This window comes from Psychrobacter sp. KCTC 72983 (assembly GCF_014280455.1).
Taxonomy (GTDB): Bacteria; Pseudomonadota; Gammaproteobacteria; order Pseudomonadales; family Moraxellaceae; genus Psychrobacter; species Psychrobacter pacificensis.
In genome coordinates this window covers 692058-1153430 of sequence record NZ_CP060390.1, presented here as the reverse complement: position 1 = coordinate 1153430, position 461373 = coordinate 692058, and the positions used below count along the sequence as shown (strand labels likewise).

At 44.0% G+C, this 461373-nt stretch carries 394 protein-coding genes, 10 tRNA genes, 1 other RNA gene and 8 pseudogenes (2 of these 413 running past the window's edge); 255 read left to right on the top strand and 158 right to left on the bottom strand.

The window, feature by feature from the left end; genetic code table 11:
• Positions 1 to 436: the 3' portion of an IS1595-like element ISPssp3 family transposase gene (locus tag PSBA01_RS04905; RefSeq protein WP_186474796.1), read on the top strand. 215 nt of this gene lie to the left of the window's left edge; only the last 436 of its 651 coding nucleotides appear in the window; its start codon lies off the left edge, out of view; it ends in the stop codon at positions 434 to 436.
• A gap of 110 nt (positions 437 to 546) precedes the next feature.
• Here PSBA01_RS04905 and PSBA01_RS04900 read toward each other — a convergent pair whose 3' ends face one another.
• From PSBA01_RS04900 to PSBA01_RS04860, 9 genes are all read right to left on the bottom strand, one after another.
• Positions 547 to 735 (bottom strand): hypothetical protein, encoded by a 189-nt coding sequence (locus PSBA01_RS04900; protein ID WP_186475221.1) that lies wholly within the window; start codon positions 733 to 735, stop codon positions 547 to 549.
• Between the two features lie 278 nt (positions 736 to 1013).
• On the bottom strand, positions 1014 to 1148 hold the full coding sequence (locus tag PSBA01_RS13385; RefSeq protein WP_267448722.1) for a hypothetical protein: 135 nt from the start codon (positions 1146 to 1148) through the stop codon (positions 1014 to 1016).
• Between the two features lie 78 nt (positions 1149 to 1226).
• Positions 1227 to 1973: a pyridoxine 5'-phosphate synthase gene (locus PSBA01_RS04890; protein WP_186475220.1), complete on the bottom strand. Its 747-nt coding sequence runs from the start codon at positions 1971 to 1973 to the stop codon at positions 1227 to 1229.
• Positions 1974 to 2144: 171 nt separating this feature from the next.
• Positions 2145 to 3020, bottom strand: coding sequence for an N-acetylmuramoyl-L-alanine amidase (locus PSBA01_RS04885; RefSeq protein ID WP_186475219.1), 876 nt, complete (start codon positions 3018 to 3020; stop codon positions 2145 to 2147).
• A 98-nt stretch (positions 3021 to 3118) separates the two neighbouring features.
• Positions 3119 to 3868 (bottom strand): MOSC domain-containing protein, encoded by a 750-nt coding sequence (locus tag PSBA01_RS04880; RefSeq protein ID WP_186475218.1) that lies wholly within the window; start codon positions 3866 to 3868, stop codon positions 3119 to 3121.
• Between the two features lie 210 nt (positions 3869 to 4078).
• Positions 4079 to 4492, bottom strand: coding sequence for a ribosome silencing factor (rsfS, locus tag PSBA01_RS04875; protein ID WP_071002442.1), 414 nt, complete (start codon positions 4490 to 4492; stop codon positions 4079 to 4081).
• Between the two features lie 131 nt (positions 4493 to 4623).
• Positions 4624 to 5544, bottom strand: coding sequence for a nicotinate-nicotinamide nucleotide adenylyltransferase (locus tag PSBA01_RS04870; RefSeq protein ID WP_186475217.1), 921 nt, complete (start codon positions 5542 to 5544; stop codon positions 4624 to 4626).
• Positions 5545 to 5903: 359 nt separating this feature from the next.
• Positions 5904 to 8051 (bottom strand): phosphate acetyltransferase, encoded by a 2148-nt coding sequence (gene pta, locus PSBA01_RS04865; protein ID WP_186475216.1) that lies wholly within the window; start codon positions 8049 to 8051, stop codon positions 5904 to 5906.
• Positions 8052 to 8185: 134 nt separating this feature from the next.
• A complete protein-coding gene (locus PSBA01_RS04860; protein WP_186475215.1) occupies positions 8186 to 9418 on the bottom strand; it encodes an acetate/propionate family kinase in 1233 nt (410 codons plus the stop codon).
• A 714-nt stretch (positions 9419 to 10132) separates the two neighbouring features.
• On the opposite strand from PSBA01_RS04860, the gene lptM reads away from it, so the two are divergent.
• From lptM to PSBA01_RS04840, 4 genes are all read left to right on the top strand, one after another.
• The gene (gene lptM / locus PSBA01_RS04855) at positions 10133 to 10447 is read left to right on the top strand and encodes an LPS translocon maturation chaperone LptM (RefSeq protein ID WP_186475214.1); all 315 of its coding nucleotides are present in this window, start codon (positions 10133 to 10135) and stop codon (positions 10445 to 10447) included.
• Between the two features lie 46 nt (positions 10448 to 10493).
• A complete protein-coding gene (gene lysA, locus PSBA01_RS04850; protein ID WP_186475213.1) occupies positions 10494 to 11870 on the top strand; it encodes a diaminopimelate decarboxylase in 1377 nt (458 codons plus the stop codon).
• 213 nt (positions 11871 to 12083) lie between these two features.
• A complete protein-coding gene (gene dapF, locus PSBA01_RS04845) occupies positions 12084 to 12971 on the top strand; it encodes a diaminopimelate epimerase (protein WP_093067369.1) in 888 nt (295 codons plus the stop codon).
• Between the two features lie 52 nt (positions 12972 to 13023).
• A complete protein-coding gene (locus PSBA01_RS04840; protein ID WP_228724642.1) occupies positions 13024 to 14043 on the top strand; it encodes a tyrosine recombinase XerC in 1020 nt (339 codons plus the stop codon).
• A gap of 42 nt (positions 14044 to 14085) precedes the next feature.
• On the opposite strand, the gene PSBA01_RS04835 is transcribed toward PSBA01_RS04840, so the two are convergent.
• Positions 14086 to 14985: a nitrilase-related carbon-nitrogen hydrolase gene (locus PSBA01_RS04835; RefSeq protein ID WP_186475212.1), complete on the bottom strand. Its 900-nt coding sequence runs from the start codon at positions 14983 to 14985 to the stop codon at positions 14086 to 14088.
• A gap of 298 nt (positions 14986 to 15283) precedes the next feature.
• Here PSBA01_RS04835 and rpoN point away from each other — a divergent pair, with 298 nt between their 5' ends.
• Positions 15284 to 16930 carry an RNA polymerase factor sigma-54 gene (rpoN, locus tag PSBA01_RS04830; protein ID WP_186475211.1) on the top strand — a complete coding sequence of 549 codons (1647 nt, stop codon included), beginning with the start codon at positions 15284 to 15286 and terminating at the stop codon, positions 16928 to 16930.
• Positions 16931 to 17289: 359 nt separating this feature from the next.
• Positions 17290 to 17670 (top strand): ribosome hibernation-promoting factor, HPF/YfiA family, encoded by a 381-nt coding sequence (gene hpf, locus PSBA01_RS04825; RefSeq protein WP_071002423.1) that lies wholly within the window; start codon positions 17290 to 17292, stop codon positions 17668 to 17670.
• Between the two features lie 227 nt (positions 17671 to 17897).
• Here hpf and thiS read toward each other — a convergent pair whose 3' ends face one another.
• From thiS to PSBA01_RS04805, 4 genes are all read right to left on the bottom strand, one after another.
• Positions 17898 to 18098 carry a sulfur carrier protein ThiS gene (thiS, locus tag PSBA01_RS04820; protein ID WP_058025626.1) on the bottom strand — a complete coding sequence of 67 codons (201 nt, stop codon included), beginning with the start codon at positions 18096 to 18098 and terminating at the stop codon, positions 17898 to 17900.
• A gap of 147 nt (positions 18099 to 18245) precedes the next feature.
• On the bottom strand, positions 18246 to 18620 hold the full coding sequence (locus PSBA01_RS04815; RefSeq protein ID WP_071002422.1) for a DUF423 domain-containing protein: 375 nt from the start codon (positions 18618 to 18620) through the stop codon (positions 18246 to 18248).
• A 24-nt stretch (positions 18621 to 18644) separates the two neighbouring features.
• Positions 18645 to 19508, bottom strand: coding sequence for an RNA polymerase sigma factor RpoH (gene rpoH / locus PSBA01_RS04810; protein WP_201587611.1), 864 nt, complete (start codon positions 19506 to 19508; stop codon positions 18645 to 18647).
• 241 nt (positions 19509 to 19749) lie between these two features.
• A complete protein-coding gene (locus PSBA01_RS04805) occupies positions 19750 to 20217 on the bottom strand; it encodes a sulfurtransferase TusA family protein (protein ID WP_075105723.1) in 468 nt (155 codons plus the stop codon).
• A gap of 320 nt (positions 20218 to 20537) precedes the next feature.
• Here PSBA01_RS04805 and PSBA01_RS04800 point away from each other — a divergent pair, with 320 nt between their 5' ends.
• Positions 20538 to 22232: a M48 family metalloprotease gene (locus PSBA01_RS04800; protein WP_228724641.1), complete on the top strand. Its 1695-nt coding sequence runs from the start codon at positions 20538 to 20540 to the stop codon at positions 22230 to 22232.
• A gap of 104 nt (positions 22233 to 22336) precedes the next feature.
• Here the strand turns inward: PSBA01_RS04800 and PSBA01_RS04795 are convergent, their stop codons facing one another.
• Positions 22337 to 22786, bottom strand: coding sequence for a GatB/YqeY domain-containing protein (locus PSBA01_RS04795; protein WP_058025631.1), 450 nt, complete (start codon positions 22784 to 22786; stop codon positions 22337 to 22339).
• Between the two features lie 205 nt (positions 22787 to 22991).
• Positions 22992 to 23207: a 30S ribosomal protein S21 gene (gene rpsU / locus PSBA01_RS04790; protein WP_010195908.1), complete on the bottom strand. Its 216-nt coding sequence runs from the start codon at positions 23205 to 23207 to the stop codon at positions 22992 to 22994.
• 369 nt (positions 23208 to 23576) lie between these two features.
• Between rpsU and PSBA01_RS04785 the strand changes: the two genes are divergently transcribed.
• The 4 genes from PSBA01_RS04785 (at position 23577) to PSBA01_RS04770 (ending at position 26210) form a co-directional block, all read left to right on the top strand.
• Positions 23577 to 23942 carry a hypothetical protein gene (locus PSBA01_RS04785; RefSeq protein ID WP_186475210.1) on the top strand — a complete coding sequence of 122 codons (366 nt, stop codon included), beginning with the start codon at positions 23577 to 23579 and terminating at the stop codon, positions 23940 to 23942.
• Between the two features lie 89 nt (positions 23943 to 24031).
• Entirely contained in the window at positions 24032 to 24535 is a 504-nt protein-coding gene (locus PSBA01_RS04780) for a c-type cytochrome (protein WP_186475209.1), read from the top strand.
• 221 nt (positions 24536 to 24756) lie between these two features.
• Complete coding sequence (tsaD, locus tag PSBA01_RS04775; RefSeq protein ID WP_186475208.1) at positions 24757 to 25794, top strand: tRNA (adenosine(37)-N6)-threonylcarbamoyltransferase complex transferase subunit TsaD; 1038 nt, start codon at positions 24757 to 24759, stop codon at positions 25792 to 25794.
• 44 nt (positions 25795 to 25838) lie between these two features.
• A complete protein-coding gene (locus PSBA01_RS04770; protein WP_186475207.1) occupies positions 25839 to 26210 on the top strand; it encodes a CrcB family protein in 372 nt (123 codons plus the stop codon).
• Between the two features lie 341 nt (positions 26211 to 26551).
• On the opposite strand, the gene PSBA01_RS04765 is transcribed toward PSBA01_RS04770, so the two are convergent.
• The 5 genes from PSBA01_RS04765 to potA form a co-directional block, all read right to left on the bottom strand.
• A complete protein-coding gene (locus tag PSBA01_RS04765) occupies positions 26552 to 26917 on the bottom strand; it encodes a hypothetical protein (RefSeq protein WP_186475206.1) in 366 nt (121 codons plus the stop codon).
• Positions 26918 to 27184: 267 nt separating this feature from the next.
• The gene (locus tag PSBA01_RS04760) at positions 27185 to 28075 is read right to left on the bottom strand and encodes a LysR family transcriptional regulator (protein ID WP_186475205.1); all 891 of its coding nucleotides are present in this window, start codon (positions 28073 to 28075) and stop codon (positions 27185 to 27187) included.
• A 108-nt stretch (positions 28076 to 28183) separates the two neighbouring features.
• Positions 28184 to 28972, bottom strand: a complete 789-nt coding sequence (potC, locus tag PSBA01_RS04755) for a spermidine/putrescine ABC transporter permease PotC (protein ID WP_186475204.1) — start codon at positions 28970 to 28972, stop codon at positions 28184 to 28186.
• Positions 28972 to 29850: a spermidine/putrescine ABC transporter permease PotB gene (gene potB, locus PSBA01_RS04750; RefSeq protein ID WP_186475203.1), complete on the bottom strand. Its 879-nt coding sequence runs from the start codon at positions 29848 to 29850 to the stop codon at positions 28972 to 28974. Before potB ends, potC begins: the two co-directional genes overlap by 1 nt.
• Entirely contained in the window at positions 29850 to 31091 is a 1242-nt protein-coding gene (gene potA / locus PSBA01_RS04745; protein ID WP_186475202.1) for a spermidine/putrescine ABC transporter ATP-binding protein PotA, read from the bottom strand. Before potA ends, potB begins: the two co-directional genes overlap by 1 nt.
• A 431-nt stretch (positions 31092 to 31522) precedes the next feature.
• On the opposite strand from potA, the gene PSBA01_RS04740 reads away from it, so the two are divergent.
• From PSBA01_RS04740 to PSBA01_RS04730, 3 genes are all read left to right on the top strand, one after another.
• On the top strand, positions 31523 to 32161 hold the full coding sequence (locus PSBA01_RS04740) for a carbonic anhydrase (protein ID WP_058025641.1): 639 nt from the start codon (positions 31523 to 31525) through the stop codon (positions 32159 to 32161).
• A 154-nt stretch (positions 32162 to 32315) separates the two neighbouring features.
• The gene (gloA, locus tag PSBA01_RS04735) at positions 32316 to 32873 is read left to right on the top strand and encodes a lactoylglutathione lyase (protein ID WP_186475201.1); all 558 of its coding nucleotides are present in this window, start codon (positions 32316 to 32318) and stop codon (positions 32871 to 32873) included.
• Positions 32874 to 32950: 77 nt separating this feature from the next.
• A complete protein-coding gene (locus tag PSBA01_RS04730) occupies positions 32951 to 33919 on the top strand; it encodes a mechanosensitive ion channel family protein (RefSeq protein ID WP_186475200.1) in 969 nt (322 codons plus the stop codon).
• Between the two features lie 272 nt (positions 33920 to 34191).
• Here the strand turns inward: PSBA01_RS04730 and PSBA01_RS04725 are convergent, their stop codons facing one another.
• The 3 genes from PSBA01_RS04725 to ribA form a co-directional block, all read right to left on the bottom strand.
• A complete protein-coding gene (locus PSBA01_RS04725; protein ID WP_186475199.1) occupies positions 34192 to 34665 on the bottom strand; it encodes a c-type cytochrome in 474 nt (157 codons plus the stop codon).
• A gap of 290 nt (positions 34666 to 34955) precedes the next feature.
• The gene (gene hemF / locus PSBA01_RS04720; protein ID WP_186475198.1) at positions 34956 to 35954 is read right to left on the bottom strand and encodes an oxygen-dependent coproporphyrinogen oxidase; all 999 of its coding nucleotides are present in this window, start codon (positions 35952 to 35954) and stop codon (positions 34956 to 34958) included.
• Between the two features lie 7 nt (positions 35955 to 35961).
• Positions 35962 to 36621, bottom strand: coding sequence for a GTP cyclohydrolase II (ribA, locus tag PSBA01_RS04715; RefSeq protein ID WP_071002405.1), 660 nt, complete (start codon positions 36619 to 36621; stop codon positions 35962 to 35964).
• A gap of 525 nt (positions 36622 to 37146) precedes the next feature.
• Here ribA and dxs point away from each other — a divergent pair.
• Positions 37147 to 39204 carry a 1-deoxy-D-xylulose-5-phosphate synthase gene (gene dxs, locus PSBA01_RS04710; RefSeq protein WP_186475197.1) on the top strand — a complete coding sequence of 686 codons (2058 nt, stop codon included), beginning with the start codon at positions 37147 to 37149 and terminating at the stop codon, positions 39202 to 39204.
• Positions 39205 to 39557: 353 nt separating this feature from the next.
• Positions 39558 to 40385 (top strand): inositol monophosphatase family protein, encoded by an 828-nt coding sequence (locus tag PSBA01_RS04705; RefSeq protein WP_186475196.1) that lies wholly within the window; start codon positions 39558 to 39560, stop codon positions 40383 to 40385.
• 57 nt (positions 40386 to 40442) lie between these two features.
• On the opposite strand, the gene PSBA01_RS04700 is transcribed toward PSBA01_RS04705, so the two are convergent.
• On the bottom strand, positions 40443 to 41870 hold the full coding sequence (locus PSBA01_RS04700; RefSeq protein WP_186475195.1) for a WS/DGAT/MGAT family O-acyltransferase: 1428 nt from the start codon (positions 41868 to 41870) through the stop codon (positions 40443 to 40445).
• A 120-nt stretch (positions 41871 to 41990) separates the two neighbouring features.
• Positions 41991 to 42773, bottom strand: a complete 783-nt coding sequence (locus PSBA01_RS04695; protein WP_200960359.1) for a thiazole synthase — start codon at positions 42771 to 42773, stop codon at positions 41991 to 41993.
• Between the two features lie 384 nt (positions 42774 to 43157).
• Between PSBA01_RS04695 and gspE the strand changes: the two genes are divergently transcribed.
• The gene (gspE, locus tag PSBA01_RS04690) at positions 43158 to 44711 is read left to right on the top strand and encodes a type II secretion system ATPase GspE (protein WP_186475193.1); all 1554 of its coding nucleotides are present in this window, start codon (positions 43158 to 43160) and stop codon (positions 44709 to 44711) included.
• 147 nt (positions 44712 to 44858) lie between these two features.
• Here the strand turns inward: gspE and PSBA01_RS04685 are convergent, their stop codons facing one another.
• Positions 44859 to 45335 (bottom strand): RidA family protein, encoded by a 477-nt coding sequence (locus PSBA01_RS04685; protein ID WP_228724640.1) that lies wholly within the window; start codon positions 45333 to 45335, stop codon positions 44859 to 44861.
• Positions 45336 to 45422: 87 nt separating this feature from the next.
• A complete protein-coding gene (locus tag PSBA01_RS04680) occupies positions 45423 to 46151 on the bottom strand; it encodes a DUF4442 domain-containing protein (RefSeq protein WP_186475192.1) in 729 nt (242 codons plus the stop codon).
• A 309-nt stretch (positions 46152 to 46460) separates the two neighbouring features.
• Between PSBA01_RS04680 and PSBA01_RS04675 the strand changes: the two genes are divergently transcribed.
• From PSBA01_RS04675 to gspG, 9 genes are all read left to right on the top strand, one after another.
• Positions 46461 to 47924 (top strand): McrB family protein, encoded by a 1464-nt coding sequence (locus PSBA01_RS04675; RefSeq protein ID WP_186475191.1) that lies wholly within the window; start codon positions 46461 to 46463, stop codon positions 47922 to 47924.
• 12 nt (positions 47925 to 47936) lie between these two features.
• On the top strand, positions 47937 to 49478 hold the full coding sequence (locus PSBA01_RS04670) for an McrC family protein (RefSeq protein WP_228724639.1): 1542 nt from the start codon (positions 47937 to 47939) through the stop codon (positions 49476 to 49478).
• Positions 49479 to 49711: 233 nt separating this feature from the next.
• Positions 49712 to 49788, top strand: a tRNA-Pro gene (locus PSBA01_RS04665).
• A 108-nt stretch (positions 49789 to 49896) separates the two neighbouring features.
• A tRNA-Arg gene (locus PSBA01_RS04660) sits at positions 49897 to 49973 on the top strand.
• Between the two features lie 41 nt (positions 49974 to 50014).
• Positions 50015 to 50090, top strand: a tRNA-His gene (locus tag PSBA01_RS04655).
• Positions 50091 to 50524: 434 nt separating this feature from the next.
• The gene (locus PSBA01_RS04650; RefSeq protein WP_186475190.1) at positions 50525 to 51460 is read left to right on the top strand and encodes an AraC family transcriptional regulator; all 936 of its coding nucleotides are present in this window, start codon (positions 50525 to 50527) and stop codon (positions 51458 to 51460) included.
• 291 nt (positions 51461 to 51751) lie between these two features.
• A complete protein-coding gene (locus PSBA01_RS04645; protein ID WP_186475189.1) occupies positions 51752 to 52807 on the top strand; it encodes a hypothetical protein in 1056 nt (351 codons plus the stop codon).
• Positions 52808 to 53035: 228 nt separating this feature from the next.
• Positions 53036 to 54238 carry a type II secretion system inner membrane protein GspF gene (gene gspF, locus PSBA01_RS04640; protein WP_186475188.1) on the top strand — a complete coding sequence of 401 codons (1203 nt, stop codon included), beginning with the start codon at positions 53036 to 53038 and terminating at the stop codon, positions 54236 to 54238.
• Between the two features lie 526 nt (positions 54239 to 54764).
• The gene (gene gspG / locus PSBA01_RS04635; RefSeq protein WP_186475441.1) at positions 54765 to 55205 is read left to right on the top strand and encodes a type II secretion system major pseudopilin GspG; all 441 of its coding nucleotides are present in this window, start codon (positions 54765 to 54767) and stop codon (positions 55203 to 55205) included.
• 155 nt (positions 55206 to 55360) lie between these two features.
• Here gspG and PSBA01_RS04630 read toward each other — a convergent pair whose 3' ends face one another.
• Positions 55361 to 56287, bottom strand: coding sequence for an IS30 family transposase (locus PSBA01_RS04630; protein ID WP_025643743.1), 927 nt, complete (start codon positions 56285 to 56287; stop codon positions 55361 to 55363).
• A 220-nt stretch (positions 56288 to 56507) separates the two neighbouring features.
• Here PSBA01_RS04630 and PSBA01_RS04625 point away from each other — a divergent pair, with 220 nt between their 5' ends.
• From PSBA01_RS04625 to PSBA01_RS13420, 13 genes are all read left to right on the top strand, one after another.
• Entirely contained in the window at positions 56508 to 57074 is a 567-nt protein-coding gene (locus PSBA01_RS04625) for a protein-disulfide reductase DsbD domain-containing protein (RefSeq protein ID WP_186475187.1), read from the top strand.
• A 53-nt stretch (positions 57075 to 57127) separates the two neighbouring features.
• Complete coding sequence (locus PSBA01_RS04620; RefSeq protein ID WP_228724638.1) at positions 57128 to 59296, top strand: protein-disulfide reductase DsbD domain-containing protein; 2169 nt, start codon at positions 57128 to 57130, stop codon at positions 59294 to 59296.
• A gap of 369 nt (positions 59297 to 59665) precedes the next feature.
• Positions 59666 to 61078, top strand: coding sequence for a phospholipase A (locus tag PSBA01_RS04615; protein ID WP_186475185.1), 1413 nt, complete (start codon positions 59666 to 59668; stop codon positions 61076 to 61078).
• Positions 61079 to 61118: 40 nt separating this feature from the next.
• Positions 61119 to 61955, top strand: coding sequence for a ComF family protein (locus PSBA01_RS04610; protein ID WP_186475184.1), 837 nt, complete (start codon positions 61119 to 61121; stop codon positions 61953 to 61955).
• Between the two features lie 280 nt (positions 61956 to 62235).
• Positions 62236 to 62715: a prepilin-type N-terminal cleavage/methylation domain-containing protein gene (locus PSBA01_RS04605; protein ID WP_186475440.1), complete on the top strand. Its 480-nt coding sequence runs from the start codon at positions 62236 to 62238 to the stop codon at positions 62713 to 62715.
• Complete coding sequence (pilV, locus tag PSBA01_RS04600) at positions 62712 to 63398, top strand: type IV pilus modification protein PilV (protein ID WP_186475183.1); 687 nt, start codon at positions 62712 to 62714, stop codon at positions 63396 to 63398. Before PSBA01_RS04605 ends, pilV begins: the two co-directional genes overlap by 4 nt.
• Entirely contained in the window at positions 63398 to 64393 is a 996-nt protein-coding gene (locus PSBA01_RS04595) for a PilW family protein (protein ID WP_186475182.1), read from the top strand. Before pilV ends, PSBA01_RS04595 begins: the two co-directional genes overlap by 1 nt.
• Before the next feature lie 12 nt (positions 64394 to 64405).
• Positions 64406 to 65251 carry a pilus assembly protein PilX gene (locus PSBA01_RS04590; protein ID WP_186475181.1) on the top strand — a complete coding sequence of 282 codons (846 nt, stop codon included), beginning with the start codon at positions 64406 to 64408 and terminating at the stop codon, positions 65249 to 65251.
• 52 nt (positions 65252 to 65303) lie between these two features.
• Complete coding sequence (locus tag PSBA01_RS04585; protein ID WP_186475180.1) at positions 65304 to 68957, top strand: PilC/PilY family type IV pilus protein; 3654 nt, start codon at positions 65304 to 65306, stop codon at positions 68955 to 68957.
• Between the two features lie 25 nt (positions 68958 to 68982).
• Complete coding sequence (locus PSBA01_RS04580; protein WP_323970201.1) at positions 68983 to 69603, top strand: prepilin-type N-terminal cleavage/methylation domain-containing protein; 621 nt, start codon at positions 68983 to 68985, stop codon at positions 69601 to 69603.
• Complete coding sequence (locus PSBA01_RS04575; RefSeq protein ID WP_228724636.1) at positions 69603 to 70019, top strand: type IV pilin protein; 417 nt, start codon at positions 69603 to 69605, stop codon at positions 70017 to 70019. Before PSBA01_RS04580 ends, PSBA01_RS04575 begins: the two co-directional genes overlap by 1 nt.
• A gap of 320 nt (positions 70020 to 70339) precedes the next feature.
• Positions 70340 to 70795 (top strand): pilin, encoded by a 456-nt coding sequence (locus tag PSBA01_RS04570; RefSeq protein WP_186475178.1) that lies wholly within the window; start codon positions 70340 to 70342, stop codon positions 70793 to 70795.
• A gap of 199 nt (positions 70796 to 70994) precedes the next feature.
• The gene (locus PSBA01_RS13420) at positions 70995 to 71465 is read left to right on the top strand and encodes a pilin (RefSeq protein WP_186475177.1); all 471 of its coding nucleotides are present in this window, start codon (positions 70995 to 70997) and stop codon (positions 71463 to 71465) included.
• Between the two features lie 89 nt (positions 71466 to 71554).
• Here the strand turns inward: PSBA01_RS13420 and fdxA are convergent, their stop codons facing one another.
• Positions 71555 to 71878 carry a ferredoxin FdxA gene (gene fdxA, locus PSBA01_RS04560; protein ID WP_011279554.1) on the bottom strand — a complete coding sequence of 108 codons (324 nt, stop codon included), beginning with the start codon at positions 71876 to 71878 and terminating at the stop codon, positions 71555 to 71557.
• A 97-nt stretch (positions 71879 to 71975) separates the two neighbouring features.
• Entirely contained in the window at positions 71976 to 75059 is a 3084-nt protein-coding gene (mutS, locus tag PSBA01_RS04555; protein ID WP_186475176.1) for a DNA mismatch repair protein MutS, read from the bottom strand.
• Between the two features lie 457 nt (positions 75060 to 75516).
• Between mutS and secA the strand changes: the two genes are divergently transcribed.
• Together secA and PSBA01_RS04545 are read left to right on the top strand one after the other, a co-directional pair.
• Positions 75517 to 78309, top strand: a complete 2793-nt coding sequence (gene secA, locus PSBA01_RS04550) for a preprotein translocase subunit SecA (protein ID WP_186475175.1) — start codon at positions 75517 to 75519, stop codon at positions 78307 to 78309.
• Positions 78310 to 78541: 232 nt separating this feature from the next.
• A complete protein-coding gene (locus tag PSBA01_RS04545; protein WP_071002382.1) occupies positions 78542 to 79072 on the top strand; it encodes a hypothetical protein in 531 nt (176 codons plus the stop codon).
• Between the two features lie 98 nt (positions 79073 to 79170).
• Here PSBA01_RS04545 and PSBA01_RS04540 read toward each other — a convergent pair whose 3' ends face one another.
• The 5 genes from PSBA01_RS04540 to PSBA01_RS04520 form a co-directional block, all read right to left on the bottom strand.
• Positions 79171 to 79737 (bottom strand): YsnF/AvaK domain-containing protein, encoded by a 567-nt coding sequence (locus tag PSBA01_RS04540; RefSeq protein ID WP_186475174.1) that lies wholly within the window; start codon positions 79735 to 79737, stop codon positions 79171 to 79173.
• Positions 79738 to 79979: 242 nt separating this feature from the next.
• The gene (locus PSBA01_RS04535) at positions 79980 to 80828 is read right to left on the bottom strand and encodes a DUF2382 domain-containing protein (protein ID WP_071002380.1); all 849 of its coding nucleotides are present in this window, start codon (positions 80826 to 80828) and stop codon (positions 79980 to 79982) included.
• A 456-nt stretch (positions 80829 to 81284) separates the two neighbouring features.
• Positions 81285 to 82466 carry a thiolase family protein gene (locus tag PSBA01_RS04530; protein ID WP_186475173.1) on the bottom strand — a complete coding sequence of 394 codons (1182 nt, stop codon included), beginning with the start codon at positions 82464 to 82466 and terminating at the stop codon, positions 81285 to 81287.
• Positions 82467 to 82609: 143 nt separating this feature from the next.
• Positions 82610 to 83968: a homoserine dehydrogenase gene (locus PSBA01_RS04525; RefSeq protein WP_186475172.1), complete on the bottom strand. Its 1359-nt coding sequence runs from the start codon at positions 83966 to 83968 to the stop codon at positions 82610 to 82612.
• Positions 83969 to 84354: 386 nt separating this feature from the next.
• Positions 84355 to 85209, bottom strand: a complete 855-nt coding sequence (locus tag PSBA01_RS04520; RefSeq protein ID WP_186475171.1) for a DsbC family protein — start codon at positions 85207 to 85209, stop codon at positions 84355 to 84357.
• A gap of 420 nt (positions 85210 to 85629) precedes the next feature.
• Between PSBA01_RS04520 and PSBA01_RS04515 the strand changes: the two genes are divergently transcribed.
• Positions 85630 to 86559 carry a DUF808 domain-containing protein gene (locus PSBA01_RS04515; RefSeq protein WP_186475170.1) on the top strand — a complete coding sequence of 310 codons (930 nt, stop codon included), beginning with the start codon at positions 85630 to 85632 and terminating at the stop codon, positions 86557 to 86559.
• A gap of 126 nt (positions 86560 to 86685) precedes the next feature.
• On the opposite strand, the gene PSBA01_RS04510 is transcribed toward PSBA01_RS04515, so the two are convergent.
• Positions 86686 to 90846 carry an Rne/Rng family ribonuclease gene (locus PSBA01_RS04510; protein WP_186475169.1) on the bottom strand — a complete coding sequence of 1387 codons (4161 nt, stop codon included), beginning with the start codon at positions 90844 to 90846 and terminating at the stop codon, positions 86686 to 86688.
• A 1120-nt stretch (positions 90847 to 91966) separates the two neighbouring features.
• Here PSBA01_RS04510 and PSBA01_RS04505 point away from each other — a divergent pair.
• Together PSBA01_RS04505 and PSBA01_RS04500 are read left to right on the top strand one after the other, a co-directional pair.
• Positions 91967 to 92977, top strand: a complete 1011-nt coding sequence (locus PSBA01_RS04505) for an RluA family pseudouridine synthase (protein ID WP_186475168.1) — start codon at positions 91967 to 91969, stop codon at positions 92975 to 92977.
• A 139-nt stretch (positions 92978 to 93116) separates the two neighbouring features.
• A complete protein-coding gene (locus PSBA01_RS04500) occupies positions 93117 to 93830 on the top strand; it encodes an HAD family hydrolase (RefSeq protein ID WP_186475167.1) in 714 nt (237 codons plus the stop codon).
• An 82-nt stretch (positions 93831 to 93912) separates the two neighbouring features.
• On the opposite strand, the gene yihA is transcribed toward PSBA01_RS04500, so the two are convergent.
• Positions 93913 to 94668, bottom strand: a complete 756-nt coding sequence (gene yihA, locus PSBA01_RS04495) for a ribosome biogenesis GTP-binding protein YihA/YsxC (RefSeq protein ID WP_058024225.1) — start codon at positions 94666 to 94668, stop codon at positions 93913 to 93915.
• Between the two features lie 670 nt (positions 94669 to 95338).
• Between yihA and PSBA01_RS04490 the strand changes: the two genes are divergently transcribed.
• From PSBA01_RS04490 to PSBA01_RS04475, 4 genes are all read left to right on the top strand, one after another.
• On the top strand, positions 95339 to 95674 hold the full coding sequence (locus tag PSBA01_RS04490; RefSeq protein ID WP_058024226.1) for a c-type cytochrome: 336 nt from the start codon (positions 95339 to 95341) through the stop codon (positions 95672 to 95674).
• A 323-nt stretch (positions 95675 to 95997) separates the two neighbouring features.
• On the top strand, positions 95998 to 96666 hold the full coding sequence (locus PSBA01_RS04485; protein WP_075107765.1) for a c-type cytochrome: 669 nt from the start codon (positions 95998 to 96000) through the stop codon (positions 96664 to 96666).
• A 313-nt stretch (positions 96667 to 96979) separates the two neighbouring features.
• Positions 96980 to 98110 (top strand): hypothetical protein, encoded by a 1131-nt coding sequence (locus tag PSBA01_RS04480; RefSeq protein WP_186475166.1) that lies wholly within the window; start codon positions 96980 to 96982, stop codon positions 98108 to 98110.
• Positions 98086 to 98463, top strand: coding sequence for an RnfH family protein (locus PSBA01_RS04475; protein ID WP_228724635.1), 378 nt, complete (start codon positions 98086 to 98088; stop codon positions 98461 to 98463). Before PSBA01_RS04480 ends, PSBA01_RS04475 begins: the two co-directional genes overlap by 25 nt.
• A gap of 50 nt (positions 98464 to 98513) precedes the next feature.
• On the opposite strand, the gene PSBA01_RS04470 is transcribed toward PSBA01_RS04475, so the two are convergent.
• Entirely contained in the window at positions 98514 to 98933 is a 420-nt protein-coding gene (locus tag PSBA01_RS04470) for an outer membrane protein assembly factor BamE (protein ID WP_058024230.1), read from the bottom strand.
• Between the two features lie 327 nt (positions 98934 to 99260).
• Between PSBA01_RS04470 and fur the strand changes: the two genes are divergently transcribed.
• Complete coding sequence (fur, locus tag PSBA01_RS04465; protein WP_058024231.1) at positions 99261 to 99695, top strand: ferric iron uptake transcriptional regulator; 435 nt, start codon at positions 99261 to 99263, stop codon at positions 99693 to 99695.
• Positions 99696 to 99831: 136 nt separating this feature from the next.
• Here the strand turns inward: fur and PSBA01_RS04460 are convergent, their stop codons facing one another.
• Positions 99832 to 100953, bottom strand: a complete 1122-nt coding sequence (locus tag PSBA01_RS04460) for a PilT/PilU family type 4a pilus ATPase (RefSeq protein ID WP_071002369.1) — start codon at positions 100951 to 100953, stop codon at positions 99832 to 99834.
• Between the two features lie 119 nt (positions 100954 to 101072).
• Positions 101073 to 102128: a type IV pilus twitching motility protein PilT gene (locus PSBA01_RS04455; RefSeq protein WP_058024233.1), complete on the bottom strand. Its 1056-nt coding sequence runs from the start codon at positions 102126 to 102128 to the stop codon at positions 101073 to 101075.
• Positions 102129 to 102493: 365 nt separating this feature from the next.
• On the opposite strand from PSBA01_RS04455, the gene PSBA01_RS04450 reads away from it, so the two are divergent.
• On the top strand, positions 102494 to 103222 hold the full coding sequence (locus tag PSBA01_RS04450) for a YggS family pyridoxal phosphate-dependent enzyme (protein ID WP_186475437.1): 729 nt from the start codon (positions 102494 to 102496) through the stop codon (positions 103220 to 103222).
• A 100-nt stretch (positions 103223 to 103322) separates the two neighbouring features.
• Here the strand turns inward: PSBA01_RS04450 and PSBA01_RS04445 are convergent, their stop codons facing one another.
• Both PSBA01_RS04445 and PSBA01_RS04440 read right to left on the bottom strand, forming a co-directional pair.
• Complete coding sequence (locus PSBA01_RS04445) at positions 103323 to 104597, bottom strand: hemolysin family protein (RefSeq protein ID WP_186475165.1); 1275 nt, start codon at positions 104595 to 104597, stop codon at positions 103323 to 103325.
• Between the two features lie 500 nt (positions 104598 to 105097).
• On the bottom strand, positions 105098 to 106789 hold the full coding sequence (locus PSBA01_RS04440; RefSeq protein ID WP_071002366.1) for an NAD+ synthase: 1692 nt from the start codon (positions 106787 to 106789) through the stop codon (positions 105098 to 105100).
• 825 nt (positions 106790 to 107614) lie between these two features.
• On the opposite strand from PSBA01_RS04440, the gene PSBA01_RS04435 reads away from it, so the two are divergent.
• The 3 genes from PSBA01_RS04435 (at position 107615) to epmA (ending at position 111071) form a co-directional block, all read left to right on the top strand.
• On the top strand, positions 107615 to 108772 hold the full coding sequence (locus tag PSBA01_RS04435; protein ID WP_186475164.1) for an AI-2E family transporter: 1158 nt from the start codon (positions 107615 to 107617) through the stop codon (positions 108770 to 108772).
• A 77-nt stretch (positions 108773 to 108849) separates the two neighbouring features.
• A complete protein-coding gene (locus tag PSBA01_RS04430; protein WP_228724668.1) occupies positions 108850 to 109968 on the top strand; it encodes a 4-phosphoerythronate dehydrogenase in 1119 nt (372 codons plus the stop codon).
• Positions 109969 to 110054: 86 nt separating this feature from the next.
• The gene (gene epmA, locus PSBA01_RS04425) at positions 110055 to 111071 is read left to right on the top strand and encodes an EF-P lysine aminoacylase EpmA (protein ID WP_186475163.1); all 1017 of its coding nucleotides are present in this window, start codon (positions 110055 to 110057) and stop codon (positions 111069 to 111071) included.
• 172 nt (positions 111072 to 111243) lie between these two features.
• Here the strand turns inward: epmA and PSBA01_RS04420 are convergent, their stop codons facing one another.
• The 6 genes from PSBA01_RS04420 to PSBA01_RS04395 all read right to left on the bottom strand — a co-directional run bounded on the left by PSBA01_RS04420 (position 111244) and on the right by PSBA01_RS04395 (position 116403).
• Positions 111244 to 111885 carry an NAD(P)H-binding protein gene (locus PSBA01_RS04420; RefSeq protein ID WP_186475162.1) on the bottom strand — a complete coding sequence of 214 codons (642 nt, stop codon included), beginning with the start codon at positions 111883 to 111885 and terminating at the stop codon, positions 111244 to 111246.
• Between the two features lie 234 nt (positions 111886 to 112119).
• Complete coding sequence (locus PSBA01_RS04415) at positions 112120 to 112569, bottom strand: YaiI/YqxD family protein (RefSeq protein ID WP_093067583.1); 450 nt, start codon at positions 112567 to 112569, stop codon at positions 112120 to 112122.
• Positions 112569 to 113897 (bottom strand): 5-(carboxyamino)imidazole ribonucleotide synthase, encoded by a 1329-nt coding sequence (locus PSBA01_RS04410; RefSeq protein ID WP_186475161.1) that lies wholly within the window; start codon positions 113895 to 113897, stop codon positions 112569 to 112571. The genes PSBA01_RS04415 and PSBA01_RS04410 overlap by 1 nt, the downstream gene beginning before the upstream one ends.
• A 197-nt stretch (positions 113898 to 114094) precedes the next feature.
• Positions 114095 to 114646, bottom strand: a complete 552-nt coding sequence (purE, locus tag PSBA01_RS04405; protein ID WP_093067590.1) for a 5-(carboxyamino)imidazole ribonucleotide mutase — start codon at positions 114644 to 114646, stop codon at positions 114095 to 114097.
• 99 nt (positions 114647 to 114745) lie between these two features.
• Positions 114746 to 115711, bottom strand: coding sequence for a metallophosphoesterase (locus PSBA01_RS04400; RefSeq protein ID WP_071002360.1), 966 nt, complete (start codon positions 115709 to 115711; stop codon positions 114746 to 114748).
• A gap of 83 nt (positions 115712 to 115794) precedes the next feature.
• A complete protein-coding gene (locus PSBA01_RS04395) occupies positions 115795 to 116403 on the bottom strand; it encodes a rhomboid family intramembrane serine protease (RefSeq protein ID WP_071002359.1) in 609 nt (202 codons plus the stop codon).
• Between the two features lie 414 nt (positions 116404 to 116817).
• Between PSBA01_RS04395 and PSBA01_RS04390 the strand changes: the two genes are divergently transcribed.
• Both PSBA01_RS04390 and PSBA01_RS04385 read left to right on the top strand, forming a co-directional pair.
• Complete coding sequence (locus tag PSBA01_RS04390; RefSeq protein WP_186475160.1) at positions 116818 to 118452, top strand: hypothetical protein; 1635 nt, start codon at positions 116818 to 116820, stop codon at positions 118450 to 118452.
• A gap of 469 nt (positions 118453 to 118921) precedes the next feature.
• On the top strand, positions 118922 to 120514 hold the full coding sequence (locus PSBA01_RS04385) for an OmpA family protein (protein WP_186475159.1): 1593 nt from the start codon (positions 118922 to 118924) through the stop codon (positions 120512 to 120514).
• A gap of 155 nt (positions 120515 to 120669) precedes the next feature.
• On the opposite strand, the gene nagZ is transcribed toward PSBA01_RS04385, so the two are convergent.
• Positions 120670 to 121755, bottom strand: coding sequence for a beta-N-acetylhexosaminidase (gene nagZ, locus PSBA01_RS04380; RefSeq protein WP_186475158.1), 1086 nt, complete (start codon positions 121753 to 121755; stop codon positions 120670 to 120672).
• A gap of 525 nt (positions 121756 to 122280) precedes the next feature.
• Here nagZ and PSBA01_RS04375 point away from each other — a divergent pair.
• Positions 122281 to 124491 (top strand): carboxy terminal-processing peptidase, encoded by a 2211-nt coding sequence (locus PSBA01_RS04375; protein WP_186475157.1) that lies wholly within the window; start codon positions 122281 to 122283, stop codon positions 124489 to 124491.
• A gap of 552 nt (positions 124492 to 125043) precedes the next feature.
• Here the strand turns inward: PSBA01_RS04375 and PSBA01_RS04370 are convergent.
• Positions 125044 to 125529: an FKBP-type peptidyl-prolyl cis-trans isomerase gene (locus PSBA01_RS04370; protein WP_058024248.1), complete on the bottom strand. Its 486-nt coding sequence runs from the start codon at positions 125527 to 125529 to the stop codon at positions 125044 to 125046.
• Positions 125530 to 125852: 323 nt separating this feature from the next.
• Here PSBA01_RS04370 and PSBA01_RS04365 point away from each other — a divergent pair, with 323 nt between their 5' ends.
• On the top strand, positions 125853 to 127865 hold the full coding sequence (locus PSBA01_RS04365) for a M61 family metallopeptidase (protein ID WP_186475156.1): 2013 nt from the start codon (positions 125853 to 125855) through the stop codon (positions 127863 to 127865).
• A 128-nt stretch (positions 127866 to 127993) separates the two neighbouring features.
• Here the strand turns inward: PSBA01_RS04365 and PSBA01_RS04360 are convergent, their stop codons facing one another.
• On the bottom strand, positions 127994 to 128845 hold the full coding sequence (locus tag PSBA01_RS04360) for a DUF305 domain-containing protein (protein WP_186475155.1): 852 nt from the start codon (positions 128843 to 128845) through the stop codon (positions 127994 to 127996).
• A gap of 287 nt (positions 128846 to 129132) precedes the next feature.
• Complete coding sequence (locus tag PSBA01_RS04355; RefSeq protein WP_186475154.1) at positions 129133 to 129747, bottom strand: pseudouridine synthase; 615 nt, start codon at positions 129745 to 129747, stop codon at positions 129133 to 129135.
• A gap of 617 nt (positions 129748 to 130364) precedes the next feature.
• Between PSBA01_RS04355 and icd the strand changes: the two genes are divergently transcribed.
• A complete protein-coding gene (gene icd / locus PSBA01_RS04350) occupies positions 130365 to 131624 on the top strand; it encodes an NADP-dependent isocitrate dehydrogenase (protein WP_186475153.1) in 1260 nt (419 codons plus the stop codon).
• A gap of 259 nt (positions 131625 to 131883) precedes the next feature.
• Here the strand turns inward: icd and PSBA01_RS04345 are convergent, their stop codons facing one another.
• Positions 131884 to 134103, bottom strand: coding sequence for an NADP-dependent isocitrate dehydrogenase (locus PSBA01_RS04345; protein ID WP_071002348.1), 2220 nt, complete (start codon positions 134101 to 134103; stop codon positions 131884 to 131886).
• Positions 134104 to 134724: 621 nt separating this feature from the next.
• Between PSBA01_RS04345 and PSBA01_RS04340 the strand changes: the two genes are divergently transcribed.
• From PSBA01_RS04340 to PSBA01_RS04325, 4 genes are all read left to right on the top strand, one after another.
• The gene (locus tag PSBA01_RS04340; RefSeq protein ID WP_058024255.1) at positions 134725 to 136074 is read left to right on the top strand and encodes a GNAT family N-acetyltransferase; all 1350 of its coding nucleotides are present in this window, start codon (positions 134725 to 134727) and stop codon (positions 136072 to 136074) included.
• 76 nt (positions 136075 to 136150) lie between these two features.
• Positions 136151 to 136654, top strand: a complete 504-nt coding sequence (locus tag PSBA01_RS04335; RefSeq protein WP_186475152.1) for a chorismate--pyruvate lyase family protein — start codon at positions 136151 to 136153, stop codon at positions 136652 to 136654.
• A gap of 727 nt (positions 136655 to 137381) precedes the next feature.
• Entirely contained in the window at positions 137382 to 138638 is a 1257-nt protein-coding gene (gene glyA / locus PSBA01_RS04330; RefSeq protein WP_186475151.1) for a serine hydroxymethyltransferase, read from the top strand.
• Positions 138639 to 138732: 94 nt separating this feature from the next.
• Complete coding sequence (locus PSBA01_RS04325) at positions 138733 to 139191, top strand: hypothetical protein (RefSeq protein ID WP_071002344.1); 459 nt, start codon at positions 138733 to 138735, stop codon at positions 139189 to 139191.
• A gap of 175 nt (positions 139192 to 139366) precedes the next feature.
• On the opposite strand, the gene PSBA01_RS04320 is transcribed toward PSBA01_RS04325, so the two are convergent.
• The 5 genes and pseudogenes from PSBA01_RS04320 to PSBA01_RS04300 form a co-directional block, all read right to left on the bottom strand.
• Positions 139367 to 140065 carry a ZIP family metal transporter gene (locus tag PSBA01_RS04320; RefSeq protein ID WP_058025159.1) on the bottom strand — a complete coding sequence of 233 codons (699 nt, stop codon included), beginning with the start codon at positions 140063 to 140065 and terminating at the stop codon, positions 139367 to 139369.
• A 166-nt stretch (positions 140066 to 140231) separates the two neighbouring features.
• Positions 140232 to 140825: pseudogene (locus PSBA01_RS04315) on the bottom strand (sodium/glutamate symporter); the annotation flags it as partial.
• 45 nt (positions 140826 to 140870) lie between these two features.
• A complete protein-coding gene (locus PSBA01_RS04310; protein WP_228724634.1) occupies positions 140871 to 141275 on the bottom strand; it encodes a barstar family protein in 405 nt (134 codons plus the stop codon).
• 1 nt (position 141276) lies between these two features.
• Positions 141277 to 142020, bottom strand: coding sequence for a ribonuclease domain-containing protein (locus PSBA01_RS04305; RefSeq protein WP_186475150.1), 744 nt, complete (start codon positions 142018 to 142020; stop codon positions 141277 to 141279).
• A 122-nt stretch (positions 142021 to 142142) separates the two neighbouring features.
• A complete protein-coding gene (locus PSBA01_RS04300; RefSeq protein WP_071002341.1) occupies positions 142143 to 143444 on the bottom strand; it encodes a glutamate-5-semialdehyde dehydrogenase in 1302 nt (433 codons plus the stop codon).
• A 400-nt stretch (positions 143445 to 143844) separates the two neighbouring features.
• Between PSBA01_RS04300 and PSBA01_RS04295 the strand changes: the two genes are divergently transcribed.
• The 11 genes from PSBA01_RS04295 (at position 143845) to PSBA01_RS04245 (ending at position 156457) form a co-directional block, all read left to right on the top strand.
• Positions 143845 to 144150 (top strand): hypothetical protein, encoded by a 306-nt coding sequence (locus tag PSBA01_RS04295; RefSeq protein ID WP_186475149.1) that lies wholly within the window; start codon positions 143845 to 143847, stop codon positions 144148 to 144150.
• A gap of 338 nt (positions 144151 to 144488) precedes the next feature.
• On the top strand, positions 144489 to 145286 hold the full coding sequence (locus PSBA01_RS04290; protein WP_071002339.1) for an ABC transporter ATP-binding protein: 798 nt from the start codon (positions 144489 to 144491) through the stop codon (positions 145284 to 145286).
• Between the two features lie 580 nt (positions 145287 to 145866).
• Positions 145867 to 146667: a transporter substrate-binding domain-containing protein gene (locus PSBA01_RS04285; protein ID WP_186475148.1), complete on the top strand. Its 801-nt coding sequence runs from the start codon at positions 145867 to 145869 to the stop codon at positions 146665 to 146667.
• A gap of 142 nt (positions 146668 to 146809) precedes the next feature.
• Positions 146810 to 147715: a transporter substrate-binding domain-containing protein gene (locus PSBA01_RS04280; RefSeq protein ID WP_186475434.1), complete on the top strand. Its 906-nt coding sequence runs from the start codon at positions 146810 to 146812 to the stop codon at positions 147713 to 147715.
• A 68-nt stretch (positions 147716 to 147783) separates the two neighbouring features.
• Positions 147784 to 148734 carry an ABC transporter substrate-binding protein gene (locus tag PSBA01_RS04275; protein ID WP_228724633.1) on the top strand — a complete coding sequence of 317 codons (951 nt, stop codon included), beginning with the start codon at positions 147784 to 147786 and terminating at the stop codon, positions 148732 to 148734.
• A 450-nt stretch (positions 148735 to 149184) separates the two neighbouring features.
• On the top strand, positions 149185 to 149919 hold the full coding sequence (locus tag PSBA01_RS04270; RefSeq protein ID WP_186475147.1) for an ABC transporter permease: 735 nt from the start codon (positions 149185 to 149187) through the stop codon (positions 149917 to 149919).
• A 12-nt stretch (positions 149920 to 149931) separates the two neighbouring features.
• Positions 149932 to 150657, top strand: a complete 726-nt coding sequence (locus tag PSBA01_RS04265) for an ABC transporter permease (protein ID WP_075107713.1) — start codon at positions 149932 to 149934, stop codon at positions 150655 to 150657.
• A gap of 192 nt (positions 150658 to 150849) precedes the next feature.
• Positions 150850 to 151479, top strand: a complete 630-nt coding sequence (locus PSBA01_RS04260; RefSeq protein WP_379542919.1) for a fumarylacetoacetate hydrolase family protein — start codon at positions 150850 to 150852, stop codon at positions 151477 to 151479.
• A 283-nt stretch (positions 151480 to 151762) separates the two neighbouring features.
• Positions 151763 to 153988: a PhoX family protein gene (locus tag PSBA01_RS04255; RefSeq protein ID WP_186475146.1), complete on the top strand. Its 2226-nt coding sequence runs from the start codon at positions 151763 to 151765 to the stop codon at positions 153986 to 153988.
• Between the two features lie 264 nt (positions 153989 to 154252).
• On the top strand, positions 154253 to 155746 hold the full coding sequence (locus PSBA01_RS04250) for an alpha/beta fold hydrolase (RefSeq protein WP_186475145.1): 1494 nt from the start codon (positions 154253 to 154255) through the stop codon (positions 155744 to 155746).
• A gap of 48 nt (positions 155747 to 155794) precedes the next feature.
• Entirely contained in the window at positions 155795 to 156457 is a 663-nt protein-coding gene (locus tag PSBA01_RS04245; protein ID WP_186475144.1) for a hypothetical protein, read from the top strand.
• A 108-nt stretch (positions 156458 to 156565) separates the two neighbouring features.
• Here PSBA01_RS04245 and PSBA01_RS04240 read toward each other — a convergent pair whose 3' ends face one another.
• Positions 156566 to 157546, bottom strand: a complete 981-nt coding sequence (locus PSBA01_RS04240) for an Hsp33 family molecular chaperone HslO (RefSeq protein ID WP_186475143.1) — start codon at positions 157544 to 157546, stop codon at positions 156566 to 156568.
• A 404-nt stretch (positions 157547 to 157950) separates the two neighbouring features.
• On the opposite strand from PSBA01_RS04240, the gene PSBA01_RS04235 reads away from it, so the two are divergent.
• From PSBA01_RS04235 to PSBA01_RS04185, 11 genes are all read left to right on the top strand, one after another.
• On the top strand, positions 157951 to 158937 hold the full coding sequence (locus PSBA01_RS04235; RefSeq protein WP_186475142.1) for a glutamate/aspartate ABC transporter substrate-binding protein: 987 nt from the start codon (positions 157951 to 157953) through the stop codon (positions 158935 to 158937).
• Positions 158938 to 159026: 89 nt separating this feature from the next.
• Complete coding sequence (locus PSBA01_RS04230; protein WP_071002328.1) at positions 159027 to 159773, top strand: amino acid ABC transporter permease; 747 nt, start codon at positions 159027 to 159029, stop codon at positions 159771 to 159773.
• Entirely contained in the window at positions 159770 to 160441 is a 672-nt protein-coding gene (locus tag PSBA01_RS04225) for an ABC transporter permease subunit (RefSeq protein WP_186475141.1), read from the top strand. The genes PSBA01_RS04230 and PSBA01_RS04225 overlap by 4 nt, the downstream gene beginning before the upstream one ends.
• A 174-nt stretch (positions 160442 to 160615) precedes the next feature.
• Complete coding sequence (locus PSBA01_RS04220) at positions 160616 to 161347, top strand: amino acid ABC transporter ATP-binding protein (RefSeq protein ID WP_186475432.1); 732 nt, start codon at positions 160616 to 160618, stop codon at positions 161345 to 161347.
• 330 nt (positions 161348 to 161677) lie between these two features.
• Positions 161678 to 162937, top strand: a complete 1260-nt coding sequence (locus tag PSBA01_RS04215; RefSeq protein ID WP_186475140.1) for an FAD-dependent oxidoreductase — start codon at positions 161678 to 161680, stop codon at positions 162935 to 162937.
• Positions 162938 to 163241: 304 nt separating this feature from the next.
• The gene (locus PSBA01_RS04210) at positions 163242 to 165020 is read left to right on the top strand and encodes an AMP-binding protein (RefSeq protein WP_186475139.1); all 1779 of its coding nucleotides are present in this window, start codon (positions 163242 to 163244) and stop codon (positions 165018 to 165020) included.
• A 128-nt stretch (positions 165021 to 165148) separates the two neighbouring features.
• The gene (locus PSBA01_RS04205; protein ID WP_186475138.1) at positions 165149 to 166759 is read left to right on the top strand and encodes a carboxyl transferase domain-containing protein; all 1611 of its coding nucleotides are present in this window, start codon (positions 165149 to 165151) and stop codon (positions 166757 to 166759) included.
• 171 nt (positions 166760 to 166930) lie between these two features.
• Positions 166931 to 167749, top strand: coding sequence for an enoyl-CoA hydratase/isomerase family protein (locus tag PSBA01_RS04200; RefSeq protein ID WP_186475137.1), 819 nt, complete (start codon positions 166931 to 166933; stop codon positions 167747 to 167749).
• A 70-nt stretch (positions 167750 to 167819) separates the two neighbouring features.
• Entirely contained in the window at positions 167820 to 169937 is a 2118-nt protein-coding gene (locus tag PSBA01_RS04195; protein ID WP_186475136.1) for an acetyl/propionyl/methylcrotonyl-CoA carboxylase subunit alpha, read from the top strand.
• A gap of 15 nt (positions 169938 to 169952) precedes the next feature.
• Positions 169953 to 170873 (top strand): hydroxymethylglutaryl-CoA lyase, encoded by a 921-nt coding sequence (locus PSBA01_RS04190; protein ID WP_186475135.1) that lies wholly within the window; start codon positions 169953 to 169955, stop codon positions 170871 to 170873.
• Positions 170874 to 170916: 43 nt separating this feature from the next.
• Positions 170917 to 172104 carry an isovaleryl-CoA dehydrogenase gene (locus PSBA01_RS04185; protein ID WP_186475134.1) on the top strand — a complete coding sequence of 396 codons (1188 nt, stop codon included), beginning with the start codon at positions 170917 to 170919 and terminating at the stop codon, positions 172102 to 172104.
• A gap of 240 nt (positions 172105 to 172344) precedes the next feature.
• Here PSBA01_RS04185 and PSBA01_RS04180 read toward each other — a convergent pair whose 3' ends face one another.
• Positions 172345 to 173073 carry a pantothenate kinase gene (locus PSBA01_RS04180; protein ID WP_071002319.1) on the bottom strand — a complete coding sequence of 243 codons (729 nt, stop codon included), beginning with the start codon at positions 173071 to 173073 and terminating at the stop codon, positions 172345 to 172347.
• A gap of 71 nt (positions 173074 to 173144) precedes the next feature.
• The gene (locus PSBA01_RS04175) at positions 173145 to 174116 is read right to left on the bottom strand and encodes a biotin--[acetyl-CoA-carboxylase] ligase (RefSeq protein WP_186475133.1); all 972 of its coding nucleotides are present in this window, start codon (positions 174114 to 174116) and stop codon (positions 173145 to 173147) included.
• A 440-nt stretch (positions 174117 to 174556) separates the two neighbouring features.
• Here PSBA01_RS04175 and PSBA01_RS04170 point away from each other — a divergent pair, with 440 nt between their 5' ends.
• From PSBA01_RS04170 to PSBA01_RS04145, 6 genes are all read left to right on the top strand, one after another.
• Positions 174557 to 175360 (top strand): sulfite exporter TauE/SafE family protein, encoded by an 804-nt coding sequence (locus PSBA01_RS04170; RefSeq protein ID WP_058024500.1) that lies wholly within the window; start codon positions 174557 to 174559, stop codon positions 175358 to 175360.
• Between the two features lie 50 nt (positions 175361 to 175410).
• Entirely contained in the window at positions 175411 to 176352 is a 942-nt protein-coding gene (locus PSBA01_RS04165) for a hypothetical protein (protein ID WP_186475132.1), read from the top strand.
• Positions 176353 to 176418: 66 nt separating this feature from the next.
• Positions 176419 to 180342 (top strand): AAA family ATPase, encoded by a 3924-nt coding sequence (locus PSBA01_RS04160; RefSeq protein ID WP_186475131.1) that lies wholly within the window; start codon positions 176419 to 176421, stop codon positions 180340 to 180342.
• Between the two features lie 214 nt (positions 180343 to 180556).
• Positions 180557 to 181573 carry a cell division protein ZipA C-terminal FtsZ-binding domain-containing protein gene (locus PSBA01_RS04155; protein ID WP_186475130.1) on the top strand — a complete coding sequence of 339 codons (1017 nt, stop codon included), beginning with the start codon at positions 180557 to 180559 and terminating at the stop codon, positions 181571 to 181573.
• Positions 181574 to 181872: 299 nt separating this feature from the next.
• Positions 181873 to 183984, top strand: a complete 2112-nt coding sequence (ligA, locus tag PSBA01_RS04150; RefSeq protein ID WP_186475129.1) for an NAD-dependent DNA ligase LigA — start codon at positions 181873 to 181875, stop codon at positions 183982 to 183984.
• Between the two features lie 23 nt (positions 183985 to 184007).
• Positions 184008 to 185429 (top strand): caspase family protein, encoded by a 1422-nt coding sequence (locus PSBA01_RS04145; RefSeq protein ID WP_186475128.1) that lies wholly within the window; start codon positions 184008 to 184010, stop codon positions 185427 to 185429.
• Between the two features lie 151 nt (positions 185430 to 185580).
• Here the strand turns inward: PSBA01_RS04145 and PSBA01_RS04140 are convergent, their stop codons facing one another.
• On the bottom strand, positions 185581 to 186129 hold the full coding sequence (locus PSBA01_RS04140; RefSeq protein WP_186475127.1) for a hypothetical protein: 549 nt from the start codon (positions 186127 to 186129) through the stop codon (positions 185581 to 185583).
• Positions 186130 to 186578: 449 nt separating this feature from the next.
• On the opposite strand from PSBA01_RS04140, the gene PSBA01_RS04135 reads away from it, so the two are divergent.
• On the top strand, positions 186579 to 186929 hold the full coding sequence (locus PSBA01_RS04135) for a glutaredoxin domain-containing protein (RefSeq protein WP_186475126.1): 351 nt from the start codon (positions 186579 to 186581) through the stop codon (positions 186927 to 186929).
• Between the two features lie 161 nt (positions 186930 to 187090).
• Here PSBA01_RS04135 and PSBA01_RS04130 read toward each other — a convergent pair whose 3' ends face one another.
• The 3 genes from PSBA01_RS04130 to PSBA01_RS04120 form a co-directional block, all read right to left on the bottom strand.
• Positions 187091 to 187657, bottom strand: a complete 567-nt coding sequence (locus PSBA01_RS04130) for a hypothetical protein (RefSeq protein ID WP_228724632.1) — start codon at positions 187655 to 187657, stop codon at positions 187091 to 187093.
• A 177-nt stretch (positions 187658 to 187834) separates the two neighbouring features.
• Positions 187835 to 188245, bottom strand: a complete 411-nt coding sequence (locus tag PSBA01_RS04125) for a hypothetical protein (RefSeq protein WP_186475125.1) — start codon at positions 188243 to 188245, stop codon at positions 187835 to 187837.
• A gap of 349 nt (positions 188246 to 188594) precedes the next feature.
• Positions 188595 to 191069: a YgiQ family radical SAM protein gene (locus PSBA01_RS04120; protein ID WP_186475124.1), complete on the bottom strand. Its 2475-nt coding sequence runs from the start codon at positions 191067 to 191069 to the stop codon at positions 188595 to 188597.
• Positions 191070 to 191588: 519 nt separating this feature from the next.
• Between PSBA01_RS04120 and PSBA01_RS04115 the strand changes: the two genes are divergently transcribed.
• Positions 191589 to 192899, top strand: coding sequence for an ammonium transporter (locus PSBA01_RS04115; RefSeq protein ID WP_416383515.1), 1311 nt, complete (start codon positions 191589 to 191591; stop codon positions 192897 to 192899).
• A 10-nt stretch (positions 192900 to 192909) separates the two neighbouring features.
• Positions 192910 to 193542, top strand: coding sequence for a hypothetical protein (locus PSBA01_RS04110; protein ID WP_186475123.1), 633 nt, complete (start codon positions 192910 to 192912; stop codon positions 193540 to 193542).
• 92 nt (positions 193543 to 193634) lie between these two features.
• Here the strand turns inward: PSBA01_RS04110 and PSBA01_RS04105 are convergent, their stop codons facing one another.
• Together PSBA01_RS04105 and PSBA01_RS04100 are read right to left on the bottom strand one after the other, a co-directional pair.
• On the bottom strand, positions 193635 to 194300 hold the full coding sequence (locus PSBA01_RS04105) for a hypothetical protein (RefSeq protein ID WP_186475122.1): 666 nt from the start codon (positions 194298 to 194300) through the stop codon (positions 193635 to 193637).
• Positions 194301 to 194530: 230 nt separating this feature from the next.
• A complete protein-coding gene (locus PSBA01_RS04100; RefSeq protein WP_071002305.1) occupies positions 194531 to 194998 on the bottom strand; it encodes an Lrp/AsnC family transcriptional regulator in 468 nt (155 codons plus the stop codon).
• A 244-nt stretch (positions 194999 to 195242) separates the two neighbouring features.
• On the opposite strand from PSBA01_RS04100, the gene rarD reads away from it, so the two are divergent.
• Positions 195243 to 196262, top strand: coding sequence for an EamA family transporter RarD (gene rarD, locus PSBA01_RS04095; protein ID WP_228724631.1), 1020 nt, complete (start codon positions 195243 to 195245; stop codon positions 196260 to 196262).
• Positions 196263 to 196546: 284 nt separating this feature from the next.
• Here rarD and smpB read toward each other — a convergent pair whose 3' ends face one another.
• Positions 196547 to 197023 carry an SsrA-binding protein SmpB gene (smpB, locus tag PSBA01_RS04090; protein WP_093067726.1) on the bottom strand — a complete coding sequence of 159 codons (477 nt, stop codon included), beginning with the start codon at positions 197021 to 197023 and terminating at the stop codon, positions 196547 to 196549.
• Between the two features lie 252 nt (positions 197024 to 197275).
• Here smpB and coaD point away from each other — a divergent pair, with 252 nt between their 5' ends.
• From coaD to recO, 12 genes are all read left to right on the top strand, one after another.
• Positions 197276 to 197794, top strand: a complete 519-nt coding sequence (gene coaD, locus PSBA01_RS04085) for a pantetheine-phosphate adenylyltransferase (RefSeq protein ID WP_058024491.1) — start codon at positions 197276 to 197278, stop codon at positions 197792 to 197794.
• 95 nt (positions 197795 to 197889) lie between these two features.
• On the top strand, positions 197890 to 198138 hold the full coding sequence (locus PSBA01_RS04080; RefSeq protein ID WP_058024492.1) for a YfhL family 4Fe-4S dicluster ferredoxin: 249 nt from the start codon (positions 197890 to 197892) through the stop codon (positions 198136 to 198138).
• Positions 198139 to 198193: 55 nt separating this feature from the next.
• Positions 198194 to 199513, top strand: a complete 1320-nt coding sequence (gene bioA, locus PSBA01_RS04075; RefSeq protein WP_416383512.1) for an adenosylmethionine--8-amino-7-oxononanoate transaminase — start codon at positions 198194 to 198196, stop codon at positions 199511 to 199513.
• A 2-nt stretch (positions 199514 to 199515) separates the two neighbouring features.
• Entirely contained in the window at positions 199516 to 200232 is a 717-nt protein-coding gene (bioD, locus tag PSBA01_RS04070) for a dethiobiotin synthase (RefSeq protein ID WP_186475121.1), read from the top strand.
• 94 nt (positions 200233 to 200326) lie between these two features.
• An RNA gene (gene rnpB, locus PSBA01_RS04065) (RNase P RNA component class A) lies at positions 200327 to 200692 on the top strand.
• Positions 200693 to 200813: 121 nt separating this feature from the next.
• Positions 200814 to 200890: transfer RNA gene (locus PSBA01_RS04060), tRNA-Met, on the top strand.
• 405 nt (positions 200891 to 201295) lie between these two features.
• Complete coding sequence (gene lepA / locus PSBA01_RS04055; RefSeq protein WP_186475120.1) at positions 201296 to 203095, top strand: translation elongation factor 4; 1800 nt, start codon at positions 201296 to 201298, stop codon at positions 203093 to 203095.
• Positions 203096 to 203200: 105 nt separating this feature from the next.
• The gene (gene lepB / locus PSBA01_RS04050; protein WP_093067736.1) at positions 203201 to 204103 is read left to right on the top strand and encodes a signal peptidase I; all 903 of its coding nucleotides are present in this window, start codon (positions 203201 to 203203) and stop codon (positions 204101 to 204103) included.
• Between the two features lie 143 nt (positions 204104 to 204246).
• Positions 204247 to 204639 (top strand): DUF4845 domain-containing protein, encoded by a 393-nt coding sequence (locus tag PSBA01_RS04045; RefSeq protein ID WP_223334848.1) that lies wholly within the window; start codon positions 204247 to 204249, stop codon positions 204637 to 204639.
• A 103-nt stretch (positions 204640 to 204742) separates the two neighbouring features.
• Positions 204743 to 205540: a ribonuclease III gene (gene rnc, locus PSBA01_RS04040; RefSeq protein ID WP_186475119.1), complete on the top strand. Its 798-nt coding sequence runs from the start codon at positions 204743 to 204745 to the stop codon at positions 205538 to 205540.
• Between the two features lie 314 nt (positions 205541 to 205854).
• A complete protein-coding gene (gene era / locus PSBA01_RS04035) occupies positions 205855 to 206820 on the top strand; it encodes a GTPase Era (RefSeq protein ID WP_058024505.1) in 966 nt (321 codons plus the stop codon).
• A gap of 62 nt (positions 206821 to 206882) precedes the next feature.
• Positions 206883 to 207659: a DNA repair protein RecO gene (recO, locus tag PSBA01_RS04030; RefSeq protein ID WP_186475118.1), complete on the top strand. Its 777-nt coding sequence runs from the start codon at positions 206883 to 206885 to the stop codon at positions 207657 to 207659.
• A gap of 205 nt (positions 207660 to 207864) precedes the next feature.
• On the opposite strand, the gene PSBA01_RS04025 is transcribed toward recO, so the two are convergent.
• Complete coding sequence (locus PSBA01_RS04025; protein ID WP_223334853.1) at positions 207865 to 208593, bottom strand: GspH/FimT family pseudopilin; 729 nt, start codon at positions 208591 to 208593, stop codon at positions 207865 to 207867.
• A gap of 863 nt (positions 208594 to 209456) precedes the next feature.
• On the opposite strand from PSBA01_RS04025, the gene PSBA01_RS04020 reads away from it, so the two are divergent.
• The 3 genes from PSBA01_RS04020 to mscL all read left to right on the top strand — a co-directional run bounded on the left by PSBA01_RS04020 (position 209457) and on the right by mscL (position 213556).
• Complete coding sequence (locus PSBA01_RS04020) at positions 209457 to 210641, top strand: OmpA family protein (protein ID WP_186475117.1); 1185 nt, start codon at positions 209457 to 209459, stop codon at positions 210639 to 210641.
• 348 nt (positions 210642 to 210989) lie between these two features.
• A complete protein-coding gene (gene typA, locus PSBA01_RS04015) occupies positions 210990 to 212840 on the top strand; it encodes a translational GTPase TypA (RefSeq protein WP_186475116.1) in 1851 nt (616 codons plus the stop codon).
• Positions 212841 to 213112: 272 nt separating this feature from the next.
• Positions 213113 to 213556 carry a large conductance mechanosensitive channel protein MscL gene (gene mscL / locus PSBA01_RS04010; protein WP_058025799.1) on the top strand — a complete coding sequence of 148 codons (444 nt, stop codon included), beginning with the start codon at positions 213113 to 213115 and terminating at the stop codon, positions 213554 to 213556.
• 113 nt (positions 213557 to 213669) lie between these two features.
• Here mscL and PSBA01_RS04005 read toward each other — a convergent pair whose 3' ends face one another.
• From PSBA01_RS04005 to cysM, 6 genes are all read right to left on the bottom strand, one after another.
• Entirely contained in the window at positions 213670 to 214110 is a 441-nt protein-coding gene (locus PSBA01_RS04005) for a hypothetical protein (RefSeq protein ID WP_186475115.1), read from the bottom strand.
• Positions 214111 to 214393: 283 nt separating this feature from the next.
• On the bottom strand, positions 214394 to 215329 hold the full coding sequence (mutM, locus tag PSBA01_RS04000) for a bifunctional DNA-formamidopyrimidine glycosylase/DNA-(apurinic or apyrimidinic site) lyase (protein ID WP_186475114.1): 936 nt from the start codon (positions 215327 to 215329) through the stop codon (positions 214394 to 214396).
• A gap of 55 nt (positions 215330 to 215384) precedes the next feature.
• The gene (locus tag PSBA01_RS03995; protein WP_186475113.1) at positions 215385 to 217922 is read right to left on the bottom strand and encodes a RelA/SpoT family protein; all 2538 of its coding nucleotides are present in this window, start codon (positions 217920 to 217922) and stop codon (positions 215385 to 215387) included.
• A gap of 380 nt (positions 217923 to 218302) precedes the next feature.
• On the bottom strand, positions 218303 to 219874 hold the full coding sequence (gene rlmD / locus PSBA01_RS03990) for a 23S rRNA (uracil(1939)-C(5))-methyltransferase RlmD (protein WP_186475112.1): 1572 nt from the start codon (positions 219872 to 219874) through the stop codon (positions 218303 to 218305).
• Between the two features lie 62 nt (positions 219875 to 219936).
• Positions 219937 to 220761, bottom strand: coding sequence for a 3'-5' exonuclease (locus PSBA01_RS03985; protein ID WP_093067765.1), 825 nt, complete (start codon positions 220759 to 220761; stop codon positions 219937 to 219939).
• 27 nt (positions 220762 to 220788) lie between these two features.
• Positions 220789 to 221745, bottom strand: a complete 957-nt coding sequence (gene cysM / locus PSBA01_RS03980) for a cysteine synthase CysM (RefSeq protein ID WP_186475426.1) — start codon at positions 221743 to 221745, stop codon at positions 220789 to 220791.
• A gap of 573 nt (positions 221746 to 222318) precedes the next feature.
• On the opposite strand from cysM, the gene PSBA01_RS03975 reads away from it, so the two are divergent.
• The 11 genes from PSBA01_RS03975 (at position 222319) to tsf (ending at position 236532) form a co-directional block, all read left to right on the top strand.
• On the top strand, positions 222319 to 225789 hold the full coding sequence (locus PSBA01_RS03975; RefSeq protein ID WP_186475111.1) for an ATP-binding protein: 3471 nt from the start codon (positions 222319 to 222321) through the stop codon (positions 225787 to 225789).
• A gap of 209 nt (positions 225790 to 225998) precedes the next feature.
• On the top strand, positions 225999 to 226811 hold the full coding sequence (locus PSBA01_RS03970) for a crotonase/enoyl-CoA hydratase family protein (protein WP_186475110.1): 813 nt from the start codon (positions 225999 to 226001) through the stop codon (positions 226809 to 226811).
• A 71-nt stretch (positions 226812 to 226882) separates the two neighbouring features.
• On the top strand, positions 226883 to 227686 hold the full coding sequence (locus PSBA01_RS03965; protein WP_186475109.1) for a hypothetical protein: 804 nt from the start codon (positions 226883 to 226885) through the stop codon (positions 227684 to 227686).
• Positions 227687 to 227999: 313 nt separating this feature from the next.
• Entirely contained in the window at positions 228000 to 229259 is a 1260-nt protein-coding gene (locus PSBA01_RS03960) for a multidrug effflux MFS transporter (protein ID WP_186475108.1), read from the top strand.
• Positions 229260 to 229612: 353 nt separating this feature from the next.
• Complete coding sequence (locus PSBA01_RS03955) at positions 229613 to 230488, top strand: substrate-binding periplasmic protein (protein ID WP_186475107.1); 876 nt, start codon at positions 229613 to 229615, stop codon at positions 230486 to 230488.
• Between the two features lie 12 nt (positions 230489 to 230500).
• Positions 230501 to 232711 (top strand): ATP-binding protein, encoded by a 2211-nt coding sequence (locus PSBA01_RS03950; RefSeq protein ID WP_186475106.1) that lies wholly within the window; start codon positions 230501 to 230503, stop codon positions 232709 to 232711.
• Between the two features lie 62 nt (positions 232712 to 232773).
• Entirely contained in the window at positions 232774 to 233136 is a 363-nt protein-coding gene (locus PSBA01_RS03945; protein WP_058025789.1) for a response regulator, read from the top strand.
• A 30-nt stretch (positions 233137 to 233166) separates the two neighbouring features.
• A complete protein-coding gene (locus tag PSBA01_RS03940) occupies positions 233167 to 233616 on the top strand; it encodes a chemotaxis protein CheX (protein ID WP_058025788.1) in 450 nt (149 codons plus the stop codon).
• 38 nt (positions 233617 to 233654) lie between these two features.
• Positions 233655 to 234104, top strand: a complete 450-nt coding sequence (locus tag PSBA01_RS03935) for a chemotaxis protein CheX (RefSeq protein ID WP_058025787.1) — start codon at positions 233655 to 233657, stop codon at positions 234102 to 234104.
• Between the two features lie 397 nt (positions 234105 to 234501).
• Positions 234502 to 235287: a 30S ribosomal protein S2 gene (rpsB, locus tag PSBA01_RS03930; RefSeq protein ID WP_186475105.1), complete on the top strand. Its 786-nt coding sequence runs from the start codon at positions 234502 to 234504 to the stop codon at positions 235285 to 235287.
• A 363-nt stretch (positions 235288 to 235650) separates the two neighbouring features.
• The gene (gene tsf, locus PSBA01_RS03925; RefSeq protein WP_186475104.1) at positions 235651 to 236532 is read left to right on the top strand and encodes a translation elongation factor Ts; all 882 of its coding nucleotides are present in this window, start codon (positions 235651 to 235653) and stop codon (positions 236530 to 236532) included.
• 195 nt (positions 236533 to 236727) lie between these two features.
• Here the strand turns inward: tsf and PSBA01_RS03920 are convergent, their stop codons facing one another.
• The 4 genes from PSBA01_RS03920 to hflX all read right to left on the bottom strand — a co-directional run bounded on the left by PSBA01_RS03920 (position 236728) and on the right by hflX (position 240965).
• Complete coding sequence (locus PSBA01_RS03920; protein WP_186475103.1) at positions 236728 to 237537, bottom strand: lytic transglycosylase domain-containing protein; 810 nt, start codon at positions 237535 to 237537, stop codon at positions 236728 to 236730.
• A 504-nt stretch (positions 237538 to 238041) separates the two neighbouring features.
• Entirely contained in the window at positions 238042 to 238731 is a 690-nt protein-coding gene (locus PSBA01_RS03915; RefSeq protein ID WP_186475102.1) for an LrgB family protein, read from the bottom strand.
• Positions 238732 to 238747: 16 nt separating this feature from the next.
• Positions 238748 to 239182 (bottom strand): CidA/LrgA family protein, encoded by a 435-nt coding sequence (locus tag PSBA01_RS03910; protein WP_186475101.1) that lies wholly within the window; start codon positions 239180 to 239182, stop codon positions 238748 to 238750.
• A gap of 349 nt (positions 239183 to 239531) precedes the next feature.
• Complete coding sequence (hflX, locus tag PSBA01_RS03905) at positions 239532 to 240965, bottom strand: ribosome rescue GTPase HflX (protein ID WP_093067809.1); 1434 nt, start codon at positions 240963 to 240965, stop codon at positions 239532 to 239534.
• Positions 240966 to 241272: 307 nt separating this feature from the next.
• Here hflX and PSBA01_RS03900 point away from each other — a divergent pair, with 307 nt between their 5' ends.
• Positions 241273 to 242073: a lysophospholipid acyltransferase family protein gene (locus PSBA01_RS03900; protein ID WP_093067814.1), complete on the top strand. Its 801-nt coding sequence runs from the start codon at positions 241273 to 241275 to the stop codon at positions 242071 to 242073.
• 131 nt (positions 242074 to 242204) lie between these two features.
• Here PSBA01_RS03900 and PSBA01_RS03895 read toward each other — a convergent pair whose 3' ends face one another.
• On the bottom strand, positions 242205 to 243245 hold the full coding sequence (locus tag PSBA01_RS03895) for an aldo/keto reductase (RefSeq protein WP_186475100.1): 1041 nt from the start codon (positions 243243 to 243245) through the stop codon (positions 242205 to 242207).
• A 48-nt stretch (positions 243246 to 243293) separates the two neighbouring features.
• Complete coding sequence (locus tag PSBA01_RS03890; protein WP_186475099.1) at positions 243294 to 243791, bottom strand: FKBP-type peptidyl-prolyl cis-trans isomerase; 498 nt, start codon at positions 243789 to 243791, stop codon at positions 243294 to 243296.
• Positions 243792 to 243952: 161 nt separating this feature from the next.
• Here PSBA01_RS03890 and PSBA01_RS03885 point away from each other — a divergent pair, with 161 nt between their 5' ends.
• The 4 genes from PSBA01_RS03885 to PSBA01_RS03870 are packed head-to-tail and all read left to right on the top strand — an operon-like array spanning position 243953 to position 247087.
• Entirely contained in the window at positions 243953 to 244621 is a 669-nt protein-coding gene (locus tag PSBA01_RS03885) for a DUF1294 domain-containing protein (RefSeq protein ID WP_228724630.1), read from the top strand.
• A gap of 20 nt (positions 244622 to 244641) precedes the next feature.
• Entirely contained in the window at positions 244642 to 245421 is a 780-nt protein-coding gene (locus PSBA01_RS03880) for a hypothetical protein (RefSeq protein WP_186475098.1), read from the top strand.
• 34 nt (positions 245422 to 245455) lie between these two features.
• The gene (locus tag PSBA01_RS03875; RefSeq protein ID WP_186475097.1) at positions 245456 to 246271 is read left to right on the top strand and encodes a Hint domain-containing protein; all 816 of its coding nucleotides are present in this window, start codon (positions 245456 to 245458) and stop codon (positions 246269 to 246271) included.
• A gap of 18 nt (positions 246272 to 246289) precedes the next feature.
• The gene (locus PSBA01_RS03870) at positions 246290 to 247087 is read left to right on the top strand and encodes a Hint domain-containing protein (RefSeq protein ID WP_186475096.1); all 798 of its coding nucleotides are present in this window, start codon (positions 246290 to 246292) and stop codon (positions 247085 to 247087) included.
• Between the two features lie 129 nt (positions 247088 to 247216).
• Here PSBA01_RS03870 and lspA (PSBA01_RS03865) read toward each other — a convergent pair whose 3' ends face one another.
• The 4 genes from lspA (PSBA01_RS03865) to PSBA01_RS03850 all read right to left on the bottom strand — a co-directional run bounded on the left by lspA (PSBA01_RS03865) (position 247217) and on the right by PSBA01_RS03850 (position 253461).
• Positions 247217 to 247867, bottom strand: coding sequence for a signal peptidase II (gene lspA, locus PSBA01_RS03865; protein WP_186475095.1), 651 nt, complete (start codon positions 247865 to 247867; stop codon positions 247217 to 247219).
• A complete protein-coding gene (gene ileS / locus PSBA01_RS03860; RefSeq protein WP_186475094.1) occupies positions 247860 to 250709 on the bottom strand; it encodes an isoleucine--tRNA ligase in 2850 nt (949 codons plus the stop codon). Before ileS ends, lspA (PSBA01_RS03865) begins: the two co-directional genes overlap by 8 nt.
• 449 nt (positions 250710 to 251158) lie before the next feature.
• The gene (locus PSBA01_RS03855) at positions 251159 to 251716 is read right to left on the bottom strand and encodes a protein disulfide oxidoreductase (protein WP_186475093.1); all 558 of its coding nucleotides are present in this window, start codon (positions 251714 to 251716) and stop codon (positions 251159 to 251161) included.
• A gap of 107 nt (positions 251717 to 251823) precedes the next feature.
• Complete coding sequence (locus tag PSBA01_RS03850) at positions 251824 to 253461, bottom strand: carbon-nitrogen hydrolase family protein (RefSeq protein ID WP_186475092.1); 1638 nt, start codon at positions 253459 to 253461, stop codon at positions 251824 to 251826.
• A 534-nt stretch (positions 253462 to 253995) separates the two neighbouring features.
• Here PSBA01_RS03850 and PSBA01_RS03845 point away from each other — a divergent pair.
• Positions 253996 to 254625 carry a BLUF domain-containing protein gene (locus PSBA01_RS03845; RefSeq protein WP_186475091.1) on the top strand — a complete coding sequence of 210 codons (630 nt, stop codon included), beginning with the start codon at positions 253996 to 253998 and terminating at the stop codon, positions 254623 to 254625.
• Between the two features lie 97 nt (positions 254626 to 254722).
• On the opposite strand, the gene PSBA01_RS03840 is transcribed toward PSBA01_RS03845, so the two are convergent.
• Positions 254723 to 256165, bottom strand: coding sequence for an FAD-binding oxidoreductase (locus PSBA01_RS03840; protein WP_186475090.1), 1443 nt, complete (start codon positions 256163 to 256165; stop codon positions 254723 to 254725).
• A gap of 335 nt (positions 256166 to 256500) precedes the next feature.
• Between PSBA01_RS03840 and serA the strand changes: the two genes are divergently transcribed.
• Positions 256501 to 257727, top strand: a complete 1227-nt coding sequence (gene serA, locus PSBA01_RS03835; protein WP_071002270.1) for a phosphoglycerate dehydrogenase — start codon at positions 256501 to 256503, stop codon at positions 257725 to 257727.
• A gap of 144 nt (positions 257728 to 257871) precedes the next feature.
• Here the strand turns inward: serA and PSBA01_RS03830 are convergent, their stop codons facing one another.
• The 4 genes from PSBA01_RS03830 to metX all read right to left on the bottom strand — a co-directional run bounded on the left by PSBA01_RS03830 (position 257872) and on the right by metX (position 262157).
• The gene (locus tag PSBA01_RS03830) at positions 257872 to 258945 is read right to left on the bottom strand and encodes a rhodanese-related sulfurtransferase (RefSeq protein WP_212563884.1); all 1074 of its coding nucleotides are present in this window, start codon (positions 258943 to 258945) and stop codon (positions 257872 to 257874) included.
• Between the two features lie 263 nt (positions 258946 to 259208).
• Positions 259209 to 259790, bottom strand: a complete 582-nt coding sequence (locus tag PSBA01_RS03825; protein ID WP_058025769.1) for a tetratricopeptide repeat protein — start codon at positions 259788 to 259790, stop codon at positions 259209 to 259211.
• A gap of 400 nt (positions 259791 to 260190) precedes the next feature.
• Positions 260191 to 260808 (bottom strand): methionine biosynthesis protein MetW, encoded by a 618-nt coding sequence (metW, locus tag PSBA01_RS03820; RefSeq protein ID WP_058025768.1) that lies wholly within the window; start codon positions 260806 to 260808, stop codon positions 260191 to 260193.
• The gene (gene metX, locus PSBA01_RS03815) at positions 260805 to 262157 is read right to left on the bottom strand and encodes a homoserine O-acetyltransferase MetX (protein ID WP_228724667.1); all 1353 of its coding nucleotides are present in this window, start codon (positions 262155 to 262157) and stop codon (positions 260805 to 260807) included. Before metX ends, metW begins: the two co-directional genes overlap by 4 nt.
• Positions 262158 to 262600: 443 nt before the next feature.
• Between metX and hemH the strand changes: the two genes are divergently transcribed.
• Positions 262601 to 263620, top strand: coding sequence for a ferrochelatase (hemH, locus tag PSBA01_RS03810; RefSeq protein ID WP_186475088.1), 1020 nt, complete (start codon positions 262601 to 262603; stop codon positions 263618 to 263620).
• Between the two features lie 115 nt (positions 263621 to 263735).
• Here hemH and PSBA01_RS03805 read toward each other — a convergent pair whose 3' ends face one another.
• The 4 genes from PSBA01_RS03805 to PSBA01_RS03790 all read right to left on the bottom strand — a co-directional run bounded on the left by PSBA01_RS03805 (position 263736) and on the right by PSBA01_RS03790 (position 269048).
• Positions 263736 to 264086 carry a hypothetical protein gene (locus PSBA01_RS03805; protein WP_186475087.1) on the bottom strand — a complete coding sequence of 117 codons (351 nt, stop codon included), beginning with the start codon at positions 264084 to 264086 and terminating at the stop codon, positions 263736 to 263738.
• A gap of 544 nt (positions 264087 to 264630) precedes the next feature.
• Positions 264631 to 265167 carry a hypothetical protein gene (locus tag PSBA01_RS03800; RefSeq protein ID WP_186475086.1) on the bottom strand — a complete coding sequence of 179 codons (537 nt, stop codon included), beginning with the start codon at positions 265165 to 265167 and terminating at the stop codon, positions 264631 to 264633.
• 265 nt (positions 265168 to 265432) lie between these two features.
• Positions 265433 to 268411, bottom strand: coding sequence for a DNA polymerase I (gene polA, locus PSBA01_RS03795; protein ID WP_228724629.1), 2979 nt, complete (start codon positions 268409 to 268411; stop codon positions 265433 to 265435).
• Positions 268412 to 268634: 223 nt separating this feature from the next.
• Positions 268635 to 269048: an organic hydroperoxide resistance protein gene (locus PSBA01_RS03790; RefSeq protein ID WP_186475085.1), complete on the bottom strand. Its 414-nt coding sequence runs from the start codon at positions 269046 to 269048 to the stop codon at positions 268635 to 268637.
• Positions 269049 to 269306: 258 nt separating this feature from the next.
• Here PSBA01_RS03790 and PSBA01_RS03785 point away from each other — a divergent pair, with 258 nt between their 5' ends.
• The 13 genes from PSBA01_RS03785 (at position 269307) to rimI (ending at position 280577) form a co-directional block, all read left to right on the top strand.
• The gene (locus PSBA01_RS03785; protein WP_186475084.1) at positions 269307 to 270209 is read left to right on the top strand and encodes a hypothetical protein; all 903 of its coding nucleotides are present in this window, start codon (positions 269307 to 269309) and stop codon (positions 270207 to 270209) included.
• Between the two features lie 181 nt (positions 270210 to 270390).
• Positions 270391 to 271986, top strand: a complete 1596-nt coding sequence (locus tag PSBA01_RS03780) for a peptide chain release factor 3 (protein WP_186475083.1) — start codon at positions 270391 to 270393, stop codon at positions 271984 to 271986.
• Between the two features lie 217 nt (positions 271987 to 272203).
• A complete protein-coding gene (locus tag PSBA01_RS03775) occupies positions 272204 to 273058 on the top strand; it encodes a DUF3298 and DUF4163 domain-containing protein (RefSeq protein ID WP_186475082.1) in 855 nt (284 codons plus the stop codon).
• Between the two features lie 116 nt (positions 273059 to 273174).
• Positions 273175 to 274368 (top strand): FHA domain-containing protein, encoded by a 1194-nt coding sequence (locus tag PSBA01_RS03770; RefSeq protein WP_186475081.1) that lies wholly within the window; start codon positions 273175 to 273177, stop codon positions 274366 to 274368.
• A 237-nt stretch (positions 274369 to 274605) separates the two neighbouring features.
• Complete coding sequence (gene trpE, locus PSBA01_RS03765) at positions 274606 to 276102, top strand: anthranilate synthase component I (RefSeq protein ID WP_186475080.1); 1497 nt, start codon at positions 274606 to 274608, stop codon at positions 276100 to 276102.
• 194 nt (positions 276103 to 276296) lie between these two features.
• Positions 276297 to 276372: transfer RNA gene (locus tag PSBA01_RS03760), tRNA-Thr, on the top strand.
• 67 nt (positions 276373 to 276439) lie between these two features.
• Positions 276440 to 276523: transfer RNA gene (locus PSBA01_RS03755), tRNA-Tyr, on the top strand.
• An 83-nt stretch (positions 276524 to 276606) separates the two neighbouring features.
• A tRNA-Gly gene (locus PSBA01_RS03750) sits at positions 276607 to 276680 on the top strand.
• Between the two features lie 103 nt (positions 276681 to 276783).
• Positions 276784 to 276858: transfer RNA gene (locus PSBA01_RS03745), tRNA-Thr, on the top strand.
• Between the two features lie 362 nt (positions 276859 to 277220).
• A complete protein-coding gene (locus PSBA01_RS13200) occupies positions 277221 to 277532 on the top strand; it encodes a DUF6122 family protein (protein WP_222436683.1) in 312 nt (103 codons plus the stop codon).
• Between the two features lie 276 nt (positions 277533 to 277808).
• Positions 277809 to 278999 carry an elongation factor Tu gene (gene tuf / locus PSBA01_RS03740; protein WP_186473561.1) on the top strand — a complete coding sequence of 397 codons (1191 nt, stop codon included), beginning with the start codon at positions 277809 to 277811 and terminating at the stop codon, positions 278997 to 278999.
• A gap of 268 nt (positions 279000 to 279267) precedes the next feature.
• Positions 279268 to 279795, top strand: coding sequence for a peroxiredoxin (locus PSBA01_RS03735; RefSeq protein ID WP_071002259.1), 528 nt, complete (start codon positions 279268 to 279270; stop codon positions 279793 to 279795).
• A gap of 290 nt (positions 279796 to 280085) precedes the next feature.
• Complete coding sequence (gene rimI / locus PSBA01_RS03730; protein WP_071002258.1) at positions 280086 to 280577, top strand: ribosomal protein S18-alanine N-acetyltransferase; 492 nt, start codon at positions 280086 to 280088, stop codon at positions 280575 to 280577.
• A gap of 79 nt (positions 280578 to 280656) precedes the next feature.
• Here the strand turns inward: rimI and PSBA01_RS03725 are convergent, their stop codons facing one another.
• Genes PSBA01_RS03725 through trxB form a run of 3 tightly spaced genes read right to left on the bottom strand, consistent with a single transcriptional unit; the run spans position 280657 to position 282960 of the window.
• On the bottom strand, positions 280657 to 281091 hold the full coding sequence (locus tag PSBA01_RS03725; protein ID WP_058023725.1) for a MerR family transcriptional regulator: 435 nt from the start codon (positions 281089 to 281091) through the stop codon (positions 280657 to 280659).
• Between the two features lie 33 nt (positions 281092 to 281124).
• Positions 281125 to 281937: a leucyl/phenylalanyl-tRNA--protein transferase gene (aat, locus tag PSBA01_RS03720; protein ID WP_186475079.1), complete on the bottom strand. Its 813-nt coding sequence runs from the start codon at positions 281935 to 281937 to the stop codon at positions 281125 to 281127.
• 9 nt (positions 281938 to 281946) lie between these two features.
• Complete coding sequence (gene trxB, locus PSBA01_RS03715; RefSeq protein ID WP_186475078.1) at positions 281947 to 282960, bottom strand: thioredoxin-disulfide reductase; 1014 nt, start codon at positions 282958 to 282960, stop codon at positions 281947 to 281949.
• A gap of 545 nt (positions 282961 to 283505) precedes the next feature.
• Here trxB and PSBA01_RS03710 point away from each other — a divergent pair.
• Both PSBA01_RS03710 and PSBA01_RS03705 read left to right on the top strand, forming a co-directional pair.
• Positions 283506 to 286835 carry a DNA translocase FtsK gene (locus PSBA01_RS03710; RefSeq protein ID WP_186475077.1) on the top strand — a complete coding sequence of 1110 codons (3330 nt, stop codon included), beginning with the start codon at positions 283506 to 283508 and terminating at the stop codon, positions 286833 to 286835.
• A 233-nt stretch (positions 286836 to 287068) separates the two neighbouring features.
• Entirely contained in the window at positions 287069 to 288562 is a 1494-nt protein-coding gene (locus PSBA01_RS03705; protein WP_186475076.1) for an amidase, read from the top strand.
• A gap of 49 nt (positions 288563 to 288611) precedes the next feature.
• Here the strand turns inward: PSBA01_RS03705 and PSBA01_RS03700 are convergent, their stop codons facing one another.
• The 8 genes from PSBA01_RS03700 to dapC all read right to left on the bottom strand — a co-directional run bounded on the left by PSBA01_RS03700 (position 288612) and on the right by dapC (position 297551).
• Positions 288612 to 289505 carry a DODA-type extradiol aromatic ring-opening family dioxygenase gene (locus PSBA01_RS03700; RefSeq protein ID WP_186475075.1) on the bottom strand — a complete coding sequence of 298 codons (894 nt, stop codon included), beginning with the start codon at positions 289503 to 289505 and terminating at the stop codon, positions 288612 to 288614.
• Between the two features lie 82 nt (positions 289506 to 289587).
• Positions 289588 to 290076, bottom strand: coding sequence for a 23S rRNA (pseudouridine(1915)-N(3))-methyltransferase RlmH (gene rlmH / locus PSBA01_RS03695; RefSeq protein WP_058024301.1), 489 nt, complete (start codon positions 290074 to 290076; stop codon positions 289588 to 289590).
• A gap of 89 nt (positions 290077 to 290165) precedes the next feature.
• Complete coding sequence (locus tag PSBA01_RS03690; RefSeq protein WP_058024302.1) at positions 290166 to 290714, bottom strand: DUF421 domain-containing protein; 549 nt, start codon at positions 290712 to 290714, stop codon at positions 290166 to 290168.
• Positions 290715 to 290863: 149 nt separating this feature from the next.
• Positions 290864 to 291349, bottom strand: coding sequence for an ABZJ_00895 family protein (locus tag PSBA01_RS03685; protein WP_186475074.1), 486 nt, complete (start codon positions 291347 to 291349; stop codon positions 290864 to 290866).
• A gap of 152 nt (positions 291350 to 291501) precedes the next feature.
• The gene (gene dacB, locus PSBA01_RS03680; RefSeq protein ID WP_186475073.1) at positions 291502 to 293490 is read right to left on the bottom strand and encodes a D-alanyl-D-alanine carboxypeptidase/D-alanyl-D-alanine-endopeptidase; all 1989 of its coding nucleotides are present in this window, start codon (positions 293488 to 293490) and stop codon (positions 291502 to 291504) included.
• Between the two features lie 99 nt (positions 293491 to 293589).
• A complete protein-coding gene (locus tag PSBA01_RS03675; RefSeq protein ID WP_186475072.1) occupies positions 293590 to 294195 on the bottom strand; it encodes a 3'-5' exonuclease in 606 nt (201 codons plus the stop codon).
• A 34-nt stretch (positions 294196 to 294229) separates the two neighbouring features.
• Positions 294230 to 296176: a DUF294 nucleotidyltransferase-like domain-containing protein gene (locus tag PSBA01_RS03670; RefSeq protein WP_186475071.1), complete on the bottom strand. Its 1947-nt coding sequence runs from the start codon at positions 296174 to 296176 to the stop codon at positions 294230 to 294232.
• A 142-nt stretch (positions 296177 to 296318) separates the two neighbouring features.
• A complete protein-coding gene (gene dapC, locus PSBA01_RS03665) occupies positions 296319 to 297551 on the bottom strand; it encodes a succinyldiaminopimelate transaminase (protein WP_186475070.1) in 1233 nt (410 codons plus the stop codon).
• 254 nt (positions 297552 to 297805) lie between these two features.
• On the opposite strand from dapC, the gene PSBA01_RS03660 reads away from it, so the two are divergent.
• Positions 297806 to 298477: a hypothetical protein gene (locus PSBA01_RS03660; protein ID WP_186475069.1), complete on the top strand. Its 672-nt coding sequence runs from the start codon at positions 297806 to 297808 to the stop codon at positions 298475 to 298477.
• Positions 298478 to 298512: 35 nt separating this feature from the next.
• On the opposite strand, the gene glnD is transcribed toward PSBA01_RS03660, so the two are convergent.
• Both glnD and map read right to left on the bottom strand, forming a co-directional pair.
• Positions 298513 to 301269 carry a [protein-PII] uridylyltransferase gene (gene glnD, locus PSBA01_RS03655; protein WP_186475068.1) on the bottom strand — a complete coding sequence of 919 codons (2757 nt, stop codon included), beginning with the start codon at positions 301267 to 301269 and terminating at the stop codon, positions 298513 to 298515.
• A 363-nt stretch (positions 301270 to 301632) separates the two neighbouring features.
• Positions 301633 to 302424 (bottom strand): type I methionyl aminopeptidase, encoded by a 792-nt coding sequence (gene map, locus PSBA01_RS03650; protein WP_392397124.1) that lies wholly within the window; start codon positions 302422 to 302424, stop codon positions 301633 to 301635.
• A gap of 299 nt (positions 302425 to 302723) precedes the next feature.
• Between map and PSBA01_RS03645 the strand changes: the two genes are divergently transcribed.
• From PSBA01_RS03645 to PSBA01_RS03615, 8 genes are all read left to right on the top strand, one after another.
• The gene (locus tag PSBA01_RS03645) at positions 302724 to 303800 is read left to right on the top strand and encodes an esterase/lipase family protein (RefSeq protein WP_186475067.1); all 1077 of its coding nucleotides are present in this window, start codon (positions 302724 to 302726) and stop codon (positions 303798 to 303800) included.
• A 27-nt stretch (positions 303801 to 303827) separates the two neighbouring features.
• Entirely contained in the window at positions 303828 to 304928 is a 1101-nt protein-coding gene (locus tag PSBA01_RS03640; protein ID WP_186475066.1) for a lipase secretion chaperone, read from the top strand.
• A gap of 173 nt (positions 304929 to 305101) precedes the next feature.
• Positions 305102 to 305233, top strand: coding sequence for a hypothetical protein (locus PSBA01_RS13375; protein ID WP_257785223.1), 132 nt, complete (start codon positions 305102 to 305104; stop codon positions 305231 to 305233).
• Positions 305234 to 305669: 436 nt separating this feature from the next.
• Positions 305670 to 306158 carry an META domain-containing protein gene (locus PSBA01_RS03635; RefSeq protein WP_071002243.1) on the top strand — a complete coding sequence of 163 codons (489 nt, stop codon included), beginning with the start codon at positions 305670 to 305672 and terminating at the stop codon, positions 306156 to 306158.
• Positions 306159 to 306314: 156 nt separating this feature from the next.
• Positions 306315 to 307334, top strand: coding sequence for a PD40 domain-containing protein (locus PSBA01_RS03630; RefSeq protein WP_186475065.1), 1020 nt, complete (start codon positions 306315 to 306317; stop codon positions 307332 to 307334).
• Positions 307335 to 307596: 262 nt separating this feature from the next.
• Positions 307597 to 308001 carry a hypothetical protein gene (locus PSBA01_RS03625; protein WP_186475064.1) on the top strand — a complete coding sequence of 135 codons (405 nt, stop codon included), beginning with the start codon at positions 307597 to 307599 and terminating at the stop codon, positions 307999 to 308001.
• Between the two features lie 15 nt (positions 308002 to 308016).
• The gene (locus PSBA01_RS03620; RefSeq protein ID WP_186475063.1) at positions 308017 to 308163 is read left to right on the top strand and encodes a DUF2256 domain-containing protein; all 147 of its coding nucleotides are present in this window, start codon (positions 308017 to 308019) and stop codon (positions 308161 to 308163) included.
• A 26-nt stretch (positions 308164 to 308189) separates the two neighbouring features.
• Positions 308190 to 308690, top strand: coding sequence for a hypothetical protein (locus tag PSBA01_RS03615; protein WP_186475062.1), 501 nt, complete (start codon positions 308190 to 308192; stop codon positions 308688 to 308690).
• 1 nt (position 308691) lies between these two features.
• Here PSBA01_RS03615 and PSBA01_RS03610 read toward each other — a convergent pair whose 3' ends face one another.
• From PSBA01_RS03610 to metH, 5 genes are all read right to left on the bottom strand, one after another.
• Positions 308692 to 309546 (bottom strand): hypothetical protein, encoded by an 855-nt coding sequence (locus tag PSBA01_RS03610; RefSeq protein ID WP_186475061.1) that lies wholly within the window; start codon positions 309544 to 309546, stop codon positions 308692 to 308694.
• A gap of 67 nt (positions 309547 to 309613) precedes the next feature.
• Positions 309614 to 310689, bottom strand: a protein-coding gene (locus PSBA01_RS03605) for an IS3 family transposase (RefSeq protein WP_416383502.1) whose coding sequence is annotated in 2 segments (ribosomal slippage) — positions 309614 to 310434 and positions 310434 to 310689 — 1077 coding nt in all. Because the reading frame shifts where the segments join, the coding sequence is not laid out codon by codon here.
• A 55-nt stretch (positions 310690 to 310744) separates the two neighbouring features.
• Positions 310745 to 311284 (bottom strand): AAA family ATPase, encoded by a 540-nt coding sequence (locus tag PSBA01_RS03600; RefSeq protein WP_267448608.1) that lies wholly within the window; start codon positions 311282 to 311284, stop codon positions 310745 to 310747.
• Between the two features lie 91 nt (positions 311285 to 311375).
• Positions 311376 to 311840 (bottom strand): hypothetical protein, encoded by a 465-nt coding sequence (locus PSBA01_RS03595; RefSeq protein ID WP_186475060.1) that lies wholly within the window; start codon positions 311838 to 311840, stop codon positions 311376 to 311378.
• A gap of 19 nt (positions 311841 to 311859) precedes the next feature.
• Entirely contained in the window at positions 311860 to 315663 is a 3804-nt protein-coding gene (metH, locus tag PSBA01_RS03590) for a methionine synthase (RefSeq protein ID WP_186475059.1), read from the bottom strand.
• 569 nt (positions 315664 to 316232) lie between these two features.
• Here metH and PSBA01_RS03585 point away from each other — a divergent pair.
• Entirely contained in the window at positions 316233 to 316787 is a 555-nt protein-coding gene (locus PSBA01_RS03585; protein WP_186475058.1) for a fasciclin domain-containing protein, read from the top strand.
• 430 nt (positions 316788 to 317217) lie between these two features.
• Entirely contained in the window at positions 317218 to 317838 is a 621-nt protein-coding gene (locus PSBA01_RS03580) for a fasciclin domain-containing protein (protein WP_186475057.1), read from the top strand.
• A gap of 220 nt (positions 317839 to 318058) precedes the next feature.
• On the opposite strand, the gene PSBA01_RS03575 is transcribed toward PSBA01_RS03580, so the two are convergent.
• Positions 318059 to 319597 (bottom strand): alanine/glycine:cation symporter family protein, encoded by a 1539-nt coding sequence (locus tag PSBA01_RS03575; RefSeq protein WP_186475056.1) that lies wholly within the window; start codon positions 319595 to 319597, stop codon positions 318059 to 318061.
• Positions 319598 to 320628: 1031 nt separating this feature from the next.
• On the opposite strand from PSBA01_RS03575, the gene PSBA01_RS03570 reads away from it, so the two are divergent.
• From PSBA01_RS03570 to PSBA01_RS03555, 4 genes are all read left to right on the top strand, one after another.
• Entirely contained in the window at positions 320629 to 321255 is a 627-nt protein-coding gene (locus tag PSBA01_RS03570) for a LemA family protein (RefSeq protein ID WP_186475055.1), read from the top strand.
• 117 nt (positions 321256 to 321372) lie between these two features.
• Entirely contained in the window at positions 321373 to 322563 is a 1191-nt protein-coding gene (locus PSBA01_RS03565) for a TPM domain-containing protein (RefSeq protein ID WP_186475054.1), read from the top strand.
• Between the two features lie 98 nt (positions 322564 to 322661).
• The gene (locus PSBA01_RS03560; protein WP_071002233.1) at positions 322662 to 323186 is read left to right on the top strand and encodes a TPM domain-containing protein; all 525 of its coding nucleotides are present in this window, start codon (positions 322662 to 322664) and stop codon (positions 323184 to 323186) included.
• Positions 323187 to 323353: 167 nt separating this feature from the next.
• On the top strand, positions 323354 to 324349 hold the full coding sequence (locus PSBA01_RS03555; protein ID WP_071002232.1) for an adenosine deaminase: 996 nt from the start codon (positions 323354 to 323356) through the stop codon (positions 324347 to 324349).
• Between the two features lie 133 nt (positions 324350 to 324482).
• Here the strand turns inward: PSBA01_RS03555 and PSBA01_RS03550 are convergent, their stop codons facing one another.
• A complete protein-coding gene (locus PSBA01_RS03550; RefSeq protein ID WP_186475053.1) occupies positions 324483 to 325283 on the bottom strand; it encodes an NAD-dependent deacylase in 801 nt (266 codons plus the stop codon).
• A 35-nt stretch (positions 325284 to 325318) separates the two neighbouring features.
• On the opposite strand from PSBA01_RS03550, the gene PSBA01_RS03545 reads away from it, so the two are divergent.
• Positions 325319 to 325681, top strand: coding sequence for a hypothetical protein (locus tag PSBA01_RS03545; protein ID WP_186475052.1), 363 nt, complete (start codon positions 325319 to 325321; stop codon positions 325679 to 325681).
• A gap of 269 nt (positions 325682 to 325950) precedes the next feature.
• Here PSBA01_RS03545 and PSBA01_RS03540 read toward each other — a convergent pair.
• Positions 325951 to 326027: transfer RNA gene (locus PSBA01_RS03540), tRNA-Arg, on the bottom strand.
• A gap of 352 nt (positions 326028 to 326379) precedes the next feature.
• On the opposite strand from PSBA01_RS03540, the gene PSBA01_RS03535 reads away from it, so the two are divergent.
• The 4 genes from PSBA01_RS03535 (at position 326380) to queF (ending at position 330055) form a co-directional block, all read left to right on the top strand.
• Positions 326380 to 327036 (top strand): c-type cytochrome, encoded by a 657-nt coding sequence (locus PSBA01_RS03535; protein ID WP_186475051.1) that lies wholly within the window; start codon positions 326380 to 326382, stop codon positions 327034 to 327036.
• Positions 327037 to 327335: 299 nt separating this feature from the next.
• Entirely contained in the window at positions 327336 to 328298 is a 963-nt protein-coding gene (locus tag PSBA01_RS03530; protein WP_071002228.1) for an ABC transporter ATP-binding protein, read from the top strand.
• 29 nt (positions 328299 to 328327) lie between these two features.
• On the top strand, positions 328328 to 329101 hold the full coding sequence (locus PSBA01_RS03525; RefSeq protein WP_186475421.1) for an ABC transporter permease: 774 nt from the start codon (positions 328328 to 328330) through the stop codon (positions 329099 to 329101).
• A gap of 84 nt (positions 329102 to 329185) precedes the next feature.
• Complete coding sequence (gene queF / locus PSBA01_RS03520; RefSeq protein ID WP_186475050.1) at positions 329186 to 330055, top strand: NADPH-dependent 7-cyano-7-deazaguanine reductase QueF; 870 nt, start codon at positions 329186 to 329188, stop codon at positions 330053 to 330055.
• A gap of 117 nt (positions 330056 to 330172) precedes the next feature.
• On the opposite strand, the gene PSBA01_RS03515 is transcribed toward queF, so the two are convergent.
• The gene (locus PSBA01_RS03515) at positions 330173 to 331891 is read right to left on the bottom strand and encodes a proline--tRNA ligase (RefSeq protein ID WP_186475049.1); all 1719 of its coding nucleotides are present in this window, start codon (positions 331889 to 331891) and stop codon (positions 330173 to 330175) included.
• Positions 331892 to 332606: 715 nt separating this feature from the next.
• On the opposite strand from PSBA01_RS03515, the gene PSBA01_RS03510 reads away from it, so the two are divergent.
• Positions 332607 to 333350 (top strand): DUF4230 domain-containing protein, encoded by a 744-nt coding sequence (locus PSBA01_RS03510; RefSeq protein WP_083328867.1) that lies wholly within the window; start codon positions 332607 to 332609, stop codon positions 333348 to 333350.
• 17 nt (positions 333351 to 333367) lie between these two features.
• Here PSBA01_RS03510 and PSBA01_RS03505 read toward each other — a convergent pair whose 3' ends face one another.
• Complete coding sequence (locus PSBA01_RS03505; RefSeq protein ID WP_186475048.1) at positions 333368 to 334987, bottom strand: cryptochrome/photolyase family protein; 1620 nt, start codon at positions 334985 to 334987, stop codon at positions 333368 to 333370.
• Positions 334988 to 335188: 201 nt separating this feature from the next.
• Here PSBA01_RS03505 and PSBA01_RS03500 point away from each other — a divergent pair, with 201 nt between their 5' ends.
• The 7 genes from PSBA01_RS03500 (at position 335189) to PSBA01_RS03470 (ending at position 343423) form a co-directional block, all read left to right on the top strand.
• Positions 335189 to 335860 carry a phosphoribosylanthranilate isomerase gene (locus PSBA01_RS03500; protein WP_186475047.1) on the top strand — a complete coding sequence of 224 codons (672 nt, stop codon included), beginning with the start codon at positions 335189 to 335191 and terminating at the stop codon, positions 335858 to 335860.
• Positions 335861 to 335995: 135 nt separating this feature from the next.
• Positions 335996 to 337270, top strand: a complete 1275-nt coding sequence (gene trpB, locus PSBA01_RS03495; RefSeq protein ID WP_228724628.1) for a tryptophan synthase subunit beta — start codon at positions 335996 to 335998, stop codon at positions 337268 to 337270.
• Positions 337271 to 337410: 140 nt separating this feature from the next.
• The gene (gene trpA, locus PSBA01_RS03490) at positions 337411 to 338235 is read left to right on the top strand and encodes a tryptophan synthase subunit alpha (protein WP_186475046.1); all 825 of its coding nucleotides are present in this window, start codon (positions 337411 to 337413) and stop codon (positions 338233 to 338235) included.
• Between the two features lie 484 nt (positions 338236 to 338719).
• Positions 338720 to 339664: an acetyl-CoA carboxylase, carboxyltransferase subunit beta gene (gene accD / locus PSBA01_RS03485; protein ID WP_186475420.1), complete on the top strand. Its 945-nt coding sequence runs from the start codon at positions 338720 to 338722 to the stop codon at positions 339662 to 339664.
• A 186-nt stretch (positions 339665 to 339850) separates the two neighbouring features.
• Positions 339851 to 341209 carry a bifunctional folylpolyglutamate synthase/dihydrofolate synthase gene (locus tag PSBA01_RS03480; protein WP_186475045.1) on the top strand — a complete coding sequence of 453 codons (1359 nt, stop codon included), beginning with the start codon at positions 339851 to 339853 and terminating at the stop codon, positions 341207 to 341209.
• Between the two features lie 248 nt (positions 341210 to 341457).
• Positions 341458 to 342600: an SPOR and LysM peptidoglycan-binding domain-containing protein gene (locus tag PSBA01_RS03475; RefSeq protein ID WP_186475044.1), complete on the top strand. Its 1143-nt coding sequence runs from the start codon at positions 341458 to 341460 to the stop codon at positions 342598 to 342600.
• A gap of 292 nt (positions 342601 to 342892) precedes the next feature.
• Complete coding sequence (locus tag PSBA01_RS03470) at positions 342893 to 343423, top strand: DUF2726 domain-containing protein (protein WP_186475043.1); 531 nt, start codon at positions 342893 to 342895, stop codon at positions 343421 to 343423.
• A 62-nt stretch (positions 343424 to 343485) separates the two neighbouring features.
• Here the strand turns inward: PSBA01_RS03470 and PSBA01_RS03465 are convergent, their stop codons facing one another.
• The 13 genes from PSBA01_RS03465 to gatC form a co-directional block, all read right to left on the bottom strand.
• Positions 343486 to 344454, bottom strand: coding sequence for a DUF1853 family protein (locus PSBA01_RS03465; RefSeq protein WP_186475042.1), 969 nt, complete (start codon positions 344452 to 344454; stop codon positions 343486 to 343488).
• Positions 344455 to 347036: 2582 nt separating this feature from the next.
• Positions 347037 to 347573 (bottom strand): tail assembly protein, encoded by a 537-nt coding sequence (locus tag PSBA01_RS03460; RefSeq protein ID WP_228724627.1) that lies wholly within the window; start codon positions 347571 to 347573, stop codon positions 347037 to 347039.
• A gap of 41 nt (positions 347574 to 347614) precedes the next feature.
• Complete coding sequence (locus PSBA01_RS03455) at positions 347615 to 348541, bottom strand: IS30 family transposase (protein WP_025643743.1); 927 nt, start codon at positions 348539 to 348541, stop codon at positions 347615 to 347617.
• Positions 348542 to 348663: 122 nt separating this feature from the next.
• The gene (locus PSBA01_RS03450) at positions 348664 to 350811 is read right to left on the bottom strand and encodes a DUF3987 domain-containing protein (RefSeq protein ID WP_186475041.1); all 2148 of its coding nucleotides are present in this window, start codon (positions 350809 to 350811) and stop codon (positions 348664 to 348666) included.
• Positions 350804 to 351403: a hypothetical protein gene (locus tag PSBA01_RS03445; RefSeq protein WP_186475040.1), complete on the bottom strand. Its 600-nt coding sequence runs from the start codon at positions 351401 to 351403 to the stop codon at positions 350804 to 350806. The genes PSBA01_RS03450 and PSBA01_RS03445 overlap by 8 nt, the downstream gene beginning before the upstream one ends.
• A complete protein-coding gene (locus PSBA01_RS03440) occupies positions 351396 to 352202 on the bottom strand; it encodes a hypothetical protein (protein ID WP_186475039.1) in 807 nt (268 codons plus the stop codon). The genes PSBA01_RS03445 and PSBA01_RS03440 overlap by 8 nt, the downstream gene beginning before the upstream one ends.
• A 379-nt stretch (positions 352203 to 352581) precedes the next feature.
• Positions 352582 to 352923 carry a helix-turn-helix transcriptional regulator gene (locus PSBA01_RS03435; protein ID WP_186475038.1) on the bottom strand — a complete coding sequence of 114 codons (342 nt, stop codon included), beginning with the start codon at positions 352921 to 352923 and terminating at the stop codon, positions 352582 to 352584.
• Between the two features lie 136 nt (positions 352924 to 353059).
• A complete protein-coding gene (locus tag PSBA01_RS03430; RefSeq protein WP_186475037.1) occupies positions 353060 to 353824 on the bottom strand; it encodes a hypothetical protein in 765 nt (254 codons plus the stop codon).
• A gap of 323 nt (positions 353825 to 354147) precedes the next feature.
• Positions 354148 to 355386: a tyrosine-type recombinase/integrase gene (locus tag PSBA01_RS03425; RefSeq protein WP_186475036.1), complete on the bottom strand. Its 1239-nt coding sequence runs from the start codon at positions 355384 to 355386 to the stop codon at positions 354148 to 354150.
• A 162-nt stretch (positions 355387 to 355548) separates the two neighbouring features.
• Positions 355549 to 355625 (bottom strand) — tRNA-Pro (locus PSBA01_RS03420).
• 114 nt (positions 355626 to 355739) lie between these two features.
• Positions 355740 to 357266 carry an Asp-tRNA(Asn)/Glu-tRNA(Gln) amidotransferase subunit GatB gene (gatB, locus tag PSBA01_RS03415; protein WP_186475035.1) on the bottom strand — a complete coding sequence of 509 codons (1527 nt, stop codon included), beginning with the start codon at positions 357264 to 357266 and terminating at the stop codon, positions 355740 to 355742.
• Positions 357266 to 358762, bottom strand: a complete 1497-nt coding sequence (gene gatA / locus PSBA01_RS03410) for an Asp-tRNA(Asn)/Glu-tRNA(Gln) amidotransferase subunit GatA (protein ID WP_186475034.1) — start codon at positions 358760 to 358762, stop codon at positions 357266 to 357268. Before gatA ends, gatB begins: the two co-directional genes overlap by 1 nt.
• Before the next feature lie 81 nt (positions 358763 to 358843).
• On the bottom strand, positions 358844 to 359158 hold the full coding sequence (gene gatC, locus PSBA01_RS03405) for an Asp-tRNA(Asn)/Glu-tRNA(Gln) amidotransferase subunit GatC (RefSeq protein WP_071003135.1): 315 nt from the start codon (positions 359156 to 359158) through the stop codon (positions 358844 to 358846).
• 618 nt (positions 359159 to 359776) lie between these two features.
• Here gatC and PSBA01_RS03400 point away from each other — a divergent pair.
• From PSBA01_RS03400 to rplQ, 33 genes are all read left to right on the top strand, one after another.
• Positions 359777 to 360814 carry a rod shape-determining protein gene (locus tag PSBA01_RS03400; protein WP_071003137.1) on the top strand — a complete coding sequence of 346 codons (1038 nt, stop codon included), beginning with the start codon at positions 359777 to 359779 and terminating at the stop codon, positions 360812 to 360814.
• A gap of 230 nt (positions 360815 to 361044) precedes the next feature.
• On the top strand, positions 361045 to 361899 hold the full coding sequence (mreC, locus tag PSBA01_RS03395; RefSeq protein WP_186475033.1) for a rod shape-determining protein MreC: 855 nt from the start codon (positions 361045 to 361047) through the stop codon (positions 361897 to 361899).
• 132 nt (positions 361900 to 362031) lie between these two features.
• Positions 362032 to 362517 carry a rod shape-determining protein MreD gene (mreD, locus tag PSBA01_RS03390; RefSeq protein WP_071003141.1) on the top strand — a complete coding sequence of 162 codons (486 nt, stop codon included), beginning with the start codon at positions 362032 to 362034 and terminating at the stop codon, positions 362515 to 362517.
• A 74-nt stretch (positions 362518 to 362591) separates the two neighbouring features.
• On the top strand, positions 362592 to 363278 hold the full coding sequence (locus PSBA01_RS03385) for a Maf family protein (RefSeq protein ID WP_071003143.1): 687 nt from the start codon (positions 362592 to 362594) through the stop codon (positions 363276 to 363278).
• Between the two features lie 120 nt (positions 363279 to 363398).
• Complete coding sequence (locus PSBA01_RS03380; RefSeq protein WP_186475032.1) at positions 363399 to 365003, top strand: Rne/Rng family ribonuclease; 1605 nt, start codon at positions 363399 to 363401, stop codon at positions 365001 to 365003.
• A 408-nt stretch (positions 365004 to 365411) separates the two neighbouring features.
• Positions 365412 to 365723, top strand: coding sequence for a 30S ribosomal protein S10 (gene rpsJ, locus PSBA01_RS03375; protein WP_010196670.1), 312 nt, complete (start codon positions 365412 to 365414; stop codon positions 365721 to 365723).
• A gap of 49 nt (positions 365724 to 365772) precedes the next feature.
• On the top strand, positions 365773 to 366411 hold the full coding sequence (rplC, locus tag PSBA01_RS03370) for a 50S ribosomal protein L3 (RefSeq protein WP_186475031.1): 639 nt from the start codon (positions 365773 to 365775) through the stop codon (positions 366409 to 366411).
• A 14-nt stretch (positions 366412 to 366425) separates the two neighbouring features.
• Positions 366426 to 367028, top strand: coding sequence for a 50S ribosomal protein L4 (gene rplD / locus PSBA01_RS03365; protein WP_058025577.1), 603 nt, complete (start codon positions 366426 to 366428; stop codon positions 367026 to 367028).
• Positions 367025 to 367375 carry a 50S ribosomal protein L23 gene (gene rplW, locus PSBA01_RS03360; RefSeq protein WP_071003149.1) on the top strand — a complete coding sequence of 117 codons (351 nt, stop codon included), beginning with the start codon at positions 367025 to 367027 and terminating at the stop codon, positions 367373 to 367375. The genes rplD and rplW overlap by 4 nt, the downstream gene beginning before the upstream one ends.
• 11 nt (positions 367376 to 367386) lie before the next feature.
• On the top strand, positions 367387 to 368214 hold the full coding sequence (gene rplB / locus PSBA01_RS03355) for a 50S ribosomal protein L2 (RefSeq protein WP_058025575.1): 828 nt from the start codon (positions 367387 to 367389) through the stop codon (positions 368212 to 368214).
• A 12-nt stretch (positions 368215 to 368226) separates the two neighbouring features.
• Entirely contained in the window at positions 368227 to 368502 is a 276-nt protein-coding gene (gene rpsS, locus PSBA01_RS03350) for a 30S ribosomal protein S19 (RefSeq protein ID WP_010196682.1), read from the top strand.
• Between the two features lie 10 nt (positions 368503 to 368512).
• Positions 368513 to 368842 (top strand): 50S ribosomal protein L22, encoded by a 330-nt coding sequence (gene rplV / locus PSBA01_RS03345; RefSeq protein WP_058025574.1) that lies wholly within the window; start codon positions 368513 to 368515, stop codon positions 368840 to 368842.
• A 3-nt stretch (positions 368843 to 368845) separates the two neighbouring features.
• Positions 368846 to 369574, top strand: a complete 729-nt coding sequence (gene rpsC, locus PSBA01_RS03340; RefSeq protein ID WP_058025573.1) for a 30S ribosomal protein S3 — start codon at positions 368846 to 368848, stop codon at positions 369572 to 369574.
• A gap of 3 nt (positions 369575 to 369577) precedes the next feature.
• Positions 369578 to 369991 (top strand): 50S ribosomal protein L16, encoded by a 414-nt coding sequence (gene rplP, locus PSBA01_RS03335; RefSeq protein WP_025644399.1) that lies wholly within the window; start codon positions 369578 to 369580, stop codon positions 369989 to 369991.
• The gene (rpmC, locus tag PSBA01_RS03330) at positions 369991 to 370188 is read left to right on the top strand and encodes a 50S ribosomal protein L29 (protein ID WP_025644397.1); all 198 of its coding nucleotides are present in this window, start codon (positions 369991 to 369993) and stop codon (positions 370186 to 370188) included. The genes rplP and rpmC overlap by 1 nt, the downstream gene beginning before the upstream one ends.
• On the top strand, positions 370185 to 370460 hold the full coding sequence (gene rpsQ / locus PSBA01_RS03325; protein WP_021813375.1) for a 30S ribosomal protein S17: 276 nt from the start codon (positions 370185 to 370187) through the stop codon (positions 370458 to 370460). Before rpmC ends, rpsQ begins: the two co-directional genes overlap by 4 nt.
• A 183-nt stretch (positions 370461 to 370643) precedes the next feature.
• Positions 370644 to 371012: a 50S ribosomal protein L14 gene (rplN, locus tag PSBA01_RS03320; protein ID WP_010196702.1), complete on the top strand. Its 369-nt coding sequence runs from the start codon at positions 370644 to 370646 to the stop codon at positions 371010 to 371012.
• Between the two features lie 8 nt (positions 371013 to 371020).
• Entirely contained in the window at positions 371021 to 371338 is a 318-nt protein-coding gene (gene rplX / locus PSBA01_RS03315; RefSeq protein WP_058025572.1) for a 50S ribosomal protein L24, read from the top strand.
• A gap of 21 nt (positions 371339 to 371359) precedes the next feature.
• Positions 371360 to 371896, top strand: coding sequence for a 50S ribosomal protein L5 (gene rplE / locus PSBA01_RS03310; RefSeq protein WP_057758706.1), 537 nt, complete (start codon positions 371360 to 371362; stop codon positions 371894 to 371896).
• Between the two features lie 12 nt (positions 371897 to 371908).
• Complete coding sequence (rpsN, locus tag PSBA01_RS03305; protein WP_058025571.1) at positions 371909 to 372214, top strand: 30S ribosomal protein S14; 306 nt, start codon at positions 371909 to 371911, stop codon at positions 372212 to 372214.
• 11 nt (positions 372215 to 372225) lie between these two features.
• Positions 372226 to 372624, top strand: coding sequence for a 30S ribosomal protein S8 (gene rpsH / locus PSBA01_RS03300; RefSeq protein WP_058025570.1), 399 nt, complete (start codon positions 372226 to 372228; stop codon positions 372622 to 372624).
• Positions 372625 to 372800: 176 nt separating this feature from the next.
• On the top strand, positions 372801 to 373334 hold the full coding sequence (gene rplF / locus PSBA01_RS03295) for a 50S ribosomal protein L6 (protein WP_058025569.1): 534 nt from the start codon (positions 372801 to 372803) through the stop codon (positions 373332 to 373334).
• 11 nt (positions 373335 to 373345) lie between these two features.
• Positions 373346 to 373696 (top strand): 50S ribosomal protein L18, encoded by a 351-nt coding sequence (gene rplR / locus PSBA01_RS03290; RefSeq protein ID WP_058025568.1) that lies wholly within the window; start codon positions 373346 to 373348, stop codon positions 373694 to 373696.
• Positions 373697 to 373698: 2 nt separating this feature from the next.
• The gene (gene rpsE, locus PSBA01_RS03285; RefSeq protein ID WP_075106935.1) at positions 373699 to 374214 is read left to right on the top strand and encodes a 30S ribosomal protein S5; all 516 of its coding nucleotides are present in this window, start codon (positions 373699 to 373701) and stop codon (positions 374212 to 374214) included.
• Positions 374215 to 374234: 20 nt separating this feature from the next.
• Complete coding sequence (gene rpmD, locus PSBA01_RS03280; RefSeq protein WP_071003155.1) at positions 374235 to 374414, top strand: 50S ribosomal protein L30; 180 nt, start codon at positions 374235 to 374237, stop codon at positions 374412 to 374414.
• Positions 374414 to 374854: a 50S ribosomal protein L15 gene (gene rplO, locus PSBA01_RS03275; protein WP_058025566.1), complete on the top strand. Its 441-nt coding sequence runs from the start codon at positions 374414 to 374416 to the stop codon at positions 374852 to 374854. The genes rpmD and rplO overlap by 1 nt, the downstream gene beginning before the upstream one ends.
• Before the next feature lie 19 nt (positions 374855 to 374873).
• A complete protein-coding gene (gene secY, locus PSBA01_RS03270) occupies positions 374874 to 376205 on the top strand; it encodes a preprotein translocase subunit SecY (protein WP_186475418.1) in 1332 nt (443 codons plus the stop codon).
• A gap of 30 nt (positions 376206 to 376235) precedes the next feature.
• Positions 376236 to 376352, top strand: a complete 117-nt coding sequence (rpmJ, locus tag PSBA01_RS03265) for a 50S ribosomal protein L36 (RefSeq protein ID WP_010196721.1) — start codon at positions 376236 to 376238, stop codon at positions 376350 to 376352.
• Between the two features lie 252 nt (positions 376353 to 376604).
• Positions 376605 to 376961 carry a 30S ribosomal protein S13 gene (gene rpsM, locus PSBA01_RS03260; protein WP_058025564.1) on the top strand — a complete coding sequence of 119 codons (357 nt, stop codon included), beginning with the start codon at positions 376605 to 376607 and terminating at the stop codon, positions 376959 to 376961.
• A 20-nt stretch (positions 376962 to 376981) separates the two neighbouring features.
• Positions 376982 to 377371: a 30S ribosomal protein S11 gene (gene rpsK, locus PSBA01_RS03255; RefSeq protein ID WP_045454458.1), complete on the top strand. Its 390-nt coding sequence runs from the start codon at positions 376982 to 376984 to the stop codon at positions 377369 to 377371.
• Positions 377372 to 377419: 48 nt separating this feature from the next.
• On the top strand, positions 377420 to 378061 hold the full coding sequence (rpsD, locus tag PSBA01_RS03250; protein ID WP_186475030.1) for a 30S ribosomal protein S4: 642 nt from the start codon (positions 377420 to 377422) through the stop codon (positions 378059 to 378061).
• Positions 378062 to 378142: 81 nt separating this feature from the next.
• Positions 378143 to 379150 (top strand): DNA-directed RNA polymerase subunit alpha, encoded by a 1008-nt coding sequence (locus tag PSBA01_RS03245; protein WP_186475029.1) that lies wholly within the window; start codon positions 378143 to 378145, stop codon positions 379148 to 379150.
• Between the two features lie 19 nt (positions 379151 to 379169).
• Positions 379170 to 379529, top strand: a complete 360-nt coding sequence (gene rplQ / locus PSBA01_RS03240; protein WP_021813387.1) for a 50S ribosomal protein L17 — start codon at positions 379170 to 379172, stop codon at positions 379527 to 379529.
• A 92-nt stretch (positions 379530 to 379621) separates the two neighbouring features.
• Here rplQ and PSBA01_RS03235 read toward each other — a convergent pair whose 3' ends face one another.
• The 7 genes and pseudogenes from PSBA01_RS03235 to PSBA01_RS03205 all read right to left on the bottom strand — a co-directional run bounded on the left by PSBA01_RS03235 (position 379622) and on the right by PSBA01_RS03205 (position 387689).
• A complete protein-coding gene (locus PSBA01_RS03235; RefSeq protein ID WP_186475028.1) occupies positions 379622 to 380242 on the bottom strand; it encodes an L-threonylcarbamoyladenylate synthase in 621 nt (206 codons plus the stop codon).
• A gap of 232 nt (positions 380243 to 380474) precedes the next feature.
• Positions 380475 to 380831 (bottom strand): annotated as a pseudogene (locus PSBA01_RS03230) (elongation factor P hydroxylase); the annotation flags it as partial.
• A 409-nt stretch (positions 380832 to 381240) separates the two neighbouring features.
• Complete coding sequence (locus tag PSBA01_RS03225; protein ID WP_057758727.1) at positions 381241 to 381738, bottom strand: elongation factor P hydroxylase; 498 nt, start codon at positions 381736 to 381738, stop codon at positions 381241 to 381243.
• A 103-nt stretch (positions 381739 to 381841) separates the two neighbouring features.
• Positions 381842 to 382261: a hypothetical protein gene (locus PSBA01_RS03220; RefSeq protein ID WP_057758729.1), complete on the bottom strand. Its 420-nt coding sequence runs from the start codon at positions 382259 to 382261 to the stop codon at positions 381842 to 381844.
• A 1-nt stretch (position 382262) separates the two neighbouring features.
• Positions 382263 to 384302, bottom strand: coding sequence for a hypothetical protein (locus PSBA01_RS03215; protein WP_057758731.1), 2040 nt, complete (start codon positions 384300 to 384302; stop codon positions 382263 to 382265).
• Positions 384299 to 386260, bottom strand: a complete 1962-nt coding sequence (locus PSBA01_RS03210) for a hypothetical protein (RefSeq protein WP_057758733.1) — start codon at positions 386258 to 386260, stop codon at positions 384299 to 384301. The genes PSBA01_RS03215 and PSBA01_RS03210 overlap by 4 nt, the downstream gene beginning before the upstream one ends.
• Entirely contained in the window at positions 386253 to 387689 is a 1437-nt protein-coding gene (locus PSBA01_RS03205) for a tyrosine-type recombinase/integrase (protein ID WP_057758735.1), read from the bottom strand. Before PSBA01_RS03205 ends, PSBA01_RS03210 begins: the two co-directional genes overlap by 8 nt.
• Positions 387690 to 387956: 267 nt before the next feature.
• Here PSBA01_RS03205 and PSBA01_RS03200 point away from each other — a divergent pair, with 267 nt between their 5' ends.
• The 3 genes and pseudogenes from PSBA01_RS03200 to PSBA01_RS03190 all read left to right on the top strand — a co-directional run bounded on the left by PSBA01_RS03200 (position 387957) and on the right by PSBA01_RS03190 (position 391036).
• On the top strand, positions 387957 to 388901 hold the full coding sequence (locus PSBA01_RS03200; RefSeq protein WP_057758737.1) for an Arc family DNA-binding protein: 945 nt from the start codon (positions 387957 to 387959) through the stop codon (positions 388899 to 388901).
• A gap of 133 nt (positions 388902 to 389034) precedes the next feature.
• Positions 389035 to 390200, top strand: a protein-coding gene (locus PSBA01_RS03195) for an IS3 family transposase (protein ID WP_186474055.1) whose coding sequence is annotated in 2 segments (ribosomal slippage) — positions 389035 to 389293 and positions 389293 to 390200 — 1167 coding nt in all. Because the reading frame shifts where the segments join, the coding sequence is not laid out codon by codon here.
• An 87-nt stretch (positions 390201 to 390287) separates the two neighbouring features.
• Positions 390288 to 391036: pseudogene (locus PSBA01_RS03190) on the top strand (IS5 family transposase).
• Between the two features lie 300 nt (positions 391037 to 391336).
• Here PSBA01_RS03190 and PSBA01_RS03185 read toward each other — a convergent pair.
• Together PSBA01_RS03185 and PSBA01_RS03180 are read right to left on the bottom strand one after the other, a co-directional pair.
• On the bottom strand, positions 391337 to 393505 hold the full coding sequence (locus PSBA01_RS03185) for a protein-disulfide reductase DsbD domain-containing protein (protein ID WP_077447475.1): 2169 nt from the start codon (positions 393503 to 393505) through the stop codon (positions 391337 to 391339).
• 113 nt (positions 393506 to 393618) lie between these two features.
• Positions 393619 to 394499 (bottom strand): annotated as a pseudogene (locus PSBA01_RS03180) (IS982 family transposase).
• Positions 394500 to 394717: 218 nt separating this feature from the next.
• Here PSBA01_RS03180 and PSBA01_RS03175 point away from each other — a divergent pair.
• Positions 394718 to 395942: pseudogene (locus PSBA01_RS03175) on the top strand (IS3 family transposase).
• Between the two features lie 140 nt (positions 395943 to 396082).
• Here PSBA01_RS03175 and lnt read toward each other — a convergent pair.
• Complete coding sequence (gene lnt, locus PSBA01_RS03170) at positions 396083 to 397651, bottom strand: apolipoprotein N-acyltransferase (protein ID WP_077449698.1); 1569 nt, start codon at positions 397649 to 397651, stop codon at positions 396083 to 396085.
• Between the two features lie 239 nt (positions 397652 to 397890).
• Here lnt and PSBA01_RS03165 point away from each other — a divergent pair, with 239 nt between their 5' ends.
• Together PSBA01_RS03165 and PSBA01_RS03160 are read left to right on the top strand one after the other, a co-directional pair.
• A complete protein-coding gene (locus PSBA01_RS03165; protein ID WP_007394850.1) occupies positions 397891 to 398535 on the top strand; it encodes a DUF411 domain-containing protein in 645 nt (214 codons plus the stop codon).
• A 797-nt stretch (positions 398536 to 399332) separates the two neighbouring features.
• Positions 399333 to 400055, top strand: a complete 723-nt coding sequence (locus tag PSBA01_RS03160) for a CHAP domain-containing protein (RefSeq protein ID WP_186475027.1) — start codon at positions 399333 to 399335, stop codon at positions 400053 to 400055.
• A 147-nt stretch (positions 400056 to 400202) separates the two neighbouring features.
• On the opposite strand, the gene cadR is transcribed toward PSBA01_RS03160, so the two are convergent.
• The gene (cadR, locus tag PSBA01_RS03155; protein WP_025643920.1) at positions 400203 to 400613 is read right to left on the bottom strand and encodes a Cd(II)/Pb(II)-responsive transcriptional regulator; all 411 of its coding nucleotides are present in this window, start codon (positions 400611 to 400613) and stop codon (positions 400203 to 400205) included.
• 142 nt (positions 400614 to 400755) lie between these two features.
• Between cadR and PSBA01_RS03150 the strand changes: the two genes are divergently transcribed.
• Together PSBA01_RS03150 and PSBA01_RS03145 are read left to right on the top strand one after the other, a co-directional pair.
• On the top strand, positions 400756 to 402972 hold the full coding sequence (locus PSBA01_RS03150) for a heavy metal translocating P-type ATPase (RefSeq protein WP_058025811.1): 2217 nt from the start codon (positions 400756 to 400758) through the stop codon (positions 402970 to 402972).
• A gap of 121 nt (positions 402973 to 403093) precedes the next feature.
• Positions 403094 to 403291 (top strand): annotated as a pseudogene (locus tag PSBA01_RS03145) (heme lyase NrfEFG subunit NrfE); the annotation flags it as partial.
• 19 nt (positions 403292 to 403310) lie between these two features.
• Here the strand turns inward: PSBA01_RS03145 and PSBA01_RS03140 are convergent.
• A complete protein-coding gene (locus PSBA01_RS03140) occupies positions 403311 to 404237 on the bottom strand; it encodes an IS30 family transposase (RefSeq protein WP_025643743.1) in 927 nt (308 codons plus the stop codon).
• 105 nt (positions 404238 to 404342) lie between these two features.
• Between PSBA01_RS03140 and PSBA01_RS03135 the strand changes: the two are divergent.
• The 7 genes and pseudogenes from PSBA01_RS03135 to PSBA01_RS13445 form a co-directional block, all read left to right on the top strand.
• Positions 404343 to 406202, top strand: a pseudogene (locus tag PSBA01_RS03135) (heme lyase CcmF/NrfE family subunit); the annotation flags it as partial.
• A complete protein-coding gene (locus tag PSBA01_RS03130) occupies positions 406203 to 406865 on the top strand; it encodes a DsbE family thiol:disulfide interchange protein (RefSeq protein WP_011513682.1) in 663 nt (220 codons plus the stop codon).
• 83 nt (positions 406866 to 406948) lie between these two features.
• Positions 406949 to 407431 (top strand): cytochrome c-type biogenesis protein, encoded by a 483-nt coding sequence (locus tag PSBA01_RS03125; RefSeq protein ID WP_020443538.1) that lies wholly within the window; start codon positions 406949 to 406951, stop codon positions 407429 to 407431.
• On the top strand, positions 407428 to 408708 hold the full coding sequence (gene ccmI, locus PSBA01_RS03120) for a c-type cytochrome biogenesis protein CcmI (protein ID WP_025643930.1): 1281 nt from the start codon (positions 407428 to 407430) through the stop codon (positions 408706 to 408708). The genes PSBA01_RS03125 and ccmI overlap by 4 nt, the downstream gene beginning before the upstream one ends.
• A 141-nt stretch (positions 408709 to 408849) precedes the next feature.
• Complete coding sequence (gene lspA, locus PSBA01_RS03115) at positions 408850 to 409557, top strand: signal peptidase II (RefSeq protein ID WP_186475025.1); 708 nt, start codon at positions 408850 to 408852, stop codon at positions 409555 to 409557.
• A gap of 233 nt (positions 409558 to 409790) precedes the next feature.
• Positions 409791 to 410624, top strand: coding sequence for a cation transporter (locus tag PSBA01_RS03110; protein WP_186475024.1), 834 nt, complete (start codon positions 409791 to 409793; stop codon positions 410622 to 410624).
• A gap of 433 nt (positions 410625 to 411057) precedes the next feature.
• Positions 411058 to 411216 carry a transposase gene (locus PSBA01_RS13445; protein ID WP_224737862.1) on the top strand — a complete coding sequence of 53 codons (159 nt, stop codon included), beginning with the start codon at positions 411058 to 411060 and terminating at the stop codon, positions 411214 to 411216.
• Between the two features lie 37 nt (positions 411217 to 411253).
• On the opposite strand, the gene PSBA01_RS03100 is transcribed toward PSBA01_RS13445, so the two are convergent.
• Entirely contained in the window at positions 411254 to 411463 is a 210-nt protein-coding gene (locus PSBA01_RS03100; RefSeq protein ID WP_058025361.1) for a helix-turn-helix domain-containing protein, read from the bottom strand.
• Positions 411464 to 411547: 84 nt separating this feature from the next.
• Here PSBA01_RS03100 and PSBA01_RS03095 point away from each other — a divergent pair, with 84 nt between their 5' ends.
• Positions 411548 to 412840: a hypothetical protein gene (locus PSBA01_RS03095; RefSeq protein ID WP_057758801.1), complete on the top strand. Its 1293-nt coding sequence runs from the start codon at positions 411548 to 411550 to the stop codon at positions 412838 to 412840.
• A gap of 128 nt (positions 412841 to 412968) precedes the next feature.
• Positions 412969 to 413217: an antitoxin VbhA family protein gene (locus PSBA01_RS03090; protein WP_057758803.1), complete on the top strand. Its 249-nt coding sequence runs from the start codon at positions 412969 to 412971 to the stop codon at positions 413215 to 413217.
• A gap of 781 nt (positions 413218 to 413998) precedes the next feature.
• Here the strand turns inward: PSBA01_RS03090 and PSBA01_RS13440 are convergent.
• Positions 413999 to 414277 (bottom strand): annotated as a pseudogene (locus tag PSBA01_RS13440) (elongation factor P hydroxylase); the annotation flags it as partial.
• Between the two features lie 302 nt (positions 414278 to 414579).
• Here PSBA01_RS13440 and PSBA01_RS03080 point away from each other — a divergent pair.
• From PSBA01_RS03080 to lysM, 6 genes are all read left to right on the top strand, one after another.
• On the top strand, positions 414580 to 415173 hold the full coding sequence (locus tag PSBA01_RS03080) for a YceD family protein (protein WP_075106938.1): 594 nt from the start codon (positions 414580 to 414582) through the stop codon (positions 415171 to 415173).
• 317 nt (positions 415174 to 415490) lie between these two features.
• Positions 415491 to 415673, top strand: coding sequence for a 50S ribosomal protein L32 (gene rpmF, locus PSBA01_RS03075; RefSeq protein ID WP_057758809.1), 183 nt, complete (start codon positions 415491 to 415493; stop codon positions 415671 to 415673).
• 423 nt (positions 415674 to 416096) lie between these two features.
• The gene (gene fabD / locus PSBA01_RS03070; RefSeq protein ID WP_186475022.1) at positions 416097 to 417065 is read left to right on the top strand and encodes an ACP S-malonyltransferase; all 969 of its coding nucleotides are present in this window, start codon (positions 416097 to 416099) and stop codon (positions 417063 to 417065) included.
• Positions 417062 to 417790: a 3-oxoacyl-ACP reductase FabG gene (gene fabG / locus PSBA01_RS03065; protein ID WP_058025367.1), complete on the top strand. Its 729-nt coding sequence runs from the start codon at positions 417062 to 417064 to the stop codon at positions 417788 to 417790. Before fabD ends, fabG begins: the two co-directional genes overlap by 4 nt.
• A gap of 253 nt (positions 417791 to 418043) precedes the next feature.
• Positions 418044 to 418280, top strand: a complete 237-nt coding sequence (gene acpP / locus PSBA01_RS03060) for an acyl carrier protein (RefSeq protein ID WP_071003168.1) — start codon at positions 418044 to 418046, stop codon at positions 418278 to 418280.
• A gap of 259 nt (positions 418281 to 418539) precedes the next feature.
• On the top strand, positions 418540 to 419049 hold the full coding sequence (gene lysM / locus PSBA01_RS03055; RefSeq protein WP_071003170.1) for a peptidoglycan-binding protein LysM: 510 nt from the start codon (positions 418540 to 418542) through the stop codon (positions 419047 to 419049).
• A 109-nt stretch (positions 419050 to 419158) separates the two neighbouring features.
• Here lysM and queG read toward each other — a convergent pair whose 3' ends face one another.
• Positions 419159 to 420328, bottom strand: a complete 1170-nt coding sequence (gene queG, locus PSBA01_RS03050; protein WP_186475021.1) for a tRNA epoxyqueuosine(34) reductase QueG — start codon at positions 420326 to 420328, stop codon at positions 419159 to 419161.
• A gap of 236 nt (positions 420329 to 420564) precedes the next feature.
• On the opposite strand from queG, the gene PSBA01_RS03045 reads away from it, so the two are divergent.
• On the top strand, positions 420565 to 422388 hold the full coding sequence (locus PSBA01_RS03045; protein ID WP_186475020.1) for an NAD(P)H-hydrate dehydratase: 1824 nt from the start codon (positions 420565 to 420567) through the stop codon (positions 422386 to 422388).
• An 18-nt stretch (positions 422389 to 422406) separates the two neighbouring features.
• Here the strand turns inward: PSBA01_RS03045 and PSBA01_RS03040 are convergent, their stop codons facing one another.
• Positions 422407 to 422904 (bottom strand): DUF4124 domain-containing protein, encoded by a 498-nt coding sequence (locus tag PSBA01_RS03040; protein ID WP_093069580.1) that lies wholly within the window; start codon positions 422902 to 422904, stop codon positions 422407 to 422409.
• An 838-nt stretch (positions 422905 to 423742) separates the two neighbouring features.
• Between PSBA01_RS03040 and PSBA01_RS03035 the strand changes: the two genes are divergently transcribed.
• The 9 genes from PSBA01_RS03035 (at position 423743) to PSBA01_RS03000 (ending at position 431590) form a co-directional block, all read left to right on the top strand.
• Entirely contained in the window at positions 423743 to 425575 is a 1833-nt protein-coding gene (locus PSBA01_RS03035) for an acetolactate synthase 3 large subunit (protein ID WP_186475416.1), read from the top strand.
• Entirely contained in the window at positions 425575 to 426072 is a 498-nt protein-coding gene (gene ilvN / locus PSBA01_RS03030) for an acetolactate synthase small subunit (protein WP_071003178.1), read from the top strand. The genes PSBA01_RS03035 and ilvN overlap by 1 nt, the downstream gene beginning before the upstream one ends.
• Positions 426073 to 426215: 143 nt before the next feature.
• The gene (gene ilvC, locus PSBA01_RS03025) at positions 426216 to 427232 is read left to right on the top strand and encodes a ketol-acid reductoisomerase (protein ID WP_058025375.1); all 1017 of its coding nucleotides are present in this window, start codon (positions 426216 to 426218) and stop codon (positions 427230 to 427232) included.
• Between the two features lie 350 nt (positions 427233 to 427582).
• A complete protein-coding gene (locus PSBA01_RS03020) occupies positions 427583 to 427915 on the top strand; it encodes a hypothetical protein (protein WP_227517147.1) in 333 nt (110 codons plus the stop codon).
• A gap of 369 nt (positions 427916 to 428284) precedes the next feature.
• Entirely contained in the window at positions 428285 to 428497 is a 213-nt protein-coding gene (locus PSBA01_RS03015; protein WP_071003179.1) for a cold-shock protein, read from the top strand.
• A 237-nt stretch (positions 428498 to 428734) separates the two neighbouring features.
• Positions 428735 to 429022 carry a hypothetical protein gene (locus PSBA01_RS13250; RefSeq protein ID WP_228724626.1) on the top strand — a complete coding sequence of 96 codons (288 nt, stop codon included), beginning with the start codon at positions 428735 to 428737 and terminating at the stop codon, positions 429020 to 429022.
• Between the two features lie 32 nt (positions 429023 to 429054).
• Positions 429055 to 429297, top strand: a complete 243-nt coding sequence (locus PSBA01_RS13245; RefSeq protein WP_267448562.1) for a YetF domain-containing protein — start codon at positions 429055 to 429057, stop codon at positions 429295 to 429297.
• A gap of 455 nt (positions 429298 to 429752) precedes the next feature.
• Positions 429753 to 430502 (top strand): electron transfer flavoprotein subunit beta/FixA family protein, encoded by a 750-nt coding sequence (locus PSBA01_RS03005; RefSeq protein ID WP_186475019.1) that lies wholly within the window; start codon positions 429753 to 429755, stop codon positions 430500 to 430502.
• A gap of 155 nt (positions 430503 to 430657) precedes the next feature.
• The gene (locus PSBA01_RS03000) at positions 430658 to 431590 is read left to right on the top strand and encodes an electron transfer flavoprotein subunit alpha/FixB family protein (RefSeq protein ID WP_186475018.1); all 933 of its coding nucleotides are present in this window, start codon (positions 430658 to 430660) and stop codon (positions 431588 to 431590) included.
• 205 nt (positions 431591 to 431795) lie between these two features.
• Here the strand turns inward: PSBA01_RS03000 and PSBA01_RS02995 are convergent, their stop codons facing one another.
• Together PSBA01_RS02995 and PSBA01_RS02990 are read right to left on the bottom strand one after the other, a co-directional pair.
• On the bottom strand, positions 431796 to 432590 hold the full coding sequence (locus tag PSBA01_RS02995) for a TrmH family RNA methyltransferase (protein WP_186475017.1): 795 nt from the start codon (positions 432588 to 432590) through the stop codon (positions 431796 to 431798).
• Positions 432591 to 432686: 96 nt separating this feature from the next.
• Complete coding sequence (locus PSBA01_RS02990; protein WP_186475016.1) at positions 432687 to 433670, bottom strand: class 1 fructose-bisphosphatase; 984 nt, start codon at positions 433668 to 433670, stop codon at positions 432687 to 432689.
• A 385-nt stretch (positions 433671 to 434055) separates the two neighbouring features.
• Between PSBA01_RS02990 and PSBA01_RS02985 the strand changes: the two genes are divergently transcribed.
• The 3 genes from PSBA01_RS02985 to PSBA01_RS02975 are packed head-to-tail and all read left to right on the top strand — an operon-like array spanning position 434056 to position 436940.
• Positions 434056 to 435129, top strand: a complete 1074-nt coding sequence (locus PSBA01_RS02985; RefSeq protein WP_071003207.1) for an aspartate carbamoyltransferase catalytic subunit — start codon at positions 434056 to 434058, stop codon at positions 435127 to 435129.
• 58 nt (positions 435130 to 435187) lie between these two features.
• Entirely contained in the window at positions 435188 to 436399 is a 1212-nt protein-coding gene (locus PSBA01_RS02980) for a dihydroorotase (RefSeq protein ID WP_186475015.1), read from the top strand.
• Between the two features lie 55 nt (positions 436400 to 436454).
• Positions 436455 to 436940 carry a DUF2127 domain-containing protein gene (locus tag PSBA01_RS02975; RefSeq protein WP_228724625.1) on the top strand — a complete coding sequence of 162 codons (486 nt, stop codon included), beginning with the start codon at positions 436455 to 436457 and terminating at the stop codon, positions 436938 to 436940.
• 88 nt (positions 436941 to 437028) lie between these two features.
• On the opposite strand, the gene PSBA01_RS02970 is transcribed toward PSBA01_RS02975, so the two are convergent.
• The 3 genes from PSBA01_RS02970 to PSBA01_RS02960 form a co-directional block, all read right to left on the bottom strand.
• On the bottom strand, positions 437029 to 438303 hold the full coding sequence (locus PSBA01_RS02970) for a cation:proton antiporter (protein WP_186475013.1): 1275 nt from the start codon (positions 438301 to 438303) through the stop codon (positions 437029 to 437031).
• A gap of 138 nt (positions 438304 to 438441) precedes the next feature.
• Complete coding sequence (locus PSBA01_RS02965) at positions 438442 to 440058, bottom strand: DUF2254 domain-containing protein (protein WP_186475012.1); 1617 nt, start codon at positions 440056 to 440058, stop codon at positions 438442 to 438444.
• Between the two features lie 115 nt (positions 440059 to 440173).
• Complete coding sequence (locus PSBA01_RS02960; protein ID WP_186475011.1) at positions 440174 to 441739, bottom strand: YihY/virulence factor BrkB family protein; 1566 nt, start codon at positions 441737 to 441739, stop codon at positions 440174 to 440176.
• A gap of 296 nt (positions 441740 to 442035) precedes the next feature.
• Here PSBA01_RS02960 and wrbA point away from each other — a divergent pair, with 296 nt between their 5' ends.
• Entirely contained in the window at positions 442036 to 442653 is a 618-nt protein-coding gene (wrbA, locus tag PSBA01_RS02955) for an NAD(P)H:quinone oxidoreductase (protein ID WP_186475010.1), read from the top strand.
• 127 nt (positions 442654 to 442780) lie between these two features.
• Positions 442781 to 443233 (top strand): hypothetical protein, encoded by a 453-nt coding sequence (locus tag PSBA01_RS02950; RefSeq protein ID WP_186475009.1) that lies wholly within the window; start codon positions 442781 to 442783, stop codon positions 443231 to 443233.
• Between the two features lie 112 nt (positions 443234 to 443345).
• On the opposite strand, the gene PSBA01_RS02945 is transcribed toward PSBA01_RS02950, so the two are convergent.
• Positions 443346 to 444101 (bottom strand): DUF3108 domain-containing protein, encoded by a 756-nt coding sequence (locus tag PSBA01_RS02945; RefSeq protein ID WP_228724663.1) that lies wholly within the window; start codon positions 444099 to 444101, stop codon positions 443346 to 443348.
• A gap of 457 nt (positions 444102 to 444558) precedes the next feature.
• Between PSBA01_RS02945 and groES the strand changes: the two genes are divergently transcribed.
• Together groES and groL are read left to right on the top strand one after the other, a co-directional pair.
• On the top strand, positions 444559 to 444849 hold the full coding sequence (gene groES / locus PSBA01_RS02940; protein WP_058024926.1) for a co-chaperone GroES: 291 nt from the start codon (positions 444559 to 444561) through the stop codon (positions 444847 to 444849).
• 123 nt (positions 444850 to 444972) lie between these two features.
• Positions 444973 to 446622 (top strand): chaperonin GroEL, encoded by a 1650-nt coding sequence (groL, locus tag PSBA01_RS02935; RefSeq protein WP_058024925.1) that lies wholly within the window; start codon positions 444973 to 444975, stop codon positions 446620 to 446622.
• 287 nt (positions 446623 to 446909) lie between these two features.
• Here the strand turns inward: groL and PSBA01_RS02930 are convergent, their stop codons facing one another.
• Positions 446910 to 447365, bottom strand: coding sequence for an Lrp/AsnC family transcriptional regulator (locus tag PSBA01_RS02930; protein ID WP_075106957.1), 456 nt, complete (start codon positions 447363 to 447365; stop codon positions 446910 to 446912).
• A 147-nt stretch (positions 447366 to 447512) separates the two neighbouring features.
• On the opposite strand from PSBA01_RS02930, the gene PSBA01_RS02925 reads away from it, so the two are divergent.
• Positions 447513 to 447989 (top strand): hypothetical protein, encoded by a 477-nt coding sequence (locus PSBA01_RS02925; protein WP_186475007.1) that lies wholly within the window; start codon positions 447513 to 447515, stop codon positions 447987 to 447989.
• Complete coding sequence (locus PSBA01_RS02920) at positions 447910 to 448419, top strand: DMT family transporter (RefSeq protein WP_186475006.1); 510 nt, start codon at positions 447910 to 447912, stop codon at positions 448417 to 448419. Before PSBA01_RS02925 ends, PSBA01_RS02920 begins: the two co-directional genes overlap by 80 nt.
• A gap of 299 nt (positions 448420 to 448718) precedes the next feature.
• Here the strand turns inward: PSBA01_RS02920 and yaaA are convergent, their stop codons facing one another.
• A complete protein-coding gene (yaaA, locus tag PSBA01_RS02915) occupies positions 448719 to 449531 on the bottom strand; it encodes a peroxide stress protein YaaA (RefSeq protein ID WP_186475005.1) in 813 nt (270 codons plus the stop codon).
• A gap of 478 nt (positions 449532 to 450009) precedes the next feature.
• Here yaaA and PSBA01_RS02910 point away from each other — a divergent pair, with 478 nt between their 5' ends.
• From PSBA01_RS02910 to PSBA01_RS02885, 6 genes are all read left to right on the top strand, one after another.
• A complete protein-coding gene (locus PSBA01_RS02910; RefSeq protein WP_186475004.1) occupies positions 450010 to 451164 on the top strand; it encodes an NAD(P) transhydrogenase subunit alpha in 1155 nt (384 codons plus the stop codon).
• Positions 451165 to 451261: 97 nt separating this feature from the next.
• A complete protein-coding gene (locus tag PSBA01_RS02905; RefSeq protein ID WP_212564546.1) occupies positions 451262 to 451600 on the top strand; it encodes a proton-translocating transhydrogenase family protein in 339 nt (112 codons plus the stop codon).
• Complete coding sequence (locus PSBA01_RS02900; protein ID WP_414706365.1) at positions 451597 to 452997, top strand: NAD(P)(+) transhydrogenase (Re/Si-specific) subunit beta; 1401 nt, start codon at positions 451597 to 451599, stop codon at positions 452995 to 452997. Before PSBA01_RS02905 ends, PSBA01_RS02900 begins: the two co-directional genes overlap by 4 nt.
• A 175-nt stretch (positions 452998 to 453172) precedes the next feature.
• The gene (locus PSBA01_RS02895; protein ID WP_186475002.1) at positions 453173 to 453709 is read left to right on the top strand and encodes an acyl-CoA thioesterase; all 537 of its coding nucleotides are present in this window, start codon (positions 453173 to 453175) and stop codon (positions 453707 to 453709) included.
• A 147-nt stretch (positions 453710 to 453856) separates the two neighbouring features.
• Positions 453857 to 454066, top strand: a complete 210-nt coding sequence (iscX, locus tag PSBA01_RS02890; protein ID WP_011279849.1) for a Fe-S cluster assembly protein IscX — start codon at positions 453857 to 453859, stop codon at positions 454064 to 454066.
• Positions 454067 to 454128: 62 nt separating this feature from the next.
• Entirely contained in the window at positions 454129 to 454632 is a 504-nt protein-coding gene (locus PSBA01_RS02885) for a GyrI-like domain-containing protein (RefSeq protein WP_186475001.1), read from the top strand.
• Between the two features lie 383 nt (positions 454633 to 455015).
• On the opposite strand, the gene PSBA01_RS02880 is transcribed toward PSBA01_RS02885, so the two are convergent.
• The 3 genes from PSBA01_RS02880 to PSBA01_RS02870 all read right to left on the bottom strand — a co-directional run bounded on the left by PSBA01_RS02880 (position 455016) and on the right by PSBA01_RS02870 (position 459496).
• Positions 455016 to 457202 carry a TonB-dependent receptor family protein gene (locus PSBA01_RS02880; protein WP_071003240.1) on the bottom strand — a complete coding sequence of 729 codons (2187 nt, stop codon included), beginning with the start codon at positions 457200 to 457202 and terminating at the stop codon, positions 455016 to 455018.
• A gap of 277 nt (positions 457203 to 457479) precedes the next feature.
• The gene (gene dapE, locus PSBA01_RS02875; protein ID WP_186475000.1) at positions 457480 to 458679 is read right to left on the bottom strand and encodes a succinyl-diaminopimelate desuccinylase; all 1200 of its coding nucleotides are present in this window, start codon (positions 458677 to 458679) and stop codon (positions 457480 to 457482) included.
• A 61-nt stretch (positions 458680 to 458740) separates the two neighbouring features.
• Positions 458741 to 459496: a 2OG-Fe(II) oxygenase gene (locus PSBA01_RS02870; RefSeq protein WP_186474999.1), complete on the bottom strand. Its 756-nt coding sequence runs from the start codon at positions 459494 to 459496 to the stop codon at positions 458741 to 458743.
• Positions 459497 to 459636: 140 nt separating this feature from the next.
• Here PSBA01_RS02870 and PSBA01_RS02865 point away from each other — a divergent pair, with 140 nt between their 5' ends.
• A complete protein-coding gene (locus tag PSBA01_RS02865; protein WP_186474998.1) occupies positions 459637 to 460524 on the top strand; it encodes a 23S rRNA (adenine(2030)-N(6))-methyltransferase RlmJ in 888 nt (295 codons plus the stop codon).
• Positions 460525 to 460672: 148 nt separating this feature from the next.
• A protein-coding gene (gene pssA / locus PSBA01_RS02860) for a CDP-diacylglycerol--serine O-phosphatidyltransferase (protein ID WP_186475415.1) crosses the window boundary here: on the top strand, positions 460673 to 461373 show its 5' portion. Its footprint extends 124 nt past the window's final position; 701 of the gene's 825 nt are visible here — the first part of the coding sequence; the start codon lies at positions 460673 to 460675; its stop codon lies off the right edge, out of view.

Genomic DNA, 461373 nt, shown 5'->3' with positions numbered 1-461373 from the left:
AACTCGTAAAGGCAAGCGAGGGCGAGGTGCTGGTAGCAAAGTGCCCGTGTTTGGCCTATTAAAGCGTAATGGTAAGGTCTACGCTTGTATTATACCCCATGCTAAAGCAGATACTTTGATCCCCATCATAAGAGAAAAAGTGAAGCCTGATAGCATTGTTTATACTGACTCATTTAAAAGCTATAACGCATTAGATGTCAGTGAGTTTACTCATTATCGTATCAACCACTCCAAAACCTTTGTTAATGACAAGAATCACATTAATGGTATAGAGAACTTTTGGAACCAAGCTAAACGGCATCTACGCAAGTTTAACGGAGTTCCAAAAGAGCATTTTCACCTCTATTTAAAGGAATGTGAGTGGCGTTTTAATCACAGTGACCCAAAGTCGCAATTACTACAATTAAAACAGTGGGTTAAACAGGGTTTGAACTAGTTATCTAGGACAGCCCCACAATGGGTTATTATGGGTCTGAAGAAGAGTTGATTTATGTTGAATAAATATGCTTCAATCAGAGTTTTGATTCAAAGCATCATGTTATATGATTATTTATCTTCTGACAGCTCTTTACCCTTTCTCTGAGCCTCAGCAATCAACTCATGAATCTTAGCACTTTCCTTTAGCACGCAAGCATCATAGGCAGAAAGCGGCTCAGGCTCTTGTTCTTTTTCCTGATCTTGCTTGGCTTTTTCTGCTAAATACTTTTCAAGTTTATCTGCTTCAGAATCGCTCATAGTTTATCCCTCGTATGATTTTTACCACATAGAAGACGGCACTGAAATCAGTACCGTTCGTTTTATAGGTCGTGACAATGTAAACCCTAACCACGACTTTTCAAATACTAAATCACCAAAATCAATCCCAACTTAAAATCACCTTACCGCATTGCCCACTTTACATGATATCAAAGCCTTCTTGAAACTCATCAATGTCCATGCGACGGGTAATGATTGGCGACAGATCAATACCGCTAATCAGCATTTGCTCCATCTGATACCACGTCTCCCATATCTCACGCCCATCGTCGATCGGCTATCGTGATGAGCGCATCTTGGGGAGAGGTGATAACGCGCTCGTTTTTATACAGCCCTGCCTCGCGTATATCGCTGATTTCTTGTTGTAGGTGTTTTTGAAAGGCTTGATACATAAGTATTCCTTTTTTAGTATTATTGGTGTTTGCTTAGGGTTTGTTGATAGAGCCAAATTATTTGCTTATGGATTTAGGTTAAGCACAGATGTTTAAATACTGACGCACCACATTATCCATGCCTTGCTCTAGTGATTCAATCGTAAACGCATGACCGATAGACACCTCAGCGATATCACCAAGCGCGAGCAGATCGGCTAAATTCTCTAAATTCAAATCATGACCCGCATTGACGCGAATGCCGTTATCACTGGCGAGGGTAATACAGTCGCTAAAGCGTTGCTTGACCTCATCGAAATCAATATTGCCATCGTTTTTACCATTACTGTAGGCGCGCGCCCATTCTTCGGTATACATCTCTATCGTTTGCACATCGCTGTCGATGACGGCTTTAATCTGCTCGATATCAGGATCGATAAATACCGCGCAGCGTGTGCCAAACCCTTGCAACTCATGATTCAACGCTGACAGCATGTCTTTGTGTTTGATGATGTCGAAACCATGATCGGAGGTCAGTTGATCTTCGCTGTCGGGCACGAGGGTACATTGATGCGGTTTGACTTCGCGAATAATTTTTAAGAACTGCTCATTTGGGTTGCCCTCGATATTGAACTCAATCTCTGGATAGTCTTTTAAAAAGGCACTGATATCATAGACATCTTGGTATCTGATATGACGCTCATCAGGTCGCGGATGCACGGTAAAGCCTTTGACACCCAGATCAATCAGCTTCTTCACGAAGTACAGCAGATTGGGATAATCCGTGCCGCGAGAGTTTCTGATTAAGGCGAGTTTGTTTAAATTGACACTAAATAGGGTGCTCATAATATGTCCTTTTTCATTGTTGTTATGTCCAATAATAAGACATAGATCTTATGTTATCACGCTTGACTGGTATGAGTTTTCTGGCGGGCTATGTCTACGCTGACAGAGGCTGCGAAAAATTCATGCCAGTCGCGCCAGTTATCTTTTTAAACTGCCTATATTTGTATCGCTTCAATAAAAATCATCGCGACTAGCATACTTCATATTGAGCGCCTGCAATATCGCATAGGTTTCGCTATCCATATTACCGGTTGGCTGCTGCGGTCTGAAATGCAGCTGAAAGGCATAGATGACATCGCGACTGGGCTTGTCCCACTCGTCGCTATTATTGATTTGATAGCCGTATTTGCGAAAAGCTTGCTTGATCTCCTGCACGCTTGGCGCGACCAAGGTACGCCGATTCATAATTTCTTGCTTGTCCGCTTCGTTATACCAAGCGCCGATACCGTAATCGAAATACAGTCGCCCCCACGGGAATTTTGCACCGGGGTCGATCTTGCGCGAGGGTGCCATATCTGCATGACCGATGATGTTTTTGGGTGAGATATCATAGCGGGCGGCGATATCCTGCACCAGCTCTGCGACTTTCTTAATCTGCAATTCATCAAACGCCACATAATGCTCATAAGGATGGTAATCCATATCGCCATTCTTTAGCGCGTCTCGATATTCAGGCTTGATTCCTGCATTGACGATTTCGATGCCAATAGAGGTATCATTGAGGATGGTTCGACCTGAAAAGCCACCTTCGCCTGCATGCCACGCGCGCTCAGACTCTGGTACGAGGTTATAAATTTTATCATCGTTCTTGTCCAAGACCAGATAGTGCGCGCTCACATTGCCCGTGGTCAATGTTTTGATTGAGCGCTCATTATCTGAGACTGTGTAGTGTAGGACAATGGTTTTGATACGCTGGCTTTTGCCAGTCGATTGATAGGTATCGCTGTCGACGCTATAATTTTTGGTCGTTGCGACTGGTGAGGTCGTGGTCACGCAGCCAATTAAAGGCAGAGTTAAGCCAAGTGCTAAGAAGATGTTTTTTACCATGAAATGCTCTGTGTAGATAAAGGGTATATGTCGCTGTCCACTTATATTTTAAGCACCTATTATTATCAGATGATGTCTAGAGATTTTGCTGATTGTATTCAGCCTCTTTTAATTTTTTTTGCCAACACCTTTTTCCAACTCGCCTCCAAACACTCAATCGCGAGCCACGGCTCAATCACCTCAGCGTCAAACTTTTCTTTTGAATTAGACAACTGCCAGAGTTTCTCAAGCGTAGCAAATGGATAGGGACGTTCGACTAAGTAGACCGGCAAATCAGCGTTAATCATGCCATCACGCACGACTTGAAAATACCAGCCTGAGATACCTTGCTTGCTGACCCATGCCGCGATATTCGGCACTTTGGTAAATTGACCGATTTGGTCATTGATTTTGTAGCACGGGCGGCGCGGTTGGACGATACGCAGTTGCACGCTATCTTCACCGTTTATTTTGTCGTCGCCATACTGCCCACCATACTGATAAACGTCGCCGATACAGACGTTAGACTCATCCATCTCAGGCAAGCCATCAACGGCTTCAGTGGTAAGGTTTTCACCGAGCGTACCGATGCGTGCTTTTAGGTCAAACTCGGTATTGATTTTTTCATACGTGACCGTTGGCAGTTGATGTACCGCTTTGAGCGGGCCGCCATGATGTTTGCGATCGGCTTGCTCGTCAGTGGTCAATCCCATAAAATTGACGGCGACGGGTGCTGTAATGGGCGCTTTATCAATGGCGCTCATCTCATCACGGGTAAAGGGCATGGCTTTGCCTGCGCGGACACATACTACGTTTGCCACATGCAAGGGTAGGTTAATCTCAGGGTTTGAGCGGTGAGTAGAAGACATGGACAATCCTTAATGAGCATTGAGATCAAAACAAAAATTGGGCAATGGTGATTGATAAAGATGATAGCAACCTCTGCAGCAATTATCTATTTAATCAGGCATTATCATGACGCGTATCCCCAAATATCGGCACAAAAAAAGACCAAAATAACGATTCTGGTCTTTTGGTCTTATGCTTTTAGTATGACGCGATTATTGTACTCAATAATCTTATTTGTTCTTGTTGCGACGACCAGCGGTTTTCTTTTCACGCGGTGTGGCGACCAGCTCAGCCAACTGATCCGGTGATGACCATAGGCCTTCTAAGTCATAGAACTCACGCGCTTGTGGGGTCATGATATGAACGACAACCGCGCCCAAGTCAATCAGTGTCCAGTCAGAGTCGATACCGCCTTCGCGGCCAAGCGGCATAAAGCCCGCTTGTTTGACTTCAGCGCCGACGCTATCCGCCATCGCGCGTACATGACGTTTTGAGGTACCATCAGCGATGACGATACGCTCGGTGACGTCAGTTAAGTCTTCTACATTCATTACAGTGATGTTCTTTGCTTTCATATCATCTAGCGCGCTTTGTACAATGTTCAAGCACACGGTTAAGCGTTCTTCGGTCATGGTGTTGATCATAAATTTTAATCTCTTCAATCGTAACTATTAAAAATAAAGGGGTAAAACGTCAATTTGTCTGATTCGACTGATCATATGTCGTCAGTCACGTATAGAGACAGGATAGGCAAAATGACATAGATAAGGCGATTTTAACGGAATTGAGCAGCAGAATATAGCTGATGGGCGATAATATAGTGATAAACGGCAGGATTGAGCCATTTAGCTAATGAATTGGGGTGAGTATTGCTCATAATATCATTTATTGCTGCGATAGATGCGATTTGCCTGTCAGTGACGGGCATTTTATTTGTTTCAGTCGCCAATATGTGTAGTTGTTCGCGTATTTGCGTGCTTGATACGGCAGTGATCGGTCGCGTATCTATATAAATGCGTCCTTTCATAGCGCTTTTCAAGTCAGTGCCATCTGTTTCTAAGCTATCTACCAAGCATCGAGCAATTGGAGTGAATAGCTCAATCGGTGAGTCGGTTACATGTGATTGTAAAGGTAGCGGCAGTTGCGATTGCAAGGTAGCAAGATATTGCGAGGTCGATATAGGGTTTTCAAATGTTGTCGCCCTGTCAGAAACTCCACCATTAATATGATCGCTATCCTCACGATTAAACACCCACAGATTGACATAATCAGTGAGTCCTAACCCGTCTTTCCATTTATCCAAACTGCGCGCGCTGTCCATACCCATGATAAATATCAAACTATCATGAGGGTACTGCTGTCTGAGTGCGCGTACAGTGTCGATTGTATAGACAGGCGGCGCTTGCCATAGCTCAAGCTCATTGATTTGTATCGGTGTGTCTTGCGTTGCGAGCTGCAACATGGCTAAGCGGTGTTTAGGGTCAGTGCTCTGCGTTTTAAATGGCGAGCGCGCATTGGGTAATAATGAAACGTGCAAGGGGCGGTTTTGCTGCTTTGCGATTGGCAACAAGTCCTGATAGACGTGTAGAGCCACTTCTAAATGACCATTATGTACCGGATCAAACGAGCCGCCAAGATAGGCACGGATGGCAGGGGCAGAGATCTTTTCGTGAGAGTTATTGCTCGTATTTGACATAAATAAATGCAAATAAAAGAATGAGGTGCACGCTGTTTTTGGTACCTCTCATTCTTTTATTAGCTAACCTTTTTATATTAACTGAATCATAGCGCTATTGTAGAGGGCGGGCGAGTATCTGTCACCACTATCTATCACCACCTATAGTCAGTGAAAATTAATACCACTACATTAGGCACTGTTAAATCAATTTTTTTGCTTGCTGTGCTTGCGCAGACAGAGGCTGCAAAAATTGATATTAGCAGTACCTTATCGTTTTTGAGATACTTTGACTATACCACCACAGCACCAATAAAAAACCGACCATCATGATGATAGTCGGTGGTATAACGGACTTTGATTGGCAAATCGTATAGCGATTAAATCAGGTCGCTATACGCTTGGATAGCGGTCAGCGCGATGGTATAGACGATATCATCAACGAGTGCGCCACGCGATAAGTCATTGACTGGCTTATTCAAACCTTGCAGCATCGGTCCAACGCTGATGACATTGGCGCTACGCTGCACCGCTTTATACGTGGTGTTACCAGTATTGAGATCAGGGAAAATAAAGACGTTGGCTTGACCTGCGACAGGAGAGTCAGGCGCTTTTTGTTTGCCCACACTCATGACCGAGGCGGCATCATATTGTAGTGGGCCGTCGACTTTGAGGTTCGGCGCACGCTCACGGACGATTTGGGTGGCACGAGCGACTTTTTCGACATCCGCGCCTGCGCCTGATGAGCCCGTAGAATAGCTGATCATCGCGACTTTTGGATCGATACCAAAGGCAGCAGCAGACTGTGCCGATTGAATGGCAATTTCTGCCAACTCTTCAGCATTCGGATCAGGATTGATCGCACAGTCACCATAGACAACCACTTGCTCAGGCAACAGCATAAAGAACACGGACGATACGAGCGAGTACTGCGGCGCGGTTTTGATTAATTGAAACGCTGGGCGTACGGTGTTGGCAGTTGTGTGAATCGCGCCTGAGACCAGACCATCGACTTCATCGAGCTGGAGCATGATGGTGCCAAGATACACCGTATCTTTTAGATATTCAGCGGCGACGTCTGCGCCAGTCTTGCCTTTACGGCGCTCAACGACCGCAGCGATATATTTGCTCATATCGAGGCTATCAGGATCGATAATCTCTAGACCTTCTGGCAACGTCAAATCGCGATTTTTGGCGACTTGTTCGACATCGCTGCGTTTTGCGAGCAGTACGCAATCAGCGATACCGCGGCTCTGACAGATACAGGCCGCTTCGACGGTACGTGGTTCAGAACCTTCTGGCAATACGATACGTTTTTTAGCGTGCTGTGATTTTTTGACCAACTGATGGCGAAACGCCGATGGGGACAAGCGCGGTTCATGATTACGGCTAAAGTATTCTTTAATCCAGCTCAAATCCAAATGCGCTGCTACGTAACGCGCCACTTCTTCAGCGCGATCGGTGTCATCACTTGGAATCTCTGAGCTCATATGGACAAGGCTCTGTACCGTCTCATAGCTGTCACTCTCGACGCTCATGATAGGGATGCCCGTTTTGAGCGCCGACTGCCACAGCTCCGTTACGGTCTCGCTTGGTAGGATACCCCCTGTCAAGACCAGTCCTGCCAGCGGAATACCATTGATACAGGCCAATCCTGCGGCCAGTAGCAAGTCATCGCGGTCACCAGGGACCACCATCAACGTACCACGTTTGAACACTTGATTGACACGAGCGACTGAGCGCGCCGTTAGGCTGATGCGATTGATACGACGCGTTTTTGCTTCACCAACGTTAAGCCAAGTGGCATCAAGCTCGGTGGCAATATCCCAAGTGCGCGGTACAGACAACGAATCGCTAAAGGGCACCACGCCGATGAGGCGAAACGCGTCGGTATTGAACGAAGGCGATAGACGCTGCACTTCTTGCATGAAGGTTTGATCTAAGCTGACGACGGCCTCACCAGGCGCGACTGGTTGCGTCTCAAACGTATTGGGCACATCTTGTACACGCATCAAAATCACGCCAAGCGTCCGCAAATCGATGACACCGCCGAACTCGCGCGCATGTACATCAAGCTTGTCCGCCAACGCCGCTGGTTGACCGATATCAGCGGCACCAACAAATATGATCTTGGCATCTAAAGCATGGGCAAGCGCACGGTTGATTTGTGAGGCGTAAGAGGTCTCAGTGGTCGGCACCAGACCTTCACAGATGATGACATCATGACCGTCATCAATGGTGTGATAATTGGTAATCACTTCTTCCATCAAATCATCTAGATTGCCATCGCCCAACATCCGCTCGACGTGCTGACGGCTGATCGATTTGGGCGGCTTTAGACCAAAGGCATGCATGGTCAATGCATTTGAGCTGTCTAAGCTGTGCTGCTTGTCTAGTGTATCGTCTTGCAAAAACGGCTTCATAAAGCCCGCTTTGATACCGTTATAATCAAAGGCGCGAATCAGTCCAAGCGCGGCTGATGTCACACCGATACTGCGGCTAATGGGAACAAGTAAAATAGTCTGCATAGTGTATCCTACGGTTTATTTTATTATTAAGTTCAATTCATCCTTGGCAGAATGAGCAATGTGCTGAGTATGTACGCCATAGCCTTATAGCAAATGTTAATTATATAGATATGGCGTATCAAACACGCTCACGCTTATATTAAATTCAATGCCTGACGAGTCTCTTGAGCAATACGGCACTCTTCATCAGTTGGGACGACCCATAACTCGATACTGCTGTCATCTGCGTGGAAGCTACCTTCTTTACCACGAACCAAACTGGCATTTTTGTCAGCATCTATTTTGATACCGAAATGACGCATCACTGCCAGGATTTTGGTACGTGTAATATCGGAGTTTTCACCGATACCGCCAGTAAAGACAATACCGGTAAACTCTGGTAGCGCACAGCTAAGGCTGGCCAGATATTTACCAGCACGATAGCAGAACATCTCGATAGCGAGCTTGGCATCTTCGTGACCTTCACTGGCTGCTTGCTCGATGGTACGCAAGTCATTAGACAGTCCTGAAATACCAAGTAGACCGCTGTCATTATTAAGCATTTTGTCGGTCTCTTCTAAGCTCATACCGAGCTGACGCTTCAGATGCATGTGCAAGCTAGGATCCACATCGCCACTACGCGTACCCATCATAAGGCCCTCAAGTGGGGTCAGACCCATGCTGGTATCGAGACTTTTGCCATCGTATACTGCGGCGGCTGAGCAACCATTGCCTAGATGTGCTGTTAGCCAGCCATGTGGCCCTTTTGCCTCAGTGATTTGGCTGGTGCGTTCTGAGACGTAAGCATGTGATGTGCCATGGAAGCCATAGCGACGGATTTTATGTTCTTCGTATAGATATTTGGGTAGTGCATAGCGAAAAGCAACGGGCGGCATGGTTTGGTGAAAAGCGGTGTCAAACACCACCACTTGCGGCATATCAGGATAGATCGCCTGAACCGCTTCGATACCCAGTGCATTTGCAGGGTTGTGTAGCGGAGCTAATATTTTGAGACGCTTCACTTCTTCTAACGCATGCTCATCAACGCGAACGGCTTTGGAATATTCGCGGCCACCATGTACCACGCGGTGCCCAACGGCGATGAAGTGGTACTGCTCTAGTAGCTCAAGGATTTTTTGTAGCGCCAGCTTATGGCGACCACCAGGAATAGAGATTTCAAGTTTTTCACCTTTTAAGGTCGTGTGTTTAATACGGGCGGTATCGAGACCTAGGTTTTCGGCAAGACCGGTGATACGAGTAGAGTTGTCATCACTAATCAACGCGTATTTGATGGAAGACGAGCCGCAGTTTAAAACCAAGGTTGGGCTGGTCAGGGTTGATGTTTCAGAGTTCTTATCATCAAAAGTGGTGGTTAGGCTGGCGCTCATACTCTATCCTTAGATTGGTTTTTATAGGTGGGTTTTTGTAGGTCGAAAATCATCATATCGTCAGATTACTATGATAAAAACGACACTGACATCGCATCGTGCTCATATTAAGGTGATGATAGATTGATCGTATTTAACACAAAATTAGCCATATCCATGCTGATCTATCAAACAAGTATATGATCGATCTTAGTCATACTGAGGCTGAGGGTTGTATCTTATTACTATATAGCAGTACCGCTGAATCGTAGGCCTGAGCCTCAGCATAGCCGTAAGGCCGCGGTATAATGTAACATATTTTTGTAGCGATAATGGTAAGGTTTAAAATTGGTGTCTATCAAGCGTTCAAAATATTGGTACATCTGTTATAGCTAGTGGCTCCTAGGTACTTTAGCCATTGATTATTGGCTGTTGTAGAGCTGCCTTATGAATATCAAAAATTGTAAGAAATATTGTCCAAATTCCTATCAGACATGTTTTTATGCGCAAATTATCAAGCGATACCGTCAGTAAATTATGATGAAAGCATCAAATCAATCCCCACTATGAGCCAAATTTATTGGCCAATGCTGTTCAGTATGCGTACAGCTTTGTGTCATAATGCTATGATTAAAACTTTGATATTGGCCATTTTTGGGCTGCCTTTTTCGCTCTTTATTTATTACGATTTTTAATCGCACTTACACCGCTACACGCTCACAGGTGATCCACTCTATGTCTACTATACTTCGCTCATCAGAAACTGGGCATATCGCCTTATGGAGACTTGCCAGTCGCCGCGCCATTATTACTTTAGTTATTGGCAGTGCGATGATGGTAGGGTTGTCAGGCTGCGGGCAAAAAGGCGCTTTGTACTTACCAGAGTCTACTAGCCAAACGGTAGAGGGTAGCCCATCTGTACTAAATAGTACGAGCCATCCACAAGATGCCGCTTTTGCTGGTATTGATGATGATACCTATCAAAAAAATAACTATCTAGATGAACAGCAAATACTGCCCGAGCCGAGTACAGATCCTAACGATTATTAATGTTTATTCTTACCCTTGATACCCTGATTATATTAGAGATGTTTATATGAGTCATTCTGAACTACCTGCTGACGTAACCGATTCTGCTACTGGCGAATCTGTCACTATTCAAACTGAGCACGGTCTATATGTTGATCCTAAAGCGTTGAGCGCTCATCTGCCCGCGCTAAGCTATCGCGACGACGCGCTATATATGGAGCAGGTCAGTGTTGATGAGTTGGCAAAACAATATAGTACGCCATGCTATGTCTACTCAAAGCAGGCGATACTGGATGTTTATCAAGCCTATACCGATAGCTTTGCCAGTCTCGATCATCAGGTATGCTACGCGGTAAAAGCAAACTCGAATCTTGCGGTGCTTGGAGTGCTTGCGCAGGCAGGTGCTGGGTTTGACATCGTCTCTCGTGGTGAGCTGATGCGTGTATTGGCTGCAGGTGGCGCCGCGTCGCGCGTTGTATTCTCAGGTGTTGGCAAAACTTATGGCGATATCGAATACGCACTGACCCAAGGTATCGGCTGCTTTAACGTCGAGTCGTTCAGTGAGCTGACCTTGATCAACGAGGTAGCGGCAGCACTGAACAAACATGCGCCAATCTCATTACGCGTCAATCCAAATGTCGATGCCAAGACGCATCCGTATATCTCAACAGGTCTTAAAGACAACAAGTTTGGTATTACCCACGAAGACGCCTTAGCGGTCTATCAGCAAGCGGCGGATTTATCACATATTGATATCGTTGGTATTGATTGTCACATTGGCTCGCAGTTGACGGAAGTCGCGCCGTTTGTCGCCGCACTAGATAAAGTCATTGAGCTGATACATAGCCTGCGCGATCATGGTATTGAGCTGCGTCATATTGATTTGGGTGGCGGTCTAGGCGTGCGTTATATTGATGAGACGCCCGTGTCTATCGATGAGTTTGCCGAGGCTTTATTACCAAAGCTTAGCGAGCTTGGTTTGACCGTATTCTTTGAGCCAGGTCGTAGTATCGTTGCCAATGCTGGTGTGCTATTGACGCAAGTCGATGTACTTAAGCCGACTGAGCATAAGAACTTTGCGATTGTCGATGCTGCGATGAATGACTTGATTCGTCCTGCTTTATATCAAGCTGAAATGGCCGTGATTCCAAGTACATTACCGAGCGATGGTATTGATACAAATGGTACAAAGCCGTGGGACATTGTTGGTGCGATTTGTGAGACAGGGGATTTTTTAGCAAAAGACCGCTTACTGTCATTAGAGGCAGGAGCTGTCTTGGCAGTGACGGGCGCAGGCGCTTATGGCTTTACTATGAGTAGTAATTACAACTCGCGTCCGCGAGCCAGCGAAGTGATGGTATCAGGCAATAACCATCAGCTCATCCGCAAACGTGAAACGGTTGAAGCATTGTATGCTGACGAAATACTGTGGCAGGATAGATAAAGCCGCCAACCCGCCAACACTGACACTGTTTTTGCATAATAAATAAAACCCACCGTGATAATAACGGTGGGTTTTTTATGGCAAACTCGAATGGGGTATATCGAGTTTGAGGTATAACGATAAGTTAGTATTTGATAGCGGTGATAATTATGATTGTATCTGACAGCGTGCTAATATAAGCCATACATAAAAATAGGATAGGACATCAAAGATATGCTAATAGAATTTACTAAAATGCATGGGCTGGGCAATGATTTTATGGTTATCGATTTGGTGACCCAGCGCTTAGATTTGAGCAAGGAGTTGGTAGCGTTATTGGGAGATCGCCACCTAGGTATTGGCTTTGATCAACTGCTTGTGGTTGAGCCACCGATGCGCCCCGATGTTGATTTTAGTTACCGTATTTTTAACACCGATGGCACCGAGGTGGAGCAATGCGGCAATGGTGCGCGCTGTTTCGCTCGTTTTGTCCAAGCACGTAAACTGTCATTTAAGCAGCGCCTGCGTGTCGAGACGGCGAGCGGCATTATCTCTTTGACCACTGATCGGTTTGGTTGGGTAGAGGTTGATATGGGTAAGCCCAAGTTTGAGCCAAATGAGATTCCCTTTAGCCCAAGAGCCACGACCAAAATCCAAAACACTTATCACCTCGATGTCAATGGCACACCTGTACAGCTATATGTCGCCAATATGGGCAACCCACATGCCGTTATCAAAGTTGATGACGTGCTTGACGCTGAGGTTGAGACGTTAGGCAAGGCCATTGAGTCCCATCCAGCGTTCCCAGATCGCGTCAACGTGGGCTTTATGCAAGTGATGAACCAGCGTCATATTCGTCTGCGTGTGTATGAGCGCGGCGTGGGCGAGACGCAAGCTTGCGGCACGGGCGCCTGTGCAGCAGTTGCAGTCGGTATAAGAGAGGGCTGGCTCGATGAAGGCGAAGAAGTGCGCGCGCAGCTCTATGGTGGCAGCTTGATCATCAAGTGGCAGCCTGGCTATTCAGTTATGATGACAGGTCCGACTGCTTTTGTTTATGAAGGAGTCTTTAGTCCAGATGGTTTGATGGCGCAAGCAGGTATTAAGCCAAGTTCTGAAGGCTGATATCTGTCGTTAGAAAAATGATATCAATAACATGGGTGCTTCTGATATGGTTATGTCCACTCATCAAGACGGTCAGACAACGCAAACGGCACCTTGGCTATCAGCTGAGCTGGCGGCGAATATAGAGTCAGATGCCGCGCTACGAGCGTTATTAGCACCTGTCCATCGTTGGCTCAATACGCTGTCTGTGCGTAATCACTCGCCGCATACGCTGACCGCTTATTTTGCTGGCTTAAACCAACTGGCACTGTTCTTACGCGGTAAGCGTCTGACGTGGACGCGTTGTGATAAGCGCCAACTGGCTCAGCATATTAGTCAGCGTCTCGATGAAGACAAGCTTGCGCTTGCTAGCGTTCAGCAAGAGCTGTCAGCGATTCGGCATTTTTATGGTTGGCTCATAGAAGAGGATTTGGCGCGTATCAATCCAACGACCGGCTATCAGCTCAAGCGTAGCCCTAGACCATTACCCTCTATCGCTGATGTGGATTTATTGACGCAGTTACTCGATCAACAAATCCCTGATACGCCAGAGCAGGCTCGTTTGTGGTTGCGTGATAAAGCCATGTTTGAGCTGCTCTATAGTAGTGGTCTACGTGTTGGCGAGTTGGTCGCACTCGATATGGCTGATGTGGACTTGTCTGATTTACGGGTGCGAGTCACTGGTAAGGGTAATAAAACCCGCTTAGTACCATTAGGTGCAAAGGCAGCAGAGGCGATAACACGCTATCTACCGCATCGCAATCTATGGGTCGAACAGATGGACAGCGCCTTGTTCATTAGCGAAAAACTCGGCACCAGACTATCGACGCGAGCAGTACAGCAGCGTCTAAAAGTTGCGGCGACTCGCGCAGGTATTGCGCAAAACATGTATCCACATCTACTGCGTCATTGCTTTGCCTCACACATGCTGTCAGGTAGTGGTGACTTGCGTGCCGTGCAGGAGATGTTAGGACATAGCGATATCAGTACCACGCAAATTTACACCCACGTTGATTTTGCCAAATTAACACAAGTCTATGATCGCGCCCATCCACGAGCCACCCACACTCAAAATGATGAAAATCCTACCTAATTGAGTAATCTACGGTTTAAGCAATCTATGTTACTTCTTAAGTTATGCCAAACGATGACAATCAAAGATAGGTAATTTCTGTCGACCTTGCACTTGAGCTTGCTTGTCTAATGATGCCATGACGATGGCGTATCCTTTATCTATGTCAGATGTCGTAGACAGATTTAGCTCACTGCTATCATGGCTCGCAATAACGCTGCCATCAAAAGCAGTAATGGTAGTATGTCCCCACGTCTGGCGAGTATTGCCATCTTTATATGCATGATCGCCGCCCTGTGCTGCACCGATCACCATGCACTGACTGTCCAAAGCACGTGCCTGTAACAATAGCGACCAATGCGCTTGTCCAGTCAGATAAGTAAAAGCAGACGGTGCACTTAATATATCAGCACCTGCTTGACGTAAGCGCTGCGCTAAAGCAGGAAAGCGCAAATCAAAACAGACCATCATACCCAACTGATAGACAGCGCCTTCTGACTCAAGAGGCGCAACCACGGTCTGCGTGCCCGGCTCAAACGTCGCCGCTTCATTGTAGCTGCCTTGCTTGTCGGCCACGGTCGCGGTAAACAGATGAATCTTATCGTAGCGCGCCACTCGCGTACCATCAGGTGCAAACAATTGACTGACTTGGCGCAGCCGACCATCAGGAACGATCATGCCATCAGGCCGATAAGGGCAAGGCAGTGAGCCTGCCAGTAGATATATGTTATGAGTGCGGGCATACTCTGCCATCGTCGCTGATAGCGCGTCAAAACGCTCTGCAGTCGCAAACTGCTGACCCATGCTACAGCAGTTTTCAGGTACGACAACGAGTTCAGCACCTTGCGATTTGGCATCAATGATCGCCGCTTTTATATTCGCTAAATTGCTATCGATGTCTTGCTGGCTGTTCATTTGAATGGCAGCTGTACTAAATTGAGAGGGCATTGTTGTGTCAGTCATGACAATATTCTCCGTGACGGGTAAGTCTTGATGGCTGCTCATGACAATTTTTTATGACGTTTTTTATTATAAAATGTTGATGACGCTGAACAAACCATTCATAGTTATCGGTTGGTTATTAAGGCAAACATGCTAAATTTGTATCACAAACATACCAATCGTATCTGGATAGGATATAAATTAACGTAGCAAAATTGTGATAAAAAATGCTATCGTCATGTCCTGTTAAGGTGACATCATCGCCTTAATTGGCAAAATAAATACAATATGACCAAGACTGGAGTGTAATAAGCCGCCCATGAGTATGTCATTCGGATTGGCGAGCACGCTAAGCACCTCACAAAAACTGACACCGCAAATGCAGCAAGCCATTAAATTGCTGCAGCTCTCTAGTCTTGAGCTCGCACAAGAGGTTCAAGCCAAACTGGATAGTAATCCGCTGCTTGAACGTATCGAAGAGGATGATGACGAGTACGAGAATAACCGTGACGATAGAGCAGATGAGCTAAGCGAGTCATTAACACTTGATAGCTGGAACCAAAGCAGCAGTGACGCATCTAGCGCAGGATCTGATAACCATACAGACTATGGTGATGATAGCACTGACAGCTGGGAGAAACTGCAGCAATCTCGTATTGATGATGGAGCGATGGATAGTGATAGCAGTTTTGAGACGGATAGCTTCGATGCCAGCAGCTTTGATACAGGTAACTATGCTTCTGCCTCCACAGGTTCTGGTAGCAGTAGAGCGGATGAGGATTTTGATAGTTATCAGGGCGGTACTTCGTCGACTATCCAAGATCACGTACGTTGGCAGCTCAACTTTAAGCGCCTATCAGAAGCGGACACCCTGATTGCAGAGTATTTGATGGACTCTATGGATGACATGGGATTCATACGAATTGATATCGATGAGCTGCTACAGAGCTTTGATACCATGGCCAACTTTTATCAGTGGGATGAACGCGTTGAGTACGACGAGGTCATGGCCGTATTGCGTATGATCCAATCTTGCGATCCGATTGGCGTTGGCGCACGTCATTTGAGTGAGTGCCTAGCGATTCAGTTATCCAAGCTAGACGCCAATACTGCATATCTCAAAGAAGCAAAAGCGCTGCTAACAGCCGGCGAGCTTTTGGTGAGCAACAATATCAAAGCGCTGACTGAACGGACAGGCCTTGCTCCTGAGAACATCACCCCTGCGCTTAACTTACTGCGCACCTTAAACCCTTCACCCGGATTACTCTTTCAGATCAACCAGCCTGATTATACCCAGCAGCCCGACAGTTACGACATTCCAGATGTATTAGTCACACCCATTAGGAGTCGTAAAGCCACTGCCAATACTGAGGCATTAGAAGACGGTTGGCATGTACGCCTCAATCCTGACACCTTGCCGAAGCTGCGAGTAAATCAAGAATATGCCAATTTAGTCAAACGCGGTGATGACAGTCCGGACAACCAATATCTGCGTGAAAACCTCACCGATGCGCGCCTCTTTATCCGCAGTATTGAGGAGCGCAATCAAAACCTATTAAAGGTAGCCACTAGCATTGTGCGTTATCAGCAGGAGTTTTTGCAGCACGGTGCAACGGCCATGCAACCACTTATTCTAAAGGCAATCGCAGAAGAAGTAAATCTACACGAGTCCACCGTTTCACGTCTTACGACCAGTAAGACGATTTTGACACCGCAAGGACTATTTTCACTAAAGCACTTTTTTTCTTCTCACGTCAGCAGTTCGGATGGCGATATCTCATCAACGGCCATTAGTGCCATGATTAAAAAGCTCATCGCTGATGAAGATCCCAAAAAACCGCTATCGGATAGCCGTATTCAAAAAGAATTATTGGCAGATGGTATCGATATTGCCAGAAGAACTGTTGCCAAATATCGTGAAGCCATGAATATTGGCTCATCTACTCAGCGCAAACAGAAGTATTAATCGTTTAAATACAGCCATCTGCAACAATTTTGAGTAATCATTGATATTTCTGTGGCAAGATATAAAAAATAAAATTTTTTGATTATATAGAAACATGATGGAGACAACAGCTATTGTTACACTTAATTACAATTTAACGTCTTGCTACTATCCCTCTTTCATGACAAATTAGAGTCATACCAACAACGAAATCTAAGTGCCAATCTATAGTACTTACTTGTAATGAATAAAGGAGACGATAAAAGGATACGTCGAAATCTTACTAGAGGCATTAGATAGATTATTGGTAAGGCAGGATGATAAGAGCAGGAATGCGACTTCATCTGTTGAATGTAAGTTACAAATACAAGGACAATAATATGAATGTTTCTATCAGTGGTCACCATATCAGTGTTACCGAAGCTATGGACACAGCAGTTCGTGAAAAGCTTGAAAAAGTAGAGCGACACTTTGATCAGATACAGAGTATTAAAGTGATATTATCGTTAGACAATAGTGGCGCAAGTGATGGCGGTAAAAAAAGCCATAAAGCTGAAGCAATTATGCGCGTCTCAGGTCAAGAAATGTTTGTCCAAGCCTTAGAAGATGATATGTATAAAGCCATTAATGAGATGGCAGACAAACTTGATAGACAAGTACGTAAGTACAAGACCCGTCAAGAGCGCAAAAAGACTCAGGGTGCTGGGCGTGATGAGCGCTATCAAGACACCACGCCTGCTGAAGCAGTACCAGCAGCTTAATCATAGGTTTGAATAACGTTGATTAAGTGGGTAATCAGATCATCAAGAGCGTCTGAACGAACTAAAAAATAAGAAATTTGACAAACAGCTATTTCATTCATTGGTGATCTATAAAAGAAAAAAGACCTCGAACGTTTGACACGTTGAGGTCTTTTTTAGTACGTCTCTAATGATGCGGTTAAGACTTGATAATTAATAAAAACTAATGATAGACTGAAATATAAAAATTAGCCTCCGCCCACAGCCTGTACGACTTCTATATTCATACCTTCTACAATACGCAATTGAGCCAGCTCACTCTTTGGTGTTAGCTCACCATCTACTTCAACGGCATAGCGTCCTTGACTGAGTCCAAGTTCATTGATGACTAATTGCACTGTCTGATGAGTGGTTTGTAAGTTTTTACCATTAACACTAATGGTGCTCATATAAAATCCTCCTTAATAATTTGAGATTCCTTGTAGTAACGGTCCTATAAGTATTAGTCGCAATATAGGTGCTTTGAATCTTATAGGCGACTATTTGTATCTATACTCATAATATCAATCAATCTTCGGCAGTATGAGTAGAATGGATTAATCCATTGAGTTCTCAAGTCGAAATGCAGAGATAGCAAGCCATAACCAACCTGCAATCATAAGAACCCCGCCAATGGGCGTAATCGCGCCAAACCAGCGCGGTGCTCCAAGCGTCATGGCATATAGACTACCGGCAAATATAATAATACCGGTTTGCAATAACCAAGCCGTAGCTTGAGTGGTATATTTTAAGCGTATCAGTAAGCCCACAACTAATAGACCCAGCGCATGTATGAACAAATACAGCGTCGCAGTATGCCACCATTCAAGTTGTTGCACATTTACGACGCCCTTCAAACCATGCGCACCAAATGCACCCAAAGCGACAGCGATGGCCATATTAATCGCGGCAATACCGATCCAATTTAACATGACAACACTCGTCTTTTTTTGATGCTATTGAATATCATCAGGTAAAATCACGCTATCAATGGTCATGGCATCGCGGATTTTGTCCATCGCGTTTTTTTCGATCTGACGGACACGTTCAGCGGATATAGAGTAAACCGCGGCCAGCTCGTGCAAAGTGGATTTTTGCTCAGAGAGCCAGCGCTGCTCGACGATATCACGTGAGCGATCGTCCAATGTCCCCATAGCCGCGATGAGGGCAGACGAGTTATTTTCTTCCCAGTCTTCTTCTTCTAGCTGCTCAGCTGGGTCAATGCCATCTTCCAAAAACAGCTGCGGTGCATAGCGACCGTCATCATCGTCGCTGGATTGCGCTTCAAATGAGGCGTCATAAGAGGTCAGACGCGACTCCATCTCGAGCACTTGCTTTCGCGTGACATTCAAATCTTTGGCAATCGCGTCTGCTTCTTCTAGCGTGAGCTGATTATTGGTTTTCTTTAAACTACGTAAATTAAAGAATAACTTGCGATGTGCTTTGGTGGTCGCGACTTTTACGATACGCCAGTTACGGATGACAAATTCGTGAATTTCAGCTTTGATCCAATGTACGGCAAAAGACACCAAGCGCACGCCTTTATTCGGATCGAAACGTTTGACCGCCTTCATCAATCCAAGATTACCTTCTTGAATTAAGTCGGCTTGAGGCAAACCATAACCTGAGTAACTGCGCGCAATATGAATGACAAAGCGCAGATGCGACATCACCAGCAGACGCGCTGCCTCAACATCGCCCTCATCATAATAGCGATGGGCCAATTCTTGCTCTTGTACAGGCGTTAAGATCGGAATTTGATGCACAGTATTGATGTAGGCGCCCAGATTAACCCCCGGCGCTGCCAAATGGGTTGGCATTGCTGGCACCAAATCGCGCGTACTGGTATTGCCTAATGTACTGGCATCATAAGGTGGGCGCTGAGCTGCGGCTTTTAGTGCCGCATCGCGCGCATCGTTTTTTATAGGAGCTGTGCTGTCTTTTTTATTCGCATTCGCAGCATCAGAAGTAGTAGTAGCCATATTCTTGACCTTGGTTAAATAGTTAAGCAAATAGTCAGATAAAAATCTCTATAGTTGTAATTGTAAAGGACAGCAGCGTTTAGTTGCTATCAGTTTTGGTAATGATGAAGTGATATATTGTAGCGAAACGCTGCAATGATGTGCTATTGCCTGACAAATCAGTAACTTCGTTGACGATTAACGCTAAGTAGTCGCTCGTTTGTGTTTGCTGACTCTGACGACAAAACGCTGTGATATCAGCTTGTGAGTTGGGATCCGTCGCGACCACATATAATGAGTCACCAGCGGCTACATCGCGTAACGCAACCTTGGTTTTCAGCAGTGGCATTGGGCATGCAAGCCCGCGACCGTCGACGAAACGCTTGATATTTAGTAAAGGTTGCTCTTCATCTATTTTCGTCTCAGTGCCAACATCTGGGCCACCATTCTCTACTGGCAACAAGTCTAACAGATGATTGATCTCTTGCTGTTCTGGATCGGATAAGCTCGCTGATAAGTAAATAGAGTGTGATGCACGTTTGATGGGTAATTGGCTATCAGCGGACATAATACAAACCTTACAAGTATCAGTATTTCGGTTTCTTTATCAAAAAAGGCTCTAACAATTATTTTTGAATATCGTCAATCTATTTACGGCAACCATGAGCTTACTATTATTGTGTTTAACCATTATACCAAATAGCCGATGTATAATTGCATTTGAATATAATCAACGCCATGTTCGGTTCATTAGAATCACACAGTCATGTTGCACAATCGTGACGGGTGGCTGAGTGATTGGTAGCTAAGCACATAGTAGAATTGACCTTATACAAACAAGCTCGTATAGTCGAAAAGACGTCGTCAACAATCTGATAGGATACGAATTTGTACCACGCTAATAGACCGCCACGACTTATTAAAGCCACCAGCCATTCGATGAATAAGCTGTCGGAAAGCTCGCTATCTAAACTATTCGGGCAAACAGATAGCCGCAACTCTGTGGTTTTATCTTTTTCAAATAGTATCAAAATCGGACTGTCAGTGACACTGCTGGTAATTGCTACAAGTGCTCATAGCAAGGATGGTGATGATAGCCAAGCTATGCCATTTGCCAATCATTCATGGCAAACAGTAGAGTCACAATCGTTAGAGCTACCCAATTTGCGCGGGCAAGGACTGAGCTTTGCCGAGCAATACCAAAATAAAATGCTGGGTGAGTGGTCATTACAGAACATCAATGGTCGGGTCAAAATGGAGCACGACCCTTGGGTGCAAGAAACGGTAAAAGACATGACATGGCGATTGAATGCGCAAGCCCGTCAGCAAGCACCACTTGGCTTAGTTATTCTTGATAATCCCAGCATCAATGCTTTTGCGGCACCTGGTGGAGTCATCGGGATCAATACAGGGACGATATTGGCCGCCAAAAGTATGGATGAGCTGGCAAGTGTCATCGCCCATGAAGTCGCGCACATCAGTCAACGTCACTATGAGCACAGCGCAGACGAGCGCAAAAAAGCCTTACTGATGCAAGTAGGCGGTATGTTGGCTGCGATTGCCGCATCAGCAGTCGATGGTGATGCGGCGGCGGCTGTAATGGCGGGTAGCCAGACAGCTTCTATGAATAGCAGCATGGCTTTTAGCCGTAACAACGAGCGCGAGGCCGACCGAGTAGGGATGCAAATCATGATTCAGGCAGGCTATGACCCTCGGGCAATGCCACGGTTTTTTGCCACGATGAATCAACAAAGCCAGCTCAATCAGGTTGAAAATCGCTTTTTACCAAGCTTTGTGCGCTCGCACCCGCTCAGTGATGAGCGACTGAGTGAGTCGCAGAGCCGTGCTGGGCAGTATCCCACACTGTCATTGAGCCAGCAGCAGCGCCATCAAGCCTTGTTTGATTTGCTCTATTGGCGTGTACAAGTTACTGGCAAACATGCTTCTGAAGTGACGCTCACAACCGCTGCTAAAAATAGTCTGGGTGCCAAACTTGCCTTAGTGAGTTGGTACGGAGAACAGCAGCGCATCGAAGAGGCTAATGAGGTATTGGCACAGATTAATAAACTCCCAAATACGCAGCGTCAAAGCCTAGAACCTTTACTATCGATTACTTATAGTCAGCTTTTAAGCGAACAAGGCAAATGGCAACAAGCGGCAGATATTTTAGAGAGTCAGCAGCGTCTTTATCCTGAGCGCCGTGACTTGCGTCTGTATTTGGCGGAAGCACTGACCAATAGCAATCAGCCATTAAGGGCACAAGTACTGCTAAAACCACTCACAGAGCAACAACCAAGCGATCGCTATGCATGGCAAAGTTTGCAGCTTGCTAATGAAAAGCTCGCTAAAACCGCAACGTCACCACAACTGGCTAATATTGCAACGATCAACGCATTGCGTTATCGCAGTTATGATCAACTTTGGAATGGGCGCTATGAGAGTGCGTTGACATCACTGACGCAGGCCAAGCAATTGACTGAAAACCTGCAAGCCACAGCACAAAGCAGTAGTGCGCGCTCATTGCTAGCCAATATCAATGCAGAAATCAAAGCAATAAAAACCGCCAAAGACTTTGAGCCTTAGGCGGTTTGTAAATAGTCAGTTTTTCGTACAACAACAGGTGCGCTTGACAACATCATTTTCAGTAGTAGCAGCTCATATGCCGGCTTGCTATCCAAAATGAAAAATTAGCCTTGTAGCGCATCTTTAACCATTTTAGAGATCAACGCAGGATCAGCACGACCAGCGGTCTTGTTTTTCAGTACACCCATCACGCTGCCCATATCACGCATAGAAGTGGCACCTTGCTCTGCGATTTCCGCATTGACCAATGCCATGATTTCATCTTGATTCATTTGCTGCGGCATAAACTCATTGATAATATCAATTTCAAACTGCTCTTTGGCCGCCAAATCATCACGGCCATTTTCAGTAAAAATAGTGAGCGACTCTTGACGTTGTTTGAGCTGCTTTTGTAGCACTTCTAATACTTGCGCGTCATCAAGCTCTGTCTGACGATCGATCTCAATTTGTTTGACCACTGATTGTACGTTGCGCAGTATTTTGACACGCTCAAGCTCACGAGCTTTCATAGAAGTTTTGATGTTGTCTGATAACGTCTGTTTAAGTTGGCTCACTGCTATTATCCTTATTCGTTTGTTAAATGCTATTTGTTGGGTACTGTTTAATAAGTTTTTTTGGGTAAAACCTGCTGAGAGCGGGCTTTGATAAAAAATTGCGTCAGCAGTAACAACGAAAATTGTAGCATAAAAAACGCCACTGATATCGATGGATAACAGTGGCGTTAGTGTAGCACTGGTACTTAACTAATCAGATCATTGATTAGTACATACGAGTAGTACGAATAGTTTCGCGTTGTAACTTCTTCTTATAACGCTTTACGGCAGCTGCTTTTTTGCGCTTACGTACTTGCGTTGGTTTTTCATAAAACTCACGCTTACGTACGTCTGATAATACACCAGCTTTTTCACAAGCGCGCTTGAAACGACGGATAGCGATATCAACTGGTTCGTTTTCTTTAACCTTAACTGCAGGCATGAAGACTCCTCGATTAGGATGAGATATAAGGGCATTAGTTTGGCTGTATATTAGTATTTAGCCGTAATATCTCAAGATTACAGGCATCAGCTCAAACTAGGACAATTCTCACGCATTGGCGCAAGGGCAGGTATTTTAATAAAAAATATCAACAAAGTCAATGATTTTAACAGTTTATTGTCTATTTATACTTTGTTTAAAATGTATCGAGGCCGAGCTGTCAGGTTTTAGGTGAGTTAGAGCACAAAGTTTAGTGTCAATAAAAAATCCCTACGGTCTATAACGGTTTAGTGGGAGTTTATGCTATGATATTTCCCATATTGTAGGGTCTATGAACCGTTTTGTGCGTATTTTATTGAGGATGTTGGAATGAAAAAAACAGTATTGAACACGGTGTTAAGCACAGCTTTTATCGTAGCTTTGGGTGCGGGCGTGAGTGCTTGTAGCGGCGGCGAAGAGCACGAAGAAGTGTTGGCGATCGATATGGTAGATGAAGCGGCTGAGCTGGCACGCGCAAACGCCCCTGAAGCAGAAGACATGGAGTTTCCAGAGACGGCACCGATGCCAGCGGCGGATGCAACAGCTGCAGATGGGACAGAAGCTGATGCCACTGCTGAAGCAGGTACGGCGGATACAAGCATGGCAGACGCGACAACCCCAGCCACAGAGAGTGCTGATACCGCGGCTGCGCCTGCTGCCACTGACAGCGCTGATATGGCAACACCTGCTGAATAAGCTCTTAATTAGACTCGTAATATAATATTGTGAGTCTATGAACTGCTACAAAAAATTTGGCCACAGACGCATCAAATAAAGGTAAGGTCATGATCGATATACAGCAGCATATAAAAAGACTGAGCTTATCTGTTATCAGTCTGAGTGTGTTATTAGTATTGAGCGCTTGTAGTGGTGATAACGCAACTACGGAAGCGTCTAGCGCAGCCAACGAACCTGCTGCTACGAGTGTTGAAGAAACAGTTGCAACAGAATTCGAAACTACGGTGCCTGAGCCTATGGCTGAATCTGAGACTACCGACATGGTGGTTGAAGAAAAGACTGCTGTTGTCGCTGAGCCTGAAGTGCTCGCTGCAGATGCTGGTGCTAAACTTTACGAGTCAAACTGTAAAGTCTGCCATACAACGGGTTTATTGAATGCACCGAAGTATGGTGACACAGCCGCTTGGGCGACTCGTTTGACCAAAGATAAAGAGACACTATATATGCACTCCGCTAAGGGCTTTAACAAAATGCCAGCACAAGCAGTAAATGGTGTCAGTGAGGCACAAGTCAAAGCCGCTGTTGACTATATGCTGGCGTCAGTAAACTGACACGGTATATATAGAAGATATCAGCCGTTGAAATTTGTTAAAATGACCGTCATTGTGACTGACAATGGCGGTTTTTTTATGCGCGTTTTCTATTACTATCGATTTTAAAAATATGACTGGCTGTGCGAAGCGGATTTGATTCGCTATTCAAAATTTTAAAGTGATATACAATAAAAACGCGGCAAAAAATAGTCCGAAAACAAAAGCATAAAGGCAAAAGTATGAAGGTATTGGGTTTAGAGACGTCTTGTGATGAAACTGGGCTGGCGATCTTTGATAGCGAGCAGATCAATAATGACAATCAAGGGTTGGTCGGGCAAGTACTGTACTCACAGATTGAGCTACATGCGCTCTATGGCGGCGTGGTACCTGAGCTTGCCAGTCGTGATCATATTCGTAAGCTCGTGCCCTTACTCAACGAGCTGCTTGAGCAGTGTGATATGAGTAAAAACGACATCGATGCGATTGCCTATACTAAAGGGCCAGGGCTGATCGGTGCGTTGATGACCGGCGCATTATTTGGCCGCAGTCTGGCGTATGGTTTGGATATTCCTGCCATTGGTATTCATCATATGGAAGGGCATTTGCTCGCGCCGCTTATGGGTGCCAATCCGCCCGCTTTTCCTTTTGTTTCGCTGTTGGTCTCTGGTGGTCACACTTTACTTATAGCCGCTCATGGTGTGGGACAGTATGAAATCTTGGGTGAGTCGATCGATGACGCGGCGGGTGAGTGCTTTGATAAAGCGGCTAAGATGCTAGGCTTACCTTATCCCGGTGGGCCTAATGTTGCCAAACTGGCAGAAGCTGGCAACCCTGATGCTTACGCACTGCCAAGACCGATACTACATCGAGGTTTGGACTTTTCGTTTAGCGGTATGAAAACAGCGGTACATAACCTGATTAAAGACACTGCTGGCTCTGATAGTGATCCGCACATTCGCGCGGATATCGCCGCGAGCTTCCAGCATGCAGTGGTCGATACCTTAGTGAAGAAATGTGTCAAAGCACTCAAGCAAGCAGGTATGAGCCGTCTGGTCATTGCAGGCGGCGTCAGTGCCAACACACATCTGCGCGAGACGCTAGAGACGGAGCTAGCAAAAATCAATGCTACCGTCCATTACGCACCGCCAGCACTGTGTACAGATAATGGCGCGATGATTGCTTATGCCGGATTTGAACGCCTAAACGCTGGACAAACGGATGATCTGGCAGTGAGCTGTATCCCGCGTTGGCCAATGACAGAGTTGCCAGCCGTATAATTGAGCCTTTTGTCCACCAAACCTATTTGAACTAAGGACAGTCTATGCAGTGGCTTGCTATTGGTCTGGGAGCAGCATTAGGCGCGTGTTTACGTGGCTATTTAGCGCGCTTTAATCCACTGCATCACTGGATACCGCTTGGTACGCTTGGCGCAAATGTGTTGGGCGGTCTGCTGATTGGCCTTGCGCTCGTCTGGTTTGAGCGTATGGGTAGCGATTTATCGCCTAATATCAGACTGTTTGTGATTACTGGGTTTTTGGGCGGACTGACGACGTTTAGTACCTTTAGTGCTGAGGTATTTACTTTTATTAGTGCGGGTAAAGTATTGGCAGGGCTAGGATTGATTGGATTGCATGTTGGCTTGACTTTATTGGCGACTGCTGTGGGGTTTTATTTGTTTAAGTTGGTACTTTAGCATCTCTAGATATTACTTGTTTGATTAGTGATATGGTTTGAGTTGTTCCTTTATAGAGGTCTGTTTTAGGTAGTTCATTAATTAGTTATAAGGTCTGTTTGGGTGGTTCCTGTAGGGTATACGTTATAAAGACTTTCTAGTTTAAGTTATTTAAACTCACCAAAATTGGATTTGATAAAATATCTAATGACAAAAAACATTAAGATATTTCCCACAAATAACACAAGTATTATGTAGGCATGACCAACATTTACGAGAAGTTGATTCTTACCTTTGTGTATCTGATAAATAATTTCATCATCAGCGCTAATACTTATGAGTTGCTTATAAGGGTTGTGGTATCAATATAATGTGGGGATTTTATACCAATGAACAGTAACTTCCTTACCTTGAATGAGAGTTATCTTTTCAGAAGGTATGCGACAACCGCCATTTCCATTAGGCATTCGCGCACCAAAATAACAATTAATAATCGTGTCGCTTCCATTGCTATTTAGGTTTAGCCAATACTCATTACTATAGGTTTCTCTTAGTGTTAAAACGCCTTCGCTGCTATAGATACTTGATTCATCAACCGGATATTTGTCAGACTTTCTATCTACATCCATCACAATAAGCATGTAGATAGTACCTACTAAAACCATAAAGGTTAAAAAAACAATGTATAGCTTTCCAAGGGTAGATAAATCACGAAAATTTAAGTTCATTTACTGATTTTTCCAAGTAGCAGCTTGTTAAATGTATTGTTAATTTTCCATATTCCAGTGTGAGCAGCTGAGATAGACGTATTGAGTGCAAGTCCTGTATAGCACACTGACCACGGATAGAATATGTATGCTAAGTACACCTTAAAGTACGCTGTGATTATTTCAGCGAGTTAAAACGTTGATATCATTAGCCGACAGCCTATTGTTCAAGTCCTCACTAGGGTACCGAACCTTTACCCATAAAGAGTGATTATGACAAATAAAGCTCTAAACCGGCTTCACAATTCCATCAAGTAAACTCGCAAACCCCTGCATATAAGCCATATCTTGGCTCGCCGTGCGCGTTGCGGCATAAAGCTGACAATACACGCCGTCCCCCAATGGACGGGAGACCACCCAGCCTTTTTTCTCATATTCAGCCACCACCCAATCAGGCAATGCCGCTACGCCACGTTCACTGGCGACCAACTGAATCAGCATCGCGGTCAGTTCTGTGGTACGAACACTCTCAAAGCTCAATTGAGCTGGCGTCATAAAGTTGGCAATGATATCGAGGCGTTTGGCTTCTACCGGATAGGCAATCAATGTCTCGTTAACCAAATCATTAGGCTCAATAAATTCTTGCGTCGCTAAATCATGCGTTGGTGACAGCACCAAGCGACTCTCATACTCAAACAATGGCTGATAGCTAATACCGTCGAGCGGTAAATCACTGGTGGTAATAAGCAAATCGATATCGCCTTCCATCAAGAGATGATGCGGCTCAGGCTCAAAGCCCGTGGCAAAATCAAGCTCGACATCTGACCATTCACGGCGATAGTGATTGAGTATCGGCATGAGCCAATCAAAGCAGCTGTGACACTCTGATGCCAGTCGTAACCTGCCCGCTTGACCATGTGCCAAGCGCTTTAGATCGTTTTTGGTACGCGTGACTTGCGGCATGATATTATCCGCTAAGGCTAGCACGGCCTTGCCCGCTGGTGTAAAGCTAAGCGGGCGCGTGCGGCGATTGACCAAACTGACGTCGTAATAGTTCTCAAGCTCTTTGAGCTGATGCGAGACTGCAGACGCCGTGACATGTAGCTCGTCTGCTGCTGCTGCAAGTGAGCCATGCGCCCGTAGCGCGGTTAATGTATTAAGATGACGAAGCTCAAGCATAATAGTATCTAAACGCTAAGGTGAGAAAAATTCATTATAAGCAATATATCGGTGAATTCAACTCAAATATTTTTATCCAAGTGCCTGCTATTAGCCAGCTTTCAACGTCTAGCGTCGCCGTAATAATATCTGTGAGATTACCACCAATACTAGCGAGGCGACCAGCAATAACGTACCTATCGCATTGACTTCTGGTTTGAGACCCACCCGCACCATCGAATAAATACGCAGCGGTAAAATCTCATAACTAGGCCCTGTGACAAAGGTCGATACCACCACATCATCGAGCGATAAAGTAAAAGCAAGCAACCAACCTGCCATGACCGCGGGCAAGATAACGGGGATCAATACCGTACGTATCATCGTCGACTCAGATGCGCCCAAGTCGCGTGCCGCTTCCATCAAGCGCTCATCTAAGCTGCTCAAGCGTGCAAAGACAGTAATCACAACAAAGGGTAGGCAAAAAGTGATATGCGCTATCAGTAAAGACACAAAGCCTAGCTGTAAGCCTATCAATAAAAACAGTGCCAGTAATGAGATAGCCAGGACAATCTCAGGCGACATCATCAGCACAAACAGCAGCCCGTTTAGTAAGCCTTTACCGCGAAAGTTATAGCGATGTAATGCGAGGGCAGTGAGCGTCCCTATAAGAGTCGAAACGGTAGCCGCGACTAGCCCCAAGACAATAGAATGCCAAAACGCATCGAGCATCGCTTGGTTGTTAAACAGTGATTCGTACCACTTTAAGCTAAAGCCGCCCCAGTTATAGCCAATTTTTGATTTGTTAAATGACATCACCACCAAAACAATGATGGGTAGATATAACAAAGTATAAATAAGACCGAGATAGCCTTTAGCCGCGATCCTGCCAATCTTGAGCTTACGTGAATAAGACATTAGGCCACCTCGTTAAAATCAGTCTTGCCAATGCGGCGACTACTGGCGCGATAAGCCAGTAATAATACCGCCATTGCCACTGTCAATAACACGCTAGCAGCAGCACCAAACGGCCAGTCACGGGCGTCTAAGAATTGGTTTTTAATGATATTACCAACGAGTAGGTTGCGAGAGCCGCCCAAAATATCCGCCACATAAAACATACCCATCGCAGGCAACAGCACGAGCAGTACGCCAGAGATAATCCCTGGCGTCGTCAGTGGTAGTACCACATGCCAAAAGGTCTGTGTTTTTGATGCACCCAAATCCTGAGAAGCCAATAGCATGTCATTGCGTAAATCGGTAAACACCGCATATAGCGGCAGTACCATAAATGGGAATAATAAGTAAGTTAGACCAGCAATGACCGCGCCTTGCGTATATAAAATATCGATAGGAGCATCAATGGCACCGATTGCCAGCAGTGACTTATTAATCAAGCCATTATTCGCAAAGAGCAGTTTTAGCGCATAAGTACGTACCAAAGAGTTGGTCCAAAAGGGCAGGATCAACAGCAGCATGAGTAACGGCTGCCATCGCACTTTTACCTTGGCCACGAGCCACGCAAAAGGGTAGCCCAGCAGTAGACAGATAACCGTTGTGATACCTGCCATCCATAATGAATGAACAAACACCTCAAAATATAACGGATCAACCATGCGCACATAGCTGTCAATACTGACAGGCAAGCTAATAAAGGCGCTGCTATCTCGGGTCAAAAAGCTGACCGCGATGACCAATATGTTTGGTAATAGCGCAAATATCAGTAGCCAACCCCAGATCAGCCAGAGCGTTGCCGTACGAAACGGACTTTTGCTGCTTAAGTGGTTGCGGGCCATCAGCTACCACCCTTTTGTGCAGTCGCCTTGTTTGTATGGTCAGCGTCTTCTGGCAATACCCATTCCCAGCCATCGACCCATGAGACTTTGACGCCTTCGTTGAGTTTGTAATCAAAGCTTGGGTCGTCTTCATCAAAAAACTCAGAGGCCTTAATGATATGGCCATTTGCCAATTCAATAATCGAATCTAACGTACTGCCTTTATAGTTACTTTCGATGACGCGGCCCAGTAGTCCGCTATGCTCATTATCTTTTGGATCATATATGCGTAAGTCTTCAGGACGAAGTAGTAAATTAACGATGTCACCTACTTGTACATCATTGGCAAAATTGGGTCGACGCAAGTTACGTAGCGTTGTTGGCCCTTCTTGCGCTTGAGCCTCACAGACTTCAACTTCGATGCGTCCATTGGTCACGTTGCCATCACGATCTGGAAGGTCTGGATAGACACCCTTGACCTCAGCTCTAAACAGATTGGTCTCGCCGATAAATTTGGCAGTAAACAAGTTGGCAGGAGTTTCATAAATCTCAATAGGCGTGCCGATTTGCTGAAACCTACCGTCCTTCATAACCGCAATACGGTCAGACATCGACAGTGCTTCTTCTTGATCATGCGTGACAAATACAAAGGTAATGCCAAGCTCGCGTTGCAGACGCTTGAGTTCAGATTGCATTTGCAAACGCAGTTTGTGATCAAGCGCGGATAGTGGCTCATCGAGTAGTAATAGCTTGGGGCGATTGATCACCGCACGGGCGATCGCCACGCGCTGCTGCTGCCCACCAGATAAATCCTGCGGTTTGCGATTGGCCAAATGCTCTAACTGCACCATGGCCAGCATCTCGCTGACGCGAGCTTGAATCTCAGCTTTTGGCACTTTTTTTAGCTTTAATCCATACGCGACATTTTGGGCGACGCTCATATGTGGAAACAACGCGTATTGCTGAAAGACGGTATTGACCGGACGTTTATCAGCGGATAAGCCTGCCATCTGTACGCCATCTAGATAGATTGTCCCCGCATTGGGCTGCTCAAAACCTGCAATCAAGCGCAGTAATGTCGTTTTGCCACAGCCTGAGGGCCCAAGCAGGGTCAAAAACTCGCCGTGCTTGATATCAAGGTTGATGTCTTTTAGAACCTCGGTTTGATCGTAGGTTTTTTTGATACCATTTAATTGCAGCAACGTCTTGTCATTTTGAGGTGACGCAGAGGTTTTGTGCGTGCTTGGCGATGGGTCGGTCATAATATCTGTTCCTAAGCGTCCAATAGATCAGAGCAGTAAATCAATGCAGCCATCAAGGTATCTCGATGTCATCAAAAAACTGGCAAGAGCGTAAGCACGATTTGATTGCTGCCTGATAGCTGTCTGATTGCTGCGTATTATAACAAACCCGTGATATAAATCAGTGCAAGTTCGTTATAAGTTACGCGAGTCGTACCGTCATAGCAGCGATGGTTACGGCTATATTTTTACAGTTATAGGTTGGTGTATAACGACATTTAAACAAAATTTTTTACCGTTTTTTGGCCTCTATTCCTATACAATCACGGTATGGCTGACAAACATAAGGCATCTGATGGGTGAGTATGAATAGTCATCTGCCCATTTATGTTTGCATACAAGTATATAAAGCCGTTTATAACTCTCATATTATTGATAATAAAGGATCTCTCATGCCTACTGATATACGTCCAACAACAGGTCAAGAAGCCCTTGAGCTTTTAAAAGAAGGTAATGCCCGTTACGTGGATAGTCTCACCAGTACCGATGAATATATGCAGCGTCGCCCAGAATTGGTCAAGGATCAAAATCCATTGGCCATTATTTTGGGCTGCTCGGATGCACGAGTACCTGTTGAGATTGTCTTTGATCAAGGCTTGGGGGATTTGTTTGTCATACGTGTGGCCGGCAATGTGGTGGCGCCATCACAGATTGGCTCAATCGAATTTGCCGCCGAAGCCTTTGGCACACAGTTGGTGGTAGTCCTTGGACACTCAAAATGCGGCGCGGTCACGGCCTGCGTTGAGACCTTGATCAATCCTGATCAGAACTATTCTCCTAATTTGCAATCGATCGTTGATCGCATTCGCCCAAGTGTCTATAACTTGCATGAGCTGGCGACCGCCAATGGTCAAGACGTCGATGCCGATGAGTTGGTTGATCGTTCTATCCGTGCCAATGTGCGTATGTCAGTGAGTCAGCTCAGACATGGTTCGCGGGCACTAGAGGACTTGACCAATAGTGGTCAACTGCTTGTTGTGGGTGCTGAGTATGACCTAGAGACAGGTAAGGTGAGATTCTTAGACAGCTAATATATATCTAGACATGAACATACTTTGTTCATATTCTTACAAAACCCTATCAATTATTTTGCCATTTTTTATTATGCTGAGAGACAGCAGTGAATCATGACAGTCGTGATTCGCTTATTTATAACACTCTTTTTTGAATAACCTTAGGATAACTATGTCTACTAACGATAATAATGCGACCATCGCACAGCCTGCGAGCAGTATCAGTGCAGATGGCGTCCAGTCAATCTCTACGCAAACGACAGGTTTTACGTTTAACCACACCATGCTACGCGTCAAAGATCCTGCCAAGTCATTGGCGTTTTATACTGGCGTGTTGGGTATGACGTTGCTGGCGGTCAAAAAATTCCCTGATATGGAGTTTGATCTGTACTTCTTGGCAAAGCTAACTGAGAGCGAGCGTGAGAACCTGCCTGCTGGTGATGATTTAGAAATTTTTGCTTTCCGTCAGCGCGGTATTTTGGAACTGACCCATAATTACGGCACAGAGACAAAAGCTGACTTTAGCTATCACGATGGCAACCAAGACCCTCAAGGTTTTGGACACATTTGTTTTAATGTGCCCAATTTGGCAGACGCGGTGGCTTGGTTTGACAAAAACAATGTCGAATTTAAAAAACGTCCAGAAGACGGCAGCATGAAAAACATCGCCTTTATCAAGGATGTTGATGGCTACTGGATTGAAATCGTACAAGCTGATTTGATGTCATAACTGGCAAAACAGTAGTGAGATGTTCATTTATTTATCCCCTTAAACACGCGCTAAGACAGCAATAGGAGCAACCTTTTATGCCCACCCCTGACGTGAGCCGCCTATCGAACACGCTAACCGATGGTGTGACCGTCTATCAACAAGTGGTCTATACCACGCAAGACTTGGCAAGTGGCTTTATCGAGCGCATTCCATATTTTATAGCGGCGCTCATTGTGTTGGGGATTTTTTGGCTGTTGTCGATTATTTTCAAAAAAGTCGTGCATAAAACCTTAGGCGCGCGCGTGCGTCATCAAAACTTGGTGAAAGTGTTTCAGCGCATAGGCGGGGCGCTTATTCTGTTTATTGGCTTTATGATCGCCATGGTTGTTGCTATTCCAGGATTTACACCAGCCAAATTAATCGGCGCGCTGGGTATTGGTTCGGTGGCGATTGGTTTTGCTTTTAAAGATATTTTTCAAAACTTATTATCTGGTATTTTGTTACTAATCTCAGAGCCGTTTCGTATCGGTGATCAAATCGTCTCAGGGGACTACGAAGGAACGGTAGAAGATATCAAAATCCGTGCAACGACCATCAAGACTTATGATGGTAGGCAAGTGGTTATTCCAAACTCAGAGCTATATACCTCGGCATTAACCGTCAATACCGCTTATAAGCAGCGCCGCTTGCAAGTGGCGGTCGGTATTGGTTATGAGGATGATATCGAAACAGCAAAAGCTGAGATTCTACAAGCTTTGGATAAAGTTGAAAGCGTATCGAGAAAAGCGACGCCAAGCGTGATTGCGACAGGGTTTGGCGGCTCTTCTATGGATCTGACAGTACGTTGGTTTATTGATAACGGCACTCAGGCTAATAAAGTCGCTTCTATTCATCAAGTCATCGTAGAAGTCAAAAAAGCGCTGGATGCAGCCGGTATCAATATTCCATTCCCCATACGTACGATAGATCTAAGCGACCCTTCGGTGAAGTCTATTGTTAAGCAGATAAATAAGCAGCAAGATGACAATGATGATGATAATGCCAAAAAAGCAGAGACAGAGTAATTTGCTTAGAGCGTTATTTCAAAGAGCTGTCTTCACGTGATGTTTTTTGAGCAATAAAAAACCGCCATATTCAATGATATGGCGGTTTTTTGTCTTTCTACAAACTATTATAGTGAATTCAGTATAAAAACGATACAGTGGGACTGGGATAAATTTTTCGCAGCATCGAGCAGCGTAGGCACAGCACGTAAGGAAAATTTAGACCAGTTCCACCTTGATATATAATGTATCTGTTTTATTTAGGATTGATTATACTAGGCCAGTACAAAAAGTTAGTCATTCTTTGCTCTAAATTCGGTATGGCACGATTTACAACTTGCACCCACTTCACCAAAGGCAGCCTGGACGTCTTCGACACTAGTAGCCGACTGTGCAGCAGCATTTAGCTCAGCCGTCACTTTTTGAAAGTTGTCCGCTTCAGCACTGAAACCATCAGCATTTGACCATACGGCTTCAGTCGCGTTGCCCATGGCTTCTTGGTTTTCAAAGTGACTCCAAGGGTTTGCCGCATCTTCTGCCAAGAATGATGCCTGCTCTTTGAAAACCGCCGCATCAAAGGTATCAGGGGCTTTGACCATATCACCCATGACGCCCATCGCATCGCCCCAGCTTTTCATGCTGTCTTGGCGCGCTTTGATATCAGGATCGTCGCCTGCACCGCTACACGCTGTCAAACCCAGCGCCGCTGCCATTAAGGTGATGCTAAAAAAAGATTTCAAAGATTTTTTGGTATAAACCTGTGCCATATGACTTACTCCTTTAAACGTGGCTAATAGTAGGCATCGCTATCACGCTTGCCTTACCTCAAATATTATTATAAGAATATTTCTTAAGATTCTTTTGCGCACAGTGGCTGCGAAAGAGTCTCTACTATTGTAGCGTTTATCGGCAGAATGGGAGCAATATAATGTTATATCCTCGTAATCATCGGATGATATAAAACCCCTTTAGCAAATCGTTTGTTAGATATAAAAAAGGCCAACGATAATCGCTGACCTACACTCTCAAACCTAACATTCTTGAGCTTTAAAAAAGCTTAGAGAGCCAACCAATCACGCGGCTTGAGATAATAATCAGTCAACTCAAATTCAGGTGTGCCCTCAGCCGGCTCAAACCGATAATGCCAGCTGGCAAGAGGTGGCATACTGACTAGGATAGACTCGATACGGCCGTTACTTTGTAAGCCAAATAAAGTCCCACGATCGTAGACCAGATTGTACTCTACATAACGGCCACGGCGATAGAGCTGAAACTCACGCTGTGCTTCGGTATAAGGCATATCTTTACGCTGCTCAAAAATCGGCATGATACCGTCAAGGTAACCATTGCCAACGGCCTTCATAAAGTTAAAGCAAGTCTCAAAGTCCCAGCCGCGACTCTCTGTACTGACGTCGTCATAAAACAAACCACCGATACCACGCTGCTCATCGCGGTGACGCAGATGAAAATACTCATCGCACCACTGTTTGAAATCAGCATAAATATGGTCACCGAAAGGCGCGCACAGATCATGACAGACCTGATGCCAGTGTACACAATCGGCGAGTACGGGGTAGAAAGGCGTCAAATCAAAGCCGCCGCCAAACCACCAAATCGGCGCTTCGCCTTCTGCTTCTGCCACGAACAAACGTACGTTGGCGTGGCTGGTTGGAACATTTGGGTTTTTGGGATGTACCACTAAGGACACGCCCATGGCTTGCGCTTTGCGACCAGCGATATTGGGGTGGCGTGCAGTGGCAGAAGCAGGCAAATTGTGGACATGGATATGACTGAACATCACGCCTGCTTTTTCGATGACCGTGCCATCTGTCAATACGCACGAACGACCGCCGCCACCCTCTTTGCGCTCCCAATCGTCAGGGACGAAAGTTGCATTGCCGCCGCCATCGCGTTCTTGTGCCTCTAAGGCGTCGCAGATACGAGCCTGCAGGTCCACCAAAAACGCCCGTACGCGCAGGATGTCTTGATTGGTTGGCGTGGTCTCTGACGCTATGGTTGATAGGTCTGCTTGGTTATCTATATTTGAAATACTCATAAGACATCTATTTATTTAGGTGTATGGCTGTATTAAAATCTTTATCGAGCATGTGCCCCATACGATCGCGTTTGGTTGCTAGATATTCAGCGTTCATATCGTTGACACCGACCAACAATGGCACCCGTTCGACAACGTCAATACCATGCTCCGTCAAATAAGCAACTTTGTTTGGATTGTTAGTGATGAGTCTGACAGCGTTGACACCGATATGGGCAAGCATCGGACCACACATATCATAGATACGCGCATCAGCAGGCAAGCCTAACATGAGATTGGCATCCAGCGTGTCGTGTCCCTGATCTTGGAGGGCATAAGCACGAATCTTGTTGGTCAGACCGATACCGCGACCTTCTTGACGCAAATACAAAATCGCACCGCAACCTGACTCTTGGATGGCTTGCATGGCAGTATTGAGCTGTGGTCCGCAGTCACACTTTAATGAGCTAAACGCATCGCCTGTTAGGCACTCAGAATGAATCCGAACCAGCGGAATTGGTCTTTGCGACGACGTGTCATCTGAGCTAGGTGCTGTCGTTTGATCGACCACAGACAGACCGACGGTCAGCATAACATGCTCTTGGCCTTCGTCGTTTTCAAAGATATGAATATCAAACTCGCCATGACGAGTGGGTAGTTTGGCACTAGTGATAAATTGATATGACATTACTGTCCTGCATAAGCCTATAATCGTGGCGGTGAAAGGGAGGCTATCTCTGTGTTGAAAAAGCGGCGACATCCTAGCCTCAATAAAAAGGCTAAGATGATAGCAGTTTCATAAAGAGCATGTGCTTATTGTATTTATTATAAAAACACACAAAGTTCACAGACGACGCACGATGATTAAAGCGACAATTAAAAAAAAATGCTATTATGCCATACTATTTTGGCGGATACAGTGACAAGTCTTTATCCTTACATTACTATGTCGTCACTAACATCCGATATTGATGCAAAATAATAGGGCATAATAATAGTCCTTTGTATTAAAGCACGTAGTTTTTAGGCACGATCTACTGTGGTAGCGTGTTCATATGATACGTAGCGCAGCTATATACACGTAAAGTTGCATGAATAATTATATGGTCGATTACATCAATAATGATGTAGATATTATTGACGTCTCTCAATTGTAGCTATTGCTATATTGGAGACACGTCTTGTCAGCAGATTGGTAGGTATCGTACGGTTTATGCAGCAGTCACTTCATTCCCCAAAGTCTCAGTCCTCATCTGCATCAGTATCTGATTCTGCCGCCCAGCTATCGAGCTTACAGCAGACTTATACTGTGATTCCTCGCGTGCGTCCGCATACGCCATTGCTTGATGCCATTAACACACCTTCTGATATGAATACGCTTTCAACCACTCAGCTGATTACGCTGGCTGATGAACTGCGTCTTTTTTTGTTGTATTCAGCCGGTCAGAGCGGTGGGCATTTTGGCGCCAATTTGGGTGTGATTGAGCTGACGATTGTATTGCATTATCTACTTGATGCTCCGCAAGATCAGATTGTATGGGATGTGGGTCATCAGGCCTATGCACACAAAGTCCTGACCGGTCGCCGTGAGCAGCTGGCAACGATCAGATCCAAAGATGGTCTGACTGCATTCCCAGAGCGTGCAGAGTCTATCTACGATACATTTGGCGTTGGGCATTCATCAACCTCTATCTCAGCCGGTTTGGGCATGAGCTTGGCGCTGCGCTATCAAGGCCTCGCGCAAACGGTTGCTTGTATCATTGGTGATGGTGCGATGACTGGTGGTATGGCTTTTGAGGCCATGAACGATGCAGTCCAACAAGATGCCGATCTACTAGTCATTTTGAACGATAACGATATGTCGATTTCTTGTTCTATCGGTGGTTTTTCGCGGCATTTAGCGATGCTTTGGGAGTCGGGCTACCAAGTCGATATCTCTGAGTCAGGTGAGCCTGTGCTTTGCCAGCGTCCTGATATGCAAGCATTTGATCGCCGCAAACGTCACAAAGAGATGCGTGATGTACCGCAATTAGAAGATAACTTATTCAAAGCGATTGGCTTTACCTATTTTGGTCCGTTTGATGGACACAATATCCCTGAGCTACTACGTGTGTTGTCAATTGCCAAGCAAGTCAAAGGGCCTGTTTTGGTACATATCTATACCACCAAAGGCAAAGGCTTTGCCCCAGCAGAACTAGATCCGGTCGGCTATCACGCGATTAGTAAGCTACCAGCAGAGATTCATAATGAGTCTCAGAGTAAATCTGCAGAAGTATTAAAGCAAAACACAAAACCTGCGCTAAAATACTCGCAAGTATTTGGTAACTTCTTATGCGATAAAGCGGCCGAAGACGATAAGTTGCTCGCGATCACTCCTGCTATGGAAGAAGGCTCGGGCATGATTGACTTTGCTCGTCATTTTCCAACACGCTTTTTTGATGTGGCTATTGCCGAACAACATGCGGTCACGCTAGCGGCCGGTATGGCAACGCAAGGTGTCAAACCTATTGTAGCGATTTACTCGACGTTCTTACAGCGCGGATACGATCAGCTGATTCATGACGTGGCGCTACAGAATCTCGATGTCATGTTTGCAATTGACCGTGCAGGCCTCGTTGGTGAAGATGGTGCCACGCATGCAGGCGTGTTTGATTTTAGCTTTTTACGTTGTATCCCAAATATAGTGATTGCTGCGCCAAAAGATGAGAATGAATGCTACCATCTGCTCAATACTTGCTATGAACATCAGGGATGTACGGCAGTTCGTTATCCGCGTGGTACCGGTACAGGCGCCGTTATCGAGCAGCCAGCACAGAATTATAAAATCGGTGAAGCCGTTATTGAGTCAGTATTGGGCAGCAATGATGCGCCTTATAAGCTAGCACTATTGGCTTTTGGTACGATGGTTGCGACTGCTCAGCAAGCGGCCGAGAGCTTAACCAGTGATGATACAGCGTTAGAGTGTCAGGTACATGTGGTCAATATGCGCTGGGTAAAACCGTTAGATACAGCTATGCTTGAGAGTTTACTGGCGCAAGGGGTGACGCATATCGCAACCATAGAAGAGCATGTGATTATGGGTGGCGCGGGTAGTGCAGTGAATGAATACTTGCTCAATGAATCGGCTGCTTTTAAACGTCAGCGTCCAGCTGTTGGCAACATCGGTATTCCTGATCGCTTTATCGCGCATGGCTCACAGGCAGAGCAGTGGGCTGATTGTGGTTTGGATGTGACAGGTGTTATTAAGCAGCTTAAGCAACTGTTGTCGTAAATTTTACTTTTTAGATTTGTAGTATTATTTACAAATTATTGTTTTAAAAGCTATTACTGTAAACAGATACTCGCTCTTTAAACAGAGCAAACGCCTGCTAGCCGTAGGTGCCAACTTTTTTACAACTTGCGCAGTTTGTATGACCACCAAAATATTGGCTTGGTCAGCGTGACGGTTTTTTCGTTTTTATCGAACAATTTTAGTATAATGCGGTTGTCGTTTATGAGTTTTTATTTATAGAAGACACGTTTTTAATCGCATAGATGTGGTGTGATGCGGCGGCTGTTTGGCATGTTGTGGGCACAGAGTTGGTTTTATTTTTTATATTCATTCATCAAGCAAATAGGTTATTTATGGAACCCATGGTCGTCATCGCAGCGCGTACTGCTGAAAAAGTTGGTAAAGAGATTTTATATGCGCATCAAAACCGTCACAAAATCGAGTTAGATATCGAGTCTAAAGGACTTGATGGTCTGGTGACGCGCATCGATCGCTTTAGCGAAGAGCTCACGATTGAGACGCTAAAAGCCAGCTATCCGAATCATTCATTTTTGGGTGAAGAGTTTGGTATGCAAGAAGGTCAGGGCGAAGACGCCGACTGGTGCTGGATCATCGATCCGCTAGATGGTACTAAGAACTTCGTTCATGGTGTACCGCAGTTCTGCGTATCTATCGCTGTACAGCACAAAGGCGTGACGCAGCACGGTGTCATTTATGACCCAGTCCGTGACGAGATGTTCTCTGCTAGCCGCGGTAAAGGCGCACGTTTGAACCAACGCCGTATCAACGTCAGCGAACGCAAAACCATCGATGGTGGTTTCTTCACCACAGGTCATCCGCTTGAGCGTAAGCGTAATGGCGAAGTGATCTCTTATGCCAAGCAGCATTTTGGGAGCTTACAAAAGATATCGGAAGCCGGTGGTCAAGTACGCCGTCTGGGATCAGCGGCGCTTGATTTGTGTTATGTTGCTGCTGGACGCTTTGATGGCTATTTTGAAATGTCGATTAAGCCTTGGGACATCGCCGCAGGTGAGCTTATCGTCACTGAAGCACGCGGCGTGGTGGTCGATCACACGGGCGCGCACAACTCTATGACCTCAGGCTCTATCTTTGCTTGTAACGTCAAACTGCTCAAGCCATTGATGCAAACCGTCGTGCCAATCTGGGGCGATGTGATCTAATTATAAAATAAACAGGCATTCACGCTGAGCGAGTCAAATATTAAAAAGCTGGTTCCGTTAAGGAGCCAGCTTTTTTGCTTTTTTAGCGCGTTTGTCTTCGACCGTAATACCTTGAAACGCCAACTCTTGACTGACAGTTTCTAACAACCGTAGCTCTTCTTCTATCAGCATGAGCATGTCTTGGACACGCGGTAATGCTTTACTGCAAGCAGTGATGCCAAACTCAATTCTATCTAAATAACTGGCCAAAGTAATATTCATGGCTTGACCGTTGAATACGATAGAAGCGGGATACAGTGATTGTAAGCGCGCGCCATTCCAATATAGCGGCTTCTCAGAACCAGGAACGTGAGAGATGATAAGGTTGAAGGCTTGTTTTTTGGGAAAGATACCAGTCGCCAAGTTGATACCTTGCCATGCATAGGCGATGACGCTGTAATTAATGACTTGCGCTTGATTCATACGGCGAAAGCGACGTTTGCCATTATTCATACTACGATGGATCAGCTCCAATCTGCGTAATGGGTTGTCCAAATGTGTGCCCAAATTCGCTAGTACAAATGACAGCTGATTGCCCGATATACTATCATCAGTACGCAGTGACATCGGTACAAACGCAATCAGCGGCTTGCTAGGTAGCGCATCCATTGAGATCAAATAACGACGAATAGCGCCAGCACAGACGGCTAATACCACATCGTTTCTACTGATTTTTAATCTTTCGGCAATTTTATTAAAGCGCTGTATGTCATAAGACTGCGCCGAGATACGACGCGATGCGGAAATGCGCCTGTTCAAAATACTCATCGGCGCGTCAAACGTACCGACATAGCCTTCATCACCATAGTTTTTCAGATTGTCTATCAGTTCTGTAAATACCGGTTTGATGGTAGATATCTGCTCTTTCATGATGCGCCTGATAGATCTTTCGGCAGGCAAAATAGCATTCATTTGATTACGGTGACGCGCCATCAGTGACCATACTGGTAGCGAGACAGGTTCGGTAGGGGATTGTGATAAGGATTTTTTTACCAAACGCATGGCAGCGACACCATCAACGAGCGAGTGATGAATCTTAAAATACCAAGCAAAACGTTCAGGCCCACCTTCTACTTCTGGCTCAATTCCTTCTATGACGTGGCATTCCCAGAGAGGCATCGCACGATCCAGCAGTCGCCCATGCTCTCTTGAGACATACATCAACAGCTCACGAATACGCCCAGGACTCGGTAGCGCCACATGATGTAAATGATGCTCTACATCAAAATCTTTGTCTTTTTTCCAAAACACCAAATGCTCTAGCACCTGATTGAACGGAAAGCTCGGCGGTACATCAGATTCTTGCATTTGTTTTACCAGCTGATAAACAAAGTCGCTATCAGCGCCCTCGGGTAATTCAAATAAAAACAATCCGCCAACGTGCATTGGTTGTTTACGCGACTCAAGAAGTAAGAACAACTGGTCGACTGCTGTGAGAAGTCGCATAATAAATCCTTTTATGACGATAATGAATAAAAATGATAACTGACGGCGTGCTGACCCAATCAGATTTCCGTCTTATTATTTTATAATCGGTTTTTTGTTAGGGGTGACCCGAGCAAGCGCTTACTGGAAAAAATAGCCCGTCTGCGGTGAGCTGGCAGTTGCCATCTTACGCATTGGCATACGACCTGCCAAAAATGCGGCGCGGCCTGCCCATACGGCATGTTTCATGGCATGTGCCATCATCACAGGGTTTTGTGCATGGGCAATTGCTGAATTCATCAGAACGCCATCACAGCCAAGCTCCATGGCAATCGCAGCATCAGAGGCAGTACCGACACCTGCATCGACCAACACAGGTACTTTGGCGTTTTCGATGATGAGGCTGAGGGTATGGCGATTAAGCAAACCAAGCCCCGAGCCAATCAAGCTACCAAGTGGCATAATAGCGACGCAGCCCATGCTCTCTAACTCTTGGGCGACGATAGGATCATCTGAGCTATAGACCATGACTTCAAAGCCATCATCGACCAGTACTTGCGCCGCTTTTAAGGTCTCAGTGATATTAGGATAAAGGGTTTTTTCATCGCCCAATACCTCAAGCTTGACCAGATTGTGCCCGTCCAATAACTCGCGCGCAAGTTTGCACGTACGAATGGCAGTTTCGGCATCGAAGCAGCCAGCCGTGTTCGGCAAAATCGTGTATTTGTCAGGGGAGATGACATCGAGCAAGTTTGGCTCGTCGCTGTTTTGTCCGATATTGGTACGGCGAATAGCGACGGTCACGATTTCTGCTGCCGAAGCGGCAATGGCTTCTCCAGTCTCGCTCATGTCTTTATATTTGCCTGTACCGACCAGCAGGCGAGAGGAAAAGGTACGACTACCAACAGTAAAGGTATCTTGCAAAAGTGGTGTCGGGTGAGTAGCAGTGCTAACGGTCTCTGACATAACTAAAAATCCTAATGGAGAGCGGGCAAAGTGGACAGAAAAAATATAACGAGATTTCTAAGTAATATTAAAAAAGTGCAGTAGACAATAATAGCGCACTGTTAGCAAAATAAAAAATCGCATGATAAGTTGGCTATATATACCGTAAAAATAGGCGAGTGGCGATACATAAAAAACGCCGACCACATAAAATAATACGCGTCTAAAACAAAATGTTATTATAACAAACTCATGCAATCTTACTTGCAATCTTTTTGGGCTTGGTCAGTCAAGCTCAGTGTATTTACAGTGCTTTGGTGTGATTGTCTATTTGACACTATCTCTATTTATTAGGTTGTCTTTATGATGCAGTTGCCGTACAGCTTTGCGAAACGCCATCAGATTTTGGCCATACTCGCCATTGATCCTGAGTTGCCGCCAACTTTGGTATTGACGAAAGCCACCCCATTATCCGCAATCAATGAAGCGGTGCGGTTTTTGCAGCAGCAAGGCAGTCGCGGCGTACCAACTTACGAAAGTGTCAGCTCGGATGATTTTGAAAAACGTATGAACGCGGCTTACGCTGGTAATACCGGAGAGTCGCAGCATATCGCTGCTGGGCTTGAGGATCATCCGGATCTTGATAGTTTAGCAGATAGCGTCCCTGAGACTGAAGACTTGATGGATCAGCAAGATGATGCGCCGATTATTCGTCTGATTAATGCGCTGTTGTCAGAAGCCATTCGCCTAAATGCCTCAGATATCCATATAGAAACTTTTGAAAAACGCTTGGTGGTTCGCTTTCGAGTCGATGGCGAGCTTAAAGAAATTATCACGCCAAAACGCCAACTCGCGCCATTATTAGTCTCGCGTATCAAAGTCATGGCCAAGCTGGATATCGCTGAAAAGCGTGTACCGCAAGATGGGCGTATTAGCTTACGACTGGCAGGGCGAGAAGTCGATGTGCGTGTATCGACACTGCCGTCGAGCTTTGGCGAGCGCGTGGTGATGCGTCTACTAGACAAGCAAGCGGGACGTCTTAACATGACGTATTTGGGGCTGTCTGATAATGACTATACCGAGCTGAAGCGCTTGATTCATCGTCCGCATGGCATTATTTTGGTCACAGGGCCGACGGGGTCAGGTAAGACCACCACGCTATATTCGGCATTGACTGATTTGAATGACCAAACGCGCAATATCTTGACCGCCGAAGATCCCATTGAGTTCCAGCTCGACGGTATCGGACAGACACAGGTTAATAATAAGGTGGATATGACCTTTGCCAAAAGTCTGCGTGCGATGTTGCGTCAAGATCCAGATGTGGTGATGGTGGGTGAGATTCGCGATTTAGAGACGGCAGAGATCGCTGTACAGGCGTCTTTGACAGGGCATTTGGTTTTATCAACGCTGCATACCAATACCGCGATTGGCGCGGTCACTCGCTTGCAAGATATGGGTGTTGAGCCATTTTTATTATCGTCGTCACTGATCGGCGTGGTGGCACAGCGCTTGGTGCGTACTTTATGCTCACATTGTCATGGCTGGCAAGCAGCGGACACCGAACAAGCCAAACTTTTTACCGAAATTGGTATTGAGAAAGTATTGGACAGCAATATTGAAAATGTAGCAAATAATGCGATTCGTCTACCCAAGCCAGTTGGCTGCGATAAATGCAATCAGTCAGGGTTTAAAGGACGTACGGCGATATATGAAGTCGTACCAGTTGATGATACGCTGCGCCGTATGATTCATAGTAATACCGCTGAGTATGAGTTAGAAGCGTATGCTCGCCAGCAGACACCATCGATTCGCGCGGATGGTCTACGTAAAGTGATAGAAGGGCGCACGACACTAGAAGAAGTACTGCGAGTGACGAAAGAAAGCGCCCTAACGGATGATACGATACTGGTATAAATGCTTAGCTATAAACGATGAGAAACAGTATTTGGAGAACAGTGTCTAGAGAGCAATGTCTGAAAAGCAGAAAAAGATAACTGAGCGAAATAGCCAGTTATCTGATCTTTTTTTTCGAAATTAACAGGGTAACGTTTTCAACTGCTATTACTTGGCAGCGATGCATTCAATCTCAACGCTCGCTCCTGCGGCCAACTCCGATACGCCAAACGCTGAGCGTGCAGGATAAGGTTTGGACAGTTCTGCCTTATAGACTTTGTTAAAATCATCAAGGTCATCCATATCTGCCAGCATGGCTGTGCATTTGATCAGGTCGGATTTTTGATAACCGTATTTGGATAGCGTGTTCTGGATATTATCTAATGTTTGCTTGGTTTCAGCGTCGATACCGCCTTTGACCAACTTGCCGTCTTTAATACCAATTTGTCCCGACATATATAATGTATTGCCAACACGTACGGCTTCTGAGAAAGGGTAGGGACCGCCATCACCCAAAAAAGTTGGGCTAGATTTAATATTAGCGGCAGAAGCTGTCGCCGGATTGGCGTTAGCACCAACAGCCAAGCCTAATGAGCACATAGCAACCAGTGGTACGATAGATAAATAGGTGCTAAGTTTGGACATCCTTGTTTCCTTATTAAGTTGATTGATCATAAACATGCTAGATGCGCCACAAAATGCAGATAGCAAATGTTATGTCGGTTTAATCGATTATTTGTTATTAATAGTCTCGTCATCTGCAGAGAGTGTGTCGTCTTGCTCCTTATCTACTGTAGTATCCGTATTATTTTCTGAGGCATTTTCATGTGCTTTGCCTTGGCGGCGCGCCTCTAGTTCAGATTTTGGAATCCAAGCCCAAGTCATCTCCACTACAATCGGGTCGCGGTCACTATCAGATTCACGGTCATCAATGACGCAAGGGATAACCATTTCACCTTTTGGCGTATTTAAAATCTGCAAGCGCTGCTCATCAGATAGGCTGGCTACGGCTGCAATTTGACCTTTTTTGATCGGGCGATAAAAATTAACGGAATAAGATTTAATCAGTAGGACACGGTCAGAGGGTAGATTTAAGCCCAAGATAAATCCCGTTGCTGTTTCAGCCAGTAAAGTAATGGCTACCGCATGGATTGAGCCAATGTGGTTCTGTACTGCTTTGACATTGTTTAGACTGACGATGACTTGATTGGGCTCAACCATTTCATAGTACACGCCTGTTGTCCCTACGTAGGGTACAACTTTGCCAAAGGCTTTTGAGAGAATACTTGAGCGTGCACTGACAGGTAGATATTTGGTCACAGACAACAGTTTGGTAAATTGATTACTGATTGGTTTTAGCGTGCTGCTAGGTTTTTCGATGGATGATCTTGTGCTGTCAGAGACTTTGGCTGGTTTTTTATTGGTCAGCTTGACGGGCAGTTTTTTTAATAATCCTGACATACAAATTTCCTTAATGTAGATAAATCGAATGTTGTTTTTGATAGTGGCAAACAGTAAGTGTTAGCAAAGCCATTACAAACACTATGGTACATTAACCGCTGCTTCCCTACTATTATTAGCATGAACTGCTGCGCTTATAAAACAGCAGTCATCTATATTGTGTTGCTAGGATATAGTTTTAAATAATTAAAATGGCTCAATGGTGATGCACGGATCTGCTTAGTAGACAATCTCTTACGAGACCACCGCGCTATAATAGCGTGATGTTGGTACGTCTTATTTCATAAATTTTCAATACTGGATGATGCTATGTCTGATATGTCTACTCACGAGCCGACCAATATTATTTATACTGGCGTCGCGGGTACTGGCAAAACCTATCGATTGCTCCAAATCGCGAAGCAATATACCGATTACCTGCCTGAGACAGATAATGAAGCGCTACTTGGGCAGCTGTTGCAAAGCCTAAGCTGGCGCGAAGTTGTATGCTTGATATTTTTAGATCTTCAGTCAAAAAAGCAAGATTTGGTAAAAGTACCTGAATTGGTTAATCATATTTTCTTTGCTACAAAAGCACTGCAAAACGATCGAGAGAAAAACCTAAGCAATACCGCTTGGTCTGTATTGCAAATGCACAGTCCTACGACGTCAGACACAGTGAGTTATAAAAACCGTGCCAACCAAGCATATTTTGATAAAGATAACAGCGGCGCATGGTATTTACTGCCTGAGAGTATGGTGTTGCTAACAGAGTTGTCACAGCAATTGGCGGAGTTTCAGCAGGCACAGCATGATAACCAGTCCAATCAAAACCAAAACTCTGGTCAGCAGCGTTTTAGTATGGTGAGCTTTCATCAGGCTTACGGTTATGAAGAGTTTGTCGAAGGTATTCGTCCTATTGTAAGTAACTCTCCTCAGGCAAATAGTAGTCACTCGAGTAATACCCAGATGAGCTACGCCGTTCAAGATGGAGCGTTTTTAAAGCTATGTCAGCGTGCCGCGCGTGACCCTCAGCATCGTTACGCGATGTTGATTGATGAGATCAATCGTGCCAATGTGTCACGAGTATTTGGTGAGCTGCTCAGTTTGATCGAGCCAGACAAGCGCGCTGGCAAACCAAATGCGATGACGATTCATTTGGCGTATTCTGGGCGTGCGTTTAGTGTGCCTGCCAATATTGATATCTATGCCACTATGAATACACAAGATCATTCACTTGCGCCCCTTGATATGGCATTACGTCGACGTTTTCGTTTTATTGATTGTCCGCCGCAGCCTGAATTATTACCGATAATTGGTGATATCGCTAGCGCGACTGATCGTGCACAAGCAGACACGGTAGATTTAAGCAAATTGCTAACAGGCTTAAACATGCGTATCACACAGACGCTAGGAGCCGAGGCGCAGTTGGGGCATGCTTTTTTATTTTCAGTCGATGATTTAGCTCAATTGCAAATGGTGTTGGTCGAACAGATCATTCCGCAGTTGGCGCAAGCTGCGGGCGGTCAAGTGGCTATCTTGCAGTATGTTTTTAGAGATGAGCAGCAGCCGTTAAGCACCCAGTTCATCCACGACAGCCAAACAATGATAAATAATGATTTGTATGATCCGACGAGTAAGAACCATGCAACGACGCAACATCAAATGTTTGCAGAACAAGGCGCCTTTCTTGGTCAATCGATGAACGTAGGTGGTTATATGATGAATCCTGACCTTATTGCTAAGACTGGTGAGTTTGGCAAGCCCGCTATCTATCAGCGTTTGTACGAGTAAGGTGGCTGTTTAGTGAGAACTCATAATCAATACTATGCGCAAGGAAACTATATTAATGCAGACAGTTTTTATGCTCGCATGCCTAACAGTAAGGCTCTCGTAGCAAATGTTATCACGGTATTTGAACATCAACGCCTCACAGCGCACGATTTCGCGCATGTCTCTGACTTTCATTGGCTAATGGCGCAAGAATTTGCTGTGTTTACCATCAAGCGTAAACAAGGACAGTGGCAACTCAAGGTTGGGCATCATATAGGAATTATCCTTTTGCCTAGTGGTATGACACTTGAGCTATTGCCAAAACTGAATCAATCCACTCAATATAATAATATTGCTCAGACTCGTCACTGGGTACAAGGCATGTTATCTGACTTAACTCGTCTTGATGCGCGTCAAAGTTGTAAGCTGCCTAGCATGAAAAACCTAGGTCAATTTAGTGATCAGTCAATGCCATTATCTGTAGAGGCGCCGCCTTTGTCCGATTGGTTGGTGACGCAATTTTTACAGCGCTTGGTTCGTTATCAGCCAACCCAGCACTATCAGGCGCAGATCAATAACCAATCATCGCTACAAGGGCGGCTGGTCATCAAAGAGCAGCTACGACACAACAGCATGCAGCCGCATAAGTTTGTCTGTGAGCGTAGTGTGCTGAGCCAAGATATGTTGGCCAATCGCTTGATTAAAAGTTCGTTACTCTACTTGATGCCGCTATTGTCTCAGTCGTCTCAGTCGATGTGCTCAACTCTTTTGCAGCCATGGCGGCCGTTATTTGGGCTAAACCAGCGTGAACGACAGCGGCTAGAGTCAATATATACTCAAGCAAAGCGGCAACTAGATATTCAGCCACTTCAAAAACAAAAACTGCACGCCGCTCAGCAATTAGTAGATTTGGCTTATTGGCTATTACAGCAGTCAAATGCATCGACAGGTTATGGTATTGACCCCACTCGACCAAACCTATTTCAGCCAAGATTGTGTCTATTAATCGATATGAATCAGGCGTTTGAACAGTGGGCGAGTCAGCGTATCGCATCGATGTTTCAGCAAGTGAGTAGCCATTATCGTGCTTTTTATCAAACCCAAAGTGTCTGGCTCAATGATAGCGAGGGTCAAGCATGTGTATCGATACGACCAGATTTGCTGATATATAAAACGGCTGATAATGATAATAACCAAAATCAGAGTGACACCGCGGTTAGTAAAGAGACAGTAAACGGTTGCTATAGCCACGTCATCGATATCAAATGGAAATATCTGCCTCATGCTGGTGCTATTACTGCCAGCGATGCCTATCAGTTGACCAGTTATGCACAGGCCTATCAAGCAGGGCAAGGTTGGATGGTATATCCTGTATTAGGAGACAAGAGACGACCAGTGGCGCTTAAGCAGCAGATTTATCGTGACAATGGCGATAATAAAAGTAACATTAGCAGTGACATTAGCGATGGTACTAAAAGTAACCACTTAAACCATGCGGATTTATGGCTAATACCGTTTGATGTGCTGACAGGTATGGTCAACGGTGATTTATCTACGAATTTGAATGAGAAATAATGATTCCATCAATCATAAGAATCATAATTAACGAAGGTTTTTAAAGAGACTATTTTTATAAGAATGTCTTTTTTGAAAGAATTTAGAGATTATTTAAAATTAATCGAAAATAGGTGTTGACACAATCGCCTTTACCCCTTAATATGTGCACCTCGATAGCGAGGAACATTAACAAGTTAGCGGCATTGCCAACAACGAGTTAATCGACAAACTATCGTGATAATAGAGAATTTCGGAGTGTGGCGCAGTTTGGTAGCGCATCTGGTTTGGGACCAGAGGGTCGTAGGTTCGAATCCTATCACTCCGACCATCTATTTTAAGAGCCTTACAGGCTTTTTTTTATGTATAATGATTTAGTTTCTGATATAGTAAAAATTATATTATAGACTGAATGATAGTATATAAAAGTCCTCTAAGAGCGCCTGTAGCTCAGCTGGATAGAGCATCTCCCTTCTAAGGAGGTGGTCGCAGGTTCGAATCCTGCCAGGCGCGCCATTTAGCCTGCAAATCTTGCCTTCTTCTTGGCAGTAGTTATGGCGGTTGTAGCTCAGTTGGTAGAGCCCCGGGTTGTGATCTCGGTTGTCGTGGGTTCGAGTCCCATCAGTCGCCCCATTTTATTTTGCATTGTCTGCATATAAATCCTATCTTTATACTAAACCTTATCGAATAAATAGCACTCGCCACTGTTGGCGTTTTTTTGTGTCTGCATGATTTATATTTCCCTGTATTATCCTATAATATTAAACAGTTAAAGCTTTCTGAACTTTTAATTGTTTAACAATTTACTGACTTCTTACTCATATCAATTTTGTGATGGGTTTTTCTTCGGAGACCTAAGCGAGCTGTGCCTGCTCGACTACTGGTTAGTACTGCTTATGAGTAAATAGACATCATGTTTTAAATCGGGCATTATGCTTAGGTCTTGATGAATCCTGCTGATGAAAACATCGTATTGGCTAGATCGAAAAAATTTAAAGCATTTTGGATACACACCCGCCTTTTTAAGATTTGTTGTTATTGACCCTGTATTATTGAGGAACTGATTGATGGACGCTTTGAGCGTATTGCTACAGAATGTGCACCTATTTGAGACCAAGTATTATCGTTTGAATGGTGCTGGCAATTGGTCTTATTCTATGAGTAGAAAAGACACCATTTTATTTTACTTGGTGATGTCTGGTGGTTTTTGTATAGACGTTGGCAATGGCCTACGCGAAGCTCGTGCTGGTGATATGATTATGATCCCGAACGCGCATAAGCACGTAAGCTATGCACTCAATCATCATGGTGACGTAGCTGAACCCCTCGATGAATTACTGACCAATTGTCAAGATCGCACGCTTGAGATTGATGGCAATGGCGATCCTAATTCCTCATTGATTTTGATTGAATGTAAATACGATAAAGAGATGATTAGCCCTCTACTATCTGTGTTACCACCGATATTGCCTGAGCTCAATGATGCGGCTGATGGTCGGTTTGAGGTGATTGATGTGGAAATCAAGCTTTTGACCTTGGAGTCTGAGCGCGAACGCATGGGCAAAACGGCTGTGATCAATCATTGGGCAAGCATCATGATGATTGAATGTTTGCGCGTTTATATTGAAAGCTTACCTGAGGCGACTGAGAATTGGCTAAAGGCCATGAAAGATCCGTTTTTGACCAAGGCGCTTGCAGCGATGCATGAGGCGCCAAGTCAAAACTGGACCATTCATAAGCTTGCAGAGGTGGCAGGTATGTCGCGCTCGAGCTTTGCCCAGCGCTTTAAAGATACGGTAGGGATGCCGCCGCTCACTTATTTGATTGATTACCGCTTGCGTTTGGCAGCACGTTATTTGCGCTTACAGCAAAATAGTATCAGCCGTATCAGTGATATGGTGGGCTATGCGTCAGATTCAACTTTTAGTCAGGCGTTCAAACGCGTTTATGGTGTCTCACCAAAAGCATACCGTCAACAGTATCAACAGCAAAAGCTTGCATAAGTTATTATTTTAACGTCCTCAGTGTTCATTTATTAAAAGCGTTAAGGCGACCAAGGTATCCTTAGCGCTTTTTTTGATTGATATATATCTAGCATTTGCCTAGGTAAAATACTTGGCAGTCAACTGGCGCTATTTTGGCTAGGCAAGGCTGACAATACGCTTGTGTTCAGGTACTATGGAATAATGAGTCGTCGAGGTGTGAGCGTTCATATTTGACGCATAATATGTGACTGTATACCAGTGATATAGAAGGATCGAGACGATGTTTATTTTTGCTGCTGATGGTATGTTATGACTGAACCGACCGCAAAGCCAAGTACAGAAGCCAATAGCCACCAAGGTACTACTGCAACTGCTAAAAAAGAACAGAAATCTGATAAAGCTAATGCGCAAGATAACGTGCATGCTAGCAAAACGATGTTAGCTAATACGGCTGAGATGCCTGATAAAGCGGCATTATTAACGCTATTTACTTTGTCAGATACCAAGGAGAGCATTGATGAAGTAGGCGCTAGCGAACAGCCTGACACCGATACATCAACCATACAGCCTACTGCCAATGAGTCAAACGTGGCTGCGCAGCGTGTGGCTCTTTATCATACCCAGCACGAGCGCACTCGACTGCTATATATGGCATCCGCCAATACGCGCCCCACGTATTTAGTACAAACCCTCAAATCACAATTTGCAGAATATCAGCAGTATTTGCTTGCTCAGCAGCTTGATAAGCGTGGTTTGATGGATACAGAAATGCTTGAACGACTTTGGCAGCAGCTGCACGTGGTCGATGATATTATTGCAGATATCGTGCATCATATGCCCGCTCAGCAGCCAGCAGGTTGGCAGCTTACCACGCAGGATGGGCGCAACCCGCTGTGTTTTGCCACTGTCGGTAAGCTAAAACATGGCAAGCCAATCCGCGATCAAGGCAGTCTCAATAGCTACGTGCTAGGTCACTTTGGCGTGAGCAGCTTTACCTATGATCGCGGTTATTATATCGGTCACGTGGTTGGTTATTTATTCAGCTGTTATTTTTGCGCGCACTTATCTATCAGTTATGGTGTGGCAGCGCTCGGTCAGCAAGTCGTTGCTGATTATGATTATGCTAGTCTTGAGACGCCGCACATGGTCAGGCTGTTACAAGGTCTGGATGGGTATTGTAAAAAACGTGTCTATCAATTGGCAGTGATTTGTGCGCGCTTGAGTGTGTTTGCAAGTGATAAACGCATTGAGAGAATGCTGATCGCTGAGGTCAATGACTTTGATAAAAAGTTACAGCAGCAGCATTTGGATGTTTTATTATTACAAGGCTTGATGCCTGACAGTAATGACTCAACGCCGCTTTGATATAGTCAATCCTAAATAAAACAGATACATTATATATCAAGGTGGAACTGGGATAAATTTTCCTTGCGCGCTGTGCCTACGCTGCTCGATGCTGCGAAAAATTTATCCCAGTCCCACTGTATCGTTTTTATACTGAATTCACTATAGATAGTTTTTATAGACATTACCCTTTTTGTTAAGCCATACATCCAAACCCCTACCTGTGACTTTTTTAGGATATCTGCCGCTATGCCCGCTTATCATTTTAAAGCGCTTGACGACCAAGGTAGTGTCCAAAAAGGCTTACTAGAAGGGGATTCTGCTCGGCAAGTTCGGCAGCAGCTGCGCGATAAGCAGTGGACACCAGTCGAAGTCAGTGCGGTCAATGACAGACAAAGCCAAAACAAAAGCCGCTATAAAAAACCATCTGCTTATGAGCTTGCATTACTCACACGCCAGTTATCTGTGTTACTAGCGGCCGGTATTCCACTTGAAGAAACTTTGGCTGCTGTCGCTAAACAATCGCCAAAGACGCATATCAAATATCTGATGCTGGCGGTACGCTCACATGTTTTGGAGGGATTGAGCTTAGCGCGTGCCTTGCAACAAGCGGCAAGTTTCCCGCCTCTATATATTGCCACGATTGCCGCAGGCGAAAAATCTGGTCACTTGGATTTAATCCTTAATCAGCTAGCCGACTACACTGAAAACCGCTTTGCCCTTCAAAAGAAAATCCAAGGGGCGATGGTCTATCCGATTGTACTGATGGTTATGGCAATTGGCGTGATCATGGGGCTGATGAGTTTTGTGGTGCCCAAAATTGTCAAAGTCTTTGAGCAGTCCGAACAGGCCTTGCCATTGATTACTCAAGTCGTTCTGACGTTATCAAATATCATTACGCAGTGGTGGTGGTTAATGCTACTGGTATTGGCAGGTACTGCGTTTTTGTTTTATCGTTTTGCCCAAACGCAGGCTGGGAAATTGGCAATAGATAGTATGGTACTCAGGCTACCGATATTAGCCAGATTGTCTAAGGGATTGAATGCGGCGCGTTTTGCTAGTACGCTTGCGATTTTGGTGCGTTCAGGGGTGCCATTGATTGAGGCGCTACATATTGGTGCGGCAGTGACGACCAATTTGCACATCAAGCAAACGATTGTGACTGCTGCTGATAGGGTCACAGAAGGCTCAAGTTTATCCAGCCAACTCGAAAAATCCACTTACTTTCCGCCCATGATGGTACAAATGATCAAAAGCGGTGAGAATTCAGGCGAGCTTGAAAGTATGCTCAGTCGTGCCGCCACGATGCAGGAGGTGGAGGCCACCAATTTTATCAGTACCTTACTATCATTACTTGAGCCTTTGATGTTGGTTTTGATGGGCGTGGTGGTGATGATTATCGTGATGGCAGTGATGCTACCAATCGTTAATATGAATGACTTGGCAGGCTAGTCAATAGTTAACTGACTAGCTGAAAAACAGCCGATATGCTCTTCTCAAATTATCAACTATCTGCATTTTTATCCTCTCTTAATTACCTATCTTGCTAAACCCTACGTTAGCTTTCTTAAGATTTGCTTACTGTTGTATATTGTTGACCAAGCAAAGTTTTTGCTATGGTAAACCTAAGCACCACGTTATAGTGAAAGCGGGTCAAAACGATAGGATAGATATCGATGATTATTAGCTGATGGTTACTTGGTATCGACTGTAATGACAATCTGAGCACAGCGCTGGATAAAAATAAAACCATGGTTTATAGTGACAATGATTTAGGGTTTTATTGATAAGCACCTAGACGCATGAGTGCTACTAGAACGCCACTTTTACTATTTACATAACTGTGATGACCAAAGCGATGACTATGACTGACACCCTTCAAGTAAATATTAGCCCAAAAAGTGCCAATACCAAAAATGACAATAATAATATTCAAGCCCATGGTGGCATTGTAAATGATCATCAGAGAGTCCATTCAATGACACATCGAAGCTCGATAGGTAAGTCTGCACAATCAGGATTTACGCTTATTGAGATTATGGTGGTTATCGTCATCTTGGCTATTCTTGCGGGCTTGGTCGTCCCAAAAGTAGTCGGACAAAGTGACAAAGCGCGTGTCAAAACCACTGAAACGGCGCTCGCTACTGTCTCCAACGCGTTAGATATGTATAAAGTCGACAATTCACGCTATCCGACGACAGCGCAAGGGTTAGAAGCGCTTACCACACCGCCAAGTGACGCCAAAAACTATCCTGAAGGTGGCTATATTAAAGGTGGCTATCCAACAGATGGTTGGGAAAATGAGATGCAATATGTCTCACCGGGTAGTGAAGGGCGAGCTTATGACTTGTTTTCTTTAGGTGCAGATGGACAGCAAGGTGGTGAAGGTCAGGATGCGGATCTTTATGCTCAGCTATAAGATTTAGACTTGTCGGCATCTAGAAAGCCTATACCAATAAAATATCGTTAAATGCACTTGTTATCGTGCAATTAACGGCCTATCAATATCAACCAATAATTCTTTATTGGTTGATATTTTTTATCGATACTTAGATTAACACACCAAGTGCAACGCTAATTAATATTATAGAACGCCTGCATAGGCGTTTTAAACCCTAATCGTTTTCTTGGTCTGTTGTTTAGTTTGTTCTCAATGTCCTGTATTTCATTATCAGAGACTTGTCTAAAGTCACAACCCTTAGGCAAGTACTCTCTGATAAGGCCATTGGTATTCTCGTTGGTTCCTCGCTGCCATGACGCATAAGCATCGGCAAAGAAGAAAGGGCTAAAGAGCTTTTGTTTCACCTTCTTATGCTGAGCAAACTCTTTACCATTGTCAGAGGTAATGGTCTTAACCTGCAACCTCACTGGCGCTAAGAGTTCTATCATTGCCTCTGATACTTGCTGTGCTGTTTTATGACCCACACGCTTCATCTTCAGCAGCCCCGTTTTACGTTCAACGAGCGTGACAATCGCTTGCTTGTGATGCTGACCGATAACGGTATCCGCTTCCCAATCTCCAATACGTGAGCGTTCTTCAACAATACAAGGGCGCTCATGAATCGAGACTCTGTCATTGATACGGCCTCGAGTCTCAGCGGTTAGACGCTGCCGGTATGGTTTTCCTTTACGTCTGAGACACTGCCACAATGTACCGCCCTGCCTCTTATCACGCCAAATATAGCGATAAATGCTCATATGACTGATACCAGCATGAACGCCAGATATTTGCTCAGGACTCCAGTTCTCTTTAAGCTTGTCTGTCACCCATGCCCAGAGGTCAGTCACAATAGTTGTGGCGTTGTTAGCCCGTCTGTCACAAGCCTTGTTATTAGCATGCTTTGCTCGGTAACCTCGTAGGCTTTTATTACGCCTAAGCTCTCTTGATATGGTACTGGGACTTCTGTTTAACACCCTCGCTATAAAATTAATACTATGTTTTGCCCCTTTAAGGGCATAAATCTGGTATCGTTCACCTAGGCTTAGATGTGTATAGCTCATGGTTGCAATCTCACTTTGGTCGGTGGATAAAAACTTTGATGCTAGCGCATCTAGGTCTTTTTTTCACCTTGCATTTGGTATTGCACTTCATGTGTTAATCTAAGATACGTAAAATAAATACCATCCTGATATGAACCTGGTATTGAGGGTCAGTAGTTTTATCAGTAAGTGTATATCCGTACTGCCAGTCACTGCAAGCTAAAATCAAAGGTAATAACTTATGTCAATAAAAATACCAACACTACAATCAGTCGATATCAATAAACGCGCTACTAAGTTCCATGCGCTTGCACTTACTGTTGCAACCACTTCGTTGATGACAGCTTTATCAATGACATCAATTAGCGCACAGGCGGCAGGATTGAACGACTTATTTAATAGTAGTAGCGCATCCCAATCAAAATTCTTACCAGTGGATGAAGCTTTTCAGGTGATCAGTAGCACCAAAGCGACATCTAAGGGCACGCGTTTATCCATCACGTTTGATATCACGCCAGGACATTATGTCTACAAAGACCAGCTCGCGTTAAGCTTTCCTAAAGGCATAAGCGCAACGCCGTTTACTTTTAATCAGACACCAGTGTCCATTGATGATCCAACCTTTGGTAAAGTTCCTGTATTTACGCAAAGGAGTGTTGTTGCCACCACGATGCTGACGACCAATAATGGTAAAGGCGCAAAAAATGCCCCGATTATCATTGGTTGGCAAGGCTGTGCAAAAGCTGGGCTATGCTATCCGCCCGAAAAGATCAAAACTAAGGTAAATATTGCTGCGACACGTAGATAAGTATTGAGCAGTTTGATTCAAATATTGGTAATAACAGGTAGCTATTCATGCTCATGAAGACATCACAACAATCGCCATCATTGACTGCAAATACACATGTAAAAAAATCGTATGTCTTAGCATGTGCGATTGCTAGCGGCTCGCTATTGACAGGGTTGTTGGCTACGTCAACGACGGCGCAAGCGGCAGGGTTGGGTGATCTATTTGGCAGCAGCCAAAATACAGCGCAATCGAAATTTTTGCCAGTAGATGAAGCCTTTCAGGTTAGTAGCAGTAGTGCCTCTACCAAGTCAGGTACGCGTCTATCTATTAATTTTGATATCACGCCTGAGCATTATGTCTATAAAAATCAAATCAAACTGACGCTACCTGCGGGCGTGACAGCGGCACCTTTTACCTTTAACCAAAAGCCATATTCAATCGACGATCCGACATTTGGTAAAGTGTTGGTGTTTGATCAAGCCAATATGGTCGCAACTACCACATTGACCAGTAACAATGGCAAAAACATCGATGAAGCAGCAGTTGTCATTGGTTGGCAAGGTTGCGCCAAAGCGGGATTGTGCTATCCCCCTGAAAAAATCAAAACCACTGTCAATATCGCAGCAGCATCGTCACAGAGCGCGACAAGTAATACCAACACTGAGGCAGAACGTGCGTCTATTAACGAGACGGCCGCGAGCGACAATCTGACTGATGCGACGATATCTGCTGGGAATACTGAAACGACATTTGCAACGACTGGTACTAGTAGCACCACGGCGCAAGCAGAACAAGCGCTGATGGATGAGGATGTTATTGATTATGATCTAATCGATGACAGTACTTTGGAGTACGACTCTTTAGATGGTAGCACTGCAACGACCACGATTTCTGGAGCAAACGCCAATGTATCAAGTGACGCGACCAATAGCGAGAATGTAAATGCTAGCAACCTTGTTGATGGTGATCCCTTTGGTTTGGCGTCTCATCCTTGGCTCGCATTGGTGTTGCTATTCTTAGCAGGTCTAGGTTTGGCCTTGACGCCGTGTGTCCTACCGATGCTGCCCATCGTTGCCAATATTGTCGCCCGCGAGCAAAACCCAACGGTCAAACGCGGCGTCATTCTAACCACCAGTTACGCAATTGGTGTGGCGACTGCCTATGGTATTTTGGGCGCTGTGATTGCGGTATTTGGTGAGTCATTAGGTATTATTGGCTGGTTGCAAAATCCTATTATTTTGATTGGCTTTGCGATTGTTTTCGTCTTGTTAGCGCTATACATGCTGGATGCTTTTACTGTACGTTTACCGCAAGCACTCAGCCGAAAAATGCAAGGGCTTAGCCAAGCAGGCGATAGCAAGCTTGGTAGCACAGGTGGTAGTTTGATTGCTGGATTTTTATCTGCATTAGTCGTATCTCCTTGCGTCTCTGCGCCATTATTCGGCGCGCTACTGGCAGTCTCTACCATTGGTAGTCCGCTATTGGGTTTCGCCGCCTTATTCATGCTGGGTTTTGGTTTGTCAGCACCGCTTATTTTAATTGGTGCTACTCAGGGCAAAATCATGCCAAAAGCAGGAGAATGGATGAACTGGGTCAAGCAAGGCTTTGCGCTACTATTATTCGCGGTAGCATTGCTATTAGTTGAGCGCGTGTTTATATCGCCAGTGATGCTTATGGTATGGGCATTATGGTTTATGGTGGTGGCGACATGGGCGTGGAGCTGGATTGGCAAAAGACGCATGTTAACCAAAGCCATGAGTCTGATTGCTGGTATCTGGGCCGCTTGTCTGATCGTGGGTGCGGCATTAGGGAATGATGATAGCCTGCATCCATTAGCTTCGTTAAATGCCGCGCCGATGATGATACCATTCACGGCTGGTCAGCCGATGGGCAACGATAGTGCGGCGACAGATAAAACGATCACCACACTTGCAGAGCTAGATACGATTGTTGCAGCATATCCTAATGTCCTTGTCGATTTGACAGCAGATTGGTGTGTTGAGTGCCGTATCATGGATAAAAACTTATTTCATAATCGCCCAGCACAGATGCAAGATTGGCAGCTGGTGAGACTTGATATCACGGATACTACGGAAGACTCCAAAGCCGTTTTGTCACGCTACAAGCTGTTTGGCCCGCCAGCATTACTTTATTATCAAGGTGGTCAATTGGTTAATCAGCAAGTGGGCGAAATCGGTCGCGTGGAGTTTGAGCAAACCTTAACGACGCTAAACAACTGATGGCTCACAACCCGTACTTAACAACCTGAGTAATTCTTTTGCTAAGGCTTAATAATGAAAAAAAGCCAGCGTACGCCAATAATGGTACGCTGGCTTTTTTCATGCCATTAAATTATTTTAATAATATCTTCTAAACGTTTGGTTTTACACACAATATGCCTTTTTAAGCAGATTTAATATATCGATAACGCTAGTATAGTGATTATATTTTCATTACAATAAAGTAACAATACTGAAGGGGTATATCAGTTTGTCATAACTGCTTCTGATGTTCTCATTTTTTCTAGTTTTTTAGCGGCGACGCTAACAGTTATATTAATTAACTCACATACTCTGCTGGCGATAATGCTGGTTAGATAAAGGACATTTATGTTTGCCCACATCACCACTCAGCGTCAATTACAACGTACTCATGTAATCAGTCGTAACGCCAGTAGTCGCACGATACATACTCATTTGAGTATCGCAGTCGCTATCGCGTTGAGTTGTACGGCGGTACAAGTACAAGCAGCTGACAATAGTCAAACTTATAACGAACTGCCAGTACCAGAAGCGGCGTTTGAATATGAAACCGTTGAGATGCCGCAGAGCGTAACCACACAGAGCGGTAAAGTAATCAGCAAAGAATTTATTGCGCAACAAGCGAAGCTGTTTTCTGAATGTACGCAAGTGCAGAGCAGTGCCGCTCGTTTGGCTTGTTTTGATAAGGTAGCTGAACAAGGTAAAACACCAAGCTATACCACGACCAAACAACCAGTTGATTTGGCAAAAACATTTAAGACGACTATTTTGGGTAATCCACAAGTTGTTTTTGTGGAAGAGAACTCGACCAATACTTTCAGTGATGAGAGCGCAACTGCTAATCAACAGTCTGCTACTAATAGTTTGGATACGGTCACAGACAATCAGCAAGAGGCTCAAGTTCTAGAAAGTGTGGGTGTCACTCAAGCAGATATTGAAAAATATACACCACTCAGTTTGGCATATGATCTCGATCAAAACAGTGAGCGCGGTACTTGGACGGTAAGACCATACCGTCCGACTTATCTGCTGCCATTGTTTTATACTTTTGATCCTAATTTAAGCCCAACCACCCCTTCTCAAGAAATTGAACCTTTTGACTCTAATGACATACGTGAGACAGAGCTAAAATTCCAGTTGTCTTTAAAGAGTAAAGTCGCAGAGGATCTATTCGATACCAGCGCTGATCTGTGGTTTGGTTATACCCAAGAGTCACATTGGCAGGTGTATAACGAAGACAATTCACGACCATTCCGTGCTACCGACTATCAACCTGAGATATTTTTGACTCAGCCTGTGACGGCAGATCTACCTTTCGGTGGACGTCTACGCATGTTAGGCGCGGGTGCTGTGCACCATTCTAATGGACAGGATGATCCATTATCACGTTCGTGGAACCGTGCTTATTTAATGGCAGGGGCCGAGTGGGGTAAGCTGTCAGTCATACCGCGTCTATGGGCTCGAGTGAATGGTGATAGCAGTAGCGACGATGACAACTCAGATATCGAAGACTACATGGGTTATGGCGATATCAAGTTCTTATATGATTTGCCTGCTGAGCAGAGCATTAGCGGTACTTTGCGCTACAATCCAAGCACCAATAAAGGGGCGGCGCAAATCGACTATATCTATCCATTGTCAGAAAACGTCAACGGTATGGTGCAGCTATTCCAAGGTTATGGCGAGTCCATTGTTGATTATAATCATGAGAATACCTCTATTGGTTTCGGTATTGTACTGAATGACTGGAAAGGCCTCTAATATAAGCGAGTCTTACCATATTTATGATAATCAATAGTCTATGCACCGCTTAGTGCCTTATCAAACCGGACTGTGGCTGGCAGAGTATTTAAATGTACGCTGCCAGCTGTGCCGTATGTATAGAAGTACATCACAATCTCAGCTATTGATGCAGCACTCACACGCTAATAGTAATGACGCATCGAGCGAACATTCTGAGTTTTCCCTTTCAAGCAATCGATCCTCGTTCGCTCATATTTTTCATCAAATCAATCACCGCTTAAATAGAGGTCTACTCTGTACTTATTGCCATAATAGTATCGCATGGCTGCCACAGCCTTTTGATGTTGACATTGCTGCTGGCAGGTCCTTATCTATCCAAGTATCCACCTATTATGAATATCCAATCCGTCAAGCGATGCGGGCGTTTAAGCATCATGAAGATATGACGAAATTGCCATTATTGTTACATGCATTACGCCAGCTACCACGGCCACATGGCTGTCATCGTAATAATAGCGTGATTGTTGCCATGCCAACGACCAATCAGCGGCTAGTGAAACGAGGGTTTGATCCTGTCAGTATTTTATCATCACAACTGTCAAAGCATTGGCAAATTCCTTTATGGCACGGTGTGGAGCGCATTGATGATACGGTCAGTCAGCAAGGGCTTACACGCGCTGAACGTCTAAGCAATTTAGACAACGCCTTTGCACTAACCGAAAAGCCTCCGGTAAAACGCTTACTATTGTTCGATGATGTCTCTACGACAGGCGCAAGCTTGCAGGCATTGGCACGTGCATTCATCTCATCTGAGCAAACAGTAACCATAAATGCTCAAAGCCATAACAATTATCATATTTCTGCCTGTGCCTTAGCTCATGGCAGTCAGTCCTAAAAATCATCTATCTAATTGAAATTATTGATATATTGCTAATATATCATCGTAACGCTATATTATTAAATACATATATATTTACTGGTCTATCAAGTATGTATTATTGTTCATCCGTATATAACATGAACAGAATGTTGTGGAACAAAAATTGCATATTATTAGTCAAGCTAACTATAAAACTATTAGCAAAACTGACACCAAATTTTAGTTATTTTAAAACAAAAACTGATCAGAGACAGACATTAGCAGTGCTAAATAGGGATTTGATGTGAACGCATCTATGAATAGTCTACCGACCTCGCTAAGAACAGCCAATTCAGGGTTTACCTTGATTGAGCTGATGGTAACGATTGCTGTACTAGCTATTATTGTAAGTATTGCTGCACCCAGTATCAGCACACAGCTTGCTAATCAGCGTGTTAAGTCGACGGCTGCGACGCTTGAGAATGCGTTAAAAGAAGCAAAGGCTGAGAGCATTATCCGTCGTCAAAAAATAACTTTGACTTATGCTAATACTAGCACGCCTAAAGTGATTACTATTACTGCTCCAGGTTCGACTATTATTGCAAGCTACAGCTATAACTCTAAAAGTGTTATTAAACCAGATATAGCAACCCCCACCACTTTTGAACCAAGTAAGTGGGTTACTACAGCGCTTACTTACACAGTCTGTGATAATTATAACGGTGCGACATCGCGCCAAATTGAGGTTGATAAAGTCGCTAACATTACTATTAAGGTTGGAGGAACTTGTTCATGAATATTTCAACCTCACAACGTGGTGTTGGTCTGATTGAAGTGTTGGTTGCAGTACTATTATTGTCCGTTGCTGTATTAGGTTTCAGTGCATTGCAGATGCGTGCCATTAGCGCCACTGATGAGAGTTTGGTGCGTACTAAGTCTTTAACTTTAGTGCGTAACTTGGCTGAAGTAATGCGTGCTTATCCTGACGGTTACGTTACTAGTAATGGCACGGTATTTACAACTGTGCTTGCTGACAAAGCTAATGCAGAACCCATAGTGCAGGCGATAGCTACTATTCCGACTTTAGCCGCTGATGCAAGTGGCTACTATAGCGTAAAGGTCGATGGAACAGAAATAAGTATAAATGGTAGTAATAACTGTCACTCAACCACAACTGTAAAAAATGCGAAGAATGAGCTTGTACCATCACAGATTTGTAGCACCAATCAGCTTGCTGCTCTTGACACTTTGTTAGTTAAACAAATGGCGCGAGAAGAAAATATCGAATTAGCCGTGGTTGAATGTCCTGCTGATACAGGACAACAAGCCATCCAACAACATATGTGTATTATTACTGCATGGAATGGAACTAAGCCACTATTGATTGATGATGATAAAGGCAATAACTCAAATGCGTGTGCTGATAGTAAAGGTGTTTACAAAATCGGTAGTCAATGCTTGATTTCGGAGGCTTACTAATGGATCATCATAATAAACTAAGTACTCATGTAGCCAAGTATATACATAACGAACGTCAGTATGGCTATACTAAAAATGTAGCAGGTTTTACTCTAATAGAGCTGATGATTTCGTTGGTTTTGGGATTGCTCATCTCAGCGGCGGTGATACAAGTCTATATAGTGAATACTCGTACACTAACTATTCAACAAAGTGCTTCAGAGGTTCAAGACAGTACTATATTCGCATTACAAGCATTGGAAGACCACATTCGTATTGCAAATTTAGGCAATCCGATAACCAGTATCAATGATACGACTAACCATGGTGGTATAGTGCTGACTTCAACCAATTTAGGATCAAGTAATAATACTGAGGCTAAATATCTTACCAATAGTGCAGGTAGCAAAGGCTGGGCAGGAATATCTAATATTACAGGAGTGGATAGTGATCAGCTAACCATTCAATATAAAAATATTACACCTAATGATTTATATGACTGTCAAGGCGGCGAAATTAAAGCGGGTAGTGCTGATTGGGTAGTTGAACGCTACTTTGTACGTTTGGCGACCAATGCTAGTACCAAAGCAAGCGGCGTGCAAGATTTAGCTCTTGCTTGTGCTGCTGGTCGTGTAAGTAATGACGGTACTGTCTTGCCAAAATTTGAGGGCACTGGCTCTGTTATCGTTCCCGCTATTGATCAATTCAAGATACTTTTGGGTATTAAGATGGATATCAACCAACTAACCTATCTAGCACCTAGTACTTATTTAGATTTGACAGACAGACCGCCAATTACTACTGTCAAATTAGGAGTTATTATTCGTAGTACCACACCTCTAATAACAGATACTGATCAAATAAGCTTTAACGTTCTAGGTACTACACAAAATTTAAAAGCCGATACAGCACGCAGGAAGTACTATCGCCGTAGTTATGAGTCCACAATTCTATTGCGCAATGCTCGACTGATGGACGTAGTAGCCACTGCGCCCACACTTGCAAAAACACCATAACTGGAGGGTAATATGTCTAATTATCATCAGAAGTATCCATACCCTAAAGCACAGTCATTAAATAGCCAGCAAGGTGCGGTACTAATTGTGGTGTTACTGTTTCTAGTATTAATTATATTAGCTGGTGTCATTGCGGTTAAGAGCGGCACGACTGATTTACGACTTGCGACCAGCGATCAGATAAATACCTTGCTAGTGCAATCAGCTGATAATGCCAATCAAAACATCGAACAAAGTATCAATGGTAATAGTAACAATGATATCTATATAGCCATGACATCAAGTGGAGGTCCCTTTGGTCACTTCATGTCAAAGACCAGCAATATCAATGATGAGTATGTCTTTTGTTTTCGTCCACGTGGTCAGTTCTTTGACATTAATAGAGCGACTATAACCACATCAGGTGGTGGTAACGTATTGGGTAATAATAATGGTTATTGTGATCCTGCGGAGCCAGACGATTATGTCAGTCAGCGCAACGCTAGCATGACTCAAGTGAATGTCTCACTAACACCGCCTAACCCCAAATATGAAGCTTTTCGTAATTATACTATTGGACAAGATGGTAGCGAGACTTCTAGTCAAGCCTATATGTTTGATATCAGTACTACTGCCATATTACCGGCTTATGCGGGTGCAGCAGACGCTGCTAAAGATTGTTTTAAACAAACAAGCAAATATGAGAGTGTCAATAATAAAGATGAAACGATTGCTGGATGTATGGCAAAAGCAGGCGTACCAAGCACTGTGTTACATGAGCTTGCCAATGTTGAAAATAAATCTCAGCGTACCAGATGTGTCAATCTAGGAAAAGGCAGCGGTAAAACTACAGAATTGCTTTGTAGTCTAATACCCTAAATTAATAATAGCAGTGGAACAATATTCATACTGATAGCATAAGGACAGGACCATGACACACTCAAATAATAAGCAGGTTACTAAACGTCTATGGCGTACTACTGCCTTATCAGCCGCGTTAGTATTTAGTCTAAGTGGAACCGGTAGTCAAGCAGCTAATAATATTGGTGATTTAGAGATTTATCAAGCGGCAAAACCAGGCGCTGCGACTATATTTATGATGCTCGATATATCGGGAAGTATGGGTATAGTAAATAGTTACGACAGTATAAATAAAGATTATAATGTAAGCTGTCCATGGAGAGGGTATGGAGAATTAAGTTCTGAGGAAATAAAAGCTTATGTAAAAAAAGATAATGGCAGTACTCAGCTGATTAAGTACAAACCAAAAGGTTGCACTATCACGAGTGGCTGGTGGTGGAATCAAACTACTAAAACTTATTTAGATAGATTATCTCGATTACAAATAGCTCTGATTAATCTACTGGCGGATGAAATATATGTAAATGGCGTAAGAATGCCTGATAGTGAAAAAGGCTCATTACCTAATGACTATGAGATTGGACTGGGCGTCTATAGCCATAATAATGATAGTAAGACGGGGGTTGTGTTAGTCCCTACGGAAGCTTTAACGCCTGACCAACGTATTAAACTGATTACTAAAATTGGAGGTTTAGAAGCAGTGGGAGGAACACCCACTGCCCAAGCATTGGCAGAAGCAGGCGCCTATATGATGGGAACGACAACGAAGAATTCTTCATATAGTAGCTACAGCGGTTTCGCTAACTCTGTAGTTGAATCTAAGAACCCTAAAGACCAAACAAAGTATAAATCCCCTCTTAATTCCAGTGAATGTAGTGGTAATGGTATCTATCTGCTAACTGATGGTATTCCGGGAAGCTCTAGTAATAATGTAGCTAAGGCAGTAATGAATGCTTCTTTAATAGGAACCTCTGCAACTTCCACAGTAAATCAATGTAATAGTTTAAGTGGCGAAGATGACCAAGCTTGGGGTTGTATGGCGGAATATGCTGGATTACTTCGTAATCATACCGTTTCGGGTGCTACTCCATCAGCACCAAGAAAGAGCTTACCTATCAACACAGCAACAGTGGGGTTTGGTAGTGAATTTAAAGGACTGAATGTCCTCAAAGATATTTATGTCAACGGTACACCAGAAAAAATAATAGACTGTGAAAGAGGTAGCATTTCAAGCAATGAAACAAATATTCGTAATTTATGTAGACTTGGTGAACGTAAAGATGATAGAGCTACAAAGCAAGTCTTTGGTGGTGGGGGCTTTTACTATACCGAAGAGTCTAAAGATATCGCTGCAAGTATTACAGATTTTGCAGCAAACTTGGTACAGGTGATTAATACTGCTCCATCAGGAACCATCACTATTCCTAATGATCCATATCGTGCATCCAACCAATTAGCTTATGCTTATCTACCTATGCTCGACCCTGACATTGCTTCTACATCAAGTATTTGGAATGGTAATCTCAAAAAATATAAATTAAATCAAGGCACTCTATTTGGTAAGAATGATCAGAAACTATATAAAGATACCTCTGGTGAGCTTAATTCTGATGCTCCTGATTTATGGCAAAATGGTAATTCATCAGGTAGTAATAAGATTGATGTAGGTGGTGTCTATGCTCGCTTAAAGGCTCCAAATTCAGCTAGTAGTATGCGTACTGTCTATGTAGAAGACTATACTTCAAAAGATGATAAAACACCCATATTACGCAAATTAAGCGTTGTTGATGGTAAAGCAGTAGGATTCGACGCACTAGTAGATGTGGATAAAGATGCAGATACAGGCACATACAATCAACTCAATAAGCGCCGTATTCTTAGCTTTTTAGGCTTTGATAATCTATTAAATGATAGGGCGCTAGCTAAAGACAATGTAAAGGTTGAAGAGTTAACGCTAACTGCACCCACTAAAGAAATAAAAGTCTTAGGCGGTGTTGTACATTCAACCCCTGAAGCTGTTTCTTATTCCGCTACCTTAGATAATAGTGGTCGTATTATTGATCCTCGTGATGACTACGTACTTTTTGGCTCTATGGATGGTGCACTACATATGGCGGACGCTGAAAGTGGTGAAGAAACATTTGCTATTATACCGAGACAAATAATTATTAACCAAGCAGAAGCTTTAGTTAGTGATTCAAAGAAGCGAGAAGTTGGCGAACCTTATTTTGGCGTTGATGCGCCATGGCTGGTAGTAACCGATTATAAGTATGATCTGGATTCTACTCCTAAAAAGGTTACTGTAGATGAGAGTTCAGGTAAAGGTATGTTCGCATACGGTGGTTTGCGTATGGGAGGTGAAGCTTTTTATGGAATGAAAATCACCAAAAAATCTGCTCCAGAAATGCTATTTACTATCACTAAAGATGGTTTGAGCTCTACCGATAAAAAGGTAATCAAAAAAGAAGGTTTTGAACGTTTAGGACAGATCTGGAGTAAACCAACAGCCGCTAAGATTCGTATAAATAAAGATGATGCAAATCCTACTGATGTACTAATCTTTGGTGGGGGCTATGACAAGGCTTATGAGAATGATGGATACGTAGCAACCTCTCTTTTGCCTGCTAAAGGTAATGCCATCTATATGATCAACGCAAAAACTGGGGAGCTAATATGGTCAACCAGTGGTTTAATTGAGGAGGGTAAGGATGTCAGTATGTTTCATAGCATCACTGGTGAGATCACAGTACTTGACAGAGATAATGATGGCTTGACCGATCATATCTATGCCGCTGACTTAGGTGGACAAGTATTCCGTGTTGACTTACAAAATGCCCGTACTGATAAATTTGGCTTTGAAGAAATTACAAAGTTCTCAGCTAAGCCGCCCATCCGTATATTAGATGCTAGCCCTAAACTTAGCGAAGCTAAATATGCTTATCGTTTTTATGAACGTCCAGTGGTAAGCTTTTATCGTAGAGAAGGTGGCCCTGATAATGGGAAGCTTTTTGCTCTAGTAAATGTTACTTCTGGTAACCGTAGTTCACCACTGTCTGAGCTACGTACGGACAATAAGTATGCTAATCGTGTCTACGGTATTATTGATAGTGATGTAACGAGGAGTGATCTTTATACGCTTACTAAGCGTAAGGTGGAGAATTTAACAGAGGAAAATTTAGTTAATCTAGCAACCACGCTTGGCCCTCAGCCTAATAAAGAGAAAAAAAATGATACTAAGGAGCTTATGATTACTGGTAGTAGTCAAGGTTGGTTCTATCCGCTGATCCGTTTCGACGGCAAAAATGGCGAAAAGCACATTAAGGGTATGGGTGATAGTGCTGTGATTAATAGTTTGTTGTATACAACAGTCTATAATCCTACAAAACAGTATGGTAGTCCTAATAAATGCTCAGCTAGGATTGTAGGTGGCTCAGAGCGTCAGATGTACTGTTTACCCTACGGTATTTGTTCGGAAGAAACGTCGATAAATGGGACGGGTGGCTTTATACCGGCAGGTCAAGGCATACAGGAACTAGCCCTAGGGGCGTTTAATAAAGACAATACTAATTTAAAAGTGTTGATTGGTACCACTACTTTAGCAGAACGTATAAAAGCAGATAATAGAGTCGATTTCAATGGTGGTGGAGATGGTAGCGGCTCTGAATATATATTCAGTGAACGTTATACTTTCCAGCCTAAAGCTTGGTATGAACGCTCTCAATAATGAGGTCGACAATAGGACGCCATCTATGACATTGACAAAATCAAAATCAATGAGTGTGAGTAATAATAATCAGCCTAGCAACTCCAATAGAATCAAAGTTAGTGGTGTAAGTGGCTTCACGCTCATCGAGCTAATGGTCGTCGTCGCAATCATCGCAATATTGGCGGCTATTGCGCTTCCCAGTTATCGGCAATATGTGATTAAAAATGCCGAGCGTGAAGCTCAAGCTAAGATGCTACAACTTCAGATTCAGCTAGAGCGCTGGCGAGCAAAATCATTAAGCTATCGAGGATTTCAGCCGCAGATTATTAACAGTGCCAATAATGAAACAATTTATGGGTATAACAAAGACAACAAGATTATTTATGTCCCAGATGGTAGCGATGGTACTAATTATCGTTATCAAATTACTCTCGTTGAAGGCGTATCTAGTATCGATCCTAATAGTAATAAGATGACGGCCCATTCTTTAATGACTCCTGTAACAGGTAGGTCTTGGAGGATGTTTGCTGAACCTAGCAGCAGCTATAATACTGGACATAAAATGCTACTTGCAAGTGCTGGTCTACGGTGTAAGACCAAGGATATTGAGAATAAGATTACAGCCATCTCTATTAATTGTGGTACTTACTCGGAGGGATGGTGATGCAAAATTTCACCAATGACAATAAAGGCTTTACATTAATAGAAATGATGATCGTCGTCGCCATCATTGGGGTACTGGCAGCTATCGCTTATCCTAGCTATCAAGGCTACATAGAGCGCGGCCATCGCACCGATATGATGAGTGAGATGCATAATATCGCTAGTACTATCGAAAGTCGTAAATTGGCACAAGGTAAGTATAACAGTGTTGTTACGACAGACTTGGTTAACAACTACCCTCAAAATGATGCACTCTATACGGTTGCAATCGATCCAAATCCACTATCATCTACATGGATCATCACGGCAACTCCTATACCTAACAAGCGAATGAAAAATGATGAAGATATCAGCTTGGACTATCGCGGCTACAAATGTCGTGGCACAACCTGTGGTACTGGTGATGAATGGAAATAGTCAGTACTGATATTTTTACTATGACAAAAAATGTCAGTATTGATAAATTCGCTTTTTTAAAAAATACATAAGCTGACAATTTTCAGTAATCTAATAGTAACATGAATAAGAATGTATGAGTATTAATGTGTTTTAAACAATAGTAATGACGACCCAAAGTATTTTTTTGATAAAAAATGAGTTTAAATTTGGGAAATAGTAAAAATTGGCATAATAAATGCTCTGTTTAGGATAAGAAGCAAATACACTATATAACGGAAGGTAAGTTGGTAGCACAAAGCTAGCTAGGTTATTTTCTTATTATCCAAAAAGGAGTTCTTATGAACGCTCAAAAAGGTTTTACCCTAATCGAACTAATGATCGTGGTTGCCATCATCGGTATCTTGGCGGCAATTGCTATTCCTGCTTATCAAGATTATATTGGCCGTTCTCAAGTAGCGGAAGGTCCAGCTTTATTGGGAGGGTTAAAAACACCAATAACTGAGCAAGTAGGAAATAAAGGTATCACAGCGGGATGTGCCCTTCCTGATGGAGCTGTGACAACAGGTAAATACATTGCTAGTATTACTGCTACTCCTACAGCTGCTACTGGAGATGGTGCAACAGGTGGAACATGTGCTTTACTAGCTACATATCAGAGTACTGGATTGAACGATAATGTAAAAGGTAAGACTATGACTTATACTTATACTAGCTCTACAGGTGCTTGGACTTGTGTGTCTAATTTAGCAGATAAGTTTCGTCCTAGTTCTTGTGATGCACCACCTGCAGGTTAATAATAAACCGGTATTAAACAAAGGTTAAGGTTTGATAGCATGAGCTTTATCCTATCTTAAAGCTTTAAAATGAAGTGTACTAATAGAAGCCAAACGCACTGTTTGGCTTTTTTATGTTTAATAACTGGCTAATCGCCCCAAGCCTAACTGGCATACTCTCTGCACCATAGCAGTTATCCCATTAATTGATAATAATGCTATGAAGTATCAACATAATACTGCCGCAAATCGTCATCTGACACCATCAGGCAGCGCGCAATCTGGCTATACCTTGATAGAGCTAATGATCGCCGTCGCTATCATCGGTATCTTGGCAGCAACAGCGACCATCAGCTATCAGACGCAGGTCAGAAAGACCCAGATCATAACTATTTATAAAGAAATAAATCAGTATCAAATGCCATATCGCACACTGATTGACAATGGCGCAGGGGTGACAGATTTTAGTCCTCGTGGGCTGAATATGCCAGCCCAGACCAAGTATTGTCAGTTTAGTGTCACAGCACCGCAGGCTGGCAGTACGACAGCAAATGCTATTATTTGTCGTATTCAAAACCTGCCTTATTTGCAAGCGCAGATGCTCAGCCTTGATTATTTAGCGGATGGGACGTGGCAATGTCGGGCAAGTGCGGGTATCAAAGACGCGTATCTACCACAAGCTTGTCAGTAGTTATGATAAAAAACCACCGAACAGCAGTTGCCGCTCGGTGGTTTTTTATTGACGGGATTTATCCACGCGTCAAAGTGCGATCAGGCTGCCTACTTCTCTAAATACTGAATCTTACCCTCAACGCCGTCCCATTTGGCGGCTTCTGGCATCTGCTCTTTCATTTCAGTAATGTTTGGCCATTTTTGCGCCAGCTCTTCATTTAGCTGAGTGAACATCTCTTGCCCTTTAGGCACTTCATCTTCTGAGAAGATGGCATTGGCAGGACATTCAGGCTCGCATAGTGCGCAGTCGATACATTCATCAGGATCGATGACAAGGAAGTTTGGTCCTTCATAAAAGCAGTCCACAGGACAGACTTCTACACAGTCGGTGTATTTGCAAAGAATGCAGTTATCTGTAACGACAAAGGTCATAGTAATGTCTACCTGTTATTGATTTGGCTTCTGGCTAAATAGAATAGTCGAAAATAAAGCGTATTTTAGCGCCTTTACTACGATTTGACAATTCCCTTTAGTGACCAATGATTTTTTTCAAATGATAGATTAAATCGTGCGCTTGTTTGGGTGTCAGGCTATCAGGATCAATGGCGCTGAGTTCGTCTTCTATGCTAAATAACTGATTTTGCTTTAGATTACCCGCTGTATTTGGTGATTGTATCGCGTAACTACTTTGTGGTTCTAGAACAACATCGTTGTTAGACTCCCGCTGTTTATCCTTTACTGACTTAGCTAAGTCATTTTTATCATCAATAGTTTTTTCATTTTCTGCTTTTAGATTGTCTATCAAGTAACGTTTGGCATCATTTAATACTTGAGTGGGGATACCCGCCATCTTCGCGACATGCAATCCAAAACTAGAGCTTGCTGCGCCCTCGCAGATCTGATGAAGGAGGAGTAGCTGACCATCGATCTCACTGGCGGCGACGTGGACGTTACGAATCTCGTCACTTGTCTGTCCCAATTGCGTCAGTTCAAAATAATGAGTGGCAAATAACGTCAGGCAGCCAATATCGACTAGACGGTTGACACAGGCATGAGCGATTGCCAAACCATCAGTGGTGGCGGTGCCGCGTCCGACTTCATCCATCAATACCAGTGATTTATGGGTCGCTTGATTTAATATATTGGCCGTCTCTATCATCTCAACCATAAAGGTAGATTTACCACCAGCCAGATCGTCCGCTGAGCCGATACGGGTAAATATCCGATCAATATCGCCAATATGAGCATACTCAGCGGGCACAAAGCTGCCGCAATGAGCAAGCAAAACAATCAGCGCTGTTTGGCGCATATAGGTAGACTTACCACCCATGTTAGGGCCAGTGATGAGAAGCAGTCTTTCAGGGTGTCCTTCATCAGTATTGGCACGACCCAGCACGCAGTCGTTCGCGACAAAATGGTTTGTACTTGATGCAGCACCGTTTCGATTGTTCGCGTTCGCTTGATTTAACGCCGCTTCGACCACGACATGACGACCTTGGCGGATATCAATATGGGTCTGATTTTTGGCTATAGATTTATTTTGATTTTCTGAAACTCCTCCCATAACTGGGCGTTGCCAATGGTAAGTCGTCGCAAGCTGCGCCCAATTGCTCAGGACATCTATTTGGGCAATAGCAGCACTCAACTGTTGTAGTTCAGCCAAGTTCTCGTTTAGTTGGTTTAGCAGCGCTTGGTACAGCGTTTTTTCACGAGCCAATGCCAGAGACTGGGCACTCAGATATTCTGTCTCGACCTCTTTTAATTCATCAGTAATAAAACGCTCACTACTCTTGAGTGTTTGCCGACGGATAAAGTGGGCAGGGGCGTTCTTTGCTTGCATCTTAGGCAATTCAAAGTAAAAGCCACTGACTTTATTAAAGCCGACTTTTAGACTCGGTAATTGATTGTCTTGACGCGCTCGCTCTACCATCTCATCCAATGTCACTTGAATATTGTCGTGCAAATGGGTCAAACGATCAAACTCTTCATCATAACCGGCAGCTATCATACCGCCATCACGGATATGTGCAGGTGGTTCAATGACAATGGCGCGCTCGATTAACTCAGCCACCGCTTGAACGGCTGGCAGCCTGGCAGGCAATTGCTGCATCAACATCGGCAATAAACCAGCGTCTTCATGGCTGATACCTGACGCTGTCAATAGAGTGGTAATCTGGGCGCTACTCCCGATACCGTCAGCAAGCTTGCGTAAATCACGAGGTTTGGCACTCATCAGCCCGATGCGACTGCTGATTCGCTCAATATCGCCAATGGTATTCAGTGTTTCTCGTAAACGTGTCACCAGTGAGCTATTTTCTGAATTTTGATTCGAGTTACCATCCGCATTCAATAGGGACGTTATCGCGTCTAGACGCATATTGATGCGCGCATGCTGACGCAGTGGACGCTTCATTTGCTGTACGAGCAGTCGCTTGCCCATTGGCGTTTGACAATGGTTAAGGACGGATATTAGGGAAGTACCGCTACTACTGACTGGACTAAATAACTCAAGGTTTTGCTGACTATTGGCATCAATAATCAAATAATCGTCACTGTATTCAACGATCAGCTGATTGACTTGTGGCACATGGCGCTGCTGCGTTTGCTGTGCATAGTGAATTAGCGCAGCACAGCTCGTTTGCGCCAGCAGGTTATCTGCAATACCCAAACCATCAAGACGTTGCACCTCAAACTGCTGACAAAGCGTGTCGCTCGCGTGCGTACGGTGAAAGTCATTGGCCGCGACTTCTATAATAGGGCAGTCCAGATGTTGCCGTAACCACAGCATCCACTCTGCATCAGTGCCATCAGTGCCGCCAATGCTATCGCTGAGTGCTTCACTAATGATACATTCACTAGGCGCAAAACGAGCAAGTACCGTCAGCATTTGAGTTTGCAATCCATCTATATCGTTTTTATCTGCTATTAGCGTCTGGGTAGTCAATGTACCTGCAGCTAGATCCATTTGGCTAACAGCTGCTTGTAACGTCTGGCTATTATCTTGCGTTTTTAAATGAGCAATATCGATGGCGACGACAGTCGGTGTATGGTTTGGTGCGATTAATGCATCATCAGTGATGGTACCTGCTGTCAGCGTTTTGACTACTTCACGGCGCATGATGCTACCGGCCGCCGATTTACTTTTGTCTTTTTTTTGCTTGTCGCCCATCGCAGGGACATTGGCCTTATTGTTACCACTGCCAGCATTGGTCGTTGTTGACTCGTCAATTTGTTCACAGACGACGACCGTTTGCCCAGCCGCGATGAGGCGTGCCATATAGCTATCGGCTGCATGAAAAGGAACGCCCGCCATCGCTATTGGGTTGCCCGCTTTATCCGTACCACGACGCGTTAGGGTGATGTCTAATATTTGCGCCGCCCGCTTAGCATCATCAAAGAACAGCTCATAAAAATCCCCCATCCGGTATAGCAGCAATGCTTGTGGATAGTTGGCTTTCATGGTTAGATATTGCACCATCATTGGCGTATGATCTGCTAAGTTATAGACGGTATCGCCGATGCTTAAACAGTCAGATGTATTTGGTTTTGATAAGGCATTATCTGATTGAGTAGAAATAGATGAATGATTTTGGACGGACGGCTTTACGGTCATGCAGAGTCTCATTATGTTTCGATAGATTTTTATTAAATAGCATTTGCGGCAGCTGGTTTCGGATTAGCGCCAGTTTTATAGATTGTTTTGGTACGATAGAGTTGATATAACAAATGCGCCTGGTACGTACCGAAGAAGGATATAACGATTAGATTTAGGCTAGATTATATCGACAGCGCCATATGACAGTTACCTCATAGCTATCACATACAGGCGCCAAAAAAGCTAAGAAATTTAATAAAGTAAGCGCTATTTTAACACGTCCTGCTCGGTTTTTGCCTTGGCAAATATCTACTCACCGCCCTTGTATCCATCAGCGCCATAACCATATATAATGACGGCACACTTAATTGGGCGATACTAAATTAGGTAGTACTTAGTCGGGTAATGACAAGGCCACGAGCTAAGCTTTGGCTAATGCGCACTAATTATCGAATATTCCATAGGTCAAAAAATTATGTTATCAAAGATTGTAGGCAGTGTGGTTGGCACCAAAAATGACCGCGAACTAAAACGCATGCGTAAAGTGGTCAGCAAGATCAACGCACGAGAGGCTGAAATACAAGCCCTGTCTGATGAGCAACTACAACAAAAAACGGCAGAGTTCAAAGCCCGCCACCAAAAAGGCGAAAGCTTAGATGCACTATTGCCAGAGGCATTTGCCGTCTGCCGCGAAGCCTCATTGCGTGTCAATGGTATGCGCCATTATGACGTACAGCTGATCGGTGGTATCACCTTGCACGAAGGCAAAATCGCTGAGATGAAAACGGGCGAAGGTAAAACCCTAATGGGCACCTTGGCGATGTATCTCAATGCCATCAGTGGTAAAGGCGTGCATTTGGTCACGGTCAACGACTATCTTGCGGCGCGTGATGCGGAGCTCAACCGTCCGCTCTTTAACTTTTTGGGCATGACTGTCGGCGTGATTTACTCACAGCAGCCGCCACAAGAAAAAATCGACGCCTATCAAGCTGATATCACGTATGGTACCAACAACGAGTACGGTTTTGATTATTTGCGTGACAACATGGTCTTTAGTCTAAAAGAGAAAAAACAGCGTCCGCTGAATTTTTGTATTATCGATGAGATTGACTCAATCTTAATCGATGAGGCACGTACGCCGCTGATTATCTCAGGGCAAGCCGAAGATTCATCGCGCATGTATGCGCTGATTAACACCATCATTCCACGGCTTAAGCGCTCAAAAGACGAAGAAGCCAATAAAAACAACGAAGATGAAGATTTTTGGATTGATGAAAAAAACCGTCAGATTGAGATTAGCGAAAAAGGCTATGAAAAAATTGAGCGCTTCTTAGTCGAAGTGGGCGAGCTGGGTGAAAACGAAAGCTTATATAGTCCAAGCCGCTTGCCGTTGTTGGCTCACGTCCAAGCTGCCATTCGTGCGCATCATGTGTTTGTCAAAAACGTCCACTACATCGTCGATGAAGGCGAGGTGGTCATCGTTGATGAAAACACAGGCCGTACTATGCCTGGTCGCCGCTGGTCAGAAGGTCTGCATCAAGCAGTAGAAGCCAAAGAAAATGTTGAAATCCAAGCAGAAAACCAAACGCTTGCGACCACGACATTCCAAAACTACTTCCGTCTATATGACAAGCTGTCTGGTATGACGGGTACCGCTGATACTGAAGCGGCAGAATTTAAATCTACTTACGATCTAGATGTCATCGTCATTCCAACGCATGAGCCGATTGCTCGTATCGATATGGATGATCAGATTTTCTTAACCAAGCTAGGCAAATACAAGGGTATTATCCGCGAGATTAAAGACATTCAAGCCAAAGGTGCACCTGTGCTGGTCGGTACAGCGACCATTGAAGCCAGTGAAGAGCTGTCTTATTTGCTCGATCAAGAAGGCGTGAAGCATAACGTCCTAAACGCCAAGCAGCATGAGCGTGAAGCTGAGATTATCGCACAGGCTGGTAGCCCAAAATCAGTGACAATCGCCACCAACATGGCAGGTCGTGGTACGGATATTATCCTTGGTGGTAATTGGCAGTCGTTTATTGAAGATGTGGATTCGGTCAGTCCAGAGGAGATGCAGCGCCTAAAGTCTCAGTGGCAAGTGAAGCATGACCAAGTGGTAGCGGCTGGCGGTCTACATATCATTGGCTCTGAGCGTCATGAATCACGACGTATCGATAACCAGTTACGTGGTCGTGCTGGTCGTCAGGGTGATCCTGGGATGTCACGCTTTTTCTTATCGCTTGAAGATGATTTGATGCGTATCTTCGCAGGCGATCGCGTGGTCAATATGATGCGTGCCATGGGTCTAAAAGAAGACGAAGCCATCGAGCACAAGATGGTGTCAAAATCAATCGAAAACGCGCAAGGTAAAGTTGAGAGCCGCGATTTTGATGCGCGTAAGAATCTGTTGAAATACGATGACGTTGCCAACGAGCAGCGTAAAGTTATCTATGGTCAGCGTGATGATTTGCTCGCCGAAATGGACTTATTAGAAGCCATTGAAGTGATGCATCATGAAGTTTATAACGCCATGATCAACCAGTTCATTCCGCCTGGTTCTATCGACGATCAGTGGAACATTGACGGATTAGAAGATGAGCTTGAGGACGAGTTTAAAGTCACGATGCCGATCAACGATTGGCTAGATGAAGACCGCCGTCTAGATGAAGAAGGACTGCGTGCCAAGATTATCCAAACAGCCATAGACCGTTATCACAGCCGCCGTGAACAAATGGGTGAGCAAGACGCCGCCCAGCTTGAGCGTCATTTTATGCTACAGAGTCTAGATAAGCACTGGAAAGAGCATTTGACACAGATGGATCAGCTGCGTAAAGGTATCCATCTACGCGGCTATGCGCAGAAAAACCCTGAGCAGGAATACAAGCGTGAATCATTTGAATTGTTCCAAATGATGCTTGGGGCGATTAAGTCTGAAACGGTACAAGATTTATCACGTGTTCATATCCCAACCAAAGAAGAGCTAGAGGCGTTGGAAGCTCAGCAGCGTGAGAATGCTGCGCATATGCAAATGCAGTTTGAACATGATGACGTAGATAATTTAGATAGCAACGTAAACAGTGCAGCCGCTCAGCCGCAACCACAAAACCGCAGCCTTAGTGGTACGGCAGCAGCTGGCGCTGCTATGGCAGCCAGTGGTAGCAACGCCAATGAGCCAAACCCGTATGCTGGTATGAATATTAGTCGTAATGCCCCTTGTCCTTGTGGTTCAGGGCTCAAGTACAAACAGTGCCACGGTAAAATCTAATCAGTATGGTCTTTTAATCATTAGCAACTATGATTAAAGTCTGTAGACTGCTAAATAGTAAGCCCTTATCTCAACCAGATAGGGGCTTTTTTATATCTTATCAAGGCTGCTTGTTCTATAATTTACCGTTCTATAGCAGATGAACACTTTGTATTGATTGCTTACAAATTCAGCATAGGCGTGAATTTATGGACACGCTATAGTGTTTAGCATATTTATTTGGGAGAGCGTTATGAGTTTAGAATTATTAAAAAAATTGCGTACCTCAGTCGCATTGACGGGGTTGCTCGCTGGTGCATTAACGATCAGTGCCTGTCAGCAGCAATCAGAGCCAGAGTCAAGTATGGAAGATGGTGTCAATGCTGAAGAATCTGTACCAATGTCAGCTGAGCCTGCTGAGCCAAGTGATGTCGTTGTAAATACTGAAGATGCCTCACTTAATGAAGTAGAAGGTGATACGGTCGCATCGGTAAACAGCAGCGTGACGCAGGTATCGTATCTGTGCTCACCTGAGCTAAAAGTTGAAGCGACTTATAAAGAAGATGCCAATCAAGTGGTCGTTGCCACTGATATGGGAACAGTAACACTGAATCAGACCAATGAAGGCAGTAATCCAGAAGTGTTTGAAGTTGCCACAGGGTTAGATGGCGGTCAAGGGTTTACTCAGTGGCGTGTGGCGCATGAAGAACGCGAAACTGGTGTCATGCGTACGGCGGGTGCAGATGAGTCAACCGTGAATACGTTTGAATGTAATAAAGTATAAAAGCTTGATTACTACGTACCACACAAAAAAAGCAACGCTGGTTTGGCATTGCTTTTTTTTGTCAGTGATTTATATGCTTGCTATCAACGCCAAAGGGTTTATTTTGGTCGAGTAGCATTGGCTTCATGTGCCAAAAACCCTTCTTCAGTCACATCGAGCTCTTCATGTTTCAACTCTACTTGAATATTATCGGTATGGATATGTGTGCTCTTATTGACTTCAATTTCTTGGATGGCGTAGGTATCTTTGGTAATAGTCGCTACTTGGCGTGATAGAACGATTTCAATCGGATCATCGCCAATCTCTATTTGTTTACCATTGACGGTCACCACGGCTTTACTATCAAGTGATAGCTCAACATGACGCAATATGTCTTTTTCGTCGTAATGGCCAGACAGTAAGTCTTGACTCTCTGCATCATGGTATTCAGTACGAATCGTAATGTACTCTTCTACTAATTCGATAGGGACGTCGATAGTTTTGGTGCGGGCATGCTTGGTGACAGTCACTTTACCAACGTCTAGGCGCTCTTTATTGATGACAGGTCGCTCTTCTAATAGCTCCAAATGTCCAACATTGACGACATTGGAGGTTTCATCAGCTAGTGTGCTTTTTTGGCTTTCCAAATCGTCTTGGTATAAGTTTTCTGTATGGTCAGTAGTCATTTTTATTTCCTTATAATTATAAAATGATGAATCGGGCAAAATGCAATGTTAACGAATGATATTGAATTTATTACTATCATTAATCATTACTATAATAACTCACGTCCCCATATTATCGATACAAAAAAGACCAGAGACATGCTCTGGTCTTAATCTGCTAAGTCAAAATGCTTAGCTACCTATTATTATCACATCTCATAATGAAATCACAATGTCATTAAAAGACGCAAAGTATCAGGGTATTACATACCACGAGCGCGGCGTACATCATCTGCTGTGATGTCATCACGGTTAACTAAGTTGCCTTCACGGTCGACCACATTACCGTCATTATTAACGTCTAGCTCTTCGCGCTGGATAGTCTCAACGATAGTTTCAGTATGACGCTCTGTTGTTTTACCAACATTAACTTCTTCAGACACATAAGTATCTTTACCAACACGAGCACGTTCTGCTTCTAGTTCAACTTCAACGGTATCATTAACGTCCATATCACCGATGCGGCGGTCTGTTGGGCGATCAACGCTAGTGCGCTGAATATCAGCATGTTCTTCTTCTAGCTCAACCTCGACATTACGCTCTTCAGTCACAACATGTTTGCCAACTTTGACAAGACCTGCAACGATACGGTCTTTATTGACAGTTAAACGCTCTTCTAGAAGCTCTAGTGTGTTTGGTGCATCATAAGAATGGTCTGCGATGTCTACGCGCTCTTCAGCTGGAACGGTATCAGCAGTAAACGCTTGACGGTCTTTTTCGTATTGCTCTTTATAGCTGTACTGATAGTCGTGGTCATATACTTCCATGGCTTCTACTTGAGACTTGGTCAAGCTATCGAAGAAAACATCATCACCAACAATACGAGCAAGACCCGCTGGTACTAATACCTCTTTTGAGCTAAACCAGCCACCTGCATCAACGATTAGGTAACGAATACGGCCAGTAGTGTCTTCTACTAACGCACCTTCAATTTTACCAATTTTTTCTTCATTAACGCCGTAAGCAGTTTTGTCTGTTGGATCATAATAGTCATCACCGATTAGGTCACGATGAGTGGCTTGAATATCTTTTAAACGGATTAGTTGGCTCATTATTGTCTTCCTTTTTTATGAGTTAGTATTTGTAAAAATTATTTTATAAATGGATATTCTTAAAATTGCTGATGAATACTTATTTTAAATTCTAGGCAAAAATTACTTCAATAATCGAACTTCAATAAGTAAGTTAAGAGATAGGTCACAACATCTCTGCATCAACTTGTAGCCATCCTAACATTATGATTTTGGATGAAATACATGAGCAAGGTAGCAAAATGTGCGCTTGGGGTAATTACATGTAATAGGCTGTAAGTGGTATAACATAGGTGGGGTACAACTTAACGAGCCTTAACACAAAGAAATGTTTGAAGTTAACGCTGAATCAATAGACACAAAAAAACCGCAGAGCAATGAGCAATGCGGTTCTTGAACAAAGAATAAATACCAATAAATGCGTGAAGTTAAATGTTACGTATTATCTGAACAAAGACACGCTAGTATTACTTTTACTTAAGGAAGCTCAATAGCAACGGCAACTGCTTCGCCGCCACCAATACAAAGTGTCGCAACGCCTTTTTTGCCGCCGGTACGCTTGAGAGAATTGATGAGTGTCACTAGGATTCGTGCACCTGAACAGCCTACTGGATGACCAAGCGCACAAGCGCCGCCTTCAACGTTAACTTTGGCGTGGTCGATGTTTAGCTCGTCCATAGCCGCCATAGTGACCATCGCAAAAGCTTCGTTAATTTCCCATAGATCCACATCAGCGACTGACCAGCCAGCATTTGCTAGTACTTTTTCGATGGCACCGATCGGAGCGATGGTGAATTCGCTTGGGTGACGAGAGTTTGAAGCAGTGGCAACGATGCGAGCTTGATAATCCAGACCTTCAGCCTTTGCTTGTGACTCTTTCATGACGACGACAGCAGCAGCACCGTCTGAGATTGAGCTGGCATTGGCTGCAGTGATCGTACCTTCTTTTGCAAATGCTGGGCGTAAGCTTGGGATACGATCAGCATTCGCTAGGCCTGGTTGCTCATCAGTATCGACCGTTTGCTCGCCTTTACGAGTTTCAAACGTCACAGGCTCAATTTCATCTTTGAAGTGATTGTCTTTGATAGCGGTTAGCGCGCGACTGAGTGATTCGATGGCAAACTCATCCATCTTTTCACGTGTATAGCCTTTTTTATCCGCCATTTCTTGAGCGAACATACCCATGAGCTTACCAGTCTCAGCATCTTCTAGGCCGTCTAAGAACATATGATCTTTGACTTCTTTGTGACCCATGCGGTAGCCACCACGCGACCCTGGCATCAGATACGGTGCATTGGTCATTGACTCCATACCACCAGCTACAGCAACATTGAAGCTACCAGCTTTGATGCCATCATGTGCTTGCATGACGGCTTTTAGACCTGAGCCGCATAGCTTGTTAATGGTGACCGCGCCAGTCGCGTCAGACAATCCAGCTTTGCGCATGGCTTGACGGGCAGGGCCTTGACCCAAACCTGCAGTCAAGATACAACCCATGATTACTTCATCAATATCATCGACACTAACGCCTGAGCGTTCGACAGCGGCTTTGATTGCAGCAGCGCCCAATTCGCTAGCACTCATGTCTTTTAGTACACCTTGGAAGCCGCCCATTGGTGTACGTGCGCCGTTTAAGATTACAATTGCATCATTTGACATCGTTATTATTCCTTATTTACGTATTTTAAATGAAAGTGCCTCATAGAGAGGTAAGGGCTGGTTCGCTGTTACCCTCTATCAGTTAGCATTTGCCTGACTCACTGATAAAGGGAGTGATAAGCGTGGCTTGCTAAAATTATGTTTTAAGCCAGCTCATCTAAGCGAATGCGTACTACTTTATCAGTAATGGTCTCTAATTTTTCAATTTTTTCGATAGCGAGATTCATCTGACTCTCGACCACAGGTAGGGTTAAGATAATGACAGGTACTTGACCCACTTTATGCGCAGGTTTCTGTAGAATGGCATCGATATTGATACCTGCATCGCTTAGGATGCGAGTGATGTCCGCTAAAACACCTGGGCTATCATAAGCATGTACACGTAAGTAGTAACCAGTAATCATCTGCTCAGCACGTAATATTGGTGTGTCTGAGAGTTGCTCAGGGATAAATGCTAAGTGCGGTACATGGTGTCCACGATTGTTTTGCTCGCTGCTGTTTTGCTCGTCGCCACTTTTGCTACCTAATACACGGACGAGATCCATGACGTCGGCCATCACTGCCGAAGCAGTAGCACCAGCACCAGCGCCATCACCGCAGTAGAGTGTTTGCCCAAGTGGATGTGAGTTGACCAATACCGCGTTTTTTACGCCATTGACATTGGCAAGCAGTGCATCTTGTGGAATAAGCGTTGGATGTACACGCAACTCAACGCCAGCATCATCACTGTTGCCTTGACCATCACGGCGTACTGCAAATCCTAAATGTTTGATACGATAGCCAAGCTCTTCGGCGTAGTTGACATCTTGTAGTGTGATACCAGTGATGCCTTCACAGTAGACTTTGTCAAACTGTAGCGGGATACCAAAGGCAATCGAGGCAAGCAAGGCTAGTTTGTGCGCCGCATCGATACCTTCCACATCAAAAGTTGGATCTGCTTCTGCATAACCCAGCTCTTGCGCCTCCTCTAGTACGTCGGCAAATGGGCGATCTTTGTCACGCATTTCGGTCATGATAAAGTTGCCAGTACCGTTAATGATACCTGCGAGCCAATCAATTTTATTGGCAGCAAGCGCTTCGCGCATCACTTTAATAATTGGGATACCGCCTGCCACCGCTGCTTCATAAGCAACATGGACATTATTTTCTTCAGCAAAGGCAAAAATCTCATTACCGTGTTCAGCCAATAGCGCTTTATTTGCAGTTACGACATGCTTACCGTTTTTAATAGCTTGCATGATGACGTCTTTAGCCAAGGTCGTACCACCAATCACTTCGATAACGATATCGACATTGTCGCTTGCCGCAATTGCCATCAAGTCACTGCTTTGCATGATGCTGGTATCAATATCATCACGCTGACGGCGCGTACCCACTTCGGTAACAATAATATCGCGTCCACTACGGCGTTTTAGCTCATCTAAATTGTCATTGATTAGGTTGATCACACCTGTTCCGACGGTGCCTAAACCAAGTATCGCTAGTTTGATGGAATTGCTCACAGTATCCTCAAGAGGTTAAATATAATGAAGCGGGCATAACGCTGGGGCAATAGCAAATGAGTCTGCGGCATGACACCGGCAGTCTATAGGCATTTTCTAGTGCTACTTTGCATACATACTTCATTATAGTTGAATAAAAAATGCTCAGATAAAAGGGTATTGCTAATTTTGCATCGCGCTTTATCGTATCATACCGACAAGCAGTTGTGACGTCTACACAATGTCGATAAGGTTATATAGGGTATAGATTATAGAATAACTATCGTGCTCATCTGTACTTGGCATACTCAGGTATTGCTCAAGCGATGCTGTCTTATATTTAAATCCATTCATATAAATAATAGATATTGGAATACATCAAAAATATCACATGTTAGGATTAAGTATTAGTTTGCACCGACAGCTTGCGCCAGTTGTGCTGCAGGTAAATAGCCACCTACTTGCTCGCCTGCTTCAGTAAAGATAGCAGGAGTACCGCGCACACCCAGTCTGGACCCTAGAGCCATATGCGCTTGCACAGGGGTAGCACAGCTAGGCGCTTGCACATTGGCACCCATTTTTGCTTGATCCATCGCTGCGTTACGATCCTGACTACACCAGATAGCTTCCATTTTTGGCACAGACTCTTGACTGCGTGGCCATGCGAGATATCGCACTTCGATACCGCGCGCATTGATATCATCCATTTCTGAATGTAGTTTACGGCAGTAGCCACAGTCGGCATCAGTAAAGGCATAGACGACCGCTTTGGTTTCACCTTTGGCTGGATAAATGATCATCTCTTTTTTATCCACGGCTTGTAACGCTTCTTGCGCGGTACTGGCCGCCAAAGCAGCACTGATATCCACTGGCGCAGCACCGCCAACGGCAACGATCTGTCCTTGGATAATATGCTTACCCGACTTATCGGTAAAGAAAGAGGGTAGCCCTTCAGCCGTCACCCAATAAATACCGTCCATATCTGTTGGTACCGCTGAGACGATCGTTTCTTCGATACCAGAGGCCTTTAGGTTTGCTTGCAATGCACTAACTACTGCAGAGTCATTATCAGCTGACGCTTTGGCTGGTGCATCCTTGGTCTGCGCCGCGTTGACAACACTGGTATTACCGGTTGCATCCGCTGCATTGTTTGAGCAGCCAGCAGCAATACCTACTAGCAAGGCACTCATCACAAAACGAGATAGGGTAGTACGAGAGAAAAAATTATTCGTCGTGGTATTTTTGCTAATGGATGACGGCATATGGATTTCCTATAGGCATCGCGCCTAGACATGAGTTCGTTATATACAAAGCGTTGTGGATTACAATATATAGTAAGGTGTCTGTATAGTGTTTTAAAGGTTTAATTTTACAGAAGTTTTTATAAATGATTGATAATAAAGATAAGTGGTAAAATCGCTATATTACCATATTTGTGGATAATGACAGCTCAAATGCATTGTCTAATAAATGCAAATAATCCCAACTTTTAAGAATAGCTGACAACACAAATTCAAAAAATAAGATACATTTGTACTATGTAATATATGGGCGTGCCCTTGTAGTCTACTGCTAACAGCATTGTTATTATAATAATTGTTTTTATAAGAACTCTAATAAAAAACTTTGTTTTAATGATTTCAGTAGTACTTACTTCAACAAATTTGCTTTAAGGAGCACACATGGCAGGTGCCAGTTTATTAACCTTACTTGATGATATCAGTGTGATATTGGATGACGTCTCCGTCATGACCAAAGTCGCTGCCAAAAAAACCGCTGGGGTATTGGGCGATGATTTGGCGTTGAATGCTGAGCAAGTTACTGGTGTCAAAGCCAACCGCGAGCTTCCCGTTGTCTGGGCAGTCGCCAAGGGCTCATTCATCAATAAGCTCATTTTGGTGCCAGCAGCGTTGTTGATTAGTGCGATTTATCCACCGCTTGTCACGTTTTTATTAATGTGTGGCGGTCTATTTCTAGTTTATGAAGGGGCTGAAAAAGTCATACATCGGTTTTGGCCACATGCATTGCCACATGATGAAGAACAAAATGCTCGCCGAAAAGCCAATGCCGATGAAACAGTCGATTTAGTGGCATTTGAAAAAGAAAAAATCAAAGGGGCCATACGAACTGATTTTATCTTATCAGCTGAGATTATCGTGATTGCACTAGGGGCAACGGCAAGTGCTACTTTGCTAGAACGCAGTTTAGTACTATCTATTTTAGCAATTGGTATTACGATTGGTATTTATGGTTTGGTTGCTGGTATCGTCAAAATAGATGATGCAGGCCTACATCTGATGGAGCAAGAAAGCACGTTTAAGCAAAAAGTGGGTAAGGTGATGTTTGCCGCCGCGCCAAAGCTCATGAAGTTTTTATCCATTGCAGGGACGTTGGCTATGTTCTTAGTGGGTGGTGGTATCTTAGTACATGGTATTGGCTTTTTGCATCATGGTGTAGAGGATATCGCACATCTCACGGGTATTTTCGAAGGAGTAACAACCACCGTATTAAATGGTGTTATTGGTTTTATTATTGGTGCGGCAGTTGTGGCATTGCTTACCATGATTGATAAAGTTCGCGGCAAAGATGATAAGGCTTCTTCTATTCATTAAGCTGGTTTGTGGTTTTATCTTATGTCCAATTTTATTCTAAATAGATAATTAAACAAAAACCTATTAAAACAAAAGCCCCAAAGCTATTAGTAGCTTTGGGGCTTTTATATTTCTGCTTCTATAATATTAGCTTTCGCTATCGGTATCATCAGACGCAAGCTTCTCAGCTTGGGTCGGTTTTTTATGATCCGTTTTGGGCTTGCGACTGCGTGCCTTTGGCACCTTTGGCGTCGTCAGGTTAAACATGCCGGTCTGTGGCAGCAATTGCTCAGCCACATTCTCAATCATGTTTTTATAGCTGGCGATGGTGGTCTTAGATTTAGCTGCCTGACTGTCATCTTTGCTCGTTTCTTTAGCAGATTCTTCTACTTTAGATTCGGTTGTTTGCTCAGCCTCTTCTGCATCAGACTTTTCTACATCCGCCTGTGTTGCATCAGCTTCTGTCGTATTGACTCCTTGTGCTTCACTGGCTTGAGCTTCTACACTGTTAGCAGCTGATTGCGCTTGCTCGACTTCTAGCAATTTCTCACTATCAGCGCTGACATGGTCAGCCTGAGCTTGATTGGTCAGTGCTGTCGCTTCAACGTTATGTGCATCCACTTCGCTATTGTTTTGCTTAGTATTTACTAGCGATGCTTCATTGCTCGAAGTCTGCTTTGTAGGAACACTCAACACAGCTGGCTCTTGGTAGTCAGGATGCTGACCGCGTGGATCATTGCTGGCACGCTTGCCAATGGCACGTGGTTCAACGGCGGTTTTGCCTTGAGCTACTGCAAATTGACTGACTGCTTGAGTCATCGCTGCGAAGCGTGCCAAGTAATCTGCTGCTAATGGCTGGTAGCCATAGTTGCTAAAGTCAAAGTGCTGACTGGCCATATTGTTGCTATGGTTGTCATCGACAGCATTCTCAACGTTGGTGCTATTATCTGCAGATTGCGCTTGCTCGTTATACAAGGCAATTGTTTCGATAAAGCAGCTAATAACGCCATTTTCTGCTAAGCGAGTTTGCGCGTCTGGCAGCGTCGCACGAATAAACTCACCAACGGTGCCACGTATCGCTGCTGCACTTACAGTAGTAGCTTCGACCTGAGGTGTTGCTTTTGCTTGCTGAGCACGTACCACACGTGGGTCGTTGCTAGCTTGACCAAACTTCTCAGCAGTCACGTAACGTTCACCAAACATTGATTCGTGTGTGAACTCAAGTGCTGAGTTACTCATGCCTTTATTATTGGCACCGCTGTCATTAGCTGGAACTCTTTTAGCTTCTTCAGCTTTACTGACAGTATCAGTGGTCTCAGCTTTCTGATGCTCGGGCTTGGCTTTGGCCTGTTCTGCATCAGCCGTTTTTGTACTAACTGACTGACTGTCTACGTCGCCAGAAGAGGTTGGTTGCGCTTGTTCTGACTGATTTTTATTATCAGTGCTCTGCTTACGATCAGGTGCATTGTTTTGCACCTTAGCGTTAGTAGTCGCCTCTTGGTTGTTTTGAGTCTGATTCTCAGACGTCTCTACCGTACCCTTTTTATTGTCACCTTTTTGGTCAGTATTTTTCTCACTGTTACTAGGCTTGTTGGCAGCTTGTTGAGTAGCGTGATCTTTTGTGCTCTCGTTCTTTGCCGTGCCGTTTGTTGAGCGTTGTTTATCGCTAGATTGAGGCTTAGCAGGCGTGGACTTGCTATCATCTAAAGATAAGTGTACAACTTCTGACGCCTTTAGCTTGGTCGGTGCTTCATTGACTTGTAGCACGACTTCATTAGGGTCCTGACTACGACGTGTGCCAGATTGGTTTTTACCATTGGCATCGTCGCTATTTTTATCATTTTGCTGCTTGTTTTGCTTAACATCGTCAGCCGTTAGCGTCTCACCGCGCTCTAGCTTTCCGCGTGAGCCACGTTGGCTATGCGATTTACGCTTAGCACGAACTTGTTCATCGGCTTTTTGGCCAGTTACGTTGTCTGCGTCATGACGATCGTTTGCTTTTTGGTCATTGTCTTGACGATTGCTGTTGTCTTGACGGTTATTACGATTGCGATCGTTCGTACGTCTGTTTTCCTGTTGACGCTTGTCTTGCTGTTGTTGGCCTTGCGTGTCAGACGATTTCTCATCAGCGCCGCTATTGGTATGGTCAGTCGTCTCGTCAGTCGCTTCTTTTCTTTGACGCGGCTTTGAGTTTCTTGACTTACGCGGCTTACGTCTTCTTCTGTCTTCGTTATTGCTGTCATCAGTATCGCTGTCGTTAGTACGGCGTGTCTGTTGACGATTAGCGTTGCTATCTGATGGTTGGTTGTCGTTTTTCTGATGATTGTTTTGTTGAGTTGGCTGCTCACTATTTGAAGCGGCACTATTCAATGCATTGCTATCAACTTGGCCAAATGAGCCTAAGCTTTGTGCGCCAGTATTTACCAAGGCCTCGATCGCTTCAGCGGCATCGCGACTACTGACACTAGGTGTGGTGGTGGCTTGCGGTGCTTGCGCAAACAGATTTGATAACCAAGCGACTGCTTTTGGTTGAGCAGTGGCTTCCACATTTTGAGCTTGCGCTGCGACTGGCGCTACAACGTTTTTAGGTTGACTGGCTTGTGGTGCGCGCGCTGGCGCAGCGTCATTAGCATTTTTATGATTACGGCGATCATTGCTATGATTGACGGTATCGTTCTGCGTAGCTGTGCTCTGCTTGTTGTTATCATTTGACGGTTTACGAGGCTGGCGAGTGGGCTGCTGCTCAGGGCGCTCTTTTTCAGCCGTTTGCCAGTCGACATTGTAGCCAAGGTCACTGTGCTCTTGTTGCTGGGTATCAGTGATACGCTCGTAACTCGATGGAGCAAAGCCATCGCGGTTAAAGTGCAGCTTAAAGTTTGGTGACTCTAAATGGGCGTGCGGCAAAATCGTGATACGAGTGCCACTGTCTTGCTCAAGATAAACCAAGCTGTCACGCTTTTCATTTAGCAAAAATGCTGCGATGTCGGTTGGAACTTCCGCTTGTACTTCACCTTGGCGTTCTTTGAGCGCAATTTGTTCAATTTGACGCATAATAGAGAGCGACAATGAACGCAGGTCACGAATCATACCGTTACCATGGCAACGTGGGCAGATATAACCAGTTGATTCTTCTAATGATGGACGCAGGCGCTGACGGCTCATTTCCATCAGACCAAATTTAGAGATATCACCAAACTGGACGCGAGCACGATCGTATTTGGTCGCATCAATTAGACGCTTTTCGACTTCTTTTTGATGCTTATTGTCATTCATGTCAATAAAGTCAATAACGATCAAACCACCCATATCACGTAGACGCAGCTGACGGGCAATCTCGTCGGCCGCTTCTAGGTTGGTATGATAAGCAGTCTCAGCAACGTCTGAACCTTTGGTCGACTTAGCTGAGTTGATGTCGATAGAGACCAAGGCTTCTGTTTGGTCGATGACGATTGAGCCACCTGATGGTAGACGCACCTCACGCTGATAGGCCGTTTCGATTTGTTTTTCGATATTAAAGCGCGAAAACATTGGTTCATAATCGGTATATTTGCGTAGCTTTTCGGCTTGTTTTGGCATCACTGCATCAATAAAGCCTGCTGCTTCAATATAAGCGTTTTCGTTATCAATCCAAATCTCAGCGATATCATCACGCAAATAGTCACGGACAGCACGGGTAACGACACCTGCTTCTTGATGGACGAGGCGTGGTGACGGATATTTTTGGTTTTGTTCTTGGATGGCCTGCCAGATATTAAGCAAATGGTTAAGGTCATGTTGCAAGTCTTCTTGCGTCTTGCCGATACCCGCGGTACGAATGATAACACTCATGCCTTTTGGCAAATCAAGATTGCTCAGCATACGTTTCATGTCTTCGCGCAGCTTGCCTGAGATTTGACGTGAGATACCGCCGCCACGAGGGTTATTTGGCATGAGTACCAGATAGCGACCAGCCAAAGAGACATACGTCGATAGGGCAGCGCCTTTGTTACCGCGCTCTTCTTTTTCGACTTGGACGATTAGCTCGTCGCCTTCTTTAATCAGTTTTTTGATGTTTTCATCACGTGGGTTACCGCTTAGGTATTCGGCAGAGATTTCACGAATCGGCAAAAATCCTTGGCGCTGAGAGCCGTACTCGACAAATACCGCTTCGAGCGATGGCTCAACACGGGTTACATGGCCTTTATAAATGTTAGATTTTTTTTGCTCGCGGGTACGATTTTCTAGGTCGAAATCGTATAGATGATTGCCTGTACATAAGGCGACACGAATCTCTTCGTTTTGAGTTGCGTTGATCAAAATGCGTTTCATATTTATATCCTATGAGTACGCATAACAACGATGAGACAGTCTTTAAAAGATAGTAGCAAGTGTGGCTAATATGACATTAGCATTTGTAGATATCAGTGAACAGTAGAACGTAAATCGTGGGTTTCGTAAAGCACGTGGGCTTTTTCAATGGCTCTTTTACCTGAACTTATGAGCGATGCTCACATTAATATAAATAAAATAGGGTGTAAGGCTATGATACTTATATTCTATTATCAATAAACTTGGTACATATATGAATATGTCAGCGAATAAAAACTCTCTTAATGTCAGTACGTTCTATTGGTAGTGATGTTGGCGCACGTTGTAAGCGTGGGCGACGGTCAGTTACGGGTCTAAAAAATACTGATATTAAAAAGGCATATTGCGGTAGCCATTCATCCTTCAAAGTCTAACAATAATATCGCGGTCGTGATTGCTACTATATATCGTAGCGTCATCAGTCAGCGGTTATCTATTCAGGCAAAGCGATTGGTTACTCTTTATTTATCGTTCTTTATATATCGTCAATAATATCTTGGGTGTCTCAAGGTTAGGTATCACAGCTTTGATTATCAGCGGGGCGTACTTGGCAAACAGAGTAATGGACCAGCTTGTCAGCATGGTATCGTATTTACCTCTTTATCGTCATCTGTTTGACCACCAATACTCAGGCAGCTATCGAACTATTTTTCGATCCTAACCCTAACCGACCCATACTTGCTCAACTATGCTGTCATAAAGGACCATCAGATAAGTAATCATTAAATAATAAATAGTTATCAAAAAAAGTCGTTGTCATGCAGTTAGTGAGTCAATGTGGTGTTGTCATCCGTTAATAAATAGACTGATCGTCAAAGTTATTAACGCGATGGTATTTAGTGTCACTATTTGTTTTATGGTACCGAGTAAAATTCGATAAGATCAAACGTCTAATATCAGCAAGGTAAATAGCATTGACCTCTTTACTAACAATCAGTAAACACTGGAAAGTAATAAAACAGTAACCAGCTATCTGAAACAACAATGATTATTGCTGTCGCCTCTGCTTAATTGTCGCTCAACATGCTAAACTATAACAAATCTTTGTGTAAATACCTAACTAAAAATGACAAACTCAAAAATGACTGACGACGCTCCTACCCATGAAGCCCCTGCTATTTTCAATAGTAAAACCCGCCCACAAAGCGCTGACGATGAGATTAGTAACTTTGGCAAGGTAAACTACCTTGAAGTAACGCGACATCAGCACGACCAGCGTTTGGATAACTTTTTGCTGAACCGTTTAAAGGGTTTGCCGAAATCGCACATCTATAAAATGATTCGCTCAGATGAAGTGCGCGTCAACAATAAACGCTGCAAGGCACATGACAGAGTGCAGCGTGAAGACGTTGTACGTATCGCACCTGTGGAGCTAGCAACGCGCGAAAAACCCATCATCAGTACTGAGTTTGCCAAAAGCTTGCTCGCCCGCGTGGTCTATGAAGATGAAGGTCTGCTAGTACTAAACAAGCCTTTTGGTATTGCAGTGCATGGCGGTAGCGGTTTGGACTTCGGCGTCATCGAAGCCATGCGTGAAGTGACGGGTAAAAAGTATCTAGAACTGATACATCGCATCGACAAAGATACCTCAGGGCTGTTGATGATCTCCAAAAAACGCTCAACACTCAAAGTATTGCAGCAGCATTTGGTAGACAAGACTATTCAAAAGCACTATCTATGTCTGGCCAAAGGACAGCCTGCGCTTAATGAGCAACGTATCAATGCACCGTTGCTACGTTATACACTTGCTAGTGGCGAGCGCCGTGTCAAAGTAGACGCACAAGACCCACAAGCGAAAGAAAGCCAAACCGATATCATCGTTCATGAGCGCTTTATGATTAATAGTCAGCCAGTAAGCCTCATCGAAGCCAAGCCACTAACCGGACGCACGCATCAAATCCGTGTGCATTTGGCTCATATTGGTCATGCCATTTTGGGTGATGATAAGTATAACGTGCATGATAAATCAGGCGTTCATCGTCTGTGTCTCCACGCGTGGCGCTTAGATATTCCGGGTTATGACGCTATTACCGCACCATTGCCAGACGACATGGCGGATTGGCTACCAGAGACAGCCAAGTTGCCTGAATAAGTCTAAATATAATCATTTTGGTCTAAAAATGTAGACCTTTATAGAAACATGAAAACGTCATGATACCTTATTTAATCAATAAGCCGCCGTGACGTTTTCGTATCTGCTACTTACTATTGTTATTTGTTAAGGTGAATCCATGACTGCATTATTTACCACTGATACGCCAGAACTTACTCAACACTCTCAGCCAGCAGATGAGCATCGTCTATCTGATAAGACACTAGTCATTTTTGACTGGGACGGCACGCTGATGGATTCTATCGGCTTAATTGTGGATTCGATGCATGTGGCTGGAGAAGCACATGGATTTGAGACGACTGATAAAGCGGTGAAAGACATCATTGGTCTGAGTTTAATGAATGGTATCGAGATTTTATATCCTTATGCAGATGAGTCGCAGACGCTCGCCATTCAGCAGACTTATGCAGAGTACTATATTGCTAATAGCCACTGCACGCCACTCTTTGAGCCGATAGAGGATATGTTGCAGACTCTGCAGGAGCAGGGCAAAAAGCTTGCTGTTGCAACTGGTAAAAAAAGAAAAGGGCTCGATCGTGTATTGGATGCCTCTGACAGTCGCGATTATTTTGTCATGACACGCTGTGCTGATGAGTCAGGCACAAAACCTGACCCGCAGATGTTGACTGATATCTTGGATTACACGCAGCAGCAAATATCTGATGCCGTGTTCATCGGTGACAGTATCTATGATATTCAAATGGCAACCAAACTGGGTATGACCAGTATCGCGGTCAACTATGGCACGGCAACAAGTGCAGAGCTTGCAGAGCAAAATCCGACATATCAGGTTGATACGCCGCAAGCATTGGCTAAGCTATTGTGTGCTTAAATAAAAGCCTTTTTAGCTTATATAAAAAAGGGGTTAATCGATATTAACGATAAACCCCTTTTTTTATTTGAGACTATAATTTCTATTTACTTTCTTCTTGACTGCTTTCTTTTTCAATGGCGTCTTCTAACTCATCGCCTTCTAATAACGCAAAAGACGATTCAATGATTTTGTCATTATCCAGTTGATAATCGTACCATCTACCCATGACACCAGCCAGCTCATCCAGACCTTCTTTTCTCAAGGCTGAAAATAACTGGATAGTACAGTTTAAGCCGAGTTTTTTGAGTCTTTTGCGGGTATTGAGTAGGGCGTTTTTAGAGGCACCATACTTAAGCTTATCCGCTTTAGTCAGCAAGATGTGTACGGGTAGGTCACCATCTTTTGCCCAATGCAGCATCTGCTCGTCAAAAAACTTGAGTGGGTGACGAATGTCCGTCATAAGTACTAGGCCAGCAAGGCTTGAGCGCGATACTAGATACTCTTCTAGCTCGACCTGCCATTCTTTTTTCATCTCAAGTGGTACAGCGGCATAGCCGTAACCTGGCAAATCAACCAGTCGTCTATCAGGGTTACCGATACTAAAAAAGTTAATCATCTGCGTGCGTCCAGGCGTTTTGGACGAGCGTGCAAGCTGGCGCTGATTGGTCAAAGCGTTGATGGCTGAGGATTTACCAGCGTTCGAGCGTCCTGCAAAGGCAACTTCTAATCCCATATCAGGTGGGCAAAGCTTAAAGGTGGGCGCTGATGTCATAAATTCAGTCTGCTGAATTTTCTGACGGGATTTGGTGTTGAACAGCGCATGTTCGGCAGCAACATCGGTAAACGGGGTATTCATAAATGGCTCATTAATCTTAAAAAATTAGATACGGGTATAAAATTCTGGTTAGCTGGTGGTTGGTTTAAGCCATGACTTCAATTTAGCAAATATGCAAAAAGTGGTAAGAGGCTCTTCTTTATCAGCGCTTACACCTTGTAAAGTTAGCGATTTGATATCATCCGCTATTCTATACTATTACCTGTCTTACTTATTGAAATAACTGCGATTAGCATCATATAAATAGTAGGATAACATTAAAGTTAATTGTTGATTAGAATAAGTTTTTAGTGTTAACAAAGCTGAATATAATTTATCTATGTTTGCATGACATATATTGTTACAATGTTTAATAAAAGACATTTAGGACGTATTGAACATTCGACCATGGCACTGACAGCGACTATTTTTTAGGCGATTCGATGTTAAAAATAATAAGTTTAGTCATTCTAAGCGCTTATTTTTAACGATGAAGCGGCAAAAAAGAGTCCTGTCCCCTGCTTTTATCGTTGGGGCTGATGCTAAAATTGCCCCATACTGCGTTACAAATCTCGCTAAGGCATCTGCATTATCGTCGCTTTGTGCCTTGTCTGGAACCATTTTAGCGATCAGCAGTGCCTATTTGCGAATGTTCAACACGCCCTAATAGAACGATTGATGTGACACGTGAAATCTCACGAGGAGGTGCTCTATGTTTTCAATCAATAGACTTCTTAGTAAGGGCTATCATGCTCTAACAGTTGGTAGTGCTGCCTTATTGCTAAGTGGCATCATGATCAGTAGCGCAGGTGCGGCTGATATTGCTACTACTTATGATAACTCATGTGCAGCCTGTCATGATAGTGGCGCACTAAATGCTATCAAAAAAGGCGATAGTGCCAAATGGCAGAAACTTATTGAGCAAAAGGGCATGCCGACACTCATTAAATCTGTCAAAAGTGGCATGATTCAAATGCCAGCAGGCGGTCTTTGTAACACCTGTAGCGATGATGACTACCGCAAGCTTATCGAGTATATGAGCAAGTAGTCCATTTAGACATGAAGCTTGAAGCGATAAGTAAGATAGAGCGCTGGGTTTACAACCTGAATGCGCTTTTTATTTTTGCCCTATACTTTAAGCTATGCTCATCAGAAAACTGATGAATACTACGATTAAGTAGGCAAATGATACAAAGTCTTGCTATAATAATCGAAAATAAACCCTGATGTTAGTAAGTACTTTCAGACTGCTTGTGTCCAAGACCTCAAAATATATGCCACGCCTATGATTAAAGAGGCGACTATATTAGGTATCTTATCCGTGCAATCACTCTAAATAATGCTTACGCCGAGCTAGTAGGATTTGTATCAATGAAAAAGTTAATCGCTGCTGCCAGCTTATGCGTTGCAAGTTTCAGCGTACAAGCTGCTATTATTGTTCCTGAGTATGACGTCGATGCAGGTCAGAAAATTGCAGAAACCGTTTGTGCTGCTTGTCATGGTCTTAATGGGGTCAGTATTGTTCCTGCGCAGCCAAACCTTGGCGGCCAAAATGTGAAGTATCTTTATAAACAGTTAGTTAACTTTAAAGCAGGCTATCGCAAAAACGGTATCATGCAGTCACAGGTTGCTAACTTGTCTCAGCAAGATCTAGCCAACGTGGCAGGTTACTACTCTAGCCAAGCGCCTTGGGGTGTTGGATACGGCAACCCTGCAACGAACCAAGAAGCCACCAAACTATTCTTGGGTGGCGATAAGTCACGCGGTGTGATTGGTTGTGCTGGTTGTCATGGTCCGGATGCTGCAGGTAACCCTTGGGCAGCGTTTCCAAAATTAGGCGGACAGCATGCTCAATACATTGCCACTCAGCTAAAACTATTCCGTGCCGCTGGACGTGCTGATGATATCGATAGCGATGATCAAAAACGTGTCAATGATGCTGCGAAAGAAGGTGAGATGGGTATGATGCAAACCGTTGCATCGAAATTATCAGATCGTGACATTCGTATCTTGTCAGACTATGTGAGTGCTATTCACTAATTAAACGGCACTGATGATCACTCACTATCTGATACGCACGTTGTAGATAGAATTATTGAGCACCTTGCACATATTGATCATGTCTGAACTACTAAACCCCGATTTCGGGGTTTTTTTATAACTGTTTGTCCCTTATATTGAAAAGACAATGTACAGCTGAATTGCTTTACAGAGGCAACTCATTGCTCTGTATAATTATAAATTACCGTTATTCACTTTATACCATACTCAAAAATGCGATTAGCTGTATCGAACTCGTTTTGCTTGCTACTGTCGTTTTTGTGAATGGTATTAGATCGTTTGGATTGAGATTATGATGATCCGTTATGCTTCTTATTTTATCGCGGTATTGTTACCGTTGTTATTATTTCGCTGGTTTGCCCCTGCTTCAATCGGTGAGATCGATTTTTGGTTATTATGGCTGCTAGCAATGGTGTTGGTCGCGTTGCCAGTTGTTTATGCTGAGATAGCTTTGGCTTATCGTAGTGTCGAGGGACCTTTGGCCGGTATGCAAAAGCTCACTCGCGAATCAGATGCAAGCCCAATATGGCGAAGCTTTGGTTGGCTGGCTGCATTGGTTTCTATTGTGATTGCAGCATTGATCATATCAGGTGCCAGTACAGGGATATTAACCGCTTTGACTGAGCTTAATAGTACCCCTGATGTACCAAGTTTTGCGGTTGCCGCAGGGTTGATGGTTATTACTGTGCTATTAAGTCTGCTTGGGACCGCGCCTTTGCCTATTGGCCTCGGATTGATGGTCGTTGGATTAATATTGGGCATCGCAAATGGTGTGCCTAATATTAGTTTTGCCATGACCGATATCAGCTTGGTTGAATGGGCGCGGGCAGTGGCGCTAGCATTGGTCAGTGTTGGTGCGGGTACAGGGTTGTACTGGTTCGGGCAAAACTTGGTCAGTAAGCAGACGGTCACTGCCGTGGAAGCAAACAGCCAACAGGCACAAAGTAGGGCTGCTCGTGATTATCGTGCCACTAAATTGGTATTACCAATTTGGATTTTGCAGCTATTGGTAGGGGTTGTCGCGTTATTTATTAGTGGTATGTCGTTACCACCGATTGGACAACTACTCTATTGGGCTGGCGTACTATTCGTCGTTAGCTATTTGCTGCATTACAGTACTCAGCAGTTAGCGCATAAGTTTGGGCTGTTAGTCAGCTTGATAATAACTTTTGTTTTAGCGTTGCTACTGGTGGTTGCGACTCCGACGACTTGGCTGGTAGGCATTCTAGTTATAGTAAGTAGCATAGCGGTACTACTATTATCGGTATTTGCAGGGTGGCAGATGAAGATCAGTCATTTACGCAAATCATTGAACTTTAGCAGCGAAGCATTCTATAACTTATGGCGAGTCGCGATACGTCTTGTCGTACCGCTGGCATTGCTATTGGCGTTAATAGGTTGGGTGATACAGTGGTTGAGCTAACAGGTGATGGCAGTAAGCATAGTAATGCGCTGCAATCGGAGTTAATGACAGTCTATCTGGCGTATGCGGAAGATGAGCAGCGCCAGCATTATCTGGCGTTAGAGGTTAGACAAGGTACGAGTCTGTATGAGGCCCTAGGCAAAGCTGGCTGGCTTGAAAGGTTTGCAGCGCTGGCAAAATGGTGTGAGCAAGCAGTAGACATTACAACGCCAACCGCTAAACGTTGGCATGTGGGCATCTATGCACAAAAACAGCCGCTGAATTATCTATTGCAGCCTTTTGACCGTATCGAGGTATATCGCAGTTTAAGCGCTGATCCAATGTCTCAGCGCAAAAATAAATCTCGCGGTTAAGTTATTATTAATTTTAACTGTTAGTCATTCGAGCTGATAAATCGTACGGATTACGATGCTGGTAAGCTCTCGATACCTTCGATGCGAGTGACCAAACCATTATCATCAAAGTAAACAACTAAGTGTTGGCTTGCATTTTTGACATCAGCAATGCCTTTACGGCGGCCTTCGGTGCCTGCTTGGTAATCGTAAATGTAATCCCAGCGCTTAGGCTCAAGGGTGTCCCTAATCGCAGGACTGCCAAGGATATAAAGTACTTGGTTCTGATTCATCCCTACTTTTAGTTTTTGTGCTTGGGTTTGAGTAATCGCTGTGCCTTGAGGCAAATCAATCTTATAAACGCTCAATAGTGAGCAGCCAGACATAGCGACAGTAGCGCTCAGCATACTGGTGATAACAATGTTACGTAGTACGCTGGCATGGCTTAACGGACGAAAATTTAATGTCTTTATCATGGTAAGATGACTCATAAGAAATGAATTAGGCGCGGCCAAAGTTAGATGGTGCGAGTCTGACCGACAATCTTGGACAAATGATACGTCATTTACTTGCAATTGCCTACCACTTACGACATTATTTACCAAACACCACCTGAATGGTCTTATTATTTATATTTTAAATTCATAGGCTTGCACTGCGGTTATTCAGGGAATTATAAAGCAGTCAGTCACCTCATCAGCACTGTTTTGAAGGTGTTAAAACCACTTATATTTAATAAAGAATAATCAGCAACGATTATTTATCTCATATTTTTTAGTTTTTCATTTGCTAAGACTGTCACAGTCAGAAGGGATATTATGGCTTCTTTTACCAATCAAGATTTACGTAGAGCAGGATTGAAGGTTACGTTACCTCGTATTAAGATTTTAGAGCTGCTAGAAAGCGCCGAGTTACACCACATGAGTGCAGAAGAAATATACAAAGCGCTCATCGAACAAGGTGAAGATGTTGGTCTTGCCACGGTCTATCGTGTACTCACCCAATTTGAGCAGGCGGGCATTGTAGAGCGTCATAACTTTGAAAATAACTTGTCAGTGTTTGAAATTACCCAAGAAGAGCATCACGACCATCTGGTCTGTGATGTTTGTGGCAAAATCATTGAATTCCATAATGAGATGATCGAGGAAGAGCAGCTGAAAGTCGCAGAAAAGCACGGCTTTAAACTATCGGGTCACTCGTTAGTCTTATATGGTATCTGTGCTGACCAAGCTTGCAGAGACAGTGCCAAGTAAAGACCTTGGTTATCAATTAAAGCTTTATTTTTATAAATGACTCTAAGATCTCTTATATTAAAAAGCCCTCATTATTGATAATGAGGGCTTTTTTGAGTTTAATTTTTCAGTATGTACTGACATCGCTCCCAATAGCTTAACTGATGTCTAAAGATAAACTATCCGCACCTTCATCTAAATTAGCCTTACCGTTTTTGCTACTGAGCTTAATTTTCAGACGTAAGTCGTTAGGGGAGTCAGCATGCAAAATTGCCTCTTTATAAGTGATCTCTCCTTGTTCATACAAGTCAAAAAGCGCTTGATCAAAGGTTTGCATACCGCTGTCTCGAGAGCGTGTCATGACGTCTTTGATTTCATGCACCTCACCTTTACGGATATAGTCGCTAATTAGCTGTGAGTTTAATAAAATCTCAATAGCAGCACGGCGTCCTTTGCCATCAGGGGTTGGAATGAGCTGCTGAGCGATAATGGCCTGCAAGTTCAGTGACAAATCCATAAATAGCTGATTATGACGACTGGTTTCAAAGAAATGAATAATACGGTCAATCGCTTGGTTGGCATTATTGGCATGCAAGGTTGCAAATACCAGATGCCCTGTCTCAGCGTACTGGATAGCGTAGCTCATGACCTCACGGTTACGAATCTCACCAATCAAGATGACATCTGGTGCTTGGCGCAACGTATTTTTTAGTCCTGCTTCAAATGAATGAGTGTCGATACCGACTTCACGCTGAGTGATGATACAACCACGATGTTTATGGACAAACTCGATAGGGTCTTCTATGGTAATGATATGCCCATGAGAGTTTTGGTTACGATGTCCAATCATAGCCGCGAGCGTAGAGGATTTACCTGTGCCGGTCGCGCCGACCAGCAAGATAATGCCGCGCTTTTTCATAGCCAGTTCTTTGAGCGCTGGCGGCAAGCGTAGTTCCTCAACAGTTGGGATCTTATTCTCAATTTTCCGTAAAATCATTCCTGCCATATCGCGCTGTATGAATGCACTGACCCGAAAACGTGCTTGCTGTGCTTCATCAGATATAGCAAACTGACACTCGTTCGTCTCTTTAAATTCTTTTTGCTGGCTAGGGGTCATCACTCCTTTGACTAACATCATGGTTTGATCAGCGGTCAAAGGGGTTTTACCGACAGGTAAAATTTTTCCATTTACTTTCATGGAAGGCGCTACATCAGCAGTAATAAAAAGGTCAGAGCCATTTTTATTAATCATCAACTGCAATAATTTATCAATGTCCATATCGTACCTGCATTCGATGTAAGTCGATTAAAAGTTATTTAGAGTAGTATATTAAAGGTCATTCATAGAGACCAATAACAATCTAGCACCATTCACGCTTTTTTGTGATTTGGCTGAGACTATAAAAATGCCTCAGGTTGCTTGGCATAAGGACGAGCCACATCTTTACTGATAGTGCCTTTGCCAACCAAGTTTTTTAGCGTTTGATCGAGTGTAATCATGCCTTCGCCTGCACCCGTTTGGATGGCAGAGTACATCTGAGCAATTTTGTTTTCACGTATTAAGTTACGGATAGCGGGTGTGCCTAGCATGATTTCATGAGCTGCCACACGTCCACCAGCTTGACGACGCAATAGGGTTTGTGAAATAACGGCTTGTAGTGACTCCGATAGCATGGCACGAATCATATCTTTTTCGGCGGCAGGGAATACGTCGATGACACGGTCAATCGTCTTAGCGGCTGAGCTAGTATGCAGAGTGCCGAATACTAAATGTCCTGTTTCGGCCGCAGTCAGTGCCAAACGAATGGTCTCAAGGTCACGTAACTCACCAACCAAGATGACATCTGGATCTTCTCGCAATGCTGAACGTAATGCAGGCTCAAAACCTAAGGTATCGCGGTGCACTTCACGCTGGTTAATCAGGCTTTTTTTCGATTCATGGACAAATTCAATCGGATCTTCAATTGTTAAAATATGCTCTTTACGACTTTCGTTAATATAATCAATCATGGCCGCTAGCGTCGTCGATTTACCCGAACCAGTTGGGCCGGTAACTAACACCACGCCACGTTTGAAGTCTGAGACACGTTTGAACACGTCGCCCATCCCTAAGTCTTCCATGGTCAATACTTTAGAAGGGATGGTACGAAATACCGCGCCTGCGCCGCGATTTTGATTGAATGCATTGACTCGAAAACGTGCCAAATTTGGAATCTCAAAAGAAAAATCTGTCTCAAAGAACTCTTCAAAATCAGCGCGCTGCTTGTCGTTCATAATGTCATAAATGAGCTGATGAACCACTTGGTGCGTCATCGCAGGCATATTGATGCGTGTCATCTCACCATCGGTACGAATCATCGCAGGCATGCCAGCTGAAATATGTAAATCCGATGCTTTATGTTTGACCGTAAAACGTAGCAAGTCTTCGATACTTAAGGTGTTTTTTTCAGCCATAATCCGATATTCCTATCAATTAGTCAGGGTAAGACAAAAGAGCATAAAGGCACGTGGTAAACTATCCATCAATCGCTTTGTTCAAGCGTAAAATATTGAAGAGTGAACCAGCATGCCGTCTTTACCACCGCTATCATATTCAGTAGCATATGTTAAAGCATGTAACAATATCATAACAAGACTGTGAGTATTTAACCATCTACTCCTTTAAGAAAATATGAAATTAGTCATTTTTCAGCTAATTTTATATATGGGCGATAAATAATTTTTATTAAAAATGTTTAAATTAAGCAGTCTCAGCCATAAACTATTTATAAAACCTATTAAAAATTAAGTAAATTTTGAGAGCCTTATATATGACTGATATGAAAGAGACAAATCAAAGTGTTGATAATCAGACGCTTGTCGCTAATTGGCAGCAAGTCAAAGAGCAAATGACCCAAGCCTATGAACAGGCATCTGAGCGAGATAGTAGATCTGCCAATACTACCACTTTGCTAGCCGTGTCAAAAACCAAGCCTGCCAATATGATTGCTACTTTGGCGAATGAAGGACAGCAGCACTTTGGCGAGAACTATCTACAAGAAGCCATTGAAAAAATAAATACGCTAAAATCGAATCCTGCATGCGCGGATATCGTCTGGCATTATATCGGCAGTATTCAGCGTAATAAAACACGCGATATTGCCGAGCATTTTGATTGGGTGCAAACCCTTGAGCGCGATATCATTGCCAAACGTTTAAACGATCAACGCCCAGATGAGCTCCCAGCATTGAACGTATTAATTCAGGTAAATATTGATAACGAAGACAGCAAGTCAGGTTGCCTACCAGCAGAACTGCCAGCATTGATCATAGCGATTAAAGGCTATGAGCGCTTGCAACTGCGCGGGTTGATGATTATCCCTGCCAAAGCAGATACAAACGCTTTTGCACGAACCAAGGCATTGTTTGACGATATAAAAGCCAGCCATCCAGAGTTGGATGCTTGGGATACGCTTAGCATGGGGATGAGTGGTGATATGGCAGAGGCGATAGACAACGGCTCTACCATGGTGCGTGTTGGTACGGCTATCTTTGGTGCGCGAGACTAAATCATGTCCCTAATGCAAACGTTTATCACCATTCTGAAAATACGAACACGCCCTAGAATCCTGCGTACTAGGCCAATCGAATGAGTCACTAATTGACCGATCAAGTCGTCTCTTCTAATCTGGTCACTAGCATTTGCGTGATTTTTAGATTGTCTGTTGCAATGATTTCAAACCGATAATTGGCATACTCGATCGTATCAGTCTTCTTAGGAATTTTGCGCAGCATATACATCATAAAGCCACTGATGGTCTCATAGTTCTCACTGCGCGGTAAATCGACGATATCTAATGCACGAATGACATCTTCAATAGGGGTCATACCATCGATCAACCATGAGTTGTCTGTGCGCTGAACAATAGGCTGCTCCTCAAGCGTCACAAGCTCGCCCATCACAATGCTCATCACGTCTTTGAGTGTGATAACACCAACCACAAGCCCATATTCATTCACGATGACAGCGAAGTCTGCGCCAGTCGATTTGAACATCTCTAATACTTCAAACAAAGACAACGTATCAGGTACAAAGAGCGCAGGCTTTAGCAGAGATTTGTTTGTCAGGCTAACCTCTTGCTGATTTAAAACCAAGGCCAGAAAGCTACGAGACTCTACATAACCCACGATATGTTCTAGGTCGTCATCATGGCAGACCAAAAACTTATTGTGTGGCTGCTCAATCATGATATTTACGACTTCTTCGGTACTGGTTTTGGTATCAAAATAAACGATATTTTCGCGTGGGTTCATCACTGAGGTGACGGTACGCTCCTGCATATCAAAGATATTTTCTATCAGATGATGCTCTTGTTTTTTTAGCACGCCTGCTTCAGCGCCTGCATCCATGACGGCATAGATATCTTCTGGGGTCATATCGTCTTGGCGGATGGTTGAGATACCAAAGGATTTAAAAAGGATATTTGCAGCGCCATCGAACACCCAGATAATGGGTTTTAATATAAAAATCAAGAGAATCATTGGACGTACCAGTCGCACCGCTATCGCCTCAGCACTCGACATTGCCAAGCGTCTGGGCATGAGATCGGCAAGTAGTGAAAACAAGCTGGTGATGAGTACAAACGATATCACTGAAGCCACCGCTTCACTATTAAACATCTGCTCCAGATAAGGACTAATGGCTGACTCGCCTACAGCACCCGCCGAGATAGCAACCGCATTCAGTACTATCTGTACGACCGTGATAAAGCTCCCAGGATGATCCTGCATATTGAGGACGTCAAGTGCGCGAACATCGCCTTCTTTTGCCATGATTTGCAGTTTGATTTTGCGCCCTGCGGCAATCGCGATTTCAGCCGCAGAGACAAAGGTACTCAAGGCAAGTAGAAGGAGAAGAAAAACACTGGCAGTTAGCAAGCTCATGACATACTCGAAAAGAAGTAAAGCGGAATTGGGTCAAAAATAATCAGTAGTTAAAGGGAGAAAATCAGAAGGTGGACGGTAAATTTGTTCATGTATAAAAACCAAAAAAGCTGGGCAAGCACCCAGCTAATAGGAAAAATTCGACGTTTTGTCAAACGATCTGACTTGCACCTTTCAACTCATAAATTCGTAAATCATATAGGGCGTGTTGAACATTCGCAAATAGGCACTGCTGATCGCTAAAATGGTTCCAGACAAGGCACAAAGCGACGATAATGCAGATGCCTTAGCGAGATTTGTAACGCAGTATGGGGCAATTTTAGCATCAGCCCCAACGATAAAAGCAGGGGACAGGACTCTTTTTTGCCGCTTCATCGTTAAAAATAAGCGCTTAGAATGACTAAACTTATTATTTTTAACATCGAATCGCCTAAAAAATAGTCGCTGTCAGTGCCATGGTCGAATGTTCAACACGCCCTAAGCTGAAAGGCAAGTGCGATTTAGCCTTTAATTGACCACTTATTGACCAACGGATAGCGGCGTTCACGTCCAAAAGCTTTGTGGCTGATCTTTGTACCGATGGGCGATTGCAAGCGTTTATACTCGCTATTGTCTACCATTTTGATGACTTTTGCGACCATCTCAGCATCAAAGCCTTTATCGATAATTTCCTGATAGCCCATGTCTTCATCGATATAAGACATCAAGATACCGTCCAATACATCATAATCAGGCAAGCTGTCTTGATCTTTTTGATCTGGACGTAGCTCAGCAGATGGCGGACGAGTAATAACGCGCTCAGGGATGACAGGCGTGTCTTCTAGGCGATTGCGGTAGCTTGCTAACTTATACACTTGTGATTTATACACATCTTTTAGTACGTCAAAGCCGCCAGCCATATCGCCATACAATGTTGAGTAACCAACCGCTAATTCTGATTTGTTACCTGTCGTGATGACCAAATGACCAAACTTATTGGAGAGTGCCATCAACACAACGCCGCGTGCACGGGCTTGGATGTTCTCTTCGGTTGTATCCGCTGGTGACTTGTTAAATAGAGGCGCTAGTGTATGACGAATACCTTCGACGGCATCGAAAATAGGACACACGGTATAAGAGACATTTAAGCGACGTGCCTGAGCCTGTGCATCTTCTAGACTGATTTGAGAGGTATATTCATACGGCATCATGACGGCATAGACCTTGTCAGCGCCCAACGCATCGACCGCGATACAGAGCGTCAGTGCTGAATCAATACCACCTGATAGTCCAACAATAATGCCAGAGAATCCTGAGTGATTGACATAGTCGCGTAGACCGACGACCAATGCCTGATACATCTCAGACTCACGGCTTAGAGACAAAGGTGCTTTGGCTTGATTGTTGAATTTAGCCGTTTTGACATCTAAAGTGGCCAATAATAACTGATTCATGAAGCGCGGTGCTTCATGGGCCACGCTGCCATCGGCTTGCACAGCCATAGAGCCGCCATCAAATACAAGATCGTCTTGACCGCCAACTGCATTGACATAGACGATAGGCAAGTTGTTTTCACGGCTGCGCTTGGCAAGCATGGCTTTGCGGTTGTTTTGTTTTTCAATCTCAAAAGGTGAGGCGTTTAAGCTAACAATGAGGTCAGCACCTTGTTTTTTGAGTTCAGCAATCGGGTTTTTGTCCCACAAATCTTCACAAATGAGCAGGCCAATCGTAATGCCTTTATAGTCAAATAAGACTTGATTGCGACCTTTATCAAAATAACGGCGCTCATCAAATACACCATAGTTTGGCAACATCTGCTTGTGATAGAAGCCCTTTTGATGACCATTATGTAAGATAGCAGCGGAGTTAAAAGTACCGTGATGATCGACATGCGGATAGCCGACAATCATGACGATATCGTCGATATCACTCAAGGTAGATAAGGCGCTTTTGACACGGCCTGATAGGCTTGGGCGTAGCAATAAATCTTGCGGAGGATAGCCTAGTAGCGCCAGCTCTGGAAATACGATAACGTCAGCACCTTGTTCGCGTGCTTGTAATGCAAGCGTGCGCATTTTTTCAACGTTGGTTGCGATATCGCCTACCAAAAAATGTGACTGCGCTAAAGCAAAAGTGACCGTATCTTGTGGTTTGTTGGTCTTGCTGGCTTCATGTGAGGGGTTAAGATTGGGATTATCAGTGTCTTTTGACATTGTTATTGTTCCTATCGATATATTATTAAAATTTGGTGAGTCTGTATTGATTTAAAATAAAATCAAAGTAAGTCCGAAATTCATTCAAAACTGCGTGCTTGCTTATCAAGCTCGAATGTTGAGTTGATATGACAAGCCTAAATCCTACATAATTGCTTAGACAATGCTTAAAAGCATAATTGCTTATGCCTCCTATCCCAAATGATCGTGCCATCCTAAAATGAGATCTTATGATAGTCTAGAAGAAGACGATACAAGAGGGTCTGGAATCTGCTTTGATAGATGCGATGTTTATGCAACGACAAAAATAAAAGCGTACAAATGCACTTAACTATATTGAAAAGCTTAAAATAATTGCTTTAGTATAACATCAATTGTCGTGACAAATAGAACGCACCAGTGAATTCCCTGATAAGATTGCAGTTTAATAGCTGAATATAAAAGCAGCTGCGATGGCACTGTTTTTCACAGTAAATCCATGCATTATGCGCTAGTCATTCCGGTCATCATCTAGTAAGCTTGCATAGACAAAGTTGTAAGTAAAGATTACAACATAGCGTTATATAATTATCATAATCTATTGCATAATGGAGCGTAATAGCTGCGTTTTTCGCGATGTTATTTATCAGAGTGATAGTTTGTAAATACGCAGTATTGCCATGTGATTTAATGGGTTTGACACCGTTTTTTCTTTATATACTTATAATCTACCATCCTCGCTAATGGATACAGTTTATGGACAGCGTCTATAAGCTGATGTTCATCACACATTTATAAACTTGCCAGCAAAGTTATCGTTTGCTGTCCGCTCTTGGTTTATACGCTATGATTGAAAATTGGACAAAAGAATTTATTATCCAGCGCTTGCTTGCGATTACTTTGCTGGTTGCGCTGTTCGTATTATGCTTTAAAGTGGTGCAGTTTTTTATTGTACCGGCATTGTGGGCGGCAATTTTGGCGTATGTGACGTTCCCTATTTATGAGTTTTTTCACGAAAAAGTTAAACTGAGTCCAGATTTTAGCGCTGCTATTATGACCGTGAGCATCTCCTTGATAATAGGTGTGCCATTGGTTATTGGTGTGTTTATTTTGCAGCAAGAAGCGTTGAGCTTAATCAGTAATTTGGTCTATCGTATTAAAGTGGGCTATTTGGATGTGCCTGACTCATTTAAAGACTTGCCGATTATCGGTCAGCAAATCAAAGACGTACTGTGGCGAATCAATAAAAACCCAGAAGGCACGCTAGAAGCCTTCCGTCTTTGGGTTCAGTCGCACTTGTATTATGGCAAGGTAGCATTTGACGTGGTGTTCAGTGGTCTGGCTAAGCTGGGTATGGCGCTGATGACACTATTCTTTTTTTATCGTGATGGCACCAGTCTGGTTCGTCAGATTCGCCAAGCGCTGCGTAACATCATCGGCAATCGCATCGACGGTTATATTGACTCTGTAGGTACAACCACGCGTGCGGTGGTATACGGCATCGGGCTGACGGCATTGGCTCAGGCGCTATTGGCTGGTATCGGCTATTACTTCGCTGGTGCGCCAAGCCCTATCTTATTGACCATTGTCACGTTTATTATTGCGTTGATTCCCTTTGGTACGCCATTTGTTTGGGGCGGTGTGTCTGTCTGGCTCTTGAGCCAAGGACATACTGCAGAAGGGATTGGTTTGGCACTATGGGGCGTGTTTGTTATTAGCTGGGTGGATAATCTCATTCGACCTATTGTTATCAGTGGTGCGACCAAAATCCCATTTATTATTATTTTTATCGGTGTGTTGGGCGGTCTAACCGCATTTGGGTTTGTTGGATTGTTCATCGGCCCTGTGGTACTGGCCATCGGTCTTGCCGTATGGCGCGAGTGGATATCGCAGCACAAAAATGAGATATTTGCGTCGCAAGACGTCACGCTCTCTGACTCAAATGCCATAGCGCCAGTACATAATCCAGCACAAGACACAGTCAGTGGAAATGAGTCTACATAGAAAACCCTTATCGATAGAGAAAATTGCCAATGACAAACAATGATATTGCAGATGCTATGGATAATAAGATAAACCAGATGGCCAAAGGTATCACGATCGTTGCTGATAGCAATATTGCTAGCCTGAATGATTTTTTTAATGACGGTACATTAGGTCAGTTGTCTGGGCAAACAGTCAAAATTATACCGGTCGCTGGTCGTGATATTGACGCAAAGCTGCTGTCTGAAGTACAGCCAGATATTTTGTTAATACGCTCGGTCACGCAAGTCAATGAGGCGCTGTTGGCTGAAAATCACAGTGTGCAATTTGTTGGCTCAGCGACTATCGGTACAGATCATGTCGACCAAGACTATTTAGCGATGCGCGATATTACTTTTGCCAATGCCGCTGGTTGTAGCAAGCACTCGGTGGCTCAGTATGTACTGACGGCTATCTTGACTCTGCGTCCAAACTACTGGCAGCAGCCTGTGACACTTGGTATTATCGGCCTTGGCAATATTGGCAGTACGCTTGCTCAATATGCCAATGACTTGGGCTGGCAGGTGCTTGGATACGATCCACTATTACCAAGCTCTACTATTAATAATGCTAGCCTTGAGCAGGTGCTTTCTCAAAGTAACGCGGTGAGTTTGCATGTGCCTTTGACAAGTGAGAAAGTTGACAGTGATGCTAAAGGCAGTGACTATCCAACGCGTCATCTCATCAATGCAGAGACATTGGCCATGATGCCTGCTGATACCATATTGATTAATAGCGCGCGCGGCCCTGTGGTCAATGAAAATGATCTCAAGAACGATATTGCTCATACTGGGCGGCAAGTGGTTTTGGATGTGTTTGAGCATGAGCCAACGGTTGCTGATAGCCTACTAGCTAAGCTCACAATCGCCACACCGCATATCGCTGGCTATACATTAGAGGGCAAGCTACGTGGTACACAAATCATCTATGATGCCTTGTGTGAGAAGCTAGCGATCATACCTGCCCAGTCGATGTCCAACCTGCTATCGCTTAACTTGTTTTTGTGGTCTGAGTTAAAAGCACACCCAGACAGATTGTCAAAATTTTATGACATTATGCAAGATGATGCCTTGTTGCGAAGCAAAATATCTGATGAAAATCTTGACAAACAAGTGAATGGTCCTGATTTTGACGGTCTGAGACGTGATTACCACTTGCGCCGTGAGTGGCAATCCTAATCTAGCAATTTAAAAATACTATTCTTAAAAACATAAATAATCTACGTCATTGAAGCATTATTATTTATGAATCACGGTAGACAGTCATGAGCCAATCAAGCAGTACCTCTAGTCATCAACCTAACTACGCACCCACCATAACACTGGCAATGGCACAACAACGCGCCAAGTTTATCGGTGATATTCGCCAGTTTTTTATCAGTCGTCAGGTACTGGAAGTACAGACGCCGCTTTTATCGCAAGCGGGGAACACCGACACCTTTTTGCAATCAGTAGCGGCGCACGTAACCTATCAAGATCGTCCTCGTACTTATTATTTGCATACGTCTCCTGAGTTTGCGATGAAGCGTTTACTGGCGAGCTGGCAAGTGCCTATTTATCAGATTTGTCCTGTGTTTCGGGATAATGAAATAGGCGTGCGTCATAATATCGAATTTACAATGTTAGAGTGGTATCAGCCCAATTACAGCCTCGATGATATGGCAGGTGAGCTTAATGACTTGCTTACGGCGCTGTATGGTCATCCAATGGTGATGAGCCATTATCGCTATGTTGATGCTTTTATGGATTTTGTTGGTATACATCCACTGACAGCGAGCCTATCTGCGCTCCAAGCGGTAGCAGAAGATAGAGGGTTGATAGGATTTGATTTTAATGATGCTGATGATAGCGAAGCAAATCGTCGCCAGAGCTGGTTAGACTTACTATTTAGTCATGCAGTAGAGCCAAATTTGGGACATGATTTGCCGACACTGATCATAGAATATCCACCTGCGACAGCTGCATTGGCAAAGACAGCGCTAGATAAAGAAGGCAATAAAATAGCGAAACGCTTTGAGCTTTACATTAATGGCATTGAGATTGCCAACGCTTATGATGAGCTGGCAGATGGTCCAGCATTGCGAGCACGTTTTGAGCAAGACAATCAATTACGTCATCGTCATGGGTTGCCGAAAATGCCCATTGATGAGCATTTAGTTGCTGCATCTGATGATTTGATTGCTTGTAGTGGTATTGCGGTCGGTGTTGATCGATTGCTCATGGTGATAAAGGGCGCAAAAACTTTAGAGGAAGTGATTGCTTTTCCGAGTGGTCAAGCATAACCAACAGGTAGTTTTTATTCATAGCAGCAAGAAAAAAGGTCGTTACCGACTGACCAATTGAGTATTGGCGAATCGATAACGACCTTTTTTATAATCTGATTCAGTGATTTGACTTACGTAGTTGTAGGTGTAGTTATAGCTTGGCGGTCAGATCTATCTAAATAGTGACGGTTTATACTGTAGCAATGGCTTCATTGATGTCGATATCACCATTATGCAAGTTGAATACTTTTCCAATAGTATTATCGGCGGTTAGGACAGCTGCCAGCGTCGTTGAGACATCTTCAATAGCATTTTCACCAGAGTTGGTATCATTGATAGTGATTTTGCCTGTACCGTCACGTTCTTTCAGTGCACCCGGCTGTACGATTGTATAGTCGAGTGAGCTATTATTCACGAGCCAATGATCAGCGTAATGCTTAGAGATATAGTAGTCTTTTAGATCTGCAATGTTAGGGTTGTTATCCCATTTCTCAGTCTCTAGCGAGAATACAGAGCTAAGCATAATATAGCGTTTGATACCTTTGTCTTGCGCGGCTTGCATGGTCTTTACTGCACCGTGTAAATCGACTTCTAGTACATTTTTACCACCAGATCCTGCGACAAAATAGACAGCATCAATATCTTGATCCAGTTGTTTCTCGATAGACTCTTTGCTAGCAGTAATATCCAAATCTAGCTGAGTATAGTTGTCATTGTCAAACAGCTTTTTTTCTTGGCGAGTCGTACCAATGACTTGATGTTCGTCAGCTAATAATTGCTTAACCAATTCACCACCGACACGACCACTGGCACCAATAACTAAAATCTTCATAATCATTCCTATTTTTATTTGAGTTCTGTTATTTGAGTGATTCAGTGAATGTGTTTATCTCAAAAACTGAATGTATCCTAACAAAGATAGGCAACACGCTTCGTTATAAAGCGTGCGGATTGGATAGGAGTTGGTTATAGAGTGTATACGGTTTGCAAGGAGGCATATGTCACTTAAAAGACATCATCTAATAAGTGGTAAGCAGGTCAGTGTCGGATGGGATGATAAAGCGTACTAACGAACTAAGCGATTCAGACCGTCGGCAAAAGCTTTTTTATCGCGGTCGCCGTAGGGTTTTTGACCGCTCATCTCTTGCAGCTCTAGGACACCAGTACCGCGCATGGTGTCCATGAAGTCACGCATATTAAGCTTTTGCTTGATGTTATTTTTGTCATAGACCACGCCGCGTGTGGTTAGCACCAAGCCGCCTTTGTCCAAAATATCATTGGCTAAAGGTATGTCGCTCGTAATCGCCAAGTCGCCTGCCTGTATTTGCTCGACGATATAATCATCAGCCTTGTCAAACCCTGATGGCACAACCGTCATGACGAGCAGAGGAGATTTGCGTAGTTTGATTGGCTGGTTGGCGACGAATATCGCCATCGTTTTGGTACGTTCAGCCGTTTTGATAATCAAATCTTTGGCGATTAATGGTACGGAGTCGGCATCCACCCAAATTTGCATTATTTCTTCGCCTTTTCTGTCTTTGGCGACAATTCTGCCAGACTGTCTGCTTCACCACTGTTATCTTCTAAGACGTCGTTTTTAGTTTTGGCATCTGCGGTATTAGAGTGAGTATCGATATTCGCGTATTCTTTGTCCAAACCTACTTTATTTGGCAATACGGCAACCAGCTTTGCCATAGCGGATTCTAAGTCAGTCACGTCATTGGGCATCAAGGTAATATGAGCAATCTTGCGATCGTCACGCTCAGCTTTATGATAACTATGATAGTGAGCGCCATCGATATTTAGCACGGCACTGATATCAGGATATTGGCCGAGTACGTTGACCATAATCGCTGGATGGACGTTGTCCGTATCACCGAGTGGTAAGTTGACCACAGCACGGATATGGTTTTCAAACTGGCTAGTAACCGCGCCTTCGATGCTCCAGTGGCCAGAATTGTGTACACGTGGTGCGATTTCATTGGCCAGTATCGTGGTATGACCGCGAGCATCTTTGGTGACAAACAATTCAAGTGCCATGACGCCCACATAGTCTAGATGGTTCATGATCTTTGTGATGGCGTCTGTTGCCTGCTGGAGCAGGTGGCTGGTACCGACCGCAGGGGCTTGAGTTTTTGCCAAAATACCGTGATGATGATGGTTTTCGACCAAATCATAACAGCGTACCTGACCATTTTGCGCTCTTGCTGCAATGATAGACACTTCACGATTAAAGTTAATGAAACCTTCAGCAATCAGTGGCGCAGGCGTTGGCGTGAGTGACCCTTTGCCACTAACGGCGTCTTTTAGCGCAAGCCAAGCAGTTTTAATGTCATTGTCTTGTTTGATCACGAACTGACCTTTGCCATCGTAGCCACCGCGGCTGGTTTTCAAAACGATAGGCAGGCCTAACGCTTCACAAGCTTGCTTTAACTCAGCTTCAGAATTAACTTCCATAAATGGCACGGTGGCAATATCGAGCGCATTGAACATCTGCTTTTCTTTTAGACGGTCTTGGGCGATATCAAGCGCAATCAGTGGTGGGAACATACCTTGCTTGCTGCCAGATTTTGACACGCTCGTTAATTGCTCGACCGTAGACGTTGGTGTGTTCTCGAACTCTAAGGTAAATACATCAGCGGCTGCGATAAAGTCGGCTAATTGATCGCTATGAAATACGCGACCGTATAGGCTGGCAGGGCATTCTGGATTGTCTTCTAAAAACACGCATTGGTAACCGAGTGGCATCGCGGCTTCGGCAAGCATCATACCAAGCTGACCACCGCCTAAAATACCGATGGTACGAATGGTTTGGGTAACAGGATAAGCGTTTGCTGTAGTCATGAAAGGCTCTTTGAATAAAAGTGAATGAGGTCTGTGTTGTATTAAAATTTAAAACGCAATGGGTGAAAATAGGAAAAGGTGCACTATAGGCACCTTATATCTAGTATGACTTACTTAAAAATAAAAAGTGGTAGCTCTTGTTTTTAGGCGATCAATACAAAATACCATGCTAAAAAAGCTAGTCACTCTATATTTATTTAAGAATTAATAATACCGGGTGTTGGGCTAGCGAGAATGGTCTCGGTTTGCGTCTGACGCATCTCATCCAGCTTAGTAGCAATCGTTTCATCATGCAAGGCCAAGACTTGAATCGCAAGTAGGGCCGCGTTATAAGCGCCAGCGGTACCAATTGCCAATGTCCCAACAGCAATGCCTTTGGGCATTTGCACGATAGACAACAGACTGTCCCAACCACTTAGCATAGAGGATTTTACAGGGACGCCAAATACAGGTAGTGGTGTTTGGCTGGCACACATACCAGGCAGATGAGCGGCGCCGCCTGCACCCGCGATAATCACTTGTAGACCATTGTCTTTTGCACTTTTGGCGTAATCAAATAGCCTGTCAGGTGTACGGTGAGCAGAAACCACTTCACACTCAAAGGCAACATCAAAGTCTGCTAGCAATTGTGCCGCGGCACTCATGGTCGCCCAATCAGATTGCGAACCCATAATAATGCCGACTTTTGGTTGACCAGCAGGGGAGGTGATTGGACCGTTCTGGTTAGCCGCAGTATTGGTGGTGCTCATGATTGGATATCCTCAAAAAGACCATCATACAAAAATTTTGCTACACTCGTAAAGCCAAGTTTGACTTTTAATAATGATATGGTGTTAATAGCATTTATATCACTGGTTTATCTCTATTCTTTTGTCGTGATAATGCTGCACAAAGCGAGAAGCTGTCAGTGGTAATGGCTGTTCGGTATCCAGCTGATAGCAAGTCAAGTAGCCACTATCTACCGCTGCCGAATAATCAGTACAGGCGACTTGTGGACTGAGTGGCTCAGGTGTACCAGTGAGCCAATAGTGACCGACAAAAACAGGTTTATGTGTTTGAATCGCAAAGTCAATATTTTCAGCCAGTGCATCAGGCGGTATTTGTGCCAATGCGGAGGACGGTGCACGAGCGACCTCACGAAGCGTGCGCTGATTCAACGCATCAAGCCACCAACGCACCCGTACTCGTCTGCGTTCAGTGCCTTCTTTATCTACCATCACAATACCATCAGGCAAGCCCGTCTCGACCCCTTTTAGTACACGCTCTAAGGCATCAAAAGCGATAGTATCTTCTTTAGCGGTTGCGATTAGACCTTCAGAGGTTAGGCAGTTATTATCCGTCAGCAGGGGCTCTAGAACCGCCATGCTATCTACATCCCAGCAAGCATGGACGAAACAGGCATAATCTGTCTCAATCCACAGAGGTATCTCGTACAAGCGCTGCAACCAGTATTCGTGCTGCTCTGAGCCGAACGGTATCTCTGCCAAGAATGCTTCATGTTGGCGTTTATGTACCGCATTATGTGAGCGCAGATACTGGCTAGAATCCTCAGGATCGAGCGTGGCATAAGCCAAGGCATTATATTCATGATTGCCCATCACCGCATCGGCCACGTCCGCGTCTAACATTGCAAAGACAATCTCTAATGTGGCCAGTTGCTGCGACCCACGGTCAATCAAATCGCCAATGAATAATGCCCTGTGACCTGCCGGTGGCACAAAATGCTGACCGTTATGCTCGTATCCTAATTGGTTTAACAAACCAACGAGCTTGTCTGCATAACCATGAATATCACCGATAATATCTATAATCATAATGAAATATTAAATCTCAAACGTAAAAGTAAGCAACTTGCTTAATTGACCTGATTCAAAGAATTTCTATTTGAGAAAACAGTTTAAAAACCAGGCGACAATAAAGCATTTATAAAATGGGGTAGTACTTTAGGCTCTAAAATAATCGTAGCAATGACGCCAAATGCGCCGCCCCACATATGTGCCATATGATTGATTTTTGAGCCACCGCGTTTGTCCGCGTAAATACTATAAAATACATAAGCGACGGCAAACAGTATCGCAGGAATAGGAACAATGGCAAATAAGTAAATTCGCTCCCACGGTGCTAGCAAAATAAAGGCAAATAAGACTGCCGATACACCGCCTGATGCCCCAAGACTTAAGTAACTGGCATTGTCTTTATTTTTAAGGTAGCTTGGAATCATGGCAACAACAATAGCCAACACATAAAAAACCACAAAACCATAGCCGAACAAAAATGAACGATATAGCCCTTCAATAGCTCGGCCAAAAAAGTATAACGTAAACATGTTGAATAGCAGATGCATACTGTCGGCATGAATAAAGCCATGCGTGACAAAACGATCCCATTGTCCGTTATTTACAGCGGGTGGATAAAAGATAAGACGGTTGAGTAATTTCTTGTTTTGCCATGCTAATAAGCTGACAATAACAGTAATGATGATAATAAGGGTCGTATGGTTTAACAAAGGAAAATCCTTAGGTCGCGCCTGATAGGTGACAATGCAATAAATGGCAATGCGATAAATGACAATGTTCAAAGCCTAAGCGTTAGGGCTGAGTAAAAACAAATATGACCATTAATTAATATATTCATACTAAGTTAATATATTGATACTAAGTTCAAGTTACTCGTAACGTAATTAGTTAATACTAACAGCAGTTATGCTGATACAAATATCTATTATGTGACAAAACGATGCATTTTTATGCTTTTATAGTGAGTAATGTAGCAGTGTATCATGTGAGATAAGTGAAACCGCTATATAGACGTCGATGCTGCTAAAGAACGCTTGACAGTTTCAGGGCAAGTAGCCGTATATACAACGAACAATAAGTGCTTAATTTTTGCGGATTCAAAAAGTCGAGAGAGGCAGTGATCCATGAGTATTATCGATCAATTAGAACAGACCGTCACCCCCGCTATATTGGGCGAGCATAATCGCAGTGATAGCGTGGCTTATATCAGCTTGCTTGAGCAGTTTTATGCCATTTTAGCCACGCGCTTAGCGGTGCCACAGGTCTACTCGCAACTACTTCGTAACGATCAGGTGATGGCTAATGACAGTATTGCCGAGCGGCCTTTATTTGAGCAGCTATGGCAAGACCAAGTACTACAAAAAACGATTATCCAAGAGCTGTCAGCCGCGCATCATATTGATGAGTCGATCACTGCTCAATTGCTAATTAATGCAGCATCCTTAGCCTATCGTGAGCTAAAGGTTTTGGCCAATGGACAGTTTTTGCCAGCATTCTTGCAAGGAGAGCAGTCGACGCTGCGCCCATATTTACCTATATGGTCAGCGTCCGTTATCACTGCTACTCAAGGCGCTGGACACGAATCAATGTCAAACTTTGTCGCAGATGTCGCAGATAATGGTATCGCGCCATCAAGTGATACCGTACCGAATAAACTTAGTGAGCCTGATCTAAGTACTGACGCAGTCGCTGCAACGACAGCTACTACAGCCGCTTATGTAGAAAACGCTCATATAAGCGCTACTGACGCATTAAATGACGATGAGCATTTTGGTGACAGTAATGACGCTATCCATGCCAGTCCAGCAGCTCATCACTTGGCAGAAAATAGCAACGTTAAGCGAGAGCGCGTACGCACTCGTAATCAGCGAAACGACTTACTGATGCGAGTATTTTTATTGATAGTAGCACTGGCTGCGATGGCACTGGCTGCTTGGGCATTATTAATAAAACCCAAAAGCGACCTACCAGTAGAACCGGTTGCTGTCGCGCCTGTGGTTACTCCAGCACCGCCACCAGAACCAACGATGACTCCCATCGAGTTCATCGTTGGCGTAGATGATAGTGGCAACCTCTATACTTGTAGCGCGACGGTCGGTGATGCAGCGCTACAAAGCTCTTTACAACAGGCACTCAATACGAGCTTTGGCGAGCAGGCGAGTATATGTGAATTTACCGTACAGAATGGAATAGCAACTACTATCGCAAACATGCCTGCGGAAATATTGCCCAATGTTCTGACCATGCTCAGATCGACACCGTTCGCCCGTCTACACTTACAAAACGATCGTCTGACAGTAGAGGCGCCGGATGACATGCTACTACAACAATTGGTCACAAACGTACGTAGTTTAGCACCAACCATGGCAGTCGATAGTACTGCGCCATTGCCACTGCCTAACAACAGTAATGGTGATACGACATATGGTATGGCTGGCACTAATGGCGTAAACAATCAACTCGGCGATGGAACGGGCACTAATAACCAATACAGTAATGACGGCATGAGCAATGGTACTGGAGAATATCAAGCCGCTGATGATGACACAGGTGATCGCGTGATACCTGCGCCACTACCTAACAATAATGATGGATTTAATAATAATTCCAACAACGTACCTGCCAATGTTCCAAGTAATATTCCTAGCAGCGTCCCTTCTGGTAATAGACCGAGCAGACCGTCAGGCCCTATTTCTGAGTCAGAAGTAGATGACATGGCGAGCAGTGTCATCGTTGCTGAACCAGCACAAGTCAGGTAGTGAGTCGTATAAAGTACATTTAAATCGACTCAGTTCGAATGTACTTTCAGAACTTTTAGAAATAGTTCAAAAGTTAAGCAAGGGAGCGGTATGAATTTGTCATACCGCTTTTTTGATTTTAACTGTTGCTTAGCGTACGTATTTAAGATCTGAGCATCAAAAATGGTGCTACTTCACCAAAAAAGCAGATTCGCGGAACTGAGTATCGCATTCTCTTAATTTGTACTCAAATGCCTGTTGAGTTATGAGTGTATAGTTACGCGCACCAATTAAAACATTACTTAACGTATCATTTGCACAACAACGTATCGACTGTGAAAACACCTTTAACAATTCTATAATATCTAAAATCAATCATAGTGGTCTGATAAATCTGACTTGACAGAGTAAACAGCCGCCACGTTATTAGATGATTTTATGCTTTAGAGAATCGAACAATATAAATAAAAATTAAGGGGAGAGTTGTATTATGGATATTATCAGTCATTTGACACGCACAGTCAGCCCAGCCGTATTAGCAGACGATCATAGTCCTGCTAAGCAAAATCTACTTGAGCAATTTTATGCAATTTTTGCTGCTCGCCTCGCGAATAATGATACCTATAGCCGTTTTGCTAATGAGAATATCGCTCGTGATGATAGCTCTTTTTATGATCGTGTATGGACAGAAGGGGCCCACCGTGACCAAATCTCTCGTGAGCTCGCTAATGCACATGGCGTCGATGAGACAGCTTCTCATGGTCTGATTGCTATGGCAGCGCCGCTTGCTTTTCACGAAATCAAAAGCTTGGCTGGTACTACCCCTGTACCGCAATTTCTCAATGACAATCTCAACAGTTATCAGCATCATATCCCTACATGGGCAGGGGCTGTCTTACCTGCGAGCGCGATAGCAGCGAAGCCTGCTGCAACGCCTATATCCGATACGGTCAGTACCGCGCCACTACAGAAAGAAAAAGAGCCACAAGGCAGCTTTATGAAAGCCCTATTACCGATTATCGGTTTGATTATTTTGGGTGCATTGGCTTGGGCTTTATTAAGAGGCTGTCAGGAGAACCCTGAGCCTGTTGCTACGCCGATAGCTACCGCGCAGCAAGACGAGCAAGGTAATGAGCAAGCAGTAGTAGCAACTGACATCGAGCCTGCCTCACTCCGTATCGCCACTGGCGAAAATGGTGAGCTATACGCTTGCCGCATGAGCGTAGGCAACGAGACGCTACAGACCAATGTAATGAATGCACTAACTGGTGCATTCGGCGATGAAGCCAATAAGTGCCGCGCTGATGTCGATGATAATTTTGCCATAGATATGCCAGCTGCTGCACAGCTTACTACGATATTGCCGATTGTCAAAAATGTACCGAATGCTAGCATGGTGATTAAAGGAGATACCATCACGGTCAATGCACCTGATGATGGGGTATTGGCCCAATTGGTGACCGATGTACAAGCCGCTGCGCCTGCGATGACAGTCGAAGCTGAAGGGCCGCTCGATCTGCAAAGTGAGATTGACGAGAGTGTGGCTGCTGCAGATGCTGCTATGACCAATCTCGGTGACGATCCAGACCCACGTGATGTGGCGCGTGCTCTGAGCCTTCAAGTTATCAACTTCCAAGTAGATGAAGCCGTCATCCCTGATGTCAATAAAGCCATTTTAGAGCGCGCGGCAAAAATTATCGATGATGTGCCTGACTTGAACCTAATGATCATCGGTCATACTGATAGTCAAGCGTCTGATTCTTACAACATGGAATTGTCTCAAGAGCGTGCAAACGCGGTCAAAGAGTACCTAGTAGGTCAAGGTGTTGACGCGAGCAAACTTAGTACAAAAGGCATGGGCGAGTCAGACCCTATCGCTGATAACTCAACTGAACAGGGGCGTTTCCGTAATCGCCGGATTGAGTTTATGGTCAATGACAAAATGGTCGAGCTGAATGATGGCATGATCATCAACAGCGACTCGCTTGACCCAGATTTGAATCCGCTAGACAGCAATAATGATGATTTGTTGCCTGATGGCGATGATGCAACGCAAGGTACTGCGGTAGATCCAACGAATTAAGCAAAAATCATCTAATTTAATAGTAGTTAAGTCTAAAAAACAGCACCTTAACGCGAACCGACCCCCGTAAGTTGTGTCCAACTTATGGGGGTCGGTTCATAACGATGCGGTTTTTTATTTGCCAAATTTTTCAACGGTTTCGTATGAATACAAGGCTACTTATAATCAGTAGGGTCTTTTGATTCATTGGCAGGTTTATCAGCTTGTGTATCAGACTCAACGTTAAAAAAGCTCTGAGTGACATTGTTCTTTGCTTGTTGCCAATAATCAAACTGCTGGCAAGTAGACTCAAGATCACCTTGCCACTTTGGTATATTGCCGCACATGGTTTTGATACGCTTCTGGTTAGGATAGGGTAGTTCTTGCGCCGCTGCCGCCGCTTCATGCGCGGCAACACGATCGTTACACACCAGTGCAATATCGCAACCAGCTTCAATGGCAGCTTTTACGCGCGCGCTGACATCGCCAGCGGCCTTTGCCCCTGCCATTGATAAATCATCAGAGAAAAGCACACCATCGAACGCGAGCTGATCACGAATGATATCTTTTAGCCAAATTTTAGAAAATCCAGCGGGCCGATTATCTACTTGCGAAAAAATCACATGCGCTGGCATCAAAGCATCAAGCAGTGACAGCGTTTGCGCAAAAGGTTGCATGTCACTATTGATGATCTCGTCCAAGCTACGTGTATCGATGGCCTCTGATACATGAGAGTCAGGAGCGATAGCGCCATGACCAGGGAAATGCTTGCCAGTGGTGGCCATGCCAGCCGCTTTCATGCCGCGCATAAACTGCGTGGCTAGGGCAACGATTGCTTGTGGCTCCTGATGAAAGCTACGGTCACCGATAACTTGGCTGATACCATCTCTATCCAGCACGGGCGCAAAGCTCAAATCAATACCTACTGCCATCACTTCGGCTGCCATCAGATAGCCACAGTCGTATGCGCAGCTGAGCGCACGGCTTGGATCGTGATTGAATAACTCACCAAGCCTACCCATAGCAGGTAGCGGTGTGAACCCTTCACGCAGCCGTGCGACTCGTCCGCCTTCTTGATCGACACCGATTAATATATCTGGGTTGTGGTACCGGATATCGTCACATAATGCGCGTACTTGGGCCGCATCAGCGACGTTGCGTCCAAACAATATGACCCCGCCAATCTGTGCTTGTTTGATCAAGCTGACGTCTTCTGCGGTCAGTGCGGTATTATCGATATCAATCATTAAAACGCCGTACATTGCGTCATCCTTATTTTTTTGTATATTGTTATATTATGGGGTTGACCGATCATCGATGTCCAATCGCTTAGCAGTCATTACTCATGCACTTTATTATGACAGTTATTATCAATTGAGCCTAATGTGGCAGATTATTGGCATCAAATCAATTTGTGGGTAGTCGGCGAATTAATGCTAATATCCTTAAGTCGCTATGTGTGATAAAAGTGAGAGAAAGTTTGGTATGTGCAGGCGTTGCGTGTAAGATTGCTTATACAGTTTGAGACAGTTCAGTATTTATGCACATGATAATATTGATTTTTGACTATATATCAGGATTCGATAATAAGCGTCAGAATCTATATATAAAGGCGGCGGAATAATAAAGCTATAGCGTTGTAAGCTCATAGTAATAAGTAAGCTAAGGCAAAGTAAGACAGACATTGAGCAAAAACAGACGACAGTCATGGGCAATAATACATTCAGCAGTTTTTAATTTTTATAACACAAATAATATCACTAACTTCAAATAACTAGGTACATATGATGAAAAAACAACCAGCACAGTGGTTACTCAGTGCAGCGTCAGTGGGCATCGCCGGTATTATCCTGACACAAAGCTACGGTACTGCCGTAGCAGAAACCAATACGGAAAGTTTTGTTCAGACACCTGAGCAAAAGGTCACTACTCGCCAAGTTGCCGCTTTGCTGGATCGCAGTCATTACCTTAATCAGCCATTAGATAGTAAAACCGGTAGCGAAATCTTATCAATGTATATTGATAGTCTCGATCCAAACCATACCTTATTTTTGCAATCTGATGTCGATGAGCTGAAGAAAAAGCACGCTGATGATTTTGGCACGCGCCTCAAGCAAGGCGACCTATCCGCAGGGGTAGAAGTCTTTGATCGTTATCGCAAACGCTCAAACGAATACTTTGCCATGGCAACCAAGATGCTCAAGAAAGATATTGATTTGACCGGTGATGACACCATCATTCTTGATCGTGAAAAGCTCGGACATTTCAAAACCAAAAAAGAGCAGCGTGACTATTGGGAACGTCAGCTAAAGTTTCAGCTGATGAGTATTACGCTGGGACAAGAAGACGAAAAAGCCAAAGAAAAAGTGTTTTTGAGCAATCCAGATATCACTCGTGGACAGGACTTGGTACGCAACGATGAACGTACGCCAAATGAGATTTTGCAAAATCGTTTGTCGCGTCAGCAAGAGCAGTTTAAGCGTCTCAAAGATGACGAAATCATGGAGACGATTCTAAACACCGCCATGCTGACCTATGATCCGCACAGTAACTACTATGCGCCGATTCAGGCAACTGAGCTGCAGATTCAGTCGAGTTTGCAGCTAGAGGGTATCGGTGTTTCTATCCGTCCTGATCGTAAAAACCCAGATTACACCCGTATCGTGACCTTGGTAGATGGTGGCCCAGCCGCCAAATCTGGTCAAATCAAGCCCAATGACTTGATCGTGGGTATCGCAAAAGATGGCGAAACCATGACGGACGTGGTTGGCTGGTCAACGCGTGAGATCGTCAGCTTGATTCGCGGTAAGCGCGGTACGTCTGTCACGCTCAAGCTGCGTCAGCCTAATACGCCAGATGCCAGTGCCCGTACGGTCACCGTTGTGCGTGATATTATCCAGCAAGAAGAATCAGGCGTGACGCAGCGCGTGGTCGAGGTGCAGCGTCCTAATATCGACAAAACACCAAAACGCATTGGTGTTCTTGAGATACCGAGCTTTTATCTGAACTATCGTGCCCGCCGTAATGGCGAGGACTACCGTAGTGTCAGTATCGATACTGAAAAAGCGTTAAAAAAATTGAACGAAGAAAATATCGATGGGCTCGTGGTGGATTTGCGCAACAACCCTGGTGGCTCGTTAGATGAAGTTGCCAAAATGCTAGGATTCTTTATTAAAAGCGGTCCATTGGTACAAATTCGTGATAACCGCGGCAATGTCCAAGTGTACCGCGATAATGATGGCGGCGAGCAGCTCTATGACGGCAAAATGGTCGTCCTAACCAACCTAGCATCGGCCTCAGCCAGTGAAATTTTTGCCGCTGCTATTCAGGATTATGGTCGTGGATTGGTGGTTGGTAGCACAACGACAGGTAAAGGCTCTGCGCAGATTCAACTGGATAGCTTGGCGTTAGGCTCTGCAACTTTAACTCAGCGTAAGTTCTACCGTATCACAGGTGGTAGTACGCAGAATAAAGGCGTGGTACCTGATGTTGAATTGGTCAATATTTATGATGATGCGACCTTTGGCGAACGCGCCCAGAAAAAAGCCTTGCCTTGGGATACCATCAGAACGGCGCCTTATAAGCCTGAAGGGAAGTTTACCAATGACACTTTAGCGACGCTCAATCAGCAGTCTAAAATTCGCCAAGAGAAAAATCCGCAGTTTGTGTATCTATCAACGCTCAATGATATTCGTAATATGGATGATGAGAAAAAACCAGTTCGTTTAGATATTAACAGCCGCCGAGCCAAAATGCAGCTGGTTGAAAAGCGTTCGCTAGAAGCCGAAAACAGACGTCTGATCGCTACTGGTGAACGCCCCTATTCTAATTGGAATACGTATCAGGCCGCGATGGATGCAAAGTTTGAAGAGCGTAGCCGTATGAAAGCTACTGAGCGTCCAGAGTTGCCAGAAGATGAAGCCTTTATTAATGAAGCGGCTTATCTGATGTTGAGTGCTGAACCCAAGACCTTACTCAGTCCTGAAGAGAAACTATAAGGGATTATACGATAGCTAGTATTACCATGTAAGCATATGCTTACATGGATTGACGTTTAGACCACTTACTAGTGATAGGACAATCTGCGATTATAACTGTACGGCACGATTCATTGATACTAGGGATTGGTATCTTAAGGTCGCATCAGGGATAAGTGGTTTGCTGATTAGGGATGATAAGGCTGGATGCCTGTCAGTTATGAGATACCCCGGGATTAGGTATCACATAACGCTAACATGGATGGTTGGTAATAAAAGCCGCATGACGCTTGTCGTTATGCGGCTTTGTTATGTCTGAATCTAAGAGTTATTTCTGGCGCTAGCTTACGCTTCTTTGATAGATTCGTGAGAATGGCTATTGAGCGTAAGGATGCTCACAGAAGCGTAATGAATGCTTCATTGTTAGAACGCTCTTTTTATCTACATCTAATCAATCAGCACTTATGACAGACATAAAAAAAGGCCAGTAGACAGTGCTACTGGCCTTTTTGATGAGAGGATAAGCTCAAATATAACCTATTCTCTAACCGTCTCACGATACTCTAGGAGAGATTAGTGCTCAACGCCACCTGCGCCATGTATATGGCCGTGGTTTAGTTCGTCTTCAGTTGCTGCACGTACTTCTTGGATTTCAACGTCAAACGTCAAACGCTTACCAGCCAATGGATGGTTGGCATCAACAGTTACTTCTTGGTCGTTTACGTCAGTGACTGTCACTAGCATCACTTGGCCACCAGCTTCTGACTGGAACTGCATACCAGGCTGGATATCATCAACGCCTTGGAAGTTTTCGCGTGGTACGCGCTGTACCGCTTGCTCTTGATACTCGCCATAGCCATCAGCAGGCTCAACCACTGCGTTGACTTTTTCGCCAGCAGATTTGCCTTCTAATTGTGATTCTAGGCCTGGGATGATGTTGCTGTGACCGTGTAGATAAGCAAGTGGCTGACCTTCTGGAGACTGGTCAAGGATATTGCCTTCGTCGTCTTTTAATGTGTAATTGAATTTGACGGCAGTGTCTTTTGCGATAGTAGTCATAAAATATCCTAAGTATATCTATGTAAAAAATTAAATACGGTTGCAATAAACCTAAAAAAGCCAATCAGCAAGCCAAATAGCCACAGTATTAGTCAATTATCATCAGTTTATTAAAGTAACTTTAGCAGTTAGCATCTTTAATTGAGATGGAGTATATAAGTTTCAAGGCAAAAAACATAAAAAATGCCAATTAATGCCACAATTTATCATAATAACTGCTATTTTCTATAGTTAATCGATAACTACTGGCCACTCAGGGTTTGGGAGTTGCGTTTTTTGGGAAGGGCTCCTACCATAATAATAAAATAAGGAAGAGAAATATTATGACGTTATCTGTAAATACGGCGACTAATTCGTCATCAAACGGCGACCCAGTGAACCACGATGATACTAACGATATAGCTAATGTTAGCTACCAATTCGATTTTGCCCGTTTTTCTGAGCATTTGGTGGATGTATCACTGTTTTTTACGGCAACAGATGATGCGCCTCAGCTTTGGCTACCAGCATGGATACCAGGCAGTTATCTGATGCGCGAGTTTGCTCGCAACATCACCGCTGTGCATTATCGAGTAACAGACAGCCGAATAAAAGAAGGTGACGGGCTTTCTGAAACTTATCGTGCACAAAAGGTAGATAAACATACGTGGCAACTCCCAACTATCACAGCAGGCCAAAGGGTAGTCGTCGAATACGAAGTCTACTGCTACGACCTATCGGTACGTACTGCCTATGTCGATCAGCAGCGTCTGTATGGTAATTTTACCTCACTTGCACTCGCGGTCGATGGGCAAGAGCAGATTCCTGTACAAGTCAGCTTGATTGTTCCGGAGTCGTTTTTGTTAGATAAAGAAGAAAGTCATGTAATCTTGGCATGTGGTTTGGCATCTACGCATCTGCGTGTTGATGGTCAGAGCGAAGATAAACGGCACTGTTATCAATTACGGGCAGATAATTATCATGAGCTGATTGATTATCCTTTTGAGATTGCAACACAGAATAAATTTGATTTTATTATTCATGACAGTCAGCATCAGACGCTTCATCACAGTTTTTATCTCTCAGGCAAGCATAGTGCCAATATGGGCAGGCTACAGCAAGACGTCACTCAGATTTGTCAGACTTATCTAGACTGGCTGGGGGATGCCCCCTTTCATGATTACACCTTTATGACGTTTGCCAGTGGTCAGGATTACGGCGGACTTGAGCATATCAATTCTACTAGTCTGATTACCCCGCGCCGTGACTTACCAAATGCTGATGAGCCAAAAATACCGAGCACGGATTATCAGCGGTTTTTGGGCTTGTGCAGTCATGAGTACTTTCACTCGTGGTGGGTCAAAACCGTGCGCCCTGATGTCATGGTTGATGTTGATCTACGCCGTGAAGCGTTCACGCCGATGCTTTGGGTATTTGAAGGATTTACGTCTTATATCGATGATTTTATGCTGCAAGCATCTGGCGTGATCGATAAGTCAGACTATCTCAGGTTACTAGCGGAACAAATCAATCGCTACTATCAAACGCCTGGACGCGATAACCAAAGTGTCGCAGAGTCAAGCTTTGATGCGTGGATTAAGCTGTACCGTAGCGATGAAAATACGGGCAATGCTGGTATCAGTTACTACAATAAAGGCGCATTGGTGGCGCTGTGTTTGGATTTGATATTGCTAAAAAATACCAATAATCGCTATCGTCTATTCGATGTGGTCAAAGCGTTCTATACCCAAGCAAAGCAAAATGACAGCAAGCGTATCGGCATCAATAGCGCGGATATGGGCGACGTGATTGGGCAGTTTATGCCGATAGCGGAATGGGAGGATTTTGAACGCCGTTACGTCAACGGCGTAGAGGAACTGCCAATTGAGGCGCTGCTGCTCGCAAACGGTATCAAAATGCAGGTCAATACCAAAGAGACTGCGGATAAGCATGTCCCATGGGGTATGCGCTGCAATGAGACACCCGCTGGACTCAAAATCAATCGGGTGAACCGCGGTAGTGTGGCTGCCAAAGCAGGTATCTCAGCCCATGACATCATTATCGCGATTGATGGCATCAAGGCGGATAGTAAGCAGCTAGCATCGCTGAGTAATGCAGCGCGCACTGTTGAGTGTCATCTGTTTCGCCGCGATGAGCTGATGTGTGTGCAAGTGCAACCTGAGGCACTGCCACAAGCTGACGGGGATGACAGTGATATGCCTGAAAAAGCATTTCCTCATAAGGTCAGTCTGCGCTTAGTAAAAGGTGCTCCAACGTTAGCAGATCATAGCGATCCTAAGCAAGCAGAATCCGCTTGGGAGCCATGGCTGGATGTGATGAAGCGTCAGTCAGCATAGTGACATCGAGAGATAGTAGTGACATCGAGAGATATAAGTAAGCAAAGCAAAACCCCCTAATAAGCAAATATGGTTATTAGGGGGTTCAAGTAATAGCTGAAAGGTTTTTGGGTATGCTGAATGGCTAGCTACTCTTCCTTGGTTTTATTATCAGGGTCCTCACTGGCAGACTTCTCGCTTGCAGTAGTGTCGCCGTTAGGCTCGTCAACCTCAGCATTATCGTTTTCAACATCGCTCGTCGCTTTAAGCGCGACAATCCAGTTTTGCATGAGCTCAATATCTACTTGCTGAGTATCGATGATATGCTGTGCCAATTGACGCATTTCTTCATCAGTACCGTATTCGAGCTCGATTTTTGCCATATCTACGGCGCCAATATGGTGTGGTAGCATGCCACGTGCAAATGCCATATCCGGCATAGGATCAGCAATACCCAATGTCATCTCACCATGCATGCTTTCCATGCCCTTAGCGTAGGCCTGTTGCATAGCAGCGGTATTGGGCTTAGGTTTGGCTGTGTCAGGATGGCTGGCAAGCCATTTGTTTAGGATATCAATCTCAGCTTGCTGCGCCGTGATGATATCTTGAGCAAGCTGGCGCATGGCATCATCTGTACCGTACTTTAGCTGAATTTTTGCCATATCTATCGCGCCGCGATGATGCCCAAGCATGCCTTTGGCAAACGCGGTATCAGGATCGTTATAACCCATACCGATCATCATCTCATCATGCATACTGGTCATGGACTTTGTGTAGTCTTTGAGCATATCCGTCATCTGAGTGTCATCTGTGGCGTTTTCGCTATCTACCGATGTATCGTGGCTCATATTCTCATGCTCAGCATGAGTCATGTCAGTCATTGGCGGGGTGGCTTCTTCTACAGGCGCTGATTGACTATCTGCTGCTGGCTGACACGCACCTAATAGCAGTGCAGTAGAAATGCTGGTGGCCAACAGAACAAAACGATGAGAAGCAATCATGATATATCCCTACTATAAGAAGACCAAATGATAAATAAATGAGGTCTATTTTACATAAATAATGACGTGCTGAATCTTAACAGATAAACCTTACCCATTCGAGACGCTATGTTTAACAAGAAGTAATATATTTACTTTAAATGAAAATATATGTCGGTATAGTCGAACCACTATTAAAGTGTTACAGCGTTAGACTCGTTTAGCCTACTACTGTAGTACTTGCAATCGTCTGCCTTGTACCACTTTTAATATTGATTGACTATAGCTAAGCGTTTAGACGGGACAAATTAATAGCTGATACCCAATTGCTGATAGTGCTGACTAGTTAAGTGAATGCGCACAAACTCGCCAACTGCTATGTCACCTAATTCAAACCCTGCCACCGACCAACGTATCAAACGTAGGCAGGGCAGACCAACATGCGCGGTCATTCGTCTGACTTGACGGTTTTTACCTTCATAAATTGTCAGCATCAACCATGAGTCCGGTACGCTTTTACGCTCACGTATCGGCGGATGACGTTGCCAGAGCGCCATCGGTAGCTCATCTTCACTGACGTGTTTAACCTCAGCAGGCAGAGTTTTGCCATCTTTGAGCGTCACGCCACGTTTGAGCTGATTGAGTTGCTCAGCAGTAGGAATACCCTCAACCTGTACCAAATAAGTCTTACCTTGCTTACGTCCAGCATTGGCTTTTGGCGGATGGGTAATTGCTTTATTGACTCGGCCATCATCGGTCAGAATAAGTAACCCTTCGGACGTTGCATCAAGCCTACCAGCAACTCGCAAAGACTTATCAGTGAAGTACTGCGATAGGGTGGCGTGGTCATTGTTGCTATCGTCTCTGAACTGACTTTGCACCCCATAAGGCTTATTGAACAAGATGAGACTAGAAGTCGGCATAAAGTGATATTTCCTGAAGGTAAATGAGTGATTAGCAGTCTTGGCTTATGTTTGATCAAGCAAAGTCAGTACTAAAAAATAAGAACAGAGGTATTGTGTTTGATATACGCTGTGCGATGTATTTTGCTACAAAAGTAGGACAGCAACCACGCAAATTTACTGCTACTCTAAATCCATATTTTTATAGGGGTATTTATATTTTTGATAGTAATAAACCTATCACCTACAAGATAAAATGATTGTCCAGCTCTTTGTTCTATTACTATCAACAAGATAATGTATTATAACCCTTTAAAGATTATAAATTTATAGATGCTGCATTTTATTAATAATTTATAAATTGTATATGTGATATTTCTTATTAATTAGCCAATAACACTGAATTTAATGATAAGCAGTTTCTATGCACAGTTTTAGTTTGTATTTACATCAATGCATATATGTTTAATTTGAAGCTATTTTTTAGTATCGTTCAATCCAATGCCGCAAGTATCTCATACATCAGACTTTGTTTAGCTAATAAGCGTCTAGAGCGCAACCATTATAATAGAAAAGCCAGCATAACAACGTGTTCAGTTCGCTTGCGATGTATAACTTACCACTAAGGAGTTTTATCCATGTCATATGATAAGGTCATCGTACCAAGAGACGGCGAAAAAGTAACCGTGAATGCTGATTTGTCGCTAAATGTGCCCAATCATCCGACTATTCCGTTCATTGAAGGTGACGGTATTGGGGTGGATATCACACCTGTCATGATAAAGGTGGTCAATGCAGCGGTCGATAAAGCCTACCACGGTAAAAAATCAATTATCTGGATGGAAGCTTACTTGGGCGAAAAAGCGGCCAAAATATATGACGGTGAATATTTACCCAGTGAGACATTAGAGATTTTAAAAGACTACGTCATCAGTATCAAGGGACCGTTGACCACGCCGGTGGGTGGTGGCTTTAGTTCGTTGAATGTGGCTGTACGTCAAAATCTTGATCTGTATGTCTGTCAGCGACCAGTACGCTGGTTTAAAGGCGTGCCAAGCCCAGTACAGCATCCTGAGCTGACCAATATGGTGATCTTTCGTGAAAATACAGAAGATATCTATACAGGTATCGAGTGGAAGGCAGGCAGTGATGATGCCAAAAAAGTCATCAATTTCTTAAGAGAAGAGATGGGTGTGACCAGCATTCGCTTCCCTGAAGACTGCGGCATCGGTATCAAGCCTGTCTCAAAAGAAGGCTCGCAGCGCCTAGTTCGTAAAGCCATTCAGCATGCTATCGATAATGACTTGCCAAACGTGACCCTCGTGCATAAAGGCAATATTATGAAATTTACGGAAGGCGCGTTTAAAGATTGGGGGTATGAGCTGGCAGCAGAGCGTTTTGATGCTGAGCCATTAGATGGTGGTCCATGGATGACGATGAAAAATCCCAAAACGGGTAATGACATCATCATCAAAGATGTGATCGCTGATGCATTCTTGCAGCAGATTCTGATGCGTCCGGCAGATTACTCCGTAGTAGCAACACTCAACCTGAACGGTGACTATATCTCTGACGCGCTAGCGGCGGAAGTAGGCGGTATCGGTATTGCCCCAGGTGCTAACAAAGGCGGCGCAATCGCTGTTTATGAAGCGACGCACGGTACTGCGCCTAAGTATGCTGGTCAGAATAAAGTAAACCCAGGCTCATTGATATTGTCTGCGGAAATGATGCTGCGTGATATGGGTTGGTGTGAGGCGGCGGATCTCATCATCAGTGGTATCCAAGGCGCGATCGCCAATAAGACGGTTACTTATGACTTTGAGCGTTTGATGCCAGATGCTATCTTGCTCAGTACTTCTGAGTTTGGCAAAGCCATTATCAAGCACATGGATGCGTAATCGCATTAATGCCTAGAGCGTTAAACTCTATTATATTTATTCAAGGCCGCTTACTGATGTAGGTGGTTTTTTTATGTGTTTGAAATGGATAGACATAGGCAAGTTGTTTATTATCATTTTGAGATAGGCACAAAAAAACACCTCAACGTTCTAAGACGGCTGAGGTGTTTTGTTTGCTAATACTTAAACTTACCTAATCGATCTGTGTATAAAAACCAGAGCGATTAGGATTAATGTTTCAAGATCAATTGCTTATTACTTATAGCGATGCCAAGGCTTCGTTAAACAAAGCGCTTGGACGCATGGCTTTTTTCGCAAGCTCCTCATCAGCATAGTAGTAGCCTTTGATATCGACTGGCTTACCTTGAACGTCGTTAAGTTCTTTGACAATCGCGTCTTCGTTTTCTGCCAGCTTTTGCGCCAATGGCGTGAACTGTGCTTTTAACTCGCTATCTTGATCCTGCGCCGCCAGCTCTTCAGCCCAATATAGCGCTAGATAGAAGTGACTACCACGGTTATCAAGCTCACCAGTTTTACGTGATGGTGATTTGTCATTCAGCAGCAGTTTTTCGGTCGCGGTATCGAGCGTATCGGCTAATACTTGAGCTTTAGCATTGTTGTCGTTGCTGGCCAAATGCTCCAAAGAGACGTTCAAGGCCAAGAACTCACCAAGTGAATCCCAACGTAGATGGTTTTCTTCGGTGAGCTGCTCGACATGCTTTGGTGCAGAACCGCCAGCACCTGTCTCGAACAAGCCGCCGCCTTTCATGAGTGGCACAACCGATAGCATCTTAGCACTGGTACCAAGCTCTAGGATTGGGAATAAGTCAGTTAAGTAATCACGTAAGATGTTACCAGTCGCAGAGATCGTATCGAGGCCACGAGCGACACGCTCTAGGGTATAACGCATGGCGCGAACCTGAGACATGATTTCGATGTGTAAACCGTCAGTATCATGATCTTTTAGATACATTTTAACTTTTTTGATGAGCTCGTTCTCATGTGGACGGTATGGGTCGAGCCAGAAGATAACAGGCGTATTTGATTCACGGGCACGGCGTACAGCAAGCTTGACCCAATCTTGGATCGGGGCATCTTTGGTCTGACACATGCGCCAGATATCGCCTTTTTCAACGCGTTTTTCGAGCAAGACTTCATCGGTCTCAACGTCGACGATACGCGCAATACCAGCATCGCTAGATTCAAAGGTCTTGTCATGAGAGCCGTATTCTTCTGCTTTTTGTGCCATTAGGCCGACGTTTGGTACGGTACCCATGGTCGTTGGGTCAAAATTGCCATGCCATTTGCAGAAGTTAATCATTTCTTGATAAATACGAGCAAAGGTAGACTCTGGCATGACGGCTTTACAGTCATACATTTTGCCATCAGCGCCCCACATTTTACCGCCTGAACGAATCATCGCTGGCATAGAGGCATCCACGATCACATCACTTGGTGAATGGAAGTTGGTGATACCTTTGGCCGAATCAACCATGGCCAGACGTGGACGATGCTCCTGACAAGCATGTAGGTCGCGCTCAATTTCTTCACGCGTTGAGGTTGGCAAAGTAGCAATCTTATCGTATAAATCTGCCATACCGTTGTTGACGTTGATGCCAAGCTCATCAAAGAGTTCGCCGTGTTTTTCAAACGCATCTTTATAGTAAATGCGGACCGCATGACCAAACACGATGGGGTGTGAGACTTTCATCATGGTGGCTTTGACGTGTAGTGAGAACAAGATACCCGCTTCGCGGCAATCTTCCATTTCACGCTCATAGAATTCAAGCAAGGCTTTTTTGCTCATGACCATCAAATCGATAACTTCTTTGTCTAGTAGGTCGATTTTAGGTTTCAATACTTTTTTGGTGCCGTCGTCTAGCAATAGCTCCATGCGAACCGTGCGCGCCTTATCTAGGGTCATAGATTGCTCGCCATCATAGAAGTCGCCGCCATGCATGTGCGATACATGTGTGCTTGACCATTGTTTCCATTCACCCATTGAATGTGGATGCTTGCGTGCATAGTTTTTGACGGCTTTTGGTGCGCGGCGGTCTGAGTTACCTTCACGTAGTACAGGGTTTACGGCACTGCCTAAGCTCTTACCATAGCGCTTACGTAGCTCTTTTTCTTCATCCGTTTGTGGATCATCTGGAAAGTCAGGGATGGCATAGCCTTTACCTTGCAGCTCTTTGATGGCTGCTTTGAGCTGCTGTACAGAGGCACTGATATTTGGCAGTTTGATGATGTTGGTATTGGGGTCTTGAGTCAGGCGACCAAGCTCAGCTAGGTTGTCAGGAACACGTTGCTCTTCGGTCAAGTATTCAGGGAATTCAGCCAATATACGTGCCGCAACAGAGATGTCACTAGTTTCAACTTCGACACCTGCGGTCTTAGTGAACGCTTCTACAATAGGTAAAAAAGATAGTGTCGCAAGCGCTGGGGCTTCGTCAGTTTTTGTATAAATAATTTTTGACATTTTATTTGAATCTTCCTTTAGTTGTCGTTAATAATAAAGCTCGAATATAATGTTGAATATGGGTCAATGATACTATGCAATGCTCAATGATATCGTTCGAACAAGTACGTCGTATGTAGCTGCTTAGCAATATTTAAGTTAGAGATATTCAAGTTTGATAAAACATTTTCTTTTACTGATGTTCACTACAAGGGCGTTCTCAGATGGCACGTTGACTGCCCCGTAAAACTGCCAGACAGCAAGTCGCTGACGGTATATTATAATAAACCCACTATAAATTCGAGAGGATGTCAATCACATACCATGAACTAAGTATACTGTTTTCGCTCATATCTTAGGGTTTCAAATTATACTAAGCTGGTAGTAACCTTATTCTAACAGTCATTTGTTGCGATATCATCTTTTCAATAATATGGACGGTGTTTTATTGACCTTTATATTATTCTTGAGAGGACATAAGGATAATCCTAAAAACCACCAATGTCACGATTGGTGGTTTTTTATTGCGTCTCAAAAAAACTTTGCAAATTGTGACAGCAAAACCGCAAAAATTTGCTAGGCTAGGTCATCAACAGATTGGTTATCGATAAATATATAGCGATTATAAGAGTGACGGTGAGTATGAGTTTAGAGTATGCGCTGATGAATGATACTAGCTGGCAGAGCCAGACCGATTGGCAAACGCCAGACACGCCTTTTATGTCATTTGCTTTTTGGCAGGCGCTTGCTGAGACAGGCGCGATTGGCGAGCGGGCAGGGTGGCTACCGATATTTATTTTGGTGCACCGTGTCAATGATAATACTAAGGATGCCGCACTGCAACCAGTCGCGGTGCTGCCAGTCTTTATAAAAGGCCATCATCGCGGTGAGTTCGTGTTCGATCATTCATGGGCAGAGGCGTATGCGCGCTATGGTCTCGACTATTATCCAAGATTGGTCACTAGTGTGCCGTATACGCCGATTATGGGTCAGCGGTTTTGGCTGGCAAAAGGGGAAAGGCTAAATGAAGAGATAATCAAAACAGCCATCGCAGGTGTCGATGATATCGCTCAGCAAGTCGGCGCCTCAAGCTGGCATGGGCTATTTGTGACTCCTAATCTAGCCTCTATTGCGACCACGTCTATGCCGACCGAAATTGATATAGAGCGTGCGCTAGCAGCACAAGAGCGCGGCGTAGAGTCCGCGCCGATTGCGATGCCGATATTCGAGCGCCAAGGTTGTCAGTTCTTATGGCAAAACAAAGACCTGCTCAATGACAGTCAGCCCTTTGCAGACTTTGATGCGTTTTTGATGACGCTAAAAGCTAAAAAGCGCAAAACTATTCGTGCGGAGCGTCGTAAAGTGGCGGAGCAAGGTATCATCTGCCAGCGAAAAATCGGCGATGCTATCAGCGATGCAGACTGGAAGGCTTTTTATCACTGTTACGTTATGACTTATGCGGTACGCGGACAGCAGCCTTATCTGACGATAGACTTTTTTATGGCATTGGCAGCGAGTATGTCTGAACATATTATGCTCGCGCAAGCGTTAGACGCGCAGGGTGAGATTATTGCCAGTAGTTTGTTCTTGTATGACACACCTGATAGTAATAGCGACAACGGCGACAGTGTTGATGGCGATGTTAATAATGATGTTGATAATAATGCAACCTTGTACGGTCGATACTGGGGCGCGCTTGGTGAGTATGACAGTTTGCATTTTGAGCTGTGCTATTACCAAGGCATTGAGTTTGCCATCGAGCAAGGGCTAGCGTCCTTTGATCCAGGCACGCAAGGGGAGCATAAGCTGGTTCGTGGATTTATCCCAACGACCACGCACTCGCTTCACCGTATTTATGATCCGCGTTTTGTCCCTGCGATTGGCGATTTTTGTGCCAGAGATCGGATGCATATGGCACAATATCGCAAGCAAGCCCATGAGGCACTACCATTTAACGCGGACAATATGCCAGCCTTTGATACACTTCATTGATATACACCATTAATGCCAACCATTAATAATAGCCTGCAGGCATTTACTTTACACATTTCACGATTAGCCGTTAACTATGCCCACAAACTCTATTGCTAGTATTGCTACCTCTCTGCCTCCTATTGAACTCGTATCGTGGCTCAATGCTGAAGGTTCGCTCACAGCCATGCTAGAAGAGAAGGCAGGGCAGCCGTTACGAGTGGAGCGCACCTTTGAGGGTTATCGGCTATTGACGCTGCAACAAAAGCGACAATTGGGTCTGCAAGGCTCAGCGCTAAATCGTCCACTGCTGGCGTGGATACGTGAAGTACAGCTATACGGCAATGACGAGCGGCCGTGGGTCGGTGCGCAAAGCATCTTTCCGCTATCAAGCCTAAAAGGTAACGCGCGACGCTTGCAGCAGCTAAAAGGTACGCCCATCGGTTATGTGTTATTTAAACGTCGGCGCACAGTGCCAAATCAGCGATTTGTGCGACAGACGAGCGAGGGCTGGCAACGGCAAACGCGCTATGACTGGTATGGTCGCTTACTACTTATCAGCGAAACCTTTTTGCCGGCATTTTTGTCCAGTGATACTTAAAAACGTTTTATTCTTATATACACAAAGAAAAAACTAGGGTCAAAAATTTGCATTGAGTAAAACCTTTAGGGCGTGTTGAACATTCGCAAATAGGCACTGCTGATCGCTAAAATTGTTCCAGACAAGGCACAAAGCGACGATAATGCAGATGCCTTAGCGAGATTTGTAACGCAGTATGGGGCAATTTTAGCATCAGCCCCAACGATAAAAGCAGGGGACAGGACTCTTTTTTGCCGCTTCATCGTTAAAAATAAGCGCTTAGAATGACTCAACTTATTATTTTTAACATCGAATCGCCTAAAAAATAGTCGCTGTCAGTGCCATGGTCGAATGTTCAACACGCCCTATTTAATTGGCTATTTATCTGTGTTATATCGCCATTTAATTTGCTCATCTTCAGGCAGGCTTTTTTGCGCTCATCGCACAATTTTTCATGTTACACTTACGCTTTCGCAATGCTATCGATGCCGCTGTATATCGATTTTATTGACGGATCGGTCAAGTTAATACAGGCCAACTGCCTGTGTTTATTCTTATGTTAATTTTTACTGATAGTCGCCATTCACAATCATGGTCGTACCATAAAACAGCTGGCAAAAGAACAGCGTGCACAAGTACCTAGCATACTTTGAGCAACGTCGATGCAGTGTTCGTTTGGTTGTGGGCAAGCTATCAGCTTCTTTTTAATGATACTTTTTCAATGACAGTCACTACTTAGGACATTATTATGTTTAAAGACATTTCTATCAAAGAGTTTGATCCGACCCTTGCTGAAGCGATGGCTGCAGAAAGCGTTCGTCAAGAAAATCACATCGAGTTGATTGCCTCTGAAAACTACTGCTCACAAGCAGTGATGGAAGCACAAGGCACTGATTTGACCAACAAATACGCTGAAGGCTATCCTGGTAAGCGTTACTACGGTGGCTGTGAGCATGTCGATGTCATTGAACAATTGGCCATTGACCGTGCAAAAGAGCTGTTCGGTGCTGAATACGTCAACGTCCAGCCACATTCAGGCAGCCAAGCGAACTCTGCTGTATTTTTAGCGTTGCTAGAAGCCAATGACACGGTACTTGGCATGAGTCTAGACGCTGGTGGTCACTTGACGCATGGCGCACACATCAACTTCTCAGGTCTGAACTACAATGCCGTACAGTATGGATTGGTCGATGGCACTGGTTTAATTGACTATGATCAAGTAGAAGCCCTAGCGCGTGAGCACAAGCCAAAAATGATCATCGCAGGTTTTTCAGCGTATTCACAAGTCGTTGATTGGCAGCGTTTCCGTAACATCGCTGATGAAGTAGGCGCGTATCTATTGGTAGATATGGCACACGTTGCTGGTCTTGTTGCGGGCGGCGTCTATCCAAGCCCAATACCTTTCGCGGATGTAGCCACCACCACCACGCACAAAACCCTACGTGGCCCGCGTTCAGGTATGATCTTGTCGCGTGATGAGAAATTAGCCAAAAAGCTAAACTCTGCCGTATTCCCAGGCAACCAAGGTGGCCCGCTCATGCACGTCATCGCGGCAAAAGCGGTTTGCTTTAAAGAAGCGCTAGAAGACAACTTCAAAACCTATCAGCAGCAAGTTGTGAAAAACGCACAAGCCATGGCAAAAGTCATTCAAGAGCGTGGCTATGAAATCATCTCTGGTGGTACTGAAAACCATCTCATGCTGATCAGCCTAGTGAAGCAAGAAATGACCGGTAAAGAAGCCGACAAATGGCTTGGTGATGCACATATCACGGTCAACAAAAACGCCGTACCAAATGATCCAAAATCACCATTTGTCACCTCTGGTATCCGTATCGGTACACCAGCCATTACTACTCGCGGCTTCAACGAAGCGCAAGCAGCTGATTTGGCAGGCTGGATCTGTGACGTGCTAGACAGCCGCGGTGATGAAGCGGTTGCAGCTGAAGTACGCGGTAAGGTAGAAGCAATCTGCAAAGAGCTACCAGTGTACGAAAAAAACCAGTAAGTATTAACTGACTCTATTTGAGAGTTGTATAACAAAAAACCGCTTAGCGTTTGCTAGGCGGTTTTTATTTTTAATCACAGTTAAGGAAGATACGATGTCTATTTCAACAACTATGTCGTTTTGCTTTTGTAGTGTTCGCGAGGAAAATTTAACCAGCATACTTGTTGGTGATATGACACTGGATGAGCTAAGAGAAAATCGCGATAACCAATACTTAGATGTGAGACAAGCGTCTCTTGAACATTATACGGAAGAACTGGTTGAGTTATTGGGAGAGGGGCATTATGCCTTGTGCGATTTGTTGTTTTTGGCAAACAATAGCACCCCGCTGCATGAGCAGCATGACGGTTTATTATACAATGTGGCCGTCGTACCTGAGATCGTCAAAGCGTTTGCCGCGACAGACTTAAAAAAATTGGTACACGATATCGGCTACCACGAAGCAGAGAGCCAAGAAGGTTTGAATACGTTTCGTGAGAATTTAAATCACGTTCACGAGTTGTTTAAGTTTGCAGAAGAGAACAAGCTCAATGTGATTGGGTTTACGCTTTAGTGAGTCGATCATGTTGCTGCATGACGTCGCACCTAGACATATTTGAACCGAATGTCAGATAAATAAAAACCGCCCAATATTATCGCTGGGCGGTTTTATTCATTCAAATAATTGTGCGATAAGAGCATGCTCATGCAATAAGGGGCAAATTTAAACCCTACGAATATTTAGAATCTCAGCCACCGAGTTGATTGAGTCCTAATGCCAGCACCAAACCAATAGCAGTGCTGATACCCGCCCAATGGTTGCCATCTTTAAATGCAGACGGAAAAACTTCTGTCGCTAATGAAGCAATAACTGCCCCTGCGGCAAAACAGTCAATTGCACTAATTACTGCATCATCGACATCTTTGAGAAGCGTTTTGCCAATAATAGCTGCTAATGATAATAAAATAGCTGCACCAATCCATAGCATGAGTATTTTTTTGTGACTGCTACCACCATCGCGCATTTGTTTGGCACCGCCTGCGGCTTCTGGGAGATTTGATAATAAAATAGACCCTGCTAGTGCCGCGACTTGTAAAGCGTTACCACCAATCAGCGCGACGCCAAGCGCTAAGTTTTCTGGGATGCCATCAAGCGTAATAGCAGCAAGCAAACCTGCCCCGCCTTTGTTTTGCATTTTTTCATCAATCAGATAGTCAATACCCGTAAAGACCACTGCGCCTAACACGGTAAAGGCGACAGTCGTCCACAAACCACTCTCGCCAATCGCAGGTTGAATCATCTCAAGTACCACTGAGCTCATGAGCGCACCACCTGCCAGCGCAAGCAGATTGCCTTGTATCCAGTCAGGCATGTAGCCGTATAGACCCCACAATGCACCAATAATGAGTGCGCCTGAAACCACAAGAATAATGGCAAATACCAACATAAAATGCCTCGATACTTTTAATAAGTTTTAATAATTCTGAGTAATATCTATTGATACGATGAATGGCGGTGAGATCACGTTGTATTTGATAATAATGCTATCACACGATGTGACCCATGCAATCTCCTCAAGATTAATCACGGCTTAAATACGCTCAGACGTAGTATTACATAAACGGCAACTTGGTGAATATTTGCAATATCGTGGCATTGACGATATCGACAAAGAACGCACCAACCATTGGCACGATTAAGAAGGCTTTCGGCGAGGGGAGATAGCGATCCGTGACTGCTTGCATATTGGCAATCGCTGTCGGGGTAGCTCCCATACCAAAACCGCAATGTCCTGCTGAGAGTACTGCCGCGTCATAGTCTTTGCCCATGACTTTAAAGGTAATGAGGTAGACGTAGATAATCATGATGATGGTCTGTACGATCAATATGACCAATACAGGCCCTGCCAAATCCGTCAACTGCCAAAGCTTCAATGACAGTAACGCCATTGCCAAAAACAGAATCAAAGACGCATTACCAAATACATCAATCGAGCGATCAAACATCTCAAAGCTGAAGACCATCGTTAACACATTGCGAATGATAACGCCGCCTGCCAGTGCCCAGACGAACGTCGGTAGCTCAAACCATGTGCGCTCAGCCACGAGCGTCATCCCATCGGCAAAAGCCAATGCCCCTGCAAATAGCGCTAATGTCTCGATAGTAGAGGATGCCGTGATAAAGCGCATGCTATCGGGTCTCTCAAAGATGTCCTTATTACTCCCTGCAGTCTCCTCATCATTTTTTTACCGCTAAGTGTCATTCTCAAAAGGCACAATAATCCACAGCTGCGGCTTACCAAAGTCGCTATAAGCATCTTCGATAATGCTTTTAAAGATATTGAAGTCTTCGGTGTTTATCTTTTTTATTACCGTCAAATCAAGCACTAAGTGCCGCATATCGCTGTCTGTCAGACAGTCCCATGCACTGTCCCAATTGTGTGAAAAATAGCTGGGGAAGTGGCAGGCACGCGCCAGACTCATCAATAGCGTGGTTTTGTCCAGTGTGTCACACGCAGGTATGGTAACAGCCTGAGTAGGAATGACGGCAGATAGCGCTGTACCGTTTTGGTTAATGGGGTCTTGACTGACATAGTGGATGGCTTGGCTCGTATCTTTCTGATTCATGGCTTTTTGACTAATATCCTTTGGTTTCATATTAGGGTACCTCAAGCTTTTGAAAACTGTCATAGTGATCGACGGTTAAGTAATAAACAGTGGGCGGATAACCACCTGTGACGATACGCCGCGCACCGCGATGGGAGACGCCAGGGGTGGGTACGGTGTATTCGCGGTAGTAGCCTTGCGATTGTGCTGGCAGTCTGCCTTCACGGTTATAAAACGTCGTGCCGTCCTTATTGGGATAAGGATATGGTCCGCCTTGTTGAATCAGCGCAATTGTCTTATCGACTTGTGCATCGCCCGTGATGCTTGTGGTCGCTGTATCAGTTGTGGCGACTTGTCTGGTATTGTCAGACGTATACTGAGATAACGTCGAGCCTAAATCACCAAAGAAGTAGACAGCGACAGCGATAATGGCAATGAGGCTAAATAGGGTACTGCCTAGGCTTCTCTTGTTGCGAGAGCTATTTTGACGAGTGTTTTGATGGTTGCGATTTGAGAGGCGGCTGTGATTATCTCGTTTGCTATTATTGGGCATCTGCCTTGGTGTATTTGGTGCAGTATCTGGTTCAATGCTGAGTATGGCTGACGTCACTTTGGTGGCACGCAATTGGTTTTTATCATTACGACTACTCGTGAAATAGACACGTCGACCAACCGCTATCGGCTCCGCCAAACTTACTTTGCTAATATGAAAAAACACGTCCTCATCTTGATTATCGACATCGATAAAGCCATAGCCTTTTTCGTGATTCCAATGTTTAATCTTGCCGCTTTGCATGGTGGCACCGCTCCTTATTGTTTAGATATCCGTAATATAGATAGCTATGATTATCATAAAAAAACGCCAGCACAATGGCCGACGTTCTCAAACTCTCGATTCAATCATGAATACAGATTTAGTTATGCACGTACTTCACCATGACCATAGACGATCCATTTTTGCGAGGTCAAACCTTCAAGACCCACTGGGCCGCGCGCATGGATTTTGTCCGTTGAGATGCCAATCTCAGCACCAAGACCATATTCAAAGCCATCAGCAAAACGGCTAGAGGCGTTAATCATGACGCTCGCTGAGTCCACTTCACGAATGAAGCGTTGCGATTTGGTATAGTTGTCCGTGATGATGACATCGGTATGATGGCTGCCATGTGTATTGATATGCTCAATGGCTTCATCAATACCGTCGACGACTTTGACCGCAAGAATAGGGGCAAGATATTCTGTATCCCAGTCCTCAGAGGTAGCAGCAGACAAGTGACCGTTTAAGGTGATCACATCGGCCAAGATACTCTCAGCACTTTCGTCAACACGCAGTTGCATGGCATCATCGGCCTCGATAATGGCGGTGGCAATCTTGGGCAGTAAATCTTTGGCGATAGAGGCATCAATCAGCAGCGTCTCCATCGTGTTGCACGTGCCATAACGATGGGTTTTGGCATTGACACTGACTTTGATGGCAATCTCAGGATCCGCATCGCTATCGATAAAGGTATGGCAGTTACCATCTAGATGCTTGATCACAGGGACGCGGGCGTCATTGCTAATACGCTCAATCAGACCTTTGCCGCCACGCGGTACGATGACGTCCACATATTCAGTCATGGTGATCAGCTCGCCAACAGCAGCTCGATCGGTCGTTTGCAATACCTGCACGCTGTGCTCAGAGAGATCCGTCTGACTGAGACCTTTTATGATGCATTTGGCAATCGCTTGATTGGATTCAAACGCTTCAGAGCCACCGCGTAAGATGATGGCGTTGCCTGATTTTAGTGCCAGTGAAGCAGCTTCTAAGGTTACGTTAGGACGCGATTCATAAATCATGCCAACGACGCCCAGTGGCACACGCATTTTGCCCAAATGAATCCCAGATGGCTGATAAGTCATATCCGTCACTTCGCCGATTGGATCAGGCAGGCTCGCCACGTCTTTTAGGCCTTGGAGCATAGCGTTGAATCGTGCTTCGTTTAATTCCAAGCGATCGAGCAGAGCGCTATCAAGCTCGTTTTTGTGACCGTTGTCCATATCGATTTTATTGGCAGCCAAAATATCTGGCTTGGCATTGACTAGCTCATCATGAATGGCCATGAGTGCTGAGTTTTTGTCACCGGTGTTGGCTGCCGCGAGCGCACGAGAAGCGGCTCTGGCTTGCTTGCCAACAGACTGCATGTAGGTGGTAATATCCGTCGTATTTGCTTGACTCATCAATTATTCTCCTTATGTGATATCAGTTTTATATAAATAAAAGCGCCTAAAAAGGCGAAAATTTAGCAAAAAATCAGTTTTGAATGCCTATTTAGCGGTCCATAGGTCATTATACTATTTAACATAGAGGAGATTGCGGCGATAGTAAAGATGATTTTGTGAACAGAACCCGCTTTACAAAGCATCAAAGTGACTTTACAAAGGGTTGTTTTAAAGTTTATTTCCTAGTGTTTAAAAAGGGTTGCTTCAAATATTTTGTGAGCTGTGTTTACGTGCCTTTAACAGAACTGCGCTGTAAATACTAAGGTAGCTGCGATGTATCATCAGTATAGTAGGCACTAAGAAAACGGCACTATCAATAGATAACGCTAAATTATATGACAAGTAATGGAGAATAACGATGACGACTAAAAACACGACATACAAAAACTGGATGACGGTTGGCTTGGTTGCAGGGGTGCTTGCGCTCAGTGCTTGTAGCAAAGACGAGACACCAATGGAGACGCAAGCGGATACAAGCGTTGACGCTCAAACCAGCGTTGAAGAGAATGCAACCGCAACTGCGAGTAGCTCTGATGACATCGCCGTTGCTAGCGCCGATGACGGTATGGCTGTCAGTACAGGGGATGATGTGGCTGTGGCAACCGCAGATGATGCAGAAGTACTGGATGGCACCGAAGATTCAGAGCATGTATCGACGTACTAAGTTTTATGGCGCGCCAAACGCTATGATAGTGTGTTGGTCAATATAGCATTATCAGATAAAACAACGCCTGGCACGCGAAAGTGATAAAATAAAGCCCAGAGCGATAAATATGGTCTGGGCTTTTTTGTGCCAGTCAGTTATCCAGTACTGATTAACTGACTGGTTAAACACAAGATTTGCCTTTTTACTGTGTAATAAGAGACAATATGGCATTTTTCTCTTGGCCTGCTCAGGCGTAGCATTAGCATAATAATGCTATAGATACTTATACTATATATACGGCTCTTATTTATTTTTATTCGTGTTTTCACTCATATTTATTGGAAGTCTGCTGAACCATGCTTGATACTGCAAAAAAACCAACTCGGCCTATCGCCCTAGACTTACAAGACATCCATAAAAGTTATGGCTCATTAGAGGTGCTCAAGGGAGTGTCTCTGACGGCCTATGATGGTGATGTCATCTCTATTTTGGGCTCATCTGGCTCAGGTAAATCGACATTGCTGCGCTGTATTAACTTGCTCGAAAATCCCAATCAAGGTCGTATCCTGATCGGTAACGAAGAGCTGATGCTAAAACCTGCCAGATCAGGTGAGCTGCAAGCGGCGGATGTGAAGCAGTTAGAGAGCTTGCGTGCTCGCGTTGGGTTCGTCTTCCAAAACTTTAATTTGTGGCCACATAAGACGATTTTGCAAAATATTATTGAGGGGCCAACGCAGGTTCTCAAGATCAAAAAAGCCCAAGCGATCAGTGATGCCGAAAAACTGCTCGACAAAGTCGGTTTGCTCGATAAAAAAGACGCTTATCCAGCGAACTTATCTGGTGGTCAGCGTCAGCGGGTTGCCATTGCGCGCGCGCTTGCCATGCAGCCGCAAGTGCTATTATTTGATGAGCCAACCTCGGCGCTAGACCCTGAGTTGGTCAATGAAGTACTTGCTGTCATGCGAGAGCTGGCAGAAGAGGGTCGCACTATGCTGATCGTCACTCATGAGATGCGCTTTGCCCGTGAAGTATCAAGCAAAGTGGTCTTCTTGCACCAAGGGGTGGTTGAAGAGATCGGCACACCTGAGCAAGTCTTTGACAATCCTACCTCCGAGCGCGTCAAAGATTTTATGGCCTCGCATCGTCCGCACTAATCCTGTCCAAGCTATAAATCAGATGGTGGTAAAGCCCTGCCGGCTCTACCGCCATCGAATCCTATCAAATATAAAAATCACTATAGCGTAACTAGGGCGTGTTGAACATTCGCAAATAGGCACTGCTGATCGCTAAAATTGTTCCAGACAAGGCACAAAGCGACGATAATGCAGATGCCTTAGCGAGATTTGTAACGCAGTATGGGGCGATTTTAGCATCAGCCCCAACGATAAAAGCAGGGGACAGGACTCTTTTTTGCCGCTTCATCGTTAAAAATAAGCGCTTAGAGTGACTAAGCTTATTATTTTTAACATCGAATCGCCTAAAAAATAGTCGCTGTCAGTGACATGGTCGAATGTTCAACACGCCCTATTGTTTATCCTTTATTGCCCAATAGTCACGGTGAGTATGCAAAACGTTTGTTTTTGATTTTTTACTCAGGTATTATCAAAAGGTTTATAGTCGGTCAATTTTAACGGCTGTCCATTATTCTGCTATCTATATTGCTTGTCTGTCAGGGACGTCAGAGAACAAAGTATCAGAACCCCGTATCCATACCCATCAGAATTTAAGGAACATATGATGTCGAACGCTCGTCTATTGTGGTCATCGATGACCGTCTCTGCTGCGCTCATGCTAAGCGCTTGTAGCCAACCTGCCGATGAAACTACCGAAGCCAATGCCGATGCACCTGCCGCAGAAACGACTGGCCAAACCATCCGCATTGCAACCGAAGGCGCTTATCCTCCATTTAACTATACCAATGCTGATGGTAGCTTGAGCGGTTTTGATGTCGATGTTGCCAATGCCTTGTGTGAGCAGATGCAAGCCAACTGTGAAATCGTAGCGCAGGATTGGGACGGTATTATCCCAGGTCTATTGGCACAAAAATATGATGCCGTTATCGCAGGTATGTCTATCACGGCTGAGCGCCAAGAAAAAGTCGATTTCAGCGAACCGTATTTTGCCAATACGATGGTATGGCTCACCAACACTGATGGCAGCTTTGATCCAATGGCGATCCAAAACGTCACGCTTGGTGGACAGCGTTCTACCACGCCAGGCGCTTATCTACAAGATAACTACGAAGGCAAAGATGGCAATACCGTTCAGCTATATGACAACTACGACAATGCCTACTTGGATCTAAAGTCTGGTCGTAGCGATGCAGTATTGGCCGAAAAAGTCTCTGCCAAATCATGGCTCGCTGACAATAAAGAAGGCTTCGGTATCGTTGGTGATGAGATTGATAACGATGACAATATTGCTATTGCCGTGCGTAAAGGTGATGGACTCAAAGCGGAATTTGATAAAGCATTGAGCGAAATCCGTAGCAACGGTGAGCTTGCCCGTCTTGAGCAGCAAAACTTTGGACAATAATGACTCACTAAAGATTGCTGCGAATACGCGCGCGCCACTGACAAGTACTGAATAAGTGGCGCTCAATAAGGCATCAAGCAGCACGTAATAAGTGACGATATGGTGGTAACTATATTAAGGAATAATAGGTATGACAATTTCAATGACATCACTAATGACCTCATCAATGAGCAAAAAAGCATTGTTGCTAGCACCGCTTAGCGCCGCCATGCTACTGCTGGCAGGTTGTAACGATAGCTCAGCACCAGCAGAAAATGCTGAAGCTGATACCGCGTCTGAAGCACCTATGAATATCAAAATCGCGACAGAATCAAGCTACAAGCCATTTAGCTACACAGATGCTGATGGCAAACTTATCGGCTATGAGATTGAGTTGGTTGACGCATTATGCGCACAAATGAAAGCTGAGTGTGAAGTCATCTCTCAAGATTGGGATGGTTTGATTCCAGGGTTGAATGCACAGAAATTTGATGCAGCCATCGCTGGTATGTCAATCACCCCTGAACGTAAAGAAGTGGTCGACTTCAGTGACCCTTACTTCCATAGTGGTATCATCCTCATTGGTAAAAAAGGTGATGATATCAGCATCGATTCGCTAAAAGGTCAGCCAATCGCTTCACAGCGCTCTACCGTGGCCTCACAGTATCTACAGGACGAGCACGCAGATGCTGATATCAAGCTATATGATACCCAAGACAATGCCTACCTAGATCTAACCTCAGGTCGCGCACGTGCGATGATGTCTGATAAAGTCACTGGTATTGACTGGCTAAAAACAGACGCCGGCAAAGACTATGAAGTAAAAGGTGACGAGATCAGCACCAATGACGATGCGATGGGTATAGCTTTCCGTAAAGGCGATCCATTGGTTGCTAAATTCAATGCGGCATTGGCTGAGCTAAAAGACAACGGCACTTATGATCAAATCACAGGCAGTTACTTTGGTACCAGCTCGACCGCTGCGGCACAAAAAGCATCGGTCACTGATGGCGTCGATGAAGTCATAGTCGTTGAAGAAGACGCACCAGCTGAAGCGGCAACGAACTAAGACGAGGTCTTCTGCATAGACCGTTATTTTGAAAAGTGTTGTTTACCCAAGAAAACCCAAGGATGATCATGAGCAATCACTGTGTTCCAGTCCGTGCTACGACTGGCAAATCTATTATTAGCGCTATGACGAGCAGCCGTCTATCTGTGCCATTACTTACGCTAGCGACCATTTTTACCGTCGCTGGCTGTAGCAATAGCCAAGAGAATGCGGCCGATACCAGTTCTGATACGACCGAAACGAAGGCAACTAAGGATGACGTATTGCGTATTGGTACGGAAGGGGCGTATGCACCTTTTAACTATACCAACGCCGATGGGACACTGGGTGGTTTTGACGTTGAGATAGCCAATGCCATCTGTGCCGATATGCAGGTGACTTGTGAGATTATGGCGCAAGATTGGGACGGTATTATTCCTGGTCTAAAAGCCGGTAAGTATGATGCGATTGTCGCGGCGATGTCCGTTACGCCAGAGCGTGCAGAGCAGGTTAGCTTCACTGACCCATACTTTAGCAATACCTTGGTTTTTTTGGCCAAAAAAGACAGCAGTTTTGACCCTAGTAACCAAAGCGACATCGACGCTCATTCGATTGCCGCACAGCGCTCGACCATCTCATCACAGTGGTTCGAAGACAAGTATCCAAACGCTGACATGAAGCTTTATGATACGTTGAGCAATGCGTTTTTGGATCTAGGATCAAACCGCGTCGATGCGATGATCTCTGATAAGTTGCCTGCGATAGAGTGGCTGAGCTCTCCTGCTGGTAGTAAATATGCACTAAAAGGTGAAGAGATTGATATCAATGATAACTTTGCGATAGCAGTACGACCAGGCGATCCGCTACAAGCAAAAATCAATCAATCTTTAGCCAATATTAAAGCCAATGGTACTTACGATAAAATCAATCAAAAGTACTTTGCGGTGCCAGTATCTGCAACGAGTACAGTTGATAAGGACGCAAATACAGGCGAAGATGCAGATATTAGCAAGCAACCAGCGACAGAAAACGTTAGTTAATAGCTAACAGTAGTTAAAGATAGCAGTCAAAAAATATTGTTTTGATTAATAAAAGGATATTGCCATGATGGTGATGTCCTTTTTTATTATTCCATAAACGTATCGTATGGTCATGGCATAGTCATCGTTATTCACCATTCGCTTTACTCAAATTTAGTCAGTTCGTTTCAAGCGTATTTGCCCAAGTGTCTGTTTAAGTACGGTTTAGACACAGCTTTTACGCGTCAGGATTAACATCACGGCGAGCGAATATGATAAAATCAGCGCTCATTTCTACTGTGTCAATTATCGCAGCGCCAACCGTATTGCTCTGACGTCATTTTTTTTGACGACGACCATTTGTATTAAAGTGGTATAAAATACGGTGATGGACTGCGTTCAGCTATTGATGCTGATTCTTTTAACTCATATTTTGCAAATTGCTAATATAAAGAGACTGAGTGGATAATCGTGTTTGACTTACAAGGATTTGGCGCGCTTTTATTAAGCGGCGCTACCGTCACCATACAGCTTGCCGTGACCAGTTTAATCATTGGTTTAGGCTTAGGCTTGCTTGGCGCAACCGCAAAGATGTCCAATATCTGGTTGCTGCGTAAGCTTGCGACTGTCTATACTGCGACGATGCGCGGTATTCCTGAGTTGCTATTGGTGCTCTTTATTTATTATGGCGGCTCAATCTTATTGATGAGCATCCTCAAAAAGTTCGGCTACAACGACTATGTCGAGATAAGCGCTTTTTGGGGCGGTGTTATGGCGCTGTCGATCGCGTTTGGGGCGTATGCGACTGAGATTTTTCGCATGTCGATTCAAGAGATTCCGATAGGGCAACGAGAAGCGTCGCAAGCGATTGGTATGCGTCCTTTTCAGACCTTTTATCGCATAACCTTGCCGCAAGTATGGCAGATTGCATTGCCAGGTTTGGGCAATTTATTTTTGGTACTGCTCAAAGACACCGCGCTGGTGTCGGTCGTGGGTCTCAAAGATATTATGTATCAGTCGTCGCGTGCTGCGCAGTCAACACAGCAGCCATTTACCTTTTATATGGCAGCTGCGATTATTTATTTGGGTCTGACCATGTTGATTACTGGCTTTATGATGTGGCTTGAGTGGCGCGCCAATCCAGCGGCACGCTATGCCAAAAAGATAAGCCGTCAATCCACTCACAGTCAATCGACCATAGGATAGAGGAGAGATACTATGGATTGGAATTGGCAGGTCATTTTTGATCATATACCTGATTTACTGGGCGGTGCGGTACTGACTGTACAGCTGGTCGTGATCTCAGGTATTGTCGGATTGTTTTTTGGTTTGATTTTAGCGCTGCTGCGTTTGTCGAAGAGCTGGTTAGTACAGATATTGCCATTTCTTTATATTTTCTTTTTCCGCGGTACGCCGCTGCTGGTGCAGATATTCCTGATTTACTATGGTCTCGGTCAGTTCGGGGCGGTGCGTGAGTCGTTTTTATGGGAGCCGGTGCTCAGTCAAGCATACTGGTGTGCCATCATCGCCTTTACCCTAAATACCAGTGCATATCTGGCAGAGATTATACGCGGTGCGATTCAGACGATACCTGTCGGTGAGCTTGAGGCGGCCGATGCGCTTGGTATGTCAAAATGGCAGAAGCTGACACGTGTAACGTTGCCGCGTGCGTTTGGTATTGTGATCCCAGCCTACAGTAATGAAGTTATCTTTATGCTAAAAGGCAGTGCGCTCGCATCGACCATCGCGTTGATGGATATTACGGGGGTGGCTCGTACGATCAGTGCGCGTACCTATACGCTAATGGAGCTGTTCTTTGCTGCCGGTATCGTTTATCTTGTGCTGTCATGGGTTATCTTGTTTAGCTTTAGACTGTTTGAAAAACGTATGAACCGACACGCCAGCTATGTGCCACCAGATGTGGTGACCAACACGATTCCATAGAGAGTCACTAGTCATGAATGGTCGCCAAGATGACAATAAAGGTGACGGTAGACAATATAGTAGGGATTGCTGAAAAATATTTATCATTTATAGGGAGAGTCTAGTATGAGCCAATCGCCACATATGTCATTAGCAAATGCCATCACCGCTGGGGTCAGTGAAGAACAGAGCATTGATAACCACAATGAGCGTCTGCGTAGCTCTATTGGCAAAGTCGTCTGTGTGGGTCGTAACTATGCGGCGCATGCAGAAGAGCTTGGCAATGAGGTGCCATCATCACCCATATTGTTTATGAAGCCCGCCTCTTCTGTGGTATCTACTCGCCATGATGTGATCCGTCCCAATCCAGAGATATTTGGCGGGACGCATTACGAGGCTGAGCTATGTATTCAGCTGTCAGCTGACCTGTCGATGGCAACGATTGAAGAGGCACAGCAGGCGATTGGCGGGGTGACGTTGGGGCTGGATTTGACCTTGCGTGATTTGCAGAGCACCCTTAAAGAAAAAGGTCATCCATGGGAGCGTGCCAAGTGTTTTGATGGGGCATGCGTGCTTGCTGACTGGATCGACCCGCAAGCGTTTGGCAATCTTCAGAATGTACATTATCAGCTAACCATCAATGATAAGCTGGCGCAAGACGGTGATAGTGCTTTGATGCTGTTCCCTGTCTATGAGCTGCTGGTCAACATCAGCCATGCTTTTAGCTTACAGGCAGGTGATGTGATTATGACTGGCACACCAAGCGGCGTGGGTGTACTACAAGCAGGCGATAAGCTCAAACTAACATTGGGTGCTCATGAATGGGTAACACAAGTGCAGTAAGCTTGCGAAATGAACCAGTGCTAGTCGTCATAAATATCAAAAAGCCCTGAGCCATTGCTTGGAGCTTTTATTTTTTAGACTTTATATATTTTTTCAAAATTTTTTAATACTTATATCTCTCAATAATTGTTTGTACAGTTATTTGTCATCAGTTTGTCATCTATCGTTCAGCGTGCTGTCATAAAGAGTCAGTAGACTTAAGCGGAATTCGTATTTTTGTGGTTGTAATGTGACGCCGCGACCCACTCTCCGCCAATCTAGCCCAATAGCAAGGTGACTGATAATGACATTATTGAATAAAGAACTAGAGCTCGCTCACGAAATCGTTGAAGATTCAAACCCTACTAATAATACTGATTTTCAGACGGTTATTAATCGCCGTCTGAATCGCCGTAGTATTCTAAAAGGTGGTACAGGGTTGACGGCAGCAGCGTTTTTTGGCGCGCTACCTTTGGTTGGTTGTAGTGATGACGATGACAATATCAGCAGTCCTATTATCGAAGATGGCAATGATGCTGCTATTCCGGCGCAAGGTGATTTGAAGCGTCCTGAAACCTTAAAGTTTAAGGCCGTAGCGCACTCAACTGCTGAGACGATGACGGTGGCAGAAGGTTACAAGGCAGAGATGATACTGCCGCTTGGCACACCGCTGATGCCTGGCCTTGACGACTGGAAAGACAATCGTGAGCAGTCGGCAGAATCATTTGAATGGCGCATGGGCGATAACCATGATGGCATGTGGTTCTTTGGCAAAGACAGCAATGCGTACGATGCCAAAGCCTCAGAGAATGGCCTACTGGTTATGAATCACGAATACGTCAATAGTGAGGAGCTAAGCCCGTTTGGCTATTATGTCATCGAAGATAAAGATGCTGCTCCTATCTTTAAAAATCGCCGCCTTGCCAGCGATGTGCGCCGTGAAGTCAACTGCCATGGTGTGGCCGTGGTTGAGATGAAGCGCCGCGCAAATGGCATGGGCTATGAGATGGTGCCAAACTCCAAATACAATCGACGTATCACTAGTAGTACGACCGCACAGTTGGCAGGCCCTGTGGCAGGTTCTGATTTGGTCAAAACCAAGTTTGACCCAACAGGTTTTCAGACGCGCGGCATTAATAATAACTGCGGTGCAGGCTTGTCACCTTGGGGTACCTACCTGACCACAGAAGAGAACTTCCTCGGTGTGTTTGCGCGCGGACAAGATGCCAGTCAGTTAAGTGCAGCTCAAAACTACGGTCGTGAGCGCTACGGAGCTAAACAAGATTTCCCTGGTTGGGAATACTTATGGCACACGCCTGTTGCAAAAGATGCCATCATCACAGACGAGTTTTCACGTTGGGATATGACCGCTGTTGGTGCAAACGCCACTGAAGATTACCGTAACGGTTTCAATACCTTTGGCTATATCACTGAGATTGATCCGTTTGACCAAAACTCTACACCGCAAAAACGTACCGCCATGGGTCGATTTGCCCATGAAAACTGTGCCTATGCGCCAGTTGAGCAGGGCAAACCTGTGGTATTTTATATGGGTGATGATGCTCGAGGTGAGTATATCTATAAGTTCGTTTCCAAAGCCACATGGTCAAATAGTGATATCGGTGGCGGCTTAAAAGCAGGCGATAAGTATCTGAATGAAGGCACCTTGTATGTGGCTATCTTCAATGAAGATGGCAGCGGTGAGTGGAAAGCACTTGTTCAAGGTCAAAATGGATTAGATGCGTTCAATAGTGCGTTACCATTTAATAGCCAAGATGAAGTGTTGGTCTATGCTCGCGCTGCTGGCGATGCCGCTGGCGCCACTAAGATGGATCGACCAGAATGGGTATCGGTCAGTCCTATAACGGGTGATGTGTATGTGACATTGACAAACAATAAATATCGCGGTGTGCGTGATGACCAACCGCTTTCAGCGTCCAATCCGCGTAGTTATCAAGTCAATGGCAAACCAAGTGGTAATGACAACGGTCATATCATTCGCTGGGCAGAGACGGGCGGCGATCATGCCGCAACCAGTTTTGAGTGGGATATCTATCTGTTTGGTGCACCAAGTAACTTGTCCGCAGAGAATTTATCGCAGTTAAGTGCTAGCAATGATCTGTCTTCTCCTGATGGTTTGTATTTTGATCCACGTGGTGTGTTATGGATTCAAACGGATGATGGTGCGTATACCGACACTACCAGCTGTATGCTATTGGCAGCGCTGCCGGGCAAAGTCAGCGATGGTACTACCATCACGACGTCAGCAGGACAGCAAACGCGCATTGGCATGCCGGCTAGTAACGACAATATCAAACGCTTCTTTGTCGGCCCTGAAGGCTGCGAAGTCACCGGTATTACCATGGCACCAGATTTCAAAACATTGTTTATCAACATTCAGCATCCAGGTAATACATGGGGTGCGGTCGCTGGCGGTAGTACTCCGCGCTCAGCGACGGTTATGATTACCAAAGAAGACGGCGATGTCATATTGGCGGAATCATTTGAGTCGGCAGCCAACCCGGCATAGCTCGGTAAGCGCTAGATGACGAATCAGTAGAAAGTAAAAGTAGCAGAAAGGCGTATTCACTAAATAAAAATCCCAAGTTTCGGCTTGGGATTTTTTCTTTTGATGCATGTATTAGTTAATGCTTTAACAATAATAGAGATACCGTTCATCATCCATACGTCTCTTTTGGTCACAAACGAACGCTAAAACTAAATCATTCGCTTCTATTTGCGACTGTTAAAGGATAGTATAGAAAAACCTCTTTTCGCTAAACGTGCCAGTACTATGAGCAGTCAAAATTTGTTTTATAACAGCCGTGTTAGTGACAGTAGCGCTCAGAATGATAGCAGTTATACGCGTAATCGCCATGAGCTTGATGCGCATTTTGTCTCAGCTGATAGCGTGCCACGGCATGGTGATTTGTATGAGCAGATAGATCAACTCGAAGCCATCGATATGGATGAGCTGGTCAAATTATTGGCAGACGCAGAAGACAGTGAGGAAACGACTAAAACCCCTGTCTTTTTGGCGGATTTTTTTGAAGGGTTGGCGCAGCTTGCGACTATGGGGGTGGTTGAGGTCACTGAGATTGTGGAGTCCATCCACCGTGAAGTCATCTTGCGTCCCTTAGGTCGGTTCAATGATAAGCATCTCAACAAATGGCAGCGCGGTTTCACTGGGCGCATCTATGGCACGATACGCCATATCATGCTGATGGTCGGTAACAATCTGGCCTCTGTATTACGCATATACAAAAACTTCATCGTGCAAAAAACAGCTCAGCCACTACCTGACTCACTAAAAAAGCTGGTCAACGTCATCAATGGTGTCATGGGTGATCATCTGGTCAACAATCAAAATGCGCTCGCAATTCCGATGATGTTATACACCAAAGATGGTAAGCCCCAAAGTGAGCGGCTATCAGGGCGGATTGCTATTTTGTGCCATGGCTTGTGCATGAGTCACTTAAGCTGGCAGTCGCAAGAAGGCAATGATCTGGGCGAGGCGATTCATATCAGCCAGCCTGATACCACCGTTCTGTACTTAGATTACAATACAGGTCGACGTATCTCACGCAGTGGTCGTAAATTCTCTCAATTACTACAGGACTTGGTCGATAATAACCCAAATATTACTCAGATAGATTTGGTGGGTCATAGCATGGGCGGCTTGGTGGCGCGCAGTGCGCTGTTTTATGGTGAGCAAGAGCGCCTAGATTGGATAAAGCGCGTGGGCAATCTCATCACCTTAGGTTCACCGCATCATGGGGCAGTGCTTGAGCGTATCGGTAATTATGTGCAAGACATCATCGCCAAGTTGCCATTTGCAGGCTCACTTGCAAAGCTCGGTGATATGCGTAGTGCGGGTATTATTGATCTGCGTCATGGCAGTATTCGCGATGCTGACTGGAAAGCGCTAGAAGGCCGCAGCGTATTACCACAAGACTTTCGTCATCCTGCGCGCCTGCCAAGTGGTATCAAAACTTACTTTGTCGCCAGTGCATTGATTGAGACACATTACGAATCTAAGATGACGGATTTGCTAGGAGACAGCTTGGTATCGGTCGCATCCGCGTTAGGTGAAGATGATGCCGAGCATGCGTTATTTGTGCCAGATGGTCATAAAGCGGTGTTTTATGGCGTCAATCATCTTAACTTAATCCATAGCAGGCGAGTGCGTGAGCAAGTCGTTGAATGGCTGCTCGATAATGGTCTAAGCGACTATGCTGGACGTCCGCGCATACATTCTTATCCTAGAAGTCTGGCTGTGGCAGTGTAGAGAACAGTGGGTATCATTTCGAGTTATCTGCGTTATATGTACTGCGCAATGACGTTTTTATCATCTCAGAAAGTGCTACTGAGAAATGTGTCTTTGCTGTTAGGCAGCGCACTCATAGTTACTAGCTGTGCCAAGCCAAATGTACACGACCCTAACGCTCAAATTAAAGTAGATGTAGAGGGTGACAAATACGTTATTCCCTTAAACCATATTGTCAGACCAGATACGGGTAGTTATGCCAGTTTTGAGACGGATATGGGTCATGGGTATTTCTTTTGGCCAAGTGGTCGAGGCCTCAATAATAATGATAAAAACCCAAATGTCTTTGATTATGACAATAATATTATAGAGTTTTACTGGGCAGCTAAAAACTCGAAAATTGAAGGTGCTGATATACCGACTAGAATAGATAGTATCAAGCAGGAAGAGAACAGAGATTTCGATAGAGATGACTATGAATTAGAGGCATACGTTGGGTCAGGTGATCTTTATGCCATATACTATATAGGAAGTACTTATACAGACGTACCGATTACGATTCGCTGTATGCCTACAATTAATGAAGACCAAGATAGAATTTGCCAAATGGAGTATATGTATCCTGAGTACAATAACTATGTAAGACTTCAGTTTTCGAAAAAACATTTAGCTGACTGGCAGGCAATCAATACCATGGCGATTGATTACATGAAAAAATGGCATCAAGACTAAAGGCAGATCAACGTAAAATCACTCATATACTTTTAAAATTTCAAAAATAAAAACCCCTCAAGCATCACACTTGAGGGGTTTTTGATACAGATGCTTAGTGATAAAAAACTAATCAGCAAATACCGCTGCTACGTCGTCTTTGTTGAATTTATAGACTTCACCGCAGAATCCGCAGTCCATCTCAAACGTACCGCCTTGCTCTTCGACGATATCTAACGCTTCTGCTTCACCTATTTGCTCGATGGCCATCTCACATTTCTCGCGTGAGCACGTGCAACCAAACGCTAGGGGAGCAGGCTCAGGGGCGACAACGTTTTCTTCGTGATACAAGCGATACAAAATCTCATTGGCATCCAATGTCGTCAGCTCTTCTACCTTGACCGTGCGCGTCAACACGCTTAGACGTGTCCATAGATCATCGTCGATACCTGCATCTTGGTTTCGCTCAACCTCAAAGTTTTCTTCTGCAGTACGCGGTAACATCTGTACCAAGATACCACCCGCTTGCAAGCCATCAGATGCCAAGTTAATGAGCGTTGGAATCTGTGCTGATTGCTTTTGATAATGCGCCAAGCAATCTGCCAGATTGTCGTGGCTACGCTCAACGATACCTTGGTACGATTCGCCACCTTCAGGGTGAATATTAATGAACAATACCCCTTGTCCCATAGCACCCAGCTCAGCAAAGGCATCTTTGGCATGGATCATATTGTCCCACGCCTGCACTTGTTCGTCCGTCTCACCTTTCCAGCTGGCAAGCGCACGGATGATACCGTCTTGATCGCATTCTGCCATCGCCCAATTCAGCAAGCTATCGCTGTCTGATGATTGCAACTGGATAGAGAGACGACCGTTAATTTTAACGGTACTGATAAGTAAACTCGCTGCCGTCAGCATCTCACCCAATAAGCGTTTGATGGCTTCAGGGTAGGGCTTTTGCGCAATCGTACTGGCGTAACTGCGTGATAGGCGCACCACGTCACCGCGCACAGGAGAGTCTTCAATAAAAAAACGTTGGCGTATGTCGTTGTCGCTATGAGTGCCAGCAGTTTGGCTGTCCGTATTCGGGACTTGAGTATCTTGTGTCATAAGTCATTTGTAGTATTAAGAAGTTGTTAGCTTTATGGGGACTATGGCCAATTTATCAATCGTAGCAACCACAATATTATGGTCACAATGTGTTCTGAAAAATGGTAGCAATATCAGATAAGTCTAAGGAGAAATAAAACCGCTATTGGACTGTATGAACGACCGCGCCTTAGCTAAATGCAACGGGTTTTGTCCAAAAAATAAATATATTCCAAAATATCACTTCCTTCAAAAAAATTTACCATCTGACATAAATTTGTTGTACAGTAACATTGAGTTGCATTTTGAAAAAAAATAGCAACAACCGTACGGATGCGGAGCAATGAGGTCGGTCAATCAGACTCGTGTCTTCAAAGCACTCATTCAATCTTGTGATAAAAGCTTGCGATAAAAGGATGTATTTCATGACCCACTTATTTTCTAAACCATTAACGTTGGCAGCCTTTATGGCACTGGGCTTAGTTGGTTGTAACAACAGTAGCCAGACCAATACAGAAGCTGCGCCAGCAGATGACGCCACGACGACAGAAGCAGCTGCCACTGATACCAACGGCACGCTACAAAAAATCAAAGACTCAGGCACCATCGTCGTCGGTCACCGTGATTCTTCTATCCCATTCTCTTATATCGCTGATGATCCTAATCAGCCTATCGGCTATGCCCACGATTTAGAAATGAAAGTCGTTGAAGCCGTTAAGCAAAAGCTAAACATGCCAGATCTCAACGTCCGTTATAACTTAATCACCTCGCAAACGCGTATTCCATTAGTACAAAATGGTACGGTGGATTTTGAGTGTGGCTCAACCACCAACAACGAAGAGCGCCAAAAACAAGTGGCATTCTCTAATGGTTTCTTTGAGATTGGTACGCGTCTATTGACCAACAAAGACTCTGGTATCCAAAGCTTTGAAGACCTAAAAGGCAAAACCCTTGTCACCACCGCGGGGACGACCTCAGAGCGTTATATCCGTCAATACGATGCTGACAACAATATGGATATGAATATCATCTCAGCAAAAGATCACGGCGAAGCCTTTTTGATGTTAGAAAATGGTCGTGCTGATGCCTTTATGATGGATGATGTCCTGCTCGCAGGCGAAAAAGCCAAAGCCAAAAATCCTGATGAATGGGTTATCGTTGGTGAGCCACAATCGTTTGAGATTTATGGCTGTATGATGCGTAAAGACGATCCTGAATTCAAAGCCGTCGTCAATGAAGCATTAAATAATGTCTTTAGCTCAGGCGAAATCAATAGCATTTATGACAAATGGTTCTTGAACCCAGTCCCACCGAAAAACGTCAATCTAAACTTTGAGATGTCTGACAACTTAAAAGCGTTGATTGCCAATCCGCATGACGGTGCTCAGCCAAAAACGGCGACCGCTCAATAAGCTCTTTGTCCCTCAATATGGCTTGTCTATAGGTCAGATATTATGTGTCTGACCTATAGGCTTATGAATCGCTGCTCGGAGAGACAACCATGAATTATAGCTGGAACTGGGGCGTGCTCTTTGAGCAAACTGGTATCGGTAACGAGCTTTATATCCATTGGATGATCACAGGTCTTGGCTGGCTGCTATTAATCGGCAGTATCGCATGGGCCATCGCCATGGTCGTCGGTACCATCTTAGGCATCATGCGCACGCTGCCGAGCAAGACGGCGCGAGCGATTGGTACGGCTTATGTGACATTCTTTCGCAATATTCCACTGCTGGTACAATTGTTCTTTTGGTTTTACATCGCACCCGGCTGGCTGACGCCAGCAATACAGGAGTGGTGGTATAAGGACTTGTCGCCGAATACCTCAGCCATGCTATCGGCAAGTATCGGTCTTGGCTTATTTACCGCTGCTCGTATCGTTGAGCAAGTTCGTACAGGGATTGAATCCCTACCTGATGGACAGACCAATGCCGCCTATGCACTGGGTTTTAGTATTCCGCAAGTCTACAAAGAAGTGCTGCTACCACAAGCTTTTCGTATTATCTTGCCGCCGCTTAGCTCTGAGCTGACCAACTGTTTTAAAAACGCCTCTGTGGCTTCCTTGGTCGGGGTGATGGAACTGATTAGCCAAACCAAAACCATCAGTGAATACACGCAGAACAGTATTGAGATTTATACCTACGCGACGATTATTTACCTCGTTTTCAATTTATCATTGATTGCTCTGATGGGGCTTATCGAGCGTAAATTGCGCGTGCCTGGGCTGATTGCAGGAGGTCAGAAATGAGTATGATGACCGAATTGGCGACAGCCTACCCTGGTTTGATGGGCGGTATGATCACCACCTTAAAAGTGCTGTTCTTGGCAGTTATTGGTGGTATCAGCCTAGGCACGATACTAGCGTTGATGCGCTTGTCTGGTATCAAAGCGCTTGAAGTACCTTCTAGGCTATACGTCAACTATTTCCGCTCAGTGCCGCTGCTCTTGGTACTACTGTGGTTTTATTTTGCTGTACCGATGATTTACTTTTGGATAGCAGGTAAGTATCTACAAATCAATGCCGCTTTTGCCTCTTGTGTGGTGGCCTTCATGATGTTTGAGGCCGCTTACTTTTCAGAAGTGGTGCGTGCAGGTATTCAATCGATCGGTAGCGGTCAGGTCAATGCTGCCAAAGCGCTTGGCATGACTTACGGGCAGACCATGCGTCTGGTCATCTTGCCGCAAGCCTTTCGCAAAATGCTACCGCTGATTTTGCAGCAGTGTATTATCTTATTCCAAGATACGACACTGGTATTCGCCATTGGTTTGACGGATTTTTTCCGCGCCGCCTACGTCCGCGGTGAGCTGATGGGCTTACTCACCCCTTATATCTTAGGGGCGGGCGCTATCTATTTCGTGATTAGTTTGAGTGCGTCGATTGGTGTGCAGCAGCTACAAAAACGCTTGCGGTTTTAATAGATATTTCACTTAGGATTTTGAGCTTTAAGATTGTGGTTTGGTATTTTGATTTAATTTTTAAACGACGGTTATCGATAATAATGTGGTTAGGAGCCAGTAATGAGTAATGCTGATACATACATAAATTCCTTTGGTGGACTGGTGACTAACAATGGCCATGCGACTGATGAGATGGTCATTCAAATGTCCAATGTCAGCAAATGGTACGGCGACTTTCAAGTACTGACTGATTGTACAGCGCACGTACATAAAGGGGATGTGGTCGTGGTTTGTGGCCCTTCAGGTAGTGGCAAATCAACGCTGATTAAGACCGTTAATGGGCTTGAGCCTTTTCAAAAAGGTAACATCATGGTCAACGGCATCTCTGTCGGTGATTCAAAGACAAATCTGCCCAAGCTGCGTAGCCGTGTCGGCATGGTGTTTCAGCATTTTGAATTGTTTCCGCATTTGACCATTATTGACAATCTGACAGTGGCTCAGATTAAGGTCTTGGGCCGTAAAGAAAGTGAGGCGAAGCAAAAGGCTATGGCGTATCTAGACCGCGTTGGTCTGACGGTACAAGCGGCAAAATACCCAGCCGAGCTCTCTGGCGGTCAGCAGCAGCGTGTAGCGATTGCACGCGCACTTGCTATGGATCCTGTGGCGATGCTTTTTGATGAGCCAACCTCAGCGCTCGATCCTGAGATGATTCAAGAGGTGCTTGACGTCATGGTCGAGCTGGCGCGTGAGGGCATGACCATGATGTGCGTGACTCATGAGATGGGTTTTGCCAGTCAGGTTGCCAACCGTATTATCTTTATGGATGAAGGGCATATCGTTGAGAACTGTAGTAAAGACGAATTCTTTGAAGGGGCGAAAAGTGATCGTGCGCGGATGTTCTTATCGAAAATTTTGAATCATTAACCACCTTGGCTGTATTGACGCTAGTGCTTAAAACATAAATGAAATCATCAATAAAGAGCGTCTATTAATAGGCGCTTTTTTATGGGCGTTAATCTAGCAATTTGGTTTATAGTCAATCAATATTAAAAGTGGTACAAGGCAGACGAGTGCAAGTACTACAGTAGTAGGCTAAACGAGTCTAACGCTGTAACACTTTAATAGTGGTTCGACTATAGATGAATATGTGATTGGTTATACGGTTAGATAGGTGAGTGCATATCTGTTTACTGATACAATGGCTGCCATCCTTGTTGATAATTAGAATAATTCATAAACCATATTGGAGTTTTTATGAGCGTAGACAATCTATCCGTAGCATCGGCAACCTCATCAAAAAATGGCGTTGTCATCATTGGCGCAGGCTTGGCAGGCTGGCATGTGATTGATGCGATTCGTGCAAAAGATGCAGAGATACCAATCACCTTGATCACTGCCGATAATGGCGATCGCTATCATAAGCCCATGCTGACCATGGCGATCAGCCAAAACAAGCGCGCATCAGACCTAGTAAGAGCAACAGGTAGCGACGCGGCAAAAGCCGCAGGCGTGACGTTGCTGGCTGACACACAAGTCACAGATATCGATACGGCAACCCAGCAGTTACAGCTTATCTCTGCTAATAGGCCAGATCCAGCACATACCGATTATGCGACGATCAGCTATGGTAAGTTGGTGCTGGCGATGGGCGCGCATCCTATTTTCCCTAAAAGCTTGCCAGAAGATTTGGTCTGGCATGTCAATCACATTGAGCAGTTCGGTCAGCTGCAAGAAAAGCTGGCAGCTGGTAGCCAGCACGTCGCCATCGTTGGCGCTGGTATGGTCGGGACAGAAATTGCGGAAGACTTGCTAAAAGCAGGTCATAAAGTGACCTTGATTGATTTGAACGATGCGCCATTATCACAAATGCTCCCAGCCAAAGCGACGGCACGTATTGCCAAAGCAATTGAGTCACAAGGTATTCAGTTTTTGGGCGGCTCTCAAGTATCTGCTGTCACCCGCGTGAGTGGCAATGACGACAGCAGCGATAGCGAAAAGCTAAAAGTAGACTACGCACCGCTCGCCTCAACTGAAGATAATGCAGATGTAGAGCAACCTGAGCCATTGATCGTAGACCATGTGATTGCCAGCACAGGTCTGACCGTCGATGGGCAATTACCAGCGGCAGCGGGGGTTACGTTTGACCGTCGTACAGGCATCGTGGTTGATGAATCGACATTGCGCACCGACACTGCACACATCTATGCCATTGGTGATTGTATGTCTATCAATGGTGTTGCCTGTCGTTATGTTGCGCCATTACGCGCACAGGCTGCGACCATCGCTGATGATATCTTAGGGCACGAGCACAGCGGTTATGATCATAAACCACCAATGATTCGTCTAAAGAACAAAGCGATTTCGGTGATGGTAACGGGTGTGCCAAACGCGGCTGGGAATTGGCAAGTGAAGACGGAAAGCGATGAAGAACTCATCATGGACTTGCTAGATGACACTGACGCAGTGAGCGCAACGGTGACAATCAAAGCGCCTGCCACTCCCAAAGCATCCTGATAGACTCTGCTAAAAAGTAGGTTTAAAAGACAATATTTAAGATTGAGCCAGCCATTATTGATGATGTGGCTGGCTTTTTTATGTCAAAAACCTGCCATGTTTTTGTGGTATCTTTTTTTAATCAAGGTCTTTAAATGGCCAATTAAATGATACATACCGTATTGATATTGTTGACATGCTTTCATTTATAGCGTTATAGTAGCTGAATGCTATATCAAACCGAATCAAGGAAGAAGGTTTGCTCGCCAGCGATTAATCAGCACTATCTATAAATACTATAAAAAGTAAAACGAAAGGACTCGTTATGACTCAAAACTCTAATTTCGATGCGACTCACGTTGATTTCGACGCTATTTTAGATAATATCCCTAGTATCAATATGGGCGCACGCTCAGCAAATGCGCCGCTCACCCAAAGCTATGATAAAGGTCCTGATGTACCGCTGATTGAAGCGACCATCGGTGACTTTTTTGATGCTATTGTGTCCAAATATCCTGAGCGCGAAGCGCTGGTCGTCTGTCATCAAAATATTCGCTGGACATATCGTGAGCTACAGCAGCAGGTCAATCAGCTAGCCAGTAGCATGATTGAGATGGGGCTTGAGATTGGCGATCGCATCGGGATTTGGTCACACAACAATGCTGAATGGTTGCTGATGCAACTCGCCACTGCAAAAGTCGGCGTTATCCTTGTCAATATCAATCCTGCCTACCGCACCTTTGAGCTGCAATATGCCCTGAACAAACTCGGCTGCTCAGCACTGGTGCTTATGCGTCATTTTAAAACCAGTGACTATGCCAGCTTGATTCGTGAGCTCTGTCCTGAGATTTACCATAAAGATTATACCCAGCTTGATTTGGTTGAGATTCCAACGATCGAGCGTATCATTTGGATTGATGAGCCAGACTCTGATGAGGCCTTTGGTTTTATGCAAAAGTTCTCTGCATGGATGGCGGAAGGCGACGCCAACGATCCACGCGTGGCCGAGCGTCAAGCCCAGCTCAAAAATACTGATGCCATCAACGTGCAGTTCACCAGTGGCACGACAGGCACACCAAAAGGCGCAACCTTAAGCCATCGCAATATTCTTAATAACGGCTACTTCATTGGTGAGGCCATGAATCTCACGGAAGCCGATAGACTGTGCATTCCAGTACCGTTGTATCATTGCTTTGGCATGGTGCTTGGTAATCTCGCGATTCTCACGCACGGTGGTTGTATCGTCTATCCAAACGATGGCTTTGAGCCGTTGACGGTATTAAAAGCGGTTGAAGAAGAGAAATGTACCGGTCTACATGGCGTGCCCACGATGTTTATCGCCGAGCTTGACCATCCTGAATTTGAAAACTTTGATTTATCTACCTTGCGTACAGGCATCATGGCAGGCTCTAGTTGTCCGATTGAGGTCATGCGCCGCGTCATCGACAAGATGCACATGAGTGAAGTCACCATTGCCTACGGTATGACAGAGACCAGTCCAGTCTCTTGCCAGACCAATGAGCACACCCCTCTTGAGAAGCAAGTCTCGACCGTAGGATTGGTACAGCCTGCACTTGAGGTAAAAGTGATCGACACCGAGACGGGCGAGATTGTGCCTATCGGCGAGACTGGCGAGCTACTCACGCGTGGTTATTCCGTGATGAAAGGCTATTGGGGTAGCCGTTTTAAAACGCGAGAAGCCATTCAAGATGGTTGGATGCACACGGGTGATTTGGCAACGATGGATGAAGACGGCTATGTGAAAATCGTCGGCCGGAGTAAAGACATGGTGATTCGCGGTGGTGAAAACATCTATCCGGTTGAGATCGAAAACTACCTTTATCGTCATCCCAAGATTCGCGATGTGCAAATCGTTGGGATACCCGACGAGCGTTATGGTGAAGTGCTCGCAGCGTGGATTATTCCTAAAGAGCCGGGCTGCTTGAGTGAAGAGGAAGTACGCGCGTTCTGTAGTGAGCATATCGCTCATTATAAAGTGCCAGCTTACTATCGCTTTGTCACTGATTACCCCATGACCATCACGGGCAAGATTCAAAAGTATAAAATTATTGAGCAAATGAAAGAAGAGTTGGGTTTGTCGTAAGCTTATTTATCAGCTCTAAAACATTAAAGATGAACTATGTGGGTCATACTTAAAAAATAGCAGTTGGCATCATTCATATAAAAGCTACTCGCATTTACGTATCTATGTATCAAAGAAAAAGGGATATCATGAGCGCTATCATAACCAGTAAACTGAGTCCAAACTCAAGCGACTTTCAGCAAAACAGTGCGGCGATGCAAGCGATCGTCGATGATTTGTATGTACACTTGCGTAAAGTCGCCCAAGGTGGCTCAGAGCGCGCCCGTGCCAAGCATCTAGCACGTGGCAAGCTACTACCACGCGAGCGAGTTGAGCGTTTGCTTGATGTGGGTACGCCGTTTTTGGAAGTAGCACCGATGGCAGCGCATGACATGTATGGCGAAGAGATTCCAGCGGCTGGCGTGATTGCCGGTATTGGTCGTATCAATGGTATTGAGTGTATGATTGTCTGTAATGATGCCACGGTAAAAGGTGGCACCTACTACCCAATGACAGTCAAAAAGCATTTGCGCGCTCAAGAGATTGCGCAAGAAAATCATTTGCCGTGTGTTTATTTGGTTGATTCAGGTGGTGCTAATTTACCCAACCAAGATGACGTGTTCCCTGATAAAGAGCATTTTGGCCGTATCTTTTTTAACCAAGCCAACCTCAGTGCGGCAGGTATTCCGCAAATCGCGGTGGTCATGGGTAGCTGTACGGCTGGCGGTGCTTATGTGCCTGCCATGAGCGATGAGTCTATTATTGTCAAAGAGCAAGGCACCATCTTTTTGGGTGGGCCTCCACTGGTCAAAGCAGCAACTGGCGAAGAGGTGAGTGCAGAGGATTTGGGCGGCGGTGATGTGCATACGCGGCTCTCAGGCGTGGTCGATCACTTAGCGCAAAACGACACTCATGCGTTATCCATCGCCCGTAATATCGTCAGTCACCTCAACCGCCCTGCCAAACACATTCCTAATCAAATTACGCCCAAGCCGCCACGTTATGACGCCAAAGAGCTGTACGGTGTCATTCCAACCGATAAGCGCAAGCCATTTGATATCAAAGAAATTATCGCGCGTATCGTTGATGACAGTGCATTTGATGAATTCAAAGCGCGCTTTGGCACGACATTGGTTTGTGGATTTGCGCATATCGAAGGGATGCCTGTGGGTATCATTGCTAATAACGGCATTCTATTCAGTGAGTCAGCACAAAAAGGCACGCATTTCATCGAGCTGTGCTGTAAGCGCAAAATTCCATTGGTATTTTTGCAGAATATCACAGGCTTTATGGTTGGGCGTAAATACGAAAACGAAGGCATTGCCCGCCACGGTGCCAAAATGGTGATGGCAGTTGCCAATGCCAAAGTACCGAAATTCACCGTCATCGTTGGTGGCTCGTTTGGCGCGGGTAACTACGGTATGTGTGGCCGTGCTTACAGTCCGCGCTTTTTGTGGATGTGGCCAAATGCCCGTATCTCTGTCATGGGCGGTGAGCAAGCAGCCTCGGTCTTGGCAACGGTCAAGCGTGACAATTTTGACCGTAAGGGTGAGGCGTGGAGTGAGGAAGATGAGGCGGCATTTAAAGCACCAATTCGTGAAATGTATGAAGCGCAAGGTCATCCCTATTATGCCACCGCGCGCCTGTGGGACGATGGCGTGATTGATCCTGCTGATACCCGTCATGTATTGGCATTGGGACTGAGCGCTGCCTATAACGCACCGATTGAAGAGACGACTTTTGGTGTCTTTAGAATGTAAGCGCTAAGGTCTGCTCGTGATGAGAGAGTGGTGCGACAATCTTTTTAAATACGATTCTACCGCGACATCGGGTTTTGACATCTTACTTTCTTGTATGAGCATTATGATGGATGACCCAAACGTTGGGCTAAGTATTTACATAGACATATAAATAGGAACATAGAGAAAGTTATGAAAGAAGCAAAATCAAAAAATAGTAATGATTATAAAATTCTATTAGTCGATATAAAACAACACGTCGCTACCGTGACGTTAAATCGTCCCGAGATACGCAATGCCTTTAATGACGAGATGATCGCCGAGCTGACAGAGGCTTTCACCACCCTTGGTGCGGATGACGAGGTGCGTGTCATTGTGTTAGCCGCTGCTGGTAAGGCATTTTGTGCAGGCGCTGATCTTAACTGGATGCGCGCCATGGCGGATTATAGCTATGAAGAGAATCTTGCGGATGCGGATAAATTGGCGCAAATGCTCAAGACGATTTATGAATGTCCCAAGCCGACGATTGCGGCAATCCAAGGCGATGTCTATGCAGGTGGTATGGGTCTCGTTGCCGTCTGTGATGTGGCCATCGCCGTGAAAATTGCCAATTTTTGCCTGAGCGAAGTGCGCTTGGGCTTGGCACCTGCCACCATTAGTCCTTATGTCATCCGAGCGATGGGCGCTAGAGCTGCACAGCGTTACTTCTTAAGTGCTGAGGTGTTTGATGCCAAAAAAGCACGTCAGCTTGGCTTTATTCACGAGCGCGTGAGCGAAGAGTGGCTGGATGATGAAGTGGCGGCATTCTGTAGCAAGGTCGTCAAGAACAGCCCCGATGCGGTCAAAACCTGCAAACAGCTATTACACGATGTTGCTGGCGCGCCCATCACTGATGAGCTGATTGCCGATACGGTAAAAGGTATCGCGGATATTCGCGCATCAACACAAGGAAAGGAGGGCGTGCAAGCATTTTTGCAAAAGCGCAAGCCTGATTGGTTGACAGCAAACTAACGATAAACGAATAGATAAACGGACAAATAGACAAGACGTCAAATAATAACGACAAGATACAGGGATAGTTATGTTTTCTAAAATTCTAATTGCCAACCGTGGTGAAATTGCTTGCCGAGTGGCCGCAACTGCCAAGCGTCTTGGCGTCAGTACCGTCGCTGTTTATTCTGATGCTGATCGCGAAGCCAAGCACGTGGCGGTTTGTGATGAAGCGATCTATCTAGGCGGTTCGGCACCGAAAGACAGCTATCTCAAAGGTGATGCCATTATTGCCATCGCCAAGCAAACAGGTGCTGAGGCCATCCACCCAGGCTATGGGTTTTTGAGTGAAAACGCCGATTTTGCACAGGCCTGCCAAGATGCTGGTTTGGTGTTTATCGGACCCTCTGCTGAGGCGATTCGCGCCATGGGCGGCAAATCTGAGTCCAAGCGCTTGATGGAGGCCGCTGGCGTGCCGCTGATACCCGGCTATCATGGTGACAATCAAGACGCCCAGTTTTTGCAGCAGCAAGCAGATGCTATTGGCTATCCTGTCTTAATTAAAGCGAGTGCAGGCGGCGGCGGCAAAGGCATGCGTATCGTTGAGCAAAGCAGTGATTTTATTGACTTGCTTGACTCGTGCCGCCGTGAAGCAATTACCAGTTTTGGCAATGATCAAGTGTTGATCGAAAAATATGCGCTCAAACCACGCCATATCGAAATCCAAATATTTGGCGATACGCATGGCAACTATGTGCATCTGTTTGAGCGGGATTGCTCCGTGCAGCGTCGCCATCAAAAAGTATTAGAAGAAGCGCCAGCACCGGGTGTCGATACGGCCATGCGTGAAGCGATGGGTACGGCTGCAATTGAGGCGGCGCGTGCGGTTAATTATGTCGGCGCTGGCACGGTTGAGTTTATTGTGGAGCAGCGCGAAGGCACGATGAATTTTTATTTCATGGAGATGAACACGCGCTTGCAAGTTGAACATCCGGTCAGCGAAGCCATTACTGGTGTGGATTTGGTCGAGTGGCAACTGTTGGTCGCTGCGGGTCAGTCATTGCCAAAAGCACAAGACGATTTGACGATCAATGGTCATGCGATCGAAGCGCGTATCTGCGCTGAAAACCCTGACAATAATTTTTTACCAGCGACAGGAACGTTGTTTACCTACCAGAAGCCTGAGCACAGCACCTTTGTCATTGATAAAAACGGCGCTGATGTGCGTATCGATGATGGCGTATGCGAGGGTGATGTCATCAGTCCCTTCTACGATTCTATGATTGCCAAGCTTATCGTCCATGCGCCCACACGCGAGCAAGCGTTGGCGAGACTCGATCGTGCATTGGCGCAGACGCGTATCGTCGGTCTACCAAATAACGTGGCATTTTTGCGTTATATCTTAAATACCGACTCATTTAGCAACGCCAATCTTGATACGGCATTGATAGAGCGTGAGCAGGACAAGCTGTTTGATCAGCATCCGCTTGGATTATCGACGCTTGTGGTGACGGCTATTACGCAGCAGCTTGCGAGCGAAGCCGTATTACAAAAGGCAGACAATGACCCCTTTAGTAAGCCGACAGGGTTCCGTGCTTATAGCGATTATACTCGCACATTTAGCCTCATTTATAATGAGCAGTCATATATTGCTCGTATCAGCAATTGGCACAATGCGAGTTGCTTTGATAATAAAAAAGGGAGCGAGAATCTCAGTAGCTTTGCGCTTGTCATTGGTAAAGAAATCGCGAATACGCAGGATGATAGCAATATCAATGTCGCCGCTCAGACTGAAACGGTTTATGAAGGGCAAGTCAGCTATGATAGCAGTGATGCGCACAATCATACCTTATGGTTAGAGGGTGCACGTATCAGTGCGCAGAGCTGGGTCAATAATGAGACAGTTTATGTGTTCACAGATAGCGGACGCGATGAGATTACCTTAATTGATGTGATGGCGCATGTGGGTGAAGACACAGCAGCAGTCGGCAGCCTAAAATCACCGATGCCAGGGCAAGTCGTTGCATTCAAAGTAGCTGTTGGCGATACTGTGAAAAAAGGCGAACCACTTGCGGTCATTGAGGCCATGAAGATCGAACATACCATTACCGCACCAACTGATGGTGTGGTAGCAGAACTATTATTTGCAGCAGGTGATTTGGTCGCTGATGGTGATGAGCTACTGCGTATCGATAGTGAAAGCGAATAGAAAAGGACAATAAGCATGAGCCACTCGTATCCAAGCCATGTCACCATCGTCGATGTCAGTCCGCGTGATGGATTGCAAAACGAATCCATGACGGTACCGACCGCGGTTAAACAAGCCTTAATCAATGATTTGATTGACGCAGGGATTAAAAAACTGGAGGTGACCAGTTTTGTCTCGCCAAAGTGGGTGCCACAAATGGGCGATAACAGCGCGTTACTGGATGCGCTTGCGCCAACGCGGCAGAAGGACGTTTGTTACTCAGTACTCGTGCCCAATATGCGCGGCTTTGACAATGCGATTGCCTATCGTCCTGATGAAATTGTTATTTTTGGCTCAGCCAGCGAAACCTTTAGCCAAAAAAATATCAATTGCAGTATCGATGAGAGTATTGAGCGTTTCGCGCCCGTTGCCGCTGCGGCAAAAGCGCAAGGTATCAAAGTACGCGGCGTTATCTCTTGTACCGTTGGTTGTCCTTATGAAGGCGAGATTGACCCTAGCCAAGTCGCTTACGTGACCAAGCGGTTGATTGAGATTGGTTCAGAGCAGATTGGCATTGCCGATACGATCGGTGTGGGTACGCCGCTCAAAGTACAGCGTGCCCTACAAGCAGCGCTTGAGTATGCTGATATTGCCATGTTATCAGGTCACTTTCATGATACTTACGGTCAAGCACTCAGCAATACCCTAGCGGCATTACAAATGGGTGTCAGCGAATTTGATACCTCAGTCGCAGGCCTCGGTGGCTGTCCGTATGCCAAAGGCGCAACGGGCAATGTCGCGACCGAAGATGTGGTATATATGCTGCATGGTATGGGTATTAGCACGGGTATCGATTTGGAAAAATTGGTCGTGGCAGGCGAGCGTATTAGTGGGTTTTTAAAGCGTCCAAATGGCTCAAATGTGGCACGGGCTTTGATTAATAAACGTCAGTCTTAAAAAATTATCGTAAAAATGAAATACTAAAAAACAAGGAATGGTTATGAGTTTACCTGGATTGAATTTTCAGCTTGGCGAAGATATTGACGCGCTACGTGATGTCGTACAGCAGTTTGCGGCCAATGAGATTGCCCCGCGTGCAAGCGAGATCGACAGCAGTGATGAGTTCCCTATGGATCTGTGGCAAAAGATGGGCGATCTGGGTCTACATGGCATTACCGTCCCTGAAGAGTATGGCGGCTCCAACATGGGCTATGTCGCTCATATGGTGGCGATGGAAGAGATTAGCCGAGCGTCGGCATCGGTGGCGCTTAGCTATGGTGCGCATTCTAACTTGTGCATTAACCAAATCAAACGCAACGGCTCTGAAGCACAGAAACAAAAATATTTGCCAAAACTCATCAGCGGCGAGTTCATCGGTGCATTAGCAATGAGTGAGACCGGTGCTGGCTCAGATGTCGTCAGCATGAAGCTCAAAGCCGAAGAAAAAGACGGCAATTACATCTTGAACGGTAGCAAAATGTGGATCACCAATGGCCCTGATGCGGATGTGATGGTGGTCTATGCCAAGACCAATCCTGAGATGGGTGCCAAAGGTATGACCGCCTTTATCGTAGAAAAAGGTATGGAAGGGTTTGGTACCGCGCAAAAGCTCGACAAGCTTGGCATGCGTGGTAGCCATACGGGTGAGATGACTTTTAACAATGTGACAGTACCAAGCGACAATATCTTGGGCGGTCTCAATGAAGGCGTTAAGGTACTCATGAGTGGCCTAGATTATGAGCGTGCCGTATTAGCCGCAGGGCCTATCGGTATCATGCAGGCGGTGATGGACAATGTCGTCCCTTATATCCATGAGCGCAAGCAGTTTGGTCAAGCAATTGGTGAGTTTCAATTAATCCAAGGCAAAGTGGCTGATATGTATACTATTTTGCAGGCAGGTCGTAGCTTCTTATACACCGTGGGTAAAAACCTCGATATGCTAGACGCGCACGGCGCAGGACACAGCCGAGAAGTGCGAAAAGACTGTGCTAGTGTGATTTTATGGTGTGCCGAAAAAGCCACATGGATGGCAGGTGAGGGCATTCAGATATTTGGCGGTAATGGGTATACCAACGAGTATCCACTCGGTCGCTACTGGCGCGATGCTAAGCTGTATGAGATTGGCGCAGGTACTAGCGAGATTCGTCGTATGCTGGTCGGTCGTGAGCTGTTTAATGAGACCAAATAAAAAAGGGTTAGGGCAGTATAGTCAGTCAATATTAAAAGTGGTACAAGGCAGACGAGTGCAAGTACTACAGTAGTAGGCTAAACGAGTCTAACGCTGTAACGCTTTAATAGTGGTTCGACTATAGCTAGCAAAGCTTCGACCTTATAAAAGAGAAAAGTATCTAATAAAAAAGCAGCACGCTTTAAACGTGCTGCTTTTTTTGTCAGTGTGACAGTATGATATTGGCTTATCTATGATGGATTATGACTTATTACGATAATCAAAATACCGTGCCAGACCATTTAATAATAAATCATCGCGCAAGCGTACGGGGCGATTGACATGCTGCGAGATAGTGGCTGCATCGCCGCCTGTCATGATCACCTCAAAGTTTGGGTGACGACGACTAATCTCATTGATTGCACCAACGATAGAGAGCAAGATGCCACGGTGCACCGCATCTTGGGTGGTCATGCCTTGGCTAACACTATCAAACGTGCCGTTAGAGATAGTGATTTGTTTGGTTCCAGAAAACAGAGACTCGCGTTGTAGGTAAATACTGGGGAAGATATAACCACCCAAATGCTCAGCGTGATCAATCAAGTCAATGGTCACCGCCGTACCGCAGCCGATCACGCATTGGCGTTTTTTCTTATCGACGGCGCCGAGCATCTGTAGCCAGCGATCACAGCCGAGCTGCTGGTCATTATAAGCACTTTTCATAAGCGCATGCGCGGCATCAACATGGACAAACTCAAATGGAATGTTCAAACGACTGAGCGTCTCTGATACTTGGGCATTGAGCGCATCGCCCAGTACGGATGAGATACCAATAAAGTCGGGCGCATACCGCTCAAAGCGGTCAGTCAGACCCATGAGTAATTCAGCGGGTGCTTGCAGATGCTGCTTGGCATCATGTGAGACTATCTGCCCGATATCGTCGGTCAGCCAGTATTTTAGGCGGGTATTGCCAAGATCAAGCCAGAGCATAAAAATCCCTTTATATAGCGCTCGTTAATGATGGTGCTCGTCAGTGTTATGATTAAGCCTAGGGCGTGTCCCTAATAAATAACGTCAATACGTCCAGTAAAAAGCGTAGAAATCTTACCGTTATCTTGCTGTAATTGCAAACACCCATGAGTGTCGACGCCGCAAGCGACTCCCGTCATGACTTTTTTCTCATTATTATAGTCTTGGGTAACACGTAAACGCAGACCGGCTAGCGCATCCATCGCTGCAAACTGCTGCAAAAATCTATCTAAATAATAGGTATGCCCCGTTGGTTTTTCGATGGCCAAATGCTCAAAGCGAGTCATCGCTGCCATCAGTGCTTTACTCATCTGCTGATACAATGTTTGTAAGTCTGGCAGGCGAGTGGCTTGTGTTGCTGGCTGCAGCACTGCATAGATATCTTGGAGGCTGATGGCCTGATAACTCATCCCCTCAGAGGTTTGCGCGGTGAGTGTTGGCGCAGCTTTTACATTTAACCCAATGCCTAGCACCACACCAACCAGCTTGCCAGATTTGGTCACAGGTTCTATCAAGATGCCAGCGAGCTTTTGAAAGGGCAATGTGCGCTGAAGTGAGATGGCGCTGTCTAAAGCTGAACCATCGGGTGCAGAGTGCGCCAATTCAGAATGATGACTGGCTTGACTCTGATAAAACCCCAAATCATTTGCCCATTTCACCCCAATTGGCGTCAGACCTTGCGCTTGTAGTTGCCCATTTACGGTTTGGATAACAGGCATTTTTGCCAGCTCAAGACCAATAATCAAAGACAGTAGCCCACTGATCGGCATATGCACCGGATGGTACAACGACAGGTAGACATTGCCGCGCGGTGATTGCCACGAGCGCCCATGTTGACCACGTCCCGCGCTCTGCGTCTCTGCGGTCAAGACGTGTACGGTAGCAGCATCTAGCGTGCCATCTTGCAGCGCTGCGATCAGCTCGCTGTTGGTCGAGGCGCTACTGGCAACGTGACGGTGGTTAAGCTCGGATAAAGCGGGAGAAAAATTGATGAGTGGTGGCATAAGTTTAATCGATGTGGTTAAAGGAAACTTTGATATACTAAGCGGTTACCAAAGACAGCATAAAGGTCACGTTGAGATTTGGCAAATACAGTTAAGTGCGCTAAGAAACCAGTAAGTAGGCAATAAAATTAGGGCGTGTTGAACATTCGCAAATAGGCACTGCTGATCGCTAAAATTGTTCCAGACAAGGCACAAAGCGACGATAATGCAGATGCCTTAGCGAGATTTGTAACGCAGTATGGGGCAATTTTAGCATCAGCCCCAACGATAAAAAGCAGGGGACAGGACTCTTTTTTGCCGCTTCATCGTTAAAAATAAGCGCTTAGAGTGACTAAACTTATTATTTTTAACATCGAATCGCCTAAAAAATAGTCGCTGTCAGTGCCATGGTCGAATGTTCAACACGCCCTAGGTCAGTATTATAAAAGGTTTGTTCTATGATGTTATATGTGTGGTTTGTGATTGCAGGGGCGTTTGCAGGTGTCAGTGCAGGCTTGTTTGGCGTGGGCGGCGGCATGATTATCGTCCCCGCACTGGTCTGGATTTTTACCGCGTACGACTTTTCGCCAGAGGTGGTGACACACCTAGCTATTGGTACGTCTCTTGCGACCATTGTTGTGACCTCGATCAGCTCACTGACGGCTCATAATAAACGCGGCGGTGTCCGCTGGGAAGTATGGCGCAAGATGGCGCTCGGCTTGGTCATCGGGAGTCTGGTCGGCGCTGGTATCGCAGATATGATTGATGGTCAGGCGCTACAAGCCATCATTGGGGTCGGTGCGCTATTGGTTGCGCTAAAAATGCTGTTCTTTTCTAACAAAGAGCAAGTGGGCAAACCGCTGCCACCTGCTGGGGTACAGTTTGGCGCTGGTACGGGCATTGGCATGGCGTCCTCTATTTTTGGGATTGGCGGTGGTAGTTTGACCGTACCGTTTTTGAACTGGGCGGGGCTGCCGATGAAGCAATCGGTCGGGACGTCAGCGGCGTGCGGTCTGCCTATTGCTCTGGCTGGCGCGGCTGGATTTGCCTGGTTTGGTCAAGATGTGGTCAATCTGCCTGAGGGCACCATCGGATTTGTCCATGTCATAGGATTTTTGTGTATTTCGGTGGCGAGCTTTGCAATGGCAAAAGTGGGTGCCAAACTCGCTCATGTATTGCCTGCCTTGATGCTCAAGCGCGCGTTTGGCGTATTATTGATATTTGCAGGAGGGCAGTTGTTATTAAGTGGATTGGGTGTGTTGTAATCACGGCACATCTTTGTTGTAAAAAATGTAAACCATGAGACATTATTAGTATGAAAGCAGCAGAAAAATATCGCCGTGTCTTTGGCTCGGTGAGGCACTTGAAAGACCAGATATCATGGACGACTGGTCTTACCAATATGGTAGAGTTTTTGGCGTGGGAGCCCAAGCAAATTCTTGGTATCACCAAAAAGCAATATGTACGCCAAATCATTGAGTGGGCCACCCAGCCTGAGCTAGCAGGCAAAAGTGTAGAAGAGATTGAACACGCCATTATCAAAAAGCTCAACGCAAAAATGCATGACACGGAGCAATTAGGAACCTATTCATCCCAAAGAGTTGGCATCTGTCATCCTAGAGAAGCTGTGCGCCGCGTAAAATTCTTTTCTGAAGAGTATCTAAATAAAGAGTTTGATATCTTTTTAAGTTTATGTAGTGATGTCTACTTAGACTCATTTTATCAGCAATTCATCGCCTTTGAACCAAATGGATCATGGTCGACACATGGTAACAGCGGATTGTTTGAGGCAAGCACCGAGCTAAAAGCGATGTATATGGACAACTTGGCCTACAACCATCAGGCGAATGTGCTGGTAGCAAACGAATTAAAATTTAATGGTCGAAAAAACCCAGATCAGCTGCTCAAGTACTGCGTGATGTATGAGCATTTGCTCGAAAAAGGCTTTATCGATAAAGGTGCCAAGTTTTTGTTGTTGTTCATCGGTGGCAGTGAGCTAGAGCACAATAAGCAGCGCTTAGCCGACCGAGAGCTGGCGCTGTGTCACAAAAGACCCAAAAAATATCAGCATCTATTAAGACCAGAGCTGTTAGACATCGTCGATCATCTGCAAGTGGCCAGTATCACGTGGTCAGCATTGATTGCGTTCAATCAGCGCTACTTAGCAGAAAACGAGGTCAGCCAAGTGGAGCAAAAACTATTACGAGGGTTTCATCAAAGCCTGAAGGCAAAATCGTTTATGCATTTAGGCGTTTAATCCTAAAAACTCACGACAATTTCAGGTAGAATAGCCGCCTGTTTTCGCCACATCTATTGACTATTCATGCGTTTAAAATCCCTAAAGCTGGCAGGTTTTAAGTCCTTTGCCAACCCAACGACCTTTACCTTTCGCCATGGTATCACCGCCATTGTCGGGCCAAACGGCTGCGGCAAATCCAATGTGATTGATGCCATACGCTGGGTGCTGGGTGAGACCTCTGCCAAGCAGCTGCGCGGCGGGGCGATGAGCGATGTCATCTTTGCTGGTACGCAAGACAAAGCGGCTAAGAGTGTGGCGAGTGTCGAGCTGACCTTTGAGCATACCCAAGATGAGCAGACAGGTATTCGCCATGAGCTTAACTTGTACCAAGAGCTTTCCGTTCGCCGTCAGGTCAATAAAGACGGACGCTCGGATTATTTTATCAATGGTACGCGCTGTCGTCGCCGCGATGTGGTCGATGTGTTCTTGGGAACAGGGTTGGGCGCGCGTAGTTATGCGGTCATTGAGCAAGGTATGATTGGGCGGATTGTTGAGTCAAGTCCTTTGCAGCTGCGTGAGTTTATCGAAGAAGCGGCTGGGGTGTCGCGCTATCAGGCGCGGCGTGAAGAGACACAAAAAAAGCTTGAGAAGACAAGAGACAATCTGGCGCGTCTGCACGATATGCAAAGCGAGCTGCTCCGCCAACAAAAGACACTGTCCAAACAGGCAGCGAGCGCGCAGCGTTATGAGGAAATCTCACTAAGCTTGGCTGATATTGAGCAGCAGCTTGCCATTCAGCAGCTCTACCAAGCCAAGCACAATCAGCAGCAGCAAAAAATCATACATGAACGCAGCGCCGCTGAAGTGTCGACATTGCAAGCCGATTATGACACGCTAAAGGCAAAGCAAGATAAGCTCACCGCCCGTATCAACCAAGAGCAATGGCTCAAAGATGATGCCCAAAGCGCGCATTACGAGCAGCAGCTGAGTTACCAAACTGCCGAGCATCAACTGAGTGATGCCACTGCACAGCTGGCAGCCATTGAGCAGCAACTGTCTCACTTAGCGCAGCAGCGTGAGCAATCACTCGCTGATATCGAGCGGCTTAACGCTGAACAAGCTGAGCAGAATCAAGCATTAGAGACGTTACGCCCACAGCTCGCTGAGCTGAGCGACAAGCGTGATAACCAAAAGCGTCATGAGCAGCCATTGCAGCGCGCATGGCATGACGCACAAAACCAGCTGTCGCGTCTGCAAGACAAGGCACGTACGCTTGAGCAGCAGCAGGCGATTAATACTCAAGCACAAAAGCGTCACCAGCAAAGCGATGATAAGTGGCAACGCCGCGCGCAAAACTGGCAAAACCTCTGGCAGCAATTGCAGCAGTCTATAGCCCCATCTGCCAGTGCTGTTAGTGCCAGTGCTGATGCAAGTCAGGCAGCGGACGAGCAAGACTTGCATCAGGTGCTAGAAGAGCAAGTCGCTAAGCTGAGCAAACAGCTACAGCAGATTGAGCGTCAGCAAGAAGGGGTGGACGAGCGTCTGTCTGAGATACAGCCGCAAGCGCATCATTTGCAGCAGCGACTGAACACGCAGCAACGCGAGCTGAGCGATGATGAAAAACGTCATGCGTTACTGGCAGGTGAATACGACACTTTGCATCAGATATTGCATCCAAAACCTATATCAAACTCTCAAAACAAAGCAGCTGCAACAAATAACACCGATAGTGGCGCTGTAAATACGCAGCAATTGGCTATTACGACGCTGCGAGAGCAGATTGAACTGAGTACGACGGGCCAAGCACACGCACAGCTGCTCGATAGTATCTTGGCGTTATGGCTAGACAGCCATGTATTAATTGCAAGCCGTGCTGATCATGTGAATGATGCGGATCAAAAAGCCAATAGTTTGAGTTTGTGGCAAGCACTTGAAGATGACATTACTGATTTACTGACTTATCAAACCATACAAAACACCTCAGCCAGTACAAAAGAAAAAACACTAGCAACGGGTCATAGCCTATGGTTGCCTGCGAAGCAAAATAAAACCAGAGACAGTGCCTTTATCAGCGACTTACCAGAGAGCTTAACTGATAAAGTGTTGCCATTATCACAGCTGATTGCGCAGCCTGCGCTTGCGCTATGGCAGCAGTGTTATCTATACACAGCGCAGTTTGAGTCTGCTAGTGAGCATGATATTAACGTGTTTGCCGATGTCTTAAAGTCATTACCGTCATCAGCGCTTCTGCTGACTGCTGATGGTTGGATCATCAGTTGTCAAGGCACGCTTAATTTGAGTAAGCTCGCTGGCGCGCAAGACGATCAAAGCGAGGGCAGCAGTCAGTTTCTCACCCAGCGTTTGGCGCAGCGCACGCGTTTGCAAACGCTAGAGGACCTACTCGGTGAGCTAGAGTTGAGCATCGACAATCAGCAAAAATCTATCGCAAAAAATCAGCGTGACTATGACGCATTGATGGTCAGTTTGGAAGAAACGCGCGCCCAAGCTGAGCAATTAACCCGTGATAAGCATAAATACCAGCAGCAACTGACGACCGAGCGCGCCAATGCCGAGCGCTTGCAAGCAGACAGCCAACGCCTGAACGCTGATAAAGTGACGCTCGAGCAGGAAAAGCAAGAGCTTGCGCATGAGGCGCAGACACTTCTTCATGAGCAGCAGGATATCGAATGCGAGATCGCCACACTCACACCGCAAATAGCAGAGGCACGAGCGACCAATCAGCAATTACAATCTGAGCGCAGCGAGTTACACCGCACACGTCAAACCGATGATGAGGCTTGGCAGGCACTGCAGCTACGTATTCAGCAGTACGAGATGCGCCTAGAGCATAGTGTTAGCAGTATGGGGCGTGCAACCGAGCAATATGACAAGTCATTAGAGAGTGAGCAGAGTCTACAGGCGCGTCACAAGCAGCAGCAAGCCAAACTGCCAGAGCTGCAAGCGGCGCTGCAGCGCGCACAGACAACGCGCGATGAGCAGCAAGCGTTACTGACCGAGCGTGATAGCGCGCTCACGGCACTAAAGCAAGCGTATTCTGAGCAGCAGACGGCATTTGATACGTTGCAAAATACCTTGCAGACGCAGCAAAGCGAACTTGCACAGCATGCAACTGAGTTAGCATTAAGTGCCGCGCGTTTGGAGGATGCAAGTAGACATACCCAAAGCGCGCTAGAGGCTTATACTCAAGTGAGTGAGAAGTACAAAACGCAAGCAGAACACTCGCAACAAACCATGAGTGTCTCAAACTTGCTGGCAGACTTTATCGCTCATGATCGCCGTGTGCGCCCAGACAAAATCGCTGAGCTTGCGTCTGAACGTGCCAAGCTTGCGCAGCAGCTGAGCAAGATTGGCGCTGTCAATCTTGCTGCTGTCGCGGAGTTGGCCGAGGTCAATGAGCGCTTGGAGCCACTTGCGCAGCAGACCACTGATATCGCCGCCAGTATGCAGACATTGACTGAAGCGATTGCTTCGATCGATGAGACGACCAAGACGCTATTTATGCAGACGCTCGATGCGGTCAATAATGAGCTGGCCAATTTGTTTGCCAAAGTCTTTGGCGGTGGGCAAGCCAGTCTGACGTTGAACACAGAAGAGATGCCAGCCAACACGCCAAAATCAGAGCAATGGCGGGCAGGGCTTACCTTGATGGCGCAGCCAAAAGGCAAGCGCAATAGCCGCCTAGCCGTACTCTCGGGCGGTGAAAAAACGCTGACCGCATTGAGCCTGATTTTTGCGATATTTAAGCAGCATCCCGCACCGTTCTGTGTGCTTGATGAAGTTGATGCGCCGCTCGATGATGCCAATGTCGCGCGTTTTACTAGCCTCATTCATGAGTTGGCAGATGACTTGCAGTTTATCTTTATCAGTCATAATAAACTGACGATGCAGATTGCCGATGAGCTAAAAGGCATCACCATGCCAAGCGCTGGTATTTCTACCCTAGTCAGCGTGTCGCTGGACGAAGCCGCGCGTTATATAGAGAGTTAAGAGACAACAGCAGATACCAAAAGCGCTATGAGAATCAAAGCGATGCAAATATAATCAATCCATCGGCATAAATCCAAGTATGCTTGACCTCAGTCCAACATACTGGTTATAAAGTACACAATGTGGTGACGACATGGGTCAGCCATGCTAGAATATTGCCATTTATGCTCGTTTGTGTATTCCCTTTTGTTATATATACTAGGATGTATTTATCATGACCGCTATTCAGTTTGTATTGATTGCCATTGCCGCGTTTATCGTGCTCGCAGGGCTGTTTATGGTCATTCGCAGTTTTAAGCGCCGAGGTGCTGCCGAAGCTGCTGCGGTCAATTATGATAAAAACGGTATTCCCATCATACCGCGTCATGAGCGCAATATCGTTGATCAGCCAGACTTTGATGATACGGTTGCTGGCGAGACGAGCATTGGCCCTGACCGCACTTATCTGAATGCTGTCGTTGAAGAAGAGCCATTGACGCAGCCTCATACTAACGTCGATCCCCAGCTGACTGCTGAGCGCAGCACTATGGTAGATGAAGATCACGATGTCATCGACAATGATGACTATGAACGCTGGCAAGAAGAGCAGCAGCGTAGTGACAACAGCGAGTTTGCAGAGGCTGCTGAGCAGATGCATATCGAGCAAGAGCCTGATGCATTCTCAAGCCTCATGTCAGCAACAGATAGTTTGATGCCAACGATTGACACGGCAGAAGAGCCAAGCTTCGATAACAACAGCCCGATACTGGATCAGCATTTATCAGAGTCAGGCGATGATGCGCAAAATGGCCCCTTGATCAATGCCAAAGACAACATCAATATCACCATCTTGCCGCACCAATATCGCGATCGTCCAACGGCGATTATCCGTGGTCGTGACCTGCTAGCATTGATTGACAAGTATGGTCTACGCTATGGTGCGATGAATATGTTCCATCGCTATGAGCAAAAAGACGGCACGGGTATGCTGTGGTTTAGCATGATGGGTATCACCGACAGTGGTATCGCGCCATTTGATCCGCATAGTGTCGCGACCAACACGTATGACGGCATCGTTATGTTTTTATCATTGCCACATCCACAAGCCGTGCGCAGCTTCGATAGCATGATGAGCATTGCTTATATGATGGCAAGCGATCTTGATGCGATTATGCTCGATGAAGAGAACCAACCAATCACGCCTGAATACAAGCAGCAGCTACGTAACCAAGTTCGTGACTATGAAAGCTAAAAGCTTAAAGGCGAATAGCTCGAAGGCTAAGTAAATCAACTGCTAAAAACAATTATAGCCCATTAAAAAAGGCAAATAGCGATTCACGTTATTTGCCTTTTTTAATGGGCTATAGTTTCTGCAAAAATTTAGAGCCGACCCAAGATAATTTAGATACGAGGAAGGTGAGTGAAAGTACTACACATAGTAGACTGAGCGAGCCTGACACAGTAGCTGATTTATATGGGATTGGCTATATCCGAGCCTCCTGTAAACTTGTTATCATATCGGTATCTTGAATGACAAAAAAGACCCCGACTATGACTGACGCTACCTCACCAAATCATTCTAAAAACCTATCTGCTCAAGCACAAACCGCAACATCCAATATAGCCAGTTCGGCCAATGACGGCACCAATAATAATGCAGAAATTGTCTCGCAAATGCGCATGCTTATCGAGTCGATAAAAACGCACAACTACGCCTACTATGTGCTAGATAATCCAATCTTAGAAGACAGCGAATACGACCAAATGCGCTGCTCGCTGCTTGAAATCGAAGAAGAATATCCAGATTTGGTTCAGCCAGATAGCCCAATCAATCAAGTCGGCGATATGCCGCTCTCCGCTTTTACTCAAGTCACGCATGACATCCCGATGCTGTCACTGGGTAATGTCTTTGAATATGATGATTTGCGTGACTTTATGCGCCGTGTCAATGATCGTCTTAGCGACTCGCAGCAAAACCCTGAATACGAGATGGAGTTAAAGCTTGATGGATTGGCCGTTTCATTAAAATATGAGCACGGCAAATTCGTCCAAGCGGTCACGCGCGGTGATGGGCAGACGGGTGAGGACATTACCCAAAATGCCAAAACCATTCGTAATCTGCCACTATGGATCGCCGATGCGGCTGATATCGAGCTATTAGAAGTGCGCGGTGAAGTGTTGATGCCAAAAGCAGGGTTTGAGCGTCTGAATCGATTGGCGGAAGAGAATGAGGGCAAAACCTTTGCCAATCCACGTAATGCCGCCGCTGGTAGCTTACGTCAGCTCGATCCCGCTATTGCTGCCAGTCGTCCACTGGCCTTTTACGGTTATTCGGTCAATCAAGGATTGCCTGAAAATATCGACACTCAATCAGGGGCGCTGGCATGGCTCACCGAGCTTGGCTTCACCGTCAGCGCTGTAGAAGTGGTCGCCAATCCACGCGCCGCGCAGACTTATTATGAGTCAGTGATAGAAAGTCGTGCCGATTTGCCATTTGAGATTGATGGTATGGTGATTAAGGTGAATAGCCTTGCCTTGCAGCAGCAGCTCGGCTTCTTATCTCGTGAACCGCGCTGGGCGACGGCCTATAAATTCCCTGCCGAGACTGTGATGACGCGTCTCAACGATATCGAATGGCAAGTCGGACGGACAGGGCAAATCACCCCAGTCGGTAAGCTTGAACCTGTCAAAGTCGGCGGCGTCACCGTCAGCAATGTCACCTTGCACAACTTTGGTGAGATTCAGCGTCTGGACGTGCGCGCAGGCGACATGGTTAGCGTGCACCGCGCAGGCGATGTGATACCCAAAGTCACCCGCGTTTGGGCAGACCAGCGCCCCGTAGATAGTGAGCCTGTCACCTTGCCCAGCGCGTGCCCTGTCTGTCATTCGCCCGTCATCTTGCCCGAGGGCGAAGCCTTAGCCCGCTGCACAGGCGGACTGTATTGCCCCGCGCAGCAGCAAGAGGCGCTGATTCACTTCGTCTCGCGCCGCGCCATGGACATTGATGGCTTGGGCGAGCGCTGGCTGATCAGCTTTTTTGAGCACGGACTGATTAAGACCGTTGCCGATATCTATCAGCTGCACAAGCACACCGATGACTTGATTAACTTTGAAAAGCTGGGCGAAAAGTCGGTCAATAATATCCTTGCCGCTATTGAAGCGAGCAAACACACCACCCTTGCGCGCTTTATCTACGCGCTCGGCATTCGCGGCGTGGGCGAGAGCACTGCGCAAAACCTTGCGCAGCAATTTGGCGAGCTTGCCCCCTTGATGCAGGCGGACATCGACGCGCTACTACAGACCCCCGACGTGGGCGCAATTACCGCCGAGCTGGTACATGAGTTTTTCCACGCCCCGCACAATATTGAGGTGATCGACGCGCTACAGGCAGCGGGCGTGCATTGGGACACGGTCGAGGCGGTCTCGGCAGATGGCTTGCCGCTCGATGGGCAGACGTGGGTTATCACCGGTGCGCTCGATAGCATGGCGCGTGATGAAGCCAAAGCCAAACTGCAAGCACTCGGTGCAAAAGTCTCAGGCAGTATCTCCGCAAAAACCACTGCGCTACTGGCAGGGGATAAGGCTGGCTCAAAACTCACCAAAGCCGAAAAGCTGGGCGTAAAAGTGGTGAGTGAAGATGAGTTTCTGAGAATGGTAAATTAATATAAATAACTTTGGAGATAGAAATGTCTAATCTAGCTATTGTTATAGGCGTTAGTGAGTATGGTGGTGAAGCAAATTTACCTGCATGTAAGAATGATGCAAGTATAATTCATAGAATTCTAATAGATTCAAAAAAATTCGATAGTATTCTCAATATAGATGGATATGTTAGCGGTAGAGATATAAAGTCAAAGATATCGGAATTTATTAGAGATTATGAAAATAACGATGTAGAAGAAATATTTTTTTATTTCAGTGGACACGGAACTCGTATCGGTGAAGAATTTTGGTACGTAACATCAGACTTTGACAATACTAATCCCCATACAACAGGATTATCGAATAGTGAATTAGATGAGATTTTGAAGTCTCTTAGTCCAACATTAACAGCGAAAGTAGTAGATGCTTGCTTCGCTGGAACTGAGTATATAAAGAGCTGGCATAATATCTCTAATATATTTGATAAGTCACTTCATAAAAACAATTTTGATAAAGTATATTTTCTATTTTCATCTACTAGAGATGAAACTTCTATAGCTTTTAGAGATATAAGTTTGTTCACTAAGAGCTTTGTAAAAGCTATATTTAGTTTTGAAAAAGGTAATATTAGATATCAAGATTTAGTAAGTTTTATAACTGATGATTTAAGTAGTCCAAGATTCCATCAAAATCCGTATTTTGTGACACAAGCCAATCAGACAGAAATATTTATCGATGTTAATAAGATTGATATTCCTAACATAAAGAGTGACTTTCCATACTTTACGAATGAAAATAATACTGAGGTTACATCGAATTCAGTAGATTTACCATTGGTTGCTAGAGTTAGAGAGGCTAATAAGTATTACTGCTCTAAAGATGAGGTCGACTCAATTCTTAGTCACTTAGATGATATAGCCAATAATTTCGAATTTAGTGAAGATGTTAGTGAATTGTTTATTATAGAAATAAATAATTCTAATGAATTATACAAAATTCCTGATAGACGTAAAATATCAGAATGGATTAAAGAAGGGGATGATAATTATTTTGTTAAGTTAATTTATGTAAAAGAGGAAAGAGAAAGAACGGTTCATGATTTTGGTGTTATTATAGGAAAAGGGAGGAAAGAAAAATATTTTGTAGATGTGGTAAGCGATTATAGTCCAACATATCTAGAGTCTAATAATGTAAAGATTATTAATTTTTTCCCGAAATTCGAATTTTTACCAAAATATGATATATTTGTCACTTATATCATATCAAAAAATAAAATTACCTTTTTTAGCAAGTTTGAGAGATATAAGGATTTAAACTGGAGTACTAGTGAGTTAGAATCAAATAACTCTTGGCGAGTAGATACAAAAACACTCAAGCCTGAAGAGAGTTTATATGAGTTATTCAATCATTTATTGCAAGTGTTAAATTCTTACATTATTAATGATATTGAAAGTTTAGTAAGTTAACAAAGATTAAAGTATTGTTGTTAAGTATTTTGTGTAAGTAATACTTAGACTTTATAATTGTTTTATTAGACATTAGTTAATTAATGTTTTTTTGAACGAATTTTATCTATCAGCCATTAAAAAAGCGTGCTTTGTCCCAGCGCACGCTTTATCAGTCTGTATCACCACCAAATAAATATCTATACGCCTCATCTAATACCGACAGTATATCCGCTGTCTTTATCTTAATCACTTTGACTGACCAATAGTGCTCATCAAAGTATGTGGGCTGTTTAGGCGACTTATCGGCATTAAAAAACCTTTCATACGCTTTTAAACCTTCGGGATAGTCGGTGAGGTTTTTGGCATCACGATTGAGATAGATAATGACCAGTTTGGTTTCGTCTTTATTATTGATAATAAACGGGAACCACCCTTTGTCCCCATATTCATGTGGCTCTATATCCCAAAAATAATCTACAAAATTTTCAAAATCAAAATAGCTATCATCGTATAGGCTTTCTTCATATTCCTCGATTTTATCTGTCGTGTAAAGCGTCGGTTGAAAACCTAATCTTATTCGTTCTTCCACTTTCCAGTCAGAGTAATACTGTTTTGCTAAGGCAATCATTAACTCTTTATCGCTTAGATGAAATAATGCAGGTGACTGAGTCTTAAAAACATCTCTGTCAGTAAGCGGCGCTACAAACATGCTTTTCATGTTATAAGCCAGATGTGGTGGAATCATCTGTATATCGACTCATAAATTGAGACTATAAAGGTCTGCTGTTAGATGCTCAATAACGATAGCAAATTCACTATACGTACCATCTTCATAATAAATGTCAGGATTTCCAAATATCATTTTTTATCTCATATTCATAAAAGGGCTGCGTATTGCTTTCATTATGAAAAATAGTTTACTCTAATTTTTGAATGAAATTTGCTAAAACTCCAATGACATTGTCACTTGCGCATCATTTACAGCTCAAAATGTAGCCATAGTCTGAGCACCATACTACCTCCGAAAAACCCACGACTTATCATTAAACCTAACAAAGTTAACAAGACTGATTCAGATCGCCCTGACCGATGCTTATAAGATAATAGTCATAGTCATAAGAAAAACGATTATCAAGCAGCGAATAAGCAAAACGTAAGGAGCGCGTTATGGCAGACAATACTAATAATCAATCTAATACCGACACTATAGATAGTAGCCACAGTCCGCAAGTGCAGCATCTCATCGATATTCTGCAAGGCGAGCATATCAGCAAAGAAGGCGGGCAGTCTGCCGTCATCTTTCGGATGGTGATGCCAGACCACCTATGTCCGTTTGGCCTCAAGTCAATCGATGCGCTCAAGCACGCAGGCTATGACATCATTGATCGTCATATCACGACCCAAGATGAGAATACATTGGTCAAAGAGACGCTTGGGGTCAAGACCACGCCGCAGACCTTTATCAATGGCAAGCGCATTGGCGGCAATGATGATCTGCAAGTATTTTTGGGCAATTAAGAACCCTAGACAGACGACACCACGTACGCGCCGATAGTAATGTACCACTGGGTGCGATCTCTTTAACCGAAAATGTCATGATATTCGGTATGGGTGGTTATATGCTGATTCACGCTTTATTATAATCAAATGGTTTGATCATGCGTAACCGATACATCGAGCTACTCCGTCATTTCCCCATGTGCCTTAGCATCCCCTTTTTTGCCATCAGGTTTGATTACGATAGGTAATATCAACCCTTTGGCAAAGTCGTCTGATAACACATAGTCATAGCGACTGGCAGCGACATTGGGTGTGGTATGAATGACCAGTGTCATCTCGTTACCATCGGTCAGCTCATGTGAGACATAGGTTTCGCTCAGCTGATCCAAGGCTTTGGATAGCGCTTCGTTACTTGCCATACTGATAGTGAGGTTGTGCTGCGCTGTCGCCGCGTCCACATCGAAGTACTCTGCATAGTCACGGACGTTTTGACTATCGATTGCAAATGGATACTTGTAGTTGGTGGGATCGGCAGGCTTTGTCCCGCTATCGACTAATGACCAGTTTATCTGATCGGCTGCTGGTATTGAAGAGTCTGATGCGGTCACCGCTGTTTCGGCAGCTGGATCAGGGGTTTTGACGCTATCGTCGCAGCCTGTTAGCGTCCATATACTAGCAGTTGCCATTACCATCATCGTTATCAGACGCGTCGCCATCGGGTTGTCCTTTTTATTATTGATCATCATTAATTTGTGCTAAAGGCTATTTTGACAGGTTTCGGTGTGCTTCTCTAGCAAAACAAACCAGCACTGATGATATTCATAATCATCAGAGAGAAGATGTGTATAAAGAACACGCATAAAAAACAGCCGCTCAAGGGCGACTGTTTTATTTTTGATAAATCTCTGCTTATCTTTGATTGATTAGAGTTGGCAGTTCACTTTATATTCTTGACCGCTTGCCCATTTCATCGCAAAGATTCCTTTGTCACCTTTCATGTGCCACGCATAGACTGCTTTTGGATTTGAGTCGTTGACATAGCTTGCGACGTCGCCTTTTACATCACCGTTTAAGACGAGCTTTTGCTCTGTCCATTTTACCTTGGGTAAGGTGGCATTGAGCATGACTTGTTTTTTGTTAATAGACTGTTTTGCCATGATGGTGCTGCCATCGGTACAGGTATATGGGGCTGCTGCCATGCGGTCATAAGCGGCATTGACTTTTTCTGGCGCAGGGGTATCAGTCGTCTCTGGCGTGGTGGGAGCAGTCGTGGCACAAGCGCTCAGTAAGGCAAGTGCAGGTAGGGCAGTTGCAATTTTAGTGATGGTATTCATCATTCTCTCCAAAGTATTGCTGGTGTCATTTACTTGTTCTTAATAATGCGTTTAGTATATGAGGCTTATAGTAGCGAAAACGAAGTATTGCCGTGTTAGAAATTGTTCATTACTTATTAGCTTCGTTACCCAATCGCTGACTAATGTAACTTACCATCTCCAGCCTATTGAAAGATAAACGATAATCATTTGAATTTTCATTCATTAAAATTTTCATTCATTAATAAGTCAGATAAAAAAGCACCCATCAACTGAGCGCTGATAGGTGCTTTTTTTATGAGTTTAATACGGCCTACGTTTAGTTCATGTTTCTATACTATTCATATTATTAAAACTACTTCTTATCAAGCTATTTGGTTTTGCGCGGTGGCAGACCTGTATGCTGAGTTTGGAAATTGCCTTTGCTGACTTTTTTCTTACTGTTTTTCCCGACCGTATTTTTGCTTGTGCCAGCACGGTTTGCAGCGTTGTTGTTTGACGAGTTGTTGCTACGCTTCACTGAGTCATTACCTAGGCGACTGTTCTTTTTGCGTGCTGACTGATAGCTGTCTTGCGCCGCATCACGCCCCTCTAAGTGCGCGTTAAATGGCGGAATCAAGCAACCACGGTTTTTGCCAATCAGATCACTACGGCCCATGTCTTGTAGCGCTTTACGTAGTAGTGCCCAGTTTTTTGGATCATGATAACGCAGGAACGCTTTGTGCAGTTTGCGCTGCCTGCCAGATTTGACAATATCCATATCACCTTCACTACGGCTGATCTTATGTAGTGGGTCTTTGTGCGTGTGATACATGGTCGTGGCGGTTGCCATCGGGCTTGGATAAAACGCCTGTACTTGGTCAGCGCGATAGCCATGACTTTTTAGCCACAGCGCAAGGTTCATCATGTCTTCATCACGGGTACCCGGGTGGGCGGCGATGAAGTAAGGAATCAGATACTGCTCTTTACCAGCCTCGGCGCTGTACTGCTCAAACATCGCTTTGAATTGATCATAACTGCCCATGCCCGGCTTCATCATCTTCGATAACACGCCTTCTTCAGAATGCTCTGGGGCAATCTTGAGATAACCGCCGACATGATGACTGACCAATTCTTTGACGTATTCAGGATCTTTAACCGCCAAATCATAACGCAAACCTGAAGCAATCAGAATTTTTTTCACGCCTTTGATATCACGCGCTTTGCGATACAGTTTGGTCAAATTACTGTGATCGGTCAGCAGGTTTTCGCAGACATCAGGATAGACGCAAGACGGTTTACGGCAGTTTTTCTCAATCGTATCGTCTTTACAGCTCAGACGATACATATTGGCCGTTGGCCCACCAAGATCAGAGATCACGCCAGTATAGTTGGGTGCAGTATCACGAATCGCTTCGACTTCACGCAAGATTGAGTCTTCTGAACGGTTTTGGATGATACGGCCTTCGTGCTCGGTGATCGAGCAGAAGGTGCAACCACCAAAACAGCCGCGCATGATATTGACCGAAAACTTAATCATGTCATAAGCAGGGATACGCGCATCGCCATAGCTTGGGTGCGGCAAACGGGCATAGGGCAGGTCAAACACATAGTCCATCTCTTCTGTCGAGAGTGGAATCGGTGGTGGGTTCAGCCAGACATCGATAGAAGTATGCGAGTTACCTGCACCGCTACTATGACGCTGCACCAGCGCGCGGGCGTTACCCGGATTGGTCTCTAAATGTAAGATACGGTTGGCATGCGCATAAAGCACAGGGTCAGATTTGACATGCTCATAGTCGGGCAGACGAATCACCGTTTGCTCACGTGGGGGCATTTTGATTTTATGCTTGCGGGCGGTTTTTGGCTTATTAAACGCATTGTCAAAGCCGCGCATCTGTACCACTTGGGTATCAGTATCCACTTGGTCGGCATTAATGATTTTGTCAGTGACTGGCTCAGCGACAAAACCCTGATACTGTGATGACATAGATGACGGCATGGCTTGCCCGACAGGCGAGTCCGATGGTTTGTTCTGCTCAATTGAGCAGCTATCAACGTCTTCGGTCATGACATACGGGTTGATGATGGGATCGACACGGCCAACGGTATCGACATCGTTACTGGCGACCTCAGTCATATCCGCTTGCCAATGACGACGCGTTGGGGTCAATAAATACGCTGTACCGCGTAGCTTACTCATTTGCTCAAAGCTATAGCCTTTCGACAGACCATGTACCACATCGACGATGGCGCGCTCAGCATTACCATAGAGTAAGACATCCGCACGCGCATCGAGCAAAATACTACGGCGCACTTTGTCTGACCAATAGTCATAATGCGCGATACGGCGTAAGCTGCCCTCAATACCGCCTAAAATAATAGGCACATCAGGATAGGCTTCACGGCAGCGCTGGCTATAGACGATAGCCGCGCGGTCAGGGCGCTTATTAGCGACGTTGCCAGGAGAGTAGGCATCATCACTACGGATTTTACGATCGGCGGTATAGCGGTTGATCATACTATCCATATTGCCAGCGGTCACGCCGTACGCATAGACAGGTTTGCCAAGCTCCATAAAGGCGTCTTTGCTCTTCCAATTAGGCTGCGCGATGATACCGACGCGAAAGCCTTGTGACTCAAGCAAGCGACCGATAATCGCCATACCAAAGCTTGGGTGATCGACATAGGCATCGCCTGAGACGATGATAACATCGCAAGCATCCCAGCCCAGATCGTCCATTTCTTTGCGGCTCATCGGCAGATAAGGCGCAGGCTCGTAGCAGCTCGCCCAGTGTTTGTCATAATCATAAAGTGGCTTGGTGCCTTGTTTAAAGGCAGTGCGGGCGATGGTATCGGCAGACATGGGCGGACCTGTTAATTAGAAAATGGCACTAAAAATACAACCTTTATTCATCATTGATGATGAAGGCTGATTTAAAAGCGCTCATTTTAACATGAATCACCTTCACTATGCGACCTATTCTATGAGTGGTGATTGCCGATAAGTTATTGATAGCGCGAGATAAACTGCTTATGCAAAGTGAGCGACTAGCCCAGCCAAACAATGGTAAAAATGGTTTCAGCAGAACCGTCACATTGTCGCAAGCATGGTTGTTAAAGTGCAGTTATCAAAGTATGGGTTTGGTCAGTACTAATCATTTGTTTTCTCATGTTTGTTAGCCGTTCTGATTTTCATCCATAGCTTTTGGCATAGCTTTTGCTCCAACCCCGTTAGGGCTTATTTGTGTGCATTCATGAGTGAAAATGGTGCATCGATAAAAATTGAACGGATAGATAAGTGTTTGGAGATAAAATGAGAACATCATCTGTTGGGCTGGATGCGATAAAAGGGCTACTAAGAACATTACTGCACAAGATACTTATGCTGGGGACGCTATTGTTTGGCACGATCGCCAGTGCACAAGCGGCCGCGGCTGAAACATTGACGGTGGCGCAGCTACTCGAATATCAAAATATCGCTTGGATTATTTGGGGCGGGGTTTTGGTGTTCTTTATGCAGGCAGGTTTTGCGCTACTTGAGAGCGGCTCCGTGCGTGCCAAGAACGCGGTAAACGTGATGATGAAAAACTATACCGATATGTGTATCGGTGGTCTGGCGTTTTATTTGGTGGGTTTTGGGCTAATGATGGGTACTAATCATTCGGGGTTTGTCGGTACCGATCATTTTATGCCAGTCAATCTGTCCAATATGGACTGGGCGCTGATGTTCTTTCAGATGATGTTTGCGGCGACAGCGGTGACCATTGCGAGTGGTGCCATGGCAGAGCGTGTCTCGTTTATCGGCTATGCAGTCGCCGCTTGCTTGATCTGTTTATTTATCTATCCTGTGTTTGCCAGTTGGGTCTGGGGTGGGTATTTCGGCGGGTCAGGGTGGCTAGCTGAGCTTGGTTTTATTGATTTTGCTGGTTCGACCGTGGTGCATTCTATCGGGGGCTGGTTGGCACTGGCAGGTATTTTGGTCATTGGGCCAAGACTGGGGCGCTTTGCCCCTGATGGTACGCCAAGACTCATCGCAGGTCACAACATGACGCTATTGGCGCTTGGCGGGTTTATCTTATGGTTTGGTTGGTTTGGCTTCAATGCCGGATCGACATTATCTATCACTGGAAATATTGGCTTGATTGCCGTCAATACTTTTATCGCTGCGGTCAGTGCGGTGGTGAGCTACATGCTGATTGCTCGGACAATGAGCAAAGCCATTTTGCTCAGTGATAGTGTCAATGCCAGTTTGATTGGTCTGGTGTCTATCACGGCAGGCTGTGCCACAACAACGCCCATTTTCGCCGTTGTCATCGGTGCCATCGCCTCTGTGGTCTATATTTTATCCACGCAAGCATTATTAAAGCTCAAAATAGACGACGTGGTATCAGCGGTGGCAGTGCATGGATTCGGCGGTGCATGGGGCACACTCGCGGCTGGATTGTTTTATACAGGGGACTTATTTAACTTATCACGGCTGGGCGTACAGGCTCTAGGCGTGGGAGTAGCACTGGCATGGGGGCTAGGGCTTGGTCTTGTGATGTATAAGCTGATTGATATGAGCTTTGGGTTAAAGGCCAGCCGCTTACATGAGCAGCGTGGCCTTGATTATACCGAGCATGCCGAGCTCGGCTATCCTGAATTTCAAAAGCAGATGTTCGATGCGAAAAGCCTAACAGAGCGGCATTTATAGGAGAGAACTGATGAATATTGATACTCAATCCGTCGACCAAACCGTGTCTGCGATGGCAGAGGTGCTGTCAGAGTATTTACATCCTGAAGAGGTGCGCCTGCTCAAGAGGCAGTGGCAACAGTACTCAACTGTCTCTGTCAAAATGATGCAGCAGTGTGTGTTGGATGCGACAAGGCGCTATCCTGAACTACAAGATCACAAATCTAAAATTCGTAAAGGCTTTTGGGCTACGTTGCAAGTGGATAGTCAGCAGACAGTGGAGTCTGACAGTCACAATGGCCATAACGAGACAATCAATGCACCCGTACCTATCTCTGAGCCCGTTCTCGCATTTTATACCGTGATAGAAGCGCTGCGCAGTCAGCTAACGGTAGCAGACAGTCGCAGCTTTTTTCATAGTATGCACCAAACTGTTTCGCAAGAACGCACCTTCAAAGGGCACCACATCAATATCAATCAATTTTTGGAAGGTAATCGTCCACCTGTACCGGACAATGAGCACCTGTTAAATAATCTGATGCAGCTTGCCTACGTGTGCTTGTGCGATATTACTGGTCCTGTAGAGGCAGATGAGATACTGTTTCAAGCGGCACAAACGGCCAAGCAAAGTTATCCAAAAGCCATTGTTGAAAAGTTATTTTAACCTATCAAGTGAGCACGTTACGAGCAAGTACGGATATCGCCTCGTAACGTACCTTATGGTTTCAGGTGAGTCAGTGCGCTGTCTGATAGCTTTTAATTATCTAATAATTGAAGCGGGAAAGTCACCACATCAAATGCAAGGGCAAAGGGCAGCAGCACCAGTTTTTGTGCGCTATTTGGTCCATGACGGTTTGTGTTTTTTTGCTGCGTTTGAGTATAAAAGCTTACCGTATAAGGCTTGGTTAGAGCGCGATAATTTGACTGAATCAAGCTTAAATTACTCACTTGCGGATATATGGCACCTTTCACGGGGACATTAAAACAAAAACGCTGGGCACCAATACGTTGATCACTGGCGGAGGTACACTCTCGGGCATTATTTTGTAAAAAGAACTGATAATCTGAGCGTCCAAACTCGTCTTTTAATTTGGCGTAAGAAAGCTTCATCTCCCCTTGGAAATATCCATCGTTATTGGGGACATAAAAACTCATGTCATTGTCAACGTGGATGTCTTTTTGTGTCAGATTGCTGAGCAAACTGATCATCTCAGTCCCACCTTGGGTAAGTACGTAGCTGTTTTTTTCACCAACGATAACCATCGTCGCATTTGGCGTTTTTGGTAATGCCTGCGCCGGACGGCCAAAAGCGATCACTTGATCTTCTGACAATGTCTTCTTGGTCGTGATGATATGGTCATTACTTTCTAGCAATGAGCTGGTCGCACAGCCTGACATTGCAAGCATTGAAGAAGTCAACATGGTTCCTGTTATGAATGCTTTTGGGCTTATTTGATTTAGAGTGCTGTACCTGCTGTTTATTTTATGAGGGTAGTCAGGTTGATAGGTCATGATCAGGCTTCCTTGTCTACTTCGATGAATAAAAAATATCCTAACTATTATCAAACTTAAGTTCATATATTACAAGTTTTGAGTTCAGCTTAAACCTCTATTATTAACAAGAAAAAGTGATGAAATAGGGACATATATATTTAGTCTAAGGTAATCTTGGTTCCACTCTTGGTAAAGTTCATCACAAACTGACTCTTAAAATTGCGTACATTGTTTTCATATGTCAGCAAGCTACGGGTGAACTGGTGGTAGTCGCTCATGTTTTTGGCATTGACCATCAGCATAAAATCAAAATCGCCAGATACTTCATAACAGCTCATCACCTGTGTTTGCGAATCCATCAAACGCTCAAACCGGCGCTGCATTGATGTGTTGGAGCGCTCCATTTCTATCATCACCACTGCGGTCAGACCGTAACCCACTTTATTAGGATTAACGATGGCGACTTGCTTGGTAATCACGCCGCTATCTATCAACGCTTGAATACGGCGCTGAGCAGTGGCAACAGACACATGCACTCGTTCTGCGACAGTTTTAAGCGGTAATGTCGCATCGTCTTGCAATAAATTCAAAATAGCTTTATCAGTGCTGTCTAGGATATGGCTCATGATAATGTACCCTCATTAATTATGATTATTAGGTTTTCGATTATAAATATTATCACTAATAATTTAAATTTAAGAAAATAGTTATTTATATGACATTATTTTGATAAATTTATCCATAAATACATTTTTATAGAGATAATATATCAAAGCACTCTAGTAAAATAGACCGTACCAATCAAAGCTGCTTTAAAAAAAGAGCGAGTAATTGTTTTTTTATCATCTACTAATAACTACGGTGCTTATCATGTCTATCTCAATGCTCTCCAATGTATTCGCTAATGCGCTAGCAACCACTACTTCACGTTTGCCATTGCCTGCGATTTGGACGACTGGTAACACGCAGCAGCGCACGCTGATGTTGGGAGTGTCATTTGCCATCTTATCCAATATTTTGTTTGGTGTACTCTATGCGTATAGCAGCTTTCTGACGCCTTTGTCGGGCACACAAGTGTTTATCTGGCGTATGCTGTCAATGTGGGCGGTGTTGGTTGGCTACTTATTGATAAGTGGACGGCTAGGCATGCACATCGATAAATTGCGTGCACTGCGCTCAGTCAAACAGTGGGTTTGGCTGCTACTACCTACGCCGATATTTTTGAGTCAGCTTTGGCTATTTATGTGGGCACCGGTCAATGGGCAAGGTGTACAAACCGCGATGGGCTATTTTTTGTTTCCACTCATGATGGTAGTGTTCGGTTGCCTGCTGTTCGGCGAAAAGCTCAGTCGTCTACAGTGGCTTGCGGTCGCATTTGCGGCGGTAGGGGTGTTTAGTGAAATTATTCGTACGCAGAGTGTTTCTTGGGCGACATTGTGGGTGTGTGGTACTTATCCGATATATTATATCGTGCGTAGACTCCAAGGCATTGACGCCATCACTGGTATGCTGGTCGATCTGACCTTGTTTGCCCCATTTGCGCTTGGTTACTTGTACTTTTTTGCACCTAGCAATTTGGCGATGGTAGCAGGGTCTGGATTTTTGATCATGATGTTAGTTGGTCTTGGCGTTTTGAGCATCCTAGCAATGAAAACCAATATTGATGCCAGCCAAATGCTACCCGTCAATGTCTATGGCATGATGAGTTATATAGAACCTGCTTTGCTATTTATATTGGCGGTGACGGTGCTCGGTAATCCGTTTGAATCAGCGATGATCTATAGTTATGGGTTGATCTGGTTAGGTATTGCTTGTTTGATTGCTCATGGGATAAAGCAGCTTCGCGCTCGTAAAAGTGTGCCATCATCAATCAAGGGGCAGGTCGCGTAAGCGGCTAGTATGGTAGTTAATGAGTATTGTCAGTCACGAGTATTAACAGTTGATCAGTATAGTAGATTCAATTTAAAAATGTTATAGCGTTACTGGTATAAATTTTCCTTGCGTGCTGTATACACAGAGGCTGTGAAAAATTCATCCCAGTAGCGCTTTGGAACTTATGACATTTTTGTTTTGAACTGACTATATAAGCATTAATAAGGTACAAAAAAGGACGGCTCAATATTTACTGAGCCGTCCTTTTTTATAATGATTGTTCGACAATACTTGAATGAATATTAACCCAAGTGCTGCTTGAAACCACGCTGCTTATCACGTTCCCAGTCACGATCTTTTAACGTCTTACGTTTGTCATGCTGCTTTTTACCTAGTGCGAGGCCGATTTGGCATTTCACTAGCGAGTTTTTCCAGTAGCAAGACAGCGGTACGCAAGCGTAGCCTTTTTGATTGATTGCTCCAGACAGTTTTTCGATTTCACGACGATTGAGCAGCAGTTTACGGGTACGAATACTGTCTGGACTGACGTGCGTAGAGCTCGATAGTAATGGCTGAATGTGCGCACCAAATAAGAAAGCTTCGTTATTGCGAAATATGACGTACGCTTCAGTGATGGTCATTTTTCCTGCACGAATGGCTTTGACTTCCCAGCCTTGCAATGCCAGTCCCGCTTCAAAGGTTTCTTCGATAAAATATTCATGACGCGCCTTTTTATTGGCGCAAATCTGATTATCAGGTTTTTTTGATTTTTTTGACATAATTTCTCCATAAGGATTGCCTAAAAACACAGGCGCCTTATTTGTCCAGTCCTACTAATTCCTCATCTTAACCCATTCAATGGTATTGAATTTTATTTGGATTATAAGTCAGATGAGTCGAACCGCCTATTGTATCAAAGCCTCTGGTGAAAAGGTAAATCGGCTGTTAGGACAAATGTAGCAGATAAGTATTAAGTTTGAGCAAAATTTGCTAGCATATGGCCTAATATTACCGATTATATTAGCCATGCTATGAGCCATTCTATTTCTCCTAATTCCTCAAAGCTACACACCAAAATTCTATATCCTGGTACGTTTGATCCCATTACCAATGGTCATGTGGATTTGGTAACACGCGCAACCAAGCTCTTTGATGAGGTTGTGATTGCGGTTGCCTCGGGGCATCATAAAAAACCTCTATTTAATTTTGAAGAGCGAGTCGCCTTGGTCGAGACCGTATTTGCCGATTTGCCGCAAGTCTCGGTGATTGGCTTTGAAGGGTTGCTCGTTGATTTTATGCGCGAAAAACACGCCACCGCCGTGCTGCGCGGGCTGCGCGCGATGTCCGATTTTGAGTACGAGTTTCAACTGGCCAATATGAACCGCGAGCTTGATGAAAACTTTGAAGCAGTATTTTTGACCCCATCTCAGAACTATTCATTTATCTCATCTACCATGATTCGTGAAATTGCCAAACTCGGTGGCGATGTCAGTAAATTTGTCCCACCTTGTGTGTTGCAAGCTTTTGACAAAAAATTAAATAGTAACTAAAAGATGCTGCATTAAAAATACTCTGCTAGCACTTGCTAAAATAGTCAAGCGCAGCCAGATAGGGCTAATATGAGCAAAAATATAAGGAGCAGTTTATGGCGCTATTAATCACTGATGAGTGCATTAACTGTGATGTGTGTGAGCCTGCTTGCCCAAATGAGGCCATCTCAGAAGGCGATGATATCTACGTCATTGATCCAGATCTATGCACAGAATGTGTCGGGCATTTTGACGAGCCACAATGCGTGGTGATTTGTCCCGTCGACTGTATCCCTCATGACCCCAATCATGTCGAGACAGAAAATGATTTATTAGCCAAATACAAGCGTATTACAGGTCAATAAAATATTGATAAGCGATTGATGACGTTTGGGTTTACAACGTTTTAGGGACAATATAATGACCAGCAATACAATGACAACCAAATCCATGCAAGTAGCCAGTGAGTTCGATCAGCAACATCTTTGGCATCCATATGCCAGCCTGCCACCAACCTATTCCAATATCGTTATCGATCGCGCTGAAGGGATTTATATCATTACTGAAGACGGCACGCGCTTAATGGATGGTATGTCGTCATGGTGGGCGAGCGTCCATGGCTACAATCATCCTAAGCTAAACGACGCGCTGACTCAGCAGCTAGGTAAAATGGCGCATGTGATGTTTGGTGGCTTGACCCACCAGCCAGCGATAGATTTGGGCAAAAAGCTACTCGATATTGTGCCTTCTAGCCTTGACGCTATTTTTTATGCGGACAGTGGCAGTATCGCCGTAGAAGTGGCACTAAAAATGGCGCTGCAATATCAAGTGGCTGCCAAGCGCCCAAACAAGCAGCAGTTTGCGTCAACCCATTCAGGGTATTACGGAGATACTTGGCATGCCATGAGTGTCTGTGATCCTATCAATGGAATGCACAGTCTGTATGGCAAGCAATTACCGATGCAACATTTCGTTCCTGCGCCGCCACTTGGGTTTGATCGCGTATTGACAGTAGATGATCGTGAAACATTAGCTCAGTTTTTTGCAGAGTATGGCGCGCAGCTGGCAGGATTTATTATCGAGCCGATTATTCAGGGCGCAGGTGGTATGCGTTTTTATAGTCCTGAATATCTACAATTGCTGCGTCAACTGTGCGATAAGCATAATGTACTATTGATTGCCGATGAGATTGCTACTGGGTTTGGGCGTAGTGGCAAACTATTTGCGTGTGAACATGCTGGCATCAGCCCTGATATCATGACCATTGGCAAGGCGCTGACCGGCGGCTACATGACTTTTGCTGCAACACTATGTACCCGCAAAATTGCCGATACCATTCACAATAGCGACTATCCAGCGCTGATGCATGGTCCGACCTTTATGGGTAATCCGCTCGCCTGTGCGGTCGCCTGTGCATCGATTGATTTGATCCTGTCTTATGATATCGAAACGCGTACTGCCAGTATGCAACGTACGATGGAGCAAGCCCTGACGCCAGCTGCGCAGCTGGCAGGTGTAGCCGAGGTACGTTGTTTGGGGGCAGTGGCGGTGATTGAGTTAGAAGACGCTGTTGATATGCCCATTTTTCAATCCTTATTGATTGATAATGGTATCTGGGTCAGACCCTTTGGTAAGTTGGTGTATATCATGCCGCCTTATGTGATTACTGATGATGAGCTGACCACCTTATGCCAAGCGCTGCTAAAAGTAGTACGTAAATATTTAGAACATCGAGGTTAACCATGAGCGTGCTATTTGTATCCGGCATTGATACCGATATTGGCAAAACCTATGCCACGGGTCTGCTTGCCAAATCATTAATGCAGCAAGGCGTCAACGTTATCACGCAAAAGTTGGTACAAACGGGCATCAGTAAACAACCAGATGGCGAGCTAGGCATTGCAGATGATATTTTAAGTCACCGTCAATTGATGGGAATGCCATTACAACCATGCGATCTGGACTTTACCACCTGTCCTTATCGCTATGAGAAGCCTGCGTCACCGCATCTGTCCGCAGAATTGGCCAATCAACCTCTTAACATCAATGTGATTACTGATGCCACCAAAGCACTACAAGCCGATTATGAGATGGTGTTGCTTGAAGGGGCAGGCGGGCTACTGGTACCGATAAATGAGCAACTATTAACCTTGGATTATATCGCTGAGCGAGGCTATCCTATCGTCTTGGTCACCTCTGGCCGACTGGGCAGTATTAATCATACGTTACTCAGTTTAGAAGCCATAAAATCGCGCGGCTTAATGATCCATAGTGTGATTTACAATCATATCCATGATGATGCTGAACAAACGGATGCTGAGATTGCAAATAGTACCATTGATTTTCTACAAGCGTATTTAGCCAATTATTATCCTGAAGCGCATTGGCTAGTTTTGAATAAACAAGCAAATGAACATTCAGATAATGCTGACATAGCCTTGCCAACAGCGTTTATCTAAGTGTTTAAAGTGCTTTTAAGGTCATTAAAGTCATTCTAAAAATAAGCCGAAAAGACATTCCCATACAGGCGTTAGTTTTGCTATACTAGCGCGCTTGGTAGACTAGGCGATCGCCGCTGCACACTGGCAACAGATGAGCAGGGGAGGAAAGTCCGGGCTACATAGGGCAGCGTGCCAGCTAACGGCTGGGCAGAGTAATCTGACGACCAGTGCAGCAGAGAGTAGACCGCCTTTGGTATCCTAGATATCATCGGTAAGGGTGAAAGGGTGCGGTAAGAGCGCACCGCGTGGATGGCAACATCTCACGGCATGGTAAACTCCACGCGTAGCAAGACCAAATAGGCATCGGCATGGCGCGGCCCGCGTTCGATGCGGGTAGGTTGCTTGAGCGTATTAGCGATGATACGCCTAGAGGAATGATCGTCCACGACAGAACCCGGCTTATCGGTTTACCAAACCTTTTTTATCGTTTGTTGTAGTAATCGTTGCAATTAATCTGAATGACATTCGTTTTTTTGCAAAAAATGCCCATTAGGGGTTGACGGCGGTCAGCAGCTTGGGCATAATGTGCAGCCTAAAACGGCGATGTAGCTCAGCTGGTTAGAGCGCACGACTCATAATCGTGAGGTCGAGAGTTCAAGTCTCTCCATCGCCACCATATATAGCAGTATTAAAAAAGCCAATCTCTCTGGGATTGGCTTTTTTTTGCCTGAAATAATCTTTCATTTACAAGGTTTGTATGTGCTATTGCTTAGTCAAATACTCCTTGTTAGATGTCTGTCAGTCTCGCTTACTTGATAAATACTTTCTCTGCTACTAAAATCGCCTTACTTTGCAGTAGAAAACTGCTAGAATACTCTTTGGTATGTGCGTACAAGAGCGCAGCAGAGTTACCGTACTAAGTACTGGGCTTTAGGCGAGGTTATCCATTCTAAGGATTACGCTCGACACAACAGCTGACCTGTAGCATACGTTTTAACGAAGCATACCTATCTTATCAAGTGTACTTTACCATATTTATCTCTTATCTTTATTCTATCACCTTTAATTTAGTAGGCGCTTTGTGACTGCATTAGCCAATATTCGTAACTTTTCAATCATTGCCCACATTGATCATGGTAAGTCGACCCTTGCCGATCGTTTTATTCAGATGTGCGGTGCCTTGCAAGATCGCGAGATGCAGGCGCAGGTGCTCGACTCGATGGATATTGAGCGTGAGCGCGGTATCACTATCAAAGCACAATCGGTAACATTATTTTATGACCATCCAAATGGTGAGCGCTATCAGCTTAACTTTATTGATACGCCCGGCCACGTTGATTTCTCGTATGAGGTGTCACGCTCATTGGCCGCTTGCGAAGGCGCGCTATTGGTGGTCGATGCCGCGCAAGGCGTAGAAGCACAGTCGGTTGCCAACTGTTATACAGCAGTGGACCAAGGTTTAGAGGTGATGGCAGTCCTTAATAAGATTGATTTGCCGCAGGTCGAACCTGAGCGTGTTATTCAAGAGATTGAAGATATTATCGGAATAGAAGCCATTGATGCCCCTCGTGTTTCAGCGAAATCTGGTCTGGGTGTCGATAAATTGTTGGAAGCGTTGGTTGAATTCATTCCAGCACCGACTGGCGACCGTGAAGCACCCTTACAAGCACTTATCATTGATTCATGGTTTGATAGCTATCTGGGTGTGGTCTCACTGGTTCGCGTACGTGAAGGGACGGTAAAAAAAGGCGATAAGATCTATATCAAATCAACGGGCGATGCTCATCCAGTAAGCTCTATCGGTGTATTTACGCCCAAACCTGTCGATACGGGTATCTTAGAAGCGGGTGAAGTAGGCTTTGTTATCGCTGGTATCAAAGATATTGCAGGCGCGCCAGTTGGCGATACGATTACACATGCCAGTACGCCTGATGTTGAACGTATCCCAGGTTTTAAACAGATCACGCCACAAGTATATGCAGGGATGTTCCCAGTCGATTCGAGTGATTTTGAAAAATTCCGTGAAGCGCTGCAGAAATTGCAAATCAACGATGCGTCATTATTTTTTGAGCCTGATACTTCAGACGCGTTAGGCTTTGGCTTTCGTTGTGGCTTCTTAGGCATGCTACACATGGAGATTATCCAAGAGCGCTTAGAGCGTGAGTATGACTTGGATTTGATCACCACTGCGCCTTCAGTTATCTATGAGATTGAAAAGAAAGGCGGCGAAGTCATCTATGTTGATAATCCATCAAGACTGCCTGAGCCCAACAATATCGAAGAGTTCCGTGAGCCAATTGCCCGCTGTCAGATTTTAGTACCGCAAGATTACTTGGGTAACGTCATGACGCTATGTATCGAGCGCCGCGGTGTGCAGGTTGATATGCGCTTTATGGGTAAGCAGGTTCAGGTTATCTTTGATATTCCGATGGGTGAAGTGGTCATGGATTTCTTTGACCGTTTAAAATCAGTCTCGCGTGGTTTTGCATCACTGGACTATAATTTTGATCGTTATCAAGTGGACAAATTGGTTAAAGTCGACGTGCTAATCAACGGTGAAAAGGTGGATGCCTTGGCAATGATTGTACACCAAGACCAAGCGCGTTTCCGTGGTAATCAATTGGTGAGCAAGATGAAAGAGCTGATACCACGTCAAATGTTCGACGTGGCGATTCAAGCCGCAATTGGTAGTCAGATCATTGGTCGTAGTACGGTAAAAGCCATGCGTAAAGATGTCTTGGCCAAATGCTATGGTGGTGACGTATCGCGTAAGAAAAAGCTGTTGGCTAAGCAAAAAGCAGGTAAAAAACGTATGAAACAAGTGGGTAGTGTGGAGATTCCACAAGAAGCCTTCTTGGCTGTCTTGCAAGTTGATAGTTAATAGACAGTGCTATCTCAGATAGTTTTTGTACATAGCAGTAGTTGAATATCGTCAGTTTTTTGATCAAAGCAACTAGACAAACAGCACGTTAATAGGCAATTTGGTATGGATTTTGATTTCAATTTAATTTTAGTGCCGTTGACCATAGGCTTAGGAATTGTCTGGTTGCTAGATAAGCTGGCACTCAAGCAGCGCAAAACTCGCGGTCGAGGTCAAGAGAGCCTGTTAGTGCGATGGGCCTATGATTTTTTTCCTGTGTTGGCCGTCGTATTGATCGTACGCTCGTTTTTGATTGAGCCTTTTAATATTCCATCTTCTTCCATGGTGCCAACGTTATATACGGGTGATTTTATTGCGGTCAACAAGTATGCGTATGGCGTTCGTCTACCGCTAACGTATAATAAAGTTTTGGATACTGGCGAGCCTGAGCATGGCGATGTAGTGGTATTCCGTTATCCTGAAAACCCAAGCATCTACTATATCAAGCGCTTGATTGGGTTGCCTGGCGATACCGTCAGCTACAATCAAGGCACAATCTCTATTAATGATGTACCAGTGGAGACGACGCCTGTCGATTTTTCGGCCAATGCAGAATTGACGTCACAGCTTTATTTGCCAGGACAAGTTGGTCCAGGTCAGGTGCTCACAGAAGAGAGTGCTGCTGCGATGGGTCAGGAAGAAGAGGACGCCGCACAATATTTCCAAGAGACACAGGGTAAAAACACACACCTTGTTCGCTACTTAAATGGTATGAACAGCTCACAGTATGCTCCCTTCCTACAACAACAATCACCAGAAGTTGTGAGTTCAGAGGGGACAGAGTGGCGCATTAAAGTACCAGAAGGTCATTATTTTGTGATGGGTGACAACCGTGATCGCAGTGCAGACGGCAGGTTCTGGGGATTTGTTCCTGATGAAAATTTAGCGGGTAAAGCGGTCTATATTTGGATGCATAAACCACCAGGATTAAACTTACCAACTTTCGAGCGTAATGGTACCATTGATTAATACCATGAGTACTCTATTGATTGAGTTCTCGATAATAGTTTTATGCTAATATCGTTACTATTCAATAAATAGCGTTTTACTATCTAAGTCATAGGTATAGAACGCTATTAAAAATAGTCATCTATCTGTAGAGGGATATCATAATGCAGCAGTTATCTGGTCTTGCCACGCAGCGCGGTGCTAGTGTAACAAACATCGTTCTCATTATTATGATGTTGGGGATCGCGGTTAAACTCCTAGTGGCCATTGTGCCTGCTCAAATTGGTGACTATCAGTTGACTAAGCTCTTGAGTGCAGAGCTTAAAGTAGCCAATGACAATAACGAGACAGCCAAGCAATTCGTTGAGCGTGTTAATAAACAGCTATCCATCAATGCTGACTATGACACCAAGGCAGAAGATGTATTCACTTTTACCAACAAAAAAACGGGCCAATTGGCCATTCATAAAGAATATGCAGTAACCAATACGTTCTTTAGCAATGTCGATATTGTGAATCGTTTCGAAGGAGACATCGATATGGCTACAGCAGAATAAATAGTTATAAGATAGGACAGCGCTTTAGTGTCCTCAACAAAATCCAATATAGACTCTTATTAAACTGAATCTGTAAAACAGAAGGGATAACCACAAGCCACGCATGAAACCAACTTCGCAACATTCCCAAACGGTTCTTACTCCTAAAAAAAATAGCACGTCTGTCGACACGCTTGTTGTTAGCTCAGAATTTACTCAGCGCTTAGCAGTCTTAACGCGCAAGTTAGGCTATGTATTTAATGATTTGAGCCTGCCAAAGCTTGCCTTGACGCACCGCTCATTTGATAGCAAAAAAAATTATGAGCGTCTAGAGTTTTTAGGTGATGCGCTTTTGGGCATGATTGTGGGTGAGGCTTTATACCATCGTTATCCCAATCAAAACGAAGGGCGTCTAACCCGTATGCGTGCAACTTTGGTCCGCCAAGAATCATTGGTTATTATCGCGCAAAATCTAGAGCTGTCTAACCATCTGATATTAGGCGTGGGTGAGCGTAAGGGTGGCGGCCGTAATCGTGCTTCTATATTGGCGGATGCGGTAGAGTCTTTGATTGGAGCCATCTATTTAGACAGTCAAGATATGGATATCACTCGTCATTGCGTACTCTCTTGGTATGGAGACTTGATTGACAACGTTAATGACCAAAAAGCACTAAAAGATGCGAAGAGCCGTTTGCAAGAGTGGTTACAGTCTAAGCAATTTGATTTGCCAAGCTACGAGCTTATGGAAACACGTGGCAACGCTCCCCATCAAATATTTGTGGTGCGCTGTCACGTGAATATTCAAAACTGCCCTGATATTACTGAATCTGGTGAAAGTCGCCGCATCGCTGAGCAAAAAGCAGCAGAACTTATGATTAATCAGTTGCATAAACTTCCAGGATCCGCTAAAAAACGCTCTTAGCGAATATTCGCAGGTGATTACAGGCATACTTCTGAGTCAACAATGCCGCTTTTGCGTGATGAGACCTGAAGCGGCATAGACCTAATTTACCTTGTATACTACTTATTTCAAATATTACCAGCTGATATCCAATAGTAACTACACCGACAAACTATTAAGTCATATTTGGCTGGATATAAACCCTATAGGATCAACTTATGAGCAATCACCCTGATGTGCCATCGAATAATGAAGATAGTACTCAAAATATGATTGAAAATACAGATGTCGATACGAATGCAGATAGCGTAGAAGATATCACAATCGACAATGATATGGCGATTGAAGAATTTTTTGCGCCAAATACGAATGCTCGTATGGCTGACGACTTCAGAGCTGGTTATGTTGCCATTGTTGGACGTCCAAATGTGGGTAAATCAACGTTGATGAACCACTTATTGGGTCAAAAGCTGTCTATTACCTCACGTAAGCCGCAAACGACGCGCCACCGTATTCATGGCATTTTGTCCAATCACGAGATGCAGGCGGTGTTTGTCGATACGCCAGGTATCCATCGCAATGAAGTACGTGCGATTAATGAGCGTATGAATAAAGCGGCAGTATCCGCTTTGGTTGATGTTGACTTGGTTTTATTTGTTGTTGACTCAGATCAGTGGCGTGATGATGATTTACTGACGTTGCAAAAGCTTGGTGAGACCGATTTAACGATCGTACTGGTCATTAATAAATCAGATACTTTAAAAGATAAAGGCAGCGTATTGCCGCTTATTGAAACCTTTAATGAAAGTTTTGACTTTGCTGATATCGTGCCAGTATCGGCGCTCAAGAACCAAAACTTAGATCGTTTGCAAGAAGTGATTGCCTCACATTTACCAGTTGCTGCACCTATTTATGATACAGAGCAAATCACCGACCGTTCAGAGCGATTCTTAGCGAGCGAAATCATTCGTGAAAAAATCATGCGTAGTGCTGGTGATGAAGTGCCATACGACTTGACTGTACAGATTGATGCGTTTAAAGATGAGCCTGCGCATACAGATCCAAAGACAGGGCGTCCACGTAAAGCATGTACCTTTATTGATGCAACTATCTATGTTGAGCGCAGTGGTCAAAAAGCCATTGTCATTGGTGATAAAGGTCAGCGCATCAAGCAAGTCGGTATGGATGCTCGTAAAGACATGGAGCAACTGTTTGACAAAAAGATTATGCTAACGCTATGGGTCAAAGTCAAACGTGGCTGGTCTGATGACGAACGTGCATTAACCAGTTTGGGATATTGATAGCAATCACGCATAGTGCGGTAATATTGCTATCTATATGTTAAATGCTGAGGTGATAAACGATGCGTAACGAAGCGTTAATTGGCTATTTATTACATCAGCGTCCTTATCAAGAAAAGCGTGCGTTGTATTATCTTTTTTCTCAGCAGCATGGTGTGATACATGGTGTTGGGAAAAAAGGTGCACCGTTATTTATGCCGTTACAGCTATTTGCCACTGGCAAACGCGACCTAAAGACATTCACTCAAATCCAGATTACTTCGCAAACCACTCTCCAAACAAGTAACGAGCAAAAAGAGAGTGCCCCTGCCGCACTATCTGCTGTACCTTATAGTAATATCAATGGACAGCACCAATATGCGGCGTTGTACCTTAATGAGATACTGTGGCGATTGTTACCGACCGAAGATCCAATGCCAGTATTATGGCAACATTATCAGGACAGTTTACAGCAGCTGAAGCAACCTTTAGATAACACTGAGCTTCGTTTATGTTTGCGCCAATTTGAGCAGCACCTATTCAATGAGTTAGGTTTCACCTTAACGCTAACGCATGATAACATCGAACATACTATCGAACCTAATTGTGTATATCGCTTTTTACCTGATGTGGGGTTACTACCAATCATGCAGAATGCTATAGAGTCCGAGCATTTAGAGAGTAGTACCGGACAGACTATATTTAAGGGTATCGATATTATCGAGATGGCCTACCTAGGTATCACTAAAGCAACGCTGAATAATTGGTCAAAGCTACATCGGCATCTGATAGATCATCTACTTGATTATCAACCATTACAAAGTCGGCTGCTATGGCAACAGCAACAACGTTATCAATAAAGAGATTATCATTTTTAAATCTATTGAGTTTAGGCCATGGCTTAACTTGTGGGAATATCGATACTGTTGCCTAGGTCGATGGTGTTGATGAGTTAAATATAGAACACGCTATGATTTAGGATTATAGCAAGCTGTTGTTATGGTAAAAAATGCGATGTATTAAAATGCTTAAAGGTAATGTACTTGCTACTTTGTCCGCATTCAATTACCCATCACAATCGGTAGGGTGGTCTTGATTAAGCTTCTGACTGACTCGACCGTTTTGATTGAAAGAAATTTGGTACATTGCATCATTATAGGTAGATGTGGGGCAGTACTTGATATGGCCAAAATGCCCCCGAGGTTTGCCACTATCACCCCAAAATTTGATGTAATGGCGACCCGCTCCGACTCTGAGTTTCAGTGTACTATATTTTAAATTAAAATATTGATTGAGTACTAGAGTATCAGCATTTGTATCGAAGTTTTTGTTACCGTTTTTGTCTACGAATAATATAAGCATGTTGTCACTATTGCGGTCGCATTGTATACCGTCATTCGATAAACAAACCAATACATCTTGTCTAGTGATATAGCTTTCAGCTTTTGCCAAAGCGAGAGCGTTCTCTAATTGGGTTTTGACGCGTTTGGCTTCCATACGCGTTAATTGCGTCAATATGCTTGGCGTTGCAATCGCTACTATGATAGCAAGCACCGTTACAGTAACAATCAGCTCAACAAGAGTGAAGCCATTCCTACCTTTAGCGCTTAAAGCTTGCAAATGCATTGCAGAGCGTTTATTACATATAGTTAACTGGTGTAGTGGAGCGTACAACTGATTTATTCGAAATATTAGCCTATCATGACTAAGCATTCCCTTCATCAAAGTAGATACAGGTAAAACCACTATCAGTAATCTGCGATAATTTGATGATGTTTTATAAAGCGATTTCATAGGTTGCTACATCCTATGGCTTCAGACTTTCCAAATAAAATAATCGCGCTTATCTGCAACATCTAGCTAATCCATTATGTAGAAAAAATACTTGATAAAGACTAGGGCGTGTTGAACATTCGACCATGGCACTGACAGCGACTATTTTTTAGGCGATTCGATGTTAAAAATAATAAGCTTAGTCATTCTAAGCGCTTATTTTTAACGATGAAGCGGCAAAAAATAGTCCTGTCCCCTGCTTTTATCGTTGGGGCTGATGCTAAAATTACCCCATACTGCGTTACAAATCTCGCTAAGGCATCTGCATTATCGTCGCTTTGTGCCTTGTCTGGAACCATTTTAGCGATCAGCAGTGCCTATTTGCAAATGTTCAACACGCCCTAGTATTTTGGTTTGTTGGCAGTATACAAAATTATTACTTTTTTATAAGTTACTTCGAATATCAAATAAAGTCGACTATTTTAATATAAACAGAATATATGTCTATTGTCAAAAAATGTTTCAATTAGTGAATAATGTGCATTAGGAATAGAGAAAAATTATTAATTGTAATAAAATATGTTCAAACGATAGGTGCTAGTTGATTTAGCATCTATCGTGAACTGACATACAAAAGATAAAAAGCGTAAGGTGTGTTAGTTCTAAGTAACTTAGAATGGCTATTGTGTTTTAGTTACAACATTATCGTGTAATAATGTGTAGCTCGTTAACGAAAAAAGTTGTAAACTGAATGGATAATCGCTAAGCTACGTTTTAATTGGTTTTGCTTTGTACCTAAAATGCGTAAAAGATGTCTAATTTAGAGCGTCTTGAAAATCGGTTTTGCTTAATGCATCACTAAAATTATCCTTTGGAGGAAGTCCATGAAACTGAATAAAATTGCTTTAGCACTGTTCGCTGTAACAGCTGCACCTCTAGCAGCTAATGCTGGTGTTACTATTAGCCCACTATTATTAGGTTATCACTACAGCGAAGGCGCTGATGATGATCAAGCTGAATTACTAGGCGACTATAGTGGTAGTGGTGATAGCTACTATAAAGAAGACGGTCTATATACTGGTGCCGCTTTAGGTATCGAACTTACTCCTTCTACTCAGTTCCAAGTAGAGTATGGTGTATCAGATACTGATGCTATCCGCCAAGACGGTTCTGATAACTTCGATGCAGAGCAAGAAATGATCTCTGGTAACTTCTTAGTTGGTACCGAAGAGTTCACTGGTTATACTGATAGCGCTCTTAAGCCATATGTGTTAGTTGGTGCTGGCCAATCTAAACTTGAGATTAAAGACTCTTCAGGTGACAAAGTTTCAGGCACTAAAGATACTATCGGTAACCTAGGTCTAGGTGCTATGTATCGTATCAACGATGCACTAAGCCTACGTGGTGAAGCTCGTGCGATTCATAACTTTGATAACAACTGGTGGGAAGGCATGGCCTTGGCCGGTCTAGAAGTTGTACTTGGTGGCCATCTAGCACCTACAGTAGCAGTGCCGCCAATGGAAGAGCCAATGGTTGACAACACTCCAGTAGTTGTTGTTGAAGCTGACCTTGATTCTGACGGTGATGGCGTACCTGATAGCATGGATGCATGCCCAGGCACTCCAATGAATGTGGTGGTTGATGAGCGTGGTTGCCCAGTACCAGTAGATATTACTGATGAGCTAAAAATGGAACTACGTGTATTCTTTGATAACGATAAATCAGCTATCAAAAACCAATACAAGCCAGAAATCGCTAAAGTAGCAGAAAAAATGCGTGAGTATCCAAACTCTACAGCTCGTGTAGAAGGTCATGCATCTAAAACTGGTCCTTCAGCACGTTATAACCAACGTCTATCTGAAGCTCGTGCCGTTGCTGTTAAATCTATGCTAACTAACGAATTCGGTATTGCTCCAAACCGTCTATCAACTGTTGGTTATGGTTATGACCAACCAATCGCATCAAACGATACTGAAGAAGGTCGTGCTATGAACCGTCGTGTTTATGCCATCATCACTGGTGACAAAACTATGACTGTTGAACAAACTAAAGATATGGTTGTTCAGTAAGTATTAGATAAATAATCGTATAGTTAGATATATGGTTACAAAAAAAGCCACCCAATCGGGTGGCTTTTTTTATTTATGTATTGAGAAAAGTAAGTTATTTCATAAATTTATGAATCAATAATGTTATACTAGCCACCCAAACATTCTGTAAATTGACAGAATGTACATTAGCATAGCTATCTGTACGATGAATTTATCGGCATAGATATTTGATTATATTGAGATTTTCTGAGTGATAGCATTTATTGTGTATCATCTAAAATTCAATATTTATCTTATTGATGATAAAAGTTTATCCAGCGGCGCTTATTGCTACTGCATTTTTTTAAGACGACACGAGCATTTTATATGGCGAACGATATCAAACACCTGCGTAACATTGCAATTATTGCCCACGTTGACCACGGTAAAACAACTTTGGTTGATAAATTATTACATCAATCTGGTACTTTTGGCGATCGTGCAAATATTGCTGAACGTGCAATGGATTCAGGTGATATTGAGCAAGAACGTGGTATTACTATTTTGGCTAAAAATACAGCCATTCGTTGGACAGATCAGACTTCAGGAACTGAATACCGTATTAATATCGTTGATACCCCAGGTCACGCCGATTTCGGTGGTGAAGTTGAGCGTGTGATGTCAATGGTTGATTGCGTACTTTTGGTTGTTGATGCTGTCGATGGTCCGATGCCTCAGACTCGTTTTGTAACGCAAAAAGCATTTGAACAAGGTCTAAAGCCGATTGTTGTTATCAATAAAATTGACCGTCCTGGCTCACGCCCTGATTGGGTAATGGATCAAATTTTTGATTTGTTCGATAATCTAGGTGCAACTGATGAGCAGCTTGATTTTCCAGTGGTTTATGCATCAGCGTTAAATGGTATTGCAGGTTTGGAAGCAGATGATTTAGCTGATGACATGACGCCACTATTTAAAACTATTGTTGATGTTGTACAGGCGCCGCAAGTTGATGCAGACGCACCATTCCGTATGCAGATCTCAAGCCTTGATTACAATAGCTTCGTCGGTGTGATTGGTATTGGTCGTATCCAGCGTGGTAAGGTTAAAACCAATACACCAGTTACTGTCATTGATAAGCATGGTAAGACACGTAACGGCCGTATCTTAAAAATTATGGGCTACCATGGCCTTGATCGTATTGATGTTGAAGATGCACAAGCTGGTGATATCGTTTGTATCACGGGTATCGATGCGCTTAATATCTCAGATACGATTTGTGATCCTAATAAAGTTGAAGCATTACCAGCATTGACTGTGGATGAGCCAACCGTTTCGATGAACTTCCAAGTGAATAACTCACCATTTGCAGGCCGTGATGGTAAGTTTGTCACGTCGCGTAATATCCGTGAGCGTCTAGAGCGTGAACTGATTCATAACGTTGCTCTGCGCGTGGAAGATACTGAATCTCCAGATAAATTTAAAGTCTCTGGTCGTGGTGAGCTTCATCTATCTGTACTTATCGAGAACATGCGCCGTGAAGGCTTTGAGATGGGTGTTTCAGGCCCTGAGGTTATCGTAAAAGAAGTTGATGGTGAGCTACAAGAGCCGTATGAAAACGTTGTCTTCGATATCGAAGAAGAGCATCAGGGTTCTATTATGGAGCAGGTTGGTCTACGCAAAGGCGAGATGACCAATATGGAGCTTGATGGTAAAGGTCGTATGCGTATTGAAGCGACAGTACCAGCTCGTGGTTTGATCGGTTTTCGTTCTGAGTTTTTAACATTGACTTCAGGTAGTGGTATCATGACGTCAAGCTTCTCGCATTATGGTCCACAAAAGATCGGTGATGTGGGTGGTCGTTCGAACGGCGTATTGGTTTCTATGGCAAACGGTACTTGCCTAGGATTTGCACTGTTTAACCTACAAAAACGTGGTAAGTTATTTGCAGAGCCACAGCTTGAAGTTTATGAAGGTATGATCGTCGGTCTAAACTCGCGTAACGATGATATGACAGTGAACCCAACAACCGGTAAGCAGTTAACCAACGTACGTGCTAGTGGTACAGATGAAGCGTTGACGTTGACGCCAGCAGTTAAGTTTACGCTTGAGCAAGCGCTTGAGTTCATTCAAGATGATGAGCTGGTTGAAGTAACACCAAAAGCGATTCGTCTACGTAAACGTTATTTGACTGAAAGTGAGCGTAAGCGTCACAGCCGTAGTAAGAAAAATGCATAATATCGACAGTATAAACTACTCAATCTTTTAGAGCGTTGATTTTCAACACCAAAATTTAATGTCTTTTAGACATCGGAGTAGTTAAAGAATTAGCAGTATAGGGTGAGCTATAGTGGTTCACTTTATACTGCTTTTTTTTGTTGTAATTTTGAAAAAATAAATACAAAATGAACATTAGTTTTGATGTGTTCAATGATTAACGTTAGAGTGAAGTATGATACTGTTTATATAAAATATCTATACACCTATAGATAATTTTTGAGGAGAATACAATGAGTATGGTTTCAGAATTTAAAGAATTTGCTCTAAAAGGCAATGTGATGGACTTGGCAGTTGGTGTTATCATTGGTGGGGCTTTTGCTACCATCACTAAATCATTGGTAGATGATATCATTATGCCAATTGTCGCTTTCATTGTAGGGGGCGAGATTAACTTTAAAAATATGCTTTTGGTATTGGGTGATGTGCCTAATGGGGTTGCTATGACCTATGATGCACTCAAAGAAGCTGGCGTTCCTGTATTAGCATATGGTAGCTTCATCACTGTACTCATTAATTTTCTAATTTTAGCTTTTATTATTTTTATGATGGTTAGAGTAGTAAATAAAATGCGTCGTACGGAAGCTGTAGAGGAAGCTGTAGTAGAGCCATCAGAAGAAGTACAGTTACTGCGTGAAATCAGTGCTAAATTAAGTAATACTCATATTGTAAAATAATAACGTACGGTTTAGTGGTAACAAAAAAGGCTAACTTTACGTTAGCCTTTTCTATTGTCTATTCACAAAGTCATATTTTTTGATTTATGCTAAAAACGATCAAACACAGTAGCTTATGGCGTGACAACCACGTAATCGTTAGTATTAATCAAAATCTCTGATGGTTGGTCAACGACAATACGCACAGTATTATTGTCAATAACTTGTGATTTATAATAGTTGTCTTCAGCAACTGTACAGCCTAAACATCTTCCCATAGTATCCCAAGGCTCAACAAATAATTTTTGCTGCGCTTGATCGGCATTTCCACCGATAAGAGAGAAGGGTAGGCTCACGATATAGGCAGCGGTACCAGCCACAGCATTGACCAGTTGTAATGGTTTACCAACAATCGTATCTACTACCATCGTCTCATACGAAGGGCCAAAGTCAGTTTCGTCTATTTCTATGGCTGCAAAAGTAGGTTGCATACTAGCAGCCATTAACGCTAAGGAAGTAAAGACAGGAAACAACTTTTGCTTAACTGCGCGTTTGTTTGTGGCTTTAACCGTCATAACGATATCCTAAAATTTACAATTAGTATGATTAATGGCTGCTGCTGTCTCCATATAGGAATATCGCGGCAACGACAGGTAGGGTAAGTATTACAGAAGAATAAATAGTGCGCACTATTTTTGTAAGCGCTAGCACTATTAAAGCAAGATGTACGCCAATAAGCAACAAGAATACATGGGATATTCTTATGTGAGTAAAAAAATATATCAAACTAGATTGTATTTATTTTGAAATAGTAGCAGATTTGTCTTTAGTTAAGGTAAGAAATCATATGACCACTAATTAAGCTGAAGCTAACGGCTGACAATTTGGACAATAAACGCTGGCTCTACCATTGAGCTTAACATTTTCTAGAATGGTATCGCACTTTAGGCAATGCTCTCCTTGTCTACCATAAACATTTAAAGTCTGCTGAAAATAACCCGTTTGACCACTCGCGACTGTAAAATCTCGTAGCGTTGAGCCACCAAGTTCAATGGCTTTTTTTAGAATGTCTTTAATATGATCAACCAAAACAACAAGTTGGTCAAATGAAAGTTGGTTCGCTGGGGTAGCGGGATGTATGCCTGATAGGTAGAGGCTTTCCGTCGCATAGATATTACCGACACCTACCACGACTTTTTGTTCCATAATGACAGATTTGATAGCTCGTGCGATGGACTGTGTTCGTTTGGTCGATGGTTTTTTGTTAGAGCCTGTATTGTTATGATCTTTATCGGATAAGTTATTACGTTGAATAACGTTATAAAGATATTCTGCGGTAAAATCTTCTGAGAGTGGCTCAGGGCCCAAGTGGTCCAGTAATTTGCTACCGTAATCTTCATACCATAATACTGAGCCAAATCGTCTTGGATCGTAATAATGTAGCTGAGACTTTGCATTTTCAGAATCCCTAAATACTACTATTAAATGATCATGTTTACGTTTGTCAGTGCCATAACTGTGCTGCTGTAAACTACCTGACATGCCTAAATGAATCAAAAGCTTAAGTGGTGCTACCATGGCATCATTATCATTAAGCACTGTGGGCAAAAATTTAAGAATAAGATATTTTGCTCGGCGTTCAACGCTATCTAACGTGTAGTCAACCAGACTACTTAAGTCATCTGGCATCGCCCAACGTAGCTTGGGTTCAAAGACCTTTATGTCAATCACCTGTTGTCCTAATAATGGTGCAAGGCTAGTCTTGGTGGTTTCTACTTCTGGCAATTCGGGCATGATGTTTTATGACAACTCTATTTTTGAGTGAATAATTGGTAGCTTAGCATGTCAACTAAGCCACAGCGCGACGAGCATGTAAGACACCGTGCTGTTGCTCTAGTTTCGCCAGTAACTTAGATAGATGCGCTAGCCCTGAAACTTCGATATGAAATTTCAAAAAGGCGATATTGTCATCGTTACTAAGCGTTTCAACTTTGCGGATATTGACGTTCTCTTTATCAATAATCTGTGTCAAATCACGCAACAGGCCGCGTCTGTCATACGCCTCTACGTGGATATCAACTGGCTGATAGCGACCAGATTGTACTTGCCAAGCTGCCTCTATTTTGCGCTCAGGATCACGCTCGACCAAACGCAGATACTCAGGGCAACCGCGGTTATGAACGCTGACACCTCGCGATAAGGTAATGTATCCGGCAATTGGCTCACCATGTACAGGATGGCAGCAGCCTGCTAAATTGATTTCAATATTATCCAGACCGTCGATACGGATTTTGTAGGCATCGAGCTTGCTCGCATCTCTAGTATCGACGTGCGGTGCAAAGTTCTCTGGTGGTATCTCGGGTTCTAAATGCAGCTGCCGAGAAATATGGCTGGTTAGCTGATTGAGACCGATATCACCTGTGACGAGCCCCACGATAATATCATCGGTCGTATTGACGTGGAAATGCTGGATATAGTCATTTAAGTCAATGCTATTGGGATGCACAGATAGGCGCTCAAGCTCTTTGCTAAGCATCTGACGACCTATTTCAATATTCTTATCACGGTCTTGTTTGTTGAACCATTGACGCAGTTTTGAGCGTGCGCGATTGGTATGAATATAGCCCAGTGAGGCGACTAGCCAATCACGATTGGGCTCACGCGATGCCTTAGTGATGATCTCAACTTGTTCCCCTGTTTTTAGCTGATAAGTCAATGGCACATAGCGCTGATTAACTCGGGCTGCCTGTGCACGGTTACCAACTTGGGTATGCACATAATAGGCAAAATCGAGAACGGTTGCACCTTTTGGTAGCTCGGTGATGTCGCCGTCACGGCTGAAAATATAGATACGCTCGAGCTCATCAAAATCAACGAGTTGTTCTTCTTCGTCAAGCTCCATGTCATCTAGCTCTTCGCCTGTCATGACAGATGAGCGCGGCTGGTTACGGGTCTCGTTGTTAATAGACAGTAGCTGACGTAGCGAGCTGATTCTTTGATTTAAGTAATTGTCTTTTTTATTCTTCAGGCCTTCTTTGTAATTGACATGTGCGCACATGCCAAGCTCCGCCTCAAAATGCATCTCCTGAGTACGAATCTGCACTTCAAGCGATTTGTTTTCGGCAATGACGGCGGTATGTAGTGAGCGGTAGCCGTTTGACTTTGGGTTGGTAATATAATCGTCAAATTGCTCAGGAATATAACGCCACAAACCATGTACCAAGCCTAAGACGTGATAACAGTCTGAAGGATTATTGACCAATACTCGCAATGCTCGGATGTCATACAGCTGGTCAAAGGATAAACCTTTGAGTTTCATTTTGCGGTAAATAGAATAGATATGCTTGACGCGTCCGGATACTTCGCCCTCAATGCCAGCATTCGCTAATGCCTCATTGAGCTTCTCTTCTACACGCTGAATATAAGACTCGCGTTCGCTTCGCTTTTCGGACAGTAGCTTGGCAATCTCTTTGTACCTATCGGGCGCAAGGTAGCGAAACGCCAGATCCTCAAGCTCCCACTTGAGCTGTGCAATACCTAAGCGATGGGCCAATGGCGCATAAATAGTCATGACCTCGCGCGCGACACGAGTTTGACGCTCTGGCCTAGAAAACGTCAACTCACGCATGGCAAAGGTACGCTCTGCCAACTTAATGAGTACCACACGCACGTCGTTGGTGACAGAAATGAGCATGCTATAAATATTTGATAGCTGGTCACGCTGATTATTGACGAAATGATCTTCTAAGCGTTTATTGCTCTCAATAATCTCTGAGAGTTTCCCCATTGCTAAAGTGTCTTTAACAAGGGCTAGGATATCCGCACCAAAATTTTTCTCAACTTCAGCAAGACTAATGATGGATTTGCGGGCACTGCGATATAGCATGGCAGCAACAAGCGCGTCTTCATCTTGATAGAGATAGGTCAATATGTCTGTCATGCCAATACCAGTGACGTAAGCACCTGAGCGCTCAGATTCGCTAGTATTCATGTGACTGCGGATAAACTCACAAGCAGCACTCAGATGAGGTACAGACTCTTGTCCGATACGCTTCGCCACATTGTCGAGCCAAGTGGGTACATCGATATTGGCTTGATCTAAATCAATGGATTCGAGCTCTTCATCTGAGAGCGTATAGGTGTTGTCCAGATACTCGTTTTCAAGCGCGGGGTCGAGGCCATCATAAGTATGTGCCGCTGATCGATCAAAAGTAGTATGTAGCTTGTGAGTTGACAGCTGGTATTTGATATCGAGAGGAATCTGGGCGTAGCTGTTGGCAGATTGGTGAGAGCGTTGGCTCGCTACCAATTGCGCCGCCAGTGTGGCACTGTCGGCCTGCGTGGTTTGTCCATCCACCAACGGCAACCCCTCACGAATTTTTACCATAGCCGACTCCTCTTAGCTATTTTGAATTGATTATAACCTCATCTACTATGCACACACTCCGAATGAACGATTCATAAAGTGCCAGCTATAAACCAATACAACTGCTAAAAATCTGATTTTTAACAGCCATAAAATGCGCGTAAAATATATAAAGCTACGAGTACAAGTGCTGCTTATACGGCGATATACAGTATAAGAAGATTGTTTACTATTATCTCACTTTGAAAGGACAAATCAAGCGAGGCTCTGTAATGACTTTGGTTAATTATGTGAAATAGCCGTGAGTTATAGGCAAAATATTATCCAAGCTTGGATTCAGTGTTGCGGTCATAATACGGCTACTTAAGAGGCTATTACGAATCATAAGATACGTATAAAAATCAGCTGTCTACTTTTTCAAAACGAGCGATAGACTCGACGTGTCCAGTATGGCAGAACATATCCATGACACCCGCATGCGTCAAGCGATACCCTTGCTCTAGTAATGCTTTGGTATCGCGGGCGAGGGTTGCTGGATTACAAGAAACGTAGACGATACGCTCAGCGTTGAATTTTGGCAAATACTGCATAATCTCCCAAGCACCAGAGCGCGGGGGGTCGATGAGTAAGGCGTCAAAACCCTGATTGGCCCAAGGTTTGTCAGTGCAATCTTTTGTCAAATCTTGACTATAAAATTCAGTATTGCTGATACCGTTACGACGAGCATTGTCAGCCGCACGCTTGGTCATGGCCTCACTACCTTCGACACCCACCACAGAACCTGTTTCACCAACGAGACGTGCTAGCGGCAGGCTAAAATTACCCAAACCACTAAACAGATCCAGTACTCGCTCACCTGCTTTTAAATCTAATAAGTCGCAAGCCAGCTTGGTCATTTGGCGATTGACAGATAAATTGACTTGGGTAAAGTCAGTAGGAATAAATTCAAAGGTCAAATCATATTCTGGCAGTTGATAATATAGGCGACCAAACTGCTCGCTTAGATCATCTGCCTCTGTCAAAGCGATACGTTCAATACTATCAGCACCTTTTGACTGTAGATATAGCTGCCAATTGCGCGCTGCAAAGAATGCTTTTAATTTGTCTATATCAGCCTCTGACAGCGGCTCTAAGTGACGCACGATTAGTGCAACAGGTTGATTGCCGTCAGGCAATTCTGGCAATTGCTCACCCATCGCAAGCTCAAGCTGAGCAATCTTGTCACGGCTCTCTAGCGTGCTGATGAGCGTCTTTAAGTTCTCAATCTCAAAACCGATGCGTGGGTCTAAGATATGGCATTCATTGAGCTCTGCCAAAAAGTTACTTGAGCGCTCACGAAAGCCGACCAGCGCGGTTTCTTTTTTGACGACATAGCGCACGCCTAGACGAGCCTTGGTGCGATAGCCAAGACGATCACCTACGACAGGTGCTAGCCAGTTATCAGGTTCTACATTGGCTTGATGCATGAGCATCTCAGCAAGTACGGACTGCTTAAAATTTATCTGCCCATCGGGCTGCCAGTGTTGTAAGTTGCAGCCACCGCAAACACCAAAATGTGGGCAAGGCGGCACAGCACGCTCAGGATTTGGATTGGCAGTGATGCTGATTGCATCGCCTTCCTCAAAACTGGCACGGCTATTGGTGATTTTTACCAGTGCGCTTTCACCCGGTAGGGCAAAGCTTACAAATATTTTTTTGCCATGCTTATCTTCAGCATGGCCATCATCAACCCCAAAACCATTGCCATAGATGGCAACACCGCGACCATCATGTGACAAACCATCAATGTTAAATGGAATCGGCTCTGCATCTTTTAGACGACGGCGCGTTTTTGATGATGGCTTAGATTTTTTCTTGCTGGGTGGAATGGCAATCTTTTGGCTATCATTCGTTTGAGTAACATTGGCTTGAGTAACATTGTTCTGCGATGTTGCATCAGTTGCTGTCGACGTTTTGGAATCGGTGGGTTGCATAAACCTGCCTTAATAATAAATAACTATAAGAGGAGAATAATAAACTGCTAATAATACGGTTTCTATAATTTGGGTGCCGATGACCAGTCAGCAATAAACTCTTGATGTCGTGGACTACCATCGGCTTGGGTATATTGTGCTAGATAGTCGTAGCTCTGCTGTTGCCACGCATCAAAATCTGGTGAGGACAGCTTTCCTGTCAGACGTAGCCAACGAAGATAGATGAGCCAAGTGTTCATCACATCAGACTCACAATAGATGGAGAGTGTCTGCCAATCACCACTACTGACGAGCGCGCCCACCATGCTACCATCAACGTCAGTTTTGCCTGGTAATCCATATAAACTGGCGACGATATCCATGGCCTCGCGGCGACTGGCACCGTACTGACTAAATCTGTCCATCAAATCAAGATGACGTGTATGGAAGCGATTGACGTAGTTATCAAAGCGCATATTTTTGATACGTTCACCTTCTTCAAACAGCCATGGCGCTGATAAATCATATTGCATAGCGCGATATATCAGTACAGGTATGTCAAAACCTGAACCATTCCAACTGATGAGCTGTGGCAAGGTCTCAAGATCACTGAATGCCCGAAAAAACTTGGCAAGAATGTCTTTTTCGCTAAACTTATCCGCGGTCAATGAAAACAACGATAACTTACCATCCTTGATATACAGTGCCGAGATACAGACAATGCGCTGCAATGGCAAGCGCATAAAATCATGTCCTGCCTCCTGCATGCGGATGGCTGTCAGTGCGCTTAAGGTGTCTTCATCATTCAGTGCAGCCAACTGCGGATAAATACGCCGTGCGCCATCGATATCGGCGACCGTCTCGATATCGAAAACTAGTATAGGGTCGGACGGTAGAGCTTGTGACATAAAGAATCCTGCATTTTTATAAGCTTACTATGCTGCGTTATCTGCATCATTATCGATATGACTGTCATCAACATTGTATAAACCTGTCGATAAATAACGGTCTCCACGATCACAGACGATAAAGGCAATGACGGCATCAGGATTATTTTTGGCGACTTGCGTTGCTGCCCATGCCGCTGCACCTGAGGACACTCCAGCAAAAATACCTTCAGTTTTTGCCAGTTTGCGCATGTAGACTTCAGCGATACGCTGATCGACATCCATGATCTCATCGACCAAGTCTGCATCAAAAATACCCGGCATATATGCAGCAGGCCAACGGCGGATGCCAGCAATAGAAGCGTCTTCATCAGGCTGCAAACCAATGATTTTGACGTCTGGATTTTGTTCTTTTAGATAACGTGAGACACCAGTGATGGTGCCAGTGGTACCCATTGAGCTAATAAAGTGGGTGATCTTACCGTCAGTTTGCGCCCACAACTCAGGCCCTGTGGTGAGATAATGCGCTTGACTGTTGTCAGGATTGTTAAACTGATCCAGTACGATGCCTTTACCATCGGCTTGCATCTGTAATGCCAAATCACGCGCCGCTTCCATGCCTTCATCGACTTCAATCAACGTCGCGCCGTAAGCAATCATGGCATCTTTACGCTCTTGAGTAGAGTTGGTTGGCATCAGTAATGTCATTGGATAACCGCGCATCGCCGCGACCATAGCTAATGCAATGCCAGTATTGCCGCTAGTGGCTTCAATCAATGTATCGCCGGGTTTGATATCACCGCGCTGCTCTGCTTGATAAATCATATTAAAAGCAGGGCGATCCTTTACAGAGCCAGCAGGGTTATTGCCTTCTAATTTGGCTAATAATGTGGCGCCATTTTCGATATGCTCTTGTTCAGGTAGGCGCTGCAATTTAACCAATGGCGTTTGACCGACACAATCGGCAAGCGTGGTGACTTGAGTGATAAAGTTAGCGTTTGACATGGCCGTTGCGGACATAAGAAATCCTTATTTATTTTCTAAAATATTTTTTGGGCGATAGGCTGTGATCGAATCACTATTTTTTATTGTCTGATCATCATTTGAGACAAGCGTTTTGTGTATTGGCTTATAGTGACAGATAAACCAAAACTTAACGGCAGTAGCGTACGCTCTCATTCATCATGAGGGTAAACCATCTAGTGTGGCAAATAAAAAGTTGCGTCATTATATCATTTTGTTGCTAGTTGCGCTTATTGCATAAAAGAATAATACTTGATGAAAGCGCCTTTTACTGGCAATTTTTTTAGGGACAAAAGCAGGTTTTATGGTGCCGCAACCATGCCGTTTAGTAACGTATGTATATTTGTTAGGTTTGCTTAAAGCCATATTGGTCAAAGTTTGTGTTTCATTCACCTTGAATGGGTAAACGCGATTTATAGAATCCTGTTAAGATAATCTTGAACCATAAAAGGCGTATCTTTAAAAAACAAGCTAGCAAGCTTAAGCATTTTTTATGGTAGCGTAGAGACCGTAACAAAATTCACAGACAGCATTTTCGTAGAGAGTAGAGCGAGCATGGCATATAAAAAACGTTTTAATACCAGTAGCGCTTATGGTCAGCTGATCCTATTGGTGTTTTTACCCATCTGCGTGTTGGCGGCGGTAGGGGGGATTTTGGTATTTCACGAAACCATGCGTGCGAGCGATTCAGAGCAAGAGGCACTGGCTGAGGCGGTATTGATTCGTTATACACCAGTCATTGCAGAGCTGATTCCTGATTTGTTGGAGCAAGAACGTCAGCAATCAAAAAGCAGCACAGATGAGGCATCACAGAGTGCGATGACAACGCTCGAAAGCATACAGGATAAACTCGGGCGTATGCAGTCTGAGCAGCATGTACAGCGTATTGCTGTTATCAATGAAGGCAATCAAGTATTGGCGACCGTAGGCTATGGTCTGAACGAGAAATGGCCGCTAATCAGTGACTCAGCAAAGTTTTTATCGCAAAAACCAACGCCTGTAGGCACGGCATATGGCAGCGTGTTGGGTGAGTTTGAGGGGCAGACGTTGTGGCTACTGGTCGATATGGACAACGAGCCACTTTATATCGCCCGTTATCGTATCGCGATGGCGCTGGTGATTACCGGTCTGTTTACCATTCTGATTTTATTACTCAGCTTAAATATTTACTCAAAGCGTTGGATTGCACCTATCTATGAGCTGCGTTTGCAATTACAACGTACCCATGTTGATAACTTATATCAGCCTGTACCAGTAGAGTCAGATGGTGAGCTTAATTTATTACAGCAAGATTTGGTCAAGACATTTCGTCGCCTCCATAGAAGTTTTCAGGAGCTCAAGGATCATGCCGAGCAAACCGAAGACGATCTGCGTTTGGCATTTGATGAGATGGAAATGCAAAACATCTCTATTCGAAATGCGCGTGATGCTGCCATCTCAACCAGCCAAGCCAAATCCGCATTTTTGGCCAACATCAGCCACGAGCTGCGCACGCCGTTGAACAGTATCGATGGCTTTATTAACTTATTAGCGCGTCACGGTGAGCTCAATCCTGAACAGGATTTATACGTACAGACTATCCGCAAATCCTCAGCTCACCTACTTGCTTTGGTCAATGATGTTTTGGATTTTTCTAAGATTGAGGCGGGCAAGTTGGTGCTTGATCGTCATGAGTTTGATTTGTATGACACCATTTATGATGTGGTTGATATGCTCTCTCCTGTCTCTGCCGAGAAAGGGCTGCGCATGGCTGTCTTGTTCTATAACGATGTGCCAATGCGTATCAATGGCGATGCGCTGCGCCTCAAGCAGGTATTGACCAATATCGTGGGGAATGCCATCAAATTCACAGACAGTGGCGATGTGGTCGTACGGGTCAGCTTGGATGATCACCGTGATAACTATCTGATGATTAGTGTGCAAGACAGTGGTAAAGGCATCTCGCTTGCTGACCAAAAAATGCTGTTTCAGAGCTTTAGCCAAGGTGATCCGTCAATCACGCGCCAATATGGTGGTACGGGGCTGGGGCTGGTTATCTCCAAGCAATTAACGCGTCTCATGGGCGGCGATATTGGCTTTCATGACAATGCTCAAGAGAACATCGCCAATCAAGGCGCGACGTTTTGGTTTCGCATGCCAGCCCATGTCGATGTGCTAGAGGCACCAACTGGTCAGACCATTGAGCTGCCAGTATTGGCACCGCTTGCAAGCGAGACAGATGAGTTCAACGTCTTGGTTTGGATCAGTCATACCGCCTCAATACAAGTGCTGAAGGCCAGCTTGCAGTACTTGCCGATTAAGCTCACCCAAGCCAATTCATTACCAGGGGTGCTTGAGTCACTCAAAGAGCATGGCAACTTTTGGGATTGGGTCATCGTCGATGATGACACGCAAGACGATATGATGGCGTTACTCAAGCAAATCCGTCTCCATTATCAAGGCAAACTTGCTGTGTTTGGCTATCAAGTGGCGGCTAACCAAGCGCTGCTTAACCGCTATCAAGCCAATATCTTGTATGAGCCATTGGACAAAAGACAGCTATACGCAATGCTTGATACACAAAATCGCAGTATGCCAAAGAGTTTGCAAGAGCCGCGCTGGAAAGGGATTACCGTGCTGGCAGTTGATGATCATCTGCCAAATCTATTGGTACTTGATGCGCTATTGAGCGAGCTTGGCATACAAGTCATTACAGCGAGTAGCGGCTTTGATGCCATAGAGATTATCAGCAAGCAGCAAACCAAAAATGTCAAATCTGCTAAAAATGATAAGCAAAGTCTATCGAGTAAAACGCAACTCTCAAAAGCGGAAACACGCGATGAGGTCAATAAAAAATCCAGCACCTCCCTGTATGCTGAAGAGAGCGCAAATGACGATAAAACAGCTACTCAAGTTAAAAATCATATTGATTTGATATTTATGGATATCCAAATGCCGCGCATGTCAGGTCATGAAGCAGCCAAGCAAATTCGCAATATTGAGGCTACGGATAGTCGTATTCCTATTATCGCCTTGACAGCCCATGGCCTAGCGGATGAGCGCGACAAGCTGATCGCCAGTGGTATCAACGACTACGTCGGTAAGCCCATCAGTCAACCTCAATTGTTACAAGTGCTACAGAAATGGTTAGGACGCCAAAACACCACGCCGCAAATAACGGCATTACCTGACACGGGCTTACAGACCTCTGAGCCGCAAACTATTGACTCGCAGCGTACGCACTCGCAAAGCATTGACGCCACAAATTCAGATTTCACAGAACTCTCAATACCGCCTACAGAATCAAAAACGGCGACTTATCCGATCGCCAGAGACAATGAAAGCGTTCGTAATAGGAATGAAATCACAGAACCGCCAAAAGTCACTCGACCATTATCACTGAAAAAAATACGCGACGACTATCTACGTGACAGTCAACCTCGTGACGACTATCGACGAGAAGCCACTCGTGAAAATCAGCCACGCTACGAGAGCTTACGCTTACATAAGCAGGGGCAAGACTCATTGCTGCATCTACCGACAGAGCTGGACGATCCTTCTGATGACGTCACAGCAAATATGGACAAAAGAGTCTATGAGCAAGCCGATCTGCATCATCAGCAAAATAGCCTCAATGCCACTGAAATTTTAGATTGGCAAGATGCACTTACCCGCTCAGCGAACAAACCTGATTTGGCAGCGAAGCTGATCATTATGATGATTGACACTATCAATGAGGAGAGGCAAGCATTGACTCAAGCTTGGGAAGCTCGAGATCGTAATCTGCTGGCACAAATTGCCCATCGTATTTTGGGCGGTAGCCGTTATACAGGAGTACCGCAGCTTCGTCAGGCCAGCCAAGACTTAGAAGATAAGTGTTTATTGAATGTCCAACATACCACGCCTGCCCAGTTTGCAATGATTGAGCCATATTATGAGGCACTACTTACCGCACTGAATAATTTACAAAACGTGGATTTATCGGCTTACCCTCAGCTCAACTATCATCGTTTGAGCGAAAATGACATGACGTGGAAAATGATTTAGAGCAGGTAATCGGACCGTTATTATGCGATGTAATAAGTGAATTGCATACGATACCGATCACTAGCAGCCAGATAATGTGCGAATATTAAAAGGCAGACGCTTGATACAGTATCGTAGCAGTCAGTTATTGCTACGGTAGAGTAGGGTTAAGCCTGCTAATATTGTGACCATCATTACTATAGTTATTTTATTCATTAATAAGGATTATTATGAACGTGGTCGCCAGTTACCAGTATGAAACATTACAAGTGCGTGTCTTAGACAATATATTAACGGTCACCTTGAATCGTCCAAACAAAAAAAATGCCATGAGCTTTCAAGTCATAGATGAGCTGATTACCGTGGCAGATCGCATTGGCAAAGACAAAACGATACGCGCGGTTATTTTAAATGGTGCAGAAGGCACATTCTGTGCAGGTATTGATTTAGGGGATTTAAACCATCCAAAAAACCAAGTCTTTGCTATTTGGGAGCTGATTAAGCCTTGGCAAAGCTCATTCCAACGTGTCTGCTTGGTGTGGCGTGATCTACCAGTACCTGTCATCGCTGTACTAGAAGGCTACTGTATTGGCGCTGGACTACAATTGGCATTGGCTTGCGATGTGCGTATTAGCCATCCAGATTGCCAGCTGTCTATTATGGAAGCCAAATGGGGTTTAGTACCGGACATGGGATTGACGCAATCAGCATTTGGGGTGGTACGAGAAGACGTTCTCAAAGAGCTTGCCATGACTGCGCGCATCATTAATGCCAATGACGGCAAAGAATTAGGATTAATCAGTCATTGTAGTGAGACGCCGCTTGAGCAAGCACGACAGCTGGCGGCTGAGTTTGCTGAGCGTTCTCCTGACGCTGTGCTAGCAAGCAAACGCGTAATTAATGCGATGTATGAGCAGCCTGCAACTACCTTATATAAAGAAAAAATCTGGCAAATTAAGATGATGCTTGGACGCAATCGTAAACTTGCGCTTAGAAAAGCAAAGCAAGCCAGCACCGTATTTAGTAAACGTCAGTTTCGCTAACATTCTTTTGGTGCTAGAAGTATACTCTATCCAGAAATTAATAAGACTTAACTATATGAACTAGGATGATTATGACGATGCTAAGGTTCATAGGCATTTTTATTTTAAATACTATAGGAATCTTAGTAATCGCATGTACCGAGCCAGAAGATCCAAATGAGCCAGTTACTGCTTACATGCCAGCGGAAATATCAGACAAAGTGTATGTCGCTACTTTTCCTAGATGTAACCATAATGATGCTGGCGATTTAGATGAGTTTTCAACGAAAAGCTTGGTATTAAACTTTCAAGCTGAGACTTTCTCAGGAAACTTATCTGGTGATTTTCATTGTCCTTCTGAGGACTTAGGAAAGGTATTCAGAGCTACTGTAATGCCCTTATATAAGCAAAGCGGTTCAGTTGTGACTGGTAAAAATTACTTCTACTATACTTTTCCTCCAGAGTCGCTACTAGAAAAAACGTCAAATATCGAGCGATTTTATGCTGATTCTAGTCAAGAAATGTTAGTGATAGATGGTATGCCACATCAGACTAGCCCATTGAAAATAATGTTTATGAAATATGATGAAGAAGGACTAGGTAATTTTCACAACTATTATAGATTATCAACATTACTGGATAATGATTTTCTATTACGGTACAAAATTAGAATTATGAATAACGCTTATAATCAAAGATTTAATATAAGCGGTTACGATACACAATTTGCGCAAGCGTTTAAAGATGTCATAGCCGTTGATGGTAATATATTAAAGCATCCGGAGATTATCCAAGGGTTTGTTGATAATAATGAGCGCGTAATTAATTTTTTTAAAGATCATAGACAGATAATGACTCAAGAAGAATTTGACGAAATTAATAATTCAAAAAAGTAAATCTAAGCTAGAGGTCAAAGGGTTTATTTAGAACGATCCTGCTCTCAACATCTTTAATTTTAGTCACTTTTACAGCCGTATTTGGATCAAAAATATACTAGACATATTTTGATAAATTACTTTGATTGTTTTTAGTTGTTAAGTCGCGTGTTATGGCTATTGAAATACGGTCAGATAGCACGATATAACACTGTCCACTTGCGTAGATGTAGATAAAGATGCACTATTGTTTTTAAAAATATCTGGCTATTTCTATTTATCTGGTAAGTGTCAATGCAATAAAGTAATCATCACTATATAAAACGGTCTAACTATGTCTGCCCCAAAATCCTCTCTTTCAAAGAAACCTATCGCCGCCGAACGAGTACGTTCTGCTGATCTGCCTGTTGCATGGATTATGATGCTGGGATTAATGGTTGCGGTAGGACCGTTATCCATTGATATGTATCTGCCTGCGCTACCATCAATGGCAGATGATTTTGGCGTATCTACGGCATTTATGGCCAACTCTGTGCCAGCGTATTTTTTGGGTTTGGTATTCGGGCAGTTATTTTATGGTCCTTTTAGTGATCGTGTTGGCCGTGTTAAGCCTTTATACATAGGTATGACACTATATGTGATTGCGTCCATTCTTTGTGCGACCACTGACAATGAATATGTATTATTTGTAGGGCGAACGATGCAGGCATTGGGCGCTTGTGTAGGGGCAGTGGTGACCCGAGCTGCTATTAGAGATCGCCTAACCGCCAAGCAAACCGCAAAAGCTTTTTCGATTATGATTTTGGTCATGGGCTTAGCACCCATATTAGCGCCGTCCCTTGGTGCACTATTTTTACAGTTTTTTGATTGGCATTCCATTTTCTGGTTTTTGGCCGCTTTTGGTGCCCTAAATTTATTGCTTACTAAGTTTTTCTTTTTTGAGACATTGACCGAAGAAAATCGTAATGTGCGTCCTGCAAAAGAGGTGCTTAGTCAGTATTGGGATTTATTAAAAGATCCAACCTTTAACTATCCAGCGATTGGTGGAGGGTTGTTGATGGGTGCGATGTTCGTCTATATCAGCTCAGCCTCTGAGCTTATCATGGATACCTATGGTGTATCGGCGACGCACTTTGGCTGGCTGTTTGGAATGAATGCAGCAGGGTTTGTTGGTTTGACTCAGTTGAATCAGTGGTTGACCAATCGCTTTCGTATCTTGAGCATATTACGCTTTGGGACGATGATGCAGGTGCTCTCTGCAGGCACGTTGTTTTTTGTCGGTATATTTTTGGGGACCGATGCTTGGTTGCCACTGGTGCTGGCGTGTATTTTCTTTTGTATTGCAGGCTTGGGATTGACCCAGCCAAACGCCTCAGCGATTGCGCTGGCTTTTCAAAAGCAGCGTGCGGGTATGGCAAGCGCGCTGCAAGGCTCGCTGATGTTTTCAGTGGGTATTTTTGGTGGTTTATTATTAAACTTATTCCCTCTTAATCCAGTGTTAAAAATCGGTATTGCACTTTTTGTCCTGATGAGCTTGGGTGCGTTTTTAATCTGGCAGATAGACCGTAACCTAAATCTTGACGATGCAGAGTAAGTATAAGGTTTCATCGTAAATTAAGTACTCATAAAAAGCACCCATACGTTTAGAGCGTATGGGTGCTTTTTTATGTCTGCTATTAATTTGTATATAAGATTTTCTTTCTAAGAAAACTTTTTCTTCAAGTTCTATAAATATTAATAATATATATATTGTATAGATATATATGAATTATTATGTATATATAACTAATTATATATAACTGTCAAACATTATTATTGCAATTGTAAAGTTAGGTAAGTATTATCTAACGTAACTTTCTGTAAGTAAATATTATAGGAATATTGCCTAACCTCTCTAGATTGTCATTCATTAAAATGTACAACAACTCTAAGCTCTAAGGGTAGATTATGATGCAGTTATATCGAGCGTTACCCATTTTGCTGAGCGTTGGCCTTTTCGGCTGTGGCAACTCTTCCACCCAAGAAAGCGCCAGTACAGCCAGTACAGCAGCAACAGAAAATAAAGACAGTTTTGTGAGTAAGTTGCCTGATAATGCACCTGTTTTTAAAGTTGCAACTACAGGTGTAACACCACCGTTCTCATTTCAAGATGACTATGGCAATATGCAGGGCATTGATGTTGATGCTATTCGAGCAATTGGTGAAGAACAAGGCTTTAAAGTTGAGTTTTATAAAGAAACATGGCAAAACATGTTCGACACAGTAGAGTCGGGCAGTCGTGATTTAGCGATTTCAGGCATCTCTTATAAAGATGAGCGTGATGCTAAGTACGGGTTGTCTCAGCCTTACTTCTTTAACCCTGCCGCCATCATGTATGCAAAACCAGAATTAAATATTAACAGCCTAGATGATTTGCAAGGCAAAAACATCTCTGCAATGGAAGGCTCTAAGCAGGTCGATCAAGCACAGCAAATGGGTAAGTACAACAACTTCTCGACCAGAACGACTGCCTTTTTATTGTATGAAGATTTAATGCAAGGCAAAGTAGATGCGATTTTGCATGATCTACCTATCTTGCAATATACGGCAAAAAACCATCCTGAGCAAAAAGTAACCATCGTTCCTTATGAAGGGCAAGACAATCCATCAGCACAGCAGGTTATTTTGATGGCAAAAGGTAATACTGAGCTAATTAACAAAATCAATGACGGTATTACCAAGCTAAAAGCGGAAGGTAAGTTTAAAGAGATTGAAGCTCGCTGGCTTGGTGAGACATCAAGCCCAGCGGCTAGTGCTTCTGCCACCACTGAACAAGCAAACTAAGGGACGATTGATATGGCTACAATAAATAATGGAGATAACAAACGTTATCGCGGCTTGATTATTTCGATTGCACTGTTTTTGTCTTTGATCGGTGCTTTGCTTGTATTTACTTTCTATACCTCAAGCTTGCTTGAAAGAAACACGGTATTGATTGATCAGACCAACCAAGTAGCAAACAGCGCACAGTCAGTAATTAAAGATCTGTTCGATTTGGATAGCAGTTACGGTGAAGATACCAGCTCGCCGCACATTCAGCGTGTATTGGAGCGTTTGGAACAGAATACAGCACTAATTAACAATACGTTGACGGCTATCGGAGAAGGCGGCACGATTACCGACGATGCTGATGGCAAAACGTACAAATTACCGAGCGTTAGCGGTAGTGCGCAAGAAAATGTACAAGCGGCAAACGAGCAATGGCAGCTACTTGAGCCTAGAATTGAAACTTACTTAAAAGATGCTGATAACGTACTGGTCGATTCATCAGATGATTTGACTCAGGCGGTAGAGCAGGCAAAAACCTCAAGTTTGCTAATGAACGAATCATTAGATGATTTGACCAACGAAGTGTTTGATGATGCAGAACGCCAAGCCAATACCATTCGTCTAATTCAGGCACTTGGGGTTGTTGCGATTTTTGCTTACTTCTTGATCTTCGTATTCTTCTTTGTACGCCGCTTACGTGAGACCGATGCTGAGGCATTTGCTGCTCGTCGTGAAACGCAAGAGATTATGGAAACGGTAAATACGGGCCTATTCCTACTGGACAAAGACTTAAATATTGGTCAGCAGCACTCGCGCGCGCTTAACGGTATTGTCGGCTCTGATAGGCTAGCAGGAGAAAACTTTACCAACGTCTTGCGTGGTCGTATTTCTGACAAAGATCTTAAGACCACTCAGCAGTTCATTGAGCAGCTTTATAATCCTCGAGTTAAAGAAAAATTGGTAGATTCTCTAAATCCTTTGCACAAAGTGATGCTACATAACAGCTCTGATGATAAAGGACTTAACAATCGCTTCTTAGACTTTAAATTCTCACGTGTTTATGAAGATAAAGACATTGCGCGTATTTTGGTTAACGTCAACGATGTGTCAGATGCCGTTTACTTAGAACAGCGTTTAGAAAAAGAACGCTCGCAAAACGATATGCAGATTGAGATGTTAACCACTATCTTGAATGTAAATCCAAAGATCATTAATGAGTTTATTAGCAACACCCAAGCGCATATCGAGCGTATGAACAACATCTTGAAAAATCCTGGTAGCTCACAATACGAGCTTGAAGGCAAACTAAATGCGATCTATCGTGAAATGCACAGCTTGAAAGGTGAGGCATCGGCACTAAAACTGCATAGCTTTACCAAAATCGCCTCAGAGGCAGAAGATAAGCTGCATGCCTTGCAAAATCAAGGTCAGCTATCGGGTAATGATTTCTTACAGTTGGCAGTACACTTAGATGACTTACTAAGTCTATCAAATACCATTGCGACCTTGGGTGAACGCATCAACCGCTCAGCACCACCTAAAGCGGCGACAGCCAATACGCAAGCCCCATTAAGCGATTCTGCTTTAAAAGACAGCGTGGCAAAAACAGCTGCGGTAAATAGTCAGCCAGCGAGTAGCAACAGCACTGATGGCGGTTTAGATATTGATCTAGGCGGTGAAAGTAATGATGATCGACTGTCTTTTTACAATGAGTTTGTAAAAGAGATTGCCGCTAGACAAGGCAAGCAAGTACAGCTAAAAAGCACGACACTGGCGCAAACTCACATACCGGCGCATCTTGCGAAGCCAATCAAAGAAATTAGTATCCAGTTACTACGAAACGCAGTTGTGCACGGTATCGAAGCACCAAGTGTTCGTCATTCGGCTGGTAAGACTGAAGTCGGAACGATTGACTTAGAAGTACAAGACAATGGTTCAGATGTCACACTGGTCGTACAAGATGATGGTCAAGGTATCGATTATGACAGCATCCGTAATAAGCTAAGCACAGAAGGTCGCTTTAGTGAGGAAGAAGCAAGTCAACTCAGTCAAGGCGATTTACTCAAGCAGTTATTTTCTTCTGGGTTCTCTACCAAAGAAAACGCAGATGAAGATGGTGGACGCGGGGTTGGACTTGATATCATCAAAGCACAAGTAAAAGACTACAATGGCAAGCTGAATGTGAATAGTGAGCTGGGTCAAATGACACGGTTTGTCATCACTTTACCTAAAGCTTAATTAAAAACAGTAACGATATTGTCAGGGACGACAAGCATTTCATTAAAGGTAATAGACAAGTTATGCATAAATTAATGATTGTTGATGATTCAAATATTATCAGAAACCGTATTCAGCGCGCATACGATTCAGGAAAGTTCATGCTGGTTGCTACCGCAACTAGTGGCGTTCAAGCCATTGAAAAATTTAACATTCATCGTCCTAACGTGATCACGATGGACTTGACCATGCCACAAATGGATGGTCTTGAATGTATCGAAAAAATCATTGCGATTGATCCTGATGTACGCATTTTGGTCGTATCAGCGTTGTCTGATAAGGCCACTGGCATCGAAGCTTTATCACTAGGTGCCAGCGGTTTCTTGTGCAAGCCTTTCTCAGAAGAGGAGCTCGTGGAGTCTTTGTATGAGCTGATGCAAGACTAATACCATTCATCGATTAAAGCAGATGTCATTATGAAAGAACAAAAGCTACAGATTTTTTTGAGTATTATTAGTAACTATTTTAATCAGTTTGGTGGAGAAGAGCTAATTGCTGACACCCCTTACTTATTAGAAAACAAACAGCCAAAAGTCCACGATTATACAGGCGTTATTGGTATATCAGGTGGACAAAAAGGCGTGGTGTATTTTTCGGCAACTCGTCAATTACTGTCTTCAATATTGGATAGCATGGGTGAAGCTGATAAGAGTGAGGAAAACTACATCGATTTGGCTGGTGAAGTTGCCAACACGATTTCGGGTAATGCGCGTAAAGAGTTCGGCTCTGAATTTCATATCTCTGTGCCGTTTGTGTTCAAAGGCGCACCGCAAAGTATTGTGTTGCCGAACGATGAGCGTTCTTTTATCATTCCCATCACTTGGCACTCACAAGTTGGCGAGATTGTGGTTTGTTTGCAGGACTAATGCTGCTGTCACGTAATACAGATGGATATTAATATATTATGTTTAAAGTAGAAAAGTTGGGTGTGTTTCTAAGCTCGATCAATGCATTTTTTGCACAGATCGACGGCTCAGAAGTATCTATCGATACCCCTTATTTGAACAACAATAAAACGGCGATTGGTTTTGATTATAGTGGTGTCATTAAGATATCAGGGCCTCTTGAAGGCTGTGTCTATGTCAGCGCACCAAGCGTAATGTTGCGAGAAGTGATAAATGTGATGGGTGAGCCTGACTCTTCGATCACGATGATGAAAGACTTGCTGGGTGAAATGGCCAATACTATCTCTGGTAATGCCCGTACAGAATTTGGTTCTGAATTCATTATCTCTCCGCCGCAGATTGTTGAAAGCGCACCAAGTGTGTCTTACTTACCTAGAGATCGCCAAAGCTATATCACGCCATTCACATGGCGCGGTTACAAGGCTGTGATTGGTATCTGTATTGCATAATCTAATATGAAACCATTCATATAAAGTCTAAAGCCAGAAATAAAAAGCGATACGAATGTGTCGCTTTTTTTATTGCACCACCGATCTACTGTGTCTGTAACGCATTGAGGCACTATGAATAAACTGCTGGAGACTTTAAGGTATTATGTGGTAAAATACAGCGCAGCTATTTTTATAGTTTAGATTTGAAGTTTTTTTGAATCTGACCATAGCTTCTTTTTTAAACCAACCAATGACACACACATCATGGCAAAAAATTGCTGGGTGTTTGGCGACTTGATTAATTTGCGAACCATTAGGGCTTTAGTAATAAAGACTAGTCAGTAGCAGATGCGTGTCGCCAAATAGGCTGTTTTTGTGATGTGGAGGCATAACCCAACCAATAGGATATATTCTCATGGCTACAAAGAATCCAACCAAAATCGAAATGCGCGACTTACTACAAGCTGGCGCTCACTTTGGTCACCAAACACGTTTTTGGAACCCAAAAATGGGTCCATACATCTTTGGTGCGCGTAATAAGATCCATATCATCAACTTAGAGCACACCGTAAAAGCGTTCAACGAAGCGTTGACTTACGTAAATGGCCTAGCTGCTAAGAAAAACAAAGTATTATTTGTTGGTACTAAACGTGCTGCAAGCGGTATCGTACGTGAGCAGGCAGCTCGTGCTGGTATGCCATACGTTGACCATCGCTGGTTAGGTGGTATGTTGACTAACTGGAAAACACTACGCCAGTCAATCAACCGTCTAAAAGAGCTTGAAAAGCAATCAGAAGACGGTACTTTTGCGAAGCTAACCAAGCGTGAAGCGCTAGAGCGTACTCGCGATATGGAAAAACTTGAGCGTTCACTAGGCGGTATCAAAGACATGGGCGGCCTACCTGATGCAATCTTCGTTGTAGACGTAGATCACGAAGCCATCGCTATTAAAGAAGCTAAAAACCTAGGTATCCCAGTTATCGGTATCGTTGATACTAACTCTAGCCCAGACAACGTTGACTACATCATCCCAGCTAACGATGATGCTATCCGTGCTGTGACTTTGTACGTAACTTCTATGGCTGATGCGATCATCGCTGGTAAAGAATACGCACAAACTCAAGCTGGCGGTAAAGCTGAGCAAGCACCTGCTACTGAAGAAGCACCAGCTGCAGAAGAAGCTGCAACTCCAGCAGAGTAAATAGCTGAGTTAAAAAGTTTAACTTTGTAAGGATATCTTGATAGTGTGGCTATCAGCATCCATATAATGTTATGAACAGCGTATAAGCTCATAATAGGCATGATGTAGTTTTACTCGTCATGCCTTGTTATTGAATAGAGCATTATTAATGAGGCCGTTATACATAACCGAGTAGCTAATGGGCGAGTATTATCGTTCGTACTGGCTATAGCGCTATGTTTTTAAGATGTTATCTTTTTGACATCATTGATGGCTATTATTAGTAATGACTCAAAATGAGCGGTCTTGCTAGATTTAAAGCAACATTAAGATATCGAATAGACATTAATTCCTCTTATACATAACTATACTAAGGTGACTCTTATGACAGAAGTAAAAGTATCTGCCAAAATGGTAAAAGAACTGCGTGACCGTACTGGTCTTGGCATGATGGAATGTAAAAAAGCGTTAGAAGAATCAAACGGTGATGTTGAAGTTGCCATTGATAACCTACGTAAATCTGGTCAAGCAAAAGCAGCTAAAAAAGCGGGTAACATCGCAGCTGATGGCGCTATCATCATCGCTCAAGACGACAGCAAAGCGTTCTTGTTAGAAGTTAACTGCCAAACTGACTTCGTTGCAAAAGACGAAAGCTTCACTGCTTTTGCAGAAAAAGTGGCTAACGTTGCACTAGAAAACAACGTCACTGATGTTGCTGCTATCTCTGAATTGCCTTATGGTGATGGTCAGACTGTTGAAGAAGCACGTGTATCTCTAGTACAAAAAATCGGTGAGAACATTCAGGTTCGCCGTGTTGAAGTACTTGAAGGCGCTAACATCGCTGCATACCGTCATGGTCTACGTATCGGTGTAGTGGTTTCTTATGAAGGTGGCGACGCTGACACTGGCAAAAATCTTGCCATGCACATTGCAGCATTCAACCCTGTTGCTGTCGATGATGAAGACGTTGCTGCTGATGTATTGGCACGCGAAAAAGACATCATCGAAGCCAAAGCAAAAGAGTCTGGCAAGCCTGACAACATCGTTGAAAAAATGATCGAAGGTGGCCTACGTAAGTACCTAGACGAAGTAACTTTGCTACGTCAGCCATACGTTATGGATAACGACAAAAAAGTTGGTGATGTCCTAAAAGCTGAAGGCGTAAAAGTACTTGGTTTCAAACGTCTAGAAGTTGGTGAAGGTATTGAGAAGAAGCAAGAAGACTTCGCTGCTGAGGTTGCTGCAACTCAGGCTGCTAACAAGTAAGCACCAAGTAAGAACTAAGTCATATTGGAAAAAACTGTGAGTGCTGATTCAGCGCTCACAGTTTATCTTTATAACTGATGACCTATCAAGATATAAAGCGTCCAAGCACAAAAAAGCCCGTTAAGAAATTAACGGGCTTTTTTGTGTCTGGCTTTTTAGGTCACCGGTCTATTTCATTTCTAGCTTAGCTCTGGCTTAGCGTAAAGCATCATAAGCTGAGTTAGCATAGCTGGCACTATTTACATTATTGCTAGTGCCGTAACTGACATTGCGCAATCCACTGTTAATGGTGCTACTCGTTTGATTGCTGACACTCATACTGGCGCCAGATAGCCCAGCATCATTCTTATACAAGCTATGATAACGGCTCATGACTCTTTGCACATAGTTACGGGTTTCTTTAAAAGGAGGGATACCGCCGTATTTATCGACATTACCTTCCCCAGCGTTGTAGCCAGCTACTGCATGTTCGACATTGTTGTTGAAACGGCGCATGAGCCAAGCGATATATTTGGCTGAGCCTTCAATATTGTCTGCAGGGTTCCAAGGGTTACTTACATTAAAGCGACGAGCCGTCGCTGGCATTAACTGCATGAGGCCTTGCGCACCGACAGGTGAGCGAGCATTGGGATTAAAAGCGGATTCGGTATGCATCATTGCTTTCATAAGGGCAGGATCTACGCCATTACGTTCAGCAGAGGCGCGAATGTAACTGTCGTAAGCATTGCGGCTACCACTCTTGCTAGCGGCACTGCTACCATAGCCATTGCTACTATTAATGCCGTCATACATTTTAGAGTCTTTATAATAAGTGACTTTAACTTTCTTAGTGAATTTATCAAAATTGCCACTAGGATTGACGTTGGTCAGTAGTACTTGTCCAGCTTTGTCTTTATAGATATACATATTGCCAGCGTTGGCAGCAGTAGAAAAAGTAGAGAGGGCAATCGCACTTAATAAAATAGGAGACAAACAGCGAATAATCAAAGTAGCAGTATTTATCATAGTGTTATCACTTTTTATCGAATAATAGCAAATTGTTTTGCCTATAGACGCGTTATTTTACGCGCTTAAGCGGTCATCGGGGTTGCAGGATTTTATAGCTCGTCATCGATATAGCCACCTAGCAAATACCACGTTTAACAAGAACCACTTGCAATAGATACAAAAAATAATAGTTGCTTACTATAACATATAATAACTTTTTACCGCATCAGATTAACAAAATAAGTTGTAAAATCAAATTTTTATCGTTAAACAAACTTAAATAAATCAAAGTGCTATATTTTTGAAGATTGTTAAATATCTGTTTATATTGGATTACAGGCAAGCAATTTTTGATGCGTACCTTATTTTAATTCTCTAAAATGCAAAGGTGATGACAATGGTTGGATGAGCCAAATGTTATGTCTATTAGTCTCGTTACTGAGTAAGCAATAACAATAACAATAATGATTGAAATGATGAAACAGTGCTCAGTCATCTGTCAAAGCGGTAAGCAAAATCAGTCTAGATGCCTAACGCACTGATAAATACAGGCACCCAGATAGCAGTGACAATACCATTGACTGCCAGCCCAAAGGCAGCATATCGTCCTGCTGTATGGCTGATCTGCCAAGCCTCGACTGTACCAAAGGCATGCGCCGCCAGTCCAAGTGCAAGACCTTTAGCTCGATCATCATTGATACCGCGAAACAAAAAACGGGCGACAGCGCCGCCAATGAGACCTGAGACGATGATGATCAGGTTCGCTAGTGCTAATGGCGCATTGATTAAATCGGCAACACTGAGGCCAATGGGAGTAGTCACAGAACGGGTAGCAAAAGCAAGTATGCTGTCGTGACTCAATGAAAATAGATAAGCCAATGACATGGGCAGTAGGGCACCAATGACACTAGCAATAGCAACGATCAAAGAGAGCTTTTTGACAGGCAGTCCTTTAAAGTTCATTGCGGCTAGTGGTACCGCCAAAAGTACTGTGACATATCCTAATAGATGATCGAATATAGGCTTTGCCGCGCTGTAGTAGTTGTCATAATCCCATTGCAATAAAAATAAGAAGACCAGTACCAAAACGAGCGCGGTAATTACCATCGGTAACCATGATAATTTACGCGCTAACACACGTGCAATGACGTGTGCCGCCAAGGTTAGAAGTACGGCTGCTAAGGTCGCCATAAATACGCTGTCAAAAGTCATAATATCTCTCCGCAGCTCACGGCTGTTCCTTTTGCTGATTAGTCGTGCTGCTATCGGCATTGGCATCTTGATTCAACCAGCGATTGGCCAGTAGCGCGAGTCCCCACATCGGTATGAGCGTGCTTACTATCATTGTGACCATTACGCCCAACAGCTCATCTCCTAGCGCGAATAGCAGTAAGCCTGCACCCGCTGAGACGGGCAGAAATGCAAAACCACTATCGACGAGGAGGGTGTTACTGGCTTGAGTGAGCCAGTTAGGCAACCCTTTGAGCAATCGCCATATCATCAAGATAACAAACATCGCCACCAAGCCGACAATATTGGCGGCTTTTGCGATACCTGCCAACTGACAAAGAACCACAGCCGTCTCTCGGACAACGATAACCATGGTCAACGTTAAAATTAACGAAATCCATAGCGGGAGATGGGAGGAGTGAGCAGGCTTCATAAGCAGTGTGGCCAAGTCAGATATAGGTGATGGGTTTATAAAAACGAGCGGGCGATGGTATCAATGATATAACGTGAAAAATAATATTATGAACGCTGATAATAGACAGTAGTGACATTTCAACTTTTGAGTGGCGAGTATTACCTATCAATATTTGTTGAATGTATAACCGTTGATTATATAGAGAATAAGCTTACTAATAAAACTTGTAGACACATTCAAAAAAATAGACGATATCGATTGATACCGTCTATGCTATTTTAACCTACTGTATAAAAGATTGCTGTCTAACAGTATGAATCAAAGGTTTACTTATCTATTGACGTCAACAATCGTTTTTCAGCAGCGACTATTTTTCAGAATCAGCGGTTTGTGAATTGAGCGCATTAAATTCGTCAAATGCTCTTTCTTCTTCTGCTGTCATCGTCGGCTCTTCAACTTCATGTTCGTCGGGCTGCTCAAATTCCTCAAGTACTGGCATCAGCAATGTTGCTTGTGCAAGCGGTAATACATCGGTGGGCTTGAGATTGGCTTGTCCGAGTAGTTGTCTTAGTCTATCGCTTGGCAAGCGAATCGTCAAGCACTCATGGCCGCTATCATCATAGCTTTCTTCTTCAATAACACCAAGCTCGTACAAGGTATTTTTTAACTGTCCTGCATGATAGGGTAGCGTCAAATCAAAAGTGGTCAATGTGCCAGTTAGTAGCTGCTGCACGGCTAATGACAACTCTTCTATGCCTAAGTTCTCTCTAGAAGACACATAGACACGATTAGGTTGACCTTCGCTAGCATAACCAATACGTGCAGGCTCGTCAGTCAAATCAATCTTATTATAAACATTGAGTACCGGCACATCGTTATCAATCTCAGCCAGTACCTCTTTGACCGCCTGAATTTGCTCATGCATATCTTCACTAGAAGAATCGATGACGTGTAATAATAAGTCCGCCTCTAGCGTCTCTTCTAGCGTTGCATGAAAGGATTCAACCAATTCATGCGGCAAATGACGGACAAAACCTACCGTATCAACCAAGACTACACGTCCCACACCTTGCCAGTCTAAGCGGCGTAGCGTTGGATCGAGTGTCGCAAATAGCTTATCAGCCGCATAGATATTTTCATCGACTAAGCGATTAAATAAAGTGGATTTGCCCGCATTGGTATAACCAACCAGTGAGATAGTCGGTACGTCTGATTTTTGGCGACGTGCCCGGCCCTGAGCACGAGTCTGTCTGACCTTCTCAATTCTACTTTTGAGCTGCATGACGCGCACTTGTAGCAAGCGACGATCGGTCTCAAGCTGGGTTTCGCCGGGGCCACGTAAGCCAATACCCCCTTTTTGACGTTCCAAATGCGTCCAACCACGGACCAAACGTGTCGATAAATGGTTTAGCTGAGCCAGCTCTACTTGTAGCTTACCTTCGTAAGTACGAGCCCGCTGAGCGAAAATGTCTAAAATCAAACCAGTACGATCCAAGACGCGGCATTTCACCAGCGCTTCGATGTTACGCTCTTGTGAAGGCGACAAGCTGTGGTTAAACAGTACAATATCCGCATCATGCTCGCGCACCAGTTCTGCAATTTCCTCCGCTTTACCGCTACCAACGAAATACTTGGCGTCAGGGCGTGCACGTGAGCCTGTGACCAGTGCCAAGCGATCGGCACCTGCTGAATCCGCCAACAATTCAAACTCATTGAGATCATCAGGATCCTGAATTTGGCGAATGTCTAAATGTACTAAAATGGCGCGCTCGCCACCTTCATGTCTTTCAAAATAATCCAAAGAGTATCACCTATGTAATAAAGTAAATGTCTCGCTATTATCAGTTCAGTATACTTTGATATAGCGTTCATATGATTGTCTATATGTGGTCTTATCACTTGATATTAAAGGGTATGAGCACAATTAGCGATGGTTTTATGTTACAGCGATGACTGGGATTAATTTTTTATAAATCTGCTTTATTGCCCGTTTGTATAAAAGTGAGCAGCCACTGAATGGATACCCTATCACTGAGCGTATGAACTTTGTTATACTGGGCTCGTTTTTTTGACTATTAAACACCCGTTATTTAATCATGAGGGCGAAGATGAGCCGAGCTAAATCAAGCTTTTCACTCAGACGACAGTTGGGACGCGGTAAGCAAATTGCTGGCATGACCACCACCATCGCTGGTGGTATGCGTGCCGCTCAACGCATTGGAGCATTTAAGCAGCCACCACGCGAAAAACTACCACGCTACATCCAAACGTTTTGTCGCAAGATGGCAGGCTCATTTGGGGTCAAGGTCGTTGAGGTGGAGCCTGTAGAGCAGCATCACGGCCTGTGGGTTTCAAACCATGTGTCATGGATGGATATTCCTGTCGTGGGCACTGTGAGTCCAGCATTCTTTTTATCCAAAGCTGAGATTGGTGAGTGGCCTGTGTTCGGTAAGCTCGCGCATGCGGCAGGCACGCTTTTCATCGAGCGCGGCTCCGGTGATGCAGGTTCCGTATCCTCACAAATAGCTGATTTCTTAGCCAAAGGTTTTTCGGTGATTTTCTTCCCTGAGGCGACCACCACCAGTGGCAAAAAAATCAAGCGTATTCATGGGACATTGCTCCAGTCAGCGATAGATGCTGATGTGCCTATCAGACCCATTGTTATCGCTTATGTCGATAAAGATGGCACGCTCAGTGACGCGCTGCCATATTATGGCAAGATGACAATGAAGGACAGTATGAAAAAAGTGCTCGATAGCAAAGATGTCACCGCGTATGTATTGCCATTGGCACCGCTAGATCCAAAAGGCTGTACCAAAAGTGAGCTGACCAATTTGTTGCAAGCACGTATGCAAGAAGGGTTGGCAGAACTGCATTCACGAGTACTTCGTGTACCCGTTGAAGATTGATTATTTATAGCTAAGCCAGTTTAGTTAATAAAAAGGCGCAAATCGCGAGTTATATGACTGCGATTTGCGCCTTTTTTGTGTCTATAATAAATGCAGGTGTAGCAATTTATAGACCGCTGATCTAGATCGAACTAAGGGGATGGATTGGGATGTTGTGTGTGTACCGCTTCAATCGCTTCCAATACATCTGCTGTTAGCTCCACATTGACACTATCAATGTTTGATTTGAGCTGTTCGGTTGTCGTCGCGCCAATGATATTGCTGGTGACAAAGTGACGTGAATTGACAAAAGCCAATGACATTTGCGCCATGTCCAACCCAGCATCAGCGGCGATCTTTGCATATTGCTCGGTCGCTGATACCGCTTGCTCATTGGTATAACGGGCATAGCGATCATACATCGTCAAGCGTGCGCCATCTGGACGCTTGCCATCGAGATATTTACCAGACAATACGCCAAAACCAAGTGGCGAGTAAGCAAGTAGCCCCACGTTTTCGCGATGGGCAATCTCAGCCATACCAACTTCGTATAAACGGTTTAATAGGCTATATGGGTTTTGCACCGTGATAGGCGCGATCAAGCCATTTTTGTCCGCTTCCCATAGATAGCGCATGAGTCCCCATGCCGTATCGTTTGATAAACCATAAGCACGAATGCGACCTTTTTTGATTTCATCATTTAATGCTTGAATGGTCTCTAGAAAGGGCGTTAAGTCATCTAATGACTGCGTTGCCATGTCCTCTGTATAGCCGCGCTGACCAAAAAAGTTTGCTTGACGCTCAGGCCAATGCAGCTGATAAATATCGATATAATCGGTTTGCAAGCGCTCAAGATTGCCGTCAATAGCGCTGCTGATATGCTGCGCGTTAAAGCGTGTTTGACCATCACGCAAAAAATCCATTGGTGATATTTTGCTGGCAAGGATGACTTTGTCACGCTGTTTGGTTTTATCAAACCAAGTACCCATGAATCGTTCGGTATCACCCTGTTTGTCTTTGTCTGGTGGTGATGGGTACATCTCGGCAGTATCCCAAAAGTTCACACCCTCAGAGAGTGCCATGTCCATTTGCTCATGTGCTTGAGCTTTATTATTTTGCTGTCCCCAAGTCATCGTACCTAGACAGATCTTAGATACTTTTTCATCGAGCTGCGGTAACGTTGTATATTGCATTCGATTGTCCTTTCTCGTTTTTTTATTGTGGATTGTGCGTTTGGACAACTACATAAGTTGTATACCAGTGACGCCAGGTGGTGTGACCTTAAAGATTTTTACTTTAAATAATACGTCTTGCCCAGCCAGCGGATGATTGAAGTCGACTTCGACTTGGTCATCATCAATGGCGCTGATCGTACCGGGCAAGGTGTTTTTGCCTTTGTCTTCGAATTCAACCATCATACCGACTTCTGGGTTGTCAGCGACGAGCGCAAATTGAGTACGGCTAAAGTGTTGGATGTTTTCAGGATTCCATTCACCAAATGCTTGCTCTGGCTCAAGGTGAGCTGTGCGCGTGTCGCCTGCGCGTAGATTCATAAGCACCTGCTCAAACCCTGGCAACAAGCTTTCATCGCCGATAGTCAAAGATACGGGCGCATCACGACTAAACGTTGAGTCAATGACCGTGCCGTTTTCTAGTGATACTTCAAAGTGTAGGCTAACAAGGCTACCAAAGGTGATGCGCGTGTCTTCATTTGGATTAATAAATTGAGATTGAGTCATAATAAAAAGCCATCGGTTGCTGGAATAAAAGAATAAAGAATCTGAATGCCGTATTATAGTGTAAGAAATGATAAGCCATCTGCGATTAGATGTAAGCGTCAATAATGTAACGCATATGGTGTACTATAATTGGCAATTCTAAAAGATATGAGGTGTCGGTGGTGAATAAACAACAAGGCACTGTCAAAAAATGGCAGGACGATAAAGGGTTTGGCTTTATCGAAACTGAGACAGGGGATTCAATCTTCTTTCACGTGAGTGAGTTTAGAGCAAAGCGCCGTCCTAATATCGGTGAGCAAGTCGTCTTTAGTATTGGACAAGATGCAGAAGGGCGCAGGCGAGCCAAAAAAGTACAAGAACTTGGTTTTGTACAGCAAAAAATGGCACAAAAAAATCAGCAAATCCGTCAGCGCAATCATAAGCGTAGCCATCAGGCAGAGTTTGAAGCAGGACAAAAAAAACGCTCGTTCCTTGGACTGGCTTTTTATGGTGTCCTAATTTTATTAGCAGCGACAGGTAAACTGAGCTGGCTAGTGGTCGGCTGGTATGCTGCACTAGGGTTAATCACTTATATAATGTATGCCAAAGACAAAGCTGCTGCCCAAAGTGGCGACTGGCGTACACCTGAGTCTACATTGCATATACTAAGCGCGCTTGGCGGTTGGGTAGGGGCGCTATTGGCTCAGACGTATCTGCGGCACAAATCACAAAAGCCTGAGTTTCGAGTGACTTATTATTTGACCGTTGTCATTAATATGGCAGGGTTATTGTTTTTATTGGCAGGTGGTGGGTTAGAGACTTTAACTGATGTATTATCAGAGTTGCTATAAATGATAACTAAGACACACATATGGATAATGTGATTATGAATACGTCAGGCTTCGTTGGTGGCACATTGGTGCATACCGATAAAGGATTAATAACGATACAAGACATTAAAGTCGGCGATATGGTTTTATCTAGAGATCAACACAACGTGGAAGGTGAGCTAGTCTATAAGCCAGTACTTCGTACTATAATTACTGAAGATGTACCTGTGTTTTTTGCTACTTTTACACCTGAGTCTGTAGACGACTTACCATTCGAACAACTAACTGATCATAACCTTTATGTGGATTTGTTATGTACCGCAAACCATCCGTTTTGGGTGAGAGATATAGGATGGAAAACTGCTGCAGAGTTGAGTAGAGGTAACATTACTGTTTTAAAAAATAACGAATCTGCATTCTTTGAAGGAGGTAGTGAAGAAGGGGGAATTGAAGTTGTATTCAAAACTGATAAAAATGCGGTTGGTTTTATTCCTAATTTTTATGATCAATCAAACAACGGACGATTTGTTGACTTAGAAACAGGTCGTACTTTATATTTTGGAAGTTATGCCCCAGTATTTGAAAAGCTTTTCGTGGAAGATTCGGGATGGAAACAACGCTTATTAGAGCAAACCCCAGTAGAGTTAAGAGACACTGCCGAGTTTTATAATTTCCGTACAGGCTTTTGGCAAGAGGGTGCAGGTATCGACTGGGCAGAGGGGGAAGGGCCAGTTACCACTATGGTATATAACATTGAGGTAGCAGATACTCATACTTACTTTGTCGGCGAGCAGGGGTTGTTTGTGGGTGAATGGCGATAATCCTGACAAGACATAATTTTGGCGAATGAATAATATGAATAAAGATTTTTCAGGTTTCACTGCCGGCACCTTAGTACATACAGAAACAGGACTAGTACCAATAGAACAACTAAAAATTGGCGATAAAGTACTTTCAAAAGCAGCTAATGGTTTAGGTGAACTGATATATAAAGCAGTAACGAATACTATGGTTACTGAAAGTGTATTGGTGAAGCTATTAGAATTATCGATTGCAATTGATTCTTCATTACCCATGAAAGAACAAATTGAACTTCAGAGGTTAGTCGATGATCAACCTTCAACTCGATTATTGATAACAGAGAATCATCCATTATGGGTATATGACAAGCAATGGATAAATGCTAAAGAGGTAAAATCTCAAGATATTTTAATTAACAAAGACTTGATTAAATATTCGGCTGAGTCTGGCAATAATTCCTATGACACTACATCATTAAGACAAATTTATAGAACGGATAGATCGAATATTGGTTTCGTACCAAAATTCGATGAAGACATTCCTGCTCAATATGGCAGTCTAATTGATTTAACAACAGGCGAGGAGCTTCAGAATAGCGTCACTTATCAAGCAGTGACAGACAAGTTATATGAGCATGATGAGGAGTGGAAACAACGTCTATTAGAACAAACGCCAGAAGCTGATCGAGAAGGTGCAGAGTTCTTTGGTTTGCGTCAAGGTGAATGGAAAGATCCTGATACTATAGATTGGGTAGAGGGGGAAGGGCCAGTTACCACTACGGTATATAACATTGAGGTAGCAGATACTCATACTTACTTTGTCGGTGAGCAGGGGTTGTGGGTGAATGGCGATCATCCTGACAAGACATAATTTTGGCGAATGAATAATATGAATAAAGATTTTTCAGGTTTCACTGCCGGCACCTTAGTACATACAGAAACAGGACTAGTACCAATAGAACAACTAAAAATTGGCGATAAAGTACTTTCAAAAGCAGCTAATGGTTTAGGTGAACTGATATATAAAGCAATAACTAATACTATGAGTACTGAGAATATATCGGTATGGTTACTTGAGCTTTCTATCGCTGTAGACTCTTTTTTACCAATTAAAGAGAGAATTAGATTAAGAGAGTTATCTGATAGCCAACCTTTGACTCGATTATTGATAACAGAGAATCATCCATTATGGGTATATGACAAGCAATGGATAAATGCTAAAGAGGTAAAATCTCAAGATGTTTTAATTAACAAAGACTTGATTAAGTATTCGGCTGAGTCTGGTAATAATCCCTATGACACTACATCACTAAGAAAAATTTATAGAACGGATAGATCTAATATTGGTTTTATACCAAAGTTTGACGAAGACAGTCCTGCTCAATATGGCAGCCTGATTGATTTAACCACAGGTACAGAGATCAAAAATGGCGTCACTTATCAAGCAGTGACAGACAAATTATATGAGTACGATAAGGAGTGGGAGCAACGCCTATTAGAACAAACACCTAAAGACGAACGTGAACATGCTGAGTTCTTTGGCTTCCGCCAAGGCGAATGGAAAGATCCTAATACTATAGATTGGGCAGAAGGCGAAGGTCCTCTTACTATGACGGTATATAACATCGAGGTCGAAGACACGCACACTTACTTTGTCGGTGAGGCTGGTATTTGGGTGCATGAATAGAGATTGTGCAGATAGGTCAAATTAACATACATATTCAATCGTCAAAAACAGACAAAAAAAGGTGGGTTACGACTGCGTAACCCACCTTTTTTATTTATCAATTAAATTAATATCTCTAACTGTAGACGGTTATGACCGTGGCATTTCACGCTTCTTTTCCAAAAACAGCATATCGATGACAATCAGTACAACACCGATGGATATACCGATATCCGCGATATTAAAAATCGGATAATGCCAGACATCAGCATAGTGCACATGGATAAAGTCAATCACATGACCATGTAGTAAGCGATCGATCAAATTACCAAGCGCACCGCCTAGTACCATGGCAAGTCCAAGCGAGAGTAGCGTGGCTTTGCGAGGCGCTTTGAGTAAATAGATGATCAGAAACAGTGACATGAGTAATGCCAGTCCTGAAAAAAACCACTTCTGCCAACCGCCAGCATCTGCCAAAAAACTAAACGCCGCCCCGTAATTATAAGCAAGTGTCCAATTGAGAAATGGCTCGATCACTGGCACTGGATCATGAAAGGTCAGCTTGGTTTCTGCCAGCCACTTGGTCCACTGATCTATGACAATGATAACCAATGCCAGCCCATACCACATAAAAGCACGACTGCCATTGGCCACCAGTTTTGGTGTCCTATGTGTTGATTTGCTCAGGCGGCCTCTAGGCGTGGTTGAGCTACCTGTGGTCGCATGAGCAGGCTTGGGCGAATGATCAACCTCAACCTGCGAGTCATGCGGGCTTTCAGATGAATCCGTTGGGTTAGGCATAATGACGTACCTCGCCGTCACCACTGACGTTGGTTACGCAGCGCGCGCATAGTTCAGGGTGTGCGCTATCTGTGCCGATATCATCACGGATGTGCCAGCAGCGTACGCATTTAGTACCAGTGGCAGCGCTAACTTGTACCACTAAGTCAGCAGCTTCGTCTGTATTGGTCTCGTCTGCCTGCTTGGACTCAGTAGGTGCTTCGCTCATTGGCTTTAGTTCTGCGTTACTAGTGATGAGTACAAAGCGCAGCTCTTCATCAAGCTTGGCTAGACTTTCATACATGGCACCGTCAGCGTATAGGCTCACATCGGCAGACAAGTTGGCATTGATAATTTTTTCGCCACGTGCGGTTTCGATATGCTTGTTTACCATATCTTTGGCAAACATAATACGCTGCCAGTCATCATTGCTGATAGCACTTAGCTCAAACGCTGGGAACTCGTACCACTCTTGGGTAAATACGTAGCCGCCTTTATCAGCCTCACGTTGGTTCAGCACTTCCCACGCTTCTTGCGCGGTAAATGACAGGATCGGTGTGATCCAGCGAATCAATGCATGAGCAATATGGTAGATTGCCGTCTGGGCAGAGCGGCGCGGCTGACCGTCTTTTTGGGTGGTGTACTGACGGTCTTTGATGATGTCTAAATAAAAACTGCCCAAGTCTTGCGAGCAAAACGCGGTCACGTGCTGGGTGACTTGGTGAAAGTCCATTGCATCATAGGCACTGATGATTTCCGCTTGTACGGTTTGCGCGCGCTCAATGATGAATTTATCAAGACTGACCAGCTCGTCCATCGCTACATTGTCGGTTGCAGGATTGAAGTCATCAGTATTGGCCAGTAAGAAGCGCAAGGTGTTACGAATACGGCGATACATATCGATCGCGCCTTTAAACACCGTCTTACCTGCGCTCATCTCATAACGATAGTCGCTAGACGCAATCCACAGACGCAACATGTCCGCGCCCGTTTTGTTGATCTCTTCTTGTGGCGTGATGATATTACCCAATGACTTACTCATCTTACGACCGTTTTCATCGACCACAAAACCATGGGTCAGTACTTGCTTAAACGGTGGGCGCTCATACATGGCCTCTGACGTCAGTAATGACGTTTGGAACCAGCCGCGATGTTGATCAGAACCTTCTAAATACATGTCAGCTGGGTTGGTCAATTCATCGCGTTGCTCAAGTACGGCGGAATGCGTCGTGCCTGAGTCAAACCACACGTCCAATGTGTCCGTTGCTTTGTCATAATCAGCCGCTTCGCTACCTAAGAAGTCCTCGCAGCTGGCGTCAAACCACGCTTCAACACCGCCCTCAGCGATTTTTTGCGCCGCAGTTTCCATCAGCTCAAGCGTATTTGGATGCAGCTCGCCTGTTTCTTTATGGGTAAAGAACGTAATCGGCACGCCCCACGTACGCTGACGTGAGATACACCAGTCAGGGCGACCATTCATCATCGCTTCGATTCGGTTCTGCCCCCATGCAGGTGTCCAGTTGACCGATGGAATATCAGCAAGGGCGCGAGCACGTAGACCTTGGGTTTCCATATTGATAAACCACTGCGGGGTTGCACGGAAAATAATCGGTGACTTGTGACGCCAGCAATGTGGATAGCTGTGTTCAATTTTGGTATGGCTGATTAGATGGCCATTGTCATGTAGGGCAGCGATGATTTTTGGATTGGCTTTATATATGTGCTCGCCTGCAAATACTGCCGCGCTATCTAAATAAACGCCCGTACCACCTACTGGGTTTTCCACTGGTAAATTGTATTTTAGACCAACGATATAATCGTCGAGACCATGACCGGGTGCAGTATGTACCAAACCAGTACCACTATCGGTGGTCACATGATCGCCCAAGATGAGCGGCACTTGGCGGTCTTCAATCAATGGATGCTGAGCGCTCAATCCTTCAAGCTCACTGCCTGATACAGTCGCGAGGACGCCTTTATTCTCAAGTTTGAGTTCACTTAGCGCAGTTTCAACAAGATCAGCTGCTAGTAGCAGGTTGCCTTTTTTGGTCGCAACCACGCTATAGTTATGCTCAGGATGGACTGAGATGGCTTGGTTAGCAGGCAGTGTCCACGGCGTAGTCGTCCAGATAACCGCAGCGATATTACTCGTGACTTCAGCTAATGCAGTCACTTTGTCCGTACCAAGCACATCAAAGCTGACATAGATCGCGTCAGAGACTTTGTCTTGATACTCTACTTCAGCTTCTGCGAGAGCTGAGCTACAGTCCAAGCACCAGTTAACTGGCTTCATACCACGAGTCACATGACCATTGTCATAGATTTTGGCAAGCGCGCGTACGATGTTGGCTTCCTGCGCAAAGTTCATAGTCAGATAAGGATTGTCCCAATCACCGAATACGCCTAGACGCTTGAAATCTGCCTTTTGTAGTTCAATCTGAGTGTTGGCGTATTCGCGGCATAGACCACGGAATTCGGTAGCAGACACTTTTTGACCGACTTTGCCGACTTTGGCTTCGACTTTTTGTTCGATTGGCAGACCATGACAATCCCAACCAGGGACATAAGGCGCATCAAATCCTGATAAGGTTTTTGATTTGACAATAATGTCTTTTAGTACTTTATTGACCGCGTGACCCAAGTGAATCTGACCGTTGGCGTATGGAGGGCCATCGTGCAAAATATACTTAGTCGCACCAGCACGCGCCTGACGAATTTTACCGTACACGTCATCTGCTTCCCAAGCAGCTAACCAATCTGGCTCGCGCTTGGCAAGGTTTGCGCGCATCGCAAATGGCGTATCCGCAAGGTTCAGCGTGTCTTTGTAATCTTGGCTTGGTGTGTCAGTGCTTTTATCAGTCATAGAAGGTATCTTTTTAAAAGGTAGGTTTGTGTGTCGGTTAAAACCGGCTACAAGGCTCGATGTTCAACGTATTTCAATATAGTGCTGAGGTTAATGCTGTGTCGATAATACTTAATTACTAATAGTAGGTATATTGCTCATCATAGTCGGTTTATCAACCGTCATGTCAATAAATACCCATTGTTGCTCATTAGTCCACAAATAGTTACGTCAATAATAAATGGTAACGAGACGATTGCAACATAAAATATGCTAGTAAAAATAATTCAAAAAAATATTTAGATCGGCAGCTATTATATGACAAAAAGAGTAGGGTAAAAAGAGCTGAGCAATTTCATCCTCATTTTGACCAATATCAACTGTTTATCTACGTTGCATGTCGTTGTTGAGAGTATAACGATGACCTCTTCGCAAGATAATTTATTAAAAAATAAAGTCAGGTTCAGCCGCTAAAAAACTGATGCTAACCATAAGCGCAGTTTTAACGACCATAGTGGCTGAATACCTGTTAGCCCTTGTGTCATCTTGCCATTCTCTAATACCACATAGGATGGTGTGACTTGTCCTTGCCAATCCGCAAAGATATCACCTTCTTGGTCATTTATCGCGGTGAAGTCAAACTGATGCTGATCGAGGTAGCTGCGTAGCTCTTGATTTGAGCCTGACTGCACAGCGATAGTGATGACAGCATGATCGTTTGTCGCTGCTAGCCTATTTATCGTTGGCGATGTGACGCTACAGACTGAGCACCATGTCCCCCAAAAATATATCAGTGTTGGCTGCTGGCGACTCAGCTCGGCCAAATCCACCGGTTGCCCTTGATAGTCCATTAATTGCAATTGCGAATCGGCTGGCATGACAGGCTGTCGCCACCAGTTGACCACACTATAAATCACCAAAAATATCACCCCATAGAGCAGTGCTGTCTTAAGCACAGACAGGATGCGCTGTTTGGGTGTTTTTTTCGGTTTTTCGAGGGTTTTGTCGATGCCAATATCAGTCGTCATAGGGGCTGCTTTTATACTTTTATGTGTTGATAGATAAAAATAAACGGCTGATGATGCAGCCGTTTATTGGATTAAAAAGTCAGTGGGGAGTTATAGCAGATACGTTATTATGGCTTTTGCGCACGATTCTGCAATGGATCACCAGTAAGCACACTGCCTGAGTTTTCGCGGCGTTCTTCGTCACTTAATTTGCTTGCAGAAACTTTAGATTTACGTTTCCATTTTAAACTAAATAAGTCATCACGGCGGTCGATCAGGTTGTGCACTGAGCCTTCGTGACGCACGTGGGTAAGCTTATCTAAGTTGACATCAGAGAAGAAAATCATCTCGGTATTGGGCGTGGTCTCTGCCATAATCGCATCATGCGGGAATGCAAAATCTGACGGTGAGAAGATAGACGACTGTGCGTACTGAATATCCAAGCTTTCGACTTGTGGCAAGTTACCTACCGAGCCGCAGATCATGACATAGCATTCGTTTTCAATGGCACGTGCTTGAGCACAATGGCGTACACGCAAATAGCCGTTTTTGGTATCTGTCCAGAAAGGCACGAACAAAATATCCATATCATCAAGTGCTAACAGGCGTGCAAGTTCAGGGAACTCAACGTCATAGCAGACCAAGATACCGATACGACCAGCATCAGTGTCAAATACTTTGACCTCGTCACCGCCTTCGATGACCCACGCGCTACGCTCATGCGGGGTGATATGGATTTTACGCTGCTCGTCGACCGTACCATCACGGCGACACAAGTAGCTGACATTGTACAAGGTATCGTCTTCGTCTAATAAAGGCATAGAGCCTGTAATGACATTGACGTTGTAACTGACGGCCAAATGCGAGATTTCATTTTTAAACCATTCGGTGTAATCGGCCAAAAAGCGAATGGCGATGTTTTGGTCAGTAGACTCGCACAAGCCCATCAACGGCGCGTTAAAGAACTCAGGTAGACAAGCAAAGTCAGAGTTATAATCGGCCATCACATCGACAAAGAACTCAACTTGTTGTAGTAGCTCTTCTGGCGACTCGACCTCACGCATCTGCCACTGAATACCACCGATACGCACCTCAGATTTGCGCGTGTTGGGCTTATAGTCTTTTGGCTCATAATAGATATTTGACCACTCAAGCAAGGTGGCAAACCCTTTAGATTGTTTGTCATCTGGTAGGTAAGCGGTCAAGATACGCTTGACGATAAACCCGTTTGACAACTGAAAAGACAATGCAGGGTCGTGAATTTCGCGGCTCTCAACAGCGTCAATATATTCGCCTGGGCTTAAGTCTTGGTGGTTATGGTAGTTAGGAATGCGGCCACCCGCCAAAATCGCGCGGAAGTTGAGCTGACGACACAGCTCTTTTCGCGCATCATAAAGGCGACGACCGAGACGATAGCCACGATATTCAGGGTCGATCAATGCGTCTAGACCATAGATGGCATCGCCTTCAGGATTGTCTCTAATGATTTCTTTTTGCCCGATCAAATCATCATAGGTATGCGGGTTAGAAAATTTGGCATAATCAACACGCATAGACAGTACAATACCAATTAATTGATCATGGTCAAACAGCGCAATCTGCCCTTCAGGAAAGGCGTCTATGAGCGTATGAATGGTGTTTTTTGACCACGCGCCGCCTAGGTTGACGTAGACGCGATCCATCAAGGCTTTTAACTGGGGGTAGTCTTTTTTCTTAATCTCAGCGATCGTGAGATGAAAGTCATCTGTTTTTTCGATTTTACTCATGATATTCCTGTGTTAAATCTCTACTAAATTTGAGTATGCGTAATGCAATGATCCTAAACACTCGATTCTGTCAATTTTCATGAAAAAAAACCAGTAAAAATATTCCAATAGTCAGATATAGCCGTTACAATAATTATTACCCTATTTACAATGGGTTATAGCAATATTTTATGCCATGTTGCTCAGTGTATTTGAGGTTTATTCTGACTGATATAGAGGAATAAACCTTAGTAATCATTGCCTGCCGTATCACTTGGTTTTTTATTGGATTGTTAATAACGAAATACAGGGTTGTCCAATGCCTTTACAACGGCGACTGTTTTGCTATTTATTATCTAAATATAAAATCTAAGTAATATCTATCAGTATCATTCATTTTGCTTGCTATGATAGCAAGCTATATAAGTAATAATAGTCTCACGTAGTAACTATTTGCTACGTTTTTGTGAGTCTGCAGCTTTATCTACTTCAGGCATAGTATCGTTTTGCTTGTTTCATTTGGCCGGCGTTATCGGCTTTTAGGATTATTTTATTATGCCCTTAACTCGTAGCAATAGAATCAAGCAATGGGATGCAATACAAGAATCAGTACTGGTTCAATTGGTCTATGTCAGTACGCTAACGCTCGGTTCACGCCTAAATACCTCTATATTTGAGGATATAGAGGCCCATGCTCGCGATTATAATGAGCAGCATGGTATTACTGGTACATTATGTTATGGCAATGGTCAGTTTTTGCAGTGCATCGAAGGCGAAAAAAGACATGTCTTTGCGCTACAAGAACGTATCTTTGCTGATAGTCGTCACAAAAATATCGAAGTGCTTTTACTACAAGAGATTAATCATCGCAGCTTCTCAGACTGGCGCATGCGTCTGCTGTTTTTGGAGCGCTGGCTATGGTCGCCTGCAACCAAAGAGCAAGCAGCGCAGTTGTCACCATTTCTACCATTTGCGCCGCACGGTTGGTCACCTGATCGTACTGAGCAATTTTTGCAAATTATCAAAAATTTCGATACCCAGCCACATATCAAGGCAGCGGGCATTACTTACAATGCGCTAGGCAATATGTTCCGCCATATGGCGGCACCGCATCAAGCCTTTTTGATTGTCCAAGGGTTTCTTAGTATCTTGCTGGTAGTGGGGTTGATGTTGCTATACTGGTAAACCATGTACCTTTACAAACGATGATCTGATGAATAAAAAAAGACGCTAGCCTATGGGTTAGCGTCTTTTTTTTTGAGATAAATCGTTGGCCTACCAATCACATATCAAAAATCTTACCACGATTCATGATGTTGTTTGGATCAAACACCTTTTTCACCTTACGCAAATAATCAATCTCAGTCTCGCTGCGGCTGTATTGCAGATACGGCTTCTTCGTCATACCCACGCCATGCTCAGCAGAGACCGACCCGCCATATTTTTGTACCGTCTCAAACACGTATTTATTGACAATTTGACACTCACTAAAAAAATCATCCTTACTCATGTTATCAGGCTTTAAGATATTCAAATGCAAATTACCATCACCGATATGACCAAACCAGCACACCTCAAAGTCTGGATAGTTGCTGGCGACGATATGATCAATCTCAGCGATAAACTCCGGTACATAGCTGATGAGTACCGACACGTCGTTCTTATAAGGGGTGAACACAGAGATCGTCTCAGAGATATATTCGCGCAGCTTCCACAGCTCTGCCGCCTGACTAAGGCTTTGACTCATCACCCCATCAACCACCCAGCCCTCTTCCATGCACTGCTCAAAGATGGCCATGGCTTTTTCCATGATTGGCTCATAGGGGGCTTCAAACTCTAATAAAGTATAAAACTTGGTACGTGATTCAAACGGCTCTTGTACTTGACCATGTGCCATGAGCTTATCAACCGCTACATCATCAAAGAATTCAAACGCAGTCAAATCAATCTGGGCTTGAAAGGCAGAGAGCACATTCATGACGTCACTAAAGTTGTCCATACCCAGAACCATGACATTTAAGTCTTGTGGCTGACGCTCAAGTTTGATTTGCGCGTGAGTGACAAGACCAAGGGTACCTTCAGCACCGATAAACAGTTGACGCAAGTCGTAACCAGTGGCGTTTTTCACCATGCCTCGGTTGAGGTGCAAGATATCCCCTTTACCCGTAACAACCGTTAGTCCCATGATCCATTGACGGGTCATGCCATAGCGGATGACTTTGATGCCGCCCGCATTGGTACCGATGTTACCACCCATTTGACTAGAGCCTGCTGAGGCAAAGTCGACAGGATAGTAGAGATCTTTTGATTCGGCGAACTGTTGTAGCTGTTCGGTGACAACGCCCGCTTCAATCTCGACCATGCGGTCCGCTGGATAGAACTGTCCAATCTGGTTCATTTTATCCATGCTGACAACGATCTCGCCATTGGCGGCGACGGCGCCTGCTGAGAGTCCGGTACGACCACCACTAGGGGTGAGGACGACGTTATGCTCATTAGCCAGTAGGACGATGGCTTGGACTTGTTCGGTGGTCTTTGGGAAGGCGATGGCGGCGGCGGCGGGGGCGAAGTGTTTGGTCCAGTCTTTGCCCCAGTGCTCTAAGCTCTCTGCGTCGGTCTTTATTTGGCTGGGGTCGAATTGATGGGTGTCAGTCAGTGAGCTTAGGATCGTTTGCACAGCGTTGGTATGGGCTTGGGAGGTGGACTGTTCGGTAGTTAGCGTCATGGTCAAATCTCAATATTAGCGTAAGCACGATGTTGGGACTGTTTATTATATAGCGAAATGACTATAAATTCAGTGAGGAGTCGGCTCGTGATGGCAATAAGTGGGTGATAGTTTCTAAATAAAAAATGAGACAAATAATAAAAAGTGGTTTGTTTGATTTCAAACCGAATGATTCACTATAGCATAAAAATTTTTCAGGCTTGATAATCAATAATTCATCTAATCTGCTAACATCGGCGTCAAATTTTGTGTAAGATATCGGGACTGTTTTCGTTTCATCCATCACAGATTATCCGACAGATAATCTTATAAAACAAATATAGGACAGTTCTCATATGGCGTTATCACTACAAAAAGACAAAATCCGGTTTTTATTGCTTGAAGGTCTACATGACAATGCCCTAAAAGTATTGGAGGGTGCTGGTTATCACAACATCGAGAATATCAGTCACGCGTTAGACAAAGAAGAGCTGATCGAAAAGATCAAAGATGCTCACTTTATCGGTATTCGTTCGCGTACTCAATTGACGCGCGATGTACTTGAGCATGCAAACAAACTTATCGGCATTGGGTGCTTTTGTATTGGTACCAACCAAGTCGATCTAGATGCCGCTCGTGACTTAGGTATTCCTGTCTTTAACGCGCCATTCTCGAACACCCGTTCGGTAGCTGAGCTGGTATTGGCTGAAGCGATTATGCTGTATCGCGGTATTCCTGAAAAGAACGCAACCGTACATCGCGGCGGCTGGGGTAAGTCTGCGACTAACTCACATGAAGTGCGCGGCAAGACTATCGGTATCGTCGGTTATGGTTCTATCGGCTCGCAGTTGTCTGTGCTCGCAGAAAGCTTTGGCATGAAAGTCATCTATCACGATGCTGTGACCAAATTGCCACTAGGTAATGCGGTACAAGTTGGTAGCCTAGAAGAGTTACTATCAATGGCTGATATCGTGACGTTGCATGTGCCTGATGTGCCAAGCACGCGCTATATGATGAAAGCTGAGCAGTTCGCTCAGATGAAAGAAGGCAGCTACTTTATCAATGCGGCTCGCGGTACGTGTGTTGAGATTGATGATCTGGCGGATGCGCTTGAGTCTGGTAAAATCTTGGGCGCGGCTATCGATGTGTTCCCAAAAGAGCCAAAATCAGCTGACGAAGAGTTTGAATCACCACTACGTAAGTTTGATAATGTGATTTTGACGCCGCATATCGGTGGGTCAACACAAGAAGCGCAAGCTAATATCGGCCTTGAAGTCGCTGATAAGTTTGTCAGATATTCTGACCAAGGTGATACGGCGACGGCGGTGAACTTCCCAGAAGTTTCTATTCCGTTCAAAGAAAACTCGCATCGTCTGCTACACATTCATAGAAACGTGCCAGGCGTACTGTCTCAGATCAACCGTCTGTTTGCTGAAGCAGGTATCAACATCCTAGCACAGAGCCTGATGACAGAAGGCGATGTCGGTTATCTAGTCATGGACGTTGACTACAACGATTCGACTGCTGCACTCGATCAATTAAAAGATGTAGAAGAGACTATCCGCGTACGTATCTTATTCTAATATAGTCAATCTGCTTTTAAATTGGATTAACTATATCAGTGCTAATAGTTTTGATACGCATTGAAGATTTATCACAAAAAAAGAGAGGCTCTATTGATTAGAGCCTCTCTTTTTTACTTCTGTTTTATTGTACTAATGCTAGGTTTAATTGGCTTTAGCGTTGTTTACCGCTTCTGCTTGCAGACGCGCTTCAATCTTGGCCGCTTTGCGTTTTTCTATGACATCCATCACGTCACTACCGATATGGGCTTCACCGCGTTTTTTGGCCAGTTGCATTTGGTGCTCGCGCTCACGGAAACGCGCTTTTTGCTCATCTGTGGCTTTGTCAATACAATGCGGGCATGACTCGCCTTTGATATAGGCTGGGCTCTGCATGTCATCGCTAGTGATGGGCATACGGCAGGCAAAACACTGCTCATAATTACCTTTTTTTAAGTTGTGATTGACCGATACACGGTTGTCAAAGACAAAGCAATCACCTTGCCACATAGAGTCACTGGCTGGGATTTCTTCTAGGTATTTTAGGATACCACCTTCTAAATGGTAGACCTCTTCAAACCCTTGCTCTCGCAAATAGGCAGTTGACTTCTCGCAGCGGATACCACCTGTACAAAACATGGCCACTTTTTTATGCTTGGCTGGATCGAGCTCTTTTGATACGTATTCTGGAAACTCGCGGAAGGTTTCAGTGTTTGGATTGACGGCATTTTGGAACGTACCGATTTGCACTTCATAATCGTTACGTGTATCGATGAGAGTCACTTCAGGATCTGAGATCAGTGCATTCCATTCGCTAGGCTTTACATAGCGACCGACCGATTGTAGTGGGTCGATGTTTTCTACGCCCATGGTGACGATTTCTTTTTTGAGCTTTACCTTAGTGCGATAAAACGGCTGCGCATCGGTATAAGACTCTTTGAAAGTAAACGTACCAATCGCTTCGATATTGCGCAGATAGTCAAGGATGGTATCGATACCCTGACGCGTACCAGAAATCGTACCGTTAATGCCTTCGCTTGCCAGCAATAAAGTGCCTTTGACATCGTTATCTAGCATGGTATTCAAAATCGGCTCGCGATACTGCTCAAAGTCAGTAAAGCGTGTGAATTTATAAAGTGCGGCAACAACGATATTGTTAGTGAGGCTATCGTAGGCGGGGGCTGATTGATTGTCAGTTACCACGGTTTCTTTGATATTACTATCTTGAGTGGTGCTCATGTGTTTCTCCTGCTGGCTAGGTCGCAAACCTAGTGCGTTGGGTTTAAAGTATCTTTTCAATTTAAAGCATTAACAAAATTGTGGGATTGATGAATGCGCGCGTAGTGTAGCAAATTTTGGCAGGGTTTTGAATAGTTTAGGTCGCTCAGCTTGATAGGAGCTGAAATAATAAATGTTTTGATTATAAGATAAAAACAAAAAATCCAGCTCAAAGGCTGGATTTCTTATTATCAACTTAATCTTTTTTGAGGTTCGTTTAGAGTTTACTTACTCTGGAACCAGCGATCCGCTTGGTTACGTGCATTGGCGATGTCTGAGCTTGATAAGTTCAATGCCAACTGTCCAATTTTGCCGCGCGCTTTGTTACGGACTTTTTCGTCGAGCATGCCATCACGGGCAGCCAAGTCATACCATTTATAGGCATCTACCAGATTTTTTTGTTTTTCATCTAACAATGCAAGTGTATAGCTGGCACGGTTGTCGCCACGCATCGCGGCTTTCTCTAGCCAAAGACGCGCTTGCTGCAAGTTAGGTTGTACGCCTTCACCGCGTAAATACATGATAGCAAGGTTTAACTGAGCAGGAGCAACGCCTTGCTGAGCGGCTTTGGTGTACCACTGGATAGCTTGCTGGGTGTTTTGAGCAATACCTTCGCCTTTTTGCAAGCGCTTGGCTAGATAAAACTGAGCATGATCGTTACCTTGGGCAGCACGACTAGACAGCTCGCTCACAGGCATCAGCTCAAAGCGTGAAGTATCAAGCGGTACGTTTGATATTAACTCAGCATTGGCCAAACCAGCACAAGAAAATAAGGCAGTAAACAATGCGGCTTTTAATAATTTCATAGCAGCTCCAAAATTAGGCAGTTAATACGCAAGAAAATTGTACCGCTAAACATCGTCTCGCTAAAGACAGTTAGACGGCGATAACAATTAGGTGACATCTTGCGAGATGAATTACCTAATCATCAGCAATAGAGTTTTTAATTTTGTATCATCGATTTAACCCAACTAATTAGACAAACGGTCGTAATAGTGGGATAACTGACAACATTTTGCTAGCTTAACACCCAAACTTACGAAACTCAAATACTAATTACAAGATTTAATAGCTGCTTGTACCTGATTGTCCTCAGTAAAATCATAGAGTTACTATAAGACAATCATTAGTTAACAATTTGCTAAGATAAAAGGTTCAGCAATAACGGTCATTTTATCCTTTTGAGCAAAAATTAAATATCTGACATTACTTCGTTTTTTTCTTTGTCACTCGATAGATAGCGACATCTGCGAGTAGATTGGGTGCCTGTCTAATTAATGCCGTCATCAGTGGGGAATGACCTTTATCAGAGTCGCTTACCGCAAAGCGATTAACGATATGAATATCATGCTGCGCACACAGTTGCTCAAAGTCTTTAAACGTACATAGATGAATATTGGGGGTGTTGTACCATTCATAAGGCAGTGCCTCAGACACCGGCATCATCCCTTTAAGCCCTAAATGAAGACGGTTTTGCCAATGGGCAAAGTTAGGGAATGTGATGATCGCCTCTCGGGCGACGCGTAGCATATCAAGCAGTAGCACATCAGGCGCTTTTACCGCTTGTAGCGCACGCGCCATAACCACGGTATCAAAGCTGTTATCGGCAAAGCGTGCCAAGCCATCGTTTAGGTCTTGCTCAACAATCGATAAGCCGTTGCCAATGGCTTCGTTGATTTTGTCCTCATCAATCTCAAGCCCGTATCCAGTGACGCCTAACTTCTGCTGTAAGTGCGCGAGCAGCTCGCCATTACCGCAGCCCAAATCAAGTACATGTGCTTGCGGTGCGATCCAGCGCTCTGCCAGTTGGTGATCCATTCTCATGAGCGCTCTCCTGTGGCTGGGCGGCTAGGGTTAATAAATGGCGCTGTCAAAAATCCTCTAACAGCACCCATGTAGCGAGGAATATCAAATAAAAAAGAGTCATGGCCATGCGGCGCATCAATATTAATATAGCTAACAGGTTTGCCAGTAGCCATCAGCGCATCGACAATTTCTTGCGAGCGTTCTGGTGCAAAGCGCCAATCGGTGGTGAATGACACAACCAAGTACTGGCATTGTGTATGGGCGAATGCCGCTTTGAGCGCAGAAAGCTCTTGCTGTCGATCAGACTCAATGTCTTCAATCGTCGCTACCGCATCTTCTAACTCGTTCTGCGCATTGGCTTTGCTAGACTCGACTGACGCCGCGATAGAATTTTCTAATGGCACGGCCGACTCTGTATTGTCTTTTGCTACCGCTGATGAGTAGTCACGTGTCGGGTCGAAATAATCTAATGCCTTGGTCATGAGCAGATAAGTATTGGCATCAAAGTTTTCACTAAAGCGCTCACCTTGATAACGTAGATAGCTCTCAACCTGAAACTCGACATCGTAGCCATACATGAACTTGCCCGATTTTAAATCACGACCAAACTTGGCTTTCATCGCGTCATCAGTCAAATAAGTGATATGACCAACCATCCGTGCCAAGATGAGGCCGCGACGAGGGTAGGTACCAGCTTGTATGTAGCGTCCATCCTTAAAATCAGGATCGGACAATATCGATTGGCGTGCGACTTCATTAAAGGCGATATTCTGCGCAGATAGCTTCGGTGTACTCGCAATCACCACACAGCGTTTTAGCCTGTCTGGATAATCGACAGACCATTGCAGCGCTTGCATACCGCCCATCGAGCCGCCAACGATAGCATGCCATACGTCAATGCCCAGACGATCTGAGAGCATGGCTTGGGTTTTTACCCAGTCTTTAATCGTGATGAGCGGAAAGTCAGGGCCATAGACTTGTGGCTCATTGCTGTTATTTGCACTGTTATCGCTTGAATCGATACTGTCATCCGAACTAATGCTATGGGGATTAATAGTTGTAGGCCCTGTTGAGCCAAAACAGCTACCGATATTGTTGACGCACACCACATAAAAGCGATTGGTATCGATGGCTTTGTTCGGACCAATCATATTGTCCCACCAGCCCGCTTTTTTGTCATCAACGCTATGAAACCCTGCCGCGTGATGGTTGCCCGATAACGCATGACAAATCAAAATCGCATTTGATTTATCGCTATTGAGCGTGCCGTAAGTCTCTACCATCAAGTCAAACGAGGGCAGAGTACGGTTACATTCCAAGGTCAATGGCTCGGCAAAATGGAATTTTTGTGGCGTAACCACACCCACAGATCCAGCAGCAGTATTGGCTGAGCTGTTTACGTGAGTTTGAGAATTAGGAGACTGGTCACCGGTATTATCAGAGCGTGCGTTCAAAGCTACCTCGCAAGACAACAATCATCAATAAAATAAAAGTAAAATGGCAAAATTTTAACGGGCTACTTTACTTACACCATTTTTATAAACTGGGCTTGCCTATTGTATGGTGATGCGCGTAGGAGTACAACCGCCGAGCAGGTCTTTTAAATGCCGTTTTATCGCGTCAAATAATAAAGAGTAAATGATAGAAGGCTGGCGACTGCGTAGCAAATTGTACAAGTGCGCTTTTGCCATGCGTGATTCATGGATAAAATGCTACACTAATGCGGTGTTTGCACAAAGGTGTATGAGCAATCTGGTACCTTTATGATGACACGACTTCTAATAACTTACTGCTGATAAATAGTGCTGCTATGAAACCTGAATTGCCTCCACGTATTGCTGTCCTGTTAGTCAACCTTGGTACGCCAGATGAGCCGACGGCACCTGCCGTAAGACGTTATCTCAAACAGTTTTTGTCAGATCCGCGAGTGATCGAGATTCCCAAGTTTTTGTGGGCCATCATCTTAAATCTGTTTGTCCTACCAAGCCGTCCTAAGCGTGTCGCAAAGGCTTACGCGAGCATTTGGGAAGGGGATTCACCGATTCGTAAAATCCTAAAGAGCCAAGTGGAGCTATTAGAGCCGCGTCTGGCCAATAGCGTAGCGCCATTTCGCGTCTCTGTGCATCCTGCGATGAGCTATGGTAATCCTGGATTGCCTGATGTGATTGATGCACTGCGCGCAGAAGGCGTGGATCACTTTGTCATTCTGCCTTTGTTCCCGCAGTACTCAGCCTCTTCAGGCGGTGCGGTATATGATGCGCTGACAAAATGGACACTTAAGCAGCGCAACTTGCCAAACTATACCATTGTCAAAGACTACTTTGCCCATCCGCTATACATTCAGGCGCTAGCCAATTCTATCCGCCGTTTCCAAGAGAAACATGGCAAGCCTGAGAAGTTAATGTTCAGCTTTCACGGCATTCCGCAGCCTTATGCAGATAAAGGCGACCCGTATCCTAAGCGTTGTAAGTGTACCGCTGCACAAGTGGCACATGCACTTGGTTTAAAAGACGATGAATGGATTATTAGTTTTCAGTCACGCTTTGGTAAGCAAGAGTGGGTAAAGCCGTATACTGATGTGGTATTAGAAGATTGGGGCAAATCTGGTGTGCGCTCAGTACAAGTGATTAGCCCTGCATTCTCAGCGGATTGTCTTGAGACGCTAGAGGAGTTGGCCATTGAAAACCGCGATAATTTTCTGGAGGCAGGCGGGCAAGAGTATCACTATATCCCTGCGCTAAACCTCGATGAGACACACATTGAATTGCTCGAAGCGTTGAGCTTGCCTCTTGTAAAAGGCTGGGCTGGCACACTTGATGGATGGGTTTAATCGGCTGAAAATATCTATTACTGTTAGTTAAATGATAAGTCATAAAAAAGCACGCTTAACGATATTAAGCGTGCTTTTTCGCTCTAAAGGGCTATATTAGCCGCGGTGCTAATTTCTAAAAATCATCGTCATTGCTGCGTTCTGCGGCATCTCTATCAGCAATATCCATTGTATCTGGATAATCATTATCATCAAGATTGTCTTGAACCAAAACTTCATCCACACGCGACTCATCAAGGTTTTGACGATGCATAGGTGTTAATCCTTGCGTAGCAGTACTACCGACTTCTGAATTATCAAACCCTGCACTATTATCAATCACATCATCATTGTCGATAGTGTGCAGCATCGGATTGTCTAAATCGACCAACTGATTGTTTTGGTTATCGGTGCTGTCATTATTGTCGCGGCGATTGCCATCGATATGATCCATCTCTTCTGGTAGTGGATTCTTTGTGTTTTCCATAAGTCATTCCTTGTTGTAATTATTAGCAGTAAAGTCATTGTAAGGGCTTATAAAAGCGTTGCTTATAGCGACATTGATAATCTGTCCATAAGTTTGTACGGTTATTGGGATTTTCACTAGTAGTAAGGTGTGACAGGATGTTCAAAAAATGTAAGGCGATTGCCAAAATGCAAAACGGCTACTCATATTGAGCAGCCGTGAGTTTTTATAAAATTGCTTAAAAGATCTTTGTTGCTACGTCATTAGGGCGTGTTGAACATTCGCAAATAGGCACTGCTGATCGCTAAAATGGTTCCAGACAAGGCACAAAGCGACGATAATGCAGATGCCTTAGCGAGATTTGTAACGCAGTATGGGGCAATTTTAGCATCAGCCCCAACGATAAAAGCAGGGGACAGGACTCTTTTTTGCCGCTTCATCGTTAAAAATAAGCGCTTAGAGTGACTAAACTTATTATTTTTAACATCGAATCGCCTAAAAAATAGTCGCTGTCAGTGCCATGGTCGAATGTTCAACACGCCCTAATAGTATCGTTACTATGATTTTAATTATCAGCGTGTTTGAGCTCATAGTTTAATTTCTGCACAAGACATGATTCATAATCAGCCAGTTTGAATCGCCATAAATACGTCAAGGCAATCGCGTAAATCGCAGTCTCAGCCAACTCTTCGACAACTTCACCAAATGTAGGCGGGAACATAATGGCGTTCTCGCCCATATATTGAATGATTGCCAGCGCGGTAACGATGAGGTAGAGCGAGACAGGCACGTGTTTTAACACTGCCCATAGGTAGTGCCTCGAATAAGCTAATAGGCCAAGCGCGACGAGATAGATAACGGTCAGCACACTGTCTTCCCACCAATCATAAGAGTGATTTAAAAACGAGAAATCGCTCGGAACCAACAAATCTGGTAGATAGTTTAGCTCGCGACGAATGACGGTAAAAAATACAAGTACGGCTGCCAACCAAAAGGCCTGAATGTGTTTGATATGACTTTTTATCATGTACTGTGTGCAACGCAGCAAACAGACAAATAGCAAGATCATACCAGGAATTTCAATAATGCCATCTGAACTCAAAATAACTGGCTCCTGCGTATCAAAAAAATGTGTCAAAAACAAAAAAGTGAGCCCGTAGGCTCACTCTAAACCAAAAAACATCTAACGAAATATGCATAATCTACTATGATGCTATTATAACCCAATATGGTAATAATAACGTCATAGAATATAACCAAGTAGTCATAAGTGGTTGTTTATATAGATGATACAGTGGGTTTCAAAACCCATCATAACCCATAATATCTTTAAGCTCGCTAGCGTTCTAAGTTGACCAAATCAATGATTAATGCGCCTCATCCCAGTTTTGACCGCTATCAGTCTCAACCAGTAACGGTACAGCAAAGTCGACATGCCAGCCTTTATCTACGGCCGTAGTCGTCAAGACATCTTGCATGGCATCGGTAATCAATTGGCTAACCGCGTCTACTTTATCGATATCCACTTCAAACACCAGTTCATCATGGACTTGTAGCAGCATTTTGGCTTGATCTTTTGGCAATACCTTATCAACGGCAATCATGGCAAGCTTAATCAAATCAGCGGCAGATCCTTGTAGCGGCGCGTTGATTGCGGCACGCTCAGCGCCTTGCTTGACCATACGATTGCTATGATTGATATCAGGGGTATAGAGTTTACGGCCTAATATCGTCTCGACATAGCCTTGCTCGTACGCGCTAGCACGCGTATTAATCATATAGTTTTTGACACCCGGATAGCGCTCAAAGTACATATCGATATAGTCTTGCGCTTCACCGCGGCTCATCTGTAATTGCTTGGCAAGTCCAAAGGCACTCATCCCGTATAGCAGACCAAAGTTAATGGCTTTGGCATTACGGCGTTCAGTTGGGGTAACGTCCGCAACATCCTTGCCAAGCACTTCAGCAGCAGTCGAAGCATGAATATCTAGGCCTTCGTTAAAGGCATGCGTCAAGTTCTTATCACCTGAGAAATGCGCCATGAGACGAAGCTCGATTTGTGAATAATCCGCGGCCAAGATTACGCGACCTTCTGGGGCGATAAAGGCTTGGCGAATCAGGCGGCCAGTCGCCGTACGAATGGGAATATTTTGTAAGTTAGGATCAGTTGATGACAGACGGCCAGTACTGGTCAGTGCTTGATGGTAACTGGTATGCACGCGGTCGGTCTCAGCATCTGCAACATTATCGAGTGCATCGGTATAAGTGCTTTTTAGCTTAGACAGCCCGCGATACTCTAAGGTGATATCGACTAGCGGGTGATCGATTTTCGATAGGACGGCTTCACCAGTCGAGTATTGACCAGACTTGGTTTTTTTACCGCCCGGCACGCCCAGCTTTTCAAAAAGCATCTCGCCAAGCTGCTTCGGTGATCCTAAGTTAAACTCTTCGCCAGCCACTTCATAAGCCCGTTTTTCTAGGGCGACAATCTCTTCATCAAAGCGTTTTGATAGCTCGTTTAAGAAAGAGCGTTTGATGAGAATACCGTTTGCTTCCATCTGGCAAAGTATCTCTGCTGTTGGAATCTCTAACTCATGGAGCAATTTGGCATTATTGGCATCGTTAGCCAACTCAACACTGAATACATCAAATAACTGATAAGTAATATCAGCGTCTTCACACGCGTAATCGCTAGCAATATCGATAGCCACTTGGTCAAAGGTGACTTGCTTCGCGCCTTTGCCTGCGACTTCCTCAAAGCTAATGGTTTGCGTTTGCAGATAATGGCGTGCCAAATCGTCCATACCGTGGCGAGTGGCAGCCGCATTGATGACGTAGCTTGCCAGCATGGTATCCATCGCCCAGTTATTTGGCTGCTCATGTATGGCACCGACTAAGTCAATATCATAGTGCGCAAGGATATGCGCATCATACTTTAGATGCTGACCGATTTTACCGATATTAGGATTTTCTAGTATCGGTTTCAGGCGCGCCAGCACGGTATCGCGGTCGAGTTGTTTCGCTGTTAGCTCATCACCTTCTAGGCGGTGGGTGAGCGGGATATAATAGGCTTCATGCGCTTGCACCGCAAAAGACAGCCCGACGATTTGCGCCTCGCGCCAATGAACACTGGTGGTTTCGGTATCAATGACGAAGTGCGGCGCTGCCTCTAAAGCTTCAATCAGACTATCAAATGCTGGCTCATCGAGCACAGTATGCCACGCTTTATCCTGATGGTTACTGCCCGTCATATTATCAGTATTGGTCGATTGCAGTGATTTGGCAACTTGCGCGTGTGACTCAGTATTGGCTTGGCTATCAGCAACGCTTTGTAAGCCATTTGCAGGATGGTTTGGGTGATCAAGTGATGCTAGCTCATTTCTAAATTCAAGCTCGGTATATAGGGTGCGAAGCTCCTCTATATGCGCACAAGGATCGGTGTTGATTTTGAGATCATTCCAATCTTGGCCGATTTCTAGATTGGTAATGATGGTGGCAAGCTTTCTGTTAAAAGGAATGTCATCGGCATGTTCAATCAGACCTTTTGCGCCACGACCTTTGATAAAGCCAATATGCTTGAGCATGTTGTCAATGTCACCATACTCAACCAACAAGTCTTTGGCAGTTTTCTTACCGATACCTGGCACGCCTTTGATCCCATCAGAGCTGTCGCCCATGAGCGTTAAGAAATCAATCATTTGATTTGGATTGATGCCAAACTTATCAATGACAGCTTGGGTATCGGTGATTTTGCCGGTGAAGCTATCTTCTAATATCACGCCGTCATTAACCAACTGCATCATGTCTTTATCACCCGTTGAGATGACCACATGGTGACCTTGCTCGACGGCACGATAGGCAAGTGTACCGATGATATCATCGGCCTCTGCACCCTCAATACGTAATAGCGGAATACCCAAGGCGCTGACCAAACGATGAATATAAGGAATTTGCTCTACCAACTCTACATCGATAGGCGGACGAGCTGCTTTATAGTCAGACGACATATGATGGCGAAAAGTCGGTGACTTGGTATCGAAGCAGACGGCCATATGAGTAGGGTGATAACGACGCATCAGTTTTAGCAGCGCATTCAAGGTACCGCGTATCGCATTGGTGATTAGACCCTGCGAGTTTTGCATGGTCTTTGGGAGGGCATGATAGGTGCGAAACAGATAATACGAGCCGTCGACTAAGATAAAGGGCGGCTGATCTTTGTCTACGTGACTGGTATCCATCAGTGCCACATTTGGCATATCGTCAAAATTCGGTAAGGTTTTAGGATCGAGTGCTTGATGGGAGTTGTGGTCACTGTCGGTTGTATGGTCGTTTATAGGATCAGTCATAGAGGTCACTTATCAGCTGTTAGATAAAAATATGCCCTTATTATAACGATAAAAACAGTGCGTGCCGAACTGCTTAACCGTTACGAGATGTTCTGGCGTTTTTATTTTTTCACCAAAATTTCAAACAAAAAAAGAACCCAGACCAGCTGAGTTCTTCTATAATTAACGTATTTTTAATTAACTACTTTCTCAATTAATCATTGATAATGAGTCTCATAATGCGTTACTTTACTTCTGAGGTGACTTCAACATCGATGTTGCCGCGTGTGGCTTTAGAATATGGGCACACTTGGTGCGCTTTTTCAACCAGTTTTTGAATATCGTCAGCTGATAGGTCTGTGTTATCGGCGATCACATGGATTTTTACTGAGAGTTTGTACTCGTGGTTGTCACCTTGCAACAGGTCAACAGACGTTTCAGTCGTTGAACCAAAGCGTGCGTCTTCCATCTTTTTGACCACGCCAAGTGCGCTATCAAAGCAAGCGCCATAGCCCATAGCAAGCAGTTGCTCAGGGTTATTGCCTTTTTGATTGCCACCTGGTGGGGCCATATTGATCTCAAGATCGCTATCGCTCAAGGTTGCTGAACCTGCACGGCCGCCTGTGACAGTAGACTTGGTTGAATATAAAGTTTTCATAACACATCCTTTGTTTTGGTTTTTAGATTTTCGTGGTAAAGCCAAATAACCAACCTAGGATAACAAATCATTAAAACAGCTCAGTAAGTCGGTAGTAAATCTTTACGACAAGTTTGTAAATATGACTTTTGGAGCTCTCTACAGTAGCAATACCTGCTGGTGCTAATAAACAGAATGACCGAAGCCAGCCATTTGGTGGGTCATACTAATATCATCAAATTGGGTGATAAAAAATCTAAATCATAAGGACATTGTTCGATGAATAGAGTGGTTGCGATATCTGGTGTTTTCTTCTGGACAATGCTTGCTTTGATAGGCTGCGAAGTAGATGACGGCAGTTATGGTTCTGACAGCGACAATATTACGTTGACGAGTTTTGCCAATAGTTACGATAGTAAGGCCAACGATACTGCCATTGCGCGCATCGATGAGACTTATCGCACAGGCGCACGCAACATCAAAACCACCAATCTTATTAACAGTTATAGCAACCAGAGCCTCAATGATTTAGACAGAACGGTACTGGCAGATAATTTTGAAGGTCGACTTGAGAATAAAGACATCGAAGTCAATGGTCGCACGGTCAAGCGTCCTATTTACGAAAAAAACAGTAATAACAAACTAGGCTACGAAACCACCTATCAAACACTGGACTTGTCGGGCTTAACGACCCGCAGTTATAGCGCTGGCACGAGTATTGAAGAGCGCCGCGGTATTCTCACCGATTTGAGCAACTACTCAGAAATTCCATCCAATGTTGCTTTCCCTGAAGGCTCCGTTTGTTACATTCCAGTCGTGACAAGCGAGCGCTCATTTTTGGCTTTCAATGACAAAAATAAGACAGGCTATTCGTCATTGGAGAAATGGATCGAAGCTGCTAAACAACGCTTTAGTGATAACCGAGATCATAGAACCTCTCAGTTTGGTGTTGGTATAGCAAATAAGCAAAAAGCGGCGCAAGTGATGTTCTTTGCATACAAAAATCAACCTGCCTATGAATATAGTGGTGTTGAATATGGGAAGGATATTTATGAGGCAAATTATGTTGCCAAAGGTAGCACCGATCCGAATATAGATAGCCGCTTTGGCGTGGTAGATTGTACGCTTGTCAATGAGGTCGCAGGAGACTTCTTAGCGGAGCAAATCAAGCGCTATTATTAAAATCAAGCAAGCCCTACGCTGACGGTTAAAAATTTTGTTAACACGCTTTGTTTGACTGATAGAGCGTATTTTTTGTGCGTGAACTCTGCACCATAACGCGAAATCGGCTACAATACGCTCATTATTGATTTTATTTATTTAGATTGACTTCTAAATGACCCAACTGCTGAAGCTGAAAACTATGAGCGTAGACCCAAAAAAACTAACCAAAGAAGTGGCCAAGCGCCGCACCTTTGCCATTATCTCGCATCCCGATGCTGGTAAAACCACCATGACTGAAAAGCTGTTGTTATGGGGACAAGCGATTCAGGTCGTAGGCGAAGTCAAAGGCCGTAAGACCGATCGCCATGCCACCTCAGATTGGATGAGTATGGAGCAAGAGCGCGGTATCTCAATCACCACCTCTGTCATGCAGTTCCCGTACAAAGACCACATGGTCAACCTACTAGACACCCCAGGTCACGCCGACTTTAGTGAAGATACCTATCGTACGTTGACTGCCGTGGATAGCGCACTGATGATGGTCGATGGCGCAAAAGGTGTCGAAGAACGAACCATCAAGCTGATGGAAGTTTGCCGCATGCGCGATACGCCAATCATTTCGTTCGTCAACAAGCTCGATCGCCAGATTCGTGAGCCGCTTGAGCTACTGAGTGAAATTGAAGCGGTACTAAAAATTAAATGCGTGCCCGTCACGTGGCCGATTGGTATGGGACAGGATTTTGTTGGAGTGTATCACCTTGCAGAAGACAAAACCTACTTATACGAGAAAGGCAATGGCGGCAAGATGACCGTCTCTGAAACGCGTGAAGGCTACGATTATCCTGATATCCGCGAGCGTCTCGGGCAGCTGATGTTTGATGCTTTTGAGGAGTCACTCGAGCTGGTACAGATGGCGCTAGAAGAGTTCAGTGTTGACGCATTTTTGGCGGGCGAGATGACGCCAGTATTGTTCGGTACAGCGCTTGGCAACTTCGGTGTCAACATGGTACTCGATACCTTGGTCAAATACGCGCCGCCACCAAAAGCCCATCCAACGACTGAGCGTAAAGTATCAGCAACCGAGACCGATTTCACAGGTTTTGTTTTTAAGATCCAGGCAAATATGGATCCGCGTCACCGTGACCGCATCGCCTTCTTGCGCGTGTGCTCTGGCAAGTACGAGAAGGGCATGAAAATGAAGCACGTGCGTCTGGGTAAAGACGTCCGTATCGCTGATGCCTTGACCTTTTTGGCAGGCGACCGCGAGGCGCTAGAAGAAGCCTATCCAGGCGATATTATTGGTTTGCATAACCACGGAACGATCTCTATCGGCGATAGCTTCACTGAAGGCGAGGAGCTGAGCTTTACCGGTATTCCTCATTTTGCCCCTGAATTGTTCCGCCGCGTGGTACTAAAAGATCCGCTCAAATCAAAAGCCCTGCAAAAAGGACTACAGCAATTAAGCGAAGAGGGTGCCACGCAGGTATTTATGCCGCAGATTAACAATGACTTGGTATTGGGTGCGGTTGGGGTGCTACAGTTTGAAGTGGTCGCGCATCGCCTCAAAGAAGAATACAAAGTGCAATGCAGCTTTGAGCCAGTATCGATTGCCACGGTACGCTGGATTCACTGCGATGATGACGTGGCTTTGGCAAAGTTCAAGAAAAAAGCCCATGACCAGTTATCAATCGATGGTGGTGGTTATCTGACTTATCTTGCGCCATCACGGGTCAACTTACAATTGATGCAAGATCGTTATCCAGAGATCACCTTTAGCAGCACGCGTGAGCATTAAAACGACTGTTATCAAATCAACCGTATCACTGTATTGTTCATTGATTAAGACACGCTAGCCGTGTCTTTTTTATTGTCCGTTATTTATGCGGCAAATGAGTCAAGAGAGGTTTTGAGTGATTAGCAACACTTCAAAAACACAAACAGTGTTCCTACAATACAGCGTCATTGTTACGGTAGAATGTATTACAACACTTTATATTTATAAAAGAGGATGCATGAAAGCTATGGTTCAATCTCATCTTAATAGGTTCACGCTGACGCATATTTCTTTAGGCAGAGTAGGGCGTACACGGCGAATTGGTCTCTTAGCAAGCGGTTTACTGATGGGTACCGCTAGTCTGTCCGCAAATGCAGGTAGCCTTATCAGCTCAACAGAGTATCTCGATTATCAGTTACCAGAAAAAATTCAAAAGATGTGTACTGAGCGTGATAATTGCCCAGAAATTGAGATTAAATACCTTAAGACAAATCATGGTTGGATAGATAAGACAGTCAATGCACGTATTGATAATTTGGTGGTGAATAGCAAGCCAACTGAGTCAGCACCTATTAAGACGAAAAGCAGCCAGGAAGACGTAACTGCTGCGATTAATGACTTTGCGACATCGCAGTTTCAAGATATGCCTGAAGAGGTTTCGTGGGCTTATAGCTTGATGGTGACGCCTGTTTACTTGGGTCACGTCAATAACTTTGAGTTGTTCGAAATCAACTCCTACGTCTTTACTGGCGGTGCTCACGGTATGCCTTATAGTGAGTACTTGACGTTTGATCTGACCACCAAAAAACAAGTCACTCTTGATGACATGCTGATCAAAGGCAAAAAGCCTCGTTTTGAAGCACTCGCGCATGATGCGTATAAAGCATGGGTGAAGACCGTCGCTGATGATGTCAGTAGCTATGAGAAAAGCTGGCCGTTTATGTTGAGCGACAATGTGACCTTGACAGAAACAGGGATTAACATTCGTTATCAGCACTATTCTATCGGTCCATACGCCTACGGTATGCCGGTATTGAGCATTCCGTATAGCCAGCTTGATAAGGTCATCAAGCCTCACTTTATACCAAAATAGAGCAAGCACATGACCACTAATTATGCTCTCTATCATAGAGTGGTCAGTGAATAAAAATTAACAGTAATTTGCTTAAAATCGTTTGAAAATTAATAGAAAAAATAAGGAGTAACAAGATGACGGATAATATAGATAGTGTGAGCACGGCAGCACAAGCCAGCACATGGCAATTAAATGCATTAACAGAGGCGCTGGGCGATCTGACACTGACAGTCGAGGATAGCTTGTCTGTTGGTCGCGGCGGTGACAATGATGTAGTACTCGGCAGCAAGCAAGTATCTCGCAATCATGCCGTTCTAAGCATACTTGATGGTCAGTTATACGTAAAAGACTTAGACTCTTCTAACGGTACCTTTATCAATGATCAACGTATCGCGGGCAACGAATCAAACCTTCTACAGGCTGAGGATACGCTTGGTTTTGCAAGCTTTAGCTTTCAGGTACAAGCGCCTGTCGCTGCTACAGCAGATGAGACACTAGAGCCAGTCATAACGGACGATACAGTAAGTAGTGTCAGTGATGAGACTGCCCCAGCAGAAACTACTGAGAATTTGCATGATGAATATATCATCGAAGAGCATATCGTCAGCGAACCAATCGTAAAGCAAACGAATATTGAAGAGATTTTACCCGCTGCAGAGGATGCACAGAGTCCATCTGTCGATACTACTTCAGACACCGCAGTAGATTCAGCAAGTGCGCCTGTAGTTGACAGAGCGGAAGTGGCTGAACCAGCGCCTCAAGAGCCAGTAGTTAAAGAGACAGGTATTGAGGATGTCTTGTCGGCTGCACAAAGTGCTACGCCTGCATCGATTGAAACAGCACCAGAAGAGTCAGAGCCAGTATCTGAGACGTCTGTATCTGAAACGCCTGTATCAGCGGCGACTGAGTCAACTGTAACGGAGTCAGAAGCTGTGACGACTGCAGAGCCGTTGACCCCAACAGTATCTACTGATGATGAACCAACAGTATCGCAGCCAACAGTAAGTGAAGAACCTGTAGTAAATGAAAGACCAGTAGTAAGTGAAGAGCACGACAAAACGACAAAGACTGAATTACAAGAAGAAGCCGATCCTGAGGTTTTAAAAGCCAAGCAAGCAGCGACCTCGCAGTTTTCGGGTACGGCAAATTTAGGGCAGGCTCATGATCTTGGCACCCAAGGCAACAACGCGATGGATCAAGAAATCAGTAATCCAGCTCATACAGGACAAGTAGAGAAAAAATCTAGCGGTGGTTGGTTTATATGGGTATTTGCTGCCATTTTGATTATTGGCTTGGCATTATGGCTATTTAACATGGGCGTTATGTAGTGACATCGATCCGTAGTTTGAATACGAGCGTTTATCCATAGCTATCCTGATTGATAAGCAGTCCGTTAGCTCAGTTAGTTTATGAAGGTTGAGACCTGAACTTAACTGCTGTATGAATCGTCATTCAGACAAACTGCTTTTTATAGCGCTAACATTCAAATACGGTGTTGGCGCTATATTTTATGGTTCAGTCCACTGTTTTATTTTTTGCCATTCTGCTGCTAAGAGAGCGTTAGTATGATGACTTTCCAAGAATATCAAGCGTTTAAAGATCGGGGTTTTAGTCATGCACCCTTAGTCAAAAAACGTTTGATGGATGCACAGACGCCAGTGTCTGTGTTTTCCAAAGTACGTGATTTAAACGGCTCTGCATATTTGTTTGAGTCTGTGGTAGGCGGTGAGCGCTGGGCAAGATACTCGATGATCGGCTTGGGTAGTGATCTTATTTTACAGTACGCTGATGGCAATATGACTACCAAGCGGAACGATCATATCGATACAGCAGCAGTAGAGAATCCTTTTGATTATATCCGTCAGCTGATGCAGCAGTATCAGATGCCGACTGCTGAAGATGTGCCCACCATGCCAAGTTTTAGCGGCGGCCTAGTCGGTTACTTTGGTTACGACATGGTACGTATCATTGAGCCTAGTGTGGGCCTATCTGACGCACCCAATCCAATGTCAATGCCAGATATGTGGCTGATGCTTTCGATGAGTGTCATTGTTTTTGATAATTTAGAAAATACCTTATCGATCATCGTCTATGCTGACTGTCAAACCGAGGAGGGCTACAGCTTAGCTATCCGTGAGTTGGAAAAAATCGAAGAGAAGTTGGCAGAACCGTCCAATTTGTCCGCGCCAGTGATGCCCACACCAAAATTTATCTCGCAAACCGGTATGGAAAAGTACTGCAGCGACGTTAAGAAAATAAAAGACTATATCGCAGCAGGCGACGTCATGCAGGTGGTTCCAGCACAGCGGTTGACGGCAAATTACACAGGCGACTCTCTAGCCGTCTATCGTGCATTACGCTATCTAAATCCATCGCCGTATCTGTTTTTGGTGCATGGCTATACGCTTGATGATCACAAACGCTTTGATATCATTGGCGCCTCTCCTGAAATCCTGTCCCGTATCGAAAACGGTAAAGTCACCGTACGGCCACTAGCAGGGACACGCAAGCGTGGTCAGAATGAAGCGGAGGATCTGGCACTTGAACAAGAGCTGCTCAATGATGAAAAAGAGACTGCCGAACACTTAATGCTTATTGATTTGGGTCGCAATGATATCGGCCGTGTTTGTGAATATGGCAGTGTCAAAGTTACAGACAAGATGTTTATTGAGCACTACTCACAAGTCATGCACATCGCGTCCAATGTGGAGGGCACGATAAGGTCTGATAAAGACGCGCTAGATGTATTTTGTGCCACGTTTCCAGCGGGTACACTATCAGGCGCGCCCAAGATTCGCGCGATGCAAATCGTTGATGAGATAGAGCCAGTACGTCGGACAGTATTTGGTGGTTCAGTGGGCTATCTAGGTTGGAATGGCAATATGGATACCGCCATTGCTATTCGTACAGCAGTGATGCGCCGCGGTGAAATCCATATCCAAGCAGGCGCAGGTGTTGTTGCTGATTCTGTGCCAGAAGCGGAGTGGGATGAAACCAATAAAAAAGCATTGGCATTGGTCAAAGCGGTAAAAATGGCCTGTAATGGACTACGCATTCGCTAGTTATATAGCCAGCTATGCAGCGCATATAATCACAACAGATCAGAAGAGCAATTACGTTGTTATTTTTCTATCAAAAAAATAACAACGTAATCAGTAGCTTGAATATTATTATTAAAATAATAAAAAAAAAGATAAAAAAGGGCTTGCGCATCTCAAAATATTTGATAGAATAGCCACCACTTTAGAGAGAACAAGCCGACTTAGCTCAGTTGGTAGAGCAACTGACTTGTAATCAGTAGGTCGCCAGTTCGATCCCGGCAGTCGGCACCATCTCTTTTAAAGTAGCTTTTTATGAATTTGTCTTAAATGAGAGTCATTTTTGTTCAAAGCACCCTTAGGTGGGATTGGGGAGCGGTCAAACCCAACAGACTGTAAATCTGTCGCGAAAGCTTCGAAGGTTCGAATCCTTCTCCCACCACCATATTTTTTTAAAAGTTTGTTATAGCGCCAAGCATGCTCTATAGTTTCTAACTCTCAACTAGAGTTATTAAGATTAGAGTAAATGCGGGTGTGGTATAATGGTAACACCTTAGCCTTCCAAGCTAATGACGCGGGTTCGATTCCCGCCACCCGCTCCATATATACACCATCGCAAAGCCTATTAATTATTCATCACGACATCAGTTATTACTACTGTATCGTGATATTTTTTTTAGTGCAGCTCAAAGGTTTACACTATACGCTCATATAGCTCAGCGGTAGAGCACTCCCTTGGTAAGGGAGAGGTCTCGAGTTCAATTCTCGATATGAGCTCCATTTATTATGTAAATCCTCTATGCTTGTTTTGCTATTTATATATAGCTTTGCGTCGATATCGAAAATATAAAATATTGAAACATATAAAACTAGTACGACAGGTAACGATTTAAAGGTGACACTGAGGTGTTGCCTTTTAGTGCTGTCAGCATATTAATAAATATTGCTTTTGATGATTCGATATCAACAGAATTAAAACTGGTAAACGAGTATGCAAACGTTTATATAGTTAGATTACTATAAAATCGATACAATAAGATTCAACGTTATTTTTCGCAGCCTCTGGAGACGCAGTCACAGCAAGCAAGAAAAATAGCGTTGAATCAAATGAATTTATTGTCCTGTATTGTTTTTATTTAGACTTGACTATATATTACTTTTTGCATTTTGGTTTCCCTCTCGTTATCGCAGTTGTATTTTTTAAGAAAGAGTGGAAAAAAGCATATCTGATATTGCTTGCGACTATGTTAGTTGATTTGGATCACTTAGTAGCAGACCCGATCTTTCAGGCTAATAGATGTAGCATTAATTTTCATCCGCTACATACGTATTATGCGATGCTGGTATATGTTGCTTTGCTCTTTTTTCGTAAGCCTTTTAACATCATTGGGATTGGATTGCTTTTTCATATGTTAACGGATTTTACGGATTGTTTGATGATGTCATCTAGCTGATATAATAGCTTTGCACATCGAGCCGTTAAACGGTTATAAGCAGTAGCATATTTAAGACCTCTTTAGATAATAGAAAAATAGGTTTCGAGCAAGAGATGTATGACTATTGAGGATAAGCCGGCGTATAATAACGGATACAAAAATTAGTTCGAAGTGCTGTTTGATAAGAAGCAGTGGTTCGTGCGGTTGATAGCTAGGTTTATGATGAGTTAGTTTTATTATGAGCCATTAAACAGCTTTTTATTGATCATTCACCAAAAAAAAGAGGAAATACCCATGGCAAAGGCCAAGTTTGAACGTAGCAAGCCACACGTCAACGTCGGTACCATCGGACACGTTGACCATGGTAAAACCACCCTTACCGCTGCAATCGCAACCGTAGCTGCAATCACTTCTGGTGGCGAAGCAAAAGACTACGCGTCTATTGACTCAGCACCAGAAGAAAAAGCACGTGGTATCACCATCAACACCTCACACGTAGAATATGACACAGACACACGTCACTACGCACACGTAGACTGCCCAGGTCACGCCGATTATGTTAAAAACATGATCACAGGTGCCGCTCAGATGGACGGCGCAATCTTAGTTGTATCAGCAACTGACGGCCCAATGCCACAGACTCGTGAGCACATCTTGCTATCACGTCAGGTTGGCGTACCATACATCATCGTATTCATGAACAAATGTGACATGGTAGATGACGAAGAACTACTAGAACTAGTAGAAATGGAAGTTCGTGAACTATTGAACGACTATGACTTCCCAGGTGATGACACCCCAATCATCCACGGTTCTGCTACTGAAGCCCTAAAAGGCTCACAAGAAAAATACGGCCAACCAGCCGTTGTAGAACTACTAAACGTACTAGACACCTACATCCCAGAGCCAGAGCGTGACGTTGACAAAGCATTCCTAATGCCAATCGAAGACGTATTCTCAATCTCAGGTCGTGGTACCGTAGTAACTGGCCGTGTTGAATCTGGTGTCGTAAAAGTTGGTGACGAAATCGAAATCGTTGGTATCCGTGACACTCAAAAAACCACCTGTACAGGTGTAGAGATGTTCCGTAAACTGCTTGACGAAGGTCGTGCTGGCGAAAACTGTGGCGTACTACTACGTGGTACTAAGCGTGAAGACGTACAACGTGGCCAAGTACTAGCGAAGCCAGGTTCAATCACGCCTCACACCAAATTTGACGCAGAAGTATACGTACTGTCAAAAGAAGAGGGTGGACGTCACACACCATTCCTAAACGGCTATCGTCCACAGTTCTACTTCCGTACCACTGACGTAACTGGCGCAATCCAATTACAAGACGGTACTGAAATGGTCATGCCTGGTGATAACGTTGAGATGGGCGTAGAGCTTATCCACCCAATCGCTATGGACAAAGGTCTACGCTTCGCAATTCGTGAAGGTGGCCGTACTGTAGGCGCTGGTGTTGTTGCTAACGTATTGAACTAAGACTTAAGTCTCAGTAATGAGATTATGAATTAGTCATAAAAAAGCCACCCTATCTAGGGTGGCTTTTTTTTTGGGGGTGTGAATGAGGAGAAGGAGTTAAATACTAGGGTTTTTCTCTCATTTGAAAAAATAAATTCTAAAGCTATAAGTTACAAGGACTGCTTCATATACAGTAGATTAAAGATTTGCTTATAGATAGCTATAACCCTTATTATATAATGGCAGGATTTTAAAAATAAAAACACAATAACTTAAATCGGAGTAAATAATGATTACCCATGTACCTGATGTAACTTTTAAAACTCGTGTTCGTGATGAATCTATCGGTGGTGAAAACCCATTCAAATGGTATGATCTAACCACAGACGAGTTATTTGCCAATAAAAAAGTAGTGGTATTCTCACTACCTGGCGCCTTTACACCAACCTGTTCAACCAGTCATTTGCCTCGCTATGAAGAGCTTTACAATGAGTTTAAAGCGCTAGGTGTTGATGAAGTTGTTTGTGTTTCTGTTAACGATGCCTTTGTTATGTACCAGTGGGGCCTGAAGCAAAACCGTGAAAACGTTTTCTTACTTCCTGACGGTAACGGTGAGTTCACTCGTAAGATGGGTATGCTGGTGGATAAGAGCAATCTTGGCTTTGGCATGCGTTCATGGCGATATTCGATGTATGTGGATAATAAAGAAATCAAAAAGGTGTTCAAAGAACCTAACTTCGGTGACAACTGCTCAACAGACCCATTTGAAGTGTCAGATGCAGATACCATGTTAGAATATCTGAAAAGTAATGCTTAATCACAATTCTTAAGTGTGTTGACGTTTGACTGGTATCATCAGGCGTCGATAAATACTTGAATGCTGAAGCTCAAATACTGTTGAACTGCTTAATCCTTAAGTATAAGGGCTAAGCAGTTTTTTTATGTTTTCTACAAAAACTTTGGCAATATTAAAAGAAATACCTAAGATAGTGTTAAATATGAGGCGCGAAAGCGGGTATTTATGACATAAATAATGTCATTTCTGAGTAATTATAAAAATGACGATAAGATAGCGTTTATTGCATAAGAAAAATAAAGGGAGAAGCGGTGTTTATTATAAAGAAATTAGCAATCAATACATCAGAGCGGCAACAAGCGCTTCAAGCCGTTGCAAATATCGAAGCGCTCGTACAGCCGCACGACGCATGGACTGAGCAGTCGTTGGCTGAGATGCTCGCGCAAGATAGTATGCATATGCTCATAGTTTATAAACAAGAAGATAAAGCCGATAATAATAAAGTCATTGGCTACTGCCTCTATCAAGTGATTTTTGAGCAAGCAGAGATTTTGCGTATTGGCACGCATCCTGATTATCAACGACAAGGCATTGCTTCACAAATTATTGATAAGTTGCATGAAGTATTGCAGAGTAATCAGGTGGAAAATTTGTTATTAGAAGTACGAGCAGACAATCATGCTGCGATAGCGTTATATGAAAAGCAAGCATTTGCAATCATTCATAGACGCAAAGGCTATTATAAGTCACCGAATCAGTCCGCAATTGATGCGTTAATCATGCAACATGTCTATGGTGAGTGAAGAGAGTAAATTCTCATTAGGAGTTATAAGCGTGGTTTCTTTAAAGATAAATTATTTATCTCAACCAACGTTATCGTGTTTAACTTGATGGTATTTTCTTCTTACAGATATTAGTGTCTAACTGATAATTGCTGTCTGCTTTCATCCGTGCAAGAACATCTATACGCTCGCTCAATAATTCTACCATCACGCTTATATTGGCTTGCTGTTTCCTGACTTGTTCTAGCTTTTGCTGAGTCAGCATGAGCTGCAAATCAATATCCAATTGGCCATCATAGTAATCGTTTAAGCTGTTTTTGATTTCAGTAAGGGTGAAACCAATGGCTTGCGCGCTTTTGATTAGCTCAATACGCTCGACGCACTCGGGATGAAACTCAGTATATAAACGTGAGCCTGCTTGACGCTTACGCGACCTTAATAGGCCCAACTGTTCATAGTGACGCACGGTGTCTTTGGTTGTATTGGCTTTTGCTGCCAGCTCTCCGATTAGCAGAAATGAGGTATCAAGCGCCATAAAATTCTCTTAACTCTTTAGCTTTTGTAGATTTCATGATTGATGCTGCCAAGGATTTGCTGTATCGAGAAGGGATACGGCCAATGGCTGATGAAAATTATTGTGCCAATTGATGGAGCGACTGCTTATTAAGCGATCTAATTGAGCAAGAAAGTCAGGACGCGGTAGAGTAGTGGCACCCAAGCTCATGAGATGATCATTAGGTAACTGGCAGTCGACAAGTGCAACATGACTTTGCTCACATAAGCGCATCAACCCCCAAAACGCGAGTTTTGACGCATTAGAGGCACGATGAAACATGGATTCGCCAAAGTAGATGCCATTTATTTTTAGGCCGTACAGTCCACCAATGAGTTGACCTGTCTCGTCCCACACCTCAATGCTATGGGCAAATCCTTGCGCATGCAGTTTGGTATAAGCCTCAATCATCTCTTCATGAATCCAAGTGTGTTCGCCTTCGGGCAGGTCATTATTAAGACCATCGCTACGCGGCAGACTACAGGCATGTATGACGTCATCAAAAGCTTGATTGAGTGTTAGTTGCCAACGCGTGCGATTTGCTTGCTTGCGCAGTGACTTACTCGGTTGATAATCAGATGGGACGATCACACAACGCGGCTCAGGACACCACCAAGCGATAGGCTCATCTTCATTGAACCATGGAAACAGTCCTTGTGCATAAGCAGATATTAATGTATCGGGTGCAAGATCGCCACCCATCGCGACAATACCAATGCCCTCAGGATCGATAGAGATAGGATCAGGAAAGTCATAACGCCCAAGACTTTGTAAAGTCTCAGGCGTGATGTATTGATCATGATCGCCGTGCTGCGCAAAGTTATTCATTTAGTCTTCTTAATCAGCAGTCAGCGTTGACGCATAGGTATGGTCTTTCGCCGTTGTCTCACCGATAGCATCCAAATATTTCTCAGCATCCAGCGCTGCCATACAGCCAGTACCAGCAGAGGTAATGGCTTGACGATAGACATGATCAGCCACGTCACCTGCGGCAAACACCCCTTCGATACTGGTCTGCGTGGCATTACCATTCAAGCCACTATTGACGACCAGATAGCCATCTTTCATATCCAATTGACCTTTGAATAGGTCGGTATTAGGCTTATGACCGATGGCGACAAACATACCCATTGCATCCAGTTGTTTGGTGCTGCCATCAATCATTGATTCGATAACGACACCATTGACGCCCATGTCATCACCGACAACTTCTTTGACTTGATGATTCCATTCAATTTTAACATTACCGTTTTTGGCTTTTTCAAACAGCTTGTCTTGTAGGATTTTTTCAGAGCGCAGGCTATCACGGCGATGCACTAAAGTCACTTCAGAAGCAATGTTAGAGAGGTATAAGGCTTCTTCAACGGCTGTATTACCACCGCCAATCACAGCGACTTTTTGATCTTTATAAAAGAAACCGTCACAAGTGGCACAAGCGGATACGCCAAGCCCTTTAAATTTGGTTTCTGATTCTAGACCTAAATACTGAGCAGAGGCACCTGTTGAGATAATCAGGGCATCACAAGTATAGGTACCGTTGTTACCTGACAGCTCAAAAGGTCGTACATTCAAGTTAACATCATTGATATGATCATAAACCAATTCTGTACCGAAACGCTCAGCATGTGCTTTCATACGCTCCATCAATGCAGGACCGGTCAAATCATGCGCATCGCCTGGCCAGTTATCAACCTCAGTAGTGGTGGTTAATTGACCACCTACTTCCATACCCGTTACCATAACAGGTTTAAGGTTGGCGCGTGCCGCATAGACCGCAGCCGAATAACCGGCAGGACCTGAGCCTAAAATGATGAGCTTTTCGTGACGTGGAGCAGTAGTGTCAGTTGCCATAAGTGGTTCCTTTCTAAATATACGCATGAAAAATATGAGTTATAAATCTAATAAAAAAACGTCAAGCGTTGCTACTAATATGGTTTTTCTAATTGCTGTGTGATAATAACATAAGGGTAGATAGCAAAAAGTGCAAGTTTGCTAAAACAAACACAGCTATCATTAGAATCAAAGCATGATAACCTTGAAATACTCGTGCTAGAAACAGCTGGTATTTTATAGGGTCTATACAAAATTGTTAGCAGTATTCTGTTAGTAACTTTTGGATTATTCGCAGATTTTTTGCGCAAATCGTACATTGATTTACTTTCTTGCACGCTTTCTTTATAAGAGTGTCGCCACTGTACCTATGTATTTGTTATTATAAGAAGTTATGCCAAGTGTGATAGAGCTTAAGCGATGACTGCTATGCTCAGGCCTTTTGAGAGGTGATCTCAACCAAACACTTTGCTAGGTACCTTTATATGTCAGCACTTTATGCCAGCATGATTAGACTTAGTCATGCACTGGCGACCATTTAGTATTAACAACAAGGCAGATTTTACGTGATATCAGCACCGCTTATTGAGTATTTAAAAAAGGGAATATTTACCCTCCTTGGGTTAATACTGGCTGTTTATTTGTTTGTTATTTTAATGACTTACACAGGCAATGATCCTAGCTGGTCGCACATCAGTAGTGATATGACGACTATTAACAACATGGGTGGCCAGACGGGCGCTTGGTTGTCCGACTTGCTCTATAGCTTTTTTGGCTATGGTGCATGGTGGTTTTTAGCGTTTGTGGTTTATGAGTCTATCCTTATTTGGTGGGACAATAAGCCGACGTTTTGGCTCATGCGACTGGTCGCTTATGTGTTTTTGCTGTTGAGCGCCAGTGCATTATTTGCACAACTGGTTGCCTTAATTCAGCAAGTAGCCAATCCTGCATCAATGGGACTTGAAGGCGTGGCTGGTGGTATCATCGGTCTTGAGTTGCAGGAACGTTTGGCACAGTTGCTATCGCAGTGGGGCAGTGTGGTTTTCTTGGCGGTGTTCGTTGTGATTACCGCGACCTTTGCCTTTAACATCCATTGGCTCGCTATATATCAGAAGATTACAGCATTATCTTGGCTTGGCTCAGGGTTAAAAAATAAAGAAGATGCTGCCGAGTTGGATGAGCAAAGTGAGGTGTCGCAAGACCGTGACAGTATCAAAGAGGGAAATCCCAATCAAACAGCCGAGTATGAGCAGCTGCCACTTGAGTCGCAATCAGCTGACGATGCGAATAGTGCTCACGCAGTAGATAATAGTGGCAGATTCAGTAATGTATTATCAGATTTTTTATTGACCTCAGGATTGGCTGATAGTGTGAAAGCATCTATGGCGACAGCAAAAGCAGCAGCAACGTCTAGCGATGAAAAAAGTGACTCACCATACGCGGTCGCAGCGACCGATAATGCTACGGTTGGCAGTACAGTCAGTGATACCAACACATCAACGATACCAAACCCTATCGCAGCGCCTGTTTGCAAAGTCGAGCCAAGCTTTGCATGGAATGATGCAAATACGGTTGATAATTTGCTCGCGCGTGAACAGATGGCTTATAGCACTAACAGCATAGATAATTCTACTGTGCCTAACTATGCACAGAGTGAAGTCGTCACTGACGTGTCACTAGAAGAAGCAGTACAAACCTCTGTGGCAGCACCGATGGTAGAAACCGAAACTCAATCAGATTTATCTAATCAAGAGCTAGCTACTCAATCCTCAATGGATGAATCAACGAATGCTCAAGCTGTCAATCAGGCTATTACTGAGCCGGAAGACTCTCACCCAGATGATATAACGGAGAATGTCGATAAGTTGGCAGAAGCATGGTTGGCGGAGCATGGCAATATATCAGAACCTGTTGCAAAATCGTCGGTTGCTACTGCTGAGGAAACTAATGTCACTAATCAAATTCCGCAAGAAGAGCTATCAATGCCTACGTCAGACGCCACTAATAGCATTCTAAGTGACGACTCTTATGGGTTCTCTGCTGCACAGTCCGAACTATTACAACGTAATGAGTCATCGCCTGTACCTGAGGTCACAGTGGCTCAGCCATCAGTAGAAGTGGCCGCATCAGTATCAGAAATTTCGGATATGACACCGACCAACACGCCGCCTGCCAATCCAAAAGCGGCGCCAACTATTGAAGCGGTCAGTTCGGCCTCAAATACGCAGCCTGTAGCCCCAGCTAAACCTTCTGTCAGCTTTGCGGTACCAGAAGGTGATAGTAGCAACCATATCACTGACATGATGCCGGAGGAGGATAGTACTGACGATAGTGCACCCGTTATGCCGCATATCAGTGACGATGCGGCATTCAGTCAAAAATCACGCTCGATGCAGACGGCTGCCTATCGCAGTAGCCTAACCCCTATTCCAGAAGTGTCTATATTGGACAAGCCTGATCCTGACCGTAAGCCTAGCTATACCGTCGCTGAGCTTGAACAATTATCTGAGCTGCTTGAGATCAAACTACAAGAGTTCAATGTAAAAGCCTCTGTAGTTAATGCCATACCAGGGCCTGTGGTGACTCGTTTTGAAGTGGAGCTGGCGGCTGGTGTCAAAGCCAGCAAAGTCACTGGTATCTCACGTGACTTGGCGCGCTCATTATCAATGGCTTCTTTGCGTGTGGTCGAGGTCATCCCTGGTAAGCCGTATATTGGTATCGAAGTGCCCAATAAAAAGCGAGAAATGGTACGCTTAATCGAGCTACTTAGTACCGAGATGTTCAAAGACCCTAAAGCACAAATCAGCATGGCGATGGGTAAAGACATTGGCGGTAACCCCATTATTACTGATCTGGCGCGTGCACCGCATATGCTGGTTGCTGGTACCACAGGCTCTGGTAAATCGGTATTGGTCAACTCAATGCTATTATCGATGTTACTCAAGTACACGCCCAATCAATTGCGACTCATCTTGATTGATCCAAAGCAGCTGGAGCTTGCCAACTATAATGACATTCCGCATCTACTTACCCCAGTTGTCACTGACATGACCGAGGCCGCTAGCAGCTTGTCATGGTGCGTGGCCGAGATGGAGCGCCGCTATCAGTTGATGAGCTTACTCAAGGTTCGTAAGCTCAATGAGTTTAATAAAAAAGTCATCGCGGCAGAGAAATCAGGCAATCCAATGCTCGATCCGTTATGGCGACCAAACGACAGCGTAAGTATCAGCCAAGCGCCAAAGCTTAAAACTCTGCCCATGATTGTCATCGTCGCAGATGAGTTTGCCGATATGATTATGCAGGTGGGCAAGCAAGCCGAAGAGCTTATCACGCGCTTGGCACAAAAATCACGTGCGGCTGGTATTCACTTAATGCTAGCTACTCAGCGCCCATCAGTCGATGTCATTACGGGTTTGATTAAAGCCAATATCCCAGTGCGTGCAGCACTACGAGTCAACTCAAAAGTCGATTCGCGTACGATTCTGGATAGTGGCGGTGCTGAGGACATGCTCGGTAACGGTGATATGTTGTTCTTGGGACCAGGTCAGATTGAACCAGATCGTGTGCATGGTGCTTATGTCAGTGATGAAGAGGTCAACCGTGTCTGTGACGCATGGCGTGAGCGCGGTGCGCCCGATTATATTGACAACATGGCAGGAAATTTTGAGCTATCTAGTCCGGGCGGTGGTAGCACGGCTAATGCCTCTGGTGAAGATGATGATCTATATAATGACGCCGTCGCCTTTATTATGGAAACGCGTAAGGTCTCAGCTTCTAGTATCCAGCGTAAGTTCAGTATCGGATATAACCGTGCAGCCCGTATTGTCGACTCAATGGAAGACGCTGGACTGGTCAGCTCGATGGGCAAAAGTGGTAAGCGCGAACTGTTAATGTAGTGCTTAGTATTGAATGAATAATGAAAAAACGAGTCATGACAATGGCTCGTTTTTTTTGTGAAAGAGATTCAAGATTAATTCACTCATAAGCGAATAAGCTACCAAAACTTTCAAATGACTAGTGAGTTTGTTTATCAACCATAAGTCGTGGTTTTTTATAATAAACTGACAGTTACTGATGAAATAGATATTTAAAAATTCTTACTACAATTACTCTCCAAGGAAGGTTGGTTATGTTTAAAGAATATACCCAGTACGATGCACTCGCCTTAGCGGCACTGGTTAACTCAGGTGAGCTCAGTGCAAAGGAGCTATTAGACGCCGCCGTTTATCAGGCCAATAAACTCAATCCCAAGCTAAATGCCATTATTCACCGTTTCGATGAGCGCGCTTACAACGCGGCGCAGGCAGGACTGCCTTCTGGCGTATTTACTGGCGTGCCGTATTTGCTAAAAGATCTCTCATTTAGCTTCGCAGGTGAGCCTATTACGATGGGCAGCCGCAGCGTCACTATCCTCTCAGAAAAAGACAGCGAAATCGTCAAACGCATGAAAGCGACAGGCGTCAATACCTTTGGCAAAACCAATACGCCAGAGTTTGGCTTGATTATCACCACTGAGCCAAAAGCCCATGGCGCCACTCACAACCCGTTTAAAAAAGGCTATAGCTCTGGTGGCTCGTCAGGTGGTAGTGCCGCGGCAGTGGCGAGCGGTATCGTACCGATGGCAGGCGGCGGTGATGGTGGCGGTTCGATACGGTTTCCATCTGCCTGGTGCGGTGCGTTTGGCTTAAAACCAAGCCGTGGCCGCAATCCACTTGGCCCTAATCTTGGTGAAGGGTGGGATGGGGCAGTGGCCGATCATGTGATTACGCGCTCGGTACGTGATAGTGCCGCGATGCTCGATGCCACCAGTGGTGCAGAGATTGGCGCGCCTTATGTCATTGCGCCGCCAGACGGCACGTTTTTGCAGGCGGCGATGCGTGCACCAAGGCCATTGAAAATCGCGTTACAGCAGCAGCCGCTGATTGCCAATACCGTAGTAGACAAAGAAGTACTTGCTGTACTAGAGCAAACCGCTAAGCAGCTAGAATCGATGGGGCATCAAGTAATACCCGCTGAGCCAAATATTAATATCGAGCAGTTTTGGCATGACTTTATCGTCGTGGTCTGCGCGCATACCGCTTTTACGATTGATAATATCGAGCGCGAGTTTGGCACTGCCCATATTAAAAACCTAGAGCCGCAAACCTACAATATGGCGCTACTCGGACGTTCGCTATCAGCAGTGGACTTGGTTCATGCCAAACACGGTTGGCATAACAGTCAGTATCAAACGGGACTGTTATTAGAAACCTACGATATGATTTTGTCCCCGACGGTACCGACGCCTGCGGTCAAACACGGCATGCTACCACCCAGCCGCATGGATGAGATGATGATGCGTAGCGCTGGGGTAATTAATAAAGGGTTTGACATGGGTAGATATGCCTTTAAGTCAGGCATGATCGAAAAGCTAAGCGCCCCTGTGCTAGGAAAAATGGGCTTCACATTGTTGGGCAATGTCACAGGATTGCCAGCAATGTCAGTGCCAGTCGGCATGAGTAAAAAAGGCTTACCAATTGGCATGCAGCTGATTGGGCGTATGAATGATGAGGCGACGCTATTTAGTCTGGCAGGTGAGATGGAGCGTGCGGGTTTATTTACCAAACCTGCCTTTGAAAAGTAGGTTTGGTTTGTGTGCTTTAATTAGATAAGTAGGAAATAGTAAATAGAAGCTAATCAAAGCGGTAAATATCCATACCCAAACTATGATGGGCCATACTCTGGTGAACAACCGAGACGCGCTGACCGGCACCTAATGCAAAAAACAATGGCAGCAAATGCTCGTCACTTGGATGAATGTCTTTGTACTCTGGATATTGTTGCCAGTCGAGGGCAGTGGGTATGTCTATCTTAAGCTGCTGGAGCAACCACTGTTTAAAGGATTTGGCAGCTTGGTCAATGCTATCGGCATCCCAGCGTAGCGCTTGCAAGTTGTGGGTGATATTGCCTGAGCCAATAACAAGAATTTTCTCATCACGCAGATGCGCGAGCTGCGCGCCCAATTGGTAGCAAGCAACGCTATCGTAATGCTGCGGTAGTGACACTTGAACGATAGGCACATCTGCCTCTGGGTACAGGTGTCTGAGCGGTGCCCAAACGCCATGATCACAGGCACGTACAGGATTGACGCTACATGTGATACCGCGTGCGGTGAGCTGCTGAGCAAGTGTCTCAGCCAGCGCTGGTTGACCTGATGCAGGATACTGAAGATCGTAAAGCTCAGGCGCAAAACCCGAAAAATCATGCCACGTTTTTGGCTGCGGGTTACTGCTAATCTCGAGCTTTGCTGATTGCCAATGCGCCGACATAATGACGATGGCACGTGGCTTAGGTAAGTTTTGCCCGATACGTGCCAATGCACTGGTCGTGGCAGATTGCTCAATCGCAAGCGTGGGTGCCCCGTGCGAGATAAACAACGCAGGTAGTTTGGATGCATTAGGCATTATAGCAGACGCACTTTCCCATGCCGCAGCAGAGGTAATAGGTGTCTGTACAGTGTCGTGATGATGATCACGCTGATGCGTAGTCTGAGAGGCTTTGGATGTCGCGCGTTTTGGATATTTCATGTTCCATTTATTAGGGCATGCGCCAGTTTTTCAATCTATTTTGGGATTGACGTTTTAAATCAAAAAAAAGCTTGGGGTTTGGTTAATTACCGCGATGATAAGGGTGGTTATTGTTGATACTCATCGCGCGGTATAGCTGCTCCATTAGTACAACGCGTACCAGCGGATGCGGCAATGTCAGTGCTGATAATGATAACTTTGCGTCGGCTTTTGCTAACACTGCTGGTGATACGCCATCTGCACCGCCGATGACCAACGCAATATCATCACCTTGCTGCATGCCATCAGCGAGTTTATCAGCCAATCCTTCCGTTGAAATCATCTTACCTTTGACGTCTAGTACCCATAATTGCTCACGGCTCGCGGCATTATGAGCGGCCAATATCGCTTGACCTTCTTGCTCACGGTACTGTGCTAGATTGGCATCTGATGGGTTTTTTGCCCGTTTTGCAGCAGCAATCTCTACAATCTCTGTGCTCAGCATGGGCTGAATACGCTTAAAATACTCATCAAATCCTGTCTGTACCCAGCTTGGCATTTTATTGCCAACGCTCAAAATTCTAACCTTCATAGTTCCTACCATTTTTTAAATTGAAAAATTTTTACATTCGAGCACTGAATCTGAGTATTGATAGCCATCAGTGCTCAAGTATCTAATCACTACATCAAAGGGGTAATGGTCTCTGACACGCTGTGATCTACATCCTGCTCATCATCACTCGTATCGGCTTGGCGTTGTTTTGGAATCACGCTGAGTTTGGCATCAGACTCGAAGACAATGGCTTCGATATCATCAAAATTATTGACCCCTTCAGCGCGCATCGCACATTCGATTTCTTGACGAGTCAGGCGCTCGGCACGCATCGCTTCTGGCAGAAACTGCCCTTGATAAAAGACAATACGTGGATCAGACAGAATAACACTGCTAAATTGCGGTGAGATAGAGGCGTATTTGGTTATCAAAAACTGTAAGAGATAGAGTACCAATATCGACGAAGCCCCTTCGATGAAAGGGATGTTTTTGAGCAAAATGGTACTGGCACCCAATGAGCCAATCATGACGGTCACGATCCAGTCAAAGTTATTGAGCTGTGACGTCGAGCGTTTACCAGAGGCTTTGGTCACCAACACAATCAACACGTAGACCATAAAGGTCGTTAAAACAATGCGACCGAGCTTATCTATGTTGTCAAAAAAAACCGTTTCCATGATGTTTGCTCCTATTATAAAGTAAAACAAATAATCGCTAAAATTTGACTGCTCAAAGTTAGCCTAACGGATTTTACCTATGAGTAGGAGAAAACTTTGTATTACCTTGTAGGTGGTCGGTTATGCTCGTTGTAGATAGTTGGCTGTGTTCATACTGTTTTGGGAGCAGGGTTCAAGAAATGGTTGATGGCCCATAGGCTGATACGCGTACTGACCAAGGTGAACACCAGCATCAGCACCAATGAAGAAAGCAAGGGCAAAGGCCGCGCCATAGCCATCTCGAGTAATACCTCACGGCTAACCCCATCGAATAACCAAAACCATATGGCTAAAAAATAAAGGATCGTCAATAACCAAACCACCGCTACACCGCCAAACATGAGCCGGTTGATTTCATTTTTAGCCAAGGCACGCTGCTGATGCTTGATGAATTTGCTGACAGCAATATAAGCACCGACGATGATAGAGACGACCATGACCAGTTGCGAATTAAGCGCAATCTTGGTCTGAATCATCATAAATATGGCGCTGGCAAGGATGTAACCAATGGCGAAAAACCCAATATATTGCGCCAGTTTAGGCTGACTTGACGCAAGCGTGCGAGGCTTACTGAGATTGGTTGTCTGGCGTGACATAAGCTTGCCTTTATAAAGGTAAAAATAAAAGTTTTAAAAATGTATTCATAAACATAGCAATCATAATTGCTGTGCAAATAATCATACCACTTGCGTCAAAATATCTGCTGCTGCTTTACTACTGCTTACTAAGCATCGCTTTAGCAAAACCATTAGCGCTGAGCGGTCCAGTCAAGTACTGCATCTAATACAGGTCTTGCCGTATAAGGATTGAGCGCTTGATCTGTATTAATCATACCCACAACGACATAGTCTTGACCTGACAACCCTTTGACATAGCCTGCCATTGAGGTGACGTTATTTAATGTGCCTGTTTTTATCCACGCTCGGCCAATCGCTGCTGAGTCAGGTAGTCGCTCACTATGAGCGGCAATGGTACCACTGACTCCAGCGATACCTAACGAGTCTACATACGCATCAAAGCTTGGGTGATTATAAGCATAGGTCAATAGCTCGCTTAGATTGGCGGCGGTGATGGTACAGTTGCGGCAGAGTCCCGAGCCATTGGTCAAATAAGGTGGCGGTGTGCTTAGGTTGGTTTGCCACCATTGGCTGATGTGTGTTAGCGCTGCAGGATAGTCAGTATGCATCGGCTGATACTGGTATAAGCTGGCGGCCTTTTGCGTGCTGTTTTTAGCAGGCATATTGGCGCGCTCAGTTGTGTCATAAGCGCCGATGGATAAGGCAACTTGCTCTGTCATGACATTGTTTGAAAAATGATTAATGTCATAAATTTGCTGCGTTAAGTCCAATGAAGGATAGCTGACCATAGGCAAAGGCGACATGGTAATAGCCGTGAGACCATGTACTAATTTTGAAGTATTTTTGGCATCGTAAGGGGTTTCTTGTGAGATCACTTGTCCGCTCAGTGTATTGCCTAGTGCTTGCCATTTTGCAGCAATGACGTATGCGGCAAACGTTTTGGCATCAGGATACGCCACATAAAACACATGCTCACCGCAGCTTTTTGGCAGGCTGGCATTGAGTGCTAGCCGCTCCGCTTGCCACTGCGGCGATAGGCTGTAGCTTACCTGTCCGCAAGCCGCGTCGCGAGTACGGATCTTATTAGGGAGTTGATAGTTAGCCAGTCGCGGCTTATAAGTCAAGCTTGCGTAGTCGTTGTCCAAAGGGTGAGTCTTGATACCGACGGTGCTAAAGTTCACCAAAAACCCATCTGGACTGGCGTTGTAAGGACGCAGTGGCGCATTGTCAAAGGCGGCAGGATCTTTGCTCACCGACTCAAAAATGCTGCTATCAACGATGATATCGCCATTGATATGGCGAATACCTGCCGCTTGCACTTGATAAAGGAGCTGCTTTAATCGTTCATGAGTCATCTTAGGGTCGCCGCTGCCTTGAATGATCAAGTCGCCCATCAAGGTATCACCGACTTGTATACCCGTATGATAAACCCGCGTGTGCCACACAAAACCTGCCCCCAATGTATCAAGCGCGATAAAAGTGGGTACCAACTTCATGGTGCTGGCAGGCGTACGCGGTACATCAGGCTGATGATTCAATAGTGGTGAAAAGGAGATTTTTACCGAGGCATTATCCGTGCTCACTGCGCTATTGTCATCATTAGTAAGGGAAGGGTTCTCATCAGGTACAACCGTCGGTATGCTCTCTACACTCTGATACGTATAAGGATCATCAGTATACGTATGTATTTTTCGCTCATGCTGTTCAATCGTACGCTGTTCAATAGTGATTAGCGTGCTTTGTGAGTCAGTATGAGTGGTGATGTTGGTCGCTAGGTTATCTGTCTTTGTCACGTTTTGGCTGCTATTGTTTTCATTAGCAGTCACAGCGTTATAGTCAGAGGGTCGCGTCGATTGGCGATCCGTATCACGGCTATCAATCACTTGCACAGACGCGGGCAGTCGACTGGCATTTTTGTCACCCACAGGCGTTACGATAAGACTGATATCAGACGCTGTCAGATTGGCACGTGACAATGCTGCTTCAATGGGGGCTGGTAGAGCCGCCTGTGCATAAGCAGGCGCTATGATCATTGCGGCGAATAGCGTGAGGGTAGGCAGACGTTTATTAGATAAGTGAGAGGGTAATACACGGCTACAGATTGCGGCAGTTTTGGAAGTAATGGGCGACTGATGGTCGCGCTTTGAACGGTATCGCATGAGCATCTTTCATCAGGTGGCAAAAACTGCTTATGGTAACATGAGTTGCTGTTTTCGCATATGCTCTCAGAAGCTCAATTTTATCGTCAATAATAAAGGCTATCGTACATGCAAAAATGCCATCGCCGTCATTATTGCATCGTTATAAGCATCATGGGCACCAAGCTCAGGAATACCATAATGCGCCAGAATATTAGTCAAATGCTGCGTTTGATTGGGAATACCTTGCGTACGGTCGCCCATACGTCGACTGTATAATTGACGCACATCGATGACTTTGTTGGGCAGGGTCGTTCCCATATAGCGTTTGACCAAAGGATTTAAAAATACCATGTCGAGCTGTGTGCAGAACCCGACGATGGGTCGTTTATCAATAAAAGGTAACAAGAGAGCCAGCATCTCGTCATAACTCATGCCATGCTCTACATCAGCAGTACGCAGACCATGAATGACAATTGTATCCCGATCTGGCATTACAGGCGGTCTGCAAACTAAGTGCATGCCATTACCCGTATCGATCGTATTGCCATTGATATGTATCGCTGCCACGGATAATAAATGGTGCTTTTTGGGGTTCAGGCCAGTCATTTCACAGTCAATCGCTACCCACTGCTCAGCCGACGGTGTGGTGAACATTGATGCCAGCTCCGGACGCTGTAGCTGCGTCTTTTGCCAAGCGCAAGATAACTGCTGTAACCAGCTCATGTTGATCATCCATTTATTTATTCTATTGCTATATTTATGCTATTTCTAACTGATAGTGTTGACGCAGCTGATTTTTAAAACTTTTTACCACGGCCAGACATTCTTTAAGCAGGTCGCGTTCTAGTGCGGTTAGTGTCGTTGGATCGACTTGCCTTGCCTGCTTGTCCTCGGTTGACAGTGCGACTGATAAACGCTGCGCCATAAAAAACTCAAGCGCCTCCAATAAGGTATCAGCGCGCTCTTGGGTCAGGGCATGAGACTGCACCAATGCCTTTAGGCGATCTTTACTGCTAGGCACATCGAGCACATCATTTTCTAATGCCAACGTACGAATACCATGAACCAATGGAAAGATCCCTGCTTTTTTTAGATCGATATCTGCTGATGCCGACTTGCTACCTAGCAGCGGCACAAACTTTTGCCACCACTGATTGACATCGCCAAACTGCAATGCTGCACGGGCAAACTGACGTACAAACATTGGATCGGCTTGTCTGTGAGCCATTCTTAAATGCTGACGTACCTGTGTCAGTAGGGTTTCATCACCGCAGACGTATTCGCCATCCATTATGGCGGACAAGTAGATGCCATGCATGGGGTCAGTGTTCCTAAACCATGAGGCGATCTGCGCGGTAAACTGCCTGAGCGGTTGTCGCCACATGGAATTGGTCATCATGATATTGCCATCGCACAGTGGATAGCCAAGCGTTGCCAAGTGATTATTAAAGGTATCGGCAAACTGTGCCAAATCCGGATGCGTATAGCCATCACGAATGATTAGTGCGTTATCTTGATCGGTACGCATGATTTGCTCGCCGCGACCTTCTGAGCCCATGACGATGAGACAAGTATTGCTTATCACTTCATCAGGTACGATCAGCTGCCAGAGCTTGGTAAATACTTGCGCATTCAACGTCTGTACCATGCGGCTGATATTACCGATTTTGACACCGTTTTGATGCTGCGCACGAATATAGCGACCGATGAGTTCGACTGCGGTATCTAGGCTTGGTAGATCGGTTGCTTGCTCGATTTGAATACTAATAAGCTGTGAGTGATGACCAATGTGGGCGAGCATATCGCTTTGTCCAAGCACGCCGACGACATCACCACTGCTATCAATGACCGGCAGCCTGTGAATGCGATAGCGAGTCATAGTGAGCAACGCATCGCCAATCTCGTCAGTGGCCTTGATCGTACGTAGGTTAAAATTGGTATAGCGCTGGCAAAGCGTAATAGCGGGATCTTGTCTGTCACTCACAGCGCGGCAAATATCCGTATCGGTGAGAATGCCTAACAGCAGTTTTGGCTGCTCAGTGTCTCGTATATTTTCTACATAGTTCAGCGGTCGTACCAGTACGTGTTTTAGTCCAGCCTTGGTCATGATACGCGCAGCTTCGTACAAGCTGTTATTGGCATCGACAATATGTACTGGCAATAAATGGACGTCGATGACAGGTTGCAGCATGATTTGCTGCACTTCTTGTTGATGGGTATAGCCAGCAGGGTTTAGGGCTTTGTTGCTACGGCGCTGTCGCAATGCCTTTAGTCTTTCGGGTAGCTTGTCTGATAGCATTTGGCGTACCAGATGATTTTGCGCGCTGATTTTATCGACAGTCGCACCATCGACTTGTAGCAGCAATGTCTCTTCACTGGCCCGAAACTGGTACGGCTGTATAGGCGTGTTTTTACTTTCTGGCACACCATTTTTTATGAGTGACTCAGGTAAGCGGCGACTATCAAACCAGTCATTATTGTTTGGCTCATCATAATGGTTGCTGCCCAAATAAGAGGCGACAAATTCACCACCCAGTGATTGCTCAATTTGTCCTTTGATGACCACATATAGATACTGCAAGTCTGCTGCGGGTAGGATCTCATCTCTAGCAAGATAGCGGATCTTCGCGTTTTTTCTGATGCTTTGACGTTCAGCTAGACTCAGTACGTCAAAGGGCGGCTGGGTAAAGTCAAGATGGGGCATGGCATCATCCTTGATGGTATATTTTGCAGTAGAGACTTTACTATAGCACTATTCATGCAAAAAGCCTCTAATAACCCTATTTATATTGTGGTTATTAGAGGCTGCTTTATTAGCTCAAGATAAAGGCTTTTTGAGTGGCTGTTTATGCCGCCAGCAACTTTCGAATACGACTGATTGCTTCGCGGCTCTCCTCGACACTCGCGACCAAAGCAACACGGACATAGCCTTTTCCAGGATTATTCCCATCAACCTCGCGTGACAAGTAGCGTCCTGCCAATGCATGGATATTGGCCTGCTCGTATAATGCTTTGACAAATACTTCATCATCGCCATCGAACGGTTCAGGTACTTTTATCCAAAAATAAAATCCAGCTTCTGGCATGCGCAAATCTAGCAACTCGCCAAGCTCTGACATCCATAGCGCGAACTTTTCTTGATAAAGGGCGCGATTGTGTGCGACATGCTTTTCATCTTGCCACGCAGCGATAGAGGCAAGCTGATGCGGTATCGGCATCGCACAGCCTTGGTAAGTACGATATTGCAAATAAGACTGCAAAATCTTGGCATCGCCTGCCACAAACCCAGAGCGTAAACCAGGTAGGTTCGAGCGTTTGGATAACGAATGAAATACGATACAGTTTTTGAAATTACGGCGACCCAGATTCGCGCAAGCTTGCAGTAAGCCAATCGGAGCAGTATCAAAATACAGCTCGCTATAGCACTCGTCGCTGGCAATGACAAAACCGTATTGGTCTGATAAACGAATGAGATATTCCCAATCCTCCATAGTCATAACCGAACCCGTTGGATTATTCGGACTACAGACAAATACAAGCTGCGTGCGTGCCCAAACGTCTTTTGGCACCGCGCGATAATCCCCCTTAAAGTCATTGTCTAACGTACAGGGAACAAAATGGGGCGTCGCTTGTGCCAATATTGCTGCACCTTCATATATCTGATAGAACGGATTGGGCATAACAACCAAAGGCGAGGCATTAGAGGCTGAAGAGGACGTGCTTTCGTTATCAGCGGCATCATGATTTATGACGGCTTGTACAAAGCTAAAAATGGCCTCACGAGTACCCATCACTGGCAAAACTTGGGTGTTGGCATCGACATGGCTAAGAAAAAAACGCTTCTCTAACCAATGCGCAATCGTCTGACGTAACTCAAACATACCATTGGTGGTCGGATAACGACTTATTTTGTCCAAGTTTTCGCGTAGTACGTCCAGTACAAATGCTGGTGGCTCATGTTTTGGCTCACCAATACCCAGTTTGATTTCGCTGTAACCGTCGGCAGGTATGCTGTCAGCGAGTAAGGTTGCCATCTTGGCAAAGGGATAAGGATGTAGATGCTTTAAGTTGTGATTCATAAGTGTGATAACTATAATAGACAATTAATAATAAAGTTATAAAGAAAATTTACATTAGAGCAGTGTAATACCTCTTTTGCCTTTTTTCTTTTCATAACGTGAATGCGAATTTATTGTGCTTGAACGGCTGACCTTATCATAGCCCATTCAGTCGTACTTACAAAGCGCATTGAACGCTTCGCGTCTGATAACTTATAACAATATAAAAGATGACTGTCAGTGCCAGAGACAGATCATTTTAAGGACAGTTTGATATGCCTAGTGCACTAAATCATAATAACTTCATCGCTAAAAATATCAATAATGACATTCCTGATGCAGGTGTGCACCCTATTAACGTATATGCGCTGCTAAAAGAACGTGAAGCGTGCTGGTGGCAGGCGAGGCGGCAATTGATTGAGCATCAAGAGAAGAAAATCTTTTGGTATGGCGAAAATAGCTTGATCATGTGGTTATTATGGCAGTTGGTTGGTTACGTGGTTGTCGCCATGGCGCTGATGCTGCTAAATAATATGTTGAATCTATCGTTATCTTTGTGGCAATACATTGCTTTATTTATCTTACAGACTGTATTTTTTGTTGGTATTCTTGCAGCGAAAGGCCGTCTGGCGAATAAGTTGCAGGATGAGATAGACAATGATGAACTGATGCGTGAAGAGACGTTCAATGAAATGATTATTTTGGCAGAGGATAGTCTGTATCCTGACGTGCATGCCAAGTCGCCTATTTCTTTGAGGCAGCTGGGTGACTATCTTAATGGCGAGTTTCATTTATCAAGCTTGCATTGCTTATTACAAAAAGAAATCAAGGCTGGACGATTAATCATGGAGCAGCAGCTACTTGAAGTAGGTGTTTTGCCACCAGAGCTTGCTGATGTAGAGCTGATAGAACATGCTGACAATATAATATACAAGAGCACGCTGTAAAGCGCGCTCTTGTCATCAAAGATGTTGTCATTCAATTAATAGCTATAAACCACGTTGTTTTCTCTTTTGGTCGCTAGGCTGGCAAGCAATGCTGATTTTAACGCATCAAGTCGTTCAGCAGATAAGGGCTTATCATTTTGGTCGCTAATATAAAACATATCTTCTGCGCGCTCGCCTAAGGTCGTAATACGAGCCGCATGAACCTCAATTTGCTCCTGCAAAAATATCTGTCCAACCCGAGCCAAGAGTCCTGGCTGATCCAGTGTCTCTAAGCTCATGATATGCTGGTCAGATGCCTCATTAAACTCAAAGTTAATCACCGTAGCCACTTCAAAATGCCTGAGCTGACGTGGCATACGTTTGTTGGTGAGCTTTAGTACTGTTGGATCTTTAAAGGCATTAATCAGGCGCTGTTTAAGTTCTTGCTGACTGTCTTCATCGACCAACAGCGTACCACTAGGATCTAGCAGCACATAAGAATCCAGAGCAAAGTCGCGGGTAGCCGTAATAATACGGGCATCTAATACATCAAGATTCATCTGATCGAACACCGCCATCGTAACGGCAAACAGATTCATCTGATCTTGGGTATAGACAAATACCTGTACCGCATCCAGTGCCAGCTCGCGATGCTCACGCAAAACCACCAGTGGCGGACTATCGGCATTAGATGCCAGACCGATGGGCGGATGGTTTAAGATGGCTTCGGTGTGCCACAAGATATCTTCTGGAATCTCTCGCAAAAAGTACTCATCGCCCAAATCATCCCATAGTTGCAATACTTCATCGCGATTCATGTGCTGATTATTGACATTGTCTAGCATCGCGAGCGCTTGCGCACGTGTGGCGCTGATCATATCCTGGCGATTGGTCGGGGCGTCAATATCGGCGCGCAGAATACGCCGCGTTTGAGAATATAACTGTTTCATCAGCGTTGCCCGCCAGCTGTTCCAAAGCTGCGGGTTGGTTGCATTCATATCAGCAACGGTGAGTACATACAGATGATTCAAGTGCGTCACATTACCGATAAGGTCTGCAAAGACAGTCACCACCTCAGGGTCTGAGATGTCTTTTTTCTGTGCGGTAATCGACATTAATAGATGGTAGCGAGTCAGCCAGCCAACCAAATTGGCGTCGGCTAAGCTCATGCCATGTGACAGACAAAACTCAATGGACTCTGTCTGACCAAGCTCGCTATGGTCGCCGCCGCGGCCCTTTGCAATATCATGAAACATCGCGGCCAGTACCAAAATTTCTTTGCGTTCGATGCGCTGAAAGATAGTGCTGACCAGCGGAAACTCTTCAGAAAACATAGGATCGGTAAAGCGGTGCAAAATTCGAATCAAAAATAACGTATGCGCGTCCACCGTATAGCGATGGAACAAATCATATTGCATCAGACCCGTGACTTGCGCAAAAGCAGGAATATAGTTGCCCAATACCCCATAGCGATTCATGGTGCGCAAACGATGGAACAGATAGTTTTGCTCTTTCAGATTAGATAAAAATAAAGCTTTGTGAACAGGGTTGTCTCTATAGGTCTGGTCAATGCCGCGTGCCGCAATTTTGAGTGCACGCAAGGTATGGGTACGAACCTTGTCGATACCGTGCTGACCCATTAATAAGAACATCTCTAAAATAGATTCAGGATGCTGAGCAAAAACCCGATGGTGCGCTATAGCAATATGATCACCAACACGGTTGAATCTTGCATTGATCGGCTGCTTTTTGGGGCGCTCATCATCAGGCAGGTTGGGCTCTATGATGGTCTCATAATAGTGGTTGGTCAGCATCTCAGACAGCGTTGATATTTGCATGGCACAGCGATAGTAATCACGCATAAAGCGTTCAACGGCCGCATTGGGCTGGTCATCTGGCTGGGTCTCGTAACCCATTAATTGAGCAATCTCACGCTGATAATCAAACAACAGCTTGTTTTCGTTACGTCCGGTCAGCACATGCAGATAATGCCGTATCTGCCATAGATAGCCTTCTGCAAAGCTTAACTCATCAAACTCTTTTTCGGTCAAAAAGTTTTGTTGTACCAAGTCATAGAGCTTGCCCACACGAAAATAGCGTTTGGTCACCCAGCCAATGATATGAATATCACGTAATCCCCCAGGCGCCGTTTTGATATTGGGCTCCAGATTATACTCGGTGGCATTGTGCTGTAGGTAGCGAGCCTTGGACTCTTCCATTTTTACATCAAAAAAGGCACGAGGAGACCACTGCTTGTTAACGATTTGGATGGGCATATCTCGCAGTGCTTCGTTGCCGATTAACAATCGAGCTTCGAGCTGGGCACTGGCTATCGTATGGTCAAGTGCAGCTTCTAACGCATCGTTGACGCTACGTACAGACAGCGCAGGCTCCAGCCCGATATCCCATAGCAATGCGACCAATTTATCAATCTTACTACTGGCATCAGCGCCGATTTCGTCAGGAGATAACAGCAGGATATCAATATCTGAATAAAGCGACAGCTCACCGCGTCCATAGCCACCCGTTGCAAACAATGCCAAATCCGTCTTATCTAGCTCAAACCATTTGAATAGCGCAATGAGTAAGCTATCAATCGCGCAGGCACGTACTTCGACCAATTGACGAATATTGGTACCACGCTCTAGTAATCGGCTGATGTCCTCATTGATTTGTCCCAGCCATTCAGGAATGCCAAGTAGCGCTTTATCAGTCGTATTTTGCTCTGACAACAGCGATTTATCTGTCGCCGTATCATTTGATAGTAGCGGTAGGGGCGTTAGATCAATAGAAGCGACATCACAAGTAAACATGAGTGTTATCCAATTAAAAGTTTAAAAATAGAGCGTTTGAGCTGCTGATAGCTGATAAAAGTCACCAATAGAATGTACTATAGTCAATCCTAAATAAAACAAATACATTATATATCAAGGTGGAACTGGTCTAAATTTTCCTTGCGTGCTGTGCCTACGCTGCTCGATGCTGCGAAAAATTTATCCCAGTCCCACTGTATCGTTTTTATACTGAATTCACTATAATAAATGTATCAATATAAATTGTTAACTCATCAGAGTATAAAGACAAAAAGCCAGTAAGCACAATACTCAATCTGTCCTAACTCGATACACGCTAACCATCGGCCAAAAAAAAGACCGCCTAGGCGATCTTTTATGGTATTACTGTGTCAAAAAACTCAAATCTTCTTCAGGGCGCGTGGTAAATACTTCACAGCCATTGTCGGTTACGACCATCGTATGCTCCCACTGAGCGGACAGTTTGCGGTCTTTGGTAATCGCTGTCCACTCATCAGGTAAAATCTTGGTCTGCCATGTGCCTTGGTTAATCATCGGCTCAATGGTAAAGGTCATGCCCGTCTTTAGCTCAAAGCCTGTGCCTTTTTTGCCGTAGTGCATGACTTGTGGCTCGTGGTGGAATTCATCACTGATGCCATGACCACAAAACTCACGGACGATACTAAAGCGCTCAGGCTCGACCACTGCTTGAATCGCTGCACCAACGTCGCCGAGACGCGCGCCGTTTTTGACCACACTCATGCCAGCATATAGCGCGTCTTGTGCGACTTTGCAGATACGCTGCGCCATGATAGAGCCGTTACCGACGATCCACATTTTTGAGGTGTCGCCGTAGTAGCCGTCTTTGATCACGGTCACATCAATATTGATGATATCACCATCTTTGAGTAGCTTGCTTTCAGTTGGGATGCCGTGACAGACCACGTGGTTGACGGATGTACAAATAGACTTAGGAAAGCCATTGTAGTTCAGCGGAGCAGGGATGGCTTTTTGCACATTGACGATATAGTCATGAGCGATTTGGTTGAGGGCTTCGGTACTGACGCCAACTTTGACATGTTCGTCGAGCATGACTAGGACGTCGCTGGCGAGCTTGCCCGCCACACGCATTTTTTCTATAGCCTCTGGGGACTGGATAAGGGATTTTTTAGTCATCATCTTGTGTCTTATAATTATGGGGTTAATGTGGGGAAATTATACCATAAATGGATGAATGGCAGTTTTATGATAAGTGATATTAAATCTATCATTATTATTGACAATAGTTGCTTTACAGCCCCATTTGAGCCGTTATGACCCTCCAGTCACGATAATATATTCATATTTTGACAATTTAGTTGAATCTTGTAAAAGATAGAAGTAATGTAATTTTGCATGCTAAAGGGATTAGCAGCAGTCTTTGCCGACGTTATGAGGTAAAGGCACTCACCATTAATGATGACAAGGATGTTGTTATGACGCTCTCCTCGTACGTTCGTGCTGCGCTCACGCCGCGCACTTTTTTACCAATACTGGGCTCTATCAGTACTGGCGTTTTATTAATGACCATGCAAACCACCTCAGCGCAAGCGGCAGGGCAGTACTATAATTGTGCCAACGCCAATGGCTGCACGCTAGTCGATAGCAAATACTTTACCTCCAGTTATACCAAGACTCAGTATCCAGTGGTCCTGGCTCATGGGCTTGGCGGTTTTACCAAGTTGTTTGGGGTCTTAGATTATTTCAACGGGATTCCTAGTGAGCTGATGAAAGGTGGATCAGAGGTGTACACCACCAAAACATCAGCGGTGAATAATAGTGAAGTCCGCGGCGAGCAGCTATTACAGCAAGTCAAAACCATCACTGCCATTTCAGGCGATCCAAAAGTCAATTTGTTTGGGCACAGTCAAGGCGGTATAGACATCCGCTATGTCGCTGGCGTTGCGCCAAAATACGTCGCCTCGGTCACCGCCGTATCAAGCCCAGAGCAAGGCTCAAAAACCGCCGATTTTGTCAAAAACGTCCTTGAACCAAACAATGACACAGGTGAGCCATCAAACGTCACGACACAGCTGGTATCAGGGGTGTTTAATTTGATTGGCGGCTTTACAGATGTGGGATCAGGCATCAGTATTAAAGAGATACAAGCGCAAGATGGCTGGCAAGCACTCATGGCGCTATCAACCGATGGTGCGGCCAAATTCAATGCCAAATTCCCCGCAGCAATGCCAACAAGTTACTGTGGTCAGCCAACCAGTACCTCTGCAAACGGTATCAAATATTACTCATTTAGTGGCGTCGGACAAGTCATGAGCGTCCTTGACCCTAGTGATTATCTGCTTGCAGCAACAAGCGTACCGTTTTTATTGGAGGGAAATGATGGTCTGGTTTCTGCCTGCTCAAGCCGACTTGGGTATGTGATTCGTGATAATTACATCATGAACCATTTGGATTCAGCAGACCAAGTACTAGGTCTGACGGCATGGGGCGAGTCTAAGCCAAAATCTATCTATCGTACTCAGGTCAATCGCCTAAAAAACGCCAATCTTTAAGCTGACTTGTAAAAAGAACTCTCATCTATGTCGAATAATCGCCGTCCAGCCTGTTTACCAATCGCTATCATCGCTGTGGTCATCATAGTCATCGCGGCGGCGGTGATTGTGTGGTTTAAACCAGATAATAAACCGATGGCGACTCAGCAGTCGCTATCTGCTTCACCCACTGATAGGTCTGAGAGTACACTGTCCACGGCGCAAAGCAATACTCAAGCTGAGGCACCATTTGCTCAAAGCGATGCTTTCTTTGTCACTGGGTTAGAGCGTTTGCCAGCCTCATTAAAGGGCACGCAAGTGGACGGCGAAATCATCATCGATGAAAACAAGCAGTTGGTCGTCACTGAAGGTCTGCGGCGTTTATTCGATTATTTTTTATCCGCAATAGGAGAGGAGGACGAAGCCGTTATTTTTGCACGTGTCGAGAGTTATATTCGCCATCACACGCCAGAGCCAGCTGCCAGCCAAGCGGTCGCTATCTTTGGCAAATATGTGGCGTATCTCAAAGCGCTTCCTGAGATAGAAAAGCGTTATGGCAATCTGCAACTGCAAGCGACCAAAAATGGTGAGCTAGATTTGAATGCCATTGCTCAGCAAAAGCAGGATGTGGCGAGTTTACGTCAGCAGTATTTTGACAAAACCACCATCGAAGCCTTCTTTGGTGCTAGTGATAGTTATGATGACTATAGTATGGAGATGGTCAGAATCAATCAAAATGAGCAAATGAGCGAGGCACAAAAACAGGCTGCCAGACAAGATTATGTGAGCCGTCTACCAGATGGTGCGATCAAAACCAATATCATGCAGCAAGCCAATCTTAATGAGCTTATGGCTCGTACTGAACAGATGAAAGCGGCAGGTGCCAGCCCTGAAGCACTATACAATATGCGTCGAGAGCTAGTGGGCGCACCAGCGGCAGAGAGACTGGCACAGGTCGATCAAGAAGATGCCAATTTTGATCAGCGCTTCACTCAGTATCAAACGCAAAAACAGCGCTTGCTAAATCAAAGTGCAGATCCAGCAGAGGCGCAAATTCAGATAGACCAACTTGAGCAGCAGTTGTTTGATGATGCTGAGCGCAAGCGTTTGTCTGGTTATGCAGCATTGCAAGAAACCAAAACTCAGTAAGCATATTCCCTTAACATTAATTAACTTACAGCAATATGAGAGATGGGTATGCTAAAAGTGTGAATAAGCTATGATCATTGGGAGAAGTACGGCCTGATATTTATAGCCTTAGTAAAATGACAGTAATCTTTCAATTGAACCAACAGTCTATTAAAACGATTCTAGGAGCGAATATGAAAAACTTAACCAAAGCATTGATGACTGGTATTGTCATGGTAACGGTACTCGTCGGTTGCCAGTCGATGTCAAGTATGACAGCGCCTGCGACTGAAGAGCCAAATATTACTGGTACAGATGTGATCTAAAGCAGTTGCTAATACGTGTACTGAGACCTATATGTATTACTTAAGGTTTCGATAAACGATATCAGTCATCAGATGCGATAGTCGCACGATAAACACACTTCACTATTTAGTGGAGTGTTTTTGTATCAGCTGACATCTGCCAAGAGAAGGTTTAAATAAAACCTCATCAAGAAAAGTGACATTATCACTGGGAAATAGCGTCAATAGTAAATATCAGTAGTCAGTAGTATGTATGAGGCAAAAAATATCCGCTAAATACTTACTCAATTGATAATGACAGTCACTGGTGAGTCAAACAAAATATCGCTACTGTCTGAAACAGTGAATAAGACAATTACCATAATAAATCAAAATTCTGAATGCGCTTGTTGGGTCTTGTGTCAAGTATGACCTTATGCTCGGCAAGGTTTTTGGATTCAATAAAAAAGGAATGTATATGAAAAATATGACTAAAGTGATGATGGCAGCTACCTTTTCAGTTAGTGCTCTTGCCGCTGGTTGCCAGACAACGGCTACCTTGCCTGCGCCAGTCAGTCAGCCCGTCACTGTAGAGGCATTACAAGCGCACAATTGGCAATTGGTTGATGCCAAACGTAGCAACGGTGAACAGGTGTCTCAGCTGTTCTTTGATCCAGCCAAGCCGCTCACTTTGAGCTTCATGAACGACAATGGTAGAAACTACGTGGCATTTATGAACACGTGCAACAATATGAGCGCGGGCTACAGTGTCGTCAATGGTGATGTGCAGATCAAAAACGGCATCAGCACAATGATGGCCTGTCCTGAGCCGAAAGCCAGTTTTGATAAAGCTGCATTAGCAACCGTACAAGGCAAATACAGCCTCAGTAAAAATGCCAAAAATGTCCCTGTCTTAACCATCAAAAATGACAATCAAGTGGCTTACTTTAAAGCTGTCTCTAAATAACTTGGTGATTGAGTAAAGCGATATAGACATTCTGGTTAGATTTGATAAGGTCTCACTAATATGTGGGGCTTTTTTTCGTCCAAAGTTTGTCGAATTTTGCGCTACACTAGCGTAAAGCTGCTGTTACACCTTAGCGATTTTATTGGATACTATTTTATGTTTAAACCTATCATGTCAAAACCAACCACGAATAACATCACGATGAAAGGGGCGACGACGATCGCTATATTGGTGGCTCTCACTGGCTGTCAGACACTGCCTAGTGCTGAAATGAAAAAGCCGACCAGCACAGTGGATAGCAATCCACTGACCGCTGCTATGCCTGCCATTGATCGTCAAGGACACATTGCTTATGTGGAAGAGCAAGGGTCAGGGAGCGCAAAAGTATCGACACTCTATAGCATCCGTCCTGATGGCAGTGATCGTCAGCTCATCGATCAGATCACAGGCTATATCTATGCGCCAGCGTGGTCGGCTGATGGTCAATTGCTTGCTTATAGCAAACAAGCCCCGCGCGAGCATCCTAAAATATATATTTATGATAAAAGCAGCAAAACGCGCAATCTGGTCGTCAATGCTGAAGGCAGTAATATGTCAGCGTCATTTTCACCTGATGGTCAATATCTGCTCTATAGCTCTACGGTCGGCGGCAATGCTGATATTTATAAGATGCGCCTAAGTGATGGGAAAACTGAGCAATTAACGACACTACCGAGCACTGAGGTACAGCCCAGCTATGCCGCTGACGGCAAAAGCTTTGTTTATACCAGTGACAAAGTCCGTGCTGGGCGCCCACGTATCTATCGTTATCACTTCGCGACTGGTAAAGCCGTACCTGTACCGACAAATGGCTATGTCGCCAGTCCTCAGCTCAGTGTAGATGGTCAGCGCATGGCTTACCTAAATGGTCGTAAGGCGGCTGTCATGACACTAGCGACTGGACAAGTAGTTAGTCTGGCAGAAACTGGACTCGATGAACCGGCACGTCTATCTCCTTCTGGAAATTATGCGGTCTACCCAACGCGTTTTTCAAAAGTCAGCGGGCAAGTAGGCGGTCAAAGTTTAGGACGTCAAAAAGGTGGCGATTTGGTCATTCATTCGCTCTTAGGGAACACAAGTTACGCCATTAATAGCCAAAATGGTGGCGTCGTACGCTCACCGATATGGGGTCGTTAATAGCCACAGCTATATATTATGTAATGAAATGTATATATAATCATTAATAAAGAAACATAAGTCGTTTCTAAAAATAGAAATATAACGGCATCAAGTCGAGCAATCGTCATTCATGTCATACCAAACTATGTAACTGAGTGATTAAAAACCAAAAATGGTCCAGAGCACATCGCGCGCTTACGAGAGGCGGAGCGTCAGGCCCGGTTAGAAACTCAGATGGAGGTGCAGCTCGCCTCACAAAAAATCCTCGCGGATAGCGTGCGTGATCAATAATGCCAAAGTTGTCAGCGATAGCATCGATAATGGCTTTGAGAAAAGCGTGAGCCAATTGCTACAAATATATAAGCATGATCATAAAGCCGAGGGCGAGTACCTCAAGCAAAACCAAGACGTGCAAAAAGCACTGATGGTGCAACTGGTGGGCGCGCTCGAGCAATTGGCACAGCAGATGGCTCAGAGTCTATCGAGCCGTGCTGACGATCAAGCATCTACCACCGATGTCACAGAGCAGGCCGCGCTGATAGCACACGCTCTCAAAGATGCGCTTGCACCGCTAACGATGCGTATGGATGAGAAGCTGGCGATTGACAGCAGCACCGATCAATCTGGTAAGCTTATTGTCAACAGTCTCAATCGCCTCAATAAAATATTTGACGGTTATGAGTAATCGGTAAGGGTCATCATGGCACATAAAAAACAAAACCTACCACAAAAAACCTGCCCCGTGTGCCAACGCCCTTTTACCTGGCGTAAGAAGTGGGAGAAAGATTGGGAGCAGGTCGTGTATTGTTCTGAGCGGTGTCGGCGGGGGAAGGGTAAAGCGGATTGAGTTATTACAAAGTATTAAGGTAAATTATGAGCAAGCATTTTGAACATTCAAGTTTCCGAGAAAAACTTATTGAACGTCTATTTATTGGTGAAATGCTTAAACTTTCGTGGCAAAAAGATGACTGTCAATTGGAGGTCATGAAACCTGAAGTCGATAACGCAGGTTGCGATATTGTTCTCGAAGAAAACAGTGTTGTTCGCCATATTCAACTGAAAACCTCAAAATTTGGTGCTAAAAAATCAGGTCAAAACGTTAATATACGCTTAGCTAATAAACCTTCAGGATGTATTGTTTGGATAGAATTCGATGAACATACTTTAGAATTGTGCTCGTTTTATTTTTTTGGGTCTGAAGCTGGACAGCCATTAACTGGATTAGAAAATACTAAAGTAGCGAAGCATACAAAAGGTAATGCGGAGGGAGTGAAGGCTGAGCGACCTAACATACGGACAATTAACAAGGGACAGTTCACTAAATACGACAGTATAGAAGCTTTGTACGATGTGTTGTTCATTCCAAAATTATAAATTAATAGTTGTTAGCCTTTATATGCTGAAATATTGATTCGCACAACTCTGTTGCTGATGGTGTTAGTTTCCATGACTCACTTTGCATCAGTTCAACTATATCTCGACAAAAACCTGTCTTACTTTTAATAGTGCCTTGCTTACCATTTGAAAAAGTAAAAGATTTTTCATTATTTTCTAGCTTAGGTATGACCCCATCCTTACGCATTTTACTTAAAACATTATCAAAATATTTGCCTACTCCTTTAGTTGATGTCTGATAACTGTCAGTAAAATACTTTTCATAATCATCGCTATAGTCGAGCTTTTTTTTATTCCCTTGTTTAGCTAATCCATTATCAGGACACATCTCAAAAAACTTCTTTATGAGAAATTTCTTAGGCAATGAGTTTTCAGTCTCTTTGCCTTGAGTGATAGCTATTTTATCTCCTAGCTGTTTTTCAAGTTCATTGAATCTAGGCTTTTTCGTTAAATCAGCGTCTGCGATCACTAAGGCATTAGAAGTGATAAGTATTGCATTCAGACCCTTATTCTTACTGCTATCGACCGCTTCTAAAGAGTCAACCTCGAAATCCCAGTGCTCTAAGTTTGAGCCTTGATACTCCACAAACGCATAATGATAACCATCGATAAAGCGTGAGTAGTCTTCCCATTTAGTTTTATCAATCTCTTTTAGCTCTTCTAGATATTTCTTTAAGTATTGAACAAAGTATAGACGGTCAGTGATGCCTTCTACCCAAATTGTACAATTGGCTAAAAATACTGAGGAAGGCGATACGCCAAGTGTTTGCAATACAGTACGGTCACCATCACAACGTTTGATTACCGTCTCGTATTTGTTCTCTTCGTCATTCATTTGTTTTTTATCTACACGATATAAAGTGTAAATACCCCATTCTTAACACAACATCATCGTAGAATAATTAAGCCACCTGCCTGTACTCAGCAGGTGTCATATCATTAAGTGAATCATGGGGTCTTTCGGTGTTATAAACCGTGATCCAGTCTTCAGTCAGCATATTGACCTCGTTTAAATTGTTGAAAAGGTAGCAATCTAAAACCTCATTGCGATAACTGCGATTAAACCTTTCAATGTAAGCGTTCTGATAAGGACAGCCAGGCTCAATATAGTCAACATAGACACCATGAGCTGATGCCCAATCAGTGAATACGCTGGATGTAAACTCACTGCCGTTATCCACACGGATCTGCTTAGGATAGCCATGCCACTCAGCTAGCTGGTCAAGGTAGCGAATTACTCGGAGTGATGGAATGCTGGTACCAATATCAATGCCGAGTACTTCACGGTTGTAATCATCAATCACATTAAAGGTTCGAAAGCGAATATTGTTATGCAGCTTATCGCTCATAAAGTCCATAGACCAAGTATGACCTAATGTATTTGGTACACTTAGCGGCTGGGGGTTACGTGCTGGTAGCCGTCTTTTAGACTTACGGCGTAGGTTTAAGTTTAACGCGGTATAAACACGGTGTACTCGCTTATGATTCCATGAATAGCCAAGCTTGCGTATACGCTTAAAACACTTAGGGAAGCCCCAACGATTGTGCTTATCTGTTAGCTCATTTAAGACATCAATAATCTCACTATCATCAGATAGCTTAGGCTTATAGTAGTAAGCGGTTCGACTCATACAGACCACCTGACAGCTCAATGCAATACTAACACCATACTGCGCCTGCAATTCTTGCGCCCAGACTTTGCGCTCAAGGGCAGGCGCTATAGCTTTTTTATGATCTCTTCCTGCATCTGCGCTCTAAGGCTTAAATCAGCATACATCTGTTTAAGCCTACGGTTTTCTTCTTCAAGCTCTTTTAGTCGCTTGACATCAGAGGCTTCCATACCGCCATATTTAGACTTCCATTTGTAAAATGTCGAGCTAGCTACCCCGTATTTACGGCACAGCTCTTTAGCAGATATCCCAGCTTCTGCTTCTTTTAATATGGATACTATTTGCGTCTCAGTCATTCGTTTGCTCATATCAAAACTCCTTATGTGTATTTTATAAGAAATTCTACGTTTGAGCTGTGTTAGTTTAGGGGATAGTTACAAAAGCAATGCGATTATCTTCGTTAATCATATCAAGTAGATAATTAGAATGACTGGTTGCCATATAGTAATGATCAGTTTCATTTAGCAAGAACTTCATCAGTTGTTTGACATAGCCTGCATGCAAATGCATTTCTGGTTCTTCAATAAAAAAGAAGGAGGGTTCAGTTGTTAAGAAAGCCTTATAAGTAAGAATAATAACTTGCTGTAGACCATCACCTAATTGTGAAATAGGGAACTGTTTTGCTTCTCCTATTTTGATATGTAAACTTTCCTCTTTACGATGAGGAATAAGGGTAATAATTTCATTGTTGAAGAAATAATGAGAAAGCTGGACTTGATAATCATAAATTCTTTGGCGTTCTTCAGGCATACCTAGTAATGAATCTGTTAAAAAATCAAAGAAGTCTTCACCCGAAATAATTTGCTCCTTTGAAAACCTGTAGTCCTGATGAGTACGTAATAATAGAGGAGATACTAAATTTTTAGTGTTTTCTATAGACTTTAAGTTTTTGAGGCTTCTCAAAGTATCTATGTAAAAGAAAATATTTCTATGTAATTTTAATGTGTAAATCCTATTTTTTTTAGACTCGAGACTTTCTAAAATATCTTCTAAATCATCTATTGGGGGGGAAGTTAAGCTTCTGCCTTGGAAATTTATCTAATATATTTCTTTCGTAATCATGTGGATATGAGTTTAATGAGTTTGTGGAAGTATTTTCAAGCCTATTTTTTACCCCTCTTACTCTGCTGATTAGGCTTTGGTAGTTGCTTTCAAGATTGTGGTACGTTTGAAAATCTGTAATGTTTGTTCCGATATCAATATCTTTATTTAAACCTCTAAAAAACTGCTCAGTATTATTCAAAACTTCTAGAATAGAATTAGGTGTCTTATATATAATCTGTAATTCGTTGCTGGTGGAATAAGCAAAATATCGCATAAAACGACTTTTACCCGAGTTATTGGCTCCTACAATAACGTTCAGGCGTTTTAACTCAAAAGGACGGTCTCGATTCAAACCTTCGCTTGAATCGAAATCTGTATATCCTTCTTTAAACCAAAGCTTTATAGTTTCTTCCATATCTAAAACCTAAATATTCCTACAAATTCGGATTCAACCACTTCTCAGCCGTCTTTATATCCCAATCTTTCCGCTCGGCATAATCCTCTAACTGATCTCGGCCTATTTTACCGACGTTAAAGTACTCACTCTCAGGATGCGAGTAATAGAAGCCGCTGACCGATGACGCAGGCCACATCGCATAGCTTTCGGTCAAAGTCGTGCCAATTGCCTCGACCGTACCGAGCCAATCAAACAATTTGCCTTTTTCGGTATGCTCAGGGCAAGCCGGATAGCCAGGCGCTGGGCGGATGCCGACGTATTTTTCTTTGATCAGCTCATCATTGGTGAGGGTCTCATCAGCCTGATAGCCCCAGTAGTCTTTACGGATGCGCTCATGCAAATGCTCGGCAAAGGCTTCGGCTAAGCGGTCAGATAGTGCTTGTACCATGATGGCATTATAATCGTCGCCTGCCGCTTTGTACTGCTCAGCGAGGTCTTCGGTGCCAACGATCGACACCGTAAAGCCGCCGATATAATCGTCAGAGTCCTCTAACGGAGATATAAAGTCGGCGAGGCTAAAGTTTGGTTTGCCGCTCGCTTTATCAGACTGCTGGCGCAGATGCTCAAAGGTATGCGTAGGTCGGCCACCATCTGTAGGCGATTTGTCATAAACGCTAATCGTATCTGCGCCAGTGCGTTTGGCTGGAGCAATTTTAAACACCCCTTTAGCGATGATTAACTTTTCATCAATCATTTTGTGTAGCAGCTCTTGGGCGTTTTTAAACAGATCACGCGCCGCTTCGCCAACCACCTCATCTTGCAAGATTTTAGGGTATTTGCCCGCCAGACCCCAAGAGATAAAGAACGGCGTCCAGTCGATATAGGGCAGCAGCTTATCGATAGGGTAGTCGTCCAATATCACCTGACCGAGCTGATTCGGTACAGGCGGGGTATAGTTGTCCCAATCGTATTGAAAACCACCCTCAACTGATTCAGCATAAGTCAGCTTCGCCGCTTTGGGTTGACGCTTGGCTAGACGCTCGCGCACTTTGATATACTCTTCGCGGGTCTCATCGATGAGGCCTTGACGGTGCTCTTTGGATAGCAGCTTGGTCACCACGCCGACTGAGCGCGAGGCGTCCGAGACATAGATGACCGCATCGTTTTTATATTGCGGTTCGACTTTGACCGCAGTATGCGCTTTGGAGGTTGTTGCGCCGCCGATCATCAAGGGTAGGGTCATGCCGCGCTCTTGCATTTGCTTGGCAACATAGACCATCTCATCGAGACTTGGGGTAATCAGTCCTGATAGGCCGATGATATCGACTTTCTCTTTGATAGCGGTATCGAGAATGGTCTCGCATGGCACCATCACGCCGAGATCAAGGATGTCGTAGCCGTTACAGCCGAGCACCACGCCGACGATGTTTTTGCCGATATCATGGACGTCGCCCTTGACCGTTGCCATCAGGACTTTACCCTTGACTTCGCCTTCGACTTTTTCCGCTTCGATGTACGGGTTTAGCCATGCGACGGACTGCTTCATGACACGAGCAGATTTTACGACTTGCGGTAGGAACATCTTACCCGCACCGAATAGATCACCGACGATATTCATACCGTCCATGAGTGGTCCTTCGATAACGTCGAGCGGTTTGGGGTATTTCTCCCACGCTTCTTTGGTGTCTTCTTCGATAAAGGTTGTCACCCCTTTGACGAGAGCGTGGGCGATACGCTCTTCTACTGTACCCTCACGCCAGCTCATATCGACGGTGCTGTCTTTTTTCTTGCCGCCATCTTGGTAGTTTTCAGCGACCGTCATCAGACGCTCAGTCGCATCCTGACCAGTTTCGCCTTGATTGCGGTTGAGCATGACATCTTCGATGGCGTCACGTGCTTCCTTTGGAATATCATCGTACAGCTCAAGCATGGCTGGATTAACGATACCCATGGTCAGGCCATTTTTGATCGCGTGAAATAGGAACACAGAGTTGATCGCTTCACGAATCGGATTACCACGGAAACTAAACGACACGTTGGACACACCGCCTGAGACCATCGCGTTCGGTAGGTTGTCCGTGATCCAGCGCGTGGCATTGATAAAGTCCGCGCCGTAGTTGTTATGCTCGATGATACCCGTGGCGACCGCAAAGATATTGGGGTCAAAAATAATGTCCTCGCTGGGGAAGCCCACTTCGTTGACCAGTACATCGTAGCTGCGTTTAGATATCTCGATTTTGCGCTCGTAGGTGTCAGCCTGTCCGTCTTCATCGAATGCCATGACGATAATGGCAGCGCCGTAGCGCATACATAATTTGGCGCGCTCAACGAACTCAGCATGACCTTCTTTTAGCGAGATGGAGTTGACGACAGATTTACCTTGCGTACGCTTGAGGCCTTCTTCGATGATATCCCATTTAGACGAGTCAATCATGAGGGGCACACGGCTGATATCTGGCTCGCCTGAGACGAGGTTGACGAAGTGAATCATCGCCTGCTTCGAGTCGAGCATGCCTTCGTCCATATTGATATCGACGATCTGCGCACCGCCCTCGACTTGATCGCGCGCGACATCGAGCGCCTCGGTATAGGCTTCGGTCTTGATCAAACGGAGGAATTTTTTGGAGCCTGTGACGTTGGTACGCTCACCGACGTTGACGAACAAACTCTCAGGCGTGATATTAAATGGCTCAAGCCCTGAGAGTCGGCAGGCAGGCGCAATTTCAGGAATCACGCGTGGCGCATAGTTCGCCACCATATTAGCGATTTGACGGATATGCTCAGGCGTTGTACCACAGCAGCCGCCAACGATATTTAGGATTCCTGCTTTGGCAAAACCTTCTAGCAGCGCAGCGGTTTCTTCAGCGGTTTCGTCATATTCACCAAACTCATTGGGCAGACCCGCATTAGGATGCGCAGAGACATAGGTATCAGCGATGTTCGATAGTGTTTGGATGTGCGGACGTAGCGCATCCGCGCCAAGCGCACAGTTAAAGCCAACGGACAATGGCTTGGCATGGCGGATCGAATTATAGAACGCCTCTGCCGTTTGACCAGATAATGTACGACCTGAGGCATCAGTGATCGTACCAGAAATCATAATAGGCAGCTCAAAGCCAATATCTTCGAACACACCCGTGATGGCAAATATCGCTGCCTTGGCATTGAGCGTATCAAAGATCGTCTCAATCAAAATAAGATCGACACCGCCTTCTATCAAGCACAAGGTTGCTTCACGGTAGTTTAGGACGAGCTCATCAAAGGTAATGTTACGAAAGGCGGGATCATTGACATCAGGTGATATCGAGCACGTGCGTGAGGTTGGCCCCACCACACCGGCGACAAAGCGCGGTTTCTCAGGCGTCTTGGCGGTAAATTCATCAGCCGCCTCGCGCGCAATTTTGGCTGCTGTTTTATTGAGCTCAGGCACCAAGTACTGCATGTCATAGTCAGCCATCGACAGACGCGTACCATTAAAAGTGTTGGTCTCAATAATGTCCGCACCAGCCAACAGATGATCGTGATGAATGTCTTTAATCATCTGCGGCTGTGTCAGTACTAGCAAATCATTATTGCCGCGCACATCTTGGTCGATATCGGCAAAACGCTCACCACGATAATCTGACTCTTCTAGTTTATAGGTCTGAATCTGCGTACCCATTGCACCGTCCAACATCAAGATGCGTGAAGCCATCTGCTCAGTGATACGGGCGCGCGCGGTGAGCTGCTGTTCCTTATAAGGAAAGACAGCAGGCGGCGTCAAAATAAAGTCATCAGCAGATGATGAGTCAGAAGTGGTCTCAGTTTGAGAAGAGGTCGGTGAGGTCATCGTTTGAGTCATAGGTGCGCAGCTTATATCGTCAATATTATGAAAGGAAGGAATAACAAACCAATAGAGTACAAAGTCTTATAAAGGAAATCATCAAATTTGAATTATTCTAGCATGAAAAATATAGCACACATGGATACTGTTCATTCTACTTTTACCATAGACAAGCAGATACCTATTCATTGAACTGCTGAGCATAGCATTAAATTCTGTTTCATAAAGAATATGTGCACAAATGAATATCATTCGTTTATGGGTTACATAAAGCTCTGCTTATGCAAATGAAAGCCAACGCTTATGCTTAAAAGTCCGACAGAGTTTACACCGGTACTACAAAAAGTTGCGTAAAGGCAGGTTGATAAAGGTTTTATACATGTTAATTTTATTTCAGAAGAATTAGGTCTTTGTAAGTTTTGCTTATAAGTCGCTTATAGGCAAAAAGTTATTATTGTTCTGTTGGTCTATCTAGATGTTGCTTATCAAAAAGATAAGAATTGGACAGCACGAGCAACTGATATTAGAAGACAATATAACCTGTAAGACGATAAGCGAATACATACTCAATCATTAAGGATAATGTTATGAACCTCACTAAAATTGCGACTATCGGCACGCTAGCTATCTCTATCTCTGGCTTAAGCGCTTGTAACAATATGATGCCAGCAAAAAGCGCAGATATGAAGCCGCCAATGCATAGCCAAACTATGGCAAAAATGAACGTGGTACAAGTTGCTCAAAGTAATTCTGATTTTTCAGTCTTAGTAGAAGCCGTACAAGCAGCAGGTCTAGCAGGTATGCTGTCTGATCCTAACGCTCACTACACCATATTTGCCCCAACCAATGAGGCGTTTATGCAGGCAATGAAAGAGACTGGCATGACCAAAGCGCAGTTGTTTGCAAACAAGCCACTGTTGACCAAAATTTTAGGCTATCACGTAGTTAATGGCGACATGGCCATGTATGCCAAAGATGTCAAACCTGGCAATGTCATGACCGCAAGCAAAGACACGCTAATGGTGACGAATCAAGGTAAGTTGATGGACGAAAACGGCCGCATTGCCAATATCGTAAAAACAGATATCCCAGCGACCAATGGCGTTGTCCATGTCATCGATAGAGTGCTATTACCTAAATAAGCTTCATTAAAAAATAATTATTTTTTGTATTATGAAGATTTAGTGAGCGGCCATTATTTGATGAATTTTTCATTAGATAACGGCTGTTTTAGTATTTAATTGGCATGATTTAGATATAAATAACGCCTATTTTAATGAGTGAGCATGACTAATAAGCGCGATCCTTCATATATCGCAATAACCGATATACAAGTGAACAATGGTATATACGTGATTGATACAGTGCTACTACTTAAGTAAGTATCAATTAAAAATTAAACATTTAGAATTGAAACTATTGATATAGCGAATATCAGTTTACTTACAGCAAATTGTCTATAGCTAAAAAATGTCAATTATTGATATACGTATTAGCTGTCAGCTATTCATGTAGTAAAGACAGTTATTCGCTAGACAAACCAGACATCCAATTATTAAAAAGGAATGACCCATGTTAAAGAAGAATTTATTATCGATCGCAGTAGTAACAGCAGCGATGTCATTAGCAGCATGTAACGATACTGAAACAGTCGCAGATCCAGCTGAGCCTGAAGTTACCACTGAAGAAGTGGTGGTTGAGCCAGTAGCAGAGACCGAAGCCGATCCAATGGTTGAAGCTGAGCCAATGGCAGATGACATGAATATGGAAGCGACACAAACCATCGCAGAAATCGCTGCAAACAACGACAATCTCACTATTCTGACAGCGGCACTAAGATCAGCGGGTCTTGACACCATGTTGATGGAAGACACCAAATATACTGTATTTGCGCCAACTGATGATGCATTTGCCCCTGTATTAGAAAAATTAGGCGTGACCAAAGACGAGCTATTGGCTAATAAAGACTTATTAAAAACCGTATTGCCTTATCACGTTGTTCCAATGGAAGTGAAAGCAGCTGACATCCCTTATGGTACCGATATCGAAACGGCTAATGGCAAAACGATTTCTATTAGCGATGCCAATGTAATCACTGATGCGACTGGTAACACAGCCAACATCACAGGTACTGATATCATGGCAAGCAACGGCGTGATTCATACAATCGACACAGTATTGATGCCTGAGTAAGATTAATATTTAGTTAAGTCACTCTGAGACTTAACAAGAGTAAAAGAGCCTAGCTATAATGCTGGGCTTTTTTGTGGGCATAAAATGGTGGCGCGTAGCAGCGGTATCTTAAAAATCTGTGTTATTTATTTGCAATAAAAAAGCCCGAGACCATTGCCTCGGGCTTTTAGGAAGACTGAATAAGATTGAGCAGTAGCTACGTTAGCGCATATTATCTCTATTACTTACGTAGTGGGTCTACATTCGTTCTTTTTTGGTCTGCTAGATGACGCTCTTCCCAATAAGGTGCGTTTTTGATACCGAATTTTGCAGGATCAAAACTGTAACGTGCCACACCAGCTTTACGTTGTGCTTCGTAGTCTTTAAGCATGGTAAGCGTTGGACGAGCCACGATAAAGATAACAAGGATACCAACAATGTTGAGCCAAGCCATAAGACCAACACCGATATCGCCGATGGCCCAGATATAACCAGCTGAGTTAAGACCACCATAAGCAACCATCGCCATGATCAATACTTTAACGAGGAATAGACCAGTTTTGTTTGCGTTACGACCAAGGAAGCGTGTCAAGTAAGCGACGTTTACTTCAGCGATGTAGTAATACGCTAGGATAGTTGTAAAGGCAAAGAAGAATACAGCAATTGCGATAAACGCGTTACCAAATGTACCGTATACCGATTCCATTGCCATCTGCGTAAACGCAGGCGCATTGATTTCAGTCGTAGCGGCAACGTTCTGAACGATGAACTGACCATCTGGTAGTGTACCTTGGATGTTGTACATGCCAGTAGATAAGATCATGAATGCAGTCGCAGAACAAACCAACAATGTATCAACATATACTGAGAATGCCTGAACAAGACCTTGCTGTGATGGATGCTCAACTTCAGCAGCTGCGGCAGCGTGAGGACCTGTACCCTGACCGGCTTCGTTAGAGTAAATACCACGCTTAACACCCCAACCGATTGCTGCACCAAAACCTGCTTGTGCAGTGAATGCATCGCCAATGATCATGCCAAACACATCTGGAATCAGGCTGAAGTTGCTGAGCATGATGATTAAGGCGAGGACGATGTAACCAAGTGCCATAAATGGAACGGCAAACTCAGTAAAGGTTGCAATACGCTTAATACCACCAAAAATGATGACACCTAAGACGACTAAGATAATGGCCAAGCCAACCAAGCGCATAGAGCCGACTTCTAGGCTACCGATGTTCATGATCGTACCTTCGCCCATTAACTGTGCGAATGCACTGATAACACCGTTGGCCTGTACGCCAGGTAAGAACATACCGCATGATAAAATAGAAGCGATGGCGAAGAGGATGCCGTACCATTTTTGACCAAGGGCACGCTCAAAGTAATAAGCAGGGCCACCGCGATATTCGCCAGTTACCACATCTTTTTCTTTGTAAATCTGTGCAAGGGTAGACTCGACATAGGCAGTAGACGCGCCTAAGAACGCCACGATCCACATCCAAAATACAGCACCTGGACCACCGAAGCCGATAGCAGCAGCTACCCCAGCGATGTTACCCATACCCACACGTCCTGCGAGGGAAACGGCTAGTGCCTGAAATGACGAAATACCATCAGTACTGGACTTACCAGTGAATAGTAGTTTGATCATTTCACCGAATAGACGTACTTGTACGAAGCGCGTCATGATGGAATAGAACAGACCAGCGCCCAAGCACAGATAGATCAGTGCTGGGCTCCAGATAATTCCGTTTACTAAGTTAACTAAACCTTCCATATGTATATTCCTAGTACTGTCTCAAGGTGGCTCTGTATGCTAGGAGTAAATTAACTGGTTAACTTACTTATTTAAGTTAAGCAGTTAAATTATCTGCATCGACTCATATCTATATTAGTTAAGTCTCATACGTGCTTAGCCACCAAGAATGGACTGTAGTTGTCTGTATTTATCCGCTTGGCTTCATCAGTGACACAGACTATTTTTATAGCGCTTGTCATTGATAGCATTAATATCAGCTGTGTGTTTGATTGTTCTACAGCCTCAACTACTGCGGTGTCCTATCATCACGTTATGAATGAGATGAGTTATAAGTCCGCGGATAAAACAGGCGGTTATATAATTAAATACTCCTCATGATGAGGATATTTAATTTGCTATGAGCCGTCCCGATTGGCTACACTGCTGGTATGGCGGATTGAATGTATTAGTGGAGTATCTAAGAGTGAGTAACTGTTTTTTTATCACAATTATGAATTCTTTAATACGTATCAGACTATAAGTCCACTACCAAATGTATTCAAACCGTACGGCTACGTAACTGCAATTTGCCATATTTTTGTACCAATTACTAGAAATTTCTTTGTGTATGGACGGATAAGTTTTATTTTTGGACCATCGATTTATGCATCATTAGCCTTAATAAAGAAGCGAATTTATGAGCTGGCAATCCATTTAATAAACTTTAGTCTATCTAAATAGTAATAGCACTACATAAAGGTATAACCAAAAAAATGACACCCAGTTGTTGCGGTTGTGTTTTGGTAACGGTCAATTGTAAAAGCATCATGATAGCGCCATTATAAGCAGTATATCTTGTAGCTTATAAGATTGAGCAATATGCATGAGTGGTTTTTCATGTTGTGTCTGTAGATATAAAAGCTACAAGCACGTGCCTTTATACAAAATACAAAATACAAAATATAGAGCGCATATGACCGTTAGATGATTGTGAAGGCATAAGCGCAAAAAAATTATTAAAAAACGTGTTACCAGATATTTGTTATTTATCATTATTAGGAGAAACAACGATGACGCGTAAATCTATTATGAAGCCGATGTTGCTAGCAGCACTATTGACGACGTCTACTGTCGGTCTGAGCGGCTGTGGTTATAACAATCTGCAGGCGCAAGACGAGCAAGTAACGGCTTCATGGTCAGAAGTGGTCAACCAATATCAGCGCCGCAGCGATTTGGTACCAAACTTGGTCAAAGTCGTACAGCAGTATGCTGAACAAGAGCAAGAAGTGTTCACCCAAGTGGCGGAAGCACGTTCACGTGCGGGCGGCATCACGGTGACGCCTGAAGTGCTCAATGACCCAGAAGCAATGGAGCGTTATGCCGCTGCGCAAGAGCAAATGACAGGCGCATTATCACGCCTGATGGCAGTGTCTGAGCGTTACCCTGAGCTAAAATCAGATGCGCTGTTCCAAGATCTGCAAGCGCAGCTAGAAGGCACCGAAAACCGTATTGCGGTCGCTCGTAATCGTTATATCCAAGAAGTGCAAGGCTACAATACCACCGTGCGCCAGTTCCCAACCAATATCACCGCAAAAGTATTTGGCATGGATACCAAACCAAACTTTACCGTTGCTAATGAAGATGCCATTTCGACAGCGCCAAGTGTTGATTTTGGCGATTCTGCAAAAGCAGAGTAGGAAGTATTAGAAATATACAAAAATAGAGCGGTGTATGCCGCTCTATTTATTTAGCTGATGACTATTAGTTAATGTCTATTAATTTATAAAGATGTCATTTGAGGTGGTAGAGATTAGATGAATAATTCAAAAGCAATCTTATCAGCATTACTGTTTACACTGAGCGTCAGCGGTGCATCAGTGCTGCATGCTGCGCCCAATACCGATGCTGGCAATAATGCTGTAGCGACAGATAGCCCCTCAAATCTACAAAACCGTAGTGTCGAAGACTTGGTAGCCATTGCCAAAGCAGGGGAGTCCAATGAGGCGATCAATGATGCATTGCTGAATAATGACGCCATCAATGGTGCGGTGCTTGGTAATGACGCTATTAATCAAAGCGCAGCAAATGATGAGGCAACCGCTAGTGCGCAAGCGCCAGCTCAGCCACCAGTAACCTCAAGTGCCCAGAGCGTTGATGCTGACAAACTCATACTCAACGAGCCAGTCGTTGATCAAGCTAATATCTTAAATCCGCAAGAAAAACAGCGTCTAGAGGCTCAGCTAAGAAATATTTATCAGCAGGGTTTGGCACAAGCAGCAGTGGTCATCGTACCAACAACCAATGGTTTGCCTATATTTGACTATGCTTTACAGGTTGCAGAAAAATGGCAATTGGGCGACAAAGATATTGACGATGGTCTGCTCATCGTCGTAGCAGTCAATGACCGTGACATGTATATCCTCACAGGCTATGGGTTAGAAGGTGTATTGCCAGATGCTGCGGTCAATCGTATTATCCGTGAAGACATCACACCATTATTTAAGCAAAACAACTATGGTGCTGGAATACTAGCTGGCGTGGATGCACTCAAGACACGTCTAACGGCTGACCCTGAGGTATTGGCGCGTGCTGATGCCCAAGCTGCTGAGCGTAGTGCCGTGCAAGGCTCAGATGAGCTACCATCACCTATTTTCTTATTTATTATGGCGATGATATTTGGCAGTTTTATTACCAATATTTTGGGCCGAGTATTTGGTTCTATTATCACGGCAGGCGGCTTTTTCGCCGGTTCATTAGCGCTTGGCGGCGGCTTTTTTATGACATTGATCATGGCGATATTTATATGGATGTTCTTGATTTCCCGTGGCGGCGGTGGTGGCAAAGGCGGCGGCGGTAAAGGTGGGCGTAGAGGCGGTGGCATGATTTTCTTACCCGGTATGGGTGGGGGTAGTGGTGGCGGCTTTGGCGGTGGTGGTTTCGGTGGCGGCGGCTTTGGTGGTGGTGGCGGCGGTTTTGGTGGTGGCGGTGCTGGTGGCTCGTGGTAACGGTCTACTTCGTAAAAGCTTAGAGTCTTAATAAGAACGTTTGCAACTATCCAAACACCAGTAATCATCAACAATGACGTATTTTAGGAAACAAAATAATGGCAGAAAACCATGCTTCAACTTCTAGCTTTGCTCGATGGTGGCGTCAGGTCTTGTTTGTCCCTTTGCTGCATAGCAAGTGGCTGACGGCAGACGCTCGCGCGCGTCTAACAGATCAAGTGACACGTGCTGAGCGTGGACATCGTGGTGAAGTGTTTTTGATTGTAGAGAATCATTTACCGATTCAAGACGCTTATCATATGGATTGCCGCGAGCGAGCAATTGATCTGTTTAGTGAATATCGAGTTTGGGATACCGAAGAGAACACAGGCGTTCTCATCTATGTCAATATCTGCGAGCATCAGTTAGAGATTGTGGCGGATCGCGGTATCAGCACGCATGTAAGCCCAACCGTCTGGCGTGCTATGTGCGAAAAAGCAGTATCAGGTATCAGCAACAAGAAGACAGAAGAGAGCTTGGCCCAATTGTTGGATGAAGTGGGACAAGTGCTGCGCCAGTACTATCAGCTTGAGCACAATCCAGCAGGCAATGAGCTGTCTGATACCGTGGTATTTTTAAAATAGTAATACGGCCTCTTGAAGCGCATTATTGATAGAGTCGAAGGTGACTGTTCTCGTCTCTAGGGTTTTGATGCTAAAATATCGCACGCAAAATGTTCGTACCGTTTAAAGACGGTACAAATATATAAATTGTCCACGGCTCGTCTCGATGACACCATTATTGGAATACTATGATTGATTTAATACAGAAACTACCAAAAGCGGAACTTCATTTACATATCGAAGGGTCATTAGAGCCTGAGCTGATGTTTAGACTGGCAAGAAAGAACAACGTAGAGATCCCTTATGACAGCGTAGAAGACGTGCGCGCCGCCTATAACTTTAATAATCTGCAAAGTTTTTTAGATATCTACTATGCTGGCGCAAATGTCTTACTCACCCAAGACGACTTTTATGATTTGACGTGGGAATATATTCTGAAGTGTGTTGAAGACAATGTCATCCACACAGAAATATTCTTCGACCCGCAGACGCATACCGAACGCGGCGTGGCTTTTGAAGCGGTCATCACAGGTATCAAAGATGCGCTTGCCGATGCCAAAGAAAAGTACGGCATCACCTCTTGTATCATCATGTGTTTTTTACGCCATTTATCGCAAGAAGCAGCGTTTGAAACATTAGAGCAAGCAATGGCATTTAAAGATGACATCATCGGTGTTGGTCTGGACTCATCAGAGCTTGGTAACCCACCATCGAAGTTCAAAGACGTATTCAAAAAGGCCAAAGAAGCAGGCTTTAAACTGGTCGCTCATGCAGGCGAAGAAGCGGACTTTTCATATATCTACGAAGCGCTAGACTTACTGAATATCAATCGAATCGATCATGGTGTGCAGTCTATAAAAAGCCCAGAGCTGATGCAGAGACTCAAAGACGAGCAAATGCCACTAACCGTTTGCCCGAACTCAAATATCGAACTGCGAGTTTTTGATAATTACAAAGAGCATAATATCAAAGCGCTTTTAGACTATGGGCTTAATATCAGCGTCAATTCAGACGATCCTGCCTATTTCAAGGGCTATGTGAACCAAAATTTTATCAACTTATATGAGAATCTACCGATAACAGAAGAGGATATTATTACGTTAGTAAAAAACTCATTTAGATCGGCATTTATCAGTGACGAGCTAAAAGAAGCTTACTTAGCGAAAGTGGACGCGGCATTGTAATAAAGGCGGATTACTTTGATCGCGAAGGCTTAACGATTGCTATCAATCGTTAAGCCTTTTTTACGATGTGAAAGATAGATTTCTCAATGAAACAGTCGAATTACAATCTACTCTATCTGTTATAACATCAAGGCTATAAATCAGTGATCTCTTGTACGAGTAGCGGCAAGACTACGCCAGCTTTCTCTGCTAATGTGATATCAACAATTGTATCGGGTGTTGGGTCAGGGTTTATCTCGATAACTTGCGCACCATTTTGCTTGGCTAATTGTGAGAGTCCAGCAGCAGGGTAAACCAAGCTTGAGGTACCGATACTGATAAACACATCACAGTTAGCCGCAGCCTCTTCGGCAGTCTGCCACGCTTGTACAGGTAGTGCTTCGCCAAACCATACAATATCTGGTCTGATGTAACCGTCGCAATGCGGACAAGTAATCAGCTTATCATCAAAACGTATCGTATCTTGCTTAATATAGGCGGCTCTTGATTGTTCTGGATAAGGTATCTCACACTGACCACAGCGATCACGCCACAGTTGACCGTGCAAATGAGTCACTGCGCTTCCAGCCTGCTCATGTAGGTCATCGACATTTTGCGTGATGAGTGTCACTGTTTGATCGGAGGTTTGCGCATGATACTGCCACTGAGCCAATGCATGATGGGCTGGATTTGGTACTTTATCTGCGACCATCTGCCTGCGCCACTGATACCACGACCATACAAGCTTTGGATCACGAGTAAAGGCCTCAGGGGTTGCCAAATCCTCGACGCCGTAGTTTTCCCATAACCCTGTTTGCTTATCTCGAAACGTTGGGATGCCGCTTTCTGCAGAAATACCTGCCCCTGTCAAAATGCAAATGCGCTCTTTCGATGCCAACAATGTTGCCGCAAGTTTTACTTCTGCTATTACCGCTGGTGATAATTCTGCTAACATGAGCCAACCTTTGTTAGTAATGGATATTTTTACTTATGATAGACGGAATTTGGTGGCTTGTCATATTAATCGCCATCATCGTAATTTTATGGTTGGTAGCGAAATCGCGCGGGGCAAAAGCAGGCGAAAAGCACGGTAGTGCCAAGTCAAAAAATACAGTACCGAATGATGCCCTGCAAAAAACATCCGCATTATTAAAGCAGTATTTTCCTGATTATCAAGTCATGCGTAAAGCCAAGCATTTGCTCATCTGTAAACACAATAAAAAAGTGGCGATGATTACCATCGATAAAACACTGGCAGCCGGTCAGCGCCGTTTGGGCGATATTTCTGTGATCAATTATCACCGCGTGCCCAGCCGCGCCCAGCTTGCTACTCATTTGCAAGAGGCAGAGTAGGCGGTGCTTGTATCAGTGGATAAAGAGCAAGTGGGTATTTTAAGAGAAAGTTTTTTTAGAGCTGGTCATTTAACAAGCTGGCCGTTTAAAAGAAGCGGCTCAATTAAATAGTCACGTGACGAATAACAAGTCAGAGGCTGCGAGTAAATTTAACAACACTTGATAGAGGCTACTAGGTAATGACAAGTAATATTGAAAGACTTGAATTTTTGATATTAAAGGGCTTTAGAGGTTTTAGGTAATGCTGAGGAAGGGTGAAATACGATGATTGGTGCGCCCGGCGGGAATCGAACCCACGACCCTCGGCTTCGGAAACCGATACTCTATCCAACTGAGCTACGAGCGCATATGATAACGATATGTCTGACTGTCACGCTTAGATGCGCATGATAACCAGCATAAGATGCCTAGAAATAAAGACCGCTTAGTCTAACAAATAAAACGCATAAAGCCAATAAATGACAGTCGTGATTGAGGTTTTTTAAGAAAAAACAGCCAAGTCATTAAACAAGCATGGCAATTTACCTGCCTTTTCCCTTATAATGTTGGGGAGAATTCATATTTATAATCACCGATTGCAAGTGCGCTGGCACGCGGGATGGCTGTCTGCTATTGAGGACTTAGAGGTCGTCAAAGGAGGACAGACAGAATGTCCGCGCCGTGCTAGTCCTTGTATACGTAATAAGAGAACGTGACGAATGAGAAAAGTAGTTATGTTATCGGCAGCTGCCATTCTAGGAATCGCTAGTATCGCGGTGAGCCAAGCTGAAGATATTGTCGACACGCCTGTAACTGTGACTGACGTCGCAGAAGGCCAAGAAGTCGTAGAAGAGGCACCTCAAACGCTAGGTGGTGAGCCCCAAGCTGCTGCAGACACAACAGATGGCGCTGCACCTGCTGATGGTGCCGCTCCAGCAGAAGGTGAAGAGACCGCCGCTGCAGCGCCTGCCGCTGACGAAGAGCCGATTCCGCAAGATACGCCGCAAGTACAAAAGCTGATTGCTTTGTATCCTAATCTGATTGCCCGTATTCAACCTGTTGCAACTGTATGTTTTGAAGACGATGAAGTGTGTGATGTAACAGCACGCTCATCTGGCCCATCTGCTGGTGACGGTCCTCGTGATGGTAAAGCAGTATACAATGCGGTATGCCATACTTGTCACGCCTCTGGTTTGTTAGGTTCACCTATCTTTGGTGATGCTGGCGCTTGGGGACCACGTATCGCGAAAGGTAAAGATACGCTATATACCCATGCTATCAATGGTTTCAATGCGATGCCTGCCAAAGGCGGCGCGGACATTCCTGATGAAGAAGTCCAAAACGCTGTAGACTATATGGTTGCAGAAGCCAGCTAATTTTTGCTAGCGGCTTTGCTGGCTCTTACAACAGTTATCGATAAAGCGCCTATTTCAGTAATGAGATAGGCGCTTTTTTATAATAAGTATTATTAATACGGTACTTCAAATATAAAGCAGTTGAAATTTGCGATTAGCAGCCTCATTTTATGAGATTACACCGTGTCTTCTAGATAGTAGAGCGTGTTGAACATTTTTATATGGCCTCGGTCAGTATGATAATGACAGTCGAATGTTCAACACGGCCTATTATTCTAAAATCGTGTTTTATACAAATTGATAAAAAATAAGAGGTCTTCATGTCTGATGTACCAGCACTTTCTATCCAAGGCTTATCCAAAACCTATGACAATGGGTTTTCGGCGTTAAAAGGGGTTGATTTAACCGTACCACAAGGTGGGTTCTTTGCACTGCTTGGCCCAAATGGCGCAGGTAAGTCCACCATGATTGGCATTATCAGTTCACTATTTAAGCCAACAACGGGTAGTGTCCATATTTTTGGGACAGATTTATTAGAGAACCCTTCGATTGCCAAACAGTACCTTGGCGTAGTACCGCAAGAATTTAATTTCAATATGTTTGAGAAAGTCGAAGATATCTTGATTACGCAAGCAGGTTACTTTGGTATTCCAGCAAAAGAAGCCAGACCTCGCGCAAAAAGCCTGCTGACAGCACTGGGGCTATGGGACAAGCGTGACAGCAAATCGCGTGATTTATCTGGCGGTATGAAACGCCGTCTGATGATCGCGCGCGCCTTGATTCATAAACCAAAATTACTGATTCTCGATGAGCCCACAGCAGGGGTGGATATTGAGCTGCGCCGCTCGATGTGGGAGTTTATGCAGCAGATCAATATCGAAGAAAACACCACGATTATATTGACCACCCATTATCTCGAAGAAGCCGAGCAGTTGTGTAAACGTATTGCGATCTTGGATCACGGTGAGATTCGTATCAATACAGAAATGAAAGATTTATTGGCGCAGTTATCTGTAGAGACGTTTGTCTTTGATTTAGAGACGCCGCTCAATGAGCAATTGGCTCTGACTGGAGTGACAGACATCTCCCAGCCAGATAAGCAGACGCTAGAAGTCACCCTGACAGAAGGCGAGTCATTAAATGGTGTCTTTGATCAGTTATCCGATAAAGGCATCAAAGTCGGCAGTATGCGTAATAAAGCCAACCGTCTAGAAGAGTTGTTTATGCGCTTGGTTGACAAAAATATTGAAAGTGCAAACAGCATGAAGGAGGCGGGATTATGAGTCAGGAACTAATCGATCATAATAAAACGATGTCACTGAGTAAAAAGTGGATTGCGTTTCGTACTATTTGGTTCAAAGAAGTGCGCCGTATTCTGCGTATTTGGCCGCAGACGCTATTACCGCCAGTGATTACGATGAGCTTGTACTTTGTCATTTTTGGTAAGATGATTGGCTCGCGCGTAGGTGAGATGGGCGGCGTGCCCTACATGCAATTCATCGTACCAGGTTTGATCATGATGTCGATCATTACCAACAGTTACTCGAACGTGGTTTCGAGCTTTTTTAGTGCCAAATTCACGTCTAGTATCGAGGAGCTGCTCGTTTCACCCGTCTCCAAGCATGCAATTTTGATGGGTTATGTCAGCGGTGGTATCTTCCGTGGACTGGCCATCGGTGTCATTGTTTCGATTGTCGCGTTATTCTTTACTGACCTTGGTATTGAGCATTTATTTGTCACTGTATTTACGGTACTTGGCACGTCTACCTTGTTTTCATTAGGCGGTTTTATCAATGCGGTGTTTGCGCGATCATTTGATGATATCTCTATCATTCCAAGCTTTGTATTGACGCCGCTGACCTATCTTGGCGGCGTGTTCTATTCGATGGAAAATTTATCACCATTTTGGCAAAACATCTCGCTATTAAACCCTATCGTCTATATGGTCAACTCATTCCGTTACGGTATCTTGGGCTACTCTGATGTCAACGTTTGGTATTCGATGGCAGCGATTTTTGTATTTTGTGCAATATTTTATACCATTGCTTATCGTTTGTTGAATAATGGCTCACGCGTGCGCTTGTGATGGTCAGCGTGTGAAGCGATAGCGATGCCCAAAGCGCTGTCGGTTGAGCAGTTAGGGTTTAACGATTAAATAGTAGGAAAGTAAATGAGTATTCATGGTATTTTAGGAGAACAAACCACCGATTATCCGACTGAGTATAGCCCAGAGACGCTATATCCTATTGCACGTAGTATGGGACGCGATGTGATTGGCTGGCACGCTGACAAACTAACGGTCGGCGTAGATTGGTGGCAGGCATTCGAGATCTCGTGGTTAAATCTACAAGGTATTTCGCAAGTGGCGATGGCGCGGTTTAGTATTCCTGCCAGCTCGCCCTTTATTGTCGAGTCAAAATCGCTCAAGCTATATTTGAACAGTATCAATTTTACTGGGTTCGCCAGTTGGAATTATGTTCAAGCGTTGATCGCTAAAGACCTGTCAGCCTGTTTGCAAGCGGAAGTACAGGTGGAGTTATTTACGCTGAATGATGCAGCAAGCCTGCTAATAGCCCAGCCAACAGGTATTTGTATTGATGACGCATTGGCAGGTAGCACGGGAAAAATCGCGTTAACTGAGCATCCTGATGCATCACTGTTGAGTAATGATGTAACAGAAGCGAGCGGTGAACGTGTGGCAAATAACAGCAATCAGCCTTATGTTTTTTATTCTAATCTGCTGCGTAGTAACTGCCCTGTGACCAATCAGCCAGATTGGGGCACACTAGCCGTGTCGATAACAACTGACAAGCCTTTTAACAACGCAAATATGCTACGTTATATATTAAGTTTCCGTCAGCATAACGGCTTTCATGAGCAGTGTGTTGAGCAGATTTTTGCGGATTTGAGTCAGTATTATCAGCCAAGTGAGTTGATGGTACGCGCATGGTATACACGCCGCGGCGGTATCGATATCAATCCTTGCCGTGTCAGTGATATGGCACTATTGCCTGCGCCGAGTCGTTTGATTCGCCAATAATTTATAAGTCGTACAAAAAAGCGCCTTTCTCATTTAATGGGATAGGCGCTTTTCTTGTGTCTCAAATCAAACATATCTGACGTTCAATTTACTGACGCTGTATGCTTGGACTACGATTTATTCACAGCCAAGTTTTGCCAGTAGCTCGTCACGGCTAAGCAACTCTTTTTCACCGTCACGACGATTGACATATTCGTATTTGTCTTCAGCGATGTTACGATCAGACACGACGATACGGTGTGGAATACCAATCAATTCTAAATCAGCAAACTTCACTCCTGGGCGTTCGTTACGATCGTCCAGTAGGATGTTGACACCTTTGGCCTTTAGCATCTCATAAAGCTCAGTGGCAGTCTGCATGACCGTCTCTTCTTTTGACTTCATCGGTACGATAGCTACTTCAAAAGGCGCAAGTGAGTCTTTTACATCAGGTGTTTGTGGCCATATGATACCGTTATCATCGTGGTTTTGCTCGATGGCAGCAGCGATGATACGGCTGACGCCGATACCATAGCAGCCCATCATCAAGGTTACCGGCTTGCCAGCTTCGCCTGAGACGCTGCAGCCAAGTGCTTGTGAGTACTTATCACCCAACTGGAAAATATGACCAACTTCGATACCGCGTTTGATTTGTAGGGTTCCCTGACCATCAGGTGAGGCGTCGCCTTCGAGTACGTTGCGGATATCAACGATGCGTGTGATGTGCGCGTCACGATCCCAATTGACTCCGGTTGCGTGTTTGTTGACTTCGTTGGCACCAGCGACAAAGTCAGAGAGAATAGCCGCTGCGCGATCGACGAACACAGGAATATCTAGATCGACACCGATATAGCCTTTGAGCAGTCCTGCGGCTTTTAGCTCCTCTTCACTCGCCATAGTCAGCGGCGTGTTTACTTCTTCGATTTTTTCCGCTTTGATGTCGTTGAGCGTATGATCGCCGCGCAGTACCAGCGCAACCAACTGCTCTTCGCCTTCTGGCGTATGACCTTTGACAATCAAGGTTTTCACGGTGGTGGCAAGTGGAATGTCTAAATGCTCAGCAACTGCTTCGCAGGTTGGCATATTAACGGTATCAACGTTGGTCAGTTCTTGGGTCGCAGGCTGACGCTCGCCTGTGCTAATGGCTTCAGCAAGCTCAATATTGGCCGCATAATCAGAGATGGTGGAGAAGGCAATGTCATCTTCGCCGCTGTCTGCCAAAACATGAAACTCATGTGAGGCAAAGCCGCCGATAGAGCCTGAATCCGCTTGTACCGCACGAAAGTCAAAACCCAAACGGCTAAAGATACGAGTATAGGCGTCGTACATATCTCGATAAGTCTCAGCAAGTGAGGCTTGATCGATATGGAACGAGTAAGCATCTTTCATGGTAAATTCGCGTGCGCGCATCACACCAAAGCGTGGACGAATCTCGTCACGGAATTTGCTTTGAATCTGAAAGAAAGTAATCGGTAGTTGCTTATAACTACGTAGCTCGCCTTTTGCCAGATTGGTGATGACTTCTTCATGCGTTGGACCCAGCACAAAGTCACGATCATGACGGTCTTTGAAACGCAGTAGCTCAGGGCCGTAGTCTTCAAAGCGTCCGCTGGTCTGCCATAGCTCAGCAGGCTGCGTCATCGGCATCAGTAACTCTTGTGCGCCGATGTTTTGCATCTCTTCACGAACGATGCGCTCAACCTTTTGCAAAATACGCAGACCCATGGGCAACCAAATATACAATCCAGAAGCGATCTTGCGGATAAGACCAGCACGCACCATCAATTGGCTTGAGGCGATGTCGGCATCACTTGGGGTTTCTTTTAGTGTGGCAAATAAAAATTGACTGGCTTTCATAAATAAAGCGTAACCTTATCTTTGATAAAAAAATAAGAAATAGTAGGATGTTGAGCGTATGGCTAATCGTTTCATTGCCGCCGCAAGCTTACCTTTATCACTTAGCAATATTCTAGGGTATTTCCTAGTTACTCACATGCTGATATAAAAAAGCACATCAGTAAGAACCACTCTTATAAGAGTAAATAAGAGAGGTAAATTTGATTTAAGGTATGAATATGCCGAAATGCAATATATTCAGGGCAAGAGCCTGATAATGCTAAAAGACTGACATTTTATACATACAATCTGACTATGTTAGGTAAAGTTCGCCTAAGACGCAATGACTTTTTATCTTTTCAGACCGAACGTTATACAAAGGCTGAGATGAGACTCGAATAATTGAGTTATAGTCAATCCTAAATAAAACAGATACATTATATATCAAGGTGGAACTGGTCTAAATTTTCCTTGCGTGCTGTGCTTACGCTGCTCGATGCTGCGAAAAATTTATCCCAGTCCCACTGTGTCGTTTTTATACTGAATTCACTATATTTATAAGATTTTAAGATAAGCACAATTTACGTATTATGTAGAAGATTGGTAGCCACTACTTGAATTTACTGCACAATAGTCGCATTTACAGGTTAAGTATTTGTTTTAATTATATAAAACCGTTGGTCATCTGAAAAACGATGCACTCTTATAACGATGCACCTTTATAAAGGTAACTTCTATGAGTAGTCCTGATATGAACAATACCAATGGCACCCACAAGCCAGCGAAGCAGCCTATTGCCATGATGTCTTGGGTAATATTACTCATTGGCTTAGCAGCCATCGTTTTTGCTATTTATAGCGCGCAAAAAATCACAGAAGAAGAACCGATAGAAACCATCACTCGAGAAGGCGTGGTCACGCAAATCCAGCAATTAAACAGACTCCATACCGTCGCGTTTAGTGTTGATACGGTGATTACGAGTGAGCGTCCGGGGAGTTGGATGAAGTTGTGGCAAGATGAACAAAAAGCGCTGTTCATCGCTCATGGCCGCGTCGAAGCAGGGGTTGATCTGAGTGCTTTGACGCCTGAGATGGTGCAGGTCATTCAGCCTACTCAGACTATAACTGATGCAGAGGATGAGCAAGCAGCGAATAATGCACCTGCCTCAGCCATGCCACAAATCAATATTACCTTACCACCTACAGAGATATTTTCAGTATATTTAGATGATATCGAGATTTATGACTGGCAGACAGGCGCTTTTGGCATGATGCAAGTTGATCCTAAGATATTGGCGCAAGCACAAACCATGGCAAAAAAAGAAGTGCTAGAGCGTGCCTGCCGAGGAGATGTCATGAATATGGCGCTGCAAAATGCTCAAACGCAATTGCAGCAGCTGTTTGCTTTAACGGGTGCTGTCGTGACGGTCAACACGCAGGGTGCAGGCGCATGTCAGTTGCCAGCAGTCACTAATAGCTAAATTATTTAATAGCTAGTTTACTCTTTTTTGAATTCAGCAATGGCGAGCTTACGTGCTGATTTATGTTCGACCATCGGCGCAGGGTAGTCCACATTTGCAAAGTCTCCACCCTTCGCCAGTGCTTTACGCATTTTATCCTCACTATGCAAAGTGCTCGCGGGGATGTCTTTTAGTTCTGGTAGCCACGTTTTGATAAATATCGCTTTTTTATCATGAGTGCTGCCTTGGCTAAAGGGGTTCATAATACGAAAATAAGGCGCTGAGTCAGTACCTGTTGATGCGCTCCATTGCCAGCCGCCATTATTGGAGGCAAAATCCCCATCGATGAGCTGCTGCATAAAGTAGCGCTCACCCAAGCGCCAATCAATCAACAAGTCTTTGGTCAAAAACATTGCCGTGACCATGCGCAGTCGATTGTGCATAAATCCAGTAGCGTTCAGACAGCGCATCGCCGCATCAACGAGTGGTACGCCTGTTTTGCCCGTGCACCATGATTTAAAATCATCGTCATCATATGACCAACTAACTTTATTGTCAGTGTCCTCTTTATACGCTTTATGGCGAATCAGGTTTGGCTTATCGACCAGCACATGACGATAAAAATCTCGCCAAGCAAGCTCGCTTATCCAGCGGTCGATATCTTCATTATCGCCATCATTGCCGTGTAGCTTTTCTTGTACTTTGCTGGCTTGTAAATAGCACAGTCGAGGGCTGATGGTGCCTATAGTGAGATAAGCGGATAGCTGACTGGTGGCATGCAGGTGTGGCACATCACGGCTGACATCATAGTCATTGATATCATCAGCGACAAACTCATCTAAGCGCTGGCAAGCAGCAGATTCACCCGCAGGATAGGCGTCTCTTGCGGCTGTGAGTTGGGCTTTTATATCGATATGCTGTAACGAGTCTTCTTTTTGCAGCGTCTTTTGATAATCACCAAGCATTTCTTCACTGAGGGCTTTGATATCGTCAGCTGTATGGGCACTATTTTTCGATGATTTTAGCCCGATTTTATCATCGCAGTCGACTGCTGGTGCGTCATGCGTCTGGGTGGTGCTAACGTCTAGCGTATGTCGCCATTTCTTATAAAACGGCGTGAAGACTTTATACATACTATCGCCGTCATTTGTCGTGATACTCAGCGGTGGCAAGATACATTGGTCATGCCAGCGGACAAACTCGATGTCGTCTTTTGCAAGCTGCTCACTCAATGCCTCATCACGATCACTCTCATTGCCTTCGTATTCATGGTTAGCCATGACGCAGCTGATGTCGTTGTCCTTACATAAGCTCGTCAGAGACTCTATACAGTCAGAAAAGCTTGGACAGAGCTGTACTGTTAAAGTGATATTCAGTTGTGATTTCAAATCCTTTGCTAGTATAGGTAACGTACGGGCAATATGGTCGACTTGCACCAGAGAAGTGTCATGCTGTTGCCACTGCTCGGGCGTCAAAAAGAATATGGCGGATACCGATGCATTGTCTTCATTAGCCCGCTCGCACAGTGCTGCCAATGCGGTATTATCATGAATGCGCAAATCTCGACGAAACCACATCAAGTAATGCAACGGACTGTCGCTATCGCTACTGTCATTGTTTTTATTATTGCTACCATTGTTGTTAGTAGTCTTTGACATCAAAGTATCCCTATATGAATCAATCGCAATCATAAACAAAACTCGGCATAAAAGTATGCTAGGATAAGTTTTTGGATGCAATGGCTTTGCCGTTTGCGTAACAAATTCTCATCATATCTCACGATTTATCTTTAGTCTGACGCTATCTGATGCCGCTATAATCGATGTCAGATTTATGAATATAAAATCCAAGGTCACAAAATGCTCGTTAAGTTTTGCGGATTTACTCAGCTTAGTGATATACAGACTGCGGCACAGTTAGGTGCAGACGCAGTCGGTTTGGTGTTTTATCCGCCAAGTCCGCGTGCGGTCACGATAGAGCAAGCACAGACATTGAGTGCTGCCGTGCCTGCTTTTGTCAGCGTGGTGGCGTTAGTGGTCAATATGCCTAAAGAAGAGCTGGTCAAATTAGCAAACGATGTACCTTTTGATATCATTCAGTTTCACGGTGATGAAACGCCTGAACAATGCGAGCAGCTGGCAAGCCGTGTCAATAAACGCTGGATCAAAGCATTGCGTATCAATGCAGAGCAAGACACGCCAGATAGCGTTCGTGCTCAGATTGCACAGTTTGCTGACGCAGGTGCCAGTAGTATTTTGCTGGATGCGTATCATCAAGCGGCATATGGCGGGACAGGGCAGCGCTTTGACTGGTGTCTCATTCCCCATGACAGCGCGCTACCAATTGTACTGGCTGGTGGTCTTGATGCGCAAAATGTCGCAGAGACATCAAATCTGCCCATCTACGGCGTCGATGTCAGTGGTGGTATCGAGGTTGATAAAGGCAAAAAAGATGCTGCTAAGATGCGTGCCTTTATGAAAGCGGTCAAGCGCGACCGATGGCAAAACGCTACGGTCACTGACGCCATTTAAGTTTGTTATCGTAGGTTATTTTCTATATATAATAGGCTTATTTGGTCGTTATTCCGATTTTTCCGTTCCAATCTTATTTCATTTTTCTCTTTATATTTATTCTAAAAAATACCACTTATTACAGTAGGAATTACCATGAGTCATGTCGCGAACAAAGATTTATCTACTACAGCACAATCTGTAAACACCTTTACCAATCCTGGAAACGTGCAAGATTTTAACCAATACCCTGATGCACGCGGACATTTTGGGGTGCATGGTGGACGCTTTGTCTCTGAGACGCTGATGGCCGCATTAGAAGAGCTTGAGACGCTTTATACCAAAGTCAAAGCAGATCCAGCATTCTGGGAAGAGTATCATAACGATTTGGTCAATTATGTCGGTCGTCCAACGCCGCTGTATCATGCCAAACGCTTGAGTGATGAGATCGGCGGCGCGCAAATTTACTTTAAGCGTGAAGACCTGAACCATACTGGCGCGCACAAAGTAAACAACACCATTGGACAAGCACTGCTTGCCAAGATGTGTGGCAAAAAACGTATCATCGCCGAAACTGGCGCAGGACAGCATGGTGTCGCGACCGCAACGATTGCAGCACGCTTGGGGCTAGAATGTATCGTATATATGGGTGCTGATGATGTCGAGCGTCAAAAAATGAACGTCTATCGTATGCGTTTGCTTGGTGCGACAGTGGTGCCAGTAACGTCTGGCTCACGCACGCTAAAAGACGCGATGAACGAGGCGATGCGTGATTGGGTGACCAATGTTGATAGCACGTATTATATTATTGGTACCGTTGCAGGGCCGCATCCTTATCCGCTATTGGTTCGTGATTTCCAAGCGATTATTGGGAAAGAAGCGCGCATTCAGCATTTAGAAAAAACAGGCAAGCTTCCTGATGCGTTGGTTGCTTGTGTCGGTGGTGGTTCAAATGCTATTGGTTTGTTCTTTGATTTCCTCAATGATACTGACGTTAAGATGTATGGCGTCGAAGCCACGGGTGATGGTATCGAGTCAGGTCGTCATTCTGCGCCATTGGCTGCAGGTCGTATTGGCGTGCTGCATGGTAACCGTACTTACCTCATGGCAGATGATGATGGTCAGATTCAAGAGACGCATTCTATCTCAGCCGGTCTTGATTATCCTGGTGTTGGTCCTGAGCACAGCTTCCTAAAAGACATGAAACGCGTTGAGTATGTCGGCTGTACTGACAAAGAGGCGCTAGAAGGTTTCCATGAAGCCACGCGCAAAGAAGGTATCATCCCTGCGCTTGAGACTTCTCATGCTATCGCTTATGCCTTAAAACTGGCGAAAACCATGACGCCTGATCAGACAATCATCGTTAATATGTCAGGTCGCGGTGACAAAGATTTGCATTCAGTAATGAAAGCAGAAGGGATTGAGATGTAGTAACAAGTCATTTGATGAATGATCAATTTATAAGTTGCTAAACTCTCCTTCATAAAGAAAATTGCCTAATGCCCTTTACCTAATATAGCTTGTTAGATAAAGGGTCAGACAAGCCAGTTTATAATAATTAAGAGACCACTATGACCAGAATTGAAAGCACCTTTGAAACTTTAAAATCACAAAACAAAAAAGCCCTGATTCCTTATGTCATGGCAGGCGATCCTAATCCTGCAACCACTGTCGGTCTATTGCATAACTTGGTCAAGCACGGCGCAGATATGATTGAAGTCGGTCTGCCGTTCTCTGACCCGATGGCAGATGGTCCAGTCGTATCGCTGGCAGGTGAGCGTGCCTTAGCCGCAGGTACGAGCACACGTGATGCGCTAAAGATGGTGGCAGAGTTTCGCCAAACCGACACGCAAACGCCAATCATCTTGATGGGCTATCTTAATCCTGTAGAGATTATCGGCTATGACAATTTTGTCACGCTATGCGAGCAGTCAGGCGTTGATGGTTTATTGATGGTAGATTTGCCACCAGCCGAGGCGGGTAGCTTTACGCAGCATTTGACCGACCATTCAATGAATGAGATTTTTTTGCTGTCGCCGACCACTTTGCCTGAGCGCCGTGAGCAAGTATTGACCCATTGCGGTGGTTATATTTACTATGTATCGCTAAAAGGTGTGACGGGCTCAGCCACGCTAGATACTGACGATGTAGCAACTCAAGTGCAAGCAATCAAAGCAGAAACAGACTTGCCAGTATGCGTCGGCTTTGGTATCCGTGATGGCGCTTCTGCAAAAGCAATTGGTACTCATGCGGATGGTGTTATCGTGGGTAGTGCATTGGTACAGAATTTTGCAGATATTGATGCCAATGACACCGCGGCTGTGGCCAAGGCTCAGCAAAACATTATGGCAAAAATGGATGAGCTGCGTGCGGCATTAGACAGTCTGAGTGCTTAATATTCATTATCCTAGTATCGCTTTTATTAATCTAACAGCGGCAAGATGTTTTAAGTATCTCATTGAGGCAATTTGATAAAGGTAATAGCTGGTTTGAAGGGGTTATTTTGAGTAGTTGTCCTTGAATCGCGAAGTTAAATAATGGGAATCAATGACTCAAAAACGTTACTGAAAGATGACGTTAAATGACTTTGCTAAATTTAGTTTACGAGTGTAAACTAACATGACTATTATATGGCGTCTGATAGCCGTGATTTGTCAGTGACTAGTTTCAAAAAGCATCTGCCAAAAAGCATTTGCCAAAAAGTCTCAACAAGCACATCATCTATCAACAAGCACCTAACCAAATGATCGACACGTAAGATTGATACATTAGCGTGTCGCATAATTGCTCATGTTATGACTGGGTTTGACGCTTTGTTTAGACAACCATTAAACTCTCAATGACAAGCGAATGAGCCAACTTGTCAATAAGCCTTTTATGATGGCAAATAATATGACTGATACAGCAACAAAACTCGATAATAATACTGCTAAAGCCGAGCCAAACAGCAACGCGGATAGGCAGTCATGGTTTAACCGTCCTATACCAGGTATCAAGCAGCAATTAACTGCGCAATTGACCGCGGTAGAGACTGAACCGTCGACCAAATGTAGCAATTGTCATTCTGTGATTACCAACACCGCACTGATTTTTAACTGCTATGTGTGTCCGCACTGTGATCATCATTTACCGATGAGTGCTCGTGAGCGCTTAAATTGGTTGCTTGATCAAATAGACGGTGAGACAGGTCAAGAATTCACTGCCAAAGATCCGCTGAGCTTTGTGGATAGCAAGCCATATCCTGCGCGTATGAGCGAAGCACAAGAAAAAACGGGCGAGAGTGAAGCGCTGGTTGCCATGTACGGCAAGCTGCGTAACCTTGATATTGTCGCTTGTGCCTTTGATTTCCGTTTTATGGGCGGCTCGATGGGTTCAGTGGTTGGCGATCGTTTTGTACAAGCCGCTGAAAGAGCGCTTGAGCAAAAAATCCCATTAGTCTGCTTTGCCGCGTCAGGCGGTGCACGTATGCAAGAAGGTCTGTTATCATTGATGCAAATGGCACGTACAGCTGCCGCGATTGAACGTCTAAAAATCGCTGGTATTCCGTATATTGTGGTATTGACCAATCCTGTATACGGCGGTGTGACTGCGTCATTGGCCATGCTGGGTGATATCCATCTGGCAGAACCAAAAGCGATGATTGGCTTTGCGGGCAAGCGCGTGATCGAGCAGACCGTGCGTGAGACGTTAGAAGAGCCGTTCCAACGTGCAGAGTTCTTATTAGAGCATGGCGTCGTAGATGAAGTGGTGCATCGTCATCAACTGATTGATACGATCTATCGTTTGCTCGCAAAACTGTGCCACGTACCTAATGTAGATGCTTAATAAGATGTATGGCTCAGTATCATGAGTCATTTATTGAGTGCATAAACGCCTAGCCGCGTGCTAACATCTACTGCATATGCGAGACCCTCTAATAGCATTTATCGTCATTGCACGGTAAATGCTATTTTTGGTTTTAGCCAACACATATATTTATATTTCTTATTAAATTTCCTATAGGTTTTATCCATGTCTGATCTTGTAGCGTCCAACTCTAGTAGCCCCAACGATAACGTTGGTTTGGTCAGCTTGACCGAATGGCTAAATTATATGCAGCAAATACATGTGTCTGCGATAGATATGGGACTATCGCGTGTATTGCCTGTTGCCGAAGCGCTAGGAGTAGTAAAGTCAGCTAAAGATGACGCTTATGTCTTCACTGTGGCAGGCACCAATGGTAAAGGCTCTACGACCGCTGTTATCGCCGAAATGTGTAAAGCCGCAGGTTATAAGACGGCACTATATCAATCGCCGCACTTGAGCGTATTTAATGAGCGCGTGCGTATCAATGGCGAAATGGTCAGCGATGAGACGCTGATTGATGCTTTTAGCAAAGTCGAAGCAGCACGTTTAGAGTGCGATTTGACCTTGTCATTCTTTGAGATGACAACGCTGGCAGCATTACTCATATTTGCTGAGGCAGACTGTGATGTATGGGTGTTAGAAGTTGGATTAGGCGGACGGTTAGATGTGGTCAATATTATTGATCCTGATATGGCAGTGATTACTAATATTGGTATCGATCATGTCGACTGGCTAGGTGACAATGTTGAGGACATCGGTCGCGAGAAAGCAGGTATATTGCGCCAAGGTATTTCTTTAGTTTATGGTGCTATTGAAATGCCATCTAGCGTGCAGCACGCTATCGATAATAAGCAAGCGACTTGTTATCAAATTGGGCAAGATTTTAGCTACCGCGATATTGACTCAATGATTTGGCAATACAGTAATGCCGCTGTTACCTTGCAACTACCACGCCCTGCGCTATCCTTAACCAATACTGCTAATGCACTATCGGCGGTACTTGCAAGCCCGTTGAAAGTCGATATAAGTGCCATCGAGCAGGCATTGCAAACTGTCAAACTGGCAGGGCGCTTTGATTATCGTGAAAGCCATCATCGCCATTGGTTGTTTGATGTGGCGCACAACGAGCAAGGTGTGGAATTTTTATTAGCGCAGTTATTGCCATTTTGGCATCAGCATTTGAGTAAACACGGCAGCCAATCTGATAGAGACCTTCCAAAAATCAAAATGTTGTTCTCTATGTTGGGTGATAAAGATATCGACAAAGTAGTACAGCGTCTGACTCAAGCAGGCTTGCCGATTAGTGATTGGTTCATTGCTGAGATTGATTATCCTCGTGCCGCGAGTACCGAGCAGCTACAAGGCGTCTTAGCCAAATACATAGATACTCGCCATGTCCATGATTTTGATGGTTTACAAGCAGCGACGGAGGCGGTCATACAGGCAAGCCAACCACAAGATTTGATCGTCGTATGTGGTTCGTTTCATACGATTGGCGAAGCGCTTGCTGCACTTGCCGTATGATCATTTAAGTTAAGGTGGCGCCTGTTTAGTGTTAATCTTAGTACTTGCCTGATGGCAGACAGCACGAAAAATATGCTTTATAATCAAAATGATTTGCAAGACTGGCATAAATGGGTCGGCATAGATTTTGAACACTGATGGCAGTAACTGGCGGTACGAGGTATTTATTAGCGCAATTATCTATATTGCTGTAAGACAGTCCCTGCGCCGCTCAATCAACCTTATCACCAACTAAGAGACGTAAACGGATGAACTTTTCGAGACAAGCCTTATTGGGCATTGGGATGATTCTAGGCGGTAGCGTGATGTTATACGCCATGGTGCAGCAGATTGGCGAGAGCAACCAGCCACAGCCAACATCAGCGATGATAGAGAAACCAACGACCGAGCAAGAATCTCCGCAACCGCTAACGACTGACATTGAGACAGAAAAACGTATCCTTGCGCAAAAGCAAAAAGAACGTGCTGCTCGTGTTGCCGAGCAGGAGAGACGCGCACAGGAGTTTTTGACAGAACAAGAAGTGGCTGAAGCAGAAGCGTTGGCCAAAGCCCGTGCTGAAAGCCAGCAGTATGTCAAAAATATCGCGGCGACAAATGAACAGAGTGAGAGTTCAGAAGACGTAAAAGACACAGAAAAAAGTGTCAAAAGTAAGGAAGTGCAAGATGCTGAAAAATTGGTCAAGGCAGCCGATGATGCAGTGAATGAAGCCAAAGCAAAAAAGCAGGCGGAAGATGAGCAGCAACAAGCCAAAGCAAAACAAGAAAAAGCCGCTGCTGAAAAACTAGCAGAAAGTAAAAAAGAAGCAGAAGCGAAAAGACAAGCGGACGCTCAAGCTGCGGCCGAAAAAAAGAGAGAGGCAGCTGAAGCGGCTAAAAATGAACCACCAAAATCGCCCTCTGATTATCAAGTCAAAAAAGGCGATGGGCTGATTAAGCTTGCAAGACAGTACAATATGCCTGTCGAACTCTTGGCTCAAGCAAATAACATCTCACCATCGACCTCATTACAGCTGGGTCAAAACATTACCATACCGTCGCGCAGTCAAGTGCAACGTCTGGAGCGAGAAGCCGCTGCTGCCGAAAAAGCGGCTGAGGCTAAGCGAGAGGCTCAGCAAAAGCTTCGTGAGGCTCGTCAAGAAGTCAAAGAAACCGATGCGAAAGGCAGCTTTGGGGTGCAAGTAGCGCTCGCAGATAATCAGGCCAAAGCGGATCAACTAGCGAAAAAATTCAAAGAGGCTGGATATCAAGTGAAGACCAGTCCGACCAGTCGCGGTGTACGCGTCATTGTTGGTCCTGAACGTGGAAAGGTCGCCGCATTGGCACTAAAAGATAAGATCAATAGTGACGCCAATGTTGATACAACAGGTGCATGGGTGCTTTATTGGCGTTAAATAAGATATCAGTGGGGTATCCCTTATCACGACCTACACGCTGATATATGGCTTAGCTGTCATCTTATCGATTTAGACCATGATTATTTTTAAACACGACAACCACTGTCGTGTTTTTTGTTTTATCGTTTGCCGATTGGCGCAAGCTTGGTTACGATGAGCACCATTTTTATTACTCATTTTTGTATAACCTGTCAGCCTATAAAGGTTGCCCTGTGGTGATCAGCCGATCATTGACTCTTCAGAGTCTTGAACGCTAGCCGGTCACTGTTATATTGTATAAGGTAAAACCATGTCATTTGGCGCTATATTTTTAATCTTGGCCGTTGGGTTTTTAGGGCTTATTACGTTACCAAAGCTATTGGCCAGACGTCCAGTCGTAGAGCCTGAGCCAAAACCTGTGCGCGGTGATGAGCTGGCTATCTGGCCATTTGCCCCAATGCCAATCATGACCGATACTGAAGTGATATTTTTTAATAAATTAAAAAATGCGCTACCTGAGTATCATATTTTTGTACAGGTTCAGCTGTCACGTATCATCGAAGCCAATAGTGATGAGACGTCCGAGCGCAGCTTTTGGTTTAATCGTATCTGTCGCCAGAGCGTTGATTATGTAATCGTGGATGTTGACGCTCAGACCACGCTAGTTGCCATCGAGCTTGATGACTGGACACATAGCAGCAAAGCGCGGCAAAAGGCTGATGATAAAAAAGACAAAGCTCTGGCGAGTGCAGGTATAGCTATCGTTCGTTTTCACGCTGAGCGTATGCCTAGTGCCGATATGCTGAGATACGAGCTAATGCAGGTGATTGAGAGTTATTAAATGGTTCACTAAGCTTCTTTGGTTGTTAAAATGAGACAGTTATTCAAACTATCTAGCTTAGACTATTCTTTTATTTGGCTTAACTGCCTTGGATAAATGACAATCAGTCGCTCACCTTCGAAGTACAATCCTGTTCTGAGGTTTGGCGTGTCAGGGTAGGTAAGGGGCGGCTGACACCGACCATAGCGGTCATAAAAGTCGCGCTTGGTGAACCATTCAATATAATGCGCAGCTCGCAATGAAGTGGTGTCAATCGTCGCAAGAGCGGCTTTATCTCTCTTATCACACCATTCATGTATCGGAAAGCTGGGTGTTAGCCAATGAGGCCAATCATAATCACCAAGGTTGGTTGTGTTAATCGGTAAAAAGAATCGCCCTTTGATTACACCATAGCGTTTGTCTATTTTGACCTGCCCGTGATCTTCCGTATCTACCCAGACGGCTCGAAACTGCTTGGTTTGCATGTGCGTCATCTTACGCTGTAGATTATCATTGGAGTTAATCCCTACCCAGTTCACAGGCTCAAAAGGTGCTGATCCCATAAAAAATTTAATGGCTAGTTCCCAATGCTCCACCAGCCTCTCTTCATGATTATACAAAATCAAATCAAGCTCACCGACAGTCTGCTTACCATTGTACAGCTGTACATTATTAGCTAGTGTCTCGTACGGATGCAGATTACGCGCAAACCCATCCTCTAACCAAAACGATAGTAGTCCCTCAAAGTGAAACCCCAATCGATTGGGACTAGGGCGTTTGAGTAAATAGCGAGTCAGCTCTTGATAGGTGGCAGTGGTGTCTAGCTCTGTTAATCGTTGCTCATACGCTTCAAACTGTGTCTGCCAAAATTGTGCACTATGCACAGCAACGGTATGTGTGCTCTGATGCGGTGCAAAGTCTAGCCACGTGGTCAAGACATTGGGACATGCCAGTACATAAGCCAAATCGCGCACGTAAGGCCGGCGGAAACGCTCCCAAGGTACATCATCTATGAGGCGATTATGTGTGGGTTTATTGATAGGCTCGGACATAGGATAAACCATCATTGTGGTGAGGCATTTACCCTAACGGCTCGCTCTATAAAAGTCTATAGGATACGAGTATCGGCGATGGCAGTGCTAAGCTTTTTGGCTTCAAAACATGATATTAATGTGATGGATATGAATACTGATATCAGTAAAATTTAGCACAAAAAAAAGCCAACCATTGAAAACAATGATTGGCTTTTCTCTTTACTGCTATGTTTGGTCGGAACGGCAGGAAGTAAAGTAAAAGCTGTATACCTTGTATTGTATGGCTTTTATATTTATATATTATAAATATACCGTAAAATATACCGCATTATGTAAAAGTCACCTATGAAATGGTGCTCTTTTTATCAATTCTCAGTGATCTATATTATACCCATACATACTGATAATATAATTGTAACTATTAGGAATAGGTATACCCCCTACAGAGTTTTGACCATGCGAAAATTCTCTTGGGGGCGGTGGTCTTGGCGGGGCATCATGTTTACTTTTTACTCCACCCTAGGGGGTATTATAGTGATCAGCTTATAGCTTGGTGCCAATGGTGGGGCTGTAGCCTATCTTTTTTACAGCGTTAATCGGCTCTAAACCGTCGGCGACTGCATGACAGTAGGTCTCTTGTTTAGGCGTCATGACTGATAACCTTTAGTTATTGATTTTAGGGGTTTTGACATTTAGGACATTTTTTGTCTAATAAGAATTTTTCTTGCGCGTAGTATGGGGAGTGGTGTCCGCTCTATAAGCATCTAAAAATATTTACATTACCCCCCCACATGGTGAAGTAGTAAATTTACTATTAATCTATAACCGTACTAATTATTATAGTGATCAGCTTATAGCTTGGTGCTTGGCTTAGTGTCAATGGCGGGGCTGGTGTGTAGGTTGCCAGTGGGTGAAGGTCACGGCTTAGCGTATCGGTTGTGGTTTGGTGCTGGTCTCATGGCTTGGCTTGGTGCCAATGGTGGGGCTGGTGTGTAGGTTGCCAGTGGGTGAAGGTCACGGCTTAGCGTATCGGTTGTGGTTTGGTATTGCTTTAGGGCTTGGCTTCAGCTCATAGCCTGATTGTCACTGCTTCTACTTGGCATCTGCTCATCATTCACACACACGCGCATAGGCAGAATGCGCTAATTTGCTAACTATTCTATCAATCGTATGCGGGTAAAGGGCTTCAGGCTTCGCACCCCTTTGCTAAGTCATGCTAACTCTGCTAATTATCATAGTGATCAGCTTATAGCTTGGTGCTTGGCTTAGTGTCAATGGCAGGGCTGGTGTGTAGGTTGCCAGTGGGTGAAGGTCACGGCTTAGCGTATCGGTTGTGGTTTGGTGCTGGTCTCATGGCTTGGCTTGGTGCCAATGGTGGGGCTGGTGTGTAGGTTGCCAGTGGGTGAAGGTCACGGCTTAGCGTATCGGTTATGATTTGGTATTGCTTTAGGGCTTGGCTTTAGCTCATAGCCTGATTGTCACTGCTTCTACTTGGCATCTGCTCATCATTCACACACACGCGCATAGGCAGAATGCGCTAATTTGCTAACTATTCTATCAATCGTATGCGGGTAAAGGGCTTCAGGCTTCGCACCCCTTTGCTAAGTCATGCTAACTCTGCTAATTATCATAGTGATCAGCTTATAGCTTGGTGCTTGGCTTAGTGTCAATGGCAGGGCTGGTGTGTAGGTTGCCAGTGGGTGGAAGGTTACGGCTTAGCGTATCGGTTATGATTTGGTATTGCTTTAGGGCTTGGCTTTAGCTCATAGCCTGATTGTCACTGCTTCTACTTGGCATCTGCTCATCATTCACACACACGCGCATAGGCAGAATGCGCTAATTTGCTAACTATTCTATCAATCGTATGCGGGTAAAGGGCTTCAGGCTTCGCACCCCTTTGCTAAGTCATGCTAACTCTGCTAATTATCATAGTGATCAGCTTATAGCTTGGTGCTTGGCTTAGTGTCAATGGCAGGGCTGGTGTGTAGGTTGCCAGTGGGTGAAGGTTACGGCTTAGCGTATCGGTTGTGGTTTGGTGCTGGTCTCATGGCTTGGCTTAGTGTCAATGGCAGGGCTGGTGTGTAGGTTGCCAGTGGGTGAAGGTCACGGCTTAGCGTATCGGTTGTGGTTTGGTGCTGGTCTCATGGCTTGGCTTGGTGCCAATGGTGGGGCTGGTGTGTAGGTTGCCAGTGGGTGAAGGTCACGGCTTAGCGTATCGGTTATGATTTGGTATTGCTTTAGGGCTTGGCTTTAGCTCATAGCCTGATTGTCACTGCTTCTACTTGGCATCTGCTCATCATTCACACACACGCGCATAGGCAGAATGCGCTAATTTGCTAACTATTCTATCAATCGTATGCGGGTAAAGGGCTTCAGGCTTCGCACCCCTTTGCTAAGTCATGCTAACTCTGCTAATTATCATAGTGATCAGCTTATAGCTTGGTGCTTGGCTTAGTGTCAATGGCAGGGCTGGTGTGTAGGTTGCCAGTGGGTGAAGGTCACGGCTTAGCGTATCGGTTGTGGTTTGGTATTGCTTCAGGGTTAATAAACTGAAGCCCCGCTTTTAGGGCGGGGCTTAAGTCGTTTAAGGGTAGATTTGTTTATGTATCCTCATTGACTACCATCATACTAATAACAGCGCCTCCAACAAGACGACGGCCATATAGTATCGGTACGGGGTTACCCTCTGCAACCGTAGTCACAGCGCCACCAAAAGCATAGCTAGGTTTATTGCCGTCTGGGTCTTGCGGCTCGATGCTGGGACGCGGCATAAGTAAAGAAGCTGCACCACCTGCTATCATACCCGCACCCGCTGCTATCATAGCAGGATTGCCACCTGAAAAACCTATCAAAACAGCGCCCGCTACAACTTGTAAATAGCCCAATGTGTCGCCACCAGCTCCAGTTATTTTGGGAACAATGCGGATAACTGAAGCCCCTGTTTTCATGCCAACTTCATCTTTACTTATATTTTTATCGTCATTAAAAACTGCAAAGAATAAGCCTGTGCTTTCAGCTTCTAACATAAACTTTTTGAAGCCGTCTACTTGATAGCTTAAGGCTATGCAGGCTTCTTGTGGCGACTCAACATCAAATTCAAACGTTTTGCCAAACTTTTCGCCTAATACGCCATGCAATTCGATTTTACGTAACTTAGATTAACACACCAAGTGCAACGCTAATTAATATTATAGAACGCCTGCATAGGCGTTTTAAACCCTAATCGTTTTCTTGGTCTGTTGTTTAGTTTGTTCTCAATGTCCTGTATTTCATTATCAGAGACTTGTCTAAAGTCACAACCCTTAGGCAAGTACTCTCTGATAAGGCCATTGGTATTCTCGTTGGTTCCTCGCTGCCATGACGCATAAGCATCGGCAAAGAAGAAAGGGCTAAAGAGCTTTTGTTTCACCTTCTTATGCTGAGCAAACTCTTTACCATTGTCAGAGGTAATGGTCTTAACCTGCAACCTCACTGGCGCTAAGAGTTCTATCATTGCCTCTGATACTTGCTGTGCTGTTTTATGACCCACACGCTTCATCTTCAGCAGCCCCGTTTTACGTTCAACGAGCGTGACAATCGCTTGCTTGTGATGCTGACCGATAACGGTATCCGCTTCCCAATCTCCAATACGTGAGCGTTCTTCAACAATACAAGGGCGCTCATGAATCGAGACTCTGTCATTGATACGGCCTCGAGTCTCAGCGGTTAGACGCTGCCGGTATGGTTTTCCTTTACGTCTGAGACACTGCCACAATGTACCGCCCTGCCTCTTATCACGCCAAATATAGCGATAAATGCTCATATGACTGATACCAGCATGAACGCCAGATATTTGCTCAGGACTCCAGTTCTCTTTAAGCTTGTCTGTCACCCATGCCCAGAGGTCAGTCACAATAGTTGTGGCGTTGTTAGCCCGTCTGTCACAAGCCTTGTTATTAGCATGCTTTGCTCGGTAACCTCGTAGGCTTTTATTACGCCTAAGCTCTCTTGATATGGTACTGGGACTTCTGTTTAACACCCTCGCTATAAAATTAATACTATGTTTTGCCCCTTTAAGGGCATAAATCTGGTATCGTTCACCTAGGCTTAGATGTGTATAGCTCATGGTTGCAATCTCACTTTGGTCGGTGGATAAAAACTTTGATGCTAGCGCATCTAGGTCTTTTTTTCACCTTGCATTTGGTATTGCACTTCATGTGTTAATCTAAGTAACATAATACAGTCCTTTTATTTTTCAGTGAATAATATTGGATTTATTTCTATATGAGCCTTGCCGTCTACTTTGATTTGGCGGGCGTGGCTTTGATCAGTGAGTATTTTTAAGACTTTATCTAGCGCCTTGGCTTTGCGTAAGTGCATAGGCGTTACACGTTGTAGAATGCTTGCCCGTGGTACGGTTTTAGTGTCATGTTCACGGCAATAGGCTAACAGCCAGTTTTCAAGGCGGTCAGCTTCTATAATGGCGTGATCCCGTTCTATAAACCCGCTATACCGTTCCCATTCATCTAGTGAGTATTGCACTAGCTTAATGGCGCTTTGCATAAGATTGCCGTCTACTGCTTCCATACCTTCAAAAAATGCCAAAATAGTAGAAACGCGGGTGGCGTGTTCACATGCCCGTGAAGCAAAGGGCTTAAAGTGTGCATACCGCCCAGCCTTACCCATTTGACGCTCAGTAGTGTTGTTTAGTTCCATTAGCATGACTTCAGCTTCTTGGCTCATTGGCATTACTGGGCGCGTGATCCTTCCTTCCTGTGGTGGTATGAAGGGTTTGTCTAGCAGCTCGTTGCATCGTTCCCAATACTGTACTAGCCGTTTATCATTGAATGGGCGCATTTTGAATGAAGCAAGGTCATTGTGAAGCCGTGTACCTGCTAGGCTTGCGGGTGCTGCAAACAGAAAGCGAGGTAAAAAGCCTTGTTCACGTAGTACGGGGTCACTTAATACGCCCTCTAATACCGCCTTTTGTCCTAATGTATTAATGGTTAGGCGCACTTCGTAAGCTGTTCCGCTTTCGTTAAGGTTTGACCGTGCGCGGGTGCGTTCCGCTGTTCCTTTATCCCATAGGCTTGTTAATGTACCTAATGCAGCGTCACGGGTATCACCCTTTAGCGTATGCCCTCCAAAAATCTGCCCTGCTTCATCGCTTACCCATGCCACGTTATGAGCGTCACCGCGTATAAAGGTGCTTATTATTGGTTCAAGCGTGGCATCTTTAAATAATGATTGCGGGTTGTGTGGCTCAGGGTGGTTATTCTCTAAGTCGGCTTTTTCTTTGGCACTACGGCACTTTGCTATAGCTAAGGTGTGATCCTTTACGTCCTCGTGGTACTGGCTCATCATAGTTTGTTGACGTTCATATATACGCTGATCGGCTAGCCGTTGGCATGATGATTTACGTTCACCGCTGCCACCTTCAGTAAGTATAAATAAGCTACACGGTTGCCCCTTATTACTATAACGGTCATAAGCATTTACATGGGGCTGGGCAAGGTATGACAAGGCACCCATAACGCACTGACCAGCCATAGCTATAGGGGCTTGCACATGATGGGCTATTGCTGTGACAGCATGGCGGGCTAATTCAGGCAATGCATCAAGCGGGTAAGGGTTAGGCGTTCCGTTTTCATCTATTAACCGTGTAAATGGTTCTTTTTCATTGATTATTTGCCAGCTAAGCGTTTGTTTTTGCTCATTGGTTAGTGGCTCATGCCCGTCCAATGTGCCAAGGTTGTGAATAGCTGCATTTGCTAACAAGCCTTTGACTTCATTATCAGGTATAGGAAAATCAAGGTCATAATCAAGGCTGTGTATAGCTATCGTGGCATCTACTAGCATGGCTTGGTAGTCGTCAAGTTCATGGCACCCAATAGGCAAGCATAATCTACCTTTAGCTTTAAACTGCCACTGTCCCACCATATAAGCAATATTTGCAGGTGTGAAGCATACTAAGATAAAGGCTTGCGGGTGTACTCTATAGATATTACAGCCCGCTTCTATCGTTTTGACTAAAAACACGGTATTACTATCGGTTAAGGTGCCAATAGCAAACGCCCCTTTAGGTTGGCTCAATGGCTCAAAAACTATAGGCGCTTGGTGATCTTTATCATCAGGGGGTGGTATCATTGCCGTATTTACTATATTCCCTTTAGCATCTACTAAGGGTAATAGTAGGTGATCAGGAAAGCGGGTAGTGTCTTGCCCTGTGATGTTAAAGCCTGTTGCTGTATGGCGGGGCTGTTGAGTGCTAAATGCTGATAAAGGCAAACAAGCTAAGGTGTCGTTATACCTTTTGATCTGTTCAGGCTTTAGGGTATTTTTATTAAACATTTTTACCAGTTGGCTGGCTGCTGTGGTGGTCTCTAATTTACTCATGGCTACCCCCTTTTACTTGCTTAGCAGCTCTTAACTGCTCTAATGCATCGCTGGCATCAGCATTGAAGTTCATAACTAAGTGCTGGCTAATACTAATTAAGTCAGTAACCATGCCACGCGGGTAATTATCGTTATTGGATAACTTGCGTATGGCTTCGTATAGACTGTTTAGCCAGTTGGTATGATGCATTTGCAAGCTAAGGGTATCATCAAGCTGTAACGCTAGGTTTTGGGCGCTCAGTGAAGCCGTGGGCTGTGTAGCTTGTTGGTTTTGAGTGGTTGGCGCTTGCTTAGCAGCTCTTAACTGCTCTAATGCATCGCTGGCATCAGCATTGAAGTTCATAACTAAGTGCTGGCTAATACTGATTAAGTCAGTAACCATGCCACGCGGGTAATTATCGTTATTGGATAACTTGCGTATGGCTTCGTATAGACTGTTTAGCCAGTTGGTATGATGCATTTGCAAGCTAAGGGTATCATCAAGCTGTAACGCTAGGTTTTGGGCGCTCAGTGAAGCCGTGGGCTGTGTAGCTTGTTGGTTTTGGGTAGGGGTTTGATTGTTTGCTAGGGTTGTGCTGATTGAATTACCCATGATGGATAGCTCCTATATTGTTTTGAGTAGGTGTCACGCTACACGCTCTATACATTGATGTATACGCTGGTATAGGGTGACGGGGTTCACTCTCGGTCAATATAGAAACCGCCCCGCATATTTGCCTATTGGCTATTTTATTTTGCGATGTCACCCCGTCATAGTCGGCTGGCAATTGATTTGCCATAGATATGAGGGTTTTGTCCCTTGATGCGCTTAAATACGCTTTTAGGGTTGTGGCTGAGTATTTAGAATGAATTTGAGAGTTCATACTATGATCAGACACAAAAAAAGCCAAAATGTCACGGCTGGCTTGTCCGCTATATTGATTTGAGAGAATTGCAGTATACGCTAGGGCGGTACAAGATGACAAGCCCAGCAATAAGATAGTAATTAATAGCATAAGCACAAAAGGTGGTTTGATATAGCCCGCTTGCTTGGTGCCAATGGTGGGGCTGGTGTGTAGGTTGCCAGTGGGATTAATGAAGCGTACAAGGTGCCCTAGTCTAACTTGCCCTTGCGGGTTTAACAGCTCTCTAATTACTGCTAAGTGTGGGGCGTTGGTTTTGTCGCTTATTAATACCCATAATATAGGGTCAGGGCGTTTGCCTTGTTCATTGATTTTGCGCTCAAGCTCCCAAAGGCAACCGTGTGCATTACAAGTAAAAATATAATGCTTTCGGCTTTGAGTGAATACCGTCACTAATTGGCTAGCGCAATAGTTCTTACCATATTTTATACGGTATTCCGTGCTTGCAGCGTCAAGGGTGAGTTGTTCTAACTCTGTGACTTGGCTCATGCTGGGGTATAAGCCTGAGTGCCAAGCCCATCGTTTTGAATGATTAGGCGTATATATTATCGTTTGGTTGTTAGGTAGCTGAGATATAAACCCCGCGCCCCGCTGTAAAATATGATTGAAAGCATCATTTGTTTTTGATGTATTAGCAATCAACAGGGTAGCGTCCAAGGTATCGTTTGACTGTCCAAGGTGGTCATTAACTGGCTCTATATAATGATCACTTAGTACCTTATACCAATGATGGCGGTTACTCATGGATGATTTAGGCGGTGTGTAGCCTATATTTGCGTACTTACCCGCTAGGCTTCTACCTAAAACTATATATTCATGGTTTTTTGCGCTTTCGGGGCTGGTGATGATGCTGGTGATATGAGACATATTAAGCCACCCCGCCATTGTTGTTATCGTCATTTGATGCGGGTGTATCAGTAGGCGCGTACTGGTCTTTAAACCATTGATGCACGTCTTGATTACGCCATGCGGTAACAGTGTTAGACAGTTTGACGGGGGCAGGGAAACGCCCATTTTTTGCCCACTTCCATAGCGTTGATAAGCCAATAGGTAAAAAAGGTATTAATTGGCTGGCACGGCTATAGCCGTCTAATGGCAAGCTGATTGCATTAGGTGGCGGGGTATTAGTTGGCTGTAATGTTGGCGCTGGAATGATGAAAGCGGGCGGTAGTGTGTTAGCATTGGTAGCTGATTGCTTTTGTGTGGTCATAGTCATTACCCATAATAATTGATTGATTATTACGCGCTTGCGGTCTAGGTATATGGTCATAGACTGCTAGGCGATGTGGTAATGATGAATGACTTTAGATATATTATAAAAACAGCGCTAGCATTATATTATTGTGCTAGCACTGTAATTTAGGCATTGACTGTATATATTTTATTAACTCGCTTTGAATGCTAGGTATTTCAAACCATGTAATATCATGGCGTATGCCCCTAGAATATTCACTAATCCATACCTTTACTTGATCGAGGTTATATTCCTCATGGGGTGTGGTTTTTTCTAATAAATCCATTACTATTTCAGCGCGTTTCTTTTGCGTGGCGTTAGGCTCTAGTCTTAATGACTCGTTAAAAGCTCCTTGAAATGAACGTCTTTTTTCTTTAGTTTTGTCCGCTGTCTTTTGGGCATTGATAAATCCCTGCTTACTAATATGATCTAGCCTATTTACCAAAATATTAGTGATTTGGTGGGCGTGGTGAACAGAATAAGAATGCGGGTATTTTGTATCATTGATAGACGATACAACCCTAAAATCATCATTGATAGGTGAATTAAAATGATCGAAATGCTTAAAGTCCGTTTGTGTGTAATCTAGGTAATAAGGTAAAAGTAGCCCATAAATAAAAGGGACTTCTAAAGGGAATGTTTTAGCCAGTAATGGATTTGGTTTGTTTGCTTCCTCAATCCAATACCTGTAAAAGCTCTCACAATGGTAAAGGCTTATGTTTTTAATAAAATTTACATTGTGCTCTATGACAGACTCAGGCGCTTTCATTGCTTTTAGTGAATTAATAATTCTATTATGAATATCTTTAAGAATAATTGTTCTAGGCAAGTCTTGTTTTAATAAGTCCTGAATACTGCTATCTAGTGATAATTTCATTACTGCACCCATGCACCCAATCAAAAATAAATAAGGGCTAAGACGTGTCACGGCTTTGGGTGCATTTGCCGTGATTTTCGGTAGCTACTCCTAGTCTTAGCAAGCTGTAAAAACTGGTTTTGTTTACTTTTTAATCAATTAATAGCGTATTTTTAGTAAAATTAGCGGATAGTTAGCAAAGTTAGCATGACTTAGCAAAGGGGTGCGAAGCCTGAAGCCCTTTACCTGCATATGATTGATAGGATAGTTAGCAAATTAGCGCATTCTGCCTATGCGCGGGCAAGGGGTAATGCTTATATATGCCAATAGTAATAGGGTATCTATCACCCATGTTTTGCAGCCAATGCCTTAAAATTGGCATGTATCACGTTATCCAATTTGCCAGCGTAAGCGTCATCAATGAAGTTTGCCCATTGGTGCATCATGTCAGTACGATAAGGTAAATGTTGAGCACCGTTATAGGCTTTGCTTATCTTGTTTTCTTTTTCATGTGCTAGCTGTAGCTCTATTGCTTCATGCATAAAGCCTTGTTCATGTAATGTGGTACTGGCAAGCCCACGGAAGCCGTGACCTGTCATGCGCCCTTTATACCCTAAACGCCATAGGGCAGTAATAAAGGCGTTAGTGCTGTAGGGTTTACGGGTAGTAGGATTAAAGAATACATATTGATTAGAAAAGCCTAAGCCCTTAATAGTTTTAAGTAGGGCTATGGCTTGTGGTGCCAATGGCACTAGGTGGGGTCTGTCCATTTTCATCTTGTCGGCTGGTATGCGCCATACATTGGCTTGGTAGTCTATTTCTGCCCATTCCATAAAGCGTAGTTCTTGTGTACGTACAAACGTATAACACATAAACCATAACCCTAGCTTTACTAATATATCACCGTCATAAGAGTCTATATCTTGTAATAGTTTAGGTAATTGCTGGCTAGTTATACGGCTATGGTGCTTCACCTTATGGGGCTTTAGTGCTTCGGTCAGATCATTGGCGGGGTTGTGAGTTATTAAGCCCTCACGTATGGCTTGTTTGAATATCTGCCCTGTTTGGCGTATTGCTCTACGCGCCATATCAGTAGCGCCCCTTGCTTCTATAGCTTTACCAATAGCCAAAATGTCAGGGGCGGTTATATCGTCTATATTCATTTGCCCAATGGCGGGCTTTATATCTCGTTGATACTGTGAATAATCACGGCTATAAGTGGTGGGTGCAATGTGGTTTTTACGGTCAGTGTGCCAGCGCTGGGCTATGGTATTAAATACCTTTGATCCGTCACGGTTGGCTTGTTGATCCTTCTTTGCTTGCTTTGGGTCTATGCCTTGCTCAATAAGGGCTTTTATCTCATTATGACGATAGCGAGCATCGGCAAGGCTCATTGTAGGGTATTTGCCAATAGTTAGGCTTTGCCGTTTATTGTTATATTTATAATCACTTACCCATACCTTACTACCAGTATGGCGCACCCATAAACGTAGGTTATCACCGTCACTATATTTGTCAGGGCGTGAAGGGGTGCATTTGGGTGTAGGCTTTAAGCGTTTGATCTGAGTATCAGTAAGAGACATGACGGTATATTCTCATAACGGTATAATTTATACCGTAAAATATACCGTACTTTTAAGAGTATTACCATAGATGATTGTAGATAGCTATAGACAGTAAAAGCCTTGTAAACGCCCAAAAATATAGGGTAGTCAGCTTATGCTAGACTACCCTATATTAGTGTTTGGTCGGAACGGCAGGATTTGAACCTGCGACCACCACACCCCCAGTGTGGTGCGCTACCAGACTGCGCTACGCCCCGAATGACTGACTATTTTACGCAAAATTATGTATATTGCAAGGGCTATTTATATTAGTCAAAATCTACAATACCATTCTGCCTAGCATAGTCAGTCTAATTGCTACGCTGCTCGTGTTAACCTAACAATTCTTTTAGAATTTGGTTCACTTGCTGCGGGTTCGCACTACCGCGACTGGCTTTCATGACTTGACCGACCAAACCGTTAAAGGCTTTTTCTTTACCGCCGCGATATTCTTCGACCATCGCTTCATTTTTTGCAATGACTTCCTCGACCATGGCTTTGATAGCGCCCGTGTCAGTCTCTTGCTTGAGGCCTTTGTCTTTGATGATTTTGTCTGCGGCGTCATCGCCGTCGCCGCCTTCGCGCTCGTATAGCGCACTAAAGACTTTCTTAGCCAATTTGCCAGATAGCGTGTCATCTTTGATACGCTTAAGCATACCAGCCAACTGCTTGGCGCTGATAGGGGAGTGGGTGATGTCTTTATCGTCTTTGTTCAGTGCGCCGAGTAAGTCGCCCATGACCCAGTTGCCAGCCATTTTGGCATCTGCTTGCCCAACTTCTGCGACCACAGCTTCAAAGTAATCAGCAATCTGACGACTACCAGTCAAGATACGAGCATCATATTCTGACAGACCAAGCGCTTCTTCAAAGCGTGCACGGCGAGCGACGGGTAGCTCTGGCATGGCTGCTTTGATCGCGTCAACGGTATGCTGCTCAATTCGGACAGGTAGCAAGTCAGGATCAGGGAAGTAGCGATAGTCGTTGGCGTCTTCTTTGGTACGCATGGTACGCGTTTCGTCACGCTCTGGATCATATAGCATGGTTGCTTGTACGACTTTGCCGCCATCTTCTAGGATGTCGATTTGACGCTCGATTTCACGATTGATAGCACGTTCGATAAAGCGGAACGAGTTTAGGTTTTTAAGCTCAGTACGTGTACCAAGCTCAGCGCCTGGCTTGCGTACAGAGACGTTGCAGTCACAGCGGAATGAGCCTTCAGCCATTACTGCGTCTGAAATACCTAGCCAAGTGACTAGCTGATGGATGGCTTTGATGTAGGCAAGCGCTTCGTGAGCAGAGCGCATGTCTGGCTCAGAGACGATTTCGATTAGTGGCGTACCCGCACGGTTCAAATCCACACCCGTCATACCATCGACGGCATCATGGACAGATTTACCCGCATCTTCTTCTAGATGGGCGCGGGTAATACCCATACGTTTTGGATATTCGTTTTTCTCGCCTTCGTTGACCACAACATCGATGTATCCTTCACCTACGATAGGATTGGCCATCTGAGTGATTTGATAGCCTTTAGGCAAGTCAGGGTAGAAGTAGTTTTTACGATCAAATGTATTAAACAGACCCAGCTCAGCATTGACACCGATACCAAATTTTAGCGCGCGATCGACCACGCCAGCATTTAATACTGGCAATACACCAGGTAAGCCTAAGTCAACGATACTTGCTTGGCTGTTTGGCTCATGACCGAAGTCAGTTGGCGCACTTGAGAATATTTTACTTTCTGTATTCAACTGGCAGTGAATCTCGATACCGATGACCACTTCATAGCCATCGACAAGTAGCTCTTTACGCACGGCGTGCTCGCGGACGGCACTGTTATCAGTAGTAGCTGTACTCATTATACCGTCTCCTTTGCGATGGTAGAGTGTTGTAGATGATGGTCGGTATGCTGCTGGAACAAATGCGCAGTCGTAAGCAATTGACTCTCTTGCCAGTGCTTACCGATTAATTGCAAGCCAATAGGTAGGCCTTCTGTCGTCAAACCTACTGGCTGACTGAGCGCAGGTAGACCCGCTAGGTTGACCGCGATGGTATAGACATCACCTAAGTACATGGTCGCAGGGTCGAGGTCTTCTGCCAGCTTATAAGCTGCGGTCGGCGCGGTGGGACTGGCGATGACGTCACAATTGGCAAAAGCATCATCAAAGTCTTTGACAATTAAGCGGCGGATTTTTTGTGCTTTAGTATAGTAAGCATCGAAGTAGCCAGCAGATAGCGCATAAGTCCCCGTCAAAATACGGCGCTGTACTTCAGGGCCAAAGCCTTCAGAACGTGAGCGCGTGTATAGATCGATCAGATCCGTTGGGTTTTCACAGCGATAGCCAAAACGTACGCCATCGAAGCGTGATAGGTTCGAAGACGCTTCGGCAGGTGCTAGCATATAATAGGTGGCGAGCGTGATCTCAGGGTCAGTGATGTTTACTTCTACAATCGTTGCGCCCAGCTCTTCGTATTTCTTTAAAGCGGCACGTGCTGCTTGTTCGACTTCGCTATTAAGCCCTGTACTGAAATATTCTTTAGCCACACCAATACGCAAACCGTCAAATGGCTTATCACCAGCCGCAGCCTCTGCATCATTGATGTCTTGTACGTAGTTGGGCATATCGTATTTGATAGAAGTGGCATCGCGTGGATCGTGCCCAATCATTGGCTGTAGCAAATAAGCACAATCTTTAGCGCTGCGTCCCATGCTACCAGCTTGATCCAAGCTTGAGGCATAGGCAATCATACCAAAGCGTGACACACGGCCATAAGTAGGCTTGATACCCGTTAGGCCACAGAATGAAGCTGGCTGACGAATAGAGCCGCCCGTATCACTACCGGTAGCAACAGGGACAAAACCTGCGGCAACGGCAGCGGCACTACCACCTGATGAGCCACCAGGGACGCGCTCTAGGTTCCAAGGATTCTGTACGGTGCCGTAGTATGAGCTGCTGTTGTCTGAGCCCATGGCAAACTCATCCATATTGAGCTTACCTAAGCTAATCATGCCAGCTTTGTCGATGTTAGAGACGATGGTTGCATCATATGGTGAGACAAAGTTATGCAGCATCTTAGAACCACAAGTCGTTAATACGCCTTGGGTACAAAAGATGTCTTTGTGCGCCATCGGTACGCCAAGTAGTGGACGCTGATCGCCTTGTGCACGCATCTCGTCAGCGGCTTTTGCTTGTGCACGTGCTGTTTCAGAAGTATGCGTGATAAAACTATTGATTTTGCCATCTAGCGCATCGATACGCTTGATGTAATGCTCGGTTAATTCTGCGCTGCTAAATTGTTTGTCTTGCAAGCCAGTAATTAGCTGCTCGGTACTTAATAAATGAAGTTCAGACATAAGGTGTCGTCCGTCAAAATGTGAATAGCATAAAATAAAATAGGATAATGACAAATGCGTGGTTGTATTATTCAGCCACTATTATTCAATCACCTGAGGTACAAGGTATAAGCCATCTTCAACGGCAGGCGCGACTGACTGATTGCGCTCGCGATTGATATCGTGTTTGGCTACGTCAGCACGTAACTCTTGGCAAGCCTCATGGATATTGGCTAGTGGTTTGATATCTGTTGTATCAACGTTAGATAAGGTATGCATCAATTTTAATACTTTACTGATATCGGCGGCATAGCTATCGGCCGTGCTTTCATCGACACCCAAGCGTGCAAGGTTGGCAACTTCCAGGATTTCTTCACGGCTGACAGTGTTGTCAGACGTTGCTGATTGCTGAGACATAGTTTCTCCAGTTAAGGACAGTTTTTGTTAGAGTAGGGATAAGGCAAATATATAAGCGCTCAAATGTAATTGGCTATAAAGTTGGCTTATTATAAAGCATCTGACCCAAGTTTACAGAGTATGAGGCTTGATTGATGCACAATATCAATCAACATCCGTATCAATCAGGGCAGAGTGCCGGCATAGCAATACGCAAATACTTGCAAAACTGACCGCATAATTCATGATTGATTTTCAATTGCTTCCCAATTAGGCTCTAAAATACGTTACAGTATGTACCTACTACTAAGCAAAACAATTATCTGCCTGTAGAGCCTTGTTAGTTATCACATTAAAAGCAGTTTCATTGAGTTGAATGATAGTCACTACTATTTCAAACTTTGTAACAACTTTTAGCGTCTTAGACAAAAATCCTTGCTTACTGATGCAAATACCTATGTTTTTTTTGAGCTAAATCGGTATAATTTAGCTCAGTTTTTTCATTTCATCATTATTGCTTAGGTTTGACTGGTTGCGATGATTCACTTTCGCTCCCGTTAATGTCTAACGACGACCTGCTCAACGCTGACGAGTAACACCTCAGTCAATCTCATTCGCCTCATTCGTAAGACGCTGGATATATTAGTCATGAACCTGTTTGGATTTTTATCAAATAATATCGCTATCGACCTCGGTACTGCGAACACCCTTATTTTTATTCCTAATAAAGGCGTCGTACTTGACGAGCCTACGGTGGTCGCATTACGAAGCAATCGTACTCAAAACCCGACCGTCGCTGCTGTGGGTATCGATGCCAAGCAAATGCTGGGTCGTACGCCTGCCAATATCACAGCGATTCGCCCGCTAAAAGACGGTGTGATTGCTGATTTTGAAGTGACGCAAAAAATGCTAAAACACTTCATCACTAAGGTAAAAGCCAAGCGTTTTATGGCACAGCCTAACGTGGTGGTTTGTGTACCATGTAAGTCCACCTTGGTTGAGCGTAAGGCGATTCGTGAGGCAGTATCATCAGCAGGCGCGAGCAAAGTATTATTGCTAGAAGAGCCAATGGCTGCGGCTATCGGTGCTGGCATGCCTGTTCATGAAGCCAGTGGTTCTATGGTCGTCGATATCGGTGGTGGCACCACTGAGATTGCTGTTATCGCGCTATCTGGTTGCGTCTATGCTGAGTCTATCCGTATCGGTGGCGATATGTTTGATGAGGCGATTATTACACATGTGCGCCGTACGCATGGTTGTGTGATTGGTGAGACGACCGCTGAGCGCATCAAAAAAGAAGTTGGCTCTGCATTGAATGAAAATAGCCAGCTAGAAGTAGAAGTTCGTGGTCGCAGCATGGCAGAAGGCGTGCCGAAAACCTTTATCGTCAATTCAGAAGAAGTACAAAAAGCATTGACTGACCCACTAAGCGGTATTGTCAGTGCAGTCAAAGTCGCTCTTGAGCAGACACCGCCAGAGTTGTCATCAGACATCGCAGAGCGCGGTATCGTATTGACAGGCGGTGGGGCGTTATTGCGCGATTTAGATAAGCTGATCTCACAAGAGACGGGCTTACCAGTGACGGTAGCAGAAGACCCTTTAACCTGCGTTAGCCGTGGTGGTGGTATCGCCCTTGATTTCATCAATAACAAAAGCTTGAACATGATTTTTGTCTAAATAGCTTTTGCTCATGAGCATGGTTTCCCTGTTAGGATATCTATAATGCCTCATGGCTTATGCATCAATCATTGATGTAGCCGATGCGATGACAAGTATATAAATTAAAGGTAGCCGACTGCGCTGCCTTTAATTGCATTAATCCATGCTAGAACCCAATATCACCGATAAACACGTATGTCCTCAATAAGTGTGATTGTTCATTTTAGAATTCTTAAATTAGACGACTTATGACTCCAAGTATCTTTGCGCGCCAAGCGTTATCACTTCGTAAGACTGCCATCGTGTTGATAGCGGCCTTAATACTGATGTGGTTTGATAGCAAAAACTCGGAATGGTTCAATCCAGTGCGCAGTACCAGTCATGCTGCCATGCAGCCTATTTATGAGATGTCTTTATTACCGAGCTATGCCAAGCATTGGGCGAGTGGTAGTTTGCAGTCAAAAGAAGCGCTGCGCCGCGAAAACATGCAGCTAAAATCGCAACTCATTCATGCACATGCCAAACTGCAGCAACAAGATTATATCTTGGCACAAAATGCGCGCTTGCAAGGGATTTTATCCACCACAAAGCCTGAGCAGTTTGATCTCAACTTAGCTCAAGTCATTGGTACAGATACCAACTTACTCAGACAGATTGTTGTGCTCAATAAAGGCAAGCAAGATGGTGTACAAGTCGGACAAACGGTTATCGATGAAGATGGTATTTTAGGACAGATCATTAACGTCTATCCTAATACGAGCCGTTTGTTATTGATTACAGATGACCAGCAGTCAGTGGCTGTCACTGTCAAACGTACTGGTCAGCGGGCTATTGTGACAGGCCAAGGTATCCCATCTGCACTGAGCCTAAACTATGTTTTTAAGACTTCAGACGTGCGCGTGGGTGATGAGTTGGTATCATCTGGTTTGGGTGGGCGAATTCCAGCGGGCTATCGTGTTGGCCGTATTGCTCACATCAAAGATGGGCAAGCGGATAACTTTAGAATCATTGAGGTCACGCCTTCTGCAAACTTTATTGACAACGCTTATGTCTTGATATTACAAGACAAGATACTCACTAAGAGTAAGAGCAGTAGTCAATGAATTCTGATGTCATAACGTTTTAACCAATAATGCCAGCTGCCTTTTTTATCAAAATTTTGCCTATCGTACTATCTCATTATTACCCAATGCATCCTATAACAGCGGTCGCTACACAATCGAAGGTAAATACTCATGTCGTATCCTGATTCTGAGAATTCAACGGCACTGTTGATTGTGGTCATTGTTCTAAGCTTTATCATTGCTTCATCGCTCAATGTCTATCCGTTAAGCCCAAGTATGGCAACATTACGGCCCATGATTATGATTATGGTGCTGATATATTGGCTACTGTTCCAGCCGCGCTATGTGGGTATCTTTACCGCATTTACTATTGGGCTTATTACAGATTTGCTGATGGACACCCATCTAGGACAGCAAGCCTTTGCCGCTGTCGTGGTGGCACTAGTGATCAAAATTACTAGTATCTATGTTAGACAACTAAATACCATCAGCGCATGGTTGATAGCCAGTTTAGGATTAATTGTTTTTCAGCTAAATTTATGGATGCTGCAGATGTTTATCCAAAATACCTTTATCGCAAAATCTGCTTTGTCGCTTATGATGAGTATCATCAGCTGGCCACTTGTCTTACTGGCTCTACGCAAGTTTGCGCGTTAATGGTATTTATTAACTTATATGCAAAATATCTAAAAAATACATACCTCATAAATCTGTAAATAAAGAGAAGAGCGATGGATATCATTTTAGCGTCTGGTTCGCCGCGCCGTCGAGAGCTACTAGCAAGAGCACAGTTAGATTTTAGAGTATTGAGTGTAGATATTGACGAAACGCCGCAAGATGATGAATTACCCAAAGACTATATTGAGCGTATGGTCGCTACCAAAGCCATGGCTGCCATAGAGCAACTAAACGGCACATTAGAAATCGATGAGAACGGTACCAACGAATTAATTATCATTTTGACCTCTGATACCATCGGAGTGTTACCAGATGGCAAGACAGTACTGGTCAAACCGACCGATCGTGAGCATGCTTATAGCATGTGGCAGCAGATGTCAGATAATATCCATGAAGTATGGACTGCCGTACAAGCCACCAAAATACAGCGGCTACCTAAAGGAACAGAACACAATGCATCAAAGCGCACTCAGGCATTTCAAATTATCGACCAGCAGCAAATTACTGAGCGTACAGCAGTAACCTTTATACCATTGACTACAGAGATGATGAGCAATTATTGGGACAGTGGAGAGCCTGCTGATAAAGCGGGTGGCTATGGTATTCAAGGTTTAGGTGCTGCTTGGGTCAGCCGTATTAACGGCAGTTACACCAATGTCGTTGGATTGCCACTGGCGCAAACGCTGGCCTTAATCAAAGACATGACAGAAGGCAGTGAGGATATCGTTGACCCGTTATAATTATATATGCACATAATGACACGGTAGGGCAATGGGCAAGAGCAAGGCGCATTTGTTACACTGTCAATCTAATAGACGATGACCGTCTGATAAGAAAGCTGAGAGATAAGAGAAAAAACTATGTCCGAAGAGCTGCTGATTAATATTAGTCCAATGGAATCCCGTGTTGCGGTTTTAGATAATGGCATCTTGGGTGAGATTTATATTGAGCGACATCATAAACTGGGTTTGGTCGGCAATATTTATCTGGGCACAGTCGTACGTGTCCTTCCAGGCATGCAGGCAGCCTTCGTTGATATCGGTCAATCGCGAACCGCATTTCTACATGTCAATGATATGCAGCGCGAGCCTCGCCCAGTTGCAGAAGACAAAAGCAAAGCCGCTACAAATGACAAAAAAGATAATAGTGACAATAGCGCCATCTTAGAAACATCCACGGATAGCTTAGCAATCACGCCACCTGTTGTCAGTGCTCAAAGTACGGAGGTCGTGCCTATTTCTAAGACCTTGATTCAGCATCGATTACACGAAAGCCAGCGTATCTTGGTACAAGTCACCAAAGACCAATTAGGCAGTAAGGGTGCTCGCTTAACGACCAATATATCGTTGCCATCTCGCTATCTGGTTTATCTACCATCAAGCGATCATATCGGTATATCACAGCGTATTGATGGTGAAGAAGAGCGCACGCGTCTGAAAACTGAGCTTAGTAGCTTAATGCAAACGGTCAACCTAAAAGGTGGTCTGATCGCTCGTACTGCGGCTGAGCGTGTCCCTGTAAACAAGCTAGAAGAGGATATTTATTACCTGTTGCAGCTGTGGCGTACCATCTGTGCTCGTCGCCAAGAGATCAATCATCACCAAAGCTCAGAACTTATTTATCAAGAACTATCGCTACCACTGCGCTCTATCCGTGATCTGGTTCATGCTGATACCGAAAAAGTCATCATTGATAATACGCAAGTTTATGAACAAGTCAGATACTTTGCCAAAGAGTTTGTACCGTTCATTTACGATAAAATCGTGCATTATACGGCAGAGCAGTCACTGTTTGACGTGCATCGGGTTGAAGATGATTTACGTGACGCATTGAAACGTCGTGTTGACTTGAAGTCTGGTGGCTATCTGATTATTGACCAAACAGAAGCAATGACGACGATTGATGTGAATACAGGCTCTTTTGTAGGCGGTCGCTCATTAGAAGACACCGTTTATAAGACTAATCTAGAAGCCACACATGCCATCGCACGTCAGCTGCGCCTGCGTAATCTAGGCGGCATTATTATTCTAGATTTTATCGATATGCTAGAGCAGCAGCATAAGGATGATGTATTAGAGAGCTTACAGGCGCAGCTAACCCAAGACTATGCCAAAACCAAAATTACGCAGGTTAGTGAACTTGGCTTAGTGGAGATGACACGCAAGCGCACGCGTGAATCATTGGGTCAGCAGCTTTGTGAGCCGTGCTCAACTTGCCAAGGTCGTGGGTTCGTTAAAACCGCAGAGACCGTTTGCTTTGAGATTTTCCGTGAGATCATGCGCTGCGCTCGTACTTATAATTCTCCTAAGAAATTCACAGTAGTGGCTCATGCGGCAGTCATTGATTTATTGCTGACATCAGAGTCAGATACAGTAGCCGATCTAGAGTATCTACTGGGTCGAGTGATTACATTTGACGTAGAAAATCTATATACCCAAGAGCAGTATGATATTGTTTTGGACTGAGATTACTGAGCCTACTGCCAGAGACTTGTTACAAGTATCTTGACCAACAAAACAGTTTTCTAAAAATTGAGGTCTTTAATTACGTCAGATATTGCCCTTGCAATACCTAAAATACTCTGTATAATACACACCACTGAATTATATATGCGCAGCTGACTAAAAAAGCTGGCGCTATGACAGCTGGAGCATCGTTTCTGGCACTATTTCATTATGCCTTTGCTGACATCCATTATAGGAGAGTTGGCGGGGCTTTAAACTATTTTGCTTTTGGCACGCTATAAGTTCGGATAAAGAACTCATTCTGGTTAAGAACAGAAGGCCGCTTTAAGTGAATATTTAACCAAACTGCTTTTGATCATAGTCTTGCAAACCAAGAATGACGAAAGCACATATTAGGAGCTTGCTGGCATGGCTAACCAGAGAATCCGTATCCGTCTTAAGTCTTTTGATCATCGTCTGATTGATCAATCTGCACAAGAGATTGTTGATACTGCAAAGCGCACCGGTGCGCAAGTTTGTGGTCCTGTACCGTTGCCGACTCGCATTGAGCGCTTCAACGTTCTAACCTCACCACACGTTAACAAAGACGCGCGTGATCAGTACGAAATCCGTACTCACAAGCGTATGGTTGATATCGTTCAGCCTACTGACAAAACTGTGGATGCGCTAATGAAATTAGATTTAGCGGCGGGTGTTGACGTCCAAATTGCTTTGGGTTAATGCACATTACACACCCAACCCATTAATATAAGATATAAAGAGGTCTAAAATGGCGATCGGTTTAGTCGGTAAAAAATGCGGCATGACCCGTGTCTTCACTGAAACAGGCGCATCTATTCCTGTAACAGTGGTTGAGGTCGATGCAAACCGCATTACTCAAGTAAAAAATACTGATGTAGATGGTTACCAAGCCATCCAAGTCACCACAGGTACCCGTCGTGACAGCCGCGTAACTGCTGCACAAAAAGGTCACTTCGCGAAAGCTGGCGTTAAAGCTGGTCGTGGTGTTTGGGAATTTCGTGTCAACGATAGCGACCTTGAAGGTCGTGAGGTTGGCGGTGAGATTCTAGCTGACTTGTTTGAACAAGGTCAGAAGGTTGATGTGACAGGACAAAGCAAAGGTAAAGGCTTCCAAGGTCCAATCAAACGTCACAACTTTAGTATGCAAGATGCTACTCATGGTAACTCAGTGTCTCATCGTGCACATGGTTCAACTGGTCAAAACCAGTCACCAGGTAGAGTATTCAAAGGCAAAAAGATGGCGGGTCAGATGGGTAACAAGCGTGTTACTGTTCAAGGCCTAGAAGTGATTTCGGTTGATGCCGAAAAAGGGTTACTTGTCATCAAGGGTGCTATCCCAGGTGCCACCGGTGGCGATGTTATCGTACGTCCGTCAGTCAAAGCCTAAGCAAGGGGATTAACGTGGATTTAAAAACAGTTACAGGTGCAGCGGTTGAGCTTTCTGATACGGCTTTTGGTCGTGAATTCAATGAAGCATTAGTGCACCAAGTCGTCACCGCTTATCTAGCTGGTGCTCGCCAAGGTACACGCGCTCAAAAAACCCGTGCCGAAGTTTCTGGCGGTGGTATCAAGCCATGGCGCCAAAAAGGTACTGGTCGCGCTCGTGCGGGCTCTATTCGTAGCCCAATCTGGCGTTCAGGTGGTCGTGCATTCGCTGCAAAACCACAAGATTGGTCACAGAAAGTAAACCGTAAAATGTATCGCGGTGCGATGCAGTGCATCCTAGCAGAATTGATTCGTCAAGAGCGTCTGATTTTGGTAGAAGAGTTGAGCGTTTCTGGGCCGAAAACTAAAGAACTGATTGCAAAGCTAAATGAGCTTGATGCACCACGTGCATTGATCGTCACCAAAGAAGTTGACGAAAACTTATACTTAGCTGCTCGCAACATTCCGCACGTCAATGTACTTGGTACAAACGAAGTGGATCCAGTGAGCTTGATCGCATTTGATAAAGTGATCATGTCAGTTGAAGCTGCGAAACAATTTGAGGAAGCACTAGCATGAACAACGCAAGACTTTATCAGGTCTTAAGAGGGCCTGTATTCTCAGAAAAATCTCAAATGCTTGGCGACTCACTTGGTGTGCAGGTATTTAAAGTTGACTCTAACGCTACTAAGCTTGAAGTCAAAAAAGCAGTTGAGTTGATGTTTGAAGGTGTTGAAGTTACTAAAGTAAACACTTTGAATGTTAAAGGTAAGACAAAGCGTTTTGGTAAAAGCATCGGTCGTCGTAACGACTATAAAAAAGCCTATGTTACCTTAAAAGCTGGTCAAGATGTACAAATGGCTGATGCTGGTGAAGAAGTCGCAAACACGACTGCCTCTACTAGTGAAACAGCGAATAACGAATAAGGATTACACTCATGCCTATCGTAAGAGCAAAGCCAACATCACCAGGCCGTCGTTTTGTTGAAAAAGTGGTGCATCCACACCTTTATAAAGGTCGTCCTTATGCAGCGCTTCTAGAATCAAAAAGTAAGTCAGGTGGTCGTAACAATAATGGTCGTATCACTACTCGTCACATTGGCGGTGGTCATAAGCAACATTATCGCATTATCGACTTCAAACGTACTAAAGACAATATCCCAGCTGTGGTAGAGCGTATTGAATACGATCCTAACCGTACTGCACATATTGCATTACTTAAGTATGCTGATGGCGAACGTCGTTACATCATCGCTGCTAAAAAACAAGCAGTTGGCGATACAGTAATGTCAGGCGAAACATCTCCAATACGTCCAGGTAACTGCCTACCGCTAAAAAACATCCCATTGGGTACTGTGATTCATAATATCGAACTTAAAATCGGTAAAGGTGCACAGATGGCTCGTTCTGCGGGTGCTAGCGTTCAGTTATTAGGCCGTGACGGTATCTACGCTATTTTACGTCTACGTTCAGGCGAAACTCGCCGTGTACACGTAAACTGCCGTGCTGTTATTGGCGAAGTTTCTAACACTGAAAACAACTTGAAATCACTTGGTAAAGCTGGTGCTTCACGTTGGCGTGGTGTTCGTCCTTCAGTTCGTGGTGTCGCGATGAACCCGGTTGATCACCCACATGGTGGTGGTGAAGGTCGTAACAAAGGTCGCCATCCAACTAGCCCTTGGGGTCAGAAGTCTAAAGGACTTAAAACGCGTCATAATAAGCGTACTGACAACATGATCATCCGCCGCCGCGCCAAGAAGAAATAAAGGAAGAATTTCATGCCTCGTTCATTGAAAAAAGGTCCATTCATAGACGCGCACTTATTTGCTAAAGTTGAGAATGCATTAGACACCAACTCACGCAAGCCAATTAAAACTTGGTCGCGCCGCTCGATGATCCTACCACAAATGGTTGGCCTGACTTTATCTGTCCACAACGGCCGTACTCACGTACCGGTTATCGTCAGTGAGCAGATGGTTGGTCATAAACTAGGTGAATTTGCCCCGACTCGTACGTATCGTGGTCATGGCATTGACAAAAAAGCTAAGAGATAAGGTGCTTACCATGGAAGTAACTGCAAAATTACGCGGTGCCGCCATATCGGCACAAAAAGTTAGACTCGTTGCTGATGAAGTTCGTGGCAAATCTATTGAGCGTGCTTTGGATATCCTAACGTATAGCAATAAAAAAGGCGCTATCTTTGTTAAGAAATGTCTTAACTCAGCCATCGCCAATGCCGAACATAATCACGGCCTAGATATTGACGACCTAAAAGTCGCTACTATCTATGTTGATGAAGGCATTACGCTAAAACGTATCCTACCACGTGCCAAAGGTCGCGCTGATCGTATCAGCAAGCGTACTTGTCACATCACTATAAAGGTAGGAGAATAAGTTATGGGTCAAAAAGTACATCCAATCGGAATTCGTCTTGGTGTTGTAAAAAAGCATAACGCAAACTGGTATGCTGATCCTAAACAATACTCAGAATACCTAATCAACGATATTCAAGTCCGTGAATATCTACGTAAAAAGCTAGATAACGCAATGATTAGCAACATCATGATCGAGCGTCCTACTGGCGCTGCTAAGATTACCATCGCCACTGCGCGCCCTGGTATCGTTATCGGTAAGAAAGGCGAAGATATCGAAAGACTTCAAAAAGAATTGACCAAAATTATGGGCGTACCTGCTCAGGTCAACATTGAAGAAATCACGTCACCTGATCTTGATGCACGTTTGGTAGCAGAGGGTATCGCAAGCCAGCTTGAGCGTCGTGTTATGTTCCGCCGTGCGATGAAACGCGCTGTACAGAATAGCATGCGTTCTGGTGCTAAAGGTATTAAAGTTGAGCTGTCTGGTCGTCTTGGCGGTGCTGAGATTGCTCGTAGCGAATGGTATCGTGAAGGCCGTGTGCCCTTGCATACACTTCGTGCTGATATTGACTATGCGTCAATTCGTGCAGAGACAACTTACGGCACCATCGGTGTTAAAGTTTGGATTTTCCGCGGAGAGATCCTTGACGGTATGAACAGTGTTTATAATCCCGTCAAAGAAGAGCAGACTCGTGCGCCAAAACGCCGTGGTCGCGGAAACGGAAACCGTCGAAACTCAGACAGAGGTTAAACTATGTTACAGCCAAAACGTACCAAGTTTCGTAAAATGCATAAAGGTCGTAACACTGGGCTAGCTCATCGTGGAAGCACCGTTGCATTCGGACAAATTGGTCTAAAATCATTGACGCGTGGTCGTATGACAGCCCGTCAAATCGAAGCAGCACGTCGTACCATCACTCGTAAAATCAAGCGTGGCGGTAAGATTTGGATTCGTGTATTCCCAGACAAGCCTATTACCAACAAACCATTAGAAGTACGTATGGGTAAAGGTAAAGGTCCAGTTGAGTACTGGGTATGCGAAATCAAGCCTGGTAAAGTGCTATATGAAATTGAAGGGGTATCTGAAGAGCTTGCTCGCGATGCATTAACGCTTGCTGCAGCAAAACTGCCCTTTAAAACTACCATTGTTAAGCGGACGATAATGTAATGAAGATCAGTGAATTACGTGATAAATCATTAGAAGAACTGACCCAGTTACTTGATGAAAAGCAGCTTGATGCTTTCCGTATTCGTATGGCTAAAGCAACTGGTCAGTTGGGTAATACCCATGAAGTACGTGCCAATCGTCGTACGATTGCTCAGCTTCAGACTTTGATTAACGAGAAACAACGAGGCGACTCATGAGCGATAACAATCAAACAGCTACCAATGCTAGCGTATTGACAGGACGAGTTGTCAGCGACAAGATGGACAAGTCCATCACGGTTTTGATTGAGCGTCTGGTTCGCCATCCTTTGTATGGCAAACAGCTTCGTCGTTCTACTAAAATCAAAGCACATGATGAGAACAATGTTTGTCAACAAGGCGACCTTGTCCGCATCAAAGAAACGCGTCCAATCTCAAAAACTAAGTCTTGGACTTTAGTTGATGTGGTTGAAAAAGTAGAAAAAATCTAAGTAAATTGCATTAAAAGCCAGAAGCTGTTAAAATAGCCGCCTTTTTAAGGATGCTGATTGCGCCCGTCGCATATCACTCACATTAAGAGTAAGCTGCGGCTATTTATATTAAAATGCCGCCTTGCTCATTCTGTGCTAGCGGCAGCAACTGGTTTTTATTGCTCATACGTGTGGAGTAACGCTATGATTCAGGTTGAGTCAATGCTGGAAGTTGCAGACAATAGCGGTGCAAGGCGAGTTCAGTGCATTAAAGTACTGGGTGGTTCTCATCGTCGTTATGCATCAGTTGGCGACATTATTAAAGTAACGGTTAAAGAAGCCATTCCTCGTGGTCGTGTCAAAAAAGGCGACGTGATGAATGCAGTAGTTGTACGCACCAAAAAAGGCGTTCGTCGTCCAGATGGTTCTGTGTTACGTTTTGATGACAATGCTGCGGTATTGTTGAACCAAAATAAAGCGCCGATTGCAACTCGTATTTTTGGACCGGTAACTCGTGAACTACGTGGTGATCAATTTATGAAAATTGTATCACTAGCACCAGAAGTATTGTGAGGTAATCCATGTCAAAATTACGTAAAGGCGATACAGTTATCGTGATTGCTGGGAAAGACAAAGGCAAGCAAGGTACTGTACAAGCTGTAAAAAACGATCGTATTAAAGTTGAAGGCGTTAATATTGTTACTAAACATCAGAAGCCAAATCAGGCGACTGGCGTTGAAGGTGGCATTCTTAAGCAAGAAGCTTTTATGCATATCTCAAATGTCGCAATCTTAAATGCGCAAACCCAAAAAGCAGACCGTATTACTTATCAGTTTGGCGAAGATGGCAAGAAACAACGCGTCTATCGTTCAAACGGTGAAGTAGTGGCGACTGCGTAAGACACTAAGGGTGTAATGGTAATGGCAAGATTAAAATCTTTATATAACGATAAATTAAAGCAGCAAATCAAAGAAGATCTTGGTTTGGACAATGTGATGCAAGTGCCTAAAATCACTAAAATCACACTTAACATGGGTGTAGGCGGCGCGTCTCAAGACAAGAAATTGCTTGAAGGTGCTGTAGCTGACATGACCGCGATTGCTGGTCAAAAACCTGTTGTCACCAAAGCGCGTAAATCAGTTGCTGGCTTTAAGATTCGTGAAGAATGGCCAATTGGCTGTAAAGTAACGCTACGCGGTGAGCAAATGTACGAATTTTTAGATCGTCTCGTTGCCATTGCAATTCCTCGTATTCGTGATTTCCGCGGTTTTTCACCTAAAGCCTTTGACGGACGTGGTAACTACTCATTGGGTATCAAAGAACAGATCGTATTCCCAGAAGTAGATTTTGACAAGATTGACCGTATCCGTGGTATGGATGTGACAATCACCACGTCAGCTCAATCTGATGAAGAAGGTCGTGCGTTGCTTAAAGCATTCGGCTTCCCATTTAAATAAGGTAAAGACGTTATGGCAAAGAAGAGCATGATTAACCGCGAATTAAAGCGCGAAAAAATGGTTGCTAAATATGCTGAAAAGCGTATCAAGCTAAAAGAAACTATCAGTGATATCAACGCATCAGACGAAGAGCGTATGGACGCGATGTTAGAGCTACAAGCTCTTCCACGCAACTCATCACCAGTACGTCTGCGTAATCGTTGTGCTATCACCGGTCGTCCTCACGGTTACTTCCGCAAGTTTGGCTTATCACGCAATATGCTGCGTGAGCGTGTCATGCAAGGCGATGTGCCTGGTGTTCGTAAAGCAAGCTGGTAAGGAGTAACTATATGAGTATGCAAGATACCGTTGGGGATATGCTAACCCGTATCCGTAACGCACAAATGGCTAACAAAGTATCGGTAGCAATGCCGAGCTCTAAATTACGTAAATCAATTGCTGATTTGCTAGTTAGCGAAGGTTATGTGGCGAGCGCTGTTGTTACTGAAGAAGAAAACAACAAAGCAACCCTTACTATTGAATTAAAATATTTCGAAGGCCGTGCGGTTATCGAAACTATTCAACGTTATAGCCGCCCTGGTCTACGCCAGTTCCGCGGTAAAGACGAAATCCCTACTGTTAAGCAAGGTATGGGTGTTGCTATCGTATCTACAAGCCAAGGTATCATGAGCGATCGTGCTGCACGCGCTGCTGGTATCGGTGGTGAAATCGTTGCATTTGTAGCGTAAGCTATACGACGATGAAGTCTATTTGATGGTGGTTAGGCTTCTATCGATTGAGGAGTGTTTAATTATTTCAAATTGATAGGTGTCTAACACAATCAACTATGCTAAACTAACACGCTTTTTAGCCTGTTAGTTTTTTCGCTAATAAAAGCAAGTTAAATTTTTTAAGGAATATTCCTATGTCTCGTGTGGCTAAAGCCCCAGTAACGCTGCCAAATGGCGTAAGCGTTACTTTGAACGATCGGCAGGTCGAAGTTAAAGGCAAGAACGGTACTATGTCTTTACACCTGCATGAATTGGTCGAGCTGAAACAGGAAGATGATGCTATCATTTTCTCACCTGCAGTCGATTCAAAAGAAGCTATGATGCACACTGGCACCATGCGCGCTCTTGTTAACAACTATGTTACTGGCGTAAATGAAGGCTTTGAAAAGCGTCTTCAATTGATTGGTGTTGGTTATCGCGCACAAGTTGCTGGTAACAAAGTAACCTTGAACGTTGGCTACTCTCATCCAGTAGAGTACACGCTACCTGAAGGTGTATCGGCTGAAACCCCAACGCAAACTGAAATTGTTTTGAAATCAAACAATAAACAGCAGCTTGGTCAAGCAGCGGCTAATATCCGTGGTTTCCGTCCACCTGAGCCTTATAAAGGTAAAGGTATTCGTTATAGTGACGAGCATGTGATTCGCAAAGAAGCTAAGAAAAAATAAGGTGAGTTGAAATGTTTGATAAAAAAGCAGCTCGTCTGCGTCGAGCTAAGAAAACACGTGCACATATCCGTCATCTAGGCGTTCATCGCTTAACGGTTAACCGCACGTCAAAACATATTTATGCCCAGATTATCTCTCCAAATGGTGGTGAAGTGATTGCTCAGGCATCTACCTTAGACAGCAGCTTGCGTTCAGGCGCGACTGGTAACGCTGATTCAGCAACGTCTGTAGGCCAAATGATCGCAGAACGTGCAAAAGCAGCTGGCATTACTAAAGTTGCCTTTGACCGTAGTGGTTTCAAATATCATGGTCGAGTTAAAGCTTTAGCAGAAGCTGCTCGCGAAAACGGATTGGAGTTTTAATCATGGCTAGAAATGATAAAAATGATAAAAATGAACAGACTGACGGTCTAGTAGAACGCTTAGTTACCGTTGATCGCGTTGCAAAAGTTGTTAAAGGTGGTCGTATTTTCTCTTTCACTGCGTTGACTGTAGTGGGTGACGGTAATGGTCGTGTTGGTTTTGGTCGTGGTAAAGCGCGTGAAGTGCCTGCTGCTATCCAAAAAGCACTAGAAGCTGCCAAACGTAATATGATTACTGTTGAGCTAAATGATGCAACTTTGTATCATCCGATCAAAGCAAGTCATGGTGCTAGTAAAGTCTACATGCAACCTGCATCTGAAGGTACTGGCGTAATCGCTGGTGGTGCAATGCGTGCTGTGTTAGAAGTTGCTGGTGTCAAAGATGTTTTGACTAAATGTTATGGTTCTACCAATACTGCTAACGTTGTTCGTGCAACGTTTAACGGTTTACGTGATATGTCAACTCCAGAGAAGATGGCAGCTAAACGTGGTAAATCTGTAGACGAAATCTTGGGTTAACTTAGACTAGGTGAGTTACGATGAAAAAAATGAAAGTCACTCAATTTAAATCGGGTGCCCATCGCCTAAAGAGCCACAAAGCGAGCTTGAAAGGATTGGGTTTACGCCGTATTGGTCATAGTGTGGTCGTTGAAGATACTCCTTCAACCCGTGGTATGGTTAATCGCGTTAACTACATGGTAAAAGTGGAGGAAGCGTAATGGGTCTTAGATTAAATGAATTATCACCAGGTGTTGGCGCAAAGAAAACTGCCCAACGTCGTGGTCGTGGTATCGGTTCAGGTCTTGGTAAGACTGGTGGTCGTGGTGTAAAAGGTCAGAAATCTCGTTCAGGTTCTAGCGTTCGCTCAGGATTTGAAGGTGGTCAAATGCCTTTATATCGTCGTCTACCAAAATTTGGTTTTACCAGTAAACTGGCTATGAAGACTGCTGAAGTACGTCTTTCTGAACTGAATAAAATTGAAGGCGATGTAGTTAGTCTTGAAACACTTAAAGCTGCTAACCTTATCCGTCACGATATGAAACGTGCTCGTGTAATGCTATCAGGTGAAGTCACTAAAGCTTATACTTTCAAAGGTATCAAAGTGACTAAAGGTGCTAAGCAAGCAATCGAAGCTGCTGGTGGTAGCATCGAGGAGTAGTAACGTGTCAAAGCAATCAATGTCATCGGCTGGTATACCGCTTAATCCATTCGCATTTATACGTAAGTATGATGAGCTATGGTCGCGTTTATTATTCTTAATCGGCGCATTGATTGTTTATCGTTTAGGGTCGCACATTCCAGTCCCGGGTATTAATCCGGTTAATCTGGCTGATCTGTTTTCGCGCAACGAAAATACCATCTTGAGCATGTTCAACATGTTCTCAGGTGGTGCGCTAGAGCGTATGTCTATTATGGCGCTTGGCATTATGCCATATATCTCAGCATCGATTATCGTACAGATGATGTCTGCGGTATTACCATCGCTTGAAGCTCTCAAAAAAGAGGGTGAAGCGGGACGACGCAAGCTGAACAAGTATACCCGTCAAGGAACGCTTGCTTTAGCACTAGTACAGTCATTAGGAATGTGTGCTGGCTTAATCAGCCAAAATCTTACCTTATCCTCTGGTCTGACTTTCTATATTCCAGCCGTTACTTCATTGGTAGCGGGCGCAATGTTCTTGATGTGGCTTGGTGAGCAGATTACAGAACGCGGCGTTGGTAATGGTATCTCAATGCTCATTTTTGCGAGTATTGTGGCTGGTACGCCAAGTATGATTTCGCAATCTATCGAACAGGTCAATCAAGGTCAGATGAACTTGATTGTACTATTTATTTTTGTATTGTTAGGCATCGCGGTTACTACTGGTATCGTTTATATTGAACGTGCTCAGCGCCGTGTTCCTGTCAACTATGCACAGAAGCAGCAACAAGGCCGTAAAATATATGCTCAGCAGCAGTCCCATCTGCCGCTTAAGCTAAATATGGCAGGGGTAATCCCAGCTATTTTTGCCAGTTCTTTGTTGCTGTTTCCAGCGAGTTTAGGACAGTGGGTTGGTCAATCAACAGATCCTACCTTCGTACAAAAAATACTACAAAATATGGCATTGGTATTGTCTCCAGGGCAACCGCTGTATTTAGTACTGTTTGGCGCAATGATTATTTTCTTCTGTTATTTTTATACGGCACTAGTATTTAGTCCACGTGAAGTAGCAGAGAACCTTAAACGTAGTGGTGCGTATATCCCAGGTATCCGCCCCGGACAACAAACTCAGCGTTACCTCGATCATGTATTAAACCGACTGACCTTTATTGGCGCGATGTATATGACGGTTATTTGTTTAATGCCAATGGTCGTCCAGTCATCGTTTGGTGTACCGTTCCATCTTGGTGGTACGTCGCTACTGATTATGGTGGTTGTGGTAATGGATTTCATCTCACAGATTCAAGCACATTTGATGACCCATCAATATCATGATCAGACGTTAATTCAATCGCACACTCAATCTTAATGAGCGGTACGATATTTCAAGGAGCATGCTATGAAAGTTCAAGCATCAGTTAAAAAGATTTGTGGTAGCTGTAAAGTTGTGCGCCGTAAAGGCCGTGTACATATTATCTGTACAGCAGAACCGCGCCACAAGCAACGTCAAGGTTAATATTTGATAGCATAAGTTTTTTAACTTTTGTTACTAAATAAATTAATACTTGAAAAATAACGGCGGATGGGATATCATCCGCCACTTGCCGTGTTTATGCAGAATGTCTTATAATGTTTTCGATCAATAGGCTTTTAACTAAGTCAAAAGAACGACTATCGTTATAAAGAATCTAGTATTAACAGCAACAAATCTGAAGAATAATGCCTTATTGATAAATAACGCTTATTTTTCTTTAATGGAGAGAAATCAATGGCTCGTATTGCCGGCGTAAACATTCCGGATAATAAGCATGCTGTTATTTCACTAACTTACATCTTTGGTATCGGTCGTACCACTGCTCAGAAAATCTTAGAAGCAGTTGGCATTGCCCCTACTACTAAAGTTAGTCAGTTAGATGATACACAGTTGGATGCTATCCGTGCACAAGTTGCAAATTACATGACTGAAGGTGACCTTCGTCGTGAAGTTTCAATGAATATTAAGCGTTTAGTTGATCTTGGTTGTTACCGTGGCATCCGCCATCGTCGTAACCTACCAGTTAGAGGTCAGAACACCAAGAACAACGCTCGTACTCGTAAGGGTCCGACACGTCCTCTCAAAAGATAATTAACTTAGGAAGCTAAAAGATGGCAAAAGACACTCGTAGTCGCAAAAAGGTGACTCGTCGTTCAGTATCGGAGGGCATTGCCCATATCCATGCGTCTTTTAATAACACCATTGTTACGATTACCGATCGTCAAGGTAATGCATTGGCTTGGGCCACTTCAGGTGGACAAGGCTTCCGTGGTTCACGTAAATCTACACCATTTGCAGCTCAGGTTGCAGCTGAAGTTGCTGGTAAAGCAGCTCAAGAATATGGTGTTAAGAATATCGACGTTTTGGTCAAAGGACCAGGACCGGGTCGTGAGTCTGCGGTAAGAGCACTAGGTGCATTGGGTTATAAAGTTAACAGCATCTCTGATGTAACCCCAATCCCACACAATGGTTGCCGTGCGCCGAAAAAGCGCCGCGTCTAATATTAAAGACGAAGCTTTTTATCATAAGAGCTTATAGGAGACATAACAATGGCCCGTTATATTGGACCAAAACTCAAATTATCACGTCGTGAAGGCACAGACTTAGGCCTTAAGTCTGGTGTTAAGCCATATGACGTAAAAACAAAGAAAGCTGCTCGTCCACCTGGTCAACATGGTGTAAGCCGTAACAAAAGCTCAGAGTATTCTTTGCAGTTACGTGAAAAACAAAAAGTTAAGCGTATCTACGGTGTACTAGAGCGTCAGTTTGCGAACTACTATAAAGAAGCTGCTCGTAAGCGTGGTGCTACTGGTGAGAACCTACTAGCCATGCTTGAGAGCCGTTTAGACAACGTAGTATATCGCATGGGCTTTGGCTCAACTCGCGCCGAAGCACGTCAGCTAGTCAGCCATCGTGCTGTGATGGTCAAAAAAGCTGGCCGTGATGAGTTTGTTCGTGTGAACATTCCATCAATTCAGTTGCAAGATGGTGATGTCATCGCTATCCAAGAGAAGTCTCGCGAACAGCTACGTATCAAAAACGCTATCGAACTAGCGACTCAGCGTGGCATTCCAGAATGGCTAGATGTTGATCACAGCAAACTACAAGGCACGTTTAAACAAGCGCCTGATCGTATTGATCTACCTGCTGACATCAACGAAAGCTTGATCGTTGAGCTATACTCTAAGTAAATGACGTACCGCTCAATGTCATAATCATGGCGTTGAGCAATTAACGTTAATTAAACCAGTTTAATAAATCGAGGTGACATCATGACGCTAAATGCAACTGAGTTTCTAACGCCGAACGCCATTAATGTGGATACGGTTAACGAAACGATTGCGAAAGTCACGCTCGAACCGTTAGAACGCGGCTTTGGGCATACCCTCGGGAATGCTCTGCGTCGCATCTTGTTATCTTCATTACCTGGTGCTGCAGTCATTGAAGCTGAGATTGATGGTGTTGACCATGAATATTCAACGCTTGAAGGACTACAAGAAGACGTACTTGACCTGCTTTTGAATCTAAAAGGCTTGGCAATTACACTTCATGACCAAAATGAAGTATTTTTGACCTTGGATAAACAAGGTCCAGGCACTATCACTGCTGCAGACATCGCGTTACCGCACAATGTTGATATCATCAATCCAGATTTGGTGTTGGGTACATTGAGCGACCGTGGTCATCTTAAGATGCGTTTGCGTGTAGTGATGGGTCGTGGATATGAGCCAGCAAACCAGCGCCGTGAAGATGGTGATACCAGAGCAATTGGACGCTTAAAGCTTGATGCAAGCTTTAGTCCTGTGCTACGTGTTGCTTATCAGGTTGAGAACGCTCGCGTTGAGCAGCGTACTGATCTTGATCGTCTTATCGTTGAGCTTGAAACTAATGGCACTATAGATCCAGAAGAAGCAATTCGTAAAGCAGCAACTATTTTACAGCAACAGATTTCAATCTTTGTTGACCTAGAAGCTGAAGAAGCGCCTGAGCCTGTGAAAGAGAAAGAAGAGGTTGATCCGGTGCTATTACGCCCTGTGGACGATCTTGAACTAACGGTTCGCTCAGCCAACTGCTTGAAAGCTGAAAACATTTACTATATCGGTGATTTGGTACAGCGTTCAGAGACTGAACTTCTAAAAACCCCAAATCTTGGTAAGAAATCATTAACAGAAATCAAAGACGTACTAGCGTCTAAAGATTTAGAGCTCGGTATGCGCCTAGATAACTGGCCACCAGCTGATTTACGTGTTGATGATCGCTTTTCTTATCGTAGCCGTTAAACTTTAAGGATTTTTGACTATGCGCCATCGTAAGAGTGGAGTCAAGCTGGGTCGTACCGGCAGTCATCGTAAGGCAATGTTTCAGAACATGACCAACTCATTATTTGAGCATGAACTGATTAAAACAACTTTACCAAAAGCTAAAGAACTACGTCGCGTTGCCGAGCCATTGATCACTATGGCTAAAGAAGACAGCGTTGCTAACCGTCGTTTAGCATTCAGCCGTATGCGTAGCAAAGCTATGGTAGGCAAATTATTTGGCACGTTAGGTCCTCGTTATCAGACGCGTCCAGGTGGTTATTTGCGTATCGTAAAATGCGGTTACCGTGATGGTGACAATGCGCCAATGGCTTATGTAGAATTGGTCGATCGCGACTAGTTTTGCATTAAAGACATATTTTATAAAAAAAGCTCCAATTCAATTGGAGCTTTTTTTTGTGCTTAAATTTAGTTAATTATATTGCTATCTGATCACAGTAGTAATGAATCGACATCAGCAGCACCTTGCCTAATGACTTCAGGGCGGCTACTAGTCATATCTACAATGGTGGTGAGTTTGGTCGTTTTTATACCTGCATTGATGAGTCCGTCGATTTGATTACCTAATAAGTCTTCAATCTCAAATGGATCGTCTAATATATCATCTCGATTAGGGAGAATTAACGAGCTGGTCAGGATAGGTTCATCCATTGCTTCTAATAGTGCTTGAGCAATAGGATTGCTTGGTACACGGATACCAATGGTTTTTTTCTTAGGATGTGCCAGTTTTTTGGGGACATCTTTTGTCGCATTTAGGATAAAAGTGATAGGGGCTGGGGTATGCGCTTTTAGTTGTTTATACTGAGCATTGTCTACGGTCGCATAGGTGGCAATCTCGCTTAGGTCACGGCACAACAGTGTAAATTGATGCTTATCGTCAAGCTCACGAATTTGCTTGAGCTTAGTCAAAGCGTCTTTTGCACCTAGTCGACAACCAAAAGCATAACTGGTATCGGTTGGGTAAATGATTAACTGGTCTTTGCGCAGTAGGTCAGCGGCTTGTTCAATGAGACGTGGCTGAGGATTATCGGGATGAATATAGAAAACTTCCATAATGGTTCCTTATTTTATAATTATTGGTTTTTAATTTAGACAATTTTTTCATTAATTAGATGTAGTTCAATCATTAGACATATTAAAAAAGTTATTTTAAAAATTAAGAAAATCTGTATTTTTAACATACTACTTTAGTTATCAGTATAGCTTAAAGCAAATATAAGTTTAGTGGCAAGGCGTTACCAACCGTAGAAAATCGTTAATAAGTAGGAACACTTAGTAATTTGAATTAAGCGTTGATTTCAGATGAAGGAGTACAAACGCTAATTAAAGCAGTCAGTAAAGTCTTAGCGTCACGCGGCAGAGTATAAGGTTTGGCTATATAGCTTTCTACTTGCTGATAGACATCACTAGCAAAGGTACTACTGCTAGTGTCGAAGTCGGCAAACAAGTTATCTTGTGAGACTTGGAAGTTTCGACCACACGCTAAGGTGAATAAACATTCTAATGCCTGTGGTTTGATCTCTACGCGCTCAAATGCTTGCTGCTGAGCTTCTGTCCGACCGTCTGGAGCATACCAGTAGCCAAAGTCAGGTAATTGTCTACGAGCGTCACCAGCCAGGCACCAATGACTCAGCTCTAGTAAACTCTTAACTATAAATGTACATTACTAAGTTATTGATTGATAAAGAAGTAATTGTAATGATGTAAAATCAGCTTCTTGATAAAAAAATGTACAATATTCCTCATAAAAGGAGATATTGTACATTAAGTGAGTCATTGGAATTATCACTTTTCAAAGCACTAAGAAGCTTATATTAGCCGTGTATATACAATCGAGACATATCAATATTTTATTTTTGATGAATAGATCGGGACTTTTTGTTGGTTCTTCTCTTAGTAGATATTCTTTGTTTTTTCAATAAAATTGGGAAGGCTAGAATATTTACTATAGTTATCATCGGCTGAATAGTAGCCTGATGAATATACTTCACATGACTGCTTTGAAATTTTAAAATTAAGTAAGTATGAATTTGCAATATGTAGTTAATAAACTAATTATCCCTTAACGTAGAAAAATCTGTATGCATTAATGTTTCTAAAGCTATTCTAGCCGTAGGAGGAGGATTCGTAATCATCTCTTGATAATTAACTTCTAAGTTTTTTAGAAACACCTCTGATATCGGTCGACCTGAAAAATCATCAAAGCTAGGTGAAAAATGTATACCTATAGCTTCACACATAGCCTTTTCTAAGCCTTGAGGTCTTGCTTCAACCAATTGAAATAGCTCTTGCTCTTCACTTGTTCTACCACATTCAGTATACCAGTAACCATAGTCATCTAATTTGCGTCGTTTTTGCCCTGCCAAACAGTAATGAGCAATTTCATGTAATAGGCTTCTTGGGTAGTTTTCTTTAAAAAAGATCTTCGCATTTGTATCTGCTTTTGGCGCTTCATAGTAGGGTTCATCTACTCCACCAATTATGGTTAGAGTAGGAAAAAGATGTTCAAATAAAATTTTTAGTTTGTTACACAAATGATCGTCATTCATAGGAATACTTTTAAGGCATCTTAATAGCCGTAATATGAGAAATAAAGCTTTAGAGAGGCTTTATTCATAGATTGTATTTGAGCTAAACAGGAACAAGATTAAGCTATTTATTAGATCTTTTCACTAATCTTATATGTGGTGAATCTGCTAACTCTCTTTGAAGTTCAAAATTCTGTCTTAGAATGTTAAGATAATCTTGCATTATAATGTCATATTCTTCTTTTATCATGTCGTATTTCAAATTAGCTTTGATTTTGAGCTCTTTTTCATGTTTTAACTTAGTAGAAGTATTAGGTTTTTCTTGAGCACGATTTTTGCGTTCTTCTTCCGCTTTTGTTATTGCTTCGCAAAGTTCTGGATATCTCTCATTACGGACATACCCTTTTCCTTTACCTGCCTCTCTACCTACAGCGTCTCTAGTAAACTTAAACCGTGATGACTTTGTATTGACAATTTTGGCTGTACCATCTTGTAGACGATTCAAAGCATCCCAATAAGCCTGTTCTGCCTGGCTAGTTTTCATGTTATTTCTCTTGATTTACTTCTAATACTGAAAGAAGACTGTCTATTTTTTTAATACTCACTTCGTATTCATGATGAACACGCTTTGGAATATCTAAAGTGAGTTGAGACTTATAAAAATCTTTAGTTTGTAGCAAAATACTTTTGGATTCTGGTGAAAACACCGCATTTTCACAGCTAATACAAGCAGATGCCAATACACCAGCACCTTTATCACAAGGTTTAATAGACATACATCCGCCAACTAAAGTAGATCGATAACGAATTTTGCCATTTTTGACTGCTTTCTTAGTACTATTTCTATTATCTAAGAACTTAGGAAGCTTATTCTCTACTTTTCTTTTTTGTAGATTTTTACCAGCTGCACCAGTTAGTGTCACCCTGCTATCTAACAATTCATGCAAATTATCTGACTCTACTCTTGCTTGGGCCTCCTGCCATTCCTTTTGCATAGCTTTGACTTCAGGGCCGTTGCCTAAAATATTTATCGCTCTAGAGTTTGAGTCCGTGTAATAGACTGTCATCATCATGCTTATATGTTTTAGCTGGGATTTAAGAGTAGGATATGAAACATAACCACTAGAAGCAGCATACACGGCTAAGGAGCGTCTAAACTGATGAAAGCCTAAAGGCCAAGGCTTACCTAATTTAATATTATTAGATATTTCATCGCCGTATAAAAATTGACTGACTTCCTTTAAGTCTTGTTCTGAAATTAATAAGTGCTCTGATGACATTATTTTTTGAATGAGGTTGCTATTTAAGGCAGTTGTTGCATAATCAAAATGCGGATGAGGCTTTCCAGATTTCCCATTTTCAATTGAAAAAAACAACGGTAACTTACTCTCATCTTCTGCCACCTGACTCTTATTAGCAGACCAGTTCAAAGCTCCTTGAGTGATAAATTTAGCTGCTTCAAAAGCTTCTTCAACAATTGAACCTGTTACCCATTTTGTAAATCTTGGTACTCCATTACTTTCCAATTTTGTTGTAGTTGACCATACTACAGGTATATTCCCAGTATCGGAATGAATATGTCTTAGCCCGTTGAAAGGGATAGATAGTAATTCATTTTTACGCATACCTGTAAACGCAGCTATAACAAAAGCGCTTTTCATCTGTATTTGACCTAAGCTGATTGTTAAACTTAACCAATTAGCATTCTTGATGATGTTTAAATCTGTTAATTCTGCTAAAATCTTAGTTAGCTTTGTATCTGTCTTCAAAGCAGTTTGCCAATAAAATCTGATTAAGCTTTTTTGTGATTTAGTAAGCTTACTCATAGGTACACTCTGATCTAATCTTAATGCTTCATCTCTTACTTTAGTACGTGCAGAAAAAACATATGAGATCTGCTCAGCGTGCTTATTAAAAACCTGCAAACTTTCAATGGTATCTTTTAGCAGGTTCTGATAAATACGTGAAGGAATGATCATGGTTTGAAGACTTTGAGAAGTCTCAGGGAAAGATTTTCTAGTCTTTCTTAGTTTGCTTGAAAATTCTTTTGAAGGTTGCATGTTACACCAAAAATTACTTTGATTTAAAACAGATGCTGTATCAATAAATCTTTGTATCTTGCCTAAATGCAAACCTATTTGTTTCTCCGTCGAACTATTAGTTACTAGGAAGTCGATTGCACTACTGTCAGTAAATATATTATTAAAGTCAATATTATTGTTTACACAGTAACTAATTAGGAAGGATATAGCGACTATATCACTATTCAATTTTGACATAGAACATCCATTCATCTCACAATTCCAATTGAGAGTAAATACCTTCAAAAACTTAACTGCTGATTTGAATTTTTTGCCGTCGGTATTAATAGATGAGGATAGGTTCCGAATTTTAGTTCTAAAATTAATAGTTCTATGTGAATTGCTAGTAGCACTATAGTCCCAAATATCATCAGAGAATAATGATAAAGCATCTCCACTCTTGGAAAGCGTTACAATCAAACCAGATGATGGGTTTTCGATTAGGTCTTTAGATATTGGTTGTATCTCTTTAACGAGGGGTTCACGCATCATTGTCTTGGTCATAAACTTAAGCTTTTTCTGTTAGATTCTGAGGCTACAGTGAGAAAATTTATATGCTCATCCCAATACTCATTATAAATTTGCATTTTTATTTTTTGTTCAGCATCATCAACGAGTTCAATTACTCTATTATCTTTTCCTTTAAGAATATTGATAATCTCGTCAATTCTAAATAGTGATGGTTCTATAGAGAGAAGATGATATTCAGGATCATCACGAATCATAGAAGACTTTAGTAGAGCCTCCTTCAAACTTAATAGTTTATGTATATCTTCAAAATCTATATGAATTGCAAAAAATTCACAGAACAAACAACTTTCAAATGTAGCACAGGAAGGGTTGGGGGCTTCATTATTAAAGCCCAATGCCTTAACAGGATCATTATCTGATAGGTTAGAACAAGATCCTGCTGGTATTTTCTCCGTATCATAGTTAGTTGAAGTCTTGATAGATATAGTTTGTTCATTAGTTCGATTAGACCTAAGAACTGCGGTAATCATTTTTTCGTGATAATGATTCATCTCTATTGCTTGAGACTCAATATCGATCGAAGTGTAAGATTTAGCTACTGTAGTTAAAGAGTTATTCAACTTCCTAGCTACTAATGACAAATTTCCTTTAGAATGTTTTATGTAGTATTCCGCACATAGGTTTCTAATGTCTCTAGCAGTAACCCTTTTAACCCCTTTAAAAAGTGGAGTATTGTCGTCAATAGAACTGACAGAGCTACGTGCAAAACGCTTTAATTGACGATGTTCTCCAATACGCATAAACAAGTATTCTTGACAGTCTCCAGGAAGATGAAGGTTATCAACCCACTCTCTAAGTTTCAAATACTGTATGAGATAACGTTTTAAGTGAGAAGGAGCGGAAAATTCAATCTGTCTACCTGCTCGATATTTATGTTTTTTAGCAAAAGTTGATAAGCCAAGGTTTTCCAAATTTAAATCAGATATTTTCAAATCAAGTGTGGGTTGTATATTAGCAGCAGTGAAAGAAAGGTAAATGTAATAAAAGCAATATGTACATAGGTTATAAGCATAAATTTTTCTAGAGTCTAAATTCTCATTGATCCATGTATTTCTGTTGTTTATTAATGTGTTTTTATAGAAATCTTTCTTAGTATGCTCACAATTATAATAATTTGATAAAGCATTTTTTACCTCATTAAAGGGTAAGGGTTCACCACTATTGTAGAAGCAATTAGGTAGTTTCTTTATGCCATATTTTCTAGTTGAATCCCAATAATAATCATTACTTGATGATTTTGCTAAAGTAATAGGTATAGGGTAGATTTTATTTAATATGGCGTATGAGAATTCATTAAAGTATGTAATGCAGGTTTGTAAGAAGTTTTTGAAGTCTTCTAATGAGGAGTCTCTTTCTTTACTGTTATGCCCCATATGACGATGCTTGGGAATAATACTAAGTATATCGATATCAGATAAGTTATAAGCGATTTTTATGAAATCTCTTGCAGTATTTAGCTTGTCATAAAGAGTTGTAGTGCTTATAGATTTTGCACCACTTAAACGCGCCTTTTGATAGAGATTAATTTGATAATATTTATAATTAGATGCTAAATCATCTAAAGTAAGAGGCTTAGAGCCTTCAAAATCACAAAAATCAAAAAAATATCTTAAATTATGAAGGTAACCTCGCACCGTTTCATCTCTCAACCCTTTTTGAAGGATTTCCCTAAGGTACCTTCTCAACCATTCTACACGTTCTATAGACAATGTTGATTCATCAACTAGGCCCGTAATATAGCTCTTAGTTTTATCTCGGGAATGACCAGAATCGTTCTCTCTATTGGTATAGCAGACTCTACCAATATCGACTTTAAAGGACACACCATCAGCTCTTGAACCTACAATTACTGTGTATTGAGGATCAACGATATCTTCTATTTGCTTAGTGCTTATCTCAATAAGCTGCCTGTCATTGAAAGAATTAGACATTATATTCGCCCTTATCAAATGTTACGCCGAACGTATCTTGTATATCATTGAATTCTTTTACTTCCGAGTCGAATTTTAGATAGGCCTCAGTGGTTGTTAGGCTTCTATGGTTTAACCTTTGTCTGACATGATCAAATATCTTAGAATCAGGGTATTCCTTAGCTCTAAGGTTTCTTACGATATTCATCCCATAGGTAGCACGCAAATCATGGAATGAAAAATTTTGAAGACTTGGTTCAAATTTTTGAACCTTGGAAATGAATTTTTTTAATTCATTTCTTAAAGATTGGCCGTTTTTAGGTACCATAACGGGCGCTTCAGTGTTCCAAACTGGTTTAGGGTTGTTACGATTACGATCTATAATTTCTCTTTCAGCAGTTAAATAGGGGTTTCCAGTTCGAGTTAAAAACACATAGTTATCGTCAGTATTTGCATAAAAGCTGTTTATATTTTGTCTTCTATGTTCCGCTCTTTCGCAATCTATATATGTTGCTAAATGATCAATTAGGTTACGTGAAAACATTAAGCGGTTTAGTCGCCCACCCTTTGAATCTGTTCTGTATTTATATCCAGTATTTATCACGGCATAATTTGAATCAGCATTTTGTTCTAAGTAGTGGAGAGCAGTTTTGATACAAGCAATAGAGAGAGTGCATACGCTTTGTTGTCTAGCTCCTGTTCCGAGAGCTATTCTTATCATTAGCTCTAACTCTATTGACGCATAGTTTTTATCAAATGCCCTGAAAATAATTTCTTGTTCTTCAGAGCTTAAAGGACGCAGACTGCCTCCATCTCTCAACTTACCTAGTGATGGTAAGGGTTTTCTGCTGCTTCTTAGCTTGAGATCATTTGTAATAACACTAATATTCCTCATTATTCCTACATTATTATGAATAGGTATAGAAACCTTCCTTTCTCTAAAGGGCTTATTCTCTATATCAGACTGAGATACGAATGATTGATGCTGTATATAATTATAGAAATGAGCAACAGAGGACAGAATGTTATTAATGTATTGAGAGCTAAAGTCGTGCTGTTCTATTACAGCCTGTAAAAAAGCTTTGAATTTGCGAGGAACTCTTTGCTGATACTGGGTAGGTAAGTCTAAAAAGTGTTGGTTACTATGTTCTAGGTACTGTAGATAGTATTTTAGGTGGATAGCTCTTGCGGATAACGTTTTCATATTTGAAAGCGCAGGAGTGTCTAGTTGTCCCATGAGATATAGGTTACCTATTTTCCAAGGTAAACCATCTGATTGAATGATAACAGGCATTCTGAAGTGATAATCTGAGTTAGCTAAAGAGCTAAAAGTGTAATCGTAATCATTAGCCTGAGCAGTCTTTGACCAATTTGCATTCTGCAATCTAAACCGTCTTAGATAAATTACTTTTGCATTAGAGTCAAAAAGGTCTTTAAGAGAAGGTTTCATCTCTTTTCTAGTTCACTGAGTTCTTTGGCTTTAAACATAAGCTTTTCTATATATTGAGATAACGAATGGAACTGGTTCTTTGCATCATTTATGGCAAAATTCTTAAGTTCTTTAGGTACCCGGACGTTCATCTGAACCTTCTGATTTGACATGTATTTACCTCTTTAGGGTTTGTTACATAATATGATAGCATTATGCTATCATTGCCGCAAGTTCCTTATGGTAATATTATTTGTTTTAAATTCAATATTCTATTTGGGCTTTAAAATGTCAAAAAATGTGCAGTTTAATTTAAGAATTCCTACTGAATTGAAAGCCCTGATCTCCGATGCCTCAAAAGTTAGTGGACGTTCAATTAATGCCGAGGCACAGTATCGACTAGAAAAATCTTTTGAAGGTCAAGAAGGAAGTTATATCGAAGCTATCGACGATTTAAAGAGTTTTTTTGATGCTCATTTACGTAGCGATCGCTTAAATCTACTATCTGGCAAACTAAATTTCCTCTTGAGTGAAGCTAAGGCAACTGATAGTTTTCATACCCCAAGTATTTCTAGAGTTGCTGAGGCCCTGGGATACAATAGTGTGGGCGTTACTGAGGATTGGTTTGAAGGGCGAAAAGAGCCATCGTTTAACGAATTAGAAAAATTAGCCACATACTTTGGATGCCAAAAGAATTGGCTCGTTCATGATGAAGGAAGGCCTTTCGCAAAAGAAACATTTGAGTTTGGTTATGATATTGAAGAGAATGCTAGAAGCTTATTAAAAGGTAATAATGAAGATGAGGTTAAGTTGGTCTGGTTTGCTCGGAACAATACTGAAAACGGTGAACTAGTTATTATCAAGCATTACGATAGTTGGCATGGTTTGGTTCTAGACTCTCGTGTGCATGTCAGTGACAAAGTAGGTATAGGTGGCTCTGAAGACAGAGCGCTCCTATCCTTAACATTAAAGTATCTTTGTAAGTACCATATCTCAAAGATCAGAGGAGCAATAGTTTCAGAACCAGACTTTAACGAATTAATTTGGGCCAAACAAAATCCGATCAAAGTAATTGATAAGTATCGTCACAATTCTTGGATTGAAGATATTTGGGATAGGTCAATGTATTCAAAGAAAGCTAATAGTTACTGGAAAGGATGGAGTGAGATGTGCATGTCTAATGAACTTTATATTAGTGGACATGAGATTTTATCTAAAATATCTATAAAGTAATTTGAGATAAAATAAGTATGCCATACTAGGGCGTGTCATCAATTAGCATAGATATTTCAGAATAAGCTTGAGCTATGCTGAAGAAACCGTACAACTAAACTTGGTAAACTAAGCACAATTATAGGAGTTTACCATGACCAAGAAATTAAGAACCTACAGTAACGAATTTAAAGCTGAAGCTGTCAAGAAGATAGCAGATAATAATGGCAATATCTCAGCTACTGCAAAGCAGTTAGGTATTGCCATGCAAACGCTATCAAACTGGCATAACAAAGCCAATCAAGGCAAGCTTGTTGGCACAGAGCAATATGATCCTGACCTTATGAGTGCTCTTCAAGAAATAAAGCAGCTCAAGCGTCAGCTCAAAGTGGCTGAAGAGGAGCGCGAGATTCTAAAAAAGGCGACCGCGTACTTCGCGAAAAACAGCCCGTAAAGTACGCTTTTATCAAAGACAATCGTCAGATATTTAGCACCACTACTATGTGCCGTGTATTAAGCGTTAAGCCCTCAAGCTACTACGATTGGCTAAGTCGTGACATCAGCGAACAGCAGGTACACCGCAATCAGTGCGAGCTACTAGTTAAAGCCGCTCACAGTGAAATGAAAGAACGTTATGGCGTAGATCGATTGCATGCTCATCTAAGCAAACAAGGCCACAACATTAGCCTGTATATGGTAAGAAGCATCAAAGAGGAACACGGCATCAAATGCCGTCGTCATAAGCGCTTTAAAGTCACTACTGACTCAAACCACAACAAGCTGGTCTATGACAATGTTTTAGATCAGAGGTTTGACGCTAAGCGTCCTAACGAAGCATGGGTCAGCGACATTACCTATATCTGGACTGCTGAGGGCTGGTTATATTTAGCTGGAGTGAAAGATTTATACACCAAAGAGCTTGTCGGCTACGCTATCAATAAGCGCATGACCGCTGATTTAGTATGCCGTGCACTCAATATGGCCATCAAGAACAAACGACCTACTCAAGGACTGATTGTTCATTCAGATAGAGGTAGCCAATATTGTAGCCATGCGTACCATAAGATTATCGAGCAGCATAAGTTTACAGGCTCAATGAGCGCTAAAGGTAATTGCTTCGACAATGCTCCAATAGAAAGCTTCTGGGGCGTATTAAAGAATGAATTAGTATATCACCAAGACTATAAAACAAGATTTGCAGCGATCAACGATATTATTGGCTATATTGAGCTGTACTACAACCAAACGAGGATTCAAAAGGGCTCGAGCTATAAATCGCCAAGACAGGTGTGGTTTGATTATTATCGTCAGACTGCGTAACTAAAATCTCCCAAGTTTATGTATACGGATTTGACGGCAGGGGTCAGCTATACTTAGATCGTATTTAGGAATTTGAGCTCAATGACTATGACAAGACGACATGCCCTACGTGATGACCAATGGGAGAGAATTAAAGACATTCTACCTGGTAAACCAAGTGACGTTGGTGTTACTGCAAAGGATAACCGCTTGTTCGTAGAAGCGGTTCTGTACCGTTACAAGACCGGCATACCTTGGCGTGACCTACCTGAACGCTTTGGCGACTTCAGAGTGATTCATACTCGTTTTAGTCGCTGGTCAAAAAAAGGCGTATGGAAGCAGGTTTTTAATCAACTCTCTGAACAATCCGATGACGAATATGCCATGCTAGATGCCACGATTGTTAAAGCCCACCAGCACAGTGCTGGAAAAAAAGGGATCAAGCCATTGGACGCAGCAAAGGTGGACTGAAGACTAAAATACATACTCGAACAGATGCATTAGGCAATCCTACTGGCTTTTATCTAACAGGTGGGGCAGCTCATGACCTGTGTGGCTCAGATGAATTGCTTGATGTCAGTATTAGCCAAACGTGGCTTGCCGATAAAGCTTACGATGCTGATGCCCGCGTTATTGAACCGATTAAAGCAGTGCAAGGTAATGCAGTTATACCATCTAAGTGTCATCGGCTGCAGCCAAGAGACTTCGATAAAGAGCTTTATAAAGCGAGGCACCTAATAGAGAACTTCTTTGCCAAGATTAAGCAGTATCGTGCGATTGCCACTCGCTATGATAAGTTAGCCAGTCATTTCCTTAGTGCCATTCACTTAGTTTCTTGTGTCGTTTGGCTTAATTGATGACACGCCCTAAAGAAAATCAATAAATATGGACGTGCAAGGTAGCCATTACTCGTGGTAATGCGCCTTTAGCAATGTTGCTTTATTGTAATGAAAATAAGGGCACTATACTAGCGTTATTGCGAGCAAATACTGATGTAAATAATAAGGTAAGTAGTAATAAATAATGCTAAACCAAGGATTTAGCGTCTATGTTAAAAAGGCTATTTAGTAAGATTGAAAAAGACAACGTCCTATTATCAAAGGACGTTGTCTTTTTAATGGGTAGAAATGATGTGGAATTTATCTACATTTAAACGATTAATTTAGCGCGGTTAAGGTTTGCTCAAACGCTGCGCGCCCGATTTCACCCACTTGCTGATTGACCAATTGCCCGTCTTGATAATACAGCAATGCTGGCGGACCAAATAGTTTATAACGCGCTAAGATTGCTTTTGAATCCGCTGTTGTCTCCGTGATATCAAGTCTGACCAATTGCCAATCTTGCATTTGCGCAGGGCGATTATGAAATAAGTTTTTCTCCATAATCCGGCATGCAATACACCATTCGGCGGTGACATCGACCAGCACTTTAGGATTGGCGGCGACAATGGCATCTAACTCAGCCAGCGTCGTGACCGTCTTATCGGTTGCATTACTGGTGGCTGGTTGACCAGCAGTTGTCTGCAGCACCGGAACCGCAGTTAGGGAGGCAAGCGGATGCAAGCTGTCGTCATTGCCCAATGCGGCGCCGACGATTAAACACGTCGCCCAAATACCAGCGATTAAGCCTAGCGCTTGGGTCAGCATCCGACCTTTGCCTAGCCAGCTCCACGCCCACATCGCCACGACCATAAACCACAGCGCCCAAACCATCAGCATCACAGGCGAGATAAAGACGCGTTCAATTAATAACAATGCCACGGCAAAAAGCAACAAAGCAAAGCCCTGCTTGACCCAGTTCATCCACTCACCCGCTTTTGGCATGATTTTACCTTGGGTCGCGCCGATTAAAATAAGCGGCGCTGATAAACCAAAACCGAGCATAAATAAAGCCGCAAAGCCAAGTAATGGACTTCCAATCGTTGATACAGCAAGCAGCGCCCCAAATAAGGGTGCCGAAACACAAGGCGATACCACGAGCGCCGATAAGAATCCCGCAATTAAACTGCCGCCCGTACTACCAAGCTTGCTATCCCCCGCTTGGCTTAGACCCTGCATTTTACTACTGATAAATCTCGGCAGACGAATGCTAAATACGCCCAACATATAAAGGGCTAATAAGACAAAAACGATGGCAAACCCAATTAAAATAATCGGATTTTGTAGCCAACCGATAATGCCTAACGATTCGCCAAATACCGCAATGACCGCGCCTAAAATACCATAAGCGATGGCAACACCAATAGCGTAGCTGGTCGTTAAAATAACACCGCGTTTTACCGTTGGATTGTCTTCACGCGCGACGATATTGGCAACAATCGGTAGCATCGGTAACACGCATGGCGTCAATGCCAAGACCAACCCTGCCAAGAACAATAACACCAATGCCAACCACGGATGCGAAGCTAAGCCAAAAGGGTCGCTATCAATCGTGTTATCACCAACAACGGTATTGTTTGTTGCAGCAGCATTATTTATGACAGCGTCATTGTTCGCTGCTTCACTTGTGACATTATCGCCTACCACTTCTTCATCGGCTCCAGAGATGGTATTGATTGCACCAAGCTCTGCATCTAACGCTTCGTCATCTAACAATGCATAATCAATCACCTCGTCATCTGGCGTAGTTTGCTCTGTAGCAAGACTATTGGTAACTGTCCCATCTGTAGAGGCTTGCGCAGTTTCTACATTGCTGTTATTGCTCGCAGAAACTGTAGCAGTACTACTTGAACTATTGGCTGCCGATTGTGACGCAGCAGCGATATTGACCGTGGTTTTTATTTTCTCCGGTGGATAGCATAGACCCGCTTTGGCACAGCCTTGCCAACCTATCGTCACGGCGGCATTATTTATCGCCTTGCCATTACTACTACTCAAAATGGTAGTAGCAACCATATTGGCTTGGTCAAATACCAATACTTGCCCAAAGGTTGGATCATCAATGGAGACTGGCTTTTGGCTAAAGGTAAAAGGTGCAGCGCTCACGCCAGCAGGCAACGTTAGCTTAATTTGGTCTTTATAAACATAGTGCTCAGGTGTAATGTCAAAGTTAATCGATAAGCGCGTGCCATTATTGGTCGGTTTGCTGCTACTGCTAACTTGAAACGCTTCATCAACAGGCAAAAATTTCGGTTGGGCAGCACTTTTATTACCAAATAAATCACCCAATCCTGCCGCTTGCGATGCCACTGGCACGGCCGTCAGCCCAGTAGCTCCTAGCCCTGTCAATAATGAGCCCGCGCTGAAAGCGAACGCCAACAGATAAGATTTTTTTGACGGTTTATTTTGCGTTAATGACGGAGACTTTTCTGCGCTCTTAAGGGACATGAAGGGCTACCTATTATTTCCAATATTCGAATTGACCAATTCACTGTCTGTATGGACTTGTCTATTTACAACCCCAGTTCGGGATAAGCCACATTGTAACTCATTGATACTATTTACAATGTCGCTACCTGTCCCTGCTGAGGCATGTTTTTGATGGTGGGTTTATAGGGAAACCAGCAATAAGCAATTAAACCTGACAGCAAGTTTGTGATAAACCCCGTGACACTACGATGGCGTGAGTGTTCGATTCGGCACAAGTTTTTAAGCTCTCCAAACACCGTTTCAACCAAAGAGCGATGATTGAGTAGTGCCTCATCCATAGGCTCAAGTAATTGGGGTTTCATATTACGCCGAAGTTTGGTTATCAACGTGGTATCACTGTGTTTTGTGAGCCACTCGTTTAGGGCTTTACTGATATAGCCTCTATCCCCAAACACCTTGCCAAACACAGGCGTTGCCATATCCTTAACAGGCACTCTGTCATCCGTATTACCCGCAGTGACTTTAACAGATACAAGCTCGCCCTTATGATTGATAATGGCGTGTAGCTTAAAGCCATAGAACCAGCCCATGCGCTTTTGCCTCGGGTTGCAAGTCCCTTAAAGACTTTATGACGGTAGATACGCTTGTTATGACAAACTGCTATCTTGGTTGAATCAATATAGCTGATACCCGTACAGTCGCCCATCATGCTTTGCAAGTAGCTGCACAGTGGTATGATACTGCGCGGCACAAGCTTTATAAATCGCGAGTAGCTCGGCAGATTTGGAAACGCCCGTTTCATCATGCCATGCATATGGTGGTAGTAAAACGCCTTAAACTGTCGATACCGCAGTTGATGAAACAGTACCAAGATGGTCATAATCTCTGCTACACTTATCTGGCATGCTCTTAACCTTTGGTGTCCCGTTGCGATTAAATGAGCGTCAAACTCAGGTTTGAATTGCTGATAAAAGTCGTCAATATGGCAGTATAGTTCGGTTAGGTTGTCCATGTAAGAAGTCCTTGTTGTGAAGTTTGTCTTGGTAAACTTACTTTAGCAACTTTGGACTTCTTTTTTTATCTTTTTTTTGAGCGCTTATCCCGAACTGGGGTTATATTATATACAACATACTACAATATACTATTAAGGGATACAAAATCATGGTGAGCTATGCTGAAGAAACCGTAGAGATAAACTTGGTAAACTAAGCGTATTGACAGGAGTTTACCATGACCAAGAAAGTAAGAACCTACAGTGACGAATTTAAAGCTGAAGCCGTCAAGAAGATAGCGGATAACAACGGCAATATTTCAGCGACCGCAAAGCAACTTGGCATCGCCATGCAAACGCTATCCAACTGGCAGAACAAAGCTAATCAAGGCAAGCTTGTAGGAACAAAGCAGTATGACCCTGAACTTATGAGTGCGCTTGAAGAGGTAAAACGCCTAAAGCGACAGCTTAAAGTTGCCGAAGAGGAACGCGAAATACTAAATGAGGAGGGATAAAGCGAAGCACTGCTTCGCCCCGACGTAAGGGGAGAGCTATGCTCGAGTTGGCGACGGCGTACTTCGCGAGAAACAGTTAGTCAGGTACGCCTTTATCAAAGACAACCAGTTCCTCTTTCGCATCACCACTATGTGCCGTGTGTTAAGGGTTAAGCCATCAAGCTATTACGACTGGCTAAGTCGTGATCTCAGCGAGCAACAGATACATCGCAACCAGTCTGAATTACTGGTTAAAGCGGCTCACAATGAAACGAAAGAACGTTATGGCGCAGATCGACTGCATGCTCATCTAAGCGAGCAAGGCCATAACATTAGCCTGTATATGGTAAGAAGCATCAAAGAGCAACACGGCATTAAATGTCGTAGTCATAAGCGCTTTAAAGTCACCACCGACTCCAATCACAACAAGCTGGTCTATCCAAACGTACTGGATCAGAAGTTTGATGCTAAGCGCCCTAACGAGTCGTGGGTCAGCGACATCACCTATATCTGGACGAATGAGGGTTGGCTGTACTTAGCAGGGGTCAAAGACTTATACACCAAAGAGCTTGTCGGTTACGCTATTAACAAGCGTATGACCGCAGATTTAGTTTGCAAAGCACTAAATATGGCCATCAAGAATAAACGTCCAAGCAAAGGGCTAATCGTTCATTCAGACAGAGGCAGTCAGTATTGCAGTCACGCCTACCACAAGACCATTAAGCAGCATCAATTTATAGGCTCAATGAGCGGCAAAGGCAACTGTTTCGATAACGCTCCGATAGAAAGCTTCTGGGGCACATTAAAGAATGAGCTGGTATATCATCAAGACTATAAAACAAGGTTCACAGCCATCAATGATATTATCAGTTATATCGAGCTGTACTACAATCAGACGAGGATTCAAAAGGGTTTGGGCTATCAATCGCCAAGACAGGTGTGGTTTGATTATTATCGTCAAGCTGCGTAATTAAAATCTCCCAAGTTTATGTATACGGATTTGACGGCAGGGGTCAATAGTTTAAAACTTTTATATTTACGTGCGTTAGGACGTTACCTAGAAAAAATAAAAAACTTACACTGATTAAATTATTATGATTAAGTTTACTATTACCCTCGTCTTCTAAGTGTGGTTAGACCTTTGCCAAAATAGCTTAGTAGTAATAACAAGGTTATTATTATCAAGATAGGATAATTTCCCATAAGCATAAAGGGCGTGTTACCAACCCGTGCCTGTATCTCACCACGTAGTACAGTACGCTCAAACTGCGGTGCGCGTTTTACAATACGACCTTTATGGTTAATGATAGCGGTAACACCAGTATTGGTCGCTCGAATAAACCAGCGCCCGTTCTCAAGCGCGCGCATTTGTACCATTTGCAAATGTTGCAATGGTCCTGCTGAAGTGCCAAACCAGGCATCGTTAGAGACGGTCAACAAAAATTCAGTATCGATGGCATTTTTACGCGTGGTATCTGGATAAGCTACCTCATAACAGATAGCCGTCCCTATATTGTGTCCACGCACCTTTAGAGGTGACTGCTGATCACTACCACGACTATAGTTCTTAATATCCTGACTACCGGCCAAACTTGGGAAAATATCGAGCACGCCTTCAAATGGAATATACTCTCCAAAAGGCACTAGACGCTGCTTCTTGTATAGGCCTTCCGCTTCTACACCTCGAGCAATCACGCTATTGTAAAATGGGGGATACTTATCCGTACTGGCATTGAATGCCGCTTTATCCTTATAAGGGATACCAGTTATCCATGTCGTATTGGTCGCATTAGCCATTTCTATCATTTCACTAATAAAGCCCGCAGCCTCATCCTGAAACATAGGAATAGATGATTCAGGCCACACCACAACATCACGTCCCCACTCAGTGCGTGTTAACTTCGCATAAATCTTTAGCGTTTCTACTTGATACTTAGTCAGCCACTTTATATCTTGTGAAATATTACCTTGAATCAATGACACTGACAGATCAGGTGTGCCCTTAGGTTTTGTCCATTGCGGATTGACCAGCCATAATGATGTGCTAATGGCTAATAACAGTACAGAAACGATGGCATAACTACTGCGCCGAAGCAGTAGCTCTACTAAACTTGCAGCCAATAGTATGGCAACAAAAGAGACGGAAAAAACACCAGCAACGGGTGCTAAGGACGATAACCAATACTCTTCAGTAAATGCATAACCAACAAACAGCCACGGAAAGCCTGTGAATAACCAAGTTTTTAACCATTCTTGTAGCACCCAAAGAGCAGCAAATGAAAAGGGTTGTTTGCCTACCATACGGTTAAAGACTAGTGCTAACAATCCATGAAATAGTCCCATACCGAGACCCATCAATGCAATCATAATCAATGCGAGCCACGTTGGTGTATCGCTATAATCATGGATAGCAGTATAGAGCCAAAAGCCGCCGACGCACCATAGCCCCATACCGTAAGCTTCACCGATAATAAAAGCGCGACGACCACTCATACTTGTCACCAACAGCGCATATAAAATCGCTGGTGATACTATTGCTAGCGGCCAAAACCCATAAGGCGCTAGCGAAAATAAAAAAATAGCTCCTGCAAGCCATGCTGCTACTAGCGTAAGCGATAGCGGTAATTGATTTAAGTGAGTACTCAAACGCTTTTGTAGATTAATAGTAGACAGGCGCATCGCAAATTATCCAAAATTATGAGCCTTGAATTTTTAATCAAAATCCAAAACTTAGATAGAGCCGTTAATACTACAGGCAGTATTTTAAAATAAAAACTGCTTATGATACCAGCCTGCACTGCTCAATGGATGAATTTACGTACTCCGTTTAATGGGTTATTATGCTACATTACCAAACGATATGAAGTGTTACTTGATCTTCTATAGCTCACAATACCTACAGTACATGAGAAAGCACTATGCCCCCCTTAAAAATAAAATCCAGTCTTATATGCAATCGTTATCTGTCTAAGGGGTTGCGTAGTACGTTATTATTACTGGCTGCCTCATCACTATTTGCTTGTAGCCAACCGAGTAGTGGCGTATCTGATGCAAGCACAACATCGGCATCAACTGAAGATGTTTTGGCTGTTCCAAAGACAGCTGAACCAAACGTTATAAATAATTCTATGATGACATCAGTAAGTAAACCAGACTTACTAAAAAACGTATCAGCCACTGTCTATAAAGATGCCAATTGCGGCTGCTGTAAAGAATGGATAAGTCATGCAGAAGATAATGGTCTAAGTGCAACCGCGCAAGATGTTGCGGACTTAGCCGTATTTAAAGAGCGCTACAGCGTTCCAAATGAAATGCGTTCTTGCCATACTGTAGTCACTACGGATGGTTACGTCTTTGAAGGTCATGTACCCGCTAAATATATGGCGCAGTTTTTAGAAAATCCGCCAGTACAAGCTATGGGTCTTGCCGTACCTGGCATGCCTATTGGTAGCCCAGGTATGGAGTATCAAAATAAATTCATGCCCTATCAGGTTATGCAGCTCAATAAAGACGGGACAACCCAAGTTTATGCTGATATTGAATCGGTAGAGCAGCAATTATAGTGTGTTAGCAGTTAAGAATACTTTGATTATAGTGTTAGCGTTAAAAGTAAATGAGGTAGGTATAAGACTGTTCTATTGCTTATAAAATGATTCTTCATCAAAAAATTCATTAGCTATTGCGACTTTAAAATTAAAAATAACTTTGAATTTGTAACTTTTGATGACAATGTAAGCGAATTTATCGGTTATTAACCCTTAAAATAGATAAATGACTAAGGGTTAATACAAGAATATACAGGATGTATCGAAACAATTACGTAATATTACATAAGCTAGTAGGGAATTAGCATCTATATTAATATTATAAATTATTATATTATCTTAATAATTAGTTAGACCCTATATAGGGTAATTACTTCATCCAATAAAAAAACGTCTGAGGGTTAAATCTAAATTATAGATTTAACCCTCAGACGTTTTTTTTGCTTATAAAACAGTAGAAATTGTGGTCAATCTAGTCAGCTATATTCTGTACATGTTACACAAACTTACATTGTAAAATGTGGGATATTAGCAATTTTTTCAACATCAAAAAAGTATTTTTGGGGTTTTTAAGGGTGATGACAGGCTAAACAGCCTATGCTAAAGTCGGCTTTGTGTTTTGGTCAGCAGCTTGATTTGTAACAGCTTCGTAAGACTTCAATGAGCTGTGATCGCCAATAATTATTTTTTATATGAATAATATGCAGCAGAAGTATCAGTCACTATGACGTATATATACTTGTGTTGTTGAGATTTAATTGACTGCGCTGTTGTTGATAACAGACGATTTTGAATTAACCGTAGGTATTAGATTTATGAAACAGGCTTTATTGATTTTGTCAGTACTGGGTATGGGCATAGCACAAACGAGTGGTGCTGCTATCACAATCTCTCAAACAAATAATACCATCACCAATACTTCTGTGGCATCAAACTACGGTTCATCAAAAAACATCTATAGCACCAAAAGTGGTGCTTATGTTTCTAATAATGATGAAATTAGTCAAGCAATTAGCAACCTAAGTGCGCAGGCCAAGCAAAAAGAGAATCAGCTTTCATCATTAAACAGCCGCTTATACGCTGAAAAACAACAGCAGCAAGTCAATAAGGTTCCTGACAGCAATTCAGCCCCCGCTATCGCTGCTGCTCGCGCCTCAAAAGTGGCTTTATCTGGCAGCTCTGGATATTGTGCCCGTTACGTACGTAAAGCACTACAATCAGCTGGTTATGAGTTCACTCCAAATCCTTCAGCCTATCAGTACGCTACTCGTGGCACACTTGAGAAAGCAGGTTTCAGCAAAATCAGTAATGATATGCCAACCCAAGTAGGTGATGTTATTGTCTATGATCGCTCATCAAAGCGCCCGCATGGCCATATCCAAATATTTGATGGCGAAAATTGGATTTCTGATTTCCGTCAGAACAGCATCAGCCCATACAGTGGTGTCTATGCTTATACGACATGGCGCGATTCAAAATACGTGGATGACGCATCCGCATCAGATCGTAATATCCACCTTGCTATGAATGATAAATAAGACTTTCTAAGTCAGCACAACATAGTTGTTATTTCCTCCAACCCAGTAGTGATCTTAATATCATTGCTGGGTTTTTTTGTGCTTAACATCAGGGCGTATTTAACCTTTCATGATTTGATCCGTCAGAAATGAACACTACTGATATCATTACTCATGACAGGAGTTATCGACAAGCGCGTTTAAAATGCCACATGATGACGCTGGTGCACTACTTGCACATTTCTGGCGCAAAACGGTCAAGTGATGCTTTAAGTGCATCAGTTCTTCCATTCGTATTTCCACAGCATGAATGTGCTCATCTAGCAAGTTATTCACATCGCCGCAGTCCTTGTCAGGCGACTCCCAGTATTCAAGTAAGATTCGCACATCATCTAAAGCCATATCGAGCGTACGGCAATGTAGGATAAATTGTAGACGCTCAATGTGCTCTTCATTATATAAACGATAATTCCCTTCGCTACGAAAAGGCTCGGGTAATAAGTGCTCCTTTTCGTAATAGCGAATGGTTTCTACTGTGGCACCTGTGCGTTTAGCGAGCTCACCAATTTTGATTGTCATAACAACCTCTATGATTTAAATAATTAAAGTGGCTGTAAAGACTAGCGCTAGAGAAATTAAAATTACGAAACTGTAGATAAATAACCTTGACTCTAAAGCCACTAGAGGGTTCATAATATCATTATTCAAAGGGTAAATTATTATGAAATATCATATTGAAGGTATGGACTGTGCCAGTTGCATCGGCAAGATTGAAACAGCTTTGAAACGTATGCCTGGGGTTTCTGATGTTCAGCTGAATTTCGCTACAGAAACGCTAGAGCTAAATTTAGCCCCTGGTGCGCCGACTCAGGCTAGTGATATCGAAAAAACAATCAAAAGCCTAGGGTTCGGTATATCTGCCAATACTGGTCAACAAACTGTATCGGCTATTGATATTGACAGCGACAATCAGATGGCTCCGCAGGATAAGCGGTGGTGGCAAACTCAAAAAGGCAAACAGGTTGTTGGTCTCGGTATTTTGATGGGCAGCGCTTATGCACTGTCACTACTGTTCCCCGCTTATGGGATATGGGTGTTTGCCATCGCTGTGATTGTAGGCGTTTTTCCATTTGCACGCAAAGCCTTAGCACTGGCTAAAACAGGTTCATTCTTTTCAATTGAAACGCTGATGTCCGTCGCCGTGCTTGGCGCACTTATCATTGGTGAAGCTGAAGAGGCCGCAGCGGTTGTCTTTTTGTTCTCAATCGGTGAACTGTTTGAGAGTATCGCTGCTGATCGCGCTCGCGCTGGCATCAGAGCCTTATCATCGCTGGTTCCGAAAAGTGCGATTTTACTTGATGCTCAAGGTGGGCAGCGTAACGTTCCAGCGACTTCACTACAAGTGAATGACCTTGTGCTGGTGCGTCCTGGAGATAGGGTATCTGCTGATGGTTCCATTGTTCAAGGTGCGTCCAGCCTTGATGATTCGCCCGTGACGGGAGAGTCTGTTCCTGTTGCCAAGACGATGGGTGACAATGTATTTGCAGGGTCAATTAACATCGATGGTGTGCTCCAAGTGCGCGTAGAAAAGACAGCCGCCGATAACACTATTTCGCGCATTATTGATTTGGTAGAGCAAGCGCAAGCTTCCAAAGCACCCACTGCCCGTTTTATTGAGAAATTCAGTCGTTACTATACACCGGCTGTGATGGCTATTGCCGCCCTAATTATCATCGTCCCACCGTTAACCATGGGCGGAGATTGGTCAACTTGGTTATATCGAGGTCTAGCCTTATTATTGATCGCTTGTCCTTGTGCTCTTGTGCTCTCAACACCAGCTGCTATCGCCTCTGGTCTAGCGGTCGGTGCGCGCCGCGGCTTGCTGATCAAGGGCGGTAGTGCTTTAGAAACCATCGGCCAAGTGAAGACAGTCGCTTTTGACAAGACAGGCACTTTAACTGAAGGCAAACCACGCGTGACCGATGTTGTTGACATTACACAAGAGTATTCAAGTGTTCAAGGTCAGGATTCTCAGGATCAGGGTTCTCAAGGTAAAGATAAGGTATTGGCGCTCTTTGCCAGTGTGGAGACAGGTTCTAGTCACCCGCTTGCTGAAGCTATTGTCAGTCATGCCAAAGCCGCCAAAGTTGTCATACCTGTGGCTTCTAAAGCTTCTGCTACTGCGGGTAAAGCGGTACACGCAACTATCGCTGGGCGCGCGCTAGCTATCGGTTCGCCTGTTTATGCCGCAGATGAGGCATCAATTTCAGCCGAGCAACAGGCACAAATCGAGGCGCTGCAAAATGAGGGCAAGACCGTCTCAGTTCTTTTCGATGAGCAAAGTCGAGAAGTGCTTGGATTGGTCGCACTAAGAGACGAGTTACGAGACGACGCTCATGAAGGTGTGGCTCAACTTAAAGCGATGGGTGTGCGCTCCGTCATGCTAACAGGCGACAACCGCTTAACCGCTCAAGCACTTGCCAGTAATTTAGACGTGGAATGGGAAGCTGAGCTGTTGCCTGAGGACAAACTGCGCTTGCTTAACGAGATGAAGAATAACAGCAAAATAGCGATGGTGGGTGATGGTATTAACGATGCGCCAGCACTAGCAACCGCTGATGTTGGCATCGCGATGGGTGGTGGTACCGATGTGGCCATTGAGACGGCCGATATCGCATTATTAAAAAGTCGTGTTACAGACATGGCTCATCTCATCGCACTTTCGCGTGCCACCATGCGCAACATTCATCAGAACGTCATTTTCGCTTTAGGTCTCAAAGGCGTCTTTCTGATCACGACCGTATTCGGCATTACTGGACTATGGATTGCGGTTCTAGCTGATGCTGGAGCAACAGTGCTCGTTACTCTCAATGCGTTACGTTTACTGCGCTTTAAAGGCGCGCCTCCACTGGTAACTCCGCCTAAAGTAGTTAAATAAAACCCTTCGAAATCAATTAAAAACTAGAGATAGCAGCAGATTTCGGGGGTGGGTTCTAATAATAAAAATTCCACCGCTACAGTAAACTGCAACCGCATTAGAGTAAATAAGGTTAGACCGTATGTTGATTACAGAATTGGGCTATTTTGCCTTGCTTACCGCTTTTGTATTGGCGTTATTGCAGGTAATTCTGCCAACTATTGGTGTTATTCGTAACCAAGTTGCTTGGCAACGACTAGCCCCTAGCTTAGCTTGGGCACAGTTTGCCGCCATGATAACGTCATTTGGCGCTTTGATAGCAGGTTTTTATTACTTAGATTAACACACCAAGTGCAACGCTAATTAATATTATAGAACGCCTGCATAGGCGTTTTAAACCCTAATCGTTTTCTTGGTCTGTTGTTTAGTTTGTTCTCAATGTCCTGTATTTCATTATCAGAGACTTGTCTAAAGTCACAACCCTTAGGCAAGTACTCTCTGATAAGGCCATTGGTATTCTCGTTGGTTCCTCGCTGCCATGACGCATAAGCATCGGCAAAGAAGAAAGGGCTAAAGAGCTTTTGTTTCACCTTCTTATGCTGAGCAAACTCTTTACCATTGTCAGAGGTAATGGTCTTAACCTGCAACCTCACTGGCGCTAAGAGTTCTATCATTGCCTCTGATACTTGCTGTGCTGTTTTATGACCCACACGCTTCATCTTCAGCAGCCCCGTTTTACGTTCAACGAGCGTGACAATCGCTTGCTTGTGATGCTGACCGATAACGGTATCCGCTTCCCAATCTCCAATACGTGAGCGTTCTTCAACAATACAAGGGCGCTCATGAATCGAGACTCTGTCATTGATACGGCCTCGAGTCTCAGCGGTTAGACGCTGCCGGTATGGTTTTCCTTTACGTCTGAGACACTGCCACAATGTACCGCCCTGCCTCTTATCACGCCAAATATAGCGATAAATGCTCATATGACTGATACCAGCATGAACGCCAGATATTTGCTCAGGACTCCAGTTCTCTTTAAGCTTGTCTGTCACCCATGCCCAGAGGTCAGTCACAATAGTTGTGGCGTTGTTAGCCCGTCTGTCACAAGCCTTGTTATTAGCATGCTTTGCTCGGTAACCTCGTAGGCTTTTATTACGCCTAAGCTCTCTTGATATGGTACTGGGACTTCTGTTTAACACCCTCGCTATAAAATTAATACTATGTTTTGCCCCTTTAAGGGCATAAATCTGGTATCGTTCACCTAGGCTTAGATGTGTATAGCTCATGGTTGCAATCTCACTTTGGTCGGTGGATAAAAACTTTGATGCTAGCGCATCTAGGTCTTTTTTTCACCTTGCATTTGGTATTGCACTTCATGTGTTAATCTAAGTTATAATGATTTTAGCCTCAGTTACGTCGCGTAGCATTCCAATACGCTGTTGCCTTGGTACTATAAGTTATCGGCGACATGGGGCGGACACGAGGGCTCTTTGCTGCTATGGATGACCATCATGGCCACATGGTGTGCACTGGTATCATACTTTAGTCGCGGCTTGCCGTTATCAATGCGTGCGCGGGTATTAGTTATTTTGGCCGGTGTACAGTTAATGATGCTAACAATGCTGATATTTACCTCGTCACCGTTTGAGCGTACCTTACCCAATCTAGCGGTCGATGGCGCTGATTTAAATCCTGTCCTACAAGATTTCGGTCTGATTATTCATCCGCCCATGTTATATATGGGCTATGTGGGTATGGTAGTGCCTTTTGCATTTTGTATGGCGGCATTGTGGGAAGGGCGTTTAGATGCTGCTTGGACACGCTGGTCACGTCCATGGGCGCTCGCGGCTTGGGGATTTTTGACCATTGGTATTGCACTGGGCTCGTGGTGGGCCTACTACGAGCTTGGCTGGGGCGGTTGGTGGTTTTGGGATCCGGTAGAGAACGCCTCGTTTATGCCTTGGCTTGTCGGCTTAGCATTGCTGCATTCATTAGCAGTCACTGAAAAGCGCGGGGTGTTTAAAGCATGGACCATCATGCTGGCTATTTTCGCCTTTGCCTTAAGCTTGCTTGGCACGTTCCTGGTACGCTCTGGAGTCCTTACCTCAGTGCATTCGTTTGCCGCTGATCCGACGCGTGGTTTGGTCATCTTAGCTATTCTTGGCATTATCATCGGTAGTGGTCTATTAATGTTTGCCGTTCGCGGTTGGCGTTTAACCGTTGAAAGTCAATATCAGCTGATTTCACGTGAGTCCTTTTTAGTGATCAATAACGCCATCATTTTGATTGCAACCTTAGTGGTGCTGCTCGGCACCCTCTATCCTATTATCGCTGATGCCTTTAGTCTCGGTCAGGTATCTGTAGGGCCTCCATACTTCAATGCGCTGTTTGTGCCTTTGACATGGCTGTTGTTAATCGCTATGGGTATGGGCTCTAATATTCGCTGGAAACAAGATAAGCGTCCGTTACTAGGGGTGGGTATCGCCATTGCCGCTAGTAGTATCGTATTGGCTGCTATTATCGCCTACTTTACCAGTCCATCTGCTATGTTCAATATTGGCGTGACTTTAGCGGTGAGCTTTTGGGTACTGCTATGGATGATCGTTGACTTTAGAGACAAAACCAAGAACGCCCCTAATTTCTTTAAAGGTCTGCGTCAGCTGCGTCTTAGCTATTGGGGTCAACAGACTGCTCATATTGGCGTATTGGTTGCTGTCATTGGCATAGCCTTTACTAGTAGCCTGAGTATTGAGCGTGACGTAGCAATGGGTATTGGCGATACAGTCAATGTTCAAGGTTACGATTTTGAAGTAACTGAATTTTTTGAAATAAAGGGTAGTAACTTTGATGCAACGCAAGCGCAAGTGGTGGTATCCAAAGACGGTCGTGAAGTGGCGAAACTGACTCCAGAAAAGCGTACTTATATTATCAGCACGATGCCAACAACTGAAGCTGCTATTGACCCCAGTCTTATGCGCGATGTTTATGTCGCACTGGGCGAACCTATTGCCGATGGTAGTAACCAATGGGCATTAAGGATTTATGTAAAACCATTAATTCGCTGGATTTGGTTAGGGGCAATTATCATGGCTCTAGGTGGATTAATTAGTATGCTTGATAAACGATACCGCATCAAAAAAATTAAAGCTCCGTTGCTAGTTACTGGTAGTTTGGCTACTTATGGAGTCAATGAGGTAGCTATTGAGCAGGCAATCTCAGTATCGACGATGTCGACACTAAAGGAGAAATAAATGACTATGTCGAATAATACTCCTGAGCAAAAAGATAGCCAAAACAGTAAGCAGCGTAACCCAAAGACAATGAAAAAAAAGCAGACGAAGCTATGGTTCTTAATTCCGCTTATCCTCTTTTTTGGTTTGGTAGTTATATTGTACATGCGCTTAGGTAAACCAACAGACATTGTGACCAATACCGCTCTTGAGCGTCCGGTTCCTACCTTTGAGCTGCCGTTATTAGCAGATACTACCCGTACTATCACCAATGATAATTTGCCGGATAAGCCGTTTTTACTTAATGTTTGGGGCTCATGGTGCCCAACTTGCGTTATTGAGCATCCGTTTTTAATGCAACTAGAAGAGCGCGGCGTTGATATCGTTGGTGTGAATTATAAGGATGAGATTGGTAATGCGCTCAGTTACTTAAACCGAGGCGGTGATCCATTTTCTATGTCTATTCAGGATTCATTGGGTCAGTTTGCTCTAGACTTAGGCATAACTGGTGCGCCCGAAACCTTTGTTGTGGATGGAGATGGCATCATTCGTCAGCATATTGTTGGTGAGATTAATGAAGCCAATTGGCAACAGCGTGTTAAGCCGTGCCTGACAGTACTTAATAAGGCTAATAAGAACAACGATAGTCCTGATCTCATTCAGGTTGAGGAGATGTGCAAATGAACGTTACTCGAATAAGAGCTCCTCAACTAAAACCCAATATAGTTTTAAAACTAGCAAGCTTAATACTAGCGTGTCTGCTTAACATGACGGCAAACGCAGCTATTGACGTATACGATTTTGACTCACCACAGCAAGAAGCTCAGTATCGTGGATTAATAGAAGAGTTTCGCTGCCCAAAATGCCAAAATCAAAACCTTGCAGCCTCTGATGCACCGATTGCACAGGATCTAAAGCAAAAAGTCTATGATTTAATTAAAGATAGACGTAGTGATGCTGAAATACGCGTCTATATGCAAGAGCGCTACGGTGACTTTATTAGCTACAAGCCGCCTATGCGACCATCAACATGGATCCTATGGTTTTTTCCACCACTATTATTGCTCGTCTTAATTATTGGTTGGTTTTGGCAAAGTAAGCGTCGCCAAGTTGTTGCCCGTGGTCAAAGCGGCGTCACAGTGAACAGTACTGCTGCCTTGACCTCTACGGAAAAGGCTGAGCTTGATCGTCTATTATCGCAAGCTGAGAGTGTCGACCACGACATTACTAGCCTAGAGGACAAAAAATGACTCTATTTTCTACTTTTGGCTTATTTGTAACTCTAAGCTTGCTGATTGCTCTTATATTTGCGCTGATTGCTATTATGCCATGGCTACGAGCACCGCGTTTGCAGTCCAAACCAATAGACAATCAACTGCTAGATATTAATGTTGCAGTATTTCGCGAACGTTTAGCTGAGCTACAAACAGATAAAGACAGCGGTACTATTAATAATAGCCATTATCAAAATCAAAAGCTGGAACTGGAGCGTCAGCTATTAGATGTGCAGCGTCAGATAACACCTATGGTCACCCCTGATGTCAAAAGCCGTTTAATTGTCGCAGCTTGGATCCCAATATTGGCTGCAATGGCGTATTTACTAATAGGCAATCGTACGCCCGTGTTTGATTTGTGGACAGCTGAGGACAAAGTAGGACAAGTGGCTGACGACCTATTGACAGCTAAAATTGACAAGCCGCCATCATGGGCGTTTGAAGATGGTCGTCAACTGATTAGCGCCATGCAAACCAATGTTCATCGTAATGCTGATGATCCTAATCGCTGGATGCGCCTATCCGAGCTTTTCTTATCTATGGAGGCAACTGATTCTGCGCTGGAAGCCTTATCTCGTGCCTATCGTTTAGCTCCTGAAAATGAAGAAATCGCCACCACTTATGCTCAGACTAGCTTTTTCGTTAATGAAGGTCAGTTAGACGCCAATATTCGCCGTGTATTACAAGCTATATTAGCTAAGAATCCGCAGCATGAACGGGCTCAAATGCTCATGGCAATGGGTGAGACTCGTAGTAGTAACTTTGCCCAAGCGCAAGGTTGGATTAAACGCTTACAAGGCAGCATTGTGGCCAAACCAGGTGATCATACTAAAGCTTTAGCAAGCTTAGATGAGTTAAGCAACTACGTTAGCACGCAAGAAAAGCAAGCGCTAGAAGGTATTGACGTGACAGTGAAAATTAACGCTAATTTATTACCGTTAGTGAAAGCTGATGATGTGTTGTTTGTTGCGATACGTGACGTTAAAGGAGGTCCACCGTTTGCCGCCAAACGTTTACCCATTAGTATTATCAAGCAAGGTGAGGCTAGTATCCGCTTAAGCAATCTTGATGCGATGATGCCAGATCGCACGTTAAATTCAGCTCGTAGTGACAAAACTCAGTTAGCAGTCGTTGCTCGTATTAGTCATAGCGGTAATGCCATAGCAGAGTCAGGCGACTTATCGGGTAATCCTATAGTGATTAGCGCTGAACAGACTCAGGTTAATGTTGAAATCAATCAACAGATTCCCTAATAAAAAATTATTACCGTAAGTTTCATAACACCAGAGCGGTAAGTGGAGCCGTTTATAAAAGTGGCGCGATTAATAGTCGTATACCAAAAACATATACGTTTAACATTGTTCATTGTATAAACACAGATAAAGAAAACAACTATGACTGAATCTACCGACAGATTAGATAGTACTAAATTGAATAGCGTTGAATCGGCTAGTACTAATATTGCTGACAATAAAGTACCTATAGCTGTGAGTAGTACTCATCAATCGATTGACTCTAAAACCATGAATCATACGCCTAAAGCTATGTACGTGACTTCAGGCAACTCAATAACACCTAAAGATAAGTTGGACAAAATGCCAAAAATGGTTGCCAATGGCAGTCGCGCTTTTATCTGGTATTTGTTGGCGATAATGGTATTAATACTTGATCAATGGACTAAGTGGTTGGCCCAAACCACATTAGCGTTCAATGACCCCGTACCGGTCATTGAACCATTTCTCAACTGGACACTCGCTTATAACTATGGGGCAGCATTTAGCTTTTTAGCCAACGCTGGCGGTTGGCAGAAATGGTTTTTCTCAGGCTTAGCTTTTGTAATGGCTATCTTTTTAACGGTTTATTTAATCAAAGCGCCACGTGCAGCCAAGCTATTATCTATGGGGTTGGCCTTAATGCTTGGTGGTGCGATTGGCAACTTAATCGATCGTTTAAGAATTGGTAAAGTGGTTGACTTTATCCATGTGCATTATGCTGATGTCTGGAATTATCCTCTTTTCAATGTTGCAGATATAGGTGTCTGTGTCGGTGTAGCGTTGATTATAATTGATATTATATTTTTGGAAAGTAAGCGTAATGAATAAACAAGTGAATATTGATCAGTACAAATAAAAAGAACTAGCGTCATAGTCACTCTATACGGAAAAATACTTTTTATACTTGAGTATGTTTATAAAATGTGAACTGGAAGGTAATGTTACTTATACAGGCTGGGCATTTGATGTATAGTGTCATTTGCATTTCACTATTTATCAATTTCTCAGCCTGTTTTTTTTCAGCCTACTTTTTGAACCACCACCCGGATATAAATGTAACTATGAATAAAACAACTTTTAAAATATCGAAGATGGACTGCCCTTCGGAGGAAAACCTAATCCGAATGAAATTAGAGGGCCACTCGAATATTGAACATCTTGAGTTCGACATTCCTAACCGTCAATTAACTGTGTTTCATCATGACAATATAGAAGGGATAGAGACTGCTATTCATGACCTAAAATTAGGAGACACCCTACTCTCGACCGAAACCATTGACCCCTCTGATCCCAACAATAATTTTAAAATTGATGCTGACTCTAGTCACAAAAAAGATGCTGAGCAAAGAAAGCTACTATGGATAGTGCTGGTCATTAACTTTGCTTTCTTTATTATTGAAATGAGCACGGGACTGATTTCTCGTTCGATGGGGTTGGTCGCCGACAGCTTAGATATGTTAGCAGATAGCTTGGTGTACGGAATTAGCTTATTTGCGGTCGGTGGAACGGTCATTAAGAAAAAACGGATTGCTAGAATTGCCGGATATTTTCAAATTACGCTAGCGATTCTTGGTTTTTTAGAAGTACTAAGACGTTTCTTTGGCAATGAGCAGTTACCTGACTTTTCTACCATGATAGTCATATCGATTCTTGCGCTAATTGCAAACTTGATTTGCCTCTATTTACTACAAAAATCGAAAAGCAAAGAAGAAGAAGCCCATATGCAAGCCAGTATGATTTTCACTTCAAACGATGTGATTATCAATTTAGGGGTAATTGTTGCAGGGATTTTGGTTAATTGGTTACACTCTAGTACGCCTGATTTGATTATTGGTAGCATCGTATTTGCTTTAGTTATTCAGGGCGCCTTTAGAATATTGAAGTTGAGTAAGTAGCCAAGCCTAATAACTGAAGCAAATAGCTCAAGTAAGTAGCTTAATTAAACCGCTAAGTGTAAAGTAACTGGGTTTGAAGCAAATAAACATCATAAGGATATGAGACCTCAAGCAATGATTGAACAAACTTTAAATCTAGTCACCACCAAAGACCATCAGCAAGTTGCCGTTTGGCGAATAATAGATGATGAAGTCTTTGATAAGAATCTGGTGGTGGTCAACTAATTTAGGACACTAATAAAATTCAAACCTACATCGCCATTACTTATAACCCTGAGTCGAGAACGGATAATAATTATAAGCGTTGGGGCAACTTTTATGACCGCCAAGATCTGTTAGTAGGTGACGAGTTGTGTCAGGTGGTTAATTTTCAGAGACCTTCCTAAATTTTGTGTAAGTATTTAATCTAAACGTCAGTTACACAGAATCTGGGATGGTCTCTCGTATTCTTTGGTTGCCACCCTACAGCCCTGATCTAAATCCCATTGAAAAGAAGTGGGCACAGGCAAAATTTCTACGTCAAGGCTGGATGGAGAATAATCTACCTAAGCTGTTTCATGATATGGGTTGTATCTCTTTTATTCTAGACTGACTATAGTTAACTATCATATTATTATGAATCGAACAATTTAGACTAGATCCTTAATATCTATATCCAATGCATCGCAAATATCATAGGCCTTTTTGAGAGTGACATTCTTCTCTCCACGCTCGATATTTCCCATATAACTTCGATCAATATCTGCCATCTCTGCCAGCACTTCTTGAGATATTCCTTTGCTTCTGCGCACATCACGGATACGCTTTCCAAAGGCTATCATGCGTTCATCTGTCTTCATCTCACCAACCACTGCTAAAAATAGCAATACTCACAGTGGTGGGCTATAATATCCACGGGATATAGTCGGTATTATGAGGTGAGTATGAAAACAAAACTAGAGTATCAGCCAGATATAACAGAAACTAATAAGCTGATCTGTGAGAGGTACTGGTTAAGAGAAGGCGATAAACGAAGTGGTTTTATATATACCTGTAAAGAAATAGGTCAAGAGTTTGATGTTAAGCATCAGGATATACCTAGTATCGTTAAAATAAATGCTCATCTTGTCGTACTAGACTGCCAATGCATAGACTGCGGTACAACTAAGATTTGCTATACTCGCTCACAGCTAACTCGATTGGATCTTATTAGATGGCGGTGTGATGATTGCAGGGCGGCGCTTGAAAAAAGAATGGATCAAGAGTACTTAGAGTATCGTCTTAAACAAGACCGTTTAGCAGAAGAAAAGAGACAGACCGCTCTAGAGTACATCAATCAATGCCGAAGCATTCAATTAAGCAGTATTCCTTCAGTCACTGAGCTTAACGATGTGGATAAACTTCTACTCGCAGCGACTGTAGAGAGCCTAGGGGCAGATAATATAAGGAATACAGTCTCTCTACGTGACAATTTATCATTACCTTTATCACCGTTCTCTAAATTAGATGAAGAGATACTACAGCATCTTTTTAACCGAAATCTGCTCATACTCGCTTCTGAAAATAGCTACGAATACGTAACTATCAACGAAGAAAAAGAGCTAGAGATAGATTTCTATCAAGCGATCTTTGAGTTTGCTTATAGTATTGAGAATCTTACTAAAATCTTGATAAACGCTAAATCTCAGAAAAATACCAGTGCTCTAGTAGCGAATGATCAATTTAAGAACTGGTGTGAAAAGTTACAGCTAGGAGAGTGTTTAAGCTACCTGATTACTAGGTCAAGATTGAACTATCTAGCACCGCCTATTGGCGAAAAGCTAATTAGTATTCTCAGATCATGTTTAGCTGAATGCTCTGTATCAACCATGCATTATATCATTTGGAAGTCTGTGGAAAATGCTGCTGCATACGTGCAAAAACCAGGTATTACTCGAAAACATGCTTCAAATTCTGTTTCTGGTAATATAGAGAGAGTATTCAATAAAATATACAGTGGTAGTTGGAGTCACAATAAATCTTTTCGCGATGCTAGCCACCCTCAGTCTGCAATGGCCAAAATATTTTTTGATTATGTATTTGCAGTAGATGATGGTGGTTTTCACCATACTCTTGATGAGCTATTCAGCCCATATAGGTCCCAAAAAACTTTAGAGCAAGTAAGTTACGCAACTCTAGGAGATGCTAGAAGTACGAATTATTCAGTCACAATAGCTCTTGATATTAAACAATCATGATTTACCGATGTCTAAATCACTAATACAATTAAATCAGCCGAATAAGACATAGCAATGAGAGAAAGATTGTCTAGATAGAAGACTATCTGACTTGCTGAACAATTTTATTACTACTGATAGGAGCTAGTATGGAAGATTCTAAATTTGAAGCATCGATTACCGATGATCGTCCTATCCTCGTTAGCAAACAAGAAATAGAAAAGCGCCGCCGCATTAACTTTGATACTTTGGGCAGCTTCGCAGTCGATAATATTCCTATTAACCCAGATACTCAGCACATCTTTCAAGACTTTGAGGAAGGTAAAATTGCAACTAGCAAGGAAGTAAAAGCTTTGCTACATGCTCACTATACTAAGATAGCGCTCGAAGATAATTAGCTCTTATAGTTTGAGCCCGACGTTGCTAAGCTATTATAGTATTGCTTTTCACAGCCAGTATCGAAAGATGAAACATAATTAATTGTGCTATTCAATCATATTTATCAAATCATTTCACCTATGTAAGATTACTAGTCCAGTATCACTAACTCTCGTCCAGCCATCTCCGAAATAAAGAATAACTATTCTGCCCACAAACATAATAATGCTATAGCTAGTCAGCTTATTCGCTTAGTGAATAGATAAGCATTAAGACCTAATATCACCGTGGTGAATTACATCCTTGGGTCTGCTTCTATCTACACTCGCGTGCTTTAATATTACCATCATTATATCCGTGTTCATATGATTCGATATCTTGCAACTGACAATACTATGTGCAAAGACGTTAATGATAAACATGAATAGCAGAAAACTACTTTTACTTCTACCTATCTGACATAGATAAAATCTACTGGATTAGAGGATGGTACGATTGATCAAAAGTAACCATTAATAGATAGACGTAGCGAAGCGCATCATGTCCGCGTTTATAGCTTAGATAGGATGATATTAGAAAGAATGCTTCTGAAGATGTGAAAGATACCTGAAAAACTTAATTGTTATGATACCTAATTGATAGAACGACCATTATCTTTTGGATAGGTAAAAGTGATTTGTTCTGATAGGTTGTAATAATCACCGAAGTGATAGTTTTAATTTAGATGCCTACAAATAATATAGCGATGTACACTATTAGAATAAGAGGTTTCTAGCATGTCAACCTATAAGGAGATGTGTGTAATTCGTGCAGGGCACTGGCAAAAAATCCATGAGCGAATTCAATTCTGGCAGGCTCATTGTCTTGAGCAGGGAAATACTCTGGCTCACCCTCACTACGAACCAATATCACTTGCTGGTTAGTAAATAAAGTATTAAATAGCTGTATGAGCCAATCAGTGGCTAATCGTTCGCTATCAATTATCAATTCTGCTGAGTAAGTATTGTCAGGCTGAGTAGTAGATAACTTTTGCCACTGACTTCTCCATTCTCTTAAATACTCATCTTCATCGAGGCACAGTCTATTGCTAAGAGCATTTTCAGTATGACGATCTAGTTGAGTAAGATATTGCAGCAACGAACTTGCTGTAGCAGGAGAAAGTAAATCAGAAAAATTAATTTTATTATCAGGTAGATTCATAGAGAAGACATTGACTTAATAAATATTAAAGACAAAAAATTTTAGGTAAAAAAGTAAGTAGTAAAAAAGCTTGAACATATTTGCTATCAAAAAATCTTAACATACTAGCGCTAGCAGAATATGGCACTTTCCGTTAGTATGGCAGGCAATATTATACACCGTTTTTATGAATGAGGCCGCGCATGTCAAGCACTCCAGAAACTAAACCGTCAGCACCTTACGCTGACAATAAAAAAGCGCCTGTATCTACTAGCATGCCTGAGCACATTTCTTTGGACAAATGGGCAGACACGGGTTTTGAGTGGTCAGGAGAAGTCGATCCAAACTCTTTTGAACGTCTTGCCACGACGTTGAGCGCCGAGCATGATCAGTCAAACACTCAGTTAAACGCTGAACTCTATCGCCGTAATAATGTTTTGCATTTGGCATTTACGTTGACAGGCGATATCTGGCTAACATGCCAACGCTGTTTACAGCCCGTTGCCGTAGATTTATCTGATGATTATAATATTGCATTACTAGAGAATGATAGCCAAGTACGCTTGATTGATGAAGAGCAAGACTACTTGTTACTTGATGAAATCGTCACCGAACAGTCTCCCGAGCGTCTATTACCATTTAAAAAACTGGTAGAAGATGAGATCTTGCTCAAAACACCAATGGCGCCAAAGCACGATGATTGTGAGATGTCAGTTGAGCAGTTTGGCGAGATACCAGAAGAAGAAGAGAATGAAAATCCATTCGCTGCTTTAGCCTCCTTAAAAGGTAAGCTATAAGAGCCAGATTTATTTATTCAAGTATTTGAGAAGCCTTTTATCTGCTTTGTACAGAAGAGTGCAAGGCAGGGCTTTATTAATCTAATAAACATGCGTATAATGTCCGGTTTATTGCATTCGAGCAACCTGTTGCGTGCTGATAGAAGCTGACTAGGTAAATTTTTTATAAATTTCAGACATAGTTAGCGCTTTATGTAAGTAACAATCTATTTAACTAATGATGCTTCAGACTTAGGTTGTTGTGATTATATAGCCTCTGTCAGTATCGACTAAAGCTGAATTTCAAGCTTATCCCTTTTAAGTATAGGAGCTATATCATGGCTGTTCAAAAAAGTCGTAAAAGCCGTTCTCGTCGTGACATGCGCCGTTCACATCACCGTATGGAAATTGCTGAACTAAGCGTAGATGCTACTACTGGTGAAAAACATCGTCGTCATCACATGACTAAAGATGGTTTCTACCGTGGTCGTCAGCTATTCAAAGTTAGTCAAGATGCCTAAGACATTGGCCCTATGATAGCTAGGTAAAATAGTGACAGTACTGGTGACTGTTGTTGTATTTACCTGGCTATCATTAGTCAATAAGCTTTGAGCTAAAAAAAGCCAAGTTATTTCGCTATCATATATTATGTGGCTGGATAACTTGGCTTTTTGTTATTTATGACTAAACTCATTGCTTAGATGACTTTTTATTTTTAGCAGATAGAAACGCGTACTCAATCGTTAGTGCTTTTGATTGGTACTGTGTTTTCCTATCGTTGTTTGGTCTGCATCCGCTATGATAATAGTGTGTGTCAGTGTATAGTTTACTGACAATCCGTTTTCTTAGATAAATAATTGAACTAGCGGCTTTGTATCACATCTAATAATATAATACACCCCATTGTTTTAGGGATATTTCTAATCAGATAAGGGATATTGGTTATGGCTTCTGTACCCGATATGGTAAAAAAGCAACCCGCTCGTATCGCGGTCATTTTTCCTGGACAAGGATCTCAAGCAGTCGCGATGACGAGTGAGCTTGCTGAAATCTACCCAGAGATACGCGATACATTTACTGAAGCGAGTGAGGCGCTTGGTGAGGATTTGTGGGCAATCTGTCAGGATGAAGAAAAACTCAATCAAACCGAGTATACTCAGCCAGCGCTACTGACAGCTAGCATTGCCATTTGGCGTGTCTTACAACAAAAAATAGAAGAGACGCCTTGCTATTTAGCTGGTCACTCTCTGGGCGAGTACAGCGCCCTGTGTGCTGCCAATGTGATATCGCTTGGTGATGCCGTCACCCTAGTGCATAAACGAGGTCAGTTGATGCAAGAGGCCGTTGTAGGTGTCGATACTGCTATGGCTGCCGTGTTAGGACTAGAAGACAACCGAGTCGAAAATCTGTGTGAGCAAGCAACAGAGCATGTCGAGGGTGCCATTGTTGGCGCTGCTAACTTCAACAGCCCAGGACAGGTAGTGATCTCGGGTAACGCTGCTGGCGTTAACGCTGTAATCGACAAAGTCAAAAATACGGGCAAAAAATCTGTGCCCTTAAAAGTGAGTGTGCCATCTCATTGTGCATTAATGGAGCCTGCAAGTAATGCCTTAGCTGAGATATTAGCAGGTATTCAATTTGATCAAGCGGCCATTCCTGTGATTCAAAATCGCTATGCGCGTGTTGAATCCAGTGCAGTAGGTATAAAACAAGCATTGACTGAACAGCTGAGTGAGCCAGTACTGTGGTCAAAAACCATGCAGGAACTGGCTGATAAGCAAATTAATCTATTAATCGAATGTGGCAGTGGCAACGTATTAAGCAATTTGGCTAAGCGTCAAGCGCAGCCAATCGCAAGCTATCCTACAGACAAGCCTGCCCGTCTAGAGAAATTATTAGAGGTGTTATCATGAGCCGTACGATTACATTAGTAACTGGCGCGAGTCGCGGTATCGGAAAGGCAGTCGCCAAACGCTTTGCTAAAGAAGGACATTTTGTCATTGGAACAGCAACCACTGAAAAAGGTGCTGAACTTATTGATGACTATCTTCATGATAGTGGTGGTATCGGTCGCGTCTTAGACGTACGTGATACTACTCAAATTGATAAATTGTTTGAAGAGATCGAAAGCGTCTATGGAGCGGTACAAGTATTGGTTAACAATGCAGGTATCACGCAAGACGGTCTGCTAATGCGTATGAAAGACGATGACTGGTCAAATGTCATCGATACGAATTTGACCTCAGTTTACCGCATGAGCAAACGCGCAGTACGCGGTATGATGAAAGCGCGCCGTGGTCGTATTATTAATATCACCTCTGTTGTTGCTCAAATGGGTAATGCAGGTCAATCTAACTATGCCGCGACTAAAGCTGGTGTAGAAGGTTTCAGTCGTACGCTTGCACGTGAAATCGGTTCACGCCAAGTGACTATCAATTGCGTGGCACCAGGTTTAATCGAGACTGATATGACAGATGAGCTCGACGAGCGCCTATTGAATTCTATGCTAGATGCCGTTCCTATCAGCCGTCTTGGTCAACCAGAAGACATCGCAGCAGCAGTACATTTTTTAGCCAGTGATGAAGCCAGCTATATCACCGGCGCGGTTATTCCGGTCAACGGTGGGATGTATATGTAGGCGTTACATAGTTATAATAAAAAACTGTGTGAACGAGTGTAAACTATAATAAAGGGTGCTATAATTACGAATACTTTTGAGTCAAAGCCCTGTATGATAACAGGGCTTTATTAGACAGACTGTGTAACAAGTCATAGAGTACTCAGACAGCAATGCTGATCTGGCAAATACATTTTATATATCATGCTATAGAGCTTAAATAAGGCACAATAGCAGTTTATTAAAAATAATAGATGATAACGGAGTAATCTATATGAGTAATGATATCGAGCTAAGAGTAAAATCAGCAGTAGCAGAGCAACTAGGCATGAACGTTGAAGACATCAATAACGATGCTTCATTCATGGAAGACCTAGGTGCGGACTCGTTGGACCTAGTCGAATTGGTAATGTCTTTTGAAAGTGATTTTGGTATCACTATTCCTGACGAAGATTCTGCAGAATTGACTACTGTTCAAAAAGCAATTGATTACGTACAGGCGCAGCTATAATTCGCTAGCTATCTAGTCATTTATAGAAGACCGCTTATTTTATCGATAGGCGGTTTTTTTATGGATATGTGATTTTTATCGTGAGCTCATTAACATAAGCTACGTCAAATCAACATTACTCAACATACTCTTACTATTCACATTGTCTACCTTTGATTATACTCATCAGGGTAAACACTACTAAGGGTAGTAATATTTGATAACATTCTATCAAAAATAAATTCAAATAATAAATAATATCATTTAAAGGAGTAATTACATGGGTATGTTCAGTTTTGCAAAAGATATTGGCGATAAAATTTTTAATCGTGATGATGAGAAACACGATGCCAAATCAGAGACCAAGGCAGATGCCAATACACCAGTACAAAGTAGCGAACCTTCAGCTCAATCCGTTGCTAATATTTTGTTACGCCGTATACAACAACAGAATCTAAACATCAGTAATTTAAAAATCAAATATAACGGCTCTACAGATACAGCAGAAATCAGCGGTAACGCGAAAACTCAAGCTGATCGTGAAAAAGCGATTATTGCTATTGGTAACGTACAAAATGTTGCTAAGGTCATTGATAATATCGATATCGAAGAAGATGCACCTGAGTCAACGATGTATACGGTAAAATCTGGCGATAGCTTATCTAAGATTGCGAAAGATGTTTACGGTGAGTCTGGCGATTATATGAAAATATTTGAAGCCAATAAGCCAATGTTATCTGATCCAGATAAAATCTATCCAGGTCAAGTACTACGCATCCCCAAGCCATAATTTTCAGATTCTAAAAAGTATTTAATATGAAAAAGCCTCTTATCGTTAAGAGGCTTTTTTTATGAACATCTATCAAAGCAAATAATGACTTGCTCCGTTATGATATACATCAACTCGTTGGCTTACTACTAGCGTCTAGTTTTCTGCCCTGTTCAGCTATTGCCCATTCAATGTGTTCATCAAGCATGGCGTTATGTAGCGTCAACTTAGACTTCAACTGCTCAATGACGTGTGGACTAGCATTAGCGTTACCCAAACCAATAGCAATATTACGTAAAAAATTCACATAGCCTGTGCGTCTGAGCGGGCTTCCTTGTGTGTTGTTCAAAAAATCCGCTTCTTGCCATTGCCATAATTCAAGCAAACTGCTGTTATCGAGACCATGCCTTGGTGCGAAGTCCTCAACGGTAGTCAGATTGGCATAACGATTCCATGGACAGATCAGCTGACAGTCATCGCAGCCAAACACCCGATTACCAATCGCGCGTCGATACTTGGTATCAATAATACCATCGTGTTCAATCGTCAAATAAGAGATACAGGCAGAGGCATTGAGCTCATAAGGCGCTACAATCGCTTGGGTAGGGCATACATCAATGCAAGCGCTACAACTGCCACAATGCTCTTTAACAGGCTGGTCATCGGGCAGCTCTAAGCTTAAAAACAGCTCACCTAGCACAAAAAATGAGCCAGCTTGTTTGTTGATTAATAACGTATGCTTACCTGTCCAGCCCAGACCAACAGCATCGGCAATAGGCCGCTCAAAGATAGGCGCAGAATCACTAAAGGGTCTAAAAACAAACTCTTTATCTGAACCAATATCGAGATGTTGCCATTCAGGAAGCATGGCCTCGATATTCAGAGCCAATTGCTTTAAACGGCTACGCATTGTCTTATGATAATCACGACCTCTTGCATAACGCGCAATGATGCCTTGGTTGGGATGGTCGTTGTCTGTGACAGCACGCGGTGTTGGTGCCTGAGTGAGATAATCCATTCGCACACTGATAATGGTTTTTGCACCCTCTACCAACTGCTCAGGATGAGCGCGCAGATGATGGTTGTTGTGCATGAACTGCAATTGACCCTCATAGCCTTTATCCAGCCACTTCTGTAGCTGTTCGATTTGCTTAGTAAACAGTGGATGATGGACAGATAAAAACCCACAGTCAGCAAACCCTAATGTTTGCGCTTGCACTTTGATCCATTGTTTAACATCTGCTGTTGTTGCAAAGACTATTGAGTTACTAACGGCAATCTTGTTTTTATCGGTAGGCATAGAGATAGGTGCTTATTGGCGATCTATTTTTAGAATGGTATTTTCTCACAATCAGTGGCAGTGTGAGCACCATTATGATAAGACAGTGAGCATAGAGCGCAAGTAGAAAAGAAAATAAACTCACATTCATATTGATACATAAGTAGACATGAGCTTTTGCTAAGCTGATACCAAAGTTTAGAAACTAGACTTTCAACACTATAAAAATATCAGAAAAACATGGCCGAGGATAATAAATGAAGAATTTTACCAATTTATCACCTATAAAAAATACAAAACCTATTGCGCTTTATAGTAGTGAGCAAATTTATGCCATGGAGCAAGCGTGGTTTGCTCAAGGATATGATAGTTTTGGCTTAATGCAGCAAGCAGCTTGGCAAATGGCACAGCAGATAGAATTGCTTTATGAACAAAAATGTCTCAATGCTAACCATTCTGCTAATACTAACGTTTATCATCGTACAGAGCGTTTGCGCCGAGTAAGTGTCTGGGTGGGCAAGGGTAATAATGGCGGGGACGGTTGGCTTATTGCTTATTACTTGCAGCAAGCAGGCTGGCAAGTAGAAGTGGTCTCTGTCGGTTTTGATGTCAATGATTTTGATACTCGTACTCAGTCGGCCATCTCTAATAAGAAAGACCACAATAATGACCGTATAACTGACGCAACAAAGGCTCTTCAAATAGCGCTATCTGCCAACTGTCATTATCAACGCTTCGAAGAGATTCATAGCAGTCACAATGAGTCAGAGAAAATGTCTTTATTAGCTGACATTTATATTGACGCACTGTTTGGAATTGGGCTAGATCGTGCGCCAGAAGGTGTCTATAAAGAGGCTATTAGCGCTTTTAATCGTACTACTCAGCAACAAAACGCACTAGCAGTCGCCGTCGATATTCCAAGTGGATTGGTGGCTTCTACTGGTGCGGTATTTGATCGTATAGCAGTACAAGCTGATGTCACCTTATGCCTGATTGCGCGCAAATTTGGTTTGCACACCAAAGATGGTACGGATTATAGCGGAGACATAATCGATATACCGTTAATACCTTATCAAATAGCTAGACCTCACAAAATATCTGATAAAAATACCAAGCAAAATACTATTGAAGCATTTGAACCTGTTGCCATACTACGGACGGCTGCACATAGTATGAAGCCGCGCCGCCAAAACAGTTACAAAGGTAGCTACGGTTATGCGCTAATCATTGGTGGAAATCGCGTTGATGGCTCTCAAGGGATGGGCGGTGCTGCGATACTTTCTGCCTCAAGCACCATGGCAACTGGCGCTGGTAAAATAACCGTTGCCTGTCATGAGGCTTTTCATGGTGCATTATTAACGTCACTGCCAGATGCGATGACAATTAATTTGCATGATGCAGATGGCGTAAAGGCACTTATCAAACAAGCCAGTGTTGTCGCTATTGGTATGGGATTGGGCCGTGACGAAAAAGCAAAAGCGCTGTTTATCGACTACATACAGACTGCGATAGCTCATGAAAAATCAATCGTTATTGATGCAGATGGACTTTATCATTTGGCCTCGCTGCAAATGGATAGCCATAAACTGGTAACAGAGCTTCGCGAACATAGCATCAATCATCGAGTTTGCTTGACACCGCATAGCGGCGAGGCGGAAAGACTGCTTGACCAAAGCATAGGTGAGGTGGAAAGCAATAGATTGCAAACGATAAAACAATGCGCGACACTCTATGGCGGTGATTGGGTGCTTAAGGGAGCAGGGTCGCTAGTTTTGGAGCAAAAATCAGGACGAGCGCGAGTATATGTCTGTGATGCGGGCAATGCTGGTATGGCAACTGCTGGCATGGGCGATATTCTATCTGGAGTGATTGCTGGATTATTAGCACAACAAGACTTAGCGGCAGAGTCGTACAGTTTATCTCAGGCAGCGCTTATTCATGGATTTTCAGGGGACACACTGGTTAATCAAGGTAATGAATATCATCGTGACAATAAGCTATTGATTGGACAACGAGGGCTACAAGCGCAAGATATGCCAGCAGCCATTCGTCATGTTATGCAATTAATGATAGTTGAGTAGTCATCATTAGTATAAAGACTAGGTCGTAGCGCTGCTACAGTATTGGTCGATTGCCTGCTGTACGCGTTCACGTTTTAGCTCAATCTCACGGCCATCTAAGTACTGACGCTTGCCATTTGCATCCATCTCATAGATACGTCCGCCAACGTTTAGATTCGTTAAATTGTTACGTAGCGATTGGCAGCGCTGAGCATTGGCTTGCGCTTCTTGCTCTTTGATACGCGCTTCAAGTGCGGCTACGCGCTGTTCTTCTGCCGTTTGAGTATTATTGCTTTGGCTGGGGTCTGTTTTGCCAGCCATTTGTCCGGCGTTGTTTTGTCTACCGTCACTACGAAATTCAATCAACTCAACGTTTTTACCATTTTGCGGTGCGTGCTGGCTATATTTAACTTCGCCATATGCGCCAATGGATTTATAAACTTGAATAGCCTGACTGGTATTCATGGATAGCATTAGCATACAGGTGGTACTCGTTAGCCATTTAGCAGCAGTCGCTATTTTAGACGCATATGCCATAGCAGCAATCCTTTTGTTTGATAAAAGCAGATTCGTATAAATATAACATTTGAATGGTTGATTGACAGTAGTAATATACTGACTTTCGATTCTAACAAATAATACTTATCAATGTATATTATTTAATAACTAATAGTTTGGGATAGGCTTTAGAAGTTTTTCTTGACAATAGCGGGCAAACCATCGAATATAATAGAAGTTGATTGGTCAGTGAACGGCTTTTATGATATTGCCGTGGCACTTGAAAATGATCACTACGAGCTACTTATCGGTAGTTTATGCAGTGTTATTTTCTTTGTGATGATGATATAGCACACGTAGCATTGGCTACTCATAACTATACATTGTCTCCGGACTTATCTGTCTACAATGACTAAGATAAACTTATTATTTGAACTGTGCTAAATGTAATTCTGGCAATTGTGCAAAATACGATACAGTACTGGTTATAAAAAAGTACGCCAAAGCCTCTGTTATAAGTTTTAGTAACTTATGCATAGTATTTGGGTATAAATATCCTGTTATCTCTACGTCTTTGCACTCATGAATTTATTATCAGTACTTATTTATAGAAAGACTCAATAATAAGCTTCTTTCATAGGTGCGTCCGCATCTTGTCACTGTATATCGATAAACATCCATCACAAAACTGACCTTACATACATTGCTATGTTTGAGTAATTTGCTGTCTTAAAAAAACAACGTTACTTAAATATGATAGGCAAATATTCTTGATATGGACAAGAATTGGCACCCATCTTATGAGCGTGAAAATAATACCTATAAGGGGTTATCTTCAGTCATAACATACTGCGAATTCTCGCCGCAAAAAAAGGTGATGACAGTGACGCAAACCACGCAAAGTCCGAATATGACGGGACATACCCAAACGGGTAATGCCGCCAAAAATTTTGAAGAAAAACAACAACGTCTTGCAGAAGGCAGCGCTCAGCCTGTGATGCTATCGGGCGCTGAAATGCTGGTACAAGCGCTGACAGACGAAGGTGTCAAATATATCTTTGGTTATCCAGGCGGTGCCGTTCTGCACATCTATGATGCACTATTTCAGCAAGAAGCCATTGAGCACATCTTAGTGCGCCATGAGCAGGCGGCAGGACACATGGCAGATGCTTATTCACGAGTTACTGGTGAGACGGGGGTTGTACTGGCAACCTCAGGACCTGGTGCCACCAATACGGTTACCGCTATTGCGACCGCTTTTATGGATTCAGTACCGATGGTCGTGATTTCAGGTCAGGTACCAAGTAGTCTAATCGGTGAAGACGCTTTCCAAGAAACGGATATGGTGGGGGTATCGCGTCCGATCGTTAAGCATAGTTTTCAGGTGCGCCATGCTAGCGAAATTCCGATGATTGTCAAAAAGGCATTTCACATTGCACAGTCTGGCCGACCAGGTCCTGTCGTTATTGATGTGCCAAAAGACATGACTGCGCCTAGTGAAAAGTTTGCCTATAAATATCCAGAAGAGGTATTTATACGCTCTTACCAGCCTTCGCTCAAAGGCCATAATGGTCAGATCAAAAAAGCGGTCGAGACACTACTATCTGCCCAGCGTCCTGTCGTATATGCAGGTGGCGGCGTTATTTGGAGCAATGCTCACGAAGAGTTGACTGATCTGGCTCACCGTCTTAATTTACCAGTGACCAATACATTGATGGGTCTTGGTGCATTTCCTGGCTCTGATCGTCAGTTCCTAGGTATGCTTGGTATGCATGGTACTTATGAAGCCAACATGACTATGCATCATGCCGATGTTATTTTGGCAGTGGGTGCGCGTTTCGATGATCGCGTCACCAATAATGTTAAAAAATTCTGTCCGAACGCGACGATTATCCATATCGATATCGATCCTGCGTCGATCTCAAAGACCATCCTTGCGCATATTCCTATCGTTGGCGATGTAAAATCTGTCTTAACCGATATGCTAGAGATCGTTGGAGAAGATAAGCAATTAGAGCAACACGCATTGCTCGATTGGTGGTCACAAATTAATGAGTGGCGTAAGCGCCATGGTTTGCGTTATGACACCAGCACAGATAATGGCATTAAGCCACAAAGTGTCGTACAAGCTCTAGATAAAGTGACTAACAGTAACGCTATTATCACAAGTGACGTCGGTCAGCATCAGATGTTTGCAGCCCTTTACTATACTTATAATGAGCCTCGCCAATGGCTGAACTCAGGCGGCCTAGGTACGATGGGCGTTGGCTTGCCGTATGCCATGGCAGCCAAGCTTGCTAATCCAGAGCGTGATGTGGTGTGTATCACAGGCGAAGGCTCTATTCAGATGAATATCCAAGAGCTGTCAACTTGCTTGCAGTATGACTTGCCAGTTAAAATTCTAAATTTAAATAACGCACAGCTAGGTATGGTGAAGCAGTGGCAGGACATGCTGTATGAAGGTCGCCATGCACAGTCTTATATGAACTCCTTGCCAGATTTTGTCAAATTGGCTGAAAGCTATGGTCATGTTGGTATCAAGATTACTGACCCTGATACGATGGAAGAGCAGTTGGCTGAAGCGATGGCCATGAAGGACAAGTTGGTATTTATCGATGTTTATGTCGATCGTAATGAGCATGTATATCCGATGCAAATCGCTGGACAAGCCATGCGTGATATGTGGTTAACAAAAGGGGAGCGTACCTAATGCAACAACAACATCTGATTTCGGTATTGATGGAAAACGAAGCGGGTTCGTTGTCGCGTCTAGTCGGTTTGTTCTCACAACGTGGCTACAATATCGAAACGCTCAACGTCGCGCCTACTGATGACCCAAGCATTTCACGCTTGACCTTAACGACCATTACCTCACCAGAAAGAATTGAACAAATCACCAAACAATTGCATAAATTGATTGAAGTGGTTAAAGTGCATAATCTGACAGAGAATGTACACGTTGAGCGTGAATTGATGCTTATCAAAGTACGAGCGACTGGCAGCGTACGTGAAGAGGTGAAACGCAGCGCAGATATCTTCCGTGCGCAGATTGTCGATGTGAATGCCAACTTATATACGATTCAAATCGTTGGTGATAAAGCAAAACTTGATGGCTTTATTGACGTACTTGGACGTGACCGTATTATGGAAGTGGTTCGCTCGGGTGTGATTGGTATTGCCCGCGGTGAGAAAACCCTTAGCACCTAGAATTAATGCCCAAATATCCTATTTTTTTTATTGAAGAACTATTTATCTAAATCAACAAAGCGCTTATCTTAATCACTATCTTGATTACAGTATAAGCGTCTACTATCCATGGTGAGCCATGATTGAGGACAAGGACTCTATTTATGAACGTTTTTTATGACAAAGATTGTGATCTATCCATTATCCAAGGTAAAAAAGTGGCCATTATCGGTTATGGTTCACAAGGCCATGCGCACGCGCTTAACTTACAAGACTCAGACGTTGATGTAACGGTTGGTCTACGTGCCAACTCAGGCTCATGGAAAAAAGCTGAAAATGCGGGCCTAAAAGTTGCTGAAGTCGAAGAAGCGGTAAAAGCTGCTGACGTCATCATGATTTTGACACCTGATGAGTTCCAAAAAGAGCTTTACAACGATGTCATTGAGCCAAACATCAAAGAAGGCGCGACCCTTGCATTTGCCCACGGTTTTGCTATCCATTATAACCAAGTAGTGCCACGTAGCGATCTTGACGTGATCATGGTAGCACCAAAAGCACCAGGTCACACCGTACGTTCAGAGTTCACCAAAGGTGGCGGTATTCCTGACTTAATCGCCATCTACCAAGATGCTTCAGGTCAAGCTAAGCAATTAGCATTATCCTACGCTGCTGGCGTTGGTGGTGGTCGTTCAGGTATCATCGAAACCACATTTAAAGATGAGACTGAAACCGATCTATTCGGTGAGCAAGCGGTTCTTTGTGGCGGCGCGGTTGAATTGGTAAAAATGGGCTTTGAAACCCTTACTGAAGCAGGCTACGCGCCAGAAATGGCTTACTTTGAGTGTTTACATGAGCTAAAGCTTATCGTTGACTTAATGTATGAAGGCGGCATCGCTGACATGAACTATTCAATCAGTAACAACGCTGAATACGGCGAATATGTCACTGGTCCTGAAGTCATCAATGAGCAGTCTCGTGAAGCCATGCGTAATGCACTAAAACGCATCCAGTCTGGTGAGTACGCAAAAATGTTCATCTCTGAAGGTGCAACCAACTATCCATCAATGACAGCTCGTCGTCGTAACAATGCAGCGCATGAGATCGAAACCACAGGTGCCAAATTGCGCGCTATGATGCCTTGGATTGGTGGTAACAAAATTATCGATAAAGACAAAAACTAATTCGATACTACTTAAATAGAGTATTTGGTAGTTTATTAAGTAACCCGTGTTATCACCTGATAGCACGGGTTTTTATATTGTACTTTTGACATATGGTTACACCGCTATATGTGTTGGTTGAAAACCAGTAAAAACTGCCCAATATAGGCAGGCATCTTCACATTAGCCAGTGGGCTTTTATTGTGCTTATTTATCTTTGATTGATTAAAGTAGATGAGTCCTCATTCATATTTTCTATAGATTACAGGTTGTATGTTGTGCAAATATCTTATCCAGACTGGCTAACGCCGCAATTCGTGTATATTACTCTTAGCGCTGTCGTAGCAGTTTTAATTTGGATAGAAGGAGAAATGCTTAAGAAAACCGATGGTAAACTGCCTAAATCTAAGTTTTTCCAAATTAGCTCAATCTTAGATACCATCTGGTTCTTTATCTCTGTGGTTGTCCTATACGTGATTGATTTGGCACCGCTTGCGATTGCTGTACCTGCCGCTTATGGCATTTACACGACCTTTGGTTGGGTCTACGGTACGCGACTATTAAAGCGCAAAGGTATCCCTGACTCTCCTAAAGACTTGGTCATACCGGCCAAATATATTGCTTATAGTCAGTCGTTTTCGTTGATATTTTTTGGGCTATGTTTGCTTGTATTAAGTTCACCATGGTTACCGATATTGCAATAGGTAATGAATGAGTTTTTGGCCTATAAGGGTCTGTCTTGTCGTATTTAACGATGGCTTCGTAATTGTAGCTTAATATTCATATGTTGGAAATTTATTCAATATCAATATGATAACGGCAAAAATGCTAGCTATTTTGATAGGTTCTAATAGCTGGAATTTATTTACAAAAATCATCAATTTAGACTGTTACCTGTATAGAAAACTGTTATAATCAGATTGTACTCAAAGTATTTGAGGTAAAAAATTCAGGTTTTCTCTTAGATTATTTGCAATTTTGAACCGTAGCGTTCAGCAAAAGATGCATGGGTATATATCAATTAATCGGTGATGATACAAGTCTCGCCAACAGTTAAAGAGTCAGGAAAATTTATGTCAGATAAAGTTGAAGGCACTGTAAAGTGGTTTAATGAAGCTAAAGGTTTTGGTTTTATCGCTCAAGACAACGGCGGACAAGACGTATTCGCTCACTACAGCGCTATCCAAGGTAGCGGTTTCAAAACGCTAGCCGAAGGCCAAAAAGTGTCGTTCATCTTAGGTGAGGGCAAAAAAGGTCCACAAGCTGAGCAAATCGAAGCACTATAATCTCTTTGCTGTTTGGGCACACTGATGTTTAGTAGGCTTGATGACAGTGAGAGTGACGATATGCATAAAATTTTTGTTTATAAAAACAATAAAAATACTGTTTAGACTTTAAAAAAAAGCAACCTCTTATCAGGTTGCTTTTTTTATATCATTTTATCTGAAGTAGCGTTTGATTGATTTTCTTAATAATCATCAGTTCATAATAGGTACTGACTCAAGAATAAATAAGGCTCTATTATGAAATGGGAAACTTGGTTTTCAATTGACTGGCAACAGCTGTTAGGCATTTCTTTATCTGCGGTGGGTTTCTATATAGGTTTGATGCTTTTTACCCGACTGATGGGTTTGCGCAGCTTTTCCAAACTATCAAGTCATGATTTTGCCATGACAGTTGGTATTGGCAGTATATTGGCATCGACGGTATTGGCTGACAAGCCGTCTCTGTTGCAAGGACTGTTTGCAGTTGCCATGTTGTTTTTGATTCAAGGTGCTATCTCAATAGTGAGGCGCAGATTAAACCTCTAAAAGCGCTGATAGACAATCGTGCCATCATACTCATGGCACATGGCGAATACTTCTCAGATAACTTAAAAGAAGCGAATCTTACGACCAGCGATGTTCAAGAAGTGCTGCGCAAGAATGGCATCAAAGCCAAAACTGAAATATTTGCGGTCATTATGGAGACGACAGGAGACATGAGCGTCATCAAAAACAATGATGTAACTCCTGACTGGGCGTTGTTTGATGACATACGTGATAGTGAGTTGTTAATTGGCTCTAGCAAAAATAGCAACATATAGCTGTTGGGTTCTTCGCGACTACTATTAATTAAACCCTAGGAAATAAATAATAACAAAATATTAAATAAACATACCATTGAGAGTGCTATAAAGAGGAGGACTCTTAAGGCTATTATCAAAGGAAAATCACTAGATTACGTGCTTATAAACTATTTATTATAGAATAGTGACAAATTTATGACGCATTATTCACGGCGTTGTCTTGACCTTATCTGCAGGCTGACGCAAGATACATAGGTCTGATAAGAACGGTTGGCTTAGCTTTAGCAGATTTTATCCGTAAGAAGTGCAATGCTAATATAATTTCGAATATTGGCGTATTTTTCTTAATTAGTTATATATCTGTTGATATAGTAATAACCTTGAGTAGTATTTTGAACGACGATTTGAACCACAACGAAATTTGGTTCTTAACTGATATTTTTTAATTCATAACATTAATAAACGAGGAACGTATGAAAGCATTAGTAGCGGTCAAGCGTGTCATTGATTATAACGTAAAAGTACGTGTAAAAGCCGATAACTCTGGCGTTGATCTATCAAACACCAAAATGTCGATTAACCCTTTTGACGAAATTGCAGTAGAAGAAGCCGTTCGTCTAAAAGAAGCTGGCGTCATTGATGAAATCATCGTCGCGTCTATCGGTCCAAAAGAGTCACAAGAGCAAATTCGTGCAGCCCTAGCATTGGGTGCTGATCGTGGTATTTTAGTCGTGAGTGACGAAAAACCATATCCATTGCAAGTTGCCAAAATTCTAAAAAATATCGCTGAAACTGAAAGCACTGATATTATCTTGCTGGGTAAACAGGCGATTGATGATGACAATAACCAAACGGGTCAGATGTTAGCGGCATTGATGGGTATCGGTCAGGGTACGTTTGCATCAGAAGTGAAGGTTGAAGGTGACAAAGTCAACGTCACGCGTGAAATCGATGGCGGTCTGCAAACCGTTGCGCTTGATTTGCCAGCAGTCATCACAACTGATCTACGTTTGAATGAGCCACGTTATGCGAAACTGCCTAACATTATGAAAGCGAAGAAAAAGCCGCTTGATGAGAAAACGCCAGCAGATTTCGGTGTCGATATGGCGTCTAAGCAAGAAATTATTAAAGTCATGCCACCTGCTGAGCGCAAAGCTGGTATTACAGTAGGGTCAGTTGATGAGTTGGTCGATAAGCTAAAAAATGAAGCAAAAGTAATCTAATATCTTAATGATTGGATACTTCGCGGCGGCATATTGTGTACAAGGCTAAGCCTATAAAGCTGCGTCTATAAAGACAAGTCATAGGGCCATATAGACCACATTGTACACAAACCCCTTCATGAATCGATGATACGAACAAATAAAGGATTAAAACCATGGCAATTTTGGTATATGCAGAACATGACAATGCCAGTCTAAAAAAGGCAACTTTGAACACCATCGCAGCAGCAAAACAAATGGGCGATGACGTTCATGTATTGGTCGCAGGTAGCGGCGCGCAAGCAGTCGCTGATGAAGCAGCAAAAGCTGAAGGCGTGACCAAAGTATTACTGGCAGACAATGCAGCATATGAGCACCAATTAGCGGGTAATGTGGCTCTATTGGTTGCTGATGTGGCCGGCGATTATAGCCATATCGTTGCTGCAGCGACTACCACTGGCAAAAACTTTATGCCACGTGTGGCCGCATTGCTAGATGTGAGCATGCTCTCTGAAATCTCAGCAGTCGTAGATGCGCAAACCTTTGAGCGTCCTATCTATGCAGGTAATGCAACGGCAACCGTAAAAACAACAGAAGACAAAGTGGTACTAACCGTACGTACGACTGCGTTTGACCCAGTAGCAAGCGAAGGTGGTTCAGCGACTGTTGAAACGATCGATAATGTACAAGAAACTGGCAAAGCTAGCTTCGTGAACGAAGAAATGGCTAAGTCTGATCGTCCAGAATTGACCTCAGCTGGTATCGTGGTTTCTGGTGGTCGTGCCTTGGCAAATGGTGAAAACTTCACCAAATATATTGAGCCATTGGCTGACAAACTAGGCGCTGCTGTTGGTGCATCACGTGCCGCTGTCGACGCAGGTTATGTACCAAACGATATGCAGGTTGGTCAAACCGGTAAAATCGTTGCACCGCAGCTATATATCGCCGCTGGTATCTCAGGCGCGATTCAGCATCTAGCGGGTATGAAAGACTCTAAAGTCATCGTTGCTATCAACAATGATCCAGAAGCGCCTATCGCTAGCGTTGCTGATTATTTCTTAGAAGCTGATTTGTTCGAAGCACTGCCTGAGCTAACTAGCAAGGTTTAATATATAGTCACAGAACTACTAAACGGCTACGGCGTTACCCTCCTTAGAGGTACTACTTGTATAATCTGCAGTCGGCTGCCTTGTATCCGTTTTAGACTTCTTTGACTATATTAGTAGTAGACAGATAGCAAAAACCCACTATTAAATGATAGTGGGTTTTTTCTTGCTTGATAGAGAAGATTTTAATTGTAGTTATAAATGGACGCTAAGAGTACTGTCTTTGGCGCAACGTTTCGTACAGACATAAAGATCCTGCAATCGCCACGTTAAGACTCTCTTGCCCATTTGGCTGCGGTAAAGCGATAGGGGTGGCACATTGCATTAGCTCGTCACAAACGCCTTGACCTTCATGACCCATAATCCACGCCACAGGCGCAGATAAATCGTGATCGTAAATGATAGTATCTGTATGTGAGCTGGTCGCCAACAGTGGAACTTTTACGTGATCTAAAATATCTTGCGTACTCAAGCCTTCATAAATAGTCAGCGCAAACTGTGCACCCATACCGGCTCGTAACGTCTTTGGAGACCAAGCCTGAGCAGTTGCGCTAGTACATAAGATGTTGCGAATACCAACGGCTGCTGCTGTACGCAGGAGTGTGCCGACATTTCCGCTGTCTTGTACATCATTCAAGACTAAGCAATCTTCATCAATCACTGGCAAGCTAGGCGCTGGTACGTTGATAATCGCCATGATATCGATACCAGTACCTAAGCTACGAATACTCTCGTACAGTGAATTGGATAAAATAAGAATAGGCGTATAAGTCGGCAGGCGAGTCAATATTTGCTGAACTTCAGGATGACTACGCGCTGACTCAGACAGTAGTATCTGGACAAATGGATAGTCACTACGAAGTGCAGCATCTATCAGATGAACACCTTCTATGACGGTCTGACCATGTTTTTTGCGTTGACGTGCTTGTGCCAATAGGGCTTTTACAAGCTTGACGGTGGTGTTCTTATCTGAGGTAATCAGCTCGGTGGGATTTAGTACCATAGTGGATCGCTTAGAGACGAGTAGGAGGGTGAATAACCAGCATCGAGCTTATAATCTCGCTGTAAGCTGGTTATTTTTAGAAAGTACTTATATCAATTACTGCTCAGAATAATTGACGTGTAAGTCTCTAACATAATTGACTTCGTTTTTGCTACCGAGCACCACAGGAACACGCTGATGAATGTCAGTGGGCTCGATATTTAAGATACGATTGACAGCGTCTGTCGCACCGCCACCCGCGCGTTCAATCAATAAGCTCATTGGATTGGCTTCATACATCAAGCGTAGTTTACCTGCTTTATGAGCGTATTTGGTATCAAACGGATAAGTGAAGAGACCACCGCGGCATAAGATACGATGGACGTCACCAACCATAGCGGCGACCCAACGCGTATTGAAATCGCGTCCACGTACGCCTGTCTCGCCAGCGATTAACTCATCGATGTACTGTTGCATCGGTGCGCGCCAGTAGCGATAATTTGAGCTATTGATCGCATATTCGCTCGTATCGGCATCGATTTGCACGTTGTCTTCTATTAGCACATAGTCTTCAGTTTCTGGATCTAGGCTAAACATCACGACCTTATCTGCGATGGTCAACGCCAGTACCGTAGAGGTGCCATATAACAAGTACCCTGCTGCTAGCTGTTTGTTACCTGCCTGTAGATAGTCGCTGTTTTTACTGGTTTGACCTTGACGCTCGTACGGCAGAACAGAAAAAATCGTACCTACTGCCATATTGATATCAATATTTGATGAGCCATCTAGTGGGTCAAACAAAACCAATAGACTGCCATCGTCATTAGCAGGGGTGGCATCATCAAGCTCTTCTGATGCAACGCCGGCACAATGGGTATTCTTTGCCAATGCATCTAGCAGTAAGTCATTGGCCAGTACGTCTAGTTTTTTCTGATCTTCGCCTTGGACGTTTTGATTGCCAGCCTCGCCTAAAATATCTGCCAGAGCACCTTTTCTAAGTAGTTGTGAGATGGTTTTACCAACATTAGTGACCGTGGTAATTACGTCGTTGAGTGCAGGACTAGAGGCATGTTGGTTTAGATAATCTGCTAAGGTCGTCATAAAGCTTCCTAATAGAGGGTATGGAAAGTAAAAAATGGATGGTCTTAGAGTCAGGTCATAGACGGCATTTGGCACACCTTAAAGGGGTGAATTTTTAAATAGCTTATACGGTATCTTTGTCCTGACCACAAAATCGGCTACACTATATCTATTGTTATTCATTTATAGATTTGTCAGAATTATTCTCTATGAGAATATAGCATGTCTATTTACGCTTTCTGATTGTCTGCTGAGGCGGTTTTTGGTCGAATTTGATTACGGTAAATTGTAGCAAATAAGCGTCAAAATGTCCTCGTCTCTGTGCCTATCGGTGCTAAATGATTGAACAAAGATGAATAAGCGATTACGACAGACTCATATAAACCCACAATAAAGACTCGCCATTATGTCAAATTCTCTCGATAGTAGCGCTACCCAACCAGTCTCACCGACTGATTATGCAAAATTTGATCCCAATACAATTCATCAAAGACTCAATACCTCACTGAGTCGTCCGCAGCTCAACACCGATGGCAGTATCAGGCATTTCTTGGGTGTTGAAGGTCTTAATAAAGCACAGCTCAAAGCTATTATCGCAAAAGCAGAGACTTTCTTTGATGAAAACGGGCAGCTCATCAATCGTCCTGAGTTAGATGGCTATACGGTCATGAATTTGTTCTTTGAACCATCGACTCGTACCCGGACGACTTTTGAAGTAGCAGAAAAACGCTTGGGTGCTAATGTACTCAATATCGATATCGAACGCTCTAGTACCAAAAAAGGCGAGAGTCTACGCGATACCTTGTGGAATCTACAGGCGATGACCGCAGATATTTTTGTAGTTCGACATTCAGCATCAGGTGCCGCGCATTTTATGGCGACAGAAGTGACCCCTGATATTGCTATCATCAATGGGGGGGATGGCTGGCATGCGCATCCTACTCAGGGAATGCTCGATATGTTGACCATTCACCGTGAGGCACCGCGCCCATTTGAAGAGCTGTCTATCGCAATCGTTGGTGATATTAAGCACTCACGCGTCGCCCGTTCTGATATTAGCGCCTTGCAAACCCTAGGTGTGACAGATATCCGTGTGTGTGCGCCGCGTACTTTATTGCCGAAAGGTATTGAGCGTTTTGGCGTAAAAGTATATGAAAATATGGATGAGTGCGTCACTGATTGTGATGTGATTATGGGATTAAGAATACAAAATGAGCGTATCGGTTCGCCCCTATTGGCATCGTCAAGTGAATACTATAAGCATTATGGGATCACGCCAGAGCGAGTAGCATTGGCCAAGCCTGATGCGCTAGTTATGCACCCAGGGCCAATGAACCGCGGTGTTGAGATTGCCTCTAGTGTGGCTGATGGCGCGCAATCGGTGATCTTAAAGCAGGTAAATAACGGTATTGCCATACGAATGGCGGTCTTGTCGCTTGCGATGGAAGGTCAACGTGCTCATCAAGCGGCTGGCAAGTAACAGCTTGCCGCGCGACTTATTCTCATTTATTTCATTTTATTGATACGGTAATAACGTTATGTCTACCATGCTTAATACGGATGCACCCATCTTTGACCATTTACCAAAAGCATTTAAGGATGCATTGCCGCAAACTGTAACAGAAAAACTGTCTACACTCGATTCTGGCCGTGAGATGTGGTTACTACCACCATTAGTAGATCTATGCGCGCGCTTGCGTGAGCCGGGCCAACAGCAACACGGTACGCTGGAATCAGAAGGTAGGGCAGCTTGTGGTAACGGGTTTTTGCATGTAGTCACGCCACCTGACACCAATCCTATTTTAGAAAATGGCTCCCTCTTAAAGGGCTTGCGTGAGCGCGCCTTGAGTGATGGCGGTATTTACTTGCATATTTTGGGCGCATTGACCACAGGGTTAGAGGGCGAACGACCGTCTAATATTGCAGGGCTTAAAAAGGGCGGCTGTATCGCAGTATCCAATGCGCGTAGACCTTTTCGCAATGACTTAGTATTGCTAAGAACACTAGAGTACGCGGCGACTTTTGGTATGAAAGTATTCTTTTATCCTGATGAGCCAAGTCTGTCTGGAGATGGCGTGGCGCATGAGGGTTATATCGCCTCTTATCATGGTTTACAAGGGATTCCTTGGATTGCGGAAACGGTTGCACTGTCTAAGCAGCTGTTGATGGTTGAAGAGACGGGGATAGCCGCTCACTTCAGCCAGCTGTCTTGCAAGTCTTCGATTGAGCTCATGCGCTGGGCAAAAGATAAAGGCTTGCCTGTTACGTGTGATGTTGCGATGCATCAGCTGTATTTAACTGATGACAATCTTGAAGGCTTTAATGCTCAGGCATATGTCTTGCCACCGCTACGTAGTAATACCGACCAGCAGGCAATCCGCCGTGGCTTAAAAGATGGCACTATCGATGCCATCTGTAGTCATCACGAGCCACTGAACAGTACGGCGAAAAAAGCGCCATTTGCTGAGAGTACGCCAGGTATCTCGAATTTTGATACTTTTATGGCGCTAGCCTGTCAGCTGGTCAATGATGAGGTACTAACACTCTCAGAGCTGGTTGATAAAATCTGTCTTAATCCGGCAAAGATTGCGGGTATTCATGAGCAGTATGAAGCGATCGGCGGCGCGGTATTGGTTGACCCGTATTTTGAGTGGCAAGTGACTGCGCAATCTATGCTATCGAATGGTAAAAACACACCATTTTTTAATCAGCAGTTGCAAGGACGTGTTGTGGAGACGTTCTTTGGCTAATTTGCCCCGACAGGATGATAGTCTACCGCTATCCTCGAAGGATAAAGGGGGTGAAATGATTGACCCTCTAGAAAAAACGCACAGCACAGCCAGTGAGTCTATCAAAGCAGTGGCCATCTATGAAGTCGTCAAAGGTGTGGGGGCATTATTAGGTGCAGGTGCATTGTGGTCGTGGCATACCGATCTTGAGCATTGGCTGACGACCGCGACTGGCTCTTGGCGCCATACCTTTGGCCACCTACTTGCACCGCAAATCGACAGTGTAGTAAGTATTGCCCAACAGGCCAGCAAAAACTGGCCAGTGTTTTTATCGTTGATATTTGCTTATGCCAGTTTGCGCTTCCTAGAAGCCTATGGATTATGGCGCGATAAGACATGGGCGTATTGGTTTGGTGTGCTGGGCTATGGTGTCTTTATTCCTATAGAGGTTTATTATCTGATAACCAGTCCATTTGATTGGTTTAAACTGGGAATATTGGTTTCTAATCTGCTTATTATTATCGTGGTTTATCGTAATATGAAAAGAAAGGGTTTGATATAACCATTGAAACTGCTCAAAAAAGCCAGCCGAAGCCAGCCTAAGACATCATGTCCCAGGCTGGCTTTTTTATACGTGCTGTATTTGTGGTTTATGCCTCTGTTATTTCTTTATCCTTACGAATGCTCTTGGCGACTCTGCCAACACTGAGGCCCTGTACCAAGATAGAAAATATCACTACCGCATAAGTGAGTGCCAATAAAATATCGCGCTCGGTACCGATGGGTAGCTGTAATACTAAAGCGACTGAGATACCGCCGCGCAATCCACCCCATGTTAGTACTTTCCATGCACCAGTGGGCAAATCAAGCTGGCGATGAAAGGTCTTGGTCGTCATCCCAACCACGATAAAACGAGCCACTAAGGCAATAACAATAGTTAGACCACCTGCAATAAATAAATTGCCTGAATAAGCAATCATCACTACTTCTAGACCGATAAGGACGAATAAAATAGCATTTAAGATTTCATCAATCAGCTCCCAAAACAGATCAATGTAATGACGCGTCTGATCACTCATCGCAAGCGCCCGCCCGCGGTTACCAACCATCAGTCCCATCATGACCATAGCGAGCGGCCCTGACAAATGCCAATGGCTGGCAAGCGCATAGCCACCGATAACGCCTGCTAGTGTCAATAGTACCTCCTCTTGATAACTATCGATGCTCTTGAGTAGATAGTACAAAATTGCACCCAATACCAAACCAAATATCACACCGCCGCCAGCTTCGACCGCCAATGTATGCGCCACATAGTTAATGGTTGGAATATCGCCACTAGATAAAATCCCCAGTAGGAGAACAAAAATCACGACGCCGATACCGTCGTTAAACAATGACTCACCAGCGATGACAGTCTCAATGCTTTTTGGCGCGCCTGCTGATGCAAGAATTCCCATGACGGCAATGGGATCCGTAGGGGAGATGAGTGCGCCAAAAAGTAGGCACCAAAGAAACGGCAGTCCAAAACCGAATATAGGCAGCATAAAGTAAATCGCGGTGGCAATGAGCATGGCTGATACGATAGTACCGAGTCCAGCTAGGATACCGATAGGCAGTTTATAGCGTCTCAAATCACCAATATTGACATGCAAGGCACCTGCAAATAGCAACATCGAGAGCATACCGTCCAATAGCACCTCGGTAAAATCTAGCTGCTCTAGTAAGCTCACTTCATAATCAATCAGCTGATCAAACCCCAAAAATCCTAAAAATATCGCACCGATAGATAGGACAATCGAGATGACCATGACTCCAATGGTCGTGGGCAGACCGATAAAGCGATGATTGACATAGGTCAGCAAGGCCGTAATCGATAAAAATATGGCGCTGATTTCAAGTATGGTTAGGCTGGTTGCAGATGCCATAAAGCAGATCTCGTATGAATATAAAATTAACCCTAAGCCTATGACTTATGAGAGTTACGTAAAGATTTTGAGCTATAAATATTGAAATGATAGGGACTGTGTATTACCAATACGCTATGCGATCCAATTGTCATATTACTAACTCGACTGTGACTGTAGTGCTTCACGGATATTGGCAGCAAATTCGCTGACATAATTAAAATGTTGATGCTGTGCGTCTTCATCAAGAATAAACTGCTTGGCTTGCTCACACATAGCGACAAGGTCATCTATCAGTTCTTGGTAGTTTAAGTTTTCTTCTCCAGCTCGCTTGATCAGATGTAGCTCATGCAGTAGCGTTTGTTGTTGTGCGCTATTCACCCTTGCATAGTTTAGATTGACCATTGCTTCGCACATTGCTTTTAGCACCATCAAATCAGCGGCTGCATAGCGGCGTATTTCACCAAGTGATACGTTGATAAAATCCGATATTTTTGGGGTGTGAGTGACCAAGGCTAGTATGGCCAGCCGTTTTTGCTTTACCTCATCTTCAGAGCTATTATCCGATTTTGGTATATAAAAATGGTAGGGACTTGGGGGCTGGCGCCGCATCATAATACTTAAGCAACTTGTCAAAGACTGTACACAGTTGACGGCTGTCTTTGGGTCATTGATACCAGGAGATAATGCTCGTACGGCAATTTCAGTCATTTGCCCCAAGCTATAGGCAATGTCATTGGAGTGTGCCAGTCGCTGCTCGATACGAATACAACCGGCAAAGCGCTGCCAAAACATCCCATCAGGTGACCGCGGTATCGTAGCTAGATGCGGTGTTGCTGTTTTTTGTTGATTGTTTGGATGATCTGCTGGACGTTGGTAAAAATATCCCATAACATTTTTGTCAGTAATATACCCACCAAGATTGACATGCATCTGTACCACACCGCCGTAGTCTTGTGACAGCGCAATCAATGACTCAAAATAGATTTGCTGTAGATAGCCTGAGCTTGGTGAATAAATAGGCATGGCAGGCCAGTTATGAAACTGCTCGACATCATGATGTTCAGCATCACGTTGATGCTGGACGTCGCATCGATCGCTGTACCAATAATAAATATTATGAATCGCATCGTTGCTGGCGTTTTGAATGACGCGCGAGGCCTGAATAGCGTGGACCATATGCTGGACAAAATAGACCAATAACAGCGCACAGATGATCGCCATGATAATGGCAAAGGTTACGGCTAATTGTGGCACACCATAAGACACGTCATACTTGTGAATGGATTTTAAGACAAGCAGGCTGTAACTAAAGGTGCCGATAAAGGCGCCGAGTACAAACTGGTTCGGAGTGTCTGTCAAAAAGTTGCGTAATAGCCGTGGGCCAAACTGGGAGGAGGCCATCGACAGCACGGCAATCGTAATTGAGAACGTCGTACCAGCAACGCCCAATACAGCGCCAGCAATAGCGGTCATGATAGCGCGTGCAGCATCATCATCACCCGTAAACGCAAAAGAGATCTCTCGAACGGTCTCGCGGTCAAAGTGCTGATCTATCGTCACCAATACCGGCGCCAGTAAGATGCCGGCGATGACGCAAGCAGTTGGAATAAACCAATAAGAGCCGATCAACTCCTGCCACAAGTTTCTTAAACGATCGGGCAGGTCAGCCAATGTCTGTAACGACCACAACTGAGTAAACTGTTTGAGCTTGCTCTGACCTGTACTAATAGTACGGATCCACAAGCTCGTTTCATCATCTTTATACACTGCCATATACTCAAAGTATCCAAAAATAGTCGTAAAGTGGCTCATCGCTATCGTTTGATAATCTTGCTCAGAGCATCAAACGATGAATTTTTTAGGGTAATGGGTTTTGGCTAATCTGTCATTAACTGGCTTTAGGATTATCAGCTTCAGTAATAATGGCACTTTTATAGTCGCGTCTACCAGCCTCTGTCTCAGCCGATGGCTCACCAGAACCTATAGGGATGATCGCCTCATTATGGTGATAGTCGCAATCAATATTGCTGTCCTTATCATAGGCGATAGGGTCGAAGTGGGGTGATGCCTCGATATCGACATTATCTCTATAAGCGCCACTGCTATTTAAGTTATCACTTGTCAGTGAATGGCTCGCCGCCGTTGTTTTTCTAAACAACTTGCCACCATTGTTATTTTTATTAGAGGCTGATTTTTTGCGCGGCTCACTATTGGCGAATATAGCACTCAATGGCAGATGTAGTTGCTGCTTAGCATACGCTTCTGTGTGCTCAAAACGATCTACCAATAAGCTGAGCCAAGGTTTTTGGTCTTCTAGCTTCATCTCATCAAGCTCATCCTTAATAGGCAATGGATAAGGCAAGGTGCGATAAAAATCCCATAATGTCATCTTACTCAGATCTTTTTTGAGTACATAGTCATCGTCTTCTGTCATGGTGATGAGGTTGCTGTCTTGGAGGTAGTTGATATAGGTGTACCATTTGGGTAACTCTTTGCGGCCCAACACATTGCGCAGCGCTTGTTCGCTGACGGCCTCACCTTTTAAATGATGGGTATATACCAAGTTCAGCATGTCCAGCAAGCTAAGTAGGGGATGGCGCGGGTAGACTTCTTCGGTCTCAAAAATCGTCAAGGTATAGCTGATCTCAACGCCTAACAAAATCAAATTCCAAGACAGGTATATCCATAACAAAAAGATAGGCAAGGCGGCAAAGGCTCCGTAAATGGCCTCGTAGCTGGTAAAGTTTGCCATCACTGTGCCAAACAGATGCTTCATCAGCTCAAAGACTATTGCGACAAACACACCCGCGATCGCTGCATTTTTTGCGGGCACACGGGCTTTGGGAATAAACCAATACATCCCTATAAAGCCGGCCATGGTGATACCAATCGATACGGCCTGTACCCAAAACCCCCAATCGATACCGTAGCCTGCTATTTGGCGATTTAAAAAACTCAAGCTTTGTACCGTGCTTGAAGCGATAAACGCCGTACCCAGCACCATAGGCCCCAAGGTCACAATTGTCCAATAGCGCAGCAGACTCTTTATACCACCTGAGCGGCTCTCCACCCGCCAGATTTGATTAAAGGCACGCTCAATGGTGGTCAAGGTCATGATGGTGGTAAAAAATAGCACCATGGCGCCGATAATGGTAAGGTTCGATGATTTTTCGGCGAAGTCATTGATATACTCACTGACTTGCATGCTCGATTGCGGCAACAAGTTGCTATAAATGACCTCGTATATCTGCGCTCTGACGGATGCCAGTGCCGGTACAGAGGACAATATCATGAGCAAAACGGTTAATACAGGCACGATCGACAGCATAGTCGTGTAGGTTAGCGATGCTGCTTTTTGCTGACAGTTGTCTTCAAAAAAATGTCGAACCAAAAATCGCAAGAATTGAAACCAGCGTTGTTGTAGAAATGGCAGTTTTTGTGAGAATTTTTCCATGTCGACCAGTTAGCAAAAGTAAGAGTGATAATAGTGTAACAAACATGCGCTGCTCACATCTGCGGTTTAATTGTGTCAAAATGCACAGCGGCTATTTGATAAGGCATCAGGTAGGCGTGGCTGGAGTAAGTGGTCGTAAAATAGTCGTCAGCTGGTTTGCATGTCAGTGAATGACTGGGGCATAATGAGCGCATATTTTACAATGCAGTTATAGGTTATATTTCGGTAGTATGAGACTAGATTATAGCGTCTGCCATAAAAGATAACATTAACGATTTTATAAGGAAGCTTTGCTAATGAGTCAGACCGCCCCTTATGTATTGGTGCTCTATTATTCTAATTACGGTACGACTAAGACATTGGCATATGCTATCGCTCAAGGGATCGAAGATGCTGGCATGACCGCACGTATTCGTACTGTCCCGACGGTGGCACCTGAAACCACATTGAGCAAGCCTGCGATACCTGATGAAGGTGACTTGTATTGTACGATGGACGATCTAAAAGACTGTAGCGGTCTGGCACTGGGTAGCCCGACGCACTTTGGCAATATGGCCGCGCCCATGAAGTATTTTTGGGACAATACCGTCACGCTCTGGCTGGCGGGAAACCTACAAAATAAGCCAGCGTCCGTATTTACAGCGACAGGCTCTATGCATGGTGGCCAAGAGTCCACATTGCTCACGATGATGTTACCATTGATGCATCACGGGATGGTCATCGTGGGTGTGCCTTATGCTGAGCCTGCATTAAATCGGACGCATCGCGGCGGGACGCCTTATGGTGCCAGTCATGTTAGCGGAGCCGCCCATGATCAGCCAGTATCGGCAGACGAGCGTGACCTAGGTATTGCACAAGGTCGCCGCTTGGCAATCACCGCTACTGCTTTAGCACAAGCAAACTGGGGTCGCTAATCGAGTCTCATGTAACCGGTGTTATAGCTCAAGCTTGATACTTAAACACTCTTTGCACTCAAATACTGATGATTAATCGCTAATAGCGACATATCTATGCTATTCATTTAGGAAGTAAAAATCTCTAATGGCTACAAACCACTCTAACAGTAAGTCTCCTAAAGTTACCAAGCCTATCGCGCCTATTGCGCAGCGCTTGATAGTCACTTGGGTGATTTGGCTGGTTTACAGATTAATGGGACTGCCTATTTTTATTAGCATCTTTAACCCAAGTAGCCCTGATATTGTGGGCGGTATCGCATGGCAAGCACTATGGCTTTTGCCAGCTTTTATACTGACGCCATGGATACTACGTGGACGCTCTCCTTATGCGTTATTGGTCGGTAGTATGTTTACTCTAATATATTTGGGCGCAAGTGGCGTGGTGCTGTTTACGCGCGCGTATGGCAGCAGCTGGGCGGAAATAGCGGTATATCTGATTGATTTTGTATTGTTGTTTGCCATCAACGTTTGGTTGTTTATTTTACTAAAACGCTTGCCGTCGATGAATAATGTTGTTAAAAAACCGCGTTCTCATTAGTAGGCTGTAATAATAGTCATTAATCTTAAGATATAAAAAAGCGGCGTTCCAAATAGGACGCCGTTTTTTTATTGCAGTATTACTTTTCAACGCTTCTGTTTACATACTTGGATTAGTTAACCTTGGTCAATTCCAAATCCATCTTCTTACCATCATTGATCTGACTGACTTTTATGGGCAAATAATCCAAGCTCGGCGCTAACCAAAAACTGGTTGAGCGGTCATTGTCGTCATGAATACGGTCAACACGGACAGTATCAAATGTACCCGCTGGAACGGTAATTTTGGTGCTGCCCGACTTTTTAAATGGTGTCTTCTCAATCTTGTCTTTTTTTGCCATGTAGTAATTGCCAGTGAACTTACCGTTTAACAGATCTTGGCGAATTTGCACCTCAAGACTCAAGTCATCAAAGGCTTGCTGCGGCATACTCAGCGTTGTGGTCTTGCCTTTATAGTTGCTGGTCACCTTTTTGCTATTTGGGTTAAAGTCTAGTTTGTGGGTACGACCCAATCCTAATAGCTTATAAGTGGTGCTGGCTTGGGTTGGAATGACATTATTACCATTGAGGGTGAACGTACTGTTTTGCGAGGCACTAGCTACCCCGGCGACGCGAGCCTTAACGTTGTATTTCCAAGTATTGCCGGACTTGTTTAACGTACGAGTCGCCGATCCTTTGTATTTGTCTTCAACGGTAAAACTATAGTTGGCCGTTGATGGCTGAACAGTCTTTGCGCTGGCAAGTGTGGGTGCGGTCATACTCAAGGCTCCAATGGTAGAAATACTGATACCTGTGATTAAGGCAGATAAAAACTTAGATGGACTGCGTTTCGTATTATTAGAAGCGTTGGGCAGTGATTTATTATGCATTGATAAAAAACTCATAAATACCTCTTAGTAGTTAATAAGATGCTGATATAGCAGCATCTATTGTCATTCTTATTATGTTCACAACGCTTATAATGGTCATACTCTGTTACATTTTCAAGAGTAAGAACCGACTGGCACGTGTGACGATTGTAGCGAATGTTGCTATGACATCTAATACGACCATCGAGGGTAACGTGCTGTAAAGCCAGCAATATAGGGTAAATAAAACGTATGGCCTCTATTAAGCCTCATCTCTGTCAGATACCGTCAGAATAATCTTGTAAATTTTTGGGCTTTACACTTGAAGCCAACCTATCTTGCCCCCACTTTTTGTTACAAGCTCAAAGCGTATCTTTAGATTGCTATGATTGAATGGCGACTCTTATAGATACTGGTATTGAGACTATTAATTCAAATAAACCCTTTATTCAAACAACCAATTTTTGGAGTCATATCGATGAACATTCGTCCTTTACATGACCGTATCGTCGTCCGTCGCATAGAAGAAGAGACAAAAACTGCTGGTGGTATTTTATTGCCGGGTTCTGCTCAAGAGAAACCTTCACAAGGTGAAGTCATTGCAGTTGGTAATGGCCAAGTTCGTGACAATGGCGAAACTCGTGCGTTAGATGTAAAAGCTGGCGACAAAGTTTTGTTCGGTCAATATGCTGGTCAAACCGTGAAGGTTGACGGTGAAGAACTATTGATTATGAAAGAGTCTGATGTACTAGGTGTGCTAGAAGGCTAGTCCTCTTGAGTATCGTTTTATACTCAGCACATCTTGACCACAGGTTCTGATAACCGCTTTTGATAAGCAACTATCAAATCATTCAATTGTATTCTCATACTTATAATAATGGAGTAATTTACCATGGCAAAAGACGTAAAATTCGGCATAGATGCCCGTAAACAAATGATGGACGGCGTAAACGTTCTAGCAAACGCAGTACGTGTCACCCTAGGCCCTAAAGGTCGCAACGTAGTTATCGATAAGTCATTTGGCGCGCCAACCATCACTAAAGATGGTGTATCAGTTGCCAAAGAAATCGAGCTTGAAAACAAATTTGAAAACATGGGTGCTCAGCTCGTTCGTGAAGTTGCTAGCCGCACAAACGATGTCGCTGGTGATGGTACAACGACTGCGACCGTATTGGCTCAGTCAATCTTGCAAGAAGGCATGAAGTCAGTGGCCGCTGGTATGAACCCAATGGATCTTAAGCGCGGTATCGACAAAGCCGTTCGCGCAGCTGTGCAAGAAATCCATAACCTATCAACCCCAGCCGACGATGAAAAAGCCATCGCGCAAGTCGGTTCTATCTCTGCAAACTCAGACACCAAAATCGGTGAATTGATCTCGCAAGCGATGCAAAAAGTTGGTAAGCAAGGCGTTATCACCGTTGAAGAAGGTTCAAGCTTCGAAGATACCCTAGAAGTGGTCGAAGGTATGCAGTTTGACCGTGGTTATATCAGCCCGTACTTTGCCAACAAGCAAGACAGCTTGACTGCTGAATTTGAAAACCCATATATCCTATTGGTTGACAAAAAAATCAGCAACATCCGTGAGATCGTGCCATTACTTGAGCAAGTCATGCAGCAAAGCAAACCATTGCTAATCATCGCTGAAGACGTAGAAAACGAAGCATTGGCAACTCTAGTTGTAAACAACATGCGTGGCGGCTTAAAAACTTGTGCGGTTAAAGCACCAGGTTTTGGCGATCGTCGTAAAGCCATGCTAGAAGACATCGCAACGCTAACGGGCGGCACCGTAATCTCTGAAGAGATTGGCCTAAGCCTAGAGACGGCGACCCTTGAGCAATTGGGTACTGCGAAAAAAGTCACTGTTGGTAAAGAAAACACCGTGATCGTTGATGGCGCTGGTAACAAAGCTGACATCGAAAACCGTGTTGAGTCTATCAACCGTCAGATCGCAGAGTCTACTTCTGATTATGATAAAGAAAAACTACAAGAGCGCGTTGCGAAACTAGCAGGCGGCGTAGCAGTAATCAAAGTTGGCGCAGCGACTGAAACTGAAATGAAAGAGAAGAAAGACCGTGTTGACGATGCGCTACATGCCACTCGTGCCGCGGTTGAAGAAGGCGTTGTACCTGGCGGCGGCGTTGCGTTAGTTCGTGCGATGAATGCACTGTCTGAGCTAAAAGGCGACAACGACGACCAAGACGCTGGTATCAACATCCTACGCCGCGCGATGGAAGCACCGTTACGTCAAATCGTTACCAACGCTGGCGAAGAAGCATCAGTGGTTGTTAACGCAGTGAAAAACGGCACGGGTAACTACGGTTACAATGCGGCATCTGGTGAGTACGGCGATATGCTTGAGATGGGTATCCTTGATCCAGCCAAAGTATCACGCTCAGCACTAGAGAACGCTGCCTCTGTTGCTGGTCTCATGCTAACGACTGAAGCCATGATTACTGACCTACCAGAAAAAGATGATGGTATGGCTGGCATGGGCGGTGCTGGTGGAATGGGCGGTATGGGTGGAATGGGCGGCATGATGTAATTTTACTGTCGCTGCAAAGTGGTTTTTCTTTGTTAGACGCGCTCAATGTACAATAAGTACTATTTTCGCTCGTCTTCCTTGATAAATCACTTTTCGCAAAAAGTAAAATCAACCTCATAAAGTCTATTTGACTATTCAAGGCTCTGCTATCGAAAGATAGCAGGGCTTTTTTATGCTCGATAATAAAGTTATGTAATAATTCAACTTCACTAGCTATTTATATTAATCTTAATAGACTTAACGTCAGGGAAGGCCGTGCTCGAGATTGCCCATTAGTGTTAAAAGTCTTACACAAAAATAGGTAAAGTCGTCTTGTTAATAACCTTTCTTACTGATAAATGCGTGTGTATGTCCTTTACGCTAGCAAGTTTATGTAGCTTACGTGTGAACCGCTCATAACCATCGAGATTGGGGCTTACCACTTCTAATAAATAATCGTAAGAACCCGATACCACATGTCCATTGATGACCTCGTCCATATTGGATAGGGCATTCTCAAAGGTTGCAATAGATTCTTCTTGGTGGTTGTTCAGACTCACCTCCACAAAAAAACTCATCGCAATACCCGCTTTGGCTTTGTTTATGTTTGCTTGATAGTTCTCTATATAACCTTCATCTTCCAAACGTTTTAGGCGCCTTGCGCAAGGAGATGGCGACAGCCCTATACGTTCAGATAGTTCTGCCGTAGATAAGCGTGCTTCTTTTTGGAGCACTTCCAAGATATGACGGTCGATTTTGTCCATAATTTGCCTTTTGGCTTTTTAAGCCAAGAATTTTGATTTAATTAGCATTATCGACCAAATATTTGGGAAATTGCAATGAATAAATAGAGATAAAAGCGCGTATTTTAATCGATAATTGGTCTTTGTATACCTGCATAAGACACGACTATGAATACGATATTCCACCCCTCGTCGCGCAAAAACCCTTTGTTTATAATGTCGCCACTGACCAAAGGCTATGTGGCGATGAGCGTCGTCTTATTGATTTGGTCAGGATTTGCGTTGACTGTGCGAGCGGTTGGGGCGTCGTCGCTCAGCATTGCGGATGTCATGCTCATTCGCTTTAGTGTACCGCTCGTTTTGTTGACCCCTTGGGCGCTCTCTAGTTGGCATGAAATCAAAAATATCAGACTGCCAGATATCCTATTTATTTTATTTGGCGGGGTGCCGTTTCTTTTGTTGGCGGCTTTTGGTGCCAGCATCTTACATGGGCACTATTTTGACAGGCACACCAGTCTTCTTTGCCGCATTATTGTCTTTTATTTTTTATCGTCAGCGAATATCGTTGAGAAAATTTGCCGCATTAACCCTTATTCTCTTTGGTATCGCGACTATGATTGGCGGGCATGCACAGGCAATACCTAATAGTCTTCTGTACGGAGTGGGGTTACTGTTGACGGCAAGCCTGATTTGGGCGGGTTATACATTAGGGTTAAAAAGCACCACGTTAAGTCCAATAGCTATCGCGATCGTGCTCTCTTATACCTCTTTTTTTCTGACATTGGTGGTGGTTTTGTCGGGCATGATGGACACCAATATAGGTTCTGTATCCTTTGATGAGGTGCTGCCTTTTATCCTAATACAAGGACTTGGCGTAGGGGTGGTATCAACCCTTGCATTTTCTTATGCGGTCAAACAGCTGGGCTCCATTCGTACCTTATTACTTGGCTCTTTGTCCCCAGGATTAACCGCTATACTCGCTGCGTTGATACTCAAAGAGTCTCTATCAGTCATCATGATATGCGGAATCGTACTTAGTACCATTGGCGTCATTTTGTCCAATCGAGCGAAATAAATGACGCAAGTGTCATGGCGAATACGATTTGCAACCAATGAAAGATGAAGAAAATTATAGGTTAGCTCACGGCTGGAAGATTATTGAAAAAGGTCGTTAATAATGCCCCATGGTTATTAGGCGATAAACTAAATGGGGCTAATTTTTATTTATTGATGGTGGCTCAGTAGGTGCAAGCCCTAGGTTCTGTTGAACATTCAAATGTGGTACTACGCTGAAAGGCTGAGGCTAAAATCACCCCAACCGTTGCTGAAAATCTAGCCAAGGTCTCGGCATTACCAGCCGTTTTTTATATCAAGTTACTGATCCGCCGCATCGCGTCTAAACACCCACGTCTTATCATCAGACGCCTCGATACAGTAATAATAACCCGCCAAATCAAACTTCTTTAGCTGCTCAGCACTGGTCAGCTTATTGTCTGCTGCGTACTTGACCATCAGTCCGCGTGCTTTTTTGGCATAAAAGCTAATGACTTTATACGTGCCATTCTTTTCGTCTTCGAACCGTGGCGTGATGATATCCGCCTTCAGTGCTTTCTTTTTCACCGCTTTAAAATACTCGTTCGACGCCAGATTGATCAAGACCTTGTCCTCACTATCTGCCATACGAGCATTGATAACGTCAGTTATTTCTTCTCCCCAAAACTCATAAAGATTATCACCGCGCGCGTTTTTTAGCTTTGTACCCATCTCTAAACGATAAGGCTGAATAAGATCCAACGGTTTTAATACCCCATAAAGACCTGACAAAATACCCAGATGTTCATTGACGTAGATGGACGTTTCTTTATCCATGTGATACATATCAAGACCGGTATAAACATCACCGTCGAACAAGTAGCCCGCCGGCTTTGCTGCATTACCAGACTCATCATCAGTAAACGGCTTATCTTCGCTCCAATGCCATTGTTGATTGCGCGTGGCATTGAGTTGCGCAAGATCATCAGAGATGCTCATCAACTCTTGCAGATCAACGGGCTCTTTGGACTTCAATACTTTCATGAGTGACTGTGAGTGCGCGATCAGTTCAGGCTGACTATAGTAGTTGCCCAAGTTCACTGGTATAGCGTCTGTTTCATTCAAAGATTTGGCAGGAGAGAGTAAAAAATACATGGTGAGTCCTTATTATCGTGAGTCAATGACCGACCTGTTCAGATATCAAGCATTCTTATTATACGACAGCTGCGAGTTTAACTTGACTTGACCTTGAGTGTTTTATGTTTTTTTTAAGGGGATATGGCAATGCGTAAATGTCCATACAGTTAGCCTCTATTAAAGCGAGACCTTGTTATATAAGGGATAGAGGTTTTTTGAAAAAATAAAAAACTTTAATATAACAACAAAAGTTATGCAGATGGTATCAATACCTAACTTTTTATCTTACTTGTTGGTCATCATTAGACAATGAAAGTTGGCAGATTATGTCTCTATAATAAAAAGGCATGATGGTAAACAATACATCATTTATTAAATTGATAGTCTTTATTTATGATATTGGATAAGTCATGGTTAAGGATTTTTGTCCCCTATGCTTTTGAAAATGCGTTGAGGGTATTAAGGGTAAGTCATTCTATATAAGTAAGGAGACGATATGAAAATCGGTGTAATCAGTGCAGATATCGCGAGTGAAAGCCGTGTCGCACTAACCCCAGACGCAGTCAAAAAATTGCGCAAGCTTGGGTTTGAAGTCGTCATTCAGTCAGGTGCAGGCCAAGCAGCGTATTATGCTGATGCGTTGTATCAGGCGGCAGGAGCCGACATTGCCAGCAGCAGCGCCGAGGTGATTGCCCAGTCTCAAATTATTACCACCATTCACGACTTGCCCGCCGAAGTGGCAGAGCATTTGAGTGCAGGCCAAATCGTCGTCGGTATGCTAGACCCGTATCGCAACACTCAGCTTGACACTTATGCGGCCAAAGGTGCGACGGCTTTTGCAATGGAGTTATTACCGCGCACATTATCACGTGCGCAAAACATGGACGTATTGTCATCGCAGGCTAACCTTGCTGGTTATAAAGCGGTATTGCTCGCGGCTAACGAATACTCTCGTCCTTTTCCTATGTTTATGACATCTGCGGGTACAGTCAAGCCAGCCAAAGTGGTTATTTTGGGCGTAGGCGTGGCAGGTCTGCAAGCGATTGCAACGGCAAAGCGTCTAGGCGCGGTTGTAGAAGCGAGTGATTTGCGTCCTGCGGCAAAAGAGCAGGTCGAATCACTTGGTGGTAAATGGCTGGATGTGCCGATGAGTGATGACGAAGCACAAAAAGCCAAAGCAACGGGCGGCTATGCGTGGACGCCATCAGAACAATATATCAAAGACCAAGCTGCTGTGGTTGACAAGGCACTCAGCAATGCTGACATTGTCATTACCACAGCACAGATTCCTGGTCGTAATGCCCCGCGTCTCGTGCACGCGGCAACCCTTGCCAAAATGAAAGCAGGTTCTGTCCTGATCGATATGGCTGCTGGTACCGGTGGTAACGTCGAAGGCAGTGCGCCAAATGAGACCATCACCACAGAAAACGGCGTACGTATCGTTGGTGCCGCCAATATCCCATCTATGCTAGCCGCACAGTCGTCAGATCTATACGCCAATAACTTGGTTAACTTTATCACGACTTTGATTGCACCTGCTGGCGACGATGCAGCAGCAAACGACCTTTCGCTTAACTTAGATATGGAAGATGAGATTCAGGGTGCACTGGCAGTGACCCACGACAACCAAGTGCGCTTGGCCAAACGCTAGCCCTTGCTGGTCGCCATACATTTGCCAGACACGAATAAATTTTTAGGAGGATGAGATGATCGCCATCATTTTAGCGGCAGCGCCTGCCGGTGCAGCCATGAGTAGCACACCATTTGTCGCGATTTTTACCGTATTTGTACTCGCTATCTTTGTCGGATACTACGTCGTCTGGGGCGTGACCCCAGCGCTACATACGCCATTGATGGCGGTGACCAACGCCTTATCAAGTATCGTGATCGTCGGTGCGATGCTACAGACTGTCCATATCGACGGCTCGATGTTTACACCGACCAGTTTGCTTGGTGCTTTTGCGGTATTTTTGGCCAGTATCAATATCTTTGGTGGTTTTGCGGTGACTGAACGTATGCTCGCGATGTTCAAACCCAAAGTAAAAAAAGCCCCAGCAGCAAGCACTGATAATGGAGGCAACGCATGAATGATTTATCAGCGATGATTGCGGCGAATGCGGATTGGTTCTATCTGGTTGGTGCGATCCTTTTTGTTTTAACGTTACGCGGATTGTCGAGTCCAAAGACAGCGATTCGTGGCAACCGCTTTGGTATGGTAGCGATGGCGATTGCCGTCGTGACGACGTTCTTTTTAGCAGAAGGTCCTGTCCTTTGGCTCATTATTGGCGCGATGATTTTAGGTGCGCTGGTTGGTATGTGGAAGGCAAAAACCGTTGCCATGACGCAGATGCCAGAAACCGTAGCGTTGATGCATTCATTTGTCGGTTTGGCAGCGGTTGCGATTGCCCTTGCGACGGTATTACACACTGAGCAAGAACATGGCGCGGTTGCCCGTGTTGAGCTATTTATCGGTTGCTTTATCGGTGCGATTACTTTTTCTGCCTCTGTCTTTGCTTTTGGTAAACTGGCAGCAAAAAGCTGGGCAAAAACAGTCACTGGCGGCTGGGTAAAACCTGTTCAAGCCTTGCTATTTATAGCGATGATTGGGTTTGGCGGCGTGTATTTTGTCACGGATTCCTTGCCTGCGTTTTATGCGATGACAGTGATTGCAGTGATTTTTGGCTGGATGTGGATTGCGCCTATCGGCGGCGGTGATATGCCAGTGGTCGTGTCGCTACTGAACTCATTTTCAGGTTGGGCGGCAGCAGGTATTGGCTTTACCCTTGGCAACTCGATGCTCATTATCGCAGGTTCGCTTGTTGGCTCCTCAGGTGCGATTTTATCTTATATCATGTGTAAAGCCATGAACCGCTCTCTACTAAACGTTTTGTTTGGCGGTATGGGCACGTCAGCGGCCGCTGCAGGCGGTGATGATGGCGCACCAAAAACATACAAATCAGGCTCAGCAGAAGACGCAGGGTTCCTTATGTCCAATGCCAGCAACGTGGTCATCGTACCAGGTTACGGTATGGCACAAGGCCGCGCGCAAAACGCGGTAAAAGAATTGTACGAGCTATTAAAAGACGAAGGTGTCAACGTTCGCTTTGCCATTCATCCTGTTGCTGGTCGTATGCCAGGGCACATGAACGTACTATTGGCAGAAGCCGACGTGCCTTATGATGATATTCTAGAGATGGATGAGATTAATTCCGACTTTGCCAGTACCGATGTGGTCTTGGTCATCGGTGCCAACGACGTCGTCAATCCGTCAGCAAAAGACGATCCGACATCTCCTATCTTTGGTATGCCCATTTTAGAAGCCAACAAAGCGCAAACGGTGATGGTCATCAAGCGTTCGATGAGCACCGGCTATGCAGGTCTTGATAACAGCCTCTTCTATATGGACAAAACCATGATGATCTTTGGTGATGCCAAGAAAATGGTCGAAGAGATGGTGCGTAGTATCAATGGTGGTGGTCACTAACATTTAAAATAGGATGTTAATAAAGGACTCTCGCCCGTAAGATTTTGAACAAGGAAAGTCACTGAGGTGGCTTTTTTTGCGTTAAAGTGATCAACGTTTCGGAAACAACGATAAAAAAATATCGTTGAGCCGTTCAACCTTCAGTCATAAACACAACAAAGTAAGAGTACTATTTATGAATATGTTACTGCGCTTTTTTATTATGGTCAGTTTGCTTAAGCAGCAGCTCAAGCATGAGCCCATGAGTGAGACGATTAGTCTTGAGACCTTGATCGCACCGACTGTCCGTAACTATCGGGTATTACCGCATGACATGGGGTTTCGCGATCATCTGCCCAATTATCGTTACTTGTCATTTATTGAGCTAAACGTGACACGCTGGGTGATGGCACGCTGTCATGAAAAAGGCATCAAGCCTCTGAACTGGGTCATTGCCATGCAAGAGATGGTTTATCTCAAACAAATCAAGTTTTTGGATAAAATGACGCTTAGCAGTGCGGTTGCAGGCTGGGATCACAAATATGTGTATTTTGAGCATCGATTTTTTGTCAAAAATCAGCTCATGGGCGTTGGTATGACCAAGTTTGTATTTACCGATGATACCGGTATGCGTACGCCAGAGGTGTTGGATATGACAGGGGAGCGGTTGACGGAAGTGATTAACACATGGAATAACCACCAAGTTGCTGTGAAATCTACCAAGTCAGCCTAAACCACATTGAAACCCAGTATTAAAAAATAGCGCCCTATAATAACTTGGCTATAATCATTTGCTAAATTTTGGTAGGATAGAGTCCATCAAATCGCCAATACTAAGGCGAGACTACTATTTCTAAAACGACTAAAAAAAGGTACCGTTATGACCCCACAAAAATTAAAATGGACAGACAGCTTAGATATCGCAATCGAGCTTTATGAAAAATTTCCAGAGACTGATCCGCAGTACATACGCTTTACCGATTTGCATCGCTGGGTGACGGAGCTTGAAGGCTTTGATGATGATCCGCAGCGCTCAAACGAAGGTATCTTAGAAGCCATTCAAATGAATTGGATCGATGAAGCCGACTAATCGACTCTATAACGTTGAGCAGTGTTATCAATAAAAATTCAATAAATCAAAAAGGCCGCATCATGACATCACAAACTAAAGAGCTGCCAGAAGCGATAGCGTGTCGCGGTATCAGTGTTCGCACCACCAATCACGCTGAGATTAGCCACGACACTGCCAAGCTTGGTAGATTGTGGCAGAAGTTTTACCAGAATTACGCAGGACAGTTGCCTGAAGGCGAAGATATTTACGGTATTTATCATAACTATGAGAGTGATGATTTAGCAGGCGCGTTTGATGTTGTCGCTAGCTGGAAAACAGCCAGTGAGAAGGATGAGCAATCAGGCAGTAAAATTGCGGCTAATATGAGCGATGTGGTCAGCGTCATAATCCCCGAAGGTAAGTATTTAGTATTCACCGAAGAGGGCAGAATGCCTAACACGGTCATGAATGCATGGGAGAAGGCTTGGGAGTACTTCCATGATCGTGATTGCGAGCATACTCGCACTTATAATGTCGATTTTGAGCATTATATTGGGGGTAATTTAGAATATGGGCAATTGGATCTTTATATTGGTATTGAGTGAGGCTATCATATCAACACTATAAGAAGTCTACTTTACTATAATAGACCTCTTGGATAAGTCATCGCTAGCCCTTGTAACTCCGTCAGTAAAAGTCAATGAACTGGTACTTTTGCAAGAGGTCTAATAATCTGCGCCGCGGCATCAATTGAGCTATCAGATGAGTGATTTTTAAGATGCTTAGGCGTGTAGCTTATGCGCGTATTGTTTAATAGGTAGCTACTCTACGATAGAAGCATTTATTCAGGTAAGTTGGATCAATGAGGCCGACGAAGCATTATTTATGCTTATTGATACAGTCATAAAAAATCCCCAGCTATATTTTTATTATAGCTGGGGATTTTTCCATTAGGAGTAATGTATCAAGGTTATCTATTCAATGCTAGTTAAAAAGCTTTAGTCACGCCAATGGTAAAGGTACGTGGTAGGTTTGGTCTAGCACCGTATGGCGTACGGCTCACAATAACTTGTTTGTCAGCGATGTTTTCAACCTTACCAAAGACCTTAGCATCATAACCGATAGGGTAGTGGGTAATAGCATCAAAAGTGAATAACGAGTCAGTCTCGCTACGCGGCTCATTAGTACGATTGCAGCCCACTGATTCACAAATGCCGCCAGCATATTTGGCAGTCAAGTAAGTATCCCAACCTGAATCCATCTCGATTCCGGCGCGTACACTGGCTTGATTTTTGGGCACTAGCGTTAAGCGATCGCCATCTAAAGTGTCTTTGTAGTCCTCGGCAAGCTCAGCTTGGGTGTAAGTATAAGTGGCATGCAGCGGAATACTGAATCCATCTCCATCAAAGCGAGTGCCAGCCATTAACTCAAGCCCTGCGATCACCGCAGAACCACTCTCTTTTTCGGTACCTGACGTTATGGCATCTGAGCCACTGCCGCAAGGCACGTTTTCTGTGCAGTTTCTGATTACAGAATCAAAGTCACTATAAAACCCAACGGCCTCAATATAATTGTTACCATCAATATAGCGCGTACCGATTTCATAGTTGATACTTTCTTCAGGATCCGTGTTGTCATCTTCGGACACTCCAGCACCTAATGGGCTGAAGCCTTTGTGGACCCCACCTATAAGCTGTACTTCATCATTGAGTTGATAGCTTGCGGATAAACCTGGCAAAAATATAGACTGAGTATTGCTCACGCGTGCTTGATTATCAGTATCAACACCGCGTGTCTCTTCAGTATCAATATACTCGTAACGCATGGCTAGGTTTAGAAGTAAGGGGTCAGTCACTTGCCACTTATCAGTTAGCCAAAGACTAGTTGCGTTGGCTCTTTCTTCGCGGTTATTACTGCCATTAGGGACTTTGGTGCTTTGATAAATTAAATTACCGTCTACCTGATTAAAAATATCGCTTGGCTGATAGCGCTCAACTTTGTCACGGTGATAGCGAGCACCTACATCAATATTGTGATCGCCATAGGCACTTAAAATGTCAGTATTGAAGTTCGTCTGAACACCGGTACTATAATAAGTGCGATCATTGGCTTTTAATTCGATACCTGCTAAATCCTCGGTACCATCTAGCTGCCCTTGGGTGATATTGCCTTCATAAAAATCATTGATTTTGTTATCATTGAGCTTATACCAGTTACGATGGGTTTTATTGTAATAAGCGGTAGTACGTAGCTCGCTATTATTATCCGTGATCCAGTTGTGCGTCAAGTTAAGTCCGGTATGTTCGTCTTGTATGTTATCAAGCGCAGACATCGGGTAGCGTCTGTTAGGATTTTTATTGAAGTCAGCATCTGTTAAACCTAAGTAAGTCTCATCACTAGATCTATCAGAATACTGTGCTTTGGCAAACAAACTATGCGCAGGATTGATCTGATAACGACCCTTTAGGACATAATCTTGATTGTCATAGTCGCCAATGTCTTTACCATCAATTTCTTTAAAGCCTTTGCCTCGTTGTTGCACAGTTTCAATTGAGCCTGCAAAGTCGCCTTCGCGTCCACCAGCATAAGCATGAACATCCACACCGCCACGGTCGTTGATTGAGGTCATCGCTTGACCGCCATTAGTGGCAGGAATAGGGGTTGATAAATAGTTAATAACGCCACCAGTCGTTTGCGGCCCATAACGTAGCAGCGGCGCGCCTTTTAGAATCTCAACACCTGACATACGCAGCGCTGTCGGATGATAGTAGGCGGCAGGGGCAGCATAAGGAGCGGGTGCGATAGGAATACCGTCCTCCATTAAATGCACTTTACTACTACGTCCACCGATACCAGCACGAATACTGATGTTAGGACGTAAGCCCAACCCATCTTCTTCAGAGACGTAAACCCCTGGCACGGTCTTTAAAACTTGGTTAATATCTGTAATGTACTCATTTTCTAACTGTTCGTTATCGACGTAATAACCAGAACCCGTCATCAAGGGCACATTGTCTTTACTACCGATAACAGTAATTTCGTCTAAGGTTACCGAGACTGCTGATTCTTCGAGATTACCTTGCTGGGTATCAACGCTTTGCGCATAAACTGCCTGCATGGACAAGGCTAAAGTGGACAATAAAAATATAGTAACAGACTTATAAGGATGAGACATCGCACGGGCTCCAAAACGAAAACATAAAAATTAATGCTGCATTTTTGTAAAAACGAATATTAACAATAATGATTATCGTTTGCAAGCAGTAAGCAACATTTATATATCCTATTTTTAATGGATCTACCCAAATTTTAGTGGTTATCATCTTAAGTGACTGTTAATACAGGTTATTTATTAGGCTACAATAATACTTAAAACAAATAAAGGCAGCGCTAAACATTTAAGCGCTGCCTTTATTGTTGCTGTTTTATTAACGTCATTGATACGGTAGAGCCTAATCAAGCAACAAATTCTTCAAAATTCCCTCATAAATCTGCGCTAACCTGCCCAAATCATCAACTTCAACCTTTTCATCGACCTGGTGAATGGTGGCGTTACGTACGCCTAATTCAACAACCTGCGCACCAGTCGGGGCAATAAAGCGTCCATCGGACGTACCGCCAGAGGTTGATAAGGTGGTGTCGACATCGGTGACTTTTTTGATGGCGTTTTGGCATGCCGAGACCAGTTTCCCTTCGGGTGTTAAAAACGGATTGCCGGATAATTTCCAATGAATATCATAACTGGCGTCACTATTAGCAAAGTGTTTATCGAAGATAGCATGAGTTTTTTGCTTTAACTCATCCTCAGTCGTTTCAGTCGAAAAACGAAAGTTAAAGACAACGTTTAGCGTTTCAGGAATGACGTTGGTTGCACCTGTGCCGCCATTGATATTTGAGACTTGTAAAGTCGTGGGCGGGAAGTAGTCATTGCCGTTGTCCCATGCGGTAGATGTCAATTCAGCAAGGGCAGACATCGCTGCATGAATTGGGTTGCAGGCCAAATGTGGATAGGCAACATGACCTTGCTTACCTGTGACCGTCAGTTCTGCGCCTAGCGAGCCACGACGACCGTTTTTGATAATATCGCCTAACGTATCCGTGCTCGATGGTTCACCCACAAGACAATAAGTGATTTTCTCAGCGCGCGCTTCTAAGGTTTCGATGACTTTGACCGTACCGTTGATTGACGGCCCTTCTTCATCTGAGGTGAGCAAAAAAGCAATCGAGCCATTGTGCTCAGGATGATTGGCGACAAAGCGTTCGGCGGCGATAGTAAAGGCAGCAATGCCTGTCTTCATGTCTGCCGCGCCACGTCCCCATAGATAGCCGTCCGCGATGGTCGGCGTAAATGGCGGATACGTCCAGTTTTTTTCATCACCCGTTGGTACCACGTCTGTATGACCAGCAAAACAAATAACGGGATCCGTCGTGCCACGGCGTGCCCACAAGTTTTTGACTTCAGCATGTTCGCCTTTTGCTTGTCTGTCACCATAGTACATAAACTCGCAGTCAAAGCCCGCTTGCTCCAAACGCTCTGACAATATATCTTGGCAACCATCATCGTCTGGTGTGACAGATGGGCGTTCGAGTAGGGCAATACTCAAATCTAAGGTTGCTTGCTGGTGGGTGGGCTGTTGGTGAGAGTCAGACATGGGTTAGCCTTTTGTATAATAATGAAAATGTTAAATATAAATAGATAATGAGTAATAAGTGCTAAGCGTCTACTTCGACAAAGGGTACAAGACCGTCACGGCGCATCCACGTAGCAATAGAGTAACGCTGACGATGCGCGATCTGCACTTGATGCTGTAGGTCGCTATCAAAAATAATCAATCTATTGGCAACTGGCATCACTTCATGGTGCGTGCCATGCTTATCAACGACTTCTAGCGCACCGCCGTCAGTCGCTCCCCAATCATCATTGAGATAAAACACGGCTGAGATCACCCGTTCATCGCGCCCAGCAGGGTTATCGCTATGCCATTGATAGCCAAAGCCAATCGGATAGCACGCATAATGCGCTTCGCTATGACGAATACCCGCGAATAAGCTACGATTAAACAGAGCGGCCAGCGCGTTGATACTTTGCAGATAATAGTAGCCTGCAAAGAAGTTCTCGGTGATCCAGCGTATTCTATCACCGCGAATATCACTGATACGAATGCCAGCGGTTAGCGCCGCATCACGATAGTCAATAAAACCACTTTCAGCCTGTAGCGCAAGTAATGCGGTCTTATTAAATACATTATCAATAGTGAGCCAGCCATCAGTGACAAAGGTATCAAGCTGCTTATCCGTCAGCCTATCTTCCCAGCTGACTGCAAAATCAGACAGTTGCAATACCTGCTGGGTAGGCGCGTTTGGGGCGTCGTTATGACTGGCTGGAGATAGTAACGGAGGATTGTCCTGTCCTATCGGATGATCAACCACCAACGCTGTCTTGTTCAGGTTGCTAATAATCTGCGTCATTTCATCTCATTCTTATCAATCAATGGTCAATATACCGCCATTCAATGCGTTTTTATCGAAAGGCTTACCAAAACCACATTATATTTTACTCCGCCTATGCTACCATAGATGCAATTTTTCTTATTTAAACTTTTGAGATTATGAACTATAAACACGCCTACCACGCTGGTAACTTTGCTGATGTGGTTAAACACATTTTATTGGTACAACTGCTCAATCAATTGGGGCAAAAAAACAAACCGTTTTATGTGCTTGACGCTTATGGTGGCCGCGGACTGTATTCACTAAGCAGTGAAGAAGCGCGCAAGACAGGGGAGGCCAAAGGCGGTATTCAGGCTTTTTTGAAAGCAGATACTGAAAAAGCACCAGCCGCTGTCAAAGATTATATGGAAGGCATTAAACAAGCCAAATTCACTTACGACAATAAAGTCTATCCGGGTTCGCCGTGGTGGATTGCTCATCATGTCGAAAAAACCGCCGCTAAAAAACCTGATGCTAGAGTACGCGCCGAAGCTTTTGAAGCCAAAGCGACTGAATATGATGCATTGAACTATCAGCTATATAAGTTGCCAATTGGTATCCAGCATCGTGATGCTTTTGAAGGTATCACCGCTGTTATTCCTCCAAAGGAAAAGCGCGGTTTGATTTTCCTTGATCCTCCTTTTGAGCAAGAGCATAAAGACTTTACGCGCCTGATCGATTTATTAGTCTCGGCTTATAAAAAATGGCCACAAGGTACTTATGCGCTGTGGTTCCCAATCAAAAATATCGAAGCGGTTGAGTTGTTTTATAAAAAGCTCAAGCGTACCGAGATGCGTCGTCAACTGGTTTGTGAGCTAAATATTTATCCTAATGATGTGGCCGTCGGTCTGAACGGTACAGGTCTACTGGTTATCAATCCGCCATGGCAGTTTGATAATCATGCTCGCGAGATATTACGTTTCTTGCAGCCAGTACTAAAAGTAGAAGATGCGCCAGACTTAACACCTGACAGTGCGACCAATGTACGCTGGCTGGTTGGTGAATAGTGACGTCAGTAGATGATGTCAGTGAACAGCAATATTGGCCAATAAGGATATCAAGATGACGAATATGCAGCCACCTGAAGGCGAACCAAATAACATGTCACCAAAAGAGGGAGCGTTGCAGGACAATGCAGCGACCCAGCCTCCATACATGGATGAGCATGAGTTTAATATTCGTCTAGCAGACAATGACAATTATGATGGTTTGACCTTTGAGGTCGTCGAGGCAGAGGTTGCGGAAGGTAAGCGTGTGGTCAGTCGCGGTGTCTATTTAGCGCCTAATTTGATTACCACTTTGTCACTGCTATCAGGATTTTATTCAATTTTGGCAAGTACGCAAGGCGAGTTTTACAAGGCGGCTTTGGCTATCTTTTTATCAGGTATTCTAGATGGTGCCGACGGCCGCGTTGCCCGTATGCTGAATGCCCAAAGCCCGTTTGGCGAGCAATATGATTCATTAGCAGATATGCTCGCATTTGGTGTGGCCCCTGCTATGTTGGTTTATAGCTTTGCGCTAGAGCCGCTGGGTCGTATTGGGATTGGTTGTGCGTTCGTCTTTACTGCCTGTGCTGCCTTTCGTCTTGCACGCTTCAATGTGCAGGTGGGCATTGTCGATAAAAAATACTTCGTTGGTTTGGCCAGTCCGCTTGCCGCCATTCTAGTAACCTCTGCTGTTATGGTGGCAGTTGATCATAACGAATGGATTGGTCAGTACGATACGGCGATCATGTTTTTGTTCGCAGCGTGGGTGGTCATTTGTGGTCTGCTTATGGTCAGTAATGTTAAGTACTACAGCTTTAAAGAGTTTGATAAAAAGAAAGTACCCTTTGTGGTGCTTATCATTGGCGTACT

Bases quoted from the DNA above. Each gene is read 5' to 3' on its own strand.
- PSBA01_RS04900 (WP_186475221.1), bottom strand. From the start codon at position 735: ATGAGCGATTCTGAAGCAGATAAACTTGAAAAGTATTTAGCAGAAAAA.
- PSBA01_RS13385 (WP_267448722.1), bottom strand. From the start codon at position 1,148: ATGTATCAAGCCTTTCAAAAACACCTACAACAAGAAATCAGCGATATA.
- PSBA01_RS04890 (WP_186475220.1), bottom strand. From the start codon at position 1,973: ATGAGCACCCTATTTAGTGTCAATTTAAACAAACTCGCCTTAATCAGA.
- PSBA01_RS04885 (WP_186475219.1), bottom strand. From the start codon at position 3,020: ATGGTAAAAAACATCTTCTTAGCACTTGGCTTAACTCTGCCTTTAATT.
- PSBA01_RS04880 (WP_186475218.1), bottom strand. From the start codon at position 3,868: ATGTCTTCTACTCACCGCTCAAACCCTGAGATTAACCTACCCTTGCAT.
- rsfS (WP_071002442.1), bottom strand. From the start codon at position 4,492: ATGATCAACACCATGACCGAAGAACGCTTAACCGTGTGCTTGAACATT.
- PSBA01_RS04870 (WP_186475217.1), bottom strand. From the start codon at position 5,544: ATGTCAAATACGAGCAATAACTCTCACGAAAAGATCTCTGCCCCTGCC.
- pta (WP_186475216.1), bottom strand. From the start codon at position 8,051: ATGCAGACTATTTTACTTGTTCCCATTAGCCGCAGTATCGGTGTGACA.
- PSBA01_RS04860 (WP_186475215.1), bottom strand. From the start codon at position 9,418: ATGAGCGCCAGCCTAACCACCACTTTTGATGATAAGAACTCTGAAACA.
- lptM (WP_186475214.1), top strand. From the start codon at position 10,133: ATGTCTACTATACTTCGCTCATCAGAAACTGGGCATATCGCCTTATGG.
- lysA (WP_186475213.1), top strand. From the start codon at position 10,494: ATGAGTCATTCTGAACTACCTGCTGACGTAACCGATTCTGCTACTGGC.
- dapF (WP_093067369.1), top strand. From the start codon at position 12,084: ATGCTAATAGAATTTACTAAAATGCATGGGCTGGGCAATGATTTTATG.
- PSBA01_RS04840 (WP_228724642.1), top strand. From the start codon at position 13,024: ATGTCCACTCATCAAGACGGTCAGACAACGCAAACGGCACCTTGGCTA.
- PSBA01_RS04835 (WP_186475212.1), bottom strand. From the start codon at position 14,985: ATGACTGACACAACAATGCCCTCTCAATTTAGTACAGCTGCCATTCAA.
- rpoN (WP_186475211.1), top strand. From the start codon at position 15,284: ATGAGTATGTCATTCGGATTGGCGAGCACGCTAAGCACCTCACAAAAA.
- hpf (WP_071002423.1), top strand. From the start codon at position 17,290: ATGAATGTTTCTATCAGTGGTCACCATATCAGTGTTACCGAAGCTATG.
- thiS (WP_058025626.1), bottom strand. From the start codon at position 18,098: ATGAGCACCATTAGTGTTAATGGTAAAAACTTACAAACCACTCATCAG.
- PSBA01_RS04815 (WP_071002422.1), bottom strand. From the start codon at position 18,620: ATGTTAAATTGGATCGGTATTGCCGCGATTAATATGGCCATCGCTGTC.
- rpoH (WP_201587611.1), bottom strand. From the start codon at position 19,508: ATGCCAACCCATTTGGCAGCGCCGGGGGTTAATCTGGGCGCCTACATC.
- PSBA01_RS04805 (WP_075105723.1), bottom strand. From the start codon at position 20,217: ATGTCCGCTGATAGCCAATTACCCATCAAACGTGCATCACACTCTATT.
- rpsU (WP_010195908.1), bottom strand. From the start codon at position 23,207: ATGCCTGCAGTTAAGGTTAAAGAAAACGAACCAGTTGATATCGCTATC.
- PSBA01_RS04785 (WP_186475210.1), top strand. From the start codon at position 23,577: ATGAAAAAAACAGTATTGAACACGGTGTTAAGCACAGCTTTTATCGTA.
- PSBA01_RS04780 (WP_186475209.1), top strand. From the start codon at position 24,032: ATGATCGATATACAGCAGCATATAAAAAGACTGAGCTTATCTGTTATC.
- tsaD (WP_186475208.1), top strand. From the start codon at position 24,757: ATGAAGGTATTGGGTTTAGAGACGTCTTGTGATGAAACTGGGCTGGCG.
- PSBA01_RS04770 (WP_186475207.1), top strand. From the start codon at position 25,839: ATGCAGTGGCTTGCTATTGGTCTGGGAGCAGCATTAGGCGCGTGTTTA.
- PSBA01_RS04765 (WP_186475206.1), bottom strand. From the start codon at position 26,917: ATGAACTTAAATTTTCGTGATTTATCTACCCTTGGAAAGCTATACATT.
- PSBA01_RS04760 (WP_186475205.1), bottom strand. From the start codon at position 28,075: ATGCTTGAGCTTCGTCATCTTAATACATTAACCGCGCTACGGGCGCAT.
- potC (WP_186475204.1), bottom strand. From the start codon at position 28,972: ATGTCTTATTCACGTAAGCTCAAGATTGGCAGGATCGCGGCTAAAGGC.
- potB (WP_186475203.1), bottom strand. From the start codon at position 29,850: ATGGCCCGCAACCACTTAAGCAGCAAAAGTCCGTTTCGTACGGCAACG.
- potA (WP_186475202.1), bottom strand. From the start codon at position 31,091: ATGACCGACCCATCGCCAAGCACGCACAAAACCTCTGCGTCACCTCAA.
- PSBA01_RS04740 (WP_058025641.1), top strand. From the start codon at position 31,523: ATGCCTACTGATATACGTCCAACAACAGGTCAAGAAGCCCTTGAGCTT.
- gloA (WP_186475201.1), top strand. From the start codon at position 32,316: ATGTCTACTAACGATAATAATGCGACCATCGCACAGCCTGCGAGCAGT.
- PSBA01_RS04730 (WP_186475200.1), top strand. From the start codon at position 32,951: ATGCCCACCCCTGACGTGAGCCGCCTATCGAACACGCTAACCGATGGT.
- PSBA01_RS04725 (WP_186475199.1), bottom strand. From the start codon at position 34,665: ATGGCACAGGTTTATACCAAAAAATCTTTGAAATCTTTTTTTAGCATC.
- hemF (WP_186475198.1), bottom strand. From the start codon at position 35,954: ATGAGTATTTCAAATATAGATAACCAAGCAGACCTATCAACCATAGCG.
- ribA (WP_071002405.1), bottom strand. From the start codon at position 36,621: ATGTCATATCAATTTATCACTAGTGCCAAACTACCCACTCGTCATGGC.
- dxs (WP_186475197.1), top strand. From the start codon at position 37,147: ATGCAGCAGTCACTTCATTCCCCAAAGTCTCAGTCCTCATCTGCATCA.
- PSBA01_RS04705 (WP_186475196.1), top strand. From the start codon at position 39,558: ATGGAACCCATGGTCGTCATCGCAGCGCGTACTGCTGAAAAAGTTGGT.
- PSBA01_RS04700 (WP_186475195.1), bottom strand. From the start codon at position 41,870: ATGCGACTTCTCACAGCAGTCGACCAGTTGTTCTTACTTCTTGAGTCG.
- gspE (WP_186475193.1), top strand. From the start codon at position 43,158: ATGATGCAGTTGCCGTACAGCTTTGCGAAACGCCATCAGATTTTGGCC.
- PSBA01_RS04685 (WP_228724640.1), bottom strand. From the start codon at position 45,335: ATGTCCAAACTTAGCACCTATTTATCTATCGTACCACTGGTTGCTATG.
- PSBA01_RS04680 (WP_186475192.1), bottom strand. From the start codon at position 46,151: ATGTCAGGATTATTAAAAAAACTGCCCGTCAAGCTGACCAATAAAAAA.
- PSBA01_RS04675 (WP_186475191.1), top strand. From the start codon at position 46,461: ATGTCTGATATGTCTACTCACGAGCCGACCAATATTATTTATACTGGC.
- PSBA01_RS04650 (WP_186475190.1), top strand. From the start codon at position 50,525: ATGGACGCTTTGAGCGTATTGCTACAGAATGTGCACCTATTTGAGACC.
- PSBA01_RS04645 (WP_186475189.1), top strand. From the start codon at position 51,752: ATGACTGAACCGACCGCAAAGCCAAGTACAGAAGCCAATAGCCACCAA.
- gspF (WP_186475188.1), top strand. From the start codon at position 53,036: ATGCCCGCTTATCATTTTAAAGCGCTTGACGACCAAGGTAGTGTCCAA.
- gspG (WP_186475441.1), top strand. From the start codon at position 54,765: ATGACACATCGAAGCTCGATAGGTAAGTCTGCACAATCAGGATTTACG.
- PSBA01_RS04630 (WP_025643743.1), bottom strand. From the start codon at position 56,287: ATGAGCTATACACATCTAAGCCTAGGTGAACGATACCAGATTTATGCC.
- PSBA01_RS04625 (WP_186475187.1), top strand. From the start codon at position 56,508: ATGTCAATAAAAATACCAACACTACAATCAGTCGATATCAATAAACGC.
- PSBA01_RS04620 (WP_228724638.1), top strand. From the start codon at position 57,128: ATGAAGACATCACAACAATCGCCATCATTGACTGCAAATACACATGTA.
- PSBA01_RS04615 (WP_186475185.1), top strand. From the start codon at position 59,666: ATGTTTGCCCACATCACCACTCAGCGTCAATTACAACGTACTCATGTA.
- PSBA01_RS04610 (WP_186475184.1), top strand. From the start codon at position 61,119: ATGCACCGCTTAGTGCCTTATCAAACCGGACTGTGGCTGGCAGAGTAT.
- PSBA01_RS04605 (WP_186475440.1), top strand. From the start codon at position 62,236: ATGAATAGTCTACCGACCTCGCTAAGAACAGCCAATTCAGGGTTTACC.
- pilV (WP_186475183.1), top strand. From the start codon at position 62,712: ATGAATATTTCAACCTCACAACGTGGTGTTGGTCTGATTGAAGTGTTG.
- PSBA01_RS04595 (WP_186475182.1), top strand. From the start codon at position 63,398: ATGGATCATCATAATAAACTAAGTACTCATGTAGCCAAGTATATACAT.
- PSBA01_RS04590 (WP_186475181.1), top strand. From the start codon at position 64,406: ATGTCTAATTATCATCAGAAGTATCCATACCCTAAAGCACAGTCATTA.
- PSBA01_RS04585 (WP_186475180.1), top strand. From the start codon at position 65,304: ATGACACACTCAAATAATAAGCAGGTTACTAAACGTCTATGGCGTACT.
- PSBA01_RS04580 (WP_323970201.1), top strand. From the start codon at position 68,983: ATGACATTGACAAAATCAAAATCAATGAGTGTGAGTAATAATAATCAG.
- PSBA01_RS04575 (WP_228724636.1), top strand. From the start codon at position 69,603: ATGCAAAATTTCACCAATGACAATAAAGGCTTTACATTAATAGAAATG.
- PSBA01_RS04570 (WP_186475178.1), top strand. From the start codon at position 70,340: ATGAACGCTCAAAAAGGTTTTACCCTAATCGAACTAATGATCGTGGTT.
- PSBA01_RS13420 (WP_186475177.1), top strand. From the start codon at position 70,995: ATGAAGTATCAACATAATACTGCCGCAAATCGTCATCTGACACCATCA.
- fdxA (WP_011279554.1), bottom strand. From the start codon at position 71,878: ATGACCTTTGTCGTTACAGATAACTGCATTCTTTGCAAATACACCGAC.
- mutS (WP_186475176.1), bottom strand. From the start codon at position 75,059: ATGACCGTAAAGCCGTCCGTCCAAAATCATTCATCTATTTCTACTCAA.
- secA (WP_186475175.1), top strand. From the start codon at position 75,517: ATGTTATCAAAGATTGTAGGCAGTGTGGTTGGCACCAAAAATGACCGC.
- PSBA01_RS04545 (WP_071002382.1), top strand. From the start codon at position 78,542: ATGAGTTTAGAATTATTAAAAAAATTGCGTACCTCAGTCGCATTGACG.
- PSBA01_RS04540 (WP_186475174.1), bottom strand. From the start codon at position 79,737: ATGACTACTGACCATACAGAAAACTTATACCAAGACGATTTGGAAAGC.
- PSBA01_RS04535 (WP_071002380.1), bottom strand. From the start codon at position 80,828: ATGAGCCAACTAATCCGTTTAAAAGATATTCAAGCCACTCATCGTGAC.
- PSBA01_RS04530 (WP_186475173.1), bottom strand. From the start codon at position 82,466: ATGTCAAATGATGCAATTGTAATCTTAAACGGCGCACGTACACCAATG.
- PSBA01_RS04520 (WP_186475171.1), bottom strand. From the start codon at position 85,209: ATGCCGTCATCCATTAGCAAAAATACCACGACGAATAATTTTTTCTCT.
- PSBA01_RS04515 (WP_186475170.1), top strand. From the start codon at position 85,630: ATGGCAGGTGCCAGTTTATTAACCTTACTTGATGATATCAGTGTGATA.
- PSBA01_RS04510 (WP_186475169.1), bottom strand. From the start codon at position 90,846: ATGAAACGCATTTTGATCAACGCAACTCAAAACGAAGAGATTCGTGTC.
- PSBA01_RS04505 (WP_186475168.1), top strand. From the start codon at position 91,967: ATGACTGACGACGCTCCTACCCATGAAGCCCCTGCTATTTTCAATAGT.
- PSBA01_RS04500 (WP_186475167.1), top strand. From the start codon at position 93,117: ATGACTGCATTATTTACCACTGATACGCCAGAACTTACTCAACACTCT.
- yihA (WP_058024225.1), bottom strand. From the start codon at position 94,668: ATGAATACCCCGTTTACCGATGTTGCTGCCGAACATGCGCTGTTCAAC.
- PSBA01_RS04490 (WP_058024226.1), top strand. From the start codon at position 95,339: ATGTTTTCAATCAATAGACTTCTTAGTAAGGGCTATCATGCTCTAACA.
- PSBA01_RS04485 (WP_075107765.1), top strand. From the start codon at position 95,998: ATGAAAAAGTTAATCGCTGCTGCCAGCTTATGCGTTGCAAGTTTCAGC.
- PSBA01_RS04480 (WP_186475166.1), top strand. From the start codon at position 96,980: ATGATGATCCGTTATGCTTCTTATTTTATCGCGGTATTGTTACCGTTG.
- PSBA01_RS04470 (WP_058024230.1), bottom strand. From the start codon at position 98,933: ATGAGTCATCTTACCATGATAAAGACATTAAATTTTCGTCCGTTAAGC.
- fur (WP_058024231.1), top strand. From the start codon at position 99,261: ATGGCTTCTTTTACCAATCAAGATTTACGTAGAGCAGGATTGAAGGTT.
- PSBA01_RS04460 (WP_071002369.1), bottom strand. From the start codon at position 100,953: ATGGACATTGATAAATTATTGCAGTTGATGATTAATAAAAATGGCTCT.
- PSBA01_RS04455 (WP_058024233.1), bottom strand. From the start codon at position 102,128: ATGGCTGAAAAAAACACCTTAAGTATCGAAGACTTGCTACGTTTTACG.
- PSBA01_RS04450 (WP_186475437.1), top strand. From the start codon at position 102,494: ATGAAAGAGACAAATCAAAGTGTTGATAATCAGACGCTTGTCGCTAAT.
- PSBA01_RS04445 (WP_186475165.1), bottom strand. From the start codon at position 104,597: ATGAGCTTGCTAACTGCCAGTGTTTTTCTTCTCCTTCTACTTGCCTTG.
- PSBA01_RS04440 (WP_071002366.1), bottom strand. From the start codon at position 106,789: ATGTCAAAAGACACTGATAATCCCAATCTTAACCCCTCACATGAAGCC.
- PSBA01_RS04435 (WP_186475164.1), top strand. From the start codon at position 107,615: ATGATTGAAAATTGGACAAAAGAATTTATTATCCAGCGCTTGCTTGCG.
- PSBA01_RS04430 (WP_228724668.1), top strand. From the start codon at position 108,850: ATGGCCAAAGGTATCACGATCGTTGCTGATAGCAATATTGCTAGCCTG.
- epmA (WP_186475163.1), top strand. From the start codon at position 110,055: ATGAGCCAATCAAGCAGTACCTCTAGTCATCAACCTAACTACGCACCC.
- PSBA01_RS04420 (WP_186475162.1), bottom strand. From the start codon at position 111,885: ATGAAGATTTTAGTTATTGGTGCCAGTGGTCGTGTCGGTGGTGAATTG.
- PSBA01_RS04415 (WP_093067583.1), bottom strand. From the start codon at position 112,569: ATGCAAATTTGGGTGGATGCCGACTCCGTACCATTAATCGCCAAAGAT.
- PSBA01_RS04410 (WP_186475161.1), bottom strand. From the start codon at position 113,897: ATGACTACAGCAAACGCTTATCCTGTTACCCAAACCATTCGTACCATC.
- purE (WP_093067590.1), bottom strand. From the start codon at position 114,646: ATGAGCACCACCAATACTGCGGCTAACCAGAACGGTCCAATCACCTCC.
- PSBA01_RS04400 (WP_071002360.1), bottom strand. From the start codon at position 115,711: ATGATTATAGATATTATCGGTGATATTCATGGTTATGCAGACAAGCTC.
- PSBA01_RS04390 (WP_186475160.1), top strand. From the start codon at position 116,818: ATGAGTATTATCGATCAATTAGAACAGACCGTCACCCCCGCTATATTG.
- PSBA01_RS04385 (WP_186475159.1), top strand. From the start codon at position 118,922: ATGGATATTATCAGTCATTTGACACGCACAGTCAGCCCAGCCGTATTA.
- nagZ (WP_186475158.1), bottom strand. From the start codon at position 121,755: ATGTACGGCGTTTTAATGATTGATATCGATAATACCGCACTGACCGCA.
- PSBA01_RS04375 (WP_186475157.1), top strand. From the start codon at position 122,281: ATGAAAAAACAACCAGCACAGTGGTTACTCAGTGCAGCGTCAGTGGGC.
- PSBA01_RS04370 (WP_058024248.1), bottom strand. From the start codon at position 125,529: ATGACTACTATCGCAAAAGACACTGCCGTCAAATTCAATTACACATTA.
- PSBA01_RS04365 (WP_186475156.1), top strand. From the start codon at position 125,853: ATGACGTTATCTGTAAATACGGCGACTAATTCGTCATCAAACGGCGAC.
- PSBA01_RS04360 (WP_186475155.1), bottom strand. From the start codon at position 128,845: ATGATTGCTTCTCATCGTTTTGTTCTGTTGGCCACCAGCATTTCTACT.
- PSBA01_RS04355 (WP_186475154.1), bottom strand. From the start codon at position 129,747: ATGCCGACTTCTAGTCTCATCTTGTTCAATAAGCCTTATGGGGTGCAA.
- icd (WP_186475153.1), top strand. From the start codon at position 130,365: ATGTCATATGATAAGGTCATCGTACCAAGAGACGGCGAAAAAGTAACC.
- PSBA01_RS04345 (WP_071002348.1), bottom strand. From the start codon at position 134,103: ATGTCAAAAATTATTTATACAAAAACTGACGAAGCCCCAGCGCTTGCG.
- PSBA01_RS04340 (WP_058024255.1), top strand. From the start codon at position 134,725: ATGAGTTTAGAGTATGCGCTGATGAATGATACTAGCTGGCAGAGCCAG.
- PSBA01_RS04335 (WP_186475152.1), top strand. From the start codon at position 136,151: ATGCCCACAAACTCTATTGCTAGTATTGCTACCTCTCTGCCTCCTATT.
- glyA (WP_186475151.1), top strand. From the start codon at position 137,382: ATGTTTAAAGACATTTCTATCAAAGAGTTTGATCCGACCCTTGCTGAA.
- PSBA01_RS04325 (WP_071002344.1), top strand. From the start codon at position 138,733: ATGTCTATTTCAACAACTATGTCGTTTTGCTTTTGTAGTGTTCGCGAG.
- PSBA01_RS04320 (WP_058025159.1), bottom strand. From the start codon at position 140,065: ATGTTGGTATTTGCCATTATTCTTGTGGTTTCAGGCGCACTCATTATT.
- PSBA01_RS04310 (WP_228724634.1), bottom strand. From the start codon at position 141,275: ATGAAACCAAAGGATATTAGTCAAAAAGCCATGAATCAGAAAGATACG.
- PSBA01_RS04305 (WP_186475150.1), bottom strand. From the start codon at position 142,020: ATGCAAAGCGGCAAGATTAAACATTGGAATCACGAAAAAGGCTATGGC.
- PSBA01_RS04300 (WP_071002341.1), bottom strand. From the start codon at position 143,444: ATGAGTCAAGCAAATACGACGGATATTACCACCTACATGCAGTCTGTT.
- PSBA01_RS04295 (WP_186475149.1), top strand. From the start codon at position 143,845: ATGACGACTAAAAACACGACATACAAAAACTGGATGACGGTTGGCTTG.
- PSBA01_RS04290 (WP_071002339.1), top strand. From the start codon at position 144,489: ATGCTTGATACTGCAAAAAAACCAACTCGGCCTATCGCCCTAGACTTA.
- PSBA01_RS04285 (WP_186475148.1), top strand. From the start codon at position 145,867: ATGATGTCGAACGCTCGTCTATTGTGGTCATCGATGACCGTCTCTGCT.
- PSBA01_RS04280 (WP_186475434.1), top strand. From the start codon at position 146,810: ATGACATCACTAATGACCTCATCAATGAGCAAAAAAGCATTGTTGCTA.
- PSBA01_RS04275 (WP_228724633.1), top strand. From the start codon at position 147,784: ATGAGCAATCACTGTGTTCCAGTCCGTGCTACGACTGGCAAATCTATT.
- PSBA01_RS04265 (WP_075107713.1), top strand. From the start codon at position 149,932: ATGGATTGGAATTGGCAGGTCATTTTTGATCATATACCTGATTTACTG.
- PSBA01_RS04255 (WP_186475146.1), top strand. From the start codon at position 151,763: ATGACATTATTGAATAAAGAACTAGAGCTCGCTCACGAAATCGTTGAA.
- PSBA01_RS04250 (WP_186475145.1), top strand. From the start codon at position 154,253: ATGAGCAGTCAAAATTTGTTTTATAACAGCCGTGTTAGTGACAGTAGC.
- PSBA01_RS04245 (WP_186475144.1), top strand. From the start codon at position 155,795: ATGACGTTTTTATCATCTCAGAAAGTGCTACTGAGAAATGTGTCTTTG.
- PSBA01_RS04240 (WP_186475143.1), bottom strand. From the start codon at position 157,546: ATGACACAAGATACTCAAGTCCCGAATACGGACAGCCAAACTGCTGGC.
- PSBA01_RS04235 (WP_186475142.1), top strand. From the start codon at position 157,951: ATGACCCACTTATTTTCTAAACCATTAACGTTGGCAGCCTTTATGGCA.
- PSBA01_RS04230 (WP_071002328.1), top strand. From the start codon at position 159,027: ATGAATTATAGCTGGAACTGGGGCGTGCTCTTTGAGCAAACTGGTATC.
- PSBA01_RS04225 (WP_186475141.1), top strand. From the start codon at position 159,770: ATGAGTATGATGACCGAATTGGCGACAGCCTACCCTGGTTTGATGGGC.
- PSBA01_RS04220 (WP_186475432.1), top strand. From the start codon at position 160,616: ATGGTCATTCAAATGTCCAATGTCAGCAAATGGTACGGCGACTTTCAA.
- PSBA01_RS04215 (WP_186475140.1), top strand. From the start codon at position 161,678: ATGAGCGTAGACAATCTATCCGTAGCATCGGCAACCTCATCAAAAAAT.
- PSBA01_RS04210 (WP_186475139.1), top strand. From the start codon at position 163,242: ATGACTCAAAACTCTAATTTCGATGCGACTCACGTTGATTTCGACGCT.
- PSBA01_RS04205 (WP_186475138.1), top strand. From the start codon at position 165,149: ATGAGCGCTATCATAACCAGTAAACTGAGTCCAAACTCAAGCGACTTT.
- PSBA01_RS04200 (WP_186475137.1), top strand. From the start codon at position 166,931: ATGAAAGAAGCAAAATCAAAAAATAGTAATGATTATAAAATTCTATTA.
- PSBA01_RS04195 (WP_186475136.1), top strand. From the start codon at position 167,820: ATGTTTTCTAAAATTCTAATTGCCAACCGTGGTGAAATTGCTTGCCGA.
- PSBA01_RS04190 (WP_186475135.1), top strand. From the start codon at position 169,953: ATGAGCCACTCGTATCCAAGCCATGTCACCATCGTCGATGTCAGTCCG.
- PSBA01_RS04185 (WP_186475134.1), top strand. From the start codon at position 170,917: ATGAGTTTACCTGGATTGAATTTTCAGCTTGGCGAAGATATTGACGCG.
- PSBA01_RS04180 (WP_071002319.1), bottom strand. From the start codon at position 173,073: ATGCTCTGGCTTGATCTTGGCAATACCCGCCTAAAATACTGGCTGACC.
- PSBA01_RS04175 (WP_186475133.1), bottom strand. From the start codon at position 174,116: ATGCCACCACTCATCAATTTTTCTCCCGCTTTATCCGAGCTTAACCAC.
- PSBA01_RS04170 (WP_058024500.1), top strand. From the start codon at position 174,557: ATGTTATATGTGTGGTTTGTGATTGCAGGGGCGTTTGCAGGTGTCAGT.
- PSBA01_RS04165 (WP_186475132.1), top strand. From the start codon at position 175,411: ATGAAAGCAGCAGAAAAATATCGCCGTGTCTTTGGCTCGGTGAGGCAC.
- PSBA01_RS04160 (WP_186475131.1), top strand. From the start codon at position 176,419: ATGCGTTTAAAATCCCTAAAGCTGGCAGGTTTTAAGTCCTTTGCCAAC.
- PSBA01_RS04155 (WP_186475130.1), top strand. From the start codon at position 180,557: ATGACCGCTATTCAGTTTGTATTGATTGCCATTGCCGCGTTTATCGTG.
- ligA (WP_186475129.1), top strand. From the start codon at position 181,873: ATGACTGACGCTACCTCACCAAATCATTCTAAAAACCTATCTGCTCAA.
- PSBA01_RS04145 (WP_186475128.1), top strand. From the start codon at position 184,008: ATGTCTAATCTAGCTATTGTTATAGGCGTTAGTGAGTATGGTGGTGAA.
- PSBA01_RS04140 (WP_186475127.1), bottom strand. From the start codon at position 186,129: ATGAAAAGCATGTTTGTAGCGCCGCTTACTGACAGAGATGTTTTTAAG.
- PSBA01_RS04135 (WP_186475126.1), top strand. From the start codon at position 186,579: ATGGCAGACAATACTAATAATCAATCTAATACCGACACTATAGATAGT.
- PSBA01_RS04130 (WP_228724632.1), bottom strand. From the start codon at position 187,657: ATGATGATCAATAATAAAAAGGACAACCCGATGGCGACGCGTCTGATA.
- PSBA01_RS04125 (WP_186475125.1), bottom strand. From the start codon at position 188,245: ATGAATACCATCACTAAAATTGCAACTGCCCTACCTGCACTTGCCTTA.
- PSBA01_RS04120 (WP_186475124.1), bottom strand. From the start codon at position 191,069: ATGTCTGCCGATACCATCGCCCGCACTGCCTTTAAACAAGGCACCAAG.
- PSBA01_RS04115 (WP_416383515.1), top strand. From the start codon at position 191,589: ATGCTGGGGACGCTATTGTTTGGCACGATCGCCAGTGCACAAGCGGCC.
- PSBA01_RS04110 (WP_186475123.1), top strand. From the start codon at position 192,910: ATGAATATTGATACTCAATCCGTCGACCAAACCGTGTCTGCGATGGCA.
- PSBA01_RS04105 (WP_186475122.1), bottom strand. From the start codon at position 194,300: ATGTTGACTTCTTCAATGCTTGCAATGTCAGGCTGTGCGACCAGCTCA.
- PSBA01_RS04100 (WP_071002305.1), bottom strand. From the start codon at position 194,998: ATGAGCCATATCCTAGACAGCACTGATAAAGCTATTTTGAATTTATTG.
- rarD (WP_228724631.1), top strand. From the start codon at position 195,243: ATGTCTATCTCAATGCTCTCCAATGTATTCGCTAATGCGCTAGCAACC.
- smpB (WP_093067726.1), bottom strand. From the start codon at position 197,023: ATGTCAAAAAAATCAAAAAAACCTGATAATCAGATTTGCGCCAATAAA.
- coaD (WP_058024491.1), top strand. From the start codon at position 197,276: ATGAGCCATTCTATTTCTCCTAATTCCTCAAAGCTACACACCAAAATT.
- PSBA01_RS04080 (WP_058024492.1), top strand. From the start codon at position 197,890: ATGGCGCTATTAATCACTGATGAGTGCATTAACTGTGATGTGTGTGAG.
- bioA (WP_416383512.1), top strand. From the start codon at position 198,194: ATGACCAGCAATACAATGACAACCAAATCCATGCAAGTAGCCAGTGAG.
- bioD (WP_186475121.1), top strand. From the start codon at position 199,516: ATGAGCGTGCTATTTGTATCCGGCATTGATACCGATATTGGCAAAACC.
- lepB (WP_093067736.1), top strand. From the start codon at position 203,201: ATGGATTTTGATTTCAATTTAATTTTAGTGCCGTTGACCATAGGCTTA.
- PSBA01_RS04045 (WP_223334848.1), top strand. From the start codon at position 204,247: ATGCAGCAGTTATCTGGTCTTGCCACGCAGCGCGGTGCTAGTGTAACA.
- rnc (WP_186475119.1), top strand. From the start codon at position 204,743: ATGAAACCAACTTCGCAACATTCCCAAACGGTTCTTACTCCTAAAAAA.
- era (WP_058024505.1), top strand. From the start codon at position 205,855: ATGGCGATTGAAGAATTTTTTGCGCCAAATACGAATGCTCGTATGGCT.
- recO (WP_186475118.1), top strand. From the start codon at position 206,883: ATGCGTAACGAAGCGTTAATTGGCTATTTATTACATCAGCGTCCTTAT.
- PSBA01_RS04025 (WP_223334853.1), bottom strand. From the start codon at position 208,593: ATGAAATCGCTTTATAAAACATCATCAAATTATCGCAGATTACTGATA.
- PSBA01_RS04020 (WP_186475117.1), top strand. From the start codon at position 209,457: ATGAAACTGAATAAAATTGCTTTAGCACTGTTCGCTGTAACAGCTGCA.
- typA (WP_186475116.1), top strand. From the start codon at position 210,990: ATGGCGAACGATATCAAACACCTGCGTAACATTGCAATTATTGCCCAC.
- mscL (WP_058025799.1), top strand. From the start codon at position 213,113: ATGAGTATGGTTTCAGAATTTAAAGAATTTGCTCTAAAAGGCAATGTG.
- PSBA01_RS04005 (WP_186475115.1), bottom strand. From the start codon at position 214,110: ATGACGGTTAAAGCCACAAACAAACGCGCAGTTAAGCAAAAGTTGTTT.
- mutM (WP_186475114.1), bottom strand. From the start codon at position 215,329: ATGCCCGAATTGCCAGAAGTAGAAACCACCAAGACTAGCCTTGCACCA.
- PSBA01_RS03995 (WP_186475113.1), bottom strand. From the start codon at position 217,922: ATGGTAAAAATTCGTGAGGGGTTGCCGTTGGTGGATGGACAAACCACG.
- rlmD (WP_186475112.1), bottom strand. From the start codon at position 219,874: ATGCAACCCACCGATTCCAAAACGTCGACAGCAACTGATGCAACATCG.
- PSBA01_RS03985 (WP_093067765.1), bottom strand. From the start codon at position 220,761: ATGTCACAAGCTCTACCGTCCGACCCTATACTAGTTTTCGATATCGAG.
- cysM (WP_186475426.1), bottom strand. From the start codon at position 221,745: ATGTCAAACGCTAACTTTATCACTCAAGTCACCACGCTTGCCGATTGT.
- PSBA01_RS03975 (WP_186475111.1), top strand. From the start codon at position 222,319: ATGGCATATAAAAAACGTTTTAATACCAGTAGCGCTTATGGTCAGCTG.
- PSBA01_RS03970 (WP_186475110.1), top strand. From the start codon at position 225,999: ATGAACGTGGTCGCCAGTTACCAGTATGAAACATTACAAGTGCGTGTC.
- PSBA01_RS03965 (WP_186475109.1), top strand. From the start codon at position 226,883: ATGACGATGCTAAGGTTCATAGGCATTTTTATTTTAAATACTATAGGA.
- PSBA01_RS03960 (WP_186475108.1), top strand. From the start codon at position 228,000: ATGTCTGCCCCAAAATCCTCTCTTTCAAAGAAACCTATCGCCGCCGAA.
- PSBA01_RS03955 (WP_186475107.1), top strand. From the start codon at position 229,613: ATGATGCAGTTATATCGAGCGTTACCCATTTTGCTGAGCGTTGGCCTT.
- PSBA01_RS03950 (WP_186475106.1), top strand. From the start codon at position 230,501: ATGGCTACAATAAATAATGGAGATAACAAACGTTATCGCGGCTTGATT.
- PSBA01_RS03945 (WP_058025789.1), top strand. From the start codon at position 232,774: ATGCATAAATTAATGATTGTTGATGATTCAAATATTATCAGAAACCGT.
- PSBA01_RS03940 (WP_058025788.1), top strand. From the start codon at position 233,167: ATGAAAGAACAAAAGCTACAGATTTTTTTGAGTATTATTAGTAACTAT.
- PSBA01_RS03935 (WP_058025787.1), top strand. From the start codon at position 233,655: ATGTTTAAAGTAGAAAAGTTGGGTGTGTTTCTAAGCTCGATCAATGCA.
- rpsB (WP_186475105.1), top strand. From the start codon at position 234,502: ATGGCTACAAAGAATCCAACCAAAATCGAAATGCGCGACTTACTACAA.
- tsf (WP_186475104.1), top strand. From the start codon at position 235,651: ATGACAGAAGTAAAAGTATCTGCCAAAATGGTAAAAGAACTGCGTGAC.
- PSBA01_RS03920 (WP_186475103.1), bottom strand. From the start codon at position 237,537: ATGATAAATACTGCTACTTTGATTATTCGCTGTTTGTCTCCTATTTTA.
- PSBA01_RS03915 (WP_186475102.1), bottom strand. From the start codon at position 238,731: ATGACTTTTGACAGCGTATTTATGGCGACCTTAGCAGCCGTACTTCTA.
- PSBA01_RS03910 (WP_186475101.1), bottom strand. From the start codon at position 239,182: ATGAAGCCTGCTCACTCCTCCCATCTCCCGCTATGGATTTCGTTAATT.
- PSBA01_RS03900 (WP_093067814.1), top strand. From the start codon at position 241,273: ATGAGCCGAGCTAAATCAAGCTTTTCACTCAGACGACAGTTGGGACGC.
- PSBA01_RS03895 (WP_186475100.1), bottom strand. From the start codon at position 243,245: ATGCAATATACAACGTTACCGCAGCTCGATGAAAAAGTATCTAAGATC.
- PSBA01_RS03890 (WP_186475099.1), bottom strand. From the start codon at position 243,791: ATGACTCAATCTCAATTTATTAATCCAAATGAAGACACGCGCATCACC.
- PSBA01_RS03880 (WP_186475098.1), top strand. From the start codon at position 244,642: ATGGATAATGTGATTATGAATACGTCAGGCTTCGTTGGTGGCACATTG.
- PSBA01_RS03875 (WP_186475097.1), top strand. From the start codon at position 245,456: ATGAATAAAGATTTTTCAGGTTTCACTGCCGGCACCTTAGTACATACA.
- PSBA01_RS03870 (WP_186475096.1), top strand. From the start codon at position 246,290: ATGAATAAAGATTTTTCAGGTTTCACTGCCGGCACCTTAGTACATACA.
- lspA (WP_186475095.1), bottom strand. From the start codon at position 247,867: ATGCCTAACCCAACGGATTCATCTGAAAGCCCGCATGACTCGCAGGTT.
- ileS (WP_186475094.1), bottom strand. From the start codon at position 250,709: ATGACTGATAAAAGCACTGACACACCAAGCCAAGATTACAAAGACACG.
- PSBA01_RS03855 (WP_186475093.1), bottom strand. From the start codon at position 251,716: ATGACGACTGATATTGGCATCGACAAAACCCTCGAAAAACCGAAAAAA.
- PSBA01_RS03850 (WP_186475092.1), bottom strand. From the start codon at position 253,461: ATGAGTAAAATCGAAAAAACAGATGACTTTCATCTCACGATCGCTGAG.
- PSBA01_RS03845 (WP_186475091.1), top strand. From the start codon at position 253,996: ATGCCCTTAACTCGTAGCAATAGAATCAAGCAATGGGATGCAATACAA.
- PSBA01_RS03840 (WP_186475090.1), bottom strand. From the start codon at position 256,165: ATGACGCTAACTACCGAACAGTCCACCTCCCAAGCCCATACCAACGCT.
- serA (WP_071002270.1), top strand. From the start codon at position 256,501: ATGGCGTTATCACTACAAAAAGACAAAATCCGGTTTTTATTGCTTGAA.
- PSBA01_RS03830 (WP_212563884.1), bottom strand. From the start codon at position 258,945: ATGAGCACCACTCAAGATAGTAATATCAAAGAAACCGTGGTAACTGAC.
- PSBA01_RS03825 (WP_058025769.1), bottom strand. From the start codon at position 259,790: ATGAAATTATTAAAAGCCGCATTGTTTACTGCCTTATTTTCTTGTGCT.
- metW (WP_058025768.1), bottom strand. From the start codon at position 260,808: ATGAGAATGGATCACCAACTGGCAGAGCGCTGGATCGCACCGCAAGCA.
- hemH (WP_186475088.1), top strand. From the start codon at position 262,601: ATGAAACCTGAATTGCCTCCACGTATTGCTGTCCTGTTAGTCAACCTT.
- PSBA01_RS03805 (WP_186475087.1), bottom strand. From the start codon at position 264,086: ATGGAAAACACAAAGAATCCACTACCAGAAGAGATGGATCATATCGAT.
- polA (WP_228724629.1), bottom strand. From the start codon at position 268,411: ATGACTGATCCTATAAACGACCATACAACCGACAGTGACCACAACTCC.
- PSBA01_RS03790 (WP_186475085.1), bottom strand. From the start codon at position 269,048: ATGAAAACTTTATATTCAACCAAGTCTACTGTCACAGGCGGCCGTGCA.
- PSBA01_RS03785 (WP_186475084.1), top strand. From the start codon at position 269,307: ATGAATAGAGTGGTTGCGATATCTGGTGTTTTCTTCTGGACAATGCTT.
- PSBA01_RS03780 (WP_186475083.1), top strand. From the start codon at position 270,391: ATGAGCGTAGACCCAAAAAAACTAACCAAAGAAGTGGCCAAGCGCCGC.
- PSBA01_RS03775 (WP_186475082.1), top strand. From the start codon at position 272,204: ATGAAAGCTATGGTTCAATCTCATCTTAATAGGTTCACGCTGACGCAT.
- PSBA01_RS03770 (WP_186475081.1), top strand. From the start codon at position 273,175: ATGACGGATAATATAGATAGTGTGAGCACGGCAGCACAAGCCAGCACA.
- trpE (WP_186475080.1), top strand. From the start codon at position 274,606: ATGATGACTTTCCAAGAATATCAAGCGTTTAAAGATCGGGGTTTTAGT.
- tuf (WP_186473561.1), top strand. From the start codon at position 277,809: ATGGCAAAGGCCAAGTTTGAACGTAGCAAGCCACACGTCAACGTCGGT.
- PSBA01_RS03735 (WP_071002259.1), top strand. From the start codon at position 279,268: ATGATTACCCATGTACCTGATGTAACTTTTAAAACTCGTGTTCGTGAT.
- PSBA01_RS03725 (WP_058023725.1), bottom strand. From the start codon at position 281,091: ATGGCGCTTGATACCTCATTTCTGCTAATCGGAGAGCTGGCAGCAAAA.
- aat (WP_186475079.1), bottom strand. From the start codon at position 281,937: ATGAATAACTTTGCGCAGCACGGCGATCATGATCAATACATCACGCCT.
- trxB (WP_186475078.1), bottom strand. From the start codon at position 282,960: ATGGCAACTGACACTACTGCTCCACGTCACGAAAAGCTCATCATTTTA.
- PSBA01_RS03705 (WP_186475076.1), top strand. From the start codon at position 287,069: ATGTTTAAAGAATATACCCAGTACGATGCACTCGCCTTAGCGGCACTG.
- PSBA01_RS03700 (WP_186475075.1), bottom strand. From the start codon at position 289,505: ATGAAATATCCAAAACGCGCGACATCCAAAGCCTCTCAGACTACGCAT.
- rlmH (WP_058024301.1), bottom strand. From the start codon at position 290,076: ATGAAGGTTAGAATTTTGAGCGTTGGCAATAAAATGCCAAGCTGGGTA.
- PSBA01_RS03690 (WP_058024302.1), bottom strand. From the start codon at position 290,714: ATGGAAACGGTTTTTTTTGACAACATAGATAAGCTCGGTCGCATTGTT.
- PSBA01_RS03685 (WP_186475074.1), bottom strand. From the start codon at position 291,349: ATGTCACGCCAGACAACCAATCTCAGTAAGCCTCGCACGCTTGCGTCA.
- dacB (WP_186475073.1), bottom strand. From the start codon at position 293,490: ATGCGATACCGTTCAAAGCGCGACCATCAGTCGCCCATTACTTCCAAA.
- PSBA01_RS03675 (WP_186475072.1), bottom strand. From the start codon at position 294,195: ATGAGCTGGTTACAGCAGTTATCTTGCGCTTGGCAAAAGACGCAGCTA.
- PSBA01_RS03670 (WP_186475071.1), bottom strand. From the start codon at position 296,176: ATGCCCCATCTTGACTTTACCCAGCCGCCCTTTGACGTACTGAGTCTA.
- dapC (WP_186475070.1), bottom strand. From the start codon at position 297,551: ATGAATCACAACTTAAAGCATCTACATCCTTATCCCTTTGCCAAGATG.
- PSBA01_RS03660 (WP_186475069.1), top strand. From the start codon at position 297,806: ATGCCTAGTGCACTAAATCATAATAACTTCATCGCTAAAAATATCAAT.
- glnD (WP_186475068.1), bottom strand. From the start codon at position 301,269: ATGTTTACTTGTGATGTCGCTTCTATTGATCTAACGCCCCTACCGCTA.
- map (WP_392397124.1), bottom strand. From the start codon at position 302,424: ATGACTAAAAAATCCCTTATCCAGTCCCCAGAGGCTATAGAAAAAATG.
- PSBA01_RS03645 (WP_186475067.1), top strand. From the start codon at position 302,724: ATGACGCTCTCCTCGTACGTTCGTGCTGCGCTCACGCCGCGCACTTTT.
- PSBA01_RS03640 (WP_186475066.1), top strand. From the start codon at position 303,828: ATGTCGAATAATCGCCGTCCAGCCTGTTTACCAATCGCTATCATCGCT.
- PSBA01_RS13375 (WP_257785223.1), top strand. From the start codon at position 305,102: ATGAAAAACTTAACCAAAGCATTGATGACTGGTATTGTCATGGTAACG.
- PSBA01_RS03635 (WP_071002243.1), top strand. From the start codon at position 305,670: ATGAAAAATATGACTAAAGTGATGATGGCAGCTACCTTTTCAGTTAGT.
- PSBA01_RS03630 (WP_186475065.1), top strand. From the start codon at position 306,315: ATGTTTAAACCTATCATGTCAAAACCAACCACGAATAACATCACGATG.
- PSBA01_RS03620 (WP_186475063.1), top strand. From the start codon at position 308,017: ATGGCACATAAAAAACAAAACCTACCACAAAAAACCTGCCCCGTGTGC.
- PSBA01_RS03615 (WP_186475062.1), top strand. From the start codon at position 308,190: ATGAGCAAGCATTTTGAACATTCAAGTTTCCGAGAAAAACTTATTGAA.
- PSBA01_RS03610 (WP_186475061.1), bottom strand. From the start codon at position 309,546: ATGAATGACGAAGAGAACAAATACGAGACGGTAATCAAACGTTGTGAT.
- PSBA01_RS03595 (WP_186475060.1), bottom strand. From the start codon at position 311,840: ATGGAAGAAACTATAAAGCTTTGGTTTAAAGAAGGATATACAGATTTC.
- metH (WP_186475059.1), bottom strand. From the start codon at position 315,663: ATGACTCAAACGATGACCTCACCGACCTCTTCTCAAACTGAGACCACT.
- PSBA01_RS03585 (WP_186475058.1), top strand. From the start codon at position 316,233: ATGAACCTCACTAAAATTGCGACTATCGGCACGCTAGCTATCTCTATC.
- PSBA01_RS03580 (WP_186475057.1), top strand. From the start codon at position 317,218: ATGTTAAAGAAGAATTTATTATCGATCGCAGTAGTAACAGCAGCGATG.
- PSBA01_RS03575 (WP_186475056.1), bottom strand. From the start codon at position 319,597: ATGGAAGGTTTAGTTAACTTAGTAAACGGAATTATCTGGAGCCCAGCA.
- PSBA01_RS03570 (WP_186475055.1), top strand. From the start codon at position 320,629: ATGACGCGTAAATCTATTATGAAGCCGATGTTGCTAGCAGCACTATTG.
- PSBA01_RS03565 (WP_186475054.1), top strand. From the start codon at position 321,373: ATGAATAATTCAAAAGCAATCTTATCAGCATTACTGTTTACACTGAGC.
- PSBA01_RS03560 (WP_071002233.1), top strand. From the start codon at position 322,662: ATGGCAGAAAACCATGCTTCAACTTCTAGCTTTGCTCGATGGTGGCGT.
- PSBA01_RS03555 (WP_071002232.1), top strand. From the start codon at position 323,354: ATGATTGATTTAATACAGAAACTACCAAAAGCGGAACTTCATTTACAT.
- PSBA01_RS03550 (WP_186475053.1), bottom strand. From the start codon at position 325,283: ATGTTAGCAGAATTATCACCAGCGGTAATAGCAGAAGTAAAACTTGCG.
- PSBA01_RS03545 (WP_186475052.1), top strand. From the start codon at position 325,319: ATGATAGACGGAATTTGGTGGCTTGTCATATTAATCGCCATCATCGTA.
- PSBA01_RS03535 (WP_186475051.1), top strand. From the start codon at position 326,380: ATGAGAAAAGTAGTTATGTTATCGGCAGCTGCCATTCTAGGAATCGCT.
- PSBA01_RS03530 (WP_071002228.1), top strand. From the start codon at position 327,336: ATGTCTGATGTACCAGCACTTTCTATCCAAGGCTTATCCAAAACCTAT.
- PSBA01_RS03525 (WP_186475421.1), top strand. From the start codon at position 328,328: ATGTCACTGAGTAAAAAGTGGATTGCGTTTCGTACTATTTGGTTCAAA.
- queF (WP_186475050.1), top strand. From the start codon at position 329,186: ATGAGTATTCATGGTATTTTAGGAGAACAAACCACCGATTATCCGACT.
- PSBA01_RS03515 (WP_186475049.1), bottom strand. From the start codon at position 331,891: ATGAAAGCCAGTCAATTTTTATTTGCCACACTAAAAGAAACCCCAAGT.
- PSBA01_RS03510 (WP_083328867.1), top strand. From the start codon at position 332,607: ATGAGTAGTCCTGATATGAACAATACCAATGGCACCCACAAGCCAGCG.
- PSBA01_RS03505 (WP_186475048.1), bottom strand. From the start codon at position 334,987: ATGTCAAAGACTACTAACAACAATGGTAGCAATAATAAAAACAATGAC.
- PSBA01_RS03500 (WP_186475047.1), top strand. From the start codon at position 335,189: ATGCTCGTTAAGTTTTGCGGATTTACTCAGCTTAGTGATATACAGACT.
- trpB (WP_228724628.1), top strand. From the start codon at position 335,996: ATGAGTCATGTCGCGAACAAAGATTTATCTACTACAGCACAATCTGTA.
- trpA (WP_186475046.1), top strand. From the start codon at position 337,411: ATGACCAGAATTGAAAGCACCTTTGAAACTTTAAAATCACAAAACAAA.
- accD (WP_186475420.1), top strand. From the start codon at position 338,720: ATGGCAAATAATATGACTGATACAGCAACAAAACTCGATAATAATACT.
- PSBA01_RS03480 (WP_186475045.1), top strand. From the start codon at position 339,851: ATGTCTGATCTTGTAGCGTCCAACTCTAGTAGCCCCAACGATAACGTT.
- PSBA01_RS03475 (WP_186475044.1), top strand. From the start codon at position 341,458: ATGAACTTTTCGAGACAAGCCTTATTGGGCATTGGGATGATTCTAGGC.
- PSBA01_RS03470 (WP_186475043.1), top strand. From the start codon at position 342,893: ATGTCATTTGGCGCTATATTTTTAATCTTGGCCGTTGGGTTTTTAGGG.
- PSBA01_RS03465 (WP_186475042.1), bottom strand. From the start codon at position 344,454: ATGTCCGAGCCTATCAATAAACCCACACATAATCGCCTCATAGATGAT.
- PSBA01_RS03455 (WP_025643743.1), bottom strand. From the start codon at position 348,541: ATGAGCTATACACATCTAAGCCTAGGTGAACGATACCAGATTTATGCC.
- PSBA01_RS03450 (WP_186475041.1), bottom strand. From the start codon at position 350,811: ATGAGTAAATTAGAGACCACCACAGCAGCCAGCCAACTGGTAAAAATG.
- PSBA01_RS03445 (WP_186475040.1), bottom strand. From the start codon at position 351,403: ATGGGTAATTCAATCAGCACAACCCTAGCAAACAATCAAACCCCTACC.
- PSBA01_RS03440 (WP_186475039.1), bottom strand. From the start codon at position 352,202: ATGAGCCAAGTCACAGAGTTAGAACAACTCACCCTTGACGCTGCAAGC.
- PSBA01_RS03435 (WP_186475038.1), bottom strand. From the start codon at position 352,923: ATGACCACACAAAAGCAATCAGCTACCAATGCTAACACACTACCGCCC.
- PSBA01_RS03430 (WP_186475037.1), bottom strand. From the start codon at position 353,824: ATGAAATTATCACTAGATAGCAGTATTCAGGACTTATTAAAACAAGAC.
- PSBA01_RS03425 (WP_186475036.1), bottom strand. From the start codon at position 355,386: ATGTCTCTTACTGATACTCAGATCAAACGCTTAAAGCCTACACCCAAA.
- gatB (WP_186475035.1), bottom strand. From the start codon at position 357,266: ATGAGTACAGCTACTACTGATAACAGTGCCGTCCGCGAGCACGCCGTG.
- gatA (WP_186475034.1), bottom strand. From the start codon at position 358,762: ATGTCTGAACTTCATTTATTAAGTACCGAGCAGCTAATTACTGGCTTG.
- gatC (WP_071003135.1), bottom strand. From the start codon at position 359,158: ATGTCTCAGCAATCAGCAACGTCTGACAACACTGTCAGCCGTGAAGAA.
- mreC (WP_186475033.1), top strand. From the start codon at position 361,045: ATGACTCCAAGTATCTTTGCGCGCCAAGCGTTATCACTTCGTAAGACT.
- mreD (WP_071003141.1), top strand. From the start codon at position 362,032: ATGTCGTATCCTGATTCTGAGAATTCAACGGCACTGTTGATTGTGGTC.
- PSBA01_RS03385 (WP_071003143.1), top strand. From the start codon at position 362,592: ATGGATATCATTTTAGCGTCTGGTTCGCCGCGCCGTCGAGAGCTACTA.
- PSBA01_RS03380 (WP_186475032.1), top strand. From the start codon at position 363,399: ATGTCCGAAGAGCTGCTGATTAATATTAGTCCAATGGAATCCCGTGTT.
- rpsJ (WP_010196670.1), top strand. From the start codon at position 365,412: ATGGCTAACCAGAGAATCCGTATCCGTCTTAAGTCTTTTGATCATCGT.
- rplC (WP_186475031.1), top strand. From the start codon at position 365,773: ATGGCGATCGGTTTAGTCGGTAAAAAATGCGGCATGACCCGTGTCTTC.
- rplW (WP_071003149.1), top strand. From the start codon at position 367,025: ATGAACAACGCAAGACTTTATCAGGTCTTAAGAGGGCCTGTATTCTCA.
- rplB (WP_058025575.1), top strand. From the start codon at position 367,387: ATGCCTATCGTAAGAGCAAAGCCAACATCACCAGGCCGTCGTTTTGTT.
- rpsS (WP_010196682.1), top strand. From the start codon at position 368,227: ATGCCTCGTTCATTGAAAAAAGGTCCATTCATAGACGCGCACTTATTT.
- rplV (WP_058025574.1), top strand. From the start codon at position 368,513: ATGGAAGTAACTGCAAAATTACGCGGTGCCGCCATATCGGCACAAAAA.
- rpsC (WP_058025573.1), top strand. From the start codon at position 368,846: ATGGGTCAAAAAGTACATCCAATCGGAATTCGTCTTGGTGTTGTAAAA.
- rplP (WP_025644399.1), top strand. From the start codon at position 369,578: ATGTTACAGCCAAAACGTACCAAGTTTCGTAAAATGCATAAAGGTCGT.
- rpmC (WP_025644397.1), top strand. From the start codon at position 369,991: ATGAAGATCAGTGAATTACGTGATAAATCATTAGAAGAACTGACCCAG.
- rpsQ (WP_021813375.1), top strand. From the start codon at position 370,185: ATGAGCGATAACAATCAAACAGCTACCAATGCTAGCGTATTGACAGGA.
- rplN (WP_010196702.1), top strand. From the start codon at position 370,644: ATGATTCAGGTTGAGTCAATGCTGGAAGTTGCAGACAATAGCGGTGCA.
- rplX (WP_058025572.1), top strand. From the start codon at position 371,021: ATGTCAAAATTACGTAAAGGCGATACAGTTATCGTGATTGCTGGGAAA.
- rplE (WP_057758706.1), top strand. From the start codon at position 371,360: ATGGCAAGATTAAAATCTTTATATAACGATAAATTAAAGCAGCAAATC.
- rpsN (WP_058025571.1), top strand. From the start codon at position 371,909: ATGGCAAAGAAGAGCATGATTAACCGCGAATTAAAGCGCGAAAAAATG.
- rpsH (WP_058025570.1), top strand. From the start codon at position 372,226: ATGAGTATGCAAGATACCGTTGGGGATATGCTAACCCGTATCCGTAAC.
- rplF (WP_058025569.1), top strand. From the start codon at position 372,801: ATGTCTCGTGTGGCTAAAGCCCCAGTAACGCTGCCAAATGGCGTAAGC.
- rplR (WP_058025568.1), top strand. From the start codon at position 373,346: ATGTTTGATAAAAAAGCAGCTCGTCTGCGTCGAGCTAAGAAAACACGT.
- rpsE (WP_075106935.1), top strand. From the start codon at position 373,699: ATGGCTAGAAATGATAAAAATGATAAAAATGAACAGACTGACGGTCTA.
- rpmD (WP_071003155.1), top strand. From the start codon at position 374,235: ATGAAAAAAATGAAAGTCACTCAATTTAAATCGGGTGCCCATCGCCTA.
- rplO (WP_058025566.1), top strand. From the start codon at position 374,414: ATGGGTCTTAGATTAAATGAATTATCACCAGGTGTTGGCGCAAAGAAA.
- secY (WP_186475418.1), top strand. From the start codon at position 374,874: ATGTCATCGGCTGGTATACCGCTTAATCCATTCGCATTTATACGTAAG.
- rpmJ (WP_010196721.1), top strand. From the start codon at position 376,236: ATGAAAGTTCAAGCATCAGTTAAAAAGATTTGTGGTAGCTGTAAAGTT.
- rpsM (WP_058025564.1), top strand. From the start codon at position 376,605: ATGGCTCGTATTGCCGGCGTAAACATTCCGGATAATAAGCATGCTGTT.
- rpsK (WP_045454458.1), top strand. From the start codon at position 376,982: ATGGCAAAAGACACTCGTAGTCGCAAAAAGGTGACTCGTCGTTCAGTA.
- rpsD (WP_186475030.1), top strand. From the start codon at position 377,420: ATGGCCCGTTATATTGGACCAAAACTCAAATTATCACGTCGTGAAGGC.
- PSBA01_RS03245 (WP_186475029.1), top strand. From the start codon at position 378,143: ATGACGCTAAATGCAACTGAGTTTCTAACGCCGAACGCCATTAATGTG.
- rplQ (WP_021813387.1), top strand. From the start codon at position 379,170: ATGCGCCATCGTAAGAGTGGAGTCAAGCTGGGTCGTACCGGCAGTCAT.
- PSBA01_RS03235 (WP_186475028.1), bottom strand. From the start codon at position 380,242: ATGGAAGTTTTCTATATTCATCCCGATAATCCTCAGCCACGTCTCATT.
- PSBA01_RS03225 (WP_057758727.1), bottom strand. From the start codon at position 381,738: ATGAATGACGATCATTTGTGTAACAAACTAAAAATTTTATTTGAACAT.
- PSBA01_RS03220 (WP_057758729.1), bottom strand. From the start codon at position 382,261: ATGAAAACTAGCCAGGCAGAACAGGCTTATTGGGATGCTTTGAATCGT.
- PSBA01_RS03215 (WP_057758731.1), bottom strand. From the start codon at position 384,302: ATGACCAAGACAATGATGCGTGAACCCCTCGTTAAAGAGATACAACCA.
- PSBA01_RS03210 (WP_057758733.1), bottom strand. From the start codon at position 386,260: ATGTCTAATTCTTTCAATGACAGGCAGCTTATTGAGATAAGCACTAAG.
- PSBA01_RS03205 (WP_057758735.1), bottom strand. From the start codon at position 387,689: ATGAAACCTTCTCTTAAAGACCTTTTTGACTCTAATGCAAAAGTAATT.
- PSBA01_RS03200 (WP_057758737.1), top strand. From the start codon at position 387,957: ATGTCAAAAAATGTGCAGTTTAATTTAAGAATTCCTACTGAATTGAAA.
- PSBA01_RS03185 (WP_077447475.1), bottom strand. From the start codon at position 393,505: ATGTCCCTTAAGAGCGCAGAAAAGTCTCCGTCATTAACGCAAAATAAA.
- lnt (WP_077449698.1), bottom strand. From the start codon at position 397,651: ATGCGCCTGTCTACTATTAATCTACAAAAGCGTTTGAGTACTCACTTA.
- PSBA01_RS03165 (WP_007394850.1), top strand. From the start codon at position 397,891: ATGCCCCCCTTAAAAATAAAATCCAGTCTTATATGCAATCGTTATCTG.
- PSBA01_RS03160 (WP_186475027.1), top strand. From the start codon at position 399,333: ATGAAACAGGCTTTATTGATTTTGTCAGTACTGGGTATGGGCATAGCA.
- cadR (WP_025643920.1), bottom strand. From the start codon at position 400,613: ATGACAATCAAAATTGGTGAGCTCGCTAAACGCACAGGTGCCACAGTA.
- PSBA01_RS03150 (WP_058025811.1), top strand. From the start codon at position 400,756: ATGAAATATCATATTGAAGGTATGGACTGTGCCAGTTGCATCGGCAAG.
- PSBA01_RS03140 (WP_025643743.1), bottom strand. From the start codon at position 404,237: ATGAGCTATACACATCTAAGCCTAGGTGAACGATACCAGATTTATGCC.
- PSBA01_RS03130 (WP_011513682.1), top strand. From the start codon at position 406,203: ATGACTATGTCGAATAATACTCCTGAGCAAAAAGATAGCCAAAACAGT.
- PSBA01_RS03125 (WP_020443538.1), top strand. From the start codon at position 406,949: ATGACGGCAAACGCAGCTATTGACGTATACGATTTTGACTCACCACAG.
- ccmI (WP_025643930.1), top strand. From the start codon at position 407,428: ATGACTCTATTTTCTACTTTTGGCTTATTTGTAACTCTAAGCTTGCTG.
- lspA (WP_186475025.1), top strand. From the start codon at position 408,850: ATGACTGAATCTACCGACAGATTAGATAGTACTAAATTGAATAGCGTT.
- PSBA01_RS03110 (WP_186475024.1), top strand. From the start codon at position 409,791: ATGAATAAAACAACTTTTAAAATATCGAAGATGGACTGCCCTTCGGAG.
- PSBA01_RS13445 (WP_224737862.1), top strand. From the start codon at position 411,058: ATGGTCTCTCGTATTCTTTGGTTGCCACCCTACAGCCCTGATCTAAAT.
- PSBA01_RS03100 (WP_058025361.1), bottom strand. From the start codon at position 411,463: ATGAAGACAGATGAACGCATGATAGCCTTTGGAAAGCGTATCCGTGAT.
- PSBA01_RS03095 (WP_057758801.1), top strand. From the start codon at position 411,548: ATGAAAACAAAACTAGAGTATCAGCCAGATATAACAGAAACTAATAAG.
- PSBA01_RS03090 (WP_057758803.1), top strand. From the start codon at position 412,969: ATGGAAGATTCTAAATTTGAAGCATCGATTACCGATGATCGTCCTATC.
- PSBA01_RS03080 (WP_075106938.1), top strand. From the start codon at position 414,580: ATGTCAAGCACTCCAGAAACTAAACCGTCAGCACCTTACGCTGACAAT.
- rpmF (WP_057758809.1), top strand. From the start codon at position 415,491: ATGGCTGTTCAAAAAAGTCGTAAAAGCCGTTCTCGTCGTGACATGCGC.
- fabD (WP_186475022.1), top strand. From the start codon at position 416,097: ATGGCTTCTGTACCCGATATGGTAAAAAAGCAACCCGCTCGTATCGCG.
- fabG (WP_058025367.1), top strand. From the start codon at position 417,062: ATGAGCCGTACGATTACATTAGTAACTGGCGCGAGTCGCGGTATCGGA.
- acpP (WP_071003168.1), top strand. From the start codon at position 418,044: ATGAGTAATGATATCGAGCTAAGAGTAAAATCAGCAGTAGCAGAGCAA.
- lysM (WP_071003170.1), top strand. From the start codon at position 418,540: ATGGGTATGTTCAGTTTTGCAAAAGATATTGGCGATAAAATTTTTAAT.
- queG (WP_186475021.1), bottom strand. From the start codon at position 420,328: ATGCCTACCGATAAAAACAAGATTGCCGTTAGTAACTCAATAGTCTTT.
- PSBA01_RS03045 (WP_186475020.1), top strand. From the start codon at position 420,565: ATGAAGAATTTTACCAATTTATCACCTATAAAAAATACAAAACCTATT.
- PSBA01_RS03040 (WP_093069580.1), bottom strand. From the start codon at position 422,904: ATGGCATATGCGTCTAAAATAGCGACTGCTGCTAAATGGCTAACGAGT.
- PSBA01_RS03035 (WP_186475416.1), top strand. From the start codon at position 423,743: ATGACAGTGACGCAAACCACGCAAAGTCCGAATATGACGGGACATACC.
- ilvN (WP_071003178.1), top strand. From the start codon at position 425,575: ATGCAACAACAACATCTGATTTCGGTATTGATGGAAAACGAAGCGGGT.
- ilvC (WP_058025375.1), top strand. From the start codon at position 426,216: ATGAACGTTTTTTATGACAAAGATTGTGATCTATCCATTATCCAAGGT.
- PSBA01_RS03020 (WP_227517147.1), top strand. From the start codon at position 427,583: ATGCTTAAGAAAACCGATGGTAAACTGCCTAAATCTAAGTTTTTCCAA.
- PSBA01_RS03015 (WP_071003179.1), top strand. From the start codon at position 428,285: ATGTCAGATAAAGTTGAAGGCACTGTAAAGTGGTTTAATGAAGCTAAA.
- PSBA01_RS13250 (WP_228724626.1), top strand. From the start codon at position 428,735: ATGAAATGGGAAACTTGGTTTTCAATTGACTGGCAACAGCTGTTAGGC.
- PSBA01_RS13245 (WP_267448562.1), top strand. From the start codon at position 429,055: ATGGCACATGGCGAATACTTCTCAGATAACTTAAAAGAAGCGAATCTT.
- PSBA01_RS03005 (WP_186475019.1), top strand. From the start codon at position 429,753: ATGAAAGCATTAGTAGCGGTCAAGCGTGTCATTGATTATAACGTAAAA.
- PSBA01_RS03000 (WP_186475018.1), top strand. From the start codon at position 430,658: ATGGCAATTTTGGTATATGCAGAACATGACAATGCCAGTCTAAAAAAG.
- PSBA01_RS02995 (WP_186475017.1), bottom strand. From the start codon at position 432,590: ATGGTACTAAATCCCACCGAGCTGATTACCTCAGATAAGAACACCACC.
- PSBA01_RS02990 (WP_186475016.1), bottom strand. From the start codon at position 433,670: ATGACGACCTTAGCAGATTATCTAAACCAACATGCCTCTAGTCCTGCA.
- PSBA01_RS02985 (WP_071003207.1), top strand. From the start codon at position 434,056: ATGTCAAATTCTCTCGATAGTAGCGCTACCCAACCAGTCTCACCGACT.
- PSBA01_RS02980 (WP_186475015.1), top strand. From the start codon at position 435,188: ATGTCTACCATGCTTAATACGGATGCACCCATCTTTGACCATTTACCA.
- PSBA01_RS02975 (WP_228724625.1), top strand. From the start codon at position 436,455: ATGATTGACCCTCTAGAAAAAACGCACAGCACAGCCAGTGAGTCTATC.
- PSBA01_RS02970 (WP_186475013.1), bottom strand. From the start codon at position 438,303: ATGGCATCTGCAACCAGCCTAACCATACTTGAAATCAGCGCCATATTT.
- PSBA01_RS02965 (WP_186475012.1), bottom strand. From the start codon at position 440,058: ATGGCAGTGTATAAAGATGATGAAACGAGCTTGTGGATCCGTACTATT.
- PSBA01_RS02960 (WP_186475011.1), bottom strand. From the start codon at position 441,739: ATGGAAAAATTCTCACAAAAACTGCCATTTCTACAACAACGCTGGTTT.
- wrbA (WP_186475010.1), top strand. From the start codon at position 442,036: ATGAGTCAGACCGCCCCTTATGTATTGGTGCTCTATTATTCTAATTAC.
- PSBA01_RS02950 (WP_186475009.1), top strand. From the start codon at position 442,781: ATGGCTACAAACCACTCTAACAGTAAGTCTCCTAAAGTTACCAAGCCT.
- PSBA01_RS02945 (WP_228724663.1), bottom strand. From the start codon at position 444,101: ATGCATAATAAATCACTGCCCAACGCTTCTAATAATACGAAACGCAGT.
- groES (WP_058024926.1), top strand. From the start codon at position 444,559: ATGAACATTCGTCCTTTACATGACCGTATCGTCGTCCGTCGCATAGAA.
- groL (WP_058024925.1), top strand. From the start codon at position 444,973: ATGGCAAAAGACGTAAAATTCGGCATAGATGCCCGTAAACAAATGATG.
- PSBA01_RS02930 (WP_075106957.1), bottom strand. From the start codon at position 447,365: ATGGACAAAATCGACCGTCATATCTTGGAAGTGCTCCAAAAAGAAGCA.
- PSBA01_RS02925 (WP_186475007.1), top strand. From the start codon at position 447,513: ATGAATACGATATTCCACCCCTCGTCGCGCAAAAACCCTTTGTTTATA.
- yaaA (WP_186475005.1), bottom strand. From the start codon at position 449,531: ATGTATTTTTTACTCTCTCCTGCCAAATCTTTGAATGAAACAGACGCT.
- PSBA01_RS02910 (WP_186475004.1), top strand. From the start codon at position 450,010: ATGAAAATCGGTGTAATCAGTGCAGATATCGCGAGTGAAAGCCGTGTC.
- PSBA01_RS02905 (WP_212564546.1), top strand. From the start codon at position 451,262: ATGAGTAGCACACCATTTGTCGCGATTTTTACCGTATTTGTACTCGCT.
- PSBA01_RS02900 (WP_414706365.1), top strand. From the start codon at position 451,597: ATGAATGATTTATCAGCGATGATTGCGGCGAATGCGGATTGGTTCTAT.
- PSBA01_RS02895 (WP_186475002.1), top strand. From the start codon at position 453,173: ATGAATATGTTACTGCGCTTTTTTATTATGGTCAGTTTGCTTAAGCAG.
- iscX (WP_011279849.1), top strand. From the start codon at position 453,857: ATGACCCCACAAAAATTAAAATGGACAGACAGCTTAGATATCGCAATC.
- PSBA01_RS02885 (WP_186475001.1), top strand. From the start codon at position 454,129: ATGACATCACAAACTAAAGAGCTGCCAGAAGCGATAGCGTGTCGCGGT.
- PSBA01_RS02880 (WP_071003240.1), bottom strand. From the start codon at position 457,202: ATGTCTCATCCTTATAAGTCTGTTACTATATTTTTATTGTCCACTTTA.
- dapE (WP_186475000.1), bottom strand. From the start codon at position 458,679: ATGTCTGACTCTCACCAACAGCCCACCCACCAGCAAGCAACCTTAGAT.
- PSBA01_RS02870 (WP_186474999.1), bottom strand. From the start codon at position 459,496: ATGACGCAGATTATTAGCAACCTGAACAAGACAGCGTTGGTGGTTGAT.
- PSBA01_RS02865 (WP_186474998.1), top strand. From the start codon at position 459,637: ATGAACTATAAACACGCCTACCACGCTGGTAACTTTGCTGATGTGGTT.